We start from the raw sequence: 461,373 nt of genomic DNA, 5'->3' as shown, positions 1-461,373 counted from the left end.
AGCGATCATAAATAATCAGAAGTAAAGGATGCTCACCGGAAACGGTGGGCATCCTGAGTCAATAAAATGCAGACAATTGAATCAACCTTTATCGCCTTCCAGGGATTAATAGCTGTTCAAAATCCGCTTTTCGCATAACATGAAATTTTATAAATGCAATAGTAAAACAGATCCACTGGATAACTTTCGGAATTAATCCATTCAGGCAGGACAGAAAATGATTAGAAAGTTTTTAATCTTAAATTTATAATTAAAAACAGTCATGTCTTACCAGATTCACTCAAAGCCGCTTTCCCTGGTGTTAGCCATATTGGCAACCCCACTTTAGTCCGACAGTCACTAACGGCTACTAAGTGGGGATTTTTTTTATCCGGTAAAAGCTGACACCTTATCTGCCCTGGTGTTACCCCCACATTTAGCGAAATGATCGCATTCATCCCGGTCAATTTTAATAACCAGTAACTAAAATAACTTAGTGAGACTATTAAAAGTACATGGATAGCGGGATATTGCCGGACCGCTTTTCTGATCGGATCATTACTGACGCTAAGAAGTGCTCTGTTGCGGCTTCCTGCGCAAGCATGGCGCTCTGGAATCATTTGGCCCGCGCGGTCTATCCTAAGCTCACCAGCGGCTTCTGACGCTGAAGCCGCTGGTGCAAGGCGCTATTGATGCGCCTGATACCGATATAGCTGATGCTTATCCTACCTCCTGCCAGCAATGTCGGTGGGGAAGCTGGCTGAGGATTTGATGCTGACGTGATACATACCGTGGCTGACCCACGATGCTTATTATGGTGCGACTTTCGTTTATGCTCGCCATCTCTGTAAAAATTATGGCGTAGCCTGAATAACCGCTGTCTGTATCGTTCTGGCGAGGCGCCTGACTTAATAGCCTGGCTAAAATGTTCGTATCAGCCAGACCGCACGGCCTTAATTAATTGATCGAAGTTCTTCATCCTTTCAATGAAGCTCTTTTCATCCTGATTGAAGTGATGCCTGGCTGAAACACTTTCACGATCGGTAGAGCGTTCTGACAAAATGAAAAACTTCTTGTCTACGCCTTTCAGGAAGTAGGTTCGCTTAGGGCTGTCAGTGCCAATTTCAATGAGACAATAAGGCGATCGTATCAATGTCTTCAGCGAAGTTCTGACAGAATTAACCGCATAATCAGGATAATGTTCTCTGACAAGATGATGCATTTCAGCTTCAGTAAGAGATTTACCCATAATTAACTTAGCCAGCTGCGCTGAATTGATATTCACCCTATTCTCCATGCACCTTCTCCTTGTTATTTTCACCACGCGAGCCTCCGGCACACGTCTGCTCCCTGCTTTACTCAGTCGTCGCACCGTCAAAACTGCGGGGATCGATCACTGGCCGGGTTCCTGTCATTTATCGCCCGTCAGTGTAGCGCCACCCCAAAACATTGCCGTGAGGCAGACAACATTTAATTGACTGCGAAAGCCATTTAAACAGATATCACACTTATCGCTCATCTTACCGCCTGCCATCAGATCCTGTTTCAGTTATTGATGCTCTATGGGTACCCTTTTTTATTGAGCCAGGCAGTCAGTTCACTCATCACAACAATGTTAAATCAACGATTCGATATCAGGACAGCCAGATGATTAACTCATGTGTAAACCCTGTTCGCAGACAGAGAGGTTAAGCCGTTAATAATAAAACGGTCAGCTGCTGAAAGTCACAAAGAGAGTCGCGGTTGTATTAATAGATCAGGCTGACTGCCTGCAATCTGACCCCTTCTGCAATACAGGAGAGGTTAATCCGCAACCGGAAAGCGGATTTGGGCAACATCAGGATAAAAAAAAGCCAGCACGAGACGGTGCTGGCTGTGTGCTACTTAGATCCGATTACATATTTTCGATGATCGCGTCACCAAACTCTGAACATTTCAGCAGCTTAGCGCCATCCATCAGGCGTTCGAAATCGTAAGTCACGGTTTTGTTAGCGATAGCGCCTTCAACACCTTTAACAATCAGGTCAGCCGCTTCGAACCACTCCATGTGACGCAGCATCATTTCTGCTGACAGGATGACGGAACCTGGGTTCACTTTATCCTGACCAGCATATTTAGGAGCTGTACCGTGGGTCGCTTCGAACAGCGCGCACTCATCACCAATGTTAGCGCCTGGTGCGATACCGATACCGCCAACCTGCGCCGCCAGGGCGTCAGAGATGTAGTCACCGTTCAGGTTCATACAGGCGATAACGTCATATTCAGCCGGACGCAGCAGGATCTGTTGCAGGAACGCATCGGCAATCACATCTTTAACGATGATCTCTTTACCGGTGTTCGGGTTTTTGAACTTCATCCACGGGCCGCCGTCGATCAGTTCGCCGCCGAACTCTTCTTTCACTAACTGGTATCCCCAGTCTTTGAAAGAGCCTTCGGTGAACTTCATGATGTTGCCTTTGTGAACCAGCGTCAGGGAATCACGATCGTTGGTGATGGTGTATTCCACTGCCGCACGGACCAGGCGTTTGGTCCCTTCTTCCGAGCACGGCTTAACACCGATACCACACTGCTCAGGGAAGCGAATTTTCTTCACGCCCATCTCTTCGCGCAGGAACTTGATCACTTTGTCTGCTTCAGCAGAGCCCGCTTTCCACTCGATACCGGCATAGATATCTTCGGAGTTCTCACGGAAGATCACCATGTCGGTCTCTTCAGGACGTTTAACCGGGCTTGGCGTGCCTTTGTAGTAACGTACCGGACGCAGGCAGACGTAGAGGTCCAGCTCCTGACGCAGAGCAACGTTCAGTGAACGAATACCGCCGCCGACCGGCGTGGTCAGTGGGCCTTTGATGGCAACGCGATATTCTTTAATTAAGTCGAGAGTTTCCTGTGGCAGCCAGACATCCTGACCATAAAGTTCCACGGATTTCTCACCGGTGTAGATCTCCATCCAGGAGATTTTACGCTCGCCGTTGTAGGCTTTCTTCACCGCAGCGTCGACCACTTTCAGCATCACTGGTGAAACATCAACGCCGATACCGTCACCCTCAATGTAAGGAATGACCGGATTGTTTGGCACTGTAAGCTTGCCCTGATTCAGGGTGATTTTCTGACCTTCCGCCGGAACAACTACTTTGCTTTCCATTAACCTCTCCTGGGCGTTTGTTAATGATTTGTAAGATGCGGGTCAATACTACTTGAATATTTCCGTCACGCCAATCACCGCAATTTCGCGTTATAATGCGCCCATTGTTTCTGACTGCAAAGCCCATGCGAAAAACTTCTCAACGAATTCACCAGGATAAACGATTCAGCCGCCCGACGCGTGATGCGCGGCCTGCGCCTGTCCGCACTGCCGACCCGCGCCGCGTGCTGCTGTTTAACAAACCCTTCGATGTTTTGCCACAATTCACCGATGAGGCGGGCCGCCGCACGCTAAAAGATTTCATCAGCGTGGCCGGGGTTTATGCCGCGGGCCGTCTCGATCGCGACAGCGAAGGCCTGATGGTGCTGACCAATGATGGTGCCTTGCAGGCCAGGCTGACTCAGCCCGGCAAACGCACCGGCAAGATCTACTATGTTCAGGTGGAAGGTGCGCCGCAGGAAGCGGACCTGCAACCCTTGCGGGATGGGGTTAATCTGAAAGATGGCCCGACGCTGCCGGCACAGGTCGAGAAAGTCGCCGAACCAGAGTGGCTCTGGCCACGCCAGCCGCCGATTCGCGAGCGCAAAAATATCCCGACCCAGTGGCTGAAAGTGACGCTGTATGAGGGCCGCAATCGCCAGTTGCGCCGGATGACGGCGCATATCGGCTTTCCGACGCTGCGGCTGATCCGTTATGCGATGGGCGGCTATACGCTCGATAATCTGGCGCCCGGAGAGTGGCGCGATGCAGACGACACTCCGGCCTGAGAATGTCTTTTTTTTCATAACGTCAGGTTAACAATTGCGGAGGATCGATGTTTAAACCTCATGTCACGGTCGCCTGCTTAGTGCAGGCGCAAGGTGAGCTGCTGGTGGTCGAAGAAACCATTAATGGCCAGCCGACCTGGAACCAGCCCGCCGGTCATCTGGAAGCGGATGAAACGCTGCAGCAAGCGGCGCAACGTGAATTAGCCGAAGAGACCGGTATCGTGGCAGAGATGGACTATTTCATCACCGTTCACCAGTGGATAGCGCCTGATAATACGCCTTTTGTGCGTTTTCTGTTTGGACTCGATCTGGATGAAAAGCAGCCAACCCAGCCGCAGGATAGTGATATCGATTGCTGCTGGTGGTTGCCGCCAGCGCAGATTCTTACCGCGTCTAACCTTCGTTCACCGCTGGTCGCTGAGAGCGTGCGTCTCTGGCAGCAAGGGGCGCGCTATCCGTTACATCTGGTCAGTGCGTTCCGCTGGCCGTTTCATGAGGGTGCGCGCCCGCCTTCTGCATGGTAGAATGCGCCGCCTGTTTTTTTATCGTTATGCGAGCGTGTCATGTCTGACAACAGCCAGAAAAAAGTGATCGTCGGTATGTCCGGCGGCGTCGATTCTTCCGTTTCCGCCTGGTTACTGCAGCTGCAGGGTTACCAGGTTGAAGGCCTGTTCATGAAGAACTGGGAGGAGGACGATGGCGAGGAATATTGTACTGCCGCGGACGATCTGGCGGATGCGCAAGCGGTGTGCGACAAGCTGGGTATTAAGCTGCATAAGGTGAACTTTGCGGCTGAATACTGGGATAACGTCTTTGAGCATTTCCTCGAAGAGTACAAAGCGGGTCGTACGCCGAACCCCGATATTCTGTGTAACAAAGAGATCAAATTCAAAGCGTTCCTTGAGTTCGCGGCTGAAGATCTCGGCGCGGACTTTATCGCCACCGGCCACTACGTGCGTCGTCACGACGTGGATGGTCAGAGCCAGCTGCTGCGCGGTCTGGATGGCAACAAAGATCAGAGCTACTTCCTCTACACCCTGAGCCACCAGCAGATTGCTCAGAGCCTGTTCCCGGTCGGCGAACTGGAAAAACCGGAAGTGCGCCGCATCGCCGAACAGCTGGATTTAATTACCGCGAAAAAGAAAGATTCCACCGGTATCTGTTTTATCGGCGAGCGCAAATTCCGCGACTTCCTGGCACGTTATCTGCCGGCGCAGCCCGGTGAGATCGAGACCGTGGACGGACAGATCGTTGGCGAGCATCAGGGTCTGATGTATCACACGCTGGGGCAACGCAAAGGTCTGGGCATCGGCGGTCTGAAAGAGAGCAAAGATGATCCCTGGTATGTGGTCGACAAAGATGTGGCGCGCAACCGCCTGATTGTCGCCCAGGGCGGCGATCATCCGCGTCTGATGTCTGTGGGTCTGATTGCACAGCAATTACACTGGGTTGATCGTCAGCCGATCACCGCCCCGCTACGCTGTACGGTCAAAACCCGTTATCGTCAGACCGACATCCCGTGTGAGATTATCCCTCACGGCGAAGACCGGATTGAAGTGCGCTTTGATGAGCCCGTTGCGGCCGTCACGCCCGGACAATCTGCCGTGTTCTATCTGGGCGACGTCTGCCTGGGTGGCGGCATCATTGAAGAGCGCCTGCCGTTAGTGGCGAAATAAGCCGCCCTGACCCGGCGTTCATGACGCGTAAACAGGAGTAACCGTGGCGAAGAATTATCAGGAAATCACACTGGCGCTGGCGGGCATCTGTCAGTCAGCCCATCTGGTGCAGCAGCTGGCCCAGCAGGGTCATTGTCAGCCGGAGGCGTTTACCGTAACGTTGCGCAGCGTACTGGATCTCAATCCCAGCTCGACGCTGGCGGTGTTCGGTAACAATGAAGCCAACCTGCGCCTCGGTCTTGAAACCCTGATGGCGGTGCTCAACAGCAGCAGTCGCCAGGGCGCGGGCGCAGAACTGACGCGTTACACCCTCAGCATGATGGTGCTGGAGCGTAAGCTCAGCGCCAATAAATCCGCGATGGCGACGCTGGCCCAGCGTATCAGCCAGCTCGATCGTCAGCTGGCGCATTATGAACTGGAGTCCGATACCATTCTCAGCGCCATGGCGGGTATCTACGTGGACGTCATCAGCCCGTTAGGCCCGCGCATTCAGGTCACCGGATCGCCCACCGTGCTGCAGAACCCGCAGTTGCAGAGTAAAGTCCGTGCCACACTGTTAGCTGGCATTCGTGCCGCGGTATTGTGGCAGCAGGTCGGCGGTGGCCGTCTGCAACTGATGTTCTCGCGCCAGCGTTTGCTGCGTGAGGCCAAGACCCTATTATCCCGGCTGCCACTGACTTATTAAGTCGGTGCGGCAAAACACTGTTAAATGATTCAGGAGTTGCACTGATGGAATTATCCTCTCTGACCGCCGTCTCACCTGTCGATGGTCGTTACGGCGATAAAGTCAGCCCGCTGCGTGCGATTTTCAGCGAATTTGGTTTGCTGAAATTCCGCGTTGAGGTTGAAGTTCGCTGGTTACAAAAACTGGCCGCGACCGCAGAGATCAAGGAAGTTCCTGCATTTGATGCCGACGCAAACGCTTTCCTCGATGCGATTGTCAGCAACTTTTCAGAAGATGATGCAGCGCGTATCAAAACTATTGAGCGCACCACCAACCACGACGTGAAAGCGGTTGAATATTTCCTGAAAGAGAAAGTGGCGGACGTACCTGCTCTCCACGCGGTCTCTGAGTTCATTCACTTCGCCTGCACCTCCGAAGATATCAATAACCTCTCTCACGCACTGATGCTGGAAACCGCCCGTCGCGACGTGATTCTGCCTTACTGGCAGCAGCTGATCGCCGCCGTGAAAGGCCTGGCGAATGAATACCGCGATATCCCGCTGTTGTCCCGTACGCACGGTCAGCCTGCGACGCCCTCCACCATGGGTAAAGAGATGGCGAACGTCGCTTACCGTCTGGAACGTCAGCTGCGTCAGCTGAGCCAGATCGAGGTGCTGGGTAAAATCAACGGCGCCGTCGGTAACTATAACGCCCACATTGCTGCCTATCCGGAAGTGGACTGGCATCAGCTGAGCGAGCGCTTTGTCACCTCGCTGGGTATCAGCTGGAACCCCTACACCACCCAGATTGAGCCGCACGACTACATTGCAGAGATGTTCGACTGTATTGCCCGCTTTAACACCATCCTGATCGATTTCGATCGGGATATCTGGGGCTACGTGGCGCTGAATCACTTTAAACAGAAAACCATTGCCGGCGAAATCGGCTCTTCCACCATGCCGCACAAGGTGAACCCGATCGATTTCGAAAACTCCGAAGGCAATCTGGGACTGGCCAACGCAGTGATGCAGCATCTGGCCAGCAAACTGCCGGTATCACGCTGGCAGCGTGACCTGACCGATTCCACCGTACTGCGTAACCTCGGCGTCGGCATCGGCTATGCACTGATCGCCTATCAGGCGACGCTGAAAGGCATTTCGAAGCTGGAAGTGAACCGTGACCGTCTGCTGGACGAGCTGGATCACAACTGGGAAGTGCTGGCGGAACCGATCCAGACGGTGATGCGCCGTTACGGCATCGAGAAGCCTTACGAGAAGCTGAAAGAGCTGACGCGCGGCAAGCGAGTGGATGCAGCAGGCATGCAGGCCTTTATCGACAGCCTGGCGCTGCCGGAAGAAGAAAAAGTGCGTCTGAAGCAGATGACGCCAGCAAACTATCTCGGTCGGGCTATCCAGATGGTTGACGATCTGAAATAATCCCCTCCGCAGGCCGGTTCAGGCCGGCCTGCGTTAACATCTTGTTTAGTTCATTTCGCGTATACTTTCTTCAATTTGACTCATTCAGATAGTAAGGAATTCCTATGCGTGTTCTGGTTGTGGAAGACAATGCCCTGCTGCGCCATCATCTCGCCGTCCAGTTACGTGATATGGGCCACCAGGTTGATGCTGCCGAAGACGCCAAAGAAGCCGACTATTTTCTTCGCGAGCACCTGCCCGACATTGCGCTGGTCGATTTAGGCCTGCCTGATGAAGATGGCATGTCACTGATCCGTCGCTGGCGCAGCGATGCCGTACGGCAGCCCATTCTGGTGCTGACCGCTCGCGAAGGCTGGCAGGCTAAAGTGGAGGCGCTGGAAGCCGGTGCTGATGATTACGTCACCAAGCCGTTCCATATTGAAGAAGTGGCGGCGCGGCTGCAGGCGCTGATGCGCCGTAACAGCGGTCACGCCTCGCAGATTATCGACATGGCGCCGTTTCAGGTTGATTTGTCACGTCGCGAACTGACGGTGAATGAGCAGCCGGTTAAACTCACGGCCTTTGAATACACCATCGTTGAAACCCTGATTCGTAACGCCGGCAAAGTGGTGAGTAAAGACTCGCTGATGCTGCAACTCTATCCCGACGCTGAACTGCGCGAAAGCCACACCATCGACGTGCTGATGGGTCGCCTGCGCAAAAAAATTCTCGCGTTGCATCCCGCTGAAGTCATTGCCACCGTCCGTGGCCAGGGTTACCGCTTTGATCTCTGACCATGTCCTGGTTTAATCGTTATCGCCCGATTTCGCTGCGCGCCCGTTTTCTGTTGGCCTCCGCAGCGATTGTCCTGTTCCTCTCCCTCTCCTATGGCATGGTCGCCGTGATTGGCTATGTGGTGAGCTTCGATAAAAACACCTATCGGGTCATGCGCGGTGAAAGCAATCTGTTCTTTACGCTGGCGCAGTGGCATGACAATCGGCTCACCATTGCCCAGCCGGAAAGGATGACGCTTAACTTCCCGACGCTGGTGTTCATTTATGACGAGCACGGCAAGCTGCTGTGGCAGCAACGCGACGTGCCGGAGATCCGCCAGAAGATCCGGCGTGACTGGCTGATAAAGCCCGACTTCTATGAAATTGATACCAGCAACGGCACCAGCCTGGCGGCGATGGGGGATAACCTGAGTGCCAAACGGCGACTGCACGCCTGGGATACCGACAGTGATGACACCTTCACCCACTCGGTCGCGGTTAACCGCTATGACGCCACCACCAATCTGCCGGCGCTGACCATTGTGGTGGTCGACTCGATCCCGCAGGAGCTGCAGCATTCGGACGTAGTCTGGTCGTGGTTCAGCTATGTGCTGGCGGCGAATCTGATCCTGATTGTGCCGCTGCTCTGGCTGGCGGCGCACTGGAGCCTGCGCCCCATCGGCGCACTGACTCAGCAGGTGCGGGAACTGGAGACCAGCCAGCGCGAAAAGCTGGATGACAATCCGCCGCAGGAGCTGCGCAGTCTGGTACGCAACCTGAATCTGTTGCTGACTAACGAACGACAGCGCTACACCCGCTATCGCACCACGCTTTCAGATCTGACGCACAGCCTGAAAACCCCGCTGGCGGTACTGCAGAGTACCCTGCGATCGCTGCGCAGCGGCAAAGAGCTGACGGTTGAGGAAGCTGAGCCGGTGATGCTGGAGCAGATCAGCCGCATCTCGCAGCAGGTCGGTTATTACCTGCATCGCGCCAGTATGCAGGCCGATCATAATCCGCTGCAGCGCGACCTGCATTCGGTATCCGGGCTGCTCGACAGCCTCTGTTCGGCGCTGAATAAGGTCTATCAACGCAAAGGCGTGGCTATCACGCTGGATATCTCCCCGGAACTCACTTTCGTCGGCGATCAGAATGATTTCATGGAAGTGATGGGTAACGTGCTGGATAACGCCTGTAAATATTGCCTGGAGTTTATTGAAGTCAGCGCTTATCAGAGCGAGAAAGCGCTACATCTCTATATTGATGATGACGGTCCCGGCATCCCGGAGAGCAAGCGCGATCTGGTGTTTGTCCGCGGTCAGCGCGCCGATACGCTCCGTCCGGGTCAGGGACTTGGGCTGGCGGTGGCACTGGATATCCTGGAGCAATATGCAGGTAAGGTCATCGCCTCCAGCAGCGCGCTGGGTGGCACCCGGATGGAAGTGGTGTTTCAGCGCCAGGAAGTCGAACATCGCCGCGAGTAGAAACCGGTCCGGGCTGTTATACTTGCTGGCATTTACAGCCCTAAGCGGAACCCTTGTATGGACTATCAGCTCGATCTCAACTGGCCCGATTTTATTCAACGCTACTGGCAAAAACGTCCGGTCGTGCTGAAGCGTGGCTTCAAAAACTTTGTCGATCCTCTCTCCCCGGATGAACTGGCCGGACTGGCGATGGAAAACGAGGTGGATAGCCGCCTGGTCAGTCATCAGGATGGCAAATGGCAGGTCAGTCACGGCCCGTTTGAGAGCTACGATCATCTGGGTGAGAATAACTGGTCCCTGCTGGTTCAGGCAGTTAATCACTGGCATGAACCTTCTGCCGCCCTGATGCGCCCTTTCCGTTTTCTGCCTGACTGGCGTATCGATGATCTGATGGTCTCATTCGCCGTGCCGGGTGGCGGTGTCGGCCCGCATTTCGACCAATATGACGTGTTCATTATTCAGGGCAGTGGTCGTCGTCGCTGGCGTGTCGGTGAAAAAGTGCCGATGAAACAGCACTGTCCGCACCCTGACTTACTGCAGGTGGAGCCGTTCGACGCCATCATCGATGAAGAGATGGAGCCGGGCGATATTCTCTATATTCCACCTGGATTCCCGCATGAAGGCTATTCGCTGGAAAATGCGCTGAACTATTCGGTGGGCTTCCGCGCGCCGAGCGGCCGTGAGCTGATTAGCGGCTTTGCCGATTACACGCTGGCGAATGAGCTGGGTAGCCTGCGCTTTAGCGATCCTGATGTGCCGTCGCGCGATTGCCCGTCACAGATCCTGCCGCAGGAAATTGAAGGGATTCGTCAGGTGATGCTGGACGTGATTAACCAGCCGGAACATTTTGCGCAGTGGTTTGGCGAGTTTATTTCGCAGTCGCGTCACGAACTGGATGTTGCGCCACCAGAGCCACCTTATCAGCCTGATGAGATCTATGACGCCCTGCAACAGGGTGATGCGCTGAGCCGGCTAGGTGGCCTGCGCGTGCTGACGATTGGCGATGCCGTTTACGTCAACGGTGAGCGGGTTGAGTGCTCGCATCCTGATGTCATGGCCGTTCTGGCCCATCATTACCGCATTACGCTGGAAGATCTGGGCGATGCGCTGGACGATCCGGCGGTACTGGCGCAGATCGCCGGGCTGGTGAATGCCGGTTACTGGTACTTTGGCGAAGAGTAACCGATCCTGAGGGCAGGCACGCCAGCCGCCAGCCCTCAGCAAGCCCATCAACTCAACAGGCTCTCCGCCGTTAGCGGCAGAGAGCCTGCCTCAGTAAAAAGCCGTTCGCAACTTAACCTTTCTTCTGCGCCGCCAGTTCTGACAACCGCACAATCACGTCTACTGATTTCGCCATGATATTCAGCGAAGCAAACTCATGCTTGCCGTGATAGTTGTAGCCGCCAGTAAACAGGTTCGGGCAGGGTAAGCCTTTCCATGACAGCGCGGAGCCATCCGTGCCGCCACGAATCGGTTTCACCACCGGCTCAATTCCGCAGTCACGCATCGCCTGCAGCGCCAGTTCGATGATGTGCGGGAACGGCTCAACCTTCTCGCGCATATTACGATAGCTGTTGGTGATCTCTACGGTGACAGAGCAATCCTTGTGCAGGTTTTTGGTCATCTCCGTCGCAATCTGCTGCAACGTCTGTTTGCGCTGCTCAAAACTGTCGGTATCAAAGTCGCGAATAATGTAGTGCAGCTCAGCATGTTCAACCGTGCCTTTCATCTGATGCAGATGATAGAAGCCCTCATAGCCTTCGGTGTACTGCGGCTTTTCACTGGCGGGTACGGCGGCATGAAACTGATTAGCCAGATCCAGCGCATTCACCATCACCCCTTTGGCTGAGCCTGGATGGACATTGTTGCCCACGATTTTGACCGTGGCTGAGGCGGCATTAAAGTTTTCATACTCAAACTCACCCAGATCGCTGCCGTCAACGGTGTAGGCCCAGTCAGCGGCAAAACCTTCGACATCAAAATGCGAGGTGCCACGGCCGATCTCTTCGTCAGGCGTAAAGGCCACGCGGATGGCGCCATGCGGAATATCGCTCTCCACCAGCCGGGCCATTGCGGTCATGATTTCGGCGATGCCCGCTTTATCGTCCGCGCCCAGCAGGGTTTTGCCATCGGTGGTGATCAGCGTGTGGCCGATCAGCTTGTGCAGCACCGGAAACATCACCGGCGACAGAATCTCATCGCCATTGCCCAGCGCAATGTCACCGCCGCGATAGTTTTCAATAATCTGTGGATTAACGTGCTTCGCAGTGAAATCAGGCGAGGTATCCATATGGGAGATAAAACCAATCACCGGGGTAGGCCAGTCAACATTGGCGGGCAAAGTGCCCATCACACAGCAGTGGTCGCTTAACGTGACGTCAGCAAAGCCCAACGCCAGCAGCTCTTCCTGCAGCTGACGCGCCAGCGTCCACTGCCCTTCACTGCTCGGCACCTGACGCGCCTGCGGTTTCGCCTGGGTTTCGACTGCGACGTAGCTCAAAAAACGCTCTAGTAACTGTTCCATATCCCATCCTTTAAAAGTGCTGTCCGTTATTATTCACGGACCAGCCGGACGCAACGTTGCGTCAAATCATTAGCTGACAGGTTAGCGCTGTCGATCCCCTTTGGGAAAGCGATCCCGTCGAAAAAAAGCCGGATTGTGAGATTATTGCGGCAGGTCTCGCAATGTGTTGTTAACAATCCCGATTATCGGCTGCCCGGCGTGGTCAAAACATGGCAATGACACAGTTTTCAGGTATCATCCGCCCCTTCTTGCTGGCTGGCTGCGGTAGGCGGCTATGCTGTAACCTGATCGACCTTTGACAGACTGAGACTAAAATGACGCAAACACGCGCACAGCAGGCGCTGGTTACGCTTTCTGGCATCAGTAAAGCTTTCGATGGCAAAACCATCATTGATGATTTTAATCTGACCATTCACCATGGCGAATTTATCACGTTGCTTGGCCCCTCGGGCTGTGGCAAAACCACCATTCTGCGCCTGATTGCCGGGCTGGAAGAGGCCGATAGCGGGCGCATCCTGCTGGACAACCAGGATATTACCGATACCGTTGCTGAACATCGTCACGTCAATACGGTGTTTCAGAGCTACGCACTGTTCCCGCATATGACGGTGTTCGAGAACGTCGCCTTTGGTTTGCGGATGCAAAAAACCCCGGCGGCGCAGATCACTACCCGGGTCACTGATGCGCTGGCGATGGTGCAGCTGGAGAGCTTTGCCGATCGCCGTCCGCATCAGCTGTCGGGCGGACAGCAGCAGCGCGTTGCTATCGCCCGTGCGGTGGTCAACCGGCCAAAAGTGCTGTTGCTGGATGAGTCGCTCTCTGCGCTGGATTATAAGTTGCGTAAGCAGATGCAGAACGAGTTGAAAGCGCTGCAGCGTAAGCTGGGTATTACCTTTGTTTTCGTCACCCACGATCAGGAAGAGGCGCTGACCATGTCCGATCGGATTGTGGTGATGCGCGACGGAAAAATTGTGCAGGACGGTACGCCGCGTGAGATCTACGAAGAGCCTGATAATCTGTTTGTCGCCCGCTTTATCGGTGAGATCAACGTTTTTGATGCTGAAGTGATCGCCAGCGAAAACGCCCCACGGATTCGGGCGCGGGTAGAAGGCCGTGAGTGCGATATTCACTGCGCTTTCCCGGTCCGGACAGGTGACCGGCTGCATGTGATGCTGCGCCCGGAGGATTTGCGCGTGGAAGAGATCCACGGTGACAGCGCAGTGGATGGCCTGATCGGCTATGTCCGTGAGCGTAACTACAAAGGCATGACGCTGGAATCAACCGTTGAACTGGAGAACGGCAAGCTGGTGACGGTGAGCGAGTTCTTCAATGAAGACGATCCTGACTTTGACCACTCACTGAACCAGAAGATGGCGGTGAACTGGGTGCCCAGCTGGGAGGTGGTGTTGCCGTATGAAGCTGATGCGTAACGGTTTCCAGAAGAGCGTCATTGCGCTGATCGTCGGCTGGCTGGCGCTGTTTGTCTTTCTGCCTAACCTGATGATCTTTATCACCAGCTTTCTGACGCGTGATGATGCGCACTTTGTCAGCGCGGTCTTTACCCTCAGCAACTACACGCGGCTGCTTGATCCGCTCTATGCCGAAGTGCTGCTGCATTCGCTCAACATGGCGCTGATCGCCACCCTCTGCTGTCTGCTGCTGGGCTACCCGTTCGCCTGGTGTCTGACAAAATTACCGGCGCGTCTGCGTCCGCTGATGCTGTTCCTGCTGATTGTGCCCTTCTGGACTAACTCCCTGATCCGCATTTATGGCCTGAAAATATTTCTCAGTACCCGTGGCTGGCTGAATGATTTTCTGCTGACGCTTGGCCTGATCGATAAGCCGTTTCGGATAATCTACACCCCGGAAGCGGTGGTGCTGGGCCTGATCTACATCCTGCTGCCGTTTATGGTGCTGCCGCTCTACTCCAGCCTGGAAAAGCTGGACAAGCCGCTGCTGGAAGCGGCGCGTGATTTAGGTGCCGGAAAAATACAGACCTTCTTTCGCATCATTCTGCCGCTCACCATGCCGGGCATTATTGCCGGCTGCCTGCTGGTGCTGATCCCGGCGATGGGGCTGTTCTACGTGGCCGATTTAATGGGCGGCGCGAAAAACCTGCTGATTGGTAACGTGATCAAAAGTCAGTTCCTTAATATTCGCGACTGGCCGTTTGGTGCCGCCACCAGCATCGTGATGACGCTGTTAATGGGCCTGCTGCTGCTGATTTACTGGCGCGTTGCGCGTCTGCTGAATAACAAGGTGGATTTAGGATGATGGCACGCCTGTTACGCGGCAGTTTTATGGCGGTGATTTACGCCTGGTTTTATATTCCGATTGTGATTTTGATCGTCAATTCGTTTAACGCCTCGCGGTTTGGCATTAACTGGCAGGGATTCACGACGCAGTGGTATCACCTGCTGCTGAACAACGACAGCCTGCTGCAGGCGGCGCAGCATTCGCTGATCATGGGGGTGCTGTCAGCCAGCTGTGCAACGTTGATCGGCTCGCTTACCGCCGTGGCGCTCTACCGCTACCGCTTTCGCGGCAAGCCTTTTGTCAGCGGTATGCTATTTGTGGTGATGATGTCGCCGGATATTGTGATGGCGATTTCGCTGCTGGTGCTGTTTATGCTGCTGGGGATCTCGCTGGGTTTCTGGTCGCTGCTGTTCTCACACATCACCTTCTGTCTGCCGTTTGTGGTGATCACCGTTTACTCGCGGCTGAAAGGTTTTGATGTGCGGATGCTGGAAGCGGCAAAAGATCTGGGTGCCAGCGAGACCACGATTCTGCGTAAAATTATCCTGCCGCTGGCGATGCCCGCCGTCGCGGCCGGCTGGTTGCTGAGCTTTACCCTCTCCATGGATGATGTGGTGGTCTCTTCGTTTGTGACCGGCCCGACCTTTGAAATATTACCGCTGAAGATTTACTCAATGGTCAAGGTGGGCGTCTCACCGGAGGTGAATGCGCTCGCCACCATTCTGATGCTGCTGTCGTTGCTGCTGGTAGCCGGCAGTCAGTGGTTACTGCGTGACAGAAATAAATAACCGGGGAATGATAATGAAAAAATGGTCTCACTGGCTGGCAGCTGGCGCGCTGGCACTGGGGATGCAGTCTGCCCAGGCGGACGACGGTAAAACGCTCTACTTCTATAACTGGACCGAGTATGTCCCGCCGGGCCTGCTGGAACAGTTTACTAAAGAGACCGGCATCAGGGTGATCTACTCGACGTATGAATCCAATGAGAGCATGTATGCCAAGCTCAAAACCTGGAAAGATGGCGCCTACGATCTGGTGGTGCCCTCAACCTACTTCGTGGCGAAGATGCGTAACGAAGGCATGTTGCAGAAGATCGATAAGAGCCAGCTGAGCAACTTCAGCAACCTTGATCCGAATCTGCTGAACAAGCCGTTCGATCCCAACAACGATTACTCCATTCCCTACATCTGGGGCGCAACGGCGATTGGCGTCAACCGTGACGAGATCGACCCTAAGAGCGTCACCCGCTGGGCCGACTTGTGGAAGCCGGAATATAAGCAGAGCCTGTTGCTGACCGACGATGCGCGGGAAGTGTTTCAGATGGCGCTGCGTAAGCTCGGTTACTCCGGTAACACCCGCGATCCGGCGCAGATCAAGGCGGCTTATCAGGAGCTGAAAAAGCTGATGCCGAACGTGCTGGCGTTCAACTCCGACAATCCGGGCAACCCCTACATGGAAGGTGAAGTGAATCTGGGGATGATCTGGAATGGCTCAGCCTATGTAGCCCGTCAGGCGGGAACGCCGCTGGAAGTCGTCTGGCCCGAAGAAGGCGGCATTTTCTGGATGGATAACCTGGCCATTCCTGCTAACGCGAAAAACAAAGCGGGCGCGCTGAAGCTGATTAACTTCCTGCTGCGCCCCGACGTAGCGGCAAAAGTGGCAGAGACCATCGGCTATCCAACGCCGAATCTGGCCGCCAGAAAACTGCTGCCAGCGGCGGTGGCGAACGATCCGTCACTCTATCCGTCCGATGAAATCATTCAGCACGGCGAATGGCAGGATGATGTCGGCGATGCCAGCGTGCAGTATGAGACGCTGTTCCAGCAGCTGAAAGCGGGCCGTTAAGCCTGATAACCGGGCGGCAACAGCCGCCCGATTTATTTGTACAGGCCGCGCAGCAGCGTATGCACGAACTCCGGCACCACTTCGCTGGCCAGGCCGTAGTGACGCTCGGCAAACTCATTGCCCACCTGGCTCGGCTCCAGGTTCAGCTCGACGGTGTGCGCGCCCTGCAGTTTGGCTTCATGCACAAAACCAGCTGCCGGATAGACATGGCCTGAGGTCCCGATAGCAATAAAGTAGTCGGCCTGCTCCAGCGCCTGATAGATCTGCTCCATGCCCAGCGGCATCTCACCGAACCACACCACATGCGGACGCAGCGCGGACGGAAACTGGCAGCAGGTACAGCGGTCATCCGGGGTGATATCACCGGTCCACTCAATCACCTGGCCGCTGTTGACACAGCGTACCTTCAGCAGTTCGCCATGCATATGCAGTACCCGCGCATTGCCGGCACGCTCATGCAGATTATCGATATTCTGCGTCACCAGCAGAAAGTTATCACCCAGCACCTGTTCCAGCTCCGCCAGCGCCAGATGGGCGGCATTGGGCTGAATCTCCGCCTGCTGCAGCTGCTGACGACGGGCGTTATAGAAACGTTGCACCAGCGCAGGATCGCGCTGGAAACCTTCCGGCGTGGCAACATCCTCAACATGATGTTCTTCCCACAAGCCGTCAGCGGCGCGGAAGGTGCGGATGCCGGACTCAGCAGAAATGCCAGCGCCGGTCAGCACCACCACATGCGGCTGCGGATGGGCGGCCAGTTCGGCCTGACGATCACGCTCGAAAATTCGCTGGCGAAAGCGCTGATGCACCTTTCTCCGGGTCTTTTTAAGGCGGGCAAGTCGTATGCGGCGACGTGGTGTACGCATAAAATCTCCTGGAGCAGCGGCTTCGGCGAGCCGCTATAAACAAATTCTGGGCTGAAAACACCCGATAATAACGGTTGCGCATGACAGCGCCATGCAGCAGAGGCCGAAAATGTGCGCGGCGCGAAGAGTGGATTCGCGCCGCGTGTCATTACTGTCCGCTCAATACCCGAGCCGGGTCGATGCGGCTGGCGCGTCTGGCAGGATACCAGCTGGCGACCAGGCTCAACACAATGGCGGTAATCAGAACGGAGAACACATCGATCCAGTGCAACTCCGACGGCAGGAAGTCGATAAAGTAAATATCGCCCGCCAGCAGATGATGGCCGGTAAGTGACTCCAGCCCGCGTACCAGATGTGTCAGGTTGAGTGACACCAGCACGCCCACCACCACGCCGCTGACGCTGCCGAGCAGGCCTGCCAGCAGACCGTACCAGATAAAGATGGAGCGAATCAGACGATCTTTGGCACCGAGGGTACGCAGCACCGCAATATCACTGCTTTTGTCTTTGACCGCCATCACCAGCGTGGAAACGATATTAAAGCAGGCAACGCCAATCACCAGCACCATCGCCAGATACATGATGGCGCGAATCATCTGGATATCGCGATACATGTAGCCGTAGGTGCCGATCCAGCTTTTGATATAGACATAAGAGCGGGTCGCTTCGCCGGCATCCCGTACCAGCTTTACCGCCTGGAACGGGTCATTCATTTTTAATGCAATGCCGGTGACGCTGTTGCCCATATCCAGATAGTGCTGTGCATCAGCCAGCGGCACCAGCGCCAGACTGTGATCGAGCATGCCGCTCAGCTGCAGGATACCGCTGACCTGAAGCCGGATACGCTTCGGCTGCAGCAGCTTATTCTCCCCGTCGTTATTCGGGATCATGATGGTAATCCAGTCACCCTGTTTAACCTTCAGCGTATCCGCAATGCCGCCGCCGAGGATGATCTGCTGTTTACCGGCGGCAAAAGTGGACCAGGCGTTGCTGGCGACAAACTGCGGCAGCGCGCTGAGACGCGGCTCCTGCGCCGGATCGACGCCTTTAACCTGCAGCGCTTCCAGCCGCGCACCGCTTTCAATCAGCCCGGTGAAGTTGATATAAGGCGCGGCCGCCGCAATGCCGGGGACCTTTTCAATCGGTGCAATCATCGACTGCCAGCGCTGAAATGGCTGATTCACCGCTTCAATCTCACCGTGCGGTACCACCGCCAGAATGCGGTTATTCAGCTCACGCTCAAACCCGTTCATCGCGCTCAGGCCGATAATTAACACCGCCACGCCCAGCGCAATACCGATGGTTGAGATCACCGAAATCAGCGATACCATGCCGCCACGGCGACGACCCCGGCTAAAGCGCAGACCTAACAGCAGCGATAACGACGATCCCATTACACCGCTCCTGCCATGCTCAGCTGTTCGCTTAACTGCCCGTCACGCATCTCCATCTGGCGCGACATCCGTTTCGCCAGCTGCAAATCGTGGGTCACCACCAGAAACGCGGTGCCCTGACGCACGTTAAGTTCACCCAGCAGGGCAAAAATCGCATCGGCATTGCGCGCATCGAGGTTACCGGTGGGCTCATCGGCCATCACCAGACGAGGACGGTTGACCAGCGCACGGGCAATCGCCACGCGCTGACGTTCACCGCCCGACAGCTCCGATGGCCGGTGAGCGGCGCGGTGATCGAGTCCCACCGCGGCCAGCATCTCGCGGGCGCGATCCTGCGCTTCAGCTTTGGCCACTTTGCCAATCAGCAACGGCATCGCCACGTTCTCCAGCGCGCTAAAATCGGGCAGCAGATGATGAAACTGATAGATAAAGCCCAGCTCGCGGTTGCGCAGATCCGCTTTAGCCGAGGAGGACATGGCGTTCAGTGACTGACCATCAAATATCACATCGCCCGAGGTCGGCGCATCCAGACCGCCCAGCAGGTGCAGCAGGGTACTTTTGCCCGATCCTGAACTGCCGACGATGGCCGTCAGTTCACCAGGCTGCAGGCTGAAAGCCACATTGCGCAGCACATCGGTCTGCACGCTGCCTTCCTGATAGCGTTTACACAGGTCGCGACACTGCAACAAAGGAGAGTTACTCATAACGTAAAGCCTCAGCGGGTTGAACGGCGGCAGCGCGCCACGAAGGATAGAGCGTAGAAAGCAGCGCCACCACCATCGCGCTCAGGGCGATGGTCACCACTTGCCACAGATTAATGTCGACCGGCAGCGCGGCACCCTCAAGGAACAGGCCGATCAGCGGCATCAGATTATTCAGCTGACTGGCCAGCAACACGCCCAGCAGCGTACCGAGTAAGGTGCCGATAATGCCGGCGCTGGCGCCCTGCACCATAAACACCGCCACAATCTGTCGGCGCGTCAGCCCCTGGGTTTGCAGGATCGCTACCTCGCCCTGCTTCTCCATAATCAGCAGGCCCAGTGAGGTGATGATGTTAAAAGCGGCAACGGCGATGATCAGGCTCAGCAGCAGCCCCATCATGTTTTTCTCCATCCGCACCGCCTGGAACAGATCGCCCTTGCGCTCACGCCAGTCTTTCCATACCAGCCCGGCTGGCAGGGTCTGCTGACTCAGGCTATCAACCTGCAGCGGCTTATCCAGCCACAAGCGCCAGCCGGTAATATTCCCGGCCGGATAGCGCATCACGCGGGACGCATCCTGCTGATTGACCAGAATCTGATAGCCATCAACTTCACTGTTGGCGGCATAGGTACCCGCCACGGTAAACAGACGCTGGCTCGGGACCCGTCCCATCGGGGTAAACTGGCTGACCGACGGCACCATCAGACGCAGCTGATCGCCGCGCTTCACGCCGAGCTGTGACGCCAGCTGCTCGCCGAGGATCACATTATATTGTCCGGGTTGCAGCACGCTCTGTTGGGTATTGACCAGAAAAGGGGTGAGCGGATCTTTTTCATCCGGCTGAATGCCGAGCATCACGCCCACCGAGACGCTGTGCGGGCTTTGCAGCACCACGTTGGCGGTGGTCAGCGGCGCAATGCGGCTGATGCCCTGCAACGCCAGGCTGGAAGCCGGTTGTTGTTGCGGGTTGATACTGCCTTTATCGCTGGTCACCAGCGCCTGAGGCATCAGCCCAAGAATGTTGCCTTCAAGCTCACGTTCAAAGCCGTTCATGACGGACAGAACCGTCACCATCGCCAGCACGCCAAGCGTAATGCCAATAGTAGAAAGCCAGGAGACAAAGCGACCGAAGCGATCCGATGCGCGTCCGCGCATGTAACGCAGACCGATAAATAGCGCGACAGGTTGATACATGGAATCCAGTAAGCCGTTGCCTGAAAATAGGTAGGGGGATGATAAAGGAGCCGCTGCCTTTATGAAACCTCTAACCCTCTGAGTCGGCGGCAAAGTTGTATCAGAACGGGTCAGGCTGCGCGACAAAGCGCCAGTATAGCGGCTAAAGCTGCGGGTTATTGGCGGATTATCCCGCAGCGATCGGGGTAGACTACAATCAGTAAGACGATAAGGCGTGACGTTATCGCACAGCGGTAAGAGGTAGCGACCATGTTTAAATTTCCCAAAGGCAGCATCGTAAAACATAAATCCGGGGAGATCAGAGGCGAAGTGATCAACGTCTTCGGGCAGGGAGATGCGCCCGCCGGCTACTACGTAAAATGGGATGATGGCAATCATAGCTATCATTCTGAGCAGGAATTAACCTGGGCGAACATTGACCGCCCGCGCATGTATTACACACAGCAATCCATAAAATAATCCTCAGCCCTGTCCGGCTGTTTACCCCGTCGCCACCGTGCGACGGCGGTTTTCCCCCGCCCTTCTCCTCGATTTGCCATCTACGCTGACCCTCGCTTATCCCGCCCGAACCGCGGGTTCCGCTCGCTGCCGCAGGAAAATTGTGCCGCAGAGGTGATCGCCATGACGTAATATGGAATGATTACGTCATGGTAAAAATGGAGCAACCCCGAGATCCCATGTCCGAACAGACTCGCTATACCCTGCCCGTTAAATCCGGCGATCACCGTCAGCTCGGCCAGCTTATTGGCGCTGCGCACGCGGTGGAGTGTGCCAGCATTACCGAGCGACATGCCGGTCCGGTGTTAATGATTACGCCCGATACCCAAACCGCCCTGCGTCTGCTGGACGAGATCCGCCAGTTTACCGATCTGCCGGTGGCGCATCTCGCCGACTGGGAAACGCTGCCTTACGACAGTTTTTCACCGCATCAGGATATTATTTCCGCCCGTCTGTCGACGCTGTATGGATTGCCGGTAATGCAGCGCGGCATGCTGATTATGCCGGTCAATACCCTGATGCAGCGCGTCTGCCCGCACAGTTTCCTGCACGGCCATGCGCTGGTGATGAAACAGGGACAGAAACTGTCGCGCGATCGGCTGCGCGATCAGCTGGAGCAGGCGGGTTACCGTCATGTCGATCAGGTGATGGAGCATGGCGAATACGCCACGCGCGGTGCGCTGCTCGATCTCTTCCCGATGGGCAGCGACCAGCCCTACCGCATCGACTTTTTTGATGATGAGATCGACAGCCTGCGCCTGTTTGATGTCGACAGCCAGCGTACGCTGGAAGCGGTAGCGGAAATCAATCTGCTGCCTGCGCATGAGTTCCCCAGCGACAAGGCGGCGATTGAGCTGTTCCGCAGCCGCTGGCGCGAAATTTTTGATGTGCGCCGCGAGTCGGAGCACGTCTATCAGCAGGTCAGCAAAGGGACGCTGCCCGCCGGTATCGAATACTGGCAGCCGCTGTTTTTTGAGCAGCCGCTGCCCAGCCTGTTCAGCTATCTGCCTGACAATACGCTGATTGTTAACTGCGGCGATCTGGAAGGGAGCGCGACCCGCTTCTGGCAGGATGCCGAAGCCCGCTATGAGAATCGCCGGGTCGATCCGATGCGTCCGCTGCTGGAACCCACCAACCTGTGGTTACGGCCTGATGCATTAATGGGCGAGCTGAAAAGCTGGCCGCGTATCCAGATGACCAATGAGCAGCTGCCCGCGAAAGCCGCCAACACCAATCTGGGTTATCAGCCTCTGCCCGACCTGACAGTACAGGCGCAGGCTAAAGCGCCGCTGGATCATCTGCGTCAGTTCATCGAAACCTTTAGCGGTGCGGTGGTCTTCTCGGTTGAGAGTGAAGGTCGTCGCGAAAGCCTGCAGGAGCTGCTGGCGCGCATTAAACTCCGTCCTCAGGCGGTCAAACGCTTCGATCAAACCGGCGAAGAACGGTTCAGCCTGATGATTGGCGCCAGCGAGCGCGGCTTTATTGATACGCAGGGCAACCGGGCGCTGATTTGTGAAAGCGACCTGCTGGGTGAGCGCGTCAGTCGCCGCCGCCAGGATACCCGCCGCACGATTAACCCGGACATTCTGATTCGTAACCTGGCCGAGCTGCATCCCGGCCAGCCGGTGGTCCATCTTGAACATGGCGTTGGCCGCTACATTGGCCTGACTACGCTGGAAGCGGGCGGCATTCAGGCTGAATACCTGATGCTCTCCTACGCCAACGACGCCAAACTCTATGTGCCGGTCTCCTCGCTGCATCTGATCAGCCGTTACGCTGGCGGTGCCGACGATAATGCGCCGCTGCATAAGCTCGGCAGCGATGCCTGGTCACGCGCCCGGCAGAAAGCGGCCGAAAAAGTCCGTGACGTGGCGGCAGAACTGCTGGATATCTACGCTCAGCGTGCCGCCAAAACCGGTTTTGCCTTTAAACATAATCGTGAACAGTACCAGCTGTTCTGCGAAAGTTTCCCGTTTGAGACTACGCCCGACCAGGCGCAGGCGATCAATGCGGTGCTCAGCGATATGTGCGAGCCGCTGGCAATGGACCGCCTGGTATGCGGTGACGTGGGCTTTGGTAAAACCGAAGTGGCAATGCGCGCCGCGTTTCTGGCGGTTGAGAACAATAAGCAGGTGGCGGTGCTGGTGCCGACCACCCTGCTGGCGCAGCAGCACTACGATAATTTCCGCGATCGCTTCGCTAACTGGCCGGTGCGGATTGAAATGCTGTCGCGCTTTCGTACCGCCAAAGAGCAGGCCCAGGTGCTGGAGCAGGCCAGCGAGGGCAAGATCGATATTCTGATCGGTACCCATAAGCTGCTGATGAGCGATCTCAAATGGCGCGATCTCGGCCTGCTGATCGTCGATGAGGAGCACCGCTTTGGCGTGCGTCACAAAGAGCGGATTAAAGCGATGCGGGCCGATGTCGATATCCTGACCCTGACCGCAACGCCGATCCCGCGGACCCTGAATATGGCGATGAGCGGCATGCGCGATCTGTCGATCATTGCCACCCCGCCGGCGCGCCGTCTGGCGGTGAAGACCTTTGTGCGTGAGTTTGACGATCTGGTGATTCGGGAGGCGATCCTGCGCGAAATATTGCGCGGCGGGCAGGTCTACTACCTCTATAACGACGTCGAAAATATCGAGAAAGCGGCACAGCGCTTAACCGACCTGGTGCCGGAAGCCCGTGTCGCCATTGGTCACGGTCAGATGCGTGAACGCGACCTGGAACGGGTGATGAATGATTTCCATCATCAACGGTTTAACGTGCTGGTGTGTACCACCATCATTGAGACCGGCATCGATATTCCAACCGCCAATACCATCATCATTGAGCGTGCGGATCACTTCGGTCTGGCGCAGTTGCATCAGCTACGGGGACGCGTCGGCCGATCGCATCATCAGGCCTACGCCTGGCTGCTGACGCCGCATCCTAAAGCGATGACGGCTGATGCGCAGAAGCGGCTGGAAGCGATCGCGTCGCTGGAAGATCTGGGTGCCGGTTTTGCGCTGGCGACGCACGATCTGGAGATTCGCGGTGCTGGCGAGCTGTTGGGTGAGGAACAGAGCGGCCAGATGGAGACGCTGGGCTTTTCGCTCTATATGGAGCTGCTGGAAAATGCGGTGGATGCCCTGAAAGAGGGTCGCGAGCCGTCGCTTGAAGATCTCACCAGCAACCAGACCGAAGTCGAGCTGCGGATGCCCGCCCTGCTGCCGGAAGAGTTTATTCCGGATGTCAGTACGCGCCTCTCCCTCTATAAACGCATCGCCAGCGCGGAGAGTGAGGATGAATTGCAGGAGCTGAAGGTAGAGATGATCGACCGCTTTGGCCTGCTGCCCGATCCGGCACGCAACCTGCTGGACGTGGCAATTTTGCGGCTTAAAGCGCGGGCGGTGGGCGTACGCAAGATTGAAGCCAGCGACAAAGGTGGCTATTTCGATTTTGCGCCAGATAACAGCGTTGATCCGACCTGGCTGATTGGCCTGCTGCAGAAAGATCCTAAACAGTGGAAGCTGGAAGGTCCGACGCGCTTACGCTTTACCCGTGAACTGTCGGAAAGGAAAGTCCGCATGGAATGGGTGCAGGGATTCGTATCACAACTGGCTGAAAATCGGGCCTAGCGCCCTTTCATTGCGGTGTTCGGCAAAGTGGAGTAAAAACAAAAAGGCGCATCTCAGGATGCGCCTTTTCTTTACTACTGTGCTGTGTGGCCGCTAATGCGGCAAAGCTTTGCCCAATTACGCCTGGTCGCTATTAAGAATCAGCTGACCATTGCGGTCCAGTGGGATACGTGTGCCAGGGTCATTTTCCATGCGGATTTTGCCCTGCTGGTCGCCTATTTTATAGGTCACGTCATATCCCAGCATTTTCTCTTGTTTATCATATACCGTTTTGCAGCGCTGCTCGGTTGTGGTGTAGGTATCACGGTTCTGCATACCGGCCTGGACCTGATTACCGGCATAACCACCGGCAACGGCACCTGCCACCGTCGCTACATCTTTACCGCGACCGCCACCAAACTGATGACCTAATACTCCACCCGCTACTGCACCTAATACCGAGCCAGCCAGACGGTTTTCATCCTGTACCGCACGACGATGCGTCAGCGTCACATTACGACATTCCTGACGCGGCTGCTTAATGCTCTCTTTGATGGGCGTTGCAGCCAGCACCTGTGCGTATTGTGGACCGCGATCAAACACATTCATGCCTGCCACGGCGGCAACACCTAACGCCGCTGCCACACCAATACCGATACCCGCTAACATTGATTTATTCACAGGAAGTTCCTCCTGAAAGTGTTACCGCGCATTCCTGCCGCTGAAGCATCCTCTTCAACTGAGGCAGATCGGCGTGCGCGACTCGCCGTGTTTCATGGGATTAAGTTTTACAGATGGACCGAAATTGCAACATCAGATAAATGGAGGAAAACGGTCACTCTGGCAACAGTGCCAGCTTTTAGGAGAGTTCCGAGGCGGAAAAAGCAGCAGCAATAACGGGTGAAACAGAGGAGTCAGACCTGAAAAATCAGTGGGATAGCCGCTGCGCTAGCTGAAATTTAAGCGTGACGCCGCAGGGTGCTTGACGTTGCCTTAGTCAGGCTCCGTAACGGCACTTTACCGTAGCCCGTGTCACGCTTGCGGTAAATTAACTGATAGTGGCGGGCAGCTACACTGTTTTGTGGTGAACAGGATAAGCATTCCGGTTCCGTACCGTAATGCTTATCCTCTCGGCGATTTAGAAACGGTAGCCAACGGCGATATTAAAGCCATTGATGGCGACATCATCGTTATATTTGACCCTGGTACCTTCATAGCCAACACTGATGGACAGTGCGCTTATCGGGTTAACCACTACGCCTGCACCGTAAGCAAAGGAGGTTTTGCTTTCGTTATACTCTTCAGAGTATTGCGTCAGATAAGTGGTTTTATCTTCAACTTTGGTATGAGCCAGACCGATCAGACCATACAAGCTGACATAGTCATTGATACGATAGGCCGGACCCGCCATCAGTGAATAATATTTCAGCTCTGTTTTGCTGTCATACCCACCAATTTCATTAAAATAATCATTACGCTCGGAATAGGTGTCATCGCCTTTCATGTAGCTGAATGACCCGATAACGCTTAATGGGGAATCCCATTCATAACGATACTGAACATTCACCCCACGGATATTTTTAAAATCGTCCACCTTACTTTGCGCATAACCGACCGAGACGGTATGGTTATCCGCCAGCGCAGCGCTACCGGTAAACAGGCCACCACAAAGTAATGCTATTAACGCAATTTTGCTTTTCATTCCCGGATTATTCCTTTCAATAATTTAAAATTATTCCCCTGCGCTTCACGCAGGACTTCGTTCCCTGAATCACCAATATCCGACGGAAAGAGAATGTCGACTATCCATCCGCCTATACCGGACAGGAATTTCTTAGCGCACGCCGCGATTCGCTATCAGTGCGGAATCACCAGGTGCGCTGTTTAAGCACGTTAAGACTTCATGTACAAAAGACCGCTGCATTTTAAATTTTGTGACGCGACTACGCTTTTAAATTACTGGCATATGATATCAGTTGACAACCGCTAATTAATCAAAAAACCAGACCTTGAATCTGAACTCTATAGGCGATCTGCATTAATAAAATATGAAGTTAGCTCTTTTCAACTCTCATATAATTCGTGCCATCATTAAATCAAAAGCCGACCAGCGCATCAAGACCGGATATCGGTAAAATAAGCATTTTGGGAATATTATTAATGCACTTCTTACCTGTCTATTTGATTCTCAGACACGTTCAGCTTACCGATTCATTTAAATGCCTTATCGCGCTAACAACAGCTTCTGCGTTTCAGTAACAGAGATGTGTAACCCCGCCTTCGCTTGCTGACAGATAATCTGACACTCTTGCTATAAAGCATGACTTCGATATCCTGGTTATTTGTGCAGAAACGCCGGTGAACATCTTTTATAAAGCCGGTTTCGTAGCGTTGCAGAGTTTTTAATAGTCGCTGCTCAGCCACTGCTTCTGATTAACGAAACGCGGATCGGTCTCCACCAGACAGTGACTGTCGCTGGAGGGTTTTCGCTGCCGGTCGCCTTCAGTACAGCCGCTGCATTCACCCGCAGGAAAATCCCTTCGTTACCGGTTTCGGCGGCGATACAGGCGTAAGCCGGAAGACTGGCTCAAGGCGGGTTAACGCGGATTTACAGCATGAAAGCCTACCTGCAACTGATGTTACAGAAGGCGACACGACGAAGGGATAAGCAAATTGCAGACCGGAAAAAAACAGTCCATTTTTCAGAGGTGCCTCGCAATTTATGTCTTAGCTATCAGCGAGTTCACCCGGAAGAAGGTGTATATTTGAACAGGATAAAACAGGAAAGGAAGAGCATAACGAGAGATTATTAGCGCGGGCTGAAGGTGTCTCACCACCGACAGCCCGCTGACCACAAGCAACTGATAAGGAGTTGATTATGGCTGAGACACATCATAAGCCAGGCACCACCACACCCACAACTAAATCAAGGCGTTATACCGTGGGGTATATCCGGGATCATATTAAGCACCAGCCGTCACCGTCGATCACGCTGCGGGGCCACTGGATGGGGGATCTGGGGTTTGAGACGGGGAAGAAGGTTGAGGTAATTTGTGAGCAGGGAGAGCTGATCATCCGGCTGGCGACTGAAGGATAACGGGCTGATACAAGCAAAATCCCAGCCGATTGGCTGGGATTGATACAGGCTTAGCCAAAGGCCGTTACTGTATATTGGTTGATGATATAAACGTCTTCAACAGCACATTCGGGATAGATCCACTTAGCCCAATTATTAATCACCCATTCGGTACTTAAAGCATGGCCTTCTGAAGAAGCACTTTCTGGTGGTAATTCAACTAACATTGAACCTGCTTTAAATCCAGAGGATACAACCAAGCCATGAGTGTGTGCTAAGTCGATTACCATAAAATCCACAATATCTTCGTAAGGCCACGCCGCTGGCAATCTAAAGACTCTTCCTCGCCGGATAGACTTCTCTGGATAATTTAATAGCTTAATTTGCTCCATCATTTAATCCTCAAGTTATGTCCGCCAGATTTATCTTTGCTATCAGGAATTTCTTTCATGGCAAAGTTAACTTCCATGACATGTTTCCCCTGTGGGGTAACTACTTCAAAACGTCCATGTTGCGTATCAAGAGCATAAAGATTTCCATCCGCCCCACGATATACATCGCGATTATTCATTTTAGTCAACTTGCTGTCTTTAATCAGCCCATGTTCTGCAACAACTTTAGCCGCAGTTTGTTTGACTATAGCAACTCGTTCTCCTGGGGGTAATTTAAATAGACTGGCTTCAAAATCACCAACAGTTGCGCCCGTAGCTATCTTAATATTCGGGTCAACAGCTTTAACAATACCTGGAATCTTCTTACCCGGCAGCATAATCCCTGCCAGCATTCCACCTGTCGCTTCCAGCGCCGCCTGATTTCCTTCAGACGCCTGTACCACCGTCTCTTTCACCGCAAACCAGGTATCGCTGCTCATCAGCGCCTTAACACCGTCTGCCACGGCCTGATTTTTACCCGCTAAATCACTCAGCGCTTTGTTACAGTAGCTGTCCCCAGTAGCACAAGACGCCAGCGCCATTGCCGCATCAGCAGCGTAATCGGCTCCGCCTAACGCCGCATCACCGCTATCTGCGAGGGCATTGATAATACCGTTGGCGATGGAAGAGGTTGTACCTTCACCCAGTTTTTCCCTGACCTTATCTTTCAGAGATTCGGCAGCTTGCTTCGCCGTTGCACGAGCCTGATCACCGGACAGGGAGTTATTTTCCACCGTCGTCTGACCGGCCAGCGCGCCCGCCATCGCATCGACCGTACTGTCTCCGGCCAGTCCGCCTGCCAGACCCGCCGCCAGCGTTGCCAGTGCGCTTACCGTCTGCTTCTCGGTTTCACTCAGCTGACCGGCGCTTTTGCCGTAGACCTCCAGCGCGATCATTCCCGCCTTTTCTGCCGTTGCTGCGCCTGCGGCACCTGCCAGGGCATTATTCCCCTGTGCGGCGGCCAGCGCAGCGTTCACCGCGGCGTGCGCCATGACTTTACCGGCGTCATCCAGCCCGCTGCTGCCGATAATATTCGCGATGTAAGGCGCCGCCCCGCCCGCTGCGGCCTTCGCCAGATCGCCTCCGGCCAGCCCCTGTATCACTGCCGTGGCCGCCTGCATTCCTCGTTGCAGCGACGAACCCGTGCCGAACGGCTTCATCGCCGTGTCGTAGGCCTGCTTCGCCACGTCCGCATCCGTGAGCGGCTTGTCGGACGCGGCGAGTTGTTCTCTGGCCGCCTTCAGCGCCGTCGGGTCCTGCTGCGCCTTCAGGCCCGCTATCTCACCCTGCGTCCGCGCAATATCCCCCGCCTGGCTGCCGATTTCCGCTATCAGCTGCGCCGCCTTCAGCCGGTTCGGCTCCTTCTCTTTATCAAAGATAACTCCCAGCCGGGTGGCTGGGATTAATTTTTCGGATTATCTTTTATTTAGATCTTATTCCCAAACGGAACATTTCTGTTGGAAATAAAGGTTGCAGTATGATTTCATTATTAAAAATAAATAATCTCGGTGATAAGGCTGTAACATCATAAATATTTTCAGCAATCAAACTCAAGTTTGACCTGAAAATAGGAATGCTGGCATCATCTACAAGAACGAATACATCCGCATTTTTCATGCAATCTATATTCAATAAATCATCAATATTTTCATAATCAGAATATTCAATTTCCGGCCAAGAAACACCCCCACTTACAAAAGGATATTTATTTAAAATATCAATAGCTTCTTTCTTTTCTTGGCCTTCAACAATTCCGAAATCAGCACTAAGCGCTTCTTGACATTCTTCAAATAAAGTCATGTTCTCTACCTGTTTAGCTGCTTCAATATCGTTTCAAAAGCTTTTTCGTTACCCTCAAATGGTATGACCTGCTTAACCGCTTTTCCTGGCCCCTTACCTTGAGAATAATCCCATATATTGATATGAGTGCCTTTGTCTGGATCATAATCAACACGCCAACCAACTTTACCGTCGCTGGATTGCCGCCCAATAACTTTCCCATTTCCAGCACTTACTTCCAGCCGTCCAATCACAGGTTTAGAATCAGCACCTAAATTACCGACAATATCCAATGCTTTATTTCGGGCGCTTTCCCAATTTTTCTCAGGGGAAAGTATTTGTTCAATTCGATTTCCTGGTTGTGTACCAGGTTTAATTTTCCCGATTCCAGCAGCGATCCCTGCCGCACTGGTTCCTACCACCTGAGCCAGAGAGTTTATCACGAGCTGCTTCGCTTCAGGTGAGTCACCGGACATCAGCGCATTATGAATCGCCGCATTTCTGTCCGCCTCAAGCTGGATCGTCGTTACCTGAAGGATTGAAAGCTCGTTCTGTTCTGCCGCACTCAGACCGCCATCAGCTCGAGCTTTTTCCAGCAACTCACTGGTACGGTTAGCATAATCAGCCTGTAATCTGCCAACTTCATTCGCTTTATCAACACAGCCCTGAGCGCCTGTACACTCCACCACACGCTTTTGTTGTGCCGCTGAGACCTGCTTGTACTTCTCGGTGACTGCTCCTTCACAGGCTTTGTTGCCCTGACACCGCGACATTTCCTGAACGCGGGACTGGTTTTCCTGCACACTCAGCGCATTATTCTCCACAACAACATTTGCTCAATCCCGGCTCAGTCTATTCAATGGCTGGGATTTTCAGATCATAGAGGTAGTTTATCCAGTAAATTATTTAGTCTCTCTGTATCTTCAGGATTCAACAGGAGATACCTCTCACATGCCAGACGGACGTACTGATAGCAGACTTCTTCACTAACAATGACAGTATCTGCTTCAGAAGCGGGATAGCCAACGGCAAATTCAACGCCTTCAAAATGTTCGCTTTCATCATAACTATCCATATCTGGAAAATTACAATAAGCACCATCGGTGTTAAAGCCGACTTTTCTTATAATGTGTTCAATAACCTCCAGAAAATTCTTATCAGAGGACATGATATTAAAATAACCTACGATGATCTCATTTAAACCTGAATGTACATCCGACATGTCAAATAAGTTCTTATTCATATCAATTTTCCTGTAAATTAATTTGGGTGGAAATTTCTAACTGTACCTGTAGATTTATCCACATATATTCTGAAGCTAACACCGCCAGCAACAACATTTGCCGTACCATTCGGGCTGCTCATAGCTTCTTTATAACCACTAGCAGCGGCCTGCTGTCCGAGTTCTAAGATCTTCTGATCCGAGAATATTTTAGGATCGTAGATGGTTTTAGTTTCAGGTGTTGCTTTGTAATCTCCGGTCAGATTTCCAGCCCGATCTTTCGTCGGTATTAAATACTTCACCTCAGTAATACCTTTTACGCCAGTAGGTGTCTCACTGACGATTTTTACATTGTATTCCTTAGCGGCATCGTAAAACGCATTGGAATTATGCCCCCCCGAAATCCCATTTTTTTGTGTAAATCCATCCACTGTTGCCAGATGCTTCGGCTGGTCAATTCTGAAATTCACTCCATCAGGATAAGTGATCGTCGTGGTACCTTTCTCTATACTGGTTTTGTAAGGCAATGAGTTACCATCATACTGACCACCCGGATATTCCACATTCGTAACCGTTTTATCCGGTTTTAGGCTAAATTCGCCTTCACCGGATTTCCAGGCTGATGGCGGCATGTCAGGTATAGCCTTCCCGGTTTTCGAGACAACCTTAGCAACAACCTTCTCTGTCAGTACCGCACCACCTTTCACCACTCCGGCACCGCCAGCCAGCAGACTGGCTATATCGGTGAACAGCTTACCGCCTTCAACACCCGCATTAAACGAGCCGCTGGCCCCGGCTTTCTGGTACTCCGCCTCCATCCGGTCAATGCGGTCGATATAAGACTGCTTCACCGCGTCCGAGACATTACCTAACACATCACCGCTGTTAAACAGTGCCTTCAGTGCCTCGTAAGTTTCTACCGGACTGCTGGCCGTTTTCACGATACTGTCCACCGCGTCATACAGCCCTGCCGGAACCCCTGCCACCATTCCCGCAGCGAAGCTGCCGTCCTGTCCCAGATCTATAGCAGTCCATTTCGCCTGCGTCTGGGCTTTACAGGCCACGCTCTGACATTCTGCCAGCTCTTCTTTCTTTTGAGCCTGTTGTTTCTGGCTCAGATAGTTATTTTCCACCGTCGTCTGACCGGCCAGCGCGCCCGCCATCGCATCGACCGTACTGTCTCCGGCCAGTCCGCCTGCCAGACCCGCCGCCAGCGTTGCCAGTGCGCTTACCGTCTGCTTCTCGGTTTCACTCAGCTGACCGGCGCTTTTGCCGTAGACGTCCAGCGCGATCATTCCCGCCATTTCTGCCGTTGCTGCGCCTGCGGCACCTGCCAGGGCATTATTCCCCTGTGCGGCGGCCAGCGCGGCGTTCACCGCGGCGTGCGCCATGACTTTACCGGCGTCATCCAGCCCGCTGCTGCCGATAATATTCGCGATGTAAGGCGCCGCCCCGCCCGCTGCGGCCTTCGTCAGATCGCCTCCGGCCAGCCCCTGTATCACTGCCGTGGCCGCCTGCATTCCTCGTTGCAGCGACGAACCCGTGCCGAACGGCTTCATCGCCGTGTCGTAGGCCTGCTTCGCCACATCCGCATCCGTGAACGGCTTGCCGGACGCGGCGAGTTGTTCTCTGGCCGCCTTCAGCGCCGCCGGGTCCTGCTGCGCCTGTATGCCCGCTATCTCACCCTGCGTCCGCGCAATATCCCCCGCCTGGCTACCGATTTCCGCTATCAGCTGCGCCGTCTCCATCCGCCGCTGCTCTTTCTCCTTATCGAAGATTTTATCCAGCCCCGGATTCGCATTTTCCACGTCGCGGCTTAAATCTGCAACGTCCTGCGCCTGTTTCTCCTTATCGCGGATAACGATGGTGCCTTCGCTCACCGCCGCCTTCGTCACCGAGTCCGCGCTGCCGCTGTCGTTCAGCCCCGCCAGCAGCCCGTTCGCCATGTTGCCGGCAAACTGTCCGCCGATGCTGCCGCCGGTGCTGATGCCCGCGCTCTGGTGCTCTGTTTTGTAATCCGCGTGGTTCGCGATGTCGCCGAAGCCCAGTGTGCCGGTGTCGAGCCGGTTTTTATCCGCCGTCGCCGTACTCGCGATGACAGCACCGTTCAGCTGCGTGTGCTCACCCACGGTCACGTCAAAGCCGCCCTTCCCGGCGAAGATGCCGGTCTGTTCCGCCACGCTCTGCCAGTTGCTGTGCATCTTATCCCGGCTGAGGTTCACGCTCGCGGAGCCGGTCATCGAGCCGAAGGTGACGCTGCCGCCCGCGCTGGCGCTCTGCTGCTGACTGTCGTAGCGGTCGCTGTCCTGCTCTGAGGTCAGCGTCAGGGTGCGTCCGCTCTCCACCGTCACGCGTTCGCCGCGCGCCTGCGCGCCGGTCAGCGTGGTGTCGCGTCCGGCGTTCAGGCTCAGCCCGTTGCCCGCCGCGAGCGTAGTCTCGGTGTGGGTCAGCCCGTTGCCGTTCTCTCGGCCTTTGCCCGCGTTGACGCTGGCCGACACGCTGATGCCGTAGCCGCCCGAACCCGCGCCGATGCCGACGCCGAGGCTGCCGCCTTTGCTGCTGTTTTTGCTGTCGGTGCGTTCGCTGTTCTGCGCCGACAGCAGGCTGATGTCGTTTTTCGCCGCCAGCGCCAGGTCGCCGCCCGCCGTCAGCCGGCTGCCCTGCACGAGGATGTTGCCTGCGCTGCCCGGCTGTGCGCCGGTGGCGGTAACGGCCAGGTTACCGCCCGCGCCCAGCGTACTGCCCTGCGCTTCACGGCTTTCGGTGCGGCTCTCGCTTTTCGACGACTGGCTGCCGTACGAGGCGCTGACGCCGATCGTGTTGGTTGCGCCTTCATCGTAGCCTTTGTCGCCCGGCTTCAGGCCCGCGGCGGCGTTTCTGGCGTTCGCCGCGTCGGTCTGTGCGCCGTCCATCTGAGCCGCCTGCGCCGCCTGCGTCGCGGTCAGCGCGGCTTTGGTGGCCTGCAGCGCCTTCAGCCGGTCATCACCGGTCTCGCTGGCCGTCCGGGCGGTCTGCACCGCCGTGTTCAGCGCCGCGCCGGCGGTGCCGGACAGCGCCAGCGTCAGGCCGCTCTGCTTCTGTTCTGTCTTCGTCAGGGCGGTATGGCTGTTCTCTGCCGCACTGATGTTCACGTCGCTGCCGCTCAGCGTCAGGTCTTTTCCGGCGATCAGATCGCTGCCGTGCACCTTCAGCTGATTGCCTGCGCTGAGGGTGACGCTGCCGTCGCTGCTGCCAAGGGTGCTGCCCCTGCTGAGCGTGCCGGTGCTGTCGGTGGTGCTCTTCTGCATCGCCTTACCGGCGGTAAAACCGATGCCGCCGGTACCCATCAGGCCCGATTTTTTCTCCTCGCGCTGGTGCGTTTCCTCACGGGTTTCGCTGGCGGTGGTGACGGTCAGATCGCGCCCCGCGCTCAGCCCGACGTCCCGGGTACCGGCGACGTTGCTGCCGGTGATGCCGATATCGCGGCCCGCCTCAAGCAGCACGCTGTCGCCGCTCAGTGTGGTGCTGAGCGCCTGGCGATCGTGCAGCTCGTCGTGGGTTTCCAGACTGCTGCCCGACAGCAGCCCTTTGCTGCTCTGTCTGCTGTGTTCGGTCAGGTCGGTGCTGGCGTGACCGGCATTCAGCACGATATCGCGCCCGGCACTGACGCTGAGCGCGCCGCCCGCCGTGACGTCCGCTGCCGTAGCGCGGATATCCTGTCCGGCACTCAGCTGCAGCGCACCGCCGGTGGTGATGCGGGTGCCGGTATCGCTCTGCTGAGTCAGGTGACGGTAGTTATCGCTTCCCCAGCTCTCATTTTCGCTGTGCTGCGTGCTGACCGTGGAGAGCGTCAGATCGTTGCCGGCCTGAATGCGGGTGGTGCCGTTCTCTCCGGCGTTGCCGATGTCGCTGGCGGCCAGCGTGATGTTGTTCAGGGCGCTCAGCGTCAGCGCGCCGTCACTGCCCTGTACGTAAATACCGGCAGGACGATCGACCCGGCGGTCGGTGCCGTTATCGCGCAGCGTCGACTGGCTGGTGATATCCCGTCCGGCCAGCAGCGACACCTGCCTGTCACCGCTGATGATGCCGCCCAGGTTAGTGATATCCTGACGGGCGGTGAGATTCACCGTATTGCCGCTGATGTAGCCGCTGCTGGTCAGCGACTCTGCCGTCAGCTGCGTCACGTCGCGCCCGCGGATCGTGCCGCTGTTGGTGATGTCGTCACGCGCAGTCAGCGCCACGCTACCGCCCCCGAGCAACGCGCCGTCGCCGGTTAAATCTCCCTCCTTCAGCTTCGCATAGACCTGTGGCACCAGCACGGTCTGCTGCGTGCCGTCCGGCAGCGTCACCGTCTGATTAACCAGCCAGACGATATCGCTGGTCAGCAGCGCCATCTGCGCCGGGGTCAGCGCCACGCCCGGCTCCAGCTGATACGTCTGGGCGAAGGCTACCCCATTATTCATCAGCCCGCGATACTGTTCTTCGTCGCTGGCGTAGCCGCTGAGATAGCGGCTGCCGGTCAGCTGAATAATCTGATCGCGCACCAGACGCTGTTCATAGTAGCCGTCGCCCAGCCGCTTCAGCATCTGGCTGCCATCGGCTGCCAGCGCGTTCTGCATGTAGTCGCTGCTCAGCCACTGCTTCTGGTTAACGAAACGCGGATCGGTCTCCACCAGATAGTGACTGTCGCTGGAGGGCTGCAGACGATAGAGGCTGTTATCTGGCAGCCGGGTATCCGGGGAGACGGCGCGGATCACCGGCGTAACGCTTTGTCCATCGACCAGGGTTGCGGGCAGCGTCAAAGAGAATTTCTGGCCCAACGGAAGCAGTAACGGACGATCTTTCAGGCTACCCAGCTTATCGAGCGTTAATGCGCTGTCGTAGCGCTGGCCCGCGGGAAGCAACGGGCTGCCTTGATCCGCCGCGCCGAGCGCGACCGTGGCAGAGGCCAACTGGCCGCTTACCGCGCCCACCGCAGCGGCCTGGGTCGTCACGGCCTGCAACTGACGGTTGCCGGTCTGATAACCGTTACCCTGTGGCGCGGCGTTCGCCTGCCAGCTCAGGGTCTGCAGATCGATGGTTTCGGTTATCGGTGCCGGACGATAGTCGCTGAGGCTTTTGCCCTGCGACGTCTTGGTTCCGCCCAGTTTCTTTTTCTTTTTCTTCGCGTACCAGCGCATCACGGTACCCTGGTCGGTGGTCACCCGCGTGCCTTGGGTCGCCAGGTTATTCAGCTCACCAATCTCGCCACCCAGCAGCGCACCGGCCACAATCTGGCTATCCTGGTTGGTCAGGCGATCCGCGCTGAAGGTCATGTTACCGCCCGACAGGATCTTGCCCGGATCGCTCTCTTTAATCTGGGTTTCTTCCACCACCCGCTGATAGGTGTATTCATAAAACTCACTGCCGCTGGTGCCATCCGGCATCTTCGCGGTGTGTACGTTATATTTATTTTTTTTGCTGTTATCCACCTGATCCCAGTCGAAGCGATCGGTATGGCCTTTCAGCACCGCGTCATGATGCTGGCTGTTTTCCGTGATGACCGTGGTGGTGACAAGATTGCGGTTGCTGTTGTTGATTTCCGCCATCGCAATCGTCGCGTCATGCCCGGCCTCAATAGTGGCACCCTCATTATTGAGCTGCCGTCCCTGTCCGGTGACCTGATTATTCGCATCCAGCTCTCCGCCAAGATGCAGATCGCCATCGCTGTAAATCAGCGCATGATCGCGGTTGTTTATCGTTTCAGCCGCCACGTCAAGCCGCTGCCGTGCCGCAATCACCGCGGCTTTACCTGCCTCGCTAAGGTTGTTCAGCAGCGTGGCGGCAATGGCGATACGATCGCCAAAAATGCGGCCGCTACCGGCGTTATTGACCACGCGGGCCACAAGGTGGGTCAGTTCACCATCGATCAGCCCACGGTTCTCCAGCGTATCGGCGGCGGTGATGTGGGTCTGCTGCGCACTGATTTCCCCGCTGGCCTGGTTACTGACGTTCTGAGCGGTCAGGAACAGTGCCTGCTGAGCAGTGATCGCCCCGTCGTTAGTGACAGTACCGCCGGATGTCAGACGCAGCGTGCCATTCGCGCTGACCTCGCCCTGGTTGTAGAAATCGTCTGCCAGGGTGATGCCAAGATTCCCCTGCGATGCGACCTGCCCGTCGCCACTCAGAGAGGCAGCGATGATCTGCGCCTCTTTATCGGCGACCAGCGTGCCCTGGCGGTTATTCAGCGCCAGCGTCTGGCCCTGAGCGCTATCCTGAATCGTCAGGGTATCGGCTGAAGAGATCAGCCCGCTGACATTATCCAGCGCCTGCTGGATGGTCAGCGCCAGTCGGGTGTTAGCCCGCAAGGCGCCCTGACTGTTGTCCAGCGAGCTGGCCTGAACGCTCAGCTGGTCCGCTTCAATTCCTTTGCCGCTCTGCTGCGTATCGCGGTTAATCAGCAGTGGCGTCGTGATATCCAGCCCCCGATCGCTTTTTAGCAGCCCGCCATTATTATCAAGCTGTTGGGTCAGCGCCAGGCTGGCTGTTCCGATGCTCTGAAGCTGACCGGATGTGTTAATCATCTGGCCTGCCATCAGCGTCGTGGTGCCGGCTGAAAAGAGTTTACCGTTCTGGTTCTGCAGCAGGTTCTGGCCGAGGTTAAGCGTTAACTCTTTACCGCCCTGAATCTGCCCCTGCTGGTTGTCCAGACTGCCGCTTTCGATGCGGGTATTGCCCGATGCGGCAATCAGTCCCTGCTGATTTGTCAGTGCCTGACCGGCGGTATTAATCGTTACATCGCCCGCCGATTGAAGTTTGCCCGCGCTGTTATTCAGCGCCTGGCCGTTAATGCTGAGCCCGCCGTTACCCGCTATCTGCCCCTGGCTGTTATTCAGTTCAGCGCCGATCAGCGTCGCCTGATTGCCCGCGGCGATAAAGCCGGTCTGGTTGTTGATCCCGCCGCTGCGCAGCGTCAGATCGTTAAGTGCAATGATGCCGCGCTGGTTACCACTGTCGCTGTTGATCAAGGCATGACCCTGAGTATCCAGCGTCAGGTCGCTGCCCGCCTGCAATAATCCGCCCTGATTCTGCAGTTCACCGGTGGTCATCGACAGCAAATCGCGGCCGCCGGTCAGCGTACCTTCACGGTTGTTGACGTCACCGGCCTGAATCAGGCTACCCTGACTGCCGGTAATAAAGCCCCGCTGGTTATCGATCTGACCAGTGTATAACGTCAGCACTCCGCCGCTGTAGAGGCCGCCGGTGGTGCCACTGTCGCGGTTTACAAGGCTATTACCGTGGCTATTCAGTTTCAGATCGCCAGCCGACTCGATTCTGCCCGCCTGGTTATTCACTAATCCGCTATCGAGTTGCAGCGTTCCCTTCGCGCCTAACTGCCCCTGCTGATTACTGAAGGCCTGCTGCCGGGTATCAACAGTAATATTTTTTCCGAGGATCACCCCGCCGTTGCTGGTGATCTGCCCGGTCGCCAGACGCAGATCGCCCCCCGCGACGATACCCGCACGCTGACCGCTGTCGTTATTGATCAGCGCTGCGCCCTGGGTGTTAAGCGATAGTGCCTCGCCCGCCTGCAGCAGACCGCGCTGATTGTCCACGCCCGCGGTTTCCAGCGTCAGTGAACCCTCGGCGGAGAGGATGCCGTCGATATTGCTGAGCGCACCGCTATTGAGTTGCGCATTTCCAGCCGACGCCATCACACCGCTGTCGTTGTCGGTCTCGCCACTGTGCAGCGTCAGATTGCCGCCAGCAATCACGCCGCCGGAGTCGCCGCTTTGCTGATTGATCAGCGCCTTTCCGTGAGTATCCAGCAACATATCGCCGCCGGACTGCAGCCGCCCGGCACGGTTGTTCAGCGCGCCGCTCGCCAGTTGCAGCGTTCCCTTTGCACTCAGCAAACCGCCCTGCTGATTAAGCTCCTGCTGATGCGTATCAATGATGACGTTCTGGCCCTGAATAACGCCCCTGTTGCCGTTAACCTGCCCGGTCGACAGTTGCAGATCGCCGCGCGCTACGATGCCGCCGCGCTCGCCACTGTCGCTATTGGTCAACAGTGCGCCCTGCGTATCCAGTGAGAGCGTCTCAGCGGACTGTAACAGACCGCGCTGGTTGTCGAGCGCGCCGCTATTCAGCACCAGCGGACCTTCTGACATCAGCGTGCCGTCGGCGTTGTTCAGCGTCCCGCTATTGATGGTCGTCGCAGACGCCGCGGCAATCATGCCGTGCTGGTTATTGGTCTCGCCACTGAACAGCGAGAGCGTACCACCGCTGAGTATGCCGCCCTGACCGCTGTCACTGTTGATCAGCGCCTGTCCGTGGGTATCAATCAACATCTCGCTGCCGGACTGGATCACGCCGGCGTGATTATTCAGCTCGCCGGTGGTGAGATTAAGACCACGTTGCGCCACCAGATTACCGCGGCTGTTATCCAGCCCGCCCAGTTGCGTATCCGCCACGATCTGATGACCGAGCAGAACGCCATCCCTGTTGTTGATGCCCTGACTGTGACTGTTCAGCTGCTGTGCGGCTTCGATGCGGCCCTGGGTATTATCTATGCCCTGCCCGATTGCCAGCGTGGCGTCACCGCCCACCGCAGCAAGCCGGCCCTGCTGATTTTCAAGGCGACTACCGTTGAGATGCAGGTTCTGACCGGCCAGCAGCGACCCCTGGCCATTAGTCAGCGCCCCCTGAACGGTGACCCGCAGATCGCCCTGATCAGCCGCCAGCAGCGTACCGCCGCGGTTATCCAGCTCGCCGGAGGAGAGGCGCAGCGTGCCACCGCTCTCTATCCGTCCAGCCTGATTATCTGTGGTGCCCGCAACGGCGATCGTCATCTCGCCCGCTGCCCGCTGCGAGAGCAGGCCCTGCCGATGATTCAGCGAGTCCGCCGTCAGCGTCACCGTCTGGGCCTGGGTCTCTCCCTGAGAGAGGTCGAGCTGTCCGCCGCTCAGATTCAGCGCGCCCGCCGACAGCACGCTGCCCTGGTTGCCCGCCAGCTGGGTGGTGTTGAGCGTCAGCGCACCGTCACCTGCCAGCTGTATCGTGCCCTGCTGGTTATCGAGATAAGGCGTATCCAGCTGCAGAGAAGGCCCGTTGCCGGCGATCAGGCCGCTGCGGTTTTCAATCCGTTGCGCCTGCAGATGGGTATCGCCTTCATTGATAATGGTGCCCTGATTGTTGAGCAGTGAACCGGTCCTGAGCGTCAGCGCATCCCGGTTTTGCTGACGCAGCAGGCCGCGATTGTTACTGATGTTTTGTGCCGTGACGGCGAGATTGCCCGCTGCCAGTTTGCCATCATCGTTGGTTAACCCGGTGGCGGCCTCTACCCGCAACGTCCTGCCCGCAACCGTAGCGCGTGCGGTGGAGATATCCGCCTGGGTCGCGGTCAGGGCGATCGCGTCCGCCGCCGTCTGGCTGTCGGCCAGATCGACCCGGCTGCCCTGCGCCTGGATCTGATTGTGTGCCAGATTTTTTCCCTGCGCGATCAGTTCGCCCTGGCTGGTGAGCACCAGATTACCGGGCTGGCTCAGCGTCCCGCTGCTGTCCGCACCCGCAGCCAGGATACCGTCGTGGCTGCTTTCAATACGCTGAGCCGTCAGCGTAGCGTGGCTGCCCGCACTCACCACGCCGCTGTTGCGTAGCGTACCGCCCGCGCTCAGCGTGACCGCCTGCTGTGAAAGGATTTTTCCGCTGTTACTTTGATCGCCCTGGCTGGCTAACTCCATCGGCGCCTGGCTTTGCAGCGTACCGCTGTTTTCCAGCCGGCCATCAACAGAGAGGCGCAGCTCACCCGCACTGGCGCCCAGTTCGCCCGCGTTACGGACTCCGACGCCTTTTTCCGTACCGGTCAGGGTGATTTTATTGGCATACATCCCGCCAATGGCCGCCACGTCGAGCGCAAAGTCAGGACGGGTTGTCTCATCACCCGGTTTGACGCTGGTGACGTTTCCCTCTGCTGCTACCTGATTTTTACCGGTCACCACGTTCAGTTCGCGGGCATGAATTTTCGCGTTAACGGCCACCGACTGGGCGATGATCTGAGTGTAGTCGGCATCCGTCCCGTTAAAGCCGTTACCTTCGATATTGACCCGACCGCCGTTAACGTCAAAGCCTTTCAGCTGACCGTTTTCCATCAGCACCTGGCCGGTGGTTAGCGTATTGCGACTGGCATTGATGAAACCGCAGCCGTTACAGGTGATGCCGGAGGGATTAGCGATCACCACCGCCGCCCGCTTACCGGCCACCTCTATAAAACCATTGAGCTGGCTGGGATTGCGGCTGTTAACCTCGTTGAGGATCACGCTGGCTTCCTGCTTTGAAAGCCACGGGTTAGCCGCGACCATACCGCCGATCTGAGTCTGGGTGTTCTGATGACTGTTGTTCAGGATGGCGCCGCGCCCGTCGACATCCAGCTGGCTAAACTGGTTGCGGGATACGCCCTGGCTGTTCGGAGTCTGGATATTGATCTGCGGCAGTCCGTTAGCCGTCGCCATGACCGTTGGCTGCTGGTTAGCCGGTGCCCGGCCGTCAGCCACGATATTCGCCTGCACCGGCAGGCTGATGACGCCCGCAGCCAGCCACAGTGAGAAGCTGATCGGTGTAATACGCAACCGCGCTTCTGCACGCGTGGCGCGCTGGCGACAACGGGCCATGCGAGAGTAACCGCTGCGGGCAATATCGGGCACCACCATGAGCATGCCGCGAACCCGGTTAAAGATGATGCGATAGCAAAGTTTATTCATAATGCGCACAGTCCATTGTCAGCAATAGGGATGAATAGGGTTAATAGTTCCAGTTGACGCTGAAGCCAAAAGTGACCGGATCGGTTTTAAAGCCATCGGGTTTCGACAGTGGCGTACCGGCAAAAAAGTCATAGCTGAGACTGGCAGGCGTGATCGCACCGCGCAGTCCGACCACGCCACCCGCCAGATGACGGCCAACGGGTCCGCCCTGAGTAGCGCTGTGACCGCCCACTTCGCCGTAATCAACGCCCAGATAGAGCTCCTGGGCAGGCAGCGGCGTCTGCCAGGCCAGGGTGTTCTGCAGCGTCCAGCCGCGACTGGCGCTGAGGGTGCGTTCACCATCAAATCCACGCACCGTCCAGCGGTTGCCAATCGAAAACTCATCCTGCGGTGTCAGCGGGGTGTTACTCATCTGCCGACGATATTGGATGTTGTAACTTAAATGCTGCTTACCCAGCGTAAAGGGTGTTGTCAGCCCGGCCTGCCAGCTGAGAATTTTTGATAGCGCCGTGGCGTACGTGGAATCCTGCCAGGACTCCTCCCAGGCGGGCATGGCGCCAAACCAGCGCGTACCGCGCTGATAGCTGACACCGGCATCCAGCGTCGCCGGACCGATGTAGTGACGATGTGACAGACCGAGTCGCCAGGCGCTGGTGCGCCGCTTCTGACTTTCAATTTCGGTGTCATCGATAAAGTTGCGCGACTCTCTGACCAACACATCCGCGCTGACGGTGGTTTTGGATGACGCGTTGCGGTGTAAAACCCGGCTGGCCTGCAGATCCAGTGAGCGGCTTTTACCGGCGTAGAGGAAATCACGGCTGTAGCCCGCCACCGTCTGGTGATAGTCGTAATCGCTGGCGGTAACGCCCAGCAGCCAGTAGCCCAGCGGTACCGAGTAGTGGCCTGACAGACTTTTGCTGCTTTTTCGCCCGGCGAAGCCGAGGTCACGACTGGCGGTGAGATAAAAAAGATCGCTGAGCGAGGTAGGGTTATCCAGCGCCAGCATCAACCCGCTCTGGTAACGTCCGGTGCTTTCGGTACCGGAATCATCCAGCCAGGCACCAAGCCGCCAGAAACGACGCTGTGTACGCTCGATCACAATGTCGCTTTCACCCGGCTTCTCACCCGGCCGCAGCGTCATATGCGCTTCGACACTGGGCAGTCGTTGCAGGTTCTCCAGCCCCTGCTCGATGTCACGCAGATCCAGCAGATTGCCCGAATGCGCCGGTAGCGCAGACCACAGGTTCACATAGTGAGACGATGAAGGTGTCAGCATCACATGACGCACTTTGCCAGGCACAATCAGGAAGCGCAGTTCGCCCTGCCGCAGATCCTGCTGCGGTGCCAGTACCCGTGTTGTGACCCAGCCGTGGTTAATCAGCCGGTTCTGCAGAATCGACATCAGCTGACTGATGCCTTTTACGCCCAGGCATTGACCATTGGCCTGGCTGGCAAGGCGCTGCAACGGCACCCAGTGCGGCAGCGCCTCCTGCCCGGAAAGCGTAACCTGATGGATGACAAAACAGGGCGTTTCGTGCGGAAAAGTGAGATGTGAAGGCGACGGAACCGGTTCGGATAAGCGGATATCCGGGGCCTGAGGTTGCAGGCGTTCCTGCTGCGCTTTTTGTTGCTCCTGCTGATGCTGTAACTGCGCGTCGCCCGGCGCAGCCTGAGCCATGCCCGGGATCATTGCGCACAGCAGAATCGCGGTTGCTGAAAATCGTCCTTTATTTTCTGGCTGCATAATAGGTCCATTTATTAAATGTAACAGAATATGTCACTCCGTATATTCCGCGTACATTATGCGCCCGGGCAATAAAATCTCAAGAAAAAAAAGCAGAAAACTTACACAAAACTTACAATACTTAACGAAACCCCTTACTGATAAAAGTACCGATAATTACCAGTAATTCCACCCGAGTCGCGATGCAAGTGGGTCATTTTCCGCGGACACTCATGAACAGGCAATACCACAGCTGTAGCGGGTTTCCGATAAAATGGCTCAATATTTATTTCAAAGCCTTCCACCTTTTATTTTACTTATCACCGGATCTGTAAATTTATTTTTAACCTGACTTGTCATTCTGGAACGACTGTTAACTGAATAATCAAGCAGAATTTTCGGCGCGGGTGTTAAAGCGGCTACCCTGATCCATCATCCGTCTGAAAGGCCTGCCCTCCCTTTTTTGGGTAAAAAAAAGCCTCCTCACGAATGAGGAGGCCTGATAACAACAGCAGCCAGCCGCGATCGCTATCGCGTCAGGCGTGGGGGTTAGTGCAGCTTGAGCCGCGGGCGGATTACCCTATTGATACTGCCGACCAGCATCATCAGCCCGGTTTTGAAATAGCCATGCAGTGCAATCTGGTGCATACGGTAGAGCGAGATGTACACAAAGCGCGCAATGCGCCCTTCAACCATCATCGATCCGCGCATCAGGTTACCCATCAGGCTGCCGACGGTACTGAAGCGTGACAGTGAGACCAGCGAGCCGTGATCTTTATAGACGTAGGCTTTCAGGGGCTTACCCTGACGCTGCGCCAGAATATTTTCCATGGCGCGTGATGCCATCTGGTGTGCCGATTGCGCACGCGGTGGAACAAAGCCGCCACCTGGCAAGGCGCAGGAGGCGCAATCGCCAATCGCATAGATGTCTTCATCCAGCGTGGTTTGCAGCGTCTCTTTCACCACCAGCTGATTGATACGGTTGGTCTCCAGCCCGCCAATCTCTTTCAGAAAGTCAGGGGCTTTGATGCCGGCGGCCCATACCATCAGGTCAGCCTCAATAAACTCACCGTTTTTAGTATTCAGGCCGTGGCGCTCGGCGCTGGTCACCATGGTCTGCGTCAACACCCGCACGCCCAGCTTGGTCAGCTCCTGATGGGCGGCCGCTGAGATGCGCGGCGGTAGCGCGGGCAGAATGCGCTCGCCCGCCTCAACCAGCGTGACGTTCAGCGCTTCGCGTCCCAGTCCTTTAAAGCCATAACTGTGCAGCTGTTTTACCGCATTGTGCAGTTCCGCCGACAGCTCGACGCCGGTTGCGCCGCCGCCGACAATTGCGATGTTTACCTTCTCCACTTTGCCTTCGCTGGCCGAGAACTTCAGGAACAGATTGAGCATTTCATTGTGAAAACGGCGCGCCTGATGCGGGTTGTCGAGGAAAATGCAGTGATCTTTGACGCCGGGGGTGCCGAAGTCATTGGACGTGCTGCCCAGCGCCATCACCAGCTGGTCATACGCCACCTCGCGTTGTGGCACCAGCACCTCGCCGTTGGCATCCAGCACTTCTGCCAGCTGGATCACTTTGCGGGTGCGATCGATATCGGTCAGCGAGCCAAGCTGAAATTCAAATCCGTGGTTGCGGGCGTGCGCCAGATAGCTTAACGCATCAATCCCTTCATCCATTGAGCCGGTAGCCACTTCATGCAGCAGCGGTTTCCACAGGTGGCTGTGGTTACGATCTACCAGAATGATTTCGGCTTTCTTTTTACGACCGAGTTTATGACCCAGCTGCGTCGCCATTTCCAGGCCGCCAGCGCCCCCTCCAACGATAACAATTTTCTTAACAGACGTAGTCAACAAGGACCCCCTCAAATTGTGAACCAAAAGTTAATCAATGGTTAAATTAAACCTTAATAAACATAGGGTTGGCGAAGTTAAAATCGCAATCTGAGGGCAGAATAGCATGGCGCAGACAGGAGAACATAAGAAAATTGATATACATCAAAGCAGGCAGATAAAACTCAGAAAATTACGCAGCGAAAACAGGCACCTCGCGGTGCCCTTTTGCTTAACCCAATGTTTTGAAAGCTTTTATCCGCTGAAGATGTGGGGAGATATTTTTGAATTTGTGCCCTTCGGACTCGTCCCAGACAATTTCATAAAAAGGATGGAGTTGATCGGCGATGCGCTGGCTGTCGAGTGCCTCATCCTGTCGCGAAAGAAAGGTCAGGCAGCGGTCACGATTGCGTTCGCGAAAATCGCTGACGCATTTGGTCGCGATATCCTGATACTCCTCCGGGCGGTCAATTTTTCCTTCCATGTTCTCAAACGGATAGAGGTTAGGATTAAAAATCGCCTGGCGGATGCCGCACAAAAACCCGATGCGCTCTGACCAGTAACCGCCCAGCCCTACGCCACAAATCAGCGGCCGATCGTCGTCGCTCAGGCTCAGCATTTTATCGGTCTCTTTCAGCAGAAACTGCATGTCATGTTTGGGATGACGGGTGCTGTAACTGATCAATCTGACGTCAGGATCGATAAACTGCAGTTGCAGCACCTTTTCGTGATTACCCGGACTGGTGGAATCAAAACCGTGCAGATAGATGATCATGATAATCCTCAAGGTAGAGATAGCGCCGGGCAGTCACTGCTTACCGCGACGCTTTATAAGCCAGCCAGCGTTCCTGAAGTGAACTCAGTTGCTGCGCATTGCTTTTCCAGCGACGGCTTGCCTGCAGGCTGTCGCGGGTAAAAGTGCCTCGATGATACAACTGCGTGACCCGCTCTGCCCCGATCAAGGTCAGGTTATCTAACACACTGATAGCCCCCTGACGCTGATTGCAGACCAGAATCATGTCACAGCCGGCAGCAAGCGATTGTTGCGCACGCTCCGGATAGCTCCCCATCACGGCAGCCCCTTCCATCGAAAGATCGTCGGAGAAGATGACGCCGTTAAAGCCCAGCTGCTGGCGTAACACCGTTTTGAGCCAGTAAGGCGAACCGCTGGCGGGTAGCGGATCGATGTCAGTGTAGATCACGTGCGCCGGCATAATGGCGTCCAGCGCCTGTTCTTCGATCAGCGTGCTGAAGATCGCCATATCATGCTCGCGCAGCGTGGCTTCATCGCGCGGATCGCGTGGCGTCTCTTTGTGTGAATCGGCGCTGACTGCCCCGTGGCCGGGGAAATGTTTCCCGGTGGTTTTCATGCCGGCTTCGTGCATTCCGGCAATAAAGCGGCGGGCGACCGCCAGCGCAATCGCCGGATCGGCATGAAACGACCGGTCGCCGATCGCTGCGCTGATGTGGCCGATGTCGAGCACCGGTGCGAAGCTGATGTCGATATCCATCGCGATCATCTCGGCGGCCATCTGCCATCCCGCCTGTTGCGCCAGCTCGCCTGCGGTCGTTTGATCGTGGAGCGCGGCAAACGACTGCATTGCCGGCAACTGGGTGAAGCCGTCCCGGAAACGCTGGACCCGTCCGCCCTCCTGATCCACTGCCACCACCAGCCGGGTGTGCGATGCCGCGCGGATCTGCCGCACCAACTCCGCCAGCTGCGCCGGATCGTGATAATTACGGGCAAACAGTATCAGCCCGCCAACCAGCGGATGCTGCAAAATTTCGCGCTCTTCGCCGTCCAGCTCATAGCCTTCGACGTCGAGCATCAATGGGCCGGGTAAATGTGATGTCATAACCTGAATCCTGTCGCATTGCGTCGCTGCGCAACGCCGTTAAATCTGTTCCCAGCTCTGTCGAGCCATCTGTTGCAAAGTTTCATCGCCACTTTGCTCGGCGCGCAGCTGATACCAGCTGGCCATCAATAGCCGCAGCCACGGTTGCCAGCATGCCACCTGCCGCTGAAGCGTGCTCAACGGCAGTCGTGCCGCGTCAGCGTACTCTCTCAGCCAGTCAGCCTGATGCTGCGGATCGGCCGCGCAGACCGCAGCCAGTTCCAGTGCCACATCGCCATCCGCCGCATATTCCCAGTCGATTAAACGCAGCTGCCGGGCATCCTGGATCAGATTGCCGCCGTGGACATCCATATGCAGCGGTGCCAGCCTCAGCGGTCGGGGCTCGCCCTGCCGGGTGAGGCTCTGCAGCGCGGCCAGCCAGCGGTGATGTCGCTGCTGACACGCCTGCCAGTAGTGCCACAGCAGCGGCCGCAGCAGCAGGCGATAGCCGGTCAGCGGCTGCTGATGCAGCTGTCGCAGCAGTGCGACAACTGCCGGACGTTGCTGACTGAACGCCGCGCTGTCGAGCGGTTCTCCAGCCGACCATGTCAGCAGCACGCCGTGACGGTTGCCCGCGATCGGTGGTGCCGCCAGGCCAGCCGGCTGCAGTTTGCTTAACAGACGAAACTCACGCTGCCGATCGACAAACGGAATAGCGGGTTGCGGTGCGGGCCGCGCGATAAAAGTCCCGCGCGGCGTGACAATTTTCTGGCTCTGGCCGGTCAGGCCGGCCAGCGGCGTGACGGTCATTGACGCGGTCTCACCGATGGCCTGCTGAATAATCCGCTGGAAAGCCGGATTAATTCTGTGCAACGCCGTTACCGGACCAGATGATCTCGCCGGTCTGCACCAGCATCAGCTGCATCTGCAGCGTCGGCGCTTTCACATCGCCCTGCGCGTTGCTGTAGAGCACATACTGGGCATTAACGTTGCGCGCCAGACCGATGGCTTTACTGCGCGAATTGAGGCTGTCATCCGGCGATAAACCCAGCGTTTGCTTGGCCTGATTCAGTTGTTCAGTGGAGACCAGCGTGAACTTGCCATTGTTGTTCAGGGCGTTCTGAATCGCGGCGGTCGCTTTCTCGCTTTGCAGCGCGCCATTAGTGCTGTTTTTAATCCGGTCCACCAGCAGAACGCTGCCCGGCTCGGCGCTGGCGGCGCTGAGCATCTGCGCCACTAATGGCTGAACGCTGGCATCCCAGTTAATGGTTTTCAGCTTCGGCGGCTGAGGAATCGGCTGCGGTTGCGGTACCGGCTCAGGTTGCGGCACCGGCTGCACCGGTTCAGTCGGCTGTGTCGGTTCGACCGGCGCTGGCTGCTGCTGTTTCACCACACAACCGGTCAGAATGAGCGCCATCAGAAGCGCTCCAGTACGATTAACACTGCGTATCACGTAAACAATCCTTAAAGATAGAGATAAAGGCGAACCTTGCTGGCGCTCAGGTTACCCAGTTGCGACATCACGACAATGCTCCCCTGTGCCGGAACGCTGACGGTTTGTGCCGGTTCCTGCGGGGTGATTTCCAGCCCCTTGTCGTCGTACCAGTAATAACGATAGTGCACAATCACCGGCGTTTCGCGTTGATTATAGAGCACGCTGGCGGCACGCTTCTGTCCATCGTGCTCATCCAGCGTCGGTTCATCGGTGATGATGCCCGCGGATAAGACAGACGACTCCATCACCAGTGACTGCGAGGTGTTGATCATCGGTTTATCACTGCTGCAGCCGGCCAGGCTGAGCAGGAACGGCAGGCCAATCAGCCAGGATCGCATAGCACGTTTCCGTTAGAGGTTCAGTTTGACAACATCGGGCCAAGCGGCTCGCCGCCCAGCAGATGCATATGGATGTGATACACCTCCTGACCACCATGTTTGTTGCAGTTCACAATCAAACGATAGCCATCCTGATCGATCCCTTCCTGACGGGCAATCTTCGCGGCAGTGGTAAACATGCGGCCCAGCGCATGTTCATGCGCCGCTTCAACCTCATTCACCGTTGGGATCAGCACATTCGGCACGATCAAAATATGGGTTGGCGCTTTTGGCGAGATATCGCGGAACGCGGTGACCAGTTCATCCTGATAAACCACATCAGCGGGGATTTCGCGGCGGATAATTTTACTAAAAATGGTTTCTTCAGCCATGGTGCAATTCCTTGAGCCTGAGTCGTAATCAAGCAGTATGCGGGAGAAATTTGTTTTCTTTCAACCTCAGGTCCACTTTTCTTACATTGTTCGCCTCTCTTTACAGCCTCACTTCTCAGCCCCGGTTAAACCTCGCTCCGGATCGTGCATATTGATGCGCGCTACAGCACAAAAATGAAACGCCGTTTTATAAATTAGATTTTAGCCGCCCTTTTCTTTGTATGATTGCCACTTCACCCCGGACGTTTGCCAAATCACGAAGGTTAAGCCGTCGTTGCAGTTCTACTTTGCTTACCAGTCCGGGTGAAAAGCCCGGCGTCGTCATGAGGGATTTACCGACATTCACCATCAAGGAGCACTCACCATGCGCTCACGTAAGATTGGTCTTGGCCATTATCTGGCTTACGGTTCCGGGGATTTTCTGGGAGCAGGTACTACGGCGCTGACCGCCGCCTGGCTGCTCTATTTCTACACCACCTTTTGTGGGCTGACGCCGATTGAGGCGACCCTGATCTTTGCTGCTGCCCGCGTACTGGATGCCGTCGTCAGCCCGCTAATGGGCTTCCTGACCGATAACTTCGGCTCGACCTGGCTGGGCAAGCGCTTTGGCCGGCGCAAATTCTTTATCCTGTTAGGCATACCCTGCGTCTTCAGTTATAGCCTGATGTGGATCAGTGACATGAATTTCTGGTGGTATCTCTGCACCTATCTGCTGTTCGATATGGTCTACACCATGATTCTGGTGCCTTATGAAACGCTGGTTCCTGAGATGACCGACGATTTCAAACAGAAAACCCGCTTCTCGGGTGCCCGCATCGGCCTGGCCCAGCTTTCCGCTATTCTGGCAGCGTTTTTACCCGGTATCCTGCTGGGCGCGCTCGGCAAAGACAATCCGCACTCCTTTTTCTATGCCAGCCTGGTTTTCTCCATCATCTGCGCCCTGGTGCTGACGCTGGTGTGGTTCTTTACCTGGGAGCGGCATCCGGATGATTTTTCTGCCGAGTCACGTCGTGCTGAGCAGGAAAAACAGCAGCTGACGCTGATGCAGAACCTCAAGCGGCTGCATGTCGAACTGACCTCAACCTTACGCATTCGTATCTTCCGCCAGCACCTTGGCATGTATCTTGGCGGTTATATCGCGCAGGACGTGTTTAACGCCGTCTTTACCTGGTATGTGGTGTTTGTCCTGATGCAGAGCGCCCAGGTTGCCTCGAATCTGATGGGCACCATGGCGGTATTACAGTTTATCGCGGTGATGGGGATGATTCCGCTCTGTATCCGCATGGGGCCAGCGCCCGCCTATCGTCTGGTGGCGGTGCTGTTCGGGCTGGCGGCACTCTCATATGCCCTGCTGTGGTATGCCGGAATGAACGATAACCTCGCGCTACTGTTACTGATTTCCGCAGTGGCTGGTCTGGGACGCGGCGGCATTAACTATGTGCCGTGGAACACCTATACCTACATCGCCGATGTTGATGAGGTGATCACCGGCCAGCGTCGTGAAGGTATTTTCGCCGGTATCATGACCTTAACCCGCAAGGCGTCGCAGGCCGGGGCGGTGATGCTGGTTGGCATCGTGCTGCAGCTGTCAGGCTTTGTCTCCGGCCAGGCGACTCAGGTGCCGGGCGTCAGCCACACGATTCTGGCGATCCTCAGCCTGGGCACGGTGGCAGTCCTCACCTGCGGCTTCCTGGTATCACTGCGCTTCAAGCTGAATCTGCAGACCCACACCGTGCTGCGTGAAGAGACGCTGAAGATGCGGGAAGCGGGACGTATCGTGCCGGAAAAAATCACTCCCGAAGCGCGACAGATTGTCGAAACGCTGGCGGGCATGCCCTATGAAAATCTGTGGGGCAACAACAACATTGGCTTCCTGAATCGCATGAAGCCTGCTGCGCCAAAGTTAGCGTCGCAGTCCCCTTTACTCTCATCTATAAATCCGACCTTAAAGTGACAGGAATAAACCATGACTGTATTTCCCGTTAAACACAGCGCGTTATTGTGCCAACCTGAACATCTGCTGCCACGCAGCGAACTGGTACAGCTGATTCAAAAGCTGACACAAAATCTGGTCAATATCACCGATGAAACCGGCGAGTTTCTGTTGCGGCTGGACGATGGCCGGGTGATTGATACCAAAGGCTGGGCGGGTTGGGAATGGACACACGGCATCGGCCTGTATGGCATGCTGCACTACTATCAGCAAACCGGTGACCAGCAGACGCTGGCGATCATTGATGACTGGTTTGCTGAGCGGCTGGCGGAGGGAACGCCAACCAAAAATGTGAATACCGTTTGCCCGTTTCTCACCCTGGCTTACCGCTACGAAGAGACTGGCAACGCCGCATGGCTGCCGGTGCTGGAGCGCTGGGCAGAATGGGTGATGTACGAAATGCCGCGTACCGAACAGGGCGGCCTGCAACACATCGTGTATAACAATGAAAACACCCAGCAACTGTGGGACGACACGCTGATGATGAGCGTGATGGCGCTGGCAAAAATCGGCCAGTTGCTGAAACGTGACGAGTGGGTCGAAGAAGCCAGTTACCAGTTCCTGCTGCATACCCAGTACCTGATGGATCGGGAAACGGGTCTGTGGTTCCACGGCTGGAACTTTGATGGTCGCCATAATTTTGCCAACGCACGCTGGGCGCGCGGTAATAGCTGGCTGACCATCGTTATTCCTGATTTTCTGGAGATGATGAACTGGCCTGAGCATCATGCAACCCGCCGCTTCCTGCAGCAGGTGCTGGCCTCTCAGGTGAAGGCCCTGCAGGCGTGTCAGCACAGCAGCGGCCTCTGGCATACCCTGCTTGACGACCCACAGAGCTATCCGGAAGCCTCGGCCACCGCGGGTTTTGCCTATGGCATTCTGAAAGCGGTACGCAAGCGTTATCTGCCAGCGGAATACCGTGAGATGGCGGAAAAGGCGCTGCGTGGTGTGATTGCCAACATCGATGACGACGGCGAACTGAAGCAGGTATCGTTTGGTACCGCGATGGGCAGCGATCTGGACTACTATCGCAACGTGCCGCTGACCTCGATGCCCTATGGCCAGGCGATGGCGCTGCTCTGCCTGACCGAGTATCTGCGCGTTTACCTGTAAACCCTGGCCATAAAAAAAGCCCCGCTCAGCGGGGCTTTTTTGTTACTCAGCAACCATTACATGCTGCGGATGTAATCATCCATATCGGTTTTCAGGTTATCGGACTTGGTACCGAAAATCGCCTGAACGCCTGAACCGGCAACCACGACGCCACGCGCGCCAAGGTTTTTCAGTTCGGTCTGGTCCACTTTCGCCACGTCAGCCACGCTGACACGTAAGCGGGTGATACAGGCATCAAGGTTAGTGATGTTCTCTTTACCACCAAATGCTGCAACCAGTTTGCCCGCCATTTCGGTGCCGGTCGCCGTGGACTGCTCGGTGCTGGTCTCTTCACGGCCTGGGGTTTTCAGGTCCAGTTTAGCGATCAGCACGCGGAAGATGGTGTAGTAAATCAGACCGTAGATGATACCGATAATCGGGAACAGCCAGATTTTGCTGCTGTTACCGCTCAGTACGATAAAGTCGATCAGACCGTGCGAGAAGCTGGTACCGTCACGCATTCCGAGCAGAATACAGATTGGGAAAGCCAGACCAGCCAGCAGCGCATGGATTACGTACAGAATCGGCGCAACGAACATGAATGAAAATTCAATCGGTTCGGTGATACCGGTCAGGAACGCAGTCAGCGCAGCGGAGATCATGATACCGCCCACTTTGGCACGGTTTTCAGGCTTCGCGGAGTGCCAGATAGCAATCGCTGCGGCTGGCAGACCATACATTTTGAACAGGAAGCCACCGGAGAGTTTGCCTGCGGTCGGGTCACCTGCCATGTAACGTGGGATATCGCCGTGGAACACCTGACCGGCCGCATTGGTGTATTCACCGATCTGCATCTGGAAAGGAACGTTCCAGATGTGATGCAGACCAAATGGCACCAACGCGCGTTCAATTACGCCATAAATACCAAAGGCGACAACCGGGTTTTGATAGGCAGCCCACTGCGAGAATTCCTGAATCGCGGAACCTATCGGTGGCCAGATAAAGGAGAGCAGCACGCCGAGAATGATAGCTGCCAGTCCGGAAATAATCGGCACAAAACGCTTACCGGCAAAGAAGCCCAGATATTCTGGTAGCTTGATGCGGTAAAAGCGATTAAACATGTACGCGGCGATGGAACCGGCGATAATTCCGCCCAGTACCCCGGTATCCGCCAGGTGTTTCGCCTCAATTTCTGCCGCAGGCAGATGCAGCACCAGCGGTGCGACAACCGCCATGGTTTTCACCATGATGCCGTATGCAACCACGGCAGCCAGCGCCGATACACCGTCGTTATTGGTAAAGCCCAGCGCCACACCGATGGCGAAAATCAGCGGCATATTGGCAAACACCGATCCGCCCGCTTCTGCCATCACATGCGAAACCACTGCAGGCAACCAGCTGAAGTTGGCCGAACCGACACCTAACAAAATCCCGGCAATCGGCAGAACCGATACCGGTAGCATGAGCGATTTACCGACCTTTTGCAGGTTGGCAAAAGCATTTTTGAACATAGCGTGAAGCTCCTGAGTATGAGTGCATATTTCGCGCAGTGCGCGTGGTAAAGAGGGAGGATTCTTTACCGGTTGGCGGTATCCGCCTTTTGATTTATTACGAAGGGTAAAATAAATCGCTGTTTGTTACTTTGACGGTTATCACGTTTCGACAATCGCAGCCGTGCACTTTACGAAATATCTTACTGACCCGCACGAATTATCAGCAATAAAACGCTGGCCTTGTCAGGAAAACAAGGCCATATGCGCAGATTACAGATTAATTACAGAGTCTGAAATAAACCGCGGACTCAGGCGCCCAGCCGACTCATCGGGATATGGAACAGCTCAGAAAAGTTACGGGTTGTGGTGGCCGCCAGCGTGTCGATATCCACGCCTTTTAGCACCGCCAGGTAATCTGCCACATCACGAGTATAGGCGGGCTGATTCTCTTTGCCACGGTAAGGGACCGGCGCCAGATAAGGCGAATCGGTTTCAACCAGCATCCGATCCAGCGGCACATAGCGGGCCGCCTCACGCAACTGCTCCGCATTACGGAAGGTGACGATGCCGGAAAAAGAAATGTAGAAACCCATATCCAGCAGTTTAGCAGCGGTAGGCTGATCCTCAGTGAAGCAGTGCAGAACACCGCCGCAACGTTCAACCTGCTCTTCACGCAGGATGGCCAGCGTGTCTTCACGCGCATCCCGGGTATGCACAATGATCGGTTTATTCAGGGCAATGCCGGTGCGGATATGCTCGCGGAAAGACGCCTGCTGTTGCGCTTTGGTCTCCTGCTGGTAGTAATAATCCAGACCGGTTTCGCCCAGCGCCACTACCTGTGGATCGGCGGCCAGACGGCGAAACTCCTCGACGTCATAAGCCTCTTCCTGATTAAGTGGATGAACACCACAGGAGAGCGCAATATTCGACCGGTCGCCAACCAGCGCTTTCAGAGTATGAAATCCGGGCAGCGTGGTGGCGATCGCCAGCATAAATTTCACATCGCGCGCCGCCGCTTTGGCGATCACATCGTCCAGGTCGTGATGGTTTTTCTCATAATCCAGGCCATCGAGATGGCAATGGGAATCAACAATAAACATAGTTACTCTCAAAAAGGGTTAGCCGATCAGCGCTGGCTTCATGTTATCAGCCCAGCTCAGCAGCTGGTCGGTCAGCAATAATTCGCGGTTAACCGCCGCCACGTGCAGTAACTGCTCACGACAGCGCATCCAGCCCTGCGCGCTGCTGTTAAGCGCCGTAGGGCTAAAGTGTTCGGCCAGCAGCAGCACCACGTCCTGACGGTCAACGTTACTGAGCCACTGACCCGCATTCTGCTGCCACTTCATCGCATCCAGCAGCAGGGAGAGCAGCCAGCCAATGCGTACCGCCGCGTCATCGGCGTTGAGCACCGGCAACAGCTGCAGAATATCCTGTTGCAGTGCCGCGGGCAGCGCATCGCACAGTTTCTGCCGCGCCTGCCACGGGCCTGCTGCCAGCAGATTCAGTGCTGCTTCAGGCGCACCGGCACTGAGTCGCAGCGCCGCCACCAGCATCGTTTCATCCTGATCTGACTGCTTTTTCAGCCAGTGCAGGCTCTGCCCTTCGTCCGGTGGCGACAGATGCAGCGTCATGCAGCGGCTGCGCAGCGTCGCCAGCAGGCGCGAAGGATCGCGGCTGCTGAGAAAGAACCAGCTATTGGCTGGCGGCTCTTCCAGCGTTTTCAGCAGAGCATTGGCGGCTGCTTCTGAGAGCTGAGCCGCATCGGGCAGCCAGACAACCTTGGCACCGCCCTGCTGACCAAAATGGTACATTTTTTCCGTGACCTGACGCACCGCATCGATGCCCAGAGTATTTTTACCTTTCTCCGCTTCCAGCCGATACCAGTCCGGATGGGTGTTAGCCTGCATCAGCTGACAACCGTGGCACTGACCACAACTTTTCAGTCCGTCAGGCTGCTGGCACATCAGCCAGCGGCTTACGCCCCATACCAGCGCTTCATCGCCCATCCCGGCCATCGCCTGAATTAACAGCGCATGGTGACCGCGACCCTCCTGGTGCTGAGCAATCAGCTGGCGGTAGGGCTGATTCAGCCACGGATACCAGTTCATCCCGCCTGCTCCGCCAGCCAGCCCTTGAGAGCGGCCTGAAGTGACGCTGTCACTTGCTGCAGCGACTGGGTAGCGTCGATGGTCAGAATGGCAGGATCTTCTGCCGCCAGCGCCAGATAACGATCGCGGGTACGTTCAAAAAAGCGCAGTGATTCCTGCTCAATGCGGTCCAGCGCGCCGCGCGCCCGGGCGCGTTGCAGACCGATATCTGGCGTGACATCAAGATAGAGGATCAGATCGGGGCGAAAATCGCCCAGCACCGCATCGCGCAGGGTACGCATCAGCTCACTGTCGAGCCCGCGTCCGCCTCCCTGGTAAGCCTGTGAAGAGAGATCGTGACGATCGCCAATCACCCAGGCACCACGGGCCAGCGCCGGTTTGATCACCGTTTCAACCAGCTGCACCCGTGCCGCATAGAGCATCAGCAGTTCCGCTTTATCGGTCACCTGCTCACCTTCAATGCCCTGCTTGACCAGCACCCGCAGCTGCTCCGCCAGCGGCGTTCCACCGGGTTCACGGGTGAAGACCATCTCTTCAATCCCGCGTTCACGCAGCGTGGCGACAATCGCCTCGCGCGCGGTGGTTTTACCAGCGCCTTCCAGGCCCTCAATGACGATAAACTTACTGTTCATTTTTTTCCTTCAGCGTTTGCCGGTAAACCTGCACCGCCCGGTTATGGCTGGCCAGATTGGTGGTAAAGGTATGGCCGCCCTTTCCATCCGCCACAAAATAGAGGTAATTACTCTTTTCCGGGTGAGCCGCCGCCTGCAGCGACGCTTTGCCCGGCATCGCAATCGGGCCTGGCGGCAGACCATTAATGATATAGGTATTGTAATCGGTTGCCGTCTCCAGGTCTTTACGCGTCAGAGTGCCGTTGTAGGCCTGGCCCATGCCATAAATCACCGTAGGATCGGTTTGCAGCCGCATTCCGGTACGCAGCCGGTTGATAAACACCGAAGCGACACGGGCGCGCTCTTCACTGACGGCGGTCTCTTTTTCAATGATCGAGGCCATCGTCACCAGATCCTGTGGTGTTTTATAGGGCAGGTTATCCGCCCTTTCCTGCCAGACCTGATCGATGGTTTTCTTCATCCGCTCGTGGGCGCGCTGCAGAATCGACAGATCGCTGGTGTTGGCGGTATAGAGATAGGTGTCCGGGAAGAAGTTTCCTTCCAGCTGCTGCGGTTCGACCTTCAGCTCACTGGCAAGCGTAGCAAACTGATCATCCTTCAGCGTATGACGAATATAGGGCGCCTTACGCAGCTCACTCAACCACTCAGTCAGGCGCTGACCCTCGACAAAGCGCAACGGAAACTGCGCCTCTTTGCCACTGGCCAGCAGCTGTAGCAGCGAACGCACCGTCATGGTCGGCTCCAGGCGGTAAGTCCCGGCTTTAAAGGTCGCCAGTTCCGGCTCAACCTTGAGTAACGCGCCAAACCAGATGCTGTGCGGAATAATATGCTGACTTTCTAACTGGGCTTCCAGCGCTACCCGGCCGGTACCGGCAGGCAGCGTATAGATCGTTTCCTGGTGCAGGGTTAACGGAGTGGACGCGAACTGTTTTATCTGCCAGTAACTCAAGGCAGCCGCGACACCCACTATCGCCAGCAGGCTGGCGAGAATTTTCTTACTTCGGCTCATGATGCATCCATTATCTTTTTACAGCTTGCGTACAACTGCTTAAACAGCGTACGTTCAGTAAAGTTCACCGACTCCAGCTGTCGTACCGGCAGAACCGGCATCAGGGCGTTACATATTACGATTTCATCGGCAGCCAGCAACGCGTCAGGCTCACACTGGACAATCCGGCAAGCCTGCCCTGCTGCGGCAAGCTGCGCCATCAGACACCGCCGCATAATGCCATCGACGCCCGCCCAGCGCAGGTCCGGGGTGAAAATCTCCGCGCCCTGTCGCCAGAATAAATTGGCCGCACAGCATTCCACCACCCAACCTTCAGTGTCAAGCACCAGCGCTTCGTCGGCGTCTGTCTGGTCAAGATGAGTGCGGATCATCACCTGCTCCAGCCGGTTGAGATGCTTCAGCCCGGCAAACTGCGGATTTCGCGCCAGCCGAATCGGGCTGATAGCCAGCGAGACGCCCAGCTGCTGTAGATCCGCATAGTGTTGCGGCCAGGGCGCCAGAGAGACGATGCGCGTCGGTTCACCACACCCTTTCCGGCTGTAACCGCGCCCGCCGCTGCCGGCGCTGAGTATCACTTTCAGCACCGCCTGCGTCTGCTGCTGTGCCGCCTGGCGCATCTCATTTTCCAGCTGCAGCCAGTCAATCCCGCTGATCAATAGCCGCTCACAGCTCTCTTGCAGACGCTGCATATGACGTTCCAGCAACAGGATTTTGCCGTGCTGCACCGCTGCGGTGGTAAAGCAGCCATCACCAAACTGTAAGCCACGATCGCTGGCCGCCAGCGTTGATTGTTCGATGCCGTTAATCCACATGGTTTTCTCCTGTCGCGGCCGTGACTGACCTCAGCCCTGGCTGAGGGATAATCAGGATAAAAAAAGGCCCGCATCGCGGGCCTTTTCAGTAATCTGAAGCGATTACACTTTACGGAAAATCAATGAACCGTTGGTACCACCGAAGCCAAAGGAGTTACACAGGGTGTACTCCAGGCCGGAAACCTGACGCGCGGTATGCGGCACGAAGTCGAGATCGCAGCCTTCATCCGGGTTGTCGAGGTTAATGGTAGGCGGTACGGCCTGGTCACGCAGCGCCAGAATCGAGTAGATCGATTCCACTGCGCCTGCGGCACCCAGCAGATGCCCGGTCATCGATTTGGTTGAGCTCACCATTACCGTACTGGCGGCTGCCCCGAACACCGATTTCACTGCCCGTGTTTCCGCTTTGTCACCCGCTGGCGTCGACGTGCCGTGCGCGTTGACATAGCCAATCTGCTCTGGCGTCAGCTGAGCATCACGCAGCGCATTGATCATCGCTGCTGCGGCACCCGAGCCATCTTCCGGCGGCGACGTCATATGATAGGCATCGCTGCTCATACCAAAGCCGACGATTTCCGCATAGATTTTTGCGCCGCGTTTCTTAGCATGTTCGTACTCTTCGAGTACCACAATACCGGCACCGTCACCCAGTACGAAACCGTCACGATCTTTATCCCATGGGCGGCTGGCTGCCTGCGGGTTATCGTTACGGGTTGAGAGCGCACGCGCAGCCCCGAATCCGCCAACACCTAACGGCGTACTGGCTTTTTCAGCGCCACCTGCCAGCATCACATCAGCATCGTCATAGGCGATGATACGGGCCGCATGACCAATGTTATGCACGCCAGAGGTACAGGCAGTGGCAATAGAGATGCTGGGACCTTTCAGGCCATACATGATGGTAAGATGACCCGCCACCATGTTGACGATGGTTGAAGGCACAAAAAACGGGCTGATTTTACGCGGACCGCCGTTGACCAGTGAAGTATGATTATCTTCAATCAGACCTAAACCACCGATGCCGGAACCAATCGCTGCGCCCATGCGGCCTGCATTTTCGTCGGTCACAACCAGACCGCTGTCCTGCATCGCCTGCATACCGGCAACAATGCCGTATTGGATGAAGTCATCCATCTTGCGCTGATCTTTGCGCGAGATGTAGTCATCACAATTAAAACCTCTTACCAGACCTGCAAAACGTGTTGCATACGCACTGGTATCAAAATGGTCGATCAGGTTAATGCCGCTCTGACCGGCAAGGAGAGCACTCCAGGTAGACTCTACGGTATTGCCGACAGGAGACAACATGCCAAGACCGGTCACAACTACACGACGCTTAGACACGTTCGTCCTCCAGGGAGGGGAAATAGGGAACTATGTGGGACAAACATAAAAATCAGGCGGTCGAGCGACCGCCTGAAGATATTCATTAGCCTTTGTGGCTATTGATGTAGTCGATCGCTGCCTGAACGGTAGTGATTTTCTCAGCTTCTTCGTCTGGAATTTCAGTATCAAACTCTTCTTCCAGAGCCATTACCAGCTCAACGGTATCAAGAGAATCGGCACCCAGGTCTTCTACGAAAGATGCAGAGTTGGTCACTTCTTCCTCTTTCACACCCAGCTGCTCACTGATGATTTTCTTAACGCGTTGTTCGATATCGCTCATACTATTTAATTTCCTATCAAAACTCGCTTTCGCGATGGTTTTCGTAGTGTATAAAATGGTGAAAAAGATGCAACAAAATCCCGGCTGGTCGAACCACGATTTTACGCTATTTTGCGGTTTTAACCGCAAATAATGCAAATGATTTCGTGATTTATCAGACCATGTACATGCCGCCATTGACGTGCAGCGTTTCACCTGTGATGTAGGCTGCTTCGTCAGAGGCTAAGAATGCCACAGCATTGGCGATTTCCTGCGCTTCGCCTAAACGACCCGCAGGGACTTCCGCCAAAATTCCGGAACGTTGATCTTCGTTCAGTGCCCGCGTCATGTCTGTCTCAATAAAACCTGGAGCCACGACGTTGACGGTAATGCCACGTGACGCGATTTCGCGCGCCAGTGATTTGCTAAAGCCAATTAAACCCGCTTTTGCTGCCGCGTAGTTTGCCTGACCCGCGTTACCCATAGTTCCAACAACGGAACCGATGGTGATGATACGGCCCACGCGCTTTTTCATCATGGCACGCAATACCGCCTTAGAAAGGCGGAAGACAGAAGTGAGGTTGGTATCGAGGATATCCTGCCACTCATCGTCCTTCATGCGCATGAGAAGATTATCACGCGTAATGCCTGCATTATTGACTAAAATATCCACTTCGCCAAATTCTGCGCGAATATTCTCTAAAACAGTCTCGATTGATGCAGCGTCAGTCACGTTCAGTAACAGGCCTTTGCCCTTGTCGCCAAGGTAAGCACTGATGGCGTCGGCGCCACTCTGGCTGGTCGCGGTGCCTACCACTTTAGCGCCTTTTGCCGCCAGCGTCTCTGCAATCGCACGACCAATGCCGCGACTCGCGCCGGTGACCAGCGCAACTTTACCTTCAAAGCTCATGATTTTCCTCTTATTCCTTTCCGAGTGCAGCCGTCAGTGATGCACTGTCGTTGACGGCAGCCGCTGTCAGGCTATCCACAATGCGTTTGGTCAGACCGGTCAGCACTTTGCCTGGACCGATCTCCAGCAGTTGAGTCACGCCCTGTGCCGCCATCGCTTCCACGCTTTCAGTCCAGCGAACCGGGCTGTAAAGCTGGCGAACCAGCGCATGACGAATCGCGCCAGCGTCAGTTTCCGCTTTCACATCGACGTTATTAATCACCGGTACGGCAGGCGAATTGAAGGTGATGGACTCAAGCGCAACGGCCAGTTTGTCGGCTGCAGGCTTCATCAGCGCGCAGTGTGAAGGGACGCTGACCGGTAACGGCAGCGCACGTTTAGCACCGGCAGCTTTACAGGCCGCGCCAGCACGCTCTACCGCTTCTTTGTTACCGGCGATGACCACCTGACCTGGCGAGTTAAAGTTAACCGGCGAGACCACCTGACCTTGTGCACTCTCTTCACAGGCTTTGCGGATGGACGCATCATCCAGGCCGATAATCGCCTGCATCGCGCCCGTGCCTTCCGGCACCGCTTCCTGCATCAGTTTGCCACGCAGCTCAACCAGCTTGATCGCATCGGCAAAATCGAGCACACCCGCACAGACCAGCGCGGAATATTCACCCAGGCTGTGACCGGCCATCATTGACGGCTGTTCACCGCCCTGCTGCTGCCAGACACGATAGATAGCGACCGAAGCGGCTAACAGCGCAGGCTGAGTCTGCCACGTTTTATTCAACTCTTCAGCCGGACCCTGGCTGACTAACTGCCATAAGTCATATCCCAGTGCCGCAGAGGCTTCGCGGAAAGTCTCTTCCACCTGCGGCCAGGCAGCGGCTAAATCTGCCAGCATACCGACCGTCTGTGAACCCTGACCTGGGAAAACAAAAGCAAATTTCGTCATCTTACGTTCCTGTCAATCAAAAGCGAACCAGTGCAGAACCCCAGGTGAATCCACCACCAAAGGCTTCCAGCAAAATAAGGTGTCCGGGTTTGATGCGGCCATCACGGACCGCTTCATCCAGTGCGCTTGGCACCGATGCGGCAGAAGTATTGCCGTGGCGATCCAGGGTAACCACGACTTTATCCATGGTCATCCCCAGTTTTTTCGCCGTCGCGCTGATAATGCGCAGGTTGGCCTGATGTGGCACCAGCCAGTCCAGCATTTCGCGATCGAGGTTGTTCGCCTGCAGGGTTTCATCAACGATGTGCGCCAGCTCGGTAACCGCCACTTTGAACACTTCGTTGCCGGCCATTGTCACGTAGGCAGGTTTATCCTGATGGGCGCGATCCTGATAAGGCAGAGTCAGCAACTGAGCATAACGACCATCGGCGTGCAGATGGGTGGAGATAATCCCCTGCTCTTCGCTTGGGCCAAGCACTACCGCACCTGCGCCGTCACCAAACAGAATGATGGTGCCACGATCTTCGGGATCGAGCGCGCGCGCCAGCACGTCTGCGCCGATTACCAGGGCATGCTTCACCGCGCCATTTTTAATGTACTGATCGGCCACGCTCAGGGCGTAGGTAAAGCCCGCACAGGCGGCAGCAAGGTCAAACGCCGCGCAGTCTTTGATCTCCAGCATTTGCTGGATCATGCAGGCGGAGCTGGGGAAGGCATGACTGGAAGAGGTTGTGGCGACAATAATCAGCCCAACATCGTTCGCTTCAACGCCGGCCATTTCAAGGGCGCGTTGAGCCGCGCTGAATCCCATGGTGGCGACCGTCTCGTCAGGCGCAGCAATACGGCGCTCACGGATGCCGGTGCGGGTGACAATCCACTCGTCCGACGTCTCCACCATTTTTTCCAGATCGGCATTGGTGCGAACCTGGCTAGGCAAATAACTGCCCGTACCGATAATTTTGGTATACATCTAGGCTTTGTCACTCCTGGCTAATACAGCATCAAGGCGCGCAGCAATTCGTTCGGGAACCTGCTGCCGCACCGCCTGCTCTGCCTGTTCGATCGCCACGGCAAAGGCATGTTGATTTGCTGCACCGTGGCTCTTGATCACTGTTCCGCGCAATCCTAACAGACAAGCGCCATTGTACTGGTCTGGGTTGAGATGCCCGAAGCGCTTCGCCAGACGTTTCTGAATCCAGCGTCCCAGCAACCTCAGCCACCATGACCGTTTTTTGCCTTCCCCTGACGACTTCAGCAGGGAAAGAAACATTCTTACCACGCCTTCCATGGTCTTCAGCGTGACATTACCGACAAACCCGTCACAGACCATCACATCCGTTTTACCGGTGAGTAGCTCATTACCTTCAAGGTAACCAATATAGTTGATCTGCGGTGATTCTCGCAGGATTACCGCTGCGTCGCGAATGGTTTCCAGCCCTTTGGTCTCTTCGTGACCAATATTGAGCAGTGCGACACGCGGTCGGGCAATGCCGAGGACATGCTCCGCCATCACCGATCCCATCACCGCAAACTGAACCAGCATCGCGCTGTCTGAACCGACGTTGGCGCCCAGATCCAGCACCACCGTTTTACCCTGCTGCTGGTGCGGTAACACGGACATCAGCGCCGGGCGTTTAATACCGTCCAGCGGCCTGAGCATCAGCGTGGCCAGCCCCATCAGCGCGCCGGTATTTCCTGCGCTGACGCAGGCCTGCGCACGTCCCTCTTTCACCATCTCCAGCGCCACACGCATTGAGCTGCCGCGACTGTTTCGGATGGCCTGAGCGGGCCGCGCATCACTTGCAATAACCGATTCGGCAGGAATCACCTGCAAACGCCCCAGTAAGGAGGAATCCGCTTTGGCAAGCAATGGCGTGAGGATGTCGGGATTACCGACCAGAAGAAGGAACAGCTGCGAATGAGAGGCCAGTGCCTGCAATGCTGCAGGCACTGTCACGCAAGGACCGAAGTCCCCGCCCATGGCATCAATAGCCAGGGTCAAACGTGTCAAGGTATCGCCTTGCTAAGCAAGAAACTTACTTAACGATAACCTTGCGACCGCGGTAGTAACCATCCGCAGTAATGTGGTGACGCAGATGAGTTTCGCCAGAAACTTTATCTACTGACAGAGCAGCAGTGGTCAGCGCATCGTGCGAACGACGCATACCACGCTTAGAACGGGTGGGTTTATTCTGTTGTACGGCCATGGACCTTACTCCTATTACTTACGCTTTAAACTGGCTAATACGGCAAATGGATTTGGTTTCTCCGCCTCTGCAGGCAGTTTGCCAAAGACCATGTCCGCCTCGGACACTTCACAGTGTTCAGAATCATGTACCGGAACGACCGGCAGCGCGAGAATGATTTCATCCTCGACAACTGCCAGCAGATCGATCTCACCAAACTCGTTGACATCGACCGGCTCGTACGCTTCCGGCAATGCCTCGGCCTGCTCTTCAGAAGAGACAGGACTGAAGCAATAACTTACGTGTACATGATGAGGAAAGGTCTGGTTGCAGCGCTGACAACGCAACGTCACTTGTACTTCAGCTGTACCCGTCAGTACCGCCAGACGTTGACTGTCAACCGCAAACGACATGGCACAATCCACATCACTGTCCACACTAACTACTGACTCGGCCACGCGCTCCACCTGTACAGATGTGTAGACACCTTGATAATCAAGGCGTTTTTGAGCGGTGCGGACCGGGTCCAGCGTCAGGGGTAATTTTACCTTTTGCATAGGGCGCGCATATTAACTTTGTAATGTCATAGAGTCAAAGAAAAAGGCCGTTAAACAGCATCTTTCAACCACTATTCGCATCCAGTGCGGCGCACAGTTTAAAATGACTGTCACCAATTCGCTATCACTATTGAAAAAAAATGACCACATCGATTCTTTTAGCTTCCACCTCGCCTTTTCGCAAGGCGTTATTAGACAAGCTGGGCCTGCCCTTTATCACCGCCGCCCCCGAAGTGGATGAAACCCCGCAGCCCGGTGAAACCGCGGAAGCGCTGGTCTCACGCCTTGCCGTCGCGAAAGCAAAAGCGCTGGCTCAGGCCTACCCCGATCACTGGATCATCGGCTCCGATCAGGTCTGCGTGCTGAACGGGATGATTACCGGTAAACCGCACACCGTGGAGAATGCCCGGGCGCAGCTACGCGCCGCCAGCGGCAACCGCATCACCTTCTATACTGGTCTGGCGCTTTTTCACCCCGCCAGTCAGCAACTGATGCAATGTTGTGAGCTTTTTGTGGTGCACTTTCGTGATCTTAGCGAAGCGGAGATCGCTGCCTATATAGAGAAGGAACAGCCGCTGTACTGTGCCGGCAGTTTCAAAAGTGAAGGCCTGGGGATTTGTCTGTTTGATCGGTTAGAGGGACGCGATCCCAATACGCTGGTGGGACTGCCGCTGATCGCGCTCAACGGCATGTTACGGCAAGCCGGCATCAATCCGCTGTCGGCGTGATGCCAGCGCGCAATTACGCTTTTAGCTGACGTAGCCGGAGCAGGCACTGCTTCAGGCCGTCATCCAGCGGTGCTTCCACCCGCATCACTTCGCCGGTGCCGGGATGAGTAAAGGTGAGCGCTGCAGCGTGCAGGAACAGCCGCTTTAAGCCGGTTGAGGCCAGCTGGCTGTCGAACTCACGCTCCCCGTAGCGATCGTCGAAAGCAATCGGGTGGCCAGCATGGAGAGTATGGACGCGGATCTGGTGCGTACGCCCGGTCACCGGGCTGGCTTTAATCAGCGTGGCAAACTCAAAACGCTCTTCTACTTTAAAGCGGGTTTCTGACGGTTTCCCTTCGCTGCTGACGCGCACGATACGTTCGCCGCTCTGCAGAATATTTTTCAGTAGCGGCGCCTGCACCACTTTCAGGTGTGAAGGCCAGTTACCGCGCACCAGCGCCAGGTAATCTTTCTGCATCCCCTTTTCGCGCAGCTGTTCATGCAGAGAACGCAGCGCCGAGCGCTTCTTCGCCACCAGTAAAATGCCGGAGGTATCACGATCCAGCCGATGAACCAGTTCCAGGAAGCGCGCTTCGGGCCGCAAGGCACGTAATCCCTCGATGACCCCGAAGCTCAGCCCGCTACCGCCGTGCACTGCGGTGCCGGACGGCTTATTCATCACCAGCAGGGATTCATCTTCATACAGGATGGCATCGGCCAGCGAGGCGACTTTAGCCAGCTTCGGTGAGACGGCATCCTCATCGCGCTCGGCGACCCGCACCGGCGGAATACGGACCTCATCACCCGCCTCAAGCTTGTACTCCGGCTTGACGCGTTTTTTATTCACCCGCACCTCGCCTTTACGTACGATGCGATAAATCATGCTTTTCGGCACACCTTTCAGTTGGGTGCGCAAAAAGTTATCAATGCGTTGTCCGGCATTTTCAGCCGTGATGGCGACAAATTGTACGCCCGGATTCTCTGTTTTCATGGCGGCGATTCTAAATAGTGTCCCCTGATAGCGCCACCCCTTTTTCTGTGCTTAACTCTGGGGTTAGTGTCGCGATAAGCGGCCCGGCTGCTGGCTTTTTCAACAACCTGGCGCTTGACCCGATATATTATGGTGCTAAATGTAAAGAAACTTCACAAGCTGGCTAAAGTCGCCTTGCTATATGAAGGTTAGCAATGGAATAATGCTTAAGTTTCTTACCTGAAGGGTTTCAGGGCAGAAAAAGAGCGAAATTGTCATTTTGCCGTATCGAGCAGACACGCAGCAATGGCGTAAGACGTAATGCGAAATCAGGCACTTAGCGGGCTGCGGGTTGCGGCCTGGACAGCAGTATGGAGTGCACGGGTTTTTTATTTCTCTCAGGCATTTCCACTATCTGGTGCTGTTTTCCCTTATGAAAAACAGGCCACCGACGTTATTTGCGCCCCTCGCGCGGTCGACAGCCGTGAGGCTGACGACATTGCACTAAGTCACGGGGCCATCGGTTGATACTCGTCCAGGGTAACTATGCCCGCAGCTGTAATCACTCATGAAAGAATAACGAGTAAGTCACGATGAAAAGAATGTTAATAAACGCAACTCAGCAGGAGGAGTTGCGCGTTGCCCTGGTTGACGGTCAGCGTCTGTACGATCTGGATATCGAAAGCCCAGGACACGAACAGAAAAAAGCCAACATTTACAAAGGTAAAATCACTCGCATTGAACCCAGCCTTGAAGCTGCGTTTGTCGATTATGGCGCAGAGCGTCACGGTTTCCTCCCTTTAAAAGAAATCTCCCGCGAATATTTCCCCTCCAGCTACAACGCGCATGGTCGTCCGAATATCAAAGACGTGCTGCGTGAAGGTCAGGAAGTCATTGTCCAGATCGATAAAGAAGAACGCGGCAATAAAGGCGCTGCGCTGACCACCTTTATCTCTCTGGCGGGCAGCTATCTGGTACTGATGCCGAACAACCCACGTGCAGGCGGTATCTCCCGTCGCATCGAAGGTGACGATCGTACCGAACTGAAAGAAGCCCTGTCGGCGCTGGAACTGCCGGAAGGCATGGGATTGATCGTCCGCACCGCCGGTGTCGGTAAATCTGCCGAATCGCTGCAGTGGGATCTGAGCTTCCGTCTGAAACACTGGGAAGCGATTAAAAAAGCCGCTGAAAACCGTCCGGCGCCGTTCCTGATTCATCAGGAAAGCAACGTCATCGTTCGTGCATTCCGCGACTATCTGCGCCAGGACATCGGCGAAATCCTGATTGATAATCCGAAAGTACTGGAACTGGCGCGTCAGCATATCGCTGCGCTGGGCCGTCCGGATTTCAGCAGCAAAATTAAGCTCTACACCGGTGAAATCCCGCTGTTCAGCCACTATCAGATCGAATCGCAAATCGAATCCGCTTTCCAGCGTGAAGTCCGCCTGCCTTCCGGCGGCTCGATTGTGATCGATAGCACCGAAGCGTTAACCGCAATTGATATCAACTCAGCACGCGCTACGCGCGGCGGCGATATCGAAGAGACAGCGTTTAACACTAACCTTGAAGCGGCAGACGAGATTGCCCGTCAGCTGCGTCTGCGTGACCTCGGCGGCCTGATCGTTATCGACTTTATCGATATGACACCGGTCCGCCATCAGCGCGCGGTAGAAAATCGTCTGCGTGAAGCGGTGCGTCAGGACCGTGCGCGTATCCAGATTAGCCACATTTCTCGCTTCGGCCTGCTGGAGATGTCACGCCAGCGTCTGAGCCCGTCGTTAGGTGAATCAAGCCATCACGTCTGCCCACGCTGTAGCGGCACCGGCACCATTCGTGATAACGAATCACTGGCGCTGTCGATCCTGCGTCTGATTGAAGAAGAAGCGCTGAAAGATAACACCAAAGAAGTGCACGCCATCGTGCCAGTTCAGGTGGCCTCTTACCTGCTGAATGAGAAGCGTGAAGCGGTCAATGCCATTGAAAAACGCCAGGGCGGCGTGCGGGCCATCATTGTTCCTGATGACAAGATGCAAACCCCACACTATTCCGTGCTGCGCGTGCGTAAAGGTGAAGAGACCCAGACGCTGAGCTACCATCTGCCGAAGCTGCATGAAGCTGAAATGGCGCTGCCATCGGAAGAGGAGCACGGCGAACGTCGTCGTCCTGAGCAGCCAGCGCTGGCGGCCTTTGTCATGCCTGATGCGCCTCCTGCACCGGTTGAAGTTGCACCCGAAGCGCCACGCGCTGAAGCGCAACCGGCAGCGAAAGCGCCAACCGTCGCGGCACCAGCAACCGTCAGCACCGGCTTCCTTGGCCGCCTGTTCGGTGGGCTGAAGAAAATGTTCGGTGGCGAAGACGCCCCTGCGGCAACGCCAGCTACGCCTGAAGTTGCAGAACCGAAGAAAGCGCCGGAAAGCGAAGAAGAGAACGCCAATCAGCGTGGCGATCGTCGCAACAACAACCGTCGCAATAACAACCGTCGTGAGCGTACGCCGCGTAACGGTGAAAATGGTCAGGCACGTGAAAGCCGCGAACCGCGTGAGCCGCGTGAAAGCCGTGAACCACGCGAGAGCCGCGAGCCGCGCGAAAACCGTGAGCCACGTGAAGGCAATGATAACCGTCGCAACAAGCGTCAGTCTCAGCCTAACGAGGTGCGTGAAGAGCGTCCGGCACTGAGCGAAGAAGCCCGTCAGCAGCGCGACGAGCAGCAGCAACAGCGTCGTGAGCAACGTGCTGAACGTCAGCGTCGTCGTCAGGAAGAGAAACGCGCCCAGCAGGAAGCCGCGAAAGCCGCCGAGCAGCCAGTGGTTGCCGAGGCTGTAGCTGAAACCCCTGAAGCGCAGGATGACGAACGCGTGCAGATGATGCCGCGTCGTAAGCCGCGTCAACTGAGCCAGAAAGTCCGCGTTGATGATAATCGTCAGCCACTGCCTGCAGAAGCCACGGATATTGCCGTGCCGACTGAAGCGCGTGCGGTACCGCAACCAGCGGCCGACGTACTGCCAACCGAAGCCCCACAGATCGAAGAGCAGGATGATAACGACAGCCGTGATAACGCCAATATGCCGCGTCGCTCACGCCGTTCGCCACGTCATCTGCGCGTCAGCGGTCAGCGTCGTCGCCGTTATCGTGATGAGCGTTACCCAACCCAGTCAGCCATGCCTCTGGCGGCTGCAGCCGCGTCGCCAGAAATGGCCTCCGGTAAAGTGTGGGTACGCTATCCGGTCAGCCAGGCCAGCGAAGAGCAGGTAGTGCAGGATGCCGTTCAGGAAACGCCAGATTACAGCCGTGAAGAGACCGCAGGCACCATTGCACTGCCGGTTGCTGCTGCGGTTGAATCAGATGCGTCACAGGACGCCCCCGTGCAGCAGGCTGAACCGCAGGCCGAAACGCCGGTGCCGGTGGTGAACACTGACGATACCCGTGCGATCGATGCACCGGTTGATCATCAGCCGTCTGTAATCCCAGCCGCGGCTGAAGCGATCGCTGAAACCATCGCTGCTCAGGCACAGCCTGCTGAGCCGGTAAGCGAAATGCCGGATGCTGCACAGAGTGATGAAGCGGCACAGCCCGCAGAGATGGCTCAGCAGGCACCGGTCGAAGTCAGCCGTGAAACTGAAGCACAGGTAGAAGAAGTGCTGAATGCCCCGATCGCAGCCGACGCTGAGACGGTGTTAAGCACTGAGCCTCATGCGCCTGTCGCGGCTCGTGACGTTGAACCTGCACCGGTGGCAGCATCGCCAGCGCCGGTTGCTGCTGAGCCTGCCGCTGAACCGGTTGCCGCTGCTGAGCCTGCCGTCGCCGCAGATGTCACCCGCTGGAAGCACTTCGCTTCTGCGCCAATGACCAAAGCGCCTGCGCCGGTCTGGCAGCCAGAACCGGCACGTCACAGCGACTGGGTACGTTCTCCGTACCAGTTCGATGGACGTGGTTCTGCTGGCGGTCACGCGGCTACCCATCAGGCCACGGCACCAGCGACTAAGCCATAACGCTGACCTTGCTCTGAACCTGACCCCGGCCTGCAAGCCGGGGTTTTTTTTATGCCTGTTTTCTGTGGCTCAGCTGGCATACAGGCAAAAAAAATCCCACCCTCTTTTATCAGGAGGATGGGAGAAACTAAGCGCACCCGGTTAAAGTACGCTCAAATTTTCAGGTCAGATTATGAATTCAGCTGGAACAGGGACATCTTAGACATATCGGTAAAGGTCTTGTACGACGCCTGCAGCGCCGTCTGCTGCATGGTGTAACTGGAAATCGCCTGGGTATAATCCACATCCACCAGGTCGCTCATCTGCGAGCTGTAAATCACGTTACGATCGTCGCCCTGGGCATCCAGCGTATCGAGTTCCGACAGCTGAGTCCCGATTTCGGAGCGCACGGTTAAGACGTTGTTCAGCGAGTTGCCAAGACCGCGGTTGGTTTTATCCATCGCATCCTGGAACGTCTGTTTAGTGGCGGCATCCGCATCATCCTGCGGCACTTTCAGCGCGGCAATGGCGCTATCCAGCATGGCGAACAGGTTGGTTTCGCTGGCGCTGCCGTCCGGCTCTTTGGTGGCATTGCCGGTGATCGCCATGAAGATATCGTCACCAGTATGGCCGACGGTCATGCTGCGGCTGCTGTCCACTTTCTGAGTAATAGCATCGGTTCCGCCCGCATAGCTCACGCCAGTGCCGGCGCCATCTACAAACGGCGCGCTGTCAGTTTTGTAACCGGCAAAGATATAACGACCGTTGGCATCCTGGCTGTTAGCCTGGTTGAGTAACTGGGCGCGGATACCTTCGAGCTGGGTCGCAATCGAGCCACGGTCATCGTCACTCAGCGTGCCGGTTGAACCGTTGACGATCAGCGTTTGCGCATCCTGAATACTGCCGGTCACGCCTTTCAGCGCGTTTTCTTCCAGCGATAATCCCTGGTTAGCAAAAGTACGCGCCAGCGCGTACTGGCTGCTCTGCGACTGCGTCTGCGACAACACCACCGCGCGTGAGGCGGCAATCGGATCGTCCGATGGATTGGTGACCCGGCGGCCACTGGAGAGCTGTTCGCCCACTTTCAGCCAGGAGGCTTGCGAGTCGGTAATTCCACGCACCTGCTGGTTAAATATCATATTTGTACTGATTCGCATGCTATCCCCTACCCTTAGCGAATATTGATCAATGCATCAAAGATGGTGCTGGCAGTCTGCAGTACCTGCGCATTTGCCATGTAATATTGCTGATATTTTGTCAGGTTGGCGTACTCTTCATCGAGGTTAACCCCGGAGACCGATTGCTGCCGTTCGGTGAGCTGACTGACCACGCTTTCCTGCGTGGTGCTGGTGGTTTCCAGCGAGCTGGTTTTGTTGCCGACGGTGCTGACGATACTGGCGTAAGCCTGTGCCAGCGTGGCGTTGCCGCCCACCAGTTTGCTGTCCTGCAGGTTCAGCAGTTTCTGCGCATTACGGTTATCGCTTTCGCCACCTGTTGCACCGGCAGCGGCGATTTGTGATTCGCTGGTGATAGCCACTGACATGTCGTTAATCGCGTTCTGTACCGGCTTCACCAGGAAACTGTCTTTGGCAGCCGGCGCAGGGGTGGAGCCGACGGTCAGCTTCAGACCGTCAAAACTCAGCGTGGTGTCGCCGTTGCTCTCGTTGACCCGGTTAATGGCGACGGAGACGCCGTCAGACGCGCGGGTCGCGGTCCAGTTGCTGCCGTCATAGCTCAGGGTGTAGTTAGAGGCTTTCAGCGCACTGGTGTCGGTCCACTCAGCGGTCACCGAGGCTGCAGTGCTGTTTTTGCTGTTACTCACCACGGTCGGCGTGCCGATATTAAAGAAATCGACGCCCTGATCCCCGTTGCTGTCAAAGCCCTGCTTATGCACGGTGTTAAAGCTGGTGGTAAAGGCAGCGGCCAGCTGGCCGAGCTGGTTCTGCGCCAGATCGAGATCCTGCGAGCGGAACGCCAGCAGGCCACCGAGCGAACCGGTGGTAATCAGTTTTTCCGGGATCTCAACATTACCGGCCTGTTTGTCCACATAACCAATGGTGGTGCGGGTCGGATCGCTGCTGGACGTCATGGCCACCAGCTGGTTTGATTTGGTGCCGTTGACCAGCGTCAGGCCGTTCGCCATTGAAACGCTATAGCTTCCATCCTGCTCCGACACGGTCACGCCGACCACATTGTTCAGGTCGCTGACCAGCTGATCGCGCTTGTCCAGCAGGTCATTCGGTGCGGTACCGGTGCCGGTCGTCAGTCTGGCGATCTGCTTGTTCAGATCCGCAATCTGCGTGGTGTAGGTATTGACCTTATCCACGCTGGAGCCAATGTCGCTGTTAACGCTGTTCTGCATGCTGGTCAGATACTGCGAAGTAGTCTGGAACTGGCTGACCAGCCCCTGGGCGTTGCTCAGCATTGACTGGCGCGCCGACGGATCGTTGGCGTTACTGACCACGTTCTGCAGGTTGGTAAAGAAGCTCTGAATCGAGGTCGACAGACTGGTGGTCGAGGTCGATAACAGATCGTCGATGTTAGAAATCTGGCTGTACTGGGTGCTTACCGCACTGTAGTTCGCGCTGGAGCCGCGCAGCTGGGCGGCGATAAACGCATCATATTCACGCTGAACGCCGGTCACGTTAACCCCGTTGCCATAGTAGCTGTTGCCCTGCAGGGTGCTGTTAGCCTGGGCAAGGATAGTGGTCTGGCGTGAATAGCCCGCCACGGTGTAGTTGGTAATGTTGTTGCTGGTGGTGCTCAGGGCGGCCTGCGCGGCACTCAATCCGCTCATCGCGGAGTTAATTATGCTGGACATCTCGGTTCCTTACATTCCCCGTCAACCGGGCTGGCAGTCATCAAAGTGGGCGCCAGCAGGCGAAAACGCATCTGGCTTATGATGGTGTTATCGGCGTGCTTAAGTGAAACTTGAGGCTAAATGATCAGAACAGGTCACCTAAATCCTGGCTGTAGGCTTTAACGACTTTTTCGCCCATGTTCTTGAATTGCTGAATCATTCCCACCAGCTTCTGTGCATATTTGGGATCGGTGGCGTAACCCGCCGCCTGCAGTGCCTGCGCGCCCTGCTCGGCGCTTGACGCGTTAGCCACGGCGGCATAGCGGGGATTATTGGTAATCAGTTTGACGTAATCCGTCAGCGCTTCGAAATAGGAGTTGTAAACCCGGAAGCTGGCGCGCACTTTCTTCGCTTCGCCCTGCTCATATTCGGTGGTCATGATGTCGGTGGTTTCGCCTTTCCAGTCACCGCTGGCTTTAATGCCGAATACGTTGTAGCTCGGCTTGCCATCGCGGGTCAGGATCTGGCGCTGGCCCCAGCCCGACTCCAGCGCCGCCTGCGCCAGAATCAGATGGTGCGGAATACCGCTCTGCTGACTGGCGGCCTGCGCCGGTTGTGTCAGCTGCGCAATAAACTCGCGGCTGTCGGTTGGCAGGCCGGTCGGTGACGAGACCGGAAGACGCGGCATGGCTTTGCGCACCATCTGCTCCAGCTGCTGCGCCGGTTGTTGCACCGCGCCGACGGTGCTGAGAATAAAGCTGTTATCCAGCTTCATCGGCACCGTGCCAGCTTTCTCATCCGGTGCGGTGGCGGGCTGCATCTGCTTAACGATGGTTTCCGCCAGTCCGAGGCCGCGTTTGCCCATCTCCTGCGCAATCTGCTGATCGTACATTGAGGTAAAAAGTTTGGTTTGTTCGTTGCTCATCATTCCATCCTGCGGCAACGCCTCACGCATGCTTTTCAGCATCATCTGTACAAACATCCCTTCGACCTGACGGGCGACCTGCAGCGCTTTCCCTTTCGGATCGCCGCTGGCCTGGTGTTTCAGTTCGTTCAGTGAGCGGCTGTCGTAAGCCGCACTCATCAGAGATTGCGTATCCGTCATCAGATAATTTCCAGTTTGGCGCGCAGACAACCGGCGCTCTGCATCGATTGCAGAATCGACATCAGCTCAATAGGCGATGCGCCCAGCGCGTTCAGCGCACGCACCACGTTGTTCAGGTTGGCACTGGCATTAACACGCTGCAGCGCGCCACCGGTCTGACGCAGATCGATCTGGGTCTGGGTGGTCGCTACCGTCTGACCACCGGCCAGCGGCGTATCTGGCTGACTGACGTTCTGCTGCTGATTGACGGTCACCGACAGGTTACCCTGCGCCACCGCACACTGATTCAGCGTCACTTCGCGGTTCATCACCACCGAACCGGTACGGGAGTTGATGATCACTTTCGCATCCTCAACCGGTATCGAAACGTTGATGTTCTGGATATCCGCCAGCAGACGCACCTGGGCACCGTTATTCGGTGAGACGCGGATCTGAACGGTTCGGGCATCCAGCGGCTGGGCGGCACCGTAACCGCCACGCGCGTTAATCGCATCGGCAATCCGCTGCGCCATTGAGAAGTCTTCGCTGTTCAGCTGCAGGTTGATGGTGTTCTGCGAGCCAAAGTTGCTTTGCAGTTCCCGCTCAACCGTTGCCCCGCCGGTAATCCGGCCGCCGTTCAGCTGGTTAACCTGCACGCTGCTGCCGCCTGCCGACGCGCCCGCACCGCCGACCAGGATGTTACCCTGCGCCAGTGCATAAACCTGGTTATCGACCCCTTTCATCGGGGTCATCAGCAGCGTACCGCCGCGCAGGCTTTTGGCGTTACCCAGTGACGACACCACCACGTCCAGCGTCTGTCCCTGACGGGCAAACGCCGGCAGTTTGGCGGTCACCATCACTGCCGCCACGTTTTTCAGCTGCATGTTAGTGCCGGTCGGCACGGTAATGCCGAGCTGTGACAGCATGTTGCTCACCGTCTGGGTGGTGAACGGCGTCTGGGTGGTCTGGTCACCGGTTCCGTCCAGCCCGACCACCAGGCCATAGCCAAGCAGCTGGTTTTCACGCACGCCCTGTACGGTGGTCAGATCGCGAATTAAATCGGCCTTTGCCAGCAGGCTGACGCCCAGCAGCAGCGCCACTCCGATTCGCAACAGCGTTAACTTTTTCATTGAAACCTCTTACATCGGCGAGATGTTCAGGAAGAAACGCTGCAACCAACCCATGGTCTGCGCCTCATTGATATAACCGTTTCCGACGTACTCAATACGTGCATCGGCGACGGCGGTAGATAACACGGCGTTGCTGGCGCTGATGGTGCGTGGGTTAACCACGCCCGAGAAGCGAATGAACTCCGTGCCCTGATTAATGGCGATCTGTTTCTCGCCCACCACGTGCAGGTTGCCGTTCGACAACACCTGATCCACGGTGACGGTAATGGTGCCGGTAAAGGTGTTGTTGGCGGAGGCGCCGCCTTTACCTGCGAAATCATTTTTGCCTTCGGCGCCAAAGTTGGCTTTCTCGCCACCGGCACCCACCAGTCCTGCCAGCCCGGTCGGAACCGCGCTTAAACCGAAGCTGTTGCTGCCATCGCGGCTGGCATTCGCCGAGGAGCTTTTGCTGGCACTGACGTTTTCCTGCAGCGTAATCGTCAGAGTGTCGCCAATGTTGCGTGGGCGGCGATCTTCAAACAGCGGCTGATAGCCGTAGTTGAGCGGCGCAACGCCCTGGAAAATTGAGCCGTTTACCACCGGTGGCGCGGACGGCATCGGCTGCGCCGTGGTCGCCCCTTCTACCAGCGGTGTACGCGGTACCAGTGCACAACCGTTAAGGGTTAGCAGCAACGAGGCGACTAACCAATGTCCAGGCTTGAGAATCTGTTGCTTCGCCACGGAGTCACGACCTTATCAATATCTGTTCTTCAGGCCAGCCGGAGCTGGCCCTGCTGTGGATTAAATCTGAGTCAGTTTCGCCAGCATCTGATCGGAGGTGCTGATCGCTTTGCTGTTGATTTCATAGGCGCGCTGGGTCTGGATCATGCTGACCAGCTCTTCCGCCACGTTGACGTTCGACGTTTCGGTATAGCCCTGGTAGAGCAGACCCGCGCCATTCTGGCCAGGGGTGCTGTCGGTGGGTGCGCCCGATGCCTGCGTTTCCTGATAGAGGTTTTCACCCACGCTATCGAGACCGGCATCGTTCATAAAGGTGCTCAGGGTTAACTGGCCGACCTGGGTCGCCTGGGTCTGTCCCTGCTGCGTCACGCTCACTACCCCGTCACGCGCCACGGTGATGCTGGTGGCGTTGGCCGGAATGGTGATGCCTGGCTGCACCGGGAAACCGGAGTTGGTCACCAGCTGGCCGTTCTGATCGACCTGGAAAGCGCCGTCACGGGTATAAGCCGAGGTGCCATCCGGCATCTGAATCTGGAAATAGCCCTGACCATTAATCGCGATATCTTTCGAGTTGCTGGTCTGCGACAGGTTGCCCTGGGTATGCAGACGTTCAGTGGTCACCGGACGGACACCGGTACCAATCTGCAGGCCAGAAGGCAGCGTCGTCTGTTCTGACGACTGGGTGCCCGGCTGACGCATGGTCTGATACATCAGATCTTCGAACACCGCACGCGAACGTTTAAAGCCGTTGGTGCTGACGTTTGCCAGGTTGTTGGCAATCACGTCCATGTTCATCTGCTGTGCATCAAGACCGGTTTTCGCGATCCATAAAGAACGAATCATGTTGTTATCCTCGCGCCTTAGCTGCTCATGTTCAGCAGCTGGTTGGCTTTTTGTTCGTTTTCATCGACGTTAGTGATGACTTTCATCTGCATCTCAAAACGTCGGGCGTTGGCGATCATGTCGACCATGGTTTCCACCGGTTTCACGTTGCTGCCTTCCAGTACGCCAGGCATCACCTGCATGGTGGGGTCAGCCTGCAACGCCGCACCGCGCGTGGCCTGCGTGGCCGCTGTCGGACGGAACATGCCGTCGTCGCTGCGCTGCACCTCTTTGCCGGTGGCGCGCACCAGCTTGAGCTTACCGAGCTGGACAGTGGCATTCGGCGCATCGCCGGCATTCAGGCCGGTGATGGAACCGTCGGCGGCAATGGTGATTTCCGCTCCCTGCGGGATCACAATCGGACCGCCATCACCCATCACAGGATTGCCCTGAATCGTCAGCGTACCGTTCGGGCTGATTTGCATGTTGCCGTTGCGGGTATAGGCTTCGCTGCCGTCAGCGGTACGCACCGCCAGCCAGCCATCCTGCTGCACCGCCACGTCGAGTGGGCGCTCGGTGTAATCCATGGTGCCCTGACTCATATCGGCGCCCGGCGTTGACGCCGTCACCAGCGTGCGGGTCGGCAGGGACCAGCCATTGACCGGCACCGCACGCAGCGCATTAAGCTGCGCACGGAAGCCTGGCGTTGAGGCGTTGGCGAGGTTGCTGGCGGTAACCGCCTGCTGATCCAGCGTCTGGCTGGCCGCGCCCATCGCGGTATATATCGCGTGATCCATAAAGCAATCCTGTTAGCGAATTAACGTAAGTTAACCAGCGTGTTAAGAATCTGGTCCTGAGTTTTGATGGTCTGCGCGTTCGCCTGATAGTTACGCTGCGCCACGATCATGTTCACCAGCTCTTTACTCATGTCGACGTTAGAGGCTTCCAGCGCGCCGGCAGTCAGTGAGCCGAAGGTGCCGGTGTTCGCCAGACCAATCGCCGCCTGACCTGAAGCGTTAGAGGCAGACCAGACGTTATCGCCCTGTGACTGCAGGCCTTCCGGGTTAGAGAAGCTTGCCAGGACGATCTGACCCAGCAGCTGGGTTTTCTGGTTGGAGTAGGTGCCGGTGATGGTGCCGTCATCGTTGATGGCGTAGCTGGTCAGATCGCCAGGCGCATAACCATCCTGAGTCGGGCTGCCAAAGGTGGTGCTGCCGGTGTTCTGCTGCAGGCTGCCCAGCATGCTCAGGGTGATCGGCTGATTGGCCACCGCGCCGTTAGCGGCGGCAGTCTGGCCTGGTGCCGGTACGTTAAGGGTTAAGCCTACGGTGCCATCGGTGCTGCTGCTGACCACGGCGCCATTGGCGTCCAGCTTGTCCATGCTGGTCAGTTTGCCGCTGGTATCGAATGCCATTTTGAAGTCACCCGCGGAGTAGCCGGTGTTGGCGTCGATAGCGTGCACGGTCCAGCTGTTGCTGGCGGTGTCTTTGACAAAGTACATGTCGAGCGCATGGTCGTTACCCTGCGAGTCGAACACGGTCGCCGTGGTCTTTTTGTTATAGCTGTCGGCGTTGGCGGTCGAGAAAGTCGTGACCGTCGGGGCAGTGTCAGTGGAGTTCAGGTTCGCAACCAGGCCGGTGGTGGTGGTCGCGCGTGCCGGCATCTGCTCGGTCGGAATGCTGATCGCAACCGGGTTTGCGCCCGCCTGGATGGTGGCCGGTGAGCCGCTGGCCGGATAACCGGTCACGTTCAGACCCTGGGTGTTGATCAGGTTACGGTTGGCATCCAGTGTGAACTGACCGTTACGCGAATAGTAAACCGCGCCGCTGGTGTCCGTCATACGGAAGAAACCGTTGCCGCTCAGCGCGACGTCGAGGCCACGGCTGGTGGTGGTGGTCGAACCGTCGTTAAAGTTCTGAATCACCGCAGCAACTTTGGTGCCGAGGCCGACGTTAGAACCGGCAAACATATCGGCAAAGGCGATGGTGCTTGATTTAAAACCCGCTGTCGCGGAGTTGGCGATGTTGTTACCGATGACATCAAGGTTACTTGAGGCAGCGCCAAGGCCGCTGACCGCTTGGGAAAATGACATGTGTGTGTCTCCTGTCTACAGGTTAATCAGAGAATCTGACGTACTTCGTCAAGGGAAGCGGAGCCCATGGTGCCGAGATCCAGTTTTGTGGTGTCGTTCGCGGTACTTACCCCATTGACGTAGGCGTAGTTAAGCGGTTGTGCCACCAGTTGTGTGCTGCCATTGCTTGCCGCAATCGCAACGCTGTATTTACCGTCTGGCGCGGTGGAGCCGTCGCTCAGTTTGCCGTCCCACGAGAAGGTATGAACGCCAGCGCTGAGTGCGCCGAGGTCAACGGTATCGATCACCGAGCCGTTAGCATCTTTAATCGTGGCGGCGGTTGCGGTTGAGGCCGACGCCAGCTCAACACCAAACGGCGTGGTGGTGCCGCTGCCGACCAGTACCTGCGAGCCGTTGACCATTACGCCATGCCCAATCAGCGTGGAGCTTTGCAGCGACTGGCTGGTGCTGATCTGGCCGGAGATCGATCCCAGCGTGGTGTTCAGTTTTTCAATTCCGCTCAGGGTGTTGATCTGCGCCAGCTGAGTGGTCAGCTGGCTGTTGTCCATCGGATTGGTGGGATCCTGGTTCTGTAACTGGGTCACCAGCATGGTGAGGAACTGATTCTGCAGATCCTGCGCGCTGTTGCCGGTACCACTGGTGCTGGAAGAGCTGAGGACCGTGGGGTCCAGCTTCTCGTTAACGCCTACCGCGATAGCCATAATTTTTCTCCGTTATTGCCCGATCGTCAGGGTTTTCATCATCATCGACTTCACGGTGTTGAGCACTTCGACGTTAGCCTGGTAACTGCGCGACGCTGACATGGTGTTGACGGTCTCAGAGACCACATCCACGTTCGGCATCTTCACGTAGCCTTTGGCATCTGCCATCGGGTTACCTGGGTCATACACCAGTTTTGCCGGGGTCGGATCGTCGACCACCTTCGCCACTTTTACGCCGCCGGTGGCCGCGCCAGGTGCCGCATCGGTCTGAAACACCACCTGTTTAGCGACGTAGGGTTGCCCATCCGGGCCGGTAACGCTGTCGGCGTTGGCCAGGTTACTGGCACTGACGTTTAATCGCTGTGATTGCGCGGTCATCGCTGAGCCGGCAATGTCAAAAATGTTCAGCAAGGCCATAATTATTGCCCTTGTAACACGCTCATCATGCCTTTGATCTGGCTACTGATAAGAGTGAGGTCGGTTTGATATTTCAGGCTGTTATCCGCGAACTGGGTACGTTCACGGTCCATATCTACTGTGTTGCCGTCGGCGGCAGGCTGATCGGGAATGCGATAGAGCATATCCATCGACGGTGCCGAGTTGGTCTGTGCTTCAATGTGGCGAGCTGACGTGACTTTTAACGCCATGCTGCTGCCTTCCGCACGACCATTGGCCATCACCCGACTCAGCTCGCTGGCAAAGTCGATATCCCGGGCCTGATAACCAGGGGTATCGGCGTTGGCAATGTTTGACGCCAGGATCTCCTGACGTTGAGCACGCAGGTTGAGGGCTTCCGTACCAAATTTCAGCGCCGCATCCAGTTTGTCGAGCATGGTTCCTCCGCAAATGAGAATTTCGAGCTGGCAGCTTAATTTGGAAAAGCAAGAGGTGATCGTCTGAATAAGGCCAAAAACCCATGCTATTTTGACTCTTGAATAATTTTTGCTGCGCGTAGACTCGTTGCCATCATCAGTGAGGAAAAGCACATGCGTGGATATCAAACCCTGCTGGCCAGCCTGCTGGTCCTGATCGCCCTGCCGGTGACGGCCGGGGATTTCAGTGCGCAACTGGAACAATTTTTTAAAGCCCGTGATGCGCAGCATGCCGCAGGCATGAAGGTGGTGGTCCGGACGCCGCAGGCCCAGTGGCCCGACTGCGACACGCCAGCATTTACGCTGCCAGGCAATAGCCGCCTGTGGGGCAATATGAGCGTGGCGGCAAACTGCGGTGAGAACCGCCGCTACATTCAGGTCCAGGTGCAGGTCACCGGGTCTTACCTGGTGGCTAACCGGCTGTTAACGCGGGGCAGCAGCGTCAGCACGGCTGATTTCAGCCTGCAGACCGGCCGGCTGGACGTTCTGCCAGCGCGTTCGCTGCTCAACGATGAGGCGGTAGCGGATGCGGTGGTACTGCGCGATATCCAGCCAGGCCAGCCGATTAACCCGTCGATGCTGCGTCAGCCGTGGCGGGTCAAGGCGGGTCAGAATGTGATGGTGATTGCCAGTGGCGACGGATTTGACGCCAGCGGTGAGGGTAAGGCGCTGAACAATGCCACCCAGTCACAATGGGTACGGGTACGGATGGGAAACGGGCAGATCGTTAGCGGTCGGGTGCGGGATGATGGGAATATTCTTATAACACTATAAAGCGTTAAAGAAGCCAGTTGTTCTGCCGATAGAAGAATCAACTAAGCAATTACGCTATTCTGATTCAGGTGGCAGACTCCCCTGACCGTACAGGAGCTTGAATATGAGCATCGACAGAACGCAACCGCTGAAACCCGCCAGCACCGTACAGAGCCGCGATACCAGCGAGCCCGCCACGCCTAAAGTGCGTCAAAGCACCACGCCGGCGGCCAGCACCACACCCGCCGCCGCGCAGGTCAGCCTGAGCAGCGCTCAGTCACAGCTGATGCAGCCGGGCAGCCAGGACATTAACGTCCAGCGGGTTGAACAACTGAAAACCGCCATTCGTAATGGCGAACTGAAAATGGATACCGGCAAGATCGCCGACGCGCTGATTGCCGACACTAAGGCGTATTTAGAGGGTAACTAGTCCCCATGAGTAACTTGCTGACCACATTAGATAAGATGCAGGATGTGCTGGCATCGCTGTCGACCCTGCTGGACGAAGAACAGCAGCAGCTGTCGGCCGGAAACATTAACAGCAACCTGTTGCAGCGCATTACCGAAGATAAAGGCGCGCTGCTCAGTACGCTGAACTATCTGGATGAGATGCGCCGGACTGCCGAGCAAAGTCTGGCAACCCAGGCACCTTATCGTGGTCAGAACGAGATGGCGAGCCGCTGGCAGCGCATTGAGCAGCATACCCGTCGCCTGCAGGATGCCAACGTGCATAATGGCATGTTGCTGCAACATCAGATTCGTTTTACCCAGGATGCCCTGCAGGTGCTGAAACCGCACCAGACTCAGGCTTTCTATGGCCCGGATGGGATGGGTAAAGGTCAGGCGACGCTCAGCCGCAAAGCCTGACGGCTGACTGAGCAAAAAATCCTGCCAGTTGCCTGATGCTCGTCAGTTAAGGTTACCTTTGCAAAGGCTGTCACGATTAAACGTGGCAGCTTTTTTTTTGGGCGCGATCGTGCCGCAGTGCGGGCCTGATCACCTCTGCTCTTGTGCCCTTTTTAACAGCACGCACTGAAGTTTCAGAGCAGGCTGGGGCCGATCAGGGGCAGGCAATCCGCAGCGCTGAACGGAATGAGTCTGCCAGGAGAGCCCGCAGGACGCGGGCGAAAGGCGGGGCGGCACAGGATGTGCCATCCCCGGCGGTCCGTCAGGCAGAGGAATGACGTGAAGGAACCGCGCAGCGGCGCGAGGACCGCCAGCCCCTGAGCGGCACCAGACTGCGTTCTCACCCGTCGCTTAACTGATCAGCATTACGCCAGGTGCGGGATTTTTCGCATCCGGACTATATATCCGGACGTTGCTGTTACACCGCAGTGCGTCGCGCATAGTCGCGCAAGCGGAAGCCCAGCAGCCCGAGCGTCAGGAAGTACGCCCCACCGCCGACCGCACAGACCGCCGCCAGACGCAGCAGCCGCCACAGCATCACGCCCTGTTCCCACGCCGGCATCCATTGCAGCATCGCAAACAGCGCCGCCGCCATCGCCAGTACCGCAATCACCAGACGGATCAGAAAACTGGCCCAGCCGGGCTGCGGCATAAAGATCTGCTTTTTGCGCAGTTGCCAGTAGAGCAGCGCCGCGTTGAGACAGGCAGCCAGGCCAATCGACAGTGACAGGCCCGCGTGCTTCAGCGGACCGATAAATGCCAGGTTCATCAGTTGCGTCATAATCAGGGTGACTATCGCAATCTTCACCGGGGTTTTGATGTCCTGCCGTGAATAGAAACCCGGTGCCAGCACTTTCACCACAATCAGACCCATCAGTCCGACTGAGTAAGCAATCAGTGCGCGCTGGGTCATCGCCGCATCAAAGGCGGTGAACTTGCCGTACTGAAACAGCGCAATGGTCAGCGGTCCGGAGAGCATCCCCAGCGCCACGGCACTGGGCAGCGCCAGCAAAAAGCAAAGACGCAAACCCCAGTCCATCAGCCGCGAATATTCATCGTGATTGCCGCTGGCAAAGCTTTTCGCCAGCGACGGCAGCAGGATCGTTCCCAGCGCCACGCCGAGTACGCCGGACGGGAACTCCATCAGCCGATCAGCGTAATACATCCACGAGACCGATCCCGAAACCAGAAAAGAGGCGAATATGGTATTGATGATCAGGGAAATCTGGCTGACCGAGACGCCAAGAATCGCCGGCCCCATCTGACGCATCACCCGCCAGACGCCTGCATCGCGCAGGTTCAGCCGTGGCAGTACCAGCATCCCGAGTTTCTTCAGGTGCGGCAGCTGGTAGCCAAGCTGCAGCACGCCGCCTGCCACTACCGCCCATGCCAGCGCCATCACTGGCGGATGAAAATGCGGCGCGGCAAACAGCGCGAAACCAATCATGCTGACGTTAAGCAGCGTCGGCGCAAAGGCCGGGACCGAAAAACGGTTCCAGGTATTCAGCACCGCGCCCGCCAGTGAGGCGAGTGAAATCAGCATGATATAGGGAAAGGTGACGCGCAGCAGCGAACTGGTCAGGGCAAACTTGTCTGCGCTGTCGGCAAAACCCGGCGCAGTGATCATAATCACCCACGGCGCGGCGATCATCCCCGCCACGGTGACCAGCGCCAGTGCCAGCGTCAGCAGGCCAGAGACGTAAGCGAGGAACAGGCGCGTTGCCTCTTCGCCCTGCTTGCTTTTATATTCCGCCAGGATCGGCACAAACGCCTGTGAGAAGGCCCCTTCAGCAAAAATTCGCCGCAGCAGATTAGGGAGTTTAAAAGCGACAAAGAACGCATCGGTCGCCATTCCGGCGCCAAACACCCGCGCCACAATGGCATCACGGGCAAAGCCCAAGACGCGGGAAAACAGGGTCATGGAACTGACCGCTGCCAGCGATTTCAACAAATTCATAATTGACGGCGCATCCTGAAAAGAATCGGCAAAATGAGAGACTTAGCGCGGGCATCCTGATGATGCCCGGCGATAGTCTACTGCCACGGCGGGAAATGACCAGCACGGAGTGTTACAAGGCATTATGACGGCGTTGCGTCACGCCACAGTTTTTCCACCACCCGCTGCGCCATCAGGGCCTGTTCGCCGCTGGTTTCAGGCATCGTCTGATTTTGTACGCACTGGATAAAATGGTGCGCCGCGCCGCTGAAACCGCGCTGCACCAGATGGCTCTGCCAGGCTGGCGGTGGCGCAATCAGCAGGCCGGCTGCCGTTTCCTCCTGCCAGTCACGCATTTCGCTGATATCGATACATTTACTGTCGCACACCGCACTGACCCGCTCGCGCTGACTGCCTGCACGCCGGTGCATACTGGTGGTGACTGGCACGCCGCCCAGGTTGAAATGGTGCTCAGCGTAAAGCATCTCTCCCTGAGGAGTGGTGGTAATCCGCCCCTGAACCTCACTAAACGGCTGACCGCCAAGCCACAGCGCGGTATCCACCACGTGCAGATAGTCATCAAGCAGGGTGAAACGCAGATCGTGCGGCCCGACGCTGTCGCTACGGTGCTTTTCGATGCGCAGTGAGGCGACCCTATTCATCTCCGCCCGGAGTTGCAGATAGCGCGGGGCAAAGCGGCGATTAAAGCCCACCATCAGTTTGCGCTGCTGCTTTTCAGCAAGCTCAACCAGCGCTTCCGCCTGATCGAGCGTTTCCGCCAGCGGCTTATCGACGCAGACATCTTTCCCCGCCAGCAACAGCGCTCTGACCACCTGATAGTGGCTCGCGGTGCTGCTGTGAACAAACACCGCGTCGCAGGCCGCCGCTAAATCGTCGAGCGAGCTGAAACAGCGCATCCGGAAACTGTCGCAAATCGGCTGGGCTTTGGCCTGATTTGGCGAAAACGCCCCGACCAGCGACCAGCTGGACGCGGTTGATAACACGGGCAACCAGGCTTTCTGCGCGATCCCGCCCAGTCCCACCACGCCAATGCGTAACGTCATTTTAGCTCTCCGGTTGCAGCAGTTGAGTAAGTTGCGCCTGCAGTTGCGCTACCTGATGTTCCAGCGCCGCGACGCGGGTCGAAAGGTCGTCCTGATCCGCGCCCGATGTCGGTTCTGGCACCTCAGCGTCATCGCTCAGCAGATGAATAAAACGGTGTTCGCGCTTGCCCGGCTCGCGAGCCAGACGCACCACCCTGGCGCTATCCTCACGCTGCAGCAAGGCGTCGAGCGTCTGCTCCACTTCGCTGACATCGCTGAACTCATGCAGACGTCCGCTACGGGTGCGCAATTCACCCGGCGTCTGTGCGCCGCGCAGCAGCAGCAGAGTCAGCACGGCCACTTCTGCGCTGCTGAGCTTCAGCGCGCCAAAGGCGGAGTTGCAGAAGCGCTGTTCATACTTCATTACCCGCTGGCCCGATCCACTGCTGACGGTCACCAGATGCCGTTTTTCCAGCTGATCGAGCTGATCCTGCACCTCCGTCTCGCTGAGGTTCATCACCGGTTCACGGTTCGATTTCTGATTACAGGCGCTGACCACGCCATTGAGAGAGAGCGGATACTGTTCCGGCGTGGTGACCTGCTTCTCCAGCAGGCAGCCCAGCACACGCAACGCCTGCGCCGACAACGTCAATTTCATTCCCGATTCCTTATGATTATCCACGCCGATCCGACGTCCATTCCCGCCAGGTTAATGCTGTCAGGACGTGATCCTGCCAGCGGCCGTCGATCAACAGATAATCTTTGGCGTAACCCTCTTTTTCGAATCCTAGCCGCGCCAGCAGATCGCCGCTGCGCTGGTTGTGTGGCATGTAGTTGGCCATGATGCGGTGAATATGCTGCTGACGCTGCATATAGCGAATAGCGGACTGCAGCGCTTCGTACATCATGCCCTGGCCCTGCCATTTCTCACCCAGTGAGTAGCCCAGGTAACAGGCGTGAAACGACCCGCGCAGCACGTTGCTGAAGTTCGCCACGCCGCGCACTTCGGTTTCTTCGCTGTCCATCAGAATGAAGTAGAATGCCGATCCCTGCTTATGCATATCGGTAATCAGCCCCAGCCGCGCCTGCCAGCCAGAGGGATAGCAGTGGCTTTCATCGCGCACCGGTTCCCACGGTTTTAAAAACAGGCGGTTTTCCGCGTAGTAATCTGCCAGCCGCCAGGCATCACGCTCGTGAACCAGACGGACCACCAGCCGGTCGGTGGTTAATCGCACCCTGGGCGCGGCAGAACGATAGCCAAACATCCTGACTCCTGAAATCAATGGCTGATAAAGATGAGCCGTCATTACCCTGTATTCACTATAACCGCCGCCTGGGCTGCGGTAAAATGTTACCCGCGATTGCGCTGCAAAGGCCTTGATTTTGCGCGGTTATCACCCTTCCTCAGCGGGCTGAGCCACGCCCATGATCCCCGTGGTAGCGGCGAGCAGGCCATCTTCTGCCAGCCGGTTTGCCCTGCTGCTTAATCTCTTCCATACTTTTTGGCGAGCCCGAAAACAGAATGAATTGATGCATTCTGCCAAACAGAGGAGATCAGGATGAAGCTGTATATCTACGAACACTGCCCTTTCTGCGTGAAGGCGCGGATGATTTTCGGCCTGAAAAATCTGCCGGTTGAGCTGGTGGTGATGCTGAATGATGACGAAGAGACGCCAAAACGACTGATCGGCCAGAAGATGGCACCCATTCTGCAGAAGCAGGATGGCAGCGCGATGCCGGAGAGCATGGATATCGTGCATTATGTCGATCGACTGGAGGGCGAGCCGCTGATCACCGGCGCGCTTAATCCTGCCATTGCCGACTGGCTGCGTCACATGAACAGTTACGTTAACAAACTGCTGTTGCCGCGCATCGCAGAGGCGCCGTTTGCCGAATTTGCCACGCCGGAAGCACGCGACTATTTCCGTAATAAAAAGCAGGCCAGCATCGGCGATTTTACCGAGCTGAAAAGCCATGCGGCCGGTTTGATCAAAAACGTCAGTGGCGACCTGCGCCAGCTCGACAAGTTAATTGTTCAGCCAAATGCAGTGAACGGCGAACTCTCTGAAGATGACTTTAATCTGTTCCCGCTGCTGCGCTCCCTGACGCTGGTTGCGGGCATCGACTGGCCCGTCAGAGTGGCGGAATACCGCGATAACATGGCCAAACAAACTCAGGTCAACCTGCTCTCCTCCATCGCCCAGTAACGGCTGCCGGATGAGAAACCGCTCGCGTTTCTCATCCCTTTCCTGATGACACCTGTAACGCATTCAGGCACGCTATGCCCTGTTCAATAGCTCCGTCATTCAGGATAAAAATCGATGAAAAAGGGTTTTTCCGGCCTTGCCGCTCTGTTACTGGTGCTGCTGGTTAGCGGCTGTAATCAACTGACGCAGTACACCATCAGCGAACAGGAAGTGAACCAGGCGCTGCAGAAACATAACAACTACGAGAAGGACATCGGGGTTTCCGGCCTGGTTAACGCGCACATCGTGCTCAGCAACCTCACCAGCCAGATTGGCCGGGAAGAGCCAGGCAAAGTCACGCTCGCAGGCAATGCGAAGATCAATGTCACCTCCCTGTTCGGCCCGCAACAGGCCGATATGCAGCTGAAGATGCGTGCCCAGCCGGTGTTTGATCAGCAGCAGGGCGCGATCTATCTGCGCGATATGGAGATTGTCGATGCGCAGGTGACGCCTGACAAAATGGCTTCGATCATGAAGACGCTGACGCCCTATCTCAATCAATCCCTGAAAAGCTATTTCGATCAGCAACCCGCTTACGTGCTGAGTACCGATCGCAGTAAAGGTGAGTCGCTGGCGAAAAAATTTGCCAAAGGGCTGGAAGTGAAACCGGGTGAACTGGTGATCCCGTTTACTGACTGACGATCTGCCGCGCCATCCGGCGCGGATTTTCGTCCGACGGCAAAAAGCAGGTGCAAACGGTTGCCTGAATCCTTATGCTTAGACCCCGGCCTAAACGTGCCTTTCGTTTCCACTCTGCCGGAGCCTCATTGATGACTGCACAACCTCAGCAACTTACCATCCGCCGCCCTGACGACTGGCATATTCATCTGCGTGATGATGCGATGCTTGAAACGGTCCTGCCCTATACCAGCGCGGTCAATGGTCGTGCCATCGTGATGCCCAATCTGGTGCCGCCGGTAACCAGCGTAGCGGCAGGTGAAGCCTATCGCGATCGGATACTCGCGGCGCTGCCCGCTGATCACGCCTTCACGCCGCTGATGACCTGCTACCTCACCGATTCACTTGACCCGGATGAGCTGGAGCGGGGCTTTACCGCTGGCCTGTTTACCGCCGCCAAACTCTATCCGGCTCACGCCACCACCAACTCCAGCCACGGCGTCACCGATATTGCCGCCATCGCCAGCGTGCTGGATCGGATGCAACAGCTGGGGATGCCGCTGCTGGTTCACGGTGAAGTAACCCACGCGCATATTGATATTTTCGACCGGGAAGCGCGCTTTATTGAGACGGTGATGATGCCGCTGCGCCAGCAGTTCCCGGCCCTGAAAGTAGTGATGGAGCATATCACCACGAAAGAGGCGGCCGAGTATGTCGCCGCTGCGGATGAGACACTGGGCGCGACGATTACTCCGCAGCATCTGATGTTTAACCGCAATCACATGCTGGTGGGCGGGATTCGTCCGCACCTCTATTGCCTGCCGATCCTCAAGCGCAATGTGCATCAGGAGGCGCTACGTAAGGTGGTCGCCAGCGGCCATCCGCGCTTCTTCCTCGGCACCGATACCGCGCCACATCTGCGCCATCTGAAAGAAGCGAGCTGCGGCTGCGCCGGTGTCTTCAGCGCCCCGACGTCGTTAGCCGCCTACGCCACGGTGTTTGAAGAGCTGGATGCGCTGTCGCATTTTGAAGCCTTCTGCTCTGAAAACGGCCCACGTTTTTACGGCCTGCCGCTTAACGACACCACCGTGACGCTGGTACGGGAACCGTGGCAGGTCCCGGAGAGCATTGCGCTCGGCAGTGATTCGCTGGTGCCGTTCCTTGCCGGTGAAACCCTGAACTGGCGTATCGCATAATTTCACTTGCCTCCGGACCGGCAATACTGTAAATATGTACAGTATCTTATCTGGAGGCTCCCATGCGCGTTGAAATTACCGTATCGAATACCCGACCTCTTCCTGCGGGTGCCATTGAGGCACTGAGCGACGAGCTGTCGCGCCGCATTGACGAACAGTTCCCGGACAGCACTAATCACGTGAAAGTGCGCTATGCCAGCGCCAATAACCTTAGCGTGCTGGGCGGTGGCAAAGAGACTCGCGATCAGATCAGCGAAATCCTGCAGCAAACGTGGGAAAGCGCTGACGACTGGTTTATTACCGATTAACCGCCTCTGTGCTGTTTTTGCCGGGTGTCGCCACCCGGTTTTTTTATCTTTTCTCCCCTCTCGCACTTCCCCAATCCTGCATCTAGACTCTGAATGATCAATGCCCTATCCTTGCGCTCGTCATGCATAACAGGAGGTGCGACACCATGACTACTGATAAACCGGAAGAGGCGATGACTTTTGGTGAGCTGTTAGCACTGATTGGCGATCAGCAACGTCGTCTGACGGTGCTGGAAAATGCGTTTTCCAGTCTGATTTTCTGTCTTGACGATCGTGCCAGTCAGTTACTGGTGCACAATCTGTCGCTGGAAGCCCAAAACCAGAACCATGATGAGCAACTGCAGCAGCACTTTGCCCGTCTGGCCGAGGCGCTGCAAAAGCGCGGCGGCGGCATCGCACCCGAAACCCCGGCACTTTAACGCCGGCGGCAGGCTCTCCCCGCTTTAATGGCTTCAAAGAATCACGTATTAAAATGCCTGCTCGTCAGGCATTTTATTTTTTCATCCGCCATCTTTTAAACACAAATATTCTGTGCGAAGCTGGGTGCAGGCATTTTTTCATCAGTAATGGCCCGGTTTACTGTTATAATAGTTTCGCTATTGGAATAAAAAAGCCGCATTGAACCTCATCATGCACTTCGTTTAACGAGTAATAAGGAGGTTATAATGGACAGAAGAAAAGATGTGATTCAGACCCATCCGCTGGTGGGCTGGGATATCAGTACCGTTGACAGTTATGATGCCATGATGATCCGCCTGCACTCGTTATCGTCGCAGGATCAAAAAGAAGAAGAAGCGGATGTTGGCCCGACTTACTGGCTGACGACGGATGTCGCAAGGCAGTTCATCTCGATCCTCGAAGCGGGTATCGCTAAGATTGAATCGGCCGAGCAGATAGAACGACTGCTTAAGAAGCATTAATGTCTGCCGCATCAAAGAGGCACCCTCAGGGGTGCCTTTTTCGTTTCTGTTTCTGGTATGCTTTTGATTATCTGACTCTTTCAGGAGCGTAGTTACCATGATTTATGATCTTATCATCGTCGGCAGCGGCTCAGTTGGCGCGGCAGCAGGCTACTATGCCACCGAGGCGGGCCTGTCGGTTTTGATGATCGACAGTGCTCATCCGCCGCATAATCAGGGCACCCATCACGGTGAGAGCCGGTTGATCCGCCACGCTTATGGCGAAGGTGAACGTTATGTCCCGCTGGTGTTGCGCGCACAAACGCTGTGGGATGAACTGGAGCAGCGCGCTGGCGAACGCATCATGCACCGCAGCGGCGTGCTGAATCTGGCACCGATTCAGTCACCCTTTATTCAGAACGTCATCGATAGCGCCACCCAATGGCAGCTCAACATTGAGGTGATGCAGCCTGAAGAGGTGCGTAAGCGCTGGCCGCAAATTAACGTCCCTGACGGCTACCTCGGCGTCTTTGAGCCGCAGTCGGGCTACCTGAAGTGTGAGCAGGCGGTACGCAGCTGGATTCAGCTGGCGGAACAGGCGGGCTGTGCCCAGCTGTTTAACTGTCCGGTTTCGCAGATTGGCCGCGATGGCGATCTGCAGCAGGTCACCACGCTTGATGGTATCTACCGTGGCCGAAAGTTGCTGATCAGTGCCGGCACCTGGGTCGGTAAACTGGTGCCGGATCTGCCGGTTGCCCCGACCCGCAAAGTCTTTGCCTGGTATCAGGCCGATGGACGCTACAGCGAGAACAATAAGTTTCCCGGCTTTACGGTTGAAATGGCCGATGGCAGCCAGTTCTATGGGTTCCCGGCAGACAATAATGCGCTGAAAGTGGGACGTCATGATGGCGGCCAGCTGATGCAACAGCCTGAAGATCGTAAACCATTTGGCACAGTGGCAGCCGATGGCAGCGAAGCGTTTGGCTTCCTGCGCCAGTTTTTACCGGGCGTCGGCGTCTGTCTGCATGGTGAAGCCTGCAGCTACGATTTCAGCCCGGACGAAGATTTTATTATCGATACCTTGCCAGGCGAGCCGGATCGGTTGCTGATCACCGGGTTAAGCGGCCACGGCTTTAAATTTGCCAGCGTGCTGGGTGAGCTGGCGGCGGAATTTGCCCAGCAAAAGCCATTCTCATTCGATCTCTCGCCTTTCCGCCTCTCCCGCTTCTGACTCTCAATTCGGGTGGTATCATCTGATAACGCCCGATTGACAAAAAATGACATTAACTGAATATAGCTGACGTTTTCAGCCGGTTTATTTCGCACGGAATGTTCATTCTTGCCTTTATTGATTGACGGCCCGGTTAAATAAAATAAGTCATTCAGTAATACTGGGCATTCAGCGCGCTTTTAAAGGATGTTTTTCATTATCCGCTGGCAAAGTTATAGAAGCGTAAGGTCGATTGCTTTTATATTTCATTATGTAGATGCTTGTTTCAGATTATTTCTACTGAATAAACAGGCTATGTTACGGAATACACCTCATCAGTTTGGTCTGATTGCCGTGCTGCTGCACTGGTCAATGGCACTGGTTATTTATGCCATGTTTGCGCTGGGATTATGGATGGTCGGCCTCGGTTATTACGATAGCTGGTATCACGATGCGCCGGAAATTCATAAAAGCATAGGGGTGATTCTGTTACTGACATTAGTGATTCGTCTGCTCTGGCGAACGCTTTCGCCACCACCTCAACCGTTAAGCAGTTATTCCCCGGTGGTGCGCATCAGTTCTGTGATGGCGCACTGGCTGCTCTATACGCTGCTGCTGGGCATTCTGCTCAGCGGTTATTTCATTTCCACCGCCGAGGGTAAGCCGATTGCGGTATTTAACCTGTTTTCCCTGCCTGCGCTGCTGAGTGGCGCAGGCGAACAGGCCGATCTGGCGGGCGATATCCATCTGTGGCTGGCCTGGACGGTGGTGATTCTGTCACTGCTGCACGGCCTGGCTGCGTTAAAACATCACTTTATCGATCGCGATAGTACCTTAAAACGGATGTCAGGTTTGCGCATCCCTTTACCCGCTGAAAAGGAAAAGTAATATGCTGAAGAAGACGCTACTGGCCATGACGGGCGCCAGCCTGCTGCTGGGCTCACTGACCGCTAACGCCGCTGATTATAAAATTGATAAAGAGGGCCAGCACGCCTTTATTCAGTTTCGCATTCAGCACTTAGGCTACAGCTGGCTCTATGGCACGTTTAAAGATTTTGACGGCCGCTTTAGCTTTGATGAAAAGAACCCTTCGGCCGATAAGGTCGAGGTGACTATCAACACCAATAGCGTGGATACCAACCATGCCGAGCGTGACAAGCATCTGCGCAGTGCAGACTTCCTCAACGTCGGGAAAAATCCTCAGGCGACCTTCAAATCTACCGCGGTGAAAAAAGAGGGTGATGAGCTGGCGATCACCGGCGATCTGACGCTTAACGGCGTGACTAAACCGGTGACGCTGGAAGCGAAGCTGTTGGGTGAAGGCAAAGATCCGTGGGGCGGCTATCGGGCAGGATTTGAAGCCGAGGGTGAAATTGCACTGAAAGATTTTAATATCACCAAAGATCTCGGACCGGCCTCGCAAAAGGTTCAGCTGATGATTTCGGTAGAAGGCGTGCGTCAGTAAGCAGCTAAGCCGCCTGAAGCCGGGCTTCAGGCGGCATCACTTATTTTTTAACCGGCGACGGAATGGTCATGTTTAACAGGCCACGCGACTTGTTAAAGATCTTATTGCCGTTTTCACGTCCGGCACGACGGGCGCGCTGCTCTTCTGGCGACAGTTTCGCCTCTTCCTGACAGAGCGGGCTACAGCAGTTCTCAAACTTCTCTGCGCAGCTTTTACACTGAATAAACAGCAGATGGCAGCCATCATTGACGCAGTTAACGTGGGTATCGCACGGCTCACCACACTGGTGACAGTTCGACAGCACATCATCGGAAATACGCTCGCCCATCCGCTCATCAAAGACAAAGTTCTTGCCTTTAAATCGCACCGGTAAACCCTGTTCACGGGCGCGGCGGGCATATTCAATGATGCCACCTTCAACATGATAGACATCTTCAAAACCGTTATGGCGCATCCAGGCGCTGGCTTTCTCGCAGCGAATCCCACCGGTGCAGTACATAACAATCTTTTTATCTTTCTTATCCTGCAGCATATCCACCGCCATCGGCAGCTGATCACGGAAGGTGTCGGCAGGGACTTCCAGGGCGTTATCGAAACGTCCCACTTCATATTCGTAGTGGTTACGCATATCGACGAAGACCGCCTCCGGATCGTCCAGCATGGCATTCACTTCGGCGGCTTTTAGGTATTGGCCCACATCGCTCGCGTCGAACGTGCCGTCGGCGATACCGTCCGCCACAATCCGATCGCGAACCTTCAGGCGCAGCACCCAGAAAGATTTACCGTCATCATCCAGCGCAATGTTCATCCGCAGGTTATTCAGCGCCGGATCAAAGCCGTACAAATAGGCCTTCATCTTGTCATACTGGCTGGCAGGAACGCTGATCTGCGCGTTGATTCCCTCATGGGCAACATAGACGCGGCCAAACACCTTGAGTGCGGTCAGGCCCTGGTAGAGTTGATCACGGAAGGCTTTGGGATCGGCAATCTGGAAGTACTTATAAAAAGAGACAGTGGTGCGCGGCTCGGTTTCAGCCAGCATGCGCGCCTTCAGCTCTTTATTGGAAACGAGGTTATGTAACACTGGCATGGTGTTCTTTCCTGTTATCAATAATAGAAATTTAGCGCGCACATGATACCTGATTTCAACGCGATGCAAAGGGCAGCCGCAAAATAGCGTTTTTACTGGCTATTTTTTCCGCACCACCGGTGCGCTTATAATTTCCGCAGCCTCGTCATTGGCGTAAGCAATATTTATGCGGGCGGCAAAAGCTGGCACAATAGCGAAAATCAACGAGATATCAGCACCGAACGGTGCGCGACGCAGGAAAATATACGTTCATATGACCCAGTTGCCTCAATTTTCGCGAGAACTGCTGCATCCCCGCTATTGGTTAACCTGGCTGGGGGTCTTCTTACTTTATCTTTTGGTGCTACTTCCTTATCCCCTGCTCTATGTTCTCGGCTGCAATATTGGTCGTATTGGTATGCGTTTTATGAAACGACGCGTCAATATTGCGCGGCGTAACCTGGAGCTGAGTTTTCCGGATATGCCGGTCAATGAACGTGAAGCGATGGTGAAGCACAACTTTGAATCGGTGGGTATGGGCCTGATTGAAACCGGGATGGCCTGGTTCTGGCCTGACTGGCGCATTAACAAATGGCATAAGCCGTCGGGTTTAGAGCACATTAAACAGGCGCATGACAGTCAGCGCGGTGTACTGCTGATCGGCATGCACTTTCTGACGCTGGAGATTGGCGCGCGGATGTTCGGCATTCATAACCCTGGCATCGGCGTCTACCGTCCCAATGATAATAAGCTGATTGACTGGCTGCAGGTACATGGCCGGATGCGCTCCAATAAAAGTATGCTCGACCGGAAAGATCTCAAAGGGATGATTCGCGCGCTGAAGCGTGGCGATATTATCTGGTACGCGCCCGACCACGATTACGGCCCACGCAGCAGCGTATTTGTGCCGTTTTTTGGCGTCGCGAAGGCGGCAACCACGGTGGGAACGCATCTGTTGATCCGCATGGGTAAACCGGCAGTCATCCCCTTTGTGCCGCGCCGCCTGCCCGGAGGACGCGGTTACGAACTGATGATTTTGCCTGACATCAGCGACAGTTTTACGCTGGAAAGCGAAGAAAACACCGCCGCACGGATGAATAAAGTGGTCGAAGAAGGCGTTCTGCTGGCCCCTGAACAGTATATGTGGCTGCATCGCCGCTTTAAGACTCGTCCGCAGGGCGAACCCTCACGTTATTAACCTTTTTGACGCTGAACGGCGGCCGCAATGCCGTTCAGCGCCGCCTCTCTTCTGTCACAGCTAAAACAGTCTGTCGCCACCGTTCGTCATCCGCGGGACGATGAACGGGCCAGCCATAAATCAACAGCCGTTAAAATACGCCCCGTAATCACGCAATTGAATTAACGCAATTAACCATAAAAGAGCCGGTTATCTGACCTCACGACCTGTTGCAGCCCTGATAAATTAATTTCACAGCAGCAGAGCATATTTTACTGCGGCGCTAATTTTTTTAAACGCCAGGCCTATTCCTATTTAGCCAGGCTTAATCATTTCCTGCAGCTTATTAATCCAGCAAAATTAACTTAATTTACAAGCAATTGCCTCTCATTTGCCTGGTATATTCCATTTTACAAATATTAAACCTGCTGATAGACCGTTATGGCATTTGAATAAGCGGCAGGTTATCGTTAATTTCTGTTGTGACAGTTAGAGACTTAACTGCACCCGTTAAAAATCATAAAAAAGATGACCCACAGCAAACCGCTTAGCAGGACTTATAATATGAATAAAGGCCTCTATTATTATGTGACAATCAGCACCGATCAGGATAATTATCACGCGCTTCATCGTCAGGGATGTCGACGGATGCCCGATAAAGAGGACGTGATATTTATTGGTACCCTTTATAATTTGAGTCAGGCGTTATCGATTGCACGTATTAACTTCAAAAAAGTTAAGCCCTGCATCAAATGCTGTATCCGTTATTCCGCGCCGGTGATCCATGAGTCTGTCAGACCGGTGCTGCACTTCCCGCAAAAAGTGACCTGACCCTCTTCGGCGGGAAATGCCTTATTTCCCGCCGATCACACTGCCCCGCCCTTTCCCTCCGCCGAATTTCGTCTATTCTTCACTGAAATCAAATCAACCAGTCAAGGAGAAGAGCGATGAGCATGTACAGTACCTTAGAGGAAGCGATTGATGCTGCACGTGAAGAGTTTCTCGCTAACCACCCTGAACTTGATGAAGGGGATGCCTCGGTCAGTCAGTTTGGTCTGCAGAAATATGTGATGCAGGATGGCGATATCATGTGGCAGGCTGAGTTTCTGGCCGAGGAAGGCGATGCGGGCGAATGCCTGCCGATTCGCAGCGGTGAGGCCGCACAGGCGATTTTCGATGCTGACTTTGATGAGGTTGAACTGCGTCAGGAGTGGTTAGCGGAAAACACGCTGCATGAGTGGGACGATGGCGAGTTCCAGCTGGAGCCACCGCTGGATACCGAAGAAGGTGAAGCCGCTGCGCAAGAGTGGGAAGATGATAACAGCGACTCCGATCGGGGCTATTCGTAAGGACCGTGGCTGGCGTCAACCGGCAACAGCAGGGTGTCAACCACCAGCGACAGCGGCAGGTCGAGGATAGTTAATACGCGCCAGGCACCGTCACGCACATCCCACTGTACGCCCGGATAATACTGGTTACCGTGCCCCTGACCGGGCACGGTACGGCTGATAATACTGCCGCATCCGCTCAGACAGAGCACGGCCACCATTAACAGACTCGTTTTTAAACCCCGTTTCACCACAGCTCCCCACTCTTAACAGCCATTATTGTTGTCCTGCGCTTGCGCCATTATCGTCAGATTCATCGCTGCCTGAAGAAGCGCACGACCTGCTCTGCTGAACCTGAATAACCTGCAAAAAAAAGCGGCATCGCTGCCGCTTTTTCAGTTTACGCGTTTTTGACCAGCGCGTTGGGGTTGAGGGTGAGTTTTTGATAACTCTCTACCCACTGATGATATTTCTCAGCGTTCTCCCACAGCCGGGTATGTACGCGCGCCAGCACCACCGGATCGCTAATCAGCTGTAAACGCTGTTCGCGATTCAGTTTATCGGGCGCGTCGCTCAGCGCCTGATCGACACGGCGATCGCGGGCATAGTCGAGCAACTGACTCTGTTTATGCCGTGACGTCGCCAGCGCCGTCGCCAGCGCGTTAAACGCCGGGTTGAACAGCGCGTGCATAAAGCCGTTTTCCAGCGCCCGCTCGCGGTTAAGCTGCAGGTAGCGATCGGTATCCACCAGCTCTTTCGGCGGCTCATACTCTTCCGGGATCAGGAACAGACGGGCTTTCTTGCTCTTGATACCGATGGTTGCCCGGCTCGACATCACCGACACAAACGGCGACAGAATCAGCGAGAACACAATCGGTGACAACCACCACAGGAAGTTGAGATCCAACAGGCCCATGCCGATTGCCCACACCAGACCCAGCGCCATCTGCGAACCGTGACGTTTAAACGCCTCGCTCCACGGAGTCGCGTCATCGTCACGCTGCGGTGAGTTCCAGACCACTTCCCAGCCGAGGAAGGCGCTGACCACGAACACGGTGTGGAACAGCATACGCACCGGCGCCAGCAGCACCGAGAACAGCATTTCCAGCATCAGCGAGATGAACAGACGTATTGCACCGCCGTAAGATTTCGCGCCCTTGCACCAGATCAATACCACGCTCAGCAGCTTCGGCAGGAACAGCAGTATCAGCGTGGTGGAGAACAGCGCTATCGCCAGTTCAGGACGCCACTGTGGCCACACCGGGAATAGCTGGCGCGGTTGCAGGAAGTAGGTCGGCTCCATCAGCGTATGCACCACCTGCAAGGCAGTAGAGAGCGCCAGGAACATAAACCACAACGGAGCGGACAGATAGGACATTACGCCGGTCAGGAAGACTGCACGGTGAACCGGGTGCATGCCTTTAACCAGGAACAGGCGGAAGTTCATCAGGTTACCGTGACACCAGCGGCGGTCACGCTTCAGCTCATCCAGCAGGTTCGGCGGCAACTCTTCATACGAGCCTGGCAGATCGTAGGCGATCCAGACGCCCCAGCCAGCACGACGCATCAGCGCAGCTTCAACAAAGTCGTGTGACAGAATTGATCCGGCAAACGAGCCTTCACCCGGTAACGGCGCCAGCGCACAGTGCTCAATAAAGGGTTTCACCCGGATAATCGCGTTGTGCCCCCAGTAGTGGGATTCCCCCAACTGCCAGAAGTGTAAGCCGGCGGTAAACAGTGGACCGTAAACGCGGGTCGCAAACTGCTGACAGCGCGCGTACAGCGTATCCATACCGGACGCTTTTGGCGATGACTGGATAATACCGGCGTTCGGGTTAGCTTCCATCATGCGTACCAGACCGGTCAGACACTCACCGCTCATGACGCTGTCGGCGTCCAGCACCACCATGTAGCTGTAGTTGCTGCCCCAGCGGCGGCAGAAGTCATCAATGTTGCCGCTTTTACGCTTCACACGACGACGACGACGGCGATAGAAAATCTTGCCCGCACCGCCGACGTCACGCACCAGCTCCATCCAGGCTTTCTGTTCGGCGATGGCGATATCGGCGTCGTAGCTGTCGCTAAGAATATAGACGTCGAAATGCTCAGCGTTACCGGTCCGCACCACTGATTCCCAGGTGGCACGCAGCCCCGCATAAACGCGTTCAACATCTTCGTTACAGATCGGCATGATCAGCGCGGTACGGTGCTCGGGATTGAGCGGTTCATCCCCCACGGTCGAATAGGAGATGCTGTACTTATCGCGACCAATCAATAGCTGCAGGAAGCCCATCAGCGCGGTCCAGAAACCGGCGGAGACCCAACAGAACAGGATAGCGAACAGGAACAGGATGCCGGTCTGCAACACATACGGCAGAATCTGCATCACCGACTGCTGCCAGTTCTGATTGATCATCTCCATCGGGTCCAGCAGCGTCCAGCCCTGGTACGGCAGAATGGTCTTCATATACCAGGTGGCGACCACGGTCTGCATGATGGTGAGAATCAGCAGAATATAGCGGCGAATCGATCCGACATGACGCCATTTCTCTTCGGCACGCTGCTCTTCTGCGTTAGCGTAACGCGGCACCGATTTATGCCCACGCAGCGAGTCCCAGGCGCGCGCGACCGGGTTGGTCCGCCAGGCTTCCGGGAACATCAGTGAACGTCTGACCTTTGGCATCGCCTTCAGCGTGGTGCGATCCAGGTCATCTTTACCCAGTTGCTGACCGTTGGCGAGCGAATCAGGCCAGGCCATTTCGACCCGCGAAGAGACCGATTTTAACGGTGCATCATCGGGACGATCGCTGGCGGCCACATCCTTGCCCAGCGCATCATGAATGAAATGAAACGCCCCGGCATTCTGCAACGAGGCGCTGAGACGGGCCTTCCCCGCCGCATCCAGCGGCAGGGATTCCACGTAACGTTGAGGTGTAAAAGTCGATTTATTCATTGGCAGGTAACTGATAGCTCCAGGTTTCCGTCAATGTCTTGTCGCCGCTAACCAGCGCCGCACGCATTTCAGTGGGCTGCTTGTTGTCTTTCACACGCAGACGCAACACCAGACGCCAGCCTTTATTGACCGGGTTATAACGTACGCTCTGCTCCACCACATCCGCGTTTTTACCTACGCTGACCTGCGGTGCCACCTGACTGTTCTCCGCCATCTTGCTCATGTCTTTACCCACGAAGTCGATGGTGAAAGCCACGGTGCCATCTGGCTGACGCACCAGATTTGACTGCTTCACGTCACCCGCAGAACGCAGGGTATTCTTCACCCAGGCGGTATCGTCGGAGTGCAGCTGATTTTCATCACGTGAGAAGTGCAGGCGATATTTGAAGTTCATCTCTTTGCCCGGCTCCGGCAGCGTCTCCGGTGTCCAGAAGGCAACGATGTTGTCGTTGGTTTCATCAGCCGTTGGGATCTCGACCAGCTCGACGCGGCCTTTACCCCAGTCGCCTAATGGCTCAACCCAGCCGCTTGGGCGCAGGTCGTAGCGGTCATCAAGATCCTGATAGTTGCTGAAGTCACGCCCACGCTGCAGCAGACCAAAGCCCTTCGGACTCTCAATGGTGTAAGTGCTCACAGCCAGATGACGCGGGTTATTCAGCGGACGCCAGATCCATTCACCATTACCGCTGTGAATAGAAAGACCGTCTGAATCATGCAACGCCGGACGGAAGTTGTTCACGGTGGACGGCTGATTCTGGCCGAACAGGAACATACTGGTCAGCGGAGCGATCCCCAGTTTGCCAACGTTGTCGCGCAGATAGACTTTCGACTGCACATCAACGGTCGATGCCTGGCCCGGACGCAGCACAAAGCGATAGGCACCCGCTGCGCGTGGCGAATCGAGCAGTGCATAGATCACCAGCTGTTTATCCTGCGGTTTCGGACGTTCAATCCAGAACTCTTTGAAACGCGGGAACTCTTCACCGGACGGCAGCGCAGTATCGATCGCCAGGCCGCGGGCAGACAGGCCATAAACCTGACCGGCACCGATCACCCGGAAATAGCTGGCCCCGAGGAAGCTGGCGATCTCATCATCTTTACCCTTGCTGTTTAACGGGTAGAGCACTTTGAAACCGGCGAATCCGAGGTTTTTCACCGAGTCGGCGTCATGTTTTACATTGCCGAAATTAAAATAATCGGGGCTGTATTTGATTTCGCGCACCGCGTTAGCGGTCACTTCGTTAATCTGAACCGGGGTATCGAAATACATACCCTGGTGGTAAAATTCCAGCTTGAACGGCGTGCGCAGCTTGCCCCAATACGCTTTATCGTGGTTAAACTGGATCTGCTGGTAATCAGCAAATTTCATTTCACGAAATTGAGAGGGTAAATTGCTTTTTGGCGCTTCGAAGCTTTTCCCTGCCAACGCTTTGGCTTGTCTGGCAACATCATCGATGTTAAACGCCCAACTGTTATTGGCGTATAACGCCAGCAGAACTGCAGTACCAATCCAGCGTACCTTCATCAGTCCGGCTTTATTTTTTTCTTTAGTCAGCACATCCCCCCCTTTCGTGTGCTTAAATCAAACCCGCTTATCTTAAAGGATTATTCGGTTTTCCGACAGCTTATGCGCAACATTGTTCCCGCATTTCGTCAGGCAAAGACCCGCTTTTAGGACAATTAAACACTACGGATTCCACTGATAGTATACCTTGTTTATCGCAGGTAGAATTTCGCCCGAGCATAATCCGGTTTCAGGGCGAAACCGGTCAAACGTACTAACGAACTGGAACTTTATGAGTACAGCAAAACCTGAACGTGAATACTTCCTCGACTCTATCCGGGCGTATCTGATGTTACTGGGGGTACCGTTTCACGTTTCCCTCATTTACTCCACGCAGAAATGGGCGGTTAACAGCAATGACGCCTCTCTGTGGCTGACGTTGCTGAATGATTTCATTCACTCGTTTCGTATGCAGGTGTTTTTCGTCATTTCGGGTTATTTCTCCTACATGCTTTACCTGCGCTATCAGCCGAAACGCTTTCTTAAAGTGCGGCTGGAGCGGGTCGGCATCCCGCTTCTGACCGCCATTCCGCTGATTACCCTGCCGCAGTTTTTTATGCTGAAAAACTGGACTGCCAAGCTGGCCGACTGGCCGCGCTTCACGCCCTATCAGAAATTCAATAACCTGATGTGGGAGCTGATCTCGCACCTGTGGTTTCTGGTGGTGCTGGTGATGTTGACCACGCTCGGCATGGTGACCTTCCGCTGGTTGCGCGATCAACACCGCACCCTGGATTACAGCCGGGTCGGCTGGGGTTCGCTGGCTGCGGGCGTAGTGGGCTGGGCGCTGCTGTGGTGTGCCTTCCGTCGCCTGATCTTTCTGTTCCAGCCCGCCTGGCTGATGGATGGCCTGTTCAGCATCATCGTGATGCAGACGCTCTTCTATCTGCCGTTCTTTATGCTGGGGGCGCTGGCGTGGAAGCATCAGCCGCTGAAACAGCTGTTTGTCCGTTTCAATCCGCTGATGTGGGCCGGCGCGGTAGTGATGTTTATTGCCTACTGCGCTAATCAGCGGCTGAGCAGTGGTGAAGGCTGGCTGTATGAACTGGATGCGCTGATCTCGACGCTGATGGGATTATGCATGCTGAACGTCTGCTTCTGCTTTGGTCATAAGCTGCTGAACTCGCACTCCCCGCGCATCATGTATCTGGTGAATGCGTCACTGTTTATCTATCTGGTGCACCATCCGCTGACGCTGCTGTACGGCATCTACGTCACGCCGCGCATCGAAAACAACACGCTGGGCTTTTTCCTCGGTCTGTTAATGGTGTTCGGGATTGCGTTCCTGCTGTATGAGATTCACCTGCGGATTCCGCTGCTGCGCTTCCTGTTCTCCGGTAAATTTGAACGCAAATAAACCGGGATCAGGCAACTAATGGGTGCCGGCCTTTAATGGTGTTAGCCAGAGACGGTTCACAAACTTAACGCAAAGGGAGCCTGCGCCAGTAGCAAAGCAAAACCCGCCAGCGATGGCGGGTTTTGTGTCTTTGCGGAGGGCGTGCGCGGCGTCCAGATTACAGCAGCCACTCAATAGGCAAGCGCCACACCAGCCGCACCTGCAACCGCTGCCACCATGAGCAGCCCGGTTCATGCTTATGCACTATCTGTTGCGCCTCGCCGGGATACTCCAGCCAGTTCACCCGTCCCCACTTATCCAGCCGCAGCGTCCAGGCGCGATCGCGCATCGACTGGCTGAAGCGCTCATGGGTCACCTGTGCCAGCGTTTCACTCTCAATCACCAGCCCCATTTCGGTATTGAGCACCGCCGAGCGGGGATCAAAATTGAACGAACCGATAAACAGCGTCTGCTGATCGACGGAAAAAGTTTTGGCGTGAAGGCTGGAGCCGGAGTTACCGGTTAAGCCGCGATCGTGTGGGGCATCCTGCAGCGCCGCCTGAGGTTTAAGCTCATAGAGGGCGATACCGTGCCGCAACAGCTTTTTGCGCCATTTGGCATAGCCGGCATGCACAATCGAGACATCATTAGCCGCCAGCGAGTTGGTCAGAATGGCGATTTTCACCCCTTTGCGCTTCAGCGACAGCAGTTGCGCCACGCCAGCGCGGGTTGGCACAAAATAGGCGGAGATAATGTCGAACTGCCGTTGCGGTGTCCCAATCACCTCCAGCATCCGCTGCGGCAGCAGGGTTTTCGGACGCGCCTTACCCAGCCCTTTACGCGGATCGTCACTCAGCAGGCGGGTTCTGGCCCAGGTCAGCGCTAAGCTGTCCTGCGCCAGATCCTGCAACAGTGAGGCGTTTTCCAGCCGCTGCAGATAGCGCTGCACCGCCTCGCTGTGCCGCCACTCGGCAGGCAAACTGACGTTATCTTCCGCCTGCTCATCATCATCCAGTACCTGCTGTAGCGGCGAGACCGGCCGGCTATTCCAGTAACGTTCAAAATCCTGCGCCACTTCCTCAACCACCGGGCCAATCGCCATCACGTCGAGATCGGCAAACAGCGGCTCATTGCCGGTGCCGAAGTATTCATCGCCAACATTGCGTCCGCCGACGATGGTGGTCACCCCGTCGACGGTGAAACTTTTATTGTGCATGCGGCGGTTGAGGCGGGCAAAGTCGGTGAGATAGCCCAGCGCCCGTAAGGTGCGAAATGAAAAGGGATTAAACAGCCGCACCGCAATATTGGGGTGACGGTTGAGCTGGGCCAGCGTTTCATCCAGGCCTGGCGTATTATTGTCGTCCAGCAGCAACCGGACTTTAACACCACGCTGTGCCGCTTCCAGCATCGCGCTGAACAGCAACCGGCCAGAGAGATCGTTTTGCCAGATGTAGTACTGAATATCGAGTGAACGCTCCGCTTTTTGCATCAGCAGATAGCGCGCCGCAAAGGCATCCAGCCCATCGCTGAGCGGATAAATCCCGCTCAGTCCGGGATGACGCTGGCACTGCGGCACCAGTTGCGCCTCCAGCCAGCTGGGCTGTTCGGATTGCTGAGGCAGCTCAAACGCTTCGGTCATGACCATTCCCTGTAAAATGCAGTTATTTTTATTATTCCCCGGCCCGCACGCTGACGCTATACGATCCTTCTGACTTCGTAAAACGCCGCGGCTGGTTTTTAGTCTAGACTTAGTCGGACGATCTGTGACCGGCATTGCCCGGCAGGAGAGGAATATGTCACATCAGCCCCTTACAGACGCCCGCCAGCGCCATCATCCCAGCCTGTTTCGCAGTTTTTTCCAGGGCAGTTTTCCCTGCTCCACCGCCTGCCGCACGCCAGGGAAACGGCTGGATATGGTGATCAGCAGCGGTCACGATATGCTGCTGGAGAAGGATTACGCCGCCCTGGCCGAACAGCACCTGTTCACCGCGCGTGACGGGGCGCGCTGGCACCTGATTGAAAAAGTCCCGAATCAGTATGACTGGCAGAGCTTTCTGCCGATGATTGACGCCGCACGCCGACAGAATCTGCAGATTATCTGGGAGCTGGCGCACTTCGGCTATCCCGACCATCTTAATATCTGGAAAGCGGAATTTGTTGACCATTTTAGCCGTTTCGCCCGCGCGATGGCGCAACTGATGCGAGATGAGGGCATCGAACAGCCGTTCTTTACTCCGGTCAATCAAATCTCATTCTGGTCGTGGGCCGGTGCCGATGTCGCCTGGTTCAATCCGCACGCCGCGGGCCGGGGCAAAGAGCTGAAACGTCAGCTGGTGCGCGCCTCGCTGGCCGCCATTCATGCCATTCGCGAGGTCTATCCCGATGCGCGCTTTGTGCTGACCGATCCGCTGGTGCAGATTGCGCATCATAGCGATAATCCGGACAGTAAACCCTACGCGGATGCCCAGCATCAGGCGCAATTCGAAGCCTGGGACATGCTGGCGGGTCGCCTCGATAAAGAGCTGGGCGGCAGTGAAGATTGCCTTGATATTCTTGGTCTGAATTACTACCCCGACAACCACTGGTTCTTCCCCGATCGGCCGATGCCGGCAGACGATCCGGCACGCGTTCCGCTGCATATTTTGCTGGCGCAGTGCTGGCAGCGCTTCCAGCGCCCGATGCTGATTGCCGAAACCGGTGCCGAAGGCGAGGCGCGTGCGCCGTGGCTGCAGGAGATCAGTGAGAATGTCGCGGTGGCGCTGGATCAGGGGATTGCGGTGGAGGGCGTTTCGCTCTATCCGGTGGTGGAATATCCGGCCTGGGCGGATGACCGGCGCTCACCCGGCCCGCTGTTCGGGCTGGCCGATCCCAACGGGAATCGCAACCTGCACGAGGCGTTAGCGCTGGTGCTGCGCAGTCAGCAGATCAAATTTACCCGGCGCGATCAGACGTGCTGAGACGGCGGCGCTTTGGGATAGCAGGACTGGACATCCAGTGACGGATCGGTGGGATGACGTACGTCGGTGAGCCAGGTCATGGTAAACAGGAATGTGACGCCGATCAGGCAGGCGGTCAGCAGGCCGATAATTGCGATCAGTTTGTCATCTCTCGATTCCATCGCCGTCTCCTTTTCCCTTTCCCTGAATCGCCTGTGCGTTCAGCTCATCCAGAGCGTAATCATCAGGACAAAGATTATAAGCGTAACCGAGGTCACCGCAAGCACTACAATCGCGAAGTGCGCATCGTCGAGCGACTGGCGAATCGGCTCATCGTGATCGTCGGGTGGCAAAGGTAACGACATGGGGTTCCTGTAACATGGGTTCAGCTGACCGGTTATGCAGCGCGTCACAGTGTAGAGGAAAGCCTGAGTGGCGTCCGGTTCTTTCGTCTGGAAAATAAACGGAGTGCGCGCGGCACCCCGTTTTCACCACCATCGGCCCGATCAGAAGTCGTAGGTTACCCCGACTTTCAGCGTGCGGCCGTCGCCCTGTGACAGATAGGTACCGGTGTCATCCACGTTAGCCCAGTATTTTTCGTTGGTGACGTTTTCGACTCCGACGCGCCAGACCATCTCATTCTGATTAAGCTGAGTGCGGTAACGCAGCCCCAGATCCAGCGTGGTATAGCTGTCGATCTTTTTGCTGTTGGCGGCATCTGCCCACTGTGAACCGGAATGGGTGATCAGCGCGGTGGCGGTTAACCCTTCCAGCGGCCTGATGTCATATTCGGCACCCAGCGTATAGGTGTCGCGCGGCACGCCCACCGCCTGCTTACCGTCATAGGCGCCACCAGCGGTTTTTTCCATCACCGGGTCGAGCCAGGTGGCGCTGGCGTTAAGCCGGACGCCCAGTACCGGCTCGCCAAACAGATTCGTTTCAATGCCACGATGGCGCTGCTCACCGTTCATGCCATACACACCATTAGCGTCAATCATTCCCGACGGCTTTTTAATCTCAAACAGCGACAGCGTGCCGCCGATGCGGCCAAAATCGCCCTTCACCCCGACCTCATTCTGTTTCGAATGGGCGATGCCGGTAATAGCCCCCGGATTGACGACCGTATCATTACGCGGCGCCACCGAACCGGGCTGCAGCGCTTCGGTGTGGTTGGCATACAGAGAGATCGACTGCCACGGCTTGTAGACCACGCCATAGGTCGGCATCCAGCGGCTATTGGTGTAGCGCGAAGCGGTATCTTCCGCGCCGCTGTTGTAATTGTAGTTACGCACCCACACTTTCTGATGGCGCGCACCCACGGTCAGCAGCAGCGAATCATCAAACAGGCCCAGGGTGTCGCTCAGCAGATAGCCCTGGGTACGCGACCGCGCGGTGGTCAGAGGATCGGAGAACTTGCCGCCGGCAAAGTTGGCTGTCGGCGCGGCAATTTCATCGGTGTGATAGATATTGGTATTGGCATTGGTCAGCGACATCGCGTAGGCATTCTTCGCATTGGTGGTCAGCGCCGAGTAGCCGATGTTGACCTTATGCGAGATAAAACCGGTATCGAAATTGCCGCGCAGCCCGACCATACCGCTCATGTTGTCCTGCACGCGATTGGTATTAAAGGTGCCGATAGTGGCATCGCCCGCGCGGTTGATCAGTTTTGGCGTGCCGTAGTTACCGGTTTCGTGGGCGTGCTGCGCACCTAAACCGGCATAGGCGGTCCAGCTATCGCTGAGATCGTATTCCGCCCGGGCCATGCCAAACTCCGATTCCATGTCGCTGTAGACCCATTTCTGGCTGTAGTTATGGGAAGGGGAAGGCACTGCCGGAAGGAAGTCGACGCCGCTGATGTTGATGCCTTGCAAGCCGTCGTGGAAACTCTTTTTCTGGTAGCCGACGTCCAGTGAGGTACGTAACCGGTCACCGCGATAGTCCAGACCGATTGAGGCGGCGGTAGTGCGCTTCTTCTCGTCATCCACGCCGGTTTCCCCTTCGCGGTGGACCAGGTTAACCCGAACGCCAAACTGGTCGTTATCACCAAAGCGCCGTCCCGCATCCACCGTGGTACCGATCTGCGCATCGGAGCTGTAATCCACGCCTATCCGTGCCTGTGGAAGCTCCCCGGCATGTTTAGGTTCCAGGTTGATGATCCCGCCGACGCCACTGCTGGCCGCGCCGTTCAGCAGGCTGTTGGCGCCTTTGAAGATTTCAACCCGGTCAATCAGCGACGCATCCATCACCTGACGCGGCACCACGCCTGGCATTCCGCCATAGGTCATGTCATCGCCATCCAGCAGGAAACCGCGAATGCGGTAGCTTTCGGCGAAGTTACCGTAGCCTTTAACGTTTTGCACTCCGGCATCGTTACGCACCACATCAGCGATGGTTTTGGCCTGCTGGTCCTCAATCATTTTTGCGGTAAAGCCGATGATGTTAAACGGCACATCCATCGCCTTTTGCTCACCCAGCATGCCCAGCCGGCCGCCGTGCGCCACCTGCCCTTCCAGCCAGGCCGGCACTGTCTGATCGCCGCCCGGCTTAAAGCTGTCGTCGGGTGTCGCGGTTACCGTCATGGTCTGCCCGCTCTGGCTGGCGGTGGCTGAAGAGGCAGAAGGCGTTGCCGCCATCACGGGCAGAGATCCGGCACTGACCAGCATGGCCAGCAGAGTCGGTTTATATCCTGGGGTTAAAAGGCGCTGACGCATGGGTGGTTCCCTGATTTGAATTGGACTGAGAATCATTATTATTGCGGTTTGCGATTATGCGCAGGAGCGGGTCAATTGCAAGTAAAATTGCCGGTCAGGGAAGTGGATAGCTGAATGAAAAGCGGGCAGGAGAGAATAAAGAGAATGCCCATGCCTTAACGGCATGGGCAGGCAGTCAGACGCCGCAGAAATGTTAATTAATGGATGAGGCAGCATTCCCCGCTGACCAGCCACCGCCCAGCGCGCGATAGAGATCGATTTGCGCCAGCAGCAGGTTGTTTTTCACCGTCACCAGATTCAGCTGCGTTGAGAACAGGGTGCGCTGGGCATCCAGCTCATCAAGGTAAGAGGCGTAACCGTTCTGGTAGCGGTTGCTGGCGATACGCAACGCTTCTGCCACATAGCGTTCCTGCTTCTGCAACTCTGCCAGCTGCTCCTCTCCCTGCCGGATCGCGTCCATCGCATCGTTCACTTCCGAGAAGGCGTTACGCACCACTTTCTCATAGCCGTAGAGCGCCTGATTACGCGTTGCCATTGAGACATCCACTGCTGCGGTCAGCGCTTCACGGTTGAGCAGCGGAGCCAGAATGCTGCCGCCGACGCTCCACAGGCGGAACGGGTTATCCGCCAGCTGATGCAGCACCGAACTCTGTAACGTGCCGGTGGCGGTCAGGTTGATATTGGGCAGCAGCTGCGCTTTGGCGGAGGCCAGACTGGCATCGGCAGCCAGCAGCTGACGCTGCGCCTGGACAATATCCGGACGGCGATTAAGCAGCTGTGACGGCAGCAACGACGGCAGATGCTGCGGCGAGATCTGTTCAAACTGCTGACGGCGGGCGATTTCGCGCGGATTCATCGCCACCAGAATACTCAGCGCATTCTCCTGCTGCCTGATCTGGTGCCGGAGCTGTGGTATCTGCGCTTTGGCTGACTGATACTCCGATGCGGCCTGCATCCACTCCAGCCGCGAGGTATAGCCGGTTTCAAACTGACGCTTCGCCAGCATCAATGAATTATTACGGGTCGCCAGCGTCGCCTCGGTAACCCGTAACTGCTCGTCCAGCGCGCAGAGGTTCAGGTAGCCGGTCGCTACCGAACTGGCGATGGTCAGTTCCGCTGCCGAGGCCGCCGCCTGTTGCGCCGCCAGCGACGCCCGTGAAGCCTCGATCGAACTGCTACGCGCGCCCCATAAGTCAACGTCGTAGTTTGCCTGCAGCAGGCCCTGGAAAACATCGGTCTCATAAGGCTGACCGGTCACAGACGAAAGCGTACGTTCGCGGGTGGCCGCCGCGCCAGCACTCAGGGTCGGGAAATTGTCGCCCTGCGCCGCACGCAGCTGGGCGCGATACTGATCGACCCGCGAGCGCGCGGTCAGAATATCGGGATTGTTGCGCAGAGCCTGCGTCACCAGCCGGTTAAGATGCTCATCACCAAAGGCGCGCCACCAGCCAGCTTCCGGAGCGGCGTTGGGGCCGACCTGGTCGCGCCAGGCTGCCGGTATCGGCAGTGACGACGGCGCTTTTTCAACTTCGGTGGCGCAACCGGCCAGCGCCAGCGCCAGAGCCGCAATCAGTAAACGGCGGTCGATCATGGCGCGCCCTCACCTGCCGGTTGTGCCGCCGTATCAATACTCACCTCCACCGACATGCCGGGACGCAGTTGCTGCATATCGCCATCGTCGATACGAATGCGAACCGGAATGCGCTGGGCAATTTTGACAAAGTTACCGGTGGCGTTGTCGGGCGAAATGGCGCTGAACTCCGATCCGGCGGCGGGCGAAATAAATTCAACCTGACCGGTAAAGCGTTTGCCATCCAGCGCATCAACCCGGATGGTCACCGGCAGACCGGGCCGAATTCGCGCCAGCTGCGTCTCTTTCAGGTTGGCGATGATCCATTTACGGTTCGGCACTACCGAGGTCAGCCGCGTCCCGGCGGTAACATAAGCGCCGGTCCGCACCGACAACTGACCAAGCTGACCGTCATCCGGCGCGGTAATCCGGGTATTGGCCAGATCGATCTCCGCCAGTTCCAGTGCCGCTTTCGCACTGGCAACGTCGCCTTCCAGCGAGGCACGGTTAACGATGACCGTTTGCAGATTTTGTTCTGCCACGGCGATTTGCGCCGCAGCCTGACGCACCTGCGCCTGCGCCTGGGCATTTGCCGCACGGGCCGCATCCCGTTCGCGCACCGACAATGAGCCGTCGGCGGCGAGGTTTTCGACCCGCTTCAGATCAAAGCCGCTTTTCAGCGCCTGCGCTTTGGCATTCTCCAGCACCGCTTTATTACTCTCAATCGTCGCCTGGGCACTGCGTCGCTGCTGCAGGTTATTGCTCAGCGCGGCTTCCTTCATCGCCAGTTGCGCCTGCGCCTGATGAACGCGCTGACGGTAGATACGATCGTCGATGGTCATCAGCAACTGACCCTTTTTCACCGGCTGCAAATCGATCACCTCAACCGAGGTCAGGTAACCGCTGACCTGCGGGCTGATAAAGGTCACCTGACCGCGAACATAGGCATTTTCGGTGCTTTGCACTGCGCTGGTAAAAGGCCAGAGTTGCCAGGCGTAGAGAATGACTAATACGCCAATCACCACAATGCCGCTGCCGGCGGCAATCGAAAGAATACGACGACGATTCGCACGATCGCGTTCTGCCGCCTGAAGTTCGTCCTGCTGACTCATTGTTTCTCCGTTGATTGCTGTAATTCGGCCAGCTGTTGCTGCTCTCGCAGGTTAAATTGTGCCTGCCGCCAGTCGAGATAACGCCGACGTGTTAAGCGCCAGATCACCCACATCAGGGTAATCAGGGCCAGCGCGGCCGTTAACAGATAGGTATCGTTGTACGCCAGCACGTTGGCCTGTAAGGTCGCCACGGTTTGCAGCTGGCTGCTGCTCTGCGCCCCGAGCAGAACGTTATCGCCGACCAGGCTGTTAAACAGCGCATTGTACTGGCTGAGACGTTCATTGACGTTAGGGTCCAGCAGCGAAAGTTGATCGCTGAGCAAACTGGAGTGATATTTTTCCCGCCAGGTCTGAAACGTCCCGAGGATCGCCGAACCGATCAGCCCGCCCAGGTTCTGACTCATGCCGAACAGCACCACAAAACTCACCAGGTTCTTCGGCTGCGTCACTACGCTGCCGATCCCCATCAGCATCGCCGGAGCCATGAAAAAAGCGCTGCTGAAGCCCAGCAGGAACTGGCTGAAGTACATATTGTTAGCGCGGGTCAGCGGGCTGGAGTGCGCATCCATCAGCGAGGCGATAATCATCACCACCAGCGAGGTGACGATGGGCCAGTTAAGGTGGTTGGGCTTGATGGTGAGCGCACTGGCGGCAATACCGACAATGACGCCAGCAATGATCGCCAGCGCCAGTCCGCGCATCTGATCGTTCTGCAGGCCAATCTGCTGTAAAAAACCCACCGCACCGGTGTTCTGCTCCGCCAGCACAATGCGGATCATGATCATCACAATGCCGAGACGCACCATCATGCCGCTACTCAGCCAGCGGGTATTGATCAGTGGATTGCGCCGGTTGTGCTCAATCACAATGGCGGTGACGATCAGCGTTAATGCGATGGCGGTACAGATGCCCAGCCACGGCGTGGTAAACCACCACTCAATCCGGCCCAGTGACAGTACGCCACACAGCAGCGCCATGCCCGGAGCCAGCAGCATAAAGGTGACGAAATCCATTTTTTCAAAGGTTTTGATCCGATCGCCGGGCGGTAACTTAATCACCAGCACGCCGCCCAGCGCAATCAGCGCCAGGCCCAGTTCAAACAGGTAGAGTCCGCGCCATTCATTGAGTTGCAGCAGTTCCGAAGAGAAGAGTCGGGCCAGCGGAATCGCCAGTTGCGATACCGTCAGACCGATCACCAGCGCTTTCAGGCGATGCTTCGCAGGCCAGGCCTGCACCTGATAATAGATACCCAGCGAGCTGAGCGCTGCCGCCACCATGCCGTGCGCAGTACGCACGATGATCGCTGAACTGAGATCGTTGGCGAACAGATGAAAAAACGCCACCAGCACATAGAGCACCAGAAACGCTTCGGTAAAGGCGCGCAGGCCAAACTGCTGTCGGAACTTCACCAGCAGCAGGTTGATGGAGATGTTGCCCATCACGTAGACCGCGGGCAGCCAGGCTATCTCATTGGAATAGGCGCCGAAGGTGCCCTGCAGGTTAATCAGATTGGCGGTCACCAGCGCGTTGCTTAGCGCGCCGGTCAGCGAGATCAGCAGACCTATCAGGCCAAACGCTATCCGTTTCGGCAGCGGATGCAGCGGGGTCGAAGGTGATCCCGGCAGCATCGGTTTTTCATGCGGTAACCATTCGCGCGCGGCGTAGGGATTGCGCTTCGCCACCTTTACATGCTTCCCATTCGCGTCAGCAACTGCTGCAGCACCCGTTCGGTGACGGCCAGATCCTGCGGGTCAATATCCGCCAGCATTGCGCTGCGCAGCGCATCTGCCTGGGTTTTTACTTTGGCAAACGCCTGATTGCCTTTTTCAGTCAGTACCAGGTGACGCTTACGTCGATCCTCCGGCGGCTGCACCCGCGACAGCAGCGACTGTTTTACCAGCCGATCCACCAGCGGCACCATGCTGGCATCTTCCAGACCCAGCATCTGCGCCAGTTCAGTCTGGGTCAGACGTTCAGGCTCGCTGGCAATCAGGCCAATCGCCATCCAGCTGCTCATGCTCAGACCGCTGTCTTTCAGATGACGGTCAACGGCCAGGCGCCAGGCGTGCGCGGTCAGATGCAGTAAATGGGTAAAAGTACGAGTGTGCGAAGACAAATGTTAGCAACCTAATAGTCAGACATCTAATTAAATGAAGGCGTTATTATACGCAAAGCGAAACGCGAATGAAAAGCGCCCGATCTGTTAAAAATTAGTGGATCGCGGCAGAATGTCCAGAGGCCGTAACCGGGAGTGCGACACCATGATAACAGCTGCGAAAAACTGGGTGGATTTGCGCCGTGACGCTGCCAGCGGTATTGAGTCGATTCGCGCCCATTTTACCGGACACGCTTACGATCCGCACTGGCACGACAGTTATCTGATTGGCGTGACAGAGCAAGGTGTACAGCAGTTTCATTCGCGACGCAAACAGCATCAAAGCCGACCCGGCACGGTGTTTATGCTGGAGCCGGAAGAACTGCATGATGGTGACGCGATCAACCCGCAGGGCTTCACCTATCGCATGCTCTACCTTTCACCGCAGCAGGTGCAGCAGCAGCTCGCTCCGCTGCTGGCTGAGGGGCCGGAACCGCGTGAACTGAGCTTTGCCGCGACCCTGCGTGACGACCGGCCGCTGGCTTATGCGGTGTGGCACGCCTTTGACGCGCTATGGCACGATCACCCCGCTCTGATTAAAGAGGCGGCGCTCGACCGGCTGTTTGGTCAGCTGACGCAACACCGGCTATGGCGATTGCCGGAAGCAGACTGCCCAGGCGATAGCCGGCTGGCACTGCTGGCGCGCGACTGGCTGATTGCCCATCATACGGAGAATCCGGGCTTACAGCAGATGGCACAGAGCCTGAACATCGACCGCTTCCGCCTGTCGCGACGCTTTCAGGCCCACTGGGGCTTGCCGCCGCATGCGTGGCTGGTGCAGTGGCGGCTGAGTCAGGCGCGACGGCGTCTGGCGGAGGGCCAGCCGGTGGCCGATGTGGCGGCGACGCTGGGCTTTGCCGATCAGAGTCATCTGGGCCGCTGGTTCAAACGAGCCTGCCAGCTCAGTCCGGCGCGTTATCAGCGCATCTGCACAAATCTTCCAGACCTGACTTAACCGGCTTGCCACAATGCGCTTTTTAGTCAGGAGAAGCGTGATGCAGGATTTACGTTGTGTGATGATTTTAAATGCCAGTTTGCCGCCGGGCAAAGCGACCAATGCCGCGGCGGTGATGGCATTAACGCTCGGCCAGCGCCATCCGGCACTGGTAGGTGACGCGCTGGAAGACGCCAGCGCCCATCCCAGCCCCGGCCTGATTCCGGTCGGTATTCCGGTTCTGGCGGCCACGCCCGAACAGCTCAGCCTGCTGCGGGAAAAGGGCGAACTGACCGGCTGCGATATGGTGCTGTTTCCGGAAGAGGGTCAGTCCACCACCGACTATCAGGCGCTGGGTGCTGCGATGCGTCAGCAGCCACGCCAGCAGTGGCGCTTGCTGGGCGTCGCTGTTGTCGGTGAGAAAAAGGCGCTGCGCAAACTGACCGCAAATTTAGCCCTGTTCAGCTAAGTCGGGTGCGGAAAGCCGATCGCGGTTTTCCGCCTCATTTTCAGATTGACCTCTGGCTGTACAGATTTTCTGTACAGATTTTTTCTCGGAATATTCCTTATAACCTCCTGTTAACCTTCATATAGCACATAATGCTCAATAATCCGATTGTACAGATCGGGATTCATTGTATAACTTTATCCCCACGAGTTGTCTTGCGACTCTGTAACGAATGATGCACTTGCGTCGCCTCTGAAGGTGTCAGTGGATTTCCACCTTCAGAGGTTATTTTTTTATCCGTTAATTTATGACGTTGGGTTCCTTCGCATCTGTCCATGCGGAGGTTTTTTTAATGTCTTTTTTGTCCTGACATCCGAAACGGAATCGGGCTGTTTTGAAGGGCTGACACATGCAAAACCAGAACATCGTTCCTAAAACCGATAAAGAGATTGCCGACTACTTTAATGCTGCGGCCAATAAACCGGCCAGTGATATGGAGATGCTCGGTTTACTGGTCGCGGAGATCCTGCAGTCCGGCATGCCGGTGAGTAACAAAGCGATCATTTCGAAATTGATTCATCGTCTGGAGCTGGAAAGCGACCGCGAATCGCTGGAAATTTACCGGCAGTTGCTGGAGCTGGTGGTTCACAAAACCCCGGATGATTTTTCGCTGTAATCCCGACTCCACGGAGGGAGTCACTCTGCCTTTTTCTGGTATCTTCGCCCTTCGCCCGGTAACATCTGCCTCTCACTGTTTATCCTGACTTTCTCGCCCTTCGCGCGAGAGCAAAACAAAATAAGAGCCTGCAACCTTTTATGACCCAATCAAATGATGTCGCTGCAACGCCTGTTGTAGCGAGTGATATCAGTGTCGGCCGCGTACTGCGCTCACCGGCACTGCTGACCCGCGAATGCCTGGCCGGTGTGATCACCGCGCTGGCCCTGATCCCTGAAGTGATCTCCTTTTCCGTTATTGCTGGCGTTGACCCGAAAGTCAGCCTGGTTGCCTCAGTGGTGCTCTGTCTGACCCTGTCGATTCTCGGTGGACGTCCGGCGATGGTCACCGCTGCGGCCGGTTCGGTGGCGCTGGTCATCGGTCCGATGGTGCATCTGCATGGGGTTGAATATATTTTGCCGGCGGTAGTGATGGGCGGCGTGATTCAGATCCTGTTTGGGGTGGCCGGACTGGCGCGCATGATGCGCTACATTCCACGCTCGGTGATGCTGGGATTTGTGAACGCGCTGGGCGTGCTGATTTTCTTTGCTCAGGTTCCGCATGTCTGGGGACAATCTTCGCTGGTGTGGATCTTCTTTGCCGTGACGCTGGCCATCGTGCTGCTGCTGCCACGTCTGGTGAAAAGCGTCCCCTCACCGCTGGTTGCCATTGTCGTGGTGACCGCCGTTGCCCTGCTGATGGGCTACCGGATGCCGAACGTCGGTGATGAAGGACCAATGAGCCCCGGCCTGCCCGGTTTTAACAGCCTGATGGTGCCGCTGAATCTGCAAACCCTGCAGATTATCTGGCCTACCGCGCTGAGTATCGCTTTTGTCGGGCTGATGGAGTCGCTGCTGACCGCCAAGCTGGTTGATGATCTGACCGATACGCCTTCCAGCAAGCGGCGGGAATCCTGGGGTCTGGGCGTCGCCAATATTTTTGCCGGTTTTTATGGTGGCATCGCCGGTTGTGCCATGATTGGCCAGACCATCGTTAACGTGGAGCTGGGCAAGGCGCGCAGTCGGGTCTCGACGATTGCTGCCGGACTGGTGCTGCTGCTGCTGGTCACCGGCCTGAGCCAGATTATGGCGCAAATCCCCATGGTGGTGCTGGCGGGGATCATGATGGTGGTGGCGGTAAAAACCGTTAACTGGCACAGCCTGCAACCGGCAACCCTGAAACGCATGCCGTGGTCGGAAACGCTGATTATGGTATTAACGGTGGTGGTAACGGTCTGGACTGGAAACCTGGCGCTGGGCGTGCTGGCCGGAGTGATTGTCGCGATGATGCTGTTTGCCCGCCGTATTGCGCATGTCATTCACGCGGAGCGTCAACTGAGTGAAGATGGCGAGTCGGTACGTTATACGGTGCGGGGGCCCCTGTTTTTTGCCAGCAGTAACGATCTGTTTGAGCATTTTGATTATGCCCACGATCCGAAGAGCGTAATTATCGATTTAACTCATGCGCAAATCTGGGATGCGTCGAGCGTGGCGGCACTGGATGGCATTGAGTATCGCTATCAGCGCTATGGCGCACAGGTCACCATTGTGGGACTGGATAACCGTAGCACTGACTTCCACCGCCGGTTGACCGGTAATTTCGGTTAGCCTTGCGGTTGACCCTGACCGATCGGCTGTCTGATGGACAGCCGATCGGATTCAGGCCTGTTGCCGGCGCGCTTTGTAGCGGGCCACCATCGTCACCAGCGCCTGATAGATCAGACCGGCGTAGAGACTCATCAGAATCGCCATTGCTGGCTCTTTGCCCTGCTGCTGCCATGACATAAACCACATGAACACGCCCCACAGAACAGAGAACACCAGCCAGCCGCGGACGAACTTCACGATGCCATTCATAACCACTCCTCTTAAATGATGCGCTACCTTAGCGGTGTTCGGCACAAAACGCATTGTTGTCATAGCTGAGTTGAGAGGCGCCTCAAATAAAACGGACCCCCGATTTCGTTCTGACGAGCGCAGCGTGGTGAGCCAGGTGATTCCCGGTCGCTTTTCTATACTCAATGCACCGTCTGAACTTTCAGGATATTTTGATGAAACGTTGCGCTTTATTACTGTCAGCTTTTGCCATTATCACCACCCTTTCCGCCTGCGCGCCTCCGTCGCCTGGCAGAGATGCGCCACCGCCGCCCTCACCGCCAGGCGGTCAGCAGCCGGTTGGAGCGCCCGGTGGCAGTGGACCGGTTGGGCAGCCACAATCCTGAACCGGTGCCACTGAGCACAGGCTATTCCGCCCGGTGCGCGATGCTTCAGACGCCGGGCGTTCTAATGCCGATGGGCACATCCACACTCAGACATTTCGCCCGGTCGCTGTTTGCCAAAATGGGAGTGGCGAATCTTTAACACGCCTTCACGCTCCTCGGCTTCTTCTGCTGCCACTGTTCCGAGCAGATGATTCAGCGCGTGGCTAATGCGCCAGCCGATATTGTCGGCCCAGGTGGTCAGATGCCAGGTAGAGGAGTGCGCTTCGTCAACATCGCCAAATCCCGCCACCGCAATGTGCGCACCCTGACCAAAATCACGGATCGCCTGCATGGCACCAAATGCCAGTAGATCACTCTCGCAGAAAAGCGCCTGAATGCGCTCGGCCGCGCGGGTCTGTTTCAGGTAACGGGTCACAGCCTGATAAGCCTGTTCGCGATCGCTGCCATCTGCCAGCAGTTCGACCGCAAGGGTGTGGTTCGCCGTCATCAGGCTGGCGTGATAGCCTTGCATTTGCGGCGATCTGCCTGGATGACTCTGCAGAGAGCCAAAACGCTGGTGCCCCTCAGCCAGCAACAGACGCCCCATCTCCTCGCCCGCCCGTCGGGCATCGTGCTGCACGTCCGGCTCAGCATCTGGCCGAATTACCGGCAGCGAGCTGGCCGCAAGCGCCTCATCCCATTGCCGATCACTTACCCCGTCGGACAATACCAGTAAACCGCGTAGCCCTAATGGTGCAGCCTGCGTTAACTGTGCGGTTAGCGTCTGTCCGGTGTCGGCGGGTAATAGCAGCATCAGCGCGCCGCGTGTGTTGAGCTGGCGCGCCAGTTCGTTGAGGACATTCTGATGACAGGGAGCGAGTAACGGGCTGGTGACTACGCCAATCATCATGGGAAATGCGGCTTCAGGCTGTCGGGAAGGGGAAAGCGTCATCATCAGTGTCCTGACTTCTCTGCGGCTAAGAACAATAGCCCCTACCATACTGGAAATAGCTGACTTTCAACAGGTTACAAAGCCAGAGCCAGGCCGCAAAAATGCGTGAAAAATAATGTAATGGGCGGGCAGCGACCAGAGGACCTAGGGAAGCCTGGCAGCATGTAATTTCGCCTTCAGGCGGGTCCGGCCGGCCATCAGCTGCACTCGGTGTTATTTCATCCCGAGAGATGCGTTTGCCGCTGAATACGTTTTGGCTGCTGAGAAAACGGATTTTTCAGTGCGTTAGCACTCGCATCAGAATAGAGACGCCAGATAAGAAATCTATTTCTCTGTCATCAGCACACCCTATTAATAAGCCAGCCGCCAGACTCAATTATTGGCGCGCTTTAATATCCGCATAATTCTGCACAACTCCCCACAATGCGACGCGATGCGAAAAAGAGAAGCCGTACGCGCATCGGTTATTATTGTCAGGCCGCTCCTGTCATAAGCATATTCCGCCCAAACGGTCCGGTCAGCACCGCTTTGATAGCACCCTGATTCAGCCTGCATCTGCACGGGAAAACGTAGCGCCTGACCCACAGTCAAGGCCAGGGCGTTTCAGCCGGTCAGCGCGGGAAGTGTGTTGGCGGCGGTCCGGCGGGCGACAGCAGGACCGGGCAGCAGGAGTTGAACCTGCATCGGCAACCCACCAGGAGTTGCAGTAATACCGTTATACCATGCCCGTAGGGTCACGTGCCGCGTGAAGGTTTTTTCTCTGGCATAGGTGCCTGCTGCTCTGCCTGCCCTGCCCCATAATCTGTCTGACGCGCATAGGCGGAATAGGGAAAACAGGACTCTATCGTCAGCGGATTTTTACACTGCGCGCAAACGGCACCGTGGTGGCCCGACTCCGTTTCATCACAGGCGGTAAAGCGGAATTTTCTGCAGCCACATGAAGGACATTTAAAGGTTAGCATGCCGATTATTCCACTGGCTTTTACTGCCGCATTGATGCCTGATTAAATAAAGGGTAGTGCCCGCTAATTAGGCTGCAAGCGCAAGCGGTGACAATTTGATAAAACCGTGCAGGTCATAAAAATTATTTACTGTGGCTTTTAATAAGTGATTATTCAGCTAGCCTTACTATCCAGCCTGTCGGGAAGACTATTCCGGCGCAGATGACTGTATTAAGCGAAGAGGTAAGTACCATGCCCTCAGGACAATTTTATATTATTGATCATCCCGAGCTGACGTTCACCGCCAGTTACCATATTGATACCGTCAATGAAAAACCGTTTAAATCGCGTATGGTGCTTGAGATCCAGAAGCAACTGCAGCCGACAGAGGCGTTTGATACGGCCCGTATCGGTCAGGAGGTCACCTTTGTCTCTTCCAGCGGCGAAGCGCAGCGCCTCTATCTGATCAGTAACACTGACGATCGGCTGGTGTTCAGTTCCCGTGCCTGAAGGTGAGGCAGTTTTTACCGGGCATAATGGCAGTGGCGTCTGAACGGAAAAGTGGGCCGTATTGCAAATCGCAGGCACAAAAAAACCGCCTCTGAGGGGCGGTCATACGACACTGCTTATCATTGATTTTATTGGTAATTCGATATGGTGCCCGGGGCGGGACTTGAACCCGCACAGCCTTACAGCCGAGGGATTTTAAATCCCTTGTGTCTACCGATTTCACCACCCGGGCAGGGTGTAACTGGAGGCGCGTCCCGGAGTCGAACCGAGGTACACGGATTTGCAATCCGCTGCATAGCCACTCTGCCAACGCGCCTTAAACTGATGTGCCGTCAGGTTAACCTGACATGCGAATCTGGAGCGGGAAACGAGACTCGAACTCGCGACCCCGACCTTGGCAAGGTCGTGCTCTACCAACTGAGCTATTCCCGCATTTTTCAGCAACTGCATCGAACTTGCTGATTTTATTTACCTTCTGGCAGACTGGCTGCCGTTCGATGCGATGCATTCTACTGACCTCACGCAATGAGTCAATAAAATTATCCTCACTGTGTGTCTGTTTGCTGCTTTTTGAATCGCATCGATCACGGTTCGAGCAGATCGCCGCGTGCAGCACTCAGATACTGGAACATCGACCAGAACGTCAGCACCGCTGCAATGTATAACGCCACCACGCCAATCCCGACCACGGTGCTGTCAGGACGCCACAGCAGGGCAAAAAGTGACAGCATCTGGGCAGTGGTTTTCACTTTGCCAATCCATGAAACGGAGACGCTACTGCGTTTGCCAATCTCAGCCATCCACTCACGTAGCGCGGAGATGATAATTTCGCGGGCAATCATGGTGGCGGCGGGCAGGGTAATCCACCAAGCGTGGAAATATTCCGCCACCAGCACCAGCGCCATGGCCACCATCACTTTATCCGCTACCGGATCAAGAAAGGCACCAAAGCGCGTGGTCTGTTTCCAGCGGCGCGCCAGAAAGCCGTCAAACCAGTCGGTGACGGCGGCGAAAATGAAGATCAATGCGGTAGCCAGCGGCGCCCAGTGAAACGGCAGATAGAAAGCCAGCACAAAGAACGGGATGAGGACGACTCGGAACAGGGTGAGACACGTCGGAATGTTAAATTGCATATGCCGGTAACTGTCTGGAATGGGTAGAATTTAACGTATGTTCCTACATTGCCCCCCCCGTTTCAATGCTAGTGTTTCAACGAATAGTATATTTTTTCTGCCAGCGCGTGTGAGATACCCGGTACATTGGCGATCTCTTCCACCGAGGCATTCATCAGCGGTTGCAGGCCCCCCATATACTTGAGCAGTTGCTGACGCCGTTTCGGCCCTACCCCTTCGATGCTTTCCAGCGCACTGGTGTTCTTGACCTTAGCCCGTTTTTTGCGGTGGCCCGAAATTGCATGATTGTGAGCGTCGTCACGAATATGCTGGATGACATGCAGCGCAGGCGCATCCGGCGGCAGCGATACCCCTTCGCCTTCCGCTTCAAAGAACAGCGTTTCCAGACCGGCTTTACGATCGCTGCCTTTGGCGACACCCAGTAAAATCGGGTGGGATTTATCCCAGGGCACATCCAGTTCGGCAAACACCTGTTTTGCCTGTGCCAGCTGCCCTTTCCCGCCATCGATCAGGATCACATCGGGGATCTTATCCTCTTCGATGGCTTTACCATAACGTCGGCGCAGCACCTGATTCATCGCCGCATAGTCATCGCCCGGCGTGATGCCGCTGATGTTATAGCGGCGGTAATCGGCACGCAGCGGACCGTTCTGATCAAACACCACGCAGGAAGCGATCGTCTGTTCGCCCATGGTGTGACTGATATCGAAACACTCCATGCGGGTAATTTTGTCGAGTTCAAGAAACTCTGCCAGCGCCGCCAGACGCTGATGAATGGTCGAGTGTTGCGACAGCCGGGTGGTTAATGCGGTTGCGGCGTTGGTCCGCGCCAGTTTCAGATAACGGGCACGGTCACCGCGCGGTTTACTCTGAATCGAGACGCGACGACCAGCCAGTTCACTCAGCGAGTCAGCCAGCAGTTCGCGCTCCGGCAGCGTAAAGTCGAGCAGGATATCGCCCGGTAAGGTGCGCGCTTCACTGCCCTGCAGATAGAACTGCCCGACAAAGGTTTGCACCACTTCGGCCAGATCGGTATCCGCCGGCACTTTCGGGAAGTAGCTGCGGCTGCCTAACACTTTGCCCTGACGAATAAACAGCACATGCAGACAGGCCATACCCGCCTCATAGGCTACGCCCATCACGTCCAGATCATCGCCCTGATTAGAGACAAACTGCTTCTCGGTAATCCGACGTACCGCCTGAATCTGATCGCGCAGGCGCGCCGCTTCTTCAAATCGCAGCCCGACGCTGGCCTCTTCCATCCGCTTCACCAGCAGATTCAGCACCTGGTCATCTTTGCCCGCCAGGAACAACCGCACATAATCGGTTTGCTGCGCGTACTCCTCTTCGCTCACCAGACCGGCAACGCACGGCCCAAGGCAACGCCCAATCTGGTATTGCAGACAGGGACGTGATCGGTTGCGATAGACGCTGTTTTCACACTGGCGGATCGGGAACACCTTTTGCAGCAGCGCTAAAGTTTCACGCACCGCATAGCCGTTGGGAAACGGACCGAAGTATTCCCCTTTGGCATGTTTCGCGCCGCGGTGCATCGCCAGACGTGGATGCGTATCCGCGCTCAGGAAGATGTAGGGATAAGATTTATCATCGCGCAGCAGTACGTTGTAGCGCGGCTGATAGAGCTTGATGTAGTTATGCTCAAGCAGCAGCGCTTCGGTTTCGGTGTGGGTTACGGTGACATCGATGTGCTGGATATTACTCACCAGCGCTTCGGTCTTGCGACTGCCGACCTGAGTGCGAAAATAGCTGGTCAGACGCTTTTTCAGATCTTTGGCTTTACCAACATAGATGACGTTGCCTGCGGCGTCATACATGCGGTAGACGCCAGGCTTGCTGGTCACCGTACTCAGAAAGGCTTTGGGGTTAAAAACGTCACTCACTACTGATTAACGGCTCCGCATTATAGAGGCCATGTCGAATGGCCAGATGCGTTAACTCTACGTCACCACTGATATTCAGCTTACTGAACATCCGATAACGGTAGCTGTTAACGGTTTTAGGACTGAGATTCAGCTGCTCGGAAATTTCCGTCACCTTTTGTCCTTTGGTGATCATCAGCATAATCTGCAATTCCCTTTCCGACAAACAGCTGAAAGGTGATTCGGCTTTCTGGGGCTCGATCTGACTCAACGCCATCTGCTGCGCGATGTCCGAGGCAATATAGCGCTGTCCGGCATTGACCGAGCGGATCGCATTAATCACTTCCTGTGGCGCGGCCCCTTTACTGAGGTAACCGGCGGCACCGGCCTGCATCACTTTGGCGGGCAGTGGATTCTCGGTATGAATGGTCAGCATGATGATTTTGATGTCAGGGTTGTAGCGCACGATTTTTCGTGTCGCCTCAAGTCCGCCGATACCAGGCATATTCATATCCATCAGCACTACATCAACCTGATTGGCGCGACACCACTTTGCTGCATCCTCGCCACAGTTAACTTCTCCAGCCACCACCAGACCTTTGACATCCTCCAGGATGCGGCGGATACCAGCACGGACCAGTTCATGGTCATCAACAAGAAGCACACTGATCAACGGGAAGACTCCAGAGGCTAAAAAAAGAGGAAGCGATTAACGATTTCAGGCGGTAATCATACCTGCTTTTACCTCAAAAGCACATCAACAAAGCAAAACTGTAGGTGGGATACCTGATTCAAAACGGCGGCGTTTGTTTTCCGGGCCGGGGTCTCACGCTGCCGTTGACTACCCTGAAAATATTAAATTAAACTATTTATTTTCAATAAGTTAAATTATTTTCCCGGCGACGCCCACGCCTGGCGCATTGTGCTGGCAGGCCGTGGCAGAAGGCTATGATAACTTTCCGCGATTGATTAGCCCGGCTGGACTGAATGCCTTTTCGGATGGAAGCGAACCGGCTGCCTCAGCAACTTAACGGCCCTGTGGTATACTCACGCACTGCTGTACGGACTTGATTGCCGACACGTTGTTATTCACCAAGGAGAAAATCATGAGCGATGAAGATTTTGCCACTTCGCAGGAAGCGCGCAAATTATCGGATGAAATAGCGGGTCTGAAAATGATGATCACGCTGATTCTGAAAGGTATGGGTCAGGCGGATGCCGGAAAAGTCATTATCAATATGGAACGCTACGTGCAGACGCTGGGCGACAAGCCACAGGCAGAAGTGTTCAGCAACACCATTAAGCAGATCAAAGCGGCCTACCGCCAGTAAACATTTTGCCCCCAGCTGCGGGGGCAAATTATTTAGTTGTGCGACTGCCAGTTAACCGAAACACCCAGCGACGGCAGCACCTCTTCCGGACTGAAACGCCGGGTACCGCGATACTTCTCCGCCAATGCCGGCTGCACCACCGGAATGCGAATCGCGAACAGATTATCCTCTGACAGAATTAATCCCGGCGTCAGCGGTTCATACACCACCTGATGCTGCTCGAACATCTTCTCAAGCATCGGTGTCGCTGAACTGATGATGTACTCCATGCCATTCAGTTCTGCCAGCTGCACCGCGTGCCAGAGAATGTTCAATGGCAATTCAGGGTCCACTTCCAGCCGTGCTGAAAAGCGCGACATCTCCCACACTTTCTCATGGCTGAAGGGCAAGACAATGCCTTCACTTTGTTCAGGCTCGAACCACGGCATTAATCGCGCGCAGCCGCTGATTCCATCACGCGCATTCCAGGCGATCAGCCAGGTCACATCTGAACGATCGTAGCGATCATATTCCTGTCCCGGCGTGCTAAGACGGGGAGGAATCGACCATCCCTCGCCGCGCGCAAATACGCTATACCGGTAGCTGCCAAGTTCGGCGAGCAAAGAGGATGGCATATCCTTTAATTGCGTTTGAACTATTTTCATCATGCGCCTCTGACATCCCCATGTTTGCAATGATTTCTTTGCGCCAGCCTGGCAAAGCCCCGGCGCAGGGTAGACAACTGACCCGGACGAGGGAACTACTAAATTTAGTAGTTGCCTTTCATCTAAATCAGCCCGATCGCTGCTGCATAACAGGCAATCTGAGTTTTATTGGAAACATTGAAACGCTTTTGCATATTTTTCTGGTGAAAGTTAACGGTATGTTCAGAGATGGATAAAATAAGTGAAATTTCTACCGCCGTTTTTCCTTCGGCAGTCCATTTCAAAATTTCCAGCTCGCGCTGACTAAACTCTTTTTTTAGTACCACCATGGCATCATCGCTAAAGCGTTCCAGCGTATCCAGGCTTAGCTCCGCTAAAAAGTGGAGTTTGACTTCCAGTTCAATGCGGCGCTCGTCAATAGGAAGCGGCTGTTGCGATGATATAGATAATATACCAATGACGCGATTTGGTGCCATTGCAGAGCAAGAAAAACCGCTCTGTAAGCCGTGCTCACGCGCCTCATCCCACAGGTTACCGGCCTCAGTAAACTGCTCTCGCGCCCACACCATTCCTCTGCCCGGCCGCTGACAGCGTTCCAGCACCGGATCGACCGCGTAATAATTGTTCGCCTCATAATGCTTAACCCAGTATGCGGGATAGGTGCTGTGCAAATGAATGCGCGGCCGACTAAAAGGCACCGGATGCTGAATCAGAAAAGCAAAATAGTCGAAACCTAATGCTTCAGTAAATTGTTGCAATAACGTCTTCAGCTCAGATGAAAGCGTTAATGCCTGAAATTTTTCTTCCGTCTCACGCCGCCAGACGAAATAATTTTCGGTACTCATATTGCCTCGGCATTATTTTTACGCAGGTGTGCATTATTATTCATTTTGGTTATTCAGATAAAAAATAAATGTTCAGGAGTAAATTAATTGATTGTACAAACCGGCATCGCCGTAATAAACATGGCATTTAATTCTTCGAAGGCCGGGCTACGCCATAATCCCCTTTCCCCACTAATATGAGGCCGTACGAAGCAACTTTCAATCAAAGCCGAAGAATAAGATTTTTCTGATAGAACTTCAATCATTCTGTTTCAGTCCGTTTTTTCATCAAATTGAAAATGGCCACTGTACGCCTGAAAATTTATTCCCCGACCGCCAGGAACTGACGTGTAAACAGCGCGTTAATCACCATTTTAATAAGCGAAGCGGCAGATATTGGACTGCAACATATTTTTTAGCGGGAAATAAGCATTCATTACACTCTTTTTGGGTTGAGGCTACGCTTAATCTGCGGCAACCGGTGCTGAGTCCGCTCTGACAAGACGAAAACAGCCCGTGGCCCGCGCGATTCAACAGGTCATGGATTAACACGCCACGGGAGCATACGATGCTAAATCAGTGGGCTTTACTTTTTCTGGTCTCAGGCGCGTGCACCGCGCTGATGATTATCAAAGATATTTTACTTTATCGTCAGCCAGCGTCACTGATGAACCTGATCTGGCCGCTGACCGGTCTTTATCTGCCGTTTATCGGCTGGCTGGCCTGGTGGTATCTGGGACGCATTCCCCGTCATCAGCTAAAAGCAGCCCTACTGATACGGCAGAAATCACCCCGCCACACCGGCTGGCAAGCCCTATTTATCGCCACCACCCTGTCAGCCAGCGCCTGTATTTTAGCGGAGGCGATAACCTTACCAATTATCACGCTGCTGAACTATCTTAAAATATCGCTGTTGATCTGGCAGCAGGCAGCGATTTCGTTACCGATCTCTTTACTGCTCCTGCTGCTGTTCCATTTTTTTACGCTGGGCCAACATGAAAAAAAATCATTCTGGCATAAGCTGTCGCTGGCATTTAAACGCAGCGCATTTCCCCTGCTAATCTATCAGGCGGGCATTTTTCTCTTTATGTCACTGGCCCTGAAATTTGTGCTGCATCAGCAGATTAATCCTTCCCTGAGCATTTTCTGGTTCATGCTGCAATTAGCGATGATCACTGGATTTGTTTTTTCCTGGCCAGCCAACCATTTCATTATTAAACGCGGTATTAATCCGGTTTTATGATTTATCGGCAATAACCGGCACCGCGCATACCCAGATGAAAGTGGGTCGCATGCGCGGCGTTATAATCGGGTCCCAGCGCGTTACCAAATACCTGACAGCCGCCTCGCCACAGCGTATGTAACAGCGCGGCTTTATCCGCTGGCTGTTGCCAGTGGCGACTGACATCAATCCGCTGGCCGTTAGCCAGCTGAAAACCGGTGACATCCCAGGCATCAGCCGTGGCATGTTCACTTAATCGTCCCTCGGACCGATGGTAAATATTGCGACAGGCGTAGCTGCCAACGTGGGTAATACGTACCAGCGGGCTTTGCATCTGTTGCAGCGCCTGTTCGCGGCTGTGTAGCACATACATGGTGCTGGCTACCGCCATCGGACAGCTGGCCAGGAAGCTGCTGCTCAGGCTGACCGGGCCAAATGCCCGGATGCGCAGCGGATCGGCGATCGGGCAATCACCCCGCACCGGTGGTCGTTGGCTGAAGCTGACCCAGCCCGCCTGCTGCGCGCGCCGCATCACATCCAGACAGGCCGCCGGATTACCCGCCAGCCGTTTCATCTTGAGCTGCGTCATCCAGCCCGGCGGGTCGGTCACCGACAGCGGGATAAAGGGATTAAACTGCGGCGGCAGATGCTGTTTTAGCCAGGGTAAACTGACCCATCCCAGCGCAATCAACAGCAAAAACAGGATAAGCGTGCGCATAGTCCCTCTCGCAGCATGATGAATAACAAACAAAAAGTGTAGAAGCACAATCCCCGTCGCGCCCTCTGTCTGACACAACGTGATGAAAACTTACCCAGCCTGACGCAGAATTAAGCCGAACACGGCATTGCTACTGTCTGATTAAGCGGCAATGGTCACAATTGATCAAAAACCGTTACCGGCTTTAGCGCGTCTTCCACTATCTTATGCCAGCTTGCCTTCAGGCAGACTCACTTAATAACAGCCAGCAGAGCTGACACAACATCAAGAAAGGAAAGACTATTCTATGGTTGATCAATCTAAAGACGCGCCACTCACGCAGGAAGGTCCGGATAAACTCCGGCGTAACCTGCACAATCGTCATATTAAACTTATCGCTATTGGCGGCGCTATCGGCACCGGTCTGTTTATGGGTTCCGGTAAAACCATTAGCCTGGCGGGACCTTCGATCATTTTTGTCTATATGATCATCGGTTTTATGCTGTTCTTCGTGATGCGGGCAATGGGCGAACTGCTGCTCTCAAATCTCGAATACAAATCATTCAGTGATTTTGCGGCGGATCTGCTGGGGCCGTGGGCCGGCTATTTCACCGGCTGGACCTACTGGTTCTGCTGGGTAGTGACCGGCATTGCCGATGTGGTGGCCATCAGCGCCTACTTCCAGCTGTGGTTTCCGGGCTTCTCGATCTGGATGAGCGCCCTGCTGTGCGTGGTGGTTTTTCTGACGCTCAATATTGCGACGGTCAAACTGTTTGGCGAGATGGAGTTCTGGTTCGCGATTATTAAAATCGTGGCGATTGTGGCCCTGATCATTACCGGCATTGTGCTGGTATCGATGCACTATCCTTCACCTGGCGGCGGTACCGCCTCGCTGAGCAATATCTGGGATCATGGCGGGATGTTCCCTAAAGGGCTGAGCGGCTTTTTTGCTGGCTTCCAGATAGCGGTGTTTGCCTTCGTCGGGATTGAACTGGTCGGCACCGCAGCAGCAGAAACCCACGATCCGCACAAAGTGCTGCCACGCGCGATTAACGCCATTCCGCTGCGGGTGATCATGTTTTACGTGCTGGCGCTGATGGTGATCATGGCTGTTACGCCGTGGACCCAGGTGATGGCCGATCGCAGCCCGTTTGTTGAGATGTTCGTGCTGATTGGTCTGCCCGCTGCCGCCAGTATCGTCAATTTTGTGGTGCTGACCTCGGCGGCATCCTCTGCCAACAGCGGCATTTTCTCCACCAGTCGTATGCTGTATGGCCTGTCGCAACAAGGTGTGGCCAGCCGCGCCTTTGGTCGTCTTTCTGCCCGCGCCGTTCCCACCACCGGACTGTTCTTCTCCTGCCTGTGCCTGCTGGCGGGTGTGGCGCTGATTTACCTGATCCCGGATGTGATGACGGTATTTACCCTGGTGACCACCGTTTCCGCCATTCTGTTTATGTTCGTCTGGACCATTATTCTCTGCAGCTATCTGGCCTACCGTAAAAAGTATCCAGAGCGTCACGCACAGTCTGGTTTTAAGATGCCAATGGGCAAGTTCATGTGCTGGGTCTGCATGGCATTCTTCGCGTTTGTGCTGGTGCTGTTGACCCTGCAGGAAGATACGCGCCAGGCGCTGATGGTGACACCGCTGTGGTTTGCCCTGCTGACGATGGGCTGGCTGTTGCGTCGTCGTCAGGCTCGCTAATCGCCGGTTGAATAGCAAAAAGCCCGGTCAGTGACCGTAAAGCTTGTCAGTTAAGCGGCAGGTGATAACGCAGCCTGGGGTCGCTCAGGGGCTGGCGGTCCTAGCGCCGCTGCGCGGTACCTTCACTTCATTCGTCTGCCTGACGGACCGCCGGGGATGGCACATCCTGTGCCGCCCCGCCTTTCGCCCGCGTCCTGCGGGCTCTCCTGGCAGACTCATTCTGTTCAGCGCTGCGGATTGCCTGCCCCTGAGCGACCCCAGCCTGCTCTGAAACTTCAGTGTGTGCTGTTAAAAAGGGCACGATAGTGGAGGCCTGGGCGCCTCTGCTGCTGAAAGGGCTATCCGCAGCGCTGAGGCGTGACGTTGGGCCAGAACGCCACGCCGGGAAGCGTGGAGAGTTCGGGGCCGGCCAGGGAGGGACGATCCCCGAACGGTTCGTCGGCACGACGTCAAAGCCGAAGGTACCGCGTGAGCGGCGCGAGGACGGCCCGGCAGCAGCAGAGGTGCTCAGGCCCGCACTCCGGCACACTCGCCCAGTAAAAAAGCGGCCACGTCTGACTGACAGCCTTTGTAAAGGTAACCTTAACTGACGAGCATCAGGTCACTGACCGGGCTTTTTTATAGCCGCTCCGCCAGTGTCCGGAATATCGCCCGTAAATCTGGCCGCTCAGAAGGCAGCCGCTGTGGCTGGGGATCGGGCTGCTGTGGAGTACCCAGACCAAAGGTAAAGGTGAAATTGTTGCCTTCCCCCATCCGCAGATCGGCAATGGTGATCTGGCCATCCTTTTCGGCCATCGCATAAAAACCGTGGCTGAACCAGGCGACCCGCTCGGCATACCAGTCGCCGCGTAGCGCATCGAACAGCTCGGGATGACGCGGACGCCACACCACCTGCAACGGACGCCGTGGCGACAGCAGCGACCAGTAAACTTCGCCATAACGATCCGGCGTCATCACCACGCTGCGCCACACCAGGGTGTTGAACGCGGTCGGCGTCACCAGCACTTTCTCGGTGGGAATCCCCTGCTGCACCAGCGCCTGCTTAATCTGCGCGCCCGCCACGCTCTGAATCGCCACGCTCCATACCAGATAAAGCGTACTCAGCATCAACCCAAGCCGGTTGCCGCGCAGCCCGGCGTCGCCTCGCCGCCAGAGCGCCACGCCCAGACCGATCAACAGCGGTAGCGTATAGAGCGGATCGACAATATAAATGCTGCCGATTGCGTAGGGATAATCGGTCAGTGGCAGGCCAAGCTGGGTGCCATACACCGTCATTAAATCGAGCAGCGGATGGGTAATCAGCGCCAGCCAGATGGCAGGCCACCATGCTGGCCATTTCACGCGCGGACGGAACAGTCCCGCTACCAGCCAGGCAATCAGCGGCGAAACCAGCGTGAGATAGAGCAGCGCATGGCTCTCGGTACGATGCAGCGTCATATTGCGGATGGCATCGCCATGATCAAGAAACACATCAAGATCGGGTAAGGTGCCGCTGACGCCGCCAACCAGCGCAGCCTGCCAGATCGGTACCCGTCGTCCCATCACTGCCACGCTGACCGTGGCGCCCAGTACCCATTGCGAAACAGAATCCATGATTTTACTCCGTCGCGAAGCGTGGATGTTACGCCAGTCAGCGCACCCGAATCCCTTCAATAATCATGCGCTGCACATTATTAACGGCCTGATCAAAAAACTCGGGATCGTTCAGCGTCTGGCCGGTAATCGCCTCAACCTGACTGGCAAAATCGGCGTAGTGCTGGGTCGTTGCCCACAGCATAAAGATCAGATGTTGCGGCTGTACGCCTGCCAGCCGGCCTTCGTCAATCCAGCGCTCGATAATCGCCGCTTTGTCATCCACCAGCTGTTTCAGATCGCCCGCCAGTTCGCCTTTCAACAGTGGCGCGCCCTGCAACATCTCAAGGCAAAACAGCCGTGAGGCCTGCGGGTGATCGCGTGATACTTCCAGCTTCAGGCGAATATAGCGGCGGATCGCCACCAGCGGGTCCTGATCGTGTGCCAGCGCCCGCAGCGGCGCCAGCCAGACATCCAGAATCTGTTTCAGCACCGCCACATACAGCGCTTCTTTGGAGGGAAAATAGTAGAGCAGATTGGTTTTAGAGACGTCCGCCCGCTCCGCCACTTTATCGAGGCTGGTTCCATGAATGCCAAACTGGGAGAAAAACGTTAATGCCGCTTCCAGAATGGCAGCGCGCTTCGCGGCGACGGCACGCGAACGACGCGTAGGCTTTTTTTCATCGGTTTTCACACGGTTACCTCATCCCTCTTGTGTCAGCGCATCATAGCAAAGTGCTTCCGCCCTGCCCAATCCGCCGCCTGCACCTTTTTTGCCCAGCCTGCATGGAAAATGTGCAGCGAATTTTGACCAAACGGTCCGAAATGGACCATCTGCTCCGGTTACCTCTTTCGGGTTAATTTTAACTCATTGTTATTTAATGCATTAAAAAATGTGGCACGCAGTTTGCAAAATTGTGACTGAGCGCAGCCCCTCACGGATGAAGCAGGAAGCAGTGCCGCGCGTGAAATGCTTTCCCCCACCGCAAAGAGGTTTCACATGAAGATAGGCGTCTTTATTCCGATTGGTAACAATGGCTGGCTGATTTCCTCCCATGCGCCACAGTACAAACCGACCTTTGAACTGAACAAAGCGATCGTGCAGAAAGCGGAGCACTACCATTTCGATTTTGCGCTGTCGATGATCAAGCTGCGCGGCTTTGGCGGTAAGACCGAGTTCTGGGATCACAACCTGGAATCTTTCACTCTGATGGCGGGCCTGGCGGCGGTCACCTCGCGCATTGAGATATACGCAACGGCGGCCACGCTCACCCTGCCACCGGCGATCGTAGCGCGCATGGCGGCGACCATTGATTCGATCTCCAATGGCCGGTTCGGCGTCAATCTGGTTACCGGCTGGCAGAAGCCCGAATATGAGCAGATGGGATTGTGGCCAGGCGATGAATACTTCGGCAGCCGTTATGCCTATCTGACCGAATACGTTACCGTGCTGCGCGATCTGTGGGGTACCGGCAAATCTGACTTTAAAGGTGATTTCTTCACCATGAATGATTGTCGCGTCAGCCCGCAACCTCAGCGGCCGATGAAGGTGATCTGTGCTGGGCAGAGCGATGCCGGCATGGCCTTTTCCGCCCAGCACGCCGATTACAACTTCTGCTTTGGTAAAGGCGTGAATACCCCTACCGCATTCAGCGCCACCTCTGTGCGCATGAAGCAGGCGGCAGAAAAAGCCGGGCGCGATGTCGGTTCCTATGTGCTGTTTATGATTATCGCCGCCGACAGCGATGAAGAAGCACGCGCACGCTGGGAACACTATAAAGCCGGAGCCGATGAAGAGGCACTTTCGTGGCTGACGACCCAAAGCCAGCAGGATACTAAATCAGGCAGCGACACCAACGTGCGCCAGATGGCCGATCCGACTTCAGCGGTCAACATCAATATGGGCACGCTGGTCGGCTCCTATGCCAGCGTGGCGCGGATGCTGGATGAGGTGGCGCAGGTCGATGGCACGCACGGCGTTCTCCTGACGTTTGATGATTTCCTGCAGGGCATCGAGGACTTTGGTCAGCATATCCAGCCGCTGATGCAGTGCCGCAGCGCTCTGCTGGATGCACAACAGGAGGTAGCGTGATGAATACGGTTTATTGCGCTCATACCCCAGACGTACCGCAGGTAGAGTTGCCCGCGCGTCCCGAACCGATCGCCTTTCCGCCCAGCCAGAGCGCGCTGATTGTGGTGGATATGCAAAATGCCTATGCCACCCCAGGCGGTTATCTGGATCTGGCCGGTTTTGATGTCTCCGCGACTCAGCCGGTGATTGCAAAAATCGCCGAAGCGGTGACGGCCGCACGCGCTGCGGGTATCCAGATTATCTGGTTTCAGAACGGCTGGGATGCGGATTACGTCGAAGCTGGCGATGCCGGTTCACCCAACTTCCACAAGTCGAATGCCCTGAAAACCATGCGCAAACGCCCGGAGCTGCACGGCACGCTGCTGTCGAAAGGCAGCTGGGATTATGCGCTGGTGGATCAGCTGGTGCCGCAGCCGGGCGACATCGTGCTGCCGAAACCACGCTACAGCGGTTTCTTCAACACGCCACTCGACAGCATGCTGCGCAGCCGGGGTATCCGCCATCTGATCTTCACCGGCATTGCGACGAACGTCTGTGTCGAATCGACGCTGCGTGACGGTTTCTTCCTGGAGTACTTCGGCGTAGTGCTGGAAGACGCGACCTATCAGGCCGGCCCGCCTTTTGCGCAGCAGGCGGCGTTGTTCAATATCGAAACCTTTTTTGGCTGGGTGTCAGAAGTCGCCACCTTCTGCGAGAGTCTGAAACCCGCGGATGCCCGTTAAGAATCGCGTAAAGGAGAAGCTGTTATGCCAAAAAGCGTCATTATTCCGCCGGGTACCACTACCCCTATCGCCCCCTTCGTGCCCGGTACGCTGGCCGACGGCGTGGTTTACGTTTCGGGTACGCTGCCGTTCGATGCTGATAATAACGTGGTGCACGTTGGCGATGCCGCCGCGCAAACCCGTCATGTGCTGGAAACCATTAAAAAGGTGATTGAAACCGCCGGTGGCAATATGGCGGATGTCACGTTCAACTCGATATTCATCACCGACTGGTCGAATTACGCGGCGGTGAACCAGGTTTACGCCGACTATTTTCCCGGCGATAAACCGGCGCGTTTCTGTATTCAGTGTGGGCTGGTGAAACCTGATGCGCTGATTGAGATCGCCAGCGTGGCGCACATCGGCAAACAGGAGGCCTGATGCAGCTGGATATTGTTGGCCTGCAGTCACCGGATGCCCCGACGCTGGTGCTCTCTTCCGGTCTGGGCGGTGTGGCGGGCTTCTGGCAGCCGCAGCTTGCGGCCCTGACCGCGCGCTATCGGGTGGTGCTCTACGATCAGCGCGGTACCGGCCGCAGCGCCGATACCCTGCCGGAAGGGTACAGCATGGCGATGATGGCGGCGGAACTGGCCGCCGCACTGGCGCAGCAGGGCATTCTGCGGTTCAGCCTGATCGGCCATGCGCTGGGTGGGCTGGTGGGCATGCAGCTGGCGCTGGACTATCCGGAGCGGGTTGAGCGAATCGTGGTGATCAATGGCTGGCTGACGCTCCATCCTCATACCCGCCGCTGCTTTCAGGTGCGCCAGGATCTGTTGCTCAACGTCGGCGTGGAAGCCTTTGTGCGCGCACAGCCGCTGTTTCTCTATCCGGCTGAATGGATGGCGCAGCATCAGACGCGGCTGGAACAGGAAGACAGTCATCACATTGACCATTTCCAGGGAATGGAGAACCTGATACGACGTCTGCATGCGCTGATGAGCGCAGATTTTAGCGCCCGCGCTGCGGCGATCCCTCAGCCGGTACTGGTGATCTGCAGTCAGGACGATTTGCTGGTGCCGTGGAGCTGTTCCGCGCAGCTGGCAGCGGCGCTGCCGAACGCCTCGCAGCAGGTCATGTCCTGGGGCGGCCATGCGATGAGCGTGACCGATGCCGATCACTTTAATGCCCTGCTGGTGCAGTGGCTGGATGATACCGATGACGTGCAGCCGCTGGCGCGCGTGACCGGATAACCCTTTTTTGCGGAGATCGCGATGAACCCGAATCACCTTGCCCCAGTGGTAGAGAAAACTGAATTTCGTAACGCGATGTCGCGGCTTGGCGCGGCGGTCAACATCATCACTACCGAAGGCCCGGCCGGACGTGCAGGCTTTACCGCCTCCGCCGTCTGCAGCGTCACGGACTCGCCGCCCACGCTGCTGGTCTGCCTCAACCGGTCCGCCTCGGTGTGGCCCGTCTTTGCTGAAAACCGGCAGCTCTGCGTTAATACCCTGGCGGCGGGCCATGAAGCCCTGTCTAACCTGTTCGGCGGCAAAACAGCGATGGCCGAGCGCTTTATTGCAGCCGAATGGTCAACGGCGGTGACCGGTTCGCCGGTGCTGAGCGGTGCCGTCGCCTCGTTTGACTGCCGGATCAGTCAGATTGTCAGCGTCGGAACGCACGACATTCTGTTCTGTGAGGTTCTGGCGCTGATGCGCAACGATGATACGCACGGTCTGGCGTGGTTTGACCGCAGCTATCATCCCCTTATGCGGCAGGAAGCCTGTTAATCCGCCTGCTGTCGCAGGTCTGGTCCCGGCATTCATCACTTTCTGGAGTATACGATGGCACGTTCCTGGTTTCCGCAATGGCAGAAGAAGTCGGCACTGAGTGAAAACGGCATTATCGCACCGGATGAAACGCTGCCGATGGGACAAACGCTTATTCTCGGTTTGCAACATGCGGTAGCGATGTTTGGCGCAACGGTGCTGATGCCGTTGCTGATGGGGCTGGACCCTAACCTGGCGATTCTGGTGTCGGGCATCGGCACCCTGCTGTTCTTTTTCATTACCGGCGGTCGTGTGCCCAGCTATCTTGGCTCCAGTGCCGCGTTTGTTGGCGTGGTGATTGCCGTGACCGGCTTCAGCGGCCAGGGGCTGAATCCCAATCTCAGCATGGCGCTGGGCGGCGTGATCGCCTGTGGCCTGATCTATACCCTGATCGGGCTGGTGGTGATGAAATCCGGTACCCGCTGGATTGAAAACCTGATGCCGCCGGTGGTGACAGGCGCAGTGGTGATGGCTATCGGGCTGAACCTGGCCCCGATCGCGGTGCATGGCGTATCCGGCTCCGCTTTTGACAGCTGGGTGGCGGTGATGACGGTGCTCTGTATTGGCGTGGTGGCGGTGTTTACCCACGGCATGATACAGCGCCTGCTGATCCTGATTGGGCTGATAGTGGCCTGGGCGCTCTATGCGCTGCTGACCAACGGACTGGGGCTGGGCAAACCAGTCGACTTCACTCTGCTGGCGCAGGCACCCTGGTTTGGCCTGCCTCACACCACCTCTCCCCGCTTTGATCTGCAGGCGATCGTGATGATCGCGCCGGTGGCGATCATTCTGGTGGCGGAAAATCTCGGTCATCTGAAAGCGGTGGCGGGCATGACCGGACGTAACCTTGATCCGTATATGGGACGCGCGTTTGTCGGTGACGGCCTGGCGACGATGCTCTCCGGTTCGGTCGGCGGCAGCGGCGTCACCACCTATGCAGAAAATATCGGGGTGATGGCGGTCACTAAAGTCTACTCAACGCTGGCATTTGTTGCGGCGGCGATCATTGCGATTCTGGCGGGTTTCTCACCGAAGTTTGGTGCGCTGATCCATACCATTCCGGCGCCGGTAATTGGCGGCGCGTCGATTGTGGTGTTTGGACTGATTGCGGTGGCAGGCGCGCGCATCTGGGTACAAAATCACGTTGATTTCAGCCAGAACAGTAACCTGATTATGGTCGCCACCACGCTGGTGCTGGGTGCCGGTGACTTTGCGCTGAAGATAGGTTCATTTACCCTCGGCGGTATCGGCACGGCCACCTTCGGCGCCATTATCCTCAATGCGATCCTGCGCCGACGCGGCGCGGCGCTATCGGATAAACCGCTGGCGCGTCAGCAGGGCTAGCTACTCCTGCGATTCCTGCGGTGTGGTCGCTGGCTGCACCGCTTTCTTCCGTTTCAGCCGCAGTTCACTGACAATCACGCCACAGACAATCAATGCCCCGCCGAGCAGCGCCAGCGCGGGCAAGCGCTCACCCGCTATTCGTCCGACCACGCCCGCCCAGACCGGTTCGCCAGCGTAAATCACCGTCGCCCGCGTCGGGGAGACGCTACGCTGCGCCCAGTTCATGGTGACCTGAATTAAGGCGCTGGCGGCCCCGAGCCCCAGCGCGCTAAGCAGCAACGGCGTCGACAGCGCCGGCACCGTTTCACCATTGGGTATCATCAGCGCGAAAGCGCACAACGAGGCCACCGCCAGCTGAATCAGCGTGACACGGCGTACATCAACCTGGCCGGCATAACGGCTGATTAAGATGATCTCGGCGGCAATCGCCAGGGTGCTGAGCAGGGTTGCCAGTTCACCGGCGTTCAGGCTGATGCGGCCATCCTGCGGTCCGGCCACCAGCAGCAGGCCGGTAAACGCCAGCACGATGCCGAGCCACGACATCAACCCCGGCGGACGGCGTAAAAAAAGCCACTGCAGCAGCGGCACCACCGGCACATAGAGCGCGGTGAGAAACGCCGACTGGCTGCTGGAGATGGTCTGCATCCCCCAGGTCTGTAATCCGTAACCACCGGCAATCGACAGGCCAATCAGGGTGCCGGCTTTGATTTCCAGCCAGCTGATGGCGGCCAGATAACGGCGGAAAAACAGTGCCAGCAGCAGTGCCGCCGTGGCAAAGCGCAGCCCAACAAAGAAAAACGGACCGGAATGCTGCATCGCGCGGTGGACCACCAGAAAGGTACCGCCCCAGACCATCGTTATAAAGAGTAATACCAGTTCCTGGCGCGTGAGGCGCAGGGATAAACCGCGGAGTGCGTCCGACATATTTCACCTGATGATGTGTTCGGGCTTATTGTGCGGAGTGAACGGGGGAAAAGCAACGGCGTTAACCGCCGGTTTTACCGGCGGAACAGAGGGTTATTCATCGTCGCTTTTTTTACTGCTGCTGCGCCCGCCTTTCTCGCCGGCACGGGCAGCGCGTTGCGGATCGTTTTTGAAATTGCCGCCGCTATTTTTACCGCCTTTCCGTCCCGCTTCTGCAGCACGCTCACGGTTTTCGGCAAAATTACCTGAACCTCCACGATGTGATGCCATGGTCTACTCCTGTCGCGTAACGCGATAAATGAAGAAATGAAAGCAACCTGTGGCTGACGGCAATAGCACCGCGCCCAGCCATGCTTAAAGAATAGCCAATTTCTGTTTTCGCTACGGCGACAGTCACATTTCGCAACAGACTATTCACTGCAGGTTTGGTTAAACAACGCACATTCTGTCGACTTACAACCGATTGCCTGCGGGTTTATTACCCAGCCGGCCCGCCTGCGAACGCGCATCGCCGACGTGAAACGAAAGCTCTTCTATACTTTTCAGGACGTCAAACCCACCTGGAGAGAACAATGGCTAAGATTCTGGTGCTCTACTACTCAATGTATGGACATGTCGAAACGATGGCGAAGGCTGTAGCGGAAGGCGCGCGTCGGGTACCTGGAGCAGAAGTGGATATCCTGCGGGTACCGGAAACCATGGATGCCGATCGCTTTGCCCAGGTGGGCGGTAAAACCGAACAGGCGGCCGCAGAGGCGACGCCAGAAGTGCTGACGCAGTATGACGCGATTATCGTCGGCACCCCGACCCGCTTCGGCAATATGTCGGGGCAGATGCGCAACTTCTGGGATCGTACCGGCGGATTGTGGGCCTCCGGCGCACTGCATGGCAAGGTCGGCAGCGTCTTTACCTCAACCGGAACTGGCGGCGGTCAGGAACTGACGATTACCTCGGTCTGGACCACGCTGGCGCATCACGGCATGGTGATCGTCCCGATCGGTTATGGCACTCAGGAAATGTTTGATATTTCCCGCACCCGCGGCGGTACGCCCTATGGCGCCTCGACGCTGGCGGGCGGGGATGGATCGCGTCAGCCCACGGAAGAGGAACTGAATATCGCCCGCTATCAGGGTGAACACGTTGCCGGGCTGACCGTAAAACTGAAGGACTGATTTCATCGAAGGAGAACATTATGGCTACTGAACAAGCAAAAGCACATCACGTTGGCGAATGGGCCAGTCTGCGTCATACCTCGCCTGAAATCGCCGAGGCCATTTTTGAAGTGGCCAATTACGATGAGCGGCTTGCCGAAGAGATCTGGCGCCAGCAAGGCAGTGACGACGTACTGATTCGCGCCTTTGAAAAAACCGATAAAGATGTCCTGACCTGGGATGACAAAACAGTAGAACGTAAAAACGTGTAATTCAGGGGCGGGGATCTCCCGCCTCGATTTTTTAACTGACCAAGGAGCACGCCATGTCTTCCTATCAAAGCATTAATCCCGCGAACAACCAGCTGCTGAAAAGCTGGCCCTCTCATGATGAGGCGGCCGTCAGCCATGCGCTGGAGGTCGCCGATCGCCTGTTCCACTCAGACTGGAGCAAAGGCGATATTCAGCCGCGTCTGCAGGTGTTGCACAAACTGGCTGATCTGATTGATAGCCGTGCGGAAGAGCTGGCCACCATTGCCAGTAAAGAGATGGGTAAACTGATTGGTCAGAGCCGGGGCGAAGTAAAAATTTGTTCGCAGATCGCGCGCTACTACGCCGAAAATGCCGAGCGTATCCTGAAGCCGCAGTCCTACCCCAGCGAACTGGGCGAAGCCTGGGTGGAGTATCACCCGATTGGCGTTCTGGTGGCGGTCGAGCCGTGGAACTTCCCTTACTACCAGCTGATGCGGGTGCTGGCTCCTAACCTGGCGCTGGGTAACCCGGTACTGGCGAAACATGCCAATATCGTCCCGCACTGTGCGGACGTGTTTGAAAAGCTGGTGCGTGAAGCCGGTGCGCCTGAAGGTGCCTGGACCAACCTCTTCATCTCAACCGATCAGGTGGCCGATCTTATCGCCGACGACCGGGTCCAGGGCGTAGCGCTGACCGGTTCTGAGCGTGCAGGCAGTGCGGTTGCGGAGCAGGCCGGTAAGCACCTGAAAAAATCGACCCTCGAACTGGGCGGCAACGATGTGTTCGTCGTGCTGGATGACGCCGATCTTGATGAAGCGGTACGCCAGGGCGTGCAGGCGCGCCTGAGTAACTGCGGGCAGGTTTGCACCGCGGCCAAACGCTTTATTCTGCATGAAAAAATTGCCGATCGTTTTATCAGCCAGTTCAGCGCAGCGCTGAGCGCTGTCACGCTGGGCGATCCGCTGGATGAAAAAACCACGCTGGGTCCACTTTCCTCCAGCGATGCGCGTGACCGTCTGGTGAAACAGGTGGATGAAGCCGTCGCGCATGGCGCGCAGCTGGTCACCGGCGGGAAAGCGGTTGCGGGCGTCGGCTGTTATTACCAGCCTACCCTGCTTACCGGCATTACGCCGGATAACCCGGCTTACTATCAGGAGTTTTTCGGTCCGGTTGCGCAGGTCTACGTGGTGGGTGACGATCAGGCCGCCGTCGCGCTGGCCAACGATTCGCACTACGGTTTAGGCGGATCGGTCTGGACCCGCGATATCGCCCGCGGCCGCAAGCTGGCTTCCGCGATTGAAACCGGCATGGTGTTTATCAACTCGCAAAGCGACACCTCGGCTGAACTGCCGTTTGGCGGGGTTAAACGTTCCGGCTACGGTCGTGAGCTCTCTGATCTCGGTATTAAAGAATTTGCCAATCAGAAGCTGGTGGTGGTTGCCGGTTAATCGGGCTCCGCCCATAAAAAAACCCCGTTTCGACGGGGTTTTTTATTTTACAGCGGCAGAAAGGGTTACTGTGCGGCTGTTGCCACAGATTTTTCACCGTCGTTTTGCGCGCTGCTGGCGGACTGACTGGCTGCTGCGTTATCGGCTTTAGCTTTTTCAGCCGCGGCTTTCTCAGCGTCTGCTTTCTCTGCTTTGGCATTTTCTGCCGCCGCTTTGTCCGCTGCTGCCTTGTCGGCTTTAGCTTTTTCTGCTGCCGCTTTGTCGGCTTCCGCTTTCTCTGCTTTGGCCTTTTCTGCTGCTGCTTTGTCAGCTTCCGCTTTCTCTGCTTTGGCCTTTTCTGCCGCCGCTTTATCGGCTTCCGCTTTCTCTGCTTTGGCTTTCTCTGCGTCAGCTTTTTCTGTCTTCGCTTTGTCAGCCGCGGCTTTATCCGCTTCCGCTTTCTCTGCTTTGGCTTTATCCGCCGCGGCATTGTCGGCCTTCGCTTTGTCAGCCGGCTTGTCAGTCGGGTTGTTAGCCGCATCGCCAGTGGCCGGTGCCGCATCGCTATCAGGCTGAGCCGCGGCCGGTTTTGGCGCGGCTGCAGGCTGCATTGGCGTACCCTGCAGGGCAGCATTCAGCACTTGCGAGAACTGATCCCAGCTGCAATAGCCATTAGCATCGGCCTGACAACCGGTCAGTTGCAGAGTGACGCGCTTCGGCGGATTTTTCAGGCTCAGCACATCGGCATCACGCAGCTGATCGGCGCTCTGGTAGACATACTCAACTTTCAGCAGATCTTTATCATTTTTAGCATCGTGCCAGCGCTCAAATACCACCTGACCGCCAATCGGCGTTTTTTCATAGGTATCGGGCAGCTCATACGGCTTAACCTGCAACGCGCTCAGTAAGGAGGCGATGTTTGAATCGTGGCCCACCATCAGGGTCACTTTTGGCGCATTGGCCTTATCCTGATCGACTAACTGGCTACGGATGTAATCCACCAGCGGTGCCGCCACTTCACGGGCGATGGTCGGGCTGGTGAACAGCGTATCCTGATAACCATTTTTAATCGCCGACAGCTCTTTCCACTGCTCAGGCGTTTTGATCTGGCCCCACGCAACCTGATCCAGCGGGAAACCTTGATAATATTGCAGCGTAAAGGCGTCCATCAGCGAGTTACCCACTTTTAACGGGCCGCTGACGTTAGGTTCTTTGCCATTTTCAGCACTGAAGCTGTTCTGACCACTGCTGAGATCGCACTGCTTTTTGTTATTACAGGCGGGTGAAGACTTGTAATCGACGATCTTTTCCAGCCGCTGGAAAGCAGGCTTCAGCGACAGCTTTTCATTGGCTGCGGCCATATCAGCCAGGGCCTGCTTGTTAAAAGCCTCGCTGCCATCGGTGATCACCGGATTAAAGATCGGATCCATGGTTCCCATCGCATCCTGATGGGTGACGGCGACGTCACAGCCAGGGAAGGCACCATTGACAAAGAACTGGGCGGTCGCGACGGTCCGTTGCAGGCTATTGGCGTAAACGAAGACGTTATTGCTGTCAGGACAGCTGCCATTCTGCACCAGACCCTGCTGTGCCAGCCATTGACGGGTGTAGTTACCCATATAGATTTCCAGCACGCCACCTTTGGTGGTCAGCTGTCCACCGGGCACATCCCACTGCGGCCAGCTTTTTTTGGTCGACTGCTCCAGCACGCTGCCATTATCCGCCAGCGGCGCGCGCAGATTATGTCGACTTACCATCAGCACCTGTTGCAGCTGCATATCGCCATCAGCGGCGAAGGCCACCGTTGCGACGGGTAATGCGGCCAGCACTGATAATGCGCAAAGACTCAGTTTCTTGATCATTGTGCCTATTCCATTCATTCAGTAGAGAAACACTCTGGCTATCAACCGATTAGCTCGCCTCAGAGCGAAGTGCTAAACAGTGTAACCCAGCTCATCCAGGAAAATCGCCAGATGTTTACAAAAACAGTGAGTGGACTATAGCAGAGATGCACCGGGCAGATGAACGCTGCCGCCCTGTTCGGAAAGCTAAACGGGAGAATTTCGGAAATGCGGAAGGCGGATCGCAGAAACAGAACAGGCCAGCACGCTGTGCTGGCCTGTTCTGTAAAATGTGGCGGAGGAGGAGAGATTCGAACTCTCGGATGGTTTCCCATCGGCGGTTTTCAAGACCGCTGCCTTAAGCCGCTCGGCCACCCCTCCGTTTTGTAACATTACTGCATAAGCAAAATCATCATCAGACATTTTGCCGCTTTATCGCCTGAGCAGATAAAGTGGCGGAGGAGGAGAGATTCGAACTCTCGGATGGTTTCCCATCGGCGGTTTTCAAGACCGCTGCCTTAAGCCGCTCGGCCACCCCTCCGCAATGACGCGCACTATAAACATCCCGTTTGGCGATGTAAAGCATCGATCAATCCATTCGCCTGAAAAACAGTCAAATTGTGATTTTTCGATGTCAAAATCACCACTCTGCTCAAAGAATTAGCGGAATGACGCGTAAAGAAGGGTAAAACGCCTTTTCCCTCATTATGGCCCTGCGTATTCTCAGCGCATATCTGGTGTTCTGCTAAAAGGAGCGCAACATGGAAAGAATTGTCACTTCATCGCAGTCGTCACTGCTGACGACACATAAAGTTCTGCGTAATACCTATTTTCTGCTCGGCCTGACGCTCGCCTTCTCGGCGGTGACCGCTACCGCCAGCACGCTGCTGGCCCTGCCTGCGCCGGGACTGATCCTGATGCTGGTCGGCTTCTATGGTCTGATGTTCCTGACCTACCGTCTGGCCAATAGCCCGATGGGTATTCTGGCCGCTTTCGCCTTTACCGGCTTCCTGGGGTATTGCCTTGGGCCGATCCTCAGTTCGTTCCTGACCGCTGGCATGGGTGATGTGATCGCGCTGGCGCTGGGCGGCACTGCACTGGTGTTCTTCTGCTGCTCGGCCTATGTGCTGACCACCCGCCGTGATATGTCGTTCCTCGGCGGGATGATGATGGCAGGCTTTGTAGTGCTGCTGGTGGCGGTGATCGCTAACCTGTTTCTGCAACTGCCGGCGCTGCATCTGGCGATCAGTGCGCTGTTTATCCTGTTCTCAGCCGGAGCAATTTTGTGGGAAACCAGCAATATCATTCACGGCGGCGAAACTAACTATATCCGCGCCACGGTCAGCCTCTACGTTTCGCTGTACAACATCTTCATCAGCCTGCTGAGCATCCTCGGCTTCTCGCGCAGTAACTAACTGGCTGTCGCCGCTGATACCCAGACAAACCCCGCTTCGGCGGGGTTTTTGCTTTTCCTGTCGGGCGAATTTGGTAAACTGCGCCGACATTGTTCAGGAGAACCCAACGTGAATTTTAACGGTAACGAAATCGCCGTCGATGCCGAAGGCTATCTGAAGCATCGCGATGACTGGAGTGAGGCGCTGGCTGCCCTCATCGCTGAGCAGGAAGGTATCCAGATGACCGACGCCCACTGGGAAGTGGTGCATTTCGTGCGCGCATTTTATCTCGAATACAACACCTCGCCAGCGGTGCGAATGCTGGTCAAGGCAATGGCACAGAAATATGGCGAAGAGAAAGGCAACAGCCGCTATCTGTTTCGTCTGTTTCCTGAAGGTCCGGCCAAACAGGCGACCAAAATCGCCGGTCTGCCAAAACCGGCCAAATGCTTATAGCCGGGAACTGCCGTTAGCCGGTGGTGAAACTGCGCGGCGGCTGAGCGGGATGGTGCGGCTCCACCAGCACCTTATCGACCCGGGCGCTGCGCGGTCCGCCTGCTTTCAGCCAGTTGATTAACGCATCCACCTGTTCAGGCTCACCGCAGGCCAGTACCTCAACGCTGCCATCCTCCAGATTACGCGCATGCCCCTGCAGGCCGAGCGTTTTTGCTTCAGCCTGGGTGCTGTAGCGGAAACCGACGCCCTGTACGCGACCGTGCACCCACGCTTTGACACAGGTTGCTGTCATAAGTTACTCCTGCTGCTGTTCGTTGCATTTTCCCGTTATCCACCGGACAATGGCGCCTCATTTTTTCAGGTAAGCATAGCAAACTATGACAGTCAGATTGATTCTCGCAAAGGGACGTGAAAAGTCCCTGCTCCGTCGCCATCCCTGGGTCTTTTCCGGTGCGGTTGCCCGCATGGAAGGCAAAGCACAGCTGGGCGAAACCATTGATGTTTGCGACAGTAACGGAAAATGGCTGGCCCGCGCCGCCTGGTCACCCCAGTCGCAGATTCGCGCCCGCGTCTGGAGCTGGCAAGCTGATGAATCCATCGACATCGCCTTTTTTGTCCGCCGTTTTGAACAGGCGCTGCAGTGGCGTGAATGGCTGGCGGTTCGCGATGGTCTGGACAGCTATAGATTGATTGCAGGTGAATCAGATGGATTACCTGGCGTCACCATCGATCGTTTTGGCAACTTTCTGGTGATGCAGCTGCTGTCTGCCGGTGCCGAATATCAGCGTCCGGCCATTATCTCGGCGCTACAGCAGTGCTTCCCTGGCTGCGCCATTTATGACCGCTCTGACGTTGCGGTGCGCAAGAAAGAGGGACTGGAGCTGGCGCAGGGCACCGTTACCGGTGAAATCCCGCCGCCGCTGCTGCCGATTACTGAGCATGGCATGAAGCTGCTGGTGGATATCCAGGGCGGCCATAAAACTGGCTATTACCTCGATCAGCGCGACAGCCGCCTGGCGACGCGCCGCTACGCACAGGACGCCCGCGTGCTCAACTGCTTCTCCTATACCGGCGGATTTGCGGTCTCTGCGCTAATGGGTGGCTGTAAAGAGGTGATCAGCGTGGATACCTCACAGGATGCGCTGGATGTGGCACGTCAGAACGTTGAGCTTAACCAGCTGGATGTGTCGCGCGCGCGGTTTGAACGTGATGACGTATTTAAGCTGCTGCGTCGTTATCGTGACGCCGGTGAAAAATTTGATCTGATCATCATGGACCCGCCAAAGTTCGTGGAGAACAAGAATCAGCTGATGGGCGCCTGCCGCGGTTACAAAGACATTAATATGCTGGCGATCCAGTTGCTCAATCCTGGCGGCATCCTGATGACATTCTCCTGTTCCGGTCTGATGGCAACCGATCTGTTCCAGAAGATCATTGCCGATGCCGCGCTGGATGCCGGACACGAGGTACAGTTCATCGAGCAGTTCCGCCAGGCAGCCGATCATCCGGTGATCGCCAGCTATCCGGAAGGACTCTATCTGAAAGGCTTCGCCTGCCGGATCATGTGACTTGAAAAATCTGCTCCCGACCCCATATTGGATAGAGAGCATTCTTTTCGGAGGTCACTATGATTGCCAGTAAATTTGGTATTGGTCAGCAGGTTCGTCATCGTTTGTCTGGTGTGCTGGGCGTTATCGTCGATGTCGATCCCGAATACTCGTTAGATGAGCCTAAAATTGAGGAAGTTGGCGCAGAGGAGAAGTTGCGCAGCGCGCCCTGGTATCATGTGGTGATGGAAGATGAGGAAGGCGATCAGGTGCATACCTATGTTGCTGAGATTCAGCTTGCCGGTGAAACCAGCGTTGAGCATCCGGAACAGCCGTCAATGGATGAACTGGCTGCGTCAGCAATTGCAATCCCCTCATTTGCGACATTAATCTGTGGCGGCACGGTTGGCCGCCACGCCTGTTTTGCTACCGCGTTAACCCCAGACGCGGGATTTCAATCTTCGGGCAGCGATCCATAATCACCGTCATGCCCGCATCCTGCGCCAGCACGGCGGCCTGCTCGTTAATCACCCCCAGCTGTAACCACAACGTCTTCGCACCTGCAGCAATCGCTTCCTGCGCAACGCCCCAGGCCGCTTCCGAATTGCGAAACACATCCACCATATCGATTTTGCCGGGTACTTCAGCCAGGCTGGCGTAAGCCTGCTGTCCCAGTAGCGTTTTGCCCGCCAGTTTCGGGCTGACCGGAATCACCTCGTAACCCTGATCAAGTAGATACTTCATCACCCCATAGCTTGGGCGTTCCGGGCGATCGCTTGCGCCAACTAAGGCGATGCGCCGGGTGCGTGTCAGCACCTCGCGAATTGTCTGATCGTTCATGCTTTTCTCCTTTCAGGCCAGCGTTGAGTGTAGATTGGCAGAGCGGTTAACGGGTATCCAGCCAGCGAAATTAATTGAACCGGCGCACGAATAAATATGTTTAAATGTAAATTAACTGCCATAATGTAAGAATTTGCTACACACCTTCCCTTGCGCCCTTTGGTACTGGAGTTGAAATGAAGCTGTCGCTGGCCGTCACGGGGTTATTAGCACTCCTCGTCTCGGCGTCCTGTTCTGCCATCACCCTAAAGCTCGATCCGCAGATTGATCTGTTAGTGCTGGATGGCCGGAAAATTTCGGGCTCGCTCCTTAAAGGTGCCGACAGCTTAGAGCTGGATCGCGGCCAGCATCAGTTCGTATTCCGGGTTGAAAAATTGCGCAACGATCGACCGGATAGGGTTCAACGCTACCAGTCCGTGCCGATGATCGTCACCTTCAACGCGGTGGCCAAAACCATCACCATTAAGCTGCCGTCGCTGGAAACCCAACGTGATCGGGTCCATTTTGATCGCAGCCTGAATTTCCAGTTGGTGGATGAGCGCGGCAAAGAGATTACCAGTATGCGTGACCATCTGCCGGCCAGCGCTAGCGCGGATATGGAAAAAGCGATGCTAAATTATAATCGTACCGGACAAATCGCTTCCGTGCCGCAGTTTGCCCGGTCAGTGAATGTAGCTCCCTCTTCCGCCCGGTTAACCGCCGATCTTGCCTGGACGACCCAGGCGGAGATGCCTTCGCTGCATCGCTGGTTTCAGCGCTTTGATGAAGCAACCCGTCAGCAATTTATGACGCTGGTCAAAATGTTACGGACGAGTTGATAGAAAGGAAAGGCCAGGGGTAAACTCATGCCATCGATTCTGGCGCATGCGCTTATCAGGAAGCCTTTATGGAACAGACCGTTCGTACCCTCGGCATAAAAAAACATATCGCACTGGTTGCTCACGACCATTGCAAAGCCGCTTTACTCGACTGGGTTAAACAAAACCAGCCAGCCCTTGAACCGCACACGCTTTACGCCACCGGCACCACCGGTACACTGATCAATCGCCATACCGGATTAACCGTAAACGCCATGCTGAGCGGCCCGATGGGCGGCGACCAGCAGGTTGGCGCGATGATCTCCGAAGGCAAAATTGATGCGCTGATGTTCTTCTGGGACCCGCTGAATGCGGTGCCGCACGATCCGGACGTGAAAGCGCTGCTGCGTCTGGCGACCGTGTGGAACATCCCGGTCGCCACCAACCGTTCAACCGCCGACTTTATTATCCAGTCTCCGCTGTTTGCCCGCGAGGTCGACATTCTGATCCCCGACTACGCGCGCTATATGGCTGAACGGCTGAAATAACTCAGGCTTTGCGCAGCACCGGGACACCGAGTTCGCGGAACTGCGCGACGAATACCGACGGCTGCGCTTTATCGAACATCAGCCATACCTGCTGACGCGCTCGCGTCAGCGCCACATAGGCCAGACGTCGCTCTTCTGCGTCGGGAAAGGCTTCCGGCTGCGGTAACAGACCCTGTTCAATGATCGATTCGCGCGCCTCGGCGGGAAAACCCTCTTTGCCCTGCTGTAAGCCGAGCAAAATGACATAATCCGCCTGCTGTCCTTTACTGGCATGAATTGTCATAAAATCCAGATTGAGCTTTGGCCAGCGGGTCTTTGCCTTCTCCATCAGTTCAGGACGCAGATAGTGGTAACGCGCCAGCAGCAATATGCGCTCCTCCGGTTTCGCGTAGCCGCTAAGCTTGTTGAGGAGTCCCTCAAGCTGATCCTGCGGCAGCAGCGAAATCGATTTTTTATTGCCTTTGGTCAGGCTGTTGAGCGGTTTACGTAACTGCTGTGGGTTTTGCTGCACAAAACGATTGGCGATATCACCAATGCGATCGTTAAAGCGGTAGGTGGTATCGAGCACGCAGCGATCGCCTTCGCCGAAATAGTGATGAAACGCCGTGGTCAGCGTCATCTCTGCACCGCTAAAGCGGTAGATCGCCTGCCAGTCATCCCCAACCGCGAACAGCGAGGTGCGCTTATTCTGCTGACGTAACGCAGTAAGCAGTGCTGCCCGCTGCGGCGAGATATCCTGAAATTCATCGACCAGAATATGCTTCCACGGGCTGATGAACCGGCCCTTATCCAGAATCGCAATCGCCTGATGAATCAGGCCGGAGAAATCGACCGCCCCTTCCTCTTTCAGCGCGCTCTTCCAGGCTTTCAGCAGCGGAGCCATCAGTTTAATACGCTTACTGAACAGCTCACGGATCTCGTCAGGCACGTCGTCGATCATCGCTGCCTGCGCGCCGCCGTGCATCCGCATCAGACTCAGCCAGCGCTCCAGCCGGGTGGCCAGTCGGTTAGCCAGTTTGTCATCCTGCCAGAAAGCACCTTCCGGCAGATCCCATTCCAGCTCCTCACGCAGCCACTGCCGCCAGCCGTTCGCCTGGGCTTTTTTTTCGCTGCACTGCTGACGCCAGTGGTGGATCAGTAATTCGCGGCGGGCTTGCGGGTCACTCTCCAGCTTGCTGATCGCCGGCTGCTTATTACTGCCTTCACGAATAATGTGCAGGGCCAGCGAGTGGAAGGTTCGCGCCTGAATATCGCTGGCACCCAGTCGCGACTGGATGCGATGGTTCATCTCTTCTGCCGCCTGCCGGCCAAACGCCAGCAGCAGGATTTGATCGGCGCTGGCCAGCTTACGCTGCATCAGCCAGCCTGCCCGCGCTACCAGCACCGAGGTTTTACCGCTTCCGGCACCGGCCAGTACCAGCAGTGAGGCTTCGCCATTCACCACGGCTTCGCACTGCGAGGTATTGAGTGGTGTGCTTTCCACGCGGGCAAAGAAGTCGTGATAGCGCGTCAGGATGTCGGCGGTCCAGTCACGATTGCGCTGTTGCAGCGCCGTTTCGCCCTGCTCCAGCCAGCGCTGACAACATTCCCAGTCATCGCTACACTGCGCAAACTCGCCGAGTCGGGTGAGTGGCAAGGGTAAGGCATCAAACTGTTTCACGATCTTCGCTTTCAGCGCCAGCAGTTCGCCACGGTTTAACCAGCGATCCTGAGTAGTGAACGTTTCAATATCGCTGCGCAGCGCCTGTAACACCTCGCGACACACCTCACTCATCTCCAGGCTCCACTGCTGCCAGGATTGCAACAGATAGTGGTGAAAACGCTGCGTTTCATGCCATTCTGTCCCATGCAGCCGGACCACTTTTTCATCCGCCAGCAAAAATTCCAGCTCTCCCCACACCAGCCCACGCTTACAGGTAATATCCAGCAATTGATTGAAGGGGATCAGATACTCATGCTTATCGCCACTGACTTCCACGCCAGCCGCCATCAGACGGACCCGATTATAAGGATGCTGGGCAAGCCGTTTGCCCATGGAGGTTGCTTTCAGTTCCACGCCGACACCAACGTCAGAGAATAGGATTAGGGGGAGTTTACCTGTCAGACCCTTAGCGCTCCAGCCTTAAAACAGGCTAAACTTGGCGTCACATCTTGCGGAATGCAAAAGGAAAAAATGTCATGCGCACCGTATTAAACGTCCTTAATTTTGTTCTGGGTGGCTTTTTCACCACTCTGAGCTGGCTGTTTGCCACCTTAATCAGCATTGTGCTGGTCTTTACCCTGCCGCTGACCCGCTCCTGCTGGGAGATTACCCGATTGTCACTGTTACCCTTTGGTAATGAGGCGGTACACGTTGATGTCCTGCGCCCGGAGAGTAAAAGCCACATCATGAACACCGGCGGAACCCTGCTGAATATCTTCTGGCTGATCTTCTTCGGCTGGTGGCTCTGTCTGTCTCATATTTCGATCGGCATTGTGCAGTGCATCAGCATCATCGGCATTCCGGTGGGTATCGCCAACTTCAAAATTGCCGCCATTGCCCTGTGGCCGGTGGGACGCCGCGTGGTCTCCGTAGAAGAGGCGCGCGCCGCGCGCGAAGCCAATGCCCGTCGCTATTAGTATGATGTCGAAGAACCTGCCCGGCTGGCGGCAGTATCTGTTTAATAGTACCTGGCGCTACCTGCTGCGCATTCTGTTTGCGCTCGGCGGGTGTGCGGCCATTCCCTTGTGGCTGCAGCAGATTGAGTGGACCATCCCTCTGACACTGGGCGTGGTGGCTGCCGCACTGGCTGACCTTGACGATCGGCTCACCGGGCGTCTGAAGAATCTGCTGATCACCCTGCTCTGTTTTTGTATCGCTTCGGTGTCGGTTGAACTGCTGTTCCCCTATCCGCTGGCCTTTATGGCCGGGCTGGCGATATCGACCTGGTGCTTCATCCTGCTGGGCGCTCTCGGCCAGCGTTACGCCACCATCGCGTTTGGCGCGCTGCTGATTGCGGTCTACACCATGCTTGGCATTGGACTGTTCAGCCAGTGGTATATGCAGCCGATGCTGCTGCTGGTAGGCGCACTCTGGTATAACCTGCTGACCCTGCTCGGTCATCTGATGTTTCCGGTCCGGCCGGTGCAGGAACAACTGGCGGGCAGTTTTTCCCAACTGGCGCGTTATCTGGATGCCAAAGCAAATCTGTTCGATCCGGATGCGGGCGAACAGGACGATGCCACCTTTATCGATGCCGCGATGGTTAACAGTCAGTTAGTGGCGCAGCTCAATCTGACCAAGACCACGCTGCAGAGTCGCCTGCGAGGCGATCGCGGTTCACGCGGCACCCGCCGCAGCCTGCACTACTACTTTGTGGCGCAGGACATCCACGAACGGGCCAGCTCCTCCCATCTGCAATATCATCTGCTGCGGGGCGACTGGCGCTACAACGAAATTCTGTTCCGGTTTCAGCGCCTGCTGAATATGCAGGCCCAGGCCTGTCGCCAGCTGGCACATTCGATCCTGATGCGGGAGAGATGGGTTCATGACAGCCGGTTTGAGCGGGCTTTTGAACGGCTGCAGAAGGCGATAGAACGGCTGGAGCAGCGTGAGCCGGAGGCGACCCATACCCGTGCGCTTTACTGGCTACTGCGCAACCTGCGGGCCATTGACGCGCAGCTGGCCTCGGTTGAATCAGAACAGACGCTGGCGGGTGAAGATCCCCAACACAGCGATAATCTGTTGTCGCGCGAGGGATTAAATGGCTGGAGCGATATCAGACTGCGTTTCAGTCGCCACCTTTCCCCCGCCTCCGCGCTGTTCCGTCATGCGGTGCGGATGTCAGTGGTGCTGTGTATCGGTTACGGTTTCATTCAGGTCACCGGCCTGGAACGGGGTTACTGGATACTTCTCACCAGCCTGTTCGTCTGTCAGCCCAACTACAATGCGACACAACGGCGGCTGGCGTTGCGTATTGGTGGCACGCTGGCGGGGATCGCGATTGGTCTGCCGGTGCTCTGGCTGGTCCCTTCTGTCGAGGGACAGCTGATTCTGATTGTCATCAGCGGCGTGCTGTTTTTCGCCTTCAGACAGGTACAGTATGCCCAGGCAACGCTGTTCATCACCCTGCTGGTGCTGCTCTGTTTCAACCTGCTGGGCGAAGGCTTTGAAGTGGCTTTACCGCGCGTGGTCGATACGCTGCTGGGCTGTGGTCTGGCCTGGCTGGCCGTCGCCTTTATCTGGCCTGACTGGCGCTTTCGCCAGCTTCCGGCGGTGGCAGAACGGACCTTACAGGCCAACTGCCGCTATCTGGATGCCATTATGGAGCAGTACCATCAGGGCAAAGATAACCGCCTTGCTTATCGTATTGCCCGGCGGGATGCGCATAATGCCGATGCCGAGCTGGCCTCAGTGGTGTCGAACATGAGCAGCGAAAGCCGCACCAGTCAGACGATGCGTGAGTCCGCTTTCCAGTTGCTCTGCTCTAATCACTCATTCCTGAGCTATATCTCTGCGCTGGGAGCGCATCGCGATAAAATTGATGAGCCGCAACTGCTCGCCTTACTGGATGACACCGTCTGTTATGTCGAGGATGTGCTGCAAACGGACGTCGTCAGCGACCAGCAGGCGGAGGAGATGCGTCAACTCCTTACCCAGCGAATCGGCCAGCTGGCCGCCGATGCGGATACGCGCGCGCCACTGGTATTACAGCAACTCGGCTTGCTGGTGGCGCTGATGCCAGACGTGGCCCGCCTGCGCCGCACGCTAAATTCTCACTAACTTCCGCCGCTCTTTGGGTTCAGCGTCATCAGTACGGTGCGCTGAAACCAGGCATTGAGCTCCGCCCTGACCGACAGCGGCAGGGCCGCATAGTGATGGCCTGATATCGCCCCCTGAAGCGCCAGCAACGTCTGCAATCCCACATGCTGGTTAACGGCTTTCAGCCTCAGCCAGCACTGCTTAGCGCCAATGTCATACAGATGCTGTACGTTCAGGATGCCCGCTTCATGCAACATCATCTCCAGGCGTACGCTGAGGTTAGGAAGATCTTTTAACCGGATGGATGACTGCTTATGATGCTGATCGAACTGAGCGGTCTCCAGCGACGCGGCTGATAATCTCAGCAGATGCGTCGGTTCCTGCCAGAGCGCGTCATCAACCCGATAGTAGTTCAGGCTGACCATCACGCCACGCTTGCGAAATACCAGTGGCTCCAGCGGACGCTGCGTAATGTATTCCCGCAGGGGTTCGCTGGCTCGCAGGTAGAGTGCATCATTGTTAACTAAAGCAAAAACCACCCGTTCCACGGCCAGCGCATAGCCGCCAAACTGGGTGCGTGACTCGATGGTTCCCAGCGGGGCCAGACGTTCCCGGGAGCGTTCGACAATCGGATTAACCTTTTTCATCACACCACCTCCATGTTATAGAAATATCTGAAATCACCTTTGCTTTCAGGCAATTAGAAGATAGGAAAAAGCCTTTGCAGGTTCAATGAATAATTAACGGTTCAGCTAACCTTGTGGTGTTTTTGCGAGGCGTTTTCAGAAATTTGGGTTGATCTTTATGCGGAACGACAGTACTGTATATTCATACAGTCCACTGCTGAGTGATTAACTTATGCGAACACAACATCCGAATAATGCACGCTATGCTCATCATTACGCGTCCTCTTCTGTCCCCGCTTCTCATCGTGGCTGGATCACCGAGTTACGCTATAGTGAGCAGCCTGGAATGATGCAGATGTTATTGTTGCCGCTGCTGCAGCAGTTGAGTCAGCAATCACGCTGGCAGTTGTGGTTAACGCCGGCACATAAACTGAATCGCGCCTGGCTGCAGCAATCTGGTTTGCCACTGGATAAAAGCATGCATATTGCTGATTCTGAGCGTCTGAACGCGGTTGAGGCGATGATTAAAGCGCTGCGGACTGGAAATTACAGTGTCGTTTTGGCATGGATTCCGTACGAACTGGATGAAGATGAGCGACGTCAACTGGAAAATGCGGCAGCGGAAGGTGATGCCCTGGGATTGATTTTACGGTCGAGTGGATCACCAGAAGCGCCTCTCGGACCACAAAATGCGCTAAAAATTCAGTCGGATTTGTTTCATTAAGTAAAAATCAGAAGTTTCTCAAGAACTATTTCTTATCTGTCGTCGCTAAACCACTGATTCTGTTAGTTCGAGCGTTGACAATGGTTTAGCAGTTTTTTTGGGCATTGAGCCACGACAATAACACCAGGCTAATTGTTAGAATTTGTGTATAAATCTCTGTTTTTTTACAGAAGCGCCTCACATCATACTTGTAAGTTTCCAATCTCGTTGTAGACTTTATCTCGCCAGGGTGCTCAATAACCTCCGTTTTTTTGCGGTAGAGTCATAAGCGAGCGTTTTGACCCGGCGAAGGATTAAACCAAGAGCAACCTTTTTGCTCATTGCCTATTTGGATGATAACGAGGCGCAAAATGAAAAAGACAGCTATCGCAATTGCAGTGGCACTGGCTGGCTTCGCTACCGTAGCGCAGGCCGCTCCGAAAGATGACACCTGGTACACCGGTGCTAAACTGGGCTGGTCTCAGTATCACGACACTGGTTACTACGGTAACGGTTACCAAAACAATGACGGTCCAACTCACGAAAGCCAGCTGGGTGCAGGTGCATTCGTTGGTTACCAGGCAAATCCATACCTGGGCTTCGAGCTGGGCTATGACTGGCTGGGTCGCATGCCTAACAAAGGCAACGTGACTAACGGCGCATTCAAAGCACAGGGCGTTCAGCTGGCAGCTAAACTGAGCTACCCAATCTATGACGATCTGGACGTGTACACTCGTCTGGGCGGCATGGTATGGCGTGCAGACGCAACCCAGACTAACCCAACTACTGGCCGCATCAGCGACCACGACACCGGCGTTTCTCCGCTGGCTGCCGTTGGTGTTGAGTATGCGCTGACCAAAAACTGGGCAACCCGTCTGGATTACCAGTGGGTTAACAACATCGGTGATGCACAGACCGTTGGCACCCGTCCGGACAACGGCATGCTGAGCGTAGGCGTTTCATACCGCTTCGGTCAGGATGAAGCTGCTCCAGCACCGGCTCCAGCACCAGCACCAGCACCAGTTGTTGAAACCAAGCGTTTCACTCTGAAGTCTGACGTTCTGTTCACCTTCAACAAAGCTACCCTGAAGCCAGAAGGCCAGCAGGCTCTGGATCAGCTGTACAGCCAGCTGAGCTCAATGGATCCTAAAGATGGTTCCGTTGTCGTACTGGGCTTCACCGATCGCATCGGTTCAGAGCAGTACAACCAGAAACTGTCTGAGAAACGTGCTCAGTCAGTGGTAGATTACCTGGTATCTAAAGGTATTCCTTCTAACAAAATCTCTGCACGTGGCATGGGTGAATCTAACCCAGTTACCGGCAACACCTGTGACAGCGTGAAAGGCCGTAATGCCCTGATCGACTGCCTGGCGCCGGACCGTCGTGTAGAAATCGACGTTAAAGGCATCAAAGACGTTGTAACTCAGCCACAGGCTTAAGTTTACACGTAATAAAAAACCCCGCTAAGGCGGGGTTTTTTTATGTCATCGTTCCGGTCAGCGACCCTGCTCTGAGACGCTCTGCCAGCTAAAATGAGTGGCTCCTGAGAGCTGGCTTACTCTTTCTCTGAACCCGAGTTACCGAGAATCGCCTGTAAATCTTCCCGCAGACTCGACATCTGGGTAGCGTACTTCTCTTTGCGTTCAGCATCTTCAATTAACTGGACCACCGTCTCCGATAACGTACTGTTTCGCCGCTGCGCCAGTCCAGCCAGTCGTTGCCAGACCAGATACTCCAGATCGATAGACTTTTTACGCGTGTGCTGATGTTCAGCATTAAAGTGACGTTTGCGACGCGCACGGATGGTTTGTTTTAACCGGTTATCCAGATCCGGATGAATGTGCTCTGCAATCCATTCGTTGACCGTCACCGGATTATTTTCCATCGCCAGCAGTTTATCGACTGCCGCCTGCGCCGCACTTAACTCAAGGTGACGCGTGATCAGTTCACCTTCCCGATGTTTTTTCACCAGGTATTTCCATTTCCATCCACATTCAAGATTTTCGAGTTGCTGGTATTTCATCGGAATCTCATCGTGATCACGTAACGAGCTAAGAATAACAGCTTTTTTCCCGGATGCAGCAACGAAAAACATGCTGTCAATGTCACATCTTCAACAGGAAGTCTGCAGTGCTTAACAAGGGTGAATCCTGTATAATCTCGCTTTTCTTAAATCAGACAAATGCGATTATTTTGACCAGCACCCAACTTACGTGGCAAACCTTACAGCCGGATAGCACGCAATACCAATCCGTTTTTTCCCGAATTGCTGATGAAGAAACCGATGCTCTGGCAGCGGTACAGCCCCGATTGCTGAATGCTCTGGCGCATTTACATCACCAGTCGCAGGGATTCCCGTTACTGCTGGTGCGTAGCCAGGAAAATCGCGACTACCTGGCACTGATTGCCCAGGCCGCGCAGCGCGTCATGGAGGAATCCACCACGCTGTATGGTGGTGATTACCATATCATGGCCGATAACGTCACGCTGCAGCCCCCTTCAGACCCTCAACGCCCTTTCACCAGTCAGGGTGGTATTCATTTCGCCGACTGGATTGAAACCGAACAGCTGTTTGGTTGTGTCCGCCAGTATAAAGATCGTATTCAGCTTGAGCCGGGGCTGATCCATCGCGCCAACGGTGGCACGCTGGTGCTCACGCTGCGCAGTTTTATGACCCAGCCAATTCTCTGGTTACGCCTGAAGAAATGTATTGAGCAAGGCTATGTTGAATGGACCTCGCAGGATGAGCGACGTCCCTTGCCGGTCGCGATACCGCCACTGCCGCTCCAGTTAAATCTGGTGCTGTGCGGCGATCGTGAAGCACTGGCTGACTTTCAGGAGCTCGATCCTGAAGCCCATGAAATGGCTATCTATACCGAATTTGAAGAGAACATTCAGATTCTGGATGAAGATGACATGCTTGCCTGGTGCCGCTGGACCGCCGATCTGGCACAGCAGGCTGAGCTGCCGCTGCCGGATACCGATTTCTGGCCAGAGCTGATTAAAGAAGGCGTACGCTACAGCGGCGATCAGGAGACGTTACCGCTCTGCCCGCGCTGGTTACAGCGTCAGATGCGTGAGTCCGCGCTGATGGGCGATAAAATCAATGCGGAAGCGCTGCGTGATGCGCTGGAAGCTCGCCTGTGGCGTGAAAATTATCTCAACGAGCGGATGCGCGATGAGATCCTGCTGAAACAGATCCTGATTGAGACTGAAGGTGAAGTGGTCGGTCAGATCAACGGTCTGTCGGTAGTGGAATATCCTGGCCATCCTCGCGCCTGGGGTGATCCATCGCGTATTACCTGTGTGGTGCATCCTGGCGACGGCGAGTTTACCGATGTTGAGCGCAAAGCCGAGCTGGGCGGTAACATTCATGCAAAAGGCATGATGATTATGCAGGCCTATCTGATTGCCGAGCTGGAGCTGGATCAGCAACTGCCCTTCTCAGCTTCGCTGGTATTTGAACAGTCCTATTCTGAAGTGGACGGCGACAGCGCCTCGCTGGCTGAACTCTGTGCGCTGATCAGCGCGCTGGCTAACCAGCCGGTCAATCAGCAAATTGCCGTCACTGGCTCAGTCGATCAGTTCGGTAACGTGCAGCCGGTTGGCGGTCTGAACGAGAAAATTGAAGGCTTCTTTGATATCTGCCATCAGCGTGAACTGACCGGTCAGCAGGGCGTAATTATACCCGCCTGCAATGTGCGACACCTGAGTCTGAATCAGGCTGTGGTCAGTGCGGTTGAGCAAGGTCGCTTTCATATCTGGGCGATTGACCGTGCTGATGAAGCCCTGCCGCTGCTGACGGGCAAGGTCTGGGATACTGAGGATGGTGAAGGCGACACCCTGCTGCGCACCATTCAGGAACGCATTAGCCAACTGAACCAGCCGGACGCGCCGCACCGTCCCTGGGGACTGCGCTGGCTTAACTGGTTTAACCACCGTTAATCCGATTTGCTCAGCGTACAACTGTTCGCTAATATTCGTGATTCACTAAAAAAAGGCTTATTGTAAACATGGTAGATAAACGCGAATCCTATACCAAAGAAGACCTGATTCTGTCAGGTCGTGGTGAACTGTTTGGCGAAAATGGTCCGCCGCTTCCGTCAGGCAACATGTTGATGATGGACCGCGTGGTCAAGATGACCGAAGACGGCGGCAAATATGATAAAGGTTTTGTTGAAGCTGAACTGGATATCAATCCTGACCTCTGGTTCTTCGGCTGCCACTTCATTGGCGACCCGGTCATGCCTGGCTGCTTAGGCCTGGATGCGATGTGGCAACTGGTTGGTTTCTATCTTGGATGGCTGGGCGGCGAAGGTAAAGGTCGTGCGCTGGGCGTGGGTGAAGTGAAATTTACTGGTCAGGTCCTGCCTGAAGCGAAGAAAGTGACTTACCGTATCCATTTCAAACGCGTTATCAACCGCAAACTGGTCATGGGCGTTGCCGATGGCGAGGTGCTGGTCGACGGCAACCTGATCTATACGGCCAGCGATCTGAAAGTGGGCCTGTTCAAAGACACGGCGGCTTTCTAAACGTTTCCCCCAGAAACGAAAACCTCCGCGCGCAGCGGAGGTTATATTCCCTTTTCAGTGACATCCGGCTAGGCAGCGACCGACCTGTCCTCCATGGCTTGTCGCCAACCTCCCAACCAGTGAGACTTAGCGTCAATCATTTGATACGGACACATCTCTTTTGAGCGTCCAGTAATGCCTGCCTGATAACCACGTGAATGGGCGCGCTCAAGGCGGTCTCGTTTCTGTCTCTTCATACTCCGTGTCCCTCATGTAAGGTCTGTGGAATCTGGTGGAAAGAAAAAGGTGGTGAATTAATGTTCAACCACACTAATGTTCTACCCGCTACGCGCCCAAAGATCAATGCGCAATCTTCACGCCAATGTCATAAATGTGACCTCTGACCGACAAAATGATGCTTTTTTGTGATGCGGATGACAGCACTATCCCGCTGATTAAGCTAAGAAAAAAGCCCCTGTTTCTCGTCAATCGTGCTTAACGAAAAATCAGGGGCTTAGCTTATTTATTCATACTCTTCTTAATTTAACGCAACCGTACTGTTGGCAATCTGCTGTGCGGTTTGCTGCCAGCCCGCCGCCAGCGTTCTGACCAGCGCATCGTAGCCATCTTCATTCTGAGGCAGCGCCAGGTTAAATGCCTGCTTGGTCAGACGGCCCTGATGTTCCAGCGTCCACTCGCCACTGATCACTGCCTTGCCGTCATAGCGGCCCTGGAAGCCGGTGATGGTCACGTTAAGCGTGTCGTGCTGCGCACCCATCGGCGTACCCGCCACCAGTCGTCCTGGCAGAGCTTTGCTGAGGTTAGTAATCAGCGTCTGCTGCAGCTGCTGATCGAGCGGGCTGGCCCACAGATTATTGGCGGCGATAACATATTTCACGTCACTGGTCTGATAAACCAGCCCGTTACCCGCCAGATAATCCGGTACCGTCACCTGCTGCACCCACAACATCGGTTGCGCTTCATTCAGGCTGCTGCTGCTGACCTTCATCGGGGCGGCCCCGGAAGGCAGCTGATACCAGGTATTATCGATGGTGCTGCTGCACGCGCTCAGCAGCAGCACGGCAGAGAGTATCATTCCTTTTTTCACTGTTTCGCCCTCTTAGGCTGGGGATCCTGTCCCGGTTTCGCCTCAAACACCAGCGCGTTGCTCTTGGTATTGAGCGTTTTCAGTACCGGCTGCAGTTCGCGCAGCACCTGATCGAGTCGCTGCATATCCCCGACCAGCTTGCTGTAAGCCGGCGAGCCTGGCTGCAGGCCTTTCATGCTACGGTTCAGCTCACGCAATGTCTGCTGCATATCTTCCGGCAGCGTTTTCATTGCCGGGCTGGCCGTGACTTTATTGACGTTATCGATGGTGCGTTGCAGATCACGCATCGTTTTCTGGCTCTCTTTCAGCGTACCGGTCGCTTCATTAATCATGCCGTTAAGTGGCAGGCCATTGATCTTATCCAGCGCCGCCATCAGCTTCTGCTGGATCTGGCTCAGACCACCGCTGACGGTCGGAATCACTTCGTAACCCGACACTTTCTGCGGCCCTTTATAGGCTGGAGCATTGTCGTAGAAGTCCAGATCAACATACAACGCGCCTGACAGCAGGTTGCCGGTTTTCAGCGTGGCACGCAGCCCGCGCTTCTTACCATCCTGCAGATGCTGTTGCAGATCGAAGTTCTCACCCAGTCGGCTGATAAACCGATCCGGTTCGATACGAATCAATACCGGAACGCGGTAATCATTGTTCAGCGCCTGATCCAGGCCCGCTTTCATCAGCGGCGCTTCCGACACTGTACCCAGGCGAATGCCGCGGAATTCAACCGGTGCACCGGCCTGCAGGCCACGAATCGAGTCGGTAAAGAACAGCAGATAATCAATATGATTGGTATACAGCGAGTCCTGAATGCTGCGTTGATCATCAAACAGATGATAATCAGACTGATTCTTCGCCGCCTGGCCCAGATCCCAGCCATCCGGCACATCAAAGCTGACGCCGCCGCTGAACAGCGTGGTCAGCGACCCCATTTCCACCCGCATACCGGAAGCGGACATATCAACAGCAATGCCGCTATCCTTCCAGAAGCGGACATTGGTGGTTACCAGCCGATCGTACGGTGCCGCGATAAACAGCTGATAGGTCATCATGCGTTTATCGGTATCGAAGGTGCTGGTTTCCACCGTCCCGACGCGATAGCCACGGAACAGTACCGGATCGCCCGGGTTAAGCTGGCCAGCTTTTTTGCTGTCGAGGATGATGCGAATGCCTTTGGCATCCGGCGGCGCTAACGGTGGCGCATCCAGCAGGTTAAACTGCTCTGGCGCTTCACTTTTGGTACCCGGCTGTAATTCAATGTAGGCACCCGACAGCAGGGTTCCCAACCCGCTGATACCTTCGCGACCAATCTGCGGCTTCACCACCCAAAAAACACTGTCTTTGTGCAACAGTTTTCCCATCCCGGCATTGAGGCGGGCCTTGATTTCAACGTGATGCAGATCGTCGCTCAGTACCGCGCTCTCCACCACGCCGACATCCACGCTGCGGCTTTTAATGGTGGTTTTGCCGGCTTCGATACCCTCGGCATTTTCGGTAATCAGGGTCACTTCCGGCCCCTGATGACTGAAGTGATAAAACAGAATCCATCCGCCGATTAACAGCGTGACGATGGGGACAATCCAGACCGGCGACCAGCGCTTGATCTGCTCCACCTTTGCGTGGCCGTGGTTAATTTCCGTCAAGGCGCGACTCCTTTACATTGTTTTCGCGTACACGATCCCAGGTTAATCGCGGGTCAAAGGTCATTGCAGCAATCATGGTCAGAATAACCACCAGCGCAAATAACACCGCGCCCCACGCGGGATAAACACTCATCAGTTGCCCCATACGCACCAGCGCAGAGAGCACGGCAATCACAAATACGTCGATCATCGACCAGCGGCCAACAAACTCGACCACTTCATAAATCAGGTGCATCTTGTGGCTATCATGCCGTCCGCGTCCGCCGGCATCCCAGCAGAGCCAGCCAATCGCCAGCATTTTCAGCGTCGGCACCATAATGCTGGCGATAAAGATCACCAGCGCCACCGGATAAGAACCGTCGCTCCAGAGTAAGATGACGCCCGCCATGATATTGGAGGGATACGCGCTCCCCAGCGTTTCTGTCACCATGATCGGCATCAGATTCGCGGGAATATAGAGAATGACGGAGGTCAGCAGCAGCGACAGCGTCCATTGCAGGCTGTGCTTACGGCGCGCAGAAGCGACCACTCCGCAGCGCGTACAATGACGCTGCGTGGCCGGCAAAATGGCAGTGCAGCAGGGACAGGAGCGTAAATCCTGCTGCAGGCCAGTGACACCGACCCGGGGAGGATGCGGCAGCGCCGGCATCGGCGCAATGTTCTGCCAGAGCTGACGCCGGTCAACGCACTGAAAGGCCCGCAGCTGCAGCAGGCAGAACAGGCACCAAGGCCAGAAGCTGGTTTCCAGCCCGATATCACCATAAGCCATCAGCTTAACGAAACTGACCAGCACCCCCGCCATAAATATTTCAGCCATACCCCAGTTGCGTAGCTGAAACAGAATGCGCGCCAGCCCCAGTTTCAGCCGGGTCGGTAACGGAACCGGATTCACCAGCAGCAGGATAGTGACCATGCAGAACGCCGGGATAGCCTGTACAAACAGCAGGAACAGGGTCGCCAGACTGCTGTAGTCTTCTGACACCATCACCTGCGGTATCTCGGCCAGGCTGATCTGACTGCTGAGCCCGGCCACTTTCATGGTGATAAACGGAAACAGATTGGCCAGCAGCAGCATAAACAGAGCCGCCAGCGCATAACCGGTTGGCCGTTTGCGTGGCTCGTGCCAGTTTGCCGTAAGAGAAGTGTGGCAGCGCGGGCATGAGGCACGGCTGCCAACGGGAATGTCCGGCAGCTTATTCATTAAATCGCATTGTGGACAGAGCATCCACGCGTCACTTTTATCTGCTGAACACATCCGTTATCCCTTGATCTACGCGCCGTTTTTCATTGATTCAAGCTCTTCCCAGCGCGCGAAAGCAGTTTCCAGTTCCTGCTCAGCCTGCGCCAGATTGTCCAGTACCGGTTGGGTCTGGTCGTGGGCCTGGCTGAAGAAATCCGGATGACTCATTTTCGCCTGCAGTTCACCAATGCGCGCTTCCAGCTGTTCCAGCTTTTGCGGCAACTGTTCCAGCTCACGCGCCAGGTTATAGCTTAGTTTGTTGGCGCTGCGTTTGGCAGTATCACTTTTCTCTGCCGCAGGTTTTGCCACACTGCCGCCGGTTTTGGCCGGAGCCGACGCTTTCTGCTGCTTGTAAGCCGCACGCTGTTGCTGGGCATCGTGATAGCCACCGACGAAGGTGCCAATCTCACCGTTGCCTTCAAAGATCCAGCACTCGGTTACCGTATTGTCGACAAACTGACGATCGTGGCTCACCAGCAGCACGGTGCCCTGATAGCCATCAATCAACTCTTCCAGCAGCTCCAGCGTTTCCACGTCGAGGTCGTTGGTCGGTTCATCGAGGATCATCAGGTTGCTGGGACGCAGGAACAGACGTGCCAGCAACAGGCGGTTACGCTCACCACCGGACAAGGCGCGCACCGGCGTCATGGCGCGTTTCGGATGGAACAGGAAGTCCTGCAGGTAACCCAGCACATGGCGCGGCTTGCCGTTGACCAGCACTTCCTGTTTACCTTCTGCCAGGTTATCCATCACGGTGCGATCCGGATCGAGTTCGGCGCGGTGCTGGTCGAAGTAGGCGACCTCCAGCTTGGTGCCGGAATGCACGCGACCATGATCGGCTTGCAACTGCTGCAACATCAGGCGCAGTAACGTGGTTTTACCGCAGCCATTCGGGCCGATCAGAGCAATTTTATCGCCACGCATCACCTGGGTAGAGAAGTCTTTCACCAGCACTTTGCCATCAACCGCATAGTCGACGTTTTCCAGCTCAAACACGATTTTGCCGGATCGGGAGGCTTCGCCCACCTGCATATTGGCTTTACCCATCACTTCGCGACGTTCTGAACGTTCACGACGCAACGCTTTCAGCGCACGCACACGGCCTTCATTACGGGTACGACGCGCTTTGATACCCTGGCGAATCCAGACCTCTTCCTGCGCCAGCTTGCGGTCAAATTCCGCGTTCTGCATCTCTTCAACGCGCAGCGCTTCCTCTTTCCCTTCCAGATAGAGATCATAATTGCCTGGCCAGGAGACCAGCTTGCCGCGGTCGAGATCGACAATTCGCGTCGCCATGTTGCGAATAAACGAACGGTCATGGGAGATAAAGACAATGCTGCCGCTGAAGTTCTTCAGGAACGTTTCCAGCCAGTCGATGGTTTCGATATCGAGGTGGTTGGTTGGCTCATCCAGCATCAGTACGCGCGGATTGCTGACCAGCGCACGGCCCAGCGCCGCTTTACGCAGCCAGCCTCCCGACAGCGAAGAGAGTTCGGTATCAGGCTGCAGACCAATCTGTTCCAGCACATCATTGATGCGGCTTTCCAGCTGCCACAAATTCTGATGGTCGAGAATGCTTTGCAGACGCGCCATCTCATTGAGGTTTTTATCGCTGGGGTCCTCCATCACCACATGGGAAATGGCGTGATAAGCCTTGAGATGTTCGGCCTGCTCTTCCACGCCTTCGGCGACGAAGTCATAAACGGAACCGGTAATATTGCGTGGCGGGTCCTGCTGCAGACGCGCAACAACTAAATCGGTTTCATAGACGATGCGACCATCATCCAGCGGTTGTTCGCCATTGATGATCTTCATCAGGGTCGATTTACCGGCACCGTTACGGCCCACCAGACAGACGCGTTCGTTCTCTTCGATGTGCAGTTCGGTATTGTCTAACAGCGGCGCATCGCTGAAGGAGAGATAAGCGCCGTGGATACTGATTAATGACATGTAAACTTATTCCTTACCGGCGTGAGTGATCAGCCAGCAGTTGTGAATTTGACGGTTACGCGCGAAGTCCTGCGACTGCGTTTTCTGGGTAATGTCCTGCGCCTGCAGACCCAACGCCTTCAGACCATCCATATCCATTTTGAAACCACGTTTGTTGTTGGAGAACATGATGGTGCCACCGCGGCGCAGCAGGCGCTTCAGGTTGCGCATCAGCATCATGTGATCGCGCTGGACATCGAAGCTCTCTTCCATTCGTTTTGAGTTTGAGAAGGTTGGCGGATCGATAAAGATCAGGTCAAAATTCTCATCACTTTCATTCAGCCAGCTCAGGCAATCAGCCTGCATCAGACGGTGCTGCCGCCCGGTCAGGCCATTGAGCCGTAAATTGCGCTCCGCCCACTCCAGATAGGTTCGCGACATATCTACCGTAGTGGTAGACCGCGCGCCGCCCAGACCAGCATGGACGCTGGCGGTGCCGGTGTAAGCGAACAGGTTGAGGAAATCTTTCCCCTGACTCATCTGACCCAGCATTTTGCGCGCAATACGGTGATCAAGGAACAGACCGGTGTCGAGATAATCGGTCAGATTGACCCAGAAGCGCGCATTAAACTCTTTCACTTCGAAATAATCGCCCTTCTCGCCCAGCTTCTGATACTGCGCTTTACCTTTCTGGCGTTCACGCGTTTTCAGAATCAGACGGTCAGCGGGCAGTTCGAGCACGGTCAGCGTGGCGCTGATCACATCGAACAGACGCTGACGCGCTTTATTCGGATCGATGGTTTTCGGCGGTGCATATTCCTGGATAATGACCCAGTCAGCGTAACGATCGACCGCGACGTTATAATCTGGCAAATCGGCATCATAAATGCGGTAGCACTCAATGCCTTCCTGACGCGCCCACTTATCCAGCTTCTTCAGGTTTTTACGCAGACGGTTGGCATAATCTTCCGCGATCTGCCCGGCGCTCTCACCGCTGTTAACCGACAGCTGATAATTTTTCTGTACGCAATCCAGCGGGCCATTTTTTGCTTTGAACTGGCGATCGGCACGCAGTTGCAGACAGCTCAGCAGCTCCGGTGACGCGCTGAACAGCGACAGATTCCAGCCGCCAAAGTGCAGCTTCATCAGACGTCCGAGCTGGCTGTGCAGCGCAATCAGCGCTGGCTCGCTCTCCAGACGTTCACCGTAAGGCGGATTACTCAGCACCGTGCCGTGGATCAGCGGATCGACCGGATTGGTCAGCTTCAGCAAATCCTGCTGAGCGAAGGTAAAGAGTTCGAACACGCCAGCACGCCGGGCATTGGCCTGCGCCCACTCCAGCACCCGACCATTGTTGTCATAGCCAAAGAAGCGCGCCTGTGTTGCCGCCGTGCCGTTACGGGCGCGGTTCTGCGCCTCGGTTTTCACTTCCTGCCACAGCGCAGCGTTGAACTGACTCCACGCCGTGAAGCCCCAGTGCTTACGCAACAGGCCAGGCGCACGATCGCAGGCGATCAGCGCCGCTTCAATCAGCAGCGTACCTGAACCACACATTGGATCGATCAGCGGTGTGGTCGGCTGCCAGCCTGAGCGCAGCACAATCGCCGCTGCCAGGTTCTCTTTCAGCGGCGCCTGGCCGGTCTGCTGACGGTAGCCGCGCTGATGCAGCGCGCTGCCGCTCAGATCCAGCGCAATGCTGGCGCGATCGTCATTCAGCCAGACGTTGATGCGGATGTCCGCCTGTTCGCGATCCACATTCGGACGCTCCAGGTTCTGGCGGGTGAAGCTATCGACAATGGCGTCTTTCACTTTCAGCGCGCCGAACTGGCTGTTGCGAATCGAATCGTTGGTGCCGCTGAAGTGCACTACAAAGGTTTTATCACTGCCGAACATCGTCGGCCAGTCAACACTTTGCACGCCAAGGTAAAGATCCAGATCGCTGTAGACGCCAAACTCTCCCAGCGGCAGCAGGATACGTGAGGCTAAACGGCTCCACATCAGGCTTTGGTACATGACGCGCTCATCGGCCTGGTAGTGGACGCCGCCCTGCACCACTTGCAAATCCTGCGCGCCCAGCGCGTCCAGCTCACTTTTTAACAGCTCTTCGAGCCCACGCGCCGTGCTGGCAAACAGAGAATTCATATCGTCACTTTTTAACTCTTGAGAAAATTGTCGCGCATTATAGCGAATCGCAGACCTATGTCATAAAGTTAGCTACTTTTGTCGTGCGCGTCGGGTTCAAGGAGAACACCATGATTACGCTTTCCCGCTTATTTATTCATCCTGTGAAGTCAATGCGGGGACTGCAACTGTCACATGCGCAGGTGTCAGACAGTGGACTGGCGTTTGATCGCCTGTTTATGGTGACTGAACCTGATGGAACCTTTATTACCGCGCGGCAGTATCCGGAGATGGTCCGTTTTACGCCGGTTCTGTTACCTGATGGCCTGCTGCTGCAGGCGCCGGACGGCAGTCATATCCCCATCCGCTTCAGCGATTTCAGTCAGCAGGACCATCCGACCGAAGTCTGGGGTAATCATTTCACCGCCCGTATCGCGCCCGAGCCGATCAATCAGTGGCTAAGCCAGTTCTTTCCGCGCGAGGTGCAACTGCGCTGGGTCGGCCCGCAACCTACCCGACGGGTCAGACATTTTGAAACGGTCCCGCTCAGCTTTGCTGATGGTTTTCCTTTCTTGCTGGTCAACAGTGCGTCGTTACAGGATCTGCAACAGCGCTGCCCGGCCAGCGTACGTATGGAACAGTTTCGTCCGAACCTGGTGATCAGCGGTCCCGCCGCCTGGGAAGAAGACAGCTGGGCAGAACTGCAGATTGGCGAGGTGGTTTTTGAGGTCACCAAGCCCTGCAGCCGCTGTGTGTTTACCACCGTCAGCCCGGAAACCGGGCATAAACATCCGGCAGGCCAGCCGCTGGCAACATTACAACGCTTTCGCAGCGCGCAGGATGGCAGCGGCGATGTCGATTTTGGCCTGAATTTAATTGCCCGCAATTCGGGCGTGGTGCGGGCGGGCGATAACGTCACCGTGATTAAACGCCACACGCCGCGCGTCTACGGTGCCGGCGCAGTGGTTGAGACACTGGAACCGCAGCAACAGGCACCCTCAGCGGTGAAGATTACGTTTCAGGGCCAGACCTTTACCGGCGATAATCAGCAGGTCTTGCTGGAGCAGCTGGAGATGCAGGGTTTCCGCATCCCCTACTCCTGTCGGGCGGGTTTATGCGGCAGTTGTAAACTCAGGCTGGTAGCGGGCGAGGTTAAGGCGCTGAAGCAAAGCGCCATTCGTCAGGACGGCACGCTGTTAAGTTGCAGCTGTATCCCGGCTGGCGATGTGGAGCTGAACTGAAGTCAGACGGCGCGAGCGTAGCGCGGAATAATATCCTGACAGTAAGGTTGCAGGCGGTCGTTCATCACCTTGATGGCATCGCCGAGCACCATCGCTTTTCCCGCCAGGGTCAGGCCAGGCTGCGCCAGCAGGCATAGCGCGGCGTTATCACCGTTTTCAACCACCAGCAGACGCGCCTGTTCGCCATTTTCCGCCAGCGTCACCTGCACCATCTCACCCACGTTTGGCCGCATAGCGGGCGCATAAGAGGTGAAATGCCAGCTTTTCGGCATCAGCGGTTTCAGGAATCGCGACGCCACCAGCGCATTTAACACCAGTTCTGCGCGGTGCTGACTGCTCAACTTACACTGGCGACAGGTCTCTTCAAAAGTGAAAAAGAGCGCAGCGTCATCAACACAAAAGCCGGATTGATTAAACGCGTCCGGAGTGAGCATTTTGCGCGAATAACGGGAACGAAAAAGCATACCGTCAGCCAGGTCGAGCATCATTCGGTCGTGGCTGGCGTCAAAATACCAACGCCAGTTATCATCAGGTTTGATTTTCATAGTGTGCCCTGTATTTACCGCTGCGCCAAAAATCACGCAGAATTCAGCGAAAAATGAAACATAAGGAAAAGCTGAAAATTCGTGCAACAGGCCAAAATATAAACGAGCCGGAAGGATAAATAAACCCCCCGGCCTGCGATAGTAAGAAATGTCTTAGAGATAAGTGACGATATCTTTAATTAATCCGGGTCCCTGATAAATAAAGCCTGAATAAATCTGGACCAGCGTCGCACCCGCAGCGATCTTTTCGCGTGCCGCCGTCAGTGAATCAATCCCGCCAACGCCAATGATCGGCAGCTGACCTTTCAGCTCCTGGGAGAGACGCTGAATCACCGCGGTACTGCGCGACTGGACCGGACGGCCGCTTAGCCCACCCGCTTCTTCCGCATATTTAAGACCACTGACCAGTGAACGATCCAGGGTGGTATTGGTAGCAATCACGCCATCTATCTGATGACGAACTAAACTGTCAGCGACCTGAATTAACTCATCTTCAGAAAGGTCGGGCGCAATTTTTACCGCCACCGGCACATATTTTAAGTGACGCTGTTCCAGCTCTTTTTGTTTTTGTTTGATTGAGGCCAGCAGATCGTCCAGTGCTTCGCCATATTGCAGTGAGCGTAAACCCGGCGTGTTCGGTGAGGAGATATTGATGGCGATATAACCGGCATGGGCATAGACCTTCTCCATGCAGATCAGATAATCCTCTTTGCCCTGCTCGACCGGCGTATCTTTATTTTTGCCGATATTAATCCCCAGCACGCCCGTAAATCGCGATTTTTTCACGTTCTCGACCAGGTGATCGACACCAAGATTGTTGAACCCCATGCGATTAATAATGCCGCCCGCTTCGACTAAACGAAACATCCGCGGTTTGTCATTCCCCGGCTGGGCGCGCGGCGTGACGGTGCCAACTTCAACAAAACCGAATCCCATGGCACCAAACGCGTCAATACATTCGGCGTTTTTATCCAGACCTGCCGCCAGGCCGAGGGCATTTTTAAAGGTTAATCCCATGCAGGTTACCGGACGTGACGGCAGTTTCTGGCGGAATAACCCTTCCAGCGGCGTGCCGCTCATAAAACGCAGTTGCTGAAAGGTGAGTTCGTGCGCGCGTTCGGGGTCGAGTTTAAACAGCGCCGGTCGGACGATAGGATAAAACATGCACTCTCCTGAAGGACGGAAGCAATCGTGAAAGTCGGTGCACGGGAAAATGTGCGCCAGAATGGTAAAGTGCTCTGGCGCAAAAGTAAATCGAACGGCGGGGATGCGGGAAAGTATCTGAACGGGAGTTGATCTTACCCCGCGGAATCGTTTACGGGGCTGATTGGGGCGTCAGCCGGAAACAGATATTCGCGCAGAATACCGCGACGCAGCATGATGCCGAAAATGCCAATGCAGACGAACGCTTCCGCCAGCACCATCGACCAGGCTGCGCCAATCGCGCCATATTGCCAGGCCAGCAGACAGCAGAGCGGCACGTTAATCACTCCCGCCGCCATCATCACCATCATACGCTGGCGCGCCAGGCCATGTGGGATCAGGATCTGTAAGCCCGCCGGATAAGAGATATTGCCGAACAGGAAGCAGAGCACAAATACCCGCAGCACGTCAGCCGACGGCATAAAGGCTTTGCCCAGGAGCAGCGACACCACCTGATCGGCAAACAGCCAGGTAAATATCACGATCGACAGGCTGAGAGAGAAAGAGAGCAGCAGGCTTTTGCGCGTCGCAGCGATTGCGGCACGCTTATCGCGCCCGAACAGGTGACTGACGCGCGGGAAAAAGGCGCTACCGATCTGTTCCGGCACCGAGTTGGCCGCTTTACGCAGGCGATCCGCCCCGTTGTAAATCCCCACCATATAGTGCGAGGTAAACGACGCGAGGATCACCACGTTAACGCTGTTAAACAGGTTGGCACCGGCAATGGCGATAAACACATCCATGCTATCGGTGATGCGCTGTTTAATTTCGCGTGGCTCAAAGCGGTAGCGACCAATGACCTTCATCTCCAGCACAAACTTCAGCGTAATGGCGGCACTGATAATCGAAACCGCACCTGGAATCAGGGCAGCCAGCCAGGTATCAGCCGGGGTTTTGACCAGCAGAAAAGTCAGCGGGATGGCACAGAAGTTACCAAAGGTGGCGATCACCGCCGTTTTACCGAGCTTCTCAAATCCCTGCATCAGCCAGCCGAAGGAGAACAACGAGCCGATCAGCGTGGTGCAGTTGGCGAGGATAATAAAGAACAGCGGATGCCAGGCGGGATTAAACCAGGTTGCCGTCAGCAGGGTGCCACTGGTGAGCACCAGCAGCATCAGTTTGGCATTAAAGGTTGACCAGAACAGCTGGCTGACCCGCGCTTTGTCATCACGATGGTGAGCAATATCTTTGGTGGTAAAGACATTGAATCCCCAGTCGGAGATGGTGCTGCAATAGAGCACACAGGCAATGGCCAGTGCCAGGGTCCCCATCTGCTCAACACCCAGAATACGGGCCAGATAGGGTAACGTCGCCAGCGGAAACAGAAACGAGGCGCCGCGGTACGCCAGCAGCGAGAAGATATTAACTATCAGACTTTTATCAAGAACTTTTGCCATGTCGCAACAACCTTATACACATTGCATGTCTCACCTTCTCATTTCGCTAAGGCATAAACAATATCGCTACACATTTTTCAGAATCAGGCTGCGCGGTTAATTTCCTTTTTTACTTTGTAACGCTGTAATGCAATAAACAGATCCGGCTGATTAAACAGCAACCACTCTTTAAAGTTCTGAGTTTTAACGTCTCGCCCCATAAAGCGAATCGCATTCCTGACATATTCTGGTACCGGCGTCTGGTTATACAGCGATAAATAGATCATCAGGCGGAAAGAGTGAGTTAAATAGGCTTTCTCCAGCGTGGCCCGCCATTCTGATTTAGCCTGGGAACTGCTCAGCGTATTGTAGGCATGCATAAAGGCATCATAACGCTGAAAGAAAAACTCATCACCTTTGGTACTGTTAGTAAGCGAACCGCTACGGATACGCTGTTTATAATAAACCTGACGACTGACCCACGCCTGCTGGCATTTCATAAATACCGCCAGCGTAAAATTATGGTCTTCATGAATCCGGCGAACGAAACGTAATTTATGCTGCTCTATAACGCTTTTTTTGATCGCATAGTTCCAGACTGCCGAGGTGTAACTGCCGTTACGCAGCAGACGCATAAAGGCTTCCTGCGGGGGCTGCAAACCAAACTGATCGTGTTTTACTTTAGGTGAGGTGATCTCGATATGACCATCTTCGTAAACGCAGGAATTAAAGCAGAACAGGTCGGTCTGAGGATGTTTTTCTGCGACGGTTGCCAGTTCTGCCACCAGCCCGTCAACCACCACATCATCCGGGTCACAGAAGAAAAGGAACTCGCCCTGTGCCAGCGCGATACCGGTATCGCGGGCATTACCCAGACCGCCATTTTCAATGGTGATCACTTTGACCTGTGAAAGGTGCGAATAATTCTGTTCAATCAGGGCCAGCGTGCCATCAGTTGATCCATCATTAACAATGATTATTTCATTGGGCGCTTTTACCTGGCGTAATAAAGAATCAACGCACTCGACAATATATTTTTCAACATTGTAAGTCGGAATAATTACCGATAAAAGGATGTCAGACATAGGCATTTCTCTGCTGTTAGAAAATGACAATACGGTTCACCTGCCTGATGCAGGTCCTGACCAGAGGCGAAACGTCGAAAAGAATAGTGTGTTATTAGGGCTGCTTACATTGAGCCTGATTATCTTAAACCGGTTAAGCCGATAAAGACCAGTCGGGAAAAAACGATCGAAGTGTTCAGATCGCCGCCACTGTTAAATAAGTTGCATCTATAGCGCGGTGCGATGTTAAAACGGTTGAGGTTTGATTTAAATTGCCGGCAAAAAGTCGCGGTAACCAGAATCGGGAAAGTGTAAGCGAATACCTGAAACCGTGAATATCTTCATCATTCCATTCTTTTCGTTTCACTAACGTTTCTGCAATTAATCTGAACATTTTCCCGCGTGACACCGACAGAGGGTTTGATTTTATAACGTTTTTTTCCCTTTCTTCTTTTCCCGCCCCGTTTAATCACTGCTTAACCATAATAAGAATGTTTAAGCAATCAGCCGCTGGATGATTTAACCGCGGCGGTTCGCTAATTTTGCAATCTCGCATCATCGCTTTTAATGAGTGATTGTCCGGATTAGGGGAAATTTAAGAATTATCGGAACCGGTTCTGACGCCGCTTATCACCCTGCCCGCCTATTTGCAGTTTTCACCCTTAGTTTGCCAGATAAATCATTTAAGCCCCTCTCGCGGCTCTGACAGTATGAAGGCATAAGTTCTCAACATTAGATAATCAATAACTTTTAGTTATAAGGAGTGACGATGCGAGTTATTACGCTGGCAGGCAGCCCACGGTTTCCCTCACGCTCTACCTCATTACTGACGCTGTGTCAGCACAAACTGGAAGCACGGGGTATCGAAGTCATTCCGTGGAATATTCATAACTTCCAGCCCGACGACCTGATCAATGCGCGCTTCGATGCCCCAGCGCTGCTGGCCTTACAGGACGATCTGGCCGCCGCCGATGGCCTGATCGTGGCGACGCCAATTTATAAAGCCTCTTTTTCCGGCGCGCTGAAAACCCTGCTCGACCTGCTGCCGGAGCGCGCGCTGGAGCACAAGGTTGTGCTGCCCCTGGCCAGTGGCGGCAGTGCCGGTCATATGCTGGCGCTCGACTACGCCTTAAAGCCGGTACTCAACGCGCTGAAAGCACAGGAAATTCTGCATGGCGTTTATGCCGAAGATAACCAGATCCAGCATTACGACCGTCAGCCGCAACTGCAGGATTCGCTGGCGCAGCGCCTGGATGATGCGGTAGCCGCGTTCTGGCTGGCGCTGACTCGTCACCACCATCCCGTTGCACACGCAGTATAAAGGAGCAGATGAATGAAACTGACATTAGCAAAATGGCTGACGGCGGGATTGTTACTGGCTGGGCTACAGGCACAGGCCGCGCAGCCCGATCCGGCACAGATTCGCATTGGATATCAAAAGGGTTCAGTCAGTATGGTGCTGGCGAAATCGCATCAGCTGTTAGAGAAGCGTTTTCCACACACCAAAATTCAGTGGATAGAGTTTCCGGCGGGTCCACAGATGCTGGAAGCGCTGAATGTGAACAGTATTGATCTCGGCAGCACCGGCGATCTTCCGCCGCTGTTCGCCCAGGCCGCCGGCGCGGATCTGCTCTATGTCGGTTCGGAACCGCCAAAGCCACAGGCGGAAGTGATTCTGGTCCCGAAAACCAGCGCGCTGCAGCAGGTCGCGGATCTGAAAGGCAAGAAAGTCGCCTTTCAGAAAGGCTCCAGCTCGCACAATTTACTGCTGCGCGCCCTGCAACAGGCAGGCCTGAGCTTCAAAGACATCACCCCGGTTTATCTGACGCCGGCTGATGCGCGTGCCGCATTCCAGCAGGGAAATGTCGATGCCTGGGCGATCTGGGATCCCTACTACTCGTCAGTGCTGTTACAGGGCAACTCACGCGTGCTGGTGGATGGCAGCAAACTCAATCTGACCGGGTCGTTCTATTTAGCCACCCGCAGCTATGCCGAGGCGCACGGTGCCTTCATTCAGCAGGTGCTGGATACCTTTAGCGCCGCCGATGCGCTGACCCGCAGCCAGCGCCCGCAGAGTATTACGCTGTTAGCGCAGGCGATAGGTTTACCCGAACCGGTGATTGCCAGCTATCTCAGCCATCGACCGCCCACCACCATTACGCCGGTTAGCGACAAAACCGCGGAGGCACAACAGCATACCGCTGACCTGTTCTATGCCAATCATCTGCTGCCAGTGAAACTATCGATTCGCGATCGTATCTGGCAATCCCCTACCGTGACGCAATAAGGAGCAAAAAAATGGTATCCATATTCTGGTTTCTGCCGACGCATGGCGACGGCCACTATCTTGGCACCGCAGAAGGTGCGCGCCCGGTGGATCACGCCTATCTGCAACAGGTTGCGCAGGCGGCTGATCGTCTCGGTTTTGGCGGCGTGCTGATCCCGACCGGCCGCTCCTGTGAGGATGCCTGGCTGGTTGCCGCCTCGCTGATTCCGGTCACCCAGCGCCTGCGTTTTCTGGTCGCGCTGCGTCCGGGCGTGATTTCACCGACCCAGGCGGCGCGACAGGCGGCGACGCTGGATCGTTTATCCAACGGTCGCGCACTGTTTAATCTGGTCACCGGCGGCGATCCGGAAGAGCTGGCAGGCGATGGCGTCTTTCTCGACCATCGGGAGCGTTACGCCGAGTCCGCTGAATTTACCCGCGTCTGGCGTCGGGTGCTGGAGGGCGAAACGGTCGATTACGAAGGCAAACACGTTAAGGTGCGCGGTGCCCGCCTGATGTTTAAGCCGGTACAGCAACCGCGTCCGCCATTGTGGTTTGGTGGCTCTTCGGAACCGGCTCAGGATCTGGCGGCTGAACAGGTCGATGTCTATCTCACCTGGGGTGAACCGCCGGCGCAGGTGAAAGAGAAAATTGATCAGGTGCGAGCCAAAGCCGCGGCTCAGGGCCGGTCGGTACGTTTCGGCATTCGTCTGCATGTGATTGTACGTGAGACAAATGAAGAGGCCTGGCAGGCGGCTGATAAACTGATTGCCAATGTCGATGATGCCACCATCGCTAAAGCGCAGGCTGCCTTTCAGCGGGCCGATTCTGTCGGTCAGCGCCGGATGGCCGCGCTGCACGGCGGCCGGCGCGACAAGCTGGAGATCAGCCCGAACCTGTGGGCCGGTGTCGGTCTGGTGCGCAGTGGTGCAGGAACCGCACTGGTCGGTGACGGACCCACGGTAGCGGCGCGCATCAAAGAGTATGAAGCGCTGGGGATTGAAACCTTTATTTTGTCGGGCTATCCGCATCTGGAAGAGGCTTATCGCGTCGGTGAACTGCTGTTCCCGCATCTCGATCTGCAGGTTCCGCTGGTGCCACAGCCGCGCGTCGTTCAGGCGCACGGTGAAGCGGTTGCCAACGATTTTACCCCTGAGAAAAAAGTCGCCCGGGGCTGAGGAGAGCATCATGGCCAGAACAGGTAAACGTCTCGCTGATACGCTGGTGCCGTGGGTGCTGCCCGCTCTGCTGGTAGTGGCATGGCAGATCGCCTCGCAAACCGGCTGGTTATCGACCCGCATTCTGCCGGCGCCGGAAAAAATCGTGACCACGTTCTGGCAGCTGGCCGCCAGCGGCGAACTGTGGCAACACCTGGCGATCAGTAGCTGGCGGGCGCTGATTGGTTTCACTATCGGCGGTTCCATCGGGCTGCTGCTCGGGCTGATTACCGGCACCTCACGTACCGGCGAACGGCTGCTGGATACTTCGGTGCAGATGCTGCGTAACGTGCCCCATCTGGCGCTGATCCCGCTGGTGATTCTGTGGTTCGGTATCGATGAGTCGGCGAAAATCTTCCTGGTGGCGCTCGGTACGCTGTTTCCGATCTATCTCAATACCTATCACGGCATTCGCAATATCGATCGCGGGCTGGTGGAGATGGCGCGCAGTTATGGCCTCTCTGGCTGGAGCCTGTTTATTCAGGTGATCCTGCCTGGCGCGCTGCCGAATATCATGGTCGGCGTCCGTTTTGCGCTCGGCCTGATGTGGCTGACGCTGATCGTGGCGGAAACCATTTCGGCTAACTCCGGCATCGGTTATCTGGCGATGAATGCGCGGGAATTTCTGCAGACCGATGTGGTGGTGGTCGCCATCATTCTGTATGCCCTGCTCGGTAAACTGGCTGATGTCGCCGCGTTGTTGCTGGAACGCGTCTGGCTGCGCTGGCATCCGGCTTATCAACTGAAGGAGGAGAACGCATGAGTCAGACACTTTCCCCGGCGCGCCTCAACACCGGCACCCCGGTCGGCGTTAACAACGTCAGCAAGCAGTATGGCAGCCGCACTATCCTGAACCATATCGATCTGCATATTCCGTCGGGCCAGTTTGTGGCGGTCGTCGGCCGTAGCGGCTGCGGTAAAAGTACCCTGCTGCGTCTGCTGGCCGGGCTGGAGCAGACCTCCAGCGGCCAGCTGCTGGCGGGTAATGCGCCGTTACACTCGGCGCGCGACGATACCCGCCTGATGTTTCAGGACGCGCGTCTGCTGCCGTGGAAAAAGGTGATTGATAATGTCGGCCTCGGCCTGAAAGGCACGGCATGGCGCAGTGCGGCGCAGGATGCGCTGGCAGCGGTCGGGCTGGCCGATCGGGCTAATGAGTGGCCCGCGACCCTCTCCGGCGGACAGAAACAGCGTGTGGCGCTGGCCCGGGCGTTGATTCATCGGCCAGGTTTGCTGCTGCTGGATGAGCCGCTGGGGGCGCTGGATGCCCTGACCCGCATCGAAATGCAGGAGCTGATTGAATCCCTGTGGCAGCAGCATCATTTTACCGTTCTGCTGGTGACCCATGATGTGAGTGAAGCGGTGGCGATGGCGGATCGGGTGCTGCTGATTGAGGAAGGCGAGATTGGTCTGGATCTGCTGGTCGATCTGCCGCGTCCCAGACGGCGTGGCTCGCCACGGCTGGCAGAGCTGGAGGCGGAGGTGCTGGATCGCGTGATGCGCCGTACGGCACCGGCACAACCGGTCCGTCTGGCCCGACAACGCTAAAAAAAATGGCGGAGCCTAGCGGCCTCCGCCATTTTGCTATCAGGCGTTCAGCGCCCGGGTGATCTTCTCATAGAGATCGCCCGACAGCTTTTCCAGCCCTTTCAGCTGTTCCAGCGCATCGCGCATCATCGCCTGACGATCCTCGTCATAGCGTTTCAGCCGAATCAATGGTTCCACCATCCGTGCCGCGACCTGCGGGTTACGGGTGTTGAGATCGATCAGCATCTCCAGCAGGAATTTATAACCGCTGCCATCTTTGGCGTGGAACGCAGATGGGTTGGCGGAGGCAAAGGCCCCGACCAGCGAACGCACGCGGTTCGGGTTACTCATGCTGAAGGAGCGGTGATTCAGTAGCTGACGCACGTTACGCAGCACGTTCGAAGCCGGACTGGTGGCCTGCAACACAAACCACTTATCCATAACCAGACCATCCTGGTGCCAGCGTTCATCGTAGGCCGCCAGCAACGCATCACGGCACGGCAGCTGCGCCGACACCGCAGCGGAGAGCGCCGCCAGCGCATCGGTCATGTTGGTGGCCTGATGATATTGCGTCTGCACCAGCTTATCTGCCAGTTGCGCATCGCCAAACGCCAGATAGGTCAGGCAGATATTTTTCAGGCTGCGCTGACCAATCGCCGCATGCTCAACCCGGTATTCACTCTGCTGATTGGCGTTATAAATCGCAAAGAACTCGTCAGCCAGTTCACGCGCCAGCGTGCGCTGCAGTGCGTCACGTACCAGGGCAATCGCCTGTGGATCGATAACATCGAACAGTTCGGCGATCTCATTTTCAGTCGGCAAGGTCAGAATCAGCGCGGTCAGCGCCGGATCGCAGTCGGTATCCAGCAGCACCGCCCGGAACGCATCCGCCACATGCAGCGGCAGCGACAGGTGTTGTCCCTGCTGATAGCGTGCCACGTTGAGACGGATATAGGTTGCCAGCAGGCTCTGTGCCGCATCCCAGCGTGAGAAATCGTTGCGCGCATGACGCATCAGGAAGGTGAGCTGCGCATCGCTCCATTTGTAATCGAGCTTCACCGGCGCAGAAAATTCACGTAACAGCGACGGCACCGGCTGGAAGTAAACGTTATCAAAAATAAAGGTCTGAAACTCTTCGGTGACATTCAGTACGTGATGCACCGGATGACCGTTGTGCTGCAACGGGATCACCTTACCTTCATTATCATAAAGTTCGATATCAAGCGGGATGTGCAGCGGCAGCTTCTCTTTCTGATCGGCAGTCGCTGGCGTGTGCTGGGTGACGTGCAGCGTATACTGCTCCAGTTCCGGGTTATAGTCATCGCGCACCGTCAGCACCGGGGTTCCAGACTGGCTGTACCAGCGGCGGAACTGTGACAGATCGACGTTAGAGGCATCTTCCATCGCCTGCACAAAATCGTCACAGGTGGCCGCACTGCCGTCGTGGCGATCAAAGTAGAGCTGCATTCCTTTCTGGAAACTGGCTTCGCCCAGCAGAGTGTGCAGCATACGGATCACTTCCGATCCTTTCTCATACACCGTCAGGGTGTAGAAGTTATTCATTTCAATGACCTGATCCGGGCGGATCGGGTGCGCCATCGGGCTGGCATCCTCAGCAAACTGCGCACCGCGCACGATACGCACATTGTCGATGCGATTTACCGCGCGTGAGCCGAGGTCTGAACTGAACTCCTGATCGCGGAATACCGTCAGTCCCTCTTTCAGGCTGAGCTGGAACCAGTCACGGCAGGTGACGCGGTTACCGGTCCAGTTATGGAAATATTCGTGGCCGATCACCGCTTCAATGCCGAGGTAATCTTTATCGGTGGCGGTTTCCGCTTTCGCCAGCACATATTTGGCGTTGAAGACGTTGAGGCCTTTATTCTCCATCGCACCCATATTGAAGAAATCGACCGCCACGATCATAAAGATGTCGAGGTCATATTCGAGCCCGAAACGCTCTTCATCCCACTTCATGCTGTTTTTCAGCGAGGTCATCGCCCAGTCGGCGCGATCAAGATTGCCGCGATCGACAAAAATTTCCAGCGCCACGTCGCGTCCCGAACGGGTGGTGAAACTGTCGCGCAGCACGTCGAAATCACCCGCTACCAGCGCAAACAGGTAGCACGGCTTGGGGAACGGGTCCTGCCATTTGACCCAGCTGCGGCCCTGCTCGTCACGTCCGCTGTCGATGCGGTTACCGTTCGAAAGCAGGTACGGATAACGTTCGCCATCGGCAAAAAGGGTGGTGGTGAAACGCGCCAGCACATCGGGGCGATCCAGATACCAGGTAATATGACGGAAGCCTTCAGCCTCACATTGGGTACAGAGCGCCTCGCCTGATTTATATAACCCTTCCAGCGCCGTGTTCTGATCCGGATGGATATCATTGATGATTTTAAGAGTGAAGCTCTCTGGCAGCTGGCTCAGCACCAGCGCGCCCTCTTCTTCGCGATAGTCAGTCCAGGGCTCGCCGTTTACCTCAATCGCGATCAGGGTTAACTCTTCGCCGTCCAGACGCAATTCAGCCTGGCTGTCACCGAGGCGTTTAATCTGACTGATCGCCGTTACGCGGGTGGTCGACGCATCCAGTTCAAAGGTTAAATCGATGTCGGTGATGGTGTAATCCGGCGCACGATAGTCGTGGCGATACTTAATTTGGGGCTGTTGCGTCATATTCCGTCTCGCGTTGTTATAAGTTTACCTGGCAAAGTCTAAGCTTGTTAATACAAGCTTGCCACGCACAATGCACGTAATGGGTGAAATGGCTACAATCTGTTAACAATGGCACAGATTGGCCTCGACCCACGACAGTGAAATATGCTGTGATTGGCGTTAATGACTGAATTATACTTTCGCGTCTTTTAGACTGTGTACAACACCGGGCTCTGCGCCACCGAACAGGATGCTGAAACGCGCCATGACAGGACATGCTTCCCCGATACTGACCTCGCTGCTCGATACGGACGCTTATAAGCTCCACATGCAGCAAGCCGTGTTCCACCGCTATCACGATGTCACGGTGGCGGCGGAGTTTCGCTGCCGCGGCGACGAATTGCTGGGCCTTTACGCTGATGAGATTCGTGATGCGATTCGCGCAATGCAAACGCTGGCGCTGACCGATGATGAATATCAGTGGTTATCCCGCCTGCCCTTCTTTCAGCAGGATTATCTGAACTGGCTGCGCGATTTTCGTTATAACCCCGATCAGGTTGAGGTGCGCAATCACCACGGCCAACTGGAGCTGCGCATTCAGGGGCCGTGGCGTGAAGTGATTTTGTGGGAAGTGCCGCTGCTGGCGCTGATCAGCGAAGTGGTGCATCGCCATCGCACGCCTCAGGTCACCGCTCAGCAGGCCGTTGACCATCTGCAGCAAAAACTCACCACCTTTAAGACGCAGGTCGCCGATCTGGATATGTCCCGCTTTCAGCTGATGGATTTTGGAACCCGCCGTCGCTATTCGCAGGAGGTACAGCAGGCGATTGTGGCGACGCTGAAACAGGATTTCCCGTGGCTAATCGGCACCAGTAATTACGATCTGGCGCGCCGTCTGTCCCTGACACCGGTCGGCACCCAGGCGCACGAGTGGTTCCAGGCGTTCCAGCAGATCAGCCCGGTCCTGGCCAACAGCCAGCGCGCCGCGCTGCAGGCGTGGCTGGATGAATATGATGGCCAGCTCGGCATCGCCCTGACCGACTGCATCGCCATGGATGCCTTCCTGCGCGACTTTGGTCCGGTGTTTGCCCGACGCTATCAGGGGCTGCGCCACGACTCGGGTGATCCGGTTGAATGGGGCGAAAAAGCGCTGGCGCACTATCAGAAGCTGGGCATCGACCCGCAAAGCAAGACGCTGGTCTTCTCTGACAATCTCAATCTCGACAAAGCGCTGGCGCTTTATCGTCATTTTGGTCAGCGCACCAGCGTCATTTTTGGTATCGGAACCCGTCTCACCTGTGATATTCCGGGCGTCACGCCGCTGAACATTGTGATTAAACTGGTGCAGTGCAACGGCAAGCCGGTAGCAAAGCTCTCTGACAGCCCCGGCAAAACCATCTGCCAGGATAAGGCCTTTGTCAGAGCCCTGCGCAAAGCCTTTGATTTGCCGCTGGTGAAAAAAGCGAGTTAAATCCTTTCTCATCGGGGCGTTGATCCGCCCCGCTTCTGCTGTAATAAATCTTCCGTTCCGCCGCAATTTTGCTTGTTTCCTGAAGACTCGCAAGTAACATAGCAAAACCCCGGTCTGGGGAACTTTTTACTCACTTCTTCTATATAGAGAGATATTTATGAGCGTAGTGCCTGTAGCGGACGTACTGCACGGTCGCGTCGCGGTTGACAGTGAAGTCACCGTACGTGGTTGGGTGCGTACCCGAAGAGATTCAAAAGCCGGTCTTTCCTTCATCGCCGTTTACGACGGCTCCTGCTTTAATCCCGTTCAGGCAGTCGTCAATAATTCTCTGAATAATTATCAGGATGAAGTTCTGCGTCTGACTACCGGCTGTTCGGTGATTATCACCGGCACCGTGGTGGCCTCACCCGGTCAGGGCCAGGCTTTTGAGATTCAGGCGACCCATGTTGAAGTCGTCGGCTGGGTGGAAGATCCTGACAGCTACCCGATGGCGGCGAAGCGTCACAGCATCGAGTATCTGCGTGAGGTGGCTCACCTGCGTCCACGCACCAACCTGATTGGTGCTGTTGCCCGCGTCCGTCATACCCTGGCGCAGGCGCTGCATCGCTTTTTCCATGAAAATGGTTACTTCTGGGTTTCGACGCCGCTGATTACCGCTTCCGATACCGAAGGGGCTGGCGAGATGTTCCGCGTCTCGACGCTGGACCTTGAAAACCTGCCGCGCAACGATCAGGGCAAGGTCGATTTCAGCGAAGATTTCTTTGGTAAAGAAGCCTTCCTGACCGTTTCCGGCCAGCTGAACGGCGAAACCTATGCCAGCGCCCTGTCAAAAATCTACACCTTTGGCCCGACGTTCCGCGCAGAGAACTCCAACACCAGTCGCCATCTGGCGGAATTCTGGATGCTGGAGCCGGAAATTGCCTTTGCATCACTGGATGATGCCGCTGCGCTGGCAGAAGCGATGCTGAAATATGTCTTCAACGCGGTGCTGGAAGAGCGTGCCGATGACATGGCCTTCTTTGCCGAGCGCGTAGATAAAGAAGCGGTTGAGCGCCTGCAGCGTTTCATTACCACCGATTTCGCCCAGGTTGATTACACCGACGCGGTTGAGATTCTGATGAATTGTGGTCAGACCTTCGAAAACCCGGTCTCGTGGGGAATCGATCTCTCCTCTGAACATGAACGTTACCTGGCCGAGAAACATTTTAAAGCGCCGGTAGTGGTGAAGAACTATCCGAAAGACATTAAGGCGTTCTATATGCGCCTGAATGACGACGGCAAAACTGTTGCAGCAATGGATGTCCTGGCACCTGGCATCGGTGAAATTATCGGCGGTTCCCAGCGTGAAGAACGTCTGGATGTGCTCGACGCACGTCTCGAAGAGATGGGCCTGAATAAAGAAGATTACTGGTGGTATCGTGACCTTCGTCGCTATGGCACCGTGCCACATTCTGGCTTCGGATTAGGCTTTGAACGTTTAATCGCCTATGTGACCGGCGTACAGAATGTCAGGGATGTAATTCCGTTCCCACGCACTCCACGCAACGCAAGTTTCTAACTTTCAGCATTAATTATAAGAAATTCATATATATAAAGAGGTCGGCACTGCCGGCCTTTTTTTATTTTTGTAAATTTTGAGTTCTCTCACAAAGTTCCGTGTTTTTTACATTTTGTAATACATATTTTCCTTTTGAAACCAGATTACGAGTTTCGTAGCATTTTCGAGGTAGAATTAAGGCGGGTTGGATGGAAAGATGCGTGCAGACACAGGAAGACACCAAACTTCTCTCAGGGTTCCCGTAAAGGTTTCTTGACGGCAGTGGCAGGTGTACAAATAACTCCAACGAGGGTAATGAATAATGATGAAGCGCAATATTCTTGCAGTGGTTATCCCTGCTCTGTTAGCCGCAGGCGCAGCAAACGCAGCCGAAATTTATAATAAAGACGGCAACAAACTGGACCTGTACGGTAAAGCCGTTGGCCTGCATTACTTCTCTGATAACGACGGCAGCGATGGCGACAATACTTACGTTCGCTTCGGCTTCAAGGGTGAAACTCAGATTAACGACCAGCTGACCGGTTACGGCCAGTGGGAATACAACGTTCAGGCGAACAACTCTGAAGGTTCTGACGCGCAAGACGGTAACAGAACCCGTCTGGGCTTTGCCGGTCTGAAATTCGGTGATGCTGGCTCAATCGACTACGGCCGTAACTACGGTGTGGTTTACGATGCAATCGGCTGGACCGATATGCTGCCAGAGTTCGGTGGCGACTCAGGATACTCAGATAACTTCATGAACGGTCGTAGCACCGGCCTGCTGACTTACCGCAACACTAACTTCTTTGGTCTGGTAGATGGCTGGGATTTCGCCGTTCAGTATCAGGGCAAAAACGAGCGTGATGAAATTCGTCGTTCAAACGGCGACGGCTGGGGTCTGTCAACGTCTTACGTCTCACCAATCGGTGTAGGTGTTGTGGGTGCCTATAGCAGCAGCGACCGTACCGATGCACAGGCCGCTGGCGTTGCAGCTAACGGTACTGTTGTCGGTCAGGGTAAACGCGCTGAAAACTGGGCAACCGGTCTGAAGTATGATGCAAACAATGTCTACCTGGCGGCTTATTACGGTGAAACCCGTAACTCAACGCCGTTCACTCTGACAACTGGACCTGGCACCGATACCACTGCTTTCGCAAACAAAGCGCAGAACATTGAGTTGGTTGCACAGTATCAGTTCGACTTCGGCCTGCGTCCATCTATCGCCTACGTTCAGTCTAAAGGCAAAGATATCGAAGGCGTGGGCGATGCTGACCTGGTTAAATACATCGACGTGGGCGCAACCTACTACTTCAACAAAAACATGTCTACCTATGTGGACTACCAGATCAACCAGCTGGATGACAACAACCGTCTGGGTCTGAATACAGACGACGTAGTTGCACTGGGTCTGGTTTACCAGTTCTAATCTCGCTGTCAGAACTGTTTGAAGACGGGGCCATCGGCCCCGTTTTTTTATGTCTGTTATCCAGCCAGACGCCCTTTTTCTCCCGACGCTTACCCACGCTCCCCTTTTTTATTTCCTCTCGCTGAAGTAAGCCCGCAAAAAGTATCAATAACGCTCGCAAACGGTTGGCATTTGCCTGGCGTGACGCTAACCTGAGAGCTCATTTTGCTAACGTTCCCGCTACTGGACCTGACTCATGTTTGAATCGATCTCTGCTGCACCCGCCGATCCCATTCTTGGGCTGGCCGATCTGTTTCGCGCTGACGACCGCCCTAACAAAATTAACCTCGGTATTGGCGTCTATAAAGATGAAACCGGTAAGACACCGGTGCTGACCAGCGTTAAAAAAGCCGAACAGTATCTGCTGGAAAACGAAACCACCAAAAACTATCTCAGCATTGATGGTCTGGCGGATTTCGCCCGTTGTACCCAGGCGTTACTGTTTGGCAGTCAGAGCCCACTGATTACCGCTGGCCGCGCCCGTACGGCACAGACCCCAGGCGGTACCGGTGCGCTGCGCGTAGCGGCCGATTTCCTTGCCACCCAGACATCCGTAAAGCGGATTTGGGTCAGCAATCCCAGCTGGCCGAACCACAAAAATGTGTTTAATGCTGCTGGTCTTGAGGTGTGTGAATATCAGTATTACGACGCTGAAAATCATACGCTCGATTTTGACGGTCTGGTTGCATCACTGAAACAGGTGCAGCCAGGCGATGTGGTGCTGTTCCACGGCTGCTGTCATAACCCAACCGGCATCGATCCAACGGCTGAACAGTGGCAGCAGCTGGCGCAGCTGTCACAGGCTGGCGGTTGGTTACCCCTGTTTGACTTTGCCTATCAGGGTTTCGCCCGCGGTCTGGATGAGGATGCCGAAGGACTGCGCATTTTCGCCGCGTCCCATCAGGAACTGATTGTCGCCAGCTCCTATTCGAAGAACTTTGGCTTGTACAACGAACGCGTAGGCGCCATTACCCTGGTGGCCGCAGAGGCAAGCGTGGCGGATACCGCCTTCAGCCAGGTGAAATATACCATCCGGGCGAACTACTCCAATCCGCCAGCTCACGGTGCCGCCGTTGTTGCCACCATTCTCGGCAACGACGCTTTGCGTACCATCTGGGAGCAGGAGCTGTCAGACATGCGTCAGCGCATCCAGCGTATGCGTCAGCTGTTCGTGAATACTCTGGCGGAGAAAGGCGCGCAGCGTGACTTCAGCTTCATCATCAAACAGAACGGAATGTTCTCGTTCAGCGGCCTGACCAAAGATCAGGTGATTCGTCTGCGCGAGGAGTTTGCGGTCTATGCGGTCAACTCAGGACGAGTCAACGTTGCGGGCATGACGCCAGATAATATGTCGGCGCTGTGTGAGGCGATTGTCGCGGTACTGTAACCGCGTATCACGACTATAAAATGGGCCGGCTGGCCCATTGCCCGTCAGTTAAGCGACCGGTGATAACGCAGTCTGGTGCCGCTCCGGCCTGCTCTGAAACTTGAGAGAGTGTTGTTAAAACGGGCACGATAGTAGAGGCCTGACCGCCTCTGCTGCTGAAAGGGTTATCCGCAGCGCTGAGGCGTGACGCCGGGCCAGAACGCCTCGCCGGGAAGCGTGGAGAGTTCGGGGCCGGCCAGGGAGGGCCGATCCGCGAACGGTTCGTCGGCACGACGTCAAAGCCGAAGGCACCGCGCAGCGGCGCGAGGACGGCCCGGCAGCAGCAGCACAGTGCGCAGGCCCGCACTCCGGCACGCCTGCTCAGAAAAAAAGCTGCCACGTCTGACCGTGACAGCCTTTGCAAAGTTAACCTTCACTGACGAGCATTAGCCGACTGGCCCATTTTTTATTGCAGGAAAGGATTACTGATTCGTTCACGGCCCAGCGTGGAAATCGGGCCGTGTCCTGGCAGGAAAGTCACATCATCGCCGAGCGGCAATAATTTGCTCCGGATGGCATCGATCAGCTGCTGATGATCGCCCTGCGGGAAATCGGTGCGGCCGACGCCACCGTTGAAAATCACATCACCGGAGATCAGCAAGCGTCCCGGACGATCAAAGAACACCACATGACCCGGCGAATGGCCTGGACAGTGCAAAACTTCCAGCGTCACCAACCCGACCTGCACGCTATCACCCTCTTCCAGCCAGCGGTCCGGCGTAAAAGGCGAGCACTCTTCCAGTCCAAACATCCGGCTCTGAGTCGGCAGGGCTTCCAGCCAGAAGGCATCGCGTTTCTGCGGTCCGACGATTGGAATCTGGTAAAAGGCTGCAAGTTCCACCGCCGCGCCGACATGATCAAGGTGACCATGAGTCAGCAGGATCTGCGCAGGCTTCAGCTTGTGTTGTTCCAGCGTTTGTTTGATACGTTCAGCGTCACCGCCCGGATCGACCAGCGCCGACTCACCGGTGGTTTCACACCAGATCACCGAGCAGTTCTGGGCAAAGGCGGTAACAGGAATAATGTGGTAGTTCATAACGCTCCATGACCGGCTCACGCAGCGTTGCCGGCGTCATTACCAGTGCCTGATCGGCCCGGTATCAATATGTACAAAGTTGCTGCGAGGATAATATCCTACACCACCCGCGCGCAGAGATAACGCCGCTTTGCGAACGTTGGCTAAGGTAACGCCCTCAATGTGGAAATCCATCGCCTGACCTTTGGTGTGATAGCTGTGTTTCGCTACCCCAGGCCCGCTTTCGCGCAGCATGTTATTGGTCGCCAGCGAACGGTAACCAGAAACCAGCTGCACCGGTTTACGGGTTTCCAGCAGCGCCTGCAGACGAAAAATCTGGTCAAACAGGTGGGGATCGATGCTTTTCACTTTATTGGCGCGATAGTCACGGAAAAAGTGATTTAATCGTGACAACTCATCCTTGTCGTAACGTTTACCATTAAAAAACTCAGTTTTAAGGGTTTCACCTGTGTGAAGGTTATTCAGCGTTAATACACGCGGGCGAGAAGTTGAAAGCGAGGCCCTTGCAGAAGCGGGCAATAATGCCAGCCCGGCGGCCGCACTTCCGCAAAGCAGTAGCTTGCGACGAAAAGAATCAATAGTAGACATTAACCGTATTACCTGAGAGTGAAGCCATAGAAATGTGCAAAAAGCGCACAGGCCGAACCATAACTTTCTCTCAGAGAGGCGTCAACCCATGTGGGGCGAGAATGTGCGGCGATCCCGAGCGGGATCGCCATTTGAGCGCTATTTTCGTTAACGATAGCCGACGGCTAACGATTGAAAATCAAACACTAGAGCAACAACTGCTCAGCCCTTTGTAACGCCTGGCTGCCGGAGCGTGCAGTGTCATCATAATTGTAAATATCTGTTCGGAACTGCGGTTTGCCATCATCCGCTACCCAGGCGGTTAAGTAATAGAGATTAACCGGAATGCGATGGCGAATCGGTACGTACCGGGTATCGCCCTCTTTCAGGGTGCTGGAGATGCGCGAATCATTCCAGCCGGCATCCTGCAACAGCAGCCCCGCCAGTTCAGAGGCTTTATTCACCCGCACGCAGCCTGAGCTCAGCGCCCGGATATCCCGCTGGAACAGGTTATGATTCGGCGTGTCGTGCAGATAGATGGCATCTGAACTCGGCATGTTGAATTTGTAGCGTCCCAGCGCGTTCATCTGGCCAGGTGCCTGGCGCAGGCGATAGGGGAACGATGAGGCCGACACCATGCTCCAGTCAATCATGCTCGGGTCGATCACCTCGGCATCCTCACTCCAGCCCGACAGCAGGGTATAGCCGTGCTTATAGAGATAAGCAGGGTCTTGCTTCACCTTGGGAATAATGTCTTTACGCACCAGCGTGGTCGGTACGTTCCACGGCGGATTCAGCACCACATTGTTGAGCGCGCTGCGCATCAGTGGCGTTTTGCGATCGGGACGACCGACGATCACCCGCGACGACAAAATTTTATTACCGTTGTTGTAGTAAATCAGTGAGTAGTTGGCGATGTTGACCATGATGCCGTTGTGCATATCATCCGGCAGCAGCCGCAGCCGCTGAATGTTCAGCGCCAGCAAGGAGGCGCGCATCTGGGGTGACACATTCAGCCACTGACGCGTTCTGGCACCGATCGCCCCGTCGCCATCCAGTCCCTGCCACTGTTGAAAACGCTTCACCGCTGCAACCAGCGTCGTGTCGTAAACATTCGCGCTGTTATTGGCATCCAGCGTCAGGCTCTGCACATTACCCGGTGACTGCGGCGTGGCAACAGGCAGATCGGAAACCGGCGTCGCAGACGGGCTGACCACCACCGGCTGGTCGCTGTGGCTGACCGGTACAGAAGTCACCGGCACGGCATCCTCATCCGGCGCGGGCGCATCAGCCTGTGCGGTGAGCATCCCGCTGCGCTGCAGGATTTCACGTAGCGCCGGCACATCATCACTCACCTGTCCCGGACGCAGGGTTTCGCTATTCTTCAGCTGCGGCCATGGCCGTTTATCGCTGAGCAGATTTTTTAGCGCAGCGTGCATTGGGCGATATTGCGGATGCTGCGGTTCCAGTGAAGTGATAAAAATGCTGTCAGAACCAGCATTGACCGCATTCTGCCACTGATTAACCACCGCCACTGACGGCTGGGCCAGTTTGTAGGGCACGTTGCTATAGAGCCAGGTTTCACCCTGCGTCGGCACGCTGGAGACAAACTGCAGATAGCCGAGCATCGCGTCAGAGAGCGCCACATCGCGGGCAAAGCCGGTAATGGCCGGGTCAGTCAGACGTTCGACCCAGCGGGTAAACTGCGGTTGCACGCCGGATAGCGCGACCTCAGCCAGCTGTTGCTGAAATTTTTGCACCGCCTGGCGATCCTGCCACAACGGCTGCATATGACGGGACGCATACAGCGTCGCCAGTGGCCCCAGATAAAAAGGCTGATCGGCACTGGAAAACGCCTGCCGGATACGTTGCTGACTTTCGGTGACTGACATCGCACTTTGTGTGGTGCCCGGCATAGCGGCGATCACAGCGGCCTGCGGCAGCGTAAATGGAACCATGGTTAGCGCCAGCGCTAACCATGAAACAACACGATGATGTTTAAACCTATTTGCCAGCAACATCCCTGCCCCCTTCTCTGTTCAACTGCGCAGCGTTCCCTGAAACTACTGCGACCGGGCTGCTTACTCATAATGTTGAGTATACAAACAAAAACGGCATTTGCCTCACGCGACAAATGCCGTTACCAGATTAACCAATGGATCAGTTTTTGACTATGTTTCCGCCTGCGATTTTTCACCGGCTAAATCGGGCAGAGAATCGTTCTCATCCTGCCGTCGGGTCGGTGAAGGATCGGCCGCAAAACCACGCAGGCCAACCACATGCACATGCTCGGTATTGTTGAATACTTTGCGCACCAGCTTATAGGTTGTGCCTTTCTCCGGACTGATATTTTCCGGGGCGGCGATCACCAGCTGCATTTCCAGCCGTTCACACAGTTCAAATAGCGTGGCGATCGAACGTGCATCAAGACGGGCGGCTTCATCAAGGAACAGCAACCGGCATGGCGAGATGTCTTTACCGCGCAGACGGCGAGACTCCTCTTCCCAGCTCTGCACCACCATCACCAGAATCGACATCCCGGTACCGATCGCTTCACCGGTCGACAGCGCCCCACTTTCCGCACGCAGCCAGCCGTCAGAACCCCGGTTAACTTCAACTTCCATCTCAAGATAGTTGCGGTAGTCCAGCAGCTCTTCACCGATGGTCTGCGGCGTCCGCTGCCCCATGTCGATATGCGGATTAAGACGCTGATAAAGTTTCGCCAGCGCCTCTGAGAAGGTCAGACGGTTGCTGTTAAACAGATCCTGATGCTGTTCATGCTCTTCCGACAGCGTATCCAGCAGCATTGCATGGGTTTCACGCACGTTAACGTTGAGCCGGACACTGCGCACCTGACCAAAGCTCACGGTCTGCAGACCCTGGTTCAGCTGGCGGATACGGTTCTGCTCACGCTGAATGGTTTTGCGGATGATGTTGGCGGCGCTGCGTGAGCTGATAGCCAGCGTCTGTTCACGCGCCGTCAGCTCTTCCGTCAGGCGATTCAGCTCAATTTCCATCTGCTCAATCGCTTCGACCGGATCGTCAGTGCGAATAATATCCTGACGAATACGCTCGCGCAGATGCTGGTAAACCGCGATAAAGAACTGGATCTTGCGTTCCGGCCGTTTCGGATCTTCCGACAGACGCAGCACGTCACGCAGGTGTTCGTTATCCGCCACCGCCAGACGCAGCGCACCCAGCGCTTTATCCGACATTGAACGCAGCTCGTCACCGCTCAGATAGGCCAGTTCGCGACGATGCAGGCGACGTTCGACACCATTCTCTTTCACCAGCCGCAGCACCGTACACCAGCCCGCTTTGGCGCTGACCACCTGTTCACGCACCTGATGATAGTTGCGTTCCAGCTGGCGCAGTCGCTTCTGCAGGTTATCCATCTCCGCTTCACAGAAGGTCAGCTGTTTTTCCAGCTGATTACGCCGTGCACGGTTATGGCTCAGCGCCGTATAGAGCTCATCACGACGGACGCGCGCCCGTGCTTCGGCGCTGGCATCGGCGTGAACGCCGATATCCTGCATCTCCTGCTGCAACTCTTTCAGCATGTCGCGCTTGGCGTCATAGGCACTTTTCAACGAGGCCAGCACCTGAGCATACTGCGTCAGCTGCGCCTGATGCTCGCGCAGACGCTCACGGCTGCGGCTACGTTCCGCCTCAGCCTGCTCCAGACGCTGACGCAGCTTGTCACTGAGATCGCTGTTGCCGTTAAGCATGCTGGACGAATCATCATAGCCAAAGTGCGCACGACGCTGCACTACTTCCGTCAGGGCAAAAGCCTGCTGGCGGGCGTTGCGCTGTTGCTGCTGCGCCTGCTGGTAATCGGCCTGCAGCTGCTCATGCTGTTCAGGATCGCTTTGTAATACGGCAATAATCGGTTCGAGTTTCGCCAGTTTCGCGCCGTGCTGATGCAGGAAGCGCGCCGCCTCCTGCGCCTCCTCAACCTGTTCACGGATCTCTTCACAGCGATCGGCCAGCGTCTCATCCAGCAGCAGGTTAACGCGCGGCAGCAGGCGGTTTAGCTGCGCTACGCCCTCTTTTGCCAGCTCAAACTGCTGACGCTGCTGCTGATTGTTGCTTTCGTGCTGGTTAAGTGCCCGCTCCAGCTCACCGCGACGTGCGCCCAGCTGGCGAATCTGTGCTTCCGGATCGGCATCAAACGCCACGGCGAGGTGACTGCCGATAAAGCGGCTGAATGACTGATGCAGACGCTGGGTTTTCTGAACGTCGAACGACAGCGTGGCATAGCGCTCGGCCAGACGATCGCGTTCGCTGTGCAGCAGCTCAAGCTGATTTTCTCGCGCAGCACGGCCAAACAGCGGGATTTTCGGGAAGCGGGAATAGCGCCACTGCCGCTCTGCAACCTTCACCACCACCGCATTCTGCAGTTCATCAACGCTGAATACGCTGTCATCAAACGACTGGGGATCGCCCTCGATCAGATAGAGATCTTCCGGACACTCTTCCAGCCCGTCGAGCTGCTCACGCACCAGCGACAGATCCGGCACCACAATCGCGTGACGTGACGGACCGTACAACGCCGAGAAGTAAGGTGCATCATCCAGCGTGACGTCATCATAAATTTCTGACAGCAGTACGCCGCCAAAACGTTCCGCCAGCTGGTTAAGGCGCGCATCTTCGGCACCGCCAGGCTGACTGAGACGTTCAATCTGCTGCTCGATATCACGTTTACGCGCCGCCACTTCGTCACGTTCAACGGTGGTTTCACGTTCCCGCTCCAGCAGTTGCTGCATATATTCGGTCACGTCCTGACTGCTGGCGAGCGCCTGGCCGGTCTGCTCACTCAGCTGCGTCAGAATTTCCTGCGCAGCCAGCCAGTGCGGCGCGCGGGCGGTCAGCGTGGCGATACGCTCGCGCAGCTGTTCCAGCTCCTGACGCATCATCATGCGCTGCTCACCGGCATCCGCCACGCTGCTGTTCAGCTGCTCAATCTGCGCTTCCAGCTCACGCTGCAAACCGTCCAGCGCATCAGCTTCATAATGCTGCCCCTGGCGTTTACAGAACTCCGCCAGCAAACGCTCAGCCTCATGCTGCTCGCGTAAACGCTGCTCCAGCTCACTGAGGCGCAGACGCAGCGAAGAGAGCTGTTCAGCGTGATGGCGCTGATTGCTGGCGTCGCGCAGCAGCGTCCGGCCGGTCTGCCATGCGTCCTGACGGGTCACGTCGCCGGCAATGCTGGTCACCAGCGCCAGCGCCTGTTCAAACTGACTGTGCGCCGCTTCCGCCACGCTCAGCTTCTGCTCAAGATTGAGTAACCGTTCGGTCGCCTCTTCCTCTTTGGCCTGGAAACTGGCCTGCCATTCCGCCGCGTTGTCGATGGTTAAGTCGGGCAACTGACAGAGTGAACGGGCGCGTTCCAGCGCCTGCAAGGCCTGCTGATACTGAATGGCGCGGGTTTGCTGCACGTCAAGCGCCTGCTGGAAGTCCGCCAGCTGGCTTTTCAGCTCATCGACTTCCAGTTCAGCCGCTTCGGCGCGCGCTTCATTCTCTTCCTGAATCTCACGCGCTTCGGCCACCACTTCGCTCTGCTCTTCCAGCCGCAGCGTCAGGTCTTCGATATCGGCGTCATAGCGCTCAATCTTTTCCTGCTGGCGCATCGCGGTCTGTACCAGATTCAGGTGATCGCTGGCCGCCTGATAATCCACTTCCAGGTCGTTTTCCGCTCCGCTGTGCTCAGCCAGTTCGCGCGCCATTTCAACGTGGCGATACTGTTCAGACGCCAGCTGTTTGCGGCTGCTGAACAGCTCATTACGCAGCTGTAAGGCGTTGTCGAGATGGACCCGTCGCTCGTTAGCGTGCCGCATGTAGTCGGCGGAGACGTAGCTGGTCGCTTCCGAAATCAGATGCTTAAACAGATCGCGATCTGACTGGGTGACGCGAATCGCTTCCAGCGTCATGCGGTTTTCGCGCAGCGCGGCTTCCATATCCTGGAAGGCTTTACGCACGCCGCTGTTTTCCGGCAGCAGATAGTCACGCAGCGAGCGGGTAATGGCGCTGGAGATACCGCCATACAGCGAGGCTTCAATCAGACGATAAAACTTGCTGCGATCGCTGGCGGAGCGCAGACGACGCGGCACCACACCGAGATCAAACAGCATGGCGTGATAATCGGTGACCGAGCTGTAGGCGCGGAACTGCACCCCTTCCTGTGCTTCAACCCGTTCTTTGACCTCGTTCAGCGGCAGCACGCGCGCCTGTCGGCTGTTGAGGACTTCGGTCAGCATGTCGGTGGGATTGGTGTCGGTCGGCAGGCCATGAATACTGAACGGCTTGATGTCGACTTTTTTATCCCGTCCGGCCACCTGTTGCAGCCGCACGCCAACCACCACACGCTGATGGCGCGAGTTAACCACGTCGAGCATGGAATAGCAGACGCCAGCCCGCAGCTTACCGTGCAGGCCTTTATCGCGTGAGCCCGAGGTCGCGCCGGCTTCGGTGGTGTTACGGAAGTGCAGCAGCGTCAAATCGGGGATCAGCGCGGTGACAAACGCTGCCATGGTGGTGGATTTACCCGCACCGTTGCCGCCTGACAGAGTGGTGACCAGTTCATCAAGATCAAAGGTGCGGGCAAAGAAGCCGTTCCAGTTGATCAGCGTAAGCGAACGAAATTTTCCGCGTTCAATCATGCCTGTTGTTCCTCTGCGTTCTCACTCGCATCGCTTTCCTGTTCGTCGCCTTCATCGGCGTCTGCCGTTGCGGTGGCGTTCTCCAGCAGCATCGCTTCGCCATCGCGGATCAGGCGCAGCTGCGCTTCACGGGCATCGTCACCGCTACGCACGTCAGCGCCGAAGCGGAATACCGATTCGGTGATACGGAATTTGCTGCTGTCGTTACCGAAGAACCACACCATCCCCAGGCGGCGCAGACGGCTCAGCGAGGCGCGCACTTTCTCCTGCAGTTTGGTGCGATCCAGATCTGAGCCGGTCGAACGCTGGTTAACCAGCTTCAGCAGCTTGCTTTCATCAGCCAGTGACAGCAGTTCGTCATACAACTCCTGCTGAGTGAAGATCCCTTCATTAGCCAGGCGTTCCGGGCTGAGGTAGAGATAGCAGAGGATTTTTCCCACCATCATGTCTAACTCAGAGAGCACCGAACGCGGGATCAGCGTGCTAGAGCGCGGACGCAGATAGAAAAAGCCCTCCGGCGCACGAATCAGCTCAACGTTATAGCGGCTGTAAAACTCTTCGAGAAACGCCTGGTAATCCATCAGAAAAGCGTGATTATCCAGCTCTTCAATACCGATGTGTCGTCCGGCGCGCAACTGGCTGTCGAGCGCGGGAAAGATCGGGTTTGCCAGTGCCTGTGCCAGCTTAACCGGCATCACTTGTTCAATATTTGTCGATGACATGTGCCTGCACCTTGGCTCCGTAATCATTGATGGCTTGCCATTCCACAGGCAAGCCGGCTAAATCAGCTTCCGCAACGCCAAGACGCACCGCCTGGTCGACCACAATCCGCGCCAGATCGAAATGACGGGCGCGAGGATACTGGGCCAGGTAGTCACGCATCACTGACGCGAGGTTGAGCGGTTTTTGTTGCGTTTTATAGATCTGCAGCGCCTCTTCAATCATCGCTGCCAGCTGCTCGCGAATTTCGTTGAACTCTTCGTACTCCATCTCGGCCGGCAGTTCACCCATCACCTCGTCATTACGCAGCGTCAGCTCTTCATCGCGCATGTCATACAGGCGATCGGCGTTGGCGTAGGTCAGCGCCCAGGGCGCATCGAAGTAATTTTGCACCGAGACCCGCAGACGCTGAGCGAAAACGCGGTTTTTATCCATGTCGATGGCGGTACGGATAAACTTATGGACGTGGCGGTCGTAACCGATCCACAGGTCGATCGCCTGCTGGCCCCAGCTGGTGATACGGTCGAGTTTACTTTGCAGATCAAACACCAGCTTATCGACGAAGCCCAGATCCGGACTGTCGAGCGTCGCATCCTGAATCCGCAGCAGGTTCTCCTGCAGCTTGTCGCCCGCCGCCTCCAGCGTATCCTGCAGTTCACGCAGCGTACCGGAGGTTTCCGACAGCAGCATTTCACAGCTGGAGATCGCCGCGCGCCAGTCTTTATTCAGCAGCTCGGCGATATCATTTTTCACCGCCTGCTGCTGTTCATCCATCAGACGCTGCGTCATGTCGATGCTGTCGAATATCTCAGCCACCGAATATTTCAGCGGCGCAAAGACGTTGCGGTGCCAGTGAAATTCATCGCCGTTTTCCTGAGCCGCATCGGCAGCGCGCTTGAGCTCATTGGCAACGATAGAGAGCTGCATCGACAGGCGTAAGGTCGAAAATTCGCGCTGGCGGATGTAGTAGTCGGTAATGCCGATCGCCAGCGGGGTCAGACGATAGATGGCATTGCCTTCGGTCAGCTCGCTGGTAAAGCGGTTGAGCAGGCGCTGTCGCACCATATCGTTGATGGCGTTGTTGGCGCGAACCAACACGGTTTCGTGGGTTTGTTCGAAAGCCTTACTGACGTGACGGAAAGCATCAATCAGATCGCCTTCACTCATTTCGCCATCCATCCGCTCACCGTTAAGGGTGGCGATAGCCAGCAAAAAGGCCAGACGTTCTACTGGCAGCGCAAGAGAGAAGTCATTCTTGCGCGCCCAGGATACCAGTTCAGGTACCGTCTGGGAAAATTCACTCATAATTCGTCCTTCTGCCCGGGTTTGCGCGCAGTCACATGGATGTAGCGCCCTAAGCTCAAAAAGGGTTCCTGACGGCAGTAACGCCGCTCCATCTCAATAATTTCGTCGTCGCTTTTGGGCTCGCCTTTCGGCGGCTTCATGTAGTCGCTGAATACCCGGATGCCGGCGCGTTGTTCAATGACGAAGCCGCACGCTTCCAGCCAGCGGTAGACCTGATCGGGATCGCGCGGATAGTCAGGTGATAGCGTGCGCTTTTTACGCTTGGTCAGATTGGTGCGCAGATAGCCAAAATTGCCCAGCGTTAAGGTGCGTAGCGTCAGGCCGTGCAGGTTATAAAACATCAGCGACATGACGCCGCCCGGACGCAACAGATCAAATAGCGCCTGCAGCACCTTTTCCGGTTCAGCAACCCACTCAAGCACAGCGTGAAACAATACCAGATCCACCGGCTTATCCAAATGTTCACCCACCTGCTGGGCGCTAATTTGTTTGAATTGCATGTTGTGGCTCACACCCTGCGCTGCCGCATTTTCCTCTGCCCGGCGCAGCATTTCGCCTGAAAGATCACACAGCAGAACCTGATGGCCGCGCGCGGCCAGCCCGCTGGAGACCTGCCCCACGCCGCCGCCCGCATCCAGCACCGACAGCGGATGCGGTGACAGTCCGGGCAGGATAGTTTCCAGCTCATCCCACAGGATCGCCTGGCGCACTCGCCCTTTGGTGGTGCCGTATATATTTTGCGAAAATTTATCCGCGAGATCGTCAAAGTTACGATCCTGCATGGCATGTGCTCCGGTATGCTGCGGTGAGACTTGTGCTATTTTGTCACAGGCACCAGAAGAATGAACCTTTCATCCCCATCTTCCCTTCCGGCTGCTGTTTTTTCGGACAACAGGAGTCTTTTTAGATGCTTTTTACCCTGAAAAAAGTGATCGGCGGGCTGTTGCTGCCCCTGCCGTTTCTGCTTTTGCTGATGGCGCTCGGCATTTTATTGCTTTGGTTCACTGACTGGCAGAAAAGCGGCAAAATTTTGATCTCCGCCAGCTGGTTATTTCTGCTGCTGCTAAGCCTGCAGCCGCTGGCCGATCGGCTGCTGCTGCCGCTCGATAGCCGTTATCCGACCTGGAACGGCACGCAGCCGGTCGATAACATCGTGGTACTCGGCGGCGGCTACACCTTTAATCCGGACTGGGCGCCCAGCTCGAACCTGCTCAACAACAGCCTGCCACGCGTGGCGGAAGGGGTACGTCAGTGGCATCGCTATCCGCAGGCTACCCTGATTTTTACCGGCGCCGCGGGTGGCACCAATCCAAAAAGCAGCGCCTGGGTCGCCGCGCAGGTTGCCGAAAGTCTCGGCGTGCCGGCCGATCGCATTCAGATTCTCGATCAACCGCGGGATACCGCTGACGAAGCACAGGCGGTGAAGAAGAAGATTGGTCAGCGCCCCTTTCTGCTGATCAGCTCAGCCAATCATCTGCCCCGCGCAATGCGTTTCTTCCAGGCGGCAGGATTGAATCCGATTGCTGCGCCGGCCAACCAGCTGGCGATCACCTCGCCGCTGAATGGCTGGGAGCGCGCCATTCCGTCCTCTATCTGGCTGAGTCACAGCGAGCGGGCAGTGTATGAAACACTGGGTACGGTATTGCAGCGACTGAAGGGAGACACAACGCGGTCATCCGAGCCAGGGGAGTAGCTGGGTGCGGGCATGATCAAAACGGGACCGGTCAAATTCGCCGGTCTGCACCAGCTGATCGATGCAGTCCCACAGCTGATAGAGCCACCGTCGCCAGACAAAGCCTTCTGCCACCGGGGCCCGCTGCAGGTAAGCGTGCAGCAGCGCGGTTTCGGCTGGCGAATCATCGAGATGAATCAGGTCATATTCCCGCGGTGCCCATAGAATCGGTCCAGGCTGGGTCATCGCCAGCAGCTGATCGCTGCGCGGATTTTTCAGCATACTTTGCAGCCTGACATTACCGTGCACCATGACACAGGGATCGTTAAAGTCGCGGAACAGATGCGCTAACCGCGCCCGGCTGCGAAACAGAATCTGACGGTCGTCCAGCGTAAAGCCGGGCGGACGCAGATAGCTCAGGGTCGCCCATAGCACCTCAACCCGCTGCGCATACCAGGCGGGCCAGCGGTTTTCCTGCGTGCTGTCCACCGTACCGACCAGTCCATGACTGTCGAGCCGGTGCCAGGCCAGCAGCCCCTCCACCACCTGTTCGCAAAACTGTTGCCAGCGTTGTGCATCACGCGCCGGTGCTTCTGCCGGTACGCCATTGAGCCGCGCCAGCAGCAGCATTTCATGCACCGGCGGCTGCTGGCTCATCACCAGGCCAAATACCACCGGCACCGCAATCAGCCCGGCGTGGCCAAGTAACGCCAGTTTTTTGGCTTCCAGCGCGGCACGTCCCTGATGACGGAAATATTTCGCCATCACCGGCATCGGCTGTCCTTTATCGTCGTACAGCGCATAAAGTCGGGCAGGCGGATGTTCGCTGATGATTTCGAGACGGCTGATGGGCTCGCCCAGCACCAGCGCCAGTTCGGTTTTGAGCTGTTCCATGGGGCATCCTCCTCAGATGAATAGCAGACTATCCTGAAGGGACTACAGATAAGAAGTTTAGCGACGGATCAACAAAACTGCGCAGTAACGGGGAGTCTCTCCCCGTTTTATCAGGCCTGCATTGCTGCGCGAACGCGCTGCAGATCGTCCGGCGTATCAACGCCGACGCTGGGAATCGTTTTCGCCACCGCAACATGAATTTTCTCGCCGTACCACAGCACCCGCAACTGCTCAAGCAGCTCGATCTGCTCCAGCGGGCAAGGCGCCCAGGCGACATAGCGGCGAATAAAGCCCGCGCGATAAGCATAAATGCCGATGTGACGCAGCAGCGTGTCACCAATCTGCTCGCGCGAGCTGGCATAACGTTCACGATCCCAGGGGATAGTGGCACGCGAAAAATAGAGCGCATGGCCATGCACGTCCATCACCACTTTCACCGCATTCGGATTAAACGCCTCTTCCGCATCGGTGATTGGCACCGCCAGCGTCGCCATTCCTGCCGTGGAACCGGCCAGATTGGTGGCGACCTGGCGCACGATCTCCGCCGGGATCATGGGCTCATCGCCCTGCACGTTGACGATGATCTCATCATCAGCAAACTGATATTTTTCAATCACCTCTGCCAGACGCTCGGTGCCGGACTGATGATCGGCGCGCGTCATGCAGACTTCACCGCCAGCGGCTTGCACCGCCTGTGCCACATCCGGATGATCGGTAGCGACGATGACCCGACTGGCGCCCGATTCACGGGCGCGCTCCATTACATGCACCACCATCGGCTTGCCGTGAATATCCACTAACGGCTTGCCTGGCAGGCGGGTTGACGCATAACGCGCAGGAATGATGGCGGTGAAACTCATGGATGAATCTCTTCAACCGACAGCGTGCGCGCTTCATTCTCCAGTAATACCGGAATACCGTCACGCACCGGGAACGCCAGGCCATCCGGTTTGCAGATCAACTCCTGCTGCGCATTGTTGTAATAAAGTTTGCCATTGCACACCGGGCAGGCAACGATTTCGAGTAAACGATGATCCATATGTCCTCCATCAGGGACCGAATGCGTAAGGGATAAAGCATACCATAGCCCAGCCCGGGCGGCAGGGCGTAAAACGTATCAGTGCATCACCGGTTGCCAGGCTGGGATTGCAGTGACCAGCTGGCCGGCCAGTGCTGCCGCAGAGCGGCGGGAACCTGCAGCAGAGAAACGGTTTCCGCGCCCTGCCAGGCTGCAAAGCGCGTTATCGCCCGCCGGATATCTCCGGCAAATTGCAACGTGACCCGCGTCCGATCCTCCAGCCAGACATTTTTAATCTCCAGCTGTTTTGACTGGCGCACCATCCGGGCATCCAGTCGGCCTTTTATCTCGCCACGATGCAGGATCGGCAATACGAAATAGCCAAATTTCCGTTTTGCCTCGGGCGTATAACACTCAATGCGGTAATCAAAGCTGAACAGCTCCAGCGCGCGTTTGCGATCCCAGACCACCGGATCGAACGGCGACAGCAGCGCGCTGTGGGTTGCCTGTAACGGGGATTCAAGCAACGGCAGCGAATCACGGTGCAGCCACATTTCGCCCAGCTCTTCGGTGGTCACCGCGATGACTTCTCCCGCGTCCTGCGCATCCGCCAGAAAGGCGCTCAGCGGCACCCGTTTCAGCCGGTAATAGTCGGCCAGCCAGCTGGCGCGAAAGATGCCGAGACTGCGGGCACTGTTGAGTAACATCAAGCGGGTCGCTTCGGCTTCGCTGATGCTGTGCAGCGCATCCTGCCAGTCGGGCATTACCCGGCTGCGCAGATCGTATACCCGCTGAAAATTGCGGCGTTCGGCCACCATCAACTCACCGGCGCTGAACAGATTCTCCAGATGCCGCTTGTGCGGTTTCCATGCCCACCATCCCGGTTTATGGTTTTCGGCAGGCGCAAAATCGGCAGCCCGCACCGGACCGTTTTCGCGGATCTGCTGCAGCAATTCGGCGATCTCCTGCTGATGATCAGCTACCCACTGCGCGTTATATTTCCAGCCCAGCCGTTCCGGCGACAGCATGCGGTGCCGCAGCAGCCTGTAGTCGGCGCGTGGAATAAAGCAGGCTTCGTGTGCCCAGTATTCAAACACCTTACCCTCAGCCAGTGCCTGTTCCAGCCACGCCTGCGGATAGTCACCAAGGCGACTGAACAGCACCAGATAGGGGCTGCGGGCAACGACGTTAATGGTATCGATTTGCAGCAGCGACATGCGTGAGATGCAGTCAATCAGATCCTGATAGCGGGCGCGTTTTGCTGGCGGGCGCAGCAGGCCCTGCGCGGCGAGATGAAGGTGGCGTGCTTGTCGTAACGAAAGTGAATGCTGCGGGTTCATTCTCTTCCTTATTGATCGGGAAATTAATGTCCTGGCTGACCGCTGCGGCACAGCTGTTCAATATCGGCCAGCAGCGGTGCTACGGCCTCTCCCTTCAGACTGGCATCGACCGGCAGATACCACCAGTTGGGCTGAGCAAAGTGGCGGCATTTTACCGCATCTTTTTCGGTCATCAGCAGTTGCTGTCCGGCCTGAGTCAGCCGCGCCAGCTCATCCTGACTGTAAGCATGATGATCGGCAAACGCGATCTCGGCGACCGGCGTCAGCCCCTGCTGTTTCAGGGTGGTAAAGAAGCGCGGCGGGTGACCAATACCGGCCATGGCGACCACCGAATGAAGCTGGTCAGCCGGGCGGGTTTCGCCGGTCAGCAGATGGGTTGCCAGGCCTGGCTGAAGCTGCATCGCAATTTCACCGGGCTCCGCTTCTCCGCCGTTGACCACAATCGCATCAACCTGGCGCAGACGATCGGCGCGTTCACGCATCGGTCCGGCGGGTAGCCACCAGCCATTGCCGAAGCGACGGACACCATCCACCACCACAATTTCGCGATCGCGCTGCAATGCGTAATGTTGCAGGCCGTCATCAGTGATAATCACATCTAACGGCCCCTGATTCAGCAGCGCTTCAATTGCCCGCCGCCGTTCTGGTGCCACGGCCACGGGCGCACCGGTGCGCTGGGCAATCAGCACCGGCTCATCGCCGGCCTGTTCGGTAGCGGTCCGGGCGGTAACCAGCAGCGGATAATGTTCTGCTTTACCGCCGTAGCCACGCGACACCACACCCGCGCGCAGACCGCGCTGTTGCAATGCCTCGACCAGCCAGATCACCACCGGCGTTTTTCCATTACCGCCAGCCGTAAGATTGCCCACCACCACCACCGGCAGCGGCGCGCGCCAGCTTTTACGCCAGCCGCGCTGATAACTGTAACGAATCAGAGTGGCGATCGCCCCATACAGCAGGCTCAGTGGCCATAACAGCAGCCATAAGGGTGAACGACCACTCCAGATGCGCTCAATCATTGGCCGAATTGCATCTTATGCAGCTGGGCATAGGCCCCACGCTCCGCTAACAGTACCTGGTGCGTGCCGCGCTCAACAATCTGACCATCTTCAATCACCACGATTTCATCCGCTTTTTCGATGGTAGAGAGTCGGTGCGCAATCACCAGAGAGGTACGGTTCTTCTGCAGTTCGTCCAGCGCCGACTGAATGGCCCGCTCAGATTCGGTATCCAGCGCCGAGGTGGCTTCATCAAGGATCAGAATCGGGCAATCACGTAACAGAGCACGCGCAATCGCAATACGCTGACGCTGGCCGCCTGATAGCAGCACGCCGTTTTCGCCGATCACTGTATCCAGGCCCTTATCCATCTTATTGATGAAATCCATCGCATGCGCCATAGTCGCGGCCTTTTCGATCTCCGCGCGGCTGTACTGCTCGCTGCGGGCATAGGCGATGTTATTGGCAATGGTGTCATTGAACAGATGAACATTCTGCGACACCAGGGCGACCTGGTTACGCAGCGAACGTAAGGTGTACTCACGCAAATCGAAACCATCCAGCAGAATTTCGCCCTGCTGAATATCGTAGAAGCGGGTCAGCAAACTGGCCATGGTCGATTTACCGGAGCCGGAACGCCCCACCAGTGCCACCGTTTTGCCTGCCGGCAGCGAGAGATTGATATTACGCAGCGCCGGAATATCACGACCCGGATAGGTAAAGGTGACGTTACGAAACTCAATATCGCCCTTCGCACGGGTGATTTCACGAGTACCGTTATCCACTTCCTGCTTGCTGTCCAGAATAGAGAACAGCGTCTGACAGGCTGCCATACCGCGCTGGAACTGGGCATTAACGTTAGTCAGTGACTTCAGGGGACGCATCAGCGCGATCATTGATGAGAAGACCACGGTAATAGTACCGGCGGTTAAGGTATCCATCACGCTCGGGAAGCTGGCAGCATAGAGTACAAAAGCCAGTGCCAGAGAGGCGATCAGCTGAATCACCGGATCGGAGATGGACGAGGCAGAAACCAGCTTCATACCCTGCTGACGCATGCGATTACTGACGCGGGCAAAGCGCTCAGACTCGATCTCCTGGCCGCCGAAAATCAGCACTTCTTTATGACCCTTCAGCATCTGTTCCGCGCTGGTCGTCACCTGGCCCATGGTGTTTTGCATGGTTTTACTGATGTTACGGAAACGCTTGGAGACGGTGCGGATCGCAAAGGAAACGATCGGTGCCAGTACAATCAGAATCAACGACAGCTGCCAGCTGTAGTAAAACATCATGATGAACAGGCCAATAATGGAGGCACCTTCACGTACTACCGTAACCAGCGCACCCGAAGAGGAAGACGCAACCTGCTCTGAATCGTAGGTGATACGTGACAACAGGGTGCCGGTCGACTGCTGGTCGAAGAATGAGACCGGCATGCCCATCATGTGGCTGAAAAGCCGACGGCGGATAGTCATTACCACATTGCCAGAAACCCAGGAGATGCAGTAGCTGGAGATATAGCTGGTCACGCCGCGGATCAGCATCAGGCCGATAACCACTAGCGGCATCCACAGCATCACCGATTTATCGGCTTTACCAAAACCATCATCCAGTAACGGTTTCAACAGGGAGAGCATTAAGGCGTCGCCCGCAGCGTTAATAACCAGGGCAACGGACGCCACAATTAATCCCGCCTTGTTAGGCGCGATCATTGGCCAGAGTCGGCGGAATGTCTGCCACGTAGAGAGATCTTTATCTAGATGCATTATTTATTCACGCTGTTGGAAATAGCCGGCCATTCTACCTGGATTCGCGTTTGACGCCAAACCACTGATGGTACCAACGGGGCATTAATTGATCGCGCAGGCTGTAAACCGCAATTTTACCCTGTTGGATAGTGATGCTGATCTGGCCCGACTGACCGGTGTCGAGCCAGTTAAAACCGGCTCGCTGGTAATTTTCCAGCACGCTTTTTGCCGGCATATGCCAGGCGTTGTAGCGCGCCAGAGAGGCAAGTGCTGTTTTGCCCGCCGCGCTGCGCAACAACAGCGGGGTTGAGGACGTGCGGCTGCCGTGATGCGGCACCTGCAGGATATCGACCCTGAGACGCTGCTTCTCCAGCGCCACCAGCTGACGCTCCGCTATCGCCTCGATATCGCCGGTTAACAGTAATCTCACCTGACCATCATCGACGATGATGACACAGGAATCGTTGTTGTCGCCGCGGGTCGGCAGGAACAATGGCCAGAGAACGTCAAACTGGAGCCGGCCCCAGCGCCATTGCGTACCGCGTACACAAGGCAGATGGGCGTCGTTTGCCAGCGCGCTACGCACGTTAACCGTCGGCCAGCGCGCAGTTATCGCCGCAAGTCCACCGCTGTGGTCGAGATGTTTATGACTGAGGATGATCTGCTTCAGTCGCAGCTGCTTGCGCTCCAGCCAGGGGATAATCACCCGGCTGCCAGCGTTGTCGCTCTGCCAGCGCGGACCTGTATCATACAGTACCGCTTCATCGCCCTGACTGATCACCATACTTAAACCGTGACCGACATCCAGCATATCGATGCGCCATCCCGGCTCCTGTTTCGGCTGGCGACTCATGATTATCGCCAGCGCAATTGCACTGCTGCTCAGAGGCAGAGCGAAGAACAGCTGGGTTCGCCATAGAATCAGACCGCCCCATATCAACACCGCGAAAAAAACGGTGCCGTGCAGCGGCCACCAGCCTGGCGGCAAGGCTGCCAGAGACTGTAATAGTGCCCGTAACGACAGATCCGCAGCCTGCCAGAAGAGTATCGATAACGCAGGTAGAGGCAGCAGCATGGCGATAAGAATCAGCGGTACGGTAACGAATGACACCACCGGAACGGCCAACACGTTAGCCACCAGTGCAGTCAGGCTGAGACCATTAAAGATAGCCACCTGCAGCGGTGCCATCAGCAACAGCATTCCCAGCTGAAGATGCAGCAGCTGCAGCGGTAACCAGCGCCGTTGATGGCGGAATCGGCGGGAGAGCGGGAACCAGTGATACCAGATCAGCAGCATGGCGACAGCCAGCGTCGAGAGCCAGAAGCTTTCTGACAGCACAGTCAGGGGATCGAGGATCAACAGCAGCGCTACGCAATATGTCCAGACCTGCCAGCTATTGAGCTGAATGCTGGCAATGCGGGTGAGCGTCCAGAGCGTCAGCGCCAGCAGTGCGCGCTGTGCTGGCGGATGCGCCCCCGACAGCCAGGTGTATAGCACAGCAAACAGCCAGCTGAGTAACAGTGGAAAACCGTAACTGATATAGCGGGCCGGCAGCGCAAATTGCAGTCCGCGAGCCAGCAGCCAGCCGCTGCCTGCCGCCAGCGCAATGTGCATACCTGAAATCGCCATCAGATGAGCGGTACCGGTATCACGCAACAATTGACGCGTTTCGCGGCTCAAATCATCGCGGATGCCGAAGGCCAGAGCCTCTAATGTGGCATGTGACGGTAAGGCGGCTGTCTGTCTGCGGTGCCACAGGATGAATCGCCAGCGCCAGTCACACTGACTCTTATCCGCAACCTGCTGAAGAATGCGCCCCTGTAACGGCGTATTATTCGCCAGCGCAAAACGCTGAGCATCAAAATCGCCCTCATTCAGCCGGGCATGAACCGCCCGCAGTCGTAATCGCATTGTCCAGCGCTGGCCGGGACAATACTGTTCAGGATCGGCATCGAAATAGAGCCAGGCAAAACGAGGTGGAAACAGCCAGCGCTCGCCCTCTTTCAGCAGGTGAACCCTGATTTGCCTGCTCTCCTTTTTCAGTTCGACAATGCGGATGCTGTAGGTGGCTGGTCGTGCGGAATGATGCTCAATATCCCTGACCATTAACCTTGCATCGTTACAAGCCCATGCCAGTAGCAGCAGTGCGAGCCCGCTTATGCGCAGGGTTGGCAGACGACATTGCAGTAATACGATCCCTGTCAGCAGCAAACCCAGAATGCTTTCCCCGGCAGGAAGCCGGGCGATAAACAGTAAAGGCAGCGTAGCCATAATGCCCAGCCGGGCTACAACCATCCATGTCAGCATAATCACATCCATCCTGATGAAGAGACTTATTCTGAACGGCTGGAGGAGGCGTTAAAGCAGGTAATCAGACAGTCGCGAGCGGTATCGCATTAATTCGCCGGTGTTGCAGAACAGGCTGCACCCATCCGGATGTCAGCGCGGAAAAATAGCGGGCAAAAAAAAACGACACCCGGAGGTGTCGTTTGTCTGGTTCGGTATCGGCTTAGCCGTAGATATTTGCGCGATCGCGCAGCTCTTTGCCTGGCTTGAAGTGGGGAACGTATTTACCTTCCAGATCCACTTTGTCACCCGTTTTCGGGTTACGACCGGTGCGCGGAGCGCGATAGTGCAAAGAAAAGCTGCCGAATCCCCGGATTTCGATGCGTTCGCCTTGTGCCAGCGTTGTGGCCATGTGCTCAAGCATCTCTTTTACTGCATCCTCAACGACTTTCGCCGGTATATGAGTATGCTGTCCCGCCAGTCTTTCGATCAGTTCTGACTTGGTCATGTAACCTCCGGTTTATCCCTCTGGGAAAGTATGACAGCTTTTACCGAAACCGGGTGGTTGCCCACCCGGTGCTTCAGGTCGATTACTCGCCTTTAGCCGCTTTGAACGCTTCAGCCATAGCGTTAGAGAAATTGCCTTCTTCCTGTTTGGTGTTAACAGTATTGATGGCTTCTTTCTCGTCAGCCTGGTCTTTCGCACGGACAGACAGGCTAACCACACGGTTTTTACGATCAACACCGGTGAATTTGGCTTCAACGTCGTCACCAACGCTCAGAACCAGAGTGGCATCTTCAATGCGATCCAGTGAAGCTTCAGAAGCGCGCAGGTAACCCTCAACGCCGTCTGCTAATTCAACTGTAGCACCTTTAGCATCAACAGCAGTTACTTTGCCGTTAACGATAGCGCCTTTCTTGTTCAGCGTGATGTAGTTGTTGAACGGATCTTCTGCCAGTTGCTTAACGCCCAGCGAGATACGCTCACGCTCTGCATCGACCTGCAGTACAACGGCAGCGATTTCGTCGCCTTTTTTGTACTCACGAACGGCTTCTTCGCCGGTCGCGTTCCAGGAGATGTCAGACAGGTGAACCAGACCGTCGATGCCGCCGTCCAGGCCGATGAAGATACCGAAGTCAGTGATTGACTTGATTTTACCTTCAACACGATCGCCTTTGTTGTGCGTCTCAGCGAACTGCTGCCATGGGTTAGATTTACACTGCTTCAGACCCAGGGAGATACGACGACGCTCTTCGTCGATGTCCAGAACCATAACTTCAACCACGTCGCCTACGTTAACAACTTTAGACGGATGGATGTTTTTGTTGGTCCAGTCCATTTCAGACACGTGTACCAGACCTTCAACGCCTTCTTCGATTTCCACGAAGCAGCCGTAATCAGTCAGGTTGGTTACACGACCGGTCAGGCGGGTGCCTTCCGGATAGCGCTTAGCGATAGCCACCCATGGATCTTCGCCCAGCTGTTTCAGGCCGAGGGATACGCGGGTACGCTCGCGGTCGAACTTCAGCACTTTAACAGTGATTTCGTCGCCCACATTGACGATTTCGCTTGGATGCTTAACGCGCTTCCAGGCCATGTCAGTGATGTGCAGCAGGCCGTCAACGCCACCCAGATCAACGAATGCACCGTAGTCAGTGAGGTTCTTAACGATACCTTTGACTTCCATGCCTTCCTGCAGGTTTTCCAGCAGCTGATCGCGCTCTGCGCTGTTTTCGGATTCGATAACCGCACGACGTGAAACCACGACGTTGTTGCGTTTCTGATCCAGCTTGATCACTTTGAATTCAAGCTCTTTGCCTTCCAGGTGCAGCGTATCGCGCACCGGACGAACGTCAACCAGTGAACCTGGCAGGAACGCACGGATACCGTTCAGCTCAACTGTGAAGCCGCCTTTAACTTTGCCGTTGATAACACCGGTAACAGTTTCAGCGTCTTCGTAAGCTTTCTCCAGCGTGATCCAGGCTTCATGGCGCTTAGCTTTCTCACGGGACAGCAGGGTTTCACCGAAGCCGTCTTCCACTGCATCCAGAGCAACATCAACTTCGTCGCCAACCTGGATTTCCAGTTCGCCGGCTGCGTTCTTGAACTGCTCTGCAGGAATTGCAGATTCAGATTTCAGACCCGCATCAACCAGAACGACATCTTTGTCGATAGAAACGACGATGCCACGAACGATAGAACCCGGGCGGGTTTCGATTGTTTTTAAGGATTCTTCAAATAGTTGAGCAAAAGATTCAGTCATATTGATAATCTTCAGGATTCTTCAATTTAACGTCCATCTGACTTCATGTCGGATGGGGTTGTTTCACATGCCCGGCACCGGATCCCTGGTACAGGGTGATAAATTCAGTTAAGCCGTAATGCCCAGCTTTTCCCGGGCATAGTGTAGCGCTTTTTCAATGACTTGATCGATAGACATTTCAGTAGAGTCCAGAACCAATGCATCGCCAGCGGCTACTAAAGGCGCAATTGCGCGGTTACGATCGCGGTCATCACGCTCTTTTATCTCGGCTAAAAGGCGATCAAAGTTAACATTAAAGCCATTATCCTGCAACTGTAGCATGCGGCGCTGGGCACGCTCTTCAGCGCTGGCATCCAGGAAAATTTTGACCGGCGCATCCGGGAAAACCACGGTGCCCATATCGCGACCATCGGCGATCAGACCCGGCGCCTCGCGAAAGCCGCGCTGACGGCGCAGTAACGCTTCACGTACCCGTGGAAAAGCCGCCACGCGGGAAGCCGTGTTGCTGACCTCCTGGGTACGAATTTCGCTGGTGACATCTTCACCTTCCAGAATCACCTGCATCTCGCCATTTTGTGACACAAAGCGCACATCCAGATGTGCGGCAATCGGCACCAGCGCTTCTTCAGATTCGATATCGACCTGATGATGTAACGCGGCTAACGCCAGCACGCGATAAATTGCGCCGGAATCCAGCAGATGCCACTGCAAGGCTTCCGCCATTGCTTTGCACAGGGTCCCTTTTCCCGCACCACTTGGCCCATCGATAGTTATGACCGGGGCAGTTACTGTCATTATTCCCTCCTGTTGCTGCGCGCTTGTCGGCCTGTTGGCCATCGGTAATGACTAGCATTATACGATGCCCAACCATCCTTGGTTACCCTTTCGCACTGACGGTGTTAATAATTCCAGGTAAATCAGAGGATCTCTGCCGCAATACGGCCAGATAATATGAGGATTTCCGGTGCAGTAACGCACCGGAGATGAGGCATCAGGCTGGCTGGCTGATTTTTGCCAGCTGAGCGAAGTAGTCGGGAAACGTTTTCGCCGTACAGCCCGGATCAAGAATGGTAACCGGCGTATCAGAGAGCGCCACCAGCGAGAAACACATCGCCATACGGTGATCGTTATAGGTACCAATATCCGCATGAACCAGCGTCGCCGGCGGGGTAATGCGGATAAAGTCGTGGCCTTCTTCCACTTCTGCGCCCACTTTGCGCAGTTCAGTGGCCATTGCGCTCAGTCGATCGGTCTCTTTCACCCGCCAGTTATAGATATTACGCAACTGGGTGGTTCCCTCGGCGAACAGCGCGGTGGTGGCAATGGTCATCGCCGCATCCGGGATGTGGTTCATGTCCATATCAATCGCCTGTAACTTTCCGGCCGTACAGGCAATGTAGTCGTCGCCCCACTCAATCTGCGCGCCCATTTTTTCCAGTACATCGGCAAAACGGATATCGCCCTGCACGCTGTGGCGGCCAATCCCGGTCACCCGTACCGTTCCACCTTTGATAGCGGCAGCGGCGAGGAAATAGGAAGCCGAAGAGGCATCACCTTCAACCAGATAGTCGCCCGGTGACTGATAGTGTTGCTGTCCTTTGATCAGGAAATGCTGATAGTTCTGGTTTTCAACCTCAACGCCAAAGCAGCGCATCAGGTGCAGCGTAATATCGATGTAAGGCTTCGAAACCAGTTCACCTTTGATGCTGATACGGGTGTCCTGCTCAGCCAGCGGTGCAGTCATCAGTAGCGCCGTCAGGAACTGACTGGAGACGCTGCCATCCACGCTGACGTCACCCCCGATAAAGCCTCCACGCAAACGCAGCGGCGGATAATCCTGATTCTCCAGATACTCAATAGTGGCACCGCCCTGGCGTAATGCATCGACCAGATGCCCGATTGGCCGCTCTTTCATACGCGGTTCGCCAGTGAGTTCAATATCCTGCTGACCCAGGCATAACGCGGCGGCCAGCGGACGCATCGCGGTACCCGCATTCCCCAGGAACAGCGAGAGAGGCTGATCGGATTGCAACGGACCGCCCTTTCCCGTGACTTCACACACCCGGCGATCGCTGGAAAGCGTGTAGTTTACGCCCAATGCGCTAAGGGCATTCAGCATGTGCTTAACATCATCGCTGTCGAGCAGGTTGGTCAGACGGGTGGTGCCTTTAGCCAGTGCCGCCAGCAGCAATGCACGATTCGATACGCTCTTAGATCCCGGCAGATTTACCGTGCCGTTGACGCGCGCGATGGGTTGGAGAGTCAGGGAGTCCTGCATGTGAAACGAAATCCTCAAAAAATACGAAGACCTCGCCAACTGACGAGGTCTGGCATCAGCATTGATGCTGATATGTTATTAATCAGCCGTGACGGCGTTCAAAATCAACCATAAAATCGGTCAGCGCCTTAACGCCTTCCAGCGGCATGGCATTATAGATCGAGGCACGCATTCCACCGACGACCCGATGTCCTTTCAGCGCATGCAGTCCGGCCCTGAAAGACTCTTCAAGGAACAGCGCATCCAGTGTTGCATCAGCCAGCTGGAAAGGGATATTCATGCGTGAGCGGTTTTCTGTCGCCACGTCATTGCGGTAGAAACCGCTGTGATCGATCACGCCATACAGCAGGTCAGCTTTGGCCTGATTGATCCGGTCAATCTCAGCCACGCCACCCTTCTCTTTCAGCCATTTGAACACCAGGCCAGAAAGATACCAGGCAAAAGTGGGCGGGGTATTGAACATCGAGTCATTGTCCGCCAGCACCTTATAATCAAGGATGGAAGGTACCGAGGCCTGCGCCTGGCCTAACAGATCTTCACGCACAATCACCAGCGTTAATCCGGCGGGTCCGACGTTTTTCTGCGCACCGGCATAGATGACGCCATAACGGCTGACATCAATCGGACGCGAAAGAATGGTAGAGGAGAAATCTGCGACCACCGTTTTGCTGCCAAAATCAGGCTGTTCGTCGATCGCAATACCGTCGATAGTTTCGTTCGGACAGAAGTGCAGATAAGCAGAGTCGTCGCTGACGTCCCATTCCCGCATCGGCAGAATCGCACGTTTACCGTCACGTGTGGTTTTGACATCCAGGGTGCGTGGGGAGCAATACTTCTGCGCTTCTTTTATTGCGCTGTGCGCCCAGTAGCCGCCATCGGCGTAGTCAGCCGATGACGCATTGCCCAGCAGGTTGCCCGGCACAGCAGCAAACTGCGCACGCGCGCCGCCGTGGCAGAATAATACTTTGTAATTGGCCGGTATTTTTAGCAGATCACGGAAGTCCTGCTCCGCTTCTTCGGCCACCTGAATAAATTCTTTGCTGCGGTGACTGATCTCCATTACGGAGGTTCCCAGGCCACGCCAGTTTGTCAGCTCTTGTTCTGCACGACGGAGCACTTCAACCGGCAGCATCGCTGGGCCGGAGCTAAAATTATAAACTTGCGTCATTTCCCCTCACCACTGTCATATCGAACGGTTATGAATAACTTACCGGTTTTATCACTGCATCCTGATGGCTGCAATCATAAATCCGGTGACGGTCACATTTTCTGAATCCGTCGTGCCGGAGGTTATGTTACCAATGCAAACCAACACAAAATTTTGTGAGGCTTCGTCCAGCCTGCCGAATTGCCGTTTGGTCTGACAGCCCTGGTGATGAACACTAAGCCGGTAAAATTATCCCGCCTTGATAGCGGATCGTCGGCAAAATCCGTATCATTGCGCGCTTTACGCACCCTATGACAACTGAGAGAGCGGCACTATGACGCAAACATTTATCCCGGGCAAAGATGCCGCGCTGGAAGACTCCATCACCCGTTTCCAGAACAAGCTTCAGGACCTTGGTTTTAATATTGAAGAGGCCTCTTGGCTGAATCCTGTTCCCCATGTCTGGTCTGTGCATATTCGTGACCGCGATTGCCCGTTGTGCTTCACGAACGGTAAGGGGGCCAGCAAGAAAGCGGCACTCGCCTCTGCACTGGGTGAATATTTTGAGCGTCTCTCAACCAACTATTTCTTCGCTGATTTCTGGTTAGGAAAAACTATCGCCAACGGCGATTTCGTTCACTATCCCAATGAAAAATGGTTTGCGCTGCCGGCTGATGAATCTCTGCCAGAAGGCATTCTTGACCCGCGCCTGCGCGCTTTTTACGATCCGGATAATGCGCTGACCGCCGCAGAGTTGATTGATCTGCAGTCCGGCAATGTTGAGCGTGGCATCTGCGCCCTGCCCTTTACCCGTCAGTCCGATCAGCAAACCGTCTACATTCCGATGAACATCATCGGTAACCTCTACGTCTCTAACGGGATGTCAGCGGGTAACACCGCTAATGAGGCACGGGTTCAGGGGCTGTCAGAAGTTTTCGAGCGCTACATTAAAAACCGCATCATCGCTGAAGCCATCAGCCTGCCGGCCATTCCGGATGCCGTGATGCAGCGTTATCCTGACGTGGTCGAGGCGATTGCGCGCCTGGAAGCGGAAGGTTTCCCCATCTTTGCTTACGATGCCTCGCTGGGCGGAAAATATCCGGTCATCTGTGTGGTCCTGTTTAATCCGGCCAACGGCACCTGTTTCGCTTCGTTCGGTGCTCATCCTGATTTTGGCGTGGCGCTTGAACGTACCGTTACCGAGTTATTACAGGGCCGCAGCCTCAAAGATCTGGATGTGTTCACGCCGCCCACCTTCGATGATGAAGAAGTCGCGGAACACGCGAATCTCGAAACGCACTTCATCGATTCAAGCGGCCTGATCTCCTGGGACCTGTTTAAAGAGACGGCAGATTACCCGTTTGTTGACTGGACCTTCGCTGGCACCACGGAACAGGAATTTGCCACGCTGATGGCGATCTTCGCGGCTGAAGATCAGGAAGTCTATATCGCTGATTATGAGCATCTGGGCGTCTATGCCTGCCGTATTATCGTACCTGGCATGTCGGACATCTATCCGGCGGAAGACCTGCTGCTGGCGAATAACAGCATGGGCGCGGGTATGCGTGAAACCTTACTGGCTCTGCCTGACAGCAACTGGAATCCGGAAGAGTATCTGGATCTGATTGGCCAGCTCGATGACGAAGGCTTTGATGACTTTACCCGCGTCCGCGAACTGCTGGGCCTGGCGACCGGTAAAGATAACGGCTGGTATACCCTGCGCATTGGCGAGCTGAAAGCGATGCTGGCAATGGCGGGAGGCGACCTGGATCAGGCCTTGATCTGGACGGAATGGACAATGGAATTCAACAGTTCCATCTTTACGCCTGAACGCGCTAACTACTATCGCTGCCTGCAGACACTGCTTTTGCTGGCGATGGAAGATGAGCGTGACCCGCTGCAATATCATCATGCGTTTGTGCGCATGTACGGCACAGAGGCAATGCAAGCCGCTTCCGCAGCGATCAGTGGTGAAAGCCCATTCTATGGCCTTCAGGCGGTGGATGAGGAACTGAAAGCGTTCCCGGCGCACCAGTCTCTGCTGGCGGCCTATGAAAAACTGCAGGCTGCGAAGCGTCGTTACTGGCAAAGCGCATAATTCATCTGCGCTAAGCAGTAAAACAGGCTGACGCCCCGGCTGCCGGATCATCCGGAAGATGGGGCGTTATTTCTAAAAAACATTAGCGCCATTAAAATTTTTTTACGTCACAACACTTCATATTAATTAACATATCCGTTAACAATGAATGATAATCGCCGCTTGAAAAAGTGGAGCTGAACATTATCTTTAAAATATATTTGTATTTTTAAAATTTATTTATTTATTATTTTTCAAAGAATTATTCGTTTTTAACGCCTCGGATATTACTCATCGCCGCTGCCGCTCCGGCAAACATGATCCAAATCAATTACTGACCTATACTCCTTTGTTAGTATTTTTTCAGACAACTTCTGGAGTAAGTTAGTGTGAAAGCTGACAACCCTTTTAATCTTTTATTACCGGCTGCGATGGCGAAAGTTGCTGAAGATGCGGGTATATATAAAGCGACCAAACATCCTTTTACCACCTTCTTTCTGGCGATAAACGCCGGCATCTTTATCTCCATCGCATTTGTTTTTTATATCACAGCCACCACCGGTACCGCAGTAATGCCCTATGGCATTGCTAAATTGATCGGCGGGATCTGTTTTTCACTGGGTTTAATGCTGGTCGTGGTTTGTGGTGCCGACCTCTTCACCTCTACCGTGCTAATCGTTGTGGCCAAAGCCAGCGGACGCATCAGCTGGGGTCAGCTGGCCCGCAACTGGATCAACGTTTATATCGGCAACCTGGTGGGCGCACTCTTTTTTGTCGCATTGATGTGGTTTGCTGGTCAGTACATGGTGGCCAACGGCGCCTGGGGCTTAAACGTCCTGCAAACCGCTGACCATAAAATGCATCACACCTTTGTTGAAGCCGTCTGTCTGGGGATCCTGGCGAATCTGCTGGTTTGCCTGGCTGTCTGGATGAGTTATTCAGGCCGTACGCTCACCGACAAGCTGGTGGTGATGATATTACCGGTCGCGATGTTTGTTGCCAGCGGCTTCGAGCACAGCATCGCCAATATGTTCATGATTCCGTTTGCAATTGTGATTCGCGACTTCGCCGCTCCTGAGTTCTGGCAGGCGACCGGCACCACTGCCGCACAGTTCCAATCGCTCTCGGTGAGTAACTTTATTTTTGACAACCTGATTCCTGTTACCCTCGGCAATATTATCGGCGGCGGTGTACTGGTCGGGTTGACCTACTGGATCATCTATCTTCGCGATGGTGACCAGTCACATTAAATGCATTTTTGACGGCGCAGGCATCATCGGCGCCCGACCGTAAAGTCTCCTCATATAAGGCAGGTATATTATGACCGAACTTAATGCAAAACTGGCTTCAGCCTGGGAAGGATTTGCTGAAGGCGAATGGCAGAATAGCGTCAACGTACGCGACTTCATCCAGAAAAATTACACACCGTATGAAGGTGATGAGTCTTTCCTGGCGGGCCCAACCGAAGCGACCACCAAATTATGGGAAAGCGTACTCGAAGGCATCAAAATTGAGAACCGCACCCACGCACCGGTAGATTTCGATACCGACCTGGCGTCAACCATTACCTCCCATGACGCGGGTTACATTATTAAGCCACTGGAAAAAATCGTCGGCCTGCAGACCGAAGCGCCGCTGAAACGCGCCATCATTCCTTATGGCGGCATCAAAATGGTCGAAGGCTCATGCAAAGTGTATGGCCGTGAACTCGATCCTTCGCTGAAAAAAATCTTCACTGAATACCGTAAAACCCATAACCAGGGTGTCTTCGATGTTTATACACCGGATATTCTGCGCTGCCGTAAATCCGGTATTCTGACCGGCCTGCCGGATGCGTATGGTCGCGGCCGTATCATTGGTGACTATCGTCGTGTGGCGTTGTACGGCATCGATTTCCTGATGACGGATAAATTCTCTCAGTTCGCCTCACTGCAGGAAGATTTAGAGAATGGCGTTAATCTGGAAGCGACCATTCGTCTGCGTGAAGAGATTGCTGATCAGCATCGTGCGCTGGCCCAGATTAAAGAGATGGCAGCAAAATATGGCCATGACATCTCCGGCCCGGCGACCAATGCGATGGAAGCCGTGCAGTGGACTTACTATGGCTACCTGGCTGCAGTTAAATCTCAAAATGGTGCTGCCATGTCATTTGGCCGCGTCTCAACCTTCCTTGATGTTTACATCGAACGTGACCTTAAAGCCGGTAAACTGACTGAAGAACAGGCACAGGAACTGATTGACCATCTGGTGATGAAACTGCGTATGGTCCGTTTCCTGCGTACGCCGGAATATGATGAGTTGTTCTCAGGTGACCCTATCTGGGCCACTGAATCACTGGCAGGTATGGGCGTTGATGGCCGTACCCTGGTATCAAAAAGTACGTTCCGCTTCCTGAATACCCTCTACACCATGGGTCCTTCACCAGAGCCGAACATGACCATTCTGTGGTCTGAAAAACTGCCGATTAACTTCAAAAAATATGCCGCTAAAGTTTCTATCGATACCTCATCTTTGCAGTATGAGAACGATGACCTGATGCGTCCTGATTTCGACAATGATGACTACGCCATCGCCTGCTGCGTCAGCCCGATGATTGTCGGTAAACAAATGCAGTTCTTTGGCGCGCGTGCCAACCTGGCGAAAACCCTGCTCTACGCAATCAACGGCGGCGTGGATGAAAAGCTGAAAATGCAGGTTGGACCGAAAGGCGACAAAATCAGCGACGACGTGCTGAATTTCGACACCGTCATGGAGCGTATGGATCACTTCATGGACTGGCTGGCAAAACAGTACGTGACTTCGCTGAACATCATTCACTACATGCATGATAAGTACAGCTACGAAGCGGCACTGATGGCGCTGCATGATCGTGACGTTTACCGTACCATGGCCTGTGGTATCGCGGGTCTCTCCGTTGCTGCGGATTCACTTTCTGCGATTAAATACGCCAAAGTGAAACCGATCCGCGACGAAGATGGTCTGGCTATCGACTTCGATATCGAAGGCGAATATCCACAGTTCGGTAACAACGACCCACGGGTTGATGACCTGGCCTGTGATTTGGTTGAGCGCTTCATGAAGAAAATTCAGCAGCTCACCACTTACCGTCATGCCGTACCGACGCAGTCTGTCCTGACCATTACTTCTAACGTGGTTTACGGCAAAAAAACCGGTAATACGCCTGATGGACGTCGTGCTGGCGCGCCATTCGGACCAGGTGCCAACCCGATGCACGGTCGCGATCAGAAAGGGGCTGTTGCCTCTCTGACCTCAGTAGCGAAACTGCCGTTTGCCTATGCGAAAGATGGTATCTCTTACACCTTCTCGATTGTGCCGAACGCGCTGGGTAAAGATGATAACGTGCGTAAAGCCAACCTTGCCGGTCTGATGGATGGTTACTTCCATCATGAAGCCAGCATCGAAGGCGGTCAGCATCTGAACGTCAACGTAATGAACCGTGAAATGCTGCTGGACGCGATGGAGCATCCAGAGAAGTATCCTCAGCTGACTATCCGTGTTTCTGGTTACGCTGTACGCTTCAACTCGCTGACTAAAGAACAGCAGCAGGATGTGATTACCCGTACCTTTACACAGTCACTGTAATCACCGCTCCGTTCGATAAAAAAAGGCTCCGCAGGGAGCCTTTTATTCAAAGTCTGCTCTGTTGGTGATCTCCGTTGAGGTCACAACCAGAATCGATTTCCTGCCCTGAGCGCAACAGAGATTGCGCCGTCTGTCCCGGCAGACTCACTGGAGAAAACATCGCAATGTCAGTCAACGGTCGTATCCACTCGTTCGAATCCTGCGGTACCGTCGATGGTCCCGGCATCCGCTTTATCACCTTCTTTCAGGGCTGCCTGATGCGCTGCCTCTACTGTCACAACCGCGACACCTGGGATACCCACGGGGGTAAAGAGATCAGCGTCGAGGCGTTGATGGCGGATGTGCTCTCTTATCGTCATTTTATGAATGCCTCTGGCGGCGGCGTGACGGCATCGGGCGGTGAGGCCATTTTGCAGGCGGAGTTTGTACGCGACTGGTTTCGCGCCTGTAAAGCCGAAGGCATTCATACCTGTCTTGATACCAACGGTTTTGTCCGTCGCTACGATCCGGTGATTGACGAGTTGCTCGACGTAACCGATTTAGTAATGCTCGATCTCAAACAGATGAATGATGACGTTCACCAGATCCTGGTCGGCGTCTCGAATCATCGCACACTGGACTTTGCTCGCTATCTGCAGAAAAAAGGTAAGCGCACCTGGATTCGTTTTGTTGTGGTGCCTGGCTATTCTGACGACGACGATACCGCGCATCGGCTGGGTGAATTTACCCGCGATATGGAAAACGTGGAGAAGATTGAGCTGTTGCCCTATCACGAACTGGGCAAACACAAATGGATTGCGATGGGTGAAGAGTACAAGCTGGATGGCGTTAAGCCGCCCAGCAAAGAGACAATGGAACGGGTTAAAAACATCCTCGCCAGTTACGGCCACGAAGTCATGTACTGATTAAGCGAAAAATATCTGAAATAACCCGTGGCTTAATGCTCGTCAGTTAAGGTTAAATTTGCAAAGGCTGTCACGTTCAGACGTGGCAGCTTTTTTTCTGCGCCAGCGTGCCGGAGTGCGGGCCTGAGCATCTCTGCTGCTGCCGGGCCGTCCTCGCGCCGCTGCGCGGTTCCTTCGGCTTTGACGTCGTGCCGACGAACCGTTCGGGGCCCTCCCTGGCCGGCCCAGAACTCTCCACGCTTCCCGGCGTGGCGTTCTGGCCCAACGTCACGCCTCAGCGCTGCGGATAGCCCTTTCAGCAGCAGAGGCGCTCAGGCCTTCACGCTCGTGCCCTTTTTAACAACACGCACTGAAGTTTCAGAGCAGGCTGGGGCCGCTCAGGGGCAGGCAATCCGCAGCGCTGAACATTGGCCAGCAGAGTCCGCAGGACGCGGGCGAAAGGCGGGGCGGCACAGGATGTGCCATCCCCGACGGACCGTCAGGCAGAGGAATGAAGTGAAGGCGCAGCGGCGCGAGGACCGCCAGTCCCTGAGCAGCACCAGACTGCGTTATCACTCGGCGCTTAAAGGACGAGCACTAAGCTCTACTGTCTGGCAATCAGTTTACGCTCCGGCAATCAGGCATGCGCCACCGGCGTGGCGTGATGATCAGCCTTACGCAGCAGCATTACCAGATAGATCAGCGCCACCGCAGCAATCATCACAAACAGCAGTCGGTCAGAATAATTCTGCATCAGCATTGAGGTCATCGCTGGCCCTACCAGACTGCCAACGGTATAGCTCATCAACAACGCCTGATTCATCGCTACCAGTTCATGATGTGCGACGGTTTCACAGGCCCACGACATAGCAACCGGATAGAGCGTAAAGCCCGCCAGCCCCAGCACAAACAGTGCCGGTGCCATCGCGGCGCTGGTCAGCATCGCCATCGCGCCCAGAATTACCACAAACACCTGTACCCGTAATACCAGCATCCGGCCAAAGCGATCTGCCAGTCGGCCAATTGGCCACTGCCCGACAATACCTGCGCTGACCAGTAGCGCCATCCAGTAGCCAACATTGGCATCGCTCATTCCCTGGTGCGACAGGTAGAGCGGCATCAGACCATAAAGCGAGCCCAGAACGATTCCTGAAATAATGCAGCCATTGATGCCCAAGCGCGAACTGCGACGACGCAGCATCGGCCAGATGCGACCTGGCGCGGCTTCTGCTGTATCGCCACTGGCAGACACGCGGGTAAACACCAGCGGTAACACTGCACAAAATACCAGACTGGTTACCCAGGGGATCACACTTAACAGTTCAGTCGACAGCTTGCTGACCAGCAACTGACCTGCCACGGTACCGAGATAATAGACAATCATATACGCCGCCAGCAGCTGGCCACGGTTGCGTACCGTCCCGCTGCACAGCAATGCGCTTTCCACCACCACCCACATCAGCGCACAGCCCACACCGGCGACAAAACGCAGCGAGCTCCACGCCCAGAACCCATCCATCATTGCCAGGCAGATAGTGGCTATGGCAAACAGAGCGGTCGCAAAGTAATAGCTCCGGTTGAAGCCATACTGGCGGATTAACCAGCCGGCCAGCAGCGTCCCGGCCAGATTACCGGTGTAATAGGAGGAGCTGACAATACCTACCTGCCAGGTTGTCAGTAAGTCATGGGTCAGCCACAGCGGGACCAGAGTGTTAAGCACGGCAATAGAGACGGTCATTAACAGCAGGCCGCAAAGCAGCAATAACACGGGGCGTGACCAGGTTGACATAGGGGAAAAAACCAAAGCGAATGAAGGAAATTGCGCGCAGTTTGCCATTGGCTTTTTTAAAGTCAATGGCCGGAAATTTCGCGCAGCACATTTTGCTGCGTGACAATTTAATTTACTAATCTTCAGTGGGTTACAGCAGGACGAAGCGGCAGGACAATAAACGCTATCTCTATGAAAAATCGCATTTTTAAGCCATTCGACCGAATGACCATCGATAACGTTTATTTGTGATAAGTTCTAAAACGAATTAATCCTATTCTGGAACGGCGGAGATAAAAAACCCGGCCAGAGCCGGGTCAGTTAAAACGAGATGGCTTAGCCGATAATTTCAACGCCGTTCATGTACGGACGTAAAACCTCAGGCACCTCGATTCGGCCATCCTGCTGCTGATAGTTTTCCAGCACCGCCACCAGCGTACGGCCGACAGCCAGGCCTGAGCCATTCAGGGTATGAACCAGACGAGGTTTCTTCTCCTGTTTGCTGCGGCAGCGTGCCTGCATACGACGCGCCTGGAAGTCGCCCATGTTGGAACATGAGGAGATTTCGCGATAGGTGTTCTGCGCCGGTAACCAGACTTCGAGATCGTAGGTTTTGGTCGATCCAAAGCCCATATCGCCGGTACAGAGTAAAACCTTACGATAAGGCAGGTTCAGCAGCTGCAGCACTTTCTCAGCGTGACCGACCAGCTCTTCCAGCGCATCCATCGACTGTTCCGGCGTGACAATTTGCACCATTTCGACTTTATCGAACTGATGCATACGGATCAGACCCCGCGTGTCACGACCGTAGGAACCGGCTTCAGAACGGAAGCAAGGAGTATGCGCCGTCAGCTTAACCGGCAGGCTCTCTTCTTCAAGAATCTCGTCGCGCACCAGATTGGTCAGCGGCACTTCAGCGGTCGGGATCAGGGCATAGTGACTGCTGTCTGATTCCTCTTCCAGCGGACGGGTATGAAACAGATCCTCGCCAAACTTCGGCAACTGACCAGTTCCGTACAGCGTTTCATGGTTTACCAGGTACGGCACGTAGGTTTCAAGGTAGCCATGCTGCTCAGTGTGAAGGTCAATCATGAACTGACTCAGCGCGCGGTGCAGACGCGCAATCTGACCCTGCATCACCACAAAGCGGGAACCGGTCAGCTTCACGGCGGCTGCAAAATCGAGCCCTTTAGCCGCTTCGCCCAGCTCTACATGATCTTTTACCTCGAAGTCGAACTGGCGCGGTTCGCCCCAGCGGCTGACTTCCTGGTTTTCGCTGTCATCTTTGCCCAGAGGCACTTCATCTGCCGGAATATTGGGCAGCGCCAGCGCAAAGTCACGAATTTGATTCTGCAGTTCATCCAGTTCTGCTTTAGCGGCATCCAGGCGTTCGCCCAGCGCATTCACTTCCTGACGCAGTGGCTCGATGTCTTCCCCACGTGCTTTGGCCTGGCCGATGGATTTGGATCGGGCATTACGCTCCGCCTGCAGGTTTTCTGTTTCTACCTGCAAGACTTTACGACGCTCTTCAAGCGAACGCAGCGTTTCCACATCCAGTTTAAATCCCCGGCGTGCCAGTTTTTCTGCGACTGCGTCTGGCTCGTTACGCAGCAGATTGGGATCGAGCATGCTTATCCTGTGTATTTAAAAGTTGGTTGAAAGAAGGGACGCACTCCAGCGGAATGCGTTGAAAACCTTGACCACATTACCGTAACGTCTGTTTCAGCGGTAGCGTTTTGTCGGGCTATTTTGATCCTGCTCAGCCAGCCAGCTTAGCTTTTCGCCAATCTTACCTTCGAGCCCACGCTGCGTCGGAACGTAATAGCGCGCACTGGCCATTTCGGGCGGAAAGTAGACCTCTCCGGCCGCGTAAGCGTTAGCCTCATCGTGCGCATAACGATACTCTTTTCCCAGCCCCATCTCTTTCATCAGTTTCGTTGGAGCGTTACGCAGATGTTCCGGGACATCATAATCGGGATGGTCGCGCGCATCACGCATCGCCGCTTTGAAGGCGGTATAGACTGCGTTGCTTTTGGGCGCGCAGGCCAGATAGACGATTGCCTGAGCAATGGCACGCTCCCCTTCGGCGGGCCCGACGCGGGTGAAACAGTCCCAGGCCGCAATCGCCACCTGCATTCCACGCGGATCGGCATTACCCACATCTTCTGAAGCGATCGCCAGCAACCGACGCGCCACATAGAGCGGATCGCCGCCGGCAGTGATTATCCGCGCATACCAGTAAAGGGCCGCATCCGGCGCGGAACCCCGCACCGATTTGTGCAGCGCCGAGATCAGATCGTAAAAGCGGTCGCCTTTATTATCAAAGCGCGCCGATCGTTCACCTGAGACTTCATTCAGCAACTGCGGCGTCAGTTCACGCTGGCCCGATGCGTTGTTTTCGGCCATGTCGGCCATCATCTCCAGCGTATTGAGCGCCCTTCGCGCATCGCCATTCACCAGCTCAGCGATCATGCGACGAGTATTATCGGGCAGCACAATGTCGCTGTCGCCGTAGCCACGCGCTTTATCCTGCATCGCCTGATCCAGCACCTGCTCAATATCGTCGTGGGTCAGCGATTTCAACAGATAGACGCGGGCGCGCGACAGCAGTGCCGAGTTAAGTTCAAACGAAGGATTTTCGGTGGTTGCACCGATAAAAGTGATGGTGCCGTCTTCAATGTGCGGTAAAAATGCATCCTGCTGGCTTTTATTGAAGCGGTGAACCTCATCCACGAACAGAATGGTACGTCGCCCGACCTGCTTGCTCTGACGGGCACGCTCAATAGCCTCACGAATCTCTTTAACGCCCGAGGTCACCGCAGAGATTCGCTCTACGTCGGCGTTGCCATAATGAGCAATAATCTCAGCCAGCGTAGTCTTACCGGTCCCGGGCGGTCCCCACAGAATCATTGAGTGCAGATGGCCTGCTTCAATGGCACGCGGCAACGGCTTTCCGGCACCCAGCAGATGTTGCTGACCAATGTACTGTTTCAACGTTTCTGGCCGCATACGCGCGGCCAGAGGTTTGAAATTTTCAGTGGAAAAATCCAGGGACAGGTTACTCACTGCGACCTCACTGACGTTGATCGTCCACCGTGACGCCTTTTGGCGGAGTGAACGTAAATTTATCCGGGCTGATCGCCCCATTCTGCTGACTTTTCAGCTGGTAATCGCTGCGCTGACCATCCTGCTCAATAGCACTGAAGCGGTTGATGGTGCCGCCTGGCGTCACCTGGATGGTGAACTGTTTCAGGTTGCCATCGCTGTTTTTAGGGGTCAGTTCAAAATTGTCGCCCTGCTGTTTAATGTTGTACTGCTTCCAGTCATTGGACTGATTACGGGCAATCAACATAAAAGGGGTGTTGCTGGTGGCATTCTGCAGCAGGCTGACCGTCGCCTGTTCAACAAACGGGTTGTAGAACCACAGTGATTTGCCATCGGAGATGATGATGCTTTCGTCCGGGGCGGTCATATGCCAGTTAAACAGGCTGGGACGTTTCACCCACAGCTCACCTTCACCATCCTGCACGTTAGCCCCGCTGCTGTCGGTCACTTTTTGCGTGAAGCTGGCATGGAAGCTGCTGACCTTGTTCAGGCGCTGTTGCAGATCACTGGACGCATCAGCCAGTACGCTGGCTGATGAAAAGGTGGCCAACAGGCCAAGAGCGATTACGCGTAATTTCATCTGCTTCAATTCCTTATTTAAACGTTCCCATGACTCACTCTCTTCAGCCTGGTCGCTATTCCGTGATCAGAACAGGAGAATAAACCGAAAGCATAGTCAGATATGGGGTTTAAGCGCCTGAAAACAATGAGCCAGTCGAAACTGGCTCATTGATTAATGTTGCAAAACGTATCGTCAGCCGTCACATATCGTGTGGCGGTGGTGACAGGACTTCACGGTTACCATTGTGCCCTGGTGCAGAAACAATGCCCTGCGCTTCCATCTGCTCAATGATACGTGCAGCCCGATTATAGCCAATGCGGAACTGACGCTGAACGCCTGAAATTGAGGCGCGACGTTTATCGACAACAAAGCCCACCGCCTGATCAAACAACGGGTCCAGCTCTTCATCGCTATCGATACCACCGCCGCCTTCGCTCTCTTCGCCCGCCGTAATGCTTTCGATATATTGCGGACGACCACGCGCTTTCCAGTCCTGAACCACCGCATGCACTTCCTGATCACGGACAAAGGCACCGTGAACACGCACCGGCATCGACGAGTTAGGCGGCATATACAGCATGTCACCCATGCCAAGCAGCGATTCTGCACCCCCCTGGTCGAGGATAGTACGGGAGTCGATTTTGCTGGATACGGTAAAGGCAATACGCGTCGGGATGTTGGCTTTAATCAGGCCGGTAATGACATCCACTGACGGACGCTGGGTTGCCAGCACCAGGTGAATACCGGCGGCACGGGCTTTCTGAGCCAGTCGGGCAATCAGTTCTTCAACTTTTTTACCTACTGCCATCATCAGGTCGGCGAACTCATCCACCATCACTACGATATAAGGCAGTTTTTCCAGCACGGGTGGCGTCATGTCCATGCTGTCACCCGGCTTCCAGAACGGATCGGGAATCGGACGGCCCATCGCTTCAGCCTGTTCAACCTTTTCGTTGTAACCGGCCAGGTTACGCACGCCCAGCGCCGACATCAGCTTATAGCGCCGCTCCATTTCACCCACACTCCAGCGCAGCGCATTCGCGGCATCTTTCATGTCAGTGACCACTTCGGTCAGCAGATGCGGAATCCCTTCATACACCGATAATTCCAGCATTTTCGGGTCGATCATGATAAAGCGGACTTCTTCCGGCGTCGCTTTGTACAGCATGCTGATGATCATGGCGTTAACGCCCACCGACTTACCGGAACCGGTGGTACCGGCTACCAGCAGGTGTGGCATTTTCGCCAGGTCGGCCACGACCGGCTGACCCGCGATGTCTTTGCCCAGCACCACCGCCAGCGGTGACGGATTGTCACGGAACTTAGGACAATCCAGCACTTCACGCAGATAGACCGTCTGACGATGCTTATTCGGCAGTTCCAGACCCACATAGGGTTTGCCTGGGATCACCTCGACCACACGCACTGCGACGGTAGAGAGCGAACGTGCTAAGTCGCGCGACAGGTTGGAGATGCGTGCGGCTTTAACACCCGGCGCCAGATCCAGTTCGAATCGGGTAATGACCGGACCAGGCGAGATGCCCACCACTTCGGCTTTCACCCGGTAATCACCCAGCCGCGATTCAACCAGTCGGGCAGTCTGCTCCAGCGAGAACATATCAACCGGCTCTTCCTCTTCTGGCGGTGCGGTCAGCAGATCCAGCGAAGGCAGCGGGGTTGAAGGTTTTTCCAGCGGCTGTTCGTGACGCATCAGGAACGGATGAATCAGGCTCTCATGCAGTGACGGCTTCGCCTCTTCGACCGGCGCGGCTGCAGGTGCCGTATAGGCAGATGCCTGTGAAGCCGCAGGTGATGCAGAGTGCGGCGGCTGCGTAGCGGCAGGTGCCGTATAAGCGGCTGGCGCTGGCGTCTGTGCAGTGGCAGAGGAAGCAGAGTATGGCGACGGCGTGGTGGCCGGCGCCGTATAGGCGGGCTGCTCAGGAGCTGACGCCGCAGCGGGTGCAAAGGCGGAAGGTGCCGGAACCTGTGCAGAAGCCTGTGGCGATGAAACCTCACGCGTCTGCTGCCAGGGCTCATGTGAGGTGGCAGGCGCTTCAGGTTCAGGCGTGGCCGCAATGGTAAACAGCGGCTCGACCGGACCGTCATCGACCAGGTCCTTCATCGGTGAGAAGTCAAACGCGGACGCCGTATCCAGATTAAAGATCGGTCCCTCTTTTTTCACTTCCGGCTCATAGCGCTGCTGTTGCTGTTCGGCGAACTGACGGGCCAGAGCCGCCTGCTGTTGCGCCTCCTGCTCATCTTCGTCCTCCTGCTGCCAGCTGCTGCCATACCGCTGCTGCTGCTCAGACTGGAACGCCTGACGTAGTTCATCCTGCTGCAATGCCGCTTCCGCTTCGGCTTCGACCGCGGTGGTCGGAACATTCTCTTCGGTTTTCGCTTTCTCTTCCGCCATGCGCTGAGACGGCAGCTTAATGCCATACGAGGCCAGCTCACGACGGGTCGGCAGTTTGACCGGATTTGGCCGCGGCAGTGCCGGGCCGATGCCCTGCTTAACCTGCGGATTGAGGTTGGTCTCCGGCGCCAGATCGAACACCGGCGCGGTGCGCGTCGTTGCCTGAGCCGCTGCGGCTGCCGCAGCTACCGCTGCAGTCGGCGCGGCCGGCATCGATGGCGTGTCACGCCAGTTACCCATCTTAGGCTCGTCATCGTCATAGGCGCTGAACGACGGTGTAGCAGGCGCTTCATCCGGCATTTCAAAGCGGTATAACGTAGGCGTCTCCGCTGGGGCGCTATGCGCTGGCGAACTGGCTGCGGTAAACGCGGATTCAGTAACGTGGCTGGCGGCTGGCGCAGGGGTCTGCGGTGCCGTAAAGGCCGGGGATGAAGCAGGCTGCGACACAGGTACGGCGGTTGCCGGGGTAGGCACCGCAACGGCTGGTGTTGCTGGTGCGACAGGCGCAGAAACGGCTGCCGGGGCGATCGCCACCTCTGCCGCTTCCGTGGTGGCCGCGACGGCGGCACTGGTCGCAGCAGCAGCTTTCGCCAGCAGTGGATCATCCTGAGAGAGTTCCGCCCCGGCAGCCGCACTGCGCGGTGCAGAAAGCAGAACATCGTCGTCGTCCGGATTTGCCGCATGCAGCAGCGGCGCGTCAGCATGCTCACGCGCATCCGGCTCATCCTCGTCTTCCTGCCAGGGTTCATCGTGACGGGACCGGTTGCTGGCAAACGTCAGCACGCCCATCACCACCCCACCAATTTTTTCGGCAATAGTGAGCCACGACCAGCCGGTATAGAGCGTGATGCCCGCCGCCCAGACGCAGAGCAGGGTCAGCGTGCCGCCCGCCGGGCTAAACCACGGCGCAATCGCATTACTGACCAGGCTACCAATGACGCCGCCTGAGGCGAAGTACCAGATATCATCCGCGTTCAGCGCTGCCATACCACAGGTGGTCACTACCAGCGCCAGTACGCCGATCAGGCGTAAGCCGACGGCGAAATAGTCAAAATAGTCCTGATTATCGCGCTGGCGGAAAGCAATCCAGCACAGACCGAGGATCACCGGCGGTATGGCGTAGGCCATCACACCAAAGATGAACAGTAAGGTGTCAGCCAGCCAGGCGCCAACGCTGCCGCCAATGTTATGAATGGGTTCGTGCCAGGCCGTTTGCGACCAGCTCGGGTCGGAAGGGTTAAAACTGACCAGAGAAACCATCAGGTAGATGGCAAAAAGTGCCACCAGGATGAGCAACGCTTCCAGCAGACGACGTCCACTGCTCAGCGATTGTAACGAAACGTCTTTATCTTCTGTGTATTCCTGGCTCAAGAGAACTCTCCAGGTGCCTGTAAAGTAAGAAGCAACAGCGTCGGGCTGGCCCGACGCTGGTCCTGTATGAATTCACAGGAGTGTACCGAAATCTCACAGGTTTTGCACCTGCCCCGCATCAGCGAGTTTTGATCACCAGTCGATTGCTCTGTTTAACCTCTTCCATCACCACGTAAGTCCGCGTGTCGTTTACGCCCGGCAGGCGCAGCAGGGTTTCACCCAGCAGTTTACGGTAGGCAGACATGTCAGGTACGCGCGTTTTCAGCAGGTAGTCGAAATCGCCAGAAACGAGGTGACACTCTTGAGTTTCCTCAAGTTTTTGTACGGCGGCGTTAAATTGCTCAAACACATCCGGCGCACCACGATTCAGAGTAATCTCAACGAACACCAGCAGTGATGCATCCAGATAGTGCGGGTTTAACTGCGCGGTATAGCCAAGGATGAAACCCTGACGCTCGAGACGACGCACACGCTCAAGACATGGCGTAGGCGATAACCCTACGCGTTTGGAAAGTTCCACGTTTGAAATGCGACCATCTTTCTGAAGTTCATTCAGAATATTTCTGTCAATTCTGTCGAGATCTTTCCCGGGGCGTTTCTTATTGTCTACCATTATTATTGTCTCTCTTAATTCCTTCCCTTTACCTGCCACGCCCTGAAAACGCTCATTGTTCGGGGCATTTCTGAAGTGAACTAACCGAGCCTGCGCGCTTTCACACTTATCCGTATGACGCATGTTGTCTGTCCACATCATGCGTCATTACCAATATCAGGCTGCATTTATTCGGTGTTGCGTGCAAAACAAGAGAGGAAACCCTGTTTTGTTCCGATTAATGTTATTCGCTTCTGATAATGTTTTCGCAAAAGCGCAGGCGATTGTCAAAGTAAAATGTCCAAATTCAGTACAAGATGCCAGACAGACCGCTGGGTATCTGTTTTTAAATGAGTATTTTTGAACTGCTGCACCCCCTAAAACCGATTTTTGCCCCCTTTTGGCGCAGACGGCAGGCGAAAAAGGGACTCATCGACTACGCCGTTTGCAGCTATCGTTAACAAAATTGCCGAAGCCTTGTCTTTGCCGCCGGATATTCCCTACAATCGCAGGCTATGTCAGCCGAATGAAACTGAGGAACGCATGAGTACGGCCAAACACAGTAAGTTACTCATTCTGGGCTCCGGTCCAGCGGGTTATACCGCAGCCGTTTATGCTGCACGCGCCAACCTGAATCCGGTATTGATCACCGGGCTGGAAAAAGGCGGACAGCTGACCACCACCACTGAGGTGGAGAACTGGCCGGGCGACCCGCACGATCTGACAGGTCCATCGCTGATGGAGCGCATGCATGAGCACGCCGAAAAATTTAATACCGAAATTATTTTCGACCACATTCACACCGTCGACCTGCAGAATCGCCCGTTCCGTCTCACTGGCGACAGCGGCGAATACACTGCCGATGCGCTGATCATCGCAACCGGTGCCTCTGCCCGCTACCTGGGCCTGCCGTCAGAAGAGGCGTTTAAAGGTAAAGGCGTTTCCGCCTGTGCCACCTGTGACGGTTTCTTCTACCGCAATCAGAAAGTGGCGGTCATTGGTGGCGGTAACACTGCGGTTGAAGAGGCCCTTTATCTCGCAAATATCGCGGCTGAAGTGCATCTGATTCACCGTCGTGACAGTTTCCGGGCAGAAAAGATCCTGATTGATCGTCTGATGGAAAAAGTGCGCAACGGCAATATCGTGTTGCACACCCACCGCACGCTGGAAGAAGTGGTGGGCGATCAGATGGGCGTTACCGGTCTGACCCTGCGCTCAACCCAGAATGACGCTGAAACAGAAGCGCTGGAGGTGGCAGGTCTGTTCGTGGCGATCGGACACAGTCCGAATACCGCGATTTTCGACGGTCAGCTCGAACTGGAAAATGGTTACATCAAAGTCCAGTCGGGCCTGCACGGCAATGCGACCCAGACCAGCATTCCAGGCGTCTTTGCCGCGGGTGACGTGATGGATCATATCTATCGCCAGGCCATTACCTCTGCGGGTACCGGCTGTATGGCGGCGTTAGATGCTGAACGTTTTCTTGACGGACTGGTTAAAAACGATAAGTAAGTTGTTAACCCTCTGATCTCAAATGTTCCGGGCGACTGTTTTTCAGTCGCCTTTTTTATGGCCCGCATGCTAGATTCTTGCGCCTGAACGGGATGAAAATGCCCTGTCATTTTTCATCGCTCATCGGCTCAAATCATGGTTTAGCATGGACAAAACCCGGCAGCAGCATCTTACCCGCTGGCTTCGTCAGCAACGTCATTTCGCCGGTCGCTGGTTGCGACTGAGCACGCTGCTGGGCGTAATCAGCGCACTGCTGATCATTGCTCAGGCCGGACTGCTGGCCGCGCTGCTGCAGGCGCTGATTATTGAACAGCAACCGCGCGCGGCGCTGAGTGGCGAGATGCTGCTGTTACTGCTCTGCTTCGCCCTTCGCGCCCTGATCCACTATGCCCGCGAGCGAGTCGGTTATCGTGCCGGTCAGGCGATTCGTCAGGCGCTGCGTAAGCAGGTGTTAGACCGGTTGTCAGCGCTGGGTCCGGCCTGGATTCAGGGCAAGCCTGCCGGCAGCTGGGCCACCCTGCTGCTTGAGCAAATTGAAGAGATGCAGGACTATTATGCCCGCTATCTGCCGCAAATGACGCTGGCGGTGCTGATCCCCTGCTGCATCCTGTTAACCCTCTTTCCTCTCAACTGGGCAGCGGGTCTGATTCTGTTTGCTACCGCGCCGTTAATTCCGCTGTTTATGGGCCTGGTCGGGATGGGCGCAGCCGAAGCCAACCGCCGCAACTTTCTGGTGCTGGCGCGCCTGAGCGGTAACTTTCTTGACCGTTTACGCGGCCGCGAAACGCTGCGGCTGTTTCACCGCGGTGCGGCAGAGCAGCAGGCCGTGGCGGCGGCCACCACCGATTTTCGTCAGCGCACCATGGAAGTGCTGCGTTTAGCCTTTCTCTCTTCAGCGGTACTGGAATTTTTCGCCTCGTTAGCGATTGCCGTGGTGGCCGTTTATTTTGGCTTCTCCTACCTCGGTGAACTGCACTTTGGCGACTACGGTCAGGGCGTCACCCTGTTTGCCGGTTTTCTGGTGCTGATCCTCGCGCCGGAATTTTTTCAGCCGCTGCGTGATTTAGGGGCGTTTTACCATGCTAAAGCGCAGGCCGTCGGCGGTGCCGATGCACTTGAACAGTTTATGCAGGCTAACCCGACCCGCGGCCCGGAACAGGGTGAAACAGCGTTTACTGCCGATTGGCCGATTACGCTCGCCGCCATCGACCTGCAGGTCTGTGCACCAGATGGCCAGATACTGTGTGGCCCGCTGACCTTTAGCCTGGCAGCAGGTGAACGTGTTGCGCTGGTTGGCCAAAGCGGAGCCGGTAAAACCGCGCTGATGAACGTACTGCTGGGCTTCCTGCCCTATCAGGGTTCGCTGAAAGCGAACGGTGTTGAATTGCGCGAGATGCGCCGGGCTGACTGGCATCAGCAGCTCAGCTGGGTCGGACAAAATCCTCAGCTACCGGCCGCTACGCTGCGCGACAATATAGTGATGAATGCAGAATGGGATGCCGGACGCTTTAGCGCCGTGCTCGAGGCCTGCGGCGTCAACGAATTTCTGTCGCGACTGCCGCAGGGCATTGAAACTCAACCAGGTGATGGCGGCAATCAGCTGTCGGTTGGTCAGGCGCAGCGTATTGCGGTGGCGCGAGCGCTCTATAAACCCTCTCATTTGCTGCTGCTCGATGAACCTGCCGCCAGTCTGGATGCGCTCAGTGAACGTCACGTCATGCAGGCGCTGAATCAGGCTGCCACTCAGCAGACTACCCTGATGATTACGCATCAGCTGGATGCATTACGCGACTGGCAGACACTGTGGGTAATGGAGGCGGGCAAGCTGGTACAACAAGGTGACTGGCCGACGCTGTCGCAGCAGCCGGGTCCGTTCAGTGAAATGCTGAAGCACCGTCAACAGGAGATTAACTGATGTCCGCTTTGCGTCCGTTTCTTCGCCTCTGGCTGCGTCATCCTTTTCGCTTAGCGCTGGGAATTGTGCTGGCGATCCTCACTTTACTGGCCAGCATCGGCTTGCTGACGCTCTCCGGCTGGTTCCTCGCCGCTTCATCCGTGGCGGGTGTCGCCGGACTCTACACGTTCAACTATATGCTGCCCGCCGCAGGGGTGCGCGGCGCAGCCATCATCCGCACCGCCGCCCGCTATGCTGAGCGACTGGTCAGCCACGACGCGACTTTTCGGGTGCTACAGCATCTGCGGGTGCATACCTTCAGCCGCCTGATTGCGTTGTCACCGGGACAGCTATCGCGCTTTCGCCAGGCCGATCTGCTCAACCGTTTTGTTGCCGACGTCGATACGCTCGATCATCTTTATCTGCGGGTTATTTCCCCGCTGGCGGGCGCGCTGGTGGTGACGATAGTGGTCACCGTGGGTCTGAGTTTTATCGATCTCCAGCTGGCATTGACGCTGGGCGCGATCATGCTCGCCACGCTGATCATCCTGCCACCCCTGTTTTATCGCCTGGGCTCGCCTGCCGGTGTGGCGATTGCCGGTGGCCGGGCCCGCTGGCGCTCACAACTGATGCACTGGCTGGCTGGTCAGGCGGAACTTACCCTGTATGGCGCCTCGCCGGCGTGGCGTAAACGGCTGGATGAAGAAGAACAACACTGGCTTCGGGCGCAGGGCCAGCAGCTACGTTTACAGGCGGCGGCGCAGAGCCTGCTGCTGCTGATCAGCGGCCTGACAGTGACCTCGCTATTGTGGCTGAGTGCCGGCAGCATCAGCGAACAGCAGTTACCCGGCTCACTCATTGCGCTGGTGGTGTTTTGCGCGCTGGCGGCGTTTGAAGCGCTGGCCCCGGTTGCCGCTGCCTTTCTGCCGATGTCGCAGGTAATGGCCTCGGCCCAGCGGGTCAATGACATTATCGATCAGGCACCGGCGATCACATTCCCGACCCACGGCAGCGCCCGCCCCGGTAGCCTGGCAGTAGAGATCGACCAGCTCGATTTCAGCTATCCCGATCGTCCGGATAAAGTGCTGAACCAGCTTTCGCTGCAGGTTAATGCGGGCGAGCGCATTGCGCTGCTCGGTCCTACCGGCTGTGGAAAATCGACCTTGCTGGGGCTGCTGACCCGTGCCTGGGAGAGCCAGCAGGGCGCGATTATTCTCAACGATCTGCCGATCGCCGCCTGGCCGGAATCAGCCCTGCGCCAGCGCATCAGCGTAGTGACACAACGGGTGCATCTGTTCAGCCAGAGCCTGCGGGATAACTTACTGCTGGCCTGCCCCACTGCCGATGATGAGACATTACGCCAGGCGCTGATCGATACCGGTCTGCAGCGCCTGCTGGAAACGCCAGAGGCGTTAAATGCCTGGATGGGCGAAGGCGGTCGTCCGCTTTCTGGCGGCGAACTGCGACGTCTGGCGATTGCCCGGGCGGTGCTGCATAACGGCGATCTCTGGCTGCTGGATGAACCTACCGAAGGCCTGGACGCCACGACGGAACAGCAGATTCTTGTTCTGCTGCAGCGGCTTACGGCAGGCAAAACGGTGATTATGGTGACCCATCGTCTAAGCGGACTGGAGCAGATGGACCGCATCTGCGTGATGGATAATGGCGTCATTGTCGAACAGGGAAGCCATGCCGAATTAATCTCAAAAGCGGGCCGCTACTGGCGTTTCCGGCAGCGGATTGCGCTATAGTCTTAGCGACATGCTGATGAGTAGAACAACGCGATGAGACTGGTACAACTGTCACGGGAATCCCTGCAATTTCCGCCTGCGGAGATGGCGCTGCGCGAGCCGAATGGCCTGCTGGCGATGGGTGGCGATCTCTCCCCTGCCCGCTTACTTAACGCCTATCAGCACGGCATATTCCCCTGGTTTTCTCCCGGCGATCCCATCCTCTGGTGGTCACCCGATCCGCGCGCGGTATTGTTACCGGAGCATTTTCATCTGAGTCGCAGTATGAAGCGCTTTCATCAGCGCTCGCCCTATCGCGTTACGATGAACGAAGCGTTTAGCGACGTGATTGACGGCTGTGCCACTGGTCGTGAAGAAGGCACCTGGATTACCTTTGAGGTAAAGCGGGCCTGGCTGCGGCTGTATGAATCGGGTCATGCGCACTCGATAGAGGTCTGGGACGAGCAGAAACTGGTGGGGGGAATGTATGGTCTGGCGCTGGGACAGATCTTTTGCGGCGAGTCGATGTTCAGTCGTCAGGAGAATGCCTCAAAAACCGCACTTTTGGTTTTCTGCCAGCACTTTATCAGACATCAGGGGCGTCTGGTGGATTGTCAGGTACTTAACCCCCATACTGCCTCGCTGGGGGCGCGGGAAATCCCGCGCGCTGACTATCTGCAATATGTACAAAGCCTTGCGTGGCAACCGGTCAGCGACGGATGCTGGCGGACACAAACGCTTTTTTAACCGCGCGCAGATGTTTTGCACACATAAAGGCGTATAAGTGATATAATAATCGAGTTTGGTATGTCGTCCGCGCTTGGTTATCACGAGCCGGAATTGCCAGGCTGGGAATCTCAACGCACTCTCGGAACTGTTTCAATCGTGCGCGTGTAACCGGTTGATACAGATTCTTAGCCCGCTAATCCCCCGCAGACGTCACATAAACACCCGAATTTTACCGTAATGCTCGCGTATCACGCGAAGCACGGCAAAGCGTTGGCAAAATCGCCGACGGTTCTTTACATAAATCGTTGAATTGGGCATTATCTTGCCGGTTCAACTGAAAGGTAGTACACCCAGAGGATTCGATGGCCAAAGAAGACAATATTGAAATGCAAGGTACCGTACTGGATACGTTACCTAACACCATGTTCCGCGTAGAACTTGAGAACGGACACGTGGTTACCGCTCATATCTCCGGTAAAATGCGCAAAAACTACATCCGCATCCTGACGGGCGACAAAGTCACAGTCGAGCTGACCCCGTACGACCTGAGCAAAGGCCGCATTGTCTTCCGTAGTCGCTAAGCTGCGATAGTCTCGCGGCATCAGAAATGCAGCGAAAAAAAAGGCCGGATTTTAATCCGGCCTTTTTCATATCTGGCATCCGTCAATTAATGCACGGTGCCTTCGGTTTTACGTTTCTCTGCACTCAGGAAGTGATAGGTCAGCTGACCTTTCTCACGATCCAGCGCTACCGAGACTGAACCACCATCCACCAGCGAACCAAACAGCAGTTCATTGGCTAACGGTTTCTTCAGGCTTTCCTGCACGGTGCGTGCCATCGGACGGGCACCCATCGCTTTGTCATAGCCCTTCTCAGCCAGCCAGTCACGCGCTTCATCACTGACTTCCAGCGACACGCCTTTCGCATCCAGCTGCGCCTGCAACTCGACAATAAATTTGTCGACCACCTGATGAATCACCTCTGGTGACAGGTGACTGAACCAGATGATGTTGTCCAGACGGTTGCGGAACTCTGGGGTAAAGATCTTTTTGATCTCTTCCATCGCGTCGGTGCTGTTGTCCTGATGAATCAGGCCGATAGATTTACGTTCGGTTTCACGTACCCCGGCGTTGGTGGTCATCACTAGCACCACGTTACGGAAGTCCGCTTTGCGACCGTTGTTATCGGTCAGCATACCGTTATCCATCACCTGCAGCAGCAGGTTGAACACGTCAGGATGCGCTTTCTCAATCTCATCCAGCAGTACTACCGCATGAGGATGTTTAATCACCGCATCGGTCAGCAGGCCGCCCTGATCAAAGCCAACATAACCCGGAGGCGCACCAATCAGACGACTGACGGTGTGACGCTCCATGTACTCGGACATATCAAAGCGCAGCAGTTCAATACCCAGCGCTTTTGCCAGCTGCACGGTGACTTCAGTCTTACCGACGCCCGTCGGTCCGGCGAACAGGAACGATCCCACCGGCTTACGATCCTGACCCAATCCTGCCCGGCTCATTTTGATCGCTTCAGTCAGCGCCTCAATGGCGTTGTCCTGACCAAACACCAGCATTTTCAGGCGGTCGCCCAGATTTTTCAGCGTATCGCGATCGGTGGCCGAGACGCTTTGCTCCGGAATGCGGGCAATACGCGCAACCACGGTTTCAATGTCAGCCACGTTAACGGTTTTCTTGCGTTTACTGGCTGGCATCAGGCGCGCACGCGCACCGGCTTCATCGATCACGTCAATCGCTTTATCCGGCAGATGACGGTCGTTGATATATTTCACCGCCAGTTCCACCGCCGCACGCACCGCTTTCGCGGTATAACGCACATCGTGGTGCGCTTCGTACTTGGTTTTCAGGCCATTCAGGATCTGCACGGTTTCATCAACAGAAGGCTCCGTGATATCGATCTTCTGGAAGCGACGCGCCAGAGCACGGTCTTTTTCGAAGATGTTGCTGAATTCCTGATAGGTGGTGGAACCCATTACCCGGATTTTCCCGCTGGAGAGCAGCGGTTTAATCAGGTTAGCGGCATCAACCTGGCCACCTGAGGCCGCACCTGCACCGATGATGGTATGGATTTCATCGATAAACAGAATGCTGCTTTCATCCTGCTCAAGCTGTTTCAGCAGCGCTTTAAAACGTTTTTCAAAGTCACCGCGGTATTTGGTGCCAGCTAACAGCGAACCAATATCCAGCGAGTAGATGGTGCAGTCTTTCATGACTTCCGGTACGTCGCCCTGCTCGATACGCCAGGCGAGTCCTTCCGCAATCGCCGTTTTCCCGACGCCCGATTCACCCACCAGCAGCGGGTTGTTTTTACGGCGACGGCACAGCACCTGGATGGTACGCTCCAGCTCTTTATCGCGACCGATCAGCGGATCGATGCCACCGACGCGAGCAAGCTGATTAAGATTGGTGGTGAAGTTTTCCATACGTTCCTCCCCGCCTGCTTGCTCTTCGTTAACCGGATTTTCTGCGCCAGGCGCCTGGCCAGGCTCATCTTTGCGCGTACCGTGAGAAATGAAGTTCACCACATCAAGACGGCTGACTTCATGCTTACGCAACAGATAAGCGGCTTGCGACTCCTGTTCGCTGAAGATAGCGACCAGCACGTTCGCACCGGAAACTTCGCTGCGACCGGATGACTGGACATGGAAAACCGCACGCTGCAATACGCGCTGGAAGCTGAGCGTCGGTTGTGTATCGCGCTCCTCCTCACTGGCAGGTAGAACGGGTGTGGTTTGTTCGATGAAGGCTTCGAGTTCCTGCCGCAGAGCCACTATATCCACCGTACAGGCTTCCAGTGCCTCTCTGGCCGACGGGTTACTGAGCAACGCCAGTAACAGATGCTCGACGGTCATAAACTCATGACGGTGCTCACGCGCTCTGGCGAAAGCCATATTTAAACTGAGTTCCAGTTCTTGATTGAGCATTAGGCACCTCCCCCAATTATCGCTCTGACCTGTTTCCTATATGGAGACGCGATCAGGCTTTTTCCAGCGTACACAGCAACGGATGATGATTTTCCCGCGCATAATTGTTCACCTGGGCCGCTTTGGTCTCGGCGACTTCTGCAGTAAATACACCACAGATCGCCTTGCCGTGGTAGTGAACTTTCAACATCAGCTGCGTTGCACGTTCAACATCATAAGAAAAGAACTTTTGTACAACGTCAATAACAAATTCCATAGGTGTATAATCGTCATTATTCAGAATGACTTTATACATTGAAGGCGGCTTTAACCCTTCGCGTACTTTGTCTTCGGCCAGATGTTCAAAGTTAAGCCAGTCGTTTGTGTTTGCCATAGTGTTCCGTTGAGATTTCGACCATCGCATTTAAGCGGCTACATGTTGAGAGTTTAACATGCCTGTCAAGCGCCTGGCCGCTGATGAAAATTTATTCGGAAAATCCCACCCGCGACCTGTATCACAAAATTCGCAATAGCGTTAACTGCCTCAAATTTTGATGATTTTTTCCCCATCCAGCCTGGGGGTTTGCTTGACGCCAGCCGCCATTTCTCTACATTCTACTTGCACAAGCTGATTGAGTTTTAATCAAACTCGACTCACAGCTTCAATGACCTCACCTACTTATAAAATGTCTTGCGAGGGAAGTAAAAGCATGGAGACGGGTACAGTTAAATGGTTCAATAACGCCAAAGGCTTTGGCTTTATCTGTCCAGTCGGGGGTGGCGAAGATATCTTTGCACACTACTCAACGATTCAGATGGAGGGTTACAGAACGCTGAAAGCTGGCCAGCAGGTTCAGTTTGATGTCCACGAAGGTCCGAAGGGCAATCACGCCAGTCTGATTGTACCGGTAGAGATGCCGGCAGAAGTACAGGCCGTTGCCTGACACCTTCATCCCCATTCTGAATACTCCCCTAAAAATGCCAGCCAACGACGCTGGCATTTTTCTTGTGGCAGCGCGTTAGTCTGCCTTGCCCTGTGCCAGCCCGATGACCTGAGCGAACATTTCGCGCATCAACGCCGGGATGGCATCCGGACCGCGTTCAGCCGCAGCGTTCGCCACCGCGATCGCCAGTTCAGGCTTCGAGGCCTGGTGAATCGCCTGAGTAATAATACGCCTGGCACTCATCTTCACGTTTAACGGCAGGTGCGCTGTCTCCAGATAAACCTCACGAAATCCCTGCTGAAAGAGAAAGTTTTCAATATCCCATGCGGGTAGCTGCGTCAGATGCTGCTGCTCGCTATCGTGCGGCTGCAGCTGGCTGCGGGCGGTAGCGGCATATTTGTTGCCCGCCTCGTCACCGTCAGTCAGCACATGCCAGGCAATGCCCATCCGGCGGGCGAATTTCAGCAGTGGCTTGAGGCCCGACTGAGCAAATTCAATAACTTTTATCCCTTCGGCGGCAAAGCTGTAGCCACACTGCCGGGCCAGCTCATTGATGATCCAGACTTCGGTTTCCCCTTCCACCAGCAGCCAGCAACGGGCAAACAGCGCGGCAGGCCGGTTGACGCGAATATGAAAACCGATGCGCCGGCTCTCTTCCGCACTCAATCCTTCCGGCCCGATGCGCCACGCCGCCACCCGTGACGGTTCACGGACCAGCCGGCAGACATTCTCCACCGGCACCTGCGACAGCAGTTCTGCCGAATTGGTGGTGGCGATTTTTTGCAGTGGCAGCAATGACAGCAGGTTCCACGCCACCGACAGCATAATCGGATGCAAACGGGTTTCCGGATCTTCAATCAGTAACAGCGGACGCGCATCCGGTGCCAGCGGCAGATCGCCGCGCGCCTGAATCAACAGCGTGAACATCTGCAGCAGGATCAGTTGCCGGCTGCGCGAGTCATTGCCAGCAATCAGCTGATTAAGCTGGTCCAGCGCCCGCCATCCCTGATCGCCATCCCGCACCTGCGGATCAACCCGTCGGGCTACCGCCGATGCAGCGGGCTGCTGCACCAGAAAATAGTGCTCCATCAGCTGTTGCAGGGTTTTCAGTCCCTGCCGCAGCACCTCATCACTCAGTTGCTGCGGATGCCGCTCAAGATCGCGCGCCAGATCTTCCATGCCAGCCAGCAGTTGCGGATGCAGAGCCGGGTCGGCTGCCTCGCGCGGCCGCTCATGGCGGGAACGTGAACTGAAGCGCGCATCGCGCAGCCGCAACACCGGATGACGGCGCAGCAGCAGCGCAATGGCCGCCGCGCCGTTTTCCTGTGGCAACAGCTGCAGCTGGCGGTCAACCAGGCGCCGGCTGGCGCTGATGCCCTCCGCGCGCCAGGTCGCGCGCACGCTGTAAAAGATCCAGCGCGCACCTTGCGGATCACGCTGCCAGAAGGGCTCCAGCAGCGCATCATGATTGTTGCCGTCATCACGAAAGTGAAACACCACCGAGAGACGACGTTTCGAATCCGTGACGTCGCCCGGGGTGAAATGGAAGTCGCCCGGGGTAAACACATACTCCTCATGATGGGGTGATAACAGTAAACTCAGCGCATCAAGCAGGCTGGATTTGCCCCAGGCGTTCTCACCAATCAGCAGATTGGTCTGGGTTAAAGGCAGTGAAAGCTGATTGATGCCGCGAAAACCGCGAATGTCGATATGTTCCAGAATCATAGGGTGCCATCCTCTTATTAAACGAAGCATGGTTGGCGGAGACGGGCCGGTCAAGTCGGTCGGCATCAGGGGTTTACTCCATTGCACTTTTTGGTTAGCGTGTCGCCACTTTCCTCATGGATGACCTTATTCGTTATGTACTCCGGACTGCTGATTATTCTGCTGCCCCTGATTGCGGGCTGGCTGCTCCCTTTTCGTCAAACCTCCTTTTTGCGTCAGGTCAATCGGCTGTTAGGCTGGATGGTCTACGTGATTCTGTTCTTTATGGGCATCAGCCTGGCGTTCCTCGATAACCTCAGCAGCAATCTGGTGACCGTATTTCACACCGCGCTGGTCACCGCACTTTGCATTCTGTTATGCAACCTGCTGGCGCTGCGCTGGCTGGAAAAACGTGTGCCGTGGCAGCATGCCCATAAGCAGGAAAAACTGCCGTCGCGGCTGCACATGGCGCTGGATTCGCTGAAGTTATGCGGTGTGGTGGTGATCGGGTTTGTGCTTGGCCTGACGCAGTGGCCGCTGCTGCATCATGCGGCCACCGCCAGCGAATATGCGCTGATCTTCCTGCTGTTTCTGGTAGGGATTCAGCTACGCGGCAGCGGGATGACGCTACGCCAGATCATCCTCAACCGGCGCGGAATGCTGGTGGCTAGCGTAGTGCTGGTCAGCGCGCTGATCGGCGGCCTGATTGCGGCGCTGGCATTGGGATTACCGCTGAAAACCGGTCTGGCGTTAGCCAGCGGTTTTGGCTGGTACTCTCTCTCCGGTATTCTGATCACTGAAGCGTTTGGGCCGGTGATCGGCAGCGCCGCCTTCTTCAACGATCTGCTGCGCGAGCTGGTGGCGATCATGCTGATCCCGGCGCTGATCGGCCACCATCGTTCCAGCGCCCTGGGCTTATGTGGTGCCACCTCAATGGACTTCACCCTGCCGGTGCTGCAGCGGGCGGGCGGCAATGAGATTGTGCCCGCCGCCATTGTGCACGGCTTCGTGATGAGTCTGCTGGCTCCGATTCTTATCGCCCTGTTCTCCGCCTGATCGAGGCGGGAAGCCGCCAGCGCATTTTTTCACGGCTGCTTTTCTGCCGCGTCGTCTACGCTTCTTTTTTGCGGTTTTGGTCGCGCCATCGTGGTGGCGCATCCACAAAGGAGAACAAGATGAAACAAACCGTGGCGGCGCTGGTCGCCAAAACGCTTGAAAACGCCGGGGTTAAAAGAATCTGGGGCGTTACCGGGGATTCATTAAACGGCCTGAGCGACAGCCTGAACCGCATGGGCACCATTGAATGGATGCCGACCCGTCACGAAGAAGTCGCGGCGTTTGCGGCGGGCGCGGAAGCGCATATCAGCGGTGAGCTGGCGGTCTGCGCCGGTTCCTGCGGGCCAGGCAACTTACATCTGATCAACGGTTTGTTTGACTGTCACCGCAACCGCGTGCCGGTGCTGGCGATTGCGGCACATATCCCGTCGAGTGAGATCGGCAGCGGCTATTTCCAGGAGACCCATCCGCAGGAGCTGTTCCGCGAATGCAGTCACTATTGCGAGCTGGTCTCTAATCCGGAGCAGCTGCCCCAGGTGTTGGCTATCGCGATGCGCAAAGCGATCCTCAATCGCGGCGTCTCGGTGGTGGTACTGCCGGGCGATGTGGCACTCAAGCCTGCGCCTGAAAATGCCAATCCCGCCTGGTATCCGCCGCAGCTGCCACAGGTGCTGCCGCAGGCCGCCGAACTGGCCCAGCTGGCCCAGACCCTGAATGCAGCCAGCAACATTACCCTGCTGTGTGGCAGCGGCTGCGCTGGCGCGCATCCGGAGGTGGTGAAGCTGGCTGAAACACTGAAAGCGCCGATTGTCCATGCGCTGCGTGGCAAAGAGCATCTCGAATATGACAATCCCTACGATGTCGGCATGACCGGGCTGATCGGTTTCTCCTCCGGCTTTCACGCCATGATGAATGCCGAAACGCTGGTCCTGCTCGGCACTCAGTTTCCCTATCGCGCCTTCTATCCGGAAAAAGCCCGGATCATTCAGATTGATATCAATCCGGGCAGCCTCGGCTCGCACTGTCACGTCGATGAAGCCTATGTTGGCGACGTGAAAACCACCTTGCAGGCACTGCTGCCACAGCTCACCAGCAAAACCGATCGCAGCCATCTCGACAGCGCGCTGGAACACTATGTCGATGCGCGTAAAAGCCTCGATGATCTGGCGCAGCCCAACGATAAACAGCCGATTCATCCGCAATATCTGGCACAGCAGATCAGTCACTACGCCAGCGAAGATGCCATCTTTACCTGCGACGTCGGCACGCCCACCGTCTGGGCGGCGCGTTACCTGAAGATGAACGGCAAGCGTCGGCTGCTGGGATCGTTTAACCACGGCTCCATGGCGAACGCAATGCCGCAGGCGCTGGGCGCGCAGTCGATTGACCGCAATCGCCAGGTGGTGGCGCTGTGCGGCGACGGCGGATTCAGCATGCTGATGGGCGACTTTATCTCACTGGCGCAGTTGAAAATGCCGGTCAAGCTGGTGATCTTCAACAACAGCGTGCTGGGCTTTGTGGCGATGGAGATGAAAGCGGGCGGCTACCTCACTGACGGCACCGAGCTGGATAATCCCGATTTTGCCGCTATCGCCGAAGCGTGCGGGATCAAAGGCATCCGGGTTGAAAAAGCCTCGGCGCTGAACGGCGCGCTGGAGCAGGCGTTTGCCCATGAGGGTCCGGTGCTGGTCGATGTCATCACCGCCAAAGAAGAACTGGCGATGCCACCGCAGATCAAAATGGAGCAGGCCAAAGGCTTCAGCCTTTACATGTTGCGCGCCATTCTGAATGGTCGCGGCGATGAGGTGGTAGAACTGGCGAAAACCAACTGGCTGCGGTAAAACAACAGCATCACCCAGGCGGGCGCGATGCCCGCCTTTTTTTTGACTACCGCCACGTCCAGGAGCCCCCCGTTGATCGATTTACGCAGTGATACCGTGACCCGGCCCAGCGCCGCCATGTTAAGCGCCATGATGTCCGCCGAAACCGGTGATGATGTCTATCGTGATGATCCTACCGTCAATGCCCTGGAGGCAGAAGCGGCGCGCCTGAGCGGCAAAGCGGCGGCGCTGTTCTTCCCGACCGGCACCCAGGCCAATCTGGTGGCATTGCTGAGCCACTGCCAGCGCGGGGATGAATATATCGTTGGCCAGCAGGCGCATAACTACAAATATGAAGCGGGCGGTGCGGCGGTGCTGGGCAGTATCCAGCCGCAGCCGATTCTGGCCGCCGACGATGGCACCCTGCCGCTCGACGTGGTAGCCGCCGCGATCAAGCCTGACGATATCCACTTTGCCCGCACTCGCCTGTTGAGTCTGGAGAATACCCATCACGGTAAAGTATTGCCGTTAGGTTATCTGGAACAGGCGTGGAACTTCACCCGTGAGCACGCGCTGGCGCTGCATATTGATGGCGCACGCATCTTTAACGCCGTGGTCGCCCAGCAGACCACGCTGGAAGGCATTGCCCGCTATTGCGATAGCCTGACCATCTGCCTGTCAAAAGGGCTGGGAACGCCGGTCGGGTCACTGTTGTGTGGCGATGCGGCGCTGATTGAGCGCGCGCGCCGCTGGCGCAAAATGACCGGCGGCGGTATGCGCCAGGCCGGGATTCTGGCGGCGGCCGGACTCTATGCCCTGCAGCACAACGTGGCGCGTCTGCAACAGGACCACGACAATGCCGCCTGGCTTGGGCAGCAGCTGCATGAACTGGGCGTTGAGGTGATCGATCAGCAAACCAACATGCTGTTTGTCCAGCTCCCGGTCAACCAGGTTGAACCGTTAGCCGCCTGGATGAAGGCGCGTGGCGTGCTGATCAGCGCCGGTACCCGTACCCGACTGGTCACCCATCTGGATGCCGATCGCGCGGCACTCGAACAGGTTGTTAGCCACTGGAAAGCCTTTCTTCAGCAGTAAATCAGCCTGATTACTGCGCCGCGCCATATTTTTCCAGCAGCGCGGCCGCTATCGCGGCGGTTTCCGCATCGGCGTTGCCGCGATAGTCTGCCGGGCGGAAATGCATCTGAAACGCCGCGATCACCCTCTGCTGCTGGCGCGCCTCCATTACGTTGTCCACCTGGTAGCCGTAGCGCTGTAATCTCTCCACGATAAGCTCAACCGGCACCGCAGCCTGCGGGTCCTGACCGGCTAAGTGAAACGCCACGCGTCGGGCGTCGGGCCAGGCACCGATGCCGCGCTGCGCCAGCTGCTGCCAGGGAAACAGCGGACCGGGGTCCTGTTTGCGCTGCGGCGCAATATCGCTGTGACCGACGATGTTTTCCGGCGGGATAGCGTAGCGCTGGCTGATGTCACGCAACAGCGCCTCCAGCGTGGTGATTTGCGCTGCGGTGAACGGTTGCCACTGGCGGCCGGTCAGGGTACGGCGGTAACCGCGATTCACCAGTTCAATGCCAATCGAGGTATCGTTAATGCGGCTGGCACCGCGCCAGAAGCTCGGTCCGGCATGCCAGGCGAGCTGCTGCTCCGGCACCAGTTGCCAGACAACGCCTTTGCCGCCGCGCTGTGGCGGCTGACGCGGGATCAGATAATGGGCGCTGACCTGTTGATCGGTCAGGGTGGCGAGCGAAGAGGGAAAATCTTCGGCGGTATAGTGAATCACAATCACCTTGACCCGTGGCCGGGCTCCCTGCGCGGGATGTCGCAGGTCGGCCCAGTAGCCGGAACGGGATTCCACCCCGGACTGACAGCCGACCAGCAGCAGCGCCGCTAACAGCAACAGCAGGCGTTTCAACGCACCATCACCGCCGTACCGCTGATGCTCACCATCAGCATGCTGCTATCTTTACCGACCGTTTCGTAATCGATATCAATGCCGACCACCGCGTTGGCGCCCAGCGCTTTGGCCTGCTCTTCCAGCTCTTTGAACGCAATCTCACGCGCCTTACGCAGCTCTTTTTCATAGGCGCCGGAGCGACCGCCGACGATATCGCGAATGCCCGCGAAAAAATCACGAAAGATATTGGCGCCGAGAATCGCTTCACCGGTCACCACACCGCAATATTCCGTAATGCTGTGGCCTTCCAGCGTGGGGGTTGTGGTAAATTTCATCGTCATCTCCTTGTTGAAAAACGGACTAAGGCTCTTTCGACTAAAAAGCACGGCTATACTCTATGCTAAAAAGGGCAACTTGCCAGAGAACTATAAGGAAATCGAGATGAGAAACAACGCGTTTGCGTTAATGATCCCAGCGGCCCTGCTGCTCAGCGCCTGTACCACCGTTGAGCCAGTGATTAAGGATAATGGCCCGCGTAGCGCGCCCTGTATTGAAGGTGGCCCGGATCAGGTAGCCCAGCAATTCTACGATCTGCGCGTTGAACAGCCGACTCAGGGTCTGCCCGACAGCACCACGCTGGCGAAATACCGCCCTTATCTGAGCGATGCGCTCTATCGCTCTTTGCAGGCCGCCAGCGGCAGCAATGCCGGTGCGCAGTGGCGCAATGGCGATCTCTTCTCCAGCCTGTCGCAGGGTCCGACCGCGGCCAGCGTAGCGGACGCTTCCACCATTCCTAATCGTGATGCGCGTAACATTCCGCTGCGGGTTGAGCTGAGTCGTGACGGCAAGCAGTGGCAGGATGAAGTGCTGATGATCCACCAGGGCAGTTGCTGGGTTGTCGATGATGTGCGCTACATGGCTAACCCGGCGCATGCCGAGGGTGGCAGTCTGAGTCAGATGCTTGAAAAATCGAAAAAATAATCACCCGATGATGGCGTGATAAAAAAGCGCGAGGCGTCAATGTCCGCGCTTTTTTTGTTTCTGCTGGCGCGCGTGGCGTCGCCTCTCTCTGCCGGACAGCACACGATATTGTGCTAAGCTTTAGCGGTTTCACTGCTGTTTCATAAATTTTAACTCACCTCAATTGCATAACTATTCTGGTGACGTTAAAATCCGCGACACTAATAGCTATTCAAATCTGGCGCATGAGTATTCAACTAAACGCAATAAACTGCTTCTACGGTGCTCATCAGGCGCTGTTCGACATCAACCTTGAGTGTCCGCAAGGCGAAACGCTGGTGTTGCTGGGTCCCAGCGGCGCCGGTAAGAGTTCGTTGCTGCGGGTACTGAATTTACTGGAGCAACCCCGTTCGGGTCAGCTGCAGATTGCCGGTAATCAGTTCGACTTCAGCCAGAAACCGGCTGAAGCCGCGATCCGCGAGCTGCGTCAGAATGTCGGGATGGTCTTTCAGCAATATAATCTCTGGCCGCACCTCACCGTGCTGCAGAACCTGATGGAAGCGCCCTGCCGTGTACTCGGCCTCAGCAAGAGCGACGCACGCGCCCGGGCAGATAAGCTGCTCGATCGTCTGCGCCTGACGCCCTACAGCGACCGCTTTCCACTGCATCTCTCCGGCGGTCAACAGCAGCGTGTGGCGATTGCCCGCGCGCTGATGATGGAGCCACAGGTGCTGCTGTTTGATGAGCCGACCGCCGCGCTCGACCCGGAAATTACCGCACAGATCGTCACCATTATTCGCGAGCTGGCCCAGACCCGGATTACCCAGGTGATCGTGACCCATGAAGTGGAAGTGGCGCGTAAAACCGCCAGCCGCGTGGTCTACATGGAGAATGGTCATATCGTGGAACAGGGCGATGCCAGCCGCTTTACACAGCCGCAAACCGAGGCGTTTGCTCACTATCTTTCGCACTAAGTCAGGATGCTAACAATGAAAAAAGTCGTACTTGCTGCACTGCTTGCTGGTTTTAGCCTGAGCGCCACCGCGGCGCAGACCATTCGTTTCGCCACCGAAGCCTCTTATCCTCCGTTTGAGTTCGTCGATGCTGACAACAAAATTCAGGGCTTCGATGTCGATCTGGCCAATGCGCTGTGTAAAGAGATGGATGCAACCTGCACCTTTACCAACCAGGCGTTCGACAGCCTGATCCCCAGCCTGAAATTCCGTCGCTTTGATGCAGTGATGGCGGGCATGGATATCACCCCTGAGCGTGAAAAACAGGTGCTGTTCAGCAAACCTTATTACGACAACTCGGCGCTGTTCGTGGCGCAGAAAGGTAAAGTGGCCAGCGTTGAAGCGCTGAAAGGCAAGCGCGTCGGCGTGCAAAACGGCACCACTCACCAGAAATACCTGACCGAGAAGCACAGTGAAATCACCACCGTGCCATACGACAGCTATCAGAACGCGGTACTGGACCTGAAAAATGGCCGTATCGATGCGGTATTCGGTGACACCGCGGTGGTCAACGAGTGGCTGAAGCAGAACGCGACGCTGGCACCGGTGGGTGAGAAAGTGACCGATAAAGCCTACTTTGGTACCGGTCTGGGTATTGCGGTGCGTACCGGTAACACCGATCTGCAGACCCAATTCAACGGTGCGCTGGAGAAGATCAAAGCCGATGGCACCTACAAAACCATCTACAGTAAATGGTTCCCGCAGTAATTTCTGATGAATGAAATGATCCCACTCGCAAGCGCCGCCGGTATGACCGTCGGCCTTGCTGTTTGTGCGCTTATCGCTGGCCTGGTGCTGGCGATGATTTTCGCTGGCTGGGAGTCACTGCGCTGGAAACCGCTGGCGTGGATCGGCACCGGCCTGGTTACCCTGATCCGCGGTCTGCCGGAAATTCTGGTGGTGCTGTTTATCTATTTTGGTGCCTCTCAGCTGCTGCTGACCCTCTCTGATGGATTCACGCTCAATTTCGGTCTGTTTCAGTTGCCGGTGCAGGTTGAGATTGAAAACTTCGACGTCAGTCCGTTTCTCTGTGGTGTGATTGCGCTGGCGATGCTCTATGCCGCCTACGCCTCACAAACCCTGCGCGGGGCGCTGAAAGCGGTGCCGATCGGCCAGTGGGAATCGGGCCAGGCGCTGGGAATGAAAAAATCGGCGATATTTCTGCGTCTGATCATGCCGCAGATGTGGCGTCATGCCCTGCCGGGGCTTGGCAATCAGTGGCTGGTGTTGCTGAAAGATACCGCTCTGGTATCGCTGATCAGCGTCAACGACCTGATGCTGCAAACCAAAAGTATTGCGACCCGCACGCAGGAGCCTTTTACCTGGTTTCTGGTGGCGGCAGCCATCTACCTGGTGATCACCTTGTTCAGCCAGGCGATACTTCGCCGCATTGAGTTGCGTACGACCCGATTTGAACGGGGGAACAGCTGATGCTGGCGTATCTGCCCGAATTACTGAAAGGATTACATACCAGCCTGACGCTGACCGCGGCCTCGCTGGTGCTGGCACTGCTGCTGGCGCTGCTGTTTACCGTAGTGCTGGCGTTGAAAACGCCGGTCCTGAATCCGCTGGTGAAAGGCTTTATCACGCTGTTTACCGGCACCCCGCTGCTGGTGCAGATCTTCCTGATCTACTACGGTCCCGGCCAGTTTCCGGCGATCCAGCAGATCCCGTGGCTGTGGCACCTGCTGTCGCAACCCTGGCTGTGCGCCATGCTGGCGCTGTCGCTTAACAGCGCGGCTTACACCACCCAGCTGTTTTACGGCGCGGTGCGGGCTATTCCCTCTGGTCAGTGGCAATCCTGTGCCGCGCTCGGCATGAACCGCAAAGATACGCTGCGTATTCTGCTGCCTTATGCATTTAAGCGCGCCCTCTCCTCTTACTCCAATGAAGTGGTGCTGGTGTTTAAAGGCACCTCGCTGGCCTATACCATTACCCTGATGGAAGTAATGGGACACGGTCAGTTGCTCTACGGCCGTACCTATGACGTCACGGTGTATGCCGCCGCCGGGCTGGTTTACCTCTGCGTCAACGGCGTGCTGACGCTGATGATGCGACTGATCGAAAAACGCGCGCTGGCCTTTGAGCAACGCAACTGATGGTCAGGCGGGATCGCCCGCCTGACTCGCCTGAAAACTCACAATGATTGCATAAAAATTCATTATCTGGCAGGGTAAGTCCCTCTCAGAGTCGTGAACAGGTTGTGATTACAGGAGTCGTATAATGAAAAAATGGATTGTTGCCGCCACGCTGGCTTCGCTGGCCCTCAGCGCCCAGGCCGCTGATAAAATTCGCTTCGCCGCTTCGGCGACCTATCCCCCGTTCGAATCGCTGAACCGTGAAAATCAGCTGGTCGGTTTCGATATCGATCTGGCGAAGGCGCTCTGCCAGCAGATGAAAGCGGACTGTACCTTTACCAACAACGCCTTCGACAGCCTGATCCCTTCGCTGAAGTTCCGCCGCTATGATGCGGTCATTTCCGGCATGGACATCACCGCCGAGCGCAGCAAGCAGGTCGATTTTACTCAGCCCTACTACGCCAACTCCGCTATCGTGATTGCCCGCAAAGGCCAGTTCAGTGATTTTGCTGCTCTGAAGGGCAAGCGTCTCGGCGTCGAGAACGGCACTACCCACCAGAAATACCTGCAGGAGAAACACCCTGAGGTGACGGTGGTAGCCTATGACAGCTATCAGAATGCGATTCTGGATATGAAGAATGGACGTCTGGATGGGGTGTTTGGTGACAGCGCCGTGGTGAATCAGTGGCTGAAGACCAACAGCGATCTGGCGACCGTCGGCGAGCACGTCACCGATGCCGACTACTTCGGCACCGGCCTCGGCATTGCGGTGCGTAAAGGCAACACCGAATTACGCGATCGCTTTAATCATGCGCTGGCCGAACTGAAGGCCAGTGGCCGCTGGCAGCAGATTAACCAGCAGTGGTTCCCTGAATAAACCACAGACGCGGGCTCACTACCTGAGTCCGCAGCTTAGCGCGGCTGGCGGGTTAACAGCGCCAGCACTTCAAAATGGGCAGTGTGTGGAAACATATCAAACAGCTGCACTTTGCTCAGCTGATAGTCGCTCAGCCGGGCCACGTCTTGCGCCAGCGTCTGCGGATTGCAGCTGGAATAGAGCAGGTAATCGGGCGCCATCTGACTGAGATAGTCACACAGTTCAGCGCCAATGCCGCGACGCGGTGGATTCACCAGCACCAGCTGCGGTACCGCATCACGACCGGTAGCAAACGCGGTCGAATCCAGCGCGGCAAACTGCACCTTTTCCAGCCCCATCATCTGCGCTGAACGCTGAGCGCATTTAATCGCCTCGGCGCTGATTTCAATACCGGTCAGCTGCATCTCAGGGGTGGCGCAGTGCAGGCCAAATCCGCCCACGCCGCAAAACAGATCCCACATGCTGGTGACCGACAATTCCCGCACCCATTGACGTGCCGTGGCGTAGAGCGCGCTGGCGACCTGCGGATTGGTCTGGAAGAAACTCTGTGGACGGATCCACAGCGGTACGCCGTTAAAGTTTTCCGCCAGCGACTGCGCCGGCGTCAGCGCTATTTCCTGCTCCCCTTCCAGAATCGCCATGTGCACCGGCTGAATATTGGCTGAGATCACCATCAGCTGCGGCAACTGCTGTTGCAGTGCCGGCAGCGCCGCACGCAGCTGTTCCAGCTTCGTGGTGGAACGCAACACAAAGCGCAGCATCATGCCGCCCTGCTGACTCTCCGTGAGCAACAGGTACTTTAGCTCGCCCCGTTTGCGCGCCACGTTATAGGGCGTCAGACCGGCGCGGGCGATAAACGGCCGCAGCGCAGTAAATACCGGCTGAAAACTGGCTGGATAGAGCGGACAGTCGCACAGGTCGATCGCCCCGCCATCCCGCTGCACCATGCCGAATACCGGGCGTTCCACGCTGCCGCTGACTACCATTTTGGCTTTATTACGAAACGCCTGTTGCGGCGAGGTGATCGGTGGCAACCACTGCGCGACCGGCTGTTGAGCCAGCAGCTGTTCCAGCCAGGACTGTTTATCGGTCAGCTGTTGCGGATAGGGTTTTTCCAGCCACTGACAGGAGCGGCAACGGTTAGCGTCATAGAGCGCGCAATGCATGGGAAAGCCTGTATTAACGGTGGAGAGGTCGGGCGGAGCGCGATTGTATCATCGCTTGCTGAAAAATGCGCGACTGCTGAGCGGCACAAACAGCAGCAACAGCACCAGCAGATCAGGGAGCTTTTGCAGCAGGGTGTGGTGGACGATCTGGCGATTGTTGTCGCCATCAATGCTGAAGATCTCCGGGTAGATCCAGCCCATCGACGCCATCAGCATATAGCCCAGCACAATCACCTGCGTGGCGACATATCCCCAGCGCCCGCGGTTGCTGCCGCGCATCAGGGTGAAGGCGCAACGCAGTTCGAACAGGAAGATCAGCTGACTGGCGACAAAGATAAAGGTGGAGTCCCAGGCCTGGGCGCTGCGGTGGACAAAGTTGGCCAGCTCGCTGTAGCCAAGTTCATTGGCCAGCATCACTACGCTCAGGCAACGCGTGGCAATAATGGCAATGCCCGCCACGGTGACCGGCACCGGTGCCTCGGAGAGCGTGCTGCTGTTTTTAAAGATTTCTGACATAGTCCGTGACTCCAGCCGATCGAAAAACGGGCCGGTAAAAACCAGCCCGTTCTTATAGTGGCAAAGGTTACGGATTTCAGCCACGTTTAGCTTTCTGAATATCGCTTAAACGTTGTTTTTCTTCATGTGCCATCACCCGCCAGGCGATAAAACCGACTAAACCGACCACAAACAGGATCAGCGAGGCCAGCGCGTTGATCTCCGGATTGACGCCACGCCGCACAGTGGCAAAAATCGCCATCGGCAAGGTGGTGGCGCCAGGCCCGGTCACAAAGCTGGAAATCACCAGATCGTCGAGTGACAGCGTAAACGCCAGCAGCCAGCCGGTGACGATAGCCGGGGCGATCATCGGCACGGTAATCACGAAGAAGACCTTCAGCGGCGTTGCGCCCAGATCCATCGCCGCCTCTTCAATCGACCTGTCCAGTTCGCGCAGTCGCGAATTGATCACCACCGCGACATAGGCGGTACAGAAAGTGACGTGCGCCAGCCAGATGGTCAGCATTCCGCGCTCGCTCGGCCAGCCGAAGGCGTTCCCCATCGCCACAAACAGCAGCAGCAGCGACAGCCCGGTAATCACGTCAGGCATCACCAGCGGCGCGGTCAGCATAAACGCAAAGCCGTTATGGCCGCGGAAACGGCCAAAGCGCACGATGATGACGGCTGCCAGCGTCCCCAGCACCACCGCCATGGTAGCGGAGAGCGCGGCGATGCTCAGGCTCAGCATCACCGCATCGATCATCGCGCTATCCTGGAACAGCACCCGATACCAGTGGAAAGAGAAGCTGTCCCATACCGTTACCAGCTGTGAGCTGTTGAAGGAGTAAACCACCAGCAGCAACATCGGCGCATAGAGGAACAGGAAACAGCAGACCAGAATGCCGGTACGCCAGGGCGAGCGAATGGTTGGCAAGTTATTCATGCCTTCTCCCCCATCTCACGGTTTTGATGCTTATGGAACCAGATGATCGGCAGAATCAGGATCAGCAGGATAATCACCGCCAGCGCCGAGGCGACCGGCCAGTCACGGTTGTTAAAGAACTCCTGCCACAAAATACGGCCAATCATGATGCTGTCCGGGCCGCCGAGCAGTTCCGGGATGACGTATTCACCGACCGCCGGAATAAATACCAGCATCGAACCGGCAATAATGCCGCCTTTGGTCAGCGGGACAATCACGCTGAAAAAGGTCTTCAGCGGACGCGCGCCCAGATCCAGCGACGCTTCCACCAGCGAGTAGTCGATACGCGTCAGCGCGGTGTAGATCGGCAGCACCATAAACGGCAGATAGCAGTAAACGATGCCGATATAGACCGCGGTATTGGTATAGAGGATCACCAGCGGATGATCGATCACGCCCAGCCACAGCAGAAAGCGATTCAGAATGCCGTTGTTGTTCAGCAGCCCCATCCAGGCGTAGACCCGCACCAGAAACGAGGTCCAGGATGGCAGGATCACCAGCAGCAGCAAAATGGTGCGCATCGACGGCTTGCTGTGCGCCACCGCCCAGGCGAGCGGATAGCCAATCAGCAGACAGATTACCGTCGAGATCGCCGCCACCTTCAGCGACTGCAGATAAGCGTCAACATAGAGCGGATCGTCGGTCAGCGTCAGGTAGTTGCCGAAATTGAGCACAATACTAAACTGATCGTCCGCCCAGCTCACCAGCTCGGTGTAAGGAGGGATCGCTCGCGCAATGTCCGCGAAGCTGATCTTCAGCACCGTCAGAAACGGCAGCAGAAACAACAGCACCAGCCAGACATAAGGTAAGGCGATCACCAGCTTGCGGCCATGCTGCATCTTAATCCGCGTGGCCCAGCGTTGCAGCGGCGTGCCGACCAGCCGGGCGGGCGCTTTGGCGCGTTGGAAAATCTGGCTCATAGCCGCTCCTTAAACCGTCAACACCACGCAGCTGTCGCTTTCCCAGCAGAGGCGGACTTCATCGCCCCAGGTCGGCAACCCTTTGCGGTAGCGATGCGCGTTTTGTAACTGTGCGCTGATCATCTGTCCGCTGTGCAGACGGACATGGAAAATCGACAGGTCACCGAGATAGGCGATGTGGACCACTTCACCGACGGCGAAGTTGCAGCCATCAGCCGGCACCTCATCGCACAGCATCACTTTTTCCGGTCGCAGCGCGACGTGAACCGGCACGTTATCCACCACCGAGACATCGGAGTCGACCTTCAGCGGGTGCACCAGACCGGGACTGTCGATCACCAGGCCATCCGCCTGACGTTCACGCAGCAGCCCTTCGAAGACATTCACCGAGCCGATAAATTCGGCGCTGTAGCGGCTGGTCGGATGCTCATAGATCTCTTCCGGCTCGCCAATCTGTACAAACTTGCCGCGATTCATAATGGCGATGCGGCCCGCCATGGTCATCGCCTCTTCCTGATCGTGGGTCACCATCACGCAGGTGGCGCCGACACGCTCCAGGATATCCACCACTTCCAGCTGCATACGGTCACGCAGCTTCTTGTCCAGCGCGCCCATCGGCTCATCCAGCAGCAGCAGCTTAGGCCGTTTCGCCAGGCTCCGGGCCAGCGCCACACGCTGACGCTGACCGCCGGAAAGCTGATGTGGCTTACGCTTTGCAAATTCCTGCATGTGCACCAGCGCCAGCATTTCCGCCACCCGACTGGCGATTTCGCCCTTCGGCAACTTATCCTGCTTCAGGCCAAAGGCGATGTTTTGCTCCACCGTCATGTGCGGAAACAGCGCGTAAGACTGAAACATCATATTGATTGGGCGCTGATAAGGCGCCACGTGCGACAGATCCTGACCATCCAGCACGATCTGGCCGCTGGTTGGCGGTTCGAAACCGGCCAGCATCCGCAGCAGAGTGGATTTACCACAGCCCGACGCGCCCAGCAGGGCAAAAATCTCGCCTTTGTAAATGGTCAGACTGACATCATCCACAGCGTGCTGGCCGTCGAAGGATTTTGTCAGGTTGCGAATTTCCAGCAGCGGCGTTAACGCCTTTGCGGTCTTAGTTTGAGGACGGGGAATGGCATCGTTCACTAACGTATCTCTCCGGAGCCAGGCGGAACCTCGCGGCAGAATCCGCCGCTAAAATGGCACAACAGAGGCCGACACTGCGCCTCTGTTGCTGATGCGTAATCAGTCAATCCGTTCAGAACGAATTACTTACCACTTTTTACTTTAGTCCATGCGCGGGTACGCACACGATCCAGTTTCGGATCCTGAACTTTCAGCACGAACAATTTCGACATCGCTTCCGGCGTCGGGAAGATGCCTGGGTTGTTACGCACATCTGCATTGATCAGCGGCAGCGAGGCTTTATTGCCGTTGGCGTAGTTCATCTTGTTGGAGACGTCAGCGATCACTTTCGGGTCCATGATGTAGTTCAGCCAGGCGTAGGCACCGTCAAGATTCTTCGCGTCCTTCGGAATCGCCATCATATCGAAGAAGGCCAGCGCGCCCTCTTTCGGCACGCTGTAACCCAGGTGCACGCCGTTTTTCGCTTCATCTGCCCGGTTTTTCGCCTGCAGGATGTCGCCGGACCAGCCAATCGCCACGCAGATATTGCCATTAGCCAGATCGTTGATGTACTGCGACGAGTGGAAATAACGAATATTCGGACGCAGTTTCAGCAGCAGATCGGTGGCCGCGCCGGAATAATCTTTGGCATCAGAACTGTTGGGATCTTTGCCCAGATAGTTGAGTACGGTAGCGAAAATCTCTTCCGGCGCATCGAGGAAAGAGACGCCACAGCTTTTCAGCTTCTCCAGATTCTCCGGCTTCATCACCAGATCCCAGCTGTTGACCGGTGCGTCTGCGCCGAGTACCGCTTTCACTTTGTCGATGTTGTAACCAATACCGGTGGTGCCCCACAGGTAAGGAATGGCGTACTTATTGCCCGGATCGTGCTGCGCCACTTTTTCCATCAGCGCCGGATCGAGGTTTTTGTAGTTCGGCAGCTTGCTCTTATCCAGCGGCTGGAACACGCCGGACTGCAGCTGACGCGCCAGGAAGCTGGAGGATGGCACCACCACGTCGTAGCCGGTGCTGCCCGCCATCAGTTTGCCTTCCAGCACTTCATTGGAGTCAAACACGTCGTAGACCACTTTGATGCCGGACTGCTTTTCAAAATTCGGCACGGTATCTGGCGAGATATAATCGGACCAGTTGTAGACGTGCAGCGTTTTATCTTCCGCCATGGTGCTGGCAGACGCGGCCATCAGCACGCCAGCTACCACACCTGACAACCATTTCTGACGTTGGTTGAACATGTTTTCCATCCTCCTGAGCGGGTCATCACAACGCTGCAAACCAGAGATCCATACGTTGCGTTCTGTGTGTAAAGTCAGTGACACAATGAATCATTATTCAGCGGAAGTGTAATAGCAAAAACCATTAGCTGTTGCGCAGTTACGCGGCTGTCACAGCCCCGCAAGAATAGCCCCCCGGCTCAGGCTGCACCAGACCTCAGCGTAAAAAACGCCTAAAAGCGATATTTTATGCATGTTTAAGCTATGAGGTTCGGCTTTACTGGCATAAAGAACGACAAATATCTGGCACTAAAGGGCAAAATGCAGAATAAAAAATTATGGCAATCGGGCGCGGCGGAGATAAAAAAAGCCGTCACAGGGACGGCTTGATTGGCGATTGGGTCAGTTAAGCGCTTAATGCAGCACCGAATGGACGCTGGTCATCGGTACATGCTCTTCTTCTTCACCAATCATCAGCAGATTGTTGGCAAACGCCTCCAGGATCACCATTGAGATCTGCTCTTCGCTCTGTTTCATAAAGTGCGAGAACTGACCAAAGGTTAACCCTGCGGTGATGGTCATTGACTGACAGACAATCAGCTTCGGCAGGTTATCATCCTGAATGTCGATAAACGCTTTCACCGTCAGCGAACTGGCATTGATTTGCGACAGGTCGCCCACCAGAGGAATCAACGCTGTAGGCTTCACTTCAGCCAGCGCCGAAAACAGAATGACGTTGTCGACCAGATCGATTTTGGCGTCAAACACCCCGTCGAAGTTTTGCATGTGCGGCAGATGAAGTGCCTGACAGGCATCGCATTCGAACCAGGTGATATTTTGCTGATCCAGCCAGCGACGCAACAGGTCGATATCCGGAACGACAAGAGAATCCATCGTAAAATCCCATGGGGTGATAAACAGGCGACTTAGCTTACGGAAAAATGCGCGTCGATGCCACGAAAACCGCTGAAAAGCGCGTGTCAGCCCGCGGTTTTAGGACGGAGCCCGGTGCTAGCCTGCCGCTCAATCCAGCCGATCATCAATCCGGCGATGTCCAGACCGCTGGTGGTCTCTATTCCTTCCAGGCCCGGCGAGGCATTCACTTCCATCACCAGTGGACCGCGATCGGCGCGCAGAATATCGACGCCGGCCACCTCCAGCCCCAGCGTGGTCGCCGCTTTGACGGCGATCTGCCGCTCCTGATCGGTGATGGTGATGGGATACGCTTTGCCGCCGCGATGCAGATTGGATCGAAAATCGCCCTCTTTCGCCACCCGCTCAATCGCCGCCACCACCTGCTGACCAATCACCAGACAGCGAATATCGCGCCCGCGCGCCTCTTTGATAAATTCCTGCACCAGAATATGGGCGTTCAGCCCGCGAAACGCATCGATGACGCTTTCCGCCGCCTGACGCGTTTCGGCCAGCACCACGCCGATGCCCTGGGTCCCTTCCACCAGCTTCACTACCAGCGGCGCGCCGCCCACCATAGCGATCAGATCGTCGGTATCATCTGGCGAGGAGGCGAAGCCGGTAACCGGCATATCGATCCCCTCACGCGCCAGCAGTTGCAGCGAGCGCAATTTGTCGCGTGCACGGGTGATCGCCGCTGACTCATTCAGCGGGTAGCTGCCGCCCATCTCAAACTGACGTAGCACCGCGGTACCGTAAAAGGTTGTCAGGTTACCGATGCGCGGAATCACCGCATCAAAGTGGCCGAGCGGTTCACCGCAATAGTGCACCGCTGGCGAGGCGGGATTGATGTTCATGTAGCAGGAGAGCGGATCGATGATTTGCACCTGATGTCCGCGCGCTTCCGCCGCCTCACGCAGCCGCCGGGAGGAGTAAAGCGTTTCATCGCACGACAGAATCGCTATTTTCATCGTCTGCCCCCGGCGTTCAGCTTAGCGGGTTGCCCATCCCTGCTGATGCAGGTAGTCCAGCATAAACGGACGCGTTTCTTTAATAATCAGCCGCTGAATCAGTTCACTCCAGGTTTCGCTACGTGGGTTGCTGTCACGATGCTGATAATAGAGCTCAGTGCGGCTGTCATATTCGGCCAGCACCGCGGGATCGAGCGGCTGGTAGCGGTTCTCATGCACCAGCATGGCGTGGGGCATACGCGGTTTAACGTCCGGCTTTGATTCCGGATGACCGAGGCAAAAACCAAACAGCGGCAGCACAAATTTTGGCAGGCCCAGCAGCGTGGTGACCTCGGCGATGTTATTACGGATACCGCCAATAAAGACGCCGCCCAGATCCAGCGATTCGGCCGCGACCATCGCATTCTGCGCCATCAGCGCGGTATCAACACAGCCCAGCAGCAGCTGCTCAGCGCGGCCCAGTTGCGCATCCGGGCAGATTTGCAGATGACGATTAAAGTCCGCGCAGAAGACCCAGAATTCCGCCGCATCGGCCACCCAAGACTGGCCGCCAGTCAGGGTCACCAGCTGGTCGCGCAGCCCTTTGTCAGTGATGCGGATAATCGAAGAGCACTGCAAAAAACTGGATGTGGACGCCGATTGCGCCGCATTAAGAATCGCTTCACGCTGCGCTTCGCTGACCGGCTGGTCAGTAAAGGCGCGAATGGAGCGGTGGCTGCACAGTAAATCAATGGTCGGTGTCATAAAGTCTCCAGCAACATTATCTTTTTTTGTCAGTATGGTTAAACAACTGCGGCGCGATCGCTTTTGCGGTGCGCCACATTAATAGCCAGGCTGCGGGCAGCATCAGGACAATCCCGGCGATAAACAGCCCGGTCGCCAGCGCTTTCGCATCCAGCGTGCCGGGCGCGGGCAGCCAGCGGTTCACCAGCAGCAGCGCAGCCAGAATCATCAGGCCGCCAAGCGCTTCCGCCACCAACACCATCCGGGGTAATCGGGTGACATTCTGCATTGTCTTCTCCTGCCGTAGCCGGTTATTGAGCGTCAATTATGGTTAACAACCGGAAAATTGCCCACCGCTGGCAGGTGAAAGTCGCACTGGCGCGGGGCCGGCGACAGGGCCGCCGCTATAGGTGGCGGGCATCAGACTAACAGGCAAATCCTGCTTTCTTTAAGCGATACGAGCGGGCATGATGGTTACCATTCTCAGTTTTATTGTGTGACTTAGATCACACACCACGCTGCAAGGAGTTCTTCATGATTGCTGTAATTTTTGGTCGCCCAGGCTGCCCTTACTGTGTCCGCGCTAAAGAGCTGGCTGATAAACTCACTGCTGAGCGTGATGATTTTAGCTATCAGTACGTCGATATCCAGGCGGAAGGCATCACTAAAGCGGATCTGGAAGCCAGTGCCGGTAAACCGGTCACCACCGTGCCACAGATTTTCCTGGATGATCAACACGTCGGCGGTTACACCGAGTTCGCCGCGTGGACCAAAGAGAACCTGGGCTTCGTCGCCTAATCTCCGATCCCTGGCACGATAATAAAAAAGGCGAGACGCGGTTAGCGGTCTCGCCTTTTTGCTGCGCCACTGCGGGCAGAATCGCCTTCAGCCTTTGATGACGGGACGGCTGGCGTGCGTTACTGCGCTGTGCGGTTTAATTCAGCGATGCCAGCACAATCTGCATCAGACGTACCAGCAGCGCGCCGCAGCCGGCCCAGAACATGGCGCTGACACTCCATGCCACCACAAACAGCCCGCTGGAGTGGTTCAGCAGCGTCGTGTGTAACAGCAGAGCGGCCAGCAGCGTGCCCCACAGCGCCATCAGCAAGGTACTTTTTAGCGGACTCTTCACCTGCATTAACGCCATCACAAACCCGGGCAGTATAAACAGCAGCAGTTCTGGCTGACCGCGCAGGGGATCAGGACCCGCCTGCCAGAAGTGGACGGTAAAAACAAACACCAGACTATATAGCACCACGCCACACAGACGGGTCGTCCAGAGATAAGAACGCTGCGGCATATCACCTCGCTGACTAAAAAAATGACCAGGATAAAACTCGCCTTTAACCCTGCTGCCTAAAGGTGGAAATAAAAAGAAACAGTCCGTTGTGTTAACGAATGAAATTAGTCAATAGCTGAGGAAGTTATTTCTGATTAGAATAGCGGCCGCTACAACGGTTTCATTTGCAGCATTGATACAATACAACCCCGACGGCTTGCTCAAGATAGCGAAAAACAGGCCACTCTTCAACAGGTTACACGTAAACAAGAAGTTAAACAGTGAATATTAACGTCGCAGAATTGTTAAGTGGAAATGACGTTTTGTTATTATTTGTCGTTTTGGCGCTCGGCCTCTGTCTGGGGAAGTTGCGTCTGGGCTCGGTACAGCTGGGAAATTCGATTGGGGTACTGGTGGTGTCGCTATTACTGGGGCAACAGCATTTTACGATCAATACCGATGCACTGAGTCTTGGTTTTATGCTGTTTATTTTTTGTGTCGGCGTCGAGGCGGGTCCCAACTTCTTCTCTATCTTCTTCCGCGACGGCAAAAACTACTTCATGCTGGCGATTGTGATGGTGGTCAGCGCGCTGATTCTGGCGCTGGGTCTGGGTAAACTGTTTGGCTGGGATATCGGGCTGACTGCGGGCATGCTGGCGGGTTCAATGACCTCTACGCCAGTGCTGGTCGGGGCCGGCGATACGCTGCGGCAAAGTATCAGCGACAGTAAACAGCTGGGATTAATGCAGGACCAGCTCAGCCTCGGCTACGCGGTGACCTATCTGATTGGCCTGGTGAGCCTGATTTTTGGCGCGCGCTATCTGCCGCGACTGCAGCATCAGGATCTGCCGACCTGCGCCCAGCAGATTGCGCGCGAGCGCGGGCTGGATGCCGACAGCCAGCGAAAAGTCTTTTTACCGGTGATCCGCGCTTATCGCGTCGGCCCGGAACTGGTGGCGTGGAGCGGCGGCAAAAACCTGCGCGAACTCGGTATCTATCGTCAGACCGGCTGCTACATCGAGCGTATCCGTCGTAACGGTATTCTCGCCAGCCCGGATGGCGATGCGGTGCTGCAGCTGGGCGATGACATCTCGCTGGTTGGCTATCCCGATGCGCACGCCCGTCTCGATCCCAGCTTCCGTAACGGCAAAGAGGTGTTTGACCGCGATCTGCTGGATATGCGCATTGTGACCGAAGAGATTGTGGTGAAAAACCACAATGCGGTGAATAAGCGGCTGAGCAAACTGAACCTTACCGATCATGGCTGCTTCCTGAACCGGGTGATTCGCAGCCAGATTGAGATGCCGATCGATGACAGCATCATGCTGAACAAAGGCGATGTGTTGCAGGTCAGCGGCGAAGCACGACGGGTTAAAAGCGTGGCCGATCGCATCGGCTTTATCGCTATTCACAGTCAGATGACCGATCTGCTGGCCTTCTGCGCCTTCTTTATTGTCGGTCTGATGATTGGTCTGATTACCTTTCAGTTCAGCAATTTCAGTTTTGGCATCGGTAACGCAGCCGGACTGCTGTTTGCCGGCATCATGCTCGGCTTCCTGCGTGCTAACCATCCTACCTTTGGCTACATTCCACAGGGCGCGCTCACCATGGTGAAAGAGTTCGGGCTGATGGTCTTTATGGCGGGCGTAGGATTGAGTGCCGGTAGCGGTATCAATCACGGCATCAGCAGTGACGGCGCCCTGATGCTGCTGTGTGGATTGCTGGTCAGCCTGATCCCGGTGATCATCTGTTATCTCTTTGGTGCCTACGTTCTGCGCATGAACCGCGCGCTGCTGTTCGGCGCAATCATGGGCGCACGCACCTGCGCGCCGGCGATGGAGATCATCAGTGATACCGCCCGCAGCAATATTCCGGCGCTGGGCTATGCCGGGACTTATGCCATTGCTAACGTCCTGCTGACGCTGGCCGGTACGCTGATCGTGATTGTCTGGCCACTTTTGCCCTTATAAAATTTTTTTGGCTGCGTCCAGAACTTTTTTATTAAGGGGCAGTCTGAATAAGTGCCACTGCTTTTCTTTGAAATCCCCAAATTGTGGAGCCCGCTGGTCTTTTTCCCGGCGGGTTTTTTTATGCCCTTTTCCGCCACGCTGCGCCCTTTCTGGTCTGAAAAGCCGTCGTGTCACGACCAAACTTAAACCGTTAAGCAACTCGTATGCAGATTAAGAGCCCGGCTATGGCGAAAGTCAGGGTAAAAAAGCAGGATAGTGTACCGGTGCTGTTAGCAATTTGTGCTGAATATTTTGGTTAGCGCGTCGTCGCTGACTTTTGATTTGCCGCGATAGTCAGGCTGTGTCTGCCCGTCTGGATGACGCCGCCGTTGATTAGCGGCCTGTTTGCAGAGGAATGCCCCCCATAATGGAAGAACTCAACCGCTCACTGTTTATCGCCATCAATGCCACACCCGCGTCACCCGCCTGGCTGCTGCAACTGGCCACCTTTATCGCCAAAGATCTGATTGCCATCGTGCCGCTCTTAATCGTCGCGCTGTGGCTATGGGGACCGCGTGACCAGGTCTCGTCACAGCGGGTGCTGGTGTTAAAAACCGGCATGGCGCTGCTTTATGCGCTGGCAATCTCCTGGTGTGTCGGCCAGCTATTACCGCATCCTCGTCCGTTCGCGATTGGACTCGGTTACCAGTTCCTGCACCATGCGGCAGATGACTCCTATCCCAGCGATCACGGCACCACCATTTTTACTTTTGCGCTGGCGTTTGTGTTCTGGCATCGGTTGTGGTCCGGCGTGGTGCTGATGCTGGCGGGTATCGCCATCGCTTGGTCACGCATCTATCTGGGCGTCCACTGGCCACTGGATATGCTGGGCGGTTTCCTGGTCGGTTTGCTGAGCTGCCTGGCCTCCCATCTGGCCTGGCAGATCTATGGTAACCGGATGCTGGCGGTGATTAACCCGCTCTACCGCGCACTGTTTGCTCTGCCGATTCGCAAAGGCTGGATACAGGATTAAAAAAGGGACGCCACGGCGTCCCCAGCACGTTGGCAAACCCGGATTTACCGCAGGGAACAGGGTCAGAGGAGGAAAGCGTCCCGCCGCCCGGATAAAAACGCCGGGAGCGTTTTTGAACAACGCGAAGCGTTGGCCCGGCTACGGGCGCACCTCAGGGATGAGGTGCGTAATTGTGCGGACCGAGCGGCCATAGATGGCTTTAGCGACTTTCCGATCTGACCTTGTTTCCTGGTCAACGCAGAACGCGCCTGTGTCCCTGCTCTTTTATGAAAACCACTTGCCAAACCAGCCATTGAATTTCATCATCACGAAATCAACTATCCGGCTGAAGAAGCCGCCTTCCGGCACCTCCTGCAACACCACCAGCGGACGCTGGTCGATGGTTTTGCCATCCAGCTGGAAATCGATGGTGCCGACCACCTGATTCTTCTTCAGTGGCGCTTCCAGCTGTGGCGAATTGAGCTTAAAGCTCGCCTTGAGGTTCTTCATCTGCCCTTTCGGGATGGTCAGCGCGGCATCTTTTGACACGCCAAGGTTGACCTGACTCTGGTCGCCAAACCAGACCCGCTGCTGGGCAAACGGCGCGTCGGCCTTAATCGGCGTCACGGTTTCATAGAAGCGGAAGCCCCAGGTGAGCAGTTTTTCACTTTCGCGGAAACGAATCGCATCGCTGGCGGTGCCCAGCACCACCGAAATCAGCCGCATATCACCTTCGGTTGCTGAAGCCACCAGATTATTACCGGCACCGGAAGTGTGGCCGGTTTTGACACCGTCGACCTTGAGATTAGTGCTCCACAGCAGGCGGTTGCGGTTCATCTGGCGAATTTTATTGAAGGTGAACTCTTTTTCTTTATTCAGCGCATATTCTTCCGGCACGTCACGGATCAGCGCCTGAGCAATTAACGCCATATCGCGCGCCGTACTGTACTGTCCTTCCGCATCCAGCCCGTGCACTGTCATAAAGTGGGTGTTCTGTAGCCCCAGCGCTTTACCGTAGTTGTTCATCAGGCCGATAAACGAATCCTGACTGCCCGCCACGTAATCCGCCAGCGCGATACAGGCGTCATTACCGGATTGGATCACAATGCCTTTATTCAGCTCATGGACCGGAATGCGATCGCCCGGCTTTAAAAACATCAGCGATGAGCCGCGCAGCTTAGGGTTACCGGTCGCCCAGGCGTCCTGCCCAACCGTTACCAGATCGTCCGGCTTAATTTTGCCGGCTTTGATCGCCTGACCCACCACGTAGCTGGTCATCATTTTGGTCAGGCTGGCGGGATCGAGACGCTGATCGGCGTTTGATTCAGCGAGCACTTTGCCGCTGGCGTAATCCATCAGTATCCAGGCTTTGGCATCAATGCCTGGCGCGGCCGGTGCCTGTTCAGCAAAGGCGCCGATCGGGACGATAAGAAGTAAAGAGGTGGCAGCAAGTAGCCGCAGGCGAGAAGCAACGCGAGAGTTTGTCATGGGCTTGACCGGATTGTCCTTATTAAATCGGAATTCTGAAGGCAGAAAACCTCCACTGAGAACGCTAACCGTTGGCGGCAGTGAAAAAAACCGCCGAATCGTAAAGTTTTTTAGAGTTTAGTAGAGTAACCCTGGCATCCCTGCCGCGCGCGTGCCAGTTTCACCCCGCTCTGTCGTCATCAAAAATGCGTGCAATTCCGATTTTTCGCAGAACAGTTAAGCCGGTCACAAATATCAGCTAACCTGAAAGCCAGTCAGCCGAGGAGACCGACCATGGACTTAGCCCTTTTTGATCTGGATGAGACGCTTATTAGTGAAGACAGCACCGGCCTGTGGTTACGCTGGCTGGTTTCGCAGGGCTTCGCCCCGCGCGAGCTGATCGACCAGGAACAGGCATTAATGGCACAGTATTATGCCGGCACGCTCTCCATTGAAGAGTACATGAACACTACGCTGGCCCCGCTGGCCGGAATGGCGACCCTGACCGTTGAAGGCTGGGTGCGTCGCTTTATCCATCGCGACATCATGCCGCGCGTCTACCCCGCAGCGCGTGAACGCATCCAGTGGCACCAGGCTCGCGGCGACAGAGTGATGATTATCTCCGCCAGTGGTGAGCATCTGGTGGTACCGATTGCCCATCAGCTGGGTGCCTGCGGCGCGCTGGCTATCGGCGTCGAGATCGTGGATGAGCGTTACAGTGGCAAGACCTACGGCACCATGACCTACAAAGAGGGCAAAGTGACACGGCTCGGTGACTGGAAAGCGTTACAGCAGAGCGAATCTTTTGGCCGCACCTGGGCTTATAGCGACTCAATGAACGACCTGCCGTTACTGGAGCAGGCCGATCATGCGCATGTGATCAACCCTGATGCGATGCTGCATCAGGAAGCGTTAAATCGCGGATGGCAGATCTGCCACTGGGCCCGTTAAGCTAGCCGCGGGACGCGCTGGCGTCCTGCGCTAACCCCACTTTGAGTAGTTTCCCATTGGCCTCATCGGTCAGCACATAGAGATAGCCATCCGGTCCCTGCCGCACATCACGAATGCGTGCGTTCTGGTCGCTGAGCAGACGCTGCTCCTCCACCACTTTTTCACCGTTAATGCTCAGCCGGATCAGGTTTTTCTCTTTCAGCGCGCCGATAAACAGCGAGTTCTTCCACTGCGGGAAGCGGGCGCTGTTATAGAACGCCATGCCGCTGATGGCGGGCGAATCTTTCCAGTGATAGATCGGCTGCTCGGTTCCGGCAGCGTGCGTCCCTTTCGATTCCGGGACTTTGTCACCGCTGTAATCGATACCGTAGGTAGCCAGCGGCCAGCCGTAGTTTTTTCCTTTAGCGATGATATTCACTTCATCGCCGCCGCGCGGACCATGCTCGTTTTCCCATATCGTGCCGGTCCACGGATTGAGTGCCAGGCCCTGCGGATTACGCAAACCATAAGCCCAGATCTCCGGGCGCGCCCCGCTCTGCTTCACAAACGGATTATCGTCGGGCACGCTGCCATCGGCATTCAGCCGCAGCAATTTCCCCTGCAGCTTGTCGAGATGCTGGGCCGTGCTGCTGGCAAAGTTGTCGCCAAAGGCGATCCATAGAAAACCCTGCTTATCGAACGCCAGTCGGGTGCCGATATTGTTGCCGCTGGAGAGCATCGGCGTCTGGCGAATCACCACGCGGAAATCGCGCAGTTGCCGGTTATCCTCGCTCAGGGTCCCGACGCCCACTACCGCGCCCGCTTTACCGCTGCTGTTGGCTTCGGTGTAACTCAGCCAGACGCGGCGACTGCTGGCAAAATCGGGTGCCAGCACCACATCCAGCAGGCCGCTCTGCCGCTGCGCCCAGACCTGCGGCACGCCGGTGATCGGCTGCGACAGACCGCGTTCCGGATTCCAGCTGCGCAACTGGCCGCTGCGTTCGGTAATCAGCAGGGTCTGGTTGTCGGGCAGAAACGCCACGGACCATGGATGTTGTAACTTATCCTGTAACAGCTGCACCTCGACCTGCTGTTCTGCCGCCAGCAGCGGCAAGGCGACCATAAGTGAACCACTGAACAATAACGCGCGAGCGACACGAACCATAGCGTTCTCCTGACGGGATGGAATGCCCTTAAGCGTAGTCAGCCGCAGTGCGATGATGCTGAGGATTTACAAAAGATTAAACTGCGCGACAGCGGTCTGTCGCCCTGATGATGTGGAGAACAGGCTACCAACAATGCCAGCCGTAGCCTGGTTTCGGTTCATATTCAGGGGCGCGTGGAAAACTTCACGACGCGAGCAGCAACAACCTGTAGTCGTGAGTCCGTACCTGAAATCGGGTTGCTCCCACTCAACAGCGCCGGGCGGGCTTAGGGGATTTCCACTCATCGCAGCTCAGTCAATCATCACCTTATTCCGGTATCAGCGGGCAAGATGATTAAGGTCCTCATCCGGCACAACTGTCTTCAAACCCGCGAAGTGTGCATGAGGATGTTATTCGTTAAGGTCCGGCAGGAATCCGCCGCAGTTTCACGCTATTGATCTGATATGAAAGATATAAATCTTAATTCCCAGACTGATAATCCAGCAACCACATCGCGATTGTGCTCAGCAAGGCCGCAGGTTCCGTACTCATGGTCTTACAGTCTGTCGGCTGGAACTGAGGATAGCCGGCGGCAAATGATGGGCATAAAAAAACCCGACGGGTGAGATCGGGTTTAATTAGTTTTCCGGTATCAGCTTAAAGCCCTGACCGGAGAAAAACGCTCTGCATCTGACGCGTTTAATTTTTGCTGTTAACGCTGATATATCCATCATAATTCTGACCTTCCTTACCCAACCCGACTACTGGTTTTAGTGTCGGATTTGTGTCAGTTCGTCTTCTGAAAGACCGGTCATTTTCTGGACGGTAGTACGGTCAATGCCGTTCTGAAGCATGGTACGGGCAATTTTCAGCGTGGCTTCGCGCTCGCCTTTCTCAATGCCTCGTTGTTCACCAAGCTGAATGCCCTTCTCGATGCCCTTCTGCTCCAGCTGTTGTGCGATGGTCATAAGTGCGTCTCCGTGTTGCGGCACACGCTGTGCCAGTTCGCGAATAAAGGCTTCAGAGTTAGCTGACTCACCTGCCTGAAGTAAATAGTGTATCAGCGCTGTTACCTGGGGTGAAGAAAGATAATCCGCCATCAGTAATGTGGCCAGCCGATCGGTCAGGCTGGCGATGTCTCGCTGGTGAATATGCTTTTGTAACAGCGTCAGCGCCGCCATGCTGCGGTGCCCCATAATCTCATCGTCCGGAATGACCGTTACATCCACCAGGGGAAAAGCGCTGCCATAGAGGTTTTCTGCCAGCGCCGGATCATTGAACTCATCGAGCCAGCGCGTTGAGTACGGATAAGGACTGCGCTTGCCGGTATAGAACAGCACCGGTATCACCAGTGGCAGCGCCTTATGGCCAGCCTCAAGATGGCGCTGCATGGCCGCCACGGCGTATCGCATCAGCCTGAACGCCATATGCCTGTCCGGTGTAGACTGGTGTTCAACCAGCACGTGTATGTAGCCGTCGCCAGCCGTGGTCTTCAGGCTATAGAGAACGTCGCTGAAATACTGGCGCAGGTCGTCTTCAACGAATGAACCCGATTCCAGCTTCAGGGTACTGAGGTCACAGAGTGCACGCAGCTTTGCGGGCAGGTGCAGTTCCATAAAGTCACGGGCAATGTCCGGCTGCGTGAGAAACTGCCGGAATGTGGCATCGTGGGGCGTGGGTGTGCTGTTCTTTTTTTTCATCGGGCCTGACTCTGATCATCACACGCATAGGATATCACAGGCCGTATGCCTCGCCATCGCACCGGCTGACGAACGAAATGCCAGACAGCGGGAGGAACCCGCTCGGACAGCCGTTTCATCGTCATTTTTTGCAAGCCAGTGATCGGCGGCCCCCGAAATGGAGACGGTTATCCCCGCTCACACGGGGAACAGGCGCGCTGACTGCCGGTTAAAACCCGAATACCACCCGTTAATCTCGCAGGTTTACGGCGCGTTAAAACTTACCGTATCACGCACCATAGTATTGATACCCGGCTTGAGATCTTCAAACGTGATCGGCGTATTGCTGTTACTGACCGTTTTGCCGAACGCTTTACGCACTACCCGGATCAGCGGTTTGCCGGTTACCGCATCGCTGGCTTCAATCTCCAGAAACAGCTCGCTGTTCTGGGTACGATGGCCCGATGCGGCCATGGTGCTCGCCACCACTGCCGCTACCGGCACCACCTCATAGAATTGCACTCCCTGGTTCTCCGCTGACACGGCGGTGATGGCGGCCCGCACTTTCAGGGTGTGCGGCGTCGCCTGATTTGTCAGCGGTCGGCGGGTCGCGATAGCGCCTTTTAACTGAATGTCGGTATAACTCAGCACCTGATCCAGCGTTTGCTGACTGATGCGTGCGGTGGGATGGGCTGCCGGATAGTAGACCAGTGGCGTATAGAGCACATCCTTATACTGGCTGCTTTGATAGTCGGGTGAGATCCAGCGCAAAGTCGGCTGGCCGCTGGCCGACTCAGTGGGCTTCAGCTGACTGTAATCACCTAAAAAGCCTGAATATTGCTGCTTGTCAGCAACATGAGAAGTACAACCACTGAGCAGCAGAACAGAGACCGCCAGCAGAGCAGCCACGGAAGGTTTACGCATCATCGACTCGCTTATATCAGGAAGGTTCAGGCAAGCATAGAGTAAATCAGACGGGAAACAGTAAAAATAATCGTTATTTTAATGGGTTATCTGCTCTGAATAGCGGGAATGACCCGCTGCAGACTGCAGCGGGCAGGCAGGTTACTCGAAACAGGTATCAGGGTTTTCTGACAGGGTAATAAACTCTTTACCGCCGTGCGTCAGTGCCATGATGGTGCCGGTTTCAATATCGTATACCCAGCCATGCAGACGCAGTTTACCGTTACGCAGCGCCACCGACACAGAAGGATGAGTTTTCATGTTATTGAGCTGAGCGATGACGTTCTCTTTCACCATCTCATTCAGCTTTTTCTCTGGCGAGTCATAGTTGCGCTGCTCCACCACCGCTTTTGCCGCGTCGGCATAGCGCAGCCAGTGCTCAACCGCGGGCATGGTATCCATGCAGGCGCAGGAGGCGATAGCATTCATCGCACCGCAGTTAGAGTGACCACAGATGATGATGTCGGAGACGCCCAACGCGACCACCGCGTATTCGATGGTCGCTGAGACGCCGCCCGGCTCCGGGCCAAACGAAGGCACAATGTTGCCCGCATTGCGGATAACGAACAGCTCGCCCGGCTCCTGCTGCGTTACCAGTTCCGGCACCAGCCGGCTGTCAGAACAGGAGATAAACAGCGCTTTGGGATTTTGATTTGACGCCAGGCTTTTGAAAAGATCCTTCCTTTCAGGAAACACATTCTGCTGGAAATTCAGAAATCCATTGATGATCTCTTTCATTATTTAGCTCTCACATTATCCACGTCGTTACCTGAAGGGCATAGCCCCTTCAGTGTTGATTTGCCCGTTTATTATTAATGAAAACAAGTGAATATCAACCGGCGATTTCCTAAGGCTGTTTTTTGCTGCGTTCTGTCAGCGTTTCGCTTAATCGCTTTTTACCTGCTGTACGGTGATTTTCTTTTTACAGCACCGGGAGTTACTGGAAATTTGCCCTGCCCGCCGCCCGCACTTTTTCACCCGATCAGCGGGCCAGGTTTTACCGGTTTTTTCACACCTTTACACGCCGCTAATGCCTTACAGATAACGCTACAATTTTTTCTGCAACACAGGTAGAATCCCGCGCCATCGCTGTGCTGAACCGGAAACAGAGCCATGTCTGATACAACAAAAACCTTGCCGCCACGGGTCGGATTCGTCTCGCTCGGCTGCCCCAAAAACCTCGTTGACTCCGAGCGCATCCTCACCGAACTGCGCACCGAGGGCTATGATGTGGTGCCGCGCTATGACGATGCTGAAATCGTCATCGTCAACACCTGTGGATTTATCGACAGTGCTGTCCAGGAGTCGCTTGAGGCGATTGGCGAAGCGCTGAATGAAAACGGCAAGGTGATTGTCACCGGCTGTCTCGGTGCAAAAGTTGATCAGATTCGTGAAGTGCACCCGAAAGTGCTGGAGATCACCGGTCCGCACAGCTATGAGCAGGTGTTGTCGCACGTCCATCGCTACGTGCCAAAGCCTCAGCACAATCCGTTTCTCAGCCTGGTGCCGGAACAGGGCGTGAAGCTGACCCCACGTCACTACGCCTATCTGAAAATTTCCGAAGGCTGCAACCATCGCTGCACCTTCTGCATCATCCCGTCAATGCGTGGCGATCTCGACAGCCGCGCCGTCGGCGAGGTACTGGATGAGGCTAAACGGCTGGTTGAAGCGGGCGTTAAAGAGCTGCTGGTGATTTCGCAGGATACCTCCGCTTATGGCGTGGATGTTAAGCATCGCACCGGTTTCTGGAACGGCTCGCCGGTGAAAACCAGCATGGTCAGCCTGTGTGAGCAACTGGCGAAGCTCGGCGTCTGGGTGCGTCTGCACTACGTCTATCCTTACCCGCACGTGGATGAGGTCATTCCGCTGATGGCGGCCGGCAAAATTCTGCCCTATCTCGATATTCCGTTGCAGCACGCCAGCCCGCGCATTCTGAAGCTGATGAAGCGTCCTGGCGCTGTGGAACGCACGCTGGAGCGGATCAAGCGCTGGCGTGAAATCTGCCCGGAACTGACGCTGCGCTCTACCTTCATCGTCGGCTTTCCCGGCGAGACCGAAGAGGACTTCCAGCTGCTGCTCGACTTTATCAAAGAGGCGCGTCTCGATCGGGTGGGCTGTTTCCAGTACAGCCCGGTGGAAGGCGCGACCGCGAATCAGCTGCCCGATCCGGTCGATGAATCGGTGAAGCAGCAGCGTTACGATCGCTTTATGCAGTTGCAACAGCAGATCTCAGCCGAACGTCTGCAGGAGAAAGTTGGTCGTGAGATTCTGGTGATTATTGATGAGGTGGACGAGGAAGGCGCGATTGGCCGCAGTATGGCTGATGCCCCGGAAATTGACGGCGCGGTCTATCTGAACGGCGAGCGCAACGTCAAACCGGGCGATATGCTGAGGGTTAAAGTCGACCATGCCGACGAGTACGATCTCTGGGCGAGCCGGGTATAAACCCATCCTGTCCGGCGGGGAGTAGCCTGTGACGCGCCGCCGGACTGGCCCGGCGCTTAGCCATATTGCTGCTGATGCGCCTTTTTGCGTTTCAGATAATCCTCATCTGCCCGAATCCGATCCCAGTAGCCTTTGAAAACGGCCGCCGCCGCGGCCTTTTCTTCATTAACGCCCCGCGGCAGTTCTTTGCCATCAGCATCATATTTGCGGCCGCCCTGATGATTGCTGTAGCGCCGCGCACGGGTATACCCCATCTGAATAAATTTGCGCGCCATATCCATGCCAACAAAATCATCCTGCCGACGGTAATCCTCAAACAGCGCCATGATTTTTTCAGCCGACTCTTTAGCAATCGGGACGGTACGAAAACGCCAGTGCGGCAGGATTTCGCTCTTATAAGGCTCGACCATCAATACCCCCTGCTCGCCGCGCCCGACCTGATAACGTTCGGGATGCTGACGAAAATCGAGGGTCGTGAAGTCCTGATCGTAATCGAAAGGTTTCATGTTTTAAGTTTAGGATCCAACGCGTCGCGCAGCCCGTCACCGAGTAAATTAAATGCCAGAACGGTGAGGAAGATCGCCAGGCTGGGGAAAATCGCGACGTGCGGCGCAATCACCATATCGGCCCGCGCCTCATTCAGCATCGCGCCCCACTCCGGCGTCGGCGGTTGCGCGCCCAGCCCAAGAAACGACAGGCTGGCAGCGGTAATGATAGAGGTGCCGACGCGCATGGTGAAATAGACCACAATCGGCGAGACGGTACCCGGCAGGATATGGCGCATGATGATGGTCCAGTCCGATGCGCCGATGCTGCGCGCCGACTCAATATAGGTCTGATGCTTCAGCACCAGCGTATTGCCGCGCACCAGGCGGGCAAACGCCGGGATACTGAAGATCGCCACCGCCACGATCACGTTGCTCATGCCGCTGCCCATGATCGCCACCACCGCAATCGCCAGCAGGATACCGGGAAAAGCGAACAGCACGTCGCACACGCGCATGGTTATGCGGTCCCACCAGCCTTCGTAGTAGCCCGCCAGCAGCCCAAACAGCGTACCGATCAGCGCACCGATGGCCACCGAGAAGAAGCCAGCAATCAGTGAGATACGGGTTCCTACCAATACCCGGCTGAAAATATCGCGGCCCAGTGAATCAACCCCAAACCAGTGCAGCAGCGAGGGGCCATCATTCAGCCGGTCATAATCGAAATAATTTTCAGCATCAAACGGCGCCACGTAAGGCGCGATAAATGCCAGTACAATCAGCACCAGCACAAACAGCCCGGCCAGCAGCGCCACCGGCTGTTGCCGGAAACGCCGCCAGAACTCACGCCACGGGGTGCGTACCCGGTTCTCCTTGATCAGCGGCAGCGTTTTCAGGGCCGCATCGCGTCGCCAGTTTTTCATCGCGATTCCTTAAAGCGAATGGCGGGATTGATCACCGCATACAACATATCGACGATCAGATTGATCAGAATGAACTCCAGTGAAAACAGCAGCACTTCCGCCTGGATCACCGGATAGTCGCGCATCGTGACGGAATCAACCAGCAGCCGACCCAGGCCCGGCCAGTTAAACACCACCTCGACCACAATCGATCCGCCGAGCAGAAAGCCGAACTGCAGGCCCATCATGGTGACCACCGGGATCATCGCGTTGCGCAATCCATGTTTCACCACCACCAGCGACTCGCGCACCCCTTTGGCGCGCGCGGTACGCATGTAATCTTCCTGCATTACTTCAACAAAAGAGGCACGGGTAAAACGCGCCATCACTGCCGCCACCGCCGCTCCCAGGGTTATCGACGGCAGAATATAATGTTGCCAGCTCTCCGCGCCCACCGTCGGCAGCCAGCCCAGCTCCACCGAGAAGACCTGCATCAGCAACATGCCGAGTGCAAAAGCCGGAAACGAAATGCCGGAGACCGCCAGCGTCATGCCGAGGCGATCGGGCCAGCGGTTGCGCCAGACGGCAGACACAATGCCAATCGCCATGCCAAATATCACGGCCCAGATCATGCTGGTTAGGGTCAGCCACAATGTCGGCATAAAGCGCGAAGCGATCTCATCCGCCACCGGCCGTTTCGATACCATCGACTGGCCGAAATCGCCCTGCAGCGCATTAAGAATAAAGTGCCAGAACTGCTGCGGCAGCGGCAGATCCAGTCCCAGTTCCTGCCGCACCAGCGCCACCACAGAGGCATCCGCCTCCGGTCCGGCAATCAGGCGCGCGGGATCGCCCGGCAGCAGGTGAACAAACAGAAACACCAGCACCGCAACAATCAGCAAGGTGGGGATCAGCCCCAACAGCCGCTTAATAAAATAGTTAAACATGCAACATCCTGCAGCTGCGGCCAGCCACGCGGGCTGGCCGGCTCCGTTACTTCAGACTGGCCTCATCAAAACTGAATGAGGTATCGGGCATCACATAAAAACCGCTGAGATTTTTGCTGTTGGCAGACACCAGTTGCTCAACCACCAGCGGGATCCACGGATGATCCTGCCAGATGGTGTCCTGAGCATCTTTATACAGCTGGGCTTTCTGCGCACGGTCAATGGTCTTCAGCGCATCTGCCAGATCTTTATCCACCTTAGGATTGCTGTAAAACGCGGTGTTAAAGATCGCTGGCGGCCAGGCGGCGGTGGCAAACAGCGGCGTCAGCGCCCAGTCTGCTTCACCGGTTGAGGCGGACCAGCCGGTGTAGAACATCCGTACACCGCTCTCTTTCTGCCCTTTGCCTTCCACTTCTGCCGCACGCTGACCGGCATCCATCGCGGTTACCTTAACCTTCACGCCAACCTGCGCCAGCTGCTGCTGAGTGAACTGCAACACTTTCTGCGCGGTGCTGTGGTTGTGTGACGACCAGAGCGTGGTTTCGAAGCCGTTCGGGTAACCCGCCTCTTTCAGCAGCGCCCTGGCTTTAGCCGGATCGTAGCTGATGGCGGGATAGCTCTGAGCGAAATCGATAGCAGGTGGCACGATACCGGTGGCTGGCGTGGCGTAACCGGCAAACGCCACTTTGGCCAGCGCCTGACGGTTGATGGCGTATTCCAGCGCCTCACGCACTTTCGGGTTGTCGAACGGCTTCTGGGTGACGTTAAGGCTGATGTAACGCTGCATAATCGACGGCGTGGTTACCACGTCAAGTTTGCTGTTTTTCTCCAGCAATTTCGCCTGCTCATAAGGAACCGGGAATGCGAAGTTAGCTTCTCCGGTTTGCAGCATCGCCGCACGGGTGTTGTTATCCACTACCGGTCGCCAGGTGATGCTGTCCAGTTTCGGGTAGCCCGGCTTCCAGTAGCCGTCCCACTTTTTCACCTTAACGAAGTCAGTCTGGTTCCAGGTTTCAAACACAAACGGACCGGTACCGACCGGATGGAAGCCAATATCCTTGCCATATTTTTTCAGTGCCGTCGGCGAGATCATCGCCGCAGCCGGGTGCGCCAGAATATTGATAAAGGCGGAGAAGGGTTGCTTCAGGGTCACTTTCACCGTGGTCGGATCGATCACTTCGGTGGTGGCAATCTGCTTAAACAGGTTATAGCGTTTGAGGTGATTATCCGGGTTGCTGGCACGGTCGAGATTGACCTTCACCGCTTCGGCATTAAAGTCGCTGCCGTCCTGGAATTTAATTCCCGGACGGAGCTTGATGGTGTAGGTCAGACCATCCGGGCTGGCCTGATAACTCTCTGCCAGCACGTTGGTCAGCTTCATCTGTTTATCAAAACCAAACAGCCCCTGATAGAACGATTTGGCGACCGCCTGCGACAGCGTGTCATTGGCGTCATACGGATCGAGGGTGGTGAAGTTAGACGCGACGGCAATCACCGCATCCTGCGCCGCCCAGGCGGGCAATGTAAGGGCGCTGCTTAATACGCCAGCCGCCAGTAACCCTTTACGCATCGTTATCTGCATCTTGTTCTCCTGTAATCCCTGTCGGGTGGGTCGCCGAAGCGATATCTTCACTATTCAGGTGGCGCTGATAACGTGGCGGGCGACAAAATGCCCTAGCGCCACTTCCATCAACGGTGCCACTTCAGGTTCATCCCCTAACGCATGAATCGGGCTGGGGATCTCGTCAACCATTAATGCACGCTCCCGGCGAGGATGCGCCGGATCGGCGACCGGAACCGCGGCCATCAGTTTGCGGGTATAAGGATGCTGCGGCTGCTCAAACACCGCCTGACGCGGCCCCATCTCCACAATCTGGCCGAGATACATCACCGCCACGCGGTGACTGATACGCTCTACCACCGCCATATCGTGTGAGATGAAGAGAAACGCGATACCAAATTCGCGCTGTAAATCGAGCATCAGGTTGATGATTTGCGCCTGGATAGAGACGTCCAGCGCCGAAACCGATTCATCCGCAATCACCACTTTCGGGTTAAGCGCCAGCGCGCGGGCAATGCAGATGCGCTGGCGCTGTCCGCCGGAAAATTCGTGCGGATAGCGCTGCGCGTGCTCCGGCAGCAGACCGACTCTCTCCAGAAGCCAGGCGACGCGCTGCTCCGCTTCCCGACGCGGCATCACCTTGTGCACCAGCAGCGGCTCCATAATGGAAAAGCCTACCGTCAGCCGCGGATCGAGCGAGGCGTAAGGGTCCTGGAAAATAAACTGAATGTCTCGCCGCAGATGGGCCAGCGCGGCCCCACGCAGATGATCGATACGCTGTCCGTTAAAGGTGAGCGTGCCGCCCTGGCTGGCCACCAGCTTCAGCAGGGAGCGACCGGTGGTGGATTTACCGCAACCCGATTCACCGACCAGCGCCAGCGTCTCACCGGCATAGAGGTCGAAACTGACTTTCTCAACCGCGTGTACCCGGCTTTTCACCCGGTTAAACAGCCCGCCGCGAATATCAAAACGGGTCACCAGATCGCGTACCTGCAGAACTGGCGGCTGGTCGCGGCGCACCGTATCCTGCGGCGTCTCCTGCTCTTCTCCGCCCTGTAACAGCGGGAACTTCGCCGGCAGCGGCTGGCCCTGCATCGATCCGAGCTTAGGCACTGCCGCCAGCAACGCCCGGGTGTAAGGCTCGCGTGGCGCGCTGAACAGCTGCGCCGCCGGGGCATTTTCCACCACTTCGCCGCGATACATCACCTGCACCCGATCGGCCATTTCCGCCACCACACCCATATCGTGGGTGATAAAAATGACGCCCATCTGCATCTCTTTTTGCAGTACGCGGATCAGTTGCAGGATCTGTGCCTGAATGGTGACGTCGAGCGCGGTGGTCGGCTCATCGGCTATCAGCAACGCCGGTTTGCAGCAGAGCGCCATGGCGATCATCACCCGCTGGCGCATTCCGCCGGAGAGCTGATGCGGGAAGCGAGACAAGACATTTTGCGCATCGGGAATACGCACCAGGTCCAGCATGTGGCGCGCTTCTGCCAGCGCCTGTGCGTGGCTTTTGCCCTGATGCAGACGAATCGATTCGGCAATCTGTTCCCCGACGCTGAACACCGGATTGAGCGATGTCATCGGCTCCTGGAAAATCATCGCCATATCGGCTCCGCGCACCCGCCGCATCTGGCCGGACGGCGCGCGCATAATATCCAGTACCTCGCCGTTGCGGCGACGCAACTGCACCTCACCGCTCACCACGCCGCCGCTCTGTTCGATCAGCCGCATCAGCGCCAGCGAGGTTACCGACTTGCCGGAGCCCGATTCACCCACCAGCGCCAGGGTTTCACCGCGAAACAGATCGAGCGAAAGATGGCGCACCGCCTGGGTGACCGTGCCCTGCTGCTGAAAATGCACATTAAGATCGCGAACTGCCAGCACCTGCTCCGATGCCAGCGGCGGCAACGCCTGCCGATGGTTCATGCCTGCTCCTTAACTGTCGCGATAAATCGCCACATCTGCCGCCTCACCGACCCGTGCTGAGGCACGGTACATTCCTTCGCTATTAAACGGCAGCGCCACGTTGCCTTCACGATCGACGGCGATCAGACCGCCGCTGCCACCCAGCTCCAGCACGCTATCGTGGATGACGTTGACGCTGGCCTGCTGAAGCGTGCGACCGGCATAACGCATCTGTGCCGCCACATCGTAGGCCGCCAGTGTGCGGATAAAGACTTCACCGGTGCCGGTACAGGAGACCGCCACGCTGTCGTTGCTGGCGTAACAGCCCGCGCCCGGCAGCGGCGAATCACCGACCCGTCCCGCCTGCTTATTGGTCATGCCGCCGGTGGAGGTTGCCGCAGCCAGATTACCCTCGAGATCGAGCGCCACGGCGCCTACCGTGCCAAATTTGCGGTCCGGGTCGAGCGGATCGTCGCCGCCGGCCGCGCCATCATGATCCAGCACCGCTTCGTCGCTGTTTAATGCGCGCTGCAGCTGCTCCCAGCGATCTGGGGTGGAGAAATAGTCTGCTGCCACCGGCGTCAGGCCCTGCGCCTCGGCGAACTGCTCTGCGCCTTCACCGATAAACAGCACATGCGGGCTCTGCTCCAGCACGGCGCGCGCCGCCAGTACCGGGTTACGTACCCGGCAGACACCCGCCACCGCCCCGACGTTCAGCGTGCGGCCATCCATCACGCAGGCGTCCAGCTCATGAGTACCCTGATGAGTGAAGACGGCCCCTTTGCCCGCGTTAAACAGCGGACACTCTTCCAGCTGACGCACCGCTTCCGTCACCACGTCGAGTGCGCTGGCTCCCTGCGCCAGCATCTGCTGACCGTGCGTCACAATGTCAAGCAGGGCCTGACGATAGTGCTGCTCCTTTTCGTCGCTCATTGCAGCACGCGTAATCGCGCCTGCCCCACCATGAATGGCAATCACTGCTTTGACCATAACGCTCTGTCCTGTGGTTGCATCAGCACGAAAAACACTGATTTAGAATGGTTTTCATCCATTTTTGCTGATTTTTGACTATAGAAAGCCTGCTAAGTGTTGTAAAGCAGAAACTGTTCCGATGGTTATAACCTTTTCTTCCGGCGATATTTCACTTTAGCCGGGCTTGCCACCGGCTGGAACACGGCGGATGTCAGCGCGCGCGGATAGCGATGTGACTCAGCGGACAATTCCCACCATAATAAGCAGCATCTGAAATAACCCGACTGGAATAATCATGGAAAGTTTTACTGCAGGATTGATCTCCCTTGAGGAGGCTCAACAGACCATGCTGGCGCAGCTGAAGCCAATCACCGACTCATTGAGCGTTCCGCTGACGGAAGCGGTCGGCCGTATTACCGCCGTTGCTGTCACCTCGCCGATTGCGGTGCCGCCATTTGATAATTCAGCGATGGATGGCTATGCGGTGCGGCTGGCAGATGTCAGTCGCGGTGAGCCGTTGCCGGTTGCCGGTAAGGCTTTTGCGGGTGCGCCCTTTAGTGGTGAATGGCCGCACGGCAGCGTGGTGCGAATCATGACCGGTGCGCCGATTCCGCCAGGCTGTGAGGCGGTAGTGATGCAGGAACAGACTGAAACGCAGGGTGATTCGATTGTGATTACCGCACCGGTGCGTGCCGGGCAAAATATTCGCCTGACCGGTGATGATATCCAGCCAGGTCATGTGGTGCTTGACGCTGGCGTGCGGCTGGGCGCTGCTGAGCTGCCGCTGCTGGCATCGCTGGGTATCGCCCAGGTCGCCGTGCGGCGTAAACTGCGAGTGGCGATTTTTTCAACCGGCGACGAGCTGCAGCCGGTGGGCCAGCCGCTGGCGGCCGGACAGATTTATGACACGAACCGCTTTGCGGTCTCGCTGATGCTGCACAAGCTGGGCTGTGAGGTGATCGACCTCGGCATTGTTAAAGACGATCCGGTCGCGCTGCGGGCTGCGTTTGAGGAAGCCGACCGTCAGGCTGATGTGGTGATCAGTACCGGCGGCGTGTCGGTGGGCGAAGCAGACTTCACCAAAAATATGCTGGAAGAGCTGGGTGCCATCAGTTTCTGGAAGCTGGCGATCAAGCCCGGTAAACCTTTTGCCTTTGGCCGTCTCGCCAGCAGCTGGTTCTGCGGGTTGCCGGGTAATCCGGTTTCCGCTGCGGTCACCTTTTATCAGCTGGTGCAACCGCTGCTCGCCGCCCTGACCGGTCAGAAAAAAGCGGCGTTGCCGCCGCGTCAGAAAGTGCGCAGCGCCTCACGCCTGAAAAAATCGCCAGGCCGGCTCGATTTTCAGCGCGGCATCCTGCGCCAGAATGTTGACGGCGAACTCGAGGTTCACACCACCGGTATGCAGGGTTCACACGTCTTCAGCTCTTTTGCCGCGGCCAACTGTTTCATCGTGCTGGAGCGCGAGCGTGGCAACGTTGAACCCGGCGAGTGGGTCGAGGTCGAGCCGTTCAATGCACTGCTGGAGGGATAAATGCTGCCTGAATTAACGGATGAGGAGATGCTGCGCTACAACCGGCAGATTGTCCTGCGCGGCTTCGATTTTGACGGTCAGGAGCGGCTGAAAGCCAGTCATGCGCTGATTGTCGGTCTGGGTGGGCTGGGCTGTGCCGCCGCGCCGTATCTGGCATCAGCGGGCGTCGGTACCCTGACGCTGCTCGATTTCGACAGCGTTTCACACTCCAATCTACAGCGGCAGATTCTGCACCACGACGCGGATATTGGTCACGCTAAGGTCGATTCCGCCGCCCGTAGCCTGGCCGCCATCAATCCTCACTGCCATCTGCAGCCGGTAAATGGCGAACTGGACGATGCGGCGCTGCGGGCGCTGATCGCCCGGCAGCAGGTGGTGCTGGACTGTACCGACAACGTGACGGCGCGCGAGCAGCTCAACCGGCTGTGTCGTCAGTTGCAGGTGCCGCTGGTCTCGGGCGCGGCAATCCGGATGGAAGGCCAGATTAGCGTGTTCAGCTGGCAGCCGGGTACGCCCTGCTACCGCTGTATCAGCCGACTGTTTGGCGAGCAGACGCTGAGCTGTGTCGAAGCGGGCGTCATGGCACCGCTGGTTGGGGTGATTGGCGCAATGCAGGCTATGGAGGCGATTAAGCTGCTGGCGAATTACGGTACGCCCGCCACCAGTCGGTTGCTGATGTACGATGCGCTAAGTGCGGAGTTTCGCAGCATGAAAGTGGCGCAGGACGCGCAGTGTGAAGTGTGTGGTGGGAACGCGTAGCGTCGGCAGGAACGTCTCTGCTCCCTGAGCCTGCGCTGAACCACCTGACCACCTGACCACCAAAAAAAACGGGGTGGCCTGTGCCACCCCGTTTCCATCAGACGATGCCCTGACTGCGCAGGTAATCTTCGTAATTGCCGGTGAAGTCCACCACCCGATCCGATTTAATCTCCATGACCCGGGTCGCCAGCGAGCTGACAAATTCACGGTCATGCGAAACGAAAATCAGCGTGCCTTCGTACATCTCCAGCGCCATATTCAGCGACTCAATGGATTCCATATCGAGGTGGTTGGTCGGCTCATCCATAATCAGGATGTTCGGTTTTTCCATCATCAGCTTACCGAACAGCATACGACCTTTCTCACCACCGGACAGCACTTTGGCCGGTTTCTTAATATCATCCTGAGAGAATAACAGGCGGCCAAGAATACTGCGCACGCTCTGCTCATCATCGCCAGCCTGCTTCCACTGACTCATCCAGTCAAATACCGTCAGGTCATTAGCAAAATCTTCAGCATGATCCTGCGCGTAATAACCGATACGCGCATTCTCTGACCATTTAACGCTGCCATTGTCAGGCGTCATCTCGCTGACCAGGGTTTTCAGGAAGGTTGATTTACCGATACCGTTAGCCCCGATCACCGCGAGTTTTTCACCAACTTCCAGCAGCAGGTTTAAATTTTTAAACAGCGGACCGTTATCAAAGCCTTTGGTTAAGCCTTCCACTTCCAGCGCATTACGGAACAGCTTCTTGTCCTGCTCAAAACGGATAAACGGGTTCTGACGGCTGGATGCTTTTACTTCATCCAGTTTAATTTTATCCATCTGTTTAGCACGCGAGGTTGCCTGACGGGATTTAGAGGCGTTGGCGCTAAAGCGGCTGACGAAAGATTGCAGATCGGCAATCTGCGCCTTTTTCTTGGCGTTATCCGCTAACAGACGTTCACGCGCCTGGGTCGCTGCGGTCATATATTCATCATAATTACCGGAATAGACCCGCAGCTCGCCATAATCCAAATCAGCCATGTGGGTACAGACCATATTAAGGAAGTGACGATCGTGCGAAATGATAATCATGGTGCTGTCGCGTTCGTTCAGCACCTGCTCCAGCCAGCGGATGGTATCGATATCCAGGTTGTTGGTTGGTTCGTCCAGTAACAAAATATCAGGATTCGAGAACAGCGCCTGCGCCAGCAGCACACGCAATTTAAAGCCCGGCGCAATTTCGCTCATCGGGCCATAATGCTGCTCAACCGGAATGCCAACGCCCAGTAATAACTCGCCAGCGCGGGATTCGGCGCTGTAGCCGTCCATTTCACCGTAAACGGCTTCAAGGTCGGCAACTTTATACCCTTCCTCTTCGCTCATTTCCGGCAAAGAATAAATACGATCGCGTTCCTGCTTCACTTCCCATAATTCATGGTGACCCATAATCACGGTGTCGAGCACGCTATATTGTTCAAAGGCGAACTGATCCTGGCGTAACTTACCGATCCTTTCATTCGGATCGTATGAGACGTTGCCGCCAGAAGGCACCAGATCGCCACCCAGAATCTTCATGAAGGTGGATTTTCCGCTGCCGTTCGCACCGATTAAACCGTAACGATTACCGCCGCCAAATTTAACGGAGATGTTCTCGAACAGTGGCTTGCTGCCAAACTGCATGGTGATATTGCTGCTAACTAACACGGCATTGACCTTTGTGAAGAGAGTGGATGAAAAAACGGCGGCTATTATGCCAGATGTGACGCAGCGCACGCCAGCATCAGCCGTGGATTGCGGGCGTGGTGATTGATATCCCGACAGAAATAAAAAAGCCGGAAGGCCATAATGGCCCCCCGGCTCCCACTTACAAGGATTGTGTCGATCAATCGATCAGGAAACTGTCCAGGCTTTTACCGGCGTCCAGCGCTTTTTTAATCGCTGCCGGGGTACGGCCCTGGCCGGTCCATGATTTTTTCTCACCGTTTTCGTCGGTGTAAGAATATTTAGCCGGACGCGGCGCACGCTTAGCGCGTTTTTTACCGGTTTCCAGCGCACCTAATAATTCATTAGGATCGATGCCGTCAGCCAGCAGCATTTCGCGATATTTCGACAGCTTTTCTTCTTTTTCGCGATTTTGCGTCTCTTCCGCTTCCGCTTCTTCACGGCGCTCGGTAACGACAACGGTTAATTTTTCCAGGATCTCTTCCAGATCGCTCAATGGCAGTTCACGGGCCTGGGCACGTAATGTGCGAATATTGTTCAGAACTTTAAATGCGTCACTCATCACAATGTCCTTGATTAAGGGGGTTAATAAAACTGTAGCGACAAGATTACCTAATTCAAATAAAAAAATAAATTATTTTTACGCTACGGATAATTCTTATCGGTTAATTTTAAAATTCCTCGTCAACGCTAGCGGCTAATTCCTGACGTTTTATTAACGCTGAATTAACACCGAACGGCGCTGCACTTCTGGTGCTGGAATCGATTTCATGCATCCGTTGCCTGCCGCGCCCGGCAGAGAGCTGCGGGGGAAACCGTCCGCCGGAACTGTTTATTTTTGCGATGTCGCCAGAAAAAAAGATCATTAACGGCTGTCTGAATTTCGATCTCAGTCACACAAGGTTACAGATTAAGGTTCAAAATGTCCCCGCTTCTGCGCTGTAATAGCGCAAAAGGTGTATCCAGCCTGCAATTTTTTATTTCCTGACGCGGCGGTTTTAAACAATTTGTGGCGTCGGACGCTGACTGTCGGATAATCCTCAGGTGACCGGCCGCAGGATGACAGATTAGCCAGGGCACCGCCCGACCTATTAGGGGCTACAGCTGGCAGGCTTAAAATCCAGCGCCGTGAATAAAAACGGAAAAAGCCCGCACCCGATGCAGGGTTAAAATGAGGTTATTTATCCGGGTTGCAAAATAATGCCCAGCCCTGCGCCGCGGCACAAGATAATAGTCCTGACAGTCATGCTGTTTTATTTTCCTCCCTGCCCGACGGCGAAAATGGAGAGGAAGAGATATTATTCAAGGTGTTAACGCGAAAATAATGGGTAAATAGCGCAGGCTGCTGTCCACAAAAACGACAACGCGGGTGAGGCGTTAACAGGCTGTGGCAGCGCGTATGCTGCCACAGCCTGGCGATTAATTAACCGTGGTCGCCGGACCAAATACAGAATATTGCGGCAGGTCGACGTTCTGATAGGTTTCCCAGCCGCCGCCCAGCGCTTTATACAAAGCGACTAAATCCAGCGCGCTCTGCATCCGTGCCTGGGTGGCCTGTTCTTCAGCCTGCGCCAGCTGACGCTGCGCATCCAGCACCTCCAGGAAGGTTGAAAGTCCCTGACGATAGCTGTCGCTGGCTAGATCAAAGGCACGTTGCAGCGAACCGGTGGTTTGGTCCAGCGCGGTGACGCGCTGCTGATCGGCGCGATAGCTGACCAGCGCATTTTCCACATCCTGTAAGGCGGTCAGCACCGTCTGGCGATAATCGAGTGCGGCGCTGGCCTGCTGCGCGCGTGCCAGCTTAACGCTCGACACCAGCCGTCCGCCCTGGAAAATCGGAATCGATAAGGCGGGACCGTAGCTGTAGAAGTGACTGCTCCAGTTATCCAGATAGCTGACGTCGGTGTTGCGCACGCCAAGCTGGCCGGTCAGGGAGAGACTGGGGAATAGCTGCGCCACGGAGACGCCAATCTCCGCTGTCTGTGCATGCAGCGTCGCTTCCGCCTGACGAATATCGGGACGACGGCGGGCCAGCGTGGAAGGAATGCCGACCGGGACAAACTGCGGCAGCGGCGGTAACGCTTTAGGCGTACTGAGTTCCGCATCCAGCGAACCCGGCGTTTTGCCCAGCAGCACCGCTAACCCATTCATCGCCTGGCGCGCCTGCGACTGATACTGCGGCAGCTGCGCCTGCAGGCTACTGAGCTGGGCGCGGGCGTTCTCCACATCGGTTAAGGGTGCCAGCCCGTTACGCTGCTGGCTCTGAGTCAGTTCGACGGTCTGCTGTGCCACATCAATCTGCTGCTGCAGCGTCTGGATAGTACTTTGCGCGCCGCGCAGTTGCAGCCAGGCGCGCGCGACTTCCGCTTCCAGCGACACCAGCGCATCGTTGCGCTGCTCAATCGCCGCCTGCTGCTGAGCATTGGCGGATTCAACCTGACGGCGCACTTTGCCCCACAGGTCCAGTTCCCAGCTGGCATCGAAACTGCCCTGATAAAGGGTGACCGGCTGCGTCAGGCCATCGAGCTGGCTGGCGACATTACTGTCGAGCTGGTCGGTTGCGCCATTGGCTTTCAGCAATCCTTCCAGACCCAGCTGCTGGCGATTAACTTTGGCCGAACCGTTGAGGCTGGGAAACAGGCCGCCCTGCGCCTGGCTCAGCTGCTCACGCGCGCCGGCAATGCGCAGCACCGCCTGTTGCAGCGTCAGGTTGCCCTCAATCGCCCGGGCAATCAGGCTGTCGAGTTGCGGATCGTTAAAGGTTCGCCACCAGCGCGAGTTGATCGCCGCACTCTGCGGCTTTGACGCTTCCTGCGAATCCAGGGTGTTATAGCTGCCAGGCAGCGTGGGTTTCGGGGCCTGATAATCTGGCCCGACGGCACAGCCAGCCAGCCACATTGCCAGCGTTAACAGGCTCAACGGTTTCAGGCCGCGGGAAGTAATAACCTTCATGTCAGTGTGCTCCTGCACTGCCTTCGCTCTTAATCGGCGACAGCAGCCAACAAAATGGAATCAAAATCAGGGCGACAATACTCAGGCCTGAGAAAACATCGATGTAAGCGAGAATGCGCGACTGGGCGATCATCTCCTGATAGAGCTGACCGGTCGCCAGGGTGATCGGATCGCCGACCGCTGAGGTAAAGTCGCGTATCGCCTGCGCCCAGTGCTGAACGGTGATATTGAACGGCTCGTTGAGCGGCGTCATGTTATGCACCATATGGGCGGAACGGACCTGCTCACGCTCGGTGATGGCAGCGGTCGATAATGAAATGCCAATCGACCCGGCGACGTTACGGAACATGGTAAACAGCGCCGAGGCGTCAGCGTTAAGCCGCTGCGGAATAGTAACAAACGCAATCGTCGTCAGCGGCACAAACAGGAAACCGAGGCCAATTGACTGCGCACTGCGCATCAGTACCAGCGTGGTGAAATCGACGTTGGGGGTCAGCGTAGCGGAGTAGAGGAAGGCCACCGCCAGACAGCTGAAACCAAAGGCGATGATGTAACGCGTCTGCACAATCGGCATCAGCTTCAGCACCAGCGGGATCGTCAGTACAATCAGCACCGCACCGGGTGACAGCACCAGACCGGACCAGGTGGCGGTATAACCCAGATCCTGCTGCGCCAGCTGCGGTAACACCACCGAGCTGCCATAAAGGATCATCGCCATACCGGCCATCAACAGCCCGGCAACCCAGAAATTGCGGTCTTTCATCACCAGAATATCGACCACCGGTTTGCGGGCATACATCAGCCAGTAGATCGCGCCAACAATGCCGATCAGCGCCAGAATGGCAAACAGCACAATGAAGTGCGAAGCGAACCAGTCCTCATCCTCGCCGCGATCGAGCATCACCTGCAGACAGCCGAGACCCAGCGTGATCAGACTGATACCGATGTAATCGATCTTGAGTTTACCCTTGGCCCATTTGCGCTCCCACGGCGGATCTTCCAGCAGCTGGTAGATCGCCAGTACGGTGAGCACGCCGACCGGAATATTGATAAAGAACACCCAGCGCCAGCTGTAGTTATCGGTGATCCAGCCGCCCAGCGTCGGGCCGATAACCGGCGCAACGATGATCGCAATAGACGAGAGGCCAAACGCTTTGCCGCGATCCTCGGCTTTAAAATAGTCCAGCAGCACCGACTGTTGCACCGGCTGCAGGCCACCACCAAAAAAGCCCTGTAAAACGCGGAACAGAATTATTTGCCACAGTTCGGTGGCGATGCCGCACAGGAATGAGCAGATGGTGAACATCACGATACAGATCAGGAAGAACTGTTTACGCCCAAACAGACGGCTGAAGAAAGCGGAGATCGGCAGCACAATGCCGTTCGCCACCAGATAGGAGGTCAGTACCCAGGTTGACTCATCGTAGCTGGAAGAGAGCGAACCGGCGATGTGCGGCAGCGCCACGTTGACAATCGTGGTGTCGAGAATCTCCATGAACACCGCCAGGGTGACCGTGATCGCGACTAACCACGGATTGCTGGCCGGTTTCCAGCTCTGGGTGGCACTCATTCCACCGTCACCTTCGGTTCAACCGACAGACCAAGCGGCAGCGGATGATTCGGGTCCAGACCTTTATCAATCACGATTTTCACCGGCACACGCTGAACAATTTTGACGTAGTTACCGGTGGCATTTTCTGACGGGAAGGTCGAGAAGCGCGAACCGGAGCCCATCTGAATACTGTCGACGTGCCCTTCCAGCTTCATATCCGGCCAGGCATCGACGGTAATCGCCACTTTGTCGCCGGGATTCATGCGTTCAAGCTGCGACTCTTTGAAGTTGGCAGTGATCCAGATATCGGGAGAAACCAGTGAAAACAGGGAAGTTCCTGCCTGAACCAGCGTACCGGGCTGCACATTACGTTTGGTGACAAATCCGTCGTACGGCGCGCGGACCTGGGTATAAGAGAGATTGAGATCGGCAGTGTTGAGCTGCGCTTTCGCCTGTTCGACCTGTTGCTGACGCGCTTCAACGTTGGTTTCCTGCTGGCGAATCTGCAACTGCACCTGCGACGCCACTTCTACCTGCGCTTTCGCGCTCTGCAACTGGGCCTGCGCCGAGCGTAACTGCGCCGCCGCGGTGTCAATATTACGCTGGCTGGTGGCGCGCGGGTCAACGCCCCGCTGGCGACGGTAATCCGCCTGCGCGTTAAGCAGGTTCGCTTCCGCTTTGGCCTGATCGGCTAATGCCTGGTCGCGCTGAGCCGGATACTGCACCCGCGACAGCGCCAGCTGCGCCTGTGCCTGATGCAGCTGAGCCACCGCCAGGCCGAGTTGCGCCTTCGCCTGATCGCGCTGGGCCTTATTGTCGCTGGGATCGATTTCGACCAGCAGATCGCCCTTCTTCACCCGCTGATTATCTTTAACCAGCAGCTTCACCACATAACCGGACGCTTTCGGGGCAATCGTCACGGCATCGCCTTCGGTGAAGGCATCGTCAGTGGTCTCCTGATTACGGGTAGAGAACCAGAACCAGAAACCCACAATCAGCATCACCACCACCACAATCGCCAGAATAATCAACGGCTTTTTACCGGGTCGCTTGCGTTCAGGCTGCTGATCCTGCTGCTGATTTTCATCAGACTGATTGGTCTTATCCGACGCGTTATCGGCGTCCTGCTGGTGTGGATCGCGTTGGTTGTTCTCGCTCATAGTTCCCATCACTGGCTAAGGCCCTAATTCCCGGGCATAAAAGGTCTCGTTAACCTTAGATCGGAAATTGACAAAATCCAGTGCAACTTTACTTAACTTGAGAAAAGAGGCACGTCCTGCCACCTGTGAACGGCAGCAGGATCTGATGGGCTTAATTGAGCAGACGCAACAGCACCCAGCCGCTGGCCATTGACCAGGCGAGTAACGGCAGGGAAAAGAGATGAAAACGCCACCAGACGGCGCGATCCTGCGCCATCCGTAACGCGATCAGGTTGGCGAGCGAGCCAGGCAGCAGGCCGAAACCACCGATATTCACCGCCCAGGCCAGCACCTCTGACGGCGGGACTTTTTGCAGCAGCAGGATGGTCGCCGGGACGTTGCTGATCACCTGCGATAATCCAATCGCCAGCAGGTAGAGCTGCCCCTGCCCCAGATGGGTGATTTGATCAAAGTGCGCCTGCATCACCGGCAAACGCGTCAGCAGCCAGACATCGATAAACATGGCAATAAAGACCGCCAGCAAACTCCAGTCAATGCGGAGTAAAACCGGCCGCGCCATAACCATAAAAATAGCGAGGATCAGCAGCAGCACCCAGCCGGTGATCTCCCACTCCAGCCCGGCGATAAACAGCACGTATAACAGTACGCTGACCATAAACAGCGGCTTCTGCCACTGGGGCTGTTCAGGATTGTCATGCTTGTCGATGGTACGCTTCGAAAAGCTAAACCAGGTTAACACCACCAGGCTGAGCAGCAGCCAGACCGCCAGCGGCAGCATCTGCACAATAAAACCGGCCACGCTCAGCGAGCCGTGACTCCATAACAGGATGTTTTGCGGATTACCGACCGGCGTCAGTAGCGATCCGGCGTTTACTGCCAACGCTTCGAAGATAATCAGCCGGGAGATCGGCAAGCGGGAGAACTTGCGCAGCGTCAGAGTCAGCGGCACCAGAATGAACAGCGCCACATCATTGGTAAGAAAAGTCGAAAGCAACGCGGCGGCCAGAACCATAAACAGAGCCAGCGCGCGCTCATGACGAAAGCGGGCAATCAACCGGCCGCCCAGCACATCAAAATAGCCGCTGGTTTCCAGCCCCTTGGTCAGGATCAATAAACCGGTCAGGGTAATGATGGTGTGCCAGTCGACCGCGCCAGGCAGATCGGGCCAGCGAAAATCGGCCAGAAATGCCAGAACCACACCAATAACGACGAGTAAATGCAAAATCGAGTCATGCAAAAAAGATCGAAACAGCTGCGGCATGATGGCGGTGCGCCTTAAAGGTTAACGTGTTTCGTAAAATTTCTGGAATACGGCCAGGGTTTCATCACTGACGTGATGCTCAATCCCTTCAGAGTCACGGCGGGCCGTTTCCGGGCTGATCCCCAGCGCCAGCAGGAAGGTTTCAACGATGTGATGACGGGCCCGGCTCTCCTCAGCCAGTTTTTCGCCTTCGCGGGTCAGAAACACACCACGGTAAGGGACCTGCTCAACCAGCCCGGCGCTGCCGAGACGTTTCAGCATCTTGGCGACCGTCGGCTGCGAAACGCCTAAGCGTGCGGCCATATCAACCTGGCGTGCTTCGCCAAATTCACCAATCAAATCAGAAATTAACTCAACGTAGTCATCAATTAATTCACGACGATGCGCTTCACGCACCTGCCGAAAACCTTCGACATGCTCTTCAATATCTTTCAGTGGTCCTTGCGGGGCAGAAACCACGCTTTTGGCACGACGAGTCATTCAGCTTCCTCTTTATTATGTTCCGTACTGTCACTGCCGTACGGATGTAGCTGCGCTCATTGTAAACCAGGTGCAAAGAAGCTCAAATTTTTCGTGATTAGCCTTGGCTAAATGATATAGCCAATGCTATATTTGTTGATAATGTAAGCAGCCGGAGATGAAGATCATGTTCGATCCCTATCTGTTACTGTTGTTGTTTATGGGTTACGTCGCCGGACTCTGCTTACTTTTACGTCGATACTGATTGGGAGGTGATTCTATGAGCACCCTGAAATGCTGTGCAGACAGCAGCAAATGCTTCCAGGCTGAAAAGAGAACAACCACGGAGATGAAATCCTGGCTGTGCCTGCTGGCGCGTTCCCCATTCACGCTGCGCCTGATGCTGATTGAAAAATTACTGGGCAAAAAGCCTGAAGATCGTCGCTGCCAGAATCTGATCTGGCGCGGTTAATTTTTTCACAGCCACCCCTTTGGTGCCTTTCAGCAAACGGCTGAAAGGCCGCTTCGGTTTTTTCTGCTCGTGCCCTTTTCTGCTGCCATCTTTTCTGCTGCCATCTTTTCTGCTGCCATCATCGTTACCGCCGTCAACGACGCCCACAGTAAGCCGTCACCGCGTTATCGCAGATCTCTCCACCCGCTTTTCTCGTTTTGATCGGCGCTTACTCCGGTTAGCAGCCGAAGACGGCCTGGTGGCTGCGGCAGTCTGAATCGCGCGCAATAAAAAACGGCCCATAAAGGGCCGTTTTTTGGCAGGTCGTCTAAGCTGAAACTTAGAAGCTGTAACCTACGCCGGCAATCCAGGTGCCAACGTCAACGTTACGGATGCGGCTCTGCTCGTAGCCCACGTCCAGTGCAACGTTTTCGATTGGGTTGAACTGCATACCTGCACCGTAAGAGAAACCTACGTCGCTTGAATCAGATTTGTCACGTGATGCAGTATCGTTCTGCTGGAATTTACCGTAGCCGATACCCACAACACCGTAGATGCTTGCCCAGTCGTTCAGACGGAAAGCAGGACCACCGGTCACACCGTAGTATTGGCCTTTGTTATAAATGCCAGAATCGGTGTTATCTTTTTCTGTGTAGGTGAATGAGCCGATCCAACCCAGTGGGTTAGAACCGTCTTCGTAGCGGTATTTCAGGTTGAAGCCGTTAGCTTTGTTAGCCACGCCCTGGTAATCGCTCTGAGCATAGCCACCAGTTACGGTGCTCTGTGCCATTGCTGAACCTGCAGATACTGCCAGTACACAGGCTAATGCTGAAAGACATGCAATTTTTTTCATAACCACCTCAAATGTGAAAATACTTCTCTCCTGACAACGCTGAAAATATAACAAAAAATAGCGAGAAACTCTGCCCGCATTTTGTTGTCTAACAGAATGTTTGGTGTAACAGGAAGTTAATGCGACATCCTATGTCATTCATTTTTCTTATAAAAACCGTCATCTTCCTGCAATAAATTTTTTTTCCTCTTTTGGGTCTTTAAGTTAAATCCTAAAAAATCCTGACGTTTCTTTACCAAAATGGCCCTGAATCCGGACAAAATTTGTGCAGTTAACGCAAATTTAAACGTCACTCTGTCATTTTTTTGGCCGCCATTTCCTTTACACTCACTGACTCATCGGGTTAACCACCAGGAAATGTACACAGGATGTCAGCCTCTTCAGCTTCAAAAAACCTTACGCCCGTATTGCTACCGATTACTGTGCTGCTGATCGCGATGTTATCGCTCCAGGGCGGTGCTTCCCTGGCCAAAACGCTGTTCCCCAGCGTTGGGGCAACCGGCATTACTGCACTGCGTCTTGGTTTTGGCACGCTGATCCTCTGTGTGATCTTTAAACCGTGGCGCTTACGCTTCAGCCGGGAACAGCGTAAACCGCTGCTGATGTATGGACTGGCGCTGGGCGCGATGAATTTTCTCTTCTACCTGGCGATTCGGACCGTACCGCTCGGCGTGGCGGTCGGCCTTGAGTTTACCGGCCCGCTGGCGCTGGCGCTATTTGGATCGCGTCGCCTGCTCGATTTTGTCTGGGTGCTGCTGGCGGTCATCGGATTAGGATTTTTGTTGCCGTTGGGTGCCGGAATGGCAACCATCGATCCGCTGGGCGCGGCACTGGCGGTCGGCGCAGGCGCCTGCTGGGCGATTTATATTCTGGCGGGTCAGCGCGCCGGTGCCGAACACGGTCCCGCCACGGTAGCGATCGGCTCCCTGATTGCGTCGGTCATTTTTGTCCCGCTCGGCCTGACCTTCGCCGAAAGCGGTATCTGGCACTGGAGTATTCTCCCGATGGCGCTGCTGGTGGCGTTACTCTCCAGCGCTATCCCCTACTCGCTTGAAATGATCGCCCTGACGCGCTTACCGGCCCGTATCTTTGGCACGCTGATGAGTCTGGAGCCGGCGATGGCGGCCTTTTCCGGCATGCTGTTTCTCGGTGAGACCTTAACCCTGACGCAATGGCTGGCGCTGCTGGCGATCATCAGCGCCTCAGCCGGTTCGACTCTCACGATGAAGCCGAAAAAGAACCAGTTGAGCGAAGTGGAAATTAACAGCGGCACGCCCAAATAAGCGATAAATAGCGTCGGGTTCAATCGTTTAAATAACAATCACACTCAACGTGAGAATTATTCTTAACTAAATCAACAGGCTGTCTTTCGTATTTTGAAACAGTCGCTTATCGGTTATTTACATATAAGATTAACCTGATGTTTTTGTTGCTAAAATTCTCAGGTTTATATTTTAACATTTCGTTAATCTTTCCCGACTGCCATCCGCCGTTCCAAAGTTACACGCTATTTCATTCATCGATACGGCCGTTAATGCAAAGCTGAAAACCGCTGCTATACTTATCCGGTACTTGATTAGGACAACCATCAAAGAGAGGACTGAAACGATGAGTACCGCTAAATTGGTTAAAACTAAATCTTCCGACCTGATTTATACCCGTAACGATGTGGCAGATGATGAGAAAAAAGCCACCATTGAGGTATTGAACCGTCTGGTTGTCGAGTTTATTGATCTGTCTTTGATCACCAAGCAGGCCCACTGGAACATGCGTGGCGCTAACTTTATTGGTGTACATGAAATGCTGGACGGCTTCCGTACCGCCATCACTGACCATCAGGACACCATTGCAGAACGTGTTGTACAGTTAGGCGGCGTCGCGCTGGGTACCGCGCAGGTGGTGAATGATAAAACCCCACTGAAAAGCTATCCGCTTAACATCCACAGCGTGCAGGACCATCTGAAAGCGCTGGCCGATCGTTACAGCATCGTGGCGAACGATACCCGTAAAGCTATCTCAGAAGTGAAAGATGAAGATACCGCGGATATCTTTACCGCTGCTTCACGTGACCTGGATAAATTCCTGTGGTTTATCGAAGCGAACATTGAATAATTTCCATTGATTCATCAATGAGACAAAAATGGCGGGGAGACCCGCCTTTTTTACGTCTGCACGATCGTAATTTTATGACCCTGTTAACAGTTCTTCCCTCCTTCGCTTCACAGCTTTAACATCTGAGGCACACTACCGGTTGCACCAAAACAGCAACTTGCACTAATTTGGGTCACCAAATTAGTGCAGAGGCAGATATTCCTGCAAAATCGAGTCAGCTGGGTTATTTAACCTACTGATTTGGTGTATTTTGCAAAGTTGGCATAATTCTTTCATATGACAAGCCGCAAACACAGGCCCTGCCGCCTGGTAGTAATAAGGAAAAATGATGAAGTCACTGTTAAAAGTTTCTGTGGCCGCGCTGGCGCTGGCCTTCTCCCTCTCTTCCACTGCAGCAGAAAAGAAACTGGTGGTCGCCACTGACACCGCCTTCGTTCCTTTTGAGTTCAAACAGGGCGACAAATATGTCGGCTTCGACGTTGATCTGTGGGATGCGATCGCTAAACAACTGAAGCTCGATTACACCCTCAAGCCAATGGATTTCAGCGGCATTATTCCGGCACTGCAGACCCGCAACGTCGATCTGGCGCTGGCGGGAATTACCATTACCGAAGAACGTAAAAAGGCGATCGAGTTTTCTGATGGCTATTACAAAAGCGGTCTGCTGGTAATGGTGCGTAATAACGAAAACGACATCAAAGGCATCAGCGATCTGACCGGCAAAGTAGTGGCAGTGAAGAGCGGCACCGGCTCGGTGGATTACGCCAAAGCCAACATCAAAACCAAAGATTTGCGTCAGTTCCCGAACATCGATAACGCCTACATGGAACTCGGCACCAACCGCGCTGACGCGGTTCTGCACGATACACCAAACATCCTCTACTTCATCAATACCGCCGGTAAAGGCCGCTTTAAAGCGGTAGGCGAATCGATTGAAGCGCAGCAGTACGGCATCGCCTTCCCGAAAGGCAGCGACGATTTACGTGAAAAAGTAAACGGCGCACTGAAAACCATCAAAGAGAACGGCACTTACAATCAGCTGTATAAAAAATGGTTCGGTACTGAGCCTAAATAACAATTTGCAGCAGTTTTAATTTTCAGCAGGGAAACGTTTTCCCTGCTTTTTTCCTCGCAACATATCTGGAGTCACACCATGGAGTTTGACTGGAGCGTTATCTGGCCCGCCATGCCGGCGCTGCTCGAAGGCGCGAAGATGACCTTAATCATCTCAATCATCGGTCTGGTGGGCGGATTGATTATCGGCCTCGTCGCCGGTTTCGCCCGCGCTTACGGCGGCTGGATCACCAACAACATTGCGCTGGTGTTTATTGAAATCATCCGTGGCACCCCGATTGTGGTGCAGGTGATGTTCATCTATTTCGCCCTGCCGATGGCCTTCCCCGACCTGCGTATCGACCCGTTCAGCGCGGCCGTGGTCACCATTATGATTAACTCCGGCGCCTACATTGCGGAAATTACCCGTGGTGCGGTGCTGTCGATCAACAAAGGCTTTCGTGAAGCGGGCCTGGCGCTCGGCCTGTCGAGCCGCGAAACCCTGCGCTATGTGATTATGCCCCTGGCGCTGCGCCGCATGTTGCCACCGCTGGGTAACCAGTGGATTGTCAGCATCAAAGATACCTCGCTGTTTATCGTTATCGGTGTCGCTGAACTGACGCGTCAGGGTCAGGAGATTATCGCCGGTAACTTCCGCGCGCTGGAGATCTGGAGCGCCGTCGCGATCATCTATCTGGTGATTACCCTGGTGTTGAGCTTTGTGCTGCGCCGTGTTGAGAAAAGGGTGAAAATCCTGTGATTGAATTTAAAGATGTCTCGAAGCATTTTGGTCAGACCCAGGTGCTGCATAACATTGACCTGAAGATTAATCAGGGCGAAGTCGTGGTGATTATCGGGCCGTCCGGCTCAGGTAAATCCACCCTGCTGCGCTGCATTAACAAACTGGAAGAGATCACCAGCGGCGAACTGATCGTCGATGGCCTGCGGGTTAACGATCCGAAAGTAGATGACCGCCTGATCCGTCAGGAAGCGGGCATGGTATTCCAGCAGTTTCACCTGTTCCCACAGATGAGTGCGCTGGATAACGTCGCCTTTGGTCCGATTCGGGTACGCGGCGCCAGCAAAGAGGCGGCACGTCAGCTGGCGAAAGAGCTGCTGGGCAAAGTGGGGCTGGCAGAACGCGCCCATCACTTCCCGTCTGAGCTTTCCGGCGGTCAGCAGCAGCGGGTAGCGATTGCCCGTGCGCTGGCGGTGAAACCCAAAATGATGCTGTTCGATGAGCCGACCTCGGCGCTGGACCCGGAACTGCGTCACGAAGTGCTGAAAGTGATGCAGGACCTGGCGGAAGAAGGCATGACGATGGTGATCGTGACCCACGAAGTGGGCTTCGCGAAGAAAGTCGCATCGCGTCTGATCTTTATCGACAAAGGCCGCATTGCCGAAGATGGCGATCCGGACAGCCTGATCAGCAATCCTCCCAGCGACCGTCTGCGCGAATTTCTGCAGCACGTCTCGTGATCACGGGCGGGCCGCACTGCCGGCCCGCTTTTTCTGCCCAGCCTGATTGAGAGCCGGCTGGCATCCGACTCACATGGCCGTCCGATGCCGAGCGCCCGCACCCGCACCTTACTCACCCTGCTCCGCAACGCGCTGGCGGTGGTGATCACTACCATCACCCTTATGATCCGGCTCTGAGATTGACGTGAATATTGCGCCGCTGCTGGCCGATGCCGGTGCGCTGGGGCTGGCGATCTCATTCGGCTCACAGACGCGGGTGAACGATATCATTACCGGTATCTTCATCCAGTTCGAAAACGGGATGAATACCGGCGATCTGGTGACCATCGGTGCCATTACCGGCACGATAGAGCGGATGTCGATTCGCTCGGTCGGCGTGCGTCAGGATACCGGCGCCTATCACATCATTCCCTGCTCATCGATTACTCCCTTTGCCAACTTTGTGCGCAACATCGGGTCGTTTTTCGCCAACTATGATGTGGATCGCAATGAGGATAGCGAACGCGCTAATCAGGCGTTGCAGGCGGCGGTGAAAGAGTGACTGGAGAATCCGGAAATTCGCGGCAGGGTGACTGGCGAGTCAGGTTTTGCCGGGCTGGTCGGCCTGACCGACCAGCCGTTTAGGGTGCACGTCTCCTTTACTACCCAACGGCTGAAGCAGTGGACGGTGCGTTTTGCGCTGGACGATAAAGTGAAGGAGCACTTTGACGCCGCCGGGATTAAAGCGCCGCACCAGAGAGTGCAGGTGATGCAAACCGCCAGCGATGTGGCCGATGCCGCCGCTGCCATAAGTTCAGGGCGGGCCCGCCGGCCCGCCCTGAGAATTAGCGGCTGAGTCCTTTTGTGCGCTGAGCGGCGGGCATAAAACTCCACGCCAGGAAGCGGCTCTGTTTCTGTCCCTGCGCCATATTCACTACCCGGACCTCAGCAACATCAAGCGCTTTTAGCTGTTTTTCCAGCGTGGCTAAATTCTCTTTACGCGACACCAGCGAGGTAAACCAGATCACCTGGCGCCCCAGCGCCACGCTTTCACCGATCATCTTACCGACAAACGCCTTTTCGCCGCCGACGCACCACAGCTCATTGTGCTGACCGCCGAAGTTAAGCGGCGCATTTTTATCGAGGCCCAGATTGCGCACTTTACGCTGCGATCCCGCCGCCGCCTCCTCAGCCGAAGCGTGGAACGGCGGATTACACATTACCGCGTGGAAAAATTCGGTTTTACTCACCACGCCTGACAGTACCGCATCGCTGTTTTTCTGCCGGCGCAGGCGGATCTGGCGCGCCAGGCCGGGATTAGCGGCGACAATCCGGTTGGCGGCTTTGATCGCCGCCTCATCAATTTCGGTGCCGGTGAAGCGCCAGCCATACTCCGCCGCGCCAATCAGCGGATAGATGCAGTTTGCACCGCAGCCAATATCGAGCACGTCAACCGTCGGAATGACGCCGTGGTTATCCAGCGCCAGCAGATCGGCCAGATAGTGCAGGTAATCGGCGCGGCCCGGCACGGGCGGGCAAAGCGAACCCGGTGCCAGCTGCCAGTCGATGCCGTAAAACAGTTTAATCAGCGCCTGATTGAGCAACATCACCGCGTCCGCGTCGGCAAAATCGATCGACTGCACGCCATAGCCGTTGGGCCGCACTTTGGCCGCCAGCGGCGGATGTGCAGCGGTTAACGCGGCAAAATCGTATTCGCCCTGGTGGCGATTGCGGGCGTGGAAAGGCGACGAGCTGGCTGACTTTTTCATACGTTCTCTCAATTATTCAGGCGCGCGTACAATACGCTGTAGGCGGCGGAAAATAAACCCGCACAATCCGCTTACGCATTTGGGGTGTTGCCAGACGATGCTGTCGGGCTAAGATGAATAAAATTCCCCACCGGAGAGGTTATGACGCATAAACGCTATTCCTATCAACCGCGTGCCGGCCACGGTCTGCCCCACGATCCGCTGAACGCTATCATCGGCCCGCGTCCGATTGGCTGGATCAGTTCGATCAGCACCAGCGGTCAGCGCAATCTGGCGCCTTACAGCTTTTTTAACTGCTTTAACTACCATCCGCCGATCATCGGTTTCGCCAGCAGCGGCTGGAAAGACAGCGTACAGAATATCGCTGACACCAAAGAGTTTGTCTGGAATCTGGCGACCCGGCCACTGGCTGAAGCGATGAATGAGAGCTCGGCGTCACTGCCCGCCGATCAGGATGAGTTTGCCTATGCCGGACTGACACCGTTACCCGCCTCACAGGTGAAAGCCAGCCTGGTCGGCGAGAGCCCGGTTAACTTTGAGTGTCGGCTGACGCAGTTGATCCAGTTACAGGATGCGCAGGGAAAGCCGATAGAGAGCTGGCTGGTGCTGGGCGAAGCGGTGGCGATCCACATCAGTGAAACGTTGCTGGAAGCGGGTATTTATCAGACCGCCAAAGCCGAGCCGATTCTGCGTGCCGGTGGACCCAGCGCCTACTACGGCATCAGCGAAGCGCAACGCTTCGATTTAGTTCGCCCCGACGCGCGCCGCCGCTAAGGGTTAAAGCGCATCAGGTCGATGCGCTTTAATTTCGCCTACCGCCCTGGCAATCTCCGGTGCCAGCCAGCGGTCCTGTTGCCAGCTTGCCACATGCTGTCGCAGATGCCGCCAGGCACGTAAGGTGCCACGGGCTAACCGCGCCTCGCCGTGAAATTCCAGTGCCTGTGCGGCCAACAGGTATTCGATAGCGATGATGTGATCGACATTGTTCACCAGCTTTAACAGCTTGAGTGCGGAGCCGGTGCCGAGACTCAGGTGATCCTCCTGCAATCCGGAGGTGACGTAGTTGTCCAGCACGGCCGGTTGTGCCAGCTGGCGGTTTTCCGCGCAGAGCGACGCCGCAACATATTGGGCAATCATCATGCCGGAATTGACGCCAGGTTGCGCCACCAGAAACGGCGGCAGCCCACTCACCAGAGGATTAACCAGCCGATCGAGCCGCCGTTCAGCAATGCTACCCAGCTCCGCCAGCGCGATTGCCAGTAAGTCACACGCCATTGCCACCGATTCGCCGTGTGGATTGGCCTGCGAAACCACCCGCCATGCCTGAGGCGTGCCGAGCACCAGCGGATTGTCAGTACAGGCATTCAGCTCAGTCGACACCTGCCACTGCGCATGATCGAACTGATCGCGACAGGCACCATGCACTTGCGGCATTGAGCGCAGGCTGAGAGCATCCTGAGTGCGAATGCCCTGACTCTCGCTTAACACCCTGCTGTCTGCTAATAACTGGCGTAAACGTTCACCGCTGCGCTGGATACCGGGACTGGCTTTCAGCGCCAGCACCTCAGGATCAAAAGCCGCCAGCTGGCCACGCAAGGCTTCAAAACTCATCGCGCCAGTGACATCGGCCCAGTCCAGCAGACGTTCGGCATCGTCGAGCGCCAGGCAGGCGAGACCGGTCATGCACGGCGTGCCGTTGACCAGACTCAGCCCCTCTTTTGCCGCAGGCCGATAAGGCGTTAATCCATTGCGCTCCAGCGCCTGCTGCGCCGGCATCAGCTGCCCATCATACTCCACGTCACCGATGCCAATCAGCGCCAGGCTAATGTGCGCCATATGGGTCAGGTAGCCCACCGAGCCCTGAGACGGAACCTGCGGCGTGATGTGCAAATTAAGCAGCGCCAGCAGTCGTTCCACCAGCGCCACCGACACGCCCGATTTACCGTGACTGTAATTAGCAATCGCGGCACACAGAATGGCGCGGACCTCGGGCTTTCCCAGACAGGGCCCGACGCCACAGGCGTGACTGAGTAAGGTATTCCGTGACAGCTGGCTCAGCTCATCGTCCGGCAGGGTGATATTGCACAGCGCGCCGAGGCCAGTATTGATGCCATAGGCCACCTCTCCTGCCGCCACGATATTACCGACAATTTCCCGACCCTGGGCAATGCGCTGCCAGGCACTGTCGCTCAACGTCAGCGTCGCGCCCTGTCGCGCCACCTGAACCACGTCCCGCCACTGTAGCGGCGTATCGCCCCAGACGATAGTCTGACTCATAGCACCGGCTCCACCTGATGATGACTGGAAATGAACTGTTTAAAACGCGCCGATCCCTGCTCACCAAACATCTCCTGTGGCGTGCCCTGACAATCGATGGTGCCCTGATGCATAAATACCACCCGGTTAGAGACGTTACGCGCGAATCCCATCTCATGCGTAACCACCAGCATGGTACGTCCCTCTTCCGCCAGGCTGCGCATCACCTTCAGCACCTCCCCCACCAGTTCGGGATCGAGCGCCGAGGTCGGTTCATCAAACAGCATGACTTCAGGGTCCATCGCCAGCGCGCGGGCAATCGCCACCCGCTGCTGCTGTCCGCCTGAGAGCTGCGCCGGATAGAAATCCTTGCGGTTCAGCAAGCCAACACGATCCAGCAGCTTCTCTGCCTCGGCGATGCAGGCTTTTTTGTCACGCTTCAGCACGTAATGCGGTCCTTCAATGACGTTTTGCAGCACCGTTAAATGTGACCAGAGATTAAAACTCTGAAATACCATGCCAAGCCGCGAGCGCAACCGCTCAATCTGTCGCGGATTCGCTGCCAGCTGATGACCACGGGCATGGCGCTTCATCTCAATGGTTTCGCCGCCGACACTGACCACGCCGGCATCAGGCGTCTCTAACAGATTGATGCAGCGCAGCAAGGTACTTTTCCCCGAGCCGCTGGCACCCAGAATCGAAATGACATCTCCCTGGTGCGCTTGCAGTGAGATGCCTTTCAGCACCTCCATCGCACCAAAGGATTTATGGATATCGCTGGCCGACAGCGTGACAGGTGGCAGGGTTGACATATTATTCTCCTCCGGGGATCGGCTTAGCGGTTGGTAACGGCTTTTTTGCCGGTTTATGCACCGGTGTCAGACGCCGCTCCAGCAAGGCATACAGTTGAACGATAATGAAATTGAGGATCAGGTAGATTGCCGCGGCGCAGAGAAACACTTCCATGGTGCGGTAGGTTCGCTGAATAATCTGCTGCGCCACGCCGGTGACGTCCCAAACCGTGACCAGGCTGGCCAGCGCGGTCGATTTGACCAGCAGAATCGCCTCCGTCGAGTAGGCGGGCAGCGCATAGCGCAACATCACTGGCGCAATAATTCGCCGCAGCAGCAGGCCGCGCGACATGCCACACGCCATGCCCGCTTCCACCTGGCCGGGCGGCACCGCCAGTAATGCGCCACGCAGAATCTCTGCGGTGTAGGCAGCGGTACAGAGTGACAGCGCCAGCACCGCGCAGCTAAACGGCTCACGCAAAAACGGCCAGACGAAACTGTGACGGATCACGCCAAACTGCCCGAGTCCGTAGTAGATCAGGAACAGCTGAATCATCAGCGGTGAACCGCGAAACACCAGAATATAGCCACGGGCAAAGGCGCTAAGCAGCCGCCAGCGGCTCATGCGCATCGCCAGGATACCCACTGCCAGCACGCCGCCGCACAGGAAGGCGCTGATAAACAGGCCGAGGGTTACCGGCAACGCGGCGCTCAGCTTAAGAAAGGTGTCACTGAGAAAAGCAAAATCGATCATTATCGGACTCCTTAATGCTGGGCTGCGGTACGGCTTTGCCAGGCACGACCGAGGCGGGATTCGGCCCGCAAAAAGGCACGGTTCGACAGCAGCGTCAGCGCCAGATAGCAAGCACCGCCGACCAGGTAAAAGGTGAAGTATTCCCGGGTGGAACCGGCCGCGATCTGGCTGGCGCGCATCAGTTCCACGATGCCGGTCACCGACACCAGCGCGGAATCTTTCAGGCTCATCTGCCAGACGTTTGACAGCCCCGGCAGCGCATAGCGCGCTACCTGAGGCAGCAGGATGCGCTGCCGTATACGCCAGCGCGGCATCCCGATAGCCACCGCGGCTTCAATCTCCCCTTTTGCCAGCGCCAGTCGGGCGGCACGGTAGACTTCCGCCTGATAAGAGCCGGAAATCAGCCCGATAGCCAGCGCGCCGATCAGAAACGGCGGCGCTTCGATAAACCCATCAGCACCAAACAGCTGCCCTATCAGGGTGATCAAACCCGATCCGCCGAAGTAGAACAGGTAGATCACCAGCAGTTCAGGAATGCCGCGAAAGACCACCGAATAGCCTTCTCCCAGCCAGCGCACGGCCCGGTGCGGCGATAGCTTTGCCGCCGCCACGCCGGACCCTACTACCGCTCCGACCAGCAGCGCGGCAAAGGAGAGCAGCACGGTGGTCAGCGTCGCGCTCAGGATCAAGCGACCCCAACCGTCTGCGCCAAAACTCAGCAGGCTCATCATGATTTACCTCACTCAGGGGGTGACGTCTGTTTTAAACCACTTCTCACTCAGTTTTTTCACCGTGCCATCGGCCAGCGCTGCCTGGATCGCCTGATCGAGTCTGGCTTTCAGATCGTTATCCGCCATCCTCACCCCCATCGCTTCGCCCTCGCCCCAGATCGGACCGCCCAATTGTGGGCCGCTAAAGCTGAGGTTGCTGTTATCGGGGCGCGCCAGCATCGACTGCGCAAACGTCACGTCGTCAAACACGGCGTCGATACGACCCGCCTGCAAATCGAGAATCGCGTCGGCAGAGCTGGTGTACTCGCGAACATCGGCGACATCTTTGAAATATTTATCGATGAACGGCGTATAGACCGTGCCGGAGGCGATCCCGATGCTTTTCCCCTTCAGCGCCGCTTTCAGCGGGGCAATGGCTTTCTCGATCTGCTGAGCATCATCATGCAGCTTGATGATTTGGGCATCGGCAGGCAGCAGACTGCCTTTGGTGCTGATAAAGGTGGCGGGCGTTGAGGCGTAAGGTACGGTGAAATTCACCACTTTTTTGCGATCGGGAGTGATAACAATCGCGTCCATAATCACATCATATTTCCCGGCGTTGAGGCCAGCGATCATCCCATCCCAGTTCTGCACTACCAGCTTGCACTGGATTGCCATACGCTGACACAGGTCAGCCATCAGTTCCGGCTCAAAGCCGCCCAGCTTGCCGCCAGGCAGGGTAAGGTTCCAGGGTTCGTAACTGCCTTCGGTAGCAATAGTGATCGATTTCCACTCTTTCGCCTGGGCAGTCACGCCACAGAGCAACAGGCTGGAAGCAAGGGTCGCGAGCGTTAAACGACGAAGGATCTGACGGTGTGTCATACGGTTCTCCTGAAAAGTTGCGGCCTGGTCATCGCCCTGGCGAGATTTAACATAAATTTCACAGGATGATATGTCATGTATATACAAGTTAACGTGGCGCAGTTCATTGCCGTCTTTATCGTTTTGTGAGCCAGACAAGAATTATTCTGCGTGAATGGCCGTCGTTGCACTTGTACATACAACTTAGCAAAGGTTATGCCAGCTCTGTTCTGGCGGTGGAAGGCGGGTTAACAGCGGGCGACACGCGGGTATGCGTCCGCTGTTGCACCTGATTAGCGCAGCGATGCACCGGGTAAGTGCATCGGACTATCAGGCGCTGGCTTGCATCAGCATCCGCTGCAACATCGCTTTCAGTAATTTTTGCAGCTGGCTGGCGCGTGTCTGCTGCCACGCATAGGGCGGCGTCTCATCCATGTAATTAAGCTGCGCCAGCTCCAGCTGTACCGCCTGGATCTGCTGCTGCGGCTGACCGTAAGCGCGGGTGATGTAGCCGCCTTTGAAACGTCCATTCACCACCCAGCTGTAATCACTCTGTTCGGCACACACCGCCTGAATGGCGGCAATCAGCGCCGGACTGCAGCTGGCGCCGTCGTTGGTGCCGACGTTGAGATCGGGCAAACGCCCCTCAAACAGGCGCGGAATCTCGCTGGCGATAGAGTGCGCATCAAACAGCAGCGCATAACCGTACTGCGCTTTCAGGCGTGCCAGCTCCAGCTGGATCTGCTGATGATAGGGTTGCCAGATCTGGTCAATATAACCCTGACGCTGGACCGCATCCGGCGTTTTACCGGGCGCAAAAGTGGGCGTGCCGTCAAACAGCGTCTCCGGAAACAGGCCGGTGGTGGCGGTGCTGTAGAGCGGCTGGTTATCCGGCGGCCGGTTGAGATCGATCACGTAACGGGAATAGTGACCAATCAGCACGCTGGCCCCCAGATCACGGACAAAATCGTACAGCAGCGGAATGTGCCAGTCGGTGTCCGACAGGCCGCGTGCGGCCTCGCTCAGTCCGGCTTCAACCTCTGGCGTCAGAGCGGTACCGGCGTGCGGGATGCTGACCAGCAGCGGCAGCTGGCCCTGAGTAAAATGAAAAGCATTCATCGGCGTTCTCCACGATAGATGACGGTACAGGGCAACTCGCCCCCCAGCCAGTAAACCAGTTCCGCCGGACGAGCCAGCGGCCAGTGGACAAAGTTCGCTACTTTTCCCGCTTCGAGCGAACCCTGTGTGTCGGCTAACCCCAGCGCCTGAGCGCCATAGAGTGTGACCCCGGCCAGCGCCTCTTCCGGCGTCATGCCAAACAGCGTACAGCCCATGTTCAGCATCAGCCGCAGCGACAGAGCGGGTGAAGTGCCAGGATTGGCGTCACTGGCCAGCGCCATCGGCACGCCGTAGCGACGAAACAGTTCCACCGGCGGACGCTGGGTTTCACGCAGCAGATAAAACGCACCGGGCAGCAAAACGGCGACCGTGCCGTGCTGCGCCATCGCCTGCGCATCGGCTTCGGTCGCATATTCAAGATGATCGGCCGACAAGGCTCCAAAGCTGGCCGCCAGCGTCGCCCCGCCCAGCGATGAAAGCTGCTCAGCATGCAACTTCACCGGCAGTCCCAGCGCTTTCGCGCATTCAAATACCCGCGTCACCTGCTGCGGTGAAAACGCCAGATGCTCGCAAAAGGCATCGACCGCATCGGCCAGTCCCGCTGCTTTCACCGCAGGCAACAGGCGCTGGCAGATGATATCAATCCAGCCCTCCGGATGATGTTTAAACTCCGGCGGAAACGCATGGGCGGCCAGACAGGTTGCCCGCACGTCAGCGGCCACGCTGGCACCCAGCCGGCGAATCGCACGCAGCATCCGCAGTTCACTCTCTTCATCCAGCCCGTAGCCGGACTTGATCTCAACGGTGGTGACGCCTTCCGCCAGCAGGCGATCGAGCCGCCAGCGTGCCGCGGCTACCAGTTGATCCTCGGTCGCGTTGCGGGTGGCGCGCACGGTAGAGAGGATGCCGCCGCCCTGCGCCGCAATCTCCGCATAACTGACACCATTCAGGCGCTGCTCGAACTCCTGGCTGCGATCGCCGCCAAACACCAGATGAGTATGACAATCCACCAGCCCCGGCGTAATAATGCCGCCGGGCAGCTGGTGGTGCTGTTCGGCGATAAAAGCGGGCATCTCCGCTTCAGAGCCGACCCACACCAGCCTGCCCGCCCGGACGACCAGCGCGCCCTGCGGGATCAGATGGTACTTTCCGTCACGCATGGTGACCAGATCGGCTCCGGTCCACACACTCTCTACGCGCATATCCTCTGCCATCGCTGCCTCATGCCTCCGCCGTTTACACTGTGCGTTAAAGTATGTATATGTATATACAACTACATCCGTTGAGGATCAACCATGGCGACTTTTTTTGCCTCGCGCGCAATGCTGGCTGAAGGCTGGCGACATCAGGTTCGGATCTCGGTCAATCCGGCCGGTTTTATTGATGCAGTGACCCCTGACAGCCACGACGCCGGGGCGATCCGGCTGAATGGCGAGGTGATCCCGGCGATCGCTAATCTGCATTCACACGCCTTTCAGCGCGCCATGGCGGGATTAGCCGAGGTGGCGGGCGATCCGCAGGATAGTTTCTGGACCTGGCGCGATCTGATGTACCGGATGGTGCAGCGCCTGACGCCGGAACAGGTCGGCGATATTGCCGCTCTGCTCTACATTGAGATGCTGAAAGGCGGCTACAGCCAGGTGGCAGAATTTCACTATCTGCATCATGATCCTGACGGCGCGCCCTACCCCGACGACGCGATGCTGCAACAGCTGATCCGCGCGGCAGAGATCGCGGGAATCGGTCAGACTCTGCTGCCGGTGCTCTACAGCTACAGCGGTTTTGGTGCCCAGCCGCCTGCGGCCGGACAGAAACGCTTTATTCAGCAAACCGAGAGTTATCTGCAGCAGCAGTCGCGGTTGCATGCGCTGCAACGAAACCGGCCGCTGCTGAATGCCGGTCTCTGCTTCCATTCGCTGCGCGCGGTGAGTGAAAGTCAGATGCATCAGGTGCTGGCAGCCAGTGATCCGGCGCTGCCGGTGCATATTCACGTTGCTGAACAGCAAAAAGAGGTCAGCGACTCGCTGGCGTGGAGCGGTGAACGACCCGTGTCGTGGCTGCTGAATCGCTTTGCGGTCGACGCGCGCTGGTGCCTGATTCACGCCACGCATCTGGATGAGAGCGAACTGTCACGTCTCGCTGCCAGCGGCGCGGTGGCGGGATTATGCCCGACCACCGAAGCCAACCTCGGTGATGGCATCTTTCCGGCAGTGGAGTATATCGCCCAGGGCGGACGCTGGGGTATTGGCTCGGACAGCCACGTTTCGCTGAGTATCAACGAAGAGTTACGCTGGCTGGAATATGCCCAGCGGCTGCGTGACCAGCGCCGCAATCGTATCACTCTGCCGGGCCAGGCCTCGGTCGGCGATCTGCTGTGGCAGCAGGCAGCGGCAGGCGGCGCTCAGGCGTGCGGCATTCAGCAAGGGTCGCTGGCGGTGGGACAGCGGGCCGACTGGCTGGTGCTGCGTGACGAGGCGTGGCTCGGCAGCGTGGAGCCCCGTTCGGTGCTGAATCGCTGGCTGTTTGCCGGTCAGCGCGATCAGATCCGTGACGTCTACGTCGCCGGTAAAGCGGTTATCGAGGAGGGTTATCATCCGGCACAGGAAGCCTGTGCTGCCCGGTTCAGTCAGGCGATGGCGGCACTGCGATGATTCGATTTGCGTATGCTGAGCTGGCGGTCAGTCGCTGGCGTAACGGCGGCGGGGAGACCCGCGAGTTAATCAGTTATCCACATGGCGCGGCCGCGTTTGAATGGCGAGCCAGCATCGCGACGCTGGCGCAGGACGGGCCGTTCTCCGCCTTTCCGGGCGTGGATCGCATCATCACTCTGCTGCACGGTGACGCGGTCGCCCTCACCGCTCCTGGCGTTGAGCAGCGTTTAACGCCGCTCCAGCCCTGGGCGTTTGCTGGCGAACTGGCGTTAAACGCCCGGCTTGAGGGCGGAATCAGTGAGGATTTCAATATCATGACCCGACGCGGGCAATGGCAGGCAACGGTTGAGGTGGTAACCGATGCGGTCAGCAGCCTGCACGGTGTCGCCTGGGTCGTGGCGGGTGCATGGCAGTTGGCAAACGGCGAGCGACTGACGGCACAGCAGGGTGCGGCCTGGGTTGATGAGACGATCCGGCTCAGCCCGATCGGCGACGATGCCCGACTGCTGCTGACCCGGCTTAACCGTGTCCCTTGAAGCGGCCCAGCAATTTATAACGTGAGCCGGGATAGAGCAGGCGCGCATAGGTGACGATTTTGTTATCGCTCCAGGTCTGACGACGGATCAGCAGGCAGGGCTCATGCTCCTCCAGCGCCAGGTGCTTACGCTGACGCGCATCGGGCAGCACCGCTTCAACAATGTGCTCGCCCGCGGTCAGCGGCGCGACCCGCATCAGATAGGTGTAAGGCGTCTGGCTGTGGTAATCCTGGGTCAGATAATCGGGTGCCACCAGCGGGTTGACCAGTCGATCTTCCAGCTGCACCGGCAGCTCATTTTCGTAATGGACAATCAGCGAGTGATAGAGCGTCTGTCCGGTAGTGAGTCCCAGCACCGCCGCCTGCTCCGGATCGGCTTTATTCTGGCCGATAGCCAGGATCTTGCAGCTATGCTGATGACCGCGCTGGGCGATCTCATCGGCGATGTTATGCACTTCCAGCATCGCGGTATAGCCTTTCATCTCGGCGACAAAGGTGCCGACGCCCTGCATCCGTACCAGAAACCCTTCGCTGGTCAGTTCACGCAGCGCCCGGTTGATCGTCATCCGGCTGACGCCCAGTTCATTCACCAGTTCACTTTCTGAGGGCACACGCTGGTTCGCTTTCCATAGCCCTTCGCGAATCTGGCTGACAATCGCCTGCTTCACCCGCTGATAAATCGGCGCGGGTTCATCGCTCATGGCCGCAGCCAGTTGTGCCAGTGCCGTATGCTCGACCATTTGCTGTTCCTTATCCAGATAATGCCTCAAGTTTACTGTCTCGCTACGTGAATGTATATACATCCGTTTCCGTCGGCTGCGCCCCATCGGTGCAGGCTGTGCATCGCTCTGGTGCAGGTGCTGTGTCACACTTTGCCGATCGCCCAGACAGGGCGGGCAATGCATTTTTGTGATCGGCCTGGCACGCCCTTTGCTACTTGTATAGACAAGAATAGACACTTATGCTTCACTCGCATTATCCCGCTGGATCAGGGCAATGAACATCACGCAGCCCCGCCAGCACACTTGTATAGACAGGAGTAGACTATGTCAGGTTCGTCGCAGGTATTACACCTGGTGCCGGGCGAGGTGGATCTCGCCACATTACGCGCTATCTATCAGGGTAACGTCACGCTTAGCCTTGATCAGTCAGCACGTCAGGCGATTGCCGATGCGCAGCAAACCGTCGAGGCCATCGTCGCCTCCGGCAAGGTGGTGTATGGCATTAATACCGGTTTCGGCAAGCTGGCGCAGACCCAGATTCCGGCGGGCCGGCTGGCCGATCTGCAACGTAACCTGGTGCTGTCGCACAGCGTCGGCCTCGGGGATCTGCTGCCGGACAATGTGACCCGTCTGGTGGTTGCCACCAAAATTATCAGCCTGGCGCGCGGTCACTCCGGGGTGCGGATCGAACTGGTCGAGGCGCTGCTGGCCCTGTTCAACGCGGGCGTGATGCCGGTTATTCCGGAGAAAGGCTCGGTCGGTGCCTCTGGCGATCTGGCGCCGCTGGCCCACATGTCGCTGATGCTGCTGGGCGAAGGCCAGGTGCGGCTCAACGGCGCGCTGATCCCGGCGACGGAAGGCCTGGCCGCGGTTGGGCTGGCACCGTTTGTGCTCGGGCCGAAAGAGGGGCTGGCGCTGCTCAACGGCACCCAGGTCTCGACCGCGCTGGCACTGCGTGGCCTGTTTGAGGGGGAAAACCTGTTTGCCGCCGGACTGATGGCCGGTGCGCTGTCGCTGGAAGCGATTAAAGGCTCGCTGAAGCCGTACGACGCCCGCATTCACCAGGCTCGCGGTCAGCAGGGGCAGATTGCGGTCGCCGCGGCGGTCAGCACCCTGATTGAGGGCAGTGAAATCCTCACCTCTCATACCCACTGCGGCCGGGTGCAGGACCCCTACTCCATCCGCTGCGTGCCGCAGGTGATGGGGGCCTGTCTCGACAACCTGTGCCACGCGGCGCGGATATTGCAGATTGAAGCCAACGCCGCTTCTGATAATCCGCTGGTGTTCAGCGACAGCGGCGATGTGATCTCCGGCGGTAACTTCCATGCCGAGCCGGTGGCGTTTGCCGCGGATATCCTGGCGCTGGCGATTGCTGAAGTTGGCGCGATTTCTGAACGTCGCCTGGCGCTGCTGCTGGACACCGGTTTATCCGGTCTGCCACCGTTCCTGGTGCATGACGGCGGGGTTAACTCCGGCTTTATGATTGCTCAGGTCACCGCCGCGGCGCTGGCCTCCGAGAATAAATCGCTGGCGCATCCCGGCAGCGTGGACAGCCTGCCGACCTCCGCTAACCAGGAAGATCACGTTTCTATGGCGACCTACGCCGCCCGCCGCCTCGGCAGCATGTGTTTCAACAGCGCAGCGGTGGTCGGCATCGAAGCGATGGCCGCGGCGCAGGGCATTGAATTTAACCGACCGCTGAAAAGCTCGCCGACCCTTGAGCAGGCGATTGGCACTATCCGCGAGCAGGTGGCTTTCCTTGAAGAGGACCGCCTGCTGGCACCCGATATCGACGCGATGCGTCAGTGGGCTAGTCGCGCTGACTGGCCTCAGGCTTTGACCGCGCTGCTACCGAGCCTGCGCGCCTTCACTTCTGCTGAATAAGGAATCTGTAATGAGCGAAACCCTGTCTCAGGCCGTGGCCCGCGAAATTCGTGCCCCACATGGCACCACGCTGCACTGCGCCAACTGGCTGATTGAAGCCGCTTACCGGATGATCCAGAACAACCTCGATCCTGACGTTGCCGAGCGGCCGGAAGATCTGGTGGTTTATGGCGGCATTGGCAAAGCGGCGCGTAACTGGGAGTGCTTCGAGCAGATCCTGCGCTCGCTGAAGGCGTTACAGCCGGATGAGACGCTGCTGATCCAGAGCGGCAAGCCGGTCGGGGTGTTCCGTACCCATGCCGATGCACCCCGCGTGCTGCTGGCTAACTCCAACCTGGTGCCGCACTGGGCCAACTGGGATCACTTCCATGAGCTGGATAAGGCGGGCCTGATGATGTATGGCCAGATGACCGCCGGGTCGTGGATCTATATTGGCGCACAGGGCATCGTGCAGGGAACCTACGAAACCTTCGTTGAAGCGGGACGTCAGCACTATAACAACGATCTGAGCGGACGCTGGATCCTCACTGCCGGTCTCGGCGGTATGGGCGGCGCACAACCGCTGGCGGGCGTGCTGGCGGGAGCCTGCGTGCTGGCCATTGAGTGCCAGGAGTCGCGCATCGATTTCCGTCTGCGTACCCGTTACGTCGATCATAAAGCGACCTCGCTGGATGAGGCTCTGGCGCTGATTAATGAAGCGACCGCAGCGAAAAAAGCCATTTCCGTCGGACTGCTGGGCAATGCGGCAGAGATCCTGCCGGAACTGGTCAAGCGTGCCAGGGCGGGCGGACCGAAACCGGATATCGTCACCGATCAGACCTCGGCCCACGACCCGATCAATGGCTACCTGCCGATTGGCTGGGATCTGGCGCGCTGGCAGCAGGAGAAAGTCTCGCAGCCGAAAGCGGTAGAGAAAGCGGCACGCGCCTCCATGGCGGTTCACGTACAGGCGATGCTCGACTTCTGCCATATGGGCATCCCGACCGTGGACTACGGCAACAACATCCGTCAGGTGGCGCTGGATGAAGGAGTCACCAACGCATTCGACTTCCCTGGCTTTGTCCCGGCCTACATCCGCCCGCTGTTCTGTGAAGGCAAAGGCCCGTTCCGCTGGGTGGCGCTGTCGGGCGATCCGGAAGATATCTACAAAACCGACGCCAAACTTAAAGAACTGTTTCCGCAGCACAAAACCCTGCATCGCTGGCTGGATATGGCGCAGGAGCGCATCGCCTTTCAGGGACTGCCGGCCCGCATCTGCTGGCTCGGCCTGGGCGAACGACACCTTGCTGGCCTGGCCTTCAACGAAATGGTGCGCAATGGCGAACTGAAAGCGCCGGTGGTGATTGGTCGCGACCACCTCGACTGTGGCTCGGTGGCGTCACCGAACCGTGAAACTGAAGCGATGAAAGATGGCTCTGATGCGGTATCAGACTGGCCGTTACTCAATGCGCTGCTCAACACCGCAGGCGGCGCGACCTGGGTCAGCCTGCATCACGGTGGTGGTGTCGGCATGGGCTTCTCGCAGCACGCCGGTATGGTGGTTGTCTGTGACGGCAGCAAAGAGGCGGATGCGCGTCTGGGTCGGGTGTTGTGGAACGATCCGGCGACCGGCGTAATGCGCCACGCCGACGCCGGCTATCCCCAGGCACAGGCCTGTGCTGAGCAGCACGGGCTTAACCTGCCGATGCTGCAGAAGTAATTTATCACCGGGGTCAGCGCCGCGCTGGCCCCGTTTTTTTGCGCCTCAACCTGCTCCAGCGGTCACCGTTACTTATTAGTTATTCCATTTTGATTTAGCCTATAGCCAGATTTCGCCGTTACGGCAATAGACGGCGTGCTCCCCGACCACTAAAGTGAAATCTTCTCATTCTGTATGGAGCGCGATTCTGCATGACCCTTTCCCCCGCCCTGCTTGAAGATGCCCTGCACTGGCGCCGCCAGCTCCATCGCCAGCCGGAATTAGGTTACCAGGAACATCACACCAGCGATCTTATTGCACGCGAACTTGAGCTGACCGGATTACAGGTATTTCGCGGTCTGGCAGGGACGGCCGTGATTGGCACGCTGGTCAATGGTCCCGGCCCGGTCATCGGGCTGCGTGCCGACATGGATGCGCTGCCGATCACCGAAAAAGGTGAGGTCGAATGGCGATCCGCCACGCCGGGCGTAATGCACGCCTGCGGCCACGACGGTCACAGTGCCATTCTGCTGGCCGCTGCCCGACAGCTGGCGGCGACCCGCCAGTTCAGCGGCACGGTGCACTTTATTTTTCAGCCCGCCGAAGAGAATCTGGGCGGTGCGCGCAAAATGGTGGAGGAGGGACTGTTCCAGCGTTTCCCGATGGATGCGGTCTACGCCATGCATAACTGGCCGGGCCTGCCGCTCGGGTCGCTGGCGGTGAATCCTGGTGCGATGATGGCCTCGCTGGATTCGTTTGAGATCACCCTGCACGGCAAAAGTTGCCACGCGGCGATGCCGGAAAGCGGTGCCGATCCGATGGTGGTGGCGGCTGAGCTGATCCTGGCGCTGCAAACCATTCCGTCGCGCCGGCTGTCACCGCTCTCCTCGGCGGTGGTCAGCGTCACGCAGATCCACGGCGGTGAGGCGATTAACGTCATCCCGGAACAGATCGTGTTGCGCGGCACGGTTCGCTGCCTGCAACCGGCGGTACGCGACAAAGTCCGGACGCTGATCGATGAATTTGTGGCCACCCTGCCCCGCCCGTTCGGGGTGAGCGGCGAGACACACTGGTTACCTGGCTATCCGGTAACCGCCAACCATGCCGGTCCGGCGGAGCAGGTGCGCGCAGTGGCGCTGGCAACGCTGGGAGAAGAGCATGTTCACTGGCAGGTTAATCCCTCAATGGCTTCTGAGGATTTTGCCTGCATGATGGAAGCCTGTCCGGGCGCTTACTTCTGGCTCGGCGCCGACGGTGAAACCCCGTCGGCGCCGCTGCATAATGCCCGCTACGACTTTAATGACGCGTTGCTGCCAATCGGCATTCGCTTCTGGCAGGATCTGGTGGAACAGGCGCTGCCAATCGCCTGATTCAGTAACCGGCGGCGCGCAGCCGCTGGTCGGCCGCTTCCAGCGAGTCACATTCTCCGCTGGCGCGCAGGCAGCAGGCCAGCTGCAGCCGCAGCGCCTGCGGTACCGGGCGCTGCTGATTAATCACCTGCTCTATCCAGGCGGCGGTCACCGCCGCTGTTTTATCCGCGGGCAACTCAACCTGGACCTCTGGCTGGCGCTCTACCCACACTTCCGCTTCCGATCCCGCGCCGCGGATCACGCTGATCGCCGGGCAACGCTGCGGATTAGCATAAACCTCGCCCTCGGTACCATTCAGCAGCAGCGCAGGCGCATCAATATCGCTGAAGAACTTCGCCACCCGCGGCACATATTCCGGATGCGATACGCTCGACAGCCGCAGCGCCTCGCGTTCGCCAAACGGCGTCGCCAGTTTTGCCAGCGTATGCGCACTGTTACGCACTCCCATCCGCCAGCGCAGCGACAGCTGTTTCGCCATCGGCGGGCAGAGATGATCCACGGTAATAAACGCCAGTTCGCCCGCATCGAGCTTTGCCTGCGCCTGTTCAGCGGTGGTGACCGGCATCACGCCCAGCGCAGCGAACACCGCTTCACTGGTGATGCGCGTCGCGTCGTCACTGACCCCATGCACCAGCACCGGAAAACCGAGCTTCACCAGCAGCAGCGCCAGCAACGGCGTCAGGTTGCCCTGTCGACGTGCGCCGTTATAGCTCGGAATTACCACTGGCATCGGCCGGCTGGCCGGGGCGTTCAGCCTCATCATCTTCGCCTGCATCGCCTGATAAAAACCGCGCATCTCCGCTTCGCCTTCACCCTTGATACGCAGCGCAATCAGAATGCCGCCCAGCTCCAGATCCGGCACTTCGCCCGCCAGCATCGCACTGTAAAGTGCCACGGCGGTGTCGAAATCGATGTCGCGGGCATGGTTTTTTCCGCGGCCGATCTCTTTAATAATTTTATTCAGTTCCATCACTCGCTTCCGGTTAAGTGTGCGGCGGTTCAGCGCCGCGTCGGACGTCGTTTACGCACGGTGCGCGTGGCGGCCGGTGCGGCCGGTATCGCTGCCGGCTCTGGCGGTTCGGGCTGCTCAATCGGGAAAATCGGCAACGCCGCCAGCAGTCGGCTGCCGTAGGCTTTGCTCAGCAGACGGCGATCATAGATAACAATTTCGCCATAACACTGATGGCTGCGAATCAGGCGTCCGACCTGTTGAATCAGGGTAAACGAGGCGCTGGGTAAGCTCTGCACCTCAAACGGATAACGCTTCAGGCTCTTCAGCCATTCGCCTTCGGTTAAAATTACCGGACTGTCTACCGGCGGAAAAGCAATTTTATGAATATGCACCTGACTGAGCAGATCGCCTTTTAAATCGAGCCCTTCCGCGAACGATTGCAGGCCAATCAGAATGCTGGTCTCGCCTTTGCTCACCCGCTGACGATGCAGATCGACCAGTCGGCTGCGCGGCTGATCGCCCTGCACCAGCATCGACAGGCGCAAATCGGGCAGGCAGGCGACAAACTGCTGCATCGCCCGGTTGCTGGCGAACAGCACCAGCACCCCTTTATGCTGCTTCAGGCTCATCTGCTGGCGGAAGAAGCCCGCCATCTCAGCGATGTGCTCCGCTTCGTGGGTCATCAGCGGTTCGTAACGCATTTGCGGGATCACCAGCTTGCCCTGTTCAACGTGGTTGAACGGCGAGTCGAGCGCTACAAAACGGTCGCCCGCTTTTTCATTCAGCCCCGACATCTCCTGCAGGCGATTAAAACTGTTGAGCGAGCGCAGCGTGGCGGAGGTAACCACCACATGCGGAATCTTCCGCCACAGCATTTTCTCCAGCTGATCGCTGACGCGAATCCCGGCGCAGTGAAACAGCAGGTGCGCCTGACCTTCGCGCAGTTCGCGGGTGATCCATTTCGACACAGGTGCGCCGGAGGCTTTCTCCATTGCCGCCAGTCGCCATAGCTTACTGACCGATTCAAACCAGCCGAATTGACGGTTCAGCTGCAGCAGATTACGGTGCAGCCGCACCACATCAACCTTGCCGGTCTGCTCGCTCAGGGCGTTAATCAGGCCTTCGCTCAGGCCCCGCAGCGCATCGCTGAGTTTGAACAGCCGGGCGCACAGGTCCAGCAGCTCCTGCGGCAACGCACCCAGTACAAAGCGGTATTCGCCCGGCTGATTGTGCGGCGGCAACAGCGGATTGAGCGCCTGGCTGATGATGGTCAGCAGCTCACGCAGCTCCTCGCAGTGCGCTTTCAGCCGCTCCGGATTGGCCAGCGGCGGCGGCGATTTTGGCCGCATCTGAGTCATGATGCTCTCTACCAGCTTGATGAACAGATCCAGCTGCAGGCTGCTCCAGCCTGGGGTGATATCGGCGCTCATCTCCAGCGCGTCCCGCGCCACTTCCGGCAGATGATGGCCTTCATCCAGCACCAGCATCAGATTCTTCGCCGGCGGCAGCACCGATTCGTTTTCCATCGCCGCCATCACCAGCGCATGATTGGCTACCACCACATCGACCTGCTCGATTTCACGCCGCGCCACAAAAAACGGGCATTCGCGATACCAGCGGCAGTGAGCGCCGAGGCAGCTGGCTTTGTCGGTGGAGAGCCGCTGCCACAGGCTGTCGCTGACGTTCTCCTCGCTGTGATCGCGCAGGCCGTCCCACTGATAGCGGTCCAGCGCTTTCTGCAACCGGCCGCACTGCGTCTGCTCCTCTTTGGTGCTGCTGATGGCGTCATCATCCAGGTAGAGCAGCAGATCGCCCTGCTGATCGTCGTCAGCCGCCAGCGCCGCCAGATTGCGCGGACAGACATAGCGGCCGCGACCAAAGGCGGCGGTAAAAGTGAGATCGGGAATGATTTTTTTCAGCAGCGGCAGATCTTTGGTGAAGATTTGATCCTGCAGTGCGACGTTGGCGGTGCTGATCACCAGCCGTTTTTCCTGAGCGCGGCTGGCTGCAATACCGGGGATCAGATAAGAGAGGGTTTTTCCCACGCCGGTTGGCGCTTCCACCGCCAGATGGCGCGCATCATCGCCCGCCAGACATTTTGCCACTTCGGCAATCATCTGCCGCTGGGCGGCGCGCGGAATGAAATCGGGCACCTGCTGCTGCAGCGCTTTATACCACTGCGCTATCTGGCTTTTTACTGCTGCTGTCAGGGCCATTTTGTTTGTTACCACACCATAAAAATTGCCTGTATTTTTACACAGTATGCTGACGACGTCAGCTTTCAGGCAGATTTTTTCGTCTGCGGTTCCAAATCCCGTCTCTTATTGTATTCGGTGCCGGATCAGCTCAGCACTTTAAACATGTAGGTCGTCGCATCCAGCTCGCCGGTGGTGGATTCGGCATAAAAGGGTATCGAGCCGGCGACCTGCCAGTCGAGCGAACGGTAGAGATCGCTGGCGACATCGCCGCTGCGCGTATCCAGCACCAGCAGCGTTTTCCCCATCTGCCGCGCCCGCTGTTCCGCCTGCTGCATCAGCTGACGGGCAATCCCCTGGCGGCGCGCCCGCGGGTGGACCAGCAGTTTGCTGATCTCCGCCCGATGACGGCCGTTGGGCATTGCGCTGTTGTTAATCATCACCGTCGCCACGATCGCGCCGTGCTGACACGCCACCCACAGTTCGTCATTGCCGCTTGCCAGGCTGTAGATCCGATTCTGCCAGAAACGCAGGATCGCCTGCTGATCGGCAGCATCAATAAATCCGACGCTGGCCCCCTGCGCGACGCAGCCCTGCAGCACGTCACAAAGTTCGGATAAGCGCTGCTGCGCCTGTGTCGCGCTGAGCATCTGATAGTCGATCATGGTTTTGCCACCACCAGTAAATAGCGCGCGCCCTCGGTCAGGTGCGCTTCAAAGGCCGATTTGCCAGTCAGGTGAAAGCGTAAACAGTCGCCCGGACGTAAGGTCCACTGCTGGTTTGCCATGCTGACGGTCAGGCCGCCTTCACGTAGCCAGATGTGCTGCTCCATACTCTGTATCGGCGGGGCGTCATAATCGATACGCGCACCGGGCCGTAATTTGCCCTCCACCAATTCGCATCTAAAATGAGTAACAGGCGGTGACACATTTCGCCGGTGGAATCCACTGGCTTCATCACTCCATACCGGCTGCTGCTCATACGGGATCAGCAGCTTCGCATCCTCCTCCACTTCACTCAGCAGGCGCGACATCGTTAATCCGTAGGCTACACACAGGCGATTAAGCAATGCGGCAGTGGGGCTGGTCTCGCTTCGCTCAATGCGTGATAATGAGGCACGGCTGATCCCGGTAGCGATTGCAAGCTCATCCAGCGACCAGCCACGTTGCAGACGTAATTCCGCGAGTCGCGCTGCCAGGCGTTGTTCGGTGTTCAGGTCCGACATAGTACCTTCTCATAATTGGGAATAATTTCTCTTATATGAGATATAGCTGAGAAAAGGCGCAGCGGTCAAGTTGTACATTCAAAAATGTATTGTACAACTTAGTTTGCTTCGTTATGGTAATTCCACTCAGATCAGTATAAAGAGGAATTTATGACCCTATACAGTATCGGTGACGTCGCCGAGCGCTGTGGCATAAACCCAGTGACATTGCGCGCCTGGCAAAGACGTTATGGCTTACTGAAGCCGCAACGGACCGAAGGTGGGCATCGTCAGTTTGATGAAGAAGATGTTCAGCGTATTGAAGAGATCATGCGCTGGATCGAGAGCGGCGTGCCAGTCGGCAAAGTTAAAGCGCTGCTGGAAGGGGGTGATGTCGATGCGCATGATGGCTGGACCACCCTGCAGGATGAACTCATCAGTGTGTTACGCCATGTCAGACCCGCCAAACTGCGTAACAAAATTGCGGCTATCGGTCGCGAACATCCGATCGATGCGCTGATTGACCACGTTTTTATGCCGGTGCGTCAGAAGCTCAGTCTTGATCAAAACACCGCCCGTACCATGTGCAGCCTGCTGGATGGCTTGCTGATCGATTATGTGGCGTTCTGCCTGACCGCCAGCCGTAAAAAAGCGGGCAAAGATGCCCTGATTATCGGCTGGGGCATTGATGACCGCACCCGCATCTGGCTGGAAGGCTGGCGCCTGTCGCAGCACGGCTGGCGGATCGATGTGCTGGCTGAACCGCTCGACGTTCCGCGCCCGGAGCTGTTTCCTGGCATGAATATGTTTGTGTTTACCGGAAAAAAACTGACCCGTCGTCAGCAGGAACAGCTGTCGCACTGGCAGGAACAGGGTTACGCCGTGCGGTTGCACGAAACACCCTGATGACAAAAACGCACGCTGGGCACTTTGCCTGCTGCCTTGCGCGCGCTATCATTCCCGCCTCAATACAACGCGCTCAGGTTTTCCCATGAACTGGAAAAAAACATTCTTCGCTACGCTGTTTTTCATTATGGCGGCTGGCGGTACCAGCGGTCTGATGCTGGTCGGTTACTCTCTCATCGTGCACTCACGCTAAACCACCGTTGCAGGCGCTCGAACAGGCGATCGCTGACAATCGCCAGCAGCGCCACCAGTAACGCCCCCTGAATCACATACGCGGTATTAAATCCGCTTAAACCGATGATCACCGGTGAGCCCAGGCTTTTTGCCCCGACCGTGGAGGCGATAGCGGCTGTGCCGATGTTGATGATCACCGAGGTGCGGATACCGGCGATAATCACCGGCGCAGCCAGCGCCAGCTCAATCTGCCACAGACGCTGCCATGCGCTCATCCCGACGCCTTCGGCAATCTCCCGGCTGCTGGCAGGGACGCTGTCGATGCCCGCCAGCGTGCCCTGTAAGATTGGCAACAAGCCATAGAGCAGCAGCGCCACCACCGCTGGCCAGGCACCAAATCCCATCACCGGCACCGCAATCGCTAATACCGCCACCGGCGGGATGGTTTGTCCGGCCGCCACCAGCGTTTCCATTAACGGACGAAACGCCCGACCGGCTTGCCGGGTGACCAGAACCCCACTCCCGACGCCAATCACCATCGCCAGCAGACTCGCGGTGATCACCAGAAACAGGTGCGCCAGCGTCAGCTGCCAGAATGTCTCCTGCTGGTAAAGCGGCCGGGCCAGCTCCGGGAACCAGTGATGAAACAGCGGCCCGCTGTAGGGCATCAGCGTCAGCAGCGCGCCATACAGCAGCACCAGCCACAACAGCGGATCGGTCAGCCAGCGCATGCGGTCTCCTCGCGCAGCGTCAGCAGATCGTTGAAGTAGAGCACGCCCAGCGGCTGTTGCTGTTCATCGATCACCGGCAGTTTGTCGGTGCGCCGGGTAATAAACTGCGACAGCGCTTCACGCAGCGTCAGCCCGGCGGCGATCGGTTCGCCCGTCAGCCATTCGCCCCGTCGCACCGCATCACCGACCTGCCCCAGCGCCAGCAGCCGCACGCCCATTTCGCTGCGGCCAAAGAAGTCCCGCACAAAATCATTTTTCGGCTGGGTCAGCAGCTCAGCGGGTTTACCCTGCTGGACGATCTCACCGTTATCCATCAGCACAAGGCGATCGGCCAGCGTCAACGCTTCATCAATGTCATGCGTCACCAGCACGATGGTGCGGCCCGACAGCCGGTGAATACGCAGCATCTCCTGTTGCAGCGCGCCGCGGGTCACCGGATCGAGCGCGCCAAAGGGTTCATCCATCAGCAATACCTCCGGATCGGCCGCCAGCGCGCGCGCCACGCCCACCCGCTGCTGCTGTCCGCCGGACAGCTGATGCGGATAACGATTCAGCAGCTGCGGGTCAAGATTCAGCAGTGCCAGTAACGCCGCTATCCGCTGCGTAACCTGCTGTTTTGACCAGCCGAGCAGCGCCGGGACCGTGGCGATATTTTTCTGCACCGTCCAGTGCGGAAACAGGCCGATGGACTGAATGGCATAGCCCATCCGTCGCCGCAGGTCACGGGCATCAAGCTGGCGAATCGACTCACCGGCGAAACGGATCTCGCCGCTGTCGAACTCCACCAGTCGGTTGATCATCTTCAGGGTGGTCGATTTACCGGAACCGGAGGTGCCGAGCAGCACGCAGAACTCCCCTTCCGCCACCGTCAGGGAGAGATCGCTGACCGCCGCTTTGCCGTTGAAGGCGCGCGAAACGCCCTTAAATTCAATCATCTTTTTTCTCCAGCAGTGAGATCAGCAGGCGGAACAGGGCATCGACGGTGACCGCCAGCGCAATCACCGGGATCACGCCCAGCAGCACCAGATCCAGCGCGCTGCTCAGCAGGCCCTGAAAAATAATTGCGCCAAAGCCACCCGCGCCAATCAGCGCCGCCACCACCGCCATGCCCAGGGTTTGCACCACCACCACCCGCAGACCTGCCAGCCACACCGGCAGTGCCAGCGGCACATCGACCGCCATAAACTGCTGCCAGCCGCTCATGCCGACGCCGCGCGCGCTTTCACGTACCTCCTGCGGGACCTGTTGCAGCCCGACCACCACGCTGCGCACCAGCGGCAGTAAGGCGTACAGCACCAGCGCGATCAGGGCCGGTGCCATGCCGATGCCACTGATCCCCCAGTCGCCCAGCCACGGAAAACGCAGTGCCAGTCCCGCCAGCGGAGCAATCAGCAGGCCAAACAGCGCCACCGACGGCACCGTCTGGATCACATTCAGCACGCCAAACACCGCGCTCTGCCAGCGAGGCTGCCGGAACAGCAGAATACCCAGCGGCAGCGCAATAAGGAGCGCAGGCAGAACGGTACCGGCCAGCAACGTCAGATGACGCACCAGCGCGGCGTCAAACACCGCCTGTCGATTGGCATACTCTTTCAGCAGGGAGAGATCGTTAAGCTGGCCGCTGAACAGCAGCAACAGCGGCAGCAGCCACACCTGCAGGTTAAGCAGCAGCTGTGCCAGCCGGTGGCGGGTCAGTTGCCGCACGGTGTCGGTAATCAGCAGCAGCAGCAGCGCCCCGCTGCACCACAGGCCGCTGGCAAAGCTGGTGCGCGCCAGCCGGCTGCCGTGCTGGCTGAGCAGCGTCGCCTGATTGCCACTCAGCCAGATCATTGCCGCCAGCATCAGTTCAGCCGACAACAGCGCCAGACTAAGGCTGATGCGCGACGGCGCAAACCACAGCAGCAGCCACAATACCGCCAGAGGCGGCAGCACTACTGCCGACTGACTGATCTGCCAGCCCATCAGCGGCTCGCCTGCCACCAACCGATTCGGCGCAAAGGTCAGAAAGGGCAGCGCCACCAGCGACAGGCTGAGCAGCACCAGCAGCAACAGCGCAACGGGTTGCTGACCGGGACGTCGTATCGCTTCCCGCGATATCCGCATCGGTTACAGCAGCTTCTGCTGTTGCAGCCACTCTTTCGCCACGCTGCTGGCATCCTGGCCGTCGACCGCGATTCTGGCGTTCAGCTGTTGCAGCGTTTTCTCGTCGAGCGCGCTGAATACCGGCTTCAGCCACGCATCAATCTGCGGATAGGCTTTCAGCACCGATTCCCGGATCACCGGCGTTGGCGCATAGATCGGCTGTACACCTTTCGGATCGCTCAGCGTCTGTAAACCCAGCGCCGCTACCGGACCGTCGGTACCGTAGGCCATCGCCGCGTTAACCCCTGAGGTTTGCTGCGCCGCCGCACTGATCGTTACCGCGGTATCCCCGCCAGCCAGTGACAGCAGCTGATCCTGTTTAAGATCAAAGCCGTAGGCTTTTTCAAACGCGGGCAACGCATCGCTGCGCTCAATAAATTCTGCCGAGGCGGCCAGCTTAAACGTGCCACCTTTTTTCAGCCAGGCACTGAGATCGGCCAGTGAGGTCAGCTGGTTTTTCTCAGCCAGATCTTTACGTACCGCAATGGTCCAGGTGTTATTGGCAGGCGCAGGCGTCAGCCACACCAGATGGTTTTTCTCAGCATCCAGTTTTTTTACTTTTTCGTAGCCCTGACGGGCATTTTTCCAGGCACTGTCTTTTTCATCATTAAAGAAAAAAGCACCGTTACCGGTATATTCCGGATAGATATCCAGCTCCCCGGCGGTGATGGCCCCGCGCACCACCTGCGTGGTCCCCAGCTGAATTTTATTGACGGTTTTAACACCGTGCTTCTCCAGCACCTGCAAAATCACATTACCCAGCAGCGATCCTTCGGTATCAATTTTCGACCCGACCCGCACCGGATCGGCCGCGTGTGCAATGCCCAGACTGAGCAGCAAGGCGCCCAGTCCAACCCAACCCCGAATTCTGACCATGACCTGTTCCTTATCGCGTGTTATCGCCTGTTGTATCAGAGAATTGTTATCGATTGTGCTCACGCCGGGAGATCAGGATGACGCATAACGCGCACTGCGCTGTTCCGGCAGAGCCGTCGCGTGCCCGTTATGAAGACCGTAGCCTGACGCACAGCGGTTTGGTTAGCCGCTTTAAAAGCGTAGCCTGGCTATGCCGGACCGTAGATGACTTTATCGCAAATTGATAACGATTTGAGACTAAAAACTTATTGCTCATAACTGAAATGAATTTACGTCTGGGCGTCTAAACGGCTATTCTCGATACCCTGTTTTCAAAAATAAAAGAATCACAACATCATGTCCGACCTGATCTCTTCCGCCCATGTGGCAACAACAGGGAGTGCGCCGACCGGCGAAACGCAGTGGATCCGCAGCGCGGCCGATGTCTCCCGCTTAGTTAACAGCGGCGATAGCGCCCGCAATAATGCGCGAATTGTGGTCGCCATCGCGCTCGGTGGCGTCTTCCTCGACGCGTACGATCTCGGCGCGCTGGCGTTTGGCATCAAAGACGTGGCGCGCGAATTTAATCTCAGCCCGACCGGCACCGGCATGGTCGCCTCGGCTATCACCTTCGGTGCGATCATTGGCGCGCTGATTGGCGGCTACCTGACCGATAAAATCGGCCGTTATCGGGTCTTCATGGCCGATATGTTCTTTTTCGTGGTGGCGGCGATCGCCTGTGCCTTTGCGCCGAACGAATATGTGCTGGGCGGGGCGCGCTTTGTGATGGGGCTCGGCGTCGGCATCGATCTGCCGGTGGCGATGGCGTTCCTGGCGGAGTTTTCAAAGCTGCGCGGTAAGGGCAACAAGGCGGCCAGCGTGGCGATGTGGTGTCCGACCTGGTATGCGGCGATCAGCATCTCTTATCTGCTGGTGCTGCTGCTCTACGCAGTGCTGCCAGAAAGCCATACCGACTGGCTGTGGCGGCTGATCCTTGGCTTTGGTGCGGTACCGGCGATTATCATCATCGCTATTCGCAGCCGTTACATGAGCGAGTCGCCGGTCTGGGCGGCGAATCAGGGCGATCTGCAGGGCGCCGCCTCTATTTTGCGCAGCGCGTGGAACATTAACGCCCAGGTGGCGCAGGATGCGGCGCTGACGCCGGTCAGACCGGCGCGGCCGGCCAGCTGGCGTAACTACGGTGCGCTGCTGCAGGGGGTCTATCGACGCCGCACCCTGCTGGCGACCATCACCTCCATCGCCTCCTCTTTCGCCTATAACGCGGTGGCGTTTGGCCTGCCGGTAATTATCACCAGCTTCTTTGCCCAGTCGATGCTGACCACCATTCTGGTATCGCTGGCGCTGAATCTGCTGTTTGCCTTTGTCGGCGGTATTCTGGCGGTGCGGCTGGTGCCACGTCTTGGGGCGTGGAAGATGTCGGTGGCCGGTTATGCCTGTCAGTGCGTGGCGCTGCTCGGGCTGGCGCTGATTGGTCGGCCGGAAGGCGGCCAGGAAGCGGCACTGGCGATTGGTATGCTGGCGCTGTTCCTGTTTGGTCAGGGTTTCGGTCCCGGTTCGCATACCATGACCTTTGCTTCGCTCAGCTATCCGACCTCACTGCGCGGCGTCGGCGTTGGCTTTAACCAGACGCTGATGCGTGGCAGTTCGACCCTGTCGCTGTTTCTGTTTCCGGTGCTGGTTGCGGCGCTCGGGACCGGCGTATTCTGGGTCATTTTTCTGGCACCGCTGGCGGGCCTGCTGGCGTTACTGGCGATCCGCTGGGAACCGTCAGGCTACGATGTTGATGCCGAGGATTTTGAGCTGCCGCGTTGATCCTGAATAGCTTCTCAGGATGTAGCGATAACGGCTGCGGAAGATAAAGCGAGGGGAGCGTACGTCGGTAGCAAAGCAGCGCGAGCCGTGCATGGCCCGTGCTGAGCCTGCCTTAAACAGCGATTTTGCGAAGGAGGTATGCTGCCTGAGCCAACGCGTTATCGACGACCAGAACCGCACCTTAGCGTGCGGTTTTTTTATGCCGGAAACGCGTCGAGATGCGCCGGGATGCGCGGGAAGGTGTGCAAAAACCACGGAGTGAATTGCTGTGGCTGCTGCTGCATCTGCTGTTCAATGGTTGCCAGCGAACGGTAATCAAAGGCGTCCGCTTCCTGCGGATTAAGCTGCGGCAGACGATCGCTGACGGCAAAGAAGACGTGACCATATTCATGCTCGGTCAGGCCATTGCTCAGCGGCAGGTTGTAGCTTAGCTCGAACATCGGCGTCAGGCTGACCGTCATGCCCATCTCTTCGCGCAGGCGGCGTTCGGCCGCATCCCGGGTCGATTCATGCGGATAAGGATGGCCGCAACAGGTGTTACTCCACAATCCACCACAGTGATATTTATCACTGGCGCGCCGCTGCAACAGCAGCTCCTGCCGGGAATTGAAGACGTAGACCGTCACCGCGCGGTGCAGCAATCCTTTTTCATGCACTTCCAGCTTTTCCATTTTGCCGGTGGGACGATCGAGGTGGTCAACGAGGATAACTTCAATAGCAGACATGGCGTTTCCTTGAGATTATTCCCAACTATTCTGGCACAAGATTGCCTGTTTGGGCGGCCAAAAAAGGTTTTTTTAACGACAGCCAGTCTTTGATAAACAAATGAAGCGGGAAGGAAATCAGGCCAGCGAGGCTGGCCTGGAGAGGAATTATAATTTAAAGCTCTGCACCACCCGCTCAAGCTGGGTGCTCTGAACTTCCATTGCCTGCGCAGCGGCGGAAACCTGCTCCACCAGCACGGCGTTCTGCTGGGTAGTGCCGTCAAGCTGGGTAATCGCCACGTTTACCTGTTCGATACCCATACTCTGTTCACGGCTGGCTGACATGATTTCACTCATCAGGGTAGTCACGCTGCTGACGCCCTGCATCAGCTCATCCATGGTTTGTCCCGCCTGTTCTACCAGCGCGCTGCCGGCATCAATATTCGACACCGACTCTTCGATCAGTTTTTTAATCTCACGCGCCGAGTTAGCCGAACGCTGTGCCAGGTTACGCACTTCGGATGCCACCACGGCAAAACCACGCCCCTGCTCACCGGCCCGCGCCGCTTCCACCGCCGCGTTAAGCGCCAGGATGTTGGTCTGGAAGGCGATGCTGTCGATCACGCTGATGATATCGACCACTTTACGCGAAGAGTGATGAATTTCGCCCATTGTCGTCACCACCTGACGCACCACTTCGGTGCCGCGCGCCGCAACCTGTGACGCATCGCCCGCCAGCTGGTTAGCATGGGTGGCGTTGTCCGCATTCTGCCGTACCGTGCCGGTCAGCTCTTCCATTGAGGCCGCCGTTTCGACAATCGAACTGGCCTGATCTTCAGTACGCGACGAGAGGTTGGCGTTGCCGCTGGCAATTTCGCGTGAGGCGGCGGTTATCGCCAGCGCGCTGTCGCCGACCTGCTGCATCAGCCCCTGCAGGTAGCTGATAAACTGGTTAAAGCTCTGCGCCACCGCGTTAAATTCCGGGCTGTTGCTGGCGGGCAGACGCTGAGTCAGATCCGCACCGCCGGTCGACAGGGCTTCGATGTTGCTGTTAAGCACGCTGAGGCGTTTCATCATGGCGCGGACAAAACCGAGCAGCACCAGCAGCAGGATCACCGCCAGCGGGATCTGCACCAGGCCCAGCCGGGTCAGCATATTGTGAGATTGCGCTTTCAGCAGGCTGGTCGGCAGGCTACTGGCGAGATACCACGGGCTGCCGGGAATCGCCTGCACCAGCAGGGTCTGTTCACCGTCGTTGCTGTCAAAGGTGGTTTCCAGCGGCTGGCTGCCGACACCGCTCAGCAGCGCTTTCAGCGGCGCGGCCATCGGCAACTGCACATCAGCCAGGTTCTCCAGTTTCGGCGCGGCATTGACCAGCGCACCGTTGCCAACCACTTTACCGTCGGCTTCAACGATCAGCACGTTGCCATGAATGGTTTCACCCATCTGTTTCGCCAGCTGGTTGAAGAAACCGAGCGTTACGTCGATGGTCGAGACGCCCCAGACGGTGCCATCGCGATAGATCGCCATGGCGCAGTTGGTGCGCGGCTGCGGGCTGGCCGCATCCTGATAGGCTTTAGCCCAGGCACACTGTCCTTTCGCTGCCGCCATGCCATCTTTGTACCAGGATTGCTCCCAGTATTTATCAGCCGCATCGGAGTTCCAGTAGGTGTTGACCTGCAGTTCATTACTGGCGTTACGGGCAAAGAAGCTGCTGTTTTTTTCTTTCGCCGGATCGCGGCGATTGGGCAGAGGCCAGATACCGCCGCCAAACACGTTGCTGTCCTGATACTGGTTCACCAGCGTCGGCAGTAAGGTGTCGATGGTGGCGCTATCCATCACAGACGCAGCTTCAGTGATGGCGCGCTGCTGCGCCTGGACGCGGTTCATCTGTTCGACGATGCCGGAAGCCAGTGAATCGACCTGATAGCGAACCAGACTTCTTTCGCTGTCGATCAGCTGTGGAGCAACAAACTGGTTAATCACCCAGACGGTGATCAGGAGGAGCGCAACAAAGAAAGCGATGAGTGTTGCGGTGAAGCGGGATTGTGTTGTTTTTAACATCTTTGTTCCCCTGGACCTGGTGTGGCGCGATTGCCTTATTCGGGTTAACGGCGCGGCCCAGCGGAACTTGAGATGAGCAGGATCACAGTTTTAAAATATGACTGATTCGCCTGAGAATTTAGTGTTAGCGCCTGGCGATGCCGCCGCTCCTGATTTGCCCGAAGCAGCGACGTTGCGCGTTATTCCGGTGAATCCACCACCTGCTGACGTGGCCGGAAGATGTGGTTATTGCCGTCAGCCGTCAATCGCTCACGCAACCGTTGCCCGCCGTGCTCATCCGCCTGAGCAAACTGGCGCTCCGCCTCGGTAACCGGCGTGGCCCACAGCAGCGCTGGCCGGTCGCCGTCGCGCTTCGGCAGCTTCAGCTGCGCGCTCTCAGTAGCCAGCTCGCCCGACAGCAAAAAGCTGTCAAAACCCACCGGCGCCACTTCCGACGCCAGCGTATGCCCTTCCCCAAGCCAGGTGAGGCGCGCCCACGGCAGATGCACAAACTCCGCCAGCGCACTGGCCATCTGCACCGCATTGCCTTCGGTCATCACTTCGCCGTCAACCGCCATGCCGAGTTCGATACGGCGATACTGCGGAGCCAGCTCATCAAACAGATAATCAACCTGCGGCATCGGGCGGATGCTCATACCAAGCGTCAGGAAGTACCAGACACCCTGATGCCAGTGTTGTGAAATCGCCATTGGCGGCCAGCTGCCCTGATCGATGGCGTAATATTTCACCGACTCGCCAAAGCGCGCCTGGTAGCAGGCCATTAAATCCTGCTGCACCTTGTCCCACTCGCTACCGTCGTGCCATTCACGCCAGAACTGGCGCTGCTGTTCAGCGCGGGCGTAATAGTCGTTAGTGGAGGCCGAACCCAGCGGGGCCGTCAGCCGGTTTTTTTTGATACAGCCGGCGGAGAAACTGACCTGCTTCTCCTGATACAGGCTCCAGCCTGGAATAACGGCCAGCAGCTGCCCGTAATACCACAGGGCTGCGCCATCATCGCTCGGCTCCCAGAGCACCTGTAAGCCCGCCGGATCAAGTTCCGGCTCCGCTTCCAGGTTGCGGCAATACTCGGCGCTGAGCAGCGGCGCAATGCCCTGCTCCATCGCTTCGCGATCTTCCTGTGCCGGTGCCGGCAGCAGGTTTCGTAACCAACAGCCGCGCACCGCGTACTGGCTGCGAAACAGATCGGTCGGCCAGATATAAAAATAGGCGGTGCGCGCATCCTGCTCGACAATCGCGGTCAGGGTGTGTTGCTGATTGTGGACTTCAGCAATCAGGGATTTGTACGTCATAGTGCCTCGACAAAGCCTGGAGGAATCCATTTTCCCCGAGAATAGAGCAGGATCGTGACTGCCGCCATCTGAGACAAGGGTAATAGTCTCAAAGTGTGGAGGCTGGGGGTGATGTGTTGAGATGCAGAACGTGAAATGTGCGGCCGTTATCGGTTTGAAGACCGCTTTGAGCGAACAGGAATATCCGCTTAGCGGATATTCCTGTTGTCGTTTTCAGACTGTCGGCTGAAAGGCACATGAAGTTTTTAATGGTCGCTCTGGAAAGGCTTGCTGCCGTATCCACGATGACCAGGCGAAAGGAATTTTCAGATATCAAAGGGCTGAGATCTGGTCAGGCAATAAGAACGGCTTCAACCTTGTTACCTGCCACTACCGACATTCAATCATTGCAGATCGCAGGTACATCAGGGCCGCAAAGCCTTTGTTTTGACCCGTCCGATAAGCGATGTCGTCATTTCACGCCGCTAATACTCCCTGACTGAGGTCAGCGATGATGGTTTTTTAACCGGCTATGCAAGTTAAAAGCGGGAACACTCTCCCGCCATCACAGATCGCCTGATACAGGCCATCTCGTTACGCGAAATTAAATCTCTTTCCGGCCAAGATAGCGCTCTTTAAACAGCGAACAGGCAATGCCGATATCCAGAGCAGGCGACGGCGGCATAAAATTGGCCTGACCCAGCGATCTCATCTCCGCAATCAGCGGGTTGTCCTGATTCATCATCATATCCGCGAGCAAACTGCCCGCCACGGTCTGTTTAGATATACCCGCGCCGTTACAACCGCCAGCGGTACAGACAAATTTATTTAACCTGCCCCATACCGGTGCGCCGTTGCGGGTTACGCTAATCGTACCGGACCAGGTGTGCGCTATTTTAACCCCGTTGAGCGTCGGATAGACTTTATTGAATAAACGCTGATGTAACTGGGTTGCCTGATAAGTTTGCGCAGCGTCAACCTTACCTTTTAAGGCGGGAATAACATGCTGGCGAATCAGGAAGCGTCGGTCTGAGGTGAAACGGAAGGTCGCCCCGGCAATAGCATTCACCGGCGTGAGACCCCAACTTTTCATGGGAGGAAGTGTCGCCAACTGTTGGTCTGTTAACGGGTCGGTGATGCTGGCGAAGGTTGCCATAGCCGCCTGACGGGATATGCCGGGAAGCAGTTCTGGCGACAGGGCGTTAGTCGCCAGCATCACTTTTGCGGTTTTAATCACGCCAAAAGGCGTGAGGACTTCGGCCTGATCACCATAACGAATACCCAGAACGGGCGTATTATCAAAAAGCTGGACATTGTTTGGTAAACAGTGGCTGAGCGCAGTCATTAATTGCGCCGGATTTACCAGTACACAACCTGGCGTAAAAATGCCTTTGCTATAAAATTTTGTCCCAAGTTTCTGATAGAGCGCATCATTATCTAAAGTCTGGTAGGGTTCATCCATTAAGTCGAGATTGCGGGTGTATTCATTTAATATATGATCGTTACCCTGCTCAACCTGGCAATGATATTTACCGACGTTTTCCCAGTCGCACTGAATATTATGTTGTGAAATAACCTGTTCTAACTGTGAAATTCCTTCCTGAAGCAGGTTCCGGTAGGCATTTGCTTTTTTTAATTCCGCGGTGGAGCTGCCGATATTATGAGGCAGACCGATAACGAAGCCGGAATTACGTGCTGATGAACTTTCTGATGAGCGATGTGCATCAACAACGATAATGTTCAACCCAGGATCTATTTCAGCTAAACGGCGTGCGAAGGCCAAACCAGTGAAGCCAGCGCCGACGATCACCCAGTCGGCCCTCATCTCACCCCGCAACATTGGATACGAGGCATAACAGTTGTCGCCCGCAGGCCAGCCGGACTGGTTATGGTTGAAGGGGATAGATGCGTAGCGCAACGTCCTGAACCTTATTTGAGAAAAGAAGGTAACGTTATAAAAGAAAGGAGGTTATCCATGCCAGCGATAATCCGGGTCTTCTTGATTTCAGATAAGTTAACAGAGGTAAAGATGCTGTTAATCCGGATATCAGCGGTGAAAGAAACCGATGGGCGGGTGGAGTGTTAATGCCGTGTATCCATCGGTTAAACTTACAGCACAAAGCGGACATTGATAGCCCGGTTGAGCTCCCTCACCCCGGATCTCGCCCCATCCTGACCATCGCCCGATACCAGGCGCCGCGCTGAATCGACCATCTCAACCCGACGGCAATCGCCGCGATCTGCTGATCGATCATCGCCTGCTGAAAGCGACCGGTTTCGCGCCCGGACATCGCCTGCGCCCAGTCCGGCATCAGGCCAAAACCTGACTTCAGCATCACCGTCATCACCGGTCTGGCCTGCCAGCTTGGGGCGGGCGCGTTCATCAGCAGGCGCGTCACTTCCGCCGTGCGCTGATCAAAGCGCAGCTCCGGACGCATCTGTTGCAGGTAATCGGCAACATCGAGGACGCTTTTCGGCACCTTCTCCGCGCCCAGCGCTTCGGCGATCAGCGCGGCTTCCTGATAATAGCGATCCTGATCGGCGCGACTGAGACGCGGGTTTTTGTAGCGCAGATGAGCCGCCAGAAAGCGGCTGGTTTCTGCTACGTGAACCCAGGTCAGCAGATACGGATCGCTGGCCGCATAGGGTTTACCGGCGCTGTCGACGCCGCTGACTTTAAGGTGAATCCGCTTTACCCGTTCAATCAGCGTATGGGCATCCTGAGTGTTACCAAAGGTGGTCACCGCGATAAACTGGCTGGTGCGCCGCAGGCGGCCCATCATATCCTGGCGAAAATTGGAGTGGTCCCAGACGCCCGCCAGCGCTGCCGGGTGCAGCATCTGTAACAGCAGTGCGCTGATACCGCCACACATCATCGAGGTAAAATCACCGTGGACCTGCCAGATAACGCTATCGGGGCCAAACAGGCCGGGATCGCCGGGCGGCTGAGAAATATCGAATTCATTCAGCGACAGGCCGTTAAGGCGAAACACCTGTTGCTGGATGCGGTCACGCAGATTAATCATGAGCACTCTGATAACGGAAAGGAGGCGGCGCGCCGTTGCTGCCGGCGCGCCGCGCCACCTTCCCTCAGAACGAGGAAAGGTGAACGGTTATAGATAGTCGAACTGGGCGTGCTGGGTACGCGCTGAATCCAGCCCGATCATCACATTGAATTTACCCGGTTCCGCCACCTGCTGCATCTGCTGGTTCCAGAACTTCAGCGCATCGACATCAATCTTAAAGGTCACGGTCTGTGACTCGCCCGCCTTCAGCATGATGCGTTTAAAGCCGCGCAGCTCCTGCACCGGACGGCTGATGGAGGCGACCGGATCGTTCAGATAAAGCTGCACCACGGTGGCACCGTCACGCTTGCCACTGTTGGTCACCGTAACGCTGGCTTCGATGCTGCCGTTACGCGGCATGGTCGGCGACGACATTTTTACCGGCGACACGGTGAAAGTGGTATAGCTCAGACCGTAACCAAACGGATAGAGCGGGCCGTTGGCCGCATCATAGTAATGCGAGGTATATTTGTTCGGCTTCTCCGGGTTGTACGGACGGCCGGTCGGCAGGTGGTTGTAGTAGATCGGAATCTGGCCCACCGAGCGCGGGAAGGAGACCGGCAGCTTGCCCGACGGATTGTAATCACCGAACAGCACATCAGCGATAGCGTTACCGCCTTCGGTGCCGCTGAACCAGGTTTCCAGCACCGCATCAGCCATCCGATCCTCATTCACCAGCGCCAGCGGACGCCCATTCATCAGCACGATCACCAGCGGTTTGCCGGTGGCTTTCAGCGCCGCTAACAGTTTCTGCTGGCTCGGTGGGATCACCAGATCGCTGCGGCTCGACGCTTCATGCGCCATCCCCTGCGCTTCACCTACCGCCGCAACCACCACATCTGCCTGCTTCGCTTTGGCAACCGCGTCATCAATCAGCTGCTGCGGCGAACGGGGATCGACCGATACCGCCTGTTCATACAGGTTGAGGAAATCCTGAATGCCTTTGTTGTCGGTAATATTGGCCCCTTTTTCATACAGCAGCGTCGCTTTGCCCGCCGTGGCATTGCGCATCCCCTGCAGCAGCGAAATGGATTGTTTCGCCACGCCAGCGGCTGACCAGCTGCCCATGATGTCGCGCTGGCTGTCTGCCAGCGGACCAATCAGGGCAATGGTGCCCGATTTCTTCAGCGGTAAGGTTTCCAGCCGGTTTTTCAGCAGCACGATACTTTTGCGTGCCACATCGCGTGCTTCGGCCCGATGCAGGCGACTTTCAGCATTGGTATCCTGCGGATCGCTCTCTTTCGGACCCAGATGGCTGTAGGGATCGTTAAACAGTCCCATATCATATTTGACGTTGAGTACGTGACGCGCCGCATCGTCAATTTCCGCCATGCTGACCGCGCCGCTCTTCACCAGATCGGGCAGGTATTTGCTGTAATATTCGTCGCTCATGCTCATATCGACGCCCGACTTCAGCGCGATACGCACCGCATCCTGTGGATCGCTGGCAACGCCATGCTTGATCAGCTCTTTGATCGCGCCGTGATCGCTGATGGTGATCCCTTTAAATTTCCATTTATCGCGCAGCAGATCTTTCAGCAGCCAGCCATCGGCGGTAGCCGGGACACCGTTGATCGAGTTCAGCGCCACCATCACGCCGCCACTGCCGGCATCCAGCGAGGCTTTATAGGGCGGCAGATAATCCTGGAACATCCGCTGCGGGCTCATATCCACGGTGTTGTAATCCCGTCCGCCTTCCACCGCGCCATACAGTGCGAAGTGTTTGACGCTGGTCATGATGTTATAGCGATCGGCCGCGCTTTTGCCCTGCATCGACTGCACCATGCTGCGGCCCATTTCGCCGGTCAGGTAGGTATCTTCGCCAAAGCCTTCTGAGCCACGACCCCAGCGCGGTTCACGGCTGACATCGACCATCGGTGCCCAGGTCATATTCAGGCCATCGTCGGCCGCTTCATAGGCGGAAACCCGCCCTACTTCTTTCACTGCGTCCAGATCCCAGCTGGCGGCCAGGCCGAGCGGGATTGGGAAAATGGTGCGCTGGCCGTGGATCACATCGTAGGCGAAAAACAACGGAATTTTCAGGCGGCTGAGCTGCATCGCCTGATCCTGCATCGCACGGATATCCTGACGGGTTACGGTATTGAAAATCGCGCCAACCTGACTTTTCTTAATCATCTCCCGGATGACTTCTTTTGGATTATCAGGCCCGACGCTGATTAAACGCAGCTGGCCGATCTTCTCATCCAGCGTCATTTTTTTAAGCAGATCGTTGACGAACGCATCCCGCGCCTGCTCGGTCATCGGGTGGTTACCTGGCATTGTCTCAGCCAATGCCGGTTGCATCGCGAGGGAGACAGCGAGACTAACAGAGTAAATCCATTTCATCAGGTTGGGTTCTCTTAAGTAACTGCGCAATATCGAATAAACAGGCGGCAGTGTGCCACAAGAAGAGAATAGCAGGTAGCCTGCCGGTGTCACACTGCGTTGCAGCGAGTTGACGTGCTACAGTAATGACGCACTGATAAGACAAGGGAATTGCCCATGAAACAGACCTCTGCCCTGCTTTCTGACTTACGCCGCCTGGTCGGCCCTGCGCATCTGCTTACCGAACCTGAACAGACCGCCCGCTACCGTAAAGGCTTTCGCTCCGGCGAAGGCGACGCGCTGGCGGTGGTGTTTCCTGCCACGCTGCTGGAGCTGTGGCGGGTATTGCAGACGCTGGTCAATGCCGACGCCATTATTCTGATGCAGGCGGCGAATACCGGCCTGACTGAAGGCTCGACGCCGCACGGCGACGATTACGATCGTCCGCTAGTGATCATCAGTACGCTGCGGCTGGATAAGCTCCAGTTAATTGATGACGGCAAACAGGTGCTGGCGTTTCCCGGCAGCACGCTCTATCAGCTGGAAAAAGTGCTCAAACCGCTGGGACGCGAGCCGCATTCAGTGATTGGATCGTCCTGCATTGGTGCCTCGGTGCTGGGCGGAATTTGTAATAATTCCGGCGGGTCGCTGATCAAACGCGGCCCGGCCTACAGCGAAATGGCGCTGTTCGCGCAGATAGATGCCCAGGGCAAACTGCGGCTGGTTAACCATCTTGGCATCGATTTAGGGCATTCACCGGAAGAGATTCTGGGCCGGCTGGATGACGATCGCTGGCAGCAGAGCGATGTCCTGCATGATGGCCGTCACGCCTCCGATCATGAATATGCCGACCGGGTTCGTGAAGTGGATGCGGATACGCCCGCCCGCTATAACGCCGATGCGCGTCGCCTGTTTGAAGCCTCCGGCTGTGCCGGTAAGCTGGCGGTATTCGCCGTGCGTCTCGATACTTTCGCCAGTGAACCGCAGCAGCAGGTGTTCTATATCGGTACCAACGATCCCGACGTGCTGAGCGACATTCGCCGCCACATGCTGGCGCACTTCAGCAATCTGCCGGTAGCGGGTGAATATATGCACCGCGATATCTATGACATCGCCGAAGTCTACGGCAAAGATACCTTTCTGATGATCGACAAGCTGGGCACCGACAAGATGCCGCTGTTCTTCACGCTGAAAGGTCGTGTGGATGCCTGGCTGAGCAAGCTGTCATTTATCAAACCGCACTTCAGCGATCGCCTGTTGCAGCGCCTGAGCCGCCTCTTTCCGGCGCATCTGCCTGAACGAATGAAGCAGTATCGCGACAAATATGAACATTACCTGATGCTGAAAATGTCCGGCGACGGCGTGGCTGAAGCGCGTAACTATTTACGCGATTACTTTCGCGAAGGCGGCGGCGAATTTTTTGAGTGTGAAGGGAAAGAAGGTGCCCATGCTTTCCTGCATCGTTTTGCCGCCGCAGGTGCCGCGGTGCGCTATCACGCGGTGCATGCAGATGAGGTGGAAGATATTCTGGCACTGGATATCGCATTGCGACGCAACGACCCAAACTGGTTTGAAACCCTGCCCGAGGCGATAAAAAACTCACTCAGCCACAGCCTCTACTACGGTCACTTTTTCTGTCATGTGTTCCATCAGGATTACATCGTCAGAAAAGGCGTTGATGCTCATCAGCTGAAAGCGCAGATGCTGGAGATTTTACAGGCGCGCGGGGCGGAGTATCCGGCGGAGCACAACGTCGGTCATCTCTATCAGGCCAAACCGCAGCTGGCGGCCTTTTACCGGCAGCTCGATCCCACCAACAGTTTTAATCCTGGGATTGGCAAAACCAGTAAGCAAAAGGGATGGGCAGTGAAGCAGGTTTAATCGCCTTATCAGTCAGCCTGCTTATCTGAGCAGGCTGATTGTCACACGACCGGGAAGCCCGTTCGCACCGCCAGCCTCCCATTGCAGCAGCCCTGCCAACAACTAACATCTTTATCAGAATATTAATTTCCCCTCCCATATTGCACCTGCTTTATTTTATCTCATCGGGTTCTGCGCAATAGTTCACAAAACACCCTGCCGCCAATTGATATTTCGCGTCGCGAAAAATAGATTGTCGCCATAAAAATTCATAGCAAGCATCTTAAATTCATTCAGGGAAGAGTGGTCATGCGAAAAATTAATTACGCGTTAACGTTAATTGAAATAGCCACCGTAATAATTGCGTCAACAGCAATAAGTTCATCACCGGCTTACGCCAGCGGATTTATTGATGACTCATCGCTAAAGGGAAATGTTTTTTACTGGCAGCGTCAGCGAGATCGCAGAGACACCGATCCCACCAGTGAATATCAGGGGCAGTATCGGGCTAATTTACATCATGCCTCGCTCAACAGTAATCTCGACTATCAGTCAGGCTATGTCGGGGAGTGGATTGGTCTGGACCTCGCGATTTTCGGTGCTGCTGAGCTTTCCAACAGCGGCCCCGCCGCACCCAATGAAATTGGCTTCAGTAAGGCGCGTACCCGCTGGGATGAAAAGTGGAATGGCGACAGCGGCGGTGCTTCTGTTTATAAAGCCGCACTGAAATTAAAATATAACGATTACTGGTTGCGCGCCGGGTATATTCAGCCAACCGGCCAGACAATTATTGCGCCACACTGGAGTTTCTTACCCGGAACCTATCGCGGCGTCGAAGTCGGTGCGCTGTATGATTTCCAGCAGGCCGGTGCATTATCACTCTCCTGGATGTGGAGCGACAAATATAAAGCGCCCTGGTATCGTGACTTATATGATTTTCGTCAGGCTGATGGCAAAACGCCTGTCAGCTATCTGCATTCGTTCGGCATGAAATATGACTTCAAAAATAATCTGGTGCTTGAGGGCGCTTTTGGCCAGGCGGCGGATTATATGGATCAATATTTCGCCAAAGCCTCGTGGTCAGCCACGCCAAACGGCAATGCACTTTACACCAGCTATCAGTTTTACGGGGCGCACGACAAAGTAGCGGGCGGTGCCGCTAATCCCCGTGATGTCTATGACGGCCTGGCCTGGTTACAGGCGATCACTGTCGGCTACACCATCGGTCCGGTTGATCTGCGACTCGAAGGCACCTGGGTTAAAGCCGAAGGGAATCAGGGCTTCTTTTTACAACGTATGACGCCGGGTTACGCCAGCTCCAACGGACGACTGGATATCTGGTGGGATGCCCGTTCCGACTGGAACGCCAACGGTGAAAAAGCGATTTTTGCCGGTGCCCTGCTCGACTTAACGCCGTGGCAGCTGGCGGGCTGGAAAGTGGGCGGCTCCTGGGTCTGGGGCTGGGACGCCAGACCCGCCACCCAGCCTCAGTTTGACCAGCGTCAACGGCTGACCGAGTCTGCCTGGAACCTCGATCTGATCTACCAGATTCAGCAGGGCCGCGCTAAAGATACGCTGATTAAACTGCACTACACCCGTTACGACAATCACAGCAATCTGCCCAGTTACAGCGGGGGCTACGGCAATATTTTTCAGGACGAGAAGGATATCAAGCTGATGGTGATCGCACCCTTTACCCTGTTCTGACCCACGCCGCTGACCCGGATCTCTCTAGCCGAAACAAGGATGATGACATGTTAACCCAACGTTTTTTTGCGCTCAGCCTGCTGAGCGTTGCCCTCTCCAGCGCTGCCAGTCCGTCGGAGCAGTCGCTGGTAAATCAGATCAGCCAGTTTGGCGTGACCTATCAGGTGAAGGATAATCTGGCCGCCCTGCACGGGGTCGACTGCGCAGCATTAGGGGCAGACTGGGCGGCCTGTAATCGCGCCACCATTACCCTGACCAACCACGGTCCGGCGCTGACGGACAAACACTGGGCCATATATATGAGCAACGTCCATCAGACGCTGCGGGTGGATAACGACCAGTTTAAGATGACCCATATAGTCGGTGATTTAACCCGTCTTGAGCCGACCAATAAGTTCACCGGCATCGGGGCTGGCGAGTCGGTAGAGATTCCGATCGTGAACGAGTACTGGCAGCTGTTTATCACCGATGTGATGCCGCGCTGGTATGTCACCGCCGGTCAGGCAACGCCACAAATCATTGCCAGCACCGACAGCGAAGATCTCAGTAAGTTTGTGCTGCCTTTTGGGGATAACTGGCGACGCAGCGCGGATGACCACAATGTCCTGATGCAGCCCGTCAGCCGCTTTGATAAAAACAGCGATATCACGCCTCTGCCCGCTTCGGCCTTACGCGGTCAGATCAGCCCGACGCCGCTTGAGGTTAAACTTCATCCGCACGATGCCTCACTCAGCCGCGGCGTCACGCTGTCGCTCAACGGGCTGAGTACCGCTACGCGCCAGGCGGTTGTTCAGCGCTTTGAACAACTGGGGGTCCAACAGCGCGCGTCGGGCTATGCGATTACCAGTGACATCCGGCCTGGCTATTTCAGCGGCGCACTGGCCAAATCCGGTGCTTACCGGCTGAATATCAACGCCCGCAGTGCCAGCATCGTCGGCTACGATGCCGCGGGAGCGTTTTATGGGCTGATGTCGATTCTCTCCCTGATCCCTGCTGACGGCACCCCGCAGATCGCCACGCTGGATGCGACAGATGCGCCCCGCTTCGCCTATCGCGGTGCCTTTCTTGATGTGGCACGCAACTTCCACAGCAAGCAGGCGGTATTGCGGCTGCTCGATCAGATGGCGGCGTGGAAGATGAATACCTTCCATTTTCACCTGAGTGATGATGAAGGCTGGCGGATTGAAATTCCCGGCCTGCCGGAATTAACCGAGGTGGGCAGCCAGCGCTGTCACGATCTCACTGAAAAGCGCTGCCTGCTGCCGCAGCTCGGTTCGGGGCCGTTCAGTGACAACAACGGCAGCGGCTATTTCAGCCGCGCCGACTACATCGAGATTGTGGAGTATGCGCAGGCGCGCCATATCACCGTTATCCCGGAGATCGATATGCCCGCCCATGCGCGTGCGGCAGTGATCGCCATGGAGGCACGCTACCAGCGACTGATGCATGCCGGGCAACCCGATCAGGCCAGTGCATATCGCCTGATCGATCCGACGGATGACTCTAATACCACCTCGGTACAGCTCTACGATCGCACCAGCTATCTCAATCCCTGCATTGATGCTTCCCAGCGCTTTGTCGACAAAGTGATCGGTGAAATTCAGGCGATGCACCGCGAAGCGGGACAGCCGCTGACCACCTGGCATTTCGGGGGTGACGAAGCGAAAAATATTCGCTTCGGGCCGGGCTATTCCGACCGCCACCAGCCTAAGCCCGGCACCGGCCTGCGCGACTGGCAGCAGGAAGATCGTCCCTGGGCTAAATCGCAGGTTTGTCAGGCGCTGATCAACAGCGGAAAAGTCAACGATCTGGCACATCTGCCAAGCTATTTTGCGATGACAGTCAGTGCGATTGTTCAGCGTCACGGTATCGGCAAAATGCAGGCGTGGCAGGACGGTTTAAAAGATGCCAAAGATGCGCGTGCGTTCGCCACCCCACGCGTGGCGGTCAATTTCTGGGATACGCTCTACTGGGGCGGTTTTGACAGCGCCAGTGACTGGACACAGAAAGGCTATGATGTGGTGATTTCCAGCCCCGACTACCTCTATCTCGATTTCCCCTCAGAGGTCAATCCGCAGGAACGCGGCTACTACTGGGGCACCCGCTTCAGTGATGAACGCAAAATATTTGCCTTCGCCCCCGATAACCTGCCGCAGAATGCTGAAACCTCAACAGATCGCGACGGTAACGCTTTCAGCGCTAAATCGGATAAGCCGTGGACCGGTGCCTATGGTCTTTCCGCGCAGCTTTGGAGTGAAACCGTGCGTACCGACCCGCAGATGGAATATATGATTTATCCCCGTTTGTTTGCGGTGGCAGAGCGCAGCTGGCATCGTGCCAGCTGGGAGCTGGACTATCGGGCCGGACGGGAATTTATCGGCGGGCAGACCCGTCTGGTGGATCGTCATGCGCTCCAGCAGGACTGGCAACGCTTCGCTAACCTGCTGGGACAGCGTGAGCTGGCGAAGCTGGACAAAGCCGATATCGCTTATCGGCTGCCGGTGCCGGGCGCGAAAATTGTCGCAGGCGTGCTGGCGATGAATGTTGCGTTGCCTGGTGTGACGCTGGAATACAGTCTGGATAACGGCACACACTGGCAGCGGTACGATGCCGCTCAACCACCGCAGGTGAGTGGCGCAGTACAGGTACGTTCGGTCAGCGCCGATGGGCTCCGCAGCAGCCGGGTTGAGTCACTGTAAAGCAGAGGGACAGCACGCGGCCGTGGTGCGGCCTGGCAACGTCAGGCCGGATTTATTAGCCCAGGCGGCCAGGCCGGTAAACTGCAATAAAAAAAGCCGACGTTTGTCGTAATGCACGTCAGTTAATTAAATAAGGTCCGAGAGTTCGGGCCTGACCTGCTCCCCGTTAATGAAGTACAACCGGGCTGAAATCCTGATCCCTTCTCTCCCTCGCTAAGCTTTCCTGCGAATTTATATTCATTGATATATTTAACTGACTGTAATCAGGCTTAAACGCGGGCTTTTTTAGAAAGATGACTTTTCACTCTATGTGTAGTTAGCCGTAACGGGCTTCTTATCATATTCAGACCGGTTTATCCCCGCTCACGCGGGGAACACGATCCGCTAATGAGGGTGACGACCGATGTCGGCGGTTTATCCCCGCTCGCGCGGGGAACACTAGTTTATACCTATCAATAAACGCCACAGAAACGGTTCATCCCCGCTCGCGCGGGGAACACTCTAAAATTATCCGTTTGATTACTAACTGCTTTTCAGCCACCGCTAATTCTACCGAATTTTACACCCAGACTTAACCCAAATGCACACTAATACATCAGCACAAAATTCAGGCAAAAAAAGCGCCCATACAGGGTAATGCTGATCAGTTAAGGGTCACCTGAACGATCCAGTGGCTCTGTAAGAATCCGGAAATGCTCACCTGTTTCCGGATTTTTTATGCACCCTGGACAGGCACTTGAGAAGTCAAAAGCCGGAGCTTGTGGAGCAGGAACTGTGAGGTGCCTCACTGGCTTATAATCTGTTGAGATATCAGATAATTAAAATGGCGGAACAGCTGAAAGGAGACTGGCCGAATCAACTGAGCTTCTCAGAATCCTGCGGAATGGCCATGAAAATGCGGATGCCCCTGCAGGGCGCTTTACCGGGCCGTATACCGAAACTGATGCGTGATCTTGCAAGTATGAGAGAACGGGTGAAGTTACCGACAAGAAGGGAAAGGGCCTTCCCGAAGGTGGTAACGGAGAGGCCCTGGAAATACACCACAGCCCCGAAAAAGGGCCAGTCAGTTGCTTAACTGACTGGCATTACGACGTTTGTCGGCCTCAGGATCATGCAATCAGAAGCATGACATCGGGATCGGGAGATTCGCGTTACGACAGCAGCTTCTCTTCTTCGCTGGCCGCCACCGCCTGCTGGCGTCGTTCAATAATCATGGTTTGCGGCGTCGAGAGCAATATTCCCTCTTTACGCAGACGCGTCAGAATATCAAACAGCAGGTCGCTCTTCGCGCCAGCGATCTGGCGCTGCCCGGCCACATTGCCGGTCACGCTCAGTACAATCCCTTGCTGGGTCAGATCTTTGAACGACACCGACGGCTCTGGCGTCTCCAGAATACGTTCGTTTTCGTTGTAGACCTCCAGCAGGATATCGCGCACTTTAGAGGGATCGATATTCAGCGGGAAAGTGAGCGTGATCGTCACCACGCCCTGCGCATTGCCCATGGTGGCGTTACGCACGTTCTGCGAGATGAACTGCGAGTTCGGCACGATGACGGTCGATTTATCGCCTAACTGAATTTCGGTGGCGCGCACGTTAATCCGGCGGATATCCCCTTCAATACCGCTGATGGTCACCAGATCGCCCACTTTTACCGGACGTTCCGTTAACAGAATCAACCCGGAGATAAAGTTCTTCACAATCTCCTGCAGGCCAAAACCGATACCTACCGACAGCGCGCTGACAATCCACGCCAGTTTGTTCCACTGCAGGCCCATGATCGACAGCGTCAGCAGAATAATCAGCACGAAGCCGATGTTGCTGAACAGCGTCACCAGCGACACCCGCATCCCCACGTCCATGGTGGTTTTCGGCAGGAAATCGTTGTCCAGCCAGCGGCGTATTGAACGCAGCACATAGATGCCGACGATCAGGCAGATTATCGCATTCACCATATGCGCCGGTACGATATTCAGGGATTCAAGTCCTTTACCGCCCCAGAACTCGATCACTTTTTGCAGCAGCTCAATCGGCGTTGACGAGGCAAAGGTCCCATTGACCAGCGCCAGTGCCACAACCAGCACCAGAAAGGTTTTGCCGATGGCCGTCAGCAGCGTAGCCGTTTGCTGCAGATGACGCTCATTGATGTTAAGCGAACTCTGAATGCGACGACCGGTTGCGTTACTGGTCGAGAACAGGCTCTCACAGCCATCGTTAAGCAGATGACTGAGGAAGTAGAACGAACCAAACAGCAGGCCGCACCAGATCACTTCATAACTCAGGAAGCGTGCCAGCGTGACGTAACCAATGAGCAGCGACACCAGAATGGCGATGCCGGTCAGCGTCAGGCCCATCTGGATCAGTCCGACCAGCGTCGATCGCGCTTCCGGTGGTGTGCCCGCCTGCGTCATGCGACGACGAACCCGATTGGTGCGCATACTGATCGCCAGCGCGGTACTGCCAATCAGCAGTGCCGTCAGGCCGTTGGCAAAAATAGTGGTATTCAGGCTGGTGCCGACGCTGTAGTTAAACGACTCGACCGTCTGAAAGATAAACACCAGCACGGCGGTAATGGGTGGAAAGGGTTTTAACGCCATCGCCACTTCATTAGAGATGGTCGGTAACCGCCAGCTGGGCCTGCGGGTAGAGAGGAAAGCGCGTCCCAGCCCGGCAATCAGGCCACAAAAGACGCTGAGCCGAACCAGTTGATCCACGAAGTCCTGAACGTTTTCAGAAACCTCATCACGGCGGGTAAAGGCCAGGGCGATAAAGTTAAAGGTGAGGACGACAGCCGCCAGGGTGGTCAGGGCGATTGCAGCCGCCAGGAAACTGCGACGTAACTTCCCTTCCGGCAATTTGTGAATGCTGACCCAGGCCAGAAACTCTTCGCTGTAACGACGGCCGACCGTCATCACTAACAGCGCAGCCAGCAGCCAGAAGACACTGCCCACGCGCCAGCCCGGCTCCCATGAGAGTACCGCGGTGTCCTGCAGCTCCTGCAGAAATTCACCGATTTTCTCGCCATCCAGGTCCTGACTATTGAGCAGCGGTGACCAGAAACGCGGCCCCAGAATGGTGCCGGAGTTCAGCGCCAGCTGGCTTTTTAACTGGTCACGACGCAGGTTAGTAATCTGTGAGGAGAGCGTCAGTGCGCCATTTTTAATGCCTTCGGCCTGTTTGATCTGGTCGTCGAGTTTGCTTTTCTGACTTTCCAGCGCGTTACGCTTGCGCGTCACTTCCGGCGTCTCTTTTACGCCGCTGTCAGCCTTGGGTGCCGGCCCCAGTACCTGCAACTGGGCGTCCAGTTGCTGGCGATCGGGGATCAGCGCCTGTCCCAGCGTGTCGGCATTACCAGAGAGCTCAAGCGCCATTTCATTGAGCTGAGTCAGCTTGTTTTCGCCAGCATCGACGGAGACCTGACTTTTGATTTTATCGAGGATCTTCTGCATTTTCGGCAGTTCAACCGCGGCATTCAGCTTCGGCGGAGCGTCCTGGTCCTGAGCAGCACTGGCCGTATCATCCGCGGCCAGCGTCAGCGCCGGGGCAAATGCCACCAGCGCCAGCATTAACAATGCAAAAAAGGATCGTAGCTTAAACATATGAGTAAGATTCCGGCAGCTTAAATCAGGCGATCGTCCCTCGCCAGTCGCGCGTAGTGTAGGGCTTTGCAAGGGATGGCAATATAGGAATAACGGGCATTTTTCGGGTTAACGTCGGGCGGCCAGAGAGGTAAAAATGGCTTTACGCCTCTGACCGCGTTTTCCCGATGTCCTGCTCAGCCTGCAGGCAATGCCAGTGCGCGCAGTGCGCGACACCGACTCTTTTCTACTCGACGTCGGCACTGCTGGCACCGTTGCTGGCGACCTGGCCTGATTTCTGTTTTTTATACGCCAGCGCGGCGGCCGGCACCGGCGCAGCCTTGCCGGTTTCAATCCAGTCACGCAGGCGGTTGGCATCCGCGAAGTGGGTATATTTGCCAAACGCGTCCAGCACCACCAGCGCTACCGGGCGATTGTTGATCATGGTGCGCATCACCAGGCAGTGGCCCGCCTCGTCGGTGTAGCCGGTTTTAGTCAGCTGAATGCGCCAGTCATTTTTGTACACCAGATGATTGGTGTTGCGGAATGGCAGCGCATAGCTCGGATGCGTGAAGACGGCGGTTTCTTCTTTAGTGGTGCTGAGTGCGCCGAGCAGTGGATATTCGCGCGTCGCCTTGAGTAACTTAATCAGGTCCTGGGCACTGGAGACGTTTTGCGTGGAAAGCCCGGTCGGCTCAACGTAGCGGGTCTGTTTCATACCCAGCGCGCGCGCTTTGGCGTTCATCGCCTGGATAAAGGCGTTATAGCCGCCCGGATAAGCATGAGCCAGGCTGGCGGCGGCGCGGTTCTCTGAGGACATCAGCGCCAGCAGCAGCATATTGCGGCGGCTGATCTGGCTGTTGAGTTTGACGCGTGAAAATACCCCACGCATCTCCGGCGTCTGGCTGACATCCACCGTCAGCATCTCATTCATCGGCAGATGTGCGTCCAGCACCACCATTGCGGTCATCAGTTTGGTGATGGAGGCGATTGGCCTGACCCGATCCGGATGACTGGAAAACAGGACTTTATTGCTGGTGAGATCGACAATCATCGCGCTGCCAGAGGCAATCTGCGGTTGAGCAATCGGCGCCATTTGTGACAGCGAGGTGGTCGCCTGCGCCGGTAATGCCATTCCCTGCCCGGAAACGAGCAGCGCCAGCGAGAACAAAGTGAAACGAATTTTTGCAGGCATCGTAGAAAAAAGACCCGGTTGAGATTGTGCGCTGTGTCAGACACAGGCCGCCCGCATCAGTGCAGTCAGAGCGCGGGCTGGCAGCAGCATCATACGCTGAAGGTTAAGAAATTTCCTGGTGAGATTGTTTCCGGGCGTTAAAAAGGCGCCGCCGCCAGCACGGCGGCAGCGGCAGATCAGAACAGTCGGGGTCCATAACCCCACAGAATGACGGTCATCGCCAGTAACACTTCAAAAACCAGCACGCCAATCGCCAGCGTGGAGCCGGAGAAACGCAGGCTCTCTTCACGGTCAATATTCAGAAACAGCGGAATGCCGATATAGAGCAGATAGCCGGTGTAGACCAGCGCTAAAGCGCCGACCAGCACGCACAGCCAGACAAGCGGATAGAGTGCCACCAGCCCGCTGAGAAACAGCGGTGTGGCGACATAGCCCGCAAACACCGTGCAGCGCTGTACCCCAGGCCGCTGCGGATAATTGCGCGCCATCCAGTGGATCACCCGGCCCATCACCGCCACGCCACCCAGAATAATCAGATAGAACAGGATACCGAGCCCAATCCCGGTAGCGATATTAAGCTGAACAAACTGCCCCTCACCGAGATTCCAGCCCAGTTGCGTGGTGCCGATAAAGGCACAGATAACCGGGATCGCCGCCATCAGCAGAACATGGTGGGTGTAATGGTGCGAGACGCTCTCATTCTCTTGCTTGATATGACGCATTTCCTGATTCGGATGCGCCAGAAGTCCCCAGACATGGTTCATACAGTCACTCCTCTGATGCGAAGGGCTGCCCGAAACGGCAACAGAGTCTCTGAGGGCAGCGACAGTTCAAGTATAAACGGCAGAACAACTTTCGTGGCAGCTGAGCAAAAAAACAGCAAAAATAAGCGCAGGGGCGGACGCCGGGCGGAAGCGAAACCAAAACGCGTATAGACTTAAAGAAACAGAGTCAAACAGGGAGAGTCATTTTGCATTTGGATATCAACGGATTAATTACCCAGTACGGCTATCTGGCGCTGCTGATCGGCTGTATTGCGGAAGGGGAAACGTTTACCTTGCTTGGCGGCGTCGCCGCCCATGAAGGCCTGCTGCACTATGCGGGCGTGGTGCTGGCCGCCATGGCTGGCGGCATCATTGGCGATCAGCTGCTCTACTGGATCGGACGCCGCTATGGCGCACGCATTCTGCGTCGTCTGAAAAAACATCAGGATAAAGTGGTGAAGGCGAACCGGCTGATCAAGCGCCGGCCCAGCCTGTTTGTCATCGGCGTGCGCTTTATGTATGGCTTCCGGCTGATTGGCCCGATCATTATCGGTGCCAGCCGCCTCAATCCGATGAAGTTTTTCATTCTCAACGTGATTGGGGCGGCAATCTGGGCACTGATTTTTGTCACGCTCGGCTATTTTGCCGGCGGCATCATCGCCCCGTGGCTGCACAAACTCGACCAGCACCTCAAGCATCTGCTGTGGCTGGTCGGTGCGATTGTGTTTGCCTTTGTGCTGCGCTGGGTGATCCGCCGCTGGCATAACCGTCGGGCCGATCAGTAACCTTTGAACTGCGGATTCGCCAGCATGAATCCGCCGTCGATGATAAAGGACTGGCCGGTGGTGTAGGTCGCCCATTCAGAGCAGAGCCAGGCAACCATGCTGGCGATCTCGTGGGTGTCACCGGGCCGGCCAGCCGGGATCTCCGGCATCTTCACCTTGTGCGCATCTTCATCACTCATCTTATTCATCGGCGTGGCGATCGCGCCGGGTGCCACCGCATTCACCAGAATATTGTGCGGCAGCAGGCTCAGCGCCATCGATTTAGTCAGGCCGCCCGCCGCATGTTTTGCCGCCGTATAGGCCACCGAACCGGGCAGCGGCGTGTGCTCATGCACCGACGTAATATTGATAATCCGGCCACCTTCGCCCTGCTCAACCATCTTACGGGCCGCAATCTGGCCGCAGACAAAGACGCCATCCACGTCGACGGCAAAGGTTTTACGCCAGTCTTCATAGGTGACATCAAGGAAGTCCGCCTTGAAGTTAGCCCCGGCGTTGTTCACCAGCACGTCAATCCGGCCAAACCGATCGATCAGCTGTTGCAGCGACTGACCGCCCTGTTCAGGATCGGCCAAATCCAGCTGGATAATCTCTGCACGCCGGCCTTTATCCCGCACTAACTGTGCGGTACGTTGCGCGCCCTCTTCATCGGAACGCCAGGTGATACCAATGTCAAAGCCCTGCTCTGCCAGCATTTCAGCGCAGCGGCTGCCGATGCCCGAGTCTGATGCGGTGATAATGGCGACTTTACTCTGTGGTGTGGTCATAACGGCCTCCTTTAGGAAAGTGTCATCACCAGTATAACGTCCCTGAAAAATTCGCCCGCCGCCAGCGCCCATTCTGTCAATCGGCCGCTGACGGAATCCGGCACTGAATTAACCCTCTGTGCCAGGCGGCTGCCGACGCTGCCGCCTCGACTATAGTTAGCAATGACACTAACAGGGAGACCAGAATGAGTAAGGTAAAACGCAACATTGAGGACCACGGCGTGATTGGTGATCTGCGCACCTGTGCGCTGGTCGCCAATGACGGCACCATCGATTATCTCTGCTGGCCTGAACTCGACAGCCCTTCGGTTTTTTCCGCGCTGCTCGACAGTGATGATGCCGGACTCTTCTCTCTGGCCCCGGACTGGCAGGATGTGCGCCGCCAGCAGCTCTATCTGCCTGATACCAACATTTTACAAACCCGCTGGCTGGGCGATGAAGGAGTAGCCGAAATCACCGACTACATGCCGATTTGCGATGATGCTGACAAACTACCCCGGCTGATCCGGCGGGTGAAAATGGTGCGCGGCAAGGCGCGCTTTACCATGCGTTGTTCGCCCCGCCACGACTACGCCCGGGCGCAGACCCGCGCCGAAGTGCAGCATGGCTGCATCGATTTTCACGCCGAAGGTCAGCCTTCGCTGCGGCTGGCCGCCACCGTGGTGATGACGCTGGAGGAAAACAGTGCCACCGCGAATTTTACCCTGCAGGCGGGTGAACATGCCGAATTTGAGTTTGGCAGCGTCAACGACGCGCACATCGAAGCGCTCTCCACCGAACACTGTTTTGAAGAGACGCTGAATTACTGGCGTCGCTGGAGCGCCCGCAGCACCTATCAGGGCCGCTGGCGCGAAATGGTTCAGCGCTCCGCACTGGCGTTAAAACTGCTGACCTCGCATCGTCACGGCTCAATCGCCGCCGCCGCCACCTTTGGCCTGCCGGAAGAGCTGGGCGGCGAGCGCAACTGGGATTATCGCGCCTCATGGATCCGCGACGCCTCATTCAGCATGTACGCCCTGATGCGCCTCGGCTACGTCGATGAAGCCAAACATTTCACCCAGTGGGTCGGACGCTGTGTTGAAAACAGCCATCATGACGAAATGCGCCTGCAGGTGATGTACCGGCTGGACAGCGGCACCGAGCTGCACGAAATGGAGCTGCTCAATCTGTCAGGCTACGGGGATTCGCGGCCGGTGCGCATCGGTAATGATGCGTGGCAGCAGACCCAGCTGGATATCTACGGCGAACTGATGGATGCGGTCTACCTGGCCAATAAATATGGCGAGGCGATTTCGCAACGTGGCTGGAAGCATGTGACGCAGATGATCGATCGGCTGTGCGACAAGTGGAATCAGCCCGATGCCGGTATCTGGGAGATGCGCGGTCAGCCGGAGCATTTTCTGCATTCGCGCCTGATGTGCTGGGTGGCGATGGACCGCGCGCTGCGCCTGGGCATGAAGCGCTCGTTGCCGATGCCGTATGAGCGCTGGGATCGGGTGCGGCGTGAGATCCGGGAAGATATCTGGGCCAACTTCTGGAACAGCGAGCGCGGCCATTTCTCCTCTACCCGTCACGGTGACCATCTTGATGCATCCATGCTGCTGATGCCGCTGGTGCGTTTTGTCGGGGCCACCGATCCCGACTGGCTCGCCACGCTGGATGCGATCAAAACGCATCTGGTCAGCGACGGCATGGTCCGGCGCTACAACATCGACGAGACGCCGGCAGATGGTCTGCAAGGGTCGGAAGGATCGTTTGGTGCCTGTTCATTCTGGTATGTCGAATGCCTGGCCCGCGCGGGCCGGATTCAGGAAGCGCATTTCGAATTTGAGAAGCTGCTAAGCTACGCCAGTCCGCTGGGGCTGTACGCCGAGGAGTTCGACAGTCGTGGCCATGCGCTGGGTAATACGCCACAGGCGCTGACGCATCTGGCGTTAATCAGTGCCGCGTTTTTTCTGAATCGTAAACTCAGTGGTGAAGTGACGTTATGGCAGCCCTGAAGCCGGTTTTTTTATGCCAGCGGTGGCTGAAAAATGCCGGTTTAACACGGGAAGTTACGTAAAGTATTTCCGGCAGGTTAAAATCCTGATTCACATCGTCAGATTAATGAACATATAATGCGCAGCAGGTCACATTGGCCAGCATGGGTTCGACACATTGACAAGCCTGAAACATGGCGATAAAGACTTGTAAAATATGAAAATGAGCATTCGCGCGTTCGCTTCAATCGCATTGGCTTTGGCGGCGTTTAGCCAGTCAGCCTTTGCTGTGGTTTACCCGTTACCGCCGGCCAACAGCCGGTTGATCGGCGAAAATATCGAGATTACTGTTCCTGAGGACAGCAAACTGCCGCTGGAAGCCTTTGCGGCGCAATACCAGATGGGCCTCAGCAACATGCTGGAAGCCAATCCGGGGGTTGACGTTTATCTGCCTAAGGCTGGCAGTAAAATGATCATCCCACAGCAGCTGATCCTGCCTGATGCACCGCGCGAAGGCATTGTGATTAACAGCGCTGAGATGCGTCTCTACTACTACCCGAAAGGCAGCAAAACCGTGGTGGTATTGCCGATTGGTATCGGTGAGCTGGGTAAAGATACCCCGATCAACTGGACCACGGCGGTAGAACGTAAAAAAGATGGCCCGACCTGGACGCCAACCAAAGCGATGCACGCCGAATATGCAGCACGCGGCGAGAATCTGCCAGCCGTCTTCCCGGCCGGTCCGGATAACCCGATGGGGCTGTATGCGCTCTATATCGGCCGCCTCTATGCGATTCACGGCACCAATGCCAACTTTGGTATCGGCCTGCGCGTCAGCCACGGCTGTGTGCGTCTGCGCGCCGAGGATATCAAATGGCTGTATCAGAACGTGCCGGTCGGTACGCGGGTGCAGTTCGTTGATCAGCCGGTGAAAGCCACCGTCGAGCCGGACGGTTCGCGTTATGTCGAAGTGCATAACCCGCTGTCGACCACTGAAGAGCAGTTTAACTCGCGTGAGCTGGTACCGATTACGCTGACGCAGGCGGTGAGTAAAGTACTGGTTGATGCCAGTGTTAATCAGGACCAGGTGAACGGTGCCATTCAGGGCCGTACCGGTATGCCGGTAAAAGTGAACGGTGTGGAGAACAACATCCAGACCGCACCGGTTGACGTGCCTGAGAACCCGCAGGCTGCGCCACAGGAGCAGCCAATGACGCCAGTCACGTCACAGGGCGCCAGCACCGACGCCGCGCAGCCACAGCAGCAGCCGGTTACGGCACCTGCGCCTGCCACGGCGAATAACAACTCGTAATCGCCGTTTCGCTCTCCGAAGCCAGCGCCCGTCGCTGGCTTTTTTATTGCCTGCATTTGCCAGACCCTGCCCTTCCGTTTGCGCGTTGCCCGCCAGGCCGGGAGCGGTCTGCGCGGCTTCTGGTGTCGCCGTATCGCGCGGCTGGTCGTCATTTTACTGTCATAGAAAGCGCGTATCACACTGCGATGTACCGGTGCAAATCAGCATCCGGCATCCGCAATTCGAGGTACACCATGAGCGAAAACAGTCTCTCTTCTTCCTCATCGACCCGACGCCCTGATTTCAACGGCAAAAGCAGCCGCTTTAGCAAGCCGCTGTTTTTCATCCTGCTGGTCGCCGGGCTGGCGTTTGCCGGGCTGAATCTGGTCAATGATGTTGAACAAACCAACATGCCGGTGACCAGCTATCTGCCGTTTTTCCTGCTGGGACTGGCGCTGCTGATCGCGCTGGGCTTTGAGTTCGTCAACGGCTTTCATGACACCGCCAACGCCGTCGCGACGGTGATCTACACCCATTCACTGACCCCTGGCGTGGCGGTGGTCTGGTCCGGTATCTGTAATTTCCTCGGCGTGCTGCTCTCCAGCGGCGTGGTCGCTTTTGGCATCATCTCCCTGCTGCCGGTCGAGCTGATTCTGCAGGCCAGCAGCGGTAACGGCTTTGCCATGGTTTATGCGCTGCTGTTCTCGGCGATAATCTGGAACCTCGGCACCTGGTATTTCGGCCTGCCCTCCTCCTCGTCGCATACCCTGATTGGCTCGATCATCGGCGTCGGGGTGGCGAATGCGATGCTGCACGGGCGCAGCGGCCTGAGCGGTGTCGACTGGGATCAGGCGCTGAAGGTCGGCTATGCACTGCTGCTGTCACCAGTGGTCGGTTTTGTCTGCGCCGGGCTGTTGCTGTGGGTGATGAAGCTGTTTATCCGCAATCGCCAGCTCTACAGCGCGCCGCAGAATGACCAGCCGCCGCCGGTCTGGATCCGCGGCCTGCTGATCCTGACCTGTACCGGCGTCTCCTTTGCGCACGGCTCTAACGACGGTCAGAAAGGGATGGGGCTGATTATGCTGATCCTGGTCGGCACCATGCCGATCGCCTACGCACTTAACCGATCGCTGCCGCCGGATCAGATCCCACGCGTCGCGGCGTTAACCGAGGTCACTGAACATCAGCTGCTGCAACTGCAGCCGGCCGCACCTCAGCCGCCCGCCGCCCGCGACGTGCTGATCGCCTTTGTCGGCAGCAGCCAGCTCAATCCCAACGTGTTACCGGCACTGGCGATGACCCTCAACGAGATTGGCGACCAGATACGCCGCTACGGATCGATGGACAATATTCCGGCGCAGTCGGTGGCCAACACCCGTAACCAGATGTACCTGGCCTCAGAGACCATCAAGCATCTGCAAAGCGCCGAAGTAAAGCTGCCGGAAGAGACCGAACGTAATCTGAAAGCGGTGAAAACCGAGCTCGACAGCGCGACCCGTTTTATTCCGATGTGGGTAAAAGTGGTGGTGGCGATCGCGCTGGGGCTGGGCACCATGGTCGGCTGGCGACGGATTGTGGTGACGGTGGGCGAACGGATTGGTAAAACGCACCTCAGCTATGCGCAGGGTGCCAGCGCCGAGCTGGTGGCGATGGCGACCATTGGCGCGGCAGACGGCTTCGGTCTGCCGGTCTCCACCACTCACGTACTGTCGTCGGGCGTGGCGGGCACCATGGCGGCTAACCGCTCCGGTTTGCAGTTATCAACGCTGCGTAATCTGGCGGTGGCCTGGGTATTGACCCTGCCGGTGTCGATTCTGCTCTCGGCGCTGCTCTACTGGCTGTTTATTCATCTCTGATCATACAAAACCGGCGGGCCGTTAACCTGTCTGCCGGTTTTGCCAGTAAAGCCGCAGCGTAATCAACAGCGCGCCCAGCACCATCAGCGCCGCCGCCAGATAAACCGACTGCATTCCCCAGTGACCAATAAACAGTCCCGCCACCGGACCGGTCAGGCCGAGGCCGAGATCGAGAAAGGCGGAATAGGTGCCCAGTGCCGATCCCTGATCCTGACGCCCGACCTGCTTAACCGCCTCGACGCCCAGCGCCGGAAAGACCAGCGAGAAGCCGCAGCCGGTAAGAAAGGCCCCCGCGCCCACCAGCCAGGCGCTGTCGGCCTGCCAGATGATGATCAGGCCCAGAGACTCCAGCATAAAAGAGAACAGCGAAACCTGCAGTCCGCCAAAACGGGTGATAAAGCGGCCAAAACCGAGGCGCACCAGCACAAAGCCGAGGCTAAAGACCGACAGCGCCCAGGCCGCGCCCTGCCAGTCGCGGCTGGCAAAATAGAGGGTGATAAAGGTAGCGATGACGCCGAAACCGATGGTGCCGCAGCCGAGTGCCAGACCATAGAGCCAGACGCGGGAGAAGACCCGGTGAAACGGAATCCGTTCCCCTACGCTGACGGTCACCGCCGGTTTGCGGCTGGCCATCAGATAGCCGATAACGCCCATCAGCGCAATCAGACCGGCAAAGCCGCTCATGCCTAATCCGCTGTTGAGCATCACCCCAAGCGGCGCGCCAATCGCCATCGCCAGATAGGTGGCGACGCCGTTCCACGAGATGACGCGCGCGGTCTGCATCGGACCGACGATGTTCATGCCCCACAGGGTTGAACCGGTGCTGCTGAAGCTCTCACCCACGCCAAGAAACAGCCGCCCCAGCGCCAGCAGCGCCAGACTCAGCCAAGGCCATTCACTCAGCAGCGCAGCGATGATGGTCAGCACCCCGCTCATGCCACAGCAGAGCAATCCCAGCATCACCACCCGTTTCGGACCGAGGCTATCGGCCAGACGACCTGACTGCGGCCGGCTGAGCAGCGTGGCAAAGTATTGAAGGCTGATGATCAGCCCGGCGACAAAGGAACTGAATCCGAGATGGTTTTTGACAAAGCCCGGCAGCACGGCCAGCGGGAGACCAACGGAGAGATAGCAGAAGAAGGTGAAAACGATTACCGAGAGGATACGTTTATTGAGCTGGCTGTTGCTCAATACAGCGACATCAGACATAGCAGGCTTGTAAGGTAAGGGAAATTTTTCCCACTATACCGTCAGGCCGCTAAGGGGTCGCCTGATTTTTTATCACAAACCATGAACAATGGCGTGACGATCGATGGCGTGGGCAATGTCGCCAGAGGATTTTAACGCGCGGATCTCACTGAATAAACCGTCGGCTTCGGTATAGGCTTTGCGCAGGTAACCGAGCCACTGCTTAATGCGTGCTACGTGATACAAGCCGGTATCACCCTGCTTTTCCAGACGGGTATATTTCAGTAATAGATTAACAACGTCCGGCCAGGGCATCGGCAGTTCGTTGTACTTCACCACCCGACTAAGGTTGGGAATACTGAGCGCGCCACGGCCTAACATCACCGCCTCACAGCCGGTAATCCGCAGGCAGTCCTGCGCACTTTGCCAGTCAAAAATCTCGCCGTTGGCGATCACCGGAATCTTCAGCCGCTGGCGAATCTCGCCAATCGCCTGCCAGTTAATGGCGTCAGCACGATAACCGTCTTCCTTGGTCCGGCCGTGTACCACCAGTTCAGTGGCACCTGCCTGTTCTGCCGCGTCGGCAATCTCCAGACTGCGGGCGCTGGAGTCCCAGCCAAGCCGTACTTTGACCGTTACCGGCAAATCTGCAGGCACCGCTTCACGCATCGCTTTCGCGCCGCGATAGATCAGATCGGGATCTTTAAGAAGAGTGGCACCGCCGCCGCTGCCATTCACCAGTTTCGACGGACAGCCGCAGTTGAGGTCAACACCCCAGGAGCCGAGTTCCACCGCGCGGGCGGCGTTTTCAGCTAACCATTCGGGATGCTGCCCCAGCAGCTGCAGACGCACCCGCGTGCCGGAAGGCGTGCGGCTGGCGTGTTGCAGTTCGGGGCAGAGACGGTAGAAGGATTTTACCGGCAGCAGTTGATCGACCACGCGCAAAAACTCAGTGATGCACAAATCGTAGTCGTTCACTTCCGATAACAGCTGGCGCACCAGCGAATCAAGCACGCCTTCCATCGGCGCCAGTAAAACCCTCATACTCAGACGTTTCCGGTACGCTTCGCTGCCGGACGACGCGGACGAGCAGCCGGTCGATCACCCTGCGGAGCTGGCTGGCTCTGACGACGCGCCTGTGGCCGTTTTTCGCCTGATGAACGTGGCGCACCGGCACCCTGTCCACCCTGGCTGCGACCACGACCGCCGCCGCCTGCACCGCCACGCGACTGCTGTTGACGACCGTTAATGATCGGTTCCGCTTTAATGCTCGGATCGGGCTCATAACCGGCAATCGCCAGACGCGGAATCTCGCGCTTCAGCAGACGTTCGATGTCACGCAGCAGTTTATGCTCGTCAACGCAGACCAGCGATAACGCCACACCGGTGGCCGCGGCACGACCGGTACGGCCGATACGGTGGACATAATCTTCAGCAACGTTAGGCAGCTCGTAGTTCACCACGTGCGGCAGCTCTTCAATATCCAGGCCACGGGCCGCGATGTCGGTCGCCACCAGCACGCGAATGCCGCCGGATTTAAAGTCGGCCAGCGCACGGGTACGGGCACCCTGGCTTTTATTTCCGTGGATGGCGGCGGCGGTGATGCCATCTTTGCCCAGCTGCTCGGCAAGGTGGTTAGCGCCATGCTTGGTGCGGGTAAAGACCAGCACCTGCTGCCAGTTGCCTTCGCCGATCAGCTGCGACAGCAGTTCCCGCTTACGCTTCTTATCCACGAAGTGAACCTGTTGCGCCACCTGCTCGGAAGCGGTGTTGCGGCGGGCCACTTCCACCAGCTCAGGATTAGTCAGCAGTTTCTCAGCCAGGCCTTTGATCTCATCAGAGAAGGTGGCGGAGAACAGCAGGTTCTGGCGTTTCGCCGGCAGACGCGCCAGCACGCGACGGATGTCGTGGATAAAGCCCATATCGAGCATCCGATCCGCTTCATCCAGCACCAGAATTTCGACCTGTGACAGGTCAACGGCGTTCTGTTGCGCCAGATCCAGCAGACGGCCTGGCGTCGCCACCAGAATATCAACGCCGCCACGCAGTTTAAGCATCTGCGGGTTGATGCTGACGCCACCGAAGACCACCAGTGAGCGCAGCGGCAGATATTTGCTGTATTCGCTGACGTTTTCGCCTACCTGCGCCGCCAGTTCACGGGTCGGGGTGAGGATCAACGCCCGCACCGGACGACGACCGCGGATAGCGCCCGCGTTGGCAGAGAGTTTTTGCAGTAACGGTAAGGTAAAGCCGGCCGTTTTGCCGGTGCCGGTCTGGGCACTCGCCAGCAGATCGCGGCCTGCCAGCACCACAGGAATCGCCTGGCGCTGGATAGGTGTAGGTTCGCTGTAGCCTTGTTCGGCAACCGCGCGCAAAATATCGGCACTCAGGCCGAGAGAGTCAAAAGACATTACGTGGTTTACTCCGGTCCGCTCTGGCCGTGATTCACGGTGTAGTTTTCAGAGGGATAGTGACGCCAGCTGGGGCTGACGCGTGAAAAGGGCACAAACTACGATGCGTAAGCGGGCGAGTGTAACAGCTTTAGCTGCACTGTGCGAGATAGCTCACATTTCCTGACATAACTTAGTGCGTTAGAAACAGGAAGGCCACCTTGCGGTGGCCTTCAACTTAGCTACGTTTTTTTTCAATGCGCCGCGGCGGTTCTTTCGCCAGCAGCGACACCAGCGCCGGACCCAGCAACATCACTACGCCAAGCGAGGCCAGCAGCAGGTTGTTGTGGTAAATCCGCGACACCAGGAACAGTGTCATCATGGCCGCGCCAAAGTAGTAAGTGGTGGTCGCTTCTTCAAGATAATCACCGAGCGTGCGTAAACGGGCACTGCGCTGCGTCACCAGCATGGCGATAAACACCAGTGCATAAGTGGTCACCAGCGTGCTGCAGACATCAACCAGGGCTTTGTGTTTCCAGCCCCAGATCAGCGCCGCGATCACCAGTAAATGCATCGCAATGTGCACGTACGTCTGACCCGTGATGATTTGAATACGATTAGACCATTTCATTCAATTCTCCTGGCAGACCCAACAGGTCGCCCAAGTGCTACCGGCACAAGCCGGAAACGGTTTCCTCAATGTAAAACAATTTTCGGATAACGCCTTAATTATCGCCCTTCTTCACCCTCCATTTGTGACAAAGACTACACTTTGATTCTATTGATGATGAAAAGGAGTGCGTCGCGAGTATGCCACAAAACCAGCAAGGATTTTCAATAAAAGTCCTGACGATCAATACACACAAGGGTTTCGCCCCTTTTAATCGCCGCTTCATCCTGCCTGAATTACGCGATGCTGTTCGCGCAACGGAGGCGGATGTGGTCTTCCTGCAGGAGGTGATGGGCACCCATGCCATCCACTCTCTTAACCATGAAGAATGGCCTGAATCGCCGCATTATGAGTTTCTGGCCGACACCATATGGAACGATTTCGCCTATGGGCGCAACGCGGTCTATCCGGAAGGACATCACGGCAATGCGGTGCTGTCCCGTTTCCCGATCACCGAATATGAAAACCGGGATATCTCGGTGGCGGGCAGTGAAAACCGCGGCATGCTGCATTGTCAGATTGCCCTGCCTGAGCCGCACGGCACGCTGCATGTCATCTGCGTTCACCTGGGTCTGAAAGAAGCGCATCGTCACGCGCAGATGAAAAAAATCTGTGAAATGGTCAACTCACTGCCGCCCGACGCGCCGGTGGTGGTAGCCGGTGATTTTAATGACTGGCAGCGACGCGCCAACGCCATCTTAAAACATGGCGCAGGCCTGAAAGAGGTATTCAGCATGAAAACCGGACGCCCGGCGCGCACCTTCCCGGCGCGCTTTCCGATCCTGCGGCTCGACCGCATCTATGTGCGCAACGCTACGGTCAGTCATCCGTGGACGCTGCCGCGAAAACCCTGGTCGCATCTTTCCGATCATGCGCCGCTGGCGGTGGAGATTCATCTATGAATTTTCACTGGCAAGAGGGTAACAAGCTGCGCCTGCTGGAGAATGGCGAAGAGTTTTTCCCGCAGGTATTCGGGGCGATTCAGCGTGCTGAACGCACCGTGCTGCTGGAAACCTTTATTCTGTTTGAAGATGAGGTTGGTAACGCCCTGCATCGCGAACTGCTGGCGGCCGCCCAGCGCGGCGTCAGAGTTGAAGTGATGGTGGATGGCTACGGCTCGCCCGATCTCTCCGACAAATTCGTCAACAGCCTGACCGGCGCGGGCGTGCGTTTCATCTATTACGATCCGCGCCCGCTGGTGATGGGAATGCGCACCAACGTGTTCCGCCGCCTGCACCGTAAAACGGTGGTAGTGGATGAGGTGGTCGCCTTTGTGGGCGGGATTAACTTCTCGGCTGAGCACAACAGTGACTATGGTCCGGAAGCCAAGCAGGATTACGCGGTGCAGGTGAAAGGCCCGGTGGTGGGAGATATCGCCCGCTATCTGCAACAGGCGATTGGCAGCGAGCAGGCCACCCGCCGCTGGTGGGGATCGCGCTCGCATCGCCCGGCCGTCAACGCCACGCCGGGCGACGCCCAGGTGCTGTATGTCTATCGCGATAACGACGATCACCGTGATGACATCGAAATGCACTATCTGGAGATGCTGCGCGAGGCGAAACGCGATGTGATTATCGCTAACGCCTACTTCTTCCCTGGCTACCGGCTGCTGCGCGAAATGCGCAATGCGGCCCAGCGCGGGGTGCGCGTCCGGCTGATTGTGCAGGGCGAACCCGATATGCCGATTGTCAAAGTCGGGGCCGAACTGCTCTACAACTACCTGGTCGATGCGGGGGTCGAAGTCTACGAATATTGCCGTCGTCCGCTGCACGGTAAGGTGGCGGTGAAAGATGATCACTGGGCGACCGTTGGCTCCAGCAATCTCGATCCGCTCAGCCTGTCGCTTAATCTCGAAGCCAACCTGATTATTCACGATCGTCAGTTTAACCAGACGCTACGCGATAACCTTGAAGCCCTGCTGGCTAAAGATTGCCAGCGGGTAGAGGACGATCGCCTGCCGCCGCGTAACTGGTGGCAACTGAGTAAGAGTGTGGTGGTGTTCCACTTTCTGCGTCATTTCCCGGCCATCGCCGGCTGGTTACCGGCGCATACGCCGCTGCTGGCGCAGGTTGATGCGCCGGTTCAGCCGGAAATGGAGACGCAGGATCGTGTTGAAGCCGACAATGAAGGAGCAAAACCCTGATGGCGAAAAAGCATCCACGCTGGCAACTGGCGAAAAAAATTCTCACCGTGCTGTTCTTCATTGCGGTGATTGTGCTGCTGGTGGTCTATGCACGTAAGGTGAACTGGGAAGATGTCTATGACGTGATCGTCAACTACAACCGGTTTGTGGTGCTGACCGCCGCCGGGCTGGTGGTGATCAGTTACCTGGTCTATGGCTGTTACGATTTGATTGGCCGGGCCTACTGCGGTCATAAGCTGGCGAAACGCCAGGTGATGCTGGTGTCGTTTATCTGTTACGCCTTCAACCTGACGCTGAGTACCTGGGTCGGCGGTGTGGCGATGCGCTACCGGCTCTATTCCCGCCTCGGGCTCGACAGCGGCACCATCACCCGCATCTTTTCACTGAGTATCGCCACCAACTGGCTGGGCTATATCCTGCTGGCTGGCGTGGTGTTCAGCGCCGGGATGGTCTCGATCCCCAGCGGCTGGTTTATTGGTGAAACCACGCTGCGGCTGATTGGCGTGCTGTTGCTGGTGCTGGTGGCAATTTATCTCTGGGCCTGCGCCTTCTCGAAGCGTCGCCGCTGGACGGTGAAAGGCCAGACGCTACAGCTGCCGTCACTGCGGATGGCGCTGTTTCAGTTTGCCGTCTCCTGCGCCAACTGGATGGTGATGGGAGCGATTATCTGGCTGCTGCTGGGCCGTGATGTCGGCTATCCGATGGTGCTGGGGGTATTACTGATCAGCAGTATCGCCGGGGTGATTATTCACATTCCGGCCGGGATTGGGGTACTGGAGGCGGTGTTCCTCGCCCTGCTCAGCGGTCAGCATACGACGCATGGCGCGATCATCGCCGCCCTGCTGGCCTACCGCGTGCTCTACTTCATTCTGCCGCTGTTGCTGGCGCTGGTGCTCTATCTGGTGCTGGAGAGTCGGGCGAAGCATCTGCGTCATAAGAACGAGCAGAAATTACAGAAATCGTAGTGAAAAAAAAGGGAGACGCGCAACCTGAGCGCGTCTCCCTTTCTGTAACCTGACCTTAGCGGCGGTTGCCGAAAATCCGCAGCAGTATCAGGAACAGGTTGATGAAGTCGAGATAGAGCGTTAATGCCCCCATAATCGAGTAACGACGCAGGTTCTCTGTGTCGCGCGCATCAATCTGCTCGCCAATATTTTTCAGCTTCTGGGTGTCATAGGCGGTTAAGCCCACAAACACCACCACACCGATATAGGTAATGGCCCACATCAGCGCCGGGCTTTTCAGCCAGAAGTTCACCAGCGAGGCCAGCACGATGCCGATCAGCGCCATAAACAGCAGGCTGCCAAAGCGGCTCAGATCGCGTTTGGTGGTGTAGCCATAGAAACTCATCGCACCAAACATCCCGGCGGTGACGAAAAAGGTGCTGGCAATGGACGAATAGGTATAGACCAGAAAAATACTCGCCATGGTGACGCCGGTCAGCGCCGAATAGAGCATAAACAGCCCGGTGGCGACGGCACCGCTCAGGCGATGCACCATGCCGGAGAGAAAAAAGACCAGTGCCAGCTGCGCGATAATCAGCCCAAAGAAAGTGATGCGGTTAGCAAACACCAGCTCCATCACCGCGGGCGTACGCGCGGCAAACCAGGAGACAAACGCTGTCAGTAACAGACCGCAGGTCATCCAGCCATACACCTGGGCCATATAGGCTTGCAGCCCACGTGACGCAGGTTGAACAATTGAATCGTTTTGTGGATATCGGTCCATGATGCACCTCTTGTTGAACGGATTTGGACGTGCTCCGCGGACGGAGCCTGACTAAGTGTGGCACAGCCCGACTCAACTGTGCCACAACATCCCCTTAACGACGCGACAGACACTGCTGATAGCGGCTATCGACACGCTGCGCAAACCATGCGGTGGTCAGATTGCGGGTGATTTTCGGGCTTTCCAGCTTGATGCCCGGCAACATTTCTCTAGGCAGCCGACGACCCGCCATCTTATCGGCCAGGGTAAACACCTGCCGCCACAGCGTGCTGTCGCTGAAATCTGCTTTCTCCCCTTTTTCCAGGTCGCGGCGGATTTCGCTGTCACTCATATCGATCTGCTTCGCCAGGGTACGCACTGCCAGCTCGGTGGTGCCCGCCTTGTCGCTGCCGTAAAGAATCAGATCGCCATCCAGCGCCAGCTTCATTCCGGTCGCCCGTGACACTGCCGCCTGGAACGCGGCGTTGCGGCTGGCATACCAGCCAGCGTTGAAGTCGGCAAAACGGTAAAGCGGCCGGCTGTAATCGGCCGGATAACCCAGCAGATGCAGGGTCCCGAAGTAGATGCCGCCATGACGGGTAAAGACTTCGCGGCGGATAGAGCCATCAATCGGCCACGGATAGCCTTTGGCATGTGCTTCCGCAAAGGCGATGCTGACCTGCATCGGCCCGCCGGTATGAATCGGATTGAGATTGCCAAACAGCGTCTGCCCCATCGGCACCATATCGATCAGGTCATCAAAAATGGCGCTCAGCTCTTTCTCACTGCGCACCTTATCCAGACGGGCTGCGTAACTCTCGCCGTTGGGCGATTTAATCAGCAGCGCGGTGCGGACCACAAACGCCGGCACATGCACCTTCGCCGCCCGGCGGTTGATCTCGCCCCAGGCAATTTTCGGCAGGCCCGGCACGGTCGCTTCGGCGCTGAAGTTGGTCTCCTGATCCGCCACCGCAATCACCGCACACAGATTACTGACGCTGGGATCGAGCTGCTGGGTGCGAAAAGTGGTGTAGATGTCGTCGGTCCAGTCCGCTTTATTGCTGACGTGAGCAGGCAACAGCCGCTGGATTTGTGCTTTGACATCGGCGGGCTGCCGGACCGGCACCTCGGGGGTTTTCTTGCTGCTACAGCCTGCCAGCACCAGTGCGGCGACCAGCGTCAGACGTTGCAGTATTGGGGTGGATGACATGCCTGTCCTCAGAATCAATCAAACCCCTACTCTACCATTGCCATCGTTTTACCGGCAGGGCTGATTTTCTGAACCTCTCTACCTGTACTAAGGTTACCTCTTTTACCGTTAAAGGAATTTACGATGTTAAAACTCTGGCCTGTCGCGGCATTCAGCCTGCTGTTAGCGGGATGTGGTGCCAATAACTCTCCGGCTCAGGTGCAGTCGCCTGGCGCACCCACCTCCTCGTCACTCAAACTGCTGGAAACCGGCGCGGAGGTGATGCAGTCCCGTCCACCGATCGACGCCATCAATACCTATCTCGACGGCTTCCATTTTTACAATGGCGATCAGAACGGTCAGATGGAAGCGCACCATTATGTGACGGTGCTGAATGAGGATGTGATGCAGGCGGTGATCTACGATGGCAATACCCGCGATGCGCGGCTGATGGGGGTGGAGTACATCATCAGCGAGCGGTTATATAAAACCCTGCCGCCGGAAGAGAAGAAGCTGTGGCACAGCCATCAGTATGAAGTGAAATCGGGCACGCTGATTGCGCCCGGTTTGCCGGAGGCCGCCGACCACGCGCTGATGAAGCGCATCGTCAATACCTATGGCAAAACCTGGCATACCTGGCATACCGATCGTGACAAAACCCTGCCGATCGGCATTCCGGCGCTGATGATGGGCTTTACCGCTGACGGCCAGATGGACTCGCGCCTGCTGGCGGATCGCGATCGCCGTTTCGATGTCGACAGCAAAAAAATTCGCGCCCAGCGGGCGGATATTGTGGCGCATCCGGCTGAACCGGGAGCCAATGCCTGGCAACAGGGCGAAGTAATTCAGCTGCAACGCACCCACGGCGGCGGTGAACACAGCCACGGCCAGACCCACTTTGGCCCGGCCGAGCAGTTAAAACAGCCTTAATCCCAGCGCTGCGCCGCCTGGCGATCGCTGTCGCGGGCATCCACCCAGCGATCGCCGTCGGCGGTTGCTTCCCGTTTCCAGAACGGCGCGCGGGTTTTCAGGTAATCCATAATGAACTCCGCGGCGGAGAAGGCACTGCCGCGGTGCGCGCTGGTGACGCCCACCAGCACAATTTCATCGCCGGGAAACAGTTCCCCGGTGCGATGGATCACCGTGACGCGTTGCAGTGGCCAGCGCTGGCGGGCCGCATCCACAATCTCCTGCAGCGCTTTTTCGGTCATGCCGGGATAGTGTTCCAGCGTTAACGCCGCGACGTCGTCGCCGAGATTGTGGTTACGCACTTTGCCGGTGAAGGTCACCACTGCGCCATCTTCGTCACAGGCCGCCAGCCAGCGATACGCTTCTGCCATATCAAAAGGTGCCGGGCCGACGCGAATCCGGGTTTCCATCTTAACCTCCGGTTACAGGCGGGAAAAAGGCCACTTCATCCCCGTCGCTTAGCGCATGACTCATCGGTACCAGCGTCTGGTTCACCGCTGCCAGCAGCTTGCCGGACTCAAGCGCTAACGCCCAGCGATCGCCCTGCTGCGCCAGCGCCGCGCGCAGTGCAGCCACATCCGGGTAGGTGTCGGCAATCTCCAGCGATGCGGTACCGATCAGCTCACGCACCTGAGCAAAAAACAGCACCTTAATCACTGGACACCGCCTGAAAATCACCGCTTTTGCCGCCGCTTTTGCTGATTAAGCGCAGCTGGTCAATAACCATATCTTTCTGAACCGCTTTGCACATGTCGTAGATGGTCAGGGCCGCCACCGAGGCAGCCGTCAGCGCCTCCATCTCAACGCCGGTTTTGCCGGTCAGGCGGCAGAGCGAGGTGATGCGTACCCGGCTGTGTTCCGGTTCGGCCACCAGGTTGACTTCCACTTTGCTCAGCATCAGCGGATGGCAGAGCGGGATCAGTTCCCAGGTACGTTTAGCCGCCTGAATACCGGCGATGCGCGCCGTGGCGAACACATCCCCTTTGTGATGGCTGCCATCGATAATCATCTGCAGCGTATCAGAGTGCATCAGCACCAGCGCTTCCGCCCGGGCTTCGCGCACGGTTTCCGCTTTGGCGGAGACATCCACCATATGCGCTTCGCCCGCGGCATTAATGTGTGTGAGTTGCGACATACTTACCGTTTTTTCAGATGTGAGACAAAATTGCAGGGACGGGTGCGCGCATCCAGCTGGTCAGCGATGATCCGCTCCCAGGCGCTGCGGCAGGCACTGGTCGAGCCTGGCACCGCAAAAATTAAGGTCTGATTTGCCATTCCGGCAATGGCGCGCGACTGCAGCGTCGAGCCGCCGATTTCTTCATAGGAGATCATCCGGAACAGCTCGCCAAATCCGTCAATCTCGCGGTCGAACAGCGGCAGTAGCGCTTCCGGCGTGCTGTTTTTCAGGTTGAAGCCGGTGCCGCCATTAATGATCACCACCTGCACGTCGTCACTGGCGATCCAGCGCGATACGGTGGCGCGAATGCGGTAAAGATTATCCGGCACGATGGCATGATCGACCACCTCGTGACCCGCCTCAAGGGCGGCGCTGCGCAGATAGTCGCCCGAGCTATCCTCGCTGGCGTCGCGGCGATCTGACACCGTCATCACCGCAATCTGTACCGCCTGAAATTCGCTGGCTGCTTTGCCCATAACGCCTCCTGAAATTAACCGCCAATGTAAGAGAGATTCTGCGTGATGCCGGTGTTGCCCTGATGGAGAAAATGGGTCTGCTTTTTCTGCCCAAGGCTGCTGGCGATGCGTGCCTGCAGTTCCGCCTGCTGATCGTCAGAGGCCAGCAGATCGCGCAGCGGCACACCACCGTCGCCAAACAGGCAGAGGTGCAGGTTGCCCTGGGCCGAAACCCGCAGCCGGTTGCAGCTGGCACAAAAATCTTTGGCGTAAGGCATAATCAGGCCAATCTCACCGACATAATCGGGATGGTAAAAGACCTGAGCCGGGCCGTCGCTGCGGCCGCTTTCACGCCGCTGCCAGCCCTGCGCAATCAGCTGGTCACGGATCACCATGCCGGAAACGTGCTGATCGCGGAACAGCGTACCGCCGTCGCCGGTTTCCATCAGTTCAATGAAGCGCAGCTGAATCGGACGGGTACGGATCCAGTCGAGGAAGGTTGCCAGGTTGCGGCTATTGAGATCGCGCATCAGCACGCTGTTGACTTTTACCTGGTGAAAACCGGCATCAAAGGCGGCGTCGATGCCCGCCATCACCTGATGGAATTTATCCTGGCCGGTGATAGCGTGAAACTGACGGGCATCGAGGCTATCGACGCTGACGTTGAGCGCGGTTAAGCCCGCCTCACGCCACTGCTTCACGTCGCGCGCCAGCCGGTAACCGTTGGTAGTGACGGCGATATGGCGAATCGACTGGTTTTCACGCACCGCGGCAATGATGTCGGTAAAGTCGCGACGCAGTGACGGTTCGCCGCCGGTGAGCCGCACTTTTTCCGTGCCGGCAGCGGCGAAAGCCCGCGTGACGCGACGGATTTCATCCAGAGAGAGAAAGCTTTTGTTGCGAATGCCGTGCGGCTTGTAGCCGTCAGGCAGACAGTAGGTACAGCGGAAGTTACACACATCCGTGACCGACAGGCGCAGGTAATAGAACTTACGCGCGTATGCATCAGTAAATTGTGACACCAGAACACCTTTCCAGATTGGGAGATGCAGTCATTTCTTCCTGCACCCTGGTAGCTCAATGGCTACGGCCTGACTCCCCTATCCGCAGACGTAGGCAATCAGGCTGGAGTGTACGCTGACCCGTTGATCAGCGCGGTTAACAGGATGGTAGCGTGAATTTCGCTACTCTTCCATTCGCCGTTTTCGTTATATATTCTGATACATATCGAATTTTCACCGCATTTTCGCGACAGGATACGTTAAAATGCGCTTCAGATTTTGACGCAAGTCATCCGCGCGGGTTTAGCGTTTAGAGCGACGCCACGCGACAGGCTATTAAGGAGAAGTATGAATCGCACACTGGCCGATCTTGATCGCGTGGTGGCACTCGGCGGCGGACACGGTTTAGGCCGCGTGATGTCTGCGCTGTCGCCGCTCGGCTCGCGTCTCACCGGCATCGTTACCACCACCGACAACGGCGGTTCAACCGGCCGTATTCGCCGCTCAGAAGGCGGCATCGCCTGGGGCGATATGCGTAACTGCCTTAACCAGCTGATCGCCGAACCGAGCGTGGCTTCAGCGATGTTTGAATATCGCTTTGCCGGTAACGGTGAACTGGCCGGACATAACCTCGGTAATCTGATGCTGAAAGCGCTGGATCACCTGAGCGTGCGCCCGCTGGAAGCGATCAACATCATTCGTAATCTGCTCAAGGTCGATGCGTTTTTGATTCCGATGTCGGAGCAACCGGTCGATCTGGTGGCGCTCGACGTGGAAGGCAACATGGTTTACGGCGAAACGGCGATTGATGAGATGAAGCAGCCGCCGCAGGAGATGATGCTGCATCCCAACGTGCAGCCGACCCGGGAAGCGCTGGATGCCATTGGCGAAGCGGATTTAATTCTGATCGGACCAGGCAGTTTTTACACCAGCCTGATGCCGATTCTGCTGATGGAAGAGATGGCGCAGGCGCTGCGTCGCACGCCCGCCACCATGGTATTTATCGGCAATCTGGGTCGTGAACTCAGCCCGGCGGCAGCCAGCCTGACGGTGGCCGACAAGCTGGCGATGATGGAGCGCTACATTGGCAAACGGGTGATCGACGCGATTGTGGTCAGCCCTTCCGCCGATATCAGTCAGGTCGATAACCGGCTGATTGTCCGCGAGCCGCTGGAAGCCGCCGATATCAAATATCGTCACGACCGCCAGCTGCTGCGGGTCGCGCTGGAGCACGCCATTCAGGGCTTTAACTGAGTTACGAGGTGGCGATAAACAACGTGCGCAGTTCATGCAGCTGATCGCGCACGCTGGCGGCCTGTTCGAACTCCAGGTTCTGCGCATGTTGCTGCATCTGCCCTTCCAGCTCGTGGATCTTTTTCTGCAGGGCCTGCGGCGACAGCGCCAGATAATCCGCTTCCGCCTCGGCGGCACCGCGTCGTGCCGGTTTCGCTTTGCCCCGGGTTTTCACCACGTTGTTGCCCAGTTCCAGAATATCCGTGATCTTTTTATTCAGGCCCTGCGGCACAATGCCGTTCTCTTCGTTGTACTGCTGCTGTTTCTCGCGACGCCGTTCGGTCTCTTCAATCGCCCGCGCCATTGACGGGGTAATTTTGTCGCCATACAGAATGGCTTTGCCGTTGATGTTACGCGCCGCACGACCAATGGTCTGAATCAGCGAGCGCTCGGAACGCAGGAAGCCCTCTTTATCCGCATCCAGAATCGCCACCAGCGACACTTCCGGCATATCCAGCCCCTCACGCAGTAAGTTAATGCCCACCAGCACATCAAACTCACCCAGGCGTAAATCGCGGATAATCTCCATCCGTTCCACGGTGTCGATGTCAGAGTGCAAATAACGCACCTTCTCGCCGTGCTCTTCCAGATATTCGGTCAGATCTTCCGCCATGCGCTTGGTCAGCACCGTCACCAGCACGCGTTCGTTGATCGCCACCCGCTGACGGATTTCCGACAGCAGATCGTCGACCTGGGTCGCCACCGGACGCACTTCGAGGATGGGGTCGAGCAGTCCGGTTGGACGCACCACCTGATCGATCACTTCGTCGCCCGATTTTTCCAGCTCATATTTGCCCGGCGTAGCCGACACATAGATAGTCTGCGGGGCCAGCGCCTCAAACTCTTCAAACTTCATCGGACGGTTATCCAGCGCCGACGGCAGGCGGAAACCGTACTCCACCAGCGTCTCTTTACGCGCCCGGTCGCCTTTATACATGCCGCCGATTTGCGGAATGGTAACGTGCGATTCATCCACCACCAGCAGGCCGTCGGCCGGCAGGTAGTCAAACAGCGTCGGTGGGGCTTCGCCGGGTCCGCGTCCTGAGAGATAGCGTGAATAGTTTTCGATGCCGGAGCAGTAGCCCAGCTCACTCATCATCTCCAGATCGAACTGGGTACGCTGGGTAATACGCTGCTCTTCCAGCAGCTTATTATTTTCCAGCAGCACTTTGCGGCGATCCGCCAGCTCCACTTTAATATCTTCCATCGCCTGAATAATGCGCTCACGCGGCGTCACGTAGTGCGTTTTCGGGTAGATGGTAAAGCGCGGCACCACCGAATCGATCTGGCCGGTCAGCGGGTCAAACAACGACAGGCGCTCTACCTCTTCATCGAACAGCTCGACGCGCAGGGCGATATCGTCTGATTCCGCCGGGAAGATATCAATCACCTCACCACGCACCCGGAAAGTCCCGCGCTGGAACGCCTGATCGTTACGGGTATATTGCAGTTCCGACAAGCGACGCAGGATGCTGCGCTGGTCGATGATCATGCCGCGGGTTAAGTGCAGCATCATTTTCAGATAGAGATCGGGATCGCCCAGACCGTAGATCGCCGACACCGAGGCGACCACAATCACGTCGCGCCGCTCCAGCAATGCTTTGGTGGCTGACAGACGCATCTGTTCAATGTGTTCGTTAACCGAGGCATCCTTTTCGATAAAGGTGTCGGAACTGGGCACATAGGCTTCCGGCTGATAGTAGTCGTAGTAAGAGACGAAAAACTCGACCGCGTTGTCCGGGAAAAACTCCTTCATTTCACCGTACAGCTGAGCCGCCAGCGTCTTGTTCGGCGCCAGAACCATGGTTGGACGGTTGAGATCGGCAATCACGTTGGCCACGGTGAAGGTTTTTCCCGAGCCGGTTACGCCTAATAACGTCTGGTGGGCCAGTCCATCTTCCAGACCCTCTTTTAGACGACGAATCGCCTCGGGCTGATCGCCGGAAGGTTTGAAAGCGGAATTTAATTTAAAGGCTTTACTCATGAATGCAGTTCCTGCTGAAGAAGTCGGCGGGCAGGCACCTATTTTACTCTGCTATGGTGATTTTGCCAGAAATTAATACTGGATATAAAAACAGTGTTGAGGCAGAGTAAGGGTCCCGGCTGGCGTACTTTTTGGTCACCGGTTGCCGCTGGCTTTAGCCCGGCGGTTGTTGCGCAAGGTTATCCCCAGGCGGAGATCGGATTTAACATTTGTCAATAGAGCGTCATAAAATTACAGTTCAGTGAACTGACAGATAAATCGCAGGCTTGTTTTTTAATAAGTAATTGATTTAATTATACTATGTCGAAAAGCCCAGATTCTCGACATTATGTAACCAGGCCGCGTATTTCCTCGCTTCCAACCTGTTTTCATTACCTAATGCACAAGGTTATCCACAGGAATGGTGGATAAGTGATGGCAGCCCCGCCGCCATCGGCTGTGTATAATTTTTCCCTGCCGCCTGGGTTTGCTGAAAATAATTTTTTTTCCGCTAAATTTCTCCACCGCCGCTGACAAATTGTTCTGCTTTTTTTAACTGACCCGGACTCTCTGCTGCTGATTTGCCCCGCCAGCCCGCCATTCTTAATCAGAATCGTTGCCTCATCTTCGCACGGCTGCACCAGAAACTCCGCCCGCTGGCACTGTGAAAGTGCAGCCCGGTTATCACCCGCAGAAATTGATAAGCATTCCTCATCTTTTCCCGGCGCGCAGCCGCGCTGGCCGCTGAAAAAAAGCACACCGCTGAATCTGGCCTGGGAATTGCAAGATTGAATGGCGTCAACGCGCATCGCGCGCACTGTGCTGCAGTGGTGAGATGACCATTGCTGATACCTTGTTTGCCAGACGACACAGAGCGGAAGCATTCAGGCTAATGATCGGAAAGGAGAGTGTCAGATGCTGAGTTTACGTTCGGTAAATCAATTTTACGGTCAAAATCATATCCTGTGGGACGTGGATCTCGATCTGTCGCCTGGCACCTGCACCGGCGTTCTTGGCCGGCCAGGCATGGGGAAAACCACCCTGGTCAACTGCATTATGGGCCGGCTGCCGATCAACAGCGGATCGATCTCATGGAAAGAAGATGGTTCACCGCCCGCCGACCTGCTGCTGCAGCCAGCTGAACAGCGGGCGCAGATGGGAATTGGCTATGTGCCACAGGGACGCCATATTTTTACCCAGATGAGCGTGGAAGATAATTTGCTGATCGCCCTGCTGGCCGGTGCCAGTCAGGCCGACCGCCACCGCGCCATTCCCGAAATGGTGTTTGACCTGTTTCCGGCGCTCTATTCGCTACGCCAGCAGCGCAGCGGCGATCTGCCGATCGATCAGCAGCAGCAGCTGGCCCTGGCGCGCGCGCTGGTGCTGCAGCCAAAACTGCTGATTCTTGATGAGCCCACCGACGGCATGTCGCCGTGGCTGGAAGAGGAGATGGGGAATCTGATTCGCCGACTGAACCTCGACTATGGCCTGACGATCCTGCTGCTGGAGCAGCGTCTCTCCCTGATCCGTCGCGTGGCTGACTATTTTCTGCTGTTGCATCGCGGGCGTAACGTGGCGCAGGGCAAAATGGCGCAGCTGGATGACCACACCGTCAACAAATGGCTGACGGTGGCCTGATTTACGCTGGCAGCGTCAGATAGTGCCCGCAGTTGTCCTGTTGCGACTCGGTCAGCCAGGGAATGGTGCCGAGACAGGGTGCAGGCAGGCGTTGCGTCAGGCTGGTGAGATATTCCTGATAACGCTGTCCCGGCGGCACCACGGTGTTGGCGATCCAGCCCGCCAGACGCAGCCCGCGAGCGCGTACCGCCTCCGCGGTCAGCATGGCGTGATTGATGCAGCCCAGTTTGACACCGACCACTAATATCACCGGCAACTGCTCGCTGCTGACCCAGTCAGCATAGGTGTGCGTTGCGGATAACGGGGTGTACCAGCCGCCTGCGCCTTCAACCAGAATCCAGTCTGCCAGCGGTTCCAGCGCCGCCAGGCCCGCCGACAGCGCCAGATGAGTGATCGGCCTGCCCTCTTCGGCACTGACGATATGCGGCGCTGTCGGTTCAAGGAACGCCAGCGGATTGACCTGCTGATAGTCTAACGGCACGCTGCTGTACCGCTGCAGCGCCAGCGCGTCACTGTTACGCAGCCCCTCCGGCGTCATTTCGCAGCCCGAGGCGACCGGCTTATAGCCCGCGCAGCGATAACCTGCCGCCCGGGCGGCCTGTAACAGGGCGCCGCTGGCAACCGTTTTACCGACTTCGGTGTCGGTGCCGGTGATAAACCAGCGCTTCATGATGAACTTACTCCATAGATGAGATGATAACTGAGACGGAAACCGTGCCGATCGCGCGGCCAGTGCGCCTCTAACTGTGCCAGCCGCTGTCGGGTTAACAGCGGGCCATCCCGCCCCTGATGCAGATGAGTTGCCCCAATCCCTTTCAGCGAACGCATGGCGCTGAGCGCATCCGGGAAATGCAGGGTGATGAGCGCCGACTCGCAGTTCAGTTGGTGGGTAGCGCAGGCTGCCGCAATCTGTTGCTCGGTGAGAAAGCGGTTAGCGTGCGGATGGTGATCCAGATGCGACCAGGCCTGATGGACTTCCTGCAATGAACCGGCGCTCAGGGTTGAAAACAGCAGCGTACCATCGGGACGCAGCACCCGCCTGAACTGGCCCAGCGCCTGCGACAGATCGTTGCTCCACTGCACCGCCAGGTTACTCCACACCAGATCAAAACTGCCCGCTGCCAGCGGTAAGGCATCGATATCTCCGGCCAGATAGTGCTGTGCGGCATTACTGGCGCGCGCCTGTTGCAGCATCTGCGGCGAGAGATCGAGCGCGGTGACCTGCTTACCACGTTCACGCCATTGCCTGCTGTACCAGCCGGTACCGCAGCCGGCATCCAGTAGCTGCGGTCCACTGTGCGCCGGTGCCCGTGCCAGCAGCGCATCGCCGCTCAGCCGTTGCAGCGCGGCATGAGCATCGTAGTGTTCGGCCGCCCGGCCAAAGGCGCGTGCCACCGCGCGTTTATCAACCTGCAGCGTCATGCAGCGCCTCCAGCAGAATATCGATGTCGTCCGGCTGATGCGCCGCCGTCAGGGTAATACGCAGCCGGGCAGTGCCCGGCGGTACGGTTGGTGGCCGGATGGCGCTGACCCAGCAGCCCGCTTCTGCCAGCCGGGCGGAGAGCGCCATCGCTTCCGCATTGTCGCCGACGATTAACGGCTGAATCGCACTGGCGGAATCCATCAGTTGCCACGGCAGCGAGGCGGCACCACGCCGGAAGCGCTGGATATTCGCCTGCAACCGCTGACGCAGCGCATCGCCCTGCTGCACCTGACTGAGCGACGCCTGCAGCGCCGCCGCCTGGGCGGCGGGCATCGCGGTCGAATAGATCAGATGGCGGCTGAACTGCACAAAATAATCGGCGGTTTGTGCGTCGCACAACAGTGCCGCCCCGCTGACGCCAAAGGCTTTACCGAAGGTGACCACCAGCAGCTCCGGTTTTATACCCTGCTGCCAGCAGCTGCCGCGCCCCTGCTCGCCTGTCACGCCGATCCCGTGCGCATCGTCCACCAGCAGCCAGCCCTGCGCGTCGCGCGTCTGTGCCGCTATCGCCGCCAGCGGCGCACTGTCACCATCCATGCTGAAAATCCCTTCGGTCACCACCAGCGTTTCGCCGCTGCAGGGTGCGGCCAGCCGCGCCGCCAGACTCGCCGGGCTATTGTGCGTAAAACGGCGCAGCTGCGCCGGACTGTGGCTGGCGGCATCCAGTAGCGAAGCATGGCTGAGCTTATCGGCCAGGATACGATCGTTTTCCTCCCCCAGCAGATGGATCACCGCCTGATTCGCCGCGAAGCCGGAGATAAACAGCAGCGCGCGGTCATAGCCGAGCCAGTCAGCCAGCTGCGCTTCCAGCGCCGCATGCTGCCGGTGATAGCCGGTGACGTGGCCTGACGCACCGGCACCGGCTCCCGCCTGTTCTGCGCCGCGCTGCCAGCCGGCAATCACCGCCGGATGCTGGGTTAAGCCGAGATAATCGTTGCTGGAAAAATGACGATAAACGCGTCCTCCGCTGTGCAGCGTGCGGGTGGTCTGATGATCGATTACCGGGCGTTGCCGCCAGCCATCGGCGGCGCGCCGCCGATCCAGCGCCTGTGCCAGTCGTTGCTGCCAGCTCATTACAGCGCCGCGTTATAGAACTGTTCAGTGTCGGCGTGCATCAGCTGGTCGCTGAGCTGCTGCTGTTGCTGCTGATCGCCGTGCTGGGTGTGGGTATGCTCCGGGTTCAGCCCCAGCTTGCGGAACAGCACGCGATCTTTATCCTCTTCCGGGTTCGGCGTGGTCAGCAGTTTGCAGCCGTAGAAAATCGAGTTCGCCCCGGCCATAAAGCACATCGCCTGGGTCTGCTCACTCATCTGCTCACGGCCCGCCGACAGCCGGACGTGCGAGGTTGGCATCATGATGCGCGCCACCGCGATTGTGCGGATAAAATCGAACGGCTCAACGTCATCGTTGTCCGCCAGCGGCGTACCTTTGACCTTCACCAGCATGTTGATCGGCACGCTTTCCGGCGGGGTCGGCAGGTTGGCTAACTGCACCAGCAGACCGGCGCGATCGCTGACCGTCTCTCCCAGACCGACGATGCCGCCTGAGCAGACTTTGATCCCGGCGTCACGCACTTTGCCCAGCGTATCCAGCCGTTCCTGATAGCTGCGGGTGGTGATGATGCTGCCGTAAAATTCTGGCGAGGTGTCGAGGTTGTGGTTATAAAAATCCAGGCCGGCGCCCGCCAGCCGCTGCGCCTGCTGATCGCTGAGCGTACCCAGCGTCATACAGGTTTCCATGCCCATCGCCTTTACGCCTTCAACCATTTTTTCCAGATAGGGCATATCGCGCTCGTGCGGATTTTTCCATGCCGCGCCCATGCAGAAACGGGTTGAACCGGCGGCTTTGGCCTGACGCGCAGAGGTCAATACTTCCTCCACTTCCATCAGGCGTTCCGACTCCAGGCCGGTCTTGTAGCGCGCGCTCTGCGGGCAGTATTTACAGTCTTCCGGGCAGGCACCGGTTTTGATCGACAACAGGGTGCTGACCTGTACCTGACGCGGATCGAAGTGCTGACGATGCACCCGCTGCGCTTCAAACATCAGTTCAAGAAAAGGTTGATCAAACAGGGCCTGGGCCTGTGCAACTGTCCAGCGTTGTGCCATTACGTGCTCCAAAAAAAGGGTGTCATCCCGACGATTAACGTGGTTATACTTGTAAACTATATTTTTTTATTTTGGTTTACAACTCCGGTTTACGACGCCTATGTTCACGCCTGAAGACGCCCGCTTTGATCGCCAGCACATCTGGCACCCCTACACCTCAATGCTCGACCCGCTGCCCTGTTATCCGGTGGTTGCCGCCCAGGGTTTTCAACTGCAACTGGCCGATGGCCGCGAACTGGTCGATGGCATGTCCTCGTGGTGGGCGGCGATTCACGGTTACAACCATCCACGGCTCAATCGGGCGCTGACGCAGCAGATGACGCAGATGTCACACGTAATGTTTGGCGGCATTACCCATCCCGCCGCGGTGGCGCTCTGCCGCCAGCTGGTTGCGATGACGCCCGCGGCGCTGGAGTGCGTTTTTCTCGCCGATTCCGGCTCGGTGGCGGTGGAAGTATCGATGAAGATGGCGTTGCAGTACTGGCTGGGACGCGGTGAAACCCGGCAGCAGTTCCTGACGCTGAAGCGCGGCTATCACGGCGATACCTTTGCGGCGATGTCGGTGTGCGATCCGGAAAATTCGATGCACAGCCTGTGGCGCGGCTATCTGCCCGAACATCACTTTGCAGCGGCTCCGGCCTGCGGCTTTGATGATGAATGGGAGCGCCAGGATTTTGATGATTTCGCCCGGCTGATAGAACAGCATCATCAGCAGCTGGCGGCGGTGATTCTGGAGCCGATCGTGCAGGGCGCTGGCGGGATGCGCTTCTACCATCCGCGCTATTTACAGCAGGTACGTGAAGCGTGCGATCGTTACGGCCTGCTCCTGATTGCCGATGAGATTGCTACCGGATTTGGTCGCACCGGCAAACTGTTTGCCTGTGAACATGCTGGCATCACGCCCGATATTCTGTGCGTCGGCAAAGCGCTGACCGGCGGCATGATGACCCTGGCGGCGACCCTGACCACTCGCGAAGTTGCCGATACCATCAGCCGCAGCGCGGCCGGCTGTTTTATGCACGGCCCGACCTTTATGGGCAATCCGCTGGCCTGCGCGGTGGCGGTTGAAAGCCTGACCCTGCTGGCCGAAGGCGAATGGCAGCCTCAGGTTGCCGCTATCGAACGTCAGCTTCGGGCAGAGCTGCTGCCGTTGCGCAGTGCGCCGCAGGTGGCGGATGTGCGGGTGCTGGGCGCAATTGGCGTGGTCGAGACTCACCGTGCCGTGAATATGGCGGCGCTGCAGCAGTTCTTTGTTGAGCAAGGGGTCTGGATCCGGCCGTTTGGCCGGCTGATCTACCTGATGCCGCCCTATATCATCACGCCGCAGGCGCTGAGCAAACTGGTGCAGGCGATTGGGGCAGCGCTTGAGCATTCTTCACATTTTGCCGACTGAAGCGGGCGAAGCGCTGGAACTGACTGCGCGTTTGGTTATGATGTCAGGCTAATGATCGACACGTGAGGAGAGGTAATGCGCGTTTATAGTCAGGACTTTAACGACGGCGATAAAATGCCTGAGAAGCACGTTTTCAACGGTATGGGCTATCAGGGCGAGAACATCTCTCCCCATCTGGCCTGGGAAGCAGCCCCGGAAGGTACCAAAAGTTTTGTGGTGACCTGCTACGATCCCGACGCGCCAACCGGCTCCGGCTGGTGGCACTGGCTGGTGGCAAACATTCCGGCTACCACCACTTCTCTGCCGCAGGGCGCGGGCTCCGGTCAGGCCGGACTGCCGTCAGGGGCGATCCAGACCCGGACAGATTTTGGTCAGGCCGGTTATGGCGGTGCGGCGCCGCCGCAGGGCGAAACCCATCGCTACATTTTCACGGTACATGCGCTGGATGTGGAAAAGATTGAGGTGGATGAGGGTGCCAGTGGTGCCATGGTCGGCTTTAATGTCCATTTTCACGCGCTGGCAAGCGCGTCACTGACCGTGAACTACCAGTAATTCCGCTACGCCTCTCCCAGCCGGGAGAGGCGTTAAATTGCAGCGTTACGCCTGCAACTGATGTACCACGACCCACATCGGACCCTGTCCGACCGCATAGCGTCCCAGCGGCTGTAACAGTCCCTGTGGTTCAGTGATGCGATAGACCTCAATGTGATGGGATTTCTGCCCCGCCGCCACCAGATACTGTCCGCTGTGATCGATATTAAAGCCGCGCGGCTGGGTTTCAGTTGGCTGGAAACCTTGCAGCGTCAGCTGTCCGCCATCTTCACTGACGCTGAACACCGCCAGCGTGCTGCTGGTGCGGTCACAGGCGTAGAGGAAACGGCCATCCGGCGTCAGATGAATATCTGCGGCCCAGCGGGTTCCGCTGAAATCAGCCGGCATCATGTCCAGCGTCTGTACGCTCTCAACTTCGCCATCTTCATTATCTAACGCCCAGACGTCGACCGTGCTGTCGAGTTCATTGACGCAATAGGCATAGTGACCGTTCGGATGGAACTGCATGTGGCGCGGACCGGCACCGTCGACGGTGGTGACCTGCGCCTGCGGGCGTGGCGTCAGCTGGCCGTCGTCACCCAGCGCAAACAGGCAGATGCGATCCTGTTTCAGCGCCGGTACGTAGAGTGTCTGGTTAGCCAGGTCGATATTGGCCGAGTGGCACCCTTCCAGTCCGTGAATCACCTGCAGCGGTGCCTGTGGCACGCCATCTTCGCCAATCGGGCTGACGCTGACGCAGGCGTCATTATAGGAGCCGCAGAACAGGAACTTACCGTTGCGATCGGTAGAGATATGGGTCGGGCTGCCTAGCAGCGGTGCCTGTCCGGCTTCCGTCAGGGTGCCGTCAGCGGCGATGCGGAACGCCAGCACGCGAAAATTGGGGCGCACGCCGACATAGAGAAATTCGCGGTTCGGACTCACCACCATGGGCTGAACCTGGCCAGCGACATCGGTCACCTGAAGCAGCGTCAGCGCACCCTCTTCATTCATCTGCCAGACGTGGATCTGCTGGCTCTCGGGACTGGCGGTGTAGACAACTTGTTTCATGCATTCTCCTTTTTGGCTGCCTGATGATGATCTGTGAGTCACTGTAGCGCGTTTTAGCCATGCTGGAATCATTTGTGCCCGGTTTTTTGTCTCGCGACCGCGGTCAGGTGTAGACTTGAGGCTTCGCTACGCTACCCGAACGGAAGGATTAATGAGCTACCGTGTAATTGCCCTCGACCTCGATGGCACGCTGTTAACACCCGCCAAAACCATTCTGCCGCAGTCTGTCGAGGCGCTGAAAAAAGCGCGCGAGGCGGGCATTCACGTCGCTATCGTGACCGGACGCCACCACTGCGCCATTCACCCTTTTTATCAGGCGCTGGAGCTCGATACGCCAGCCATCTGCTGTAACGGTACCTATCTGTATGACTATCAGGCGAAAAAGGTGCTGGCCGCCGATCCGCTCGACACCCAGCTGGCGCTGCAGGTGATTGAGATGCTGGATCAGCAGCGGATTCACGGCCTGCTGTATGTCGATGATGCGATGCTCTATCAGACGCCGACCGGTCACGTTACCCGCACACTCAACTGGGCTGAATCGCTGCCGCCGCACCAGCGCCCGGTGTTCCGGCAGGTACCCGATCTGGCGCAGGCCGCGCGTGAAGCGGATTCCATTTGGAAATTTGCGCTGTCACATCCCAACATTCCCGAACTGCAGCAGTTTGCCAGCAAAGTCGAGGCGGAACTGGGTCTGGCCTGCGAATGGTCGTGGCACGATCAGGTCGATATCGCCAAAGGCGGCAACAGCAAAGGCAAGCGACTGGCGCAGTGGGTGGAATCGCTGGGGCTGAGCATGTCCGATGTGATCGCCTTCGGTGATAACTATAACGATCTCAGTATGCTGGAAACCGCCGGTCTGGGCGTGGTGATGGGCAATGCTGATGAAGCGATCAAAGCGCGGGCGAAAAAAGTGATCGGCACTAACCTCGAACCCGGTATCGCCGAAACCCTCTATCAGTACGTGTTGTAATCAGGGCGTCACCGGGACGCTTTTTAGCCGGGCATAGAGCGATTGATCGGGCCGAATGCCCAGCTTATCCCGCGCCCACGGCGTAATGCGCGCCCGGCATTGACCCGATAAAAAACGGTCTGTTTCATTTAATGCGTTGAGAAGCAAAAAGCAAATTTTAACGCAGGGATAAAACAATAGATAACGCAACATGACTCTGAGGAGGGTCTGTATACATTCAAGCCCTTTTTAATCTTTTATTAAAATAAGCCCTGCATTTTATTATTCACTCTTAACCTTTAAACACCTGACATTGATATAAAGCAACGTGACATAAATAGTCATTAAAGCTGACTCCAGCGTTGATGACGGAAAAATATAAAAAAACAGTGCTGCCATAAGAGGGATATAAAGCTATTTGATATCAGGCCGCCCACCACTTTCAATTAAAAAATGCTAAAGATTATTTTTCACCTGCCGATAACCCTTATTTATCTGTAGGTATGGGATATGTTTACAAATAGATTCAACAAGGCTCTGCTTTTATTATCATTGATGCTCACGGGTTGTACATCGTTACAGGTTGGTCATTTAACCCGCTACGCCAGTGATGTGCATTATTATTCTTTCATTGATGGCTCAATCGTTGCTCCCTACGCGCCTAAAGTTTATCCCATGAAAGTACCGGACGACCTCTCCTTTGTGCAATTTGTCGTTGACCTGGGCTACGACTATGTTGCGCTTCCCTTTATCTATACAGATAGTCGAATCACGGAAAACACCGCACCCTTTTTTGAATTTCTGGCCTGGTCTAAACAACCCTTTATTCAGCGTCAGGAAACAAAGCAAAAGGTCATTGGTGGACGATACAATGATATTCTGGAATACGGTGAAGAGAATGATCTGAAAACACAAGAGCCAGTATTTTTAGTCGTGCGTCATTTTGGATATTTCGCCCGTGATGCCGTATTTGCACTGACCGTACCTGAAGTCGAAAATCTTTTATCAGAAGTATACAGTGTTAAATACTGCAAAGAACATGGATTGAAGTTATAGACGATTCCGGGACATATAGCGCTATTGACCACGCTGCTCTGCCACCCGAATCAAACGCTTCTTTGATTGATGCATAGTGATGTCATCCAGGCCACCAAACAGAAGCACGGTGAAAGCCATTTTATAGGGCGTTGCCCTGAACCACAGAAAGTTTTGCAGAATCCCTCTGGTAACGGTTCGGGGCCACCAAAAGGTTTCACATTTTAATTTGGTTTAAACGTCTGGTCGGTATCACCCTTCCTGACAGGGAATTGAATATCAATACTCATCAGATTATTAATGTCGGCTTTCCACCTCTTATCTTCACGACGACCAGAGACGAAAGCAAGAACCCGCGCTCTCTGTTCAGAGGTGTCAGAACCCTACTCAATAAAACATCCGAAACAAGTCAGAAAAACAGAGACCCATTAAATAATTTCATTAAAAACAATGATTTATCAGTACCTTTAGTCATCAGGGCGTCACCGAAACGCTTTTTATCTGGGCATAGAGCCACTGATCTGGCCGAATGCCCAGCTCATCCCGCGCCCACGGCGTAATGCGCGCCCAGAGTTCACTGATGCCGATGCGCAGCTTCACCTCCACCTGATCGCCGACCTCTACCAGCTCCACCACCTGTGCCGGCAGGATATTGCGGATGGAAGTATTGTGCGGCGGCTGCAGCGCCAGCGAGACATCGGCCGAGGCGATACGAATCCGCAGAGGCGTTTTCAGCGGCTGATGGATGCGGCTGACCCAGATATGCTGATCACCCAGCGACAGGGCGGTCATCGGATAGTCAGGATGCTGCTCCAGTACCTGTACCCGCAACACGCTGCTCAGCTCGCTGACCGGCAGCCACGGTCGCATCGCGCTGCTGCTCCAGACCCGCTCCAGCGGGCCAAACGCTTTCACGCTACCGTTATCCAGCACCAGCACGTTATCCGCCAGATGCAGGATCTCTTCCAGGCTGTGCGACACGTAGAGCATCGGGATCTCCACCTGCTTCGCCAGTTTTTGCAGATAAGGCATCAGCTCGCGTTTACGCGGCACATCCAGCGACGCCAGCGGCTCATCCAGCAGCAACATATCCGGCGCGGTCAGTAACGCCCGGCCAATCGCCACCCGCTGCTTTTCACCGCCCGACAGCGACAGCGGAAAGCGCGACAGCAATGGCTCCAGACCCAGCAGGGAGACCAGCGAGTCGAACTGCGCTTTCATCGCCGGGGCCATGCCATATTGCAGATTGCCGCGCACCCGATAGTGTGGAAACAGCCGCGCATCCTGAAACACATAGCCAATCCGGCGCTTTTCCGGCGGCAGCGAAATCTGCTGTTCTGCATCAAACAGCACCCGATCGCGCAACTCTATCCGGCCATGCTGTGGCTGCGTCAGCCCGCTGATGGCGTTGATTAACGAGGTTTTACCGGCACCCGACACGCCGAAAATGGCGGTGATGCCCTTAGCAGGGATTTGCAGGTCAATCGTCAGCCGATGATCGCCCTGCTGCTGGATAAAATTCAGTGACAGCATCAGTTCCCCATCCGCTTACGGCCCAGTCGCGCCAGCCATTCTGACGCCAGTAACGACGCCAGTGCCAGCACGATGGCAATCACACACAGCCGCGCGGCGGCGCCTTCTGCGCCTGGCGTTTCAATCAGGCTGTACATCGCCAGCGGTATGGTGCGCGTCTCGCCGGGAATATTAGAGACAAAAGTAATGGTGGCACCGAACTCCCCCAGCGATCGCGCAAAGGCCAGCACCGTGCCGACGATAACGCCTGGCAGAGTCAGCGGCAGCGTGATAGTAAAGAATACCCGCCAGCGTCCGGCACCCAGGGTGCGGGCGGCTTGCTCCAGCCGGATATCAACCGCTTCCAGCGCCAGGCGAATGGCGCGTACCATCAGCGGAAACGCAATCACCGCCGACGCCAGCGCTGCCCCGCGCCAGCTAAAGGCAAAACTGAAGCCGAACCAGTCATAGAGTTTTTCACCGATGATGCCGCGTCGTCCCAGGCCGATCAGCAGCAGATAGCCGACCACCACCGGCGGCAGCACCAGCGGCAGATGAATCAGGCTGTCGAGCAGCGCTTTACCGGGAAAACGGCAGCGCACCAGAATCCACGCCATCAGGATGCCGAACGGCAGGCTGCCCAGCACGGCAATGCCAGAGACTTTCAGGCTGAGCACTACCGCCTGCCATTCGGGATCGCTGAGTATCATTTCGTTGGTGTGAATCCGTAATGTTTAAACACGACCGCTGCTTGCGGTCCTTTCAGGTAGTGATAAAAAGCGTTAACGGCGGCGTTGTCGCGATCTTTAACGATCGCCATCGGATATTCTACCGGTTTGTGACTGGAGGCCGGGAATCGTCCCACTACCTGCACTTTCGCACTGGCGACTGCATCGGAACCGTACACAATGCCATAGGGTGTCTCATTACGCTCAACCAGCGCCAGTGCGGCCCGCACATTATTTGCCGGTGCCAGCACCGGTTCAACCGTTTGCCAGGCACCGAGCTTCTGTAGCGCCTCTTTGGCGTAAATACCGGCCGGAACATGGTCGGGATCGCCTACCGCCAGACGTTCTCCGTGCAGCAGCGTTTTCCAGTCGGTCTGCTGATTCAGCTCAACCTTCTTCGCCGCCGCGCCGCGCGGTGCCACCAGCACCAGATCGTTGCCCAGCAGCGTGTAACGGCTGCCGGTATCAACGCTCTTTTTCGCCACCGCATCATCCATCCACTGCTGATCGGCGGAGATAAACAGGTCAGCCGGCGCGCCCTGCTCTATCTGGCGCGCCAGCGTCGAGGAGGAGGCGAACGATGAGACCACCGTGACGCCGGTCTGCTGCTGATAGTCACGGGCGATATCCTGCAGGGCGTTGGTCAGCGAGGCGGCAGCAAAGACGGTCACTTTTTCCGCCGCCAGCGCCTGGCCCGTCAGTGAAACGGTCACCAGTGCGGCGATTCCCCAGCGGTACTGTAGTAAAGACATGATCTTCTCCGGTTATTCGTTGTGTAACGGATAATACAACGCCCGTTCCGGCAGTGTTATTAATTTATCGGCAGTTTTAGCAGAAGGATGAGTGGAAGTGGAGGTAGCGGTAGCAGAAAGCAGCACGCCCGCACAAAGGCGGGCGTGACAGGCAATTAATTGTGCGAACGGGCTGAAGATTTTTCGCGATGACCAAATTTTGAGATGACGTTAAACACTTCACCCAAGCCATAGATCATACCTAACATCAGCGCCATGACGACAGGGACCATAAGCACAGCTATGGCGAGGCTTTTAAGTAATTCCAGCATGGAGCGTCTCACTCTGCGAACAAAAAAGTGATTGTAACGGGTCAGCAAAATTTTGCGCAGCCCTTTTCGTGCTTTTACTTTGGTCACGAAACGCCGCTATCATCGCGCAGATACGCCTTAACCCTTTGCCGGAGTCGCCATGCAAGCCGAACTTTCCCTCCATATTCGTTTACAGCAAAAACTGTTTGCCGATCCGCGCCGCATCGAACTGCTGAAACGCGTGCAGCAAACCGGTTCAATCAGTCAGGGCGCAAAGCTGGCGGGCATCAGTTACAAAAGTGCCTGGGATGCGATCAATGAGATGAACCAGCTGGCGGATGAGACGCTGGTGGCACGCGCCACCGGCGGCAAAGGCGGTGGCGGCGCTACCCTGACGCGCTACGGTGAACGGCTGATTCAGCTGTTTCAGCTGATGGAGCAGATCCAGCAAAAAGCGTTTGACGCCCTGCAACAGGATGCGCTGCCGCTCGACAGTCTGCTGGCCGCCATTGCGCGCTTCTCACTGCAAACCAGCGCCCGGAATCAGCTGTTTGGCACCGTGATCAGCAACGATGCGCAGTCGGTGGTGCAGCATCTCAGGATTTTACTGGCTGACGGCGTCACCGAACTCCGGGTGGCGCTGACCCAGCGCAGTGCCGATCGCCTGCAGCTGGCTGCCGGCAAAGAGGTGCTGCTGTTGATCAAGGCGCCCTGGATTCGGGTCAGCCGCCAGGCCGGCGACGGCGACAATCAGCTGGCGGCGACCGTCAGCGCCATAGAGCCTGGCGAACAGTTCAGTGAGCTGCTGATGCAGCTTGCCAGCGGAGAAACCCTGTGCGCGACGCTGAGCAATGTGGCGTTGCAGCAGCAGAACCTGCAGCCTGGCGACCCGGTCATCGCCCATTTTGACGCGGAACACGCTATCGTCGCCACCCTGGTATGATTTTCCCCGGCTGATTTGACTTCATCGCATCCAGTGGTTACAACACAGTAACACGATGCAAAAAATGGAACAGATCATGGCTTCATTGCAGATTTCGCAAGGCACGTTTCGTCTTAGCGATACCCGGGTTTTGACCCTGAATGAGGTTCAGCTTCAGCGTGGCGAGAGCTGGGCCTTTGTCGGTGCCAACGGCAGCGGCAAGTCATCACTGGCGCGCGTCCTCTCTGGCGAGTTGTCGCCGCTGGCGGGCTCGGTCAGCAGTGATTTCCAGCGTCCGACGCGACTGTCGCTGGAGCAGTTGCAAAAGCTGGTCGCCGATGAGTGGCAGCGCAACAACACCGACCTGCTCAGTGAAGGTGAGGAGGATACCGGCCTGACCGTGGCTGAGGTGATCCAGGCGGAAATGCAGCAGCCGGAACGCTGTACACAGCTGGCCCGCCAGTTTGGCATCGAGCAGTTACTGACGCGCCGCTTCAAATATCTCTCCACCGGCGAAACCCGCAAGACGCTGCTCTGCCAGGCGCTGATGCAGCAGCCGGATCTGTTAATTCTGGATGAGCCGTTTGACGGGCTGGATGTGGCGTCACGCGCCAGCCTGACCGGGACCTTACGCAGCCTGCAGCATCCCGACTTTACTCTGGTGCTGGTGCTCAACCGCTTTGATGATATTCCCGAGTACATACAGCAGATTGGAGTACTGGCGGAGTGTACCCTCACCCATATCGGCCCGCGCCAGACCATTTTAGCCGAAGCGCTGGTGGCGCAGCTGGCGCACAGTGAACAACTGCTGGGGATGGCGCTGCCGGAAGCAGATGCGCCGGATCAGCTGCCGTCGCTGGCGGATGATGCGCCGCGCGTGATTCTGCGCAACGGCGTGGTCTCTTATCACGATCGGCCGGTGATCGACGGGCTGAACTGGCAGGTCAATGCCGGTGAGCACTGGCAGATTATCGGCCCCAACGGCGCCGGTAAATCAACCCTGCTCAGCCTGGTGACCGGCGATCATCCCCAAGGCTACAGCAACGACCTGACCTTGTTTGGTCGCCGGCGCGGCAGTGGTGAAACCATCTGGGAGATCAAGCAGCATATTGGCTATGTCAGCAGCAGCCTGCATCTCGATTATCGCGTCAGCGTCAACGTGCTGACGGTGATCCTGTCAGGCTTTTTCGATTCGATTGGTCTTTATCAGGCCGCGTCAGACCGTCAGAAGGCGCTGGCCCGGCAATGGCTGGCGCTGCTCGGGATGAACAATGCGCTGGCGGATGCGCCCTTTCACAGCCTGTCGTGGGGACAACAGCGGCTGGTATTGATTGCCCGCGCGCTGGTGAAGCATCCGACGCTGCTCATTCTGGATGAGCCGCTGCAGGGACTCGATCCGATCAACCGTCAGCTGGTACGGCGTTTTATCGATGTGCTGATTGGCGAAGGTCGCACTCAGCTACTGTTTGTCTCACATCATGCCGAAGATGCGCCGCAGTGCATCACGCACCGTCTGAGTTTTGTTGCCGGTGACGGCGGCTATCACTACCCGCAGCAGCAGCTGAATTAAATCGGCCAGACGCCGGTCAGACGGCGTCTGCTTCACCCTCAGATGTAACCGCTACCACTTACCCTGCGCTTTCCCGCCTGCAATTCCGTCACAATGCCACGAAATGAGAATATTCAGCTTGTGTAAACGATACCATTTATCCAGACTTGATCACGCTTTCGGGCGCGCTGATGTGCTACTTTTTACCGATGCCTCTTTGGCTTTTGACGCTTACCAGGATTCAACATGGAAAAATTTAACCCGGTCGATCACCCGCATCGCCGTTACAATCCACTGATTGATCAATGGATTCTCGTTTCACCCCATCGGGCAAAACGTCCGTGGCAAGGCGCGCAGGAGACCCCGGCGGTCAATACCTTACCGGCGCACGATCCCGATTGCTTCCTGTGTGCGGGCAATACCCGCATCACCGGTGACAAAAATCCTGACTATACCGGCACTTATGTCTTTACCAATGACTTTGCCGCTCTGATGACCGACACGCCAGACGCGCCAGAGAGCGACGATCTGCTGATGCGCTGTGAAAGCGCGCGCGGCACCAGTCGGGTGATCTGCTTTTCGCCGGATCACAGCAAAACGCTGCCGGAGATGTCGTTAAGCGCGCTGGAGGAAGTCGTACGCACCTGGCAGGAACAGACCGCCGATCTCGGTCAGCACTATCCGTGGGTGCAGGTTTTCGAAAACAAAGGCGCAGCGATGGGCTGCTCTAATCCTCATCCGCACGGCCAGATTTGGGCTAACAGCTTCCTGCCGAATGAAGCGCAGCGCGAAGACGATCATCAGCGCGCCTATTTTGCGAAGCATGGCTCACCGATGCTGGTCGATTATCTCGCCCGTGAACAGCAGGATGGCAGCCGCACCGTGGTCGAGACCGATCACTGGCTGGCCGTGGTGCCGTGGTGGGCGGCGTGGCCGTTCGAAACCCTGCTGTTGCCGAAAGCACACGTTCAACGTCTGACCGATCTGAACGAGGCGCAACGCAGCGATCTGGCTAAAGCGATCAAGCTGTTGACCAGCCGCTACGACAACCTGTTTCAGTGCTCCTTCCCCTACTCGATGGGCTGGCACGGCGCACCGTTCAACGGTGAAGCCAACGATCACTGGCAGTTGCATGCTCACTTCTATCCGCCGCTGCTGCGTTCAGCAACGGTACGTAAATTTATGGTTGGCTATGAAATGCTGGCCGAAACCCAACGCGATTTAACGGCGGAACAGGCGGCGGAACGTCTGCGTTCTGTCAGCGACGTTCACTTCCGTGAGGCACAATAATGAGCTTAAAAACCATCACGCAGCAGGTCTTCTCCGACACTTTTGGCTACGCGCCGACCCACACCATTCAGGCACCGGGCCGCGTTAACCTGATCGGTGAACATACCGATTATAACGATGGCTTTGTGCTGCCGTGCGCCATCGATTATCAGACGGTGATCGCCTGCGCGCGCCGTGACGATCGTCAGATCCGGGTGGTGGCGGTCGATTACGACAACGCTGAAGACAGCTTCTCGCTGGATGAAGAGATCCGCAGCCTGGAGCAGCCGATGTGGGCCAACTATGTGCGCGGCGTGGTGAAACACCTGCAACAGCGCCACGCCGATTTCGGCGGCATCGATATGGTGATCAGCGGCAACGTGCCGCAGGGCGCGGGCCTGAGTTCATCAGCCTCGCTGGAAGTGGCGGTCGGCACCGTGGTGCAGCAGCTCTACAATCTGCCGCTGGACGGCGCGGCGATTGCGGTCAACGGTCAGGAAGCTGAGAACCAGTTCGTCGGCTGTAACTGCGGCATCATGGATCAGCTGATCTCGGCGCTGGGCCAGAAAGATCACGCCATGCTGCTCGATTGCCGCACGCTGGGGACCCGCCCGGTCTCAATGCCGGAAGATATCGCGGTGGTGATCATCAACTCTAACTTCCGCCGTACGCTGGTAGGTAGCGAGTACAACACCCGTCGTCAGCAGTGTGAAACCGGTGCGCGCTTCTTCAATAAACCAGCGCTGCGTGATGTCGAACTGGCTGAATTTGAAGCTGCGCAGTCGCAGCTTGATCCGCAGGTGGCGAAGCGTGTGCGCCACGTACTGACGGAAAATGCCCGTACCCTGGAAGCCGCCGATGCGCTGACCCGTGGCGACCTGACGCGCATGGGCCAGCTGATGGCCGAGTCTCACGCATCGATGCGCGATGATTTCGAGATCACCGTGCCACCGATCGACACCCTGGTTGAGATCGTGAAAGCGCAGATTGGCGAGCGCGGCGGTGTGCGCATGACCGGCGGTGGCTTTGGCGGCTGTATCGTGGCGCTGATGCCGCTCGATCTGGTTGATCAGGTGAAAGCCGCCGTAGCGGAGCAGTATGAAGCAGCGACCGGCATCAAAGAGACCTTCTACGTTTGTAAAGCCTCAGCGGGAGCTGGCCCATGCTAAACGACGTTAATTCTCATGCGCCGGACGGGCAACCGTGGCGCATCACCGTGCTGCGCAATGCGAACGGCATGCTGGTGACCTTTATGGACTGGGGCGCAACCTGGCTGTCGGCCCGGGTGCCGATGCAGGATGGCACGGTCCGTGAGGCACTGCTCGGCTGTGCCACGCCCTCTGACTATCTGCACCAGGATGCCTATCTGGGCGCCACGGTGGGCCGTTATGCCAACCGCATCGCCGGAGCGACGCTGAATAAACTGAACCGTCAGCTGGTGGCCAATCAGGGCCCGCATCAGCTGCACGGCGGCCCGGAAGGGTTTGATAAACGTCGCTGGCAAATCGTCAGCCAGTCGGAAACTGAAGTGCACTATCGGCTGGATTCGCCGGATGGCGATCAGGGTTATCCGGGCAATCTGATTGCCGATCTGCGCTATCAGCTGGATGACGATAACTGCCTGAGCATTCAGTATGAAGCGCGCTGCGATCAGGCCTGTCCGGTCAACCTCACCAACCACGCTTACTTTAACCTTGATGCGCATCATGGCGACGCGCGTCAGCATCGCTTACAACTGCACGCCGACAGTTACCTGCCTGTCGACAGCGACGGGATTCCGAATGCGCCACTGAAAGCGGTGGCGGGCACCAGTTTCGATTTCCGTCAGGCCAAACCGGTGGCGCAGGATTTCCTCGCCGACGACGATCAGCGTGCGGTGAAGGGCTATGATCACGCCTTCCTGCTTAACAGCGCCGGCGACGCCACTCAGCCCGCGGCTGAACTCTGGTCGGAAGATGGCAAACTGCAGCTTAGCGTCACCACCTCTGCGCCGGCGCTGCAGTTTTACTCGGCTAACTATCTGGCTGGCACCCGTGCCCGTGAGCAGGAGAGCTATACTGCTTTCCAGGGCATTGCGCTGGAGAGTGAATTTTTACCGGACTCGCCTAATCATGCGGAATGGCCGCAGCCTGATTGCTGGCTGCAGCCGGGAGATCGCTGGGAATCGGTGACGCGTTATCGCTTCACGCCGCGCTGAGTCACCGGCTGAAAAACGCGCAGTGCGTTGCCGACAGGCTTACGTGCTGCCCGCTTTTCCGTTATGGTATGGCGCAATTGGCTCGTTGAACGGGCTGGCAGCAGCAGGTTTCCATTCTCACAGAAACATCACAGTATTAAGGAGTTAAGCTATGGCTGTAACTAAGCTGGTTCTGGTGCGTCACGGCGAAAGCCAGTGGAACAACGAAAACCGCTTTACCGGTTGGTATGATGTTGACCTTTCTGAAAAAGGTCGTGGCGAAGCCAAATCAGCGGGTCAACTGCTGAAGAAAGAAGGCTTTGTGTTTGATTTTGCTTACACCTCAGTACTGAAGCGTGCGATTCACACCCTGTGGAACGTGCTGGATGAGCTGGATCAGGCCTGGCTGCCAGTCGAAAAAACCTGGCGTCTGAACGAGCGTCACTACGGTGCGCTGCAGGGTCTGGATAAAGCAGAAACCGCCGCGAAATATGGCGACGAGCAGGTTAAGCAGTGGCGTCGCGGCTTTGCCGTTACCCCGCCAGAGCTGGATCGTTCAGATGAGCGTTTTCCGGGCCATGATCCGCGTTATGCGAAACTGACCCCAGAGCAGCTGCCAACCACCGAAAGCCTGGCGCTGACCATCGATCGCGTCATTCCTTACTGGAACGACACCATTCTGCCGCGCATCAAAAGCGGTGAGAAAGTGATTATCGCCGCACACGGCAACTCACTGCGTGCGCTGGTGAAATATCTCGATAACCTGAGCGAAGATGAAATCCTCGAACTGAACATCCCTACCGGCGTACCGCTGGTGTATGAGTTCGATGAAAACTTCAAACCGCTGAAGCGTTACTACCTGGGTGATGCCGACGAGATTGCAGCGAAAGCCGCAGCCGTTGCGAATCAGGGTAAAGCGAAGTAATTCTGCGCTAAAACGCCAAAAGGCCAGACGCAAGTCTGGCCTTTTTCATGCGTGCTGCCTTTAGCCGCGACGCTGTTTTACCGCTGTCGCTAACTGGCGTAACACTTTGTCGGTGTCATCCCAGCCGATGCAGGCGTCAGTGACGCTTTTGCCGTAGACCAGCGGCTCGCCGCTCTCCAGACTCTGATTGCCTTCTACCAGGTGGCTCTCAATCATCACGCCGATAATCGCCCGCTCACCGTTGATCATCTGCTGCGCTACATCTTCCGCCACGACCATCTGCCGCTGGAACTGCTTGCTGCTGTTGGCGTGGCTGAAGTCGATCATCACCTGCTGCGGCAGGCCCGCTTTCGCCAGTCCGGCTTTGACTTCGCTGACGTGCTGCGCGCTGTAGTTTGGCTCTTTACCGCCGCGCAGAATGATGTGGCAATCCGCGTTACCGCTGGTTTCGACAATCGCCGAGTGACCATATTTGGTGACCGACAGGAAACAGTGCGGCGAACCGGCAGCGTTGATCGCGTCGATGGCGACTTTGATGGTGCCGTCGGTACCGTTTTTAAAGCCCACCGGGCAGGAGAGGCCCGACGCCAGCTCACGGTGTACCTGAGACTCGGTGGTACGGGCACCAATCGCGCCCCAGCTCATCAGATCGGCCACATATTGTGGGGTGATCATATCGAGGAACTCGCCGGCCGCCGGTAACCCACTGTCGTTGATCTCCAGCAGCAGTTTACGCGCCAGACGCAGTCCGTCGTTCAGCTGGAAAGTGCCATCCATGTAAGGGTCATTGATCAGCCCTTTCCAGCCCACCGTGGTGCGCGGCTTTTCAAAATAGACCCGCATGACCACTTCCAGCTCGCCTTTCAGCTCGTCGCGCAGCGTCAGCAGTCGGGCGGCATACTCTTTCGCGGCTTCGGTGTCGTGAATCGAGCACGGCCCGATCACCACCAGCAGACGATCGTCCTGACCCTGAAGGATCTGATGAATAGCCTGACGCGCCTGTGAAACTGTTTCGGCAGCCCGATCGGTGGCCGGGAATTTTTCCAGCAGCGCAACCGGCGGCAGCAGCTCTTTAATCTCTTTGATGCGTAAATCATCGTTCTGGTAATTCATACTGATTCCATATTATTTCAGGCCCAGCGCGCGCCGGGCACAACCTGTCCAATGTAGCCCGAAGCGCCAGGGGTGTAAATTCCCGCTACGGGTTAAATGTTCGGGTGATATTTGCATTAATCGGGTTAGCGTCTAGACTTTTTAATGGTAAGCACTGATAAACGGACTGCTTACCCGATTAAATCACCCTGTTTAAGCCAACCGGCGAATTTTATTTCGTACGGGACCTTTTTATCCAAATTGCACCTCTGGGCTTGAAGCAGCAACTTCATTAATTAACGGGAGCATAATGATGAAAAAGTTTGCCTTACTCTTTTTGACAGCAGCGATGACTCTGAGCAGCGGCGCAGCCATGGCGGCGAGCGGTAACAATGGTACGGCTAACCAGGCTGCCGATGCAGGCGCAGCGGCGGGCGGTGCGAAAGAAAATCTGCCACCGAATAATGTTGATAACAGCAATATTAATAACACCGGCACCAACACGAATCCGGCAACTTCTGGCAGCAATACCAGCAGCGGTAATATGTCTGCGAATGAAATCGACCAGAACAGCCAGTGTAAAGATGGCAAATGCCCGAACATCAATAAAAAAGTCCAGACCAAAGAAGGTGGCGGTGACGTGAATACCAAAACCGACGGCACCTCACAGTAATTCCGTCCGATCAGGAGAGCCTCTGCTCTCCTGTCTTTTTCTCCCCTCCTCTCTTCTCTTCCGCTATGCTGAGCCGGTGAAATTAACAGGGAAATATTCATGGCCGCATTGCTTCTGATTGACGATCATCCACTGGTCGAGGTCGCCCTTGAGGCTGCGCTGACTCAGTCACCGATTCCGGTAAAACTTTACTCCGCCAGCAGTGAAAAAGCCGCACGCGCCTTTCTCTCTTTGCCGCTGGATATTATCGTGCTGGACATTGGCCTGCCGGATGGCGACGGCCTGGAGATTCTGCGCCGTCTGAAGATTCATCTGCCCGATTGCCCGGTGCTGATCTACTCGGCGCAGCAAACCCACCACACCATGCGACGCGCTCAGGCGCTGGGTGCGGCAGGTTATGTGGTGAAAAGTCAGCGCATGGAGCAGCTCCTGAGCGCGATTCTGGCGGTGCTGGGCGGTCACACGGCCTTTCCTGCTATTGAGGACGAACCAGAACTGCCGCTGACCCAGAAAGAGCGCCAGGTCCTGGCATTACTGGCCAGCGGCCTCTCTAACCTGCAAATTGCCGCTCAGCTGCATATCAGCAACAAAACCGTCAGCACCCATAAAAAGAATATTCTGGAAAAGACCGGTGCCCGCTCGGTGGTGGAACTGGCTGACCTGTGGAAAGCGCAGCAGTGAGGAACTGGCTGCTGATTTTATTGCTGTTATGGAGCGGAGTCGGGATGGCCGTCCGGCCAGTGAGCAGCGTAAATCTGCCGATGATGCTGCCGGTGAACCGCGCCGAAACCATGCAGGGTCGGATGCTGCGCGTCGGACTGCTGGAGGAGAACAACGCGCCCTGGGCGATGCGCATCGGCAACGATCTCTATGGCATCAATGCCGATTATCTCTCGGCGCTGCGTCAGCTGACCGGTGCCCAGTTCAGTCTGACGCTGTACGCCGATCAGGCACATCTGTTGCAGGCGCTGAATGACGGAGAGATCGATTTTGCCCTGGGTATGCTGGCCGCGCCGTTACCGCCAGGCACGCTCAGCAGTGACATCTGGTACAGCAGCCCGCTACGCATCTACCGTAACCAGCAGAATCAGCGCGCCGTGATGTTTAACAGCCAGAATGCCCAGCTGGCGATCAGTGACACCACGCTGGCACAGCTGCCGCCCGATCTGGCGGCGCGCCATCGCTGGCGGCGTTATAGCAGCGATCTGCAGGCTCTCTATACCCTGCTTAATCAGCAAAACGATTATGTGGTGGCGGATGAGACCAGCGCCGGCTTTCTGTTAAGTCAGCTGCAGCAGGGTCAGATTTATCAGATTGCTTCGCGGATAGAGGCCGGTCAGCTCAGCCTGCGCGCGGTGAGCCGCGATCCGCAGCTGATTAGCTGGATCAATCAGAGCCTGCGTCAGCTGCCCGCCGAGCTGATGAATACGCTTCAGGCGCGCTGGAGCAGCATCCTGCCACGCTATCAGGATACCCAGACGCTGATGCTCAGCCCGGATGAACGGGCATGGATTGCCGCCCATCCACGGGTGTTCTACGCCGCCGAGCCGGATAACTATCCGTGGAGCTACCGCGACAGCACCGGCACGGCGCGCGGCTACGGCGTCGAGCTGCTGAAAGTGATCGCCCAGAGTACCGGACTGCAATTCGAGCCGGTATGGGTCAGCAATCCCCGCCAGGCCGCCGCACTGATCGGTCAGCAGCAGGCGATGCTGCAGCTGATGCAACCGCTTAACGGTGATGCGATGCAGAGCACCTCGCTGCCGGTGTGGCGGGCGTTGTGGGGCATCTACAGCATTCAGCCCCATTCCCTGACGCACTGGCGTGACCTGCGCGGTAAGCGGGTCGGCGTGCTACAGGACGATCTGGCGCAGCGGCTGTTGCCCGACGACCTGCAGCCGCAGCGCTTTGCCGATCGCAACAGCCTGTACGATGCGCTGGCCAGAGGCCAGATTGATGCCCTGGTCGATAACGTGCTGTCAGCCCGCTGGCGCATCGCCAGCCGCAACGATCCCCGTATTCATCTCGCCTTCGCCGCCAGCGACATCGCCTGGCCGATCGCGCTGGGCGTCGCCCCGGAGCAGCCGGTGCTGCGTGCGCTGCTGGATCGGGCGCTGCAGCAGATTCCGGCTGAAACCCAGAGCCAGATGCGCGATAGCTGGTCCACTCCGCCACAGCCGGGCAGCGTGATGGTGATGCGATCCTTACCGATGATGGTGCTGGTAGTGGCCGGAGCGGCGATCGCCTTACTGCTGCTGTTACTGGCGCGCCGCTACTGGCAGCAGCGCCGGGAGCGTCAGCAGCGTGAGCAGGCGGAGCGCGCCAACGCGATGAAGAGCCAGTTTCTGGCCACCGTCAGCCATGAGCTGCGCACGCCGATGCAGGCGATTCTCGGACTGTTGGAGCTGGAAAAGCAGCAGCACAGCAGCCAGAATCTGACGCTACTGCACAGCAGCGCGCAATCATTGCTGACCTTACTCAACGACCTGCAGGATCACGCCCGGATTGAGAGCAACAGCTTTACGCTGTCGCCGCGTCCGCTGGCGCTGGCGACCTGGCTCGAACAGCAGCAGCACTTTTACCATCCGTTGATGCGCGCTGACGGACCGCGTCTGGTGGTCAGGGCGCTGACGCCGCTGCCGGAGGCGATTCTGATCGATGCCGATCGCCTGCAACAGGTAGTGAATAACCTGATGACCAATGCGCTGAAATTTACCCGGCACGGTGAGATCCGGCTGACGCTGGCGGCCCGACAGCAGCTGGAGCTGACGGTCAGCGACAGCGGTAGCGGCATTCCGCCGGAGGAGCAGCAGAAGCTGTTCGATCCCTGGTATCAGGCACCGTCGGGCAAATCGGTTTCCGTCCAGGGCAGCGGCCTGGGGCTGTTTATCTGCCGGGAAATGGTGTTGCGCATGGGCGGCGATATCCGGCTGGTTTCTCAACCCGGTCACGGCACCGAAGTGACGGTCACGCTTCCGCTTGAGCCCTGTCAGCCGGTCAGCCCTGTCAGCGAATCTGCCCTGCCCGGCTACCCGCAGTTGCGGGTGGCGATTGTTGATGACCATCCCACCAATCTGCTGGTGATGCAGCAGCAGCTGGCGCGCTTCGCTATTCAGGCCGATACCTTCGAGCAGGGCCGCGACCTGTTGCGCGCCGATGCGCAGCAGCCGTATGACCTGCTGTTTATCGACCAGATGATGCCGCGTCCCGACGGCACGCTGCTGCTGCGGCTGCTGCGCCGTCGCGATCGTCAGCGTGGCCGTCAGGCGATGCGGGTATTGTGCTCAGCCGACGCCCAGTTGCTGTCCCAGCCGCTGGCGGCCGGCGAACGGGTGCTGATTAAACCGGTGCAGTTATCCGATCTCAGCGCCCTGCTGGCCGCCTGGCAGCCCGATCCGCTGGCGGCACTGGATGACAACCTGTTACGACTGGCGCAGCACAACGACCGGTTCCTTGGCCGTCTGAGCCAGACATTACGCGACACCGTCAGCCAGGATCTGGCGCGGCTTGCCGCGGCGCGCGATCGGCAGGACTGGACGCAGCTGGCGGAAGCCGCACACCGGATGAAAGGCAGCTGGTTACTGGTCGGGCTGGAGGAAGGCGCGCAGCTTAGCCAGCAGTTAGCAGAGCAGGCAAAACAGCATCAGGACACCGCTGAAACGTGGCGATTACTGATATTATTGACTAACAGGTTACTGAAAAAACTGGATTCTTATGGCACACACCCACACTCATAGCGGGCAGGATAGCAATCGTACCCGTCTGGCCGCGGCATTTGGCGTTACCACCCTGTTTATGATCGCCGAAGTGATTGGCGGCTGGCTCTCTGGCTCGCTGGCGCTGCTGGCCGATGCCGGACATATGCTGACCGATGCGGCAGCGCTGTTGATGGCGCTGCTGGCAGTGCAGTTTGCCCGCCGCAAGCCCAATGCACGCCATACTTTCGGCCTGCTGCGCCTGACCACGCTGGCCGCCTTCGTCAACGCTATCGCTCTGCTGGTGATTACCGCCCTGATCGTCTGGGAAGCCGTGCGCCGTTTCGCCGATCCGCAGCCGGTCACCGGCGGGCTGATGCTGGGCATTGCTATCGCGGGACTGCTGGCCAATATCCTGTCGTTCTGGTTGCTGCATCACGGCAGCGGCGAGAAGAACCTCAACGTGCGCGCTGCGGCGCTGCATGTGATGGGTGATTTGCTGGGTTCGGTCGGGGCGGTGGCGGCGGCAGTGATCATTATGCTGACCGGCTGGACGCCGATTGACCCGATCCTGTCACTGCTGGTGTCGCTGCTGGTACTGCGCAGCGCCTGGGCGCTGCTGCGTGAAAGCCTGCAGGAGCTGCTGGAAGGTGCGCCGCGCTCGCTTGACGTCACCCGGCTGATTCGCGATTTGACCCTGAATATTGCCGAAGTGCGCAACGTGCATCATGTGCATCTGTGGCAGGTTGGCGAGAAACCGCTGCTGACGCTGCATGTGCAGGTGATCCCGCCGTACGATCATGATGCGCTGCTGCACCGCATTCACGCCTATCTGCAGCAGCACTATCAGATTGCGCACGCCACCGTACAGATGGAGTATCAGCCCTGTGCCGGTGCCGAGTGTGAGCTCGGCATCAGCGGTGGCTCAGATCACTCTCATCCTGCGCACCATCACGCCGCGGGCGAGCATCACGCTCACTGAGACGACAGCGCGCGGGAACCCTGTTGCCGCGCGCTGCGAATCCACATCCGGGAACCGTTCAGCGCAATCAGCGTCAGAATCACATACTCCAGCGACATCGCATACACCCCCTGACGGGCGAAGATCATTACGCTGATCACGTTGATAATCACCCACAGCAGCCAGTTCTCAACATATTTGCGCGTCATCAGAATCATTGCCGCAATCGACAGCACCATCATGCACGAATCCCAGAACGGGAAGGCATCCGGTTGCAGCACCGGCATCGCCACCGTCAGTCCGAGACCGTTCATCAGCGTGACCGCTGCCTGCGTCAGGACGGCAAATACCGGGTCGATATAGAGCGTCATCAGCGCAATCGCAACGATGCAGCCCACCGCCCACGCCAGCGCTTTAGGTAACGGCAGCCAGCGAATCTTCAGCGCGGCCTGGTGGTCGTCGGTCTGGCGACTCCAGGCGTACCAGCCATAGAGGTTGGCGACAAAAAAGAACAGCTGTAACAGCAGGCTGGCATAGAGCTGGATTTGAAAGAAGATCACCGCAAACAGCGTGACGTTAATCAGGCCAAACGGATAGTTGACGATCTTTTCCAGGCTGGCGAGCCAGATGCAGAGCAAGCCTGCCAGCGTGCCGATCGCCTCAATCCACGAGAGATCGTAGCCGCCCGCACCGAGCGGAATATGAACCAGAATATTGTGTGTGCTGAAGAAATCCATGCCAGGCACCTGTCAAAGAAACGCTTACGCGTTTCCTTTCACGTTGAGTTTAAGATCCGCTGCAAAGGATAGCATGCGGTTAAGCGGCAGCAACGCGGCTTCTCGCAGGTCATTGTCAACCTGCACCTCATGCTGCGCGCCGCCCGACTCCAGCGCCTCTGCAATCGCCCTGAGGCCGTTCATCGCCATCCACGGACAGTGGGCGCAGCTGCGGCAGGTAGCTCCTTCGCCAGCGGTCGGCGCTTCCAGCAGCTCTTTCTCCGGTACCGCCTGCTGCATTTTATAAAAGATGCCGCGATCGGTGGCCACAATCATTTGCGGATGCGGCAGCGATTTCGCCGCCTGAATCAGCTGGCTGGTAGAGCCCACCGCGTCGGCCAGATCGACAATCGCCTGCGGCGACTCCGGATGCACCAGCACCGCTGCGTCGGGATAGAGCGCCTTCATGCGCTGCAGCGCCTGGGTTTTAAATTCGTCATGCACAATACAGGCGCCCTGCCAGCACAGCACATCCGCGCCCGATTTTTGCGTCACGTAGCGGCCAAGATGGCGATCCGGTGCCCAGATGATCTTCTCACCGAGGCTGTCGAGATGTTCAATCAGCTCAACCGCGATGCTGGAGGTCACCACCCAGTCGGCGCGTGCTTTCACCGCCGCGGAGGTATTGGCGTAGACCACCACGGTACGATCGGGATGGGCATCGCAGAAGGCGTTAAACTCCTCAATCGGGCAGCCGAGATCGAGTGAGCATTCCGCCTGCAGCGTCGGCATCAGCACCCTCTTCTCCGGGCTGAGAATTTTGGCGGTTTCCCCCATAAAGCGCACGCCCGCCACCAGCAAGGTCGTGGCCGGATGTTGACTGCCGAAGCGCGCCATCTCCAGCGAGTCCGAGACACAGCCGCCGGTCTCTTCGGCCAGCGCCTGAATTTCCGGGTCGGTATAGTAGTGCGCCACCATGACGGCGTTACGCGCTTTCAGCAACGCTTTGATTTTTTCGCGGTAGCCCGCTTTTTCATCGTCAGTCAGACGGGCCGGTTTAGGCGGAAAGGGGTAAACGGCGCTCTCAGGATCGAACATCACACTCATGACACAGCTCTCGTTTTATCTAATTAACGAAAATCGCCTGTTAAGGCGACTTATGGCGTTGATCCCGCCATCGTGTTTTATATGCTAAACACGATAGCGGAAATGTCTCGGTGTGTCGTGGGGTTTTTGTTCAGCCCGTATGAATAATCAGCTCACGTCGGGCTGCGTGGTGGTTGCCAGCGCCAGGTGTGCCTGCGGGGCTTCCAGTGCCAGCAGAAAGGCTTTGATCTCCAGTCCCCCGGCAAAGCCGGTGAGTTTACCGTTGGCACCAATCACCCGATGGCAGGGTGCGATAATCGAGAGCGGATTACGGCCGTTGGCGGCCCCGACCGCACGGACTGCCAGCGGATGACCAATCTCACGGGCAATCTGGCTGTAGCTGCGTGTTTCGCCAAACGGGATCGCCACCAGCGCCTGCCACACCTTCTTCTGAAAGTCGGTGCCGACAAAGTCGAGCGGCAGTTCGAAACAGCGGCGTTTGCCAGCAAAATATTCCGCCAGCTGCTGTTCGGCCGCCAGAAACACCGGCAGGTCATCGTGACGGGTTTGCGGTAGAAACCGGGTGCGTCTGGGATCGTCGTTCTCCCACAAGATGCCAACCAGACCACGGTCGCTGGCCACCAGCTTGAGTTCGCCGACCGGTGTGACGATAGGTTTGAAGTAATACATGCTGATTCTCCGCTCACTGAGTCAGTGCCGATTATCGCACTTTTCAGCCGTCAGGCTGGCTGTTTTCGGTCACGACGATAAACTGTTGTGCTGTCCGAAAACAGCCAGTCTGCCTGCCGTATCCGGCGTAGGCTGCGCTTTATTTGCCGGAGAAAGACCATGCTCGATCCCGAGATTGCCTATCAGGCGCTGACCTCACGTGATACCCGCTTCGATGGGGTTTTCTTCGTCGGCGTCACCTCAACCGGCATCTATTGCCGTCCGATCTGCCCGGTGAAAGCGCCGATGCAGAAAAACTGTCTGTTCTTCAGCAGCGCCGAAGCGGCCGAAAAAGCGCGGTTCCGTCCCTGCCTGCGCTGCCGGCCAGAACTGGCACCGGGCAATGCGCCGGTGGATCATGCGCATCGCATTGCCGATCGGCTGGTGCAGCGCATTGAGGAAGGCGTGCTGGAGCAGCACGAGGGGCTGGATGAGATTGCGGCCGAGTTTGGCATCAGCGCACGCCAGCTGCGGCGGATTGTGCAGCAGGAGCTGGGCGTCTCGCCGCTGGAGCTGAAGCAGACGCGTCGGATGCTGCTGGCGAAACAGCTACTGACCGAAACCCGGTTGCCGATTATTGATGTCGCCTATGCCAGCGGCTTTGGCAGCCTGCGGCGCTTCAATGATGTCTTTCAGGCCCGTTACCGCATGACACCGGGTGCCTTACGCAAGCAGACGCTGCCGGCGGCACAGCTGCAGCCTGATGATACTATGCGGCTGCGGCTTAGCTATCGTCCGCCTTACGACTGGCAGGCGATGCTCAGTTTTCTGCAGCTCCGCCTGATGAAAGAGATCGAGGCGGTTGAAGATAACTGTTACCGGCGCACCGTGGCGCTGGGCGACTATCGCGGCTGGGTCAGCGTGTCACATCTGCCGGCAAAACAGGCGTTGCAGGTTGAGTTCACCAGCAGCTTAACGCCGGTGCTGCCCGCCCTGCTGCGTCGGCTGCGCGATCTGTTCGATCTTAATGCGCAGCCACAGCGGATTGCGGCGCATCTGCAACAGGACCCGCTGCTGGCGCAGAGCCTGGCGGATTATCCCGGCCTGCGGGTGCCTGGTGCCTTTGACGGCTTTGAAATGGGGGTCCGGGCGATACTTGGTCAGCAGATCACGGTGAAAGCCGCGACCACGCTGAGCAGCCGTTTTGCTGAGGCGTTTGGCGAGGCCTGCGTGACGCCGTTCGCCGATCTGTCACGTTACTCCGCCCGTCCGGAACGGATTGCAGAAACCGCGCTGGATGAGATTGCCCGGCTCGGGATTGTCAGCGCCCGCGCCAGAGCGATTCAGGCGTTCGCCAGCGCCTGCGCCAGCGGTGAGCTACGGTTCAATGCCACGCTGTCGCCTGAGGCGATGATGACGCGGCTGATGAGCTTACCGGGCATTGGTCCGTGGACGGCTCACTATATTGCGATGCGCGCCCTGCGCTGGCCGGATGCGTTTCCGAAAGAAGATATTGCGGTGCGCAATAATCTGGGTGGCCTGACGCCGCGCGCCGCTGAGCAGCGTTCACAGGTCTGGCGGCCGTGGCGTAGCTACGCGGTGATGCATATCTGGAAGAGTCTGTCGTAGTCGGGAAATGGAGTGATGCTGGCGATTCAGCCGAACCTGCGGCAGGTTCTCATCCGGCACGCTTAACTCTGTGCCCTGAAAACGAAAAAAGCGCCTTAAAGGCGCTTCTTTCTTAATTGGTGGGTCGTGCAGGATAAGCCTCAGCCCATCCGGGGCCTCGCCCTGCGGGTGATGCTGGCGCATCAGCCTGAATCGCTCCCGGCGATTCAGTCGAACCTGCGGCAGGTCCTCATCCGGCACGTTTAACTCTGTGCCCTCAAAACGAAAAAAGCGCCTTAAAGGCGCTTCTTTCTTAATTGGTGGGTCGTGCAGGATAAGCCTCGGCCCATCCGGGGCCTCGCCCTGCGGGTGATGCTGGCGCATCAGCCTGAATCGCTCCTGGCGATTCAGTCGAACCTGCGGCAGGTTCTCATCCGGCACGCTTAACTCTGTGCCCTCAAAACGAAAAAAGCGCCTTAAAGGCGCTTCTTTCTTAATTGGTGGGTCGTGCAGGATTCGAACCTGCGACCAATTGATTAAAAGTCAACTGCTCTACCAACTGAGCTAACGACCCGCTGGGGGCTTACAACCGTTCTTCGCGCCAGGCGCCTGAAACAAGATGGTGGGTCGTGCAGGATTCGAACCTGCGACCAATTGATTAAAAGTCAACTGCTCTACCAACTGAGCTAACGACCCATCTTAGGTTGTGAAGCAATGCTGAAGGTTATTTCCTGAAAGGGCGCGCAATTAATAACGCGTCTGACCGGAGATGGTGGGTCGTGCAGGATTCGAACCTGCGACCAATTGATTAAAAGTCAACTGCTCTACCAACTGAGCTAACGACCCATCTTCAGGCTTACCGGACACTTTTGCAATTTTGCAATGTCACCCGGCAACGGCGGCATATATTACTGATTTACTGAGGTAGCGCAACCCTTATTTCTGCCAAAAGCGTCGTTTGCTTACCTTTCATACGGCAAGACCAGAAATCACACGATATCCGGTCTGAACCGTACAGATTACATCCCTGCCAGACGTTTTTGCGCCTGTTTTGCAGAGTCGGTATTGGGATAAAGTTTGATCACCTGCTGGTAAACCGCTTTGGCTTTCGCCGTGTCGTTTTTCTCCTGCATGATGACGCCCACTTTCAATAACGCCTCTGCGGCTTTCGGCGACTTCGGATAGTTTTTCACCACCGTGGCGTAATAATAGGCCGCGTCGTCCTTTTTGCCTTTGTTGTAGTTCAGCTGTCCCAGCCAGTAATTGGCGTTCGGCTGATAGGTCGAATCAGGGTAACGTTTTACCCATGCCTGCAGCGCAGTGATCGCCTGATCGTACTGTTTCTTCTCCAGAATCAGCGCAACAGCCGCATTGTAATCACTGTTCGCATCACCGCTCTGCGTCGGTGCGCTATCAGTGGCAGCCGCCGCACCCGCGTCGGTGGCCGCTGCTGCACCGGCTGAGGCATCGCTGCCAGCCGCTGACTGCGCGCCGCCGCTGTTACTGCTGCTCAGGCTGTCGATCTGCTGATAGAGCTGCTTCTGACGCTCGACGACCTGATTAAGCTGATACGAGTTTTGCTGGATTTGCCCACGCAGCGAGTCGATGTCACGCTGGTTATCGCTCATCTGCTGTTGCAGTTGTTGCATCAGCTGTGCCTGGGCATTGGAGATTCGTTCAAGAGTGGTGACACGGTCTTCGACCGAGCCGGAGCCAACGCTACTGATTGACGCTTGGGCATTAGCGGCCCAGGGGGCCGCTACGCCAATCAGTAACGACAGACTCAACAGATGATGTCTGAAGTTACTAACCATGTGATTCTCTTAGTAGACCAGTACGGCACGACGGTTTTTAGAGTAAGCCGCTTCGTCATGACCCAGAACCGCTGGCTTCTCTTTACCGTAAGAAACGATAGACATCTGATCGGCAGAAACGCCTTTGCCTTGCAGATACATTTTCACTGCGCTGGCGCGACGTTCGCCCAGGGCGATGTTGTATTCCGGCGTACCGCGCTCATCCGCGTGACCTTCAATGGTCACTTTGTAAGATGGGTTGCTACGCAGGAAGGCAGCATGCTGATCCAGCATCTGAGCGTAATCAGACTGAACGTCATATTTGTCCAGACCGAAGTAAACGATGTTGTTCTGCTGCAGCTGCTGCATCTGCAGACGCGCCTGCTCGTCAGAAGACATGTTGCCGCCGTTGCCGTTCATGCCAGAATTTGCACCGTAAGCGCCATCAGCGCCCATGCCAGTCTGGTCATTGTTGTTGTTTTTGTGTGAGCTACAAGCCGCTACTGCCAGAACCGGCAGAGCCAGCATCAAACCCTTCAGCACTTTGTTCAGTTGCATTTCAAAAATCCCATTATTGTTTATTGTTTGTGATGTCTGTTAAGTCAGACATTACAGATACGGCGACCAGGCAGGAAATTTTACCTGTCCATCAGTTGCCGGAAGACGCGCTTTGAAACGGCCGTCGGTTGAAACCAGCTGCAGCACGGAACCCATCCCCTGAGTAGAGCTATAGATTACCATTGTGCCGTTCGGTGCCAGGCTCGGCGTTTCATCCAGGAACGTGTCCGTTAACGTTTGAACGGCTCCCGTTTCCAGATCCTGTTTGGCGACGTGTTGAGCACCGCCACTGGTGCTAATCATCACCATTGATTTACCATCGGTAGCCACATCCGCATCCTGGTTCTGACCGCCTTCCCAGGTAATACGCTGTGGCGCGCCACCGTTGAGACCCACTTTATAAATCTGCGGCGCACCCGCCTGATCCGAGGTATAAGCCAGCGTCTGGCTATCCGGGAACCAGGTCGGTTCGGTGCTGTTATAACGGCCATCGGTCACCTGACGGGTCTGACCGGACGCCAGATCCATGACGTAGAGGTTGAGGCTGCCGGTTTTAGACAGGGCAAAAGCCAGTTTTGAGCCATCTGGTGAGAACGCCGGCGCACCGTTGTGACGTGGATAAGAGGCGACCTGGCGCACAGCACCGTTGGAGAGCGTCTGCACTACCAGCGCTGACTTGCCGCTTTCAAAGGTCACGTAAGCCACTTTGCTGCCATCTGGCGACCAGGCGGGTGACATCAGCGGCTGCGGCGAGCGGTGTACCACAAACTGGTTGTAGCCATCGTAATCCGCCACGCGCAGTTCATATGGGAACTGACCGCCGTTGGTCTGCACCACATAGGCGATACGGGTGCGGAAAGCGCCTTTAATGCCGGTCAGCTTCTGAAAGGTTTCGTCACTGGCGGTGTGCGCCGCATAGCGCAGCCACTGTTTGGTCACCTTGAAGGAGTTCTGTGCCAGCACGGTTCCTGGCGCGCCGCCGGTATCGACGAGCTGATAAGAGACCTGATAGCTGCCATCCGGGTTAGACTGCACCTGACCCACAACGACGGAATCAATGCCCAGCGCGCTCCAGGCAGCAGGCTGAACTTCCTGCGCGCTGGTTGGCTGCTGTGGCAGACGTGAGCGATCAAGCGGATTAAATTTACCGCTGTTGCGCAGGTCAGCCGCCACAATGCCACCGATATCTTCTGGCGCGGCGCCAGCACCGGCCCATTTAAACGGGACCACGCCAATCGGGCGTGCGGTATTCACACCCTGGGTGATCTCAATACGAACTTCTGCATGCAGCACGGCTGCCCACAGCAGGATAAAAAAGCCTAACGTAACGCGAAGAGCTTGCTTCATTTTATCTCCCTTATCTGAACCTCAGTCCACGATAATTGGCACTGTTCCTGGAAACCATGAGTACGACTTAATTACGGCAAGCTAACCTTAGATCAACTTGCCGTCAGATACTGCATTATTGCGGTTTAAAACGCATTGGGGCGTTTTTAAACACTTCGTAGACCGCCTGTGAAGGTGGCTTCGGAATACGTGCCTGTTTGGCGGCAGCAATCGCGGCCTGACAGAGCGCGGGATCGCCACCCTCTGACTTAACATCAATCAACAATCCATCAGGCGCAAGTTTAATCCGTAAATCACAGGTTTTTCCGCGATAGAGATCCGCATCATAGAATCGACTTTGAATTGCACTGACAACCTGGCCCATGTAGGAGTTAATCTCCGCTCCTGAGGCACCCGCTTTCTTCTGATTTCCCTGACCTGCTGCGCCGCCAGAAGTGCCACTTTTCGGCGCATTTTTACCGGAGGCGAGTCCGCCTAGCAGGTCATCAACATCGCTGTCATTGGCGGCATCTGCAGCGGCTTTGGCCTTCGCATCGGCTTTCGCTTTGGCTGCGGCGTCAGCTTTTGCTTTGGCGGCTGCATCCGCTTTCGCTTTCGCAGCGGCTTCCGCTTTCTCTTTAGCTGCGTCCGCTTTGGCTTTGGCAGCGGCTTCAGCCGCCTTCTCTTTGGCTTCTTCAGCCGCTTTGGCTTTCGCATCGGCCGCAGCTTTCGCTTTAGCTTCTGCAGCGGCTTTCGCCTCAGCTTCCGACTTCGCTTTGGCTTCGGCTACGGCTTTTTCTTTGGCTGCCGCGGCCGCGGCCGCTTTAGCCTGCTGATCGGCCTGTTTCTTCGCCTCTGCGGCAGCCTGTTTGGCCTGTTCGGCAGCGGCTTTCGCCTGCGCATCCGCCTGAGCTTTTGCGTCCGCTTTCGCTTTCGCTGCAGCCGCTTCAGCGGTTTTTTGTTGCTCCTGCGCTTGCTTCGCTGCCTCTTCTGCCGCTTTTTGCTGTTCAGCCTGCTGCTTCGCCTGCTGTCTGGCGTTTTCCTGCGCTTCCAGCCGCTCTTTCTCCAGCGCTTTCAGACGCTGCTGCTCAGCGGCCTGTTTCTGTTGCAACTCTTCAGCCTGCTGCTGCGCCTGCTTTTTACGCTGCTGTTCAGCGCGCTGGCTGTCGCTCTGCTGGTTCTGCTGACGGTTGTATTGACTCACTACCGCACCGGGATCGACCATCACAGCATCAATATCGCTGCCGCCGCCACCGGCACTGCTGGCGTCAATGTGCTCATTAAACGAGCTCCATATCAGCAGCGCGATCAGCACGATGTGCAGAATCACCGAAATGATTATCGCGCGCTTTAACTTCTCGTTTTGCTCGGTTGCCTTCGACACACTCGGTTCCCAAAAAACGGTTCGATTTTAAATCGGCTGCGTCATCAAACCGACAGATTTAACACCCGCCTGGTGCAGCAGGTTGAGCGCTTTAATAATTTCGTCGTAAGGCACTTCTTTCGCGCCCCCGATCAAAAAGACGGTCTTTGGATTCGCTTCCAGTCGACGCTGCGCTTCGCTGATAACCTGCTCCGGTGGCAACTGTTCCATACGATCGTGATCGACCACCAGACTGTACTGACCGACACCCGCCACTTCGACAATCACCGGCGGGTTATCGTCACTGGCGACGGTTTTCGAATCGGTGGCATCAGGCAGGTCCACTTCTACGCTCTGGGTAATAATGGGCGCCGTCGCCATGAAGATCAGCAACAGCACCAACAGGACGTCCAGTAGCGGAACGATGTTGATTTCCGACTTCAGGTCGCGGCGTTTGCGACCACGTACTCTGGCCATCATTAACCTCTATTTACTTAGCGCTATCGCTGGAGAAAGCCTGGCGATGCAGAATGGCGGTGAACTCTTCCATGAAGTTGTCATAGCCCTGCTCCAGTTTGTTCACGCGCTGGTTCAGTCGGTTATAGGCCATCACCGCCGGGATCGCCGCAAACAGACCGATCGCCGTGGCGATCAGCGCTTCAGCAATACCCGGTGCAACCATTTGCAGAGTCGCCTGCTTCACCGCGCCCAGCGCGATAAAGGCGTGCATGATCCCCCAGACGGTACCAAACAGACCGATATAGGGACTGATGGAACCGACGGTGCCGAGGAAAGGAATGTGGTTTTCCAGCGCCTCCAGCTCACGGTTCATTGAGATGCGCATTGCACGACTTGCGCCCTCAATGACGGCTTCAGGCGCGTGGTTATTCGCGCGATGCAGACGGGCAAACTCTTTGAAGCCGGAGTAGAAAATCTGCTCCGACCCGGCGAGTTCATCACGGCGACCCTGGCTCTCCTGATAGAGACGAGAGAGTTCGATACCGGACCAGAACTTGTCTTCAAACGCCTCCGCTTCCCGCCCCGCCGCGTTGAGAATACGCGTACGCTGAATAATGATCGCCCAGGAGGCAATCGAAAAGCCGATCAAAATCAACATGATAAGTTTGACCAGAAGGCTCGCCTTCAGGAACAAATCAAGAATGTTCATGTCAGTCACTGCTTGAACTCCGCGACAATAGACTTGGGAAGCGCAATCGGCTTCATCAGATGTGGGTTAATGCAGGCAATCAGGACCTCTGCCTCATTGAGCACTTTGCCTTCAGCATTCACGATACGCTGGGTAAACGTCATGGTCGCCCGGGTCATTGATGTCACTTCACTCTGGATTTCCAGAAGGTCATCAAGACGCGCTGCGGCCAGATAGTCCACCGTCATGCGCCGCACCACAAAAGCGACCTGCTGTTCTAACAGCGTCTGCTGATTGAAATGGTGCTGACGCAACATTTCGGTACGTGCTCGTTCATAAAAAGCGATATAGCTGGCGTGATAAACCACGCCACCGGCATCAGTATCTTCGTAATAGACCCGAACCGGCCAGCGAAACAGCGTTGTACTCACTCTACATCCCGGCCTCGTTTTAAACGTTGCTACTATACGCAAGACAAATCGGGTTTGGAATGGGTCGCCAGAGCCAGGCGAAAATAATTATCGCACCGAAACAAACGGAACGATTTCAGGGAGATTTCTTGACCGGACGCTGACAAAAACTCACTCACAGCGTCGATATGGCGGGAGATTAAGCGTAAAAGCGATAAAGCGCGATAAACAGCACCCCCATTGCCGGTAAGGGAGAAAACAGCGCCTGCCATCGGGTATGTTGTGGCCGGAAACCGACGCCGTGGATCACGCCACAGCAGATCGCCCAAATCAGCACCACCGCCTGCAGTGCAGGCAGCCGGCCTGCGTGGTCGGCAAAGCGCGTCGGGTCCCACAGCACGCCGCCGGCCGTCACCAGCGCCAGCAGCAGTGAAAGGGCCCGTAACGGGCCCTTATCCATCAGACCATAGAGCATCTGAATCACGGTACGCATCAGTGTGTCTCATCCTGCGCATCGACATGCTCAATCGCCAGTGCGGTGACGATACCAAAGGCACAGGCCAGCAAGGTGCCAAGAATCCAGGCAAAATACCACATGCGTCGTCTCCTTAATCAGTAGAGTGAGTGACTGTTGCTTTCAATGTGCTCTTTGGTGATGCGACCGAACATCTTCCAGTAACACCAGCTGGTGTAGGCAAGAATGATCGGTACGAAAATCACCGCGGCGACGGTCATAATTTTCAGGGTGAGCAGACTGGAGGTGGCATCCCACATCGTCAGGCTCATTCCCGGCACCGTGCTGGATGGCATGATGAACGGGAACATCGCGATACCGGCGGTCATGATGACGCAGGCCAGCGTCAGGGAAGAGAACAGGAACGCCCAGGCGCCCTTCTCAACCCGTGAGCAGAGGATGGTCAGCAGTGGCAGCACAGTACCCAGCACCGGGAACAGCCACAGTACAGGATGATTCTGGAAGTTGACCATCCAGGCACCCGCTTCGCGCACCACGGTTTTACCCAATGGGTTAGAGGCAGCGAAGTGATCGATGGTGCTGGTGACCACGTAGCCATCAATTCCATATTTGACCCAGACGCCCGCCAGTACGAAGCAGACCATCATCACCAGCGCCGCCAGTTGTGCCGCAGTGCGTGACCGCAGATGCAGTTCACCGGTGGTGCGCATCTGCAGGTAGGTCGCGCCCTGCGCCAGAATCATCGCGACGCTGACCACGCCCGCCAGCAGGCCAAACGGATTCAGCAGCTGGAAGAAGTTACCGGTATAGAACAGGCGCAGATACTCATCAGCATGGAACGGTACGCCCTGCAACAGGTTACCGAACGCCACGCCAATCACCAGCGGTGGCACGAAGCTGCCGATGAAGATGCCCCAGTCCCAAGCACCGCGCCAGCGGTTGTCTTCAATCTTCGAGCGGTAATCGAAACCCACCGGACGGAAGAACAGCGAGGCGAGCACCAGAATCATCGCCACATAGAAGCCGGAAAACGCGGCGGCATAGACCATCGGCCAGGCAGCAAACAGCGCGCCGCCCGCCGTGATCAGCCACACCTGATTGCCATCCCAGTGCGGCGCAATCGAGTTAATCATGATACGGCGTTCGGTATCGTTGCGGCCCAGAATGCGCGTCAGCATACCGACGCCCATATCAAAGCCATCCGCGACCGCAAAGCCAATCAGCAGGACGCCTATCAGCAGCCACCAGACAAAGCGCAGTACTTCATAATCAAACATGATCCTTCTCCTTATCCCTGCACCGGCTGGGTGATCGCCGTGATCTGTTCATGATGGTAACGCCCGGTTTTCAGGCTGCTCGGCCCGAGGCGGGCAAATTTAAACATCAGGTACATCTCAGCTATCAGGAACAGCGTGTAGAGGCCGCAGATCAGGATCATGGAGAACAGCAGATCGCCCGTGGTCAGCGACGAGTTGGCGACCGCGGTCGGCAGCACTTCACCGATCGCCCACGGCTGACGACCATATTCGGCCACAAACCAGCCCGATTCGATGGCAATCCACGGCAGCGGGATACCAAACAGCGCCGCTTTCAGTAACCAGCGATTCTTACCGATGCGGTTACGGATCACGCTCCAGAACGCCAGGGTCATCACACCCAGCAGCAGCACGCCGCAAAGAACCATGATGCGGAAGGCGAAGTAAAGCGGAGCCACGCGCGGGATGGAATCCTGCGTCGCCTGCTGAATCTGTGCTTCGGTCGCATCCGCCACGTTGTCGGTATAGCGCTTCAGCAGCAGACCATAACCAAGATCCTGTTTATGGGCGTTGAACGCATCGCGTACTGCCGGGTCCTGGCTGCCGCCACGCAGTTCATTCAGCAAGGCGTAGGCTTTCATGCCGTTACGGATACGCACTTCATGCTGCGCCATCAGATCTTTCAGACCGGTCACTGGCGTGTCGGTGGATCGGGTCGCGATCAGGCCGAGCAGCCACGGGATTTGAATGGCATATTTGTTTTCGCGGGTTTCCTGATCCGGCAGGCCAAACAGGGTAAATGACGCAGGCGCGGGCTGGGTTTCCCATTCCGCTTCAATCGCTGCCAGCTTGGTTTTCTGCACGTCGCCCATCTCATAACCGGACTCATCACCCAGCACGATTACCGACAGTATCGCCGCCATGCCAAAGCTGGCCGCAATGGCGAACGAGCGTTTAGCAAAGGCGAAGTCACGCCCTTTCAGCATGTACCAAGCGCTGATGCCCATAATGAACATCGCACCAGTGGTGTAACCGGCTGCCACGGTATGAACGAATTTCACCTGCGCAACCGGGTTCAGCACCAGCTCAGAGAAGCTGACCATCTCCATACGCATGGTTTCGAAGTTGAACTCAGAGGCGATGGGGTTCTGCATCCAGCCGTTGGCCACCAGAATCCACAGCGCAGACATGTTTGAGCCAAGCGCCACCAGCCAGGTCACCGCCAGATGCTGCACTTTGCCCAGCCGATCCCAGCCAAAAAAGAACAGACCGACAAAGGTGGATTCGAGGAAGAACGCCATCAGGCCTTCAATGGCGAGCGGCGCACCGAAAATATCGCCGACGTAGTGAGAATAATAGGACCAGTTGGTGCCGAACTGAAATTCCATCGTCAGACCGGTAGCCACACCCAGCGCAAAGTTAATACCAAATAACTTGCCCCAGAATTTAGTCATATCTTTATAAATTTGTTTACCGCTCAGGACGTAAACCGTTTCCATGATCGCCAGCAAAAACGCCATACCCAGCGTTAAAGGCACGAACAGAAAATGGTACATCGCCGTTAAGGCAAACTGTAACCGCGACAGCTCGACGATATCTAACATAATGACTCCTTGCTCCTCGCATTATCTCGTTACGCGCGCGTCAGCGGCGCGCGTAATCTGAGTCAGGAACGACTGTTTATTAATTCCAGTTTTTTTATACCCGGCGGAACCGGTAAATGAGCTGCCCGATGCTGGCAAATAACGGGTAAAGCAGCCCTGAGTGTCAACGCAGCGCTATCTTCAACGTAAGCAGAAACAACAGAAAAGAGGGTGTCATCCCCGGTCAGAGCAAACGTTTGAAAGTTTGTGTAAAAGGCTGGATTGATGCAGCGCAATTTACGCCTTTAACGCTGCGCTTTGCCAGCGGAATAGTTGGTTATAACTTGCCGATAATTGATCTGGATTAACGCAATAAGTTTCCAGATATGTTCAGGTAGGTTTCTTGTTATCAGGATGTCATCGTCGCGCTGAATATTATTTAAAAAAGGTTACCTTTGATCTATTTAATTAACGTTGGCGGTTTTTAGAGGATGATTCAGCGCGGTATCCGGCCCAGCCGCACCAAGCTCTGGCGGCCGTTTAACCGCATAAAAAAAGCCACCCGCATGAGGTGGCTTTTTGTCGGAACGGTCCGGCTTATTTCGCTGGCAGTACCGCTTTCACGGCATCACCAATGTCAGCCAGGCTGCGAACGGTTTTCACGCCCGCTGCTTCCAGCGCCGCAAACTTCTCGTCAGCGGTGCCTTTACCACCGGCAATGATGGCGCCCGCATGGCCCATACGCTTGCCTTTAGGTGCCGTCACACCCGTGATGTAACCAACAACCGGTTTGGTGACGTGCTCTTTGATGAATGCCGCCGCTTCTTCTTCCGCGCTGCCACCGATCTCACCGATCATCACGATCGCTTCGGTCTGTGGATCGTCCTGGAACATTTTCAGGATGTCGATGAAGTTAGAACCTGGGATCGGGTCGCCGCCGATGCCGACGCAGGTCGACTGGCCGTAACCGATGTCCGTGGTCTGCTTAACCGCTTCATAGGTCAGTGTCCCTGAACGTGACACGATGCCGACGCGGCCCGGCTGGTGAATGTGGCCCGGCATGATGCCGATTTTGCATTCGCCTGGGGTGATCACGCCTGGGCAGTTTGGACCGATCATCCGCACGCCTGCTTCATCCAGCTTCACTTTCACCGTCAGCATATCCAGCGTCGGGATACCTTCGGTGATGGTGATGATCAGTTTAATGCCCGCATCGATCGCTTCGAGGATGCCATCTTTACAGAACGGTGCCGGTACGTAGATGACGGTGGCGGTTGCGCCGGTCGCTTCTACGGCTTCGCGCACGGTATTGAACACCGGCAGACCAAGGTGCGTGGTGCCGCCTTTGCCTGGCGTCACGCCGCCAACCAGTTGGGTGCCGTAAGCCAGCGCCTGCTCAGAATGGAAAGTCCCCTGGCCACCGGTGAAACCCTGGCAAATGACTTTGGTGTTTTTGTCGATCAGAATGGACATTATTTACCCTCCGCGGCAGCAACAACACGCTGTGCGGCGTCTGTCAGGCTGGTTGCTGCAATGATGTTCAGACCGCTGTCCGCCAGTTTCTGGGCGCCCAGCTCGGCGTTGTTACCTTCCAGACGTACCACGACCGGTACGTTAACACCCACTTCAGCCACTGCGCCGATGATGCCGTCGGCAATCAGGTCGCAGCGTACGATACCGCCGAAGATGTTAACAAACACGGCTTTCACCGCATCGTCAGACAGGATGATTTTGAAGGCTTCTGTGACGCGCTCTTTGGTTGCGCCGCCGCCGACATCAAGGAAGTTGGCTGGCTGACCGCCGTGGTGCTTAACGATGTCCATGGTACCCATCGCCAGACCTGCGCCGTTCACCATACAACCGATGTTGCCTTCCAGCGCAACATAGTTCAGTTCCCACTGTGTGGCATGGGCTTCACGCGGATCTTCCTGGCTTGGATCGCGCATTTCGCGCAGTTCTGGCTGACGGAACAGGGCATTGCCATCGGCACCCAGTTTGCCATCCAGGCAGATCAGATCGCCCTGCTTAGTGATCACCAGCGGGTTGATCTCAACCATCGCCAGATCGCGCTCCAGGAACAGCGTCGCCAGACCCATAAAGATCTTGGTGAACTGACCCACCAGCTTACCGGACAAGCCCAGTTTGAATGCCAGCTCACGGCCCTGATAAGGCTGTGGACCGGTCAGGGGATCAAGCGCCATTTTGTGGATCAGGTGCGGGGTCTCTTCCGCCACTTTTTCGATTTCCACGCCGCCTTCGGTTGAGGCCATGAAGATCACGCGACGCGTTGCACGATCGACCACCGCACCCAGGTAAAGCTCCTGATCGATGTCGGTCGCTGCTTCAACCAGAATCTGGTTGACCGGCTGGCCATTGGCGTCTGTCTGGTAGGTCACCAGGCGTTTGCCCAGCCAGTTTTCAGCAAAGGCACGGATCTCTTCTTTGCTGTTAACCACTTTCACACCGCCCGCTTTACCGCGGCCACCGGCATGAACCTGACATTTTACTACCCACGGGCCTGCGCCAATTTTCGAGGCTGCTTCTTCCGCTTCACGTGGTGTAGTACAGGCGTAACCGGTCGGTGCTGGCATGCCATACCGTGCAAACAGTTGTTTCGCCTGGTATTCGTGTAAGTTCATGATGTTCTATCCATTCAGGTCTGAAAAGAGTAAAGAGGTTGGGCGCGCGGCGAGGCGCGCCCGATGAAAATCAGACATCCAGCAGCAGGCGCGCCGGGTCTTCCAGCATCTCTTTCACCGCAACCAGGTAGCCGACAGATTCACGGCCATCGATCAGACGGTGATCGTAGGAGAGCGCCAGATACATCATTGGCAGCACCACCACCTGACCATTGACCGCCATCGGACGATCTTTGATGGCGTGCATACCGAGGATGGCACTCTGTGGCGGGTTGATGATCGGTGTAGACATCAGGGAACCGAACACACCGCCGTTGGTGATGGTGAAGTTACCGCCGGTCAGATCCTCAACCGTCAGCTTGCCGTCACGACCTTTCACCGCCAGTTCTTTAATTTTCTTCTCGATGTCAGCCATGCTCAGTGCATCAACATCGCGCAGCACTGGCGTGACCAGACCGCGTGGCGTCGAGACGGCAATGCTGACGTCGAAGTAGTTGTGGTAAACCACATCTTCGCCATCGATGGAGGCATTCACTTCCGGATAGCGTTTCAGCGCTTCAACAACCGCTTTAATGTAGAACGACATGAAGCCCAGACGCACGCCGTGACGCTTCTCGAACGCCTCACCATACTGCTTACGCAGATCCATGATTGGCTTCATGTTGATTTCGTTGAAGGTGGTCAGCATCGCAGTGCTGTTCTTCGCTTCCAGCAGACGTTCAGCCACGCGCTTACGCAGACGGGTCATCGGCACGCGTTTTTCGCTGCGGTTTGCCACAGCAGGCTGCGGCGCGCTGTCAGCGGCAGGTGCAGCGGCTTTCGGCGCAGCAGGCTTGTTGGCCAGATGTTTTTCAACATCTTCACGGGTCAGACGACCACCAACACCGCTGCCTTTGATCTGCGAAGCGTCGAGGTTATGTTCCGCGATCAGACGGCGAATGGCCGGGCTGAGCGCATCATTGCTCTCTTCTTCCAGGGAGGCGGTCTGACGCTGAGCCGGAGTCGACTCTTTGCTTTCAGACTTCGCGCTGCTCTCTTTACCGCCGCTGTTGCCCTCTTTCAGACGGCCCAGGATCTGGCGTGAAGTGACGGTTGCGCCCTCATCTTCCAGCACGGCTTCTAAGATACCGTCAGCGGATGCCGGCACTTCCAGCACCACTTTGTCAGTTTCAATTTCAACCAGCACTTCATCGCGAGTCACTGCATCGCCTGGTTTTTTGTGCCAGGTTGCCACGGAGGCATCGGCAACCGATTCAGGCAGGTCGGGAACGAGAATATCTACGCTACTCATTATCTTTCCTTTTAATTAATTAACGTTCAGCGCGTCATTAACCAGGTCTTGCTGCTGTTTTTGGTGTACGGACATGTAACCCACGGCTGGTGAAGCGGATGCCGGACGGCCTGCATAACGCAAGGTGGCGCCAAACGGCACGACTTCGCGGAAATGGTGCTGACTGCAGTACCATGCACCCTGATTCAGTGGCTCTTCCTGACACCAGACAAAATCCTGCACGTGGGAATACGCTTTTAAAGCTTCCTGTACCGCTTGATGCGGGAACGGATAGAGCTGCTCGATGCGCACGATAGCCACATCGGTCTGCTCATTTTTACGGCGCTGTTCCAGCAGGTCGTAATAGACTTTACCGGAGCACAACACCACGCGTTTCACGCCCTGCGGATCGAGATCGTCGATTTCGCCAATCGCCGGTTTGAAGCTGCCGTTAGCCAGCTCATCCAGCGTGGAGATCGCCAGCGGATGACGCAGCAGCGATTTCGGTGACATCACAATCAGTGGACGACGCATTCCGCGCAGCGCCTGACGACGCAGCATGTGATAAACCTGCGCTGGCGTAGACGGCACGCAGACCTGCATGTTCTGCTCAGCGCAGAGTTGCAGATAGCGCTCAAGGCGTGCTGAGGAGTGCTCAGGACCCTGACCTTCATAGCCGTGCGGCAGCAGCATCACCAGGCCACACATCCGGCCCCATTTCTGCTCACCGGAGCTGATGAACTGGTCGATCACCACCTGGGCACCGTTGGCGAAGTCACCAAACTGCGCTTCCCAGATGGTCAGGATACGCGGTTCTGCAGTGGCATAACCATATTCAAACGCCAGCACCGCCTCTTCTGACAGCACGGAGTCCCAGACTTTGAACTGGCCCTGACCACTGTGCACATGGTGCAGCGGGGTATAGGTTGAGCCGTTCGCCTGGTTGTGGACCACTGCGTGACGGTGGAAGAAGGTACCGCGACCGGTATCTTCGCCCGACAGGCGAACCGGGATACCTTCATCTACCAGCGTGGCATAGGCCAGGTTTTCCGCGCCGCCCCAGTCAAAGGCTTTTTCACCTTCGGCCATCAGTCGGCGATCGTTGTAGATCTTGGCGACGCGTGACTGGACTTCTACCTCTTCCGGCACCTGGCTGATACGCAGCGCCAGTTCCTTCAGACGTTTCATGTCGACCTGGGCCGGATATGGCTCATCCCACTCGTGGTTGAGGTAAGGCGACCAGGTAAAGGAGTGCAGGCTCATCGGACGCCATTCCGGCACCACGCATTCGCCGGCATCCAGCGCATCGCGGTAGAGATTGACCATCTCGGTCGCATCTTCCTGAGTGGCTACCCCTTCGCTCTCCAGACGGTCAGCGTAGATTTTACGCGGCGTCGGGTGCTTTTTGATTTTCTGGTACATCAGCGGCTGGGTCGCACTCGGCTCATCGGCTTCGTTGTGACCATGACGGCGATAGCAGACCAGATCGATAAACACGTCACGTTTAAAGGTGTTGCGATAATCGAGCGCCAGACGGGTAACAAACGCCACCGCTTCCGGATCATCCGCATTGACGTGGAAAATCGGTGCCAGCACCATTTTACCGATGTCGGTGCAATAAGGCGTTGAGCGCGCATCTTTCGGGTTGGAGGTGGTGAAGCCAACCTGGTTGTTGATTACGATGCGAACGGTACCGCCCACTTCGTAACCGCGCGCCTGGGACATGTTCAGGGTTTCCTGCACCACGCCCTGGCCGATCACAGCGGCATCACCGTGAATGGTGATCGGTAACACTTTGTTGCTGCTTGGCTCTTCCAGACGATCCAGACGGGCACGCACTGACCCCATCACCACCGGGCTGACGATCTCCAGGTGCGACGGGTTAAACGCCAGCGCCAGGTGGACCAGGCCGCCTTCGGTTTCGACGTCAGACGAGAAGCCCATGTGGTACTTCACGTCACCGGTACCGAGGTGCTCTTTATGCTTACCGGCGAACTCGTCGAACAGATCCTGCGGCTTTTTACCGAGCACGTTGATCAGAACGTTGAGACGACCACGGTGCGCCATACCCAGTACCACTTCACGGGTACCGCTTTTACCGGCATGGCGAATCATTTCGCGCAGCATCGGCACCAGCGCATCGCCGCCTTCCAGCGAGAAGCGTTTGGCGCCCGGGAATTTAGCCCCGAGATATTTTTCCAGACCTTCTGCCGCGGTCAGCTCTTTCAGGAAACCTTTTTTCTCTTCGCTGCTGAATGACGCATGGCCCACCGCCGATTCAAGACGCTGCTGAATCCAGCGTTTCTCGTCGGTGTTGTTGATGTGCATATACTCCGCACCAATCGAGCCACAGTAAGTCTGGGTCAGCGCCTCGAACAGATCGGCCAGCTTCATGGTCTCTTTGCCGATGGCAAACGAACCTACGTTAAAGCTTTCCTGAAAATCGGCGTCGGTCAGATCGTGAAAAGCCGGGTCCAGATCGGCAACCCGATCCTGCTTCCACAGGCCGAGCGGATCGAGATTGGCGTGCTGATGGCCGCGGAAACGGAACGCGTTAATCAGCTGCAGCACTTTCACTTGCTTGGAGTTGGTTTCTGGATCGGAGACAGATGAGGTGTAACGAGATGCGTCTTTCGCCAGGCGACGGAAGTACTCACGTGTGGTGGAGTGAAACTGCTCAGGTTTCATTCCGGTGCCCGGTAACTGTTGGAACATCGAGCGCCACACTGCATCGACAGAGTCAGGATCGGTCAGGAAATCCTCATAGAGTTGCTCTATGTAAGACTGGTTCGCGCCGGCCAGCCAGGAGGAGTCCAGCCAGGGCTTCATCGCGCTGTTCTGCATTGTGATCCCTTAAGCATTGCTATGCTTTTTTGAGGTTTCATTTGTTGCCGCTTTCGCGGTTTGCCGTAGTGAGTTCAGCGATACGAGCACTGTGCGCAGCGCGCGCGTGGCCCGTAAGGGAACCTTTGTAAACGTGGTACCAGACCGCGCTTACAGAGGCTTCCGTAAACCACCGGGAACCTGAGGTTCCCGGATGGTGTGGTGCTTATGCCCCGCGTTGCAGCAGCATCGACTTAATGTGGCCGATGGCGCGCGTCGGGTTCAGCCCTTTCGGGCATACGCTCACACAGTTCATAATGCTGTGACAGCGGAATACACTGAAAGCGTCGTTCAGATTGTCGAGACGCGCATCGGTTTCGGTGTCGCGGCTGTCGATCAGGAAGCGGTACGCGGCCAGCAGGCCAGCAGGTCCGATAAACTTCTCCGGATTCCACCAGAACGATGGGCATGAGGTTGAACAACAGGCACAGAGAATACATTCGTATAATCCGTCCAGATGTTCGCGCTCATCCGGCGATTGCAGATGCTCGCGTGCCGGCGGATTTTCCCCATTATTCAACAGGAAAGGCTTAATTTTCTCATATTGTGCATAAAACTGGCTCATGTCTACCACCAGGTCACGCACCACCGGTAAACCGGGCAGCGGACGGATAACAATTTTCTGTTTACCGTTGCCTAACGCCGAGACTGGCGTGATACAGGCCAGACCGTTTTTACCGTTCATGTTGAGGCCGTCAGAGCCGCACACGCCTTCACGGCAGGAGCGACGAAACGCCAGCGTCGGATCTTTCTCTTTCAGACGGATCAGCGCATCCAGCAGCATCATGTCGCGACCATCTTCCGCTTCCAGGCTGTACTCCTGCATCCGCGGTTTGTCATCGACCTCTGGATTGTAGCGATAAATTGAAAACTCGAGTCTCATCATCGTCTCCGAAATTAGTAGGTACGCACTTTCGGCGGGAAGGCCGCGCGCAGTTTCGGCTGCATGTTCACCTCACGGCGCGTCATGCTCTCGGTTTCCGGGACATAAAGACTGTGGCACAGCCAGTTTTCATCATCACGATCCGGGAAGTCGAAGCGACTATGCGCACCGCGGCTCTCGGTGCGATAGTTAGCCGCCACCGCCGTGGCAAACGCCGTCTCCATCAGGTTATCCAGTTCCAGACACTCAATACGCTGGGTGTTGAAGTCCGGTGAGCGGTCATCCAGACGCGCCGATTTCAGGCGTTCACGAATCACTTTCAGCTCTTCCAGGCCCTGCGCCATGGCATCGCCTTCACGGAAGACCGAGAAGTTATTCTGCATGCAACGCTGCAGTGCTTTACGAATCTCAACCGGGTCTTCACCGGTGGTGTTGTTTTCCCAGCGGTTGAAGCGCGCCATCGCCGCATCAATTTCATCTTCAGAGGCATCACGCAGATCGCCCTGCTCCTGAATGCTTTCCAGCAGATGCAGACCGGCCGCACGGCCAAAGACCACCAGGTCGAGCAGCGAGTTGCCGCCCAGACGGTTGGCACCGTGAACCGATACGCAGGCGATTTCGCCCACCGCAAACAGCCCTGGAATCACCACGTCTTCGCCCTGCTCATTCACCCGCAGTGCCTGTCCGGTCACTTTGGTTGGAATGCCGCCCATCATGTAGTGACAGGTCGGAATTACCGGGATCGGCTCTTTAATCGGGTCAGCATGAGCAAAGGTGCGCGACAGCTCAAGAATGCCTGGCAGACGTGACTCCAGCACCTCTTTACCCAGGTGATCGAGCTTCAGTTTAATGTGCGGGCCCCACGGACCATCGCAGCCGCGACCTTCACGGATTTCGATCATCATCGAGCGCGCAACTACGTCACGGCCCGCCAGATCTTTGGCATTCGGCGCATAACGCTCCATGAAGCGCTCGCCATGTTTATTCAGCAGATAACCGCCTTCACCACGGCAGCCTTCGGTCACCAGCACACCAGCGCCGGCGATGCCGGTTGGGTGGAACTGCCACATCTCCATATCCTGCACCGGTACGCCGGCGCGCAGCGCCATGCCGACACCGTCACCGGTGTTGATGTGCGCATTGGTGGTGGACTGGTAGATACGCCCCGCGCCGCCAGTGGCCAGCACGGTAGCTTTGGCTTTGAAGTAAACGGTTTCACCGGTTTCGATACAAATCGCGGTACAGCCAACCACGGCGCCGTCGGCATTTTTCACCAGATCCAGCGCATACCACTCAGAAAAGATAGTGGTCTTATTTTTCAGGTTCTGCTGGTAGAGCGTGTGCAGCAGGGCGTGACCGGTACGGTCCGCTGCCGCCGCGGTACGTGCCGCCTGCTCGCCGCCGAAGTTCTTCGACTGACCACCAAACGGACGCTGATAGACACGGCCATCATCCAGACGCGAGAACGGCAGACCCATGTGCTCCAGCTCCAGAATCGCTTCCGGGCCGGTTTTACACATATATTCAATCGCGTCCTGGTCACCGATATAGTCGGAGCCTTTGACGGTGTCGTACATGTGCCATTCCCAGTTATCTTCATGGGTATTACCCAGCGCGACGGTAATACCGCCCTGCGCAGATACGGTGTGGGAACGGGTCGGGAAAACTTTGGATAACAGGGCACAGCTCTGGCCGGCCTGGGAGATTTGCAGTGCGGCTCGCATTCCTGCGCCACCTGCGCCGATCACCACGGCATCAAACTCTCTGATTGGCAAACTCATTTACACACCCCACACCACAACAAATCCATAGATCGCATACCACAACAGCGCCACCACAATCACAAACTGCAACAACAAACGGGTTGCCAGTGGTTTGACGTAGTCGGTCAACACCTGCCACATACCGATCCAGCCGTGGATCAGAATGGAAAACAGCGTCAGCAGGGTGAACACTTTGGTGAATGCGGAAGCGAAGAAGCCACGCCACAGCTCATACGTCAGCGTGTCTGTCATCACCACAAAACCGAGGATATAGACGATGTAGAGCGTAATCAGAATTGACGTTGCCCGCAGCAGCAGCCAGTCCTGAATGCCGTTGCGACCCAACGCGGATGCATTGCTTACCATACGAGGACTCCCGCCAGAATTGCCAGCACGACAGTGATCACAAAAGTCATATAAGCCGAACGTTTACCCACCTGCAGGGTTTCAGCCAGATAACCAAAATCCATCAACATATGACGAATCCCGCTCACCGCGTGATAGGCCAGCGCCGTTAAAATGCCCCACATGATGAACTTCGCGAAGAAGCCATCCATGATGGTTGCAGCGTGCTGGAAACCTTCCGGAGAGGAGAGAGAGAGACCGAGCAGCCACAGCAGGATGCCAAGGGCAACCAATGTGATTACGCCGGAGACGCGGTGAAGAATGGACGATATTGCAGTAACGGGAAACCGGATCGTCGAGAGATCCAAGTTGACAGGTCTTTGTTTTTTCACGGTTTTGCCCACACAGCTCTTTTTTATTTTGCTTCCTCCGGACCTGAGGCGGAGTCTAATCACAACGCGTGGCAGACTTTAACCGTCACCAAAAAAGCAACATCCAGTGTTAATTGACGCGGTAGAAACGCTGGGTGGCTCCTGGTGTCAGGGTGTTCCGGAGACCTGGCTGGAGTATAGGAGGATCACATTCTGATTACAATTCCCCTACAAACTCTTTGGTAAATTTTAGGTGGAACAGTGATCCTACTCACGATTTTCACAAATGATACAATTTTAATTATCTGATTTGACAATAGTTCAACAATTCAGTTACAAACTAACGCTACAAATTCCTATGATGCACAAAAGTTATGGGGATACACTTTCCCCTAAGCGCAAGTTATGTAACATTGCGAACGTAAGCATTAAAAAGCATCAGGTTATTGGTTACCAAGAAGTTATGTCCTGACCGGATCTTTAACAACCGCGATATGCAGCATGTCCATGGCTCTACGGTTCCTGCTGGGAACGCGCCTCTCACTCTGTACCCTGCACCAGCCATAAGACAGCAGAGTGATGCTGTGAAGTTTTGCCAACCGCAACATGAACGCGTTTCAGGTGTCTAAAGATCTTTACCTGCCTAAGGCGCTATGGAGACGAAAATGACAGATAAAAAAGTGACGCTAACCCTACAAGATGAAACGTCCGTTGAACTGGATGTGCTGCAAGGCACGCTGGGCCAGGATGTGGTTGATGTCCGCGCCCTCGGCTCCAGTGGACTCTTTACCTTCGATCCGGGTTTCACCTCTACCGCATCCTGCGAATCAAAAATCACCTTTATTGATGGTGATGAAGGTATCCTGTTGCACCGCGGCTTCCCGATCGCCCAGCTGGCGACCCACTCTAACTATCTGGAAGTGTGTTACATCCTGCTGAATGGCGAAGCGCCAAATCAGAAGCAGTTTGAAGAATTTCGTACCACCGTTACCCGTCATACCATGATTCATGAGCAGATCACCCGTCTGTTCCACGGTTTCCGTCGTGATTCGCATCCGATGGCGGTGATGTGTGGTGTGACCGGCGCACTGGCGGCGTTTTACCACGATTCGCTGGACGTAAACATTGAGCGTCACCGCGAAATCGCCGCGTTCCGCCTGCTTTCCAAAATGCCGACCATGGCCGCGATGTGCTACAAATACTCCATCGGCCAGCCGTTCGTTTATCCGCGTAATGACCTCTCTTATGCCGGTAACTTCCTGCACATGATGTTCGCCACGCCGTGCGAAGAGTACAAGGTTAACCCGGTACTGGAACGCGCCATGGACCGTATCCTGATCCTGCATGCTGACCATGAGCAGAACGCCTCAACCTCGACCGTGCGTACCGCTGGTTCTTCTGGCGCGAATCCATTTGCCTGTATCGCGGCGGGCATCGCCTCCCTGTGGGGACCGGCGCACGGCGGCGCGAACGAAGCTACGCTGCGTATGCTGGAAGAGATCAGCACCGTTGAGCACATTCCTGAATTTGTGAAGCGTGCCAAAGATAAAAATGACTCCTTCCGCCTGATGGGCTTTGGTCACCGGGTTTACAAGAATTACGATCCGCGCGCGACCGTGATGCGCGATACCTGCCATGAAGTGCTGAATGAGCTGGGTATGAAGGACGATCTGCTGGAAGTGGCGATGGAGCTGGAACACATTGCGCTGAACGACCCGTACTTTATTGAGCGTAAACTCTATCCAAACGTCGATTTCTATTCTGGCATTATTCTGAAAGCGATGGGTATCCCGTCATCCATGTTTACCGTGATCTTCGCGATGGCGCGTACCGTTGGCTGGATTGCACACTGGAAAGAGATGCACGACGAAGGGATGAAAATTGCCCGTCCACGTCAGCTCTACACCGGTTATACCGAGCGCGAATTTAACTCCCAGCTGGACAAATAAACGTTATTTCCCAATAAAAAAACGGGGCCATCTGGCCCCGTTTTTTTAATGTCACCGTCAGGCATTCAGTGCTGACAGCCCGGACACCAGTAAAAAGGGCGTGATGAAAGCGTGCCCTTCTCAATCACCGTGCCACAGCGCCGGCATTTCTTGCCCTGCCGGTGAAACACCTCAAACTGAAACGCCGCCTCGTGGTGATATTTCTTCATGGTGCCACGCATTCGATAGGCGTGGCGCGGCACGGATAACAGCGCCTCGCTGAATGCAGTCAGCTGATCCTCTTTCAGCTCCTGCGCCCGGTGATGCGGCAGCAACTGCGCCAGCCAGAGGATCTCAGCGCGCAGGTAATTGCCCAGCCCGGCCAGAAAAGCCTGATCGAGCAACAGCCCACTGAACTGACGCCGCCGGAAACGCGGTGACAGCAGCCGCAGCTTCACCTCCTCCCCTGTCAGCGCACTGTTGAGCACATCCGGCCCGATGCGGTTAAGAAACGGGTGCGCGGCCAGCGTGTCGGCATTCAGTAGTTCAATATCTGACGCGCTATACAGCAGAATCGCCTGACTGGCCGTGGCCAGCCGCACCCGTAGCTGCCGGGTGGTCTGTAATACCGTTTCCGGTGTCACAATGCGCCAGACGCCATATAGCTGATTATGGCTGTAGAGCGTCAGACCGTTTCTGAAATGTGTCAGCAACGCCTTGCCGCGCGTCTCAATCGCTTCTACCTGTTCACCCATCAGCGCCGGTTCATAGGTTTTCAGTTCGGGAAAGGCAAACCATGCCTCGGTTAACGGCTGGCCAACAATCGCTGTTTCAAGCTGATCCGCCACCCGGCGAATTTCTGGTCCTTCAGGCATGGTGAATCCTCTTAATGGGTGGCGCCGCCAGCCAGTTTCAGATCCTCAGCGGTTTCCAGCGTGATCCGGACCGCAATCTCCAGCGCCTGAATCACATTCGCGGCCGACATGCTTGGCGCGCCCGGATGCTGCGCCGCCTGTTCCGGCAGATAAGGAATGTGGATGAAACCGCCGCGCACCGGCGTCTCCTGCTGTGCCAGCCAGTGCAGCAGGCCATACATCACCCGGTTGCAGGTAAAGGTGCCGGCAGTCTGGGAGACCGAGGCGGGAATCCCCGCCTCACGCAGTGCGGCGACAATCGCCTTGATCGGCAGACGCGAGAAATAGGCCGCCGGGCCATCCGCGACAATCGCTTCATCCACCGGCTGACGGCCGGCATTATCGGGGATACGCGCGTCATCAACGTTAATACCGATGCGTTCAACGGTAATGTCGCTGCGCCCGCCCGCTTGCCCAACCGACAGAATCGCATCCGGTTTTATCTCATCCAGCGCCTGGTAAAGCACATCCAGCACGTCAGAAAAGACCACCGGCAGCTGACGGATAACGATCCGCGCGCCAGCAATCTCTTTGCCTTCCAGCGCACTGACCGCTTCCCACGAGGGGTTAATGCTTTCACCGCCAAAGGGTTCAAAGGCGGTCATCAGGACAGTTTTCATTCAGCCTCACAGGAACATCAGGAAATAGAGCAGGAAAATGTTAACGATTAACAGTAGCACACCGGTCGGGACCTGAGCTTTGATCACCGCGTTACGGTCCGGCAACTCCAGCAGCGCCGCCGGGACGATGTTAAAGTTAGCCGCCATCGGCGTCATCAGCGTGCCGCAGTAACCGGAGAACATCCCGATGGCGGCCATCACCGCCGGGTTGCCGCCGTGCTGCAGCACCAGAATCGGGATGCCCACGCCAGCGGTGATAATCGGAAACGCAGCAAAGGCGTTACCCATCACCATGGTCAGCAGCGCCATACCGCCGGCATAAACCGCCACCGCGATAAAGCGGCTGTCCACCGCCAGATACGTTTCCGTCAGATGAGAAATCGCACTGCCGACCCCAGCCGTGGTAAACAACAGGCCGAGGGTGGCGAGGATTTGCGGCAGAATAAACGCCCAGCCGATCGCATCGAGCAGCCGTCGCGTCTCCTGCATCGACTGCACCGGTTTCTCATGAGTCAGTTTCAGCGCCACCAGCCAGCCGATCAGGCAGCCGATCATCATCGAAAACAGCGTTACCAGCGTCGCATGGTTACCGGGACCAAACACCCACTCCTGTAAGCCTGGAATATGGTTAAAAGCCAGCACGCCTGCCACCGTCACCACCGGGATCGCCAGCGCTGGCAGGAACAGTTTATTGCGCAGTCGCAGCGCGCTGGCCTGTTTTTCTTCATCAGTGCGCTGATGATAGCGGCCCAGCTTCACGCCGCCTAAGCCAGCGATCAAGGCCATCACCACCACCGCGACGCCGACGCCAATGTTCAGCATTCGGGTGCCGGCTGCCGCCGATCCCATCCACTGCGTCATCAGGTGCGTGGTCCAGTCGCCGACCAGAAAAATCAGTCCATACAGCGCCCAGAACAGACCGGTGGTCACGCGGCGCGGATTGGCGCGGTCGCCCCAGGAAAGAATGGCCACCACCAGCAGGATCAGGCCTGCCAGCCACATCAGATATTGTTGCTGAAACATCACTGCCCTCCTTTGGCTTTCAATGCCTGACCGTTCAGCGTCTGTAACTCACGCGCCAGGCGACGATCCAGCCGCACCAGACGGGCCGAGTGGATCAGAAAGGCGGCCACAGCGGTCGGGATGCCCCACAGGGCGATATGCAGCGGTTCGGTCTGGATCCCGGCCGACTCCTGCATAAAGTTGTGCATGAAGATGATGGCGCCAAAGGCGACAAAAATATCCTCGCCAAAGAACAGGCCGACGTTATCGGTGGCCGCTGACATGGCGCGCAGGCGATGGCGCACCTCTGGCGAGACGTCACCGTAGCGATTTTCCGTCGCCCCTTCCGCCATCGGTGCCAGCAGCGGGCGCACCATCTGCGGATGCCCGCCGAGGCTGGTCAGCCCCAGCGCTGCAGTCAGTTCGCGCACCAGCAGATAGACGATCAGCAGACGTCCGGCGGTAGCCGTCTTAATCTGGGCGATCCACGCCTGCGCCCGCTCTTTCAGACCGTGACGTTCCAGCAGACCAATGACCGCCAGCGGCAGCAACAGAATCAGCGGCAGGTTACGAGTGTTAAGAAAGCCTGAACCGAGCTTTTCCAGAATATCGGCTAGCGGCATCATGGCCGCTAAACCAGTAACGAAACCGGCGACAATCACCACCAGTACCGGATTAAAACGTAATACGAAGCCGATGATAATGGCTGCAATGCCAAGCAGCGGCCAGAGATTTACTACGCTATCCATCTTTTCCCCTTAGAGTATGAAAAAGCCCGGATAGAGCCGGGCTAAAAGTATTTCAGGCGCTGGTTACGCAGATTTGCTGAGCGGCAAAAGCATCACGCAGTCGCCGGGCAAACTGCAGCGCATGTGCACCGTCGCCATGCAGGCAGACGGTTTGCGCCTTAACCGCGACCCATTCCCCGCTGATACTCTGTACTCTGCCCTGCTGTACCATATTCAGCGTTTGATCAATCGCCTGCTGTTCATCCTCAATCAGCGCACCGGGCTGACTGCGCGGCACCAGCGCTCCGCTGCTGAGGTAACCGCGGTCAGCAAACACCTCTTCACGGGTACGCAGACCGTAGTGCGCCGCCGCCCGAATCGATTCGCTGCCCGCCAGTCCAACCATAATCAGCTGGCTGTCCACTGCCTTGATCGCGCGGGCAATGGCATCAGCCAGCACCGCGTCTGCCGCCGCCTGGTTGTAGAGCATACCGTGCGGCTTAACATGCACCAGCCGCGCGCCTTCGCTTTCTGCCAGACTTTTCAGCGCCCCAATCTGATAGATCATCTGGGCGTAGACCGTTTCCGGCGGCAACTGCATCGCGCTACGGCCAAAGTTCTCGCGATCGGGGAAAGCCGGATGCGCCCCAATGGCCACACCCGCCGCCTGCGCCCAGCGCACCGATTGCAGCATGGTCTGTGCATCACCGGCGTGAAAGCCACAGGCGATGTTAGCGGAGCTGACCAGTTGCAGCAGTGCGCGATCGCTGTCGCAGCCTTCGCCCAGATCGGCATTTAAATCAATCTTCATCAGCGAGTCCCCATACCATCTGATCCAGCGCCCGTTGCTGGTGCTGACGCGCCTGCATCGCCTCCGGCAAGGTGCAATGAATAAAGTGAATCGGTTCACCCAGGCGGATTTGCGCCAGGTGATAGAGATCGGCCTCAATGATGCAGGCGATACGCGGATAGCCGCCGGTGGTCTGGGCATCCGCCATCAGCACGATCGGCTGACCGTTAGGCGGCACCTGCACCACGCCAGGCACCAGACCGTGCGACAGCAGTTCGCGCGAGGTTTCCCGGTTGAGCTGACGCCCCTCCAGCCGGTAACCCATCCGGTTGCTTTGCGGGCTGAGTTTCCACGCGGTGCGCCAGAATGCCTGCTGCGCCTCGCGACTAAATTCGTGATATTCCGGCCCAGGCAGCGCCCGGATGCGGTTGCCCCACAGCAGTTGCCGCACGCCCGTCTTGCGCGAAAACTGGCGGGTCGGTTTCCCGAGCGGCAGACAGTCGCCATCCTGCAGTTTACGTCCGTGGAAACCGCCAAATCCGGCTTTCAGATCGGTGCTGAATGAACCGAGCATTTCAGGCAGATCGAAGCCACCCTGCACCGCCAGATAACTGCGCATTCCGCGCACCGGCATCGCCAGTGACAGCACCTGCCCTTTTTTAACCGGGGTACGCCAGCCGGTCCACACCGGCTTACCGTCCAGCTCGGCGTTACAGCCTGCGCCGGTCAGCGCAAACCAGCCTGCGCGGGTAAATTCCGCTTTGAACTGGCCCAGCACCATCTCCACCACCGCGCTATCAGGGGAATTACCCACCAGCAAGTTAGCGGTGGTCATGGCGGGCTGATCCAGCACCCCACCGAGGCTGATGCCATACTGTCGCCAGCCGTGACGGCCCGCATCCTGAATCGTCGCTGCCAGTCCGGCCCGCAGAATCCTCAACATACGCCCTCCTTTTGCGGTACAAAGCGCACGGTATCGCCGGGACGCAGTAACGTCGGCGGTTGTTGCAGCGGATCGAACAGCGCGATGGGCGTCTGACCGATTAACTGCCAGCCGCCCGGTGACGCCAGCGGATAAACACCGGTCTGGCTGCCGCCGATACCCACCGAGCCCGCGGGTACTGAGACCCGTGGCTCTGCCCGCCGTGGCGTATGCAGGCGCGGATCAAGCCCACCCAGATAGGGGAAGCCGGGCTGGAAACCGATAAAATAGACCACATATTCGCTGCTGCTGTGCAGCTCAACTACCTGACTGACCGAGAGCGAGGCCTGCTCCGCCACCACCGCCAGGTCCGGACCCGCTTCGCCGCCATAGATCACCGGAATATCAACCTGACGCGACGCTGGCAACTGCGCTTCACTCTCCTCCCACCAGCGCTGTAAACGCTCAATGGCGTCCAGCGCGCTCTGCTGCGGATCACGCAGTATCAGGGTGATGTTGTTCATGCCGGGGATCACCTCCAGCACGCTCCCAAACGCCTGCAGGCGCTGATTCAGTCCCCAGATTCGTTGCTGGCTGGCCAGCGATATCGGGGGTTCAAGCTCCAGCACCACCGCGCGCTCACCCAGTAAATAACAACGTGCTCGTTGCAACAGCGACCTCCCGTTAAGCTGAAATCCGGCGCGCCAGAAACATTCAGGCGCACGGCTCAGCCGTTTGCTTATCTACTCAAAGCAAATAGTTATGCGAAAGTGACAGAGGCGTGTCAACAGATTTAGGTCCTGCACGGGATGCAGGACCTGTGGAGTAGGATCAGGCAGGGTTGGGAATATCGATAAAAGTGACATCCAGGCCGTGGTGCTGTGCCAGCCACTCGCCCAGTGCTTTAACGCCACCGCGTTCGGTCGCATGGTGACCGGCGGCGAAGAAGTGCAGCCCCTGTTCACGCGCGCTGTGAATCGTCTGCTCCGACACTTCGCCGGTGATATAGGCATCGACGCCAAAGGCGGCGGCCTGATCGATAAAGCCCTGTCCGCCGCCGCTGCACCAGGCGATACGACGAATCAGCGCGGGCGCGTTATCACCGCAGTGCAGCGGTTCACGTCCCAGCTTATCGGCGATGCGCTGCGCCAGCTGCTGACCGGAAAGGGGCTCAGCCAGTTCACCCCAGAACACCAGCGGCATCACTTCGCCGCGTACGTCGATCTCCAGCAGCTTCGCCAGCTGGGCGTTATTGCCGAGCTGCGGATGCGCGTCGAGCGGCAGATGCCAGCCATACAGGTTGATATCATTCGCCAGCAGCGTGCGCAGGCGACGCCGCTTCATGCCTTTAATCGCGGCAGGTTCGTTTTTCCAGAAATAGCCGTGATGCACCACGATCGCATCCGCCTGGCGCGCCACCGCTTCATCCAGCAGCGCCTGACAGGCGGTGACGCCGGTGATCACTTTTTTCACTTCGCTGCGGCCTTCGACCTGCAAACCATTCGGGGCGTAATCGCTGAAGTTCTGGCTTTCCAGTTGCTGATTGATCAGCGTTTCAAGTTGGTAATGATTCATCGTGGCTCCTTGATCGCCTCAGGCAGCGCTTTTTGCCCGCTCAAAGGCGTCTAATGTCTTTTTACGTGCGGCCTTATGTTCCACGATCGGTGCCGGATAATCGAGTTTCTTCTGATTTTTCGCGGCCCACAGCAGCGGCTGATGAATGTCGCTGTCCGGCACTTCCGCCAGCTCCGGCAGATAGTGACGAATAAAGGCGCCCTGCGGATCAAAGCGTTCGCCCTGGGTGGTCGGATTAAAGATGCGGAAATAGGGTGCGGCATCGGTACCGGTTGAAGCTGCCCACTGCCAGCCGCCATTATTCGCCGCCAGGTCGCCATCAATCAGCTGCTGCATGAAGTAGCGTTCGCCTTCGCGCCAGTCGATCAGCAGGTCTTTAACCAGAAAGCTGGCGGTGATCATCCGCAGCCGGTTATGCATCCAGCCCAGCGTGTTCATCTGCCGCATTGCCGCATCGACAATCGGATAGCCGGTTTTCCCCGCTTTCCAGGCCTCAAAATGGGCAGAGTTACGCTGCCATTCAACATGCCGCGTCCAGCCGATAAACGGCTGATGTTTGCACAGCGCCGGCCAGGCCACCAGCAGATGACGATAAAACTCGCGCCAGATCAGCTCATTCAGCCAGCTAAAGGCACGGCTGTTATCCAGCGCGTCCGGGTGTTCATGCAGCACCCGATGCAGACACTGACGAGGCGACAGTACACCGGTTGCCAGATAAACCGACAACCGACTGGTGCTGTCCCGCGACGGCAGATCGCGCTCAGCGGGATAGTCGAGCACGGAGTCGGTCGCAAACTGCCGCAGGCGTTTCAGGGCCGCCGCTTCGCCGGGCGGAAACAGCGTTTCATCAACGCTGTCGACAGGATAATCAAAGGGCGGTATCGGGGTGCTTTTCAGTGGCGCACCGTGACGCGCTTTGGGCGCAGGCACGCATTCCGGCAGGCCTTGCTGCAGCCTTCGGACAAAAGCCTTGCTGAAAGGGGTAAAGACTTTATACATCGAGCGGTCACCGCTCTGCACGCTGCCGGGCGGCAGCAGCAGACTGTCATCAAATCCCTGACAGATCACGCCGGCGGCGTCGAGACGCTTCTCGGCATCGGCATCACGCTGGCGTTCGTTGACTTCATACTGATAGTTATAGAACAGCTGGTCGACCTGCTGCTGCTGGCAAAACGCCACCAGAGAATCGACCGCATCGCTAAAGGTTTCACACGCCTGATAATGCAGCGCAATGCCGCGCTCGGCCAGCGATTCCGCCAGCAGTTGCAGGCTGGCATGGATGAAAGCCGCCTGCCTCGGTGACATATCATGCTGCTGCCACTGTTTCGGCGTGGCGAGATAAAGGGCAGTCACCCTGGCTTCACTGTCGCGGCAGGCGGCGTGCAGGGCCAGATTATCGTTGAGGCGTAAATCGTTACGCAGCCAGACCAGATGGGTGGTCATAACACTCCTGAATTATTGTCCGTAACGTAAACGCAGCGCTTCGGGATAGGGATCGAAGTAGCGTTGCTCAGCCAGCCAGGGATGCGGAAACTCCGCCATGTAATGTTTAAGAATGGTGATCGGCACCAGCAGCGGTTGCGTCCCCTGACGGTAACGATCAATCAGCGTCGCCAGCTCCTGACGCTGTGGTGAACTTAACTGACGGCGGAAATAGCCCTGAACGTGCATCAGAACGTTAGTATGGTTCCGGCGTGAAGCGGGCCGTGACATCAGCGCCATCATCCGGTTGCGGTATTCGAAGGCGAACGCCTCCAGCGACGCCCACTCGCTCATTGAGGCCACAAACGGCCCCAGCTCGCGGTATTTTTCCTGCGAATGGGCCAGCATCAGTAACTTATAGCGGCTGTGGAAGGCAATCAGACGGTGACGGGTCAGGCCGCTTTGCCACATCTGGTTAAACTCATGCAGCGCGCAGATACGGCCAATGAAATTTTCACGTAGCGCAGGATCGTGCAGTCGCCCATCTTCTTCCAGCGGCAGCCACGGCATTTCACGCTGCAAAAACTCAGCAAAAATACCGGTGCCGGCTTTACGATTGTTATTGGTCTCTGGCTCGTAAACCCGCACCCGCTCCATGCCGCAGCTGGGAGATTTGGCGCACAGGATATAACCTGACAGATGATGCAACGATTTCACGCGCTCGGCTGACCAGTCACGCATCCGGTCAGTCACCTCTTCCCCGCCATCTTTACTGAAGCACAGATGCAGTGCCTCATCGCCCTGGTCAACCAGGCGTAAAGCGGGACGCGGTGTGGGCAGACCGATCGCCATTTCAGGGCAGATCGGCTCGAACCGCACAAAAGGCGTGAGATCTTCGGTAGCAAAAGTAAGGCGCTTGTGTCCACCGTCAAATCTGACGCTTTCACCAAGCAAGCAGGCACTGATTCCCACCGGGATTTTTTCGCTCATACTTGTACAACCTCCGAAATCTTGTAGAGGTTTAAGTGTAGCGTAAAATGGTCAGGAAAACAGGGTGGCCCGGTAGTTTTGTCGCCGGAACCTAAGAAAAAACGCAAAAAAAAGCCTGGTCAGGTGACCAGGCTGATTCAGCGGGAAACGCCCTTACCAGAAAGCGCCGCCGGCAGCTTCAGATTGCGCCAGCCATACCGGCTTCGCGCTGGTTTTGCACCACATCCGATGCAGATAGCTGTAGAAACGCGCGCGATCCTGACGAAACAGCATCACCGGTAACGCCACGACGCCGAGAAGCACCACCAGCGTGCGACGCAAAATGATTTTGGAACGTGGATAAGCCTGATACATGGTTATCGCCTCCCGGTCAGTTAAAAGGTGTGAGTGTGATCTGTGTCTAAGATTACGCCGTATTGTGTAATTTTACTACTCATCTGACCACTTATTTGACCGGAATTTTGCCGTTTAAGAATTAACCTGTAATTAAGTTACATAATTGTTACCCGTGAGTTACCGTCAGGTTGAACCCAGCCCTGCGCAACCGGCACGGACGGCGGAATAATTTATTGGTAAAGTATGACCTCACTGTTTACTCAAGGCAGGTTTGCGTGACCACGGTTTTAATCGTTGAAGATGAAAAAGAGATCCGCCGCTTTGTCCGGCTGGCGCTGGAAAATGAAGCCCTGAAAGTCTTCGATGCCGATACGTTGCAACGCGGCTTGATTGAGGCCGCAACGCGTAAGCCCGATCTGGTGATCCTTGATTTAGGCCTGCCGGATGGTGATGGCACCGATTTTATCCGTGACCTGCGTCAGTGGAGCGCGGTGCCGGTGATTGTACTGTCAGCGCGCAGCGACGAGCAGGATAAAATCGCGGCGCTGGACGCCGGAGCTGATGACTATCTGACCAAGCCGTTCGGCATTGGTGAACTGCTGGCACGCGTCCGTGTGGCGTTGCGGCGTCACAGCAGCCAGCAGCCCGATGCCCGCGTCAGTTTTGCGGATGTCAGTGTCGATTTTGCTGCGCGGCGGGTACAGCGTAGCGGTGAGGAGATCCATCTCACGCCGATAGAGTTTCGCCTGTTAAGCATTCTGCTTAACAATGCCGGCAAAGTGCTGACCCAGCGCCAGCTGCTGAGCCAGGTATGGGGACCGAATGCGGTAGAGCACAGCCACTATCTGCGCATCTATATGGGACATCTGCGGCAAAAGCTGGAAGCGAACCCAACCCAGCCGGTACATCTGCTGACCGAAACCGGCATTGGCTACCGCTTTATGCCATAAAAAAAGGCGCCCGCGGCGCCTTTTTCACTGCCCGATGACTCAGGCGTTTTTCAGCACTTCGCTGACAATCTCAACCGCTTCTTTCTCGATCTGCGCGCGGTGTTCAGCACCCAGGAAGCTTTCACAGTAGATTTTGTAGGCGTCTTCGGTGCCTGACGGACGGGCAGCGAACCAGCCGTTGTCCGTCATCACTTTCAGACCACCAATCGATGCGCCATTACCTGGTGCAGCGGTCAGTCGCGCGGTGATTGGATCACCGGCCAGCGTATCGGCGCTCACCATCTCAGGGGACAGCTTCGACAGCGCGGCTTTCTGCGCAGAAGTCGCTGAGGCCTGCAGACGGTTGTAGCTTGGCGCACCAAAGCGCTCAGCCAGTTCATCGTAGTGCTGCTGCGGGTTTTTACCGGTGACAGCGGTGATCTCTGCTGCCAGCAGGCACATGATGATGCCGTCTTTGTCGGTTGACCACGGCGTACCATCGAAGCGCAGGAATGAGGCACCGGCGCTCTCTTCGCCGCCGAAACCAAAGCTGCCGTCATACAGACCATCAACGAACCATTTAAAGCCAACCGGGACTTCAACCAGCTTACGACCAATGTCGTTAACCACACGGTCGATCATTGCGCTGGAAACCAGCGTTTTACCCACGGCAACGTCCTGGCCCCACTGCGGACGATGCTGGAACAGGTAGTTGATCGCCACCGCCAGATAGTGGTTAGGATTCATCAGACCCGCCGGGGTCACAATGCCGTGACGGTCATAATCGGGATCGTTACCGAATGCCAGATCGAACTTGTCACGGTAAGCCAGCAGGCCTGCCATGGCGCACTCTGATGAGCAGTCCATACGAACCACGCCATCTTTATCCAGATGCATGAAGCGGAAAGTCTGATCGACCGCGTCATTCACCAGCGTCAGGTCCAGCTTGTAGTGCTCGGCGATACGCTGCCAGTAAGCAATACCGGAACCACCCAGCGGATCAACGCCGATTTTCAGACCAGCTTTCTGAATCGCCGGGAAGTCGATCACCTGCGCCAGACCTTCAACGTAAGGCTGGATCAGATCTTTCTCGACCACATGGCCGCTGGCCAGTGCCTGATCGATCGGCAGACGTTTGACCTCTTTCAGGCCATCTTTGATCAGCTGATTGGCACGATCTTCAACCACTTTGGTGACGTTGGTATCAGCCGGTCCGCCGTTCGGTGGATTGTACTTGATGCCGCCATCTTCTGGTGGGTTGTGCGAAGGGGTAATCACGATGCCGTCGGCCAGTGCGCCACCCGCTTTATTGTGCTCAAGAATGGCGTTCGAGATAGCAGGCGTTGGCGTATAACCATTGTCCTGCTGCACGATCACATCAACACCGTTCGCTGCCAGCACTTCCAGTACCGACAGAATCGCCGGCTCGGACAGCGCGTGCGTATCTTTACCGACGTAGCACGGACCGGTGATGCCGTTCTTTTTACGCTCTTCAGCGATCGCCTGAGCAATCGCCAGAATGTGCATCTCGTTGAAGCTGTGACGCCCTGCACTACCGCGATGGCCAGAGGTGCCAAACTTCACCGCATGTTCCGGGTTCGCCACATCGGGCTGCAGGACATAATATTGTGACGTTAATTGTGCAACGTTAATCAAATCGCTCTGCTGGGCGGGTTGCCCGGCACGGGGGTGATTGGCCATTGGCGCTTCTCCCTGACGCTTCAGTTTAAATGGTGCCGCAAACTTTCTCTGTCAGTTCCTGCGGGAACTGCATGGAGAGCATGATGTGTTCGACCATGCTGCATTTGCGACCAGTATTGGTATTAGTGATCACCCAGTACGGTGTGCCGGGTACGTGCTTCGGCTTAGTATGGGTGCCATTTTGCAACAGCGTATGCTCATCACCCGCAAAATAGACGCGGGTACGGCCCTGCAGAGATGCAGTCGCCTCAGCAAAGGCTGCGGTATCAAGACGATAGAGCGTTGACAAGATTAGCATAAAGCGATTAACCGCCCGCTTCTGCTCCGCATATTCATCAGACAGCATCAGCTCGCGCATGGCGCGTACCCGATCCTGTGGACGTGAACCGACCACCGCAGGCTGAGTCTCTTTCGCCGCACCGGATGCCGCGTTTTGCGCAGGCGCCGCGGGCGCAGTCTGACCGGCCGTGAACTTCAGCATACGACGCAGAATGTCGGATGCGCTTTCACCAATGTGTTGCGTGTGGCTGGCAATATAACGGTAGAGCTCTTCGTCAACTTCGATCGTTTTCATCTTATTCCGTACGGTTCTTTCTCATGACAGAACCACCTGTATCCTGAAAAGCCCTTAACATAGTTTGGCGATTCGAAAGGTGAGCGGGTTCTAACATGAGGATTATAAAGTTAAATTCAGGCGGGTTGTTAGCAATCAAACGGTTTACGGGCAAAAGTCAGAATATGTCCTAATGCCGCCGGAACCGGCGCGCCTGAAAAGGTGAATCCATGATAACCTAAGCTTAGGTCTCAAACTTAAGAACTTTGCCATGATTTTGAACGCCCGTCTGCAAACTGAACAATCCCCCACCGATTCCCTGCCCATCCTGCTGATCCACGGCCTGTTCGGGACGCTGGATAACCTTGGCGTGCTGGCTCGCGGGCTGAAAGATGCCGGCCCGCTGCTGCAGGTTGATGTGCGCAATCATGGATTATCACCGCGATCCGATGAGATGAACTACGCTGTGATGGCACAGGATATGTTTGACACGCTGGATGCCCACGGCATCGATCGGGTGGCGGTGATCGGTCATTCGATGGGCGGAAAAATCGCCATGACCATGAGCGCACTGGCACCGGCGCGCATTGCCCGTCTGGTGATGATCGATATCGCCCCGGTGGATTATCAGACCCGCCGCCACGACACCATTTTTGCGGCGATCCGCGCGGTCACGGAAGCGGGCGTCACCTCGCGCAGTGAGGCGGCGCAAATCATGCGCGGCGTCATTGATGAAGAAGGCGTAATCCAGTTTCTGCTGAAATCGTTCCAGCAGGGCGAATGGCGCTTCAACGTGCCGGTACTGTGGGACAACTATGCCACCATCTCTGGCTGGCAGCCGGTGCCCGCCTGGCCGCATCCGGCGTTGTTTATCCGCGGCGGCGACTCCAGCTATCTGGATAATCAGTACCGGGATGCGTTGATTGCACAGTTCCCGGCGGCCCATGCGCATGTGATCAGCGGCGCGGGACACTGGGTACACGCAGAGAAACCGGATGCGGTATTACGCAGCGTTCGTCGCTTTTTTGCGCTTTAAAAGCAAATACCTGGCGGTAAATGTTTAGGATTGGCGTCGGAAGTTAGCCTGGAGTATGATGGCGCGCTAAAATTTTGCCGCCGGTCATTTTGCCGCGGTAACGGCCAATAATTTATAATCTGCGCGGCGAGCGTCTGGCGCCCGCACCATTCAGTTTCACTAAGCCATGGCAAAAGAACACACTGACCGCACGACGCTCGATCTGTTTGCTGATGAGCGCCGCCCTGGTCGACCCAAAACCAGTCCGCTTTCGCGTGATGAACAGCTGCGCATCAATAAGCGCAATCAACTGAAACGTGACAAAGGACGCGGGCTTCGCCGTGTCGAACTGAAAATGAACAGTGAAGCCGTCGAAGCGCTCAATACGCTGGCAGAACAGCGTAATCTCAGCCGTAGCGAATTGATTGAACAAATGCTGCTGGCGCAACTCAAACTGGATTAATGCGGGCAAAACGCACGCAGAGGCAAATGTCGAGGCTTTAACCGTTCCGCGGGTTTGCCTCGTCTGCTATTATTCGCTGAATTGTGCTGCGGCACACATCTCATCATCAGGATTTAAGAGGTTATTTTACTCATGGCACTCGTAGGCATCTTCTTTGGCAGCGATACCGGTAACACCGAAAACATTGCAAAAATGATCCAGAAACAGCTGGGTAAAGACGTTGCAGAAGTCCACGACATCGCGAAAAGCACTAAAGAAGATCTGGAAGCGTTTGACATCCTGCTGCTGGGTATCCCGACCTGGTATTACGGTGAAGCGCAGTGCGACTGGGATGACTTTTTCCCGACGCTGGAAGAGATCGATTTCAACGGCAAACTGGTTGCCCTGTTTGGCTGTGGCGATCAGGAAGATTATGCCGAGTATTTTTGTGACGCGATGGGCACCATCCGCGACATCATTGAGCCGCATGGCGCCGTGATCGTCGGTCACTGGCCAACCGAAGGTTATCACTTCGAGGCCTCAAAAGGTCTGGCGGATGATACGCACTTCCTGGGCCTGGCCATTGATGAAGATCGCCAGCCTGAGCTGACCAATGCGCGCGTTGAGCAGTGGGTGAAGCAGATCTTTGATGAACTGCAGCTCAAAGAGATCCTCGAAGCCTGATGCTCTCCGCCTCAATGTGAGCGCCAGCTCACATTGAGGCAATGGAAATTCCTATAGAAATAATAGCCACATTTTTTTAACTTTCTTCGTTTAATCTGTAGAATACCCGCATCGATCTTCCGCTTATTTTCTCTGGCAGCAGATAGGGCTAAGCGAAATGTTAACAGACTCCTGCAGAAATCCTCCCCGGCTCGGTGACGTATCCCATACAGCCCATGGTGATTTAGGCACTCCCCTCGGTTTTCATTTCACGGCTTCAGTTCTATAATGAGACGCAAATGAGAATGGGTGTAGATCGACATTCAAGGCCAAGCGCCACAAAAGTGAATATTAGTAACAGGACAAAATCCGCATGACTGACAACAATACCGCATTAAAGAAGGCTGGCCTGAAAGTCACGCTGCCCAGACTGAAAATTCTGGAAGTGCTTCAGGAACCTGAGTGCCATCACGTCAGCGCGGAAGATTTGTACAAACGCCTGATCGATATCGGCGAAGAGATTGGTCTGGCCACCGTTTATCGTGTGCTGAACCAGTTTGATGATGCCGGCATTGTGACCCGTCACAATTTCGAAGGCGGCAAGTCGGTGTTTGAACTGACTCAGCAGCATCACCACGATCACCTGATCTGCCTGGACTGCGGTAAAGTGATCGAGTTCAGCGATGAGTCGATCGAAACCCGTCAGCGGGAAATCGCGACCCGCCACGGCATTAAGCTGACGAACCACAGCCTTTATCTCTATGGTCACTGCGCGCTGGGTGACTGCCGTGAAGATGAAACGCTGCACGATCAGTAACACTGATCCTGCCTGATATAAAAAAACCGGTTCACAGACCGGTTTTTTTTCGTCCTTACTACGCCGGGTCGTCAGGCGACCAGCGTTTCCTGCAGGTAACGCCAGCGCGGAATCGAGGTGCTGCAGTCGAGAATCGCCAGCGCGATGCGGCTCTGATTATCGCCATTCAGCATCTGCATCTCCCGATACTGTACCGTCACTTCCTGATCGTGATGTGAAATAATGACGTGCTCACAGGTGGCGATACGCATGCCTTCCCGCTTGCCGTGCAGCTGACGGAAAAGTTCTTCCACTTCGTTCAGGTTTAGCTGATTTCCCCGTGGCGTTACCATGCGAAATTCAGGGTGGAAATAGGACATCATCAGTTCAAAACTGTCATCGGATCCGGCAGGCTGATTGAAAATACGTTCAATAAGCTGATGTAAAACGACGACACTGTGTTTGGCTTCCTGGGCGAGAACGGTCATTTTTTTTCCTTATATCACTCGCTGCGCTCTGTCTGAGTGCGCATAGCCTACCTGAACGCCGATAATTCACATCTGGTAATTGATTAATTTTTTTAAACTCAGATTTCTCTCACAAATTTGTAACAACCACGGAACCCGGCTTGCAGCACAAACCTCGGCGATGGCAGAAATCAGGACAATAAAAAAGGGCGATAAGTCGCCCTTTTGTCATTTTATCAGCCAGCGTTAATGATTATTCGCCGCTTTTAGTCCAGGTGTCTCGCAAACCGACGGTACGGTTAAACACCAGCTGTGACGGCTTCGAATAGACGCTGTCGGCACAGAAATACCCTTCACGCTCAAACTGATACGGTGTGGTTGCTTCCACATCGCGCAGGCCCGGCTCAACAAAGCCCTGTTTGATGGTCAGTGAATCCGGATTGATGACCGACAGGAAATCGTCTGCCGCGGCCGGGTTTGGCACGCTGAACAGGCGGTCGTAGAGACGAAACTCTGCGGGCTGCGCATGGTCTGCTGATACCCAGTGGATCACGCCTTTTACCTTACGGCCATCTGCAGGATCTTTGCTCAGGGTATCCACATCGCTGGTGCAGTAGATGCAGGTGATGTTGCCCGCATCATCTTTCGCCACCCGCTCAGCACGGATCACATAAGCGTTGCGCAGGCGAACTTCTTTGCCCAGCACCAGACGCTTATATTGCTTGTTAGCCTCTTCGCGGAAATCCGCCCGATCGATCCAGATCTCACGGCTGAACGGCACCTCACGCGTTCCCATCTCCGGTTTAGAAGGATGGTTAGGCATGGTGATGGTTTCATGATGGCCCGCTGGCAGGTTTTCAATCACCACTTTCAGTGGATCAAGCACCGCCATCGCGCGTGGCGCATTCTCGTTGAGATCGTCACGAATGCACGATTCCAGCGACGCCATTTCCACAATATTGTCCTGCTTGGTGACACCAATACGGCGGCAGAACTCGCGGATTGAGGCGGCGGTATAACCGCGACGGCGTAAGCCAGAAACGGTCAGCATGCGTGGATCATCCCAGCCTTCAACGTGCTTCTCGGTCACCAGCTGAGTCAGTTTGCGTTTCGACATCACCGCATACTCAAGATTCAGGCGAGAGAACTCATACTGACGTGGATGCACCGGAATAGTGATGTTGTCCAGCACCCAGTCGTAGAGACGACGGTTATCCTGGAACTCCAGCGTACAGAGTGAATGCGTGATGCCTTCCAGCGCATCGGAGATGCAGTGGGTAAAGTCATACATCGGATAGATGCACCACTTGTTACCGGTCTGGTGGTGTTCAGCGAACTTAATCCGGTACAGCACCGGATCACGCATCACGATAAAGTTAGAGGCCATATCGATTTTTGCGCGCAGACAGGCTGTACCTTCAGCAAATTCCCCGTTACGCATTTTCTCGAACAGAGCCAGGTTCTCTTCCACGCTGCGGTCGCGATAGGGACTGTTTTTGCCCGGCGCGGTCAGAGTGCCACGATATTCGCGGATCGCTTCCGGGGTCAGCTCGTCGACGTAAGCCAGCCCTTTATTGATCAGTTCAATCGCATAGTTGTAGAGCTGATCAAAATAGTTTGATGAGTAACAAACCTCACCGCTCCACTCAAAGCCCAGCCATTTGACGTCACGCTTGATGGATTCGACGAACTCCACATCCTCTTTTACCGGATTGGTATCGTCGAAACGCAGGTTACATTGCCCCTGGTAATCCTGGGCGATGCCAAAATTCAGACAGATCGATTTCGCATGACCAATGTGCAGATAGCCATTGGGCTCCGGCGGAAAACGGGTATGCACGCTGCTGTGCTTACCGCTCGCCAAATCTTCGTCGATGATCTGACGAATAAAGTTAGTTGGGCGGGCTTCAGCCTCACTCATCTCAAAAATCCTCAATACGAATAGCGGGTGATTTGTACCACGAAGTAACGGAGTATGATCCACAAAGCGCCAGAGGGAAACAACCGTTTGTTAAGCCTTTAAAACAAAAAAGGCAGGAATCGCTTCCTGCCTTGTGGGTTCTGTTGCGGGGATTAGCCTTTCACTTCATACAGCGGGGTTTCACCCGCCACCACCTGGCCGCTGGCCAGCAATGTCAGACCAGCGAAATCATCGCTGTTGCTGACCACCACCGGACTCACCATCGAGCGGGCATTGGCATTCAGGAAATCAAGGTCCATCTCCAGCACAGGTTGACCGGCCACCACGCTGGCGCCCTCTTCCACCAGGCGGGTAAAGCCTTTTCCTTCCAGCGCCACGGTGTCCAGCCCCATGTGCACCACAATCTCAACGCCGTTGTCAGTTTCCAGACAGAAGGCGTGATTGGTATTAAAGATTTTCACCAGCGTACCGGCGATCGGTGCCACTACCCATTTATCGCTGGGTTTGATCGCCAGACCGTCGCCCACCGCTTTGCTGGCAAAGGCTTCATCCGGCACATCATCCAGCGCCACGACTTCACCGCTGACCGGTGCCAGTAACGTAGCAATCACTCGCTTTTCACTGTTCAGCACCGCCTGCGGTTTCACTTCCGGGGCGGCGGCTGGCGTAGCGCTGCTGCTGGCCGTTGCGGCGACCGGGCCTTTAGTCAGCACTTTTTTCATCGCCGAAGCGATGCTTTCTGCCTGGGTACCGACGATGATCTGCACGCTCTGCTTGTTAAGACGAATCACCCCGGACGCGCCAAGACGTTTCGCCACGCTTTCATTAACCTGGGCCGAATCATTGACGTTAAGGCGCAGACGGGTAATACAGGCATCGATGCTGGTTAAGTTTTCAGAGCCGCCAATCGCACCGATGTAACGGCGCGCCAGCGTCTCTGTTGCACTTTCACCGTTGTCAGTTTTATCGACGTTAACGTCGTAGCCATCGCTTTCATCACCGGCTACCGCCAGCTCACGGCCTGGGGTCATCAGGTTGAATTTTTTGATGGTGAAACGGAACACCACATAGTAGATGACGAAGAACACCAGCCCCTGCGGAATCAGCATGTACCAGTGGGTTGCCAGCGGGTTGCGGGTCGACAGAAACATATCCACCAGCCCGGCGCTGAAGCCGAAACCGGCAATCCAGTGCATACTGGCCGCGATGAAGACCGAAATACCGGTCAGCACGGCGTGGATCAGATAGAGCACCGGTGCCACGAACATAAAGGAAAATTCCAGTGGTTCGGTAATACCGGTGAAGAAGGCCGCAAAGGCTGCCGCCAGCATGATACTGCCGACTTTTACGCGGTTTTCCGGCCGTGCGCAGTGGTAAATCGCCAGCGCGGCACCCGGCAGACCGAACATCATAATCGGGAAGAAGCCCGCCTGATAACGACCGGTGATGCCGACCGTTGCCGATCCGTCAGCCAGCGACTGAGCACCGCCGAGGAATTTAGGAATATCGTTAATACCGGCCACGTCGAACCAGAACACCGAGTTCAGGGCATGATGTAAACCGACCGGAATCAGCAGACGGTTAAAGAAGGCGTAGATGCCCGCACCAGCCGAGCCAAGTTTCTGGATATGTTCGCCGAAATTGACCAGACCGTTAAACACGACCGGCCAGATATACATCAGGATAAAGGCGACTAAGATCATCAGGAACGACACCAGAATCGGTACCAGTCGGCGTCCGCTGAAGAACGAGAGCGCTTTAGGCAGCTCGACGTGACTGAAGCGGTTATAGACTTCCGCTGATAAAATACCGACCAGGATACCGACAAACTGGTTTTCGATTTTGCCAAAGGCAGCAGGCACCTGCTCCAGCGGTATTTTCTGAATCATCGCCACCGCAGCCGGTGAACAGAGCGTGGTGACCACTAAAAATCCGACGAAGCCGGTCAGCGCCGCTGCGCCGTCCTTGTCTTTGGACATTCCGTAAGCGATACCGATAGCGAACAGCACTGACATGTGTTCGATGATAGCGGCACCGGATTTAATCAGCAGCGCGGCCAGCGCATTATCCGCACCCCAGCTGACGGGATCGAGATAGTAACCGACCCCCATTAATATCGCTGCCGCTGGCAGGGTCGCCACCGGCACCATTAGCGCACGGCCTACCTTCTGTAAGTAACCTAACATTTACCCTTCCCCCTATGAGCCTGCTTATCGCTCTGCGCCGCTTTATGTTGTTATGTCGGCAGCAAAGACCTTAATGACACTTCATATCACGCTGCGAAGTGTAATGATAAATTAATTCGCCTCGCAAATTAAAACCACCACTATTGTGACTTTTATCACCTAAAAACATCCTTTGATACGGCAACATCTGGCTATAGCCGCAAACTTATTTTATGATCCGAAATATTGAGGCGCACTCAGCCCGTGGCGGGATGACATAATCCGTTTAGGCTAATGAGTAACACAACCGATTCGCGCCCTCCTATCCATTTCCTAATTGAGGTGAAACATGAGACTGATTCCTTTAGCCATCCCGACCCAGGTCGGCAAATGGGCCGCACGCCACATTGTGAACCGGATTAACGCCTTCAACCCAACGGCAGATAAACCCTTTGTGCTGGGACTGCCGACCGGCGGAACCCCGCTCGAAGCCTACAAGCACCTGATTGAGATGCATAAAGCGGGCCAGGTTAGCTTTAAACATGTTATCACTTTCAATATGGACGAATATGTCGGCCTGCCGAAAGAGCATCCGGAAAGCTACCACAGCTTCATGTATCGCAACTTCTTTGATCATGTTGATATTCAACCAGAAAACATCAATCTTCTGAATGGTAATGCGCCGGATATTGACGCAGAATGTCGCCAGTACGAAGAGAAAATTCGCGCGCTGGGCAAAATTCACCTGTTTATGGGCGGCGTCGGTAACGATGGTCACATTGCCTTTAATGAACCGGCCTCTTCACTGGCTTCCCGTACCCGGATTAAAACTCTGACCCATGACACCCGCGTGGCAAACTCGCGCTTCTTTAACGGCGATGTGGATCAGGTGCCAAAATATGCGCTGACGGTGGGTGTCGGTACTCTGCTGGACGCGGAAGAAGTGATGATTCTGGTTACCGGACACGTTAAAGCCCAGGCGCTGCAGGCGGCGGTTGAAGGAAACGTGAATCACATGTGGACCATCAGCTGTCTGCAACTGCACCCGAAATCGGTGGTGGTGTGTGATGAGCCGGCCACCATGGAACTGAAAGTGAAAACCGTGAAGTATTTCCGCGAGATGGAAGCGGAAAATATGAAAGGCGTGTAACACAAAACGTTGTCATACCTGCTGTTGCCACAGGCAGCAGCAGGTCAGGACGGGAGAGAAGAGATGTACGCACTTGTTAATGGCCGGATCTATAGCGGCCACCAGATTCTGGATAATCACGCCGTGGTGATTGCCAATGGCCGCATTGACCGCGTGATCCCACGTGAGTCGCTGCCCGCAGACGTGGAGCAGCGCGATATGGCCGGCGCCATCATTGCTCCCGGCTTTATCGATCTGCAGCTCAATGGCTGCGGCGGCGTTCAGTTTAATGACGACATTGACGCGCTCAGCGTTGAGACGCTGGAAATTATGCAGCGCGCTAATCAGAAGTCAGGCTGCACCAGCTTTTTACCGACGCTGATCACCAGCAGCGACGAATTAATGCAGCGCGCAATTGAAACCATGCGCGCTTATCTGCAGAAACATCAGCATCAGGCGCTGGGACTGCATCTGGAAGGCCCGTGGCTGAGCAAAGCGAAGAAAGGCACCCATAATCCGGCGCTGATTCGCCTGCCGGATGCTGCGCTGGTGCAATACCTGTGCGAAAACGCGGATGTGATCACAAAAGTGACGCTGGCCCCGGAAAATGCGGGCAGCGATGTGATTCGTCAGCTGACTGAAGCGGGTATCATCGTCTCTGCCGGGCATTCAAACGCCACCTATGAAGAGGCCAAAGCTGGTTTCTCCGCTGGCGTCAGCTTTGCTACGCACCTGTATAACGCCATGCCGACCTTTGCCGGTCGTGAACCGGGTCTTATCGGTGCGCTGTTTGATTCGCCTGATGTATACTGCGGCATCATTGCGGATGGTTTACATGTTCATTACGCCAATGTCCGCAACGCAAAACGCATTAAAGGCGATAAGCTGGTGCTGGTAACCGATGCCACTGCACCCGCTGGCGCGGCGATCAGCGAATTTATTTTTGCTGGTAAAACAATCTATTATCGTGATGGTCTGTGCGTTGATGAAAACGGCACGCTGAGCGGCTCTGCCCTCACCATGATCGAAGCAGTACAAAACAGTGTTGAACATGCTGGCATTGCACTGGATGAAGCGTTGCGCATGGCGTCACTCTACCCGGCACGGGCGATGGGCGTGGAAAGGCAGTTGGGATCGATCGAAGCAGGAAAAATCGCGAACCTGACTGTGTTTACGCGCGACTTTAAAATCATTAAGACGTTTGTCAACGGAGACGACGTCCTGAGCGAGTAAGCACTGAATGACCACTGGCGGCCAGTCACAAATAGGAAATGTCGATCTTGTTAAGCAACTCAATAGCGCAGCCGTTTACCGGCTGATTGATCAACAGGGGCCGATATCGCGCATTCAGATAGCCGAACTCAGTCAGCTTGCGCCCGCCAGCGTCACTAAAATTACGCGTCAGTTGATTGAGCGCGGCTTGATCAAAGAGGTCGATCAGCAAGCCTCTACCGGCGGTCGCCGCGCCATCTCTATCATCACTGAAACCCGCCATTTCCACACCATCGGCGTCCGGCTCGGACGCAATGATGCCACCCTGACGCTGTTTGATCTGAGCGGTAAATCCCTGGCGCAGGAGGATTATGCGCTGCCGGAACGTACTCAGGAGACGCTGCAGCATGCACTGTTCAACGCCATCAGCGCCTTCATTGAGCAGCACCAGCGCAAGATCCGCGAGCTGATTGCCATCTCGGTCATCCTGCCCGGATTGGTTGACCCGATTAACGGCGTGATCCGCTATATGCCGCACATTGCCGTCAGTCACTGGCCGCTGGTTTCCAGCCTGAAAGCGCGCTTTAACGTGACCAGCTTTGTCGGTCACGATATTCGCAGCCTGGCGCTGGCTGAGCACTATTTTGGCGCAAGCCGCGACTGTGCCGACTCCATTCTGGTGCGCTTACATCGCGGCACCGGAGCCGGCATTATTGCCAACGGCCATATTTTTCTCGGCAGCAACGGTAACGTCGGGGAGATTGGTCACATTCAGGTCGATCCGCTGGGGGAACGCTGCCACTGCGGTAATTTTGGCTGCCTCGAAACCATCGCCGCCAACGGCGCGATTGAAAACCGGGTGCGTCACCTGCTGAATCAGGGCTACCCCAGCGTACTGACGCTCGAGGCGTGCCAGATGTCGCACATCTGTAAAGCGGCCAATCAGGGCGATGCGCTGGCCTGTGAAGTGGTTGAATATGTTGGCCGTTACCTCGGCAAAGCCATCGCCATTGCCATCAACCTGTTTAATCCGCAAAAAGTGGTACTGGCCGGTGAAATCACCGACGCGGAGAAAGTGTTGCTGCCGGCAATTGAAGGCTGCATTAATACCCAGGCTCTCGCCGCGTTCCGCAAAAATCTGCCGGTGGTCCGCTCAACCCTGGATCATCGTTCGGCAATCGGCGCCTTTGCGCTGGCAAAACGTGCCATGCTTAACGGCATTCTGCTGCAACATCTTCTCGAAGAATAAGCTCAGCCTGCCGCTCTGGCGGGCCACATCGGATCTGACTATGACCATTAAAAGCGTAATTTGTGACATTGATGGCGTGCTGATGCACGACAATACGGCAGTTCCCGGCGCGCAGGAGTTTTTGCAGCGCATTCTGGCGAAAGAGATGCCGCTGGTGCTGCTGACCAACTACCCTTCGCAAACCGAGCAGGATCTGGCGAACCGTTTTGCTTCGGCGGGCGTTGAAGTGCCGGATTCGGTGTTCTATACCTCGGCGATGGCCACGGCAGACTTTCTGCGCCGCCAGGAAGGCAAAAAAGCCTATGTGATTGGTGAAGGCGCGCTGATCCATGAACTCTACAAAGCGGGCTTTACCATCACCGATATCAACCCCGATTTTGTCATCGTTGGGGAAACGCGCTCGTTCAACTGGGACATGATGCACAAGGCCGCTTTTTTTGTCGCCAACGGCGCGCGGTTCATTGCCACAAACCCGGATACCCATGCGCGCGGCTTTGTTCCCGCCTGTGGCGCGCTCTGTGCCGGCATTGAGAAGATTTCCGGCCGCCGCCCGTTCTACGTCGGTAAACCGAGTCCGTACATTATGCGTGCGGCCCTGAACAAGATGCAGGCGCACTCGGAAGAGACGGTGATTGTCGGTGACAATCTGCGCACCGATATTCTGGCCGGTTTTCAGGCCGGGCTGGAGACGGTGCTGGTGCTGTCTGGCGTATCAACCTTAAGCGATATCGATGCCATGCCATTCCGGCCAGACTGGATCTACCCTTCCGTCGCGGATATTGACCTATTCTGATGCCTTTTTCTTATGACGCATCGGGCTAAAGCGTGATGCGTCCCCTCTTTTCGACCGATTACCCGCCCTTTCCTTCGGCTAAAATTCAGCCAGAAAATGCATTTCATTATCGATTCGACAATAAAATTGCCGTTAAATTGAAGTTTATTCAAATTTATCGCCATACCAACAATCTTTTTGTCAGTAAATCGTGATTCTTCTTGCATTGAATGCACCAAATAGCGCATTTTCTTATACATCACGCAGCGTCAGGCTGCCGGACAAACGCAAAAGATAACATCGCCGTAAGGTGAGATCAGGAGTCAGTTATGTGTTCAATTTTTGGTGTGCTGGATCTGAAAACCGATCCTGTTGAGCTGCGCAAAAAAGCGCTGGAATGTTCACGCTTAATGCGTCATCGCGGCCCGGACTGGTCTGGCGTCTATGCCGATGACCATGCCATCCTGGCGCATGAACGCCTCTCAATCGTTGACGTCAACAATGGCGCACAGCCGCTGTACAACGCCGACCACACTCACGTCCTGGCGGTTAACGGCGAAATCTATAACCATCAGGCGCTGCGCGCAGAGCTGAGCGACCGCTATCAGTTCCAGACCGGATCTGACTGTGAAGTCATCCTGGCGCTGTATCAGGAAAAAGGCGTTGATTTCCTCGACGATCTGGAAGGTATGTTCGCCTTCATTCTGTATGACAGCGTTAAAAAAAGTTACCTGATTGGCCGCGATCACATCGGCATCATCCCGCTCTATATGGGTAACGATGAGCATGGCAACCTCTATGTCGCGTCAGAGATGAAAGCGCTGGTGCCGGCCTGCCGTTCAATCAAAGAGTTCCCGCCGGGAAGCTATCTCTCCAGCACCGATGGTGAAATCCGTCGCTACTGGCAGCGTGACTGGATGGAATATAAAAATGTCGAACACAACACCACCGACGCTGCCGGCCTGAAACATGCGCTGGAAGAGTCAGTGAAAAGCCATCTGATGTCTGATGTGCCTTACGGCGTGCTGCTGTCGGGCGGACTCGATTCCTCAATCATCTCTGCCGTCACCAAGCGCTTTGCCGCTAAGCGGGTAGAAGATCAGGATAAAAGTGATGCCTGGTGGCCACAGCTGCACTCATTCGCGGTGGGCCTGGAAGGATCGCCCGATCTGAAAGCGGCCAAATCGGTTGCAGAACATCTCGGCACGGTGCACCACGAAATTCATTTCACCGTGCAGGAAGGTCTGGATGCGATTCGCGATGTGATTTACCACATCGAAACGTACGACGTCACCACCATCCGCGCGTCCACGCCGATGTACCTGATGTCACGTAAGATTAAAGCGATGGGCATCAAGATGGTGCTGTCGGGTGAAGGCGCGGATGAAGTCTTCGGCGGCTACCTCTATTTCCATAAAGCGCCGAACGCCAAAGAGTTCCACGAAGAAAACGTGCGTAAACTGCAGGCGTTGCACATGTTCGACTGCGCCCGTGCCAACAAGGCGATGTCAGCCTGGGGCGTGGAAGCGCGTGTACCTTTCCTGGATAAAAAATTCCTCGACGTGGCGATGCGCATCAACCCGGCCGACAAAATGTGTGGCAGCAACGGCAAAATGGAGAAGCACATCCTGCGTGAATGTTTCTCGTCCTACCTGCCGGAAAGCGTGGCATGGCGTCAGAAAGAGCAGTTCTCTGATGGCGTGGGTTACAGCTGGATCGACTCGCTGAAAGAGGTTGCCGCGAAGCAAATCAGCGACCAGCAGCTGGCCACCGCGCACTTCCGTTTCCCGTTCAACACGCCGGGTTCGAAAGAAGCCTATCTGTACCGTGAAATCTTTGAAGAGCTGTTCCCGTTACCGAGCGCGGCAGAGTGCGTGCCTGGTGGTCCATCCGTGGCCTGCTCCTCAGCCAAGGCGATTGAGTGGGACGAAGCATTTAAAAACATGGACGATCCTTCTGGTCGCGCCGTCGGCGTCCATCAGTCAGCCTATAAATAAGGGCGTTGAAACAGAAGAAAAATGGGCCGTTGCGGGCCCATTTTTTTCATCATCAGCGTTGTATTCACTGTAAAATTGTTGAATAAACCAGCAGCCTGGTTATAAGCCGGTCAAACAGCGGTTATCCGTAAAAAAACGGCAAAAAACTTGTTGACGCTGTTAAGTCAACTCCGCATAATGCGCCCCGCAACGCCGATGAAGGTAACGCGAAAAAAAGATGGCTACGTAGCTCAGCTGGTTAGAGCACAGCACTCATAATGCTGGGGTCACAGGTTCGATTCCCGTCGTAGCCACCATCTTTTTTTGCGGGAGTGGCGAAATTGGTAGACGCACCAGATTTAGGTTCTGGCGCCGCAAGGTGTGCGAGTTCAAGTCTCGCCTCCCGCACCATTTCATTATTCGGCAGCATGGATGGGGTATCGCCAAGCGGTAAGGCACCGGTTTTTGATACCGGCATTCCCTGGTTCGAATCCAGGTACCCCAGCCAATTTCGATGAATCTCGTGGCTGCGAGTGGACGAATGGGATATCGCCAAGCGGTAAGGCACCGGTTTTTGATACCGGCATTCCCTGGTTCGAATCCAGGTATCCCAGCCATCATCGAAATGCAGTACAATTTGGCTACGTAGCTCAGCTGGTTAGAGCACAGCACTCATAATGCTGGGGTCACAGGTTCGATTCCCGTCGTAGCCACCATATTATTGGGGTGTCGCCAAGCGGTAAGGCACTGGTTTCTGATACCAGCATTCCGGGGTTCGAATCCCTGCACCCCAGCCACACAAAAGACAATTTGAATTAACACCTATTGGGGTGTCGCCAAGCGGTAAGGCACTGGTTTCTGATACCAGCATTCCGGGGTTCGAATCCCTGCACCCCAGCCAAATTGCACAACAAAGCCCGCTTTTGCGGGCTTTGTTGTTTTTGTGCTTTACCTGAACGCTGCCAGCCAGTGAGACGGCCCGGTCTTACTCCGAGCCGTTCGGCCTTGTCAGGCCAGCTTATAACCCCAGCGCATAGCGCAGCACCTGCCGCTTCAGTACCCCGGAGTGCTCGGCCGCAATCAACCCCAGATTACGCGCAAACCGCAGCGGCGCCAGCTGATTGCTGAAGGCGAAATAGAAGAGATCCATCCCGCCCTGCATCAGCATGTTGTCGGTACGGCGCTGTCGCTGATAGCGTTGTAATATCCGCTCCGCCGCCCATTCTTCCGCCGCACCGCGCGCGGTGACCAGCACATCGATCAACGCATCAATATCGCGATAGCCAAGATTGACGCCCTGCCCCGCCAGCGGGTTGATGGTGTGGGCCGCATCGCCCACCAGCGCCAGTCCGGGCAGCACATAACGCGCCGCATGACGTCGCACCAGCGGAAACCCGCCCGCGGCGTGGGCTTTAAACCGCCCCAGACGCGCCGGGAAGTGGCTGGCAACCTCTTTCTCAAGCTGAGGCAGCGCCATCGCCTGCAACTGACGTATCCGCGCAGGGGCGTCATACCACACCAGCGAGGCGCGATTGTCATACAGCGGCAGGAAGGCGCGCGGTCCCTGCGGGGTAAAGTGTTGCCAGGTGGCATCGCCTGCCGGATGTTCACAGCTGACGCTGATCAGCAAACAGGACTGGGCATAGCTCCAGCCGTGAATGCCAATCCCCGCCATCTGCCGCACCTGAGAGTTAGCGCCATCTGCGCCCACCACCAGCCGGCTATGCAGCGTCTCGCCGCCGCTCAGATCAACACGCCAGCCGCCATTCTCCTGCTGCAGGTTCTCCAGCGTGGCCGGGCAACAGAGCGTGACGCCAAGCGCCTGCATCTCTTCCCACAGCGCCCGTTGCAGCACGCTATTCTCTACCATAAAACCGAGTTCCGGCAGCCCGAGCGAGGCGGCATCAAAGCTGACCTGCGCGGATTGCCACTCCCAGGTTTCCAGCTTGCGATAGGGCGCACAGCGCATCGCTTCAACCCGGGACCAGACGTTAAGCTGCTTTAATAACGCCACCGAGGATGAACCGATCGCTGAGATCCGCAGATCGGGATCGCTCTCCGCGGCAAAAGGGGCCGGCTCCGCGCGCTCAATCACCGCCACGCGAAATTTATGCTGCGTCAGTCCACACGCCAGCGCCGCACCCACCATGCCGCCGCCGACGATCACCACATCAAACTGGTTATCCTGCATTGCTTTTATCCTTCTTCTTTTCCCGCCAGCCTGCGCAACACGGGTCTGATTGAAGCAAAGTGTACCGGAAAATTCTGGCACGATCAGAAAAGCCCTTAGGCTGGTCACAACAGCATCAAAGCATTACAATACGCGCCCTGCACTTCACTGCACTGAATCAATGGCTAGTTCGATGACAAAAAAACTGCATATCAAAACCTGGGGATGTCAGATGAATGAGTATGATTCATCTAAGATGTCTGACCTGCTGAACAGTACGCACGGCTACACGCTGACCGAGGTCGCTGAAGAGGCGGATATTCTGCTGCTCAACACCTGTTCTATTCGCGAGAAAGCGCAGGAGAAGGTTTTCCACCAGTTGGGACGCTGGAAAAAGTTAAAAGAGCGTAACCCGGATTTGATCATCGGCGTCGGCGGCTGCGTGGCGTCGCAGGAAGGGGATCACATTCGCCAGCGTGCGCCCTGCGTGGATATCGTTTTTGGCCCGCAGACCCTGCACCGTCTGCCGGAAATGATTAACACCGTACGCGGCAGTAAAAGCCCGGTGGTTGACATCAGCTTCCCGGAAATCGAGAAATTTGACCGTCTGCCGGACCCGCGCGCAGAAGGTCCTACCGCCTTCGTCTCGATCATGGAAGGCTGCAACAAATACTGTACCTTCTGCGTGGTGCCCTATACCCGCGGTGAAGAAGTCAGCCGTCCGAGCGACGACATTCTGCTGGAGATCGCCCAGCTGGCGGCCCAGGGCGTGCGCGAAGTCAACCTGCTCGGCCAGAACGTTAACGCCTATCGCGGGGCTACCTTTGATGGCGGCGTCTGCACCTTCGCGGAACTGCTGCGCCTGGTGGCGGCCATTGACGGTATCGACCGCATTCGCTTCACCACCAGTCACCCGATTGAGTTCACCGATGACATCATCGAGGTCTACCGTGATACGCCGGAACTGGTGAGCTTCCTGCATCTGCCGGTCCAGAGCGGTGCCGACCGGATCCTGACGCTGATGAAACGGGCGCATACTGCGCTGGAGTATAAGGCGATTATCCGTAAGCTGCGCGCGGCGCGCCCGGATATTGAGATCAGTTCCGACTTCATCATCGGCTTCCCGGGTGAAACCCAGCAGGATTTCGAGCAGACCATGAAGCTCATCGCCGATGTCAATTTCGACGTCAGCTTCAGCTTTATCTACTCGGCGCGACCGGGCACGCCGGCAGCTGACCTGCCGGATGACGTCAGCGAAGAGGAGAAAAAGCAGCGCCTGTGGATTCTGCAGGATCGCATCAACCAGCAGGCGCAGGCGATCAGCCGCCGGATGCTCGGTACGGTGCAGCGTATTCTGGTGGAAGGCATCTCCCGTAAGAACGTGATGGAAGTCTCTGGCCGCACCGAAAATAATCGGGTGGTGAATTTTGAAGGTTCGCCTGAGATGATCGGCAAGTTCGTTGATGTCGAAATCGTCGATGTCTACACCAACTCGCTGCGCGGTAAGCTGGTGCGTACTGAAGAGGAGATGGGGCTGCGCATGGCCGAAAGCCCGGCTTCCGTCATTGCCCGCACCCGTAAAGAGAACGAGATCGGCGTGGGTCTGTTCCAGCCTTGATGCCTGCCATACTTGCGGCAATGCGCGCAGCATTGCCGCCAATTTCACTTTGTTGCACTTGGTTTCTGAAAGTGCCGCCCAAATATCTTTCCTTAAGCTTGCGCCCAGGCGTTACGGCATAAATAATTTCGTTATGGTGCATCCGTTTAAGCCCAACGGTGCGTCAGACAACCCTCATAACTGGCCCTGAGTGACCCAAAGGATTCGTTTGAATATCGAAACTCGTGAAATCGCCCTTGAACCGGCCGATAATCGTCGTCTGATGAGCCTGTGCGGTCCATTTGACGATAATGTGAAACAGCTTGAACGTCGTCTGGGTATTGAGATCAATCGTCGGGACAACGTCTTTAAGCTGGTCGGGCGCGCACTCTGCGTGAATGCGGCGGCTGACATTCTGAAAACACTCTATGTGGATACCGCGCCGGTACGCGGTGACATTCCGGATATTGAGCCGGACCAGATCCATCTGGCGATCAAAGAGAGCCGGGTGCTGGAGCAGACTGCCGAAAGCGTGCCGGAGTATGGCAAAGCGGTCAATATCAAGACCAGGCGCGGCGTGATCAAACCACGCACGCCAAACCAGGCGCAGTATATCGCCAACGTGCTCGACCATGACATCACCTTTGGCGTCGGTCCTGCCGGTACCGGTAAAACCTATCTGGCGGTGGCAGCAGCCGTGGATGCACTGGAACGTCAGGAGATTCGCCGTATCCTGCTGACCCGTCCGGCGGTAGAAGCAGGTGAGAAGCTCGGCTTTCTGCCCGGCGATCTGAGCCAGAAGGTAGACCCGTATCTGCGCCCGCTGTATGACGCGCTGTTCGAGATGCTTGGATTTGAACGGGTTGAGAAGCTGATGGAGCGCAACGTCATCGAAGTAGCTCCGCTGGCTTACATGCGCGGCCGTACGCTGAATGACGCCTTTATCATTCTTGATGAGAGCCAGAACACCACCATCGAACAGATGAAGATGTTCCTGACGCGCATCGGCTTCAACTCGAAAGCGGTGATCACCGGTGACGTGACCCAGATTGACCTGCCACGCCACGTTAAATCGGGTCTGCGCCATGCGATTGAAGTGCTGTCGGACGTGGAAGAGATCAGCTTCAACTTCTTCCACAGTGAAGATGTGGTGCGACATCCGGTTGTGGCGCGTATCGTCACCGCCTATGAAGCCTGGGAAGAAGCCGATCAGAAACGCCGCGATCAGCAGGCTGAAGAGCGTAAACGTGAGGCGCTGGCCTCCCAGAGCGTGACGCAGGAGAGCAAATGAGCGAGGTGATTCTTGACCTGCAGATCGCCTGTGAAAGCAGCGCCGATCTGCCCACTGAAAGCCAGTTTCACCGCTGGCTGTCAGCGGCGGTCACTCCTTTTCAGCCGGAAAGCGAAGTCACGGTGCGTCTGGTGGATGAAGCGGAAAGTCATGAGCTGAATCTGACCTATCGCGGTAAAGATAAACCCACCAACGTGCTCTCTTTCCCGTTCGAGGCTCCGCCGGGCATCGAACTGCCGCTGCTGGGCGACCTGATTATTTGTCGTCAGGTGGTGGAGCAGGAAGCGGCTGAGCAAAACAAAAGTGTAGAAGCCCACTGGGCGCATATGGTGGTCCACGGCACGCTTCACCTGCTGGGTTACGACCATATTGAAGACGATGAAGCCGAAGAGATGGAGTCACTGGAGACCGAGATAATGCTTGCTCTTGGTTATCCTGATCCGTACATTTCGGAGAAAGAAGACGCCTGAACCCTGGGTTCCGGCTATCCTGCTGCCAGTGCTTTGCTGGCAGCGTTAATTCCTCACCAGAGAGATCTTTAAAAACCGCCATGAGCGACGACCATTCTCAAAACAGCGATGCACCCAGTAGTAAAAAGGGATTCTTTTCCCTGTTGATCAACCAACTTTTTCACGGTGAACCGAAAAACCGTGATGAGCTACTGGAGCTGATCCGCGACTCAAATCATAAAGACCTGATTGACCAGGATACCCGCGACATGCTCGAAGGGGTGCTGGATATTGCGGAGCAGCGCGTGCGTGACATCATGATCCCGCGCTCGCAGATGATTACCCTGAAACGCAATCAGAACCTCGAAGAGTGTCTGGATGTGATTATCGAGTCGGCCCATTCGCGCTTCCCGGTGATCAGCGAAGACAAAGATCACGTTGAAGGGATTCTGATGGCCAAAGATTTACTGCCGTTTATGAGCAGCGAATCTGAACCGTTCAGCATTGAAAAAGTGCTGCGTCCGGCGGTAGTGGTGCCTGAAAGCAAGCGCGTAGACCGGATGCTGAAAGAGTTCCGTTCTCAGCGTTATCACATGGCGATTGTGATCGATGAATTTGGTGGCGTCTCAGGCCTGGTGACCATCGAAGACATTCTGGAACTGATTGTCGGTGAAATTGAGGATGAATATGACGACGAAGAAGATCGTGATATCCGTCAGCTCAACCGCCACACCTTTACGGTGCGGGCACTGACCGCGATTGAAGATTTCAATGAGGTGTTCGGCACGCAGTTCAGCGATGATGAGGTCGATACCATCGGTGGTCTGGTGATGCAGGGATTCGGTCATCTGCCGGCGCGCGGTGAGAGCATCGAAATTGAGGGTTACCAGTTCAAAATAGCGATGGCCGATAGCCGCCGTATCATCCAGGTTCATGTCACAATTCCGGAAAACTCGCCACAACCTCAACTGGATGACGAATAAGTCTATGGCTTTAGCCTCACTTTACCCGCGTCAGCGGGTTCGCCTGCTGCTGGCTTTATTAACGGGTGCGTCTGGCACCCTCGCCTTCTCTCCTTACGATTTCTGGCCCGCCGCGCTGCTGTCGCTGTGCGGTTTACAGCTTCTGACCCTGAACCGCTCCAGCCCGCAGGCCACCGCGATTGGCTTTGTCTGGGGACTGGGTCTGTTCGGCAGCGGCATCAACTGGGTTTACGTCAGTGTCGCCACCTTTGGCGGCATGCCTGGCCCGGTTAATGTCTTTATCGTGGCATTGCTGGCAGCTTATCTGTCGATCTACCCGGCGCTGTTTGCTGGCGTACTGAATCGCCTCTGGCCGCGCACGACGCTGTGGCGTCTGGCGCTGGCCGCACCGGCGTTATGGCAGATCACCGAGTTTCTGCGCGGCTGGATCCTGACCGGCTTTCCGTGGCTGCAGTTTGGTTACAGCCAGATAGATGGCCCGCTGAAAGGCGTGGCGCCACTGGGCGGCGTGGAAACGCTGACTTTCCTGCTGATGGTAATCGCTGGCCTGCTGGTCTATGCCCTGCAACAGCGCAATATGAAAAGCCTGGTGGCGGCACTGCTGCTGCTGGCCCTGCCGTGGCCGCTGCGCTACGTTCAGTGGGTTCAGCCGTTACCGGCACGCGCGGTGGATGTGGCGCTGGTACAGGGCAATATTCCCCAGTCGATGAAGTGGGACCCGCAGCAGTTACTGAACACGCTGCGCATCTATAGCGAGCTCAGTCAGCCGCTTATGGGCAAAACGCCGATTATCATCTGGCCGGAATCGGCCATTACCGATCTGGAGAGTAATCAGCAGCCGTTTTTGCGCTCGCTGGACGATGAACTGCGCGCACGTGGCAGCTCGCTGGTTACCGGCATCGTCGACTCGCGACTGGAGCAGAACCGTTATCACGATTACAACACGGTGATCGTGCTGGGCGGTCATGCGCCGTATAACTACTTCAGCGGTAACCGCTACCAGAAAAACCATCTGGTGCCGTTTGGTGAATTTGTGCCGCTGGCCGATCTGCTGCGTCCCCTCGCGCCGTTCTTCGATCTGCCGATGTCGGCGTTCAGCCGTGGCGCTTATCTTCAGCCGCAGCTTCGGGTCGCGGGCTACAACCTGACCAGCGCCATCTGCTACGAGATCGTGCTCGGTGAACAGGTGCGCGCCAACTTCCATCCCGATACCAATTTCCTGCTGACGGTTTCTAACGATGCCTGGTTTGGTCACTCTATTGGTCCGTGGCAGCATTTCCAGATGGCGCGGATGCGGGCGCTGGAGCTGGGTCGTCCACTGTTACGCAGCACTAATAATGGTGTGACGGCGGTGGTTAATGCCCGTGGTGACGTGGAAAAGATGCTGCCACAGTTCACCCGCGGCGTCTTAACCGACAAGGTCACCCCGACTACCGGTGAAACACCGTATGCGCAGGCTGGCGTCTGGCCAGTCTGGATCCTCACCGCCCTGGCGGCGCTGATTGCCCTGCTGCGTCGCCGCCGCTGATTGCCAGTATGCTGAAAGGCGAAGCGGTTGCTTCGCCTTTTTTTATCGCTTTTCCCCGCTATTTTCCCCTTCTCTGACCGCAGACTCTGCTGCGTTATCGCGTCTGAACCCGTTTCTGGCACGATGATTGCTAAATATTTCAGTGTTTTTCGCAAACAGGCTCGTTGTACGCGCTGACGTGAGTCCGGTTGCACCAAAATAGTTACTTCGCCTGCACCTTTACCGCGCAGGCAGGAAAAACTGCCTTTTTTTGGTGCGTATCACCTCGCAAAAAAGAAACTTTTTTGTTTCATCGCGTTAACAATCCGCTATGTTAGTGACTATTCTGCGCGCAGCCGCGCTGCAGGGTAAACCGAAGAAAAGCAGCAGCAAATACACACAACATCATAATCAGCACAGGTTATATCCTGTGCATTTTCCATACGAAGGAGTTGGAACATGCAACTACGCAAAGTGGCATTATCTCTTCTGCTGATCGGCGCAGCAGCGGGAGCGGCCCAGGCGGAAGATCTCAGCGGCACCCTGAAGAAGATCAATGACAATGGCGTCATTGTGGTCGGGCATCGCGAATCATCAGTTCCCTTTTCTTACTATGACAACCAGCAAAAAGTCGTCGGCTACTCACAGGCCTATTCCGCAGCCATTGTGGACGCCATTAAAGCGAAGCTGAACAAGCCTGATCTGCAGATCAAAATGATCCCAATCACCTCACAAAACCGTATTCCGCTGTTGCAAAACGGCACCTACGATTTTGAGTGTGGATCTACCACCAACAACCTGGAGCGCCAGAAACAAGCCGCGTTCTCAGACACCATTTTCGTCATTGGTACTCGTCTGCTGGTGAAAAAAGGCGGTCCGATTAAAGATTTCACCGACCTGAAAGGCAAAACCGTGGTGGTGACCTCCGGTACCACTTCTGAAGTGTTACTGCACAAGCTGAATGACGAACAGAAACTGGACCTGCGTATTATCAGCGCGAAGGATCATGGTGACTCGTTCCGTACGCTGGAAACCGGCCGTGCCGTGGCCTTTATGATGGATGATGCGCTGCTGGCTGGTGAACGTGCCAAAGCGAAAAAACCAGACAACTGGGAGATCTTAGGGACGCCGCAGTCCAAAGAGGCTTACGGTTGTATGCTGCGTAAAGACGATCCGCAGTTTAAAACCTTAGTGGATGAAACCATCGCCAAAGCCCAGACCTCAGGTCAGGCTGAAAAATGGTTCGATACCTGGTTCAAACAGCCGATCCCACCGAAAAACCTGAACATGAACTTTGAACTGTCAGATGACATGAAAGCGCTGTTCAAGACGCCAAATGATAAAGCACTGAACTAACAACAAAATACCCAATGGATTTCAGTTTGCATTGAGACGGCAAGAGAATGAATCCCGATGAGCTTACTCAGGTAAGTGATTCGGGTGAGTGAAAGTAGCCAACAAAAATGCAGCCTGAAAGACGACGGGTATACCAAGGGCGGCCTGGCTGCCCTCTCGATTGCTGAAACCGCGGCGCGGACAGACAGACTGAACCGGGTCGTTCCCCTGGTCCAGGAGAGAAAACGCCGTTCATCAATCTTCAGGGTAGCTTAGCTACCCTTTTTTACCGGAGCTCGTTATGGGTATCGATTGGAACTGGGGCATTTTCCTCGAACAGGCCCCGTTCGGTAACACGACCTACCTCGGCTGGCTGTGGTCCGGTTTTCAGGTGACGATTGCCGTCTCCTGCTGCGCCTGGATTATTGCTTTCTGCGTGGGTTCATTCTTCGGCATTCTGCGCACCGTGCCTAATCGACTGCTGTCGACCATTGGCACCTGCTATGTCGAACTGTTTCGCAACATTCCGCTGATTGTGCAGTTCTTCTTCTGGTATCTGGTGGCACCGGAACTGGTGGGCGAGAACCTCGGTATGTGGTTCAAGGCCGAGCTCGATCCCAATATTCAGTTCTTCGTCTCATCGGTGATCTGTCTTGGCCTGTTTACCGCTGCCCGCGTCTGCGAGCAGGTACGCGCCGCGATTCAGTCGCTGCCGCGTGGTCAAAAGAATGCCGGTCTGGCGATGGGTTTAACGCTGCCGCAGACCTACCGCTATGTTCTGCTGCCGAACGCCTATCGGGTGATCGTGCCGCCGATGACCTCGGAAATGCTTAACCTGGTCAAGAACTCCGCCATCGCCTCCACTATCGGTCTGGTTGATATGGCGGCGCAGGCGGGCAAACTGCTCGACTACTCCGCGCACGCCTATGAATCCTTTACCGCCATTACGCTGGCCTACATCGCCATTAACCTGGTGATCATGTTGTTGATGAGCCTGGTCGAACGCAAAGTGCGTCTGCCTGGCAATGGGGGAGGCAAGTAATGTACGAGTTTGACTGGAGTTCAATTACCCCCAGCCTGCCCTATCTGCTGAACGGTCTGGTGATCACCTTCAAGATCACCATCACCGCCGTGGTCTTCGGTATTCTCTGGGGCACGCTGCTGGCGGTGATGCGTCTGTCGACCTTTAAGCCCATCAGCTGGTTCGCCAGAATTTATGTCAACCTGTTCCGCTCGGTGCCGCTGGTGATGGTACTGCTGTGGTTCTATCTGGTGGTGCCAAGTTTCCTGCAGCAGGTGCTGGGGCTGTCACCCAAAACTGATATCCGACTGATTTCCGCCATGGTGGCCTTCTCGCTGTTTGAAGCCGCCTATTATTCGGAAATTATTCGCGCCGGGATCATCAGTATCTCACGCGGTCAGGGCAACGCCGCGCTGGCGCTGGGCATGACTCAGTGGCAATCGATGAAACTGATTATCCTGCCACAGGCGTTCCGCGCCATGGTTCCGCTGCTGCTGACCCAGGGTATCGTGCTGTTTCAGGATACCTCGCTGGTCTATGTGTTAAGCCTGGCGGACTTCTTCCGTACGGCGTCCACCATTGGTGAACGCGACGGCACCCAGGTTGAAATGGTTCTGTTTGCCGGTCTGGTCTACTTCGTTATCAGCCTGAGCGCGTCACTGCTGGTCAGTTATCTAAAAAGAAAAAGGACGGTTTAAATGATTAGCCTGAAAAACGTTTCTAAGTGGTATGGTCACTTTCAGGTGCTGACCGACTGCTCTACCGAAGTTAAAAAAGGTGAAGTGGTGGTGGTATGCGGACCGTCCGGCTCCGGTAAATCGACCCTGATTAAGACAGTGAATGGCCTTGAGCCGATTCAGCAAGGCGTGATCGCGGTAAACGGCACCGAAGTGAACAACAAGAAAACCAATCTCGCCCAGCTACGCAGCAAGGTCGGGATGGTGTTCCAGCACTTCGAACTGTTTCCGCACCTCAGCATCATCAACAACCTGGTGCTGGCGCAGGTCAAAGTGCTGAAGCGCGATAAAGCGGCAGCGCGTGATAAGGGGCTGAAGCTGCTCAATCGGGTGGGATTATCGGCGCACGCCGAGAAGTTTCCAGGTCAGCTCTCGGGCGGCCAGCAGCAGCGTGTGGCGATTGCCCGCGCGCTTTGCATGGACCCGATTGCGATGCTGTTTGACGAGCCGACCTCCGCGCTTGATCCCGAGATGATTAACGAAGTGCTGGATGTGATGGTTGAACTGGCGCAGGAAGGGATGACGATGATGGTGGTGACGCATGAGATGGGCTTTGCCCGGAAAGTGGCCAATCGCGTGATCTTCATGGATGAGGGTAAAATTATCGAAGACACCAACAAAGATGACTTCTTTAATAACCCGCAGTCTGACCGCGCCAAAGATTTCCTCGCAAAAATTCTGCACTGATTTTCTGCACGGGATCTTTTGCACCAGAGAAAGGCGGGCCCGGTTGCCCTGATGCTGGTCAGTTAAGATTAAATTTGCAAAAGCTGCCACGGTCAAACGTGGCAGCTTTTTTCATGGCAGGCGTGCCGGAGTGCGGGCCTGAGCACCGCTGCTGCTGCCGGGCCGTCCTCGCGCCGCTCACGCGGTACCTTCGGCTTTGACGTCGTGCCGACGAACCGTTCGGGGATCGGCCTTCCCTGGCCGGCCCTAACTCTCCACGCTTCCCGGCGCGGCGTTCTGGCCCAACGTCACGCCTCAGCGCTGCGGATAGCCCTTTCCGCAGCAGAGGCGCCCAAGCCTCCACTCTTGTGCCCTTTTTAACAGCACACACTGAAGCCTCAGAGCAGGCTGGGGCCGATCAGGGGCAGGCAATCCGCAGCGCTGAGCTGAATGAGTCTGCCAGGAGAGCCCGCAGGACGCGGGCGAAAGGCGGGGCGGCACAGGATGTGCCATCCCCGCCGGTCCGTCAGGCAGAGGAATGAAGTGAAGGCACCGCGCAGCGGCGCGAGGACCGCCAGCCCCTGAGCGGCACCAGACTGCGTTATCACCGGTCGCTTAACTGACAGGCATCAGGCCAGGTAGCTCACCTTTTTTTCAGGGTTCGAATGGCTGACGCTGAAACTGATCGTGACCGCACTCCGGACAGCGCGACAGGGTTTCCGGCGTGTAGATCGCCCGGGTGAACTGGCACTTTTCACATACCAGATTGCCCAGCCCCACCACCTCGCCGCTCTGATAGACGCCATGGTGATGCAGATCCTGAAACACTTCACGCCACTCAAGCTGGCTTTTATCGGTGATATCCGCCAGCTCTTTCCAGACGCTTTCGCGGATAATCCGCATAAACATGGAATCGGCCAGCGGTTCTTCTACATCGGTATAGCTGCGTGCAAATTCTTCTAAATCGCGGCGCACCGAGCTGAGCGCCTGATCGACCTCAGCGGTGGTCAGATCCGGACGCGTCATCAGCTGGCTGCGCCGTTCGCTAATCAGACTATCAATATTCCGATCGCCCTGACGCAGCCGTTCGGTCAGCACCGCTAACGACTCGCGATATTCCTGAGCCACTTTATTCATTTTGTTCTCCTTTATGTAGATCATCGCTGCAGTAAGTTTAGTCGCTTTGCGCTGTTTGCCGTGTCGTCTGTACAGGGAATTACAAAAGGGTGAAGGCATTGACGCTTTCCGCAGAAATCGCGCCAGCAAAAGTGGGAAGTGTTGTTGATGCGCAGCCTTATGGGTATGCTATGCGGATCTTAATATCAGCAAAGTGTTATTCATTAAGGACCACAGGCAGCCATGCAAGAGCAATACCGCCCGGAAGAGATTGAATCCCGTGTGCAGCAGCACTGGGATGAAAACGAAACGTTTAAAGTGACTGAGCAGGAAGGCAAAGAAAAATACTATTGCCTCTCCATGTTGCCCTATCCTTCTGGTCGCCTGCATATGGGCCACGTTCGTAACTACACCATCGGCGACGTAATCGCGCGTTATCAGCGTATGCTCGGCAAAAACGTGCTACAGCCGATCGGCTGGGATGCCTTCGGTCTGCCTGCGGAAGGCGCGGCGGTCAAAAACAATACCGCACCGGCCCCCTGGACCTACGACAACATCGCCTACATGAAAAACCAGCTTAAACTGCTGGGTTTTGGTTATGACTGGAGCCGTGAACTGGCGACCTGTCAGCCGGAATATTATCGCTGGGAACAGTGGTTCTTCACTAAGCTGTATGAAAAAGGCCTGGTGTATAAGAAAACATCTGCGGTGAACTGGTGCCCGAATGACCAGACCGTGCTGGCTAACGAGCAGGTGATTGATGGCTGCTGCTGGCGCTGTGATACCAAAGTTGAACGCAAAGAGATCCCGCAGTGGTTTATTAAAATCACCGATTACGCCGAAGAGCTGCTGAACGACCTTGATACGCTGGAAGAGTGGCCTGAGCAGGTCAAAACCATGCAGCGTAACTGGATTGGCCGCTCTGAAGGGGTAGAAATCACTTTTGACGTGGCGGAGAGTGAAGAAAAAGTCACCGTCTATACCACCCGTCCGGACACTTTTTACGGTGCGACCTATGTCGCGGTAGCGGCCGGTCACCCGCTGGCTACCCAGGCTTCGGTGAATAACCCGGCGCTGGCTGACTTTATCGCCGAATGTCGCAATACCAAAGTGGCTGAAGCGGAAATGGCGACCATGGAGAAGAAAGGCATGGCTACCGGCCTGTCTGCTATCCATCCGCTGACCGGCGAGCCCATCCCGGTCTGGGTGGCTAACTTCGTGCTGATGGAATATGGCACCGGCGCGGTCATGGCGGTTCCGGCACACGATCAGCGTGACTGGGAATTTGCCATCAAATACGATCTGCCGATCAAGCCCGTGGTCCTGAACCTTGACGGCAGCGTGCCAGACGTCAGCACTGCGGCGATGACCGAGAAAGGTGCGCTGTTTAACTCAGGTGAATTTAACGGTCTGGATCATGCCGCCGGCTTCAACGCCATTGCCGAAGCGCTGGCCGCAAAAGGCGTGGGCGTGCGTAAAGTGAACTACCGCCTGCGCGACTGGGGTGTCTCACGCCAGCGTTACTGGGGTGCGCCAATCCCGATGGTCACGCTGGAAGATGGTACGGTCATGCCTGCGCCAGAAGACCAACTGCCGGTGATCCTGCCGGAAGATGTGGTGATGGACGGTATTACCAGCCCGATCAAAGCCGATCCGGAGTGGGCAAAAACCACGGTGAACGGCCAGCCAGCGCTGCGTGAAACCGACACTTTCGATACCTTTATGGAATCGTCCTGGTACTACGCGCGCTATACCTGTGCAGACTACAAAGATGGCATGCTGGACCCGGCGGCGGCGAACTACTGGCTGCCGGTCGATCAGTATGTGGGCGGGATTGAACACGCCATCATGCACCTGATGTATTTCCGCTTCTTCCACAAACTGCTGCGTGACGCCGGTCTGGTTAACTCCAGTGAACCGGCCAAACGCCTGCTGTGTCAGGGTATGGTACTGGCCGACGCCTTCTATTACCTGGGTGCCAGCGGCGAGCGTAACTGGGTCTCTCCGGTCGACGTTAACGTGGAACGCGATGAGAAAGGCCGCATCATCAAGGCGGTTGATACTCAGGGCCGCGAGGTGATCTATGCGGGCATGAGCAAGATGTCGAAGTCGAAGAACAACGGCATCGATCCTCAGCTGATGGTCGAGCGTTACGGCGCCGATACCGTACGTCTGTTTATGATGTTTGCTTCGCCGGCTGATATGACGCTGGAGTGGCAGGAATCAGGCGTAGAAGGCGCTAACCGCTTCCTGAAGCGCGTCTGGAAACTGGTGTTCGACCATACGCAGAAAGGCGCTACCGTAGCGCTCGACGTCGCCAGCCTCAATGATGAGCAGAAATCGCTGCGTCGCGATCTGCACAAAACCATCGCCAAAGTGGCGGATGACATTGGCCGTCGTCAGACGTTTAACACCGCCATTGCCGCCATTATGGAGCTGATGAACAAGCTGGCGCGCGCGCCACAGGAGAGCGAGCAGGATCGTGCGCTGATGCAGGAAGCGCTGCTGGCGATCGTC

408 protein-coding genes, 16 tRNA genes, 1 other RNA gene, 6 pseudogenes and 1 riboswitch (2 of these 432 running past the window's edge) are annotated in these 461,373 nt (G+C 56.4%); of the genes and pseudogenes, 176 read left to right on the top strand and 255 right to left on the bottom strand.

Annotated elements, in window-relative coordinates; translation table 11 throughout:
- Positions 1–15 carry the 3' portion of a hypothetical protein gene (locus ACX3P5_RS07035; RefSeq protein ID WP_458968464.1) on the top strand. It extends 222 nt beyond the left edge of the window, so 15 of the gene's 237 nt are visible here — the last part of the coding sequence; the start codon falls outside the window, past its left edge; the stop codon is at positions 13–15.
- A gap of 898 nt (positions 16–913) precedes the next feature.
- Here the strand turns inward: ACX3P5_RS07035 and ACX3P5_RS07030 are convergent.
- Both ACX3P5_RS07030 and icd read right to left on the bottom strand, forming a co-directional pair.
- The gene (locus ACX3P5_RS07030) at positions 914–1,276 is read right to left on the bottom strand and encodes a hypothetical protein (protein WP_293001027.1); all 363 of its coding nucleotides are present in this window, start codon (positions 1,274–1,276) and stop codon (positions 914–916) included.
- A gap of 597 nt (positions 1,277–1,873) precedes the next feature.
- Positions 1,874–3,124, bottom strand: coding sequence for an NADP-dependent isocitrate dehydrogenase (icd, locus tag ACX3P5_RS07025; protein ID WP_233984592.1), 1,251 nt, complete (start codon positions 3,122–3,124; stop codon positions 1,874–1,876).
- A 95-nt stretch (positions 3,125–3,219) separates the two neighbouring features.
- Between icd and rluE the strand changes: the two genes are divergently transcribed.
- The 8 genes from rluE to ACX3P5_RS06985 all read left to right on the top strand — a co-directional run bounded on the left by rluE (position 3,220) and on the right by ACX3P5_RS06985 (position 11,085).
- Positions 3,220–3,891 carry a 23S rRNA pseudouridine(2457) synthase RluE gene (rluE, locus tag ACX3P5_RS07020; protein WP_458968463.1) on the top strand — a complete coding sequence of 224 codons (672 nt, stop codon included), beginning with the start codon at positions 3,220–3,222 and terminating at the stop codon, positions 3,889–3,891.
- Positions 3,892–3,938: 47 nt separating this feature from the next.
- A complete protein-coding gene (locus ACX3P5_RS07015) occupies positions 3,939–4,415 on the top strand; it encodes an NUDIX domain-containing protein (protein ID WP_458968462.1) in 477 nt (158 codons plus the stop codon).
- 39 nt (positions 4,416–4,454) lie between these two features.
- Positions 4,455–5,567 carry a tRNA 2-thiouridine(34) synthase MnmA gene (mnmA, locus tag ACX3P5_RS07010; RefSeq protein WP_458968461.1) on the top strand — a complete coding sequence of 371 codons (1,113 nt, stop codon included), beginning with the start codon at positions 4,455–4,457 and terminating at the stop codon, positions 5,565–5,567.
- 43 nt (positions 5,568–5,610) lie between these two features.
- Positions 5,611–6,252, top strand: a complete 642-nt coding sequence (hflD, locus tag ACX3P5_RS07005; protein WP_233984596.1) for a high frequency lysogenization protein HflD — start codon at positions 5,611–5,613, stop codon at positions 6,250–6,252.
- 44 nt (positions 6,253–6,296) lie between these two features.
- Complete coding sequence (gene purB, locus ACX3P5_RS07000; protein WP_233984597.1) at positions 6,297–7,667, top strand: adenylosuccinate lyase; 1,371 nt, start codon at positions 6,297–6,299, stop codon at positions 7,665–7,667.
- Between the two features lie 104 nt (positions 7,668–7,771).
- Complete coding sequence (gene phoP / locus ACX3P5_RS06995) at positions 7,772–8,440, top strand: two-component system response regulator PhoP (RefSeq protein WP_233984598.1); 669 nt, start codon at positions 7,772–7,774, stop codon at positions 8,438–8,440.
- Between the two features lie 2 nt (positions 8,441–8,442).
- Positions 8,443–9,903, top strand: a complete 1,461-nt coding sequence (phoQ, locus tag ACX3P5_RS06990; RefSeq protein WP_233984599.1) for a two-component system sensor histidine kinase PhoQ — start codon at positions 8,443–8,445, stop codon at positions 9,901–9,903.
- Between the two features lie 57 nt (positions 9,904–9,960).
- Positions 9,961–11,085, top strand: coding sequence for a ribosomal protein uL16 3-hydroxylase (locus ACX3P5_RS06985; RefSeq protein WP_233984600.1), 1,125 nt, complete (start codon positions 9,961–9,963; stop codon positions 11,083–11,085).
- A 112-nt stretch (positions 11,086–11,197) separates the two neighbouring features.
- Here the strand turns inward: ACX3P5_RS06985 and pepT are convergent, their stop codons facing one another.
- The gene (gene pepT / locus ACX3P5_RS06980; RefSeq protein WP_458968460.1) at positions 11,198–12,427 is read right to left on the bottom strand and encodes a peptidase T; all 1,230 of its coding nucleotides are present in this window, start codon (positions 12,425–12,427) and stop codon (positions 11,198–11,200) included.
- Between the two features lie 314 nt (positions 12,428–12,741).
- On the opposite strand from pepT, the gene potA reads away from it, so the two are divergent.
- From potA to potD, 4 genes are read left to right on the top strand one after another with little or no spacing between them, the layout of a single operon-like run.
- A complete protein-coding gene (gene potA / locus ACX3P5_RS06975) occupies positions 12,742–13,857 on the top strand; it encodes a spermidine/putrescine ABC transporter ATP-binding protein PotA (protein ID WP_233984602.1) in 1,116 nt (371 codons plus the stop codon).
- On the top strand, positions 13,850–14,701 hold the full coding sequence (gene potB / locus ACX3P5_RS06970) for a spermidine/putrescine ABC transporter permease PotB (RefSeq protein ID WP_336755136.1): 852 nt from the start codon (positions 13,850–13,852) through the stop codon (positions 14,699–14,701). The genes potA and potB overlap by 8 nt, the downstream gene beginning before the upstream one ends.
- Positions 14,698–15,471, top strand: a complete 774-nt coding sequence (gene potC / locus ACX3P5_RS06965) for a spermidine/putrescine ABC transporter permease PotC (protein WP_336755018.1) — start codon at positions 14,698–14,700, stop codon at positions 15,469–15,471. Before potB ends, potC begins: the two co-directional genes overlap by 4 nt.
- Before the next feature lie 13 nt (positions 15,472–15,484).
- A complete protein-coding gene (gene potD, locus ACX3P5_RS06960) occupies positions 15,485–16,528 on the top strand; it encodes a spermidine/putrescine ABC transporter substrate-binding protein PotD (protein WP_233984604.1) in 1,044 nt (347 codons plus the stop codon).
- Between the two features lie 32 nt (positions 16,529–16,560).
- Here the strand turns inward: potD and cobB are convergent, their stop codons facing one another.
- The 4 genes from cobB to lolC form a co-directional block, all read right to left on the bottom strand.
- Positions 16,561–17,394, bottom strand: a complete 834-nt coding sequence (cobB, locus tag ACX3P5_RS06955; protein ID WP_031374476.1) for a Sir2 family NAD+-dependent deacetylase — start codon at positions 17,392–17,394, stop codon at positions 16,561–16,563.
- A gap of 148 nt (positions 17,395–17,542) precedes the next feature.
- Positions 17,543–18,787, bottom strand: coding sequence for a lipoprotein-releasing ABC transporter permease subunit LolE (lolE, locus tag ACX3P5_RS06950; protein ID WP_458968459.1), 1,245 nt, complete (start codon positions 18,785–18,787; stop codon positions 17,543–17,545).
- Positions 18,787–19,491, bottom strand: coding sequence for a lipoprotein-releasing ABC transporter ATP-binding protein LolD (gene lolD / locus ACX3P5_RS06945; protein WP_094120409.1), 705 nt, complete (start codon positions 19,489–19,491; stop codon positions 18,787–18,789). Before lolD ends, lolE begins: the two co-directional genes overlap by 1 nt.
- On the bottom strand, positions 19,484–20,683 hold the full coding sequence (gene lolC / locus ACX3P5_RS06940; RefSeq protein ID WP_458968458.1) for a lipoprotein-releasing ABC transporter permease subunit LolC: 1,200 nt from the start codon (positions 20,681–20,683) through the stop codon (positions 19,484–19,486). The genes lolD and lolC overlap by 8 nt, the downstream gene beginning before the upstream one ends.
- Before the next feature lie 249 nt (positions 20,684–20,932).
- On the opposite strand from lolC, the gene ACX3P5_RS06935 reads away from it, so the two are divergent.
- Both ACX3P5_RS06935 and mfd read left to right on the top strand, forming a co-directional pair.
- Positions 20,933–21,142 carry a hypothetical protein gene (locus ACX3P5_RS06935; RefSeq protein ID WP_233984607.1) on the top strand — a complete coding sequence of 70 codons (210 nt, stop codon included), beginning with the start codon at positions 20,933–20,935 and terminating at the stop codon, positions 21,140–21,142.
- 218 nt (positions 21,143–21,360) lie between these two features.
- Entirely contained in the window at positions 21,361–24,804 is a 3,444-nt protein-coding gene (mfd, locus tag ACX3P5_RS06930) for a transcription-repair coupling factor (RefSeq protein ID WP_233984608.1), read from the top strand.
- A gap of 117 nt (positions 24,805–24,921) precedes the next feature.
- On the opposite strand, the gene ACX3P5_RS06925 is transcribed toward mfd, so the two are convergent.
- Both ACX3P5_RS06925 and ACX3P5_RS06920 read right to left on the bottom strand, forming a co-directional pair.
- Positions 24,922–25,464 carry a glycine zipper 2TM domain-containing protein gene (locus ACX3P5_RS06925; protein ID WP_094120406.1) on the bottom strand — a complete coding sequence of 181 codons (543 nt, stop codon included), beginning with the start codon at positions 25,462–25,464 and terminating at the stop codon, positions 24,922–24,924.
- Between the two features lie 457 nt (positions 25,465–25,921).
- Entirely contained in the window at positions 25,922–26,485 is a 564-nt protein-coding gene (locus ACX3P5_RS06920; RefSeq protein WP_458968457.1) for an Ail/Lom family outer membrane beta-barrel protein, read from the bottom strand.
- A 1,176-nt stretch (positions 26,486–27,661) separates the two neighbouring features.
- Between ACX3P5_RS06920 and ACX3P5_RS06915 the strand changes: the two genes are divergently transcribed.
- On the top strand, positions 27,662–27,880 hold the full coding sequence (locus ACX3P5_RS06915) for a SymE family type I addiction module toxin (protein WP_458968456.1): 219 nt from the start codon (positions 27,662–27,664) through the stop codon (positions 27,878–27,880).
- A 50-nt stretch (positions 27,881–27,930) separates the two neighbouring features.
- On the opposite strand, the gene imm45 is transcribed toward ACX3P5_RS06915, so the two are convergent.
- Both imm45 and ACX3P5_RS06905 read right to left on the bottom strand, forming a co-directional pair.
- Positions 27,931–28,254 carry an Imm45 family immunity protein gene (imm45, locus tag ACX3P5_RS06910; RefSeq protein ID WP_458968455.1) on the bottom strand — a complete coding sequence of 108 codons (324 nt, stop codon included), beginning with the start codon at positions 28,252–28,254 and terminating at the stop codon, positions 27,931–27,933.
- Complete coding sequence (locus ACX3P5_RS06905) at positions 28,251–29,282, bottom strand: VENN motif pre-toxin domain-containing protein (RefSeq protein ID WP_458968454.1); 1,032 nt, start codon at positions 29,280–29,282, stop codon at positions 28,251–28,253. The genes imm45 and ACX3P5_RS06905 overlap by 4 nt, the downstream gene beginning before the upstream one ends.
- Here ACX3P5_RS06905 and ACX3P5_RS06900 point away from each other — a divergent pair.
- The gene (locus tag ACX3P5_RS06900; RefSeq protein WP_458968453.1) at positions 29,274–29,696 is read left to right on the top strand and encodes a hypothetical protein; all 423 of its coding nucleotides are present in this window, start codon (positions 29,274–29,276) and stop codon (positions 29,694–29,696) included. The two genes, ACX3P5_RS06905 and ACX3P5_RS06900, sit on opposite strands and share 9 nt — an antisense overlap.
- Before the next feature lie 16 nt (positions 29,697–29,712).
- Here ACX3P5_RS06900 and ACX3P5_RS06895 read toward each other — a convergent pair whose 3' ends face one another.
- The 12 genes and pseudogenes from ACX3P5_RS06895 to hinT all read right to left on the bottom strand — a co-directional run bounded on the left by ACX3P5_RS06895 (position 29,713) and on the right by hinT (position 49,604).
- Positions 29,713–30,090, bottom strand: coding sequence for a CDI toxin immunity protein (locus ACX3P5_RS06895; RefSeq protein ID WP_233984613.1), 378 nt, complete (start codon positions 30,088–30,090; stop codon positions 29,713–29,715).
- 5 nt (positions 30,091–30,095) lie between these two features.
- Positions 30,096–30,497: pseudogene (locus ACX3P5_RS06890) on the bottom strand (hypothetical protein); the annotation flags it as partial.
- Positions 30,498–30,946: 449 nt separating this feature from the next.
- Entirely contained in the window at positions 30,947–31,312 is a 366-nt protein-coding gene (gene cdiI / locus ACX3P5_RS06885) for a ribonuclease toxin immunity protein CdiI (protein WP_089414322.1), read from the bottom strand.
- Positions 31,313–31,329: 17 nt separating this feature from the next.
- Positions 31,330–42,009, bottom strand: coding sequence for a hemagglutinin repeat-containing protein (locus ACX3P5_RS06880; protein ID WP_458968452.1), 10,680 nt, complete (start codon positions 42,007–42,009; stop codon positions 31,330–31,332).
- A 40-nt stretch (positions 42,010–42,049) separates the two neighbouring features.
- Positions 42,050–43,753 (bottom strand): ShlB/FhaC/HecB family hemolysin secretion/activation protein, encoded by a 1,704-nt coding sequence (locus ACX3P5_RS06875; protein ID WP_458968451.1) that lies wholly within the window; start codon positions 43,751–43,753, stop codon positions 42,050–42,052.
- A 528-nt stretch (positions 43,754–44,281) separates the two neighbouring features.
- Positions 44,282–45,586, bottom strand: coding sequence for an NAD(P)/FAD-dependent oxidoreductase (locus tag ACX3P5_RS06870; protein WP_233984615.1), 1,305 nt, complete (start codon positions 45,584–45,586; stop codon positions 44,282–44,284).
- 211 nt (positions 45,587–45,797) lie between these two features.
- A complete protein-coding gene (gene ycfP, locus ACX3P5_RS06865) occupies positions 45,798–46,340 on the bottom strand; it encodes an alpha/beta hydrolase YcfP (RefSeq protein ID WP_233984616.1) in 543 nt (180 codons plus the stop codon).
- 40 nt (positions 46,341–46,380) lie between these two features.
- On the bottom strand, positions 46,381–47,421 hold the full coding sequence (gene nagZ / locus ACX3P5_RS06860) for a beta-N-acetylhexosaminidase (RefSeq protein ID WP_233984617.1): 1,041 nt from the start codon (positions 47,419–47,421) through the stop codon (positions 46,381–46,383).
- Positions 47,422–47,460: 39 nt separating this feature from the next.
- The gene (gene thiK / locus ACX3P5_RS06855; protein WP_409520470.1) at positions 47,461–48,243 is read right to left on the bottom strand and encodes a thiamine kinase; all 783 of its coding nucleotides are present in this window, start codon (positions 48,241–48,243) and stop codon (positions 47,461–47,463) included.
- 16 nt (positions 48,244–48,259) lie between these two features.
- A complete protein-coding gene (lpoB, locus tag ACX3P5_RS06850) occupies positions 48,260–48,853 on the bottom strand; it encodes a penicillin-binding protein activator LpoB (protein WP_233984618.1) in 594 nt (197 codons plus the stop codon).
- A gap of 11 nt (positions 48,854–48,864) precedes the next feature.
- Positions 48,865–49,233: a YcfL family protein gene (locus ACX3P5_RS06845; RefSeq protein WP_336755006.1), complete on the bottom strand. Its 369-nt coding sequence runs from the start codon at positions 49,231–49,233 to the stop codon at positions 48,865–48,867.
- A gap of 20 nt (positions 49,234–49,253) precedes the next feature.
- Positions 49,254–49,604, bottom strand: coding sequence for a purine nucleoside phosphoramidase (hinT, locus tag ACX3P5_RS06840; RefSeq protein ID WP_094120399.1), 351 nt, complete (start codon positions 49,602–49,604; stop codon positions 49,254–49,256).
- Between the two features lie 364 nt (positions 49,605–49,968).
- Here hinT and ACX3P5_RS06835 point away from each other — a divergent pair, with 364 nt between their 5' ends.
- A complete protein-coding gene (locus ACX3P5_RS06835; RefSeq protein WP_233984620.1) occupies positions 49,969–51,558 on the top strand; it encodes an MFS transporter in 1,590 nt (529 codons plus the stop codon).
- 12 nt (positions 51,559–51,570) lie between these two features.
- Positions 51,571–52,710, top strand: a complete 1,140-nt coding sequence (gene bglB / locus ACX3P5_RS06830) for a beta-galactosidase BglB (RefSeq protein WP_233984621.1) — start codon at positions 51,571–51,573, stop codon at positions 52,708–52,710.
- 56 nt (positions 52,711–52,766) lie between these two features.
- Here the strand turns inward: bglB and ptsG are convergent, their stop codons facing one another.
- From ptsG to yceD, 14 genes are all read right to left on the bottom strand, one after another.
- Positions 52,767–54,200 carry a PTS glucose transporter subunit IIBC gene (gene ptsG, locus ACX3P5_RS06825; RefSeq protein WP_233984622.1) on the bottom strand — a complete coding sequence of 478 codons (1,434 nt, stop codon included), beginning with the start codon at positions 54,198–54,200 and terminating at the stop codon, positions 52,767–52,769.
- Positions 54,201–54,490: 290 nt separating this feature from the next.
- The gene (locus ACX3P5_RS06820; RefSeq protein WP_233984623.1) at positions 54,491–55,282 is read right to left on the bottom strand and encodes a metal-dependent hydrolase; all 792 of its coding nucleotides are present in this window, start codon (positions 55,280–55,282) and stop codon (positions 54,491–54,493) included.
- An 18-nt stretch (positions 55,283–55,300) separates the two neighbouring features.
- Entirely contained in the window at positions 55,301–56,290 is a 990-nt protein-coding gene (gene holB / locus ACX3P5_RS06815; RefSeq protein ID WP_458968450.1) for a DNA polymerase III subunit delta', read from the bottom strand.
- Positions 56,287–56,922, bottom strand: a complete 636-nt coding sequence (gene tmk / locus ACX3P5_RS06810) for a dTMP kinase (RefSeq protein WP_458968449.1) — start codon at positions 56,920–56,922, stop codon at positions 56,287–56,289. The genes holB and tmk overlap by 4 nt, the downstream gene beginning before the upstream one ends.
- Positions 56,912–57,931, bottom strand: coding sequence for an endolytic transglycosylase MltG (mltG, locus tag ACX3P5_RS06805; RefSeq protein ID WP_336755001.1), 1,020 nt, complete (start codon positions 57,929–57,931; stop codon positions 56,912–56,914). The genes tmk and mltG overlap by 11 nt, the downstream gene beginning before the upstream one ends.
- Complete coding sequence (gene pabC, locus ACX3P5_RS06800; RefSeq protein WP_458968448.1) at positions 57,928–58,743, bottom strand: aminodeoxychorismate lyase; 816 nt, start codon at positions 58,741–58,743, stop codon at positions 57,928–57,930. Before pabC ends, mltG begins: the two co-directional genes overlap by 4 nt.
- A 102-nt stretch (positions 58,744–58,845) precedes the next feature.
- Complete coding sequence (gene fabF, locus ACX3P5_RS06795) at positions 58,846–60,087, bottom strand: beta-ketoacyl-ACP synthase II (protein WP_094120391.1); 1,242 nt, start codon at positions 60,085–60,087, stop codon at positions 58,846–58,848.
- An 85-nt stretch (positions 60,088–60,172) separates the two neighbouring features.
- Positions 60,173–60,409 carry an acyl carrier protein gene (gene acpP / locus ACX3P5_RS06790; protein WP_003849865.1) on the bottom strand — a complete coding sequence of 79 codons (237 nt, stop codon included), beginning with the start codon at positions 60,407–60,409 and terminating at the stop codon, positions 60,173–60,175.
- 154 nt (positions 60,410–60,563) lie between these two features.
- Positions 60,564–61,298 carry a 3-oxoacyl-ACP reductase FabG gene (fabG, locus tag ACX3P5_RS06785; protein ID WP_094120390.1) on the bottom strand — a complete coding sequence of 245 codons (735 nt, stop codon included), beginning with the start codon at positions 61,296–61,298 and terminating at the stop codon, positions 60,564–60,566.
- Positions 61,299–61,308: 10 nt separating this feature from the next.
- The gene (gene fabD, locus ACX3P5_RS06780; RefSeq protein WP_458968447.1) at positions 61,309–62,241 is read right to left on the bottom strand and encodes an ACP S-malonyltransferase; all 933 of its coding nucleotides are present in this window, start codon (positions 62,239–62,241) and stop codon (positions 61,309–61,311) included.
- A gap of 16 nt (positions 62,242–62,257) precedes the next feature.
- The gene (locus ACX3P5_RS06775) at positions 62,258–63,211 is read right to left on the bottom strand and encodes a beta-ketoacyl-ACP synthase III (RefSeq protein ID WP_094120388.1); all 954 of its coding nucleotides are present in this window, start codon (positions 63,209–63,211) and stop codon (positions 62,258–62,260) included.
- Entirely contained in the window at positions 63,212–64,252 is a 1,041-nt protein-coding gene (plsX, locus tag ACX3P5_RS06770; RefSeq protein ID WP_233984630.1) for a phosphate acyltransferase PlsX, read from the bottom strand.
- A gap of 25 nt (positions 64,253–64,277) precedes the next feature.
- Complete coding sequence (rpmF, locus tag ACX3P5_RS06765; RefSeq protein ID WP_003849870.1) at positions 64,278–64,448, bottom strand: 50S ribosomal protein L32; 171 nt, start codon at positions 64,446–64,448, stop codon at positions 64,278–64,280.
- A 14-nt stretch (positions 64,449–64,462) separates the two neighbouring features.
- Entirely contained in the window at positions 64,463–64,984 is a 522-nt protein-coding gene (yceD, locus tag ACX3P5_RS06760; protein ID WP_094120386.1) for a 23S rRNA accumulation protein YceD, read from the bottom strand.
- Between the two features lie 140 nt (positions 64,985–65,124).
- On the opposite strand from yceD, the gene ACX3P5_RS06755 reads away from it, so the two are divergent.
- Entirely contained in the window at positions 65,125–65,712 is a 588-nt protein-coding gene (locus tag ACX3P5_RS06755) for a Maf family protein (RefSeq protein WP_458968446.1), read from the top strand.
- Between the two features lie 13 nt (positions 65,713–65,725).
- On the opposite strand, the gene rluC is transcribed toward ACX3P5_RS06755, so the two are convergent.
- The gene (gene rluC, locus ACX3P5_RS06750; protein WP_233984632.1) at positions 65,726–66,682 is read right to left on the bottom strand and encodes a 23S rRNA pseudouridine(955/2504/2580) synthase RluC; all 957 of its coding nucleotides are present in this window, start codon (positions 66,680–66,682) and stop codon (positions 65,726–65,728) included.
- 572 nt (positions 66,683–67,254) lie between these two features.
- On the opposite strand from rluC, the gene rne reads away from it, so the two are divergent.
- Positions 67,255–70,650, top strand: coding sequence for a ribonuclease E (gene rne / locus ACX3P5_RS06745; RefSeq protein WP_458968445.1), 3,396 nt, complete (start codon positions 67,255–67,257; stop codon positions 70,648–70,650).
- Positions 70,651–70,820: 170 nt separating this feature from the next.
- Here rne and flgL read toward each other — a convergent pair whose 3' ends face one another.
- The 11 genes from flgL to flgB all read right to left on the bottom strand — a co-directional run bounded on the left by flgL (position 70,821) and on the right by flgB (position 80,811).
- Positions 70,821–71,786: a flagellar hook-associated protein FlgL gene (flgL, locus tag ACX3P5_RS06740; protein ID WP_233984634.1), complete on the bottom strand. Its 966-nt coding sequence runs from the start codon at positions 71,784–71,786 to the stop codon at positions 70,821–70,823.
- 14 nt (positions 71,787–71,800) lie between these two features.
- On the bottom strand, positions 71,801–73,450 hold the full coding sequence (flgK, locus tag ACX3P5_RS06735; RefSeq protein ID WP_336754997.1) for a flagellar hook-associated protein FlgK: 1,650 nt from the start codon (positions 73,448–73,450) through the stop codon (positions 71,801–71,803).
- A gap of 124 nt (positions 73,451–73,574) precedes the next feature.
- The gene (gene flgJ / locus ACX3P5_RS06730) at positions 73,575–74,534 is read right to left on the bottom strand and encodes a flagellar assembly peptidoglycan hydrolase FlgJ (protein ID WP_233984636.1); all 960 of its coding nucleotides are present in this window, start codon (positions 74,532–74,534) and stop codon (positions 73,575–73,577) included.
- Positions 74,534–75,643, bottom strand: a complete 1,110-nt coding sequence (locus ACX3P5_RS06725) for a flagellar basal body P-ring protein FlgI (RefSeq protein ID WP_233984637.1) — start codon at positions 75,641–75,643, stop codon at positions 74,534–74,536. The genes flgJ and ACX3P5_RS06725 overlap by 1 nt, the downstream gene beginning before the upstream one ends.
- Positions 75,644–75,652: 9 nt before the next feature.
- Positions 75,653–76,363: a flagellar basal body L-ring protein FlgH gene (locus tag ACX3P5_RS06720; protein WP_031376561.1), complete on the bottom strand. Its 711-nt coding sequence runs from the start codon at positions 76,361–76,363 to the stop codon at positions 75,653–75,655.
- Between the two features lie 60 nt (positions 76,364–76,423).
- Entirely contained in the window at positions 76,424–77,206 is a 783-nt protein-coding gene (gene flgG, locus ACX3P5_RS06715; protein WP_233984638.1) for a flagellar basal-body rod protein FlgG, read from the bottom strand.
- 17 nt (positions 77,207–77,223) lie between these two features.
- A complete protein-coding gene (locus ACX3P5_RS06710) occupies positions 77,224–77,982 on the bottom strand; it encodes a flagellar basal body rod protein FlgF (protein WP_458968444.1) in 759 nt (252 codons plus the stop codon).
- A gap of 20 nt (positions 77,983–78,002) precedes the next feature.
- The gene (gene flgE, locus ACX3P5_RS06705; protein WP_233984640.1) at positions 78,003–79,277 is read right to left on the bottom strand and encodes a flagellar hook protein FlgE; all 1,275 of its coding nucleotides are present in this window, start codon (positions 79,275–79,277) and stop codon (positions 78,003–78,005) included.
- A gap of 26 nt (positions 79,278–79,303) precedes the next feature.
- Positions 79,304–79,978, bottom strand: a complete 675-nt coding sequence (gene flgD / locus ACX3P5_RS06700) for a flagellar hook assembly protein FlgD (protein WP_233984641.1) — start codon at positions 79,976–79,978, stop codon at positions 79,304–79,306.
- A gap of 12 nt (positions 79,979–79,990) precedes the next feature.
- Positions 79,991–80,395: a flagellar basal body rod protein FlgC gene (flgC, locus tag ACX3P5_RS06695; RefSeq protein WP_031376557.1), complete on the bottom strand. Its 405-nt coding sequence runs from the start codon at positions 80,393–80,395 to the stop codon at positions 79,991–79,993.
- 2 nt (positions 80,396–80,397) lie between these two features.
- On the bottom strand, positions 80,398–80,811 hold the full coding sequence (flgB, locus tag ACX3P5_RS06690) for a flagellar basal body rod protein FlgB (RefSeq protein WP_031376556.1): 414 nt from the start codon (positions 80,809–80,811) through the stop codon (positions 80,398–80,400).
- A gap of 153 nt (positions 80,812–80,964) precedes the next feature.
- Between flgB and flgA the strand changes: the two genes are divergently transcribed.
- The 3 genes from flgA (at position 80,965) to flgN (ending at position 82,470) form a co-directional block, all read left to right on the top strand.
- Positions 80,965–81,624, top strand: a complete 660-nt coding sequence (gene flgA, locus ACX3P5_RS06685; protein WP_094120373.1) for a flagellar basal body P-ring formation chaperone FlgA — start codon at positions 80,965–80,967, stop codon at positions 81,622–81,624.
- 103 nt (positions 81,625–81,727) lie between these two features.
- Positions 81,728–82,033 carry a flagellar biosynthesis anti-sigma factor FlgM gene (gene flgM / locus ACX3P5_RS06680; protein WP_094120372.1) on the top strand — a complete coding sequence of 102 codons (306 nt, stop codon included), beginning with the start codon at positions 81,728–81,730 and terminating at the stop codon, positions 82,031–82,033.
- A 5-nt stretch (positions 82,034–82,038) separates the two neighbouring features.
- On the top strand, positions 82,039–82,470 hold the full coding sequence (gene flgN, locus ACX3P5_RS06675; protein WP_233984642.1) for a flagellar export chaperone FlgN: 432 nt from the start codon (positions 82,039–82,041) through the stop codon (positions 82,468–82,470).
- Positions 82,471–82,927: 457 nt separating this feature from the next.
- On the opposite strand, the gene murJ is transcribed toward flgN, so the two are convergent.
- The 4 genes from murJ to rimJ all read right to left on the bottom strand — a co-directional run bounded on the left by murJ (position 82,928) and on the right by rimJ (position 86,753).
- Positions 82,928–84,466 carry a murein biosynthesis integral membrane protein MurJ gene (gene murJ / locus ACX3P5_RS06670; RefSeq protein ID WP_233984643.1) on the bottom strand — a complete coding sequence of 513 codons (1,539 nt, stop codon included), beginning with the start codon at positions 84,464–84,466 and terminating at the stop codon, positions 82,928–82,930.
- Between the two features lie 122 nt (positions 84,467–84,588).
- The gene (locus ACX3P5_RS06665) at positions 84,589–85,509 is read right to left on the bottom strand and encodes a Gfo/Idh/MocA family protein (protein WP_233984644.1); all 921 of its coding nucleotides are present in this window, start codon (positions 85,507–85,509) and stop codon (positions 84,589–84,591) included.
- Position 85,510: 1 nt separating this feature from the next.
- Positions 85,511–86,146, bottom strand: coding sequence for a YceH family protein (locus ACX3P5_RS06660; protein ID WP_458968443.1), 636 nt, complete (start codon positions 86,144–86,146; stop codon positions 85,511–85,513).
- A 16-nt stretch (positions 86,147–86,162) separates the two neighbouring features.
- Positions 86,163–86,753 carry a ribosomal protein S5-alanine N-acetyltransferase gene (gene rimJ / locus ACX3P5_RS06655; protein ID WP_458968442.1) on the bottom strand — a complete coding sequence of 197 codons (591 nt, stop codon included), beginning with the start codon at positions 86,751–86,753 and terminating at the stop codon, positions 86,163–86,165.
- Between the two features lie 294 nt (positions 86,754–87,047).
- On the opposite strand from rimJ, the gene grxB reads away from it, so the two are divergent.
- The 9 genes from grxB to ACX3P5_RS06610 all read left to right on the top strand — a co-directional run bounded on the left by grxB (position 87,048) and on the right by ACX3P5_RS06610 (position 93,430).
- A complete protein-coding gene (gene grxB, locus ACX3P5_RS06650; RefSeq protein WP_458968441.1) occupies positions 87,048–87,695 on the top strand; it encodes a glutaredoxin 2 in 648 nt (215 codons plus the stop codon).
- 114 nt (positions 87,696–87,809) lie between these two features.
- Complete coding sequence (locus ACX3P5_RS06645; protein ID WP_233984648.1) at positions 87,810–88,373, top strand: lipoprotein; 564 nt, start codon at positions 87,810–87,812, stop codon at positions 88,371–88,373.
- Between the two features lie 131 nt (positions 88,374–88,504).
- Positions 88,505–89,548, top strand: coding sequence for a dihydroorotase (pyrC, locus tag ACX3P5_RS06640; RefSeq protein WP_233984649.1), 1,044 nt, complete (start codon positions 88,505–88,507; stop codon positions 89,546–89,548).
- Between the two features lie 62 nt (positions 89,549–89,610).
- Complete coding sequence (dinI, locus tag ACX3P5_RS06635) at positions 89,611–89,856, top strand: DNA damage-inducible protein I (protein WP_003849907.1); 246 nt, start codon at positions 89,611–89,613, stop codon at positions 89,854–89,856.
- Positions 89,857–90,002: 146 nt separating this feature from the next.
- Entirely contained in the window at positions 90,003–90,275 is a 273-nt protein-coding gene (locus ACX3P5_RS06630; RefSeq protein ID WP_031376546.1) for a hypothetical protein, read from the top strand.
- A 246-nt stretch (positions 90,276–90,521) separates the two neighbouring features.
- The gene (gene bssS, locus ACX3P5_RS06625) at positions 90,522–90,776 is read left to right on the top strand and encodes a biofilm formation regulator BssS (RefSeq protein ID WP_010246399.1); all 255 of its coding nucleotides are present in this window, start codon (positions 90,522–90,524) and stop codon (positions 90,774–90,776) included.
- A 97-nt stretch (positions 90,777–90,873) separates the two neighbouring features.
- The gene (gene solA, locus ACX3P5_RS06620; protein WP_458968440.1) at positions 90,874–91,986 is read left to right on the top strand and encodes an N-methyl-L-tryptophan oxidase; all 1,113 of its coding nucleotides are present in this window, start codon (positions 90,874–90,876) and stop codon (positions 91,984–91,986) included.
- Between the two features lie 294 nt (positions 91,987–92,280).
- Positions 92,281–92,853, top strand: a complete 573-nt coding sequence (locus ACX3P5_RS06615; RefSeq protein WP_458968439.1) for a cytochrome b — start codon at positions 92,281–92,283, stop codon at positions 92,851–92,853.
- 4 nt (positions 92,854–92,857) lie between these two features.
- Positions 92,858–93,430 carry a YceI family protein gene (locus tag ACX3P5_RS06610; protein WP_233988198.1) on the top strand — a complete coding sequence of 191 codons (573 nt, stop codon included), beginning with the start codon at positions 92,858–92,860 and terminating at the stop codon, positions 93,428–93,430.
- Positions 93,431–93,470: 40 nt separating this feature from the next.
- Here the strand turns inward: ACX3P5_RS06610 and trhO are convergent, their stop codons facing one another.
- Positions 93,471–94,520: an oxygen-dependent tRNA uridine(34) hydroxylase TrhO gene (gene trhO, locus ACX3P5_RS06605; protein ID WP_233984652.1), complete on the bottom strand. Its 1,050-nt coding sequence runs from the start codon at positions 94,518–94,520 to the stop codon at positions 93,471–93,473.
- 253 nt (positions 94,521–94,773) lie between these two features.
- Between trhO and ACX3P5_RS06600 the strand changes: the two genes are divergently transcribed.
- The 3 genes from ACX3P5_RS06600 to ACX3P5_RS06590 all read left to right on the top strand — a co-directional run bounded on the left by ACX3P5_RS06600 (position 94,774) and on the right by ACX3P5_RS06590 (position 97,025).
- Complete coding sequence (locus ACX3P5_RS06600) at positions 94,774–95,697, top strand: Kdo(2)-lipid IV(A) acyltransferase (RefSeq protein WP_233984653.1); 924 nt, start codon at positions 94,774–94,776, stop codon at positions 95,695–95,697.
- Positions 95,698–96,240: 543 nt separating this feature from the next.
- Positions 96,241–96,507, top strand: coding sequence for a hypothetical protein (locus ACX3P5_RS06595; RefSeq protein ID WP_233984654.1), 267 nt, complete (start codon positions 96,241–96,243; stop codon positions 96,505–96,507).
- Positions 96,508–96,623: 116 nt separating this feature from the next.
- Positions 96,624–97,025, top strand: coding sequence for a MysB family protein (locus ACX3P5_RS06590; protein ID WP_094121342.1), 402 nt, complete (start codon positions 96,624–96,626; stop codon positions 97,023–97,025).
- On the opposite strand, the gene ACX3P5_RS06585 is transcribed toward ACX3P5_RS06590, so the two are convergent.
- The 3 genes from ACX3P5_RS06585 to ACX3P5_RS06575 all read right to left on the bottom strand — a co-directional run bounded on the left by ACX3P5_RS06585 (position 97,016) and on the right by ACX3P5_RS06575 (position 101,485).
- Positions 97,016–97,225, bottom strand: coding sequence for a YceK/YidQ family lipoprotein (locus ACX3P5_RS06585; protein WP_233984655.1), 210 nt, complete (start codon positions 97,223–97,225; stop codon positions 97,016–97,018). The genes ACX3P5_RS06590 and ACX3P5_RS06585 overlap by 10 nt on opposite strands.
- Positions 97,226–97,404: 179 nt before the next feature.
- Positions 97,405–99,957 carry a glucans biosynthesis glucosyltransferase MdoH gene (gene mdoH, locus ACX3P5_RS06580; RefSeq protein ID WP_458968438.1) on the bottom strand — a complete coding sequence of 851 codons (2,553 nt, stop codon included), beginning with the start codon at positions 99,955–99,957 and terminating at the stop codon, positions 97,405–97,407.
- A complete protein-coding gene (locus tag ACX3P5_RS06575; RefSeq protein WP_233988199.1) occupies positions 99,950–101,485 on the bottom strand; it encodes a glucan biosynthesis protein G in 1,536 nt (511 codons plus the stop codon). Before ACX3P5_RS06575 ends, mdoH begins: the two co-directional genes overlap by 8 nt.
- Positions 101,486–101,753: 268 nt before the next feature.
- Here ACX3P5_RS06575 and mdoC point away from each other — a divergent pair, with 268 nt between their 5' ends.
- Positions 101,754–102,878, top strand: coding sequence for a glucans biosynthesis protein MdoC (gene mdoC / locus ACX3P5_RS06570; RefSeq protein ID WP_233984657.1), 1,125 nt, complete (start codon positions 101,754–101,756; stop codon positions 102,876–102,878).
- A gap of 157 nt (positions 102,879–103,035) precedes the next feature.
- Here the strand turns inward: mdoC and ACX3P5_RS06565 are convergent, their stop codons facing one another.
- A complete protein-coding gene (locus ACX3P5_RS06565; protein WP_336754988.1) occupies positions 103,036–104,496 on the bottom strand; it encodes a phospholipase D family protein in 1,461 nt (486 codons plus the stop codon).
- A 154-nt stretch (positions 104,497–104,650) separates the two neighbouring features.
- Between ACX3P5_RS06565 and ACX3P5_RS06560 the strand changes: the two genes are divergently transcribed.
- The gene (locus ACX3P5_RS06560) at positions 104,651–105,814 is read left to right on the top strand and encodes a glycoside hydrolase family 1 protein (RefSeq protein WP_336754986.1); all 1,164 of its coding nucleotides are present in this window, start codon (positions 104,651–104,653) and stop codon (positions 105,812–105,814) included.
- On the opposite strand, the gene ACX3P5_RS06555 is transcribed toward ACX3P5_RS06560, so the two are convergent.
- The 7 genes from ACX3P5_RS06555 to ACX3P5_RS06525 all read right to left on the bottom strand — a co-directional run bounded on the left by ACX3P5_RS06555 (position 105,802) and on the right by ACX3P5_RS06525 (position 113,302).
- The gene (locus ACX3P5_RS06555) at positions 105,802–105,975 is read right to left on the bottom strand and encodes a hypothetical protein (protein ID WP_167373383.1); all 174 of its coding nucleotides are present in this window, start codon (positions 105,973–105,975) and stop codon (positions 105,802–105,804) included. The two genes, ACX3P5_RS06560 and ACX3P5_RS06555, sit on opposite strands and share 13 nt — an antisense overlap.
- Before the next feature lie 39 nt (positions 105,976–106,014).
- Positions 106,015–106,158, bottom strand: coding sequence for a hypothetical protein (locus ACX3P5_RS06550; RefSeq protein ID WP_010246429.1), 144 nt, complete (start codon positions 106,156–106,158; stop codon positions 106,015–106,017).
- 141 nt (positions 106,159–106,299) lie between these two features.
- On the bottom strand, positions 106,300–108,504 hold the full coding sequence (locus ACX3P5_RS06545; RefSeq protein ID WP_442956291.1) for a TonB-dependent receptor: 2,205 nt from the start codon (positions 108,502–108,504) through the stop codon (positions 106,300–106,302).
- A 193-nt stretch (positions 108,505–108,697) separates the two neighbouring features.
- Positions 108,698–110,095, bottom strand: coding sequence for an efflux transporter outer membrane subunit (locus tag ACX3P5_RS06540; RefSeq protein ID WP_458968437.1), 1,398 nt, complete (start codon positions 110,093–110,095; stop codon positions 108,698–108,700).
- Complete coding sequence (locus ACX3P5_RS06535; protein ID WP_094121337.1) at positions 110,092–111,186, bottom strand: HlyD family secretion protein; 1,095 nt, start codon at positions 111,184–111,186, stop codon at positions 110,092–110,094. The genes ACX3P5_RS06540 and ACX3P5_RS06535 overlap by 4 nt, the downstream gene beginning before the upstream one ends.
- Positions 111,183–112,868, bottom strand: coding sequence for an MFS transporter (locus ACX3P5_RS06530; protein ID WP_233984661.1), 1,686 nt, complete (start codon positions 112,866–112,868; stop codon positions 111,183–111,185). Before ACX3P5_RS06530 ends, ACX3P5_RS06535 begins: the two co-directional genes overlap by 4 nt.
- A 2-nt stretch (positions 112,869–112,870) precedes the next feature.
- Positions 112,871–113,302 carry a MarR family winged helix-turn-helix transcriptional regulator gene (locus ACX3P5_RS06525; RefSeq protein ID WP_233984662.1) on the bottom strand — a complete coding sequence of 144 codons (432 nt, stop codon included), beginning with the start codon at positions 113,300–113,302 and terminating at the stop codon, positions 112,871–112,873.
- A gap of 145 nt (positions 113,303–113,447) precedes the next feature.
- Here ACX3P5_RS06525 and ACX3P5_RS06520 point away from each other — a divergent pair, with 145 nt between their 5' ends.
- The 4 genes from ACX3P5_RS06520 to ACX3P5_RS06505 all read left to right on the top strand — a co-directional run bounded on the left by ACX3P5_RS06520 (position 113,448) and on the right by ACX3P5_RS06505 (position 117,045).
- On the top strand, positions 113,448–114,296 hold the full coding sequence (locus ACX3P5_RS06520) for an AraC family transcriptional regulator (RefSeq protein ID WP_233984663.1): 849 nt from the start codon (positions 113,448–113,450) through the stop codon (positions 114,294–114,296).
- Positions 114,297–114,336: 40 nt separating this feature from the next.
- A complete protein-coding gene (locus tag ACX3P5_RS06515; RefSeq protein WP_458968436.1) occupies positions 114,337–114,744 on the top strand; it encodes a DUF2000 domain-containing protein in 408 nt (135 codons plus the stop codon).
- A gap of 388 nt (positions 114,745–115,132) precedes the next feature.
- Positions 115,133–115,399: a biofilm/acid-resistance regulator YmgB/AriR gene (locus tag ACX3P5_RS06510; RefSeq protein ID WP_094121332.1), complete on the top strand. Its 267-nt coding sequence runs from the start codon at positions 115,133–115,135 to the stop codon at positions 115,397–115,399.
- A 140-nt stretch (positions 115,400–115,539) separates the two neighbouring features.
- The gene (locus tag ACX3P5_RS06505) at positions 115,540–117,045 is read left to right on the top strand and encodes a SulP family inorganic anion transporter (protein ID WP_336754977.1); all 1,506 of its coding nucleotides are present in this window, start codon (positions 115,540–115,542) and stop codon (positions 117,043–117,045) included.
- Positions 117,046–117,096: 51 nt separating this feature from the next.
- Here the strand turns inward: ACX3P5_RS06505 and ACX3P5_RS06500 are convergent, their stop codons facing one another.
- The 3 genes from ACX3P5_RS06500 to ACX3P5_RS06490 form a co-directional block, all read right to left on the bottom strand.
- A complete protein-coding gene (locus ACX3P5_RS06500; protein ID WP_233984666.1) occupies positions 117,097–117,294 on the bottom strand; it encodes a DUF6404 family protein in 198 nt (65 codons plus the stop codon).
- Positions 117,295–117,720: 426 nt separating this feature from the next.
- Complete coding sequence (locus ACX3P5_RS06495; protein ID WP_458968435.1) at positions 117,721–118,593, bottom strand: substrate-binding domain-containing protein; 873 nt, start codon at positions 118,591–118,593, stop codon at positions 117,721–117,723.
- A gap of 654 nt (positions 118,594–119,247) precedes the next feature.
- Positions 119,248–119,320, bottom strand: a tRNA-Thr gene (locus ACX3P5_RS06490).
- A 463-nt stretch (positions 119,321–119,783) separates the two neighbouring features.
- Here ACX3P5_RS06490 and ACX3P5_RS06485 point away from each other — a divergent pair.
- Positions 119,784–120,041, top strand: coding sequence for a hypothetical protein (locus ACX3P5_RS06485; RefSeq protein ID WP_233984668.1), 258 nt, complete (start codon positions 119,784–119,786; stop codon positions 120,039–120,041).
- 145 nt (positions 120,042–120,186) lie between these two features.
- On the opposite strand, the gene ACX3P5_RS06480 is transcribed toward ACX3P5_RS06485, so the two are convergent.
- From ACX3P5_RS06480 to uvrY, 6 genes are all read right to left on the bottom strand, one after another.
- Positions 120,187–120,273: transfer RNA gene (locus ACX3P5_RS06480), tRNA-Leu, on the bottom strand.
- A 10-nt stretch (positions 120,274–120,283) separates the two neighbouring features.
- A tRNA-Cys gene (locus ACX3P5_RS06475) sits at positions 120,284–120,357 on the bottom strand.
- A gap of 40 nt (positions 120,358–120,397) precedes the next feature.
- Positions 120,398–120,473, bottom strand: a tRNA-Gly gene (locus ACX3P5_RS06470).
- Between the two features lie 152 nt (positions 120,474–120,625).
- Entirely contained in the window at positions 120,626–121,174 is a 549-nt protein-coding gene (pgsA, locus tag ACX3P5_RS06465) for a CDP-diacylglycerol--glycerol-3-phosphate 3-phosphatidyltransferase (RefSeq protein WP_031376084.1), read from the bottom strand.
- A gap of 68 nt (positions 121,175–121,242) precedes the next feature.
- The gene (gene uvrC / locus ACX3P5_RS06460; protein ID WP_233984669.1) at positions 121,243–123,075 is read right to left on the bottom strand and encodes an excinuclease ABC subunit UvrC; all 1,833 of its coding nucleotides are present in this window, start codon (positions 123,073–123,075) and stop codon (positions 121,243–121,245) included.
- Complete coding sequence (uvrY, locus tag ACX3P5_RS06455) at positions 123,068–123,727, bottom strand: UvrY/SirA/GacA family response regulator transcription factor (protein WP_094121817.1); 660 nt, start codon at positions 123,725–123,727, stop codon at positions 123,068–123,070. The genes uvrC and uvrY overlap by 8 nt, the downstream gene beginning before the upstream one ends.
- Before the next feature lie 433 nt (positions 123,728–124,160).
- On the opposite strand from uvrY, the gene ACX3P5_RS06450 reads away from it, so the two are divergent.
- Complete coding sequence (locus ACX3P5_RS06450) at positions 124,161–124,385, top strand: DUF2594 family protein (protein ID WP_094121818.1); 225 nt, start codon at positions 124,161–124,163, stop codon at positions 124,383–124,385.
- A gap of 32 nt (positions 124,386–124,417) precedes the next feature.
- Here ACX3P5_RS06450 and ACX3P5_RS06445 read toward each other — a convergent pair whose 3' ends face one another.
- Together ACX3P5_RS06445 and sdiA are read right to left on the bottom strand one after the other, a co-directional pair.
- Positions 124,418–125,029 (bottom strand): acyl-homoserine-lactone synthase, encoded by a 612-nt coding sequence (locus ACX3P5_RS06445; RefSeq protein ID WP_233988201.1) that lies wholly within the window; start codon positions 125,027–125,029, stop codon positions 124,418–124,420.
- 122 nt (positions 125,030–125,151) lie between these two features.
- On the bottom strand, positions 125,152–125,874 hold the full coding sequence (sdiA, locus tag ACX3P5_RS06440) for a transcriptional regulator SdiA (RefSeq protein ID WP_262287751.1): 723 nt from the start codon (positions 125,872–125,874) through the stop codon (positions 125,152–125,154).
- Between the two features lie 547 nt (positions 125,875–126,421).
- Here sdiA and ACX3P5_RS06435 point away from each other — a divergent pair.
- On the top strand, positions 126,422–127,096 hold the full coding sequence (locus tag ACX3P5_RS06435) for a DUF4396 domain-containing protein (RefSeq protein ID WP_233984671.1): 675 nt from the start codon (positions 126,422–126,424) through the stop codon (positions 127,094–127,096).
- A 1-nt stretch (position 127,097) separates the two neighbouring features.
- On the opposite strand, the gene ACX3P5_RS06430 is transcribed toward ACX3P5_RS06435, so the two are convergent.
- A complete protein-coding gene (locus ACX3P5_RS06430) occupies positions 127,098–127,793 on the bottom strand; it encodes an extensin-like domain-containing protein (protein WP_458968434.1) in 696 nt (231 codons plus the stop codon).
- A 286-nt stretch (positions 127,794–128,079) separates the two neighbouring features.
- Between ACX3P5_RS06430 and cycA the strand changes: the two genes are divergently transcribed.
- Entirely contained in the window at positions 128,080–129,474 is a 1,395-nt protein-coding gene (gene cycA, locus ACX3P5_RS06425) for a D-serine/D-alanine/glycine transporter (RefSeq protein WP_458968433.1), read from the top strand.
- Positions 129,475–130,092: 618 nt separating this feature from the next.
- Here cycA and ACX3P5_RS06420 read toward each other — a convergent pair.
- Positions 130,093–131,067: a metal-dependent hydrolase gene (locus tag ACX3P5_RS06420; protein ID WP_458968432.1), complete on the bottom strand. Its 975-nt coding sequence runs from the start codon at positions 131,065–131,067 to the stop codon at positions 130,093–130,095.
- Between the two features lie 37 nt (positions 131,068–131,104).
- Entirely contained in the window at positions 131,105–131,740 is a 636-nt protein-coding gene (gene rutR / locus ACX3P5_RS06415) for an HTH-type transcriptional regulator RutR (RefSeq protein WP_233984675.1), read from the bottom strand.
- A gap of 306 nt (positions 131,741–132,046) precedes the next feature.
- On the opposite strand from rutR, the gene rutA reads away from it, so the two are divergent.
- Genes rutA through rutG form a run of 6 tightly spaced genes read left to right on the top strand, consistent with a single transcriptional unit; the run spans position 132,047 to position 137,009 of the window.
- Positions 132,047–133,138, top strand: a complete 1,092-nt coding sequence (gene rutA / locus ACX3P5_RS06410) for a pyrimidine utilization protein A (RefSeq protein ID WP_094121825.1) — start codon at positions 132,047–132,049, stop codon at positions 133,136–133,138.
- Positions 133,138–133,860 carry a pyrimidine utilization protein B gene (gene rutB, locus ACX3P5_RS06405; RefSeq protein WP_458968431.1) on the top strand — a complete coding sequence of 241 codons (723 nt, stop codon included), beginning with the start codon at positions 133,138–133,140 and terminating at the stop codon, positions 133,858–133,860. Before rutA ends, rutB begins: the two co-directional genes overlap by 1 nt.
- A gap of 24 nt (positions 133,861–133,884) precedes the next feature.
- A complete protein-coding gene (gene rutC, locus ACX3P5_RS06400) occupies positions 133,885–134,280 on the top strand; it encodes a pyrimidine utilization protein C (protein ID WP_233984678.1) in 396 nt (131 codons plus the stop codon).
- The gene (gene rutD, locus ACX3P5_RS06395) at positions 134,280–135,089 is read left to right on the top strand and encodes a pyrimidine utilization protein D (protein WP_458968430.1); all 810 of its coding nucleotides are present in this window, start codon (positions 134,280–134,282) and stop codon (positions 135,087–135,089) included. The genes rutC and rutD overlap by 1 nt, the downstream gene beginning before the upstream one ends.
- A 21-nt stretch (positions 135,090–135,110) precedes the next feature.
- Positions 135,111–135,626, top strand: a complete 516-nt coding sequence (gene rutF, locus ACX3P5_RS06390) for an NADH-dependent FMN reductase RutF (protein WP_458968429.1) — start codon at positions 135,111–135,113, stop codon at positions 135,624–135,626.
- Between the two features lie 54 nt (positions 135,627–135,680).
- Entirely contained in the window at positions 135,681–137,009 is a 1,329-nt protein-coding gene (gene rutG / locus ACX3P5_RS06385; RefSeq protein ID WP_458968428.1) for a pyrimidine utilization transport protein G, read from the top strand.
- Here the strand turns inward: rutG and ACX3P5_RS06380 are convergent, their stop codons facing one another.
- The gene (locus ACX3P5_RS06380; protein WP_233984682.1) at positions 137,010–137,933 is read right to left on the bottom strand and encodes a DMT family transporter; all 924 of its coding nucleotides are present in this window, start codon (positions 137,931–137,933) and stop codon (positions 137,010–137,012) included.
- A gap of 93 nt (positions 137,934–138,026) precedes the next feature.
- Positions 138,027–138,203 (bottom strand): con-10 family general stress protein, encoded by a 177-nt coding sequence (locus ACX3P5_RS06375; protein ID WP_233984683.1) that lies wholly within the window; start codon positions 138,201–138,203, stop codon positions 138,027–138,029.
- A gap of 302 nt (positions 138,204–138,505) precedes the next feature.
- Between ACX3P5_RS06375 and wrbA the strand changes: the two genes are divergently transcribed.
- From wrbA to ACX3P5_RS06360, 3 genes are read left to right on the top strand one after another with little or no spacing between them, the layout of a single operon-like run.
- The gene (gene wrbA / locus ACX3P5_RS06370; protein ID WP_233984684.1) at positions 138,506–139,105 is read left to right on the top strand and encodes an NAD(P)H:quinone oxidoreductase; all 600 of its coding nucleotides are present in this window, start codon (positions 138,506–138,508) and stop codon (positions 139,103–139,105) included.
- A gap of 20 nt (positions 139,106–139,125) precedes the next feature.
- Complete coding sequence (locus ACX3P5_RS06365) at positions 139,126–139,356, top strand: YccJ family protein (RefSeq protein WP_031376101.1); 231 nt, start codon at positions 139,126–139,128, stop codon at positions 139,354–139,356.
- 53 nt (positions 139,357–139,409) lie between these two features.
- Complete coding sequence (locus ACX3P5_RS06360; RefSeq protein ID WP_233984685.1) at positions 139,410–140,783, top strand: NAD-dependent succinate-semialdehyde dehydrogenase; 1,374 nt, start codon at positions 139,410–139,412, stop codon at positions 140,781–140,783.
- A gap of 65 nt (positions 140,784–140,848) precedes the next feature.
- Here the strand turns inward: ACX3P5_RS06360 and agp are convergent, their stop codons facing one another.
- The 3 genes from agp to ACX3P5_RS06345 all read right to left on the bottom strand — a co-directional run bounded on the left by agp (position 140,849) and on the right by ACX3P5_RS06345 (position 143,144).
- Positions 140,849–142,624, bottom strand: a complete 1,776-nt coding sequence (gene agp / locus ACX3P5_RS06355; protein WP_458968427.1) for a bifunctional glucose-1-phosphatase/inositol phosphatase — start codon at positions 142,622–142,624, stop codon at positions 140,849–140,851.
- Positions 142,625–142,896: 272 nt separating this feature from the next.
- Positions 142,897–142,984, bottom strand: a tRNA-Ser gene (locus tag ACX3P5_RS06350).
- Between the two features lie 72 nt (positions 142,985–143,056).
- Positions 143,057–143,144, bottom strand: a tRNA-Ser gene (locus ACX3P5_RS06345).
- 220 nt (positions 143,145–143,364) lie between these two features.
- On the opposite strand from ACX3P5_RS06345, the gene yccA reads away from it, so the two are divergent.
- A complete protein-coding gene (yccA, locus tag ACX3P5_RS06340; RefSeq protein WP_031376104.1) occupies positions 143,365–144,018 on the top strand; it encodes an FtsH protease modulator YccA in 654 nt (217 codons plus the stop codon).
- 108 nt (positions 144,019–144,126) lie between these two features.
- Positions 144,127–144,453 (top strand): sulfurtransferase TusE, encoded by a 327-nt coding sequence (gene tusE / locus ACX3P5_RS06335; protein ID WP_458968426.1) that lies wholly within the window; start codon positions 144,127–144,129, stop codon positions 144,451–144,453.
- A gap of 13 nt (positions 144,454–144,466) precedes the next feature.
- Here tusE and yccX read toward each other — a convergent pair whose 3' ends face one another.
- Entirely contained in the window at positions 144,467–144,745 is a 279-nt protein-coding gene (gene yccX / locus ACX3P5_RS06330) for an acylphosphatase (RefSeq protein ID WP_233984688.1), read from the bottom strand.
- Positions 144,746–144,830: 85 nt separating this feature from the next.
- Here yccX and rlmI point away from each other — a divergent pair, with 85 nt between their 5' ends.
- The gene (gene rlmI, locus ACX3P5_RS06325; protein WP_233984689.1) at positions 144,831–146,021 is read left to right on the top strand and encodes a 23S rRNA (cytosine(1962)-C(5))-methyltransferase RlmI; all 1,191 of its coding nucleotides are present in this window, start codon (positions 144,831–144,833) and stop codon (positions 146,019–146,021) included.
- A gap of 59 nt (positions 146,022–146,080) precedes the next feature.
- Positions 146,081–146,390: pseudogene (gene hspQ, locus ACX3P5_RS06320) on the top strand (heat shock protein HspQ).
- 36 nt (positions 146,391–146,426) lie between these two features.
- On the opposite strand, the gene ACX3P5_RS06315 reads toward hspQ, so the two are convergent.
- The gene (locus ACX3P5_RS06315) at positions 146,427–146,840 is read right to left on the bottom strand and encodes a CoA-binding protein (protein WP_336754968.1); all 414 of its coding nucleotides are present in this window, start codon (positions 146,838–146,840) and stop codon (positions 146,427–146,429) included.
- Between the two features lie 176 nt (positions 146,841–147,016).
- On the opposite strand from ACX3P5_RS06315, the gene ACX3P5_RS06310 reads away from it, so the two are divergent.
- Positions 147,017–147,658 carry a YccT family protein gene (locus ACX3P5_RS06310; protein ID WP_233984691.1) on the top strand — a complete coding sequence of 214 codons (642 nt, stop codon included), beginning with the start codon at positions 147,017–147,019 and terminating at the stop codon, positions 147,656–147,658.
- Between the two features lie 68 nt (positions 147,659–147,726).
- Complete coding sequence (gene mgsA / locus ACX3P5_RS06305; protein WP_233984692.1) at positions 147,727–148,185, top strand: methylglyoxal synthase; 459 nt, start codon at positions 147,727–147,729, stop codon at positions 148,183–148,185.
- 1 nt (position 148,186) lies between these two features.
- Here mgsA and helD read toward each other — a convergent pair whose 3' ends face one another.
- Complete coding sequence (gene helD / locus ACX3P5_RS06300) at positions 148,187–150,241, bottom strand: DNA helicase IV (protein WP_458968425.1); 2,055 nt, start codon at positions 150,239–150,241, stop codon at positions 148,187–148,189.
- A 122-nt stretch (positions 150,242–150,363) separates the two neighbouring features.
- Between helD and ACX3P5_RS06295 the strand changes: the two genes are divergently transcribed.
- Complete coding sequence (locus ACX3P5_RS06295; protein ID WP_233984694.1) at positions 150,364–150,804, top strand: YccF domain-containing protein; 441 nt, start codon at positions 150,364–150,366, stop codon at positions 150,802–150,804.
- Positions 150,788–152,947 (top strand): YccS family putative transporter, encoded by a 2,160-nt coding sequence (yccS, locus tag ACX3P5_RS06290; RefSeq protein WP_458968424.1) that lies wholly within the window; start codon positions 150,788–150,790, stop codon positions 152,945–152,947. The genes ACX3P5_RS06295 and yccS overlap by 17 nt, the downstream gene beginning before the upstream one ends.
- On the opposite strand, the gene ACX3P5_RS06285 is transcribed toward yccS, so the two are convergent.
- The gene (locus tag ACX3P5_RS06285; protein WP_233984696.1) at positions 152,944–153,573 is read right to left on the bottom strand and encodes a TfoX/Sxy family DNA transformation protein; all 630 of its coding nucleotides are present in this window, start codon (positions 153,571–153,573) and stop codon (positions 152,944–152,946) included. The two genes, yccS and ACX3P5_RS06285, sit on opposite strands and share 4 nt — an antisense overlap.
- A 211-nt stretch (positions 153,574–153,784) precedes the next feature.
- On the opposite strand from ACX3P5_RS06285, the gene sulA reads away from it, so the two are divergent.
- Both sulA and ompA read left to right on the top strand, forming a co-directional pair.
- Entirely contained in the window at positions 153,785–154,276 is a 492-nt protein-coding gene (sulA, locus tag ACX3P5_RS06280) for an SOS-induced cell division inhibitor SulA (protein WP_233984697.1), read from the top strand.
- 350 nt (positions 154,277–154,626) lie between these two features.
- On the top strand, positions 154,627–155,694 hold the full coding sequence (ompA, locus tag ACX3P5_RS06275) for a porin OmpA (RefSeq protein WP_094120105.1): 1,068 nt from the start codon (positions 154,627–154,629) through the stop codon (positions 155,692–155,694).
- A 116-nt stretch (positions 155,695–155,810) separates the two neighbouring features.
- Here the strand turns inward: ompA and matP are convergent, their stop codons facing one another.
- A complete protein-coding gene (gene matP, locus ACX3P5_RS06270) occupies positions 155,811–156,278 on the bottom strand; it encodes a macrodomain Ter protein MatP (RefSeq protein WP_143807274.1) in 468 nt (155 codons plus the stop codon).
- Positions 156,279–156,331: 53 nt separating this feature from the next.
- On the opposite strand from matP, the gene ACX3P5_RS06265 reads away from it, so the two are divergent.
- Together ACX3P5_RS06265 and fabA are read left to right on the top strand one after the other, a co-directional pair.
- Positions 156,332–158,200, top strand: a complete 1,869-nt coding sequence (locus tag ACX3P5_RS06265) for an AAA family ATPase (protein ID WP_458968423.1) — start codon at positions 156,332–156,334, stop codon at positions 158,198–158,200.
- Between the two features lie 68 nt (positions 158,201–158,268).
- Positions 158,269–158,787 (top strand): bifunctional 3-hydroxydecanoyl-ACP dehydratase/trans-2-decenoyl-ACP isomerase, encoded by a 519-nt coding sequence (fabA, locus tag ACX3P5_RS06260; protein ID WP_008925876.1) that lies wholly within the window; start codon positions 158,269–158,271, stop codon positions 158,785–158,787.
- A 68-nt stretch (positions 158,788–158,855) separates the two neighbouring features.
- Here the strand turns inward: fabA and rmf are convergent, their stop codons facing one another.
- From rmf to rlmKL, 6 genes are all read right to left on the bottom strand, one after another.
- Positions 158,856–159,023 carry a ribosome modulation factor gene (gene rmf / locus ACX3P5_RS06255; protein WP_072050988.1) on the bottom strand — a complete coding sequence of 56 codons (168 nt, stop codon included), beginning with the start codon at positions 159,021–159,023 and terminating at the stop codon, positions 158,856–158,858.
- Positions 159,024–159,304: 281 nt separating this feature from the next.
- Positions 159,305–159,874: a membrane integrity-associated transporter subunit PqiC gene (pqiC, locus tag ACX3P5_RS06250; RefSeq protein ID WP_458968422.1), complete on the bottom strand. Its 570-nt coding sequence runs from the start codon at positions 159,872–159,874 to the stop codon at positions 159,305–159,307.
- Positions 159,871–161,514: an intermembrane transport protein PqiB gene (gene pqiB, locus ACX3P5_RS06245; protein WP_233984700.1), complete on the bottom strand. Its 1,644-nt coding sequence runs from the start codon at positions 161,512–161,514 to the stop codon at positions 159,871–159,873. Before pqiB ends, pqiC begins: the two co-directional genes overlap by 4 nt.
- Positions 161,501–162,769, bottom strand: coding sequence for a membrane integrity-associated transporter subunit PqiA (pqiA, locus tag ACX3P5_RS06240; RefSeq protein ID WP_233984701.1), 1,269 nt, complete (start codon positions 162,767–162,769; stop codon positions 161,501–161,503). The genes pqiB and pqiA overlap by 14 nt, the downstream gene beginning before the upstream one ends.
- Positions 162,770–162,784: 15 nt before the next feature.
- Positions 162,785–164,704, bottom strand: coding sequence for an ABC transporter ATP-binding protein (locus tag ACX3P5_RS06235; protein ID WP_458968421.1), 1,920 nt, complete (start codon positions 164,702–164,704; stop codon positions 162,785–162,787).
- A 6-nt stretch (positions 164,705–164,710) separates the two neighbouring features.
- The gene (gene rlmKL / locus ACX3P5_RS06230) at positions 164,711–166,825 is read right to left on the bottom strand and encodes a bifunctional 23S rRNA (guanine(2069)-N(7))-methyltransferase RlmK/23S rRNA (guanine(2445)-N(2))-methyltransferase RlmL (protein ID WP_233984703.1); all 2,115 of its coding nucleotides are present in this window, start codon (positions 166,823–166,825) and stop codon (positions 164,711–164,713) included.
- Between the two features lie 110 nt (positions 166,826–166,935).
- On the opposite strand from rlmKL, the gene ACX3P5_RS06225 reads away from it, so the two are divergent.
- Positions 166,936–168,045: a YcbX family protein gene (locus ACX3P5_RS06225; protein ID WP_233984704.1), complete on the top strand. Its 1,110-nt coding sequence runs from the start codon at positions 166,936–166,938 to the stop codon at positions 168,043–168,045.
- Positions 168,046–168,047: 2 nt separating this feature from the next.
- On the opposite strand, the gene ACX3P5_RS06220 is transcribed toward ACX3P5_RS06225, so the two are convergent.
- The 4 genes from ACX3P5_RS06220 to ACX3P5_RS06205 all read right to left on the bottom strand — a co-directional run bounded on the left by ACX3P5_RS06220 (position 168,048) and on the right by ACX3P5_RS06205 (position 172,254).
- Entirely contained in the window at positions 168,048–168,590 is a 543-nt protein-coding gene (locus ACX3P5_RS06220) for a cell division protein ZapC (RefSeq protein ID WP_233984705.1), read from the bottom strand.
- A gap of 153 nt (positions 168,591–168,743) precedes the next feature.
- Positions 168,744–169,754, bottom strand: coding sequence for a quinone-dependent dihydroorotate dehydrogenase (pyrD, locus tag ACX3P5_RS06215; protein WP_336754964.1), 1,011 nt, complete (start codon positions 169,752–169,754; stop codon positions 168,744–168,746).
- 134 nt (positions 169,755–169,888) lie between these two features.
- Positions 169,889–171,190 carry a flippase gene (locus ACX3P5_RS06210; RefSeq protein ID WP_233984707.1) on the bottom strand — a complete coding sequence of 434 codons (1,302 nt, stop codon included), beginning with the start codon at positions 171,188–171,190 and terminating at the stop codon, positions 169,889–169,891.
- 83 nt (positions 171,191–171,273) lie between these two features.
- The gene (locus ACX3P5_RS06205; RefSeq protein WP_233984708.1) at positions 171,274–172,254 is read right to left on the bottom strand and encodes a glycosyltransferase family 2 protein; all 981 of its coding nucleotides are present in this window, start codon (positions 172,252–172,254) and stop codon (positions 171,274–171,276) included.
- A gap of 748 nt (positions 172,255–173,002) precedes the next feature.
- Between ACX3P5_RS06205 and ssuE the strand changes: the two genes are divergently transcribed.
- Genes ssuE through ssuB form a run of 5 tightly spaced genes read left to right on the top strand, consistent with a single transcriptional unit; the run spans position 173,003 to position 177,264 of the window.
- Positions 173,003–173,554, top strand: a complete 552-nt coding sequence (ssuE, locus tag ACX3P5_RS06200; protein ID WP_233984709.1) for an NADPH-dependent FMN reductase — start codon at positions 173,003–173,005, stop codon at positions 173,552–173,554.
- Between the two features lie 12 nt (positions 173,555–173,566).
- A complete protein-coding gene (locus ACX3P5_RS06195) occupies positions 173,567–174,520 on the top strand; it encodes a sulfonate ABC transporter substrate-binding protein (protein WP_233984710.1) in 954 nt (317 codons plus the stop codon).
- An 11-nt stretch (positions 174,521–174,531) separates the two neighbouring features.
- Positions 174,532–175,677, top strand: a complete 1,146-nt coding sequence (gene ssuD / locus ACX3P5_RS06190) for an FMNH2-dependent alkanesulfonate monooxygenase (RefSeq protein WP_233984711.1) — start codon at positions 174,532–174,534, stop codon at positions 175,675–175,677.
- Between the two features lie 10 nt (positions 175,678–175,687).
- On the top strand, positions 175,688–176,479 hold the full coding sequence (gene ssuC / locus ACX3P5_RS06185) for an aliphatic sulfonate ABC transporter permease SsuC (RefSeq protein WP_094120121.1): 792 nt from the start codon (positions 175,688–175,690) through the stop codon (positions 176,477–176,479).
- A complete protein-coding gene (gene ssuB / locus ACX3P5_RS06180) occupies positions 176,476–177,264 on the top strand; it encodes an aliphatic sulfonates ABC transporter ATP-binding protein (protein ID WP_233984712.1) in 789 nt (262 codons plus the stop codon). The genes ssuC and ssuB overlap by 4 nt, the downstream gene beginning before the upstream one ends.
- A gap of 39 nt (positions 177,265–177,303) precedes the next feature.
- On the opposite strand, the gene pepN is transcribed toward ssuB, so the two are convergent.
- Positions 177,304–179,919, bottom strand: coding sequence for an aminopeptidase N (gene pepN / locus ACX3P5_RS06175; protein WP_458968420.1), 2,616 nt, complete (start codon positions 179,917–179,919; stop codon positions 177,304–177,306).
- A 244-nt stretch (positions 179,920–180,163) separates the two neighbouring features.
- Here pepN and pncB point away from each other — a divergent pair, with 244 nt between their 5' ends.
- The 4 genes from pncB to ACX3P5_RS06155 all read left to right on the top strand — a co-directional run bounded on the left by pncB (position 180,164) and on the right by ACX3P5_RS06155 (position 185,758).
- Complete coding sequence (pncB, locus tag ACX3P5_RS06170; protein ID WP_458968419.1) at positions 180,164–181,369, top strand: nicotinate phosphoribosyltransferase; 1,206 nt, start codon at positions 180,164–180,166, stop codon at positions 181,367–181,369.
- A gap of 157 nt (positions 181,370–181,526) precedes the next feature.
- Positions 181,527–182,927: an asparagine--tRNA ligase gene (asnS, locus tag ACX3P5_RS06165; protein WP_233984715.1), complete on the top strand. Its 1,401-nt coding sequence runs from the start codon at positions 181,527–181,529 to the stop codon at positions 182,925–182,927.
- Positions 182,928–183,228: 301 nt separating this feature from the next.
- On the top strand, positions 183,229–184,332 hold the full coding sequence (ompF, locus tag ACX3P5_RS06160; RefSeq protein WP_293000671.1) for a porin OmpF: 1,104 nt from the start codon (positions 183,229–183,231) through the stop codon (positions 184,330–184,332).
- Between the two features lie 235 nt (positions 184,333–184,567).
- Positions 184,568–185,758, top strand: a complete 1,191-nt coding sequence (locus ACX3P5_RS06155) for an amino acid aminotransferase (RefSeq protein WP_233984716.1) — start codon at positions 184,568–184,570, stop codon at positions 185,756–185,758.
- Between the two features lie 445 nt (positions 185,759–186,203).
- Here ACX3P5_RS06155 and ACX3P5_RS06150 read toward each other — a convergent pair whose 3' ends face one another.
- From ACX3P5_RS06150 to cmoM, 7 genes and pseudogenes are all read right to left on the bottom strand, one after another.
- Positions 186,204–186,833 (bottom strand): MBL fold metallo-hydrolase, encoded by a 630-nt coding sequence (locus ACX3P5_RS06150; protein ID WP_233984717.1) that lies wholly within the window; start codon positions 186,831–186,833, stop codon positions 186,204–186,206.
- A gap of 39 nt (positions 186,834–186,872) precedes the next feature.
- A complete protein-coding gene (locus tag ACX3P5_RS06145; RefSeq protein ID WP_233984718.1) occupies positions 186,873–187,421 on the bottom strand; it encodes a YcbK family protein in 549 nt (182 codons plus the stop codon).
- Positions 187,422–187,606: 185 nt separating this feature from the next.
- Positions 187,607–189,295 (bottom strand): annotated as a pseudogene (ldtD, locus tag ACX3P5_RS06140) (L,D-transpeptidase); the annotation flags it as partial.
- 276 nt (positions 189,296–189,571) lie between these two features.
- Complete coding sequence (mukB, locus tag ACX3P5_RS06135; protein WP_233984720.1) at positions 189,572–194,059, bottom strand: chromosome partition protein MukB; 4,488 nt, start codon at positions 194,057–194,059, stop codon at positions 189,572–189,574.
- Positions 194,056–194,781: a chromosome partition protein MukE gene (gene mukE, locus ACX3P5_RS06130; RefSeq protein ID WP_458968418.1), complete on the bottom strand. Its 726-nt coding sequence runs from the start codon at positions 194,779–194,781 to the stop codon at positions 194,056–194,058. The genes mukB and mukE overlap by 4 nt, the downstream gene beginning before the upstream one ends.
- Positions 194,762–196,084, bottom strand: coding sequence for a chromosome partition protein MukF (gene mukF / locus ACX3P5_RS06125; RefSeq protein ID WP_233984722.1), 1,323 nt, complete (start codon positions 196,082–196,084; stop codon positions 194,762–194,764). Before mukF ends, mukE begins: the two co-directional genes overlap by 20 nt.
- A complete protein-coding gene (gene cmoM, locus ACX3P5_RS06120; protein WP_233984723.1) occupies positions 196,081–196,866 on the bottom strand; it encodes a tRNA uridine 5-oxyacetic acid(34) methyltransferase CmoM in 786 nt (261 codons plus the stop codon). The genes mukF and cmoM overlap by 4 nt, the downstream gene beginning before the upstream one ends.
- A gap of 125 nt (positions 196,867–196,991) precedes the next feature.
- Between cmoM and elyC the strand changes: the two genes are divergently transcribed.
- Positions 196,992–197,777, top strand: a complete 786-nt coding sequence (gene elyC, locus ACX3P5_RS06115; RefSeq protein ID WP_233984724.1) for an envelope biogenesis factor ElyC — start codon at positions 196,992–196,994, stop codon at positions 197,775–197,777.
- On the opposite strand, the gene ACX3P5_RS06110 is transcribed toward elyC, so the two are convergent.
- The 12 genes from ACX3P5_RS06110 to serC all read right to left on the bottom strand — a co-directional run bounded on the left by ACX3P5_RS06110 (position 197,757) and on the right by serC (position 211,751).
- A complete protein-coding gene (locus ACX3P5_RS06110) occupies positions 197,757–198,650 on the bottom strand; it encodes a YcbJ family phosphotransferase (protein ID WP_458968417.1) in 894 nt (297 codons plus the stop codon). The genes elyC and ACX3P5_RS06110 overlap by 21 nt on opposite strands.
- A 110-nt stretch (positions 198,651–198,760) precedes the next feature.
- Positions 198,761–199,510 carry a 3-deoxy-manno-octulosonate cytidylyltransferase gene (kdsB, locus tag ACX3P5_RS06105; RefSeq protein WP_336754959.1) on the bottom strand — a complete coding sequence of 250 codons (750 nt, stop codon included), beginning with the start codon at positions 199,508–199,510 and terminating at the stop codon, positions 198,761–198,763.
- A complete protein-coding gene (locus ACX3P5_RS06100) occupies positions 199,507–199,689 on the bottom strand; it encodes a Trm112 family protein (RefSeq protein ID WP_031376635.1) in 183 nt (60 codons plus the stop codon). Before ACX3P5_RS06100 ends, kdsB begins: the two co-directional genes overlap by 4 nt.
- Before the next feature lie 86 nt (positions 199,690–199,775).
- Positions 199,776–201,008: a winged helix-turn-helix domain-containing protein gene (locus ACX3P5_RS06095; protein WP_233984727.1), complete on the bottom strand. Its 1,233-nt coding sequence runs from the start codon at positions 201,006–201,008 to the stop codon at positions 199,776–199,778.
- Between the two features lie 23 nt (positions 201,009–201,031).
- On the bottom strand, positions 201,032–202,027 hold the full coding sequence (gene lpxK, locus ACX3P5_RS06090) for a tetraacyldisaccharide 4'-kinase (protein ID WP_233984728.1): 996 nt from the start codon (positions 202,025–202,027) through the stop codon (positions 201,032–201,034).
- Positions 202,024–203,772, bottom strand: coding sequence for a lipid A ABC transporter ATP-binding protein/permease MsbA (msbA, locus tag ACX3P5_RS06085; RefSeq protein ID WP_233984729.1), 1,749 nt, complete (start codon positions 203,770–203,772; stop codon positions 202,024–202,026). Before msbA ends, lpxK begins: the two co-directional genes overlap by 4 nt.
- Before the next feature lie 34 nt (positions 203,773–203,806).
- Positions 203,807–206,062, bottom strand: coding sequence for a DNA internalization-related competence protein ComEC/Rec2 (locus ACX3P5_RS06080; protein WP_458968416.1), 2,256 nt, complete (start codon positions 206,060–206,062; stop codon positions 203,807–203,809).
- Positions 206,063–206,264: 202 nt separating this feature from the next.
- Positions 206,265–206,549 carry an integration host factor subunit beta gene (gene ihfB / locus ACX3P5_RS06075; RefSeq protein WP_003849360.1) on the bottom strand — a complete coding sequence of 95 codons (285 nt, stop codon included), beginning with the start codon at positions 206,547–206,549 and terminating at the stop codon, positions 206,265–206,267.
- Between the two features lie 82 nt (positions 206,550–206,631).
- Entirely contained in the window at positions 206,632–208,305 is a 1,674-nt protein-coding gene (gene rpsA / locus ACX3P5_RS06070) for a 30S ribosomal protein S1 (protein ID WP_031376639.1), read from the bottom strand.
- A gap of 108 nt (positions 208,306–208,413) precedes the next feature.
- A complete protein-coding gene (cmk, locus tag ACX3P5_RS06065; RefSeq protein WP_233984731.1) occupies positions 208,414–209,100 on the bottom strand; it encodes a (d)CMP kinase in 687 nt (228 codons plus the stop codon).
- Positions 209,101–209,296: 196 nt separating this feature from the next.
- Positions 209,297–210,583 (bottom strand): 3-phosphoshikimate 1-carboxyvinyltransferase, encoded by a 1,287-nt coding sequence (gene aroA, locus ACX3P5_RS06060; RefSeq protein WP_458968415.1) that lies wholly within the window; start codon positions 210,581–210,583, stop codon positions 209,297–209,299.
- Between the two features lie 82 nt (positions 210,584–210,665).
- Positions 210,666–211,751: a 3-phosphoserine/phosphohydroxythreonine transaminase gene (gene serC / locus ACX3P5_RS06055; RefSeq protein WP_336754956.1), complete on the bottom strand. Its 1,086-nt coding sequence runs from the start codon at positions 211,749–211,751 to the stop codon at positions 210,666–210,668.
- A gap of 313 nt (positions 211,752–212,064) precedes the next feature.
- Here serC and ycaO point away from each other — a divergent pair, with 313 nt between their 5' ends.
- The 4 genes from ycaO (at position 212,065) to pflA (ending at position 218,315) form a co-directional block, all read left to right on the top strand.
- On the top strand, positions 212,065–213,828 hold the full coding sequence (gene ycaO / locus ACX3P5_RS06050; RefSeq protein ID WP_458968414.1) for a 30S ribosomal protein S12 methylthiotransferase accessory factor YcaO: 1,764 nt from the start codon (positions 212,065–212,067) through the stop codon (positions 213,826–213,828).
- A gap of 368 nt (positions 213,829–214,196) precedes the next feature.
- Positions 214,197–215,057 carry a formate transporter FocA gene (gene focA, locus ACX3P5_RS06045; RefSeq protein ID WP_233984735.1) on the top strand — a complete coding sequence of 287 codons (861 nt, stop codon included), beginning with the start codon at positions 214,197–214,199 and terminating at the stop codon, positions 215,055–215,057.
- A 70-nt stretch (positions 215,058–215,127) separates the two neighbouring features.
- Positions 215,128–217,410, top strand: a complete 2,283-nt coding sequence (gene pflB / locus ACX3P5_RS06040) for a formate C-acetyltransferase (protein WP_458968413.1) — start codon at positions 215,128–215,130, stop codon at positions 217,408–217,410.
- A gap of 164 nt (positions 217,411–217,574) precedes the next feature.
- Entirely contained in the window at positions 217,575–218,315 is a 741-nt protein-coding gene (gene pflA / locus ACX3P5_RS06035; protein ID WP_010254935.1) for a pyruvate formate lyase 1-activating protein, read from the top strand.
- Positions 218,316–218,931: 616 nt separating this feature from the next.
- Here the strand turns inward: pflA and ACX3P5_RS06030 are convergent.
- From ACX3P5_RS06030 to lrp, 6 genes are all read right to left on the bottom strand, one after another.
- Complete coding sequence (locus tag ACX3P5_RS06030) at positions 218,932–220,083, bottom strand: MFS transporter (protein ID WP_233984737.1); 1,152 nt, start codon at positions 220,081–220,083, stop codon at positions 218,932–218,934.
- Between the two features lie 315 nt (positions 220,084–220,398).
- The gene (gene serS, locus ACX3P5_RS06025) at positions 220,399–221,691 is read right to left on the bottom strand and encodes a serine--tRNA ligase (protein ID WP_233984738.1); all 1,293 of its coding nucleotides are present in this window, start codon (positions 221,689–221,691) and stop codon (positions 220,399–220,401) included.
- Positions 221,692–221,784: 93 nt separating this feature from the next.
- A complete protein-coding gene (locus ACX3P5_RS06020; protein WP_458968412.1) occupies positions 221,785–223,128 on the bottom strand; it encodes a replication-associated recombination protein A in 1,344 nt (447 codons plus the stop codon).
- A gap of 7 nt (positions 223,129–223,135) precedes the next feature.
- Complete coding sequence (gene lolA / locus ACX3P5_RS06015; RefSeq protein ID WP_031376650.1) at positions 223,136–223,747, bottom strand: outer membrane lipoprotein chaperone LolA; 612 nt, start codon at positions 223,745–223,747, stop codon at positions 223,136–223,138.
- A gap of 181 nt (positions 223,748–223,928) precedes the next feature.
- Positions 223,929–227,513 carry a DNA translocase FtsK 4TM domain-containing protein gene (locus tag ACX3P5_RS06010; RefSeq protein WP_458968411.1) on the bottom strand — a complete coding sequence of 1,195 codons (3,585 nt, stop codon included), beginning with the start codon at positions 227,511–227,513 and terminating at the stop codon, positions 223,929–223,931.
- A 118-nt stretch (positions 227,514–227,631) separates the two neighbouring features.
- Positions 227,632–228,126, bottom strand: coding sequence for a leucine-responsive transcriptional regulator Lrp (gene lrp, locus ACX3P5_RS06005; protein ID WP_006118610.1), 495 nt, complete (start codon positions 228,124–228,126; stop codon positions 227,632–227,634).
- 522 nt (positions 228,127–228,648) lie between these two features.
- Between lrp and trxB the strand changes: the two genes are divergently transcribed.
- The 5 genes from trxB to infA all read left to right on the top strand — a co-directional run bounded on the left by trxB (position 228,649) and on the right by infA (position 234,551).
- Entirely contained in the window at positions 228,649–229,617 is a 969-nt protein-coding gene (gene trxB / locus ACX3P5_RS06000; protein WP_336754953.1) for a thioredoxin-disulfide reductase, read from the top strand.
- A 145-nt stretch (positions 229,618–229,762) separates the two neighbouring features.
- Entirely contained in the window at positions 229,763–231,532 is a 1,770-nt protein-coding gene (cydD, locus tag ACX3P5_RS05995; RefSeq protein WP_458968410.1) for a heme ABC transporter permease/ATP-binding protein CydD, read from the top strand.
- On the top strand, positions 231,532–233,262 hold the full coding sequence (gene cydC, locus ACX3P5_RS05990) for a heme ABC transporter ATP-binding protein/permease CydC (protein ID WP_233984743.1): 1,731 nt from the start codon (positions 231,532–231,534) through the stop codon (positions 233,260–233,262). Before cydD ends, cydC begins: the two co-directional genes overlap by 1 nt.
- A gap of 33 nt (positions 233,263–233,295) precedes the next feature.
- Positions 233,296–233,988, top strand: a complete 693-nt coding sequence (gene aat, locus ACX3P5_RS05985; protein WP_233984744.1) for a leucyl/phenylalanyl-tRNA--protein transferase — start codon at positions 233,296–233,298, stop codon at positions 233,986–233,988.
- Positions 233,989–234,332: 344 nt separating this feature from the next.
- Complete coding sequence (gene infA, locus ACX3P5_RS05980; RefSeq protein ID WP_002211347.1) at positions 234,333–234,551, top strand: translation initiation factor IF-1; 219 nt, start codon at positions 234,333–234,335, stop codon at positions 234,549–234,551.
- A gap of 86 nt (positions 234,552–234,637) precedes the next feature.
- On the opposite strand, the gene clpA is transcribed toward infA, so the two are convergent.
- Positions 234,638–236,914: an ATP-dependent Clp protease ATP-binding subunit ClpA gene (gene clpA, locus ACX3P5_RS05975; RefSeq protein WP_233984745.1), complete on the bottom strand. Its 2,277-nt coding sequence runs from the start codon at positions 236,912–236,914 to the stop codon at positions 234,638–234,640.
- 52 nt (positions 236,915–236,966) lie between these two features.
- Positions 236,967–237,287, bottom strand: a complete 321-nt coding sequence (gene clpS / locus ACX3P5_RS05970) for an ATP-dependent Clp protease adapter ClpS (protein WP_003849318.1) — start codon at positions 237,285–237,287, stop codon at positions 236,967–236,969.
- A gap of 316 nt (positions 237,288–237,603) precedes the next feature.
- On the opposite strand from clpS, the gene cspD reads away from it, so the two are divergent.
- Positions 237,604–237,837 carry a cold shock-like protein CspD gene (cspD, locus tag ACX3P5_RS05965; RefSeq protein WP_233984746.1) on the top strand — a complete coding sequence of 78 codons (234 nt, stop codon included), beginning with the start codon at positions 237,604–237,606 and terminating at the stop codon, positions 237,835–237,837.
- A gap of 75 nt (positions 237,838–237,912) precedes the next feature.
- On the opposite strand, the gene ACX3P5_RS05960 is transcribed toward cspD, so the two are convergent.
- Positions 237,913–239,562, bottom strand: coding sequence for a DUF2813 domain-containing protein (locus ACX3P5_RS05960; protein ID WP_458968409.1), 1,650 nt, complete (start codon positions 239,560–239,562; stop codon positions 237,913–237,915).
- A gap of 135 nt (positions 239,563–239,697) precedes the next feature.
- Here ACX3P5_RS05960 and ACX3P5_RS05955 point away from each other — a divergent pair, with 135 nt between their 5' ends.
- The 3 genes from ACX3P5_RS05955 to ltaE all read left to right on the top strand — a co-directional run bounded on the left by ACX3P5_RS05955 (position 239,698) and on the right by ltaE (position 243,512).
- Positions 239,698–240,597, top strand: a complete 900-nt coding sequence (locus tag ACX3P5_RS05955) for a LysO family transporter (protein ID WP_458968408.1) — start codon at positions 239,698–239,700, stop codon at positions 240,595–240,597.
- A 119-nt stretch (positions 240,598–240,716) separates the two neighbouring features.
- A complete protein-coding gene (poxB, locus tag ACX3P5_RS05950; protein WP_233984749.1) occupies positions 240,717–242,438 on the top strand; it encodes a ubiquinone-dependent pyruvate dehydrogenase in 1,722 nt (573 codons plus the stop codon).
- Positions 242,439–242,510: 72 nt separating this feature from the next.
- Entirely contained in the window at positions 242,511–243,512 is a 1,002-nt protein-coding gene (gene ltaE, locus ACX3P5_RS05945) for a low-specificity L-threonine aldolase (protein ID WP_336754949.1), read from the top strand.
- A 10-nt stretch (positions 243,513–243,522) separates the two neighbouring features.
- On the opposite strand, the gene ACX3P5_RS05940 is transcribed toward ltaE, so the two are convergent.
- Positions 243,523–244,347 carry an N-acetylmuramoyl-L-alanine amidase gene (locus ACX3P5_RS05940; protein WP_233984751.1) on the bottom strand — a complete coding sequence of 275 codons (825 nt, stop codon included), beginning with the start codon at positions 244,345–244,347 and terminating at the stop codon, positions 243,523–243,525.
- Positions 244,344–244,664, bottom strand: coding sequence for a heavy metal-binding domain-containing protein (locus ACX3P5_RS05935; RefSeq protein WP_233984752.1), 321 nt, complete (start codon positions 244,662–244,664; stop codon positions 244,344–244,346). Before ACX3P5_RS05935 ends, ACX3P5_RS05940 begins: the two co-directional genes overlap by 4 nt.
- 106 nt (positions 244,665–244,770) lie before the next feature.
- On the opposite strand from ACX3P5_RS05935, the gene ACX3P5_RS05930 reads away from it, so the two are divergent.
- The 6 genes from ACX3P5_RS05930 (at position 244,771) to ACX3P5_RS05905 (ending at position 249,257) form a co-directional block, all read left to right on the top strand.
- Positions 244,771–245,310 carry a lipoprotein gene (locus tag ACX3P5_RS05930; RefSeq protein WP_233984753.1) on the top strand — a complete coding sequence of 180 codons (540 nt, stop codon included), beginning with the start codon at positions 244,771–244,773 and terminating at the stop codon, positions 245,308–245,310.
- 224 nt (positions 245,311–245,534) lie between these two features.
- Complete coding sequence (gene artP, locus ACX3P5_RS05925) at positions 245,535–246,263, top strand: arginine ABC transporter ATP-binding protein ArtP (protein WP_233984754.1); 729 nt, start codon at positions 245,535–245,537, stop codon at positions 246,261–246,263.
- Positions 246,264–246,278: 15 nt separating this feature from the next.
- Positions 246,279–247,010 (top strand): arginine ABC transporter substrate-binding protein, encoded by a 732-nt coding sequence (gene artJ, locus ACX3P5_RS05920; protein ID WP_336754948.1) that lies wholly within the window; start codon positions 246,279–246,281, stop codon positions 247,008–247,010.
- 6 nt (positions 247,011–247,016) lie between these two features.
- Positions 247,017–247,733, top strand: a complete 717-nt coding sequence (artQ, locus tag ACX3P5_RS05915) for an arginine ABC transporter permease ArtQ (RefSeq protein WP_233984756.1) — start codon at positions 247,017–247,019, stop codon at positions 247,731–247,733.
- Positions 247,733–248,401 (top strand): arginine ABC transporter permease ArtM, encoded by a 669-nt coding sequence (gene artM, locus ACX3P5_RS05910; RefSeq protein WP_233984757.1) that lies wholly within the window; start codon positions 247,733–247,735, stop codon positions 248,399–248,401. Before artQ ends, artM begins: the two co-directional genes overlap by 1 nt.
- A 124-nt stretch (positions 248,402–248,525) precedes the next feature.
- Positions 248,526–249,257 carry an arginine ABC transporter substrate-binding protein gene (locus tag ACX3P5_RS05905; protein WP_233984758.1) on the top strand — a complete coding sequence of 244 codons (732 nt, stop codon included), beginning with the start codon at positions 248,526–248,528 and terminating at the stop codon, positions 249,255–249,257.
- 35 nt (positions 249,258–249,292) lie between these two features.
- Here ACX3P5_RS05905 and rlmC read toward each other — a convergent pair whose 3' ends face one another.
- The 10 genes from rlmC to ACX3P5_RS05855 all read right to left on the bottom strand — a co-directional run bounded on the left by rlmC (position 249,293) and on the right by ACX3P5_RS05855 (position 258,069).
- A complete protein-coding gene (gene rlmC, locus ACX3P5_RS05900; RefSeq protein ID WP_458968407.1) occupies positions 249,293–250,423 on the bottom strand; it encodes a 23S rRNA (uracil(747)-C(5))-methyltransferase RlmC in 1,131 nt (376 codons plus the stop codon).
- Positions 250,424–250,471: 48 nt separating this feature from the next.
- Positions 250,472–250,939, bottom strand: a complete 468-nt coding sequence (locus tag ACX3P5_RS05895; protein ID WP_233988203.1) for a YbjO family protein — start codon at positions 250,937–250,939, stop codon at positions 250,472–250,474.
- Between the two features lie 76 nt (positions 250,940–251,015).
- Positions 251,016–251,861: a putrescine ABC transporter permease PotI gene (gene potI, locus ACX3P5_RS05890; RefSeq protein WP_031376999.1), complete on the bottom strand. Its 846-nt coding sequence runs from the start codon at positions 251,859–251,861 to the stop codon at positions 251,016–251,018.
- A complete protein-coding gene (gene potH / locus ACX3P5_RS05885) occupies positions 251,858–252,820 on the bottom strand; it encodes a putrescine ABC transporter permease PotH (RefSeq protein ID WP_010254421.1) in 963 nt (320 codons plus the stop codon). Before potH ends, potI begins: the two co-directional genes overlap by 4 nt.
- Positions 252,821–252,829: 9 nt before the next feature.
- On the bottom strand, positions 252,830–253,963 hold the full coding sequence (potG, locus tag ACX3P5_RS05880; RefSeq protein ID WP_094119332.1) for a putrescine ABC transporter ATP-binding subunit PotG: 1,134 nt from the start codon (positions 253,961–253,963) through the stop codon (positions 252,830–252,832).
- A 122-nt stretch (positions 253,964–254,085) separates the two neighbouring features.
- Complete coding sequence (potF, locus tag ACX3P5_RS05875) at positions 254,086–255,195, bottom strand: spermidine/putrescine ABC transporter substrate-binding protein PotF (protein ID WP_094119448.1); 1,110 nt, start codon at positions 255,193–255,195, stop codon at positions 254,086–254,088.
- Between the two features lie 393 nt (positions 255,196–255,588).
- Positions 255,589–256,068, bottom strand: coding sequence for a YbjN domain-containing protein (locus ACX3P5_RS05870; RefSeq protein WP_094119333.1), 480 nt, complete (start codon positions 256,066–256,068; stop codon positions 255,589–255,591).
- Positions 256,069–256,154: 86 nt separating this feature from the next.
- Positions 256,155–257,057, bottom strand: coding sequence for a 30S ribosomal protein S6--L-glutamate ligase (rimK, locus tag ACX3P5_RS05865; protein ID WP_336754946.1), 903 nt, complete (start codon positions 257,055–257,057; stop codon positions 256,155–256,157).
- Positions 257,058–257,078: 21 nt separating this feature from the next.
- On the bottom strand, positions 257,079–257,801 hold the full coding sequence (gene nfsA, locus ACX3P5_RS05860) for an oxygen-insensitive NADPH nitroreductase (protein ID WP_233984762.1): 723 nt from the start codon (positions 257,799–257,801) through the stop codon (positions 257,079–257,081).
- A 16-nt stretch (positions 257,802–257,817) separates the two neighbouring features.
- Positions 257,818–258,069, bottom strand: coding sequence for a DUF1418 family protein (locus tag ACX3P5_RS05855; protein ID WP_233984763.1), 252 nt, complete (start codon positions 258,067–258,069; stop codon positions 257,818–257,820).
- A 245-nt stretch (positions 258,070–258,314) separates the two neighbouring features.
- On the opposite strand from ACX3P5_RS05855, the gene ACX3P5_RS05850 reads away from it, so the two are divergent.
- Positions 258,315–258,578, top strand: coding sequence for a GrxA family glutaredoxin (locus ACX3P5_RS05850; RefSeq protein WP_094119337.1), 264 nt, complete (start codon positions 258,315–258,317; stop codon positions 258,576–258,578).
- A 136-nt stretch (positions 258,579–258,714) separates the two neighbouring features.
- On the opposite strand, the gene ybjM is transcribed toward ACX3P5_RS05850, so the two are convergent.
- A complete protein-coding gene (gene ybjM / locus ACX3P5_RS05845; RefSeq protein WP_233984764.1) occupies positions 258,715–259,080 on the bottom strand; it encodes an inner membrane protein YbjM in 366 nt (121 codons plus the stop codon).
- 260 nt (positions 259,081–259,340) lie between these two features.
- Between ybjM and ACX3P5_RS05840 the strand changes: the two genes are divergently transcribed.
- Positions 259,341–261,029 carry an aspartate:alanine antiporter gene (locus ACX3P5_RS05840; protein WP_233984765.1) on the top strand — a complete coding sequence of 563 codons (1,689 nt, stop codon included), beginning with the start codon at positions 259,341–259,343 and terminating at the stop codon, positions 261,027–261,029.
- Positions 261,030–261,435: 406 nt separating this feature from the next.
- Positions 261,436–262,041: an undecaprenyl-diphosphate phosphatase gene (gene ybjG, locus ACX3P5_RS05835; protein WP_336754945.1), complete on the top strand. Its 606-nt coding sequence runs from the start codon at positions 261,436–261,438 to the stop codon at positions 262,039–262,041.
- Positions 262,042–262,305: 264 nt separating this feature from the next.
- On the opposite strand, the gene ACX3P5_RS05830 is transcribed toward ybjG, so the two are convergent.
- Positions 262,306–263,508 carry a serine hydrolase gene (locus tag ACX3P5_RS05830; RefSeq protein WP_233984767.1) on the bottom strand — a complete coding sequence of 401 codons (1,203 nt, stop codon included), beginning with the start codon at positions 263,506–263,508 and terminating at the stop codon, positions 262,306–262,308.
- A gap of 273 nt (positions 263,509–263,781) precedes the next feature.
- Between ACX3P5_RS05830 and ACX3P5_RS05825 the strand changes: the two genes are divergently transcribed.
- Positions 263,782–264,438, top strand: coding sequence for an HAD family hydrolase (locus ACX3P5_RS05825; RefSeq protein ID WP_233984768.1), 657 nt, complete (start codon positions 263,782–263,784; stop codon positions 264,436–264,438).
- A gap of 1 nt (position 264,439) precedes the next feature.
- On the opposite strand, the gene ACX3P5_RS05820 is transcribed toward ACX3P5_RS05825, so the two are convergent.
- From ACX3P5_RS05820 to ACX3P5_RS05805, 4 genes are all read right to left on the bottom strand, one after another.
- Entirely contained in the window at positions 264,440–265,582 is a 1,143-nt protein-coding gene (locus ACX3P5_RS05820) for a PQQ-dependent sugar dehydrogenase (protein ID WP_233984769.1), read from the bottom strand.
- 750 nt (positions 265,583–266,332) lie between these two features.
- Positions 266,333–267,262 carry an Rpn family recombination-promoting nuclease/putative transposase gene (locus ACX3P5_RS05815; protein ID WP_458968406.1) on the bottom strand — a complete coding sequence of 310 codons (930 nt, stop codon included), beginning with the start codon at positions 267,260–267,262 and terminating at the stop codon, positions 266,333–266,335.
- Between the two features lie 243 nt (positions 267,263–267,505).
- Positions 267,506–268,165 (bottom strand): DUF3313 domain-containing protein, encoded by a 660-nt coding sequence (locus tag ACX3P5_RS05810; protein WP_233988204.1) that lies wholly within the window; start codon positions 268,163–268,165, stop codon positions 267,506–267,508.
- A 141-nt stretch (positions 268,166–268,306) separates the two neighbouring features.
- The gene (locus ACX3P5_RS05805; protein WP_094119346.1) at positions 268,307–268,942 is read right to left on the bottom strand and encodes a carbonic anhydrase; all 636 of its coding nucleotides are present in this window, start codon (positions 268,940–268,942) and stop codon (positions 268,307–268,309) included.
- Positions 268,943–269,317: 375 nt separating this feature from the next.
- Between ACX3P5_RS05805 and rimO the strand changes: the two genes are divergently transcribed.
- Positions 269,318–270,649: a 30S ribosomal protein S12 methylthiotransferase RimO gene (gene rimO / locus ACX3P5_RS05800; RefSeq protein ID WP_233984771.1), complete on the top strand. Its 1,332-nt coding sequence runs from the start codon at positions 269,318–269,320 to the stop codon at positions 270,647–270,649.
- 56 nt (positions 270,650–270,705) lie between these two features.
- Here rimO and ACX3P5_RS05795 read toward each other — a convergent pair whose 3' ends face one another.
- Genes ACX3P5_RS05795 through ACX3P5_RS05770 form a run of 6 tightly spaced genes read right to left on the bottom strand, consistent with a single transcriptional unit; the run spans position 270,706 to position 277,445 of the window.
- Complete coding sequence (locus tag ACX3P5_RS05795; RefSeq protein ID WP_233984772.1) at positions 270,706–271,155, bottom strand: DUF4385 domain-containing protein; 450 nt, start codon at positions 271,153–271,155, stop codon at positions 270,706–270,708.
- Complete coding sequence (gsiD, locus tag ACX3P5_RS05790; RefSeq protein ID WP_233984773.1) at positions 271,152–272,057, bottom strand: glutathione ABC transporter permease GsiD; 906 nt, start codon at positions 272,055–272,057, stop codon at positions 271,152–271,154. The genes ACX3P5_RS05795 and gsiD overlap by 4 nt, the downstream gene beginning before the upstream one ends.
- Complete coding sequence (gsiC, locus tag ACX3P5_RS05785; protein WP_233984774.1) at positions 272,054–272,983, bottom strand: glutathione ABC transporter permease GsiC; 930 nt, start codon at positions 272,981–272,983, stop codon at positions 272,054–272,056. The genes gsiD and gsiC overlap by 4 nt, the downstream gene beginning before the upstream one ends.
- Positions 272,984–273,029: 46 nt before the next feature.
- Positions 273,030–274,565 carry a glutathione ABC transporter substrate-binding protein GsiB gene (gsiB, locus tag ACX3P5_RS05780; RefSeq protein ID WP_458968405.1) on the bottom strand — a complete coding sequence of 512 codons (1,536 nt, stop codon included), beginning with the start codon at positions 274,563–274,565 and terminating at the stop codon, positions 273,030–273,032.
- 54 nt (positions 274,566–274,619) lie between these two features.
- A complete protein-coding gene (locus ACX3P5_RS05775; protein ID WP_458968404.1) occupies positions 274,620–276,476 on the bottom strand; it encodes a dipeptide ABC transporter ATP-binding protein in 1,857 nt (618 codons plus the stop codon).
- Between the two features lie 9 nt (positions 276,477–276,485).
- Positions 276,486–277,445: an isoaspartyl peptidase/L-asparaginase family protein gene (locus ACX3P5_RS05770; protein WP_233984776.1), complete on the bottom strand. Its 960-nt coding sequence runs from the start codon at positions 277,443–277,445 to the stop codon at positions 276,486–276,488.
- A 277-nt stretch (positions 277,446–277,722) separates the two neighbouring features.
- Here ACX3P5_RS05770 and moeA point away from each other — a divergent pair, with 277 nt between their 5' ends.
- Positions 277,723–278,958 carry a molybdopterin molybdotransferase MoeA gene (gene moeA, locus ACX3P5_RS05765; RefSeq protein WP_458968403.1) on the top strand — a complete coding sequence of 412 codons (1,236 nt, stop codon included), beginning with the start codon at positions 277,723–277,725 and terminating at the stop codon, positions 278,956–278,958.
- Entirely contained in the window at positions 278,959–279,717 is a 759-nt protein-coding gene (moeB, locus tag ACX3P5_RS05760) for a molybdopterin-synthase adenylyltransferase MoeB (protein WP_336754939.1), read from the top strand. It begins immediately after the preceding gene.
- Between the two features lie 97 nt (positions 279,718–279,814).
- Here the strand turns inward: moeB and ACX3P5_RS05755 are convergent, their stop codons facing one another.
- The 7 genes from ACX3P5_RS05755 to mntR all read right to left on the bottom strand — a co-directional run bounded on the left by ACX3P5_RS05755 (position 279,815) and on the right by mntR (position 288,830).
- Complete coding sequence (locus ACX3P5_RS05755) at positions 279,815–281,407, bottom strand: ABC-F family ATPase (protein WP_233984779.1); 1,593 nt, start codon at positions 281,405–281,407, stop codon at positions 279,815–279,817.
- A gap of 178 nt (positions 281,408–281,585) precedes the next feature.
- Entirely contained in the window at positions 281,586–281,987 is a 402-nt protein-coding gene (locus ACX3P5_RS05750; RefSeq protein WP_233984780.1) for an H-NS family histone-like protein, read from the bottom strand.
- Positions 281,988–282,844: 857 nt separating this feature from the next.
- The gene (locus ACX3P5_RS05745) at positions 282,845–284,377 is read right to left on the bottom strand and encodes an efflux transporter outer membrane subunit (RefSeq protein WP_233984782.1); all 1,533 of its coding nucleotides are present in this window, start codon (positions 284,375–284,377) and stop codon (positions 282,845–282,847) included.
- Position 284,378: 1 nt separating this feature from the next.
- On the bottom strand, positions 284,379–285,947 hold the full coding sequence (locus tag ACX3P5_RS05740; protein ID WP_336754938.1) for a DHA2 family efflux MFS transporter permease subunit: 1,569 nt from the start codon (positions 285,945–285,947) through the stop codon (positions 284,379–284,381).
- On the bottom strand, positions 285,944–287,089 hold the full coding sequence (locus ACX3P5_RS05735; RefSeq protein ID WP_233984784.1) for an HlyD family secretion protein: 1,146 nt from the start codon (positions 287,087–287,089) through the stop codon (positions 285,944–285,946). The genes ACX3P5_RS05740 and ACX3P5_RS05735 overlap by 4 nt, the downstream gene beginning before the upstream one ends.
- A gap of 151 nt (positions 287,090–287,240) precedes the next feature.
- Positions 287,241–288,350 carry an SLC13 family permease gene (locus tag ACX3P5_RS05730; protein ID WP_458968402.1) on the bottom strand — a complete coding sequence of 370 codons (1,110 nt, stop codon included), beginning with the start codon at positions 288,348–288,350 and terminating at the stop codon, positions 287,241–287,243.
- A 21-nt stretch (positions 288,351–288,371) separates the two neighbouring features.
- Complete coding sequence (mntR, locus tag ACX3P5_RS05725; RefSeq protein WP_094119359.1) at positions 288,372–288,830, bottom strand: manganese-binding transcriptional regulator MntR; 459 nt, start codon at positions 288,828–288,830, stop codon at positions 288,372–288,374.
- Between the two features lie 259 nt (positions 288,831–289,089).
- On the opposite strand from mntR, the gene ACX3P5_RS05720 reads away from it, so the two are divergent.
- Positions 289,090–289,281 (top strand): hypothetical protein, encoded by a 192-nt coding sequence (locus ACX3P5_RS05720; protein WP_458968401.1) that lies wholly within the window; start codon positions 289,090–289,092, stop codon positions 289,279–289,281.
- 319 nt (positions 289,282–289,600) lie between these two features.
- Here the strand turns inward: ACX3P5_RS05720 and ompX are convergent, their stop codons facing one another.
- On the bottom strand, positions 289,601–290,113 hold the full coding sequence (gene ompX / locus ACX3P5_RS05715; protein WP_233984787.1) for an outer membrane protein OmpX: 513 nt from the start codon (positions 290,111–290,113) through the stop codon (positions 289,601–289,603).
- Between the two features lie 368 nt (positions 290,114–290,481).
- On the opposite strand from ompX, the gene rhtA reads away from it, so the two are divergent.
- The 6 genes and pseudogenes from rhtA to ACX3P5_RS05685 all read left to right on the top strand — a co-directional run.
- A complete protein-coding gene (gene rhtA, locus ACX3P5_RS05710; protein WP_458968400.1) occupies positions 290,482–291,396 on the top strand; it encodes a threonine/homoserine exporter RhtA in 915 nt (304 codons plus the stop codon).
- 325 nt (positions 291,397–291,721) lie between these two features.
- Entirely contained in the window at positions 291,722–292,225 is a 504-nt protein-coding gene (gene dps, locus ACX3P5_RS05705; RefSeq protein WP_233984789.1) for a DNA starvation/stationary phase protection protein Dps, read from the top strand.
- A 328-nt stretch (positions 292,226–292,553) separates the two neighbouring features.
- Positions 292,554–293,300 carry a glutamine ABC transporter substrate-binding protein GlnH gene (glnH, locus tag ACX3P5_RS05700; RefSeq protein WP_094119364.1) on the top strand — a complete coding sequence of 249 codons (747 nt, stop codon included), beginning with the start codon at positions 292,554–292,556 and terminating at the stop codon, positions 293,298–293,300.
- A gap of 78 nt (positions 293,301–293,378) precedes the next feature.
- On the top strand, positions 293,379–294,038 hold the full coding sequence (gene glnP, locus ACX3P5_RS05695) for a glutamine ABC transporter permease GlnP (protein ID WP_031377032.1): 660 nt from the start codon (positions 293,379–293,381) through the stop codon (positions 294,036–294,038).
- Positions 294,035–294,757 carry a glutamine ABC transporter ATP-binding protein GlnQ gene (gene glnQ, locus ACX3P5_RS05690; protein WP_233984790.1) on the top strand — a complete coding sequence of 241 codons (723 nt, stop codon included), beginning with the start codon at positions 294,035–294,037 and terminating at the stop codon, positions 294,755–294,757. The genes glnP and glnQ overlap by 4 nt, the downstream gene beginning before the upstream one ends.
- A gap of 21 nt (positions 294,758–294,778) precedes the next feature.
- Positions 294,779–295,592 (top strand): annotated as a pseudogene (locus ACX3P5_RS05685) (mechanosensitive ion channel domain-containing protein); the annotation flags it as partial.
- On the opposite strand, the gene rlmF reads toward ACX3P5_RS05685, so the two are convergent.
- On the bottom strand, positions 295,582–296,505 hold the full coding sequence (rlmF, locus tag ACX3P5_RS05680) for a 23S rRNA (adenine(1618)-N(6))-methyltransferase RlmF (protein WP_233984791.1): 924 nt from the start codon (positions 296,503–296,505) through the stop codon (positions 295,582–295,584). The pseudogene ACX3P5_RS05685 and the gene rlmF sit on opposite strands and share 11 nt — an antisense overlap.
- 141 nt (positions 296,506–296,646) lie before the next feature.
- On the opposite strand from rlmF, the gene ACX3P5_RS05675 reads away from it, so the two are divergent.
- The gene (locus tag ACX3P5_RS05675; RefSeq protein WP_233984792.1) at positions 296,647–297,279 is read left to right on the top strand and encodes a flavin reductase family protein; all 633 of its coding nucleotides are present in this window, start codon (positions 296,647–296,649) and stop codon (positions 297,277–297,279) included.
- A gap of 3 nt (positions 297,280–297,282) precedes the next feature.
- On the opposite strand, the gene ACX3P5_RS05670 is transcribed toward ACX3P5_RS05675, so the two are convergent.
- The 7 genes from ACX3P5_RS05670 to hutI all read right to left on the bottom strand — a co-directional run bounded on the left by ACX3P5_RS05670 (position 297,283) and on the right by hutI (position 304,210).
- Positions 297,283–298,782 carry an HAL/PAL/TAL family ammonia-lyase gene (locus tag ACX3P5_RS05670; RefSeq protein ID WP_458968399.1) on the bottom strand — a complete coding sequence of 500 codons (1,500 nt, stop codon included), beginning with the start codon at positions 298,780–298,782 and terminating at the stop codon, positions 297,283–297,285.
- Positions 298,779–299,573: an ABC transporter ATP-binding protein gene (locus ACX3P5_RS05665; RefSeq protein ID WP_233984794.1), complete on the bottom strand. Its 795-nt coding sequence runs from the start codon at positions 299,571–299,573 to the stop codon at positions 298,779–298,781. The genes ACX3P5_RS05670 and ACX3P5_RS05665 overlap by 4 nt, the downstream gene beginning before the upstream one ends.
- A 1-nt stretch (position 299,574) precedes the next feature.
- The gene (locus ACX3P5_RS05660; RefSeq protein ID WP_233984795.1) at positions 299,575–300,306 is read right to left on the bottom strand and encodes an ABC transporter permease; all 732 of its coding nucleotides are present in this window, start codon (positions 300,304–300,306) and stop codon (positions 299,575–299,577) included.
- Between the two features lie 11 nt (positions 300,307–300,317).
- The gene (locus tag ACX3P5_RS05655) at positions 300,318–301,037 is read right to left on the bottom strand and encodes an ABC transporter permease (protein WP_233984796.1); all 720 of its coding nucleotides are present in this window, start codon (positions 301,035–301,037) and stop codon (positions 300,318–300,320) included.
- A gap of 12 nt (positions 301,038–301,049) precedes the next feature.
- Positions 301,050–301,898 carry a transporter substrate-binding domain-containing protein gene (locus ACX3P5_RS05650; protein ID WP_458968398.1) on the bottom strand — a complete coding sequence of 283 codons (849 nt, stop codon included), beginning with the start codon at positions 301,896–301,898 and terminating at the stop codon, positions 301,050–301,052.
- 309 nt (positions 301,899–302,207) lie between these two features.
- Positions 302,208–302,996, bottom strand: coding sequence for an N-formylglutamate deformylase (hutG, locus tag ACX3P5_RS05645; protein ID WP_458968397.1), 789 nt, complete (start codon positions 302,994–302,996; stop codon positions 302,208–302,210).
- Positions 302,993–304,210: an imidazolonepropionase gene (gene hutI / locus ACX3P5_RS05640; RefSeq protein WP_458968396.1), complete on the bottom strand. Its 1,218-nt coding sequence runs from the start codon at positions 304,208–304,210 to the stop codon at positions 302,993–302,995. Before hutI ends, hutG begins: the two co-directional genes overlap by 4 nt.
- A gap of 81 nt (positions 304,211–304,291) precedes the next feature.
- Between hutI and ACX3P5_RS05635 the strand changes: the two genes are divergently transcribed.
- Together ACX3P5_RS05635 and ACX3P5_RS05630 are read left to right on the top strand one after the other, a co-directional pair.
- Entirely contained in the window at positions 304,292–305,647 is a 1,356-nt protein-coding gene (locus ACX3P5_RS05635) for a formimidoylglutamate deiminase (RefSeq protein ID WP_458968395.1), read from the top strand.
- A complete protein-coding gene (locus ACX3P5_RS05630; protein ID WP_458968394.1) occupies positions 305,644–306,183 on the top strand; it encodes a HutD/Ves family protein in 540 nt (179 codons plus the stop codon). Before ACX3P5_RS05635 ends, ACX3P5_RS05630 begins: the two co-directional genes overlap by 4 nt.
- Here the strand turns inward: ACX3P5_RS05630 and hutC are convergent.
- The gene (gene hutC, locus ACX3P5_RS05625) at positions 306,167–306,922 is read right to left on the bottom strand and encodes a histidine utilization repressor (protein WP_094119372.1); all 756 of its coding nucleotides are present in this window, start codon (positions 306,920–306,922) and stop codon (positions 306,167–306,169) included. The two genes, ACX3P5_RS05630 and hutC, sit on opposite strands and share 17 nt — an antisense overlap.
- 306 nt (positions 306,923–307,228) lie before the next feature.
- Here hutC and hutH point away from each other — a divergent pair, with 306 nt between their 5' ends.
- From hutH to ACX3P5_RS05610, 3 genes are all read left to right on the top strand, one after another.
- Positions 307,229–308,788, top strand: coding sequence for a histidine ammonia-lyase (gene hutH / locus ACX3P5_RS05620; protein WP_233984802.1), 1,560 nt, complete (start codon positions 307,229–307,231; stop codon positions 308,786–308,788).
- 10 nt (positions 308,789–308,798) lie between these two features.
- Positions 308,799–310,487 (top strand): urocanate hydratase, encoded by a 1,689-nt coding sequence (gene hutU, locus ACX3P5_RS05615; protein WP_233984803.1) that lies wholly within the window; start codon positions 308,799–308,801, stop codon positions 310,485–310,487.
- A gap of 191 nt (positions 310,488–310,678) precedes the next feature.
- A complete protein-coding gene (locus ACX3P5_RS05610; RefSeq protein ID WP_458968393.1) occupies positions 310,679–311,836 on the top strand; it encodes a M20 aminoacylase family protein in 1,158 nt (385 codons plus the stop codon).
- Position 311,837: 1 nt separating this feature from the next.
- Here ACX3P5_RS05610 and ybiB read toward each other — a convergent pair whose 3' ends face one another.
- From ybiB to ACX3P5_RS05590, 4 genes are all read right to left on the bottom strand, one after another.
- Positions 311,838–312,806: a DNA-binding protein YbiB gene (gene ybiB / locus ACX3P5_RS05605; RefSeq protein ID WP_233984805.1), complete on the bottom strand. Its 969-nt coding sequence runs from the start codon at positions 312,804–312,806 to the stop codon at positions 311,838–311,840.
- A gap of 29 nt (positions 312,807–312,835) precedes the next feature.
- Positions 312,836–315,004 carry an ATP-dependent DNA helicase DinG gene (gene dinG / locus ACX3P5_RS05600; RefSeq protein WP_233984806.1) on the bottom strand — a complete coding sequence of 723 codons (2,169 nt, stop codon included), beginning with the start codon at positions 315,002–315,004 and terminating at the stop codon, positions 312,836–312,838.
- Positions 315,005–315,129: 125 nt separating this feature from the next.
- Positions 315,130–315,648 (bottom strand): GNAT family N-acetyltransferase, encoded by a 519-nt coding sequence (locus tag ACX3P5_RS05595; protein WP_233984807.1) that lies wholly within the window; start codon positions 315,646–315,648, stop codon positions 315,130–315,132.
- A complete protein-coding gene (locus ACX3P5_RS05590; RefSeq protein WP_336754925.1) occupies positions 315,645–316,208 on the bottom strand; it encodes an XRE family transcriptional regulator in 564 nt (187 codons plus the stop codon). Before ACX3P5_RS05590 ends, ACX3P5_RS05595 begins: the two co-directional genes overlap by 4 nt.
- A gap of 150 nt (positions 316,209–316,358) precedes the next feature.
- Between ACX3P5_RS05590 and ACX3P5_RS05585 the strand changes: the two genes are divergently transcribed.
- Complete coding sequence (locus ACX3P5_RS05585) at positions 316,359–317,093, top strand: MerR family transcriptional regulator (protein WP_233984809.1); 735 nt, start codon at positions 316,359–316,361, stop codon at positions 317,091–317,093.
- A 173-nt stretch (positions 317,094–317,266) separates the two neighbouring features.
- Here the strand turns inward: ACX3P5_RS05585 and ACX3P5_RS05580 are convergent, their stop codons facing one another.
- From ACX3P5_RS05580 to osmF, 4 genes are read right to left on the bottom strand one after another with little or no spacing between them, the layout of a single operon-like run.
- Positions 317,267–317,998, bottom strand: coding sequence for an ABC transporter permease (locus ACX3P5_RS05580; protein WP_458968392.1), 732 nt, complete (start codon positions 317,996–317,998; stop codon positions 317,267–317,269).
- On the bottom strand, positions 317,986–318,933 hold the full coding sequence (locus tag ACX3P5_RS05575; protein ID WP_233984811.1) for an ABC transporter ATP-binding protein: 948 nt from the start codon (positions 318,931–318,933) through the stop codon (positions 317,986–317,988). Before ACX3P5_RS05575 ends, ACX3P5_RS05580 begins: the two co-directional genes overlap by 13 nt.
- Positions 318,926–320,101 (bottom strand): ABC transporter permease, encoded by a 1,176-nt coding sequence (locus tag ACX3P5_RS05570; protein ID WP_233984812.1) that lies wholly within the window; start codon positions 320,099–320,101, stop codon positions 318,926–318,928. The genes ACX3P5_RS05575 and ACX3P5_RS05570 overlap by 8 nt, the downstream gene beginning before the upstream one ends.
- A 3-nt stretch (positions 320,102–320,104) precedes the next feature.
- Positions 320,105–321,016 (bottom strand): glycine betaine ABC transporter substrate-binding protein OsmF, encoded by a 912-nt coding sequence (gene osmF, locus ACX3P5_RS05565; protein ID WP_458968391.1) that lies wholly within the window; start codon positions 321,014–321,016, stop codon positions 320,105–320,107.
- Positions 321,017–321,352: 336 nt separating this feature from the next.
- Here osmF and ACX3P5_RS05560 point away from each other — a divergent pair, with 336 nt between their 5' ends.
- Entirely contained in the window at positions 321,353–322,828 is a 1,476-nt protein-coding gene (locus ACX3P5_RS05560) for an MFS transporter (RefSeq protein WP_233984814.1), read from the top strand.
- A gap of 197 nt (positions 322,829–323,025) precedes the next feature.
- Here the strand turns inward: ACX3P5_RS05560 and idi are convergent, their stop codons facing one another.
- From idi to bglX, 6 genes are all read right to left on the bottom strand, one after another.
- Positions 323,026–323,553 carry an isopentenyl-diphosphate Delta-isomerase gene (idi, locus tag ACX3P5_RS05555; protein ID WP_233984815.1) on the bottom strand — a complete coding sequence of 176 codons (528 nt, stop codon included), beginning with the start codon at positions 323,551–323,553 and terminating at the stop codon, positions 323,026–323,028.
- A gap of 147 nt (positions 323,554–323,700) precedes the next feature.
- Positions 323,701–325,596 (bottom strand): methyl-accepting chemotaxis protein, encoded by a 1,896-nt coding sequence (locus ACX3P5_RS05550; RefSeq protein WP_293003439.1) that lies wholly within the window; start codon positions 325,594–325,596, stop codon positions 323,701–323,703.
- Between the two features lie 179 nt (positions 325,597–325,775).
- Complete coding sequence (locus ACX3P5_RS05545; RefSeq protein ID WP_233984817.1) at positions 325,776–326,885, bottom strand: suppressor of fused domain protein; 1,110 nt, start codon at positions 326,883–326,885, stop codon at positions 325,776–325,778.
- A 583-nt stretch (positions 326,886–327,468) separates the two neighbouring features.
- Complete coding sequence (locus ACX3P5_RS05540) at positions 327,469–328,782, bottom strand: NAD(P)/FAD-dependent oxidoreductase (protein ID WP_458968390.1); 1,314 nt, start codon at positions 328,780–328,782, stop codon at positions 327,469–327,471.
- 232 nt (positions 328,783–329,014) lie between these two features.
- On the bottom strand, positions 329,015–329,890 hold the full coding sequence (locus ACX3P5_RS05535; RefSeq protein ID WP_458968389.1) for an oxygenase MpaB family protein: 876 nt from the start codon (positions 329,888–329,890) through the stop codon (positions 329,015–329,017).
- Between the two features lie 87 nt (positions 329,891–329,977).
- Positions 329,978–332,275, bottom strand: a complete 2,298-nt coding sequence (bglX, locus tag ACX3P5_RS05530) for a beta-glucosidase BglX (RefSeq protein WP_233984821.1) — start codon at positions 332,273–332,275, stop codon at positions 329,978–329,980.
- A 156-nt stretch (positions 332,276–332,431) separates the two neighbouring features.
- On the opposite strand from bglX, the gene dld reads away from it, so the two are divergent.
- The 4 genes and pseudogenes from dld to ACX3P5_RS05510 form a co-directional block, all read left to right on the top strand.
- Complete coding sequence (gene dld / locus ACX3P5_RS05525) at positions 332,432–334,135, top strand: D-lactate dehydrogenase (protein WP_458968388.1); 1,704 nt, start codon at positions 332,432–332,434, stop codon at positions 334,133–334,135.
- A 288-nt stretch (positions 334,136–334,423) separates the two neighbouring features.
- Positions 334,424–335,821: a chitoporin ChiP gene (chiP, locus tag ACX3P5_RS05520; protein WP_458968387.1), complete on the top strand. Its 1,398-nt coding sequence runs from the start codon at positions 334,424–334,426 to the stop codon at positions 335,819–335,821.
- A gap of 47 nt (positions 335,822–335,868) precedes the next feature.
- Positions 335,869–338,520 carry a beta-N-acetylhexosaminidase gene (locus tag ACX3P5_RS05515; RefSeq protein ID WP_458968386.1) on the top strand — a complete coding sequence of 884 codons (2,652 nt, stop codon included), beginning with the start codon at positions 335,869–335,871 and terminating at the stop codon, positions 338,518–338,520.
- Between the two features lie 736 nt (positions 338,521–339,256).
- Positions 339,257–339,595, top strand: a pseudogene (locus ACX3P5_RS05510) (IS4 family transposase); the annotation flags it as partial.
- Between the two features lie 76 nt (positions 339,596–339,671).
- Here ACX3P5_RS05510 and ACX3P5_RS05505 read toward each other — a convergent pair.
- The 3 genes from ACX3P5_RS05505 to ACX3P5_RS05495 form a co-directional block, all read right to left on the bottom strand.
- On the bottom strand, positions 339,672–342,116 hold the full coding sequence (locus ACX3P5_RS05505; RefSeq protein ID WP_233984825.1) for a DUF3772 domain-containing protein: 2,445 nt from the start codon (positions 342,114–342,116) through the stop codon (positions 339,672–339,674).
- Between the two features lie 226 nt (positions 342,117–342,342).
- The gene (gene pbpG, locus ACX3P5_RS05500) at positions 342,343–343,290 is read right to left on the bottom strand and encodes a D-alanyl-D-alanine endopeptidase (protein WP_336754915.1); all 948 of its coding nucleotides are present in this window, start codon (positions 343,288–343,290) and stop codon (positions 342,343–342,345) included.
- A 176-nt stretch (positions 343,291–343,466) separates the two neighbouring features.
- Positions 343,467–344,054 (bottom strand): Yip1 family protein, encoded by a 588-nt coding sequence (locus ACX3P5_RS05495; RefSeq protein ID WP_233984827.1) that lies wholly within the window; start codon positions 344,052–344,054, stop codon positions 343,467–343,469.
- Positions 344,055–344,260: 206 nt separating this feature from the next.
- Between ACX3P5_RS05495 and ACX3P5_RS05490 the strand changes: the two genes are divergently transcribed.
- On the top strand, positions 344,261–344,839 hold the full coding sequence (locus ACX3P5_RS05490) for a DedA family protein (RefSeq protein ID WP_233984828.1): 579 nt from the start codon (positions 344,261–344,263) through the stop codon (positions 344,837–344,839).
- On the opposite strand, the gene ACX3P5_RS05485 is transcribed toward ACX3P5_RS05490, so the two are convergent.
- Positions 344,833–345,606, bottom strand: a complete 774-nt coding sequence (locus ACX3P5_RS05485; RefSeq protein ID WP_233984829.1) for an SDR family oxidoreductase — start codon at positions 345,604–345,606, stop codon at positions 344,833–344,835. The genes ACX3P5_RS05490 and ACX3P5_RS05485 overlap by 7 nt on opposite strands.
- 185 nt (positions 345,607–345,791) lie before the next feature.
- Here ACX3P5_RS05485 and ACX3P5_RS05480 point away from each other — a divergent pair, with 185 nt between their 5' ends.
- From ACX3P5_RS05480 to ACX3P5_RS05470, 3 genes are all read left to right on the top strand, one after another.
- Entirely contained in the window at positions 345,792–347,606 is a 1,815-nt protein-coding gene (locus ACX3P5_RS05480) for a glycoside hydrolase family 15 protein (RefSeq protein ID WP_458968385.1), read from the top strand.
- Between the two features lie 196 nt (positions 347,607–347,802).
- A complete protein-coding gene (locus ACX3P5_RS05475) occupies positions 347,803–348,897 on the top strand; it encodes a L,D-transpeptidase family protein (protein ID WP_233984831.1) in 1,095 nt (364 codons plus the stop codon).
- A gap of 233 nt (positions 348,898–349,130) precedes the next feature.
- On the top strand, positions 349,131–350,732 hold the full coding sequence (locus ACX3P5_RS05470) for an inorganic phosphate transporter (protein WP_233984832.1): 1,602 nt from the start codon (positions 349,131–349,133) through the stop codon (positions 350,730–350,732).
- Between the two features lie 21 nt (positions 350,733–350,753).
- Here ACX3P5_RS05470 and ACX3P5_RS05465 read toward each other — a convergent pair whose 3' ends face one another.
- The 4 genes from ACX3P5_RS05465 to ACX3P5_RS05450 form a co-directional block, all read right to left on the bottom strand.
- Positions 350,754–351,941, bottom strand: a complete 1,188-nt coding sequence (locus ACX3P5_RS05465; protein WP_233984833.1) for an MFS transporter — start codon at positions 351,939–351,941, stop codon at positions 350,754–350,756.
- Positions 351,942–352,013: 72 nt separating this feature from the next.
- The gene (dusC, locus tag ACX3P5_RS05460; protein WP_458968384.1) at positions 352,014–352,964 is read right to left on the bottom strand and encodes a tRNA dihydrouridine(16) synthase DusC; all 951 of its coding nucleotides are present in this window, start codon (positions 352,962–352,964) and stop codon (positions 352,014–352,016) included.
- Positions 352,965–352,966: 2 nt separating this feature from the next.
- Positions 352,967–354,331, bottom strand: coding sequence for an ATP-dependent RNA helicase RhlE (rhlE, locus tag ACX3P5_RS05455; RefSeq protein WP_233984840.1), 1,365 nt, complete (start codon positions 354,329–354,331; stop codon positions 352,967–352,969).
- Positions 354,332–354,548: 217 nt separating this feature from the next.
- The gene (locus tag ACX3P5_RS05450; protein ID WP_233984841.1) at positions 354,549–354,941 is read right to left on the bottom strand and encodes a YbhQ family protein; all 393 of its coding nucleotides are present in this window, start codon (positions 354,939–354,941) and stop codon (positions 354,549–354,551) included.
- Between the two features lie 179 nt (positions 354,942–355,120).
- On the opposite strand from ACX3P5_RS05450, the gene ACX3P5_RS05445 reads away from it, so the two are divergent.
- The 3 genes from ACX3P5_RS05445 to ACX3P5_RS05435 are packed head-to-tail and all read left to right on the top strand — an operon-like array spanning position 355,121 to position 358,088.
- Positions 355,121–355,882: an endonuclease/exonuclease/phosphatase family protein gene (locus ACX3P5_RS05445; RefSeq protein WP_233984842.1), complete on the top strand. Its 762-nt coding sequence runs from the start codon at positions 355,121–355,123 to the stop codon at positions 355,880–355,882.
- Complete coding sequence (clsB, locus tag ACX3P5_RS05440; RefSeq protein ID WP_233984843.1) at positions 355,879–357,123, top strand: cardiolipin synthase ClsB; 1,245 nt, start codon at positions 355,879–355,881, stop codon at positions 357,121–357,123. The genes ACX3P5_RS05445 and clsB overlap by 4 nt, the downstream gene beginning before the upstream one ends.
- Positions 357,123–358,088, top strand: coding sequence for a lysylphosphatidylglycerol synthase domain-containing protein (locus ACX3P5_RS05435; protein ID WP_233984844.1), 966 nt, complete (start codon positions 357,123–357,125; stop codon positions 358,086–358,088). The genes clsB and ACX3P5_RS05435 overlap by 1 nt, the downstream gene beginning before the upstream one ends.
- Before the next feature lie 55 nt (positions 358,089–358,143).
- On the opposite strand, the gene ACX3P5_RS05430 is transcribed toward ACX3P5_RS05435, so the two are convergent.
- A complete protein-coding gene (locus tag ACX3P5_RS05430; RefSeq protein ID WP_233984845.1) occupies positions 358,144–358,851 on the bottom strand; it encodes a Bax inhibitor-1/YccA family protein in 708 nt (235 codons plus the stop codon).
- Positions 358,852–358,945: 94 nt separating this feature from the next.
- Entirely contained in the window at positions 358,946–360,040 is a 1,095-nt protein-coding gene (locus tag ACX3P5_RS05425; protein ID WP_233984846.1) for a DUF1615 domain-containing protein, read from the bottom strand.
- 123 nt (positions 360,041–360,163) lie between these two features.
- Between ACX3P5_RS05425 and ACX3P5_RS05420 the strand changes: the two genes are divergently transcribed.
- The gene (locus ACX3P5_RS05420; RefSeq protein ID WP_233984847.1) at positions 360,164–360,949 is read left to right on the top strand and encodes an OBAP family protein; all 786 of its coding nucleotides are present in this window, start codon (positions 360,164–360,166) and stop codon (positions 360,947–360,949) included.
- On the opposite strand, the gene moaE is transcribed toward ACX3P5_RS05420, so the two are convergent.
- The 5 genes from moaE to moaA form a co-directional block, all read right to left on the bottom strand.
- Positions 360,946–361,398 (bottom strand): molybdopterin synthase catalytic subunit MoaE, encoded by a 453-nt coding sequence (gene moaE / locus ACX3P5_RS05415; RefSeq protein WP_233984848.1) that lies wholly within the window; start codon positions 361,396–361,398, stop codon positions 360,946–360,948. The two genes, ACX3P5_RS05420 and moaE, sit on opposite strands and share 4 nt — an antisense overlap.
- A 1-nt stretch (position 361,399) precedes the next feature.
- Positions 361,400–361,645, bottom strand: a complete 246-nt coding sequence (moaD, locus tag ACX3P5_RS05410; RefSeq protein WP_233984849.1) for a molybdopterin synthase sulfur carrier subunit — start codon at positions 361,643–361,645, stop codon at positions 361,400–361,402.
- Positions 361,638–362,123 (bottom strand): cyclic pyranopterin monophosphate synthase MoaC, encoded by a 486-nt coding sequence (gene moaC, locus ACX3P5_RS05405; protein ID WP_336754905.1) that lies wholly within the window; start codon positions 362,121–362,123, stop codon positions 361,638–361,640. Before moaC ends, moaD begins: the two co-directional genes overlap by 8 nt.
- Positions 362,124–362,125: 2 nt before the next feature.
- Positions 362,126–362,641 (bottom strand): molybdenum cofactor biosynthesis protein B, encoded by a 516-nt coding sequence (gene moaB / locus ACX3P5_RS05400; protein ID WP_233984851.1) that lies wholly within the window; start codon positions 362,639–362,641, stop codon positions 362,126–362,128.
- A gap of 14 nt (positions 362,642–362,655) precedes the next feature.
- Positions 362,656–363,642, bottom strand: coding sequence for a GTP 3',8-cyclase MoaA (moaA, locus tag ACX3P5_RS05395; RefSeq protein ID WP_233984852.1), 987 nt, complete (start codon positions 363,640–363,642; stop codon positions 362,656–362,658).
- Positions 363,632–363,765, bottom strand: a riboswitch (molybdenum cofactor riboswitch). It overlaps the preceding gene by 11 nt.
- A gap of 204 nt (positions 363,766–363,969) precedes the next feature.
- Between moaA and ACX3P5_RS05390 the strand changes: the two genes are divergently transcribed.
- The gene (locus ACX3P5_RS05390) at positions 363,970–364,875 is read left to right on the top strand and encodes a gluconeogenesis factor YvcK family protein (RefSeq protein WP_233984853.1); all 906 of its coding nucleotides are present in this window, start codon (positions 363,970–363,972) and stop codon (positions 364,873–364,875) included.
- Position 364,876: 1 nt separating this feature from the next.
- On the opposite strand, the gene uvrB is transcribed toward ACX3P5_RS05390, so the two are convergent.
- Positions 364,877–366,898 carry an excinuclease ABC subunit UvrB gene (gene uvrB / locus ACX3P5_RS05385; RefSeq protein ID WP_233984854.1) on the bottom strand — a complete coding sequence of 674 codons (2,022 nt, stop codon included), beginning with the start codon at positions 366,896–366,898 and terminating at the stop codon, positions 364,877–364,879.
- Between the two features lie 371 nt (positions 366,899–367,269).
- A complete protein-coding gene (locus tag ACX3P5_RS05380; RefSeq protein WP_458968383.1) occupies positions 367,270–367,686 on the bottom strand; it encodes a hypothetical protein in 417 nt (138 codons plus the stop codon).
- Positions 367,687–367,792: 106 nt separating this feature from the next.
- On the opposite strand from ACX3P5_RS05380, the gene ACX3P5_RS05375 reads away from it, so the two are divergent.
- Complete coding sequence (locus tag ACX3P5_RS05375; RefSeq protein WP_094119421.1) at positions 367,793–368,515, top strand: ABC transporter ATP-binding protein; 723 nt, start codon at positions 367,793–367,795, stop codon at positions 368,513–368,515.
- 1 nt (position 368,516) lies between these two features.
- Here ACX3P5_RS05375 and bioD read toward each other — a convergent pair whose 3' ends face one another.
- From bioD to bioB, 4 genes are read right to left on the bottom strand one after another with little or no spacing between them, the layout of a single operon-like run.
- Positions 368,517–369,185: a dethiobiotin synthase gene (gene bioD, locus ACX3P5_RS05370; RefSeq protein WP_233984856.1), complete on the bottom strand. Its 669-nt coding sequence runs from the start codon at positions 369,183–369,185 to the stop codon at positions 368,517–368,519.
- Positions 369,182–369,937, bottom strand: a complete 756-nt coding sequence (bioC, locus tag ACX3P5_RS05365; protein ID WP_233984857.1) for a malonyl-ACP O-methyltransferase BioC — start codon at positions 369,935–369,937, stop codon at positions 369,182–369,184. Before bioC ends, bioD begins: the two co-directional genes overlap by 4 nt.
- Positions 369,921–371,072, bottom strand: a complete 1,152-nt coding sequence (gene bioF / locus ACX3P5_RS05360; RefSeq protein WP_458968382.1) for an 8-amino-7-oxononanoate synthase — start codon at positions 371,070–371,072, stop codon at positions 369,921–369,923. Before bioF ends, bioC begins: the two co-directional genes overlap by 17 nt.
- The gene (gene bioB, locus ACX3P5_RS05355; RefSeq protein ID WP_233984859.1) at positions 371,072–372,103 is read right to left on the bottom strand and encodes a biotin synthase BioB; all 1,032 of its coding nucleotides are present in this window, start codon (positions 372,101–372,103) and stop codon (positions 371,072–371,074) included. The genes bioF and bioB overlap by 1 nt, the downstream gene beginning before the upstream one ends.
- 100 nt (positions 372,104–372,203) lie before the next feature.
- On the opposite strand from bioB, the gene bioA reads away from it, so the two are divergent.
- Complete coding sequence (bioA, locus tag ACX3P5_RS05350; protein WP_458968381.1) at positions 372,204–373,496, top strand: adenosylmethionine--8-amino-7-oxononanoate transaminase; 1,293 nt, start codon at positions 372,204–372,206, stop codon at positions 373,494–373,496.
- A 75-nt stretch (positions 373,497–373,571) separates the two neighbouring features.
- Positions 373,572–374,048, top strand: a complete 477-nt coding sequence (locus ACX3P5_RS05345) for a kinase inhibitor (protein WP_094119427.1) — start codon at positions 373,572–373,574, stop codon at positions 374,046–374,048.
- A gap of 45 nt (positions 374,049–374,093) precedes the next feature.
- On the opposite strand, the gene pgl is transcribed toward ACX3P5_RS05345, so the two are convergent.
- On the bottom strand, positions 374,094–375,095 hold the full coding sequence (gene pgl / locus ACX3P5_RS05340; protein ID WP_458968380.1) for a 6-phosphogluconolactonase: 1,002 nt from the start codon (positions 375,093–375,095) through the stop codon (positions 374,094–374,096).
- A 151-nt stretch (positions 375,096–375,246) separates the two neighbouring features.
- Here pgl and ACX3P5_RS05335 point away from each other — a divergent pair, with 151 nt between their 5' ends.
- Positions 375,247–376,065, top strand: coding sequence for a pyridoxal phosphatase (locus tag ACX3P5_RS05335; protein ID WP_233984861.1), 819 nt, complete (start codon positions 375,247–375,249; stop codon positions 376,063–376,065).
- Here ACX3P5_RS05335 and ACX3P5_RS05330 read toward each other — a convergent pair.
- A pseudogene (locus ACX3P5_RS05330) lies at positions 376,066–376,158 on the bottom strand (TOBE domain-containing protein); the annotation flags it as partial.
- A gap of 396 nt (positions 376,159–376,554) precedes the next feature.
- Between ACX3P5_RS05330 and ACX3P5_RS05325 the strand changes: the two are divergent.
- Positions 376,555–377,100, top strand: coding sequence for a hypothetical protein (locus tag ACX3P5_RS05325; RefSeq protein ID WP_336754891.1), 546 nt, complete (start codon positions 376,555–376,557; stop codon positions 377,098–377,100).
- Between the two features lie 453 nt (positions 377,101–377,553).
- Here the strand turns inward: ACX3P5_RS05325 and modC are convergent, their stop codons facing one another.
- The 4 genes from modC to ACX3P5_RS05305 form a co-directional block, all read right to left on the bottom strand.
- Entirely contained in the window at positions 377,554–378,612 is a 1,059-nt protein-coding gene (gene modC, locus ACX3P5_RS05320) for a molybdenum ABC transporter ATP-binding protein ModC (RefSeq protein WP_336754889.1), read from the bottom strand.
- The gene (gene modB / locus ACX3P5_RS05315; protein WP_233984864.1) at positions 378,612–379,301 is read right to left on the bottom strand and encodes a molybdate ABC transporter permease subunit; all 690 of its coding nucleotides are present in this window, start codon (positions 379,299–379,301) and stop codon (positions 378,612–378,614) included. Before modB ends, modC begins: the two co-directional genes overlap by 1 nt.
- A complete protein-coding gene (gene modA, locus ACX3P5_RS05310) occupies positions 379,298–380,071 on the bottom strand; it encodes a molybdate ABC transporter substrate-binding protein (RefSeq protein ID WP_336754887.1) in 774 nt (257 codons plus the stop codon). The genes modB and modA overlap by 4 nt, the downstream gene beginning before the upstream one ends.
- A 155-nt stretch (positions 380,072–380,226) precedes the next feature.
- A complete protein-coding gene (locus tag ACX3P5_RS05305; protein WP_233988206.1) occupies positions 380,227–380,382 on the bottom strand; it encodes an AcrZ family multidrug efflux pump-associated protein in 156 nt (51 codons plus the stop codon).
- 139 nt (positions 380,383–380,521) lie between these two features.
- Here ACX3P5_RS05305 and modE point away from each other — a divergent pair, with 139 nt between their 5' ends.
- From modE to gpmA, 6 genes are all read left to right on the top strand, one after another.
- Positions 380,522–381,304: a molybdenum-dependent transcriptional regulator gene (modE, locus tag ACX3P5_RS05300; RefSeq protein ID WP_233984866.1), complete on the top strand. Its 783-nt coding sequence runs from the start codon at positions 380,522–380,524 to the stop codon at positions 381,302–381,304.
- A 76-nt stretch (positions 381,305–381,380) separates the two neighbouring features.
- A complete protein-coding gene (modF, locus tag ACX3P5_RS05295) occupies positions 381,381–382,853 on the top strand; it encodes a molybdate ABC transporter ATP-binding protein ModF (RefSeq protein ID WP_458968379.1) in 1,473 nt (490 codons plus the stop codon).
- A gap of 225 nt (positions 382,854–383,078) precedes the next feature.
- Entirely contained in the window at positions 383,079–384,122 is a 1,044-nt protein-coding gene (gene galT / locus ACX3P5_RS05290) for a galactose-1-phosphate uridylyltransferase (protein ID WP_233984868.1), read from the top strand.
- On the top strand, positions 384,122–385,270 hold the full coding sequence (galK, locus tag ACX3P5_RS05285; RefSeq protein WP_458968378.1) for a galactokinase: 1,149 nt from the start codon (positions 384,122–384,124) through the stop codon (positions 385,268–385,270). The genes galT and galK overlap by 1 nt, the downstream gene beginning before the upstream one ends.
- Positions 385,264–386,298 (top strand): galactose-1-epimerase, encoded by a 1,035-nt coding sequence (gene galM / locus ACX3P5_RS05280; RefSeq protein WP_233984870.1) that lies wholly within the window; start codon positions 385,264–385,266, stop codon positions 386,296–386,298. The genes galK and galM overlap by 7 nt, the downstream gene beginning before the upstream one ends.
- A 151-nt stretch (positions 386,299–386,449) precedes the next feature.
- Positions 386,450–387,202: a 2,3-diphosphoglycerate-dependent phosphoglycerate mutase gene (gpmA, locus tag ACX3P5_RS05275; protein ID WP_233984871.1), complete on the top strand. Its 753-nt coding sequence runs from the start codon at positions 386,450–386,452 to the stop codon at positions 387,200–387,202.
- 60 nt (positions 387,203–387,262) lie between these two features.
- On the opposite strand, the gene aroG is transcribed toward gpmA, so the two are convergent.
- On the bottom strand, positions 387,263–388,315 hold the full coding sequence (gene aroG / locus ACX3P5_RS05270; protein WP_458968377.1) for a 3-deoxy-7-phosphoheptulonate synthase AroG: 1,053 nt from the start codon (positions 388,313–388,315) through the stop codon (positions 387,263–387,265).
- A gap of 289 nt (positions 388,316–388,604) precedes the next feature.
- Here aroG and ACX3P5_RS05265 point away from each other — a divergent pair, with 289 nt between their 5' ends.
- From ACX3P5_RS05265 to zitB, 4 genes are all read left to right on the top strand, one after another.
- Positions 388,605–388,967: a YbgS-like family protein gene (locus ACX3P5_RS05265; protein WP_233984873.1), complete on the top strand. Its 363-nt coding sequence runs from the start codon at positions 388,605–388,607 to the stop codon at positions 388,965–388,967.
- 99 nt (positions 388,968–389,066) lie between these two features.
- Positions 389,067–389,648, top strand: coding sequence for a response regulator transcription factor (locus ACX3P5_RS05260; RefSeq protein WP_094119441.1), 582 nt, complete (start codon positions 389,067–389,069; stop codon positions 389,646–389,648).
- Positions 389,630–392,704: a hybrid sensor histidine kinase/response regulator gene (locus tag ACX3P5_RS05255; RefSeq protein WP_458968376.1), complete on the top strand. Its 3,075-nt coding sequence runs from the start codon at positions 389,630–389,632 to the stop codon at positions 392,702–392,704. The genes ACX3P5_RS05260 and ACX3P5_RS05255 overlap by 19 nt, the downstream gene beginning before the upstream one ends.
- On the top strand, positions 392,682–393,644 hold the full coding sequence (gene zitB, locus ACX3P5_RS05250) for a CDF family zinc transporter ZitB (RefSeq protein ID WP_233984875.1): 963 nt from the start codon (positions 392,682–392,684) through the stop codon (positions 393,642–393,644). Before ACX3P5_RS05255 ends, zitB begins: the two co-directional genes overlap by 23 nt.
- Here the strand turns inward: zitB and pnuC are convergent.
- The 3 genes from pnuC to ACX3P5_RS05235 form a co-directional block, all read right to left on the bottom strand.
- Positions 393,638–394,360 (bottom strand): nicotinamide riboside transporter PnuC, encoded by a 723-nt coding sequence (gene pnuC, locus ACX3P5_RS05245; RefSeq protein ID WP_336754883.1) that lies wholly within the window; start codon positions 394,358–394,360, stop codon positions 393,638–393,640. The two genes, zitB and pnuC, sit on opposite strands and share 7 nt — an antisense overlap.
- A 24-nt stretch (positions 394,361–394,384) precedes the next feature.
- The gene (gene nadA / locus ACX3P5_RS05240; RefSeq protein WP_336754882.1) at positions 394,385–395,446 is read right to left on the bottom strand and encodes a quinolinate synthase NadA; all 1,062 of its coding nucleotides are present in this window, start codon (positions 395,444–395,446) and stop codon (positions 394,385–394,387) included.
- A gap of 147 nt (positions 395,447–395,593) precedes the next feature.
- Positions 395,594–396,115, bottom strand: a complete 522-nt coding sequence (locus tag ACX3P5_RS05235) for a methylated-DNA--[protein]-cysteine S-methyltransferase (protein ID WP_233984878.1) — start codon at positions 396,113–396,115, stop codon at positions 395,594–395,596.
- A 159-nt stretch (positions 396,116–396,274) separates the two neighbouring features.
- Here ACX3P5_RS05235 and ACX3P5_RS05230 point away from each other — a divergent pair, with 159 nt between their 5' ends.
- Complete coding sequence (locus ACX3P5_RS05230) at positions 396,275–397,723, top strand: AlkA N-terminal domain-containing protein (protein WP_233984879.1); 1,449 nt, start codon at positions 396,275–396,277, stop codon at positions 397,721–397,723.
- Positions 397,724–398,020: 297 nt separating this feature from the next.
- Here the strand turns inward: ACX3P5_RS05230 and ACX3P5_RS05225 are convergent.
- The 23 genes from ACX3P5_RS05225 to sdhC all read right to left on the bottom strand — a co-directional run bounded on the left by ACX3P5_RS05225 (position 398,021) and on the right by sdhC (position 417,800).
- Positions 398,021–398,157: non-coding RNA, RtT sRNA (locus ACX3P5_RS05225), on the bottom strand.
- A 43-nt stretch (positions 398,158–398,200) separates the two neighbouring features.
- Positions 398,201–398,276 (bottom strand) — tRNA-Lys (locus ACX3P5_RS05220).
- Positions 398,277–398,322: 46 nt separating this feature from the next.
- A tRNA-Lys gene (locus tag ACX3P5_RS05215) sits at positions 398,323–398,398 on the bottom strand.
- Positions 398,399–398,472: 74 nt separating this feature from the next.
- Positions 398,473–398,548, bottom strand: a tRNA-Lys gene (locus ACX3P5_RS05210).
- 173 nt (positions 398,549–398,721) lie between these two features.
- Entirely contained in the window at positions 398,722–399,516 is a 795-nt protein-coding gene (cpoB, locus tag ACX3P5_RS05205) for a cell division protein CpoB (protein WP_233984880.1), read from the bottom strand.
- A 9-nt stretch (positions 399,517–399,525) separates the two neighbouring features.
- Positions 399,526–400,053: a peptidoglycan-associated lipoprotein Pal gene (pal, locus tag ACX3P5_RS05200; protein WP_031374834.1), complete on the bottom strand. Its 528-nt coding sequence runs from the start codon at positions 400,051–400,053 to the stop codon at positions 399,526–399,528.
- Between the two features lie 51 nt (positions 400,054–400,104).
- A complete protein-coding gene (gene tolB, locus ACX3P5_RS05195; protein ID WP_458968375.1) occupies positions 400,105–401,400 on the bottom strand; it encodes a Tol-Pal system beta propeller repeat protein TolB in 1,296 nt (431 codons plus the stop codon).
- A gap of 115 nt (positions 401,401–401,515) precedes the next feature.
- A complete protein-coding gene (tolA, locus tag ACX3P5_RS05190) occupies positions 401,516–402,763 on the bottom strand; it encodes a cell envelope integrity protein TolA (RefSeq protein WP_458968374.1) in 1,248 nt (415 codons plus the stop codon).
- Positions 402,764–402,790: 27 nt separating this feature from the next.
- Positions 402,791–403,219: a colicin uptake protein TolR gene (gene tolR, locus ACX3P5_RS05185; protein WP_031293057.1), complete on the bottom strand. Its 429-nt coding sequence runs from the start codon at positions 403,217–403,219 to the stop codon at positions 402,791–402,793.
- 13 nt (positions 403,220–403,232) lie between these two features.
- Positions 403,233–403,919, bottom strand: coding sequence for a Tol-Pal system protein TolQ (gene tolQ, locus ACX3P5_RS05180; RefSeq protein ID WP_031374831.1), 687 nt, complete (start codon positions 403,917–403,919; stop codon positions 403,233–403,235).
- Positions 403,916–404,320 (bottom strand): tol-pal system-associated acyl-CoA thioesterase, encoded by a 405-nt coding sequence (gene ybgC / locus ACX3P5_RS05175; RefSeq protein ID WP_031374830.1) that lies wholly within the window; start codon positions 404,318–404,320, stop codon positions 403,916–403,918. The genes tolQ and ybgC overlap by 4 nt, the downstream gene beginning before the upstream one ends.
- A 178-nt stretch (positions 404,321–404,498) precedes the next feature.
- Positions 404,499–404,792 carry a cyd operon protein YbgE gene (gene ybgE, locus ACX3P5_RS05170; protein WP_233984883.1) on the bottom strand — a complete coding sequence of 98 codons (294 nt, stop codon included), beginning with the start codon at positions 404,790–404,792 and terminating at the stop codon, positions 404,499–404,501.
- On the bottom strand, positions 404,792–404,896 hold the full coding sequence (gene cydX / locus ACX3P5_RS05165; protein WP_094119676.1) for a cytochrome bd-I oxidase subunit CydX: 105 nt from the start codon (positions 404,894–404,896) through the stop codon (positions 404,792–404,794). Before cydX ends, ybgE begins: the two co-directional genes overlap by 1 nt.
- Positions 404,897–404,911: 15 nt before the next feature.
- On the bottom strand, positions 404,912–406,051 hold the full coding sequence (gene cydB / locus ACX3P5_RS05160; RefSeq protein WP_233984884.1) for a cytochrome d ubiquinol oxidase subunit II: 1,140 nt from the start codon (positions 406,049–406,051) through the stop codon (positions 404,912–404,914).
- A gap of 11 nt (positions 406,052–406,062) precedes the next feature.
- Entirely contained in the window at positions 406,063–407,634 is a 1,572-nt protein-coding gene (gene cydA / locus ACX3P5_RS05155) for a cytochrome ubiquinol oxidase subunit I (protein ID WP_233984885.1), read from the bottom strand.
- A gap of 576 nt (positions 407,635–408,210) precedes the next feature.
- The gene (gene sucD / locus ACX3P5_RS05150; protein WP_458968373.1) at positions 408,211–409,086 is read right to left on the bottom strand and encodes a succinate--CoA ligase subunit alpha; all 876 of its coding nucleotides are present in this window, start codon (positions 409,084–409,086) and stop codon (positions 408,211–408,213) included.
- Positions 409,086–410,252, bottom strand: a complete 1,167-nt coding sequence (gene sucC, locus ACX3P5_RS05145) for an ADP-forming succinate--CoA ligase subunit beta (protein ID WP_046288453.1) — start codon at positions 410,250–410,252, stop codon at positions 409,086–409,088. Before sucC ends, sucD begins: the two co-directional genes overlap by 1 nt.
- A 70-nt stretch (positions 410,253–410,322) precedes the next feature.
- A complete protein-coding gene (odhB, locus tag ACX3P5_RS05140) occupies positions 410,323–411,543 on the bottom strand; it encodes a 2-oxoglutarate dehydrogenase complex dihydrolipoyllysine-residue succinyltransferase (protein WP_233984886.1) in 1,221 nt (406 codons plus the stop codon).
- A gap of 15 nt (positions 411,544–411,558) precedes the next feature.
- The gene (gene sucA / locus ACX3P5_RS05135; protein ID WP_233984887.1) at positions 411,559–414,366 is read right to left on the bottom strand and encodes a 2-oxoglutarate dehydrogenase E1 component; all 2,808 of its coding nucleotides are present in this window, start codon (positions 414,364–414,366) and stop codon (positions 411,559–411,561) included.
- Positions 414,367–414,571: 205 nt separating this feature from the next.
- The gene (locus ACX3P5_RS05130) at positions 414,572–415,288 is read right to left on the bottom strand and encodes a succinate dehydrogenase iron-sulfur subunit (protein ID WP_233988207.1); all 717 of its coding nucleotides are present in this window, start codon (positions 415,286–415,288) and stop codon (positions 414,572–414,574) included.
- Positions 415,289–415,302: 14 nt separating this feature from the next.
- Complete coding sequence (gene sdhA / locus ACX3P5_RS05125; RefSeq protein ID WP_233984888.1) at positions 415,303–417,069, bottom strand: succinate dehydrogenase flavoprotein subunit; 1,767 nt, start codon at positions 417,067–417,069, stop codon at positions 415,303–415,305.
- Entirely contained in the window at positions 417,070–417,417 is a 348-nt protein-coding gene (gene sdhD / locus ACX3P5_RS05120) for a succinate dehydrogenase membrane anchor subunit (protein WP_233984889.1), read from the bottom strand.
- Positions 417,411–417,800, bottom strand: a complete 390-nt coding sequence (gene sdhC / locus ACX3P5_RS05115; protein WP_046288454.1) for a succinate dehydrogenase cytochrome b556 subunit — start codon at positions 417,798–417,800, stop codon at positions 417,411–417,413. The genes sdhD and sdhC overlap by 7 nt, the downstream gene beginning before the upstream one ends.
- Positions 417,801–418,432: 632 nt before the next feature.
- Between sdhC and ACX3P5_RS05110 the strand changes: the two genes are divergently transcribed.
- Entirely contained in the window at positions 418,433–419,716 is a 1,284-nt protein-coding gene (locus tag ACX3P5_RS05110; RefSeq protein WP_233984890.1) for a citrate synthase, read from the top strand.
- 65 nt (positions 419,717–419,781) lie between these two features.
- On the opposite strand, the gene nei is transcribed toward ACX3P5_RS05110, so the two are convergent.
- From nei to ACX3P5_RS05055, 11 genes are all read right to left on the bottom strand, one after another.
- Positions 419,782–420,570, bottom strand: a complete 789-nt coding sequence (gene nei / locus ACX3P5_RS05105) for an endonuclease VIII (RefSeq protein WP_458968372.1) — start codon at positions 420,568–420,570, stop codon at positions 419,782–419,784.
- Between the two features lie 11 nt (positions 420,571–420,581).
- Positions 420,582–421,229, bottom strand: coding sequence for a pyroglutamyl-peptidase I (pcp, locus tag ACX3P5_RS05100; RefSeq protein ID WP_458968371.1), 648 nt, complete (start codon positions 421,227–421,229; stop codon positions 420,582–420,584).
- A 6-nt stretch (positions 421,230–421,235) separates the two neighbouring features.
- Positions 421,236–422,255 (bottom strand): DUF979 domain-containing protein, encoded by a 1,020-nt coding sequence (locus ACX3P5_RS05095; RefSeq protein WP_336754874.1) that lies wholly within the window; start codon positions 422,253–422,255, stop codon positions 421,236–421,238.
- Positions 422,252–422,980 carry a DUF969 domain-containing protein gene (locus ACX3P5_RS05090; protein WP_336754873.1) on the bottom strand — a complete coding sequence of 243 codons (729 nt, stop codon included), beginning with the start codon at positions 422,978–422,980 and terminating at the stop codon, positions 422,252–422,254. The genes ACX3P5_RS05095 and ACX3P5_RS05090 overlap by 4 nt, the downstream gene beginning before the upstream one ends.
- A 52-nt stretch (positions 422,981–423,032) precedes the next feature.
- On the bottom strand, positions 423,033–423,770 hold the full coding sequence (pxpA, locus tag ACX3P5_RS05085) for a 5-oxoprolinase subunit PxpA (protein ID WP_233984895.1): 738 nt from the start codon (positions 423,768–423,770) through the stop codon (positions 423,033–423,035).
- Positions 423,760–424,692, bottom strand: a complete 933-nt coding sequence (gene pxpC / locus ACX3P5_RS05080) for a 5-oxoprolinase subunit PxpC (protein ID WP_458968370.1) — start codon at positions 424,690–424,692, stop codon at positions 423,760–423,762. The genes pxpA and pxpC overlap by 11 nt, the downstream gene beginning before the upstream one ends.
- The gene (pxpB, locus tag ACX3P5_RS05075; protein WP_233984897.1) at positions 424,686–425,342 is read right to left on the bottom strand and encodes a 5-oxoprolinase subunit PxpB; all 657 of its coding nucleotides are present in this window, start codon (positions 425,340–425,342) and stop codon (positions 424,686–424,688) included. The genes pxpC and pxpB overlap by 7 nt, the downstream gene beginning before the upstream one ends.
- Before the next feature lie 160 nt (positions 425,343–425,502).
- On the bottom strand, positions 425,503–426,246 hold the full coding sequence (locus ACX3P5_RS05070; protein ID WP_233984898.1) for a type 2 GTP cyclohydrolase I: 744 nt from the start codon (positions 426,244–426,246) through the stop codon (positions 425,503–425,505).
- An 18-nt stretch (positions 426,247–426,264) separates the two neighbouring features.
- Positions 426,265–427,689: a deoxyribodipyrimidine photo-lyase gene (phrB, locus tag ACX3P5_RS05065; RefSeq protein WP_458968369.1), complete on the bottom strand. Its 1,425-nt coding sequence runs from the start codon at positions 427,687–427,689 to the stop codon at positions 426,265–426,267.
- 12 nt (positions 427,690–427,701) lie between these two features.
- A complete protein-coding gene (locus tag ACX3P5_RS05060; protein ID WP_233984900.1) occupies positions 427,702–428,658 on the bottom strand; it encodes a YbgA family protein in 957 nt (318 codons plus the stop codon).
- Positions 428,659–428,811: 153 nt separating this feature from the next.
- Positions 428,812–429,012 (bottom strand): DUF2517 family protein, encoded by a 201-nt coding sequence (locus ACX3P5_RS05055; RefSeq protein ID WP_233984901.1) that lies wholly within the window; start codon positions 429,010–429,012, stop codon positions 428,812–428,814.
- Between the two features lie 257 nt (positions 429,013–429,269).
- On the opposite strand from ACX3P5_RS05055, the gene kdpE reads away from it, so the two are divergent.
- Positions 429,270–429,944, top strand: coding sequence for a two-component system response regulator KdpE (gene kdpE / locus ACX3P5_RS05050; RefSeq protein ID WP_233984902.1), 675 nt, complete (start codon positions 429,270–429,272; stop codon positions 429,942–429,944).
- A 39-nt stretch (positions 429,945–429,983) separates the two neighbouring features.
- On the opposite strand, the gene pgm is transcribed toward kdpE, so the two are convergent.
- Together pgm and seqA are read right to left on the bottom strand one after the other, a co-directional pair.
- Positions 429,984–431,624, bottom strand: coding sequence for a phosphoglucomutase (alpha-D-glucose-1,6-bisphosphate-dependent) (pgm, locus tag ACX3P5_RS05045; protein ID WP_336754867.1), 1,641 nt, complete (start codon positions 431,622–431,624; stop codon positions 429,984–429,986).
- A 25-nt stretch (positions 431,625–431,649) separates the two neighbouring features.
- Positions 431,650–432,198, bottom strand: a complete 549-nt coding sequence (gene seqA, locus ACX3P5_RS05040) for a replication initiation negative regulator SeqA (protein WP_233984904.1) — start codon at positions 432,196–432,198, stop codon at positions 431,650–431,652.
- Between the two features lie 250 nt (positions 432,199–432,448).
- Between seqA and ybfF the strand changes: the two genes are divergently transcribed.
- The 4 genes from ybfF to fur all read left to right on the top strand — a co-directional run bounded on the left by ybfF (position 432,449) and on the right by fur (position 435,114).
- Positions 432,449–433,213, top strand: coding sequence for an esterase (gene ybfF, locus ACX3P5_RS05035; protein ID WP_233984905.1), 765 nt, complete (start codon positions 432,449–432,451; stop codon positions 433,211–433,213).
- A 166-nt stretch (positions 433,214–433,379) separates the two neighbouring features.
- Positions 433,380–433,655 (top strand): LexA regulated protein, encoded by a 276-nt coding sequence (gene ybfE / locus ACX3P5_RS05030; protein WP_069728027.1) that lies wholly within the window; start codon positions 433,380–433,382, stop codon positions 433,653–433,655.
- A gap of 132 nt (positions 433,656–433,787) precedes the next feature.
- Complete coding sequence (gene fldA, locus ACX3P5_RS05025) at positions 433,788–434,318, top strand: flavodoxin FldA (RefSeq protein WP_094119655.1); 531 nt, start codon at positions 433,788–433,790, stop codon at positions 434,316–434,318.
- Positions 434,319–434,670: 352 nt separating this feature from the next.
- The gene (fur, locus tag ACX3P5_RS05020) at positions 434,671–435,114 is read left to right on the top strand and encodes a ferric iron uptake transcriptional regulator (protein WP_031374805.1); all 444 of its coding nucleotides are present in this window, start codon (positions 434,671–434,673) and stop codon (positions 435,112–435,114) included.
- 71 nt (positions 435,115–435,185) lie between these two features.
- Here fur and ACX3P5_RS05015 read toward each other — a convergent pair whose 3' ends face one another.
- The 3 genes from ACX3P5_RS05015 to nagE form a co-directional block, all read right to left on the bottom strand.
- Entirely contained in the window at positions 435,186–435,581 is a 396-nt protein-coding gene (locus tag ACX3P5_RS05015; protein WP_233984906.1) for a hypothetical protein, read from the bottom strand.
- A 232-nt stretch (positions 435,582–435,813) separates the two neighbouring features.
- Complete coding sequence (gene glnS / locus ACX3P5_RS05010) at positions 435,814–437,481, bottom strand: glutamine--tRNA ligase (protein ID WP_233984907.1); 1,668 nt, start codon at positions 437,479–437,481, stop codon at positions 435,814–435,816.
- 152 nt (positions 437,482–437,633) lie between these two features.
- Positions 437,634–439,667 carry an N-acetylglucosamine-specific PTS transporter subunit IIBC gene (gene nagE / locus ACX3P5_RS05005; protein ID WP_336754864.1) on the bottom strand — a complete coding sequence of 678 codons (2,034 nt, stop codon included), beginning with the start codon at positions 439,665–439,667 and terminating at the stop codon, positions 437,634–437,636.
- Positions 439,668–439,995: 328 nt separating this feature from the next.
- Here nagE and nagB point away from each other — a divergent pair, with 328 nt between their 5' ends.
- The 12 genes from nagB (at position 439,996) to ACX3P5_RS04945 (ending at position 446,885) form a co-directional block, all read left to right on the top strand.
- On the top strand, positions 439,996–440,796 hold the full coding sequence (gene nagB / locus ACX3P5_RS05000; protein ID WP_458968368.1) for a glucosamine-6-phosphate deaminase: 801 nt from the start codon (positions 439,996–439,998) through the stop codon (positions 440,794–440,796).
- A gap of 63 nt (positions 440,797–440,859) precedes the next feature.
- The gene (gene nagA / locus ACX3P5_RS04995) at positions 440,860–442,008 is read left to right on the top strand and encodes an N-acetylglucosamine-6-phosphate deacetylase (protein WP_233984910.1); all 1,149 of its coding nucleotides are present in this window, start codon (positions 440,860–440,862) and stop codon (positions 442,006–442,008) included.
- Between the two features lie 7 nt (positions 442,009–442,015).
- The gene (nagC, locus tag ACX3P5_RS04990) at positions 442,016–443,236 is read left to right on the top strand and encodes a DNA-binding transcriptional regulator NagC (protein WP_233984911.1); all 1,221 of its coding nucleotides are present in this window, start codon (positions 442,016–442,018) and stop codon (positions 443,234–443,236) included.
- 40 nt (positions 443,237–443,276) lie between these two features.
- Positions 443,277–444,029 carry an HAD-IIA family hydrolase gene (locus ACX3P5_RS04985; protein ID WP_233984912.1) on the top strand — a complete coding sequence of 251 codons (753 nt, stop codon included), beginning with the start codon at positions 443,277–443,279 and terminating at the stop codon, positions 444,027–444,029.
- A gap of 308 nt (positions 444,030–444,337) precedes the next feature.
- Entirely contained in the window at positions 444,338–446,005 is a 1,668-nt protein-coding gene (gene asnB, locus ACX3P5_RS04980) for an asparagine synthase B (RefSeq protein WP_458968367.1), read from the top strand.
- 219 nt (positions 446,006–446,224) lie between these two features.
- Positions 446,225–446,301: transfer RNA gene (locus tag ACX3P5_RS04975), tRNA-Met, on the top strand.
- Positions 446,302–446,310: 9 nt separating this feature from the next.
- Positions 446,311–446,395: transfer RNA gene (locus ACX3P5_RS04970), tRNA-Leu, on the top strand.
- A gap of 22 nt (positions 446,396–446,417) precedes the next feature.
- Positions 446,418–446,492 (top strand) — tRNA-Gln (locus ACX3P5_RS04965).
- A 34-nt stretch (positions 446,493–446,526) separates the two neighbouring features.
- Positions 446,527–446,601: transfer RNA gene (locus ACX3P5_RS04960), tRNA-Gln, on the top strand.
- A 22-nt stretch (positions 446,602–446,623) separates the two neighbouring features.
- Positions 446,624–446,700: transfer RNA gene (locus tag ACX3P5_RS04955), tRNA-Met, on the top strand.
- Between the two features lie 6 nt (positions 446,701–446,706).
- Positions 446,707–446,781: transfer RNA gene (locus tag ACX3P5_RS04950), tRNA-Gln, on the top strand.
- A gap of 29 nt (positions 446,782–446,810) precedes the next feature.
- Positions 446,811–446,885: transfer RNA gene (locus ACX3P5_RS04945), tRNA-Gln, on the top strand.
- A gap of 117 nt (positions 446,886–447,002) precedes the next feature.
- On the opposite strand, the gene ubiF is transcribed toward ACX3P5_RS04945, so the two are convergent.
- The gene (ubiF, locus tag ACX3P5_RS04940) at positions 447,003–448,175 is read right to left on the bottom strand and encodes a 3-demethoxyubiquinol 3-hydroxylase (RefSeq protein ID WP_458968366.1); all 1,173 of its coding nucleotides are present in this window, start codon (positions 448,173–448,175) and stop codon (positions 447,003–447,005) included.
- A 172-nt stretch (positions 448,176–448,347) separates the two neighbouring features.
- Between ubiF and miaB the strand changes: the two genes are divergently transcribed.
- The 9 genes from miaB (at position 448,348) to ACX3P5_RS04895 (ending at position 457,761) form a co-directional block, all read left to right on the top strand.
- The gene (miaB, locus tag ACX3P5_RS04935) at positions 448,348–449,772 is read left to right on the top strand and encodes a tRNA (N6-isopentenyl adenosine(37)-C2)-methylthiotransferase MiaB (protein WP_233984915.1); all 1,425 of its coding nucleotides are present in this window, start codon (positions 448,348–448,350) and stop codon (positions 449,770–449,772) included.
- A gap of 208 nt (positions 449,773–449,980) precedes the next feature.
- On the top strand, positions 449,981–451,042 hold the full coding sequence (locus tag ACX3P5_RS04930) for a PhoH family protein (RefSeq protein WP_458968365.1): 1,062 nt from the start codon (positions 449,981–449,983) through the stop codon (positions 451,040–451,042).
- On the top strand, positions 451,039–451,512 hold the full coding sequence (gene ybeY / locus ACX3P5_RS04925; protein ID WP_458968364.1) for an rRNA maturation RNase YbeY: 474 nt from the start codon (positions 451,039–451,041) through the stop codon (positions 451,510–451,512). Before ACX3P5_RS04930 ends, ybeY begins: the two co-directional genes overlap by 4 nt.
- An 80-nt stretch (positions 451,513–451,592) precedes the next feature.
- Positions 451,593–452,474 carry a CNNM family magnesium/cobalt transport protein CorC gene (gene corC, locus ACX3P5_RS04920; protein ID WP_094119641.1) on the top strand — a complete coding sequence of 294 codons (882 nt, stop codon included), beginning with the start codon at positions 451,593–451,595 and terminating at the stop codon, positions 452,472–452,474.
- Positions 452,475–452,478: 4 nt separating this feature from the next.
- Entirely contained in the window at positions 452,479–454,002 is a 1,524-nt protein-coding gene (gene lnt, locus ACX3P5_RS04915) for an apolipoprotein N-acyltransferase (protein ID WP_458968363.1), read from the top strand.
- Positions 454,003–454,440: 438 nt separating this feature from the next.
- Complete coding sequence (locus ACX3P5_RS04910) at positions 454,441–455,337, top strand: amino acid ABC transporter substrate-binding protein (RefSeq protein WP_233984920.1); 897 nt, start codon at positions 454,441–454,443, stop codon at positions 455,335–455,337.
- Positions 455,338–455,617: 280 nt separating this feature from the next.
- Positions 455,618–456,358 (top strand): amino acid ABC transporter permease, encoded by a 741-nt coding sequence (locus ACX3P5_RS04905; protein WP_233984921.1) that lies wholly within the window; start codon positions 455,618–455,620, stop codon positions 456,356–456,358.
- Positions 456,358–457,035 (top strand): glutamate/aspartate ABC transporter permease GltK, encoded by a 678-nt coding sequence (gltK, locus tag ACX3P5_RS04900; RefSeq protein ID WP_233984922.1) that lies wholly within the window; start codon positions 456,358–456,360, stop codon positions 457,033–457,035. The genes ACX3P5_RS04905 and gltK overlap by 1 nt, the downstream gene beginning before the upstream one ends.
- Positions 457,036–457,761, top strand: coding sequence for an amino acid ABC transporter ATP-binding protein (locus tag ACX3P5_RS04895; protein WP_233984923.1), 726 nt, complete (start codon positions 457,036–457,038; stop codon positions 457,759–457,761).
- 633 nt (positions 457,762–458,394) lie between these two features.
- On the opposite strand, the gene ACX3P5_RS04890 is transcribed toward ACX3P5_RS04895, so the two are convergent.
- The gene (locus tag ACX3P5_RS04890) at positions 458,395–458,877 is read right to left on the bottom strand and encodes a zinc ribbon-containing protein (protein ID WP_458968362.1); all 483 of its coding nucleotides are present in this window, start codon (positions 458,875–458,877) and stop codon (positions 458,395–458,397) included.
- Positions 458,878–459,099: 222 nt separating this feature from the next.
- Here ACX3P5_RS04890 and leuS point away from each other — a divergent pair, with 222 nt between their 5' ends.
- Positions 459,100–461,373: the 5' portion of a leucine--tRNA ligase gene (gene leuS / locus ACX3P5_RS04885; RefSeq protein ID WP_233984926.1), read on the top strand. Its footprint extends 309 nt past the window's final position; 2,274 of the gene's 2,583 nt are visible here — the first part of the coding sequence; its start codon is at positions 459,100–459,102; its stop codon lies off the right edge, out of view.

This window comes from Pantoea sp. S-LA4 (assembly GCF_054482835.1).
This window is presented reverse-complemented; position numbering and strand designations above follow the sequence as displayed.

Excerpts from the sequence above, each read along its gene's own strand:
- ACX3P5_RS07030 (WP_293001027.1), bottom strand. The coding sequence starts at position 1,276 with ATGGAGAATAGGGTGAATATCAATTCAGCGCAGCTGGCTAAGTTAATT.
- icd (WP_233984592.1), bottom strand. The coding sequence starts at position 3,124 with ATGGAAAGCAAAGTAGTTGTTCCGGCGGAAGGTCAGAAAATCACCCTG.
- rluE (WP_458968463.1), top strand. The coding sequence starts at position 3,220 with ATGCGCCCATTGTTTCTGACTGCAAAGCCCATGCGAAAAACTTCTCAA.
- ACX3P5_RS07015 (WP_458968462.1), top strand. The coding sequence starts at position 3,939 with ATGTTTAAACCTCATGTCACGGTCGCCTGCTTAGTGCAGGCGCAAGGT.
- mnmA (WP_458968461.1), top strand. The coding sequence starts at position 4,455 with ATGTCTGACAACAGCCAGAAAAAAGTGATCGTCGGTATGTCCGGCGGC.
- purB (WP_233984597.1), top strand. The coding sequence starts at position 6,297 with ATGGAATTATCCTCTCTGACCGCCGTCTCACCTGTCGATGGTCGTTAC.
- phoP (WP_233984598.1), top strand. The coding sequence starts at position 7,772 with ATGCGTGTTCTGGTTGTGGAAGACAATGCCCTGCTGCGCCATCATCTC.
- phoQ (WP_233984599.1), top strand. The coding sequence starts at position 8,443 with ATGTCCTGGTTTAATCGTTATCGCCCGATTTCGCTGCGCGCCCGTTTT.
- ACX3P5_RS06985 (WP_233984600.1), top strand. The coding sequence starts at position 9,961 with ATGGACTATCAGCTCGATCTCAACTGGCCCGATTTTATTCAACGCTAC.
- pepT (WP_458968460.1), bottom strand. The coding sequence starts at position 12,427 with ATGGAACAGTTACTAGAGCGTTTTTTGAGCTACGTCGCAGTCGAAACC.
- potA (WP_233984602.1), top strand. The coding sequence starts at position 12,742 with ATGACGCAAACACGCGCACAGCAGGCGCTGGTTACGCTTTCTGGCATC.
- potB (WP_336755136.1), top strand. The coding sequence starts at position 13,850 with ATGCGTAACGGTTTCCAGAAGAGCGTCATTGCGCTGATCGTCGGCTGG.
- potC (WP_336755018.1), top strand. The coding sequence starts at position 14,698 with ATGATGGCACGCCTGTTACGCGGCAGTTTTATGGCGGTGATTTACGCC.
- potD (WP_233984604.1), top strand. The coding sequence starts at position 15,485 with ATGAAAAAATGGTCTCACTGGCTGGCAGCTGGCGCGCTGGCACTGGGG.
- cobB (WP_031374476.1), bottom strand. The coding sequence starts at position 17,394 with ATGCGTACACCACGTCGCCGCATACGACTTGCCCGCCTTAAAAAGACC.
- lolE (WP_458968459.1), bottom strand. The coding sequence starts at position 18,787 with ATGGGATCGTCGTTATCGCTGCTGTTAGGTCTGCGCTTTAGCCGGGGT.
- lolD (WP_094120409.1), bottom strand. The coding sequence starts at position 19,491 with ATGAGTAACTCTCCTTTGTTGCAGTGTCGCGACCTGTGTAAACGCTAT.
- lolC (WP_458968458.1), bottom strand. The coding sequence starts at position 20,683 with ATGTATCAACCTGTCGCGCTATTTATCGGTCTGCGTTACATGCGCGGA.
- ACX3P5_RS06935 (WP_233984607.1), top strand. The coding sequence starts at position 20,933 with ATGTTTAAATTTCCCAAAGGCAGCATCGTAAAACATAAATCCGGGGAG.
- mfd (WP_233984608.1), top strand. The coding sequence starts at position 21,361 with ATGTCCGAACAGACTCGCTATACCCTGCCCGTTAAATCCGGCGATCAC.
- ACX3P5_RS06920 (WP_458968457.1), bottom strand. The coding sequence starts at position 26,485 with ATGAAAAGCAAAATTGCGTTAATAGCATTACTTTGTGGTGGCCTGTTT.
- ACX3P5_RS06915 (WP_458968456.1), top strand. The coding sequence starts at position 27,662 with ATGGCTGAGACACATCATAAGCCAGGCACCACCACACCCACAACTAAA.
- imm45 (WP_458968455.1), bottom strand. The coding sequence starts at position 28,254 with ATGATGGAGCAAATTAAGCTATTAAATTATCCAGAGAAGTCTATCCGG.
- ACX3P5_RS06905 (WP_458968454.1), bottom strand. The coding sequence starts at position 29,282 with ATGGCGCACGCCGCGGTGAACGCTGCGCTGGCCGCCGCACAGGGGAAT.
- ACX3P5_RS06895 (WP_233984613.1), bottom strand. The coding sequence starts at position 30,090 with ATGACTTTATTTGAAGAATGTCAAGAAGCGCTTAGTGCTGATTTCGGA.
- cdiI (WP_089414322.1), bottom strand. The coding sequence starts at position 31,312 with ATGAATAAGAACTTATTTGACATGTCGGATGTACATTCAGGTTTAAAT.
- ACX3P5_RS06880 (WP_458968452.1), bottom strand. The coding sequence starts at position 42,009 with ATGAATAAACTTTGCTATCGCATCATCTTTAACCGGGTTCGCGGCATG.
- ACX3P5_RS06875 (WP_458968451.1), bottom strand. The coding sequence starts at position 43,753 with ATGCAGCCAGAAAATAAAGGACGATTTTCAGCAACCGCGATTCTGCTG.
- ycfP (WP_233984616.1), bottom strand. The coding sequence starts at position 46,340 with ATGATCATCTATCTGCACGGTTTTGATTCCACCAGTCCGGGTAATCAC.
- nagZ (WP_233984617.1), bottom strand. The coding sequence starts at position 47,421 with ATGACATCACATTTACCCGGCCCATTGATGCTCGACGTCGAAGGCTAT.
- ACX3P5_RS06845 (WP_336755006.1), bottom strand. The coding sequence starts at position 49,233 with ATGCGATCCTGGCTGATTGGCCTGCCGTTCCTGCTCAGCCTGGCCGGC.
- hinT (WP_094120399.1), bottom strand. The coding sequence starts at position 49,604 with ATGGCTGAAGAAACCATTTTTAGTAAAATTATCCGCCGCGAAATCCCC.
- ACX3P5_RS06835 (WP_233984620.1), top strand. The coding sequence starts at position 49,969 with ATGCGCTCACGTAAGATTGGTCTTGGCCATTATCTGGCTTACGGTTCC.
- bglB (WP_233984621.1), top strand. The coding sequence starts at position 51,571 with ATGACTGTATTTCCCGTTAAACACAGCGCGTTATTGTGCCAACCTGAA.
- ptsG (WP_233984622.1), bottom strand. The coding sequence starts at position 54,200 with ATGTTCAAAAATGCTTTTGCCAACCTGCAAAAGGTCGGTAAATCGCTC.
- ACX3P5_RS06820 (WP_233984623.1), bottom strand. The coding sequence starts at position 55,282 with ATGTTTATTGTTGATTCCCATTGCCATCTCGATGGCCTGGATTATGAG.
- holB (WP_458968450.1), bottom strand. The coding sequence starts at position 56,290 with ATGAACTGGTATCCGTGGCTGAATCAGCCCTACCGCCAGCTGATTGCT.
- tmk (WP_458968449.1), bottom strand. The coding sequence starts at position 56,922 with ATGAACAGTAAGTTTATCGTCATTGAGGGCCTGGAAGGCGCTGGTAAA.
- mltG (WP_336755001.1), bottom strand. The coding sequence starts at position 57,931 with ATGAGCCGAAGTAAGAAAATTCTCGCCAGCCTGCTGGCGATAGTGGGT.
- pabC (WP_458968448.1), bottom strand. The coding sequence starts at position 58,743 with ATGTGGATTAACGGCATCGAACAATCAACGCTGGCGGCCAGCGATCGT.
- acpP (WP_003849865.1), bottom strand. The coding sequence starts at position 60,409 with ATGAGCGATATCGAACAACGCGTTAAGAAAATCATCAGTGAGCAGCTG.
- fabG (WP_094120390.1), bottom strand. The coding sequence starts at position 61,298 with ATGAGCTTTGAAGGTAAAGTTGCGCTGGTCACCGGCGCGAGTCGCGGC.
- fabD (WP_458968447.1), bottom strand. The coding sequence starts at position 62,241 with ATGACGAAATTTGCTTTTGTTTTCCCAGGTCAGGGTTCACAGACGGTC.
- ACX3P5_RS06775 (WP_094120388.1), bottom strand. The coding sequence starts at position 63,211 with ATGTATACCAAAATTATCGGTACGGGCAGTTATTTGCCTAGCCAGGTT.
- rpmF (WP_003849870.1), bottom strand. The coding sequence starts at position 64,448 with ATGGCCGTACAACAGAATAAACCCACCCGTTCTAAGCGTGGTATGCGT.
- yceD (WP_094120386.1), bottom strand. The coding sequence starts at position 64,984 with ATGCAAAAGGTAAAATTACCCCTGACGCTGGACCCGGTCCGCACCGCT.
- ACX3P5_RS06755 (WP_458968446.1), top strand. The coding sequence starts at position 65,125 with ATGACCACATCGATTCTTTTAGCTTCCACCTCGCCTTTTCGCAAGGCG.
- rluC (WP_233984632.1), bottom strand. The coding sequence starts at position 66,682 with ATGAAAACAGAGAATCCGGGCGTACAATTTGTCGCCATCACGGCTGAA.
- rne (WP_458968445.1), top strand. The coding sequence starts at position 67,255 with ATGAAAAGAATGTTAATAAACGCAACTCAGCAGGAGGAGTTGCGCGTT.
- flgL (WP_233984634.1), bottom strand. The coding sequence starts at position 71,786 with ATGCGAATCAGTACAAATATGATATTTAACCAGCAGGTGCGTGGAATT.
- flgK (WP_336754997.1), bottom strand. The coding sequence starts at position 73,450 with ATGTCCAGCATAATTAACTCCGCGATGAGCGGATTGAGTGCCGCGCAG.
- flgJ (WP_233984636.1), bottom strand. The coding sequence starts at position 74,534 with ATGACGGATACGCAATCTCTGATGAGTGCGGCTTACGACAGCCGCTCA.
- ACX3P5_RS06725 (WP_233984637.1), bottom strand. The coding sequence starts at position 75,643 with ATGAAAAAGTTAACGCTGTTGCGAATCGGAGTGGCGCTGCTGCTGGGC.
- flgG (WP_233984638.1), bottom strand. The coding sequence starts at position 77,206 with ATGATTCGTTCTTTATGGATCGCGAAAACCGGTCTTGATGCACAGCAG.
- ACX3P5_RS06710 (WP_458968444.1), bottom strand. The coding sequence starts at position 77,982 with ATGGATCACGCGATATATACCGCGATGGGCGCGGCCAGCCAGACGCTG.
- flgE (WP_233984640.1), bottom strand. The coding sequence starts at position 79,277 with ATGTCATTTTCCCAAGCGGTCAGCGGCCTTGGCGCTGCCTCAAGTAAC.
- flgD (WP_233984641.1), bottom strand. The coding sequence starts at position 79,978 with ATGGCTATCGCGGTAGGCGTTAACGAGAAGCTGGACCCCACGGTCCTC.
- flgC (WP_031376557.1), bottom strand. The coding sequence starts at position 80,395 with ATGGCCTTGCTGAACATTTTTGACATTGCCGGCTCAGCGATGACCGCG.
- flgB (WP_031376556.1), bottom strand. The coding sequence starts at position 80,811 with ATGCTCGACAAACTGGATGCGGCGCTGAAATTTGGTACGGAAGCCCTC.
- flgA (WP_094120373.1), top strand. The coding sequence starts at position 80,965 with ATGCGTGGATATCAAACCCTGCTGGCCAGCCTGCTGGTCCTGATCGCC.
- flgM (WP_094120372.1), top strand. The coding sequence starts at position 81,728 with ATGAGCATCGACAGAACGCAACCGCTGAAACCCGCCAGCACCGTACAG.
- flgN (WP_233984642.1), top strand. The coding sequence starts at position 82,039 with ATGAGTAACTTGCTGACCACATTAGATAAGATGCAGGATGTGCTGGCA.
- murJ (WP_233984643.1), bottom strand. The coding sequence starts at position 84,466 with ATGAATTTGTTGAAATCGCTGGCAGCGGTCAGTTCCATGACCCTGTTT.
- ACX3P5_RS06665 (WP_233984644.1), bottom strand. The coding sequence starts at position 85,509 with ATGACGTTACGCATTGGCGTGGTGGGACTGGGCGGGATCGCGCAGAAA.
- ACX3P5_RS06660 (WP_458968443.1), bottom strand. The coding sequence starts at position 86,146 with ATGAAATTGACGTTGTCGGCGCAGGCGTTGCGTGTGCTGGGCTGCCTG.
- rimJ (WP_458968442.1), bottom strand. The coding sequence starts at position 86,753 with ATGTTTGGCTATCGTTCTGCCGCGCCCAGGGTGCGATTAACCACCGAC.
- grxB (WP_458968441.1), top strand. The coding sequence starts at position 87,048 with ATGAAGCTGTATATCTACGAACACTGCCCTTTCTGCGTGAAGGCGCGG.
- ACX3P5_RS06645 (WP_233984648.1), top strand. The coding sequence starts at position 87,810 with ATGAAAAAGGGTTTTTCCGGCCTTGCCGCTCTGTTACTGGTGCTGCTG.
- pyrC (WP_233984649.1), top strand. The coding sequence starts at position 88,505 with ATGACTGCACAACCTCAGCAACTTACCATCCGCCGCCCTGACGACTGG.
- dinI (WP_003849907.1), top strand. The coding sequence starts at position 89,611 with ATGCGCGTTGAAATTACCGTATCGAATACCCGACCTCTTCCTGCGGGT.
- ACX3P5_RS06630 (WP_031376546.1), top strand. The coding sequence starts at position 90,003 with ATGACTACTGATAAACCGGAAGAGGCGATGACTTTTGGTGAGCTGTTA.
- bssS (WP_010246399.1), top strand. The coding sequence starts at position 90,522 with ATGGACAGAAGAAAAGATGTGATTCAGACCCATCCGCTGGTGGGCTGG.
- solA (WP_458968440.1), top strand. The coding sequence starts at position 90,874 with ATGATTTATGATCTTATCATCGTCGGCAGCGGCTCAGTTGGCGCGGCA.
- ACX3P5_RS06615 (WP_458968439.1), top strand. The coding sequence starts at position 92,281 with ATGTTACGGAATACACCTCATCAGTTTGGTCTGATTGCCGTGCTGCTG.
- trhO (WP_233984652.1), bottom strand. The coding sequence starts at position 94,520 with ATGCCAGTGTTACATAACCTCGTTTCCAATAAAGAGCTGAAGGCGCGC.
- ACX3P5_RS06600 (WP_233984653.1), top strand. The coding sequence starts at position 94,774 with ATGACCCAGTTGCCTCAATTTTCGCGAGAACTGCTGCATCCCCGCTAT.
- ACX3P5_RS06595 (WP_233984654.1), top strand. The coding sequence starts at position 96,241 with ATGAATAAAGGCCTCTATTATTATGTGACAATCAGCACCGATCAGGAT.
- ACX3P5_RS06590 (WP_094121342.1), top strand. The coding sequence starts at position 96,624 with ATGAGCATGTACAGTACCTTAGAGGAAGCGATTGATGCTGCACGTGAA.
- ACX3P5_RS06585 (WP_233984655.1), bottom strand. The coding sequence starts at position 97,225 with ATGGTGGCCGTGCTCTGTCTGAGCGGATGCGGCAGTATTATCAGCCGT.
- mdoH (WP_458968438.1), bottom strand. The coding sequence starts at position 99,957 with ATGAATAAATCGACTTTTACACCTCAACGTTACGTGGAATCCCTGCCG.
- mdoC (WP_233984657.1), top strand. The coding sequence starts at position 101,754 with ATGAGTACAGCAAAACCTGAACGTGAATACTTCCTCGACTCTATCCGG.
- ACX3P5_RS06565 (WP_336754988.1), bottom strand. The coding sequence starts at position 104,496 with ATGACCGAAGCGTTTGAGCTGCCTCAGCAATCCGAACAGCCCAGCTGG.
- ACX3P5_RS06560 (WP_336754986.1), top strand. The coding sequence starts at position 104,651 with ATGTCACATCAGCCCCTTACAGACGCCCGCCAGCGCCATCATCCCAGC.
- ACX3P5_RS06555 (WP_167373383.1), bottom strand. The coding sequence starts at position 105,975 with ATGGAATCGAGAGATGACAAACTGATCGCAATTATCGGCCTGCTGACC.
- ACX3P5_RS06550 (WP_010246429.1), bottom strand. The coding sequence starts at position 106,158 with ATGTCGTTACCTTTGCCACCCGACGATCACGATGAGCCGATTCGCCAG.
- ACX3P5_RS06545 (WP_442956291.1), bottom strand. The coding sequence starts at position 108,504 with ATGCGTCAGCGCCTTTTAACCCCAGGATATAAACCGACTCTGCTGGCC.
- ACX3P5_RS06540 (WP_458968437.1), bottom strand. The coding sequence starts at position 110,095 with ATGATCGACCGCCGTTTACTGATTGCGGCTCTGGCGCTGGCGCTGGCC.
- ACX3P5_RS06535 (WP_094121337.1), bottom strand. The coding sequence starts at position 111,186 with ATGAGTCAGCAGGACGAACTTCAGGCGGCAGAACGCGATCGTGCGAAT.
- ACX3P5_RS06520 (WP_233984663.1), top strand. The coding sequence starts at position 113,448 with ATGATAACAGCTGCGAAAAACTGGGTGGATTTGCGCCGTGACGCTGCC.
- ACX3P5_RS06515 (WP_458968436.1), top strand. The coding sequence starts at position 114,337 with ATGCAGGATTTACGTTGTGTGATGATTTTAAATGCCAGTTTGCCGCCG.
- ACX3P5_RS06510 (WP_094121332.1), top strand. The coding sequence starts at position 115,133 with ATGCAAAACCAGAACATCGTTCCTAAAACCGATAAAGAGATTGCCGAC.
- ACX3P5_RS06505 (WP_336754977.1), top strand. The coding sequence starts at position 115,540 with ATGACCCAATCAAATGATGTCGCTGCAACGCCTGTTGTAGCGAGTGAT.
- ACX3P5_RS06500 (WP_233984666.1), bottom strand. The coding sequence starts at position 117,294 with ATGAATGGCATCGTGAAGTTCGTCCGCGGCTGGCTGGTGTTCTCTGTT.
- ACX3P5_RS06495 (WP_458968435.1), bottom strand. The coding sequence starts at position 118,593 with ATGATGACGCTTTCCCCTTCCCGACAGCCTGAAGCCGCATTTCCCATG.
- ACX3P5_RS06485 (WP_233984668.1), top strand. The coding sequence starts at position 119,784 with ATGCCCTCAGGACAATTTTATATTATTGATCATCCCGAGCTGACGTTC.
- pgsA (WP_031376084.1), bottom strand. The coding sequence starts at position 121,174 with ATGCAATTTAACATTCCGACGTGTCTCACCCTGTTCCGAGTCGTCCTC.
- ACX3P5_RS06450 (WP_094121818.1), top strand. The coding sequence starts at position 124,161 with ATGAGCGATGAAGATTTTGCCACTTCGCAGGAAGCGCGCAAATTATCG.
- ACX3P5_RS06445 (WP_233988201.1), bottom strand. The coding sequence starts at position 125,029 with ATGAAAATAGTTCAAACGCAATTAAAGGATATGCCATCCTCTTTGCTC.
- sdiA (WP_262287751.1), bottom strand. The coding sequence starts at position 125,874 with ATGAGTACCGAAAATTATTTCGTCTGGCGGCGTGAGACGGAAGAAAAA.
- ACX3P5_RS06435 (WP_233984671.1), top strand. The coding sequence starts at position 126,422 with ATGCTAAATCAGTGGGCTTTACTTTTTCTGGTCTCAGGCGCGTGCACC.
- ACX3P5_RS06430 (WP_458968434.1), bottom strand. The coding sequence starts at position 127,793 with ATGCGCACGCTTATCCTGTTTTTGCTGTTGATTGCGCTGGGATGGGTC.
- cycA (WP_458968433.1), top strand. The coding sequence starts at position 128,080 with ATGGTTGATCAATCTAAAGACGCGCCACTCACGCAGGAAGGTCCGGAT.
- ACX3P5_RS06420 (WP_458968432.1), bottom strand. The coding sequence starts at position 131,067 with ATGGATTCTGTTTCGCAATGGGTACTGGGCGCCACGGTCAGCGTGGCA.
- rutA (WP_094121825.1), top strand. The coding sequence starts at position 132,047 with ATGAAGATAGGCGTCTTTATTCCGATTGGTAACAATGGCTGGCTGATT.
- rutB (WP_458968431.1), top strand. The coding sequence starts at position 133,138 with ATGAATACGGTTTATTGCGCTCATACCCCAGACGTACCGCAGGTAGAG.
- rutC (WP_233984678.1), top strand. The coding sequence starts at position 133,885 with ATGCCAAAAAGCGTCATTATTCCGCCGGGTACCACTACCCCTATCGCC.
- rutD (WP_458968430.1), top strand. The coding sequence starts at position 134,280 with ATGCAGCTGGATATTGTTGGCCTGCAGTCACCGGATGCCCCGACGCTG.
- rutF (WP_458968429.1), top strand. The coding sequence starts at position 135,111 with ATGAACCCGAATCACCTTGCCCCAGTGGTAGAGAAAACTGAATTTCGT.
- rutG (WP_458968428.1), top strand. The coding sequence starts at position 135,681 with ATGGCACGTTCCTGGTTTCCGCAATGGCAGAAGAAGTCGGCACTGAGT.
- ACX3P5_RS06380 (WP_233984682.1), bottom strand. The coding sequence starts at position 137,933 with ATGTCGGACGCACTCCGCGGTTTATCCCTGCGCCTCACGCGCCAGGAA.
- ACX3P5_RS06375 (WP_233984683.1), bottom strand. The coding sequence starts at position 138,203 with ATGGCATCACATCGTGGAGGTTCAGGTAATTTTGCCGAAAACCGTGAG.
- wrbA (WP_233984684.1), top strand. The coding sequence starts at position 138,506 with ATGGCTAAGATTCTGGTGCTCTACTACTCAATGTATGGACATGTCGAA.
- ACX3P5_RS06365 (WP_031376101.1), top strand. The coding sequence starts at position 139,126 with ATGGCTACTGAACAAGCAAAAGCACATCACGTTGGCGAATGGGCCAGT.
- ACX3P5_RS06360 (WP_233984685.1), top strand. The coding sequence starts at position 139,410 with ATGTCTTCCTATCAAAGCATTAATCCCGCGAACAACCAGCTGCTGAAA.
- agp (WP_458968427.1), bottom strand. The coding sequence starts at position 142,624 with ATGATCAAGAAACTGAGTCTTTGCGCATTATCAGTGCTGGCCGCATTA.
- yccA (WP_031376104.1), top strand. The coding sequence starts at position 143,365 with ATGGAAAGAATTGTCACTTCATCGCAGTCGTCACTGCTGACGACACAT.
- yccX (WP_233984688.1), bottom strand. The coding sequence starts at position 144,745 with ATGACAGCAACCTGTGTCAAAGCGTGGGTGCACGGTCGCGTACAGGGC.
- rlmI (WP_233984689.1), top strand. The coding sequence starts at position 144,831 with ATGACAGTCAGATTGATTCTCGCAAAGGGACGTGAAAAGTCCCTGCTC.
- ACX3P5_RS06315 (WP_336754968.1), bottom strand. The coding sequence starts at position 146,840 with ATGAACGATCAGACAATTCGCGAGGTGCTGACACGCACCCGGCGCATC.
- ACX3P5_RS06310 (WP_233984691.1), top strand. The coding sequence starts at position 147,017 with ATGAAGCTGTCGCTGGCCGTCACGGGGTTATTAGCACTCCTCGTCTCG.
- mgsA (WP_233984692.1), top strand. The coding sequence starts at position 147,727 with ATGGAACAGACCGTTCGTACCCTCGGCATAAAAAAACATATCGCACTG.
- ACX3P5_RS06295 (WP_233984694.1), top strand. The coding sequence starts at position 150,364 with ATGCGCACCGTATTAAACGTCCTTAATTTTGTTCTGGGTGGCTTTTTC.
- yccS (WP_458968424.1), top strand. The coding sequence starts at position 150,788 with ATGCCCGTCGCTATTAGTATGATGTCGAAGAACCTGCCCGGCTGGCGG.
- ACX3P5_RS06285 (WP_233984696.1), bottom strand. The coding sequence starts at position 153,573 with ATGAAAAAGGTTAATCCGATTGTCGAACGCTCCCGGGAACGTCTGGCC.
- sulA (WP_233984697.1), top strand. The coding sequence starts at position 153,785 with ATGCGAACACAACATCCGAATAATGCACGCTATGCTCATCATTACGCG.
- ompA (WP_094120105.1), top strand. The coding sequence starts at position 154,627 with ATGAAAAAGACAGCTATCGCAATTGCAGTGGCACTGGCTGGCTTCGCT.
- matP (WP_143807274.1), bottom strand. The coding sequence starts at position 156,278 with ATGAAATACCAGCAACTCGAAAATCTTGAATGTGGATGGAAATGGAAA.
- ACX3P5_RS06265 (WP_458968423.1), top strand. The coding sequence starts at position 156,332 with ATGCAGCAACGAAAAACATGCTGTCAATGTCACATCTTCAACAGGAAG.
- fabA (WP_008925876.1), top strand. The coding sequence starts at position 158,269 with ATGGTAGATAAACGCGAATCCTATACCAAAGAAGACCTGATTCTGTCA.
- rmf (WP_072050988.1), bottom strand. The coding sequence starts at position 159,023 with ATGAAGAGACAGAAACGAGACCGCCTTGAGCGCGCCCATTCACGTGGT.
- pqiA (WP_233984701.1), bottom strand. The coding sequence starts at position 162,769 with ATGTGTTCAGCAGATAAAAGTGACGCGTGGATGCTCTGTCCACAATGC.
- ACX3P5_RS06235 (WP_458968421.1), bottom strand. The coding sequence starts at position 164,704 with ATGTCATTAATCAGTATCCACGGCGCTTATCTCTCCTTCAGCGATGCG.
- rlmKL (WP_233984703.1), bottom strand. The coding sequence starts at position 166,825 with ATGAATTCTCTGTTTGCCAGCACGGCGCGTGGGCTCGAAGAGCTGTTA.
- ACX3P5_RS06225 (WP_233984704.1), top strand. The coding sequence starts at position 166,936 with ATGATTACGCTTTCCCGCTTATTTATTCATCCTGTGAAGTCAATGCGG.
- ACX3P5_RS06220 (WP_233984705.1), bottom strand. The coding sequence starts at position 168,590 with ATGAAAATCAAACCTGATGATAACTGGCGTTGGTATTTTGACGCCAGC.
- pyrD (WP_336754964.1), bottom strand. The coding sequence starts at position 169,754 with ATGTTTTATCCTATCGTCCGACCGGCGCTGTTTAAACTCGACCCCGAA.
- ACX3P5_RS06210 (WP_233984707.1), bottom strand. The coding sequence starts at position 171,190 with ATGGCAAAAGTTCTTGATAAAAGTCTGATAGTTAATATCTTCTCGCTG.
- ACX3P5_RS06205 (WP_233984708.1), bottom strand. The coding sequence starts at position 172,254 with ATGTCTGACATCCTTTTATCGGTAATTATTCCGACTTACAATGTTGAA.
- ssuE (WP_233984709.1), top strand. The coding sequence starts at position 173,003 with ATGCGAGTTATTACGCTGGCAGGCAGCCCACGGTTTCCCTCACGCTCT.
- ACX3P5_RS06195 (WP_233984710.1), top strand. The coding sequence starts at position 173,567 with ATGAAACTGACATTAGCAAAATGGCTGACGGCGGGATTGTTACTGGCT.
- ssuD (WP_233984711.1), top strand. The coding sequence starts at position 174,532 with ATGGTATCCATATTCTGGTTTCTGCCGACGCATGGCGACGGCCACTAT.
- ssuC (WP_094120121.1), top strand. The coding sequence starts at position 175,688 with ATGGCCAGAACAGGTAAACGTCTCGCTGATACGCTGGTGCCGTGGGTG.
- ssuB (WP_233984712.1), top strand. The coding sequence starts at position 176,476 with ATGAGTCAGACACTTTCCCCGGCGCGCCTCAACACCGGCACCCCGGTC.
- pepN (WP_458968420.1), bottom strand. The coding sequence starts at position 179,919 with ATGACGCAACAGCCCCAAATTAAGTATCGCCACGACTATCGTGCGCCG.
- pncB (WP_458968419.1), top strand. The coding sequence starts at position 180,164 with ATGACAGGACATGCTTCCCCGATACTGACCTCGCTGCTCGATACGGAC.
- asnS (WP_233984715.1), top strand. The coding sequence starts at position 181,527 with ATGAGCGTAGTGCCTGTAGCGGACGTACTGCACGGTCGCGTCGCGGTT.
- ompF (WP_293000671.1), top strand. The coding sequence starts at position 183,229 with ATGATGAAGCGCAATATTCTTGCAGTGGTTATCCCTGCTCTGTTAGCC.
- ACX3P5_RS06155 (WP_233984716.1), top strand. The coding sequence starts at position 184,568 with ATGTTTGAATCGATCTCTGCTGCACCCGCCGATCCCATTCTTGGGCTG.
- ACX3P5_RS06150 (WP_233984717.1), bottom strand. The coding sequence starts at position 186,833 with ATGAACTACCACATTATTCCTGTTACCGCCTTTGCCCAGAACTGCTCG.
- ACX3P5_RS06145 (WP_233984718.1), bottom strand. The coding sequence starts at position 187,421 with ATGTCTACTATTGATTCTTTTCGTCGCAAGCTACTGCTTTGCGGAAGT.
- mukB (WP_233984720.1), bottom strand. The coding sequence starts at position 194,059 with ATGATTGAACGCGGAAAATTTCGTTCGCTTACGCTGATCAACTGGAAC.
- mukE (WP_458968418.1), bottom strand. The coding sequence starts at position 194,781 with ATGTCATCGACAAATATTGAACAAGTGATGCCGGTTAAGCTGGCACAG.
- mukF (WP_233984722.1), bottom strand. The coding sequence starts at position 196,084 with ATGAGTGAATTTTCCCAGACGGTACCTGAACTGGTATCCTGGGCGCGC.
- cmoM (WP_233984723.1), bottom strand. The coding sequence starts at position 196,866 with ATGCAGGATCGTAACTTTGACGATCTCGCGGATAAATTTTCGCAAAAT.
- elyC (WP_233984724.1), top strand. The coding sequence starts at position 196,992 with ATGCTTTTTACCCTGAAAAAAGTGATCGGCGGGCTGTTGCTGCCCCTG.
- ACX3P5_RS06110 (WP_458968417.1), bottom strand. The coding sequence starts at position 198,650 with ATGGAACAGCTCAAAACCGAACTGGCGCTGGTGCTGGGCGAGCCCATC.
- kdsB (WP_336754959.1), bottom strand. The coding sequence starts at position 199,510 with ATGAGTTTCACCGCCATCATTCCTGCGCGTTATGCGTCAACCCGCCTG.
- ACX3P5_RS06100 (WP_031376635.1), bottom strand. The coding sequence starts at position 199,689 with ATGGATCATCGTTTACTCGAAATCGTTGCCTGCCCGGTGTGCAATGGC.
- ACX3P5_RS06095 (WP_233984727.1), bottom strand. The coding sequence starts at position 201,008 with ATGAACCCGCAGCATTCACTTTCGTTACGACAAGCACGCCACCTTCAT.
- lpxK (WP_233984728.1), bottom strand. The coding sequence starts at position 202,027 with ATGATTGAGCGCATCTGGAGTGGTCGTTCACCCTTATGGCTGCTGTTA.
- msbA (WP_233984729.1), bottom strand. The coding sequence starts at position 203,772 with ATGCATCTAGATAAAGATCTCTCTACGTGGCAGACATTCCGCCGACTC.
- ACX3P5_RS06080 (WP_458968416.1), bottom strand. The coding sequence starts at position 206,062 with ATGCTGACATGGATGGTTGTAGCCCGGCTGGGCATTATGGCTACGCTG.
- ihfB (WP_003849360.1), bottom strand. The coding sequence starts at position 206,549 with ATGACCAAGTCAGAACTGATCGAAAGACTGGCGGGACAGCATACTCAT.
- rpsA (WP_031376639.1), bottom strand. The coding sequence starts at position 208,305 with ATGACTGAATCTTTTGCTCAACTATTTGAAGAATCCTTAAAAACAATC.
- cmk (WP_233984731.1), bottom strand. The coding sequence starts at position 209,100 with ATGACAGTAACTGCCCCGGTCATAACTATCGATGGGCCAAGTGGTGCG.
- aroA (WP_458968415.1), bottom strand. The coding sequence starts at position 210,583 with ATGCAGGACTCCCTGACTCTCCAACCCATCGCGCGCGTCAACGGCACG.
- serC (WP_336754956.1), bottom strand. The coding sequence starts at position 211,751 with ATGACGCAAGTTTATAATTTTAGCTCCGGCCCAGCGATGCTGCCGGTT.
- ycaO (WP_458968414.1), top strand. The coding sequence starts at position 212,065 with ATGACGCAAACATTTATCCCGGGCAAAGATGCCGCGCTGGAAGACTCC.
- pflB (WP_458968413.1), top strand. The coding sequence starts at position 215,128 with ATGACCGAACTTAATGCAAAACTGGCTTCAGCCTGGGAAGGATTTGCT.
- pflA (WP_010254935.1), top strand. The coding sequence starts at position 217,575 with ATGTCAGTCAACGGTCGTATCCACTCGTTCGAATCCTGCGGTACCGTC.
- ACX3P5_RS06030 (WP_233984737.1), bottom strand. The coding sequence starts at position 220,083 with ATGTCAACCTGGTCACGCCCCGTGTTATTGCTGCTTTGCGGCCTGCTG.
- serS (WP_233984738.1), bottom strand. The coding sequence starts at position 221,691 with ATGCTCGATCCCAATCTGCTGCGTAACGAGCCAGACGCAGTCGCAGAA.
- lolA (WP_031376650.1), bottom strand. The coding sequence starts at position 223,747 with ATGAAATTACGCGTAATCGCTCTTGGCCTGTTGGCCACCTTTTCATCA.
- lrp (WP_006118610.1), bottom strand. The coding sequence starts at position 228,126 with ATGGTAGACAATAAGAAACGCCCCGGGAAAGATCTCGACAGAATTGAC.
- trxB (WP_336754953.1), top strand. The coding sequence starts at position 228,649 with ATGAGTACGGCCAAACACAGTAAGTTACTCATTCTGGGCTCCGGTCCA.
- cydD (WP_458968410.1), top strand. The coding sequence starts at position 229,763 with ATGGACAAAACCCGGCAGCAGCATCTTACCCGCTGGCTTCGTCAGCAA.
- cydC (WP_233984743.1), top strand. The coding sequence starts at position 231,532 with ATGTCCGCTTTGCGTCCGTTTCTTCGCCTCTGGCTGCGTCATCCTTTT.
- aat (WP_233984744.1), top strand. The coding sequence starts at position 233,296 with ATGAGACTGGTACAACTGTCACGGGAATCCCTGCAATTTCCGCCTGCG.
- infA (WP_002211347.1), top strand. The coding sequence starts at position 234,333 with ATGGCCAAAGAAGACAATATTGAAATGCAAGGTACCGTACTGGATACG.
- clpA (WP_233984745.1), bottom strand. The coding sequence starts at position 236,914 with ATGCTCAATCAAGAACTGGAACTCAGTTTAAATATGGCTTTCGCCAGA.
- clpS (WP_003849318.1), bottom strand. The coding sequence starts at position 237,287 with ATGGCAAACACAAACGACTGGCTTAACTTTGAACATCTGGCCGAAGAC.
- cspD (WP_233984746.1), top strand. The coding sequence starts at position 237,604 with ATGGAGACGGGTACAGTTAAATGGTTCAATAACGCCAAAGGCTTTGGC.
- ACX3P5_RS05960 (WP_458968409.1), bottom strand. The coding sequence starts at position 239,562 with ATGATTCTGGAACATATCGACATTCGCGGTTTTCGCGGCATCAATCAG.
- ACX3P5_RS05955 (WP_458968408.1), top strand. The coding sequence starts at position 239,698 with ATGTACTCCGGACTGCTGATTATTCTGCTGCCCCTGATTGCGGGCTGG.
- poxB (WP_233984749.1), top strand. The coding sequence starts at position 240,717 with ATGAAACAAACCGTGGCGGCGCTGGTCGCCAAAACGCTTGAAAACGCC.
- ACX3P5_RS05935 (WP_233984752.1), bottom strand. The coding sequence starts at position 244,664 with ATGAAATTTACCACAACCCCCACGCTGGAAGGCCACAGCATTACGGAA.
- ACX3P5_RS05930 (WP_233984753.1), top strand. The coding sequence starts at position 244,771 with ATGAGAAACAACGCGTTTGCGTTAATGATCCCAGCGGCCCTGCTGCTC.
- artP (WP_233984754.1), top strand. The coding sequence starts at position 245,535 with ATGAGTATTCAACTAAACGCAATAAACTGCTTCTACGGTGCTCATCAG.
- artJ (WP_336754948.1), top strand. The coding sequence starts at position 246,279 with ATGAAAAAAGTCGTACTTGCTGCACTGCTTGCTGGTTTTAGCCTGAGC.
- artQ (WP_233984756.1), top strand. The coding sequence starts at position 247,017 with ATGAATGAAATGATCCCACTCGCAAGCGCCGCCGGTATGACCGTCGGC.
- artM (WP_233984757.1), top strand. The coding sequence starts at position 247,733 with ATGCTGGCGTATCTGCCCGAATTACTGAAAGGATTACATACCAGCCTG.
- ACX3P5_RS05905 (WP_233984758.1), top strand. The coding sequence starts at position 248,526 with ATGAAAAAATGGATTGTTGCCGCCACGCTGGCTTCGCTGGCCCTCAGC.
- rlmC (WP_458968407.1), bottom strand. The coding sequence starts at position 250,423 with ATGCATTGCGCGCTCTATGACGCTAACCGTTGCCGCTCCTGTCAGTGG.
- ACX3P5_RS05895 (WP_233988203.1), bottom strand. The coding sequence starts at position 250,939 with ATGTCAGAAATCTTTAAAAACAGCAGCACGCTCTCCGAGGCACCGGTG.
- potI (WP_031376999.1), bottom strand. The coding sequence starts at position 251,861 with ATGAATAACTTGCCAACCATTCGCTCGCCCTGGCGTACCGGCATTCTG.
- potH (WP_010254421.1), bottom strand. The coding sequence starts at position 252,820 with ATGAGCCAGATTTTCCAACGCGCCAAAGCGCCCGCCCGGCTGGTCGGC.
- potF (WP_094119448.1), bottom strand. The coding sequence starts at position 255,195 with ATGTTCAACCAACGTCAGAAATGGTTGTCAGGTGTGGTAGCTGGCGTG.
- ACX3P5_RS05870 (WP_094119333.1), bottom strand. The coding sequence starts at position 256,068 with ATGGATTCTCTTGTCGTTCCGGATATCGACCTGTTGCGTCGCTGGCTG.
- rimK (WP_336754946.1), bottom strand. The coding sequence starts at position 257,057 with ATGAAAATAGCGATTCTGTCGTGCGATGAAACGCTTTACTCCTCCCGG.
- nfsA (WP_233984762.1), bottom strand. The coding sequence starts at position 257,801 with ATGACACCGACCATTGATTTACTGTGCAGCCACCGCTCCATTCGCGCC.
- ACX3P5_RS05855 (WP_233984763.1), bottom strand. The coding sequence starts at position 258,069 with ATGCAGAATGTCACCCGATTACCCCGGATGGTGTTGGTGGCGGAAGCG.
- ACX3P5_RS05850 (WP_094119337.1), top strand. The coding sequence starts at position 258,315 with ATGATTGCTGTAATTTTTGGTCGCCCAGGCTGCCCTTACTGTGTCCGC.
- ybjM (WP_233984764.1), bottom strand. The coding sequence starts at position 259,080 with ATGCCGCAGCGTTCTTATCTCTGGACGACCCGTCTGTGTGGCGTGGTG.
- ybjG (WP_336754945.1), top strand. The coding sequence starts at position 261,436 with ATGGAAGAACTCAACCGCTCACTGTTTATCGCCATCAATGCCACACCC.
- ACX3P5_RS05830 (WP_233984767.1), bottom strand. The coding sequence starts at position 263,508 with ATGACAAACTCTCGCGTTGCTTCTCGCCTGCGGCTACTTGCTGCCACC.
- ACX3P5_RS05825 (WP_233984768.1), top strand. The coding sequence starts at position 263,782 with ATGGACTTAGCCCTTTTTGATCTGGATGAGACGCTTATTAGTGAAGAC.
- ACX3P5_RS05820 (WP_233984769.1), bottom strand. The coding sequence starts at position 265,582 with ATGGTTCGTGTCGCTCGCGCGTTATTGTTCAGTGGTTCACTTATGGTC.
- ACX3P5_RS05815 (WP_458968406.1), bottom strand. The coding sequence starts at position 267,262 with ATGAAAAAAAAGAACAGCACACCCACGCCCCACGATGCCACATTCCGG.
- ACX3P5_RS05810 (WP_233988204.1), bottom strand. The coding sequence starts at position 268,165 with ATGCGTAAACCTTCCGTGGCTGCTCTGCTGGCGGTCTCTGTTCTGCTG.
- ACX3P5_RS05805 (WP_094119346.1), bottom strand. The coding sequence starts at position 268,942 with ATGAAAGAGATCATCAATGGATTTCTGAATTTCCAGCAGAATGTGTTT.
- rimO (WP_233984771.1), top strand. The coding sequence starts at position 269,318 with ATGTCTGATACAACAAAAACCTTGCCGCCACGGGTCGGATTCGTCTCG.
- ACX3P5_RS05795 (WP_233984772.1), bottom strand. The coding sequence starts at position 271,155 with ATGAAACCTTTCGATTACGATCAGGACTTCACGACCCTCGATTTTCGT.
- gsiD (WP_233984773.1), bottom strand. The coding sequence starts at position 272,057 with ATGAAAAACTGGCGACGCGATGCGGCCCTGAAAACGCTGCCGCTGATC.
- gsiC (WP_233984774.1), bottom strand. The coding sequence starts at position 272,983 with ATGTTTAACTATTTTATTAAGCGGCTGTTGGGGCTGATCCCCACCTTG.
- gsiB (WP_458968405.1), bottom strand. The coding sequence starts at position 274,565 with ATGCAGATAACGATGCGTAAAGGGTTACTGGCGGCTGGCGTATTAAGC.
- ACX3P5_RS05775 (WP_458968404.1), bottom strand. The coding sequence starts at position 276,476 with ATGAACCATCGGCAGGCGTTGCCGCCGCTGGCATCGGAGCAGGTGCTG.
- ACX3P5_RS05770 (WP_233984776.1), bottom strand. The coding sequence starts at position 277,445 with ATGGTCAAAGCAGTGATTGCCATTCATGGTGGGGCAGGCGCGATTACG.
- moeA (WP_458968403.1), top strand. The coding sequence starts at position 277,723 with ATGGAAAGTTTTACTGCAGGATTGATCTCCCTTGAGGAGGCTCAACAG.
- moeB (WP_336754939.1), top strand. The coding sequence starts at position 278,959 with ATGCTGCCTGAATTAACGGATGAGGAGATGCTGCGCTACAACCGGCAG.
- ACX3P5_RS05750 (WP_233984780.1), bottom strand. The coding sequence starts at position 281,987 with ATGAGTGACGCATTTAAAGTTCTGAACAATATTCGCACATTACGTGCC.
- ACX3P5_RS05745 (WP_233984782.1), bottom strand. The coding sequence starts at position 284,377 with ATGAAGGTTATTACTTCCCGCGGCCTGAAACCGTTGAGCCTGTTAACG.
- ACX3P5_RS05740 (WP_336754938.1), bottom strand. The coding sequence starts at position 285,947 with ATGAGTGCCACCCAGAGCTGGAAACCGGCCAGCAATCCGTGGTTAGTC.
- ACX3P5_RS05735 (WP_233984784.1), bottom strand. The coding sequence starts at position 287,089 with ATGAGCGAGAACAACCAACGCGATCCACACCAGCAGGACGCCGATAAC.
- ACX3P5_RS05730 (WP_458968402.1), bottom strand. The coding sequence starts at position 288,350 with ATGCCGCAGCTGTTTCGATCTTTTTTGCATGACTCGATTTTGCATTTA.
- mntR (WP_094119359.1), bottom strand. The coding sequence starts at position 288,830 with ATGACTCGTCGTGCCAAAAGCGTGGTTTCTGCCCCGCAAGGACCACTG.
- ACX3P5_RS05720 (WP_458968401.1), top strand. The coding sequence starts at position 289,090 with ATGAGCACCCTGAAATGCTGTGCAGACAGCAGCAAATGCTTCCAGGCT.
- ompX (WP_233984787.1), bottom strand. The coding sequence starts at position 290,113 with ATGAAAAAAATTGCATGTCTTTCAGCATTAGCCTGTGTACTGGCAGTA.
- rhtA (WP_458968400.1), top strand. The coding sequence starts at position 290,482 with ATGTCAGCCTCTTCAGCTTCAAAAAACCTTACGCCCGTATTGCTACCG.
- dps (WP_233984789.1), top strand. The coding sequence starts at position 291,722 with ATGAGTACCGCTAAATTGGTTAAAACTAAATCTTCCGACCTGATTTAT.
- glnH (WP_094119364.1), top strand. The coding sequence starts at position 292,554 with ATGAAGTCACTGTTAAAAGTTTCTGTGGCCGCGCTGGCGCTGGCCTTC.
- glnP (WP_031377032.1), top strand. The coding sequence starts at position 293,379 with ATGGAGTTTGACTGGAGCGTTATCTGGCCCGCCATGCCGGCGCTGCTC.
- rlmF (WP_233984791.1), bottom strand. The coding sequence starts at position 296,505 with ATGAAAAAGTCAGCCAGCTCGTCGCCTTTCCACGCCCGCAATCGCCAC.
- ACX3P5_RS05675 (WP_233984792.1), top strand. The coding sequence starts at position 296,647 with ATGACGCATAAACGCTATTCCTATCAACCGCGTGCCGGCCACGGTCTG.
- ACX3P5_RS05670 (WP_458968399.1), bottom strand. The coding sequence starts at position 298,782 with ATGAGTCAGACTATCGTCTGGGGCGATACGCCGCTACAGTGGCGGGAC.
- ACX3P5_RS05665 (WP_233984794.1), bottom strand. The coding sequence starts at position 299,573 with ATGTCAACCCTGCCACCTGTCACGCTGTCGGCCAGCGATATCCATAAA.
- ACX3P5_RS05660 (WP_233984795.1), bottom strand. The coding sequence starts at position 300,306 with ATGATCGATTTTGCTTTTCTCAGTGACACCTTTCTTAAGCTGAGCGCC.
- ACX3P5_RS05655 (WP_233984796.1), bottom strand. The coding sequence starts at position 301,037 with ATGATGAGCCTGCTGAGTTTTGGCGCAGACGGTTGGGGTCGCTTGATC.
- ACX3P5_RS05650 (WP_458968398.1), bottom strand. The coding sequence starts at position 301,898 with ATGACACACCGTCAGATCCTTCGTCGTTTAACGCTCGCGACCCTTGCT.
- hutG (WP_458968397.1), bottom strand. The coding sequence starts at position 302,996 with ATGAATGCTTTTCATTTTACTCAGGGCCAGCTGCCGCTGCTGGTCAGC.
- hutI (WP_458968396.1), bottom strand. The coding sequence starts at position 304,210 with ATGGCAGAGGATATGCGCGTAGAGAGTGTGTGGACCGGAGCCGATCTG.
- ACX3P5_RS05635 (WP_458968395.1), top strand. The coding sequence starts at position 304,292 with ATGGCGACTTTTTTTGCCTCGCGCGCAATGCTGGCTGAAGGCTGGCGA.
- ACX3P5_RS05630 (WP_458968394.1), top strand. The coding sequence starts at position 305,644 with ATGATTCGATTTGCGTATGCTGAGCTGGCGGTCAGTCGCTGGCGTAAC.
- hutC (WP_094119372.1), bottom strand. The coding sequence starts at position 306,922 with ATGGTCGAGCATACGGCACTGGCACAACTGGCTGCGGCCATGAGCGAT.
- hutH (WP_233984802.1), top strand. The coding sequence starts at position 307,229 with ATGTCAGGTTCGTCGCAGGTATTACACCTGGTGCCGGGCGAGGTGGAT.
- hutU (WP_233984803.1), top strand. The coding sequence starts at position 308,799 with ATGAGCGAAACCCTGTCTCAGGCCGTGGCCCGCGAAATTCGTGCCCCA.
- ACX3P5_RS05610 (WP_458968393.1), top strand. The coding sequence starts at position 310,679 with ATGACCCTTTCCCCCGCCCTGCTTGAAGATGCCCTGCACTGGCGCCGC.
- ybiB (WP_233984805.1), bottom strand. The coding sequence starts at position 312,806 with ATGGAACTGAATAAAATTATTAAAGAGATCGGCCGCGGAAAAAACCAT.
- dinG (WP_233984806.1), bottom strand. The coding sequence starts at position 315,004 with ATGGCCCTGACAGCAGCAGTAAAAAGCCAGATAGCGCAGTGGTATAAA.
- ACX3P5_RS05595 (WP_233984807.1), bottom strand. The coding sequence starts at position 315,648 with ATGATCGACTATCAGATGCTCAGCGCGACACAGGCGCAGCAGCGCTTA.
- ACX3P5_RS05590 (WP_336754925.1), bottom strand. The coding sequence starts at position 316,208 with ATGTCGGACCTGAACACCGAACAACGCCTGGCAGCGCGACTCGCGGAA.
- ACX3P5_RS05585 (WP_233984809.1), top strand. The coding sequence starts at position 316,359 with ATGACCCTATACAGTATCGGTGACGTCGCCGAGCGCTGTGGCATAAAC.
- ACX3P5_RS05580 (WP_458968392.1), bottom strand. The coding sequence starts at position 317,998 with ATGCGCTGGCTGACCGATCCGCTGTTGTGGCTGGTGCTGCTGTATGGC.
- ACX3P5_RS05575 (WP_233984811.1), bottom strand. The coding sequence starts at position 318,933 with ATGATTGAATTTAAGGGCGTTTCGCGCGCCTTCAACGGCAAAGCGGCG.
- ACX3P5_RS05570 (WP_233984812.1), bottom strand. The coding sequence starts at position 320,101 with ATGCGGATATCGCGGGAAGCGATACGACGTCCCGGTCAGCAACCCGTT.
- osmF (WP_458968391.1), bottom strand. The coding sequence starts at position 321,016 with ATGGTCAGAATTCGGGGTTGGGTTGGACTGGGCGCCTTGCTGCTCAGT.
- ACX3P5_RS05560 (WP_233984814.1), top strand. The coding sequence starts at position 321,353 with ATGTCCGACCTGATCTCTTCCGCCCATGTGGCAACAACAGGGAGTGCG.
- idi (WP_233984815.1), bottom strand. The coding sequence starts at position 323,553 with ATGTCTGCTATTGAAGTTATCCTCGTTGACCACCTCGATCGTCCCACC.
- ACX3P5_RS05550 (WP_293003439.1), bottom strand. The coding sequence starts at position 325,596 with ATGTTAAAAACAACACAATCCCGCTTCACCGCAACACTCATCGCTTTC.
- ACX3P5_RS05545 (WP_233984817.1), bottom strand. The coding sequence starts at position 326,885 with ATGACGTACAAATCCCTGATTGCTGAAGTCCACAATCAGCAACACACC.
- ACX3P5_RS05535 (WP_458968389.1), bottom strand. The coding sequence starts at position 329,890 with ATGATTAATCTGCGTGACCGCATCCAGCAACAGGTGTTTCGCCTTAAC.
- bglX (WP_233984821.1), bottom strand. The coding sequence starts at position 332,275 with ATGAAATGGATTTACTCTGTTAGTCTCGCTGTCTCCCTCGCGATGCAA.
- dld (WP_458968388.1), top strand. The coding sequence starts at position 332,432 with ATGAAACAGACCTCTGCCCTGCTTTCTGACTTACGCCGCCTGGTCGGC.
- chiP (WP_458968387.1), top strand. The coding sequence starts at position 334,424 with ATGCGAAAAATTAATTACGCGTTAACGTTAATTGAAATAGCCACCGTA.
- ACX3P5_RS05515 (WP_458968386.1), top strand. The coding sequence starts at position 335,869 with ATGTTAACCCAACGTTTTTTTGCGCTCAGCCTGCTGAGCGTTGCCCTC.
- ACX3P5_RS05505 (WP_233984825.1), bottom strand. The coding sequence starts at position 342,116 with ATGTTTAAGCTACGATCCTTTTTTGCATTGTTAATGCTGGCGCTGGTG.
- pbpG (WP_336754915.1), bottom strand. The coding sequence starts at position 343,290 with ATGCCTGCAAAAATTCGTTTCACTTTGTTCTCGCTGGCGCTGCTCGTT.
- ACX3P5_RS05495 (WP_233984827.1), bottom strand. The coding sequence starts at position 344,054 with ATGAACCATGTCTGGGGACTTCTGGCGCATCCGAATCAGGAAATGCGT.
- ACX3P5_RS05485 (WP_233984829.1), bottom strand. The coding sequence starts at position 345,606 with ATGACCACACCACAGAGTAAAGTCGCCATTATCACCGCATCAGACTCG.
- ACX3P5_RS05480 (WP_458968385.1), top strand. The coding sequence starts at position 345,792 with ATGAGTAAGGTAAAACGCAACATTGAGGACCACGGCGTGATTGGTGAT.
- ACX3P5_RS05475 (WP_233984831.1), top strand. The coding sequence starts at position 347,803 with ATGAAAATGAGCATTCGCGCGTTCGCTTCAATCGCATTGGCTTTGGCG.
- ACX3P5_RS05470 (WP_233984832.1), top strand. The coding sequence starts at position 349,131 with ATGAGCGAAAACAGTCTCTCTTCTTCCTCATCGACCCGACGCCCTGAT.
- ACX3P5_RS05465 (WP_233984833.1), bottom strand. The coding sequence starts at position 351,941 with ATGTCTGATGTCGCTGTATTGAGCAACAGCCAGCTCAATAAACGTATC.
- dusC (WP_458968384.1), bottom strand. The coding sequence starts at position 352,964 with ATGAGGGTTTTACTGGCGCCGATGGAAGGCGTGCTTGATTCGCTGGTG.
- rhlE (WP_233984840.1), bottom strand. The coding sequence starts at position 354,331 with ATGTCTTTTGACTCTCTCGGCCTGAGTGCCGATATTTTGCGCGCGGTT.
- ACX3P5_RS05450 (WP_233984841.1), bottom strand. The coding sequence starts at position 354,941 with ATGAAATGGTCTAATCGTATTCAAATCATCACGGGTCAGACGTACGTG.
- ACX3P5_RS05445 (WP_233984842.1), top strand. The coding sequence starts at position 355,121 with ATGCCACAAAACCAGCAAGGATTTTCAATAAAAGTCCTGACGATCAAT.
- clsB (WP_233984843.1), top strand. The coding sequence starts at position 355,879 with ATGAATTTTCACTGGCAAGAGGGTAACAAGCTGCGCCTGCTGGAGAAT.
- ACX3P5_RS05435 (WP_233984844.1), top strand. The coding sequence starts at position 357,123 with ATGGCGAAAAAGCATCCACGCTGGCAACTGGCGAAAAAAATTCTCACC.
- ACX3P5_RS05430 (WP_233984845.1), bottom strand. The coding sequence starts at position 358,851 with ATGGACCGATATCCACAAAACGATTCAATTGTTCAACCTGCGTCACGT.
- ACX3P5_RS05425 (WP_233984846.1), bottom strand. The coding sequence starts at position 360,040 with ATGTCATCCACCCCAATACTGCAACGTCTGACGCTGGTCGCCGCACTG.
- ACX3P5_RS05420 (WP_233984847.1), top strand. The coding sequence starts at position 360,164 with ATGTTAAAACTCTGGCCTGTCGCGGCATTCAGCCTGCTGTTAGCGGGA.
- moaE (WP_233984848.1), bottom strand. The coding sequence starts at position 361,398 with ATGGAAACCCGGATTCGCGTCGGCCCGGCACCTTTTGATATGGCAGAA.
- moaC (WP_336754905.1), bottom strand. The coding sequence starts at position 362,123 with ATGTCGCAACTCACACACATTAATGCCGCGGGCGAAGCGCATATGGTG.
- moaB (WP_233984851.1), bottom strand. The coding sequence starts at position 362,641 with ATGGGCAAAGCAGCCAGCGAATTTCAGGCGGTACAGATTGCGGTGATG.
- ACX3P5_RS05390 (WP_233984853.1), top strand. The coding sequence starts at position 363,970 with ATGAATCGCACACTGGCCGATCTTGATCGCGTGGTGGCACTCGGCGGC.
- uvrB (WP_233984854.1), bottom strand. The coding sequence starts at position 366,898 with ATGAGTAAAGCCTTTAAATTAAATTCCGCTTTCAAACCTTCCGGCGAT.
- ACX3P5_RS05380 (WP_458968383.1), bottom strand. The coding sequence starts at position 367,686 with ATGCGCGTTGACGCCATTCAATCTTGCAATTCCCAGGCCAGATTCAGC.
- ACX3P5_RS05375 (WP_094119421.1), top strand. The coding sequence starts at position 367,793 with ATGCTGAGTTTACGTTCGGTAAATCAATTTTACGGTCAAAATCATATC.
- bioD (WP_233984856.1), bottom strand. The coding sequence starts at position 369,185 with ATGAAGCGCTGGTTTATCACCGGCACCGACACCGAAGTCGGTAAAACG.
- bioC (WP_233984857.1), bottom strand. The coding sequence starts at position 369,937 with ATGACGCTGCAGGTTGATAAACGCGCGGTGGCACGCGCCTTTGGCCGG.
- bioF (WP_458968382.1), bottom strand. The coding sequence starts at position 371,072 with ATGAGCTGGCAGCAACGACTGGCACAGGCGCTGGATCGGCGGCGCGCC.
- bioB (WP_233984859.1), bottom strand. The coding sequence starts at position 372,103 with ATGGCACAACGCTGGACAGTTGCACAGGCCCAGGCCCTGTTTGATCAA.
- bioA (WP_458968381.1), top strand. The coding sequence starts at position 372,204 with ATGTTCACGCCTGAAGACGCCCGCTTTGATCGCCAGCACATCTGGCAC.
- ACX3P5_RS05345 (WP_094119427.1), top strand. The coding sequence starts at position 373,572 with ATGCGCGTTTATAGTCAGGACTTTAACGACGGCGATAAAATGCCTGAG.
- pgl (WP_458968380.1), bottom strand. The coding sequence starts at position 375,095 with ATGAAACAAGTTGTCTACACCGCCAGTCCCGAGAGCCAGCAGATCCAC.
- ACX3P5_RS05335 (WP_233984861.1), top strand. The coding sequence starts at position 375,247 with ATGAGCTACCGTGTAATTGCCCTCGACCTCGATGGCACGCTGTTAACA.
- ACX3P5_RS05325 (WP_336754891.1), top strand. The coding sequence starts at position 376,555 with ATGTTTACAAATAGATTCAACAAGGCTCTGCTTTTATTATCATTGATG.
- modC (WP_336754889.1), bottom strand. The coding sequence starts at position 378,612 with ATGCTGTCACTGAATTTTATCCAGCAGCAGGGCGATCATCGGCTGACG.
- modB (WP_233984864.1), bottom strand. The coding sequence starts at position 379,301 with ATGATACTCAGCGATCCCGAATGGCAGGCGGTAGTGCTCAGCCTGAAA.
- modA (WP_336754887.1), bottom strand. The coding sequence starts at position 380,071 with ATGTCTTTACTACAGTACCGCTGGGGAATCGCCGCACTGGTGACCGTT.
- ACX3P5_RS05305 (WP_233988206.1), bottom strand. The coding sequence starts at position 380,382 with ATGCTGGAATTACTTAAAAGCCTCGCCATAGCTGTGCTTATGGTCCCT.
- modE (WP_233984866.1), top strand. The coding sequence starts at position 380,522 with ATGCAAGCCGAACTTTCCCTCCATATTCGTTTACAGCAAAAACTGTTT.
- modF (WP_458968379.1), top strand. The coding sequence starts at position 381,381 with ATGGCTTCATTGCAGATTTCGCAAGGCACGTTTCGTCTTAGCGATACC.
- galT (WP_233984868.1), top strand. The coding sequence starts at position 383,079 with ATGGAAAAATTTAACCCGGTCGATCACCCGCATCGCCGTTACAATCCA.
- galK (WP_458968378.1), top strand. The coding sequence starts at position 384,122 with ATGAGCTTAAAAACCATCACGCAGCAGGTCTTCTCCGACACTTTTGGC.
- galM (WP_233984870.1), top strand. The coding sequence starts at position 385,264 with ATGCTAAACGACGTTAATTCTCATGCGCCGGACGGGCAACCGTGGCGC.
- gpmA (WP_233984871.1), top strand. The coding sequence starts at position 386,450 with ATGGCTGTAACTAAGCTGGTTCTGGTGCGTCACGGCGAAAGCCAGTGG.
- aroG (WP_458968377.1), bottom strand. The coding sequence starts at position 388,315 with ATGAATTACCAGAACGATGATTTACGCATCAAAGAGATTAAAGAGCTG.
- ACX3P5_RS05265 (WP_233984873.1), top strand. The coding sequence starts at position 388,605 with ATGATGAAAAAGTTTGCCTTACTCTTTTTGACAGCAGCGATGACTCTG.
- ACX3P5_RS05260 (WP_094119441.1), top strand. The coding sequence starts at position 389,067 with ATGGCCGCATTGCTTCTGATTGACGATCATCCACTGGTCGAGGTCGCC.
- zitB (WP_233984875.1), top strand. The coding sequence starts at position 392,682 with ATGGCACACACCCACACTCATAGCGGGCAGGATAGCAATCGTACCCGT.
- pnuC (WP_336754883.1), bottom strand. The coding sequence starts at position 394,360 with ATGGATTTCTTCAGCACACACAATATTCTGGTTCATATTCCGCTCGGT.
- nadA (WP_336754882.1), bottom strand. The coding sequence starts at position 395,446 with ATGAGTGTGATGTTCGATCCTGAGAGCGCCGTTTACCCCTTTCCGCCT.
- ACX3P5_RS05235 (WP_233984878.1), bottom strand. The coding sequence starts at position 396,115 with ATGTATTACTTCAAACCTATCGTCACACCGGTCGGCGAACTCAAGCTG.
- ACX3P5_RS05230 (WP_233984879.1), top strand. The coding sequence starts at position 396,275 with ATGCTCGATCCCGAGATTGCCTATCAGGCGCTGACCTCACGTGATACC.
- cpoB (WP_233984880.1), bottom strand. The coding sequence starts at position 399,516 with ATGGTTAGTAACTTCAGACATCATCTGTTGAGTCTGTCGTTACTGATT.
- pal (WP_031374834.1), bottom strand. The coding sequence starts at position 400,053 with ATGCAACTGAACAAAGTGCTGAAGGGTTTGATGCTGGCTCTGCCGGTT.
- tolB (WP_458968375.1), bottom strand. The coding sequence starts at position 401,400 with ATGAAGCAAGCTCTTCGCGTTACGTTAGGCTTTTTTATCCTGCTGTGG.
- tolR (WP_031293057.1), bottom strand. The coding sequence starts at position 403,219 with ATGGCCAGAGTACGTGGTCGCAAACGCCGCGACCTGAAGTCGGAAATC.
- ybgE (WP_233984883.1), bottom strand. The coding sequence starts at position 404,792 with ATGCGTACCGTGATTCAGATGCTCTATGGTCTGATGGATAAGGGCCCG.
- cydX (WP_094119676.1), bottom strand. The coding sequence starts at position 404,896 with ATGTGGTATTTTGCCTGGATTCTTGGCACCTTGCTGGCCTGTGCCTTT.
- cydB (WP_233984884.1), bottom strand. The coding sequence starts at position 406,051 with ATGTTTGATTATGAAGTACTGCGCTTTGTCTGGTGGCTGCTGATAGGC.
- cydA (WP_233984885.1), bottom strand. The coding sequence starts at position 407,634 with ATGTTAGATATCGTCGAGCTGTCGCGGTTACAGTTTGCCTTAACGGCG.
- sucD (WP_458968373.1), bottom strand. The coding sequence starts at position 409,086 with ATGTCCATTCTGATCGACAAAAACACCAAAGTCATTTGCCAGGGTTTC.
- sucC (WP_046288453.1), bottom strand. The coding sequence starts at position 410,252 with ATGAACTTACACGAATACCAGGCGAAACAACTGTTTGCACGGTATGGC.
- odhB (WP_233984886.1), bottom strand. The coding sequence starts at position 411,543 with ATGAGTAGCGTAGATATTCTCGTTCCCGACCTGCCTGAATCGGTTGCC.
- sucA (WP_233984887.1), bottom strand. The coding sequence starts at position 414,366 with ATGCAGAACAGCGCGATGAAGCCCTGGCTGGACTCCTCCTGGCTGGCC.
- ACX3P5_RS05130 (WP_233988207.1), bottom strand. The coding sequence starts at position 415,288 with ATGAGACTCGAGTTTTCAATTTATCGCTACAATCCAGAGGTCGATGAC.
- sdhA (WP_233984888.1), bottom strand. The coding sequence starts at position 417,069 with ATGAGTTTGCCAATCAGAGAGTTTGATGCCGTGGTGATCGGCGCAGGT.
- sdhD (WP_233984889.1), bottom strand. The coding sequence starts at position 417,417 with ATGGTAAGCAATGCATCCGCGTTGGGTCGCAACGGCATTCAGGACTGG.
- ACX3P5_RS05110 (WP_233984890.1), top strand. The coding sequence starts at position 418,433 with ATGACAGATAAAAAAGTGACGCTAACCCTACAAGATGAAACGTCCGTT.
- nei (WP_458968372.1), bottom strand. The coding sequence starts at position 420,570 with ATGCCTGAAGGACCAGAAATTCGCCGGGTGGCGGATCAGCTTGAAACA.
- pcp (WP_458968371.1), bottom strand. The coding sequence starts at position 421,229 with ATGAAAACTGTCCTGATGACCGCCTTTGAACCCTTTGGCGGTGAAAGC.
- ACX3P5_RS05090 (WP_336754873.1), bottom strand. The coding sequence starts at position 422,980 with ATGGATAGCGTAGTAAATCTCTGGCCGCTGCTTGGCATTGCAGCCATT.
- pxpA (WP_233984895.1), bottom strand. The coding sequence starts at position 423,770 with ATGAAGATTGATTTAAATGCCGATCTGGGCGAAGGCTGCGACAGCGAT.
- pxpC (WP_458968370.1), bottom strand. The coding sequence starts at position 424,692 with ATGTTGAGGATTCTGCGGGCCGGACTGGCAGCGACGATTCAGGATGCG.
- ACX3P5_RS05070 (WP_233984898.1), bottom strand. The coding sequence starts at position 426,246 with ATGAATCATTACCAACTTGAAACGCTGATCAATCAGCAACTGGAAAGC.
- phrB (WP_458968369.1), bottom strand. The coding sequence starts at position 427,689 with ATGACCACCCATCTGGTCTGGCTGCGTAACGATTTACGCCTCAACGAT.
- ACX3P5_RS05060 (WP_233984900.1), bottom strand. The coding sequence starts at position 428,658 with ATGAGCGAAAAAATCCCGGTGGGAATCAGTGCCTGCTTGCTTGGTGAA.
- ACX3P5_RS05055 (WP_233984901.1), bottom strand. The coding sequence starts at position 429,012 with ATGTATCAGGCTTATCCACGTTCCAAAATCATTTTGCGTCGCACGCTG.
- pgm (WP_336754867.1), bottom strand. The coding sequence starts at position 431,624 with ATGGCCAATCACCCCCGTGCCGGGCAACCCGCCCAGCAGAGCGATTTG.
- seqA (WP_233984904.1), bottom strand. The coding sequence starts at position 432,198 with ATGAAAACGATCGAAGTTGACGAAGAGCTCTACCGTTATATTGCCAGC.
- ybfF (WP_233984905.1), top strand. The coding sequence starts at position 432,449 with ATGATTTTGAACGCCCGTCTGCAAACTGAACAATCCCCCACCGATTCC.
- ybfE (WP_069728027.1), top strand. The coding sequence starts at position 433,380 with ATGGCAAAAGAACACACTGACCGCACGACGCTCGATCTGTTTGCTGAT.
- fldA (WP_094119655.1), top strand. The coding sequence starts at position 433,788 with ATGGCACTCGTAGGCATCTTCTTTGGCAGCGATACCGGTAACACCGAA.
- fur (WP_031374805.1), top strand. The coding sequence starts at position 434,671 with ATGACTGACAACAATACCGCATTAAAGAAGGCTGGCCTGAAAGTCACG.
- ACX3P5_RS05015 (WP_233984906.1), bottom strand. The coding sequence starts at position 435,581 with ATGACCGTTCTCGCCCAGGAAGCCAAACACAGTGTCGTCGTTTTACAT.
- glnS (WP_233984907.1), bottom strand. The coding sequence starts at position 437,481 with ATGAGTGAGGCTGAAGCCCGCCCAACTAACTTTATTCGTCAGATCATC.
- nagE (WP_336754864.1), bottom strand. The coding sequence starts at position 439,667 with ATGTTAGGTTACTTACAGAAGGTAGGCCGTGCGCTAATGGTGCCGGTG.
- nagB (WP_458968368.1), top strand. The coding sequence starts at position 439,996 with ATGAGACTGATTCCTTTAGCCATCCCGACCCAGGTCGGCAAATGGGCC.
- nagA (WP_233984910.1), top strand. The coding sequence starts at position 440,860 with ATGTACGCACTTGTTAATGGCCGGATCTATAGCGGCCACCAGATTCTG.
- nagC (WP_233984911.1), top strand. The coding sequence starts at position 442,016 with ATGACCACTGGCGGCCAGTCACAAATAGGAAATGTCGATCTTGTTAAG.
- ACX3P5_RS04985 (WP_233984912.1), top strand. The coding sequence starts at position 443,277 with ATGACCATTAAAAGCGTAATTTGTGACATTGATGGCGTGCTGATGCAC.
- asnB (WP_458968367.1), top strand. The coding sequence starts at position 444,338 with ATGTGTTCAATTTTTGGTGTGCTGGATCTGAAAACCGATCCTGTTGAG.
- ubiF (WP_458968366.1), bottom strand. The coding sequence starts at position 448,175 with ATGCAGGATAACCAGTTTGATGTGGTGATCGTCGGCGGCGGCATGGTG.
- miaB (WP_233984915.1), top strand. The coding sequence starts at position 448,348 with ATGACAAAAAAACTGCATATCAAAACCTGGGGATGTCAGATGAATGAG.
- ybeY (WP_458968364.1), top strand. The coding sequence starts at position 451,039 with ATGAGCGAGGTGATTCTTGACCTGCAGATCGCCTGTGAAAGCAGCGCC.
- corC (WP_094119641.1), top strand. The coding sequence starts at position 451,593 with ATGAGCGACGACCATTCTCAAAACAGCGATGCACCCAGTAGTAAAAAG.
- lnt (WP_458968363.1), top strand. The coding sequence starts at position 452,479 with ATGGCTTTAGCCTCACTTTACCCGCGTCAGCGGGTTCGCCTGCTGCTG.
- ACX3P5_RS04910 (WP_233984920.1), top strand. The coding sequence starts at position 454,441 with ATGCAACTACGCAAAGTGGCATTATCTCTTCTGCTGATCGGCGCAGCA.
- ACX3P5_RS04905 (WP_233984921.1), top strand. The coding sequence starts at position 455,618 with ATGGGTATCGATTGGAACTGGGGCATTTTCCTCGAACAGGCCCCGTTC.
- gltK (WP_233984922.1), top strand. The coding sequence starts at position 456,358 with ATGTACGAGTTTGACTGGAGTTCAATTACCCCCAGCCTGCCCTATCTG.
- ACX3P5_RS04895 (WP_233984923.1), top strand. The coding sequence starts at position 457,036 with ATGATTAGCCTGAAAAACGTTTCTAAGTGGTATGGTCACTTTCAGGTG.
- ACX3P5_RS04890 (WP_458968362.1), bottom strand. The coding sequence starts at position 458,877 with ATGAATAAAGTGGCTCAGGAATATCGCGAGTCGTTAGCGGTGCTGACC.